The organism is Mesorhizobium sp. M7D.F.Ca.US.005.01.1.1 (genome assembly GCF_003952545.1).
Taxonomy (GTDB): Bacteria; Pseudomonadota; Alphaproteobacteria; order Rhizobiales; family Rhizobiaceae; genus Mesorhizobium; species Mesorhizobium loti.
Window position 1 is genome coordinate 4132025 of sequence record NZ_CP034453.1, and the last position, 450349, is coordinate 4582373.

Below are 450349 nucleotides of genomic sequence, written 5' to 3' on the forward strand. Positions count from 1 at the left end.
CAGCCCTTCTTGCGGCGGCTGACGGTGTATTGCTTGCCACCGAGCGCCTTGGCGATCTCCTCCATCCGGTCGCATAGATAGTTCGACATCCGGATGTCGTTGTCGGGAAAATCGAACGTCATGCGCATCAGCGGCCGGCCGAAACGATCTTTGTAGGTCGGGTCGAGATCGAGGTAATTGTTGCGCGTCGCGTAGCTGCTTCCCTGTGACGAGTAGCCAAGCGTGCTCTTGTAGCCCTCGACGGTCGCCTTCTTCCAGGCGCTGCCCCATTTCGGTGTGCCGGGCAGGGTCGGCCTGGTTCCGATCGGACGCCCGTTGGTCGGTATGCAGTTGATGCCTGCGCCGCCGACGAAATCCAGGGCGCCATGATCGAAAGCATCACCATTGTAGTCGTCGATCGTCTGGCCGAGCGCGCCCGCGGCGATGAACGGATTGAAGTTCTTGTCGTCGAAGAACACCTGCACGCCGGCATTGGTCTGGTAGCAGTAGTTGCGCCCGACCGTTCCTTCCCCGCTGGTGGGGTCGTAGATCTTTCCGATGCCGGACAGCATCATCAGCCGGGCATTGTGCAGGCCGTAGGCGCACAGGAGCACGAGATCGGCGGGTTGGAAGTATTCCTGACCCGATGTGTCGACATAGGTCACGCCGCGCGCCGACTTGCCTCCGGGAGCCAGATCGACATGCAGCACCTCGCTGTCGGTCCGGACTTCGAAATTGGACTTCTTCATCAGCACGGGAAGGATGGTGGTCTGGGCGCTCGACTTGGAATAGTTGGCGCAGCCAAACCGTTCGCAGAACCCGCAATAGGTGCATTGACCCATGGCGATGCCGAGCGGGTTGACGTAGGCGCGTGACATGTTGGCGGATGGGGTGGGGAAGGGGTGCAGTCCGATCGACCGGCCGACCTCGGCGAACAGGGTCGGCGCGTAGGTCATCTGCATAGGCGGGTTCGGATAATCCCGTGACCTCGGGTCCTCGAACGGATTGCCGCCTTCCTGCAACTGACCCTTGATGTTGCCGGCCTTGCCCGAGATTCCCGCCAGATATTCGAAGCGGTCGTAATAGGGCTCCATCTCCGTGCCGGTCACGCCCCAGTCCTCGACCTGGAGATCGGCGATTCTCGACGCGCCGTATTTCTTAGTCAGATTGGTCTTTATCTGAAAGTCGGAATCCCAGAACCGCCAAGTGTGGCCGTTCCAGTGAACACCCGCGCCGCCGACGCCGTTGCCGGGTAGAAAGGAGCCGAAATCGCGCATCGGCAGCGCCGTCTGCGACGGGTCGTTGCGCACCGTCATGGTTTCCACGGTCGGCTGCAGGAAGAGGTCGCGCCGCACGCTGTAGCGCAACTCATCCTGCGCATAACCGATGTTGAAATCGGTTGCCGTGTCGCGCCAGGGACCACGCTCGATGGCCAGCACGTCCAGGCCCTGATCGGTCAATTCATGGGCAAGAATGGATCCCGTCCAACCGAGACCGACGATCACGACGTCTTTGCGAGGCAGTATCTTGGTCATGATCAGGCGCCTTTCCCGAGCCATTCGGGACGCCCGATAATCGAGACAGGCGGCTGCGGGTATGGCTGATTGTGTTTGCTGACATGGTCCCGGTAGTCGTAGCGGGCACCGGGAAAACCGAGCATGCGCCACGACACCATGTCCTTGTTGCCGCCATAGACAGGATCGGCAAAGAACCCTTCCATGGTGTTCTGCAGCAGCAGCCCGAAGAACGCCGGACCCTTGACGCCATTCGGCAGGTCGACTTTCCCAGCCTCCATGGCCGTCAGGAAGGCATCCTGTTCGGCCCGTGCAAGCTCGACGAACGTCTTGCCATCCCGCTGTTTCAGGAAGGCGTCGATGGCCGCAAGCCCGGCGCGGTAACGTTGCGCCGGATTGGCCTCGCCCTGATAGCCCTGCGTGGGCAGTCCGGGCAAAAACGGCCCTTGTGTGTAAAGCCGGCTCGACGCTCCGTACGCCCCCATCAACTGGCTGTCGATATAGACGGCGCAACCGGCTTCCTTGCCGCCCATGCTGAGCTCGTCGGCAGGAATGATGCGGTCGACGATCGCCTCGACAAGGGCTGCTTCCTGGGCTGAGAAAAAATGCCAGCCACCGGCCACGACCTGCGTTGGTGGATCGGATGCCATTGGCGTCCAGGGCAGAGTGCCCGAGAACGACCGCGCAAAACCGGCCGATGTCGCGGTTGCGGTAAATATTGCGACTGAGGACAGGAAAAGACGCCGATTCATTCGAACAGGATTGCGATGGTCCATATTAGGAATCTCGAAAATAAGAGGACGCGCTCGGGAAGTGACGCCCAAGTAATCATGACAAAGGTAGTTAGGTTAAGTCGCAGATCGAATGTTGATAGACTGCGAGATGAAAATGACCTCGTCAACCACATCACAAAATCGTTAGCGAGGGTTCGTCTACTGCCAATCAGGTCTGATTGTGTTGTTGAAGCCCGATGGCTGCCTGGGAAGTCGGGCCATGATCCCGCGAAGCATCCGACCTACCTGCCCGGATGCTGGACCGATAGAAACAGAGTCGTGCCATCAGGCATGAATCAGGGACCGGTCCTTGACCGGCTGGCGTTCGAGGTCGCGGTCAACAGTTAGAGCTAGGCGGCTTCGCGCTTCGGCACCATCTGCTCTTCCATGCCCGGCCGGTGGCCGCGCAGGTAGAGCGCGCAGGTGGTGCGCAGCATCGACGCGAAGTTCGGAATGGCGCCGTTGATCTCGATGGCTTCGTCATAAAGCTTCGAGATGAATTTTGGCGTCGTCAAACCCTGGTTTTCGGCGATTTCGTCCAGCAAAGCCCAGAATGTCGCTTCAAGCTGGATGCTGGTCGAGTGGCCGTCGATGCGAATCGACCGGTTGATCTGGCGATAGCCTTCGGGATCCTGGCCCGCAAACACCCTGCACATCCGACAAACCTCCCATGATTGTTGGTCTTGGGTGGACGGGCGTGCAGCCTGACACTGCTCAACCTGTCCCCATATGCATTGTCGGGCAAAATTGGCGGAACGGCAATCGGACTTTCGTCCCCGTCGCCGAAGCAGGGCAATTCACGGGTCTTGAGCGTGGTAACCGGCTGCCACCACCTTTTTTCCGCGCTGCCCATAATCGTTTCCACACATTAGGACGGAGACTGATTTGGCAAAAGCGATCCATTCCATGATCCGGGTTCTCGACGAGGCCCGATCCGTCGATTTCTACAGAAATGCCTTCGGGCTCGATGTCGGCGACAGGCTGGACTTCGAGACATTCACGCTTATTTACCTCAGCAATGCCGAGACAGGGTTCGAACTCGAACTGACCGTGAACAAGGATCGGCAGGGCCCCTACGGGCTCGGCGACGGCTACGGTCACCTGGCGGTCTCGGTCGCCGATCTCGACAGCGAACATGACCGTCTCGGCGCGCTCGGCCTCAACCCGAAGAAGATCGTCGAGTTCAACCGCGACGGGTCGCTGATCGCCCGCTTTTTCTTCATCGAGGATCCGGACGGCTACAAGATCGAGGTTCTGCAACGCGGAGGTCGCTTCCAATAGGGGACATAGCGACCGCACCGGCAGGTGCGGCGCCAGCAACGGCACTTTCAAGAGTGCACATAGCAAGCAGGGAGGAATAAAATGGTCACGATCTATGACGCGAAGCCCGGGCTTTCACGTCGCGAGCTTCTCAAACGCGGTGGCATCGGCGCGCTGCTCGTCATCTCTGGCAGTGCCGTCATCAGTCCCGAACATGCATGGGGGCTCGAGACATCGGCACTCAAGCCCGAAACCGTGGCGACGCTGATCCAGATGGCGCGCGACATCTATCCGCACGATCAGGTTCCCGACAAATATTACGCCATTGCCGTGAAAGGCCATGACGAGCAGGCCGGCAAGGACGCCGCCTACAAGGCGATGATCGAAGACGGCATCGCCGACCTCGACAAGAAGTCCGGTGACGGCGGCTACCGCGGCCTCGGCTGGGAGGACCAGCGCGTCGGCGTGCTGAAGCAGATCGAGGCGACGCCGTTCTTCCAGGCCATCCGTGGCGGCCTCGTCGTCAGCCTCTACAACCAGAAAGAGGTGTGGCCGATCTTCGGTTACGAGGGCGAGTCTTATTCCAAGGGCGGCTACATCGCGCGCGGTTTCAACGACATAGAGTGGCTCTGAGCCCCGTCGTTCCTGAACCCGCAAACAGAAATCATGGGAGGAAACCATGGCAGCTTCATTTGATCTGAACAACGACGGCGTGGTCGTCATCATCGGTTCGGGCGCCGGCGGCGGCACGCTCGGCAACGAACTCGCCCAGAAGGGTGTCGACGTCGTCATCCTGGAAGCCGGCGCGCGCCACGAATATGAGGATTTCATCAATGACGAGTGGGGCTCGTTCGCCCAGCTCGCCTGGACGGACAAGCGCACCACCTCCGGTGACTGGCGTGTGGCCAAGGATTTTCCGAACCTGCCGGCCTGGATCGTCAAGTCGGTCGGCGGTTCGACGACGCATTGGGCCGGAGCCTCGCTGCGCTTCCAGGAGCATGAGTTCAAGACACTGTCGACCTACGGCAAACTGGAAGGCGCCAATTTGCTCGACTGGCCGATCACGCTCGCCGAGATGGAACCCTACTACGCCAAGGCCGAAGCCAAGATGGGCGTCACTGGCACCAATGACTGGCCGCGGCTGCCGGGCAACAACAATTTCAAGGTGCTGAAGGCCGGCGCAGACAAGCTCGGCTACAAGGAATGCCACACCGGCAATATGGCGATCAATTCGGTCGAGCGCGACGATCGTAATTCCTGCCAGCAGACCGGCTTCTGCTTCCAGGGCTGCAAATGGGGCGCCAAATGGTCGACGCTCTACACCGAGATACCCAAGGGCGAGGCGACGGGCCATCTCGAAGTCAGGCCGAACGCCATGGCGATCAAGATCAACCATGATGCTAGCGGAAAGGTGACCGGCGTCGTCTATGCCGACAAGGACGGCAAGCTCCAGGAGCAGAAGGCGCGCATCGTCGCCGTCGCGGGAAATTCGATCGAGAGCCCAAGGCTGCTGCTCAATTCGGCATCGGGCAAATTCCCTGACGGTCTTGCCAACTCGTCGGGGCAGGTGGGCAAGAACTACATGCGCCACACCACCGGCTCGGTCTATGCCATCTTCGACAAACCGGTGCACATGTATCGCGGCACCACCATGGCCGGCATCATCCGCGACGAGGCGCGCCATGATCCGTCACGTGGTTTCGTCGGCGGCTACGAGTTCGAGACGCTGTCACTGGGTCTGCCGTTCATGGCGGCCTTCCTCAATCCCGGCGCCTGGGGCCGCTCGTTCACCACCGCACTCGACCACTACGACCACATGGCCGGCCTGTGGATTGTCGGCGAGGACATGCCGCGCGCGGAGAATCGCATCACGCTGCATGCCGACGAGAAGGACGCGCACGGCATGCCGATCGCCGACGTGCATTTCGACGATCATCCGAACGACACAGCGATGCGCAACCACGCCTACAAGCAGGCCACGGCGCTCTATGCTGCGGTTGGTGCCACGCGCACCTTCCCGACGCCGCCCTATCCGTCGACCCACAATCTCGGCACCAACCGGATGAGCGAGAAGGCGGCCGACGGCGTCGTCAACAAGCACGGCCAGGCGCACGACATCAAGAACCTGTTCGTGTCGGATGGCAGCCAGTTCACGACCGGAGCCGCCGAAAACCCGACCCTGACGATCGTGTCGCTGGCGATCCGCCAGGCCGGCTACATCGCCGCGCAGATGTCGGCCAAGACGATCTAGTCACATCCTCCCGACTGCCTGCTGGCGCGGAACCCACAAGGTTCCGCGCCTTTTCTTGCAGCCTCATTGCCTGGTGCAGGTCGAGGCGGTGAAGGCGCCGTCGGGTTGCTTCATGATGATGTCGAAGGAGGGCGTGCTCTGGCCGTCCAGCGTTGCCTGGGTCAGCGACAGCGAGTTGCCGCCGGCGGTATAGCCGCCCAGCGGTCCCAACCAGGAGATCACGCCGTTTGCATCCATTTGATAGTCGTACCCCTGCTGCGCGGTGCCGAGGCCGGTATAAATTGGGCCGCTGTAGACGTTCCCCTTGATGGTGATGTCGCCGAGGCTGAGGAACATGCCGAGCAGGTAGACCTCGCAGTGATAGATACCGTCGGGCATCTTGCCATCGCTGAAATCGGCTCGTGCGGTCCCGGTTGCTGCCGCCAGAAGCAGTATGCCGATAAAGATGCGTGAAATGCCTGAAGCCATGACGTCGCTCGTTTGAGGAGCGAGCTTGCCCCATTTTTGCACCGCGCCGCAATATCGGTCGTCGGTGACGCGCCTGCGAAGATCAAAATCTAGGCATCTAGCAGAGGTGGGCGAAAATTAGGCATCGGTCGCGTGCGTTGCGCAAATTTCTCTCAATCAATTTTTAACCGGTTCTCTTTGTTTTTGTAAGCCTAATATTTCAAGACACTGATAATGCTGGATTTATTGGTCTCCATTGGCGTCGCCAAGCGATTGGCATGGGGGTTGCATTGTAGTGTTGCGGTGCAATCAACCAGCTTGGGAGTCTGTAATATGAGGGGTAATTTCTCGACCATAACAAAAATGTTTTCGGCGAGCGTGGTTGCCGCCGGCCTGTTGATGTCCGCTCCCGCCAAGGCTGCCGACGACACGATCAAGGTCGGCATTCTCCATTCGCTGTCGGGGACCATGGCGATTTCGGAGACGACGCTGAAGGACGCCATGCTGATGCTCATTGACGAGCAGAACGCCAAGGGCGGCCTGCTCGGCAAGAAGCTCGAGGCGGTGGTCGTCGATCCGGCTTCCAACTGGCCGCTGTTTGCCGAAAAGGCGCGCGAGCTGATCTCCAAGGACAAGGTCGCGGCGGTGTTCGGCTGCTGGACCTCGGTGTCGCGCAAGTCGGTTCTCCCGGTGTTCTCCGAACTCGACAACATCCTGTTTTATCCGGTCCAGTATGAGGGCGAGGAGAGCGAGCGCAACGTGTTCTACACGGGTGCGGCGCCGAACCAGCAGGCCATCCCGGCCGTCGACTATCTCATGAGCGAGGATGGCGGTTCGGTGAAGCGCTGGGTGCTGGAAGGCACCGACTACGTCTATCCGCGCACCACCAACAAGATCCTCGAAGCCTATCTGAAGGCAAAGGGCGTGGCGGCGGAAGACATCATGGTCAATTACACGCCGTTCGGCTTCTCCGACTGGCAGACCGAGGTTTCGGCGATCAAGAAGTTCGGTTCGGCCGGCAAGAAGACCGCCGTCGTCTCGACCGTCAACGGCGACGCCAACGTGCCGTTCTACAAGGAACTCGGCAACCAGGGCATCAAGGCCGAGGACATCCCGGTCATGGCATTCTCGGTCGGCGAGGAAGAGCTTGCCGGTCTCGACACCGCGCCGCTGGTTGGCCATCTCGCCGCCTGGAATTACTTTGAGAGCGTCGACACGCCCGAAAACAAGAAGTTCATCGCCGACTGGCACAAGTTCATCAAGAACGACAAGCGCACCACCAACGACCCGATGGAAGCCCACTATATCGGCTTCAACATGTGGGTGAAGGCGGTCGAGAAGGCCGGCACCACCGATCCGGACAAGGTCATCGACGCCATGATCGGTGTCTCGGTGCCGAACCTGACCGGCGGCTATTCGACGATGATGCCGAACCACCACATCACCAAGCCAGTGCTGATCGGTGAAATCCAGGCCGACGGCCAGTTCGAAACCGTGTCGCGCACACCAGGCTTGGTGATGGGAGACGAATGGTCCGACTATCTGCCTGACTCCAAAGACCTGATCTCCGATTGGCGCGCGCCTCTGTCCTGCGGCAACTTCAATGTCGCCACCGGCAAGTGCGGCGGCAAGGGCACAAACTGATCCTCCCCGGGCTGGACCTTCAGGTCCATGCCCGTGACCGCGCGCGTCCGGACGGCTTCCTCCGCCGTCCGGACGCTCAATTCAACCTTCTTCAAAGGTCACCTGGAGCCGATGAACCTGTTTCGCGCCATTGGTCTGACGCTGTTGTTCCTGCTGGCGACGCTGTCGTCATCGGGCGCAAGCGAAGCCGATCTGCGCGGCATCATCGCCAAATTCGCGACGGCCAAGGGTTTTTCGGAGATCGGAGCCGTCGTCCACGAACTGGCGGCCACCGGCGATCCGGCTGTGGAACGGCCGCTTGCGGCACTCGCCGACGGCAACCTTTATGTCCGCAAGGCCGATTCCCTGGTGTTTGCCGGCAAGGAAGCGGGCGAAAGCGTCCAGCTTTCCAACCCGTTGAGCGGCGAGGCATCGGGCGAGGCCGCCAAGGACGACATCACCAAGATCAAGGTCAACAACACGCTGCGCCGCGTCATCCGCGATGCGTTGGGCACGCTGACGCTTGGCGCCAAGGACCCGGCCGTGCGTATTGCCGCCGCCGATACCATGTTCAAGACCCCTGATGCGGCAAACATCGGGCCGCTCGACACGGCAATCGCCAGCGAGAGCGTGGCCAGCGTCAAGGCTCTGCTCGAACAGGCTCGTGCCGCCTCCGTGCTGGTCTCCGATCAGCCTGAAGCCGACAAGCTTGCTGCCATCGCGCTGATCGGGGCGCGGGGCGACCGCGATGCGGTTTCGCTGCTGACTTCGGTCGAGGCGAATTCCACGGACGCAGTCAAGGAAGCTGCCACGGCCGCGATCGCCAACATCAATTCGACGCTGGCCTTCTGGGATGCCGGTCAGAACATCTGGTACGGCATTTCGCTGGGCTCGGTGCTGCTGCTGGCGGCGATCGGCCTTGCCATCACCTTCGGCGTCATGGGCGTCATCAACATGGCGCATGGCGAGATGGTTATGCTCGGCGCCTACACGACCTTCGTCGTCCAGCAAGTGATCCGTACGTCCTTTCCGGACCTATTCGACTGGTCGCTGGTCATCGCGCTGCCGCTCGCTTTCCTCGTCTCGGCCCTGGTTGGCCTGATCATCGAGCGCGGCGTCATCCGTTTCCTCTACGGGCGGCCGCTGGAAACACTGCTTGCGACTTGGGGCGTATCGCTCATCCTGCAGCAAGCGGTGCGTTCGATCTTCGGGCCGACCAACCAGGAGGTCGGCAACCCCTCCTGGATGTCGGGCTCGTTCAATGTCGGGCAGCTTGCGATCACCTGGAACCGGCTATGGATCCTGGTTTTCGCGCTCACCGTGTTCGCGGTGCTGCTCTACGTGATGAAGCGTACGCCCTGGGGCTTGCAAATGCGCGCCGTCACCGCCAACCGGCGCATGGCCGCCTCCATGGGCATCAGGACGCCATGGGTCGACGCGCTGACCTTCGCGCTCGGCTCCGGCATTGCCGGCATTGCCGGTGTCGCGCTCAGCCAGATCGACAATGTCTCGCCCAATCTCGGCCGCGGCTACATCATCGACAGCTTCATGGTCGTCGTCTTCGGTGGTGTCGGCAATCTGTGGGGTACGCTGGTCGGCGCCTTCTCGCTCGGCATCGTCAACAAGTTCCTCGAGCCCTATGCCGGCGCGGTGCTCGGCAAGATCGTCGTGCTGGTGCTGATCATCCTGTTCATCCAGAAGCGCCCGCGCGGCCTGTTCGCGCTCAAGGGCAGGGCGGTGGAAGCATGATCACGGGACGCTTCTTCGCCGCGGGTGCGGACCGCCGCATCGCCATTACGATCTTCATCCTGCTGGCGGCGGCCATCGTCGTGCCGCTGCTCAACCTGGCTGTTTCGCCGGCCAACGCCTTCTATGTGCCATCCTATATCGTCGCGCTGACCGGCAAATATCTCTGCTATGCGCTGCTCGCCTTGGCGCTCGATCTTGTCTGGGGCTATTGCGGCATTCTCTCGCTCGGCCACGGCGCCTTCTTCGCGCTCGGCGGTTATGCGATGGGCATGTATCTGATGCGCCAGATCGGCTCGCGCGGCGTCTATGGCAACCCCATCCTGCCCGACTTCATGGTGTTCCTGAACTACAAGGAATTGCCGTGGTTCTGGTATGGCTTCGACCATTTCTGGTTTGCCGGCCTTATGGTCCTCGCGGTGCCTGGCCTGCTGGCTTTCGTCTTCGGCTGGTTCGCCTTCCGCAGCCGTGTCACTGGCGTCTATCTCTCGATCATCACCCAGGCGATGACCTATGCGCTGCTGCTCGCCTTTTTCCGCAACGACATGGGTTTCGGCGGCAACAACGGCCTGACCGATTTCAAGGACATTTTGGGCTTCAACGTGCAGGCCGACGCGACGCGTTCGGCGCTGTTTGCCGCCAGTGCGGTCACGCTCGCACTCGCCGTCTTCGTCACCTGGGCTATCGTTGGCTCCAAATACGGCAAGCTCTTGATGGCGGTACGCGACGCCGAGAGCCGCACGCGCTTCCTTGGCTGGCGGGCGGAGAACGTAAAACTGTTCGCCTTCACCGTCTCGGCCGTCATGGCCGGCATCGCCGGCGCGCTCTACGTGCCGCAGGTCGGCATCATCAACCCCGGCGAATTCGAGCCGGCCAATTCGATTGAAGTCGTGGTATGGGCGGCCGTCGGCGGGCGCGGCACCATCGTCGGGCCGATCATCGGTGCGTTGCTGGTCAATGCCGGCAAGTCCTGGTTCACCGGCGTGCTGCCGGAATTCTGGCTGTTTGCCTTGGGTGGGCTGTTCGTCGCCGTCACGCTTTTGCTGCCCAAGGGCATCATCGGCATGTGGGACAGCTGGCGCGGCAACGCCAGAGCGTTGCGAGCAGCTTCGATTGCCGAGGAAGCCGGCGCCGACCCTGACGTCCAGCCGCCGGCGAAAATCGTGCGCAGCGCGGCGAGAAAGCCCGGCGACTGGTCCGCATCCAGCCCCGAACCGCAGCCGGCGGAGTGAGCGACCATGTCAAAGTCGAACACCATCCTCTATCTCGACGGCGTCTCGGTTTCCTTCGATGGTTTTCGCGCCATCAACAATCTGTCGCTGGTGCTCGACAAGGGCGAGATGCGCGCCATCATCGGCCCCAACGGAGCCGGCAAGACGACGATGATGGACATCGTCACCGGCAAGACGCGGCCCGATGAGGGCGAGGTGTTCTTCGACGGCCAGGTCGATCTGACCAAGCATGACGAGGCCGAGATCGCCATGATGGGCATCGGCCGCAAGTTCCAGAAGCCGACTGTGTTCGAAAGCCACACGATCGAGGAAAACCTGATGCTGGCGCTGAAGGGGCCGCGCTCGATCTTCCCGGCGCTGTTTCATCGCCGCTCGGCCGCCGAGGCGCGACAGATCGACGACATCCTCGGCATCATCCGGCTTGGCGACAAGCGAAACGAATTGGCGGCCAATCTCAGCCATGGGCAAAAGCAGTGGCTCGAGATCGGCATGCTGCTGGCGCAGGATCCGAAGCTGCTTCTGGTCGACGAGCCGGTCGCCGGCATGACCGATGCCGAGACCGAGGAAACCGCGCGCCTGCTCAAGGATATCGCGCGCGACCATTCGGTCATCGTCGTCGAACACGACATGCATTTCGTGCGCGAACTCGGCGTCAAGGTCACCTGCCTGCATGAGGGCTCGGTGCTTAGCGAAGGCACACTCGATTTCGTCTCGGCCGACGAGCGTGTCGTCGAAGTCTATCTGGGGAGATGAGCATGGTCTGGCGGGTTCAATTCCATCGCTTCGATCTGTCGTTTCTCAGGTTCTGGAAAAGGCGCTGACATGCTCGAAGTTTCCGATGCCACGCTGCACTACGGCGCCGCACAGGCGCTGCGCGGTGTGTCGCTGAAGGCCGGCGCCGGCAAGATCACCTGCGTGCTCGGCCGCAACGGCGTCGGCAAGACCAGTTTGATGAGATCGATCGTCGGCCACCACCGGCTGACGAGCGGAAGCGTTGCCTTCGAGGGGAAGGCGCTCGACCGGAGCGCGGCGTATGACCGCGCCCGGTCGGGCATCGCATTCGTGCCGCAGGGCAGGGAGATCTTTCCGCTGCTCACCGTGCGAGAGAACCTGGAATCGGGCTTTGCGCCGCTGAAACGGGCGGACCGCAACATCCCGGCGCATGTGTTCGAGCTGTTTCCAGTCTTGAAGCAGATGCTCGGCCGCCGTGGCGGCGATCTTTCCGGCGGGCAGCAGCAGCAGCTCGCCATCGGCAGGGCATTGGTGATGCGGCCGAAGCTGTTGGTGCTCGACGAGCCGACCGAAGGCATCCAGCCGTCGATCATCAAGGATATCGGCCGCGCCATCCGCTATCTGCGCGACCAGGCCGGCATCGCGGTGCTTTTGGTCGAACAATATCTCGATTTCTGCCGAGAGCTCGCCGACGAGGTCAACATCATGGACCGGGGTCTGATCGTCCATACCGGCCCGGCGGAAGATTTGGACCGTGCTGATGTCAGGAAGTTCCTGACCGTCTAGAATCGTCGTTGGACTTCAGTTGGCGGTCCGAAATCATTCGCAAGTCTAATATTTCTCCGATCCAGCCATCTGCGTCACTAGCGCAACATGGGCTGCGTGCTAGTCTTTCCCATGGCTTTTGTGAGTCGGCCGCTTCCGTATCAGTCTGGTTATCGCAGATCGAGGGCGCGGTTAGCACCGGGCAAGTTTCACGCAAGCAAAGCTTCCTAGCTTCCCTCCTGCGATCTCTGTCGTTCAAACGCGTTTGGGCACACAGGCTAAGGGACAGCCATGGAACGTTACGTCGAGGACTACCAGAAGCGGCGGCTTACCGAACGCGTCGACATCATCGCTGCCATCAATATCTTGAGGTCACAGGGCTGCGATTACGACGACCTGATCGAGGAGATCACCAAGGTCTTCTATGTCGACCTGGATGCCTTCAATGAAATCGTCATGGCGGCATAGGGGCCGCCTTCGCTCATCCCAATCGTAGCTACGGCATCGATGCGTGCGGTCAGCTTGCGCGCCGGAATGGAGAGGCGGTGACGCGGTTGCGGCCGCCGCGCTTGGCGGCATAGAGCGCCTTGTCGGCGGCGCTGAGCACCTTGTCGAAGCTGAGACCCTCCTTGGTGCCGAAGGCAAATCCGGCACTGACCGTGCATGTCAGCGAGCCTGTTTCGGTTTCGATGCGACGCGCGGCGAAAGCTGCCCGTATGGCCTCGGCGGTGGCTTCCACCGTCTCGGGCAAGGTCCGCTTCAGCACCAGCGCGAATTCCTCGCCGCCCATGCGCGCGGCGACGTCGGCCGGGCGAAGATTGCCGGCGAGGTCCCTGGCGAACATCCTCAGCACCTCATCGCCGGCGGCATGGCCGAATTCGTCGTTGATGGCCTTGAAGCTGTCGAGGTCGAAGACGACCACCGCCGTGAAGGCGCCGACCGGAGCATCACCGTGCAGGTCGAACAGGGCGCGGCGGTTGAGCAGGCCTGTCAGCGGGTCGGTCAGGGCATTGTGGCGATGATGCCTGGCCAGACGCCCCTGATTGAGCGCCAACGACAAGGCTCCAATCCCGGTCATGCTGGCGATGACGATGATGAGGCTCAGCTCCTCGGCCCAGTTGCTGGGCGCATGTCCGAGGATCAGCTTTCCATCCCAGGCAAGAACCATGGCGCACAGAGCGAAGGACGTGGCCGTGGCCGAATAGAGCGCGGTGATGCCGATCGTGAGGGCAGGGGCTTCGTCGCGGCCTTTCCAGTATTCGAGCGCCGTTGCGAACAGAAGCAATGCGGCAAAGGCGTTTTCGAACATGAAGCCCAGCCCGTCATAGCCAAGAGCCATGGGAGGCAACGTCACAACCAGCGAAATGGCGCTGGCAATCGCCATTCGCGGCATTGGCGAGCCGCCGGTCCTGAACTGGTAGGCGGCGCCCAGCATTGTCGAAAAACCGAGCAGAAGGAAAGCCAGGGTGGCGATGCCCAGCAGGCGCCCAGGCATGTCGATATAGGCGTCATAGATAAAAATATCGCCGACCACGAACACCAGGCTGATCGCCCATGTCAGCAGGAACCTCTCCGAGCGAGCGGTCAGCCACATGCCGAACAATGTCAGGCTCAGGCAGGCGGCGGAAAAACCGACAGCCAGCAGAAGTGAAGTGTAGTCGAGCGACATGCCCCTCGTTTCCTTGCCCCAAATCTGTGACTTGGCCTGCCTGGATTCATGCAGCAAGGAGGTATCGATAAGGTTACGACGGCGGCGAATCCTTGGCTTATTGGGTTAGAGGATCACCCCCGACAATAGCAGAATGACGCCGACAGCCATCATCAGCAGCCCCGGCCAATTCTGTGATAGGCCGAGGAAGCCTAATCCGCGCCGTCGTGGCTCAAGCGTCGGGCCGGACGTTGCGAGATTGGGCATCGGGCGGTCTGAAGCTACGGGCGTCGGATCACTGAGCCGCCCGCGTCTGAGAACGGCGACCGCCATGTACACAACGCCGGCGATGGTGAGCAACGCCCCGATGAGGATGATCGCCATCTTTCCTCGCTTTCTTCCGGTTCTCCTGATGCCAGCGTTCCGCCGGTTGGGCGCGCCTGGCCATCTCTGGGAAAAACCGGTCTTCGGCGAGCAGCGAGCCTATCGCGTCCACGCGAGGCACCCGCCCGGTCGCCGCTAGTGAGGCAAAAACGGTCAACCTGCCCTGCAGGTTCCGACAGGAGTTGCCGGACCGGACCCGAGAGTGTGGAATTCGACGCTTAAACGGAAGGATAGCGCCGCAGGCTAGCTGCTCTAATCCGCCACGCGCTTCATCAGCGCCATGGCACCGAACGGCGCGCGCACCTTGCCCTCGGTGATGAAGTAGACGAATACGTCGCGTGGCTTGACCGGCGCTTCGGTCGAAGGATCGGCGCGTCGGAGATCGGCAGGCACCTTGCCTTCCGCCCAGGTCTTGGCGCGCGCCGCCCATTCATCGAGGCCCTTCGGCGTGTAGCAGTCGGGATTGTCGTCGCTGCCAGTCTGCAGCCGGGCATAGATGAAATCGCCGGTGACGTCGGCGATATCAGGATATTTGGCATGGTCGGCATAGACGATCGCGACCTCGTACTTGCGCACGAGCGCGGCGAATTCCGGCACGATAAAACTGTCGTTGCGCACTTCGACCGCGTGGCGCAGCGCAACGCCGTCCTGCTTTTCCGGCAGCAGTTTCAGGAAAGCTTCGAAATCGTCCGGATCGAACTTTTTCGTCGGTGCGAACTGCCACAGGATCGGCCCGAGCTTTTCGCCGAGCGCGGCAACGCCCGAGCCGAGGAAACGCATCATCGACTCGCCGGCCTCGCCGAGCACGCGCCGGTTGGTGACGAAGCGGTTGCCCTTCAGCGCATAGACGAAACCGTCCGGCGCCTCGCTGGCCCATTTGACGAAGGTCGGCTCCTTGAAGCTGGAATAATAGGTGCCGTTGACCTCGATGCTCGGCACCTGCCGAGTGGCGTAGTTCAGCTGCTTGGCCTTGGAAAGCTTGTCGGGATAGAAGGACGTATCCCAGGGCTCGAAGGTCCAGCCGCCCATGCCGGCGCGGATTGTTCCCGATGTGCTCATTGTCATCCTCCCAAATGCTGAAAAAGATCAGGCCGCGGTGATCTCATCGACGGTTTTGGCCATGTCGACGAGCACCCATCCTGGCCGGTAGGGATTGGGCCGGCGACCCGTTTCGTGGAAACCGTAGGCCAGATAGAGTGCGATGTTCCGCTCCATCCTGGCGTTGGTGTAAAGCCGCACCTCGGGCAGGCCCCACAGGCGCGTCTGTTCGTCAGCGTGTTTCAGCAGCGCAATGCCGAAGCCTTTGCCTTGAAAGTCAGGGGAGACGGCGACGGAGAAGATCATCGCGTGGTCGTCATGCCGCTCCAGCGTGAGCACTCCGGCAAGCTCGCCGCCGTTCTCGAGCAGCCAGACTTCGCCACCCTCGATGCGTGGCGCATAGTCCTCGGTGACCGGGATCGGCGGCGCGCCGAACAGGCCGGTGTACGGCGCATAGGCCGCTTGCGTCAGCGAGACGACGGTTTGGAGATCACCGGCAAGCGCTCTTCTGATTGTCATTCAAAAGCTCTCCAGGCGCCAACCGGTCCGATCGTCACTCCGCCGCTTCGCGCTTGCCTCCGGGGCGACGCTCCAGCAGTTCCTTGAGGAACTGGCCGGTGTAGCTGCGCTTTTCGCGGACAATGGCTTCCGGCGTGCCGGAGGCGACCAGTTCGCCGCCGCCGTCGCCGCCTTCGGGGCCGAGATCGAGCACCCAGTCGGCGGTCTTGATCACCTCGAGATTGTGCTCGATGACCACCACCGTGTTGCCCTGCTCGACCAGTTCGTGCAGCACTTCCAACAGCTTGGCGACGTCGTGGAAATGCAGGCCGGTGGTCGGCTCGTCGAGGATGTAGAGCGTCTTGCCGGTCGCCTTGCGCGACAGTTCCTTGGCGAGCTTGATGCGCTGCGCCTCACCGCCGGACAGCGTCGTCGCCTGCTGGCCGATATGGATATAGCCGAGGCCGACCTGCTTCAACGTGTCGAGCTTGTCGCGCACGCCGGGCACGGCGGCAAAGAAATCGACGCCTTCCTCGACCGTCATGTCGAGCACGTCGGCGATCGATTTGCCCTTGAACAGGACATCGAGCGTCTCTCTGTTGTAGCGCTTGCCGTGGCACACGTCGCAAGTGACGTAGACGTCGGGGAGGAAATGCATCTCGATCTTGATGACGCCGTCGCCCTGGCAGGCCTCGCAGCGGCCGCCCTTGACGTTGAAGGAGAACCGGCCCGGCTGATAGCCGCGCGCCTTGGCTTCGGGCAGACCGGCGAACCAGTCGCGGATCGGCGTGAAGGCACCGGTATAGGTGGCAGGGTTGCTGCGCGGGGTCCTGCCAATGGGCGACTGGTCGATGTCGATGACCTTGTCCAGGAATTCGAGGCCTTCGATGCGGTCGTGGTCGGCAGGATGCTCACGCGAGCCCATGATGCGGCGCGACGCCGCCTTGAACAGCGTCTCGATCAGGAAGGTCGATTTGCCGCCGCCCGACACGCCGGTCACGGCGGTGAAGGTGCCGAGCGGGATTTCGGCGGTGACGTTCTTCAGATTGTTGCCGCGCGCGCCGACGATCTTGAGGCGCCGGTTCTTCTTCGCCTCGCGCCGCACGCCAGGCGTCGCCACTTCGAGCGCGCCCGACAGATATTTGCCGGTGATCGAATTGGGATTGGCCATGACCTGCTGCGGCGTGCCCTGGGCGATGATCTCGCCGCCATGGATACCGGCGGCCGGACCCATGTCGACGACATAGTCGGCATGCAGGATGGCGTCTTCATCATGTTCGACGACGATCACGGTGTTGCCGATATCGCGCAGGTGCTTGAGCGTATCCAGCAGGCGGGCATTGTCGCGCTGGTGCAGGCCGATCGACGGTTCGTCCAGCACATAGAGCACGCCGGTGAGGCCGGAGCCGATCTGCGACGCCAGCCGGATGCGCTGGCTCTCGCCGCCCGACAGCGTGCCGGAATTGCGCGACAGCGTCAGATAGTCGAGCCCGACATCGTTGAGGAAGCGCAGCCGCTCGCGGATCTCCTTCAAGACCCGCACCGCAATCTCGTTCTGCTTGTCGTTGAGTGACGCCGGCAGGTCGGTGAACCACTGGTCGGCCTTGCGGATGGAAAGCTCGGTGACTTCGCCGATGTGCTTGCCGGCGATTTTCACCGCCAGCGACTCGGGCTTCAGCCGATAACCCTTGCAGACCGGGCAAGGCGTGGCCGACATGAAGCGCTCGATCTCCTCGCGCATCCATGCGGATTCAGTCTCTTTCCAGCGTCGCTCGAGATTGGGGATGACGCCTTCGAAAGTCTTTGTCGTCTTATAGGAGCGCAGGCCGTCATCATACTGGAAGGTGATTTCGCGCTCGCCGGTGCCGCGCAGAATGGCTTCCTGGGCTTCCGTGGTTAGATCCTTGAACTTGTCGCCGAGCTTGAAGCCATAAGCCTTGCCGAGCGCTTCCAGCGTCTGCGCGTAATAGGGCGAGGTCGACTTGGCCCACGGGCTGACGGCGCCGTCGCGCAGCGAGATGTTTTCGTCCGGCACGATCAGATTGCCGTCGATGGCGCGCTGGCTGCCGAGGCCGTCGCAGGTCGGGCAGGCGCCGAACGGGTTGTTGAACGAGAACAGGCGCGGTTCGATTTCCGGAATGGTGAAGCCGGAAACCGGGCAAGCGAACTTTTCCGAGAACAGGATGCGCTCATGCGTCTCGTTCTTCGACTTGTTGACCGAATCCTCGCCGGTCTGGCTGGAATCCAGCGGCTTGTCGGCGAATTCGGCGACCGCCAGCCCTTCGGCCAATTTCAGCGCTGTTTCGATGGAATCGGCAAGCCGCGTTGCCAGATCGCCACGCACGACGATGCGGTCGACGACGACGTCGAGATCATGCTTGTACTTCTTGTCCAGCGTCGGCACGTCGGCGATCTCATAGAAAACGCCGTCGACCTTGACGCGCTGAAAACCCTTCTTCTGCAGCTCCAGCAATTCCTTGCGGTATTCGCCTTTGCGGCCGCGCACCATCGGCGCCAGGATGAACAGGCGCGTGCCTTCCTCGACCGCCAGCACACGGTCGACCATCTGCGAAACCGTCTGGCTCTCGATCGGCAGGCCGGTGGCCGGCGAATAGGGGATGCCGACGCGCGCAAACAGCAGGCGCATATAGTCGTAGATCTCGGTGACGGTGCCGACGGTCGAACGCGGGTTCTTCGAGGTGGTCTTCTGCTCGATGGAGATGGCGGGCGACAGGCCGTCGATCTGGTCGACGTCAGGCTTCTGCATCATTTCGAGGAATTGCCGTGCGTAGGCCGACAGGCTTTCGACGTAGCGGCGCTGGCCCTCGGCGTAGATGGTGTCGAAGGCAAGCGACGATTTGCCGGAACCCGACAGGCCGGTCATGACAATCAGGCTGTCACGCGGCAGGTCGAGATCGACATTCTTCAGATTGTGTTCGCGCGCCCCGCGAATGGAAAGATATTTATGGTCGGCCATAGCCGGTCGCCGCCTCAGAATCTGGAATTTCCTGGAATGGCGGGTTTTCCCGGCCATCCCCTATGTAGGTAGTTTTGCCGCCACGTCGAGAGACGCCACAATTCCCGACAAATGCGTTTAACCGTCTTTCGCGTGCACGGGCAAGCGGAAAGAACAAAGGCCGAACACGCTCCTGACAAAGCTGTGCAGAAACTGACTTGCACGTAACCTCCCTGCGATCACATTTTTCGGTAACCGGCTATTGAAGGTTGACGTCCCCGACTCAGGGGCGCAGACTGCAGCAGTCAACGAAGCCGGCCGTCTTTCGATGGCCTCGCCGCCCAGAGGCGGCCTGCGAGACGCCGCAGGCACTTGCGATTTGTGCTTCGGGACGACAACGTCGCAACGGACACAGGAGCGGAGCTATGACGCCACCGGATCGTCCCCCAGGGTTCCAGTTGTCACTGGAGCCGCGGCAGGCATAAGTGCCAGGGTTTAGCGTTTTCGCCACCCAGCAAACCGTGACCTGCCATCTCTCGTAAAAATCAGAGACTGCTAGTCGGATCGTCGGTTGAATGCCGCGGTGCATCCGAAATCAAACGCCGGCAGTACACTCCCGGCAAAATTGGATTTGAGATCCAAAAAGGCCCCGTCCGTTTGCGCAAAGCACGGCGGGGCCGTTTTCATGTGCGGGTTGGCGCCTTACGCACCATCAGCGGCGCGGCGGCCCGATCGAGCCGGCGCCGACGTCGACGGTGATGCTGCCGGAAATCCTGACATCGGCATCGCCGATCTTGAACGTGCCGTTCCCGTTGCTGGGGAATGCGTCGTCGGGTTCGGGCTCTGGGGCCGGCTTGGCGATGCGATAGTCGCCGGTGACGCCGGGCAGAGCGCCTTTCTGCGCCGGCGAACTGTCCTCGGCAAAAGCCGCGCCGCTCACGAGGCCGGCAAAAGCGAGCACCATGACGGCGATGACGCAGTGCAATGGTCTGGGCGGATGCGTGTCGATCATCCCAGGATTATAGTGACGTGCCGGCGAAGGGACCAGACCGGCATCGTCAAATCTTCGACAACCGGCAGGAGCCAGGATAGGGCCCTGGGCTTCAGGCCGCCTTTTTTCGTGTGTCGAAAACATGGTCGACGATGCCCCATGCCTGGGCCTCTCGGGCCGTCATGAAGTGGTCGCGGTCCAGCGTGCGCTCGACCTCTTCATAGCTGCGGCCGCAATGCTGCGCGTAAAGTTCGGCCATGTGCCGTTTGGTCTGGCCGATGCGCTCGGCATGGCGCTGGATGTCGGAGGCCTGGCCCTGGAACCCGCCCAGGGGCTGATGCAGCAGGATGGTGGCGTTCGGCAGGGAAATCCGGCGCCCCGGCGTGCCAGCCATCAGCAGGAACGACCCCATCGAGGCGGCAAAGCCCATACACACGGTCGACACCGGGCAGCTGATATATTGCATCGTGTCGTAGATGGCGAAGCCGCTGGTAACCACGCCACCCGGCGAGTTGATGTAGAGCGAGATCTCCTTGTCGGGATTGTCCGATTCCAGCGACAGCAGCTGTGCGCAGACCAGCGCCGAGATGTCGTCGTTGATCTCGCCGTTGATGAAGACGATGCGTTCGCGCAGCAGCCGTGAAAAGATGTCGAAGGCACGTTCGCCGCGGCTCGATTGCTCGATCACCATTGGCACGAGATTGGCAACACCGCTCATTGTCTCTCTCCATTGTCCTTGTTCAGGCCGCGCGCAGCATCAGCAAAGGCGTGTTCGCGGCGACCGGTTTTCCGCGCCCTCGCGACCCGAGCGACAGCCGGCAGCTGGCGCCCGCCATGGCAACGGCAGGCATCGCCTTGCGGGCAAAACCGTCATGGACGATGCGCAGATGGGTGCCGCCGGAAACCGTTCGGGCGAGTGTGAAGGTGACAATGCTGTCCAATGGGCTGTCGAGCGGGTGCCGCCGCGCGGCGTCGCCTGGCTGCTCCCGCCAGGAATAGCGCAGCAGTTTCTCGGGCTCGGCGTCGAGGATTTCGCATTCGATCGGCGCGTCCGGCCCGGCGAAGGCAAAACGACTGCCGGTCTCGGGTCTCATGTCGTTCGGCATCATCCAGGCGGCGAGCAATTCCGGCACGGTCAGGGCCCGCCATACCTTTTCCGGCGGCTCGGCAAGGTCGTACTCGAACTCGAGCGCATCCGGGGCGTCGCTTTGGCTCTCGTCGATCATTGATCCCGTCTTCTTCATTGATCCATGTCCTTCAAAACCGCCTTCAGCCTTTCGATGCGTTCCGGCCAGAAGGTCCGGTAGCGTTCGATCCAGGAGAGCAAGGGGGCGAGCCCCTGCGGGTCGGCGCGGTAAAACGCGTTGCGGCCCGCACGCCGCTCGACCACCAGGCCGGCGCCACGCAGTACCGCCAGATGCTGCGACACGGCGGGCTGCGACACCGTCATGCCGGTGCGCAATTCCGACACGCTCATCTCGCCGGCGGCGAGCCGCTCAAAAACGGCGCGGCGCGTCGGATCGGCCAGGGCGCGGAAAATCTCTGCTTCGATCATGACCAAAGCATAAGTCTACACTTATTGATTTGGCAAGCGCTCTTTTCAAACCCATATGAGGGCTTCGGACATTGCTGCCATTCCTTGACAATCAGCAGGGATGCAGATAAGAACGAAAAGGGAACAAAAACCTTGTGGGTAAAGGCAGCCGTGGCAGGCGGCTGACGTCGGCAGCCTGTAAGGTGCTGCGACAAAAATTTGTTTCAGATGAGCGCGGAGAAATATCATGGCGGGTAGCGTCAACAAGGTCATTCTGGTCGGCAACCTCGGTGCGGACCCTGAAATCCGCCGGCTGAACTCGGGCGAGCCGGTCGTCAACATTCGCATTGCCACCTCGGAAAGCTGGCGCGACAAGAATTCCGGCGAGCGCAAGGAAAAGACCGAGTGGCACAACGTCGTCATCTTCAATGAGGGCATCGCCAAGGTGGCCGAGCAGTATCTGAAGAAGGGCATGAAGGTCTATGTCGAGGGCCAGCTGCAGACGCGCAAATGGCAGGACCAGACCGGCGCCGACAAGTACACGACCGAAGTCGTGCTGCAGAAATTCCGCGGCGAGCTGCAGATGCTCGACGCGCGCGGACAGGGCGAAGGCGGCCAGGTCGGCGGCTATGCCGGTGGCGGCAGCACCCGTGGTTCCGATTTCGGCCAGTCCAGCCCGAGCGAAGGCTTCAATCGCGGTGGTGGCGGTGCCAAGAGCGGCGGCGGTGGCGGTTCGTCGCGCGAACTGGACGACGAGATTCCGTTCTGATCGCAACAGCAGATGTTATTTTTGGCTTAAGTCAAACATTGCGCCCCGAGAGTCCCTCATGGACTTTCGGGGTTTTGCATTGTCGAATTGAACGCTGATTTGGCGATCAACGAAATATGGCGAAGGACGAGTTCGATGAAAGCACGCGTAAAATGGGTTGAGGAGCGCACCTTCGTCGGCGAATCCGGCAGCGGCCACAAGGTCGTGCTGGGAACCGCGCCCGGACCGGAAGGCAGGACACCGGGACCGAGCCCGATGGAGCTGGTGCTGATCGGCACCGGCGGCTGTTCGGCCTATGATGTCGTGCATATCCTCGAAAAGGGGCGCGAGGTGGTCGAGGACTGCGTGGTCGAACTCGACGCCGACCGGGCCGAAACCGAGCCCAGGGTGTTCACCCGCATCCATATGCATTTCGTCGTCAAGGGCAGGGCGCTCTCGCCCGACAAGGTCAAACGGGCAATTGACCTCTCGATCGAAAAATATTGCTCGGCCTCCGCAATGTTGGCCAAGACCGCCACGATTACCCACGATTTCGAAGTGATCGACACGACGGCGAAGTAGGCAGTAGGCAGTAGGCAGTAGGCAGTAGGCACCGCCGTTCAGCCCGCCATCAGCGCCTTGATGCCGTCGGCGACGAACTGCACGGCCAGTGCCGCCAGGATGACGCCGAGCAGCCGGGTCAGGATCGAGCGGCCGGTCTGGCCGAGGATGCGGTCGATGCGTTCCGACAGCACGAACACCAGGTAGGTGATGGCGAGGCAGACGAAGATGATGCCGACCAGCGCCGCCTGCGCGGCAAAGCCCTGGAATGAGCCGGAGAGCAGCACAGTCGCCGAAATGGCGCCGGGGCCGGCGATCAGCGGGATCGCCAGCGGGAAAGCGGCGATGTTGTGGATCATGTCCTTGGTGATGGCGACGTCGCCGATCTTCTCCTTGCGGTCCTGCCGGCGCTCGAACACCATTTCGAAAGCGATGAAGAACAGGAGAAAACCGCCGGCGACGCGAAAGGCCGGCAGCGTGATGCCGAACACCGACAGGATCGAGGCGCCGGCGACCGCAAACAGCGCCATCACCAGGAAGCCGATGATCGAGGCGCGGACGGAAACCTGCTGGCGCTCCTCGCGGTTCATGCCGCGCGTCACGGCGAGGAACAGCGGCGCCAGGCCGGGCGGATCGATGGTCACGAGGATGGTGACGAAGGCGTTGAACAGGCTGTCGAAACTCGGCATCTCTGACCCCTCCCGCCGGGCCGTGCCCGTACCATCATATTGGTAGAGCAAAGCCCGGTCGGTGGGAACTGTCAGAGCGACGAAACCAGGTTTAGCCGGCAGTGCCGCAATAGGCCTCTAGGCGATAGCCGTCTGGGTCGACGACAAAGGCGGCATAGTAGTTGTCGCCATAGTCGGCGCGCAGACCCGGCGCGCCATTGTCACTGCCGCCTTCGCGTAGCGCGTCGGCATGAAAAGTGTCGACGCTGGCCCGCGTTGGTGCGGCGAAGCAGAAATGCAGACCGGATTTGTCGTCGGATGGCACAGGCCGAGCCGCCTCGTTCACCCATAGCACGACGTTTTGAGCGCCATAACCAAGCGAACCCGGTGACTGGCTAAGACAGCTGTAGCCGAGCGGCTTCAGCGCGGCGTCGTAGAAGCGCTTGGAGGCGGCAGAATCGCGGACGCCGATCGAGATATGATCGAACATGGTTTTCTCCATTGTTACAAGGTCTTATGGTGTCATGTTCCCGTTGTTCGGCGCGCCAGGAACTCGACTTCCAGCCGCCATGTCGCGCCATTGTCGTGCGAGCGCTCGCCCAGCCATCGGAAGGAGTTTTCGGTGATGCGTGAAAAGCTCCAGCGCACCGATGAGCCGGTGCCGTCGGTGCCCACTTGCACGATCGTGTCACCCTCGGCGCGGCCGAGCTGGCGGCTGAAATACTGGTTGCGCGGGTCGCTCCAGAAGATGTGCCAGGCATCCGCGCCAGGATCATAGACGCGCAGCGTCGTGCCGTAGAAAGTCCATTTGCCAAGCGAAGGCTGGGAGCCAGCGTCCCGCGCGGGCAGGATCCAGACGTCCTGGATCGCCCGGCCTTCCAGCACCCAGCCGAAATGCACCTCGCCACGCCCGGTCAGCACGGTGCCGTCCTCGAGATGGCGCGAGGCGTCGAACGTCCAGGCGCCGACGAAGCGGCCGTAAAGGCTCAGCTTTTCAGCAAGCCCTTCCGCTGGTCCGGGGCTGTGCAAGGCTTCGGCAAAGGGGTCAAACATAGTTGCAGTCTCTTCTTGTCAGGAGACCGAGAGGAGTAGGCGGTGACGGGGTTCAGGGCTTGGGAAAAATTGCTATATTCCGGCCATGACAGCGACCACGCACACGCTCGCATCCGGACCCGGCTGGCACGTGACGGATGTGATCTGCACGGCCGGCGCCGGCGACCGGCCGTTCGAGGAAGCGCATCAGGATTTCTGCGTCGCCGCGGTCACCAGCGGCACGTTCCGCTACCGCGCGCAACAAGGCACGACGATGCTGGCGCCCGGCGCGCTCCTGCTCGGCAATCCCGGCACATGTTACGAATGCGGGCACGAGCATGGTAGCGGCGACCGTTGCCTCTCGTTCCATTTCAGGCCGGCCTACATGGAACGGATCGCGGCTGGCGTGCCGGGCGCCAGGAAGCTGGCCTTCGAGGCGCCACGCCTGCCGCCTTTGCCGGTCCTGGCGCCACTGCTGGCTGAGGCGGAAACCGCGCGCGAGATGGCCGACATGGACGCCTTCGAGGAACTCGGACTGCGCATTGCCGGGGCCGCTGTGGCCACAGTCTCCGGCACTACGGATGCCAGAAGCGCGCCAAGCCGCCGCGATCAGAAGCGGGTGGCCGAGGCAGTGCGGCGGATCGAACTCGATGCCGATGGGCCGGTCTCGCTTTCAGCGCTTGCCGATGAAACGGCGACCAGTCCCTATCATTTCCTGCGCATCTTCCGGCAGGTCGCGGGCATGACGCCCTATCAGTTCCTGCTCAAGACGCGATTGCACAGGGCCGCGCTGCGGCTGGGCATGTCTGACGATGCGGTCTCGGCGATTGCTTTCGAGGCCGGCTTCAACGATCTGTCTACCTTCAATCGTCGTTTTCGGCGGATCATGGGCGAGACGCCGGGCCAGTATCGCACCCGCCGCGCGGCGGCCCGCTAAAGCTTGCCGCTTAGTCCGATGTCGGCCCGCACCAGCCGGGCAGATAGTCCGAGTCCTTGCTCTTGGAGAGGCTAAGGGCCTCCTTCATCGCCTTGTCGAAATTCTTCGCCACAGCATCCCGGTCGATGCGCCGGCGAAAAAAGTCCGCCCACAGGAATTCGCTGAACGGCGTGGTATCCTTGGCAAAGCCGCCTTGCCGACGCAGTTCGCCGGCCAGGCTCCTGTAGGGATCGTCGATGAGTTCGGCCATGGTTTTGGGAATGGCGTCATAGTCCCGGCGCTTGCCGCTTTCGTCGAACGGGTGCATCCAGCCGCGATTGTCGAGCACGACGAAAAAGGCCTCCTTATCGAGGCCCGACAGGTCGCTGATCACCGTGACCAAGACATCGCGGATGCCTTCCTCGAGAAGGGCGCGGGCGAGATGGTGGTGATCGGTGACGTAGTTGCGCTTCTTCGGCCCCAGCACGACCGGAACCATGTGGCTGCCCAGAAACGTGCCGGTCTTTCTGGCGCTCTGTGAGCGGATCATCTGGCGCTTCAAGGCGACTTCCCGCATGCCGACGGTGATCTGCGTCGGCCGCAAATCCCTGACAGCGACGGGGGTCAGCAAGGGTTCCCGCTGGGTCGTCATTTGGTTTCGTCCTGTTGTTGTGTCTTTTGGTCTGGACCAAGTGCCTTGATGGCGGCATCGACGCTGTGAAAGATACGCTCGGGACCGATCAGCTCGGCGATGCCAAATCGTGCCAGCGCCGCCTGGGCACGCAGCGATTCCAATCGCGCAATGGCGAAAACCGCTCCCGTTTTGCGGCAATGGGTGATGGTGTCGATCAGGGCTTGCGCGGCTGTATAGTCGATTTCGACGATGTTGCTGGCCTCCAGCACGACCAGCCTCACGCTCTCGGTCCTGGCGTCGATGAGATCGCAAAGACCGCGCTTGAAGCGGTCGGCATTGACGAAAGACAGCGGCGCCTGGAACGCCGCGACCAGCACGCCGGGGAGTTGTTCGCCGACAGCAGGCTGGCCGGGCGGCCACCACACCGAAGTGCCCGGCACCTGTTCCAGTTCGATCGGAAGCGTGCGGGTCGCGCTCCAGATGCCGTGCAGCAGCGACAGGCCGATGCCGATCGCCACGCCGGTCTCGATCGGCAGCACGACGATCGCTGCCATGGTGATGAGGATCAGTGCGAATTCGACCGGCGCCTGCCGGTAGACATTGGCGAACACCTTCCAGCGCAGAATGTGCTGCGCCACGAACAGCAGAACACCGGCAAGGGCGGCCTGTGGAACATCGGCAAGCAGGCCGCCGCCGAAAGCACCGAACGCCAGCACGATGGCCGCGGCAATGAGGCCGGACAATTGCGAGCGGCCGCCCGACTGGGCGACGATTGCGGTGCGCGGCGGGCTGGCATTGACGGCAAAGGCGCCGAACAGGCCCGATACGATGCTGCCGGCGCCAACGCCGACGAAATCGCGATTGATGTCGGGAGCCTCGCCCTGTTGCGGCGCGAAGGAACGGGAGGTGGCCGCCGTCTGCACCATGACGACGATGGCGATCAGCAATGCCAGTGGAAACAGCGCCTGCACATCGTCGAGACTGGCACGCGGCAGGCCGGCTTGTAGCAGCCCATTGGGCCAGGCGCCGAGCACTTCGACGCCGCGGTCCTTAAGGCCGAAGACGGCAACCGCGATGGTGGCGAGCACCATGGCGATCAACGCGCCGGGGACGCGGGCGCTGATCCGGTCGGCACAGAAGACGATCGCGAACACGCCGAGACCGAGCCCGAGGCTCCAGGGATTGGTGAGATGGAGATTGCCGGCGATCTCACCGATGCGCCGCAACGTCTCGCCGCTTTCGGCGGGCAGGCCGAGCAATCCGGGCAATTGCGAAACGATGATATGGACGGCGATGCCGGCCAGAAAACCCGTTGTGACCGGCACCGACAAGAGGTCGGCGATCCAGCCAAGGCGAAAGACACCGCTGAGCGTCACGATCAGCCCGACCATCAGCGCCAGCATGGCTGCCAGCGCCAGATAATGCGGCGACCCGGATGCGGCGAGCATCGCGAGGCCACCGGCAAACAAGGGCGTGATGGTCGAATCCGCGCCGGACGAGAGATGCCGGTTGGCCCCGAACAGGGCAAATGCCACCGAACCGGCGACAAAGGCGAAGAAGCCGATCTCCGGGGCAAAGCCGCCCAGCCGGGCCGTTGCCATCTGTTCGGGAATGGCAATCGCCGCCAGTGTCACGCCCGCGATCAGATCGCTGTTGAGATCCCGCGGTCGCCAACCGCTCAGTGCTCGCAAAGGCAGCCACGGAGTCCAATTCATCGCGCACGTGGCTTTCGCAGGGGAAAACAGTCCATTGCAGGCTTTTGCCTCAGTGCAACGAAAACCGCCTTGGCCATATCGTCGCAATCAGTGGTATCCATTTGAAATTACCACCAAAAATGACACTGGAAAAGTGCCTGGCATGTTGGAGTTTCAGCCTTGCTTCCTATATAAGCACCAAGTGATTCCTGATTAGATTGTGATCCGATTTGACCGACCAGAAGACACCGCGCGGCGCCGACGGCGGCCCCACCGGCATCGAGCCGATATCCATCGTCGAGGAGATGCAGCGTTCCTATCTCGATTACGCCATGAGCGTGATCGTCAGCCGTGCGCTGCCCGATGTGCGCGACGGCCTGAAGCCGGTGCACCGCCGCATTCTCTTCGCCGCCCATGAGAGCGGCTACCACTGGAACCGCAAATATGTGAAGTCGGCGCGTCCGGTCGCCGACGTGATGGGTAAATACCATCCGCATGGCGATGCTTCCATCTATGACGCCTTGGTGCGCATGGCGCAGGACTGGTCGCTGCGCGTGCCGCTGATCGACGGGCAAGGCAATTTCGGCTCCATCGACGGCGATCCGCCGGCGGCGATGCGCTACACGGAAGCGCGGCTGACCAAGGTCGCGCACGAGCTTTTGGAGGATATCGACAAGGACACCGTCGATTTCCAGGATACGTATGATGCGTCGGGCAGCGAACCCAAGGTTCTGCCGGCACGATTCCCCAACCTTCTGGTCAACGGTTCGGGCGGCATCGCGGTTGGCATGGCGACCAACATCCCGCCGCACAATCTCGGCGAAATCTGCAACGGCGCCATCGCCATCATCGACAATCCGGCGATCGATCTGCCGGCGTTGATGGAGATCATTCCGGGACCGGATTTCCCGACCGGTGGCATCGTGCTTGGCCGTTCCGGCATCTACAGCGCCTATTCGACCGGCCGCGGCTCCATCGTCATGCGCGGCAAGGTCAACATCGAGCAGCGCGGCAACGACCGCGAGTCGATCATCATCACCGAGGTTCCCTACCAGGTGAACAAGTCGTCGATGATCGAGAAGATGGCCGAACTGGTGCGCGACAAGCGCATCGAGGGCATTTCCGACATTCGCGACGAGAGCGACCGGCAGGGCTACCGGGTTGTCATTGAATTGAAGCGCGACGCCGTTGCCGACGTCATCCTCAACCAGCTCTATCGTTTCACGCCGCTGCAGACCTCTTTCGGTGCCAATATGGTGGCGCTGAACGGCGGCAAGCCGGAAGTGATGAACCTGACCGATATGCTGAAGGCGTTCGTCACCTTCCGCGAAGAGGTGATTACCCGGCGGACGAAATTCCTGCTGCGCAAGGCGCGCGACCGCGCCCATGTGCTGGTCGGTCTCGCTATCGCCGTCGCCAACATCGACGAGGTCATCAAACTGATCCGCACCGCGCCGGATCCGCAGACCGCGCGTGAGCAGTTGATGGAGCGGCGCTGGCCGTCCGGCGACGTCGAATCGCTGATCCTTCTGATCGACGATCCGCGCCATCGCATCAACGAGGACGGCACTTACAATCTGTCCGAGGAGCAGGCGCGCGCCATCCTCGAGCTGCGCCTGCAGCGCCTGACCGCGCTCGGCCGCGACGAAATCGCCGACGAGTTGAACACGATCGGTGCCGAAATCATTGATTATCTGGACATTTTGTCTTCCCGCGCGCGCGTCCAGCAGATCGTCAAGGACGAGCTTGCCGCCGTACGCGACGAGTTCGGCACGCCACGCCGCACCGAGCTCACCGATGGTGGGGCGGACATGGAAGACGAGGACCTGATCCAGCGCGAGGACATGGTCGTGACGGTGAGCCATTCCGGCTACATCAAGCGCGTGCCGTTGTCGCTCTACCGGGCACAGCGCCGTGGCGGCAAGGGCCGCTCCGGCATGTCGACCAAGGAAGAGGATTTCGTCACCCGGCTGTTCGTCGCCAACACGCATACGCCGGTGCTGTTCTTCTCATCGCGCGGCATCGTCTACAAGGAAAAGGTCTGGCGGCTGCCGATCGGTAATCCGCAGTCGCGCGGCAAGGCGCTGATCAACATGCTGCCGCTGGAGCAGGGCGAGCGTATCACCACCATCATGCCTCTGCCCGAGGACGAGACCAGTTGGGGCGAGCTCGACGTGATGTTCGCCACCACGCGCGGTACCGTGCGCCGCAACAAGCTTTCCGACTTCGTCCAGGTCAACCGCAATGGCAAGATCGCCATGAAGCTGGAGGAGGAGGGCGACGAGATCCTCGGCGTCGAGACCTGCACCGACAATGACGACGTGCTTCTGACGGCCAGTTCCGGTCAGTGCATCCGCTTTTCGGTCGGCGACGTGCGCGTCTTCCAGAGCCGCAATTCTGTCGGCGTGCGCGGCATAACCATGGCTGAGACCGACCGCATCATCTCGATGTCGGTGATCGAGAATGTCGATGCGCCGCCGGCCGAGCGCGCGGCCTATCTGAAGCGAGCGGCGGCCGAACGGCGGCTTGCCGCCGGCATCGCTGCCGGTGAAGAGGAAGAGATCGCGCTGACCAATGAAGAGGTCGGCGAGGAGACCGAGCTTTCCGACGAACGCTACGAGTTCCTCAAGGCGCACGAGAAGTACGTGCTGACGGTGACCGAATTCGGCTACGGCAAGCGCTCTTCGTCCTATGACTTCCGGCTGACCGGACGCGGAGGCAAGGGCATCCGTGCCACCGACGTGTCGAAGGTGGCCGAGATCGGCCGGCTGGTGGCGACGTTCCCGGTCGGCAATGACGACCAGATCATGCTGGTATCGGATGGCGGCACCGTCATTCGCGTGCCGGTCAACGGCATCCGTTTCGCCAGCCGCGCCACCAAGGGCGTGACCATCTTCAACACGGCTGAAGGTGAAAAGGTGGTTTCGGTCGAGCGGATCTCGGAACCGCAATCGGACGAAGAAAGCGAAGAGACCGTCGAGGGCGGTGCTGATGCCGCTCCGGCGCCTGACGCCGGTCCGGAGGGGGCGGACTAAGTCCGGCACCCAGGTTATGACATAGCAACGCCAGCCCATCGGCCGGCGCGGCAGCAAGTTCAGGCTTTATCAGTAGTGGCGATACGGCTTGCGGGGGCCGAAGCCTTCGAAGCGCTTGGTGTTTGCCTTGACGCGGACGCGTTGTGCCTCCTGATGCAGCCCAAAGACGGTGGCGATCAGCATGGCGACGGTCATTGCGGTGGCGAGCATGTAGATCAGCATGTGCGTGTTCTCCTGCGCCTAACAACGGATAGATGGGATTTTGGTTTCATCTTATTTAGGTGCAACCTAGTGAACGCTGCGTGAAGGCTTCGTGATCAGCGTGTTCATCTGTCGTTCATGTGCCGGAAAAGGTTCACGGCCGGCGCGCCGATCGGATTTGCCTTTGCGAGAGAGGCTCGCTAGAAGCACCTGCCATGACTGAACGCATCGCCCTCTATGCCGGCTCCTTCGACCCGCTGACCAACGGCCATCTCGATGTGCTGAAGGCGTCGCTGGCGGTGGCCGACATCGTCTATGCGGCGATCGGCATTCATCCGGGAAAGCAGCCGCTGTTTTCCTTCGAGGAGCGGGTGAAGCTGATCGAGACAGCGACGAAGGCAGAATTCGGCAGCGACGGCGCCCGCATCAAGGTCGTCGCCTTCGACGGGCTGGTCATCGACGCGGCCAGGAAGCAGGGCGCCTCGATCATGATCCGCGGCCTGCGTGACGGCACCGACCTCGACTATGAGATGCAGATGGCCGGCATGAACGAGACCATGGCGCCTGAACTGCAGACGGTTTTTCTGCCCGCCAGCCCTTCCGTGCGCACCATTACCGCCACACTTGTCCGCCAGATTGCCTCGATGGGAGGCGACATCCGCCCCTTCGTGCCGGCGGCGGTTGCCGGCGCGCTCACCGCCAAATTCAAGAAATAAGACCCCGGAGACAGATATGCAGCTGAAAAGGCTCGCCTCGTTCCTCGTTGTGCTTGCCGGTCTTGTGACCGCATCGGTCTCGGCTTTTGCCGCCGACCCGGAAAACACCATGATCGTCACGCTGAAGGACGGCGACGTCACCATTGCGCTGAGACCCGACCTCGCGCCCAAGCATGTCGCCCAGATCAAGAAGCTGGTGCGCCAGGGCGCCTATGACAATGTCGCCTTCCATCGCGTCATCGACGGCTTCATGGCGCAGACCGGCGACGTCAAGTTCGGCAATATGAAAAAGGGGTTCAGCGCCGAGGCTGTCGGCACCGGTGGTTCCGATCTGCCCGACCTACCGGCCGAATTCTCGCAGACCGAACACTACAAGCGCGGCGTGGTCGGCATGGCCCGCTCGCAGGACCCCAACTCTGCCAATTCGCAGTTCTTCATCATGTTCGCGCCGGCGCCGCCGCTCGATGGGCAGTACACCATCGTCGGCAATGTCGTCAGCGGCATGGAACTGGTGGATCACATCAAGAAGGGCGACCAGGCGGACAACGGCACGGTCTCCGATCCCGACCGGATGATCAAGGTGCGCATCGCCGCAGACAAGTAAAATTGTCAAATAACTCTGTTTTCTCAAAAGGATATCTGACATGACCGAAATCAAGGACCGCGAGAACGCGCTCATCATGGAAACGACCAAGGGCAAGGTCGTCATCGAACTTTTCCCCGACCTGGCGCCCGGCCATGTCGCCCGCATCAAGGAACTGGCCCGCGAAGGCGCCTATGACGGCGTGGTCTTTCACCGCGTCATCGAAGGCTTCATGGCGCAGACCGGCGACGTCAAGTTCGGCAATTCCTCGAAGCCGACATTCGCTCCATCCCGCGCGGGCATGGGCGGCTCGGAAAAGCCGGATTTGAAGGCTGAATTCTCCAACGCCAACCATGGCCGCGGCACCTGCTCGATGGCCCGGTCGCAGAACCCGAACTCGGCCAATTCGCAGTTCTTCATCTGCTTTGACGATGCCGCCTTCCTCAACCGTCAGTATACGGTCTGGGGCCAGGTCATCGAAGGCATGGACAATGTCGACAAGATCAAGCGCGGCGAGCCGGTGCAGGATCCCGACAAGATCGTGTCGCTGAAGGTCGCGGCCGACGTCAAGTAAGGGTAAACGACAATGATGGGCGTCGTCTGGTCGCTTCTCGGCATCCTGTCCGGCGCTTTCATTGCCATTCAGGCACCGATCAATTCGCAGTTGGCGCGCGGCCTGGGTCTCCCGGTCGCGGCGGCTGCGTTTTCGTTCCTGTCGGGCGCGATCGTGCTCGGCATCATCTCCGTTACGGTGGTGAAGCTGCAAGGCATCTCGCTCGACTGGAAAGCGCCGGCGCCCTGGCTGTTCGTAGCCGGCGGCATGCTCGGCGGCTTCTATGTCACGCTGTCGACGATTCTGACGCCGCGCATCGGCGCCGCCGCGCTGATGGCGTTTCTGGTCGCCGGCCAGTTGCTGGCCGGCATGCTCATCGACCGCGTCGGCTTCCTCGGCGTCGCGGTGCGTGAAATCTCGCTCGGCCGCATCGCCGGCGCGGTGCTGCTGCTGGCCGGAGCGCTGCTCGTCCGGCTCTACTGATGCGCGTCGACCTCTTCGACTTCGACCTGCCGGAGGAGCGCATCGCGCTTCGCCCTGCGGAGCCGCGCGACAGCGCCAAGATGCTGGTGGTCAAGTCAGGCGAAGGGCTCGATAACCGCAGGGTGGGCGACCTGCCGTCCCTGCTCAGGGCCGGCGACGTGCTGGTTTTCAACGACACCAAGGTCATTCCGGCGCAGCTCAAAGGCATCAGGCGGCGCGGCGAGGCGGCGGCGCAGGTCGAGGCCACCCTGCATATGCGCATGGCACCGGATCGCTGGCTGGCCTTCATGAGGCCGGGCAAGCGAATCGCTGCAGGCGACCGCATCCATTTCGGCCATGACGGCAATTCCTGTTTCCTCGGCCAGCTCGACGCCACGGTGATCGAGAAAGGCGAGGGCGGCGAAGCACTGCTTGGCTTCGACCTGTCGGGGCCATTTCTCGACGAGGCACTGCACGCTGTCGGCCATATTCCGCTGCCGCCCTATATCGCCTCGAAGCGCGACGATGACGAACGCGACCGGGCCGACTACCAGACCATTTATGCCCGCGAGGAAGGCGCCGTCGCGGCACCGACAGCGGGCCTGCATTTCACGCCGGAGCTTTTTGCAGCGCTTGACGCCAAGGGCATCGAACGCCGCTTCGTCACCTTGCATGTCGGCGCCGGCACGTTCCTGCCGGTGAAGGCGGACGACACCGCCGACCACAAGATGCATGCCGAGACCGGTTCGGTCAGCCGAGAAACCGCGGATGCGCTCAATGCGGCGAAGGCGAGGGGCGGGCGCATCGTTGCTGTCGGCACGACCTCGCTGCGGCTGCTGGAGAGTGCGGCGCGTGAGGACGGCACTCTGCTTGCATGGTCCGGCCCGACCGATATCTTCATCACGCCCGGCTATCGTTTTCGCACCGCCGACATGCTGATGACCAATTTCCATCTGCCGCGCTCGACGCTGTTCATGCTGGTTTCAGCCTTCAGCGGCCTTGAGACGATGCGTGCGGCCTATGCGCATGCCATCGAGAACCGCTACAGATTCTATTCCTATGGCGACGCAAGCCTGCTTTTCCGAGCGGAGACGAGCGATGGACGATGATCTGCAAGCCTTTGACCGCGATGCGCTGATCGCGGAGGTGAAAAAACTGCGCGCCGGTATTCGCCAGCATCGCGACGCGGCCGGCCATGATCTATGCTGGCATCACCCCGATCTGTGGGACCTTCTGCCGGAAAAAACCGAACCGGCAATCGCCGTGCCGCCCTGGCCAAAATTCATGCGCGGCTGCATCCGCTATCGCCAGTCGCTCGACAAGCAGGCACCGGGCGCCCCGGTCCACGATAAGGAATTCAATGGCTAAGCCATTCAGCTTCAAGGTTCTGGCGACCGACGGCAAGGCGCGGCGCGGCGTGATCGACATGCCGCGCGGCGAAATCCGCACGCCAGCCTTCATGCCGGTCGGTACCGGCGGCACCGTCAAGGCCATGTATATGGACCAGGTGCGCGGTGTCGGCGCCGACATCATCCTGGGCAACACCTACCATTTGATGCTGCGGCCCGGCGCCGAGCGCGTGGCGCGGCTCGGCGGCTTGCATGAATTCGCCCGCTGGCCGCATCCGATCCTGACCGACAGCGGCGGTTTCCAGGTGATGTCGCTGTCGAAGCTGAGAAAGCTGACCGAAAAGGGCGTCACCTTCCGCTCGCACATAGACGGCGCCGCCTACGAGATGTCGCCGGAACGCTCGATCGAGATCCAGGGGCTGCTCGATTCCGACATCCAGATGCAGCTCGACGAATGCACGGCGCTACCGGCCGAGATGAAGGAGATCGAGCGCGCCATGGAGCTGTCGCTGCGTTGGGCCGAGCGCTGCAAGACGGCGTTCGGCGACCAGCCGGGCAAGGCGATGTTCGGCATCGTGCAAGGCGGTGACAATGCAGCACTGCGGGTGCGTTCGGCGCAGGCGCTGAGCGCCATGGAGCTGAAGGGCTATGCGGTTGGCGGCCTGGCCGTCGGCGAGCCGCAAGCGGTGATGCTCGAGATGCTTGAGATCACCTGTCCGGAACTGCCAGCGGATAAACCACGCTATCTCATGGGCGTCGGCACGCCTGACGATATCCTGAAATCGGTGGCGCGCGGCATCGACATGTTCGATTGCGTGATGCCGACTCGGGCCGGCCGCCACGGCTTGGCCTATACAAAGCGCGGCAAGGTCAATCTGCGCAACGCCCGCCATGCCGACGATCCGCGACCGCTCGACGAGGAAAGCGATTGCCCGGCCGCGCGGGACTATTCGCGCGCCTACCTGCACCATCTGGTGCGCTCGCAGGAGGCGCTGGGCGCCATGCTTTTGACCTGGAACAATCTTTCCTACTACCAGAAACTGATGCAGGACATCCGCGCCGCCATCGAGGCCGGCACCTTCGAAGCACGCGGCGCAGAAATCACCGGGGGTTGGGCGAGGGGCGATATCCCGTTGCTGTGAGGCCTCAAGTGCTGAGCGAATTCGAGGCGCGCAGGCTGCAGCCGGTGATCTGGAATGTGCCGTCGGGCTGTTGCTGCAACGTGTAGACAGCCTCGTAGTCCTTGCCGTCGGGGCCGACGATCAGTACCTGCTGGACGATCGAACCCGGGGCCGTCTCCTCGACCTTGCCGAAGGAATAGGTCTGCGGCTTGCGCACCGGCGGGTAGCCGTTTGTCACCATGTTCATGAAGGCATCGACGGTCGGGAAAATCCGTTTCACATTAGGCGCGGCGAAGCTATAGGCAGTGGCGCCGTCATTGGCGATGAGTGCCTTCAACTGGCCATCGATGACGGACTGCCCTGCCTTGATCTCGGCATCGCCGGCAAATGCCGACGACACAAAGAGGAATGGAACGAATGCGAATGCGAAAAAGGCGCGGCGCATGGCCTGTCTCCGTTGTCCCGCGGAATATCTTCCCTCAAAAATAGTGCTGTCCGAAGACGCATCATAACATACGCTTGGCAGCGCATCGCGGTTTCAGCGATTGCGAATAATCGCTGGCGATCGGCGGCAGGTTGCAGCCTGTGGCGGAGCTGCGGGAGCTCGTAGCCCAGGTCCAGGCCGGCTGAGCATTCATTCCAGCGCTTGAAAGCCCGCCTCCAGTCTGCCAGAAGGGCCGCTGGACTTGGACGTTTAGCGGGACGAAGCCATGAAGGCGTTTTTCGTGCAGATCAAATGCGAGTTGGGCAAATCCTATGAGGTTGCCAGCGCGCTTGCCGATGCCGAGATCGCTTCGGAAATCTACTCCACCGCCGGCAATTACGATCTGCTCGCCAAATTCTATGTCGACGACGAGGAAGACGTCGGCCATTTCGTCAACGAGAAGGTGCAGATTCTCCCCGGCATCAAGGACACCTTCACCGTCGTCACGTTCCGCGCCTTTTAGCCATCGAGCGCACTTGCCCGGACACGAGGCAAAGCCTGATTACCGTCATATTTCGGCTGCCTTAATTTTAGGCAGGTGCAACATACTGATCGCCCGTATCTCCCAAATCACCGATTGCGCTTGATTTTCTCCGGCGACGCCAGTGAAATGGCGTCACAGGGGAGTATGCGATTGGCAGCGTTCGATGAAATGCTTCCGGAAGTCTCCGGATTGAGAAGACCATATTCGGCTTATGATCGCTGGCTGAAGGAGCAGGATCCGGCCAGGTTGACCGAGAAAATGCAGGACGCCGAACGCGTCTTCCGCAAGACCGGCATTACCTTCGCCGTCTATGGCGAGCAGGAAGCCTCCGAGCGGCTGATCCCGTTCGACATCGTTCCCCGCATCATTTCAGGCAATGAATGGCGACGCCTCACGCAAGGCATCGAGCAGCGCGTGCAGGCGCTGAACGCCTTCCTCGACGATATCTACCATCGCCAGGAAATCCTGCGGGCAGGGCGCGTTCCCAGGGAGTTGATCGCCAGGAACGAGGCATTCCTGCCGGAAATGATAGGCGTCAGGCCGCCGGCAGGCGTCTACACCCACATCATCGGCGTCGACATCGTCCGCATCAGTGAAGACGAATTCTACGTGCTGGAAGACAATGCGCGCACGCCGTCGGGTGTCTCCTACATGCTGGAGAACCGCGAGACGATGATGCAGCTGTTTCCCGAGCTGTTCCAGAAGATCAAGGTGCGGCCGGTGGAAAACTACCCGCAGCTTCTGCGCCAGTCGCTGGCGGCGGTACGGCCGCAAAGCACCAAGGGTGCGCCGACCATCGCGGTGCTGACGCCCGGCAGCTTCAATTCCGCCTATTTCGAACACGCCTTCCTCGCCGACCAGATGGGCGTGCAGCTGGTCGAGGGCCAGGATCTGCGGGTCGTCGATGGCCATGTCGCCATGCGCACGACCGAAGGCTACAAGCAGATCGACGTGCTCTATCGGCGCGTGGACGATTCGTATCTGGACCCGCTGACGTTCCGGCCGGATTCGGCACTTGGCGTGCCCGGCATCATGGATGTCTACCGCGCCGGCAACATCACCATCGCCAATGCGCCTGGCACCGGCATCGCCGACGACAAGGCGATCTATTCCTACATGCCCGAGATCATCGAATTCTACACCGGCCGCAAGGCAATCCTCGGCAACATTCCGACCTGGCGCTGCTCGGAGCCGGACAGCCTGAAATACGTTCTCGAACACATCGACGAACTGGTGATCAAGGAAGTGCACGGTTCCGGCGGCTACGGCATGCTGGTCGGGCCGGCGGCGACCAAGAAGGAATGCGAGACGTTTGCCAAGAAACTGGCGGCAAAACCCTCGAATTACATTGCCCAACCGACCCTGGCCCTGTCGACTTGCCCGATCCTGACGGAAAAGGGGCTGGCGCCACGCCACGTGGATCTCAGGCCTTATGTGCTGGTCTCCGATCGCATCCAGATTGTGCCCGGCGGGCTGACCCGCGTGGCGCTCAAGGAAGGTTCACTGGTGGTCAATTCCTCGCAGGGCGGCGGCACCAAGGATACGTGGGTGCTGGATGACTGATTTCCATTTGAAGGTTCTTGCATGCTTTTAGGCCGCACCGCCAACGGGCTCTATTGGATGAACCGCTATATCGAGCGGGCGGAAAACATGGCGCGCTTGGTCGACGCCGGCCTGCGCATGGCGCTGACTCGTACCCAGAGCGCCTCGGAAGAGTGGAATTCGGTGCTGCTCAGCGCTGGTTCTGACGTCACTTTCAGCCAGAAATATTCTGATTATACCGCCGCCAATGTCGCCGACTTCCTGTTGCGCGACACGTCGAACCCGTCGAGCACGATGGCGTCGATCGAAACGGCCCGCAACAATGCCCGCATGGTGCGCACCGCGCTGACGCGCGAGACCTGGGAAAGCATCAACGAAGCCTGGATGTCGCTGAAGCGGATGCTGGCCAGGCCGATCGACGAGCGCGACCTGCCCAGCGTGCTCGATGCGATCAAGCGCGAGACGGCGCTGATCCGCGGCTCGTTCTACGGCACCATGCTGCGCAACGAGATCTTCGACTTCTCGCAGCTCGGCACCTATGTCGAGCGCGCCGACAACACGGCGCGCATCCTCGATGTGAAATACTACGTGCTCCTGCCGTCGATCTCCTGGGTCGGCTCGACGCTCGACAACTACCAGTGGGAATCGATCCTGCGTTCTGTGTCGGCACATCGCTCTTATCGCTGGGTCTATGACGCCGATTACAAACCGACGAACATAGCCGACTACCTGATCCTCAATGTCCGCATGCCGCGGTCGCTGATGTTCTGCTATCGCTTCCTGTCGGAGCATCTGAAATTCCTCGGCGACGACTACGGCGAGCGCCATGCCTGCCACGCAACGGCCGAGAAAACGCAGGCAATGCTGAGAGCGGGATCGATCAAGGATATTTTCGATACCGGCCTGCATGAATTCCTGGCCAATTTCATTCGCGATAACACCAAGCTGGGCGACGAAATCGCACAAGATTACCGGTTCAATTGAGCATGGTCCCGAACCGGAGGACCGCGATAGCGAAAAGTGGGAACCGGTTTTCGGACAAGATCATGCTCACAAACGGAAAAAAAGCATGCGGCTGAAGATCACCCATCGGACCGAATACCGCTACGATGCACCGGTGCACTATCTGTTGCAGCGGCTGCGGCTGCTTCCGGTCAGCGGATCGACGCAGACCGTTCTGTCCTGGGCGTTGGCCATCGAAGGCGCGCGCGAAGAGGTTCGCTTTGTCGACCATTTCGGCAACGACACAAGGCTGTTGAGCGTCGAGGGCGAGCGCGACTTCATCACCGTGGAAGCATCAGGCGAAGTGGTGACGCGCGACACCGCAGGTGTCTCGGGACCACACCAGGGCTTTACGCCGCTCTGGCTGTACAGCCATGAAACGCCATTGACGACGATCGGCAGCGGTGTTCGCGAACTCGCGGCATCGGTCGGCAAGGGCACCGACATCGAGAGGCTTCACCGGCTGATGGCTGTCATCGGCGAGCGCGTTGCCTACACGCCCGGCACCACCAATGCGGCGACGCCGGCGGAGGAAGCCTTGGCGCTCAAGACCGGTGTCTGCCAGGATCACACCCATATCTTTGCCGCCGCGGCGCGCGCCATGGGCTTTCCGGCTCGCTATGTCAGTGGCTATCTGATGCTGGATGCAACGGTTGAGCAGGCCGCAAGTCACGCCTGGGCCGAAGCGCATGTGTCGGGTCTCGGCTGGGTTGCCTTCGATGCCGCCAATGGCATTTCGCCTGACGAGCGCTATGTAAAGGTGGCAACGGGCCGCGACTACCGCGACGCCACGCCGGTGTCGGGAATTCGGCTGGGACAGGCGGAAGAACAGCTTGCGGTCACCGTCACGGTGGAGCAGTAATCTTTCGCAAGATTGCTGCCGAGCGATTCATCGTTTTAAGGAAACGCCGAACCGCTCTATCCCTTTGTTTTAACGCAATTCCGGACGGAAAACCGCTTCACACTTTTCCTGGAATTGCTCTAGAAGAGATTCCATGACTTATTGCGTTGGCCTGAAGATCGATCGCGGGCTCGTGTTCATGTCGGACACGCGCACCAATGCCGGCATGGATTCGATTTCCACCTTCCGCAAGATGCATATCTGGGAACTGCCGGGCGAGCGCGTCATCGTTTTGATGTCGGCGGGCAATCTGGCGACGACGCAGGCCGTGGTCAGCCTGCTCGACGAACGCACCAAGGCAATTGCCGACCGTCACGCCACGCTTCTGGAAACGCCGTCGATGTATCAGACGGTGCGGCTGGTCGGCGATACGGTCAAGGAGGTCATCGCCAGTTCGTCGCCTGCGGGCGAGAAGGCGGATTCCTACTTCAATGCTTCCTTCATCCTCGGCGGCCAGATCAAAGGCAGCGAGCCGCGCCTGTTCATGATCTATCCCGAAGGCAATTTCATCGAATCGACCGATGACACGCCGTTCTTCCAGATCGGCGAGACCAAATACGGCAAGCCGATTATCATCCGTGCCTATGAAAAGACGATGAGCCTCGCCGAGACGGTGAAGCTGCTTTTGGTGTCGTTCGATTCGACGCTGAAGTCGAACCTGTCCGTCGGCTTGCCGCTCGACCTGCTCTTTCTGGAGAAGGACGCCTTCAAGGTCGGGTTGAAGAAGCGGATCGGCCAGGACGACCAGTATTACCGCACGATCTCGGACGGCTGGTCGAATGCGCTGAAGACGGCCTTTGCCAGCCTGCCGGATTTCCCTGGCTAGGGCGCCCGTCATTCGCTGGCCGTTGCATATATTTCACGCGTTAATTAATAAAGAGGCCAGCCGTTATGGATGGCCGCGAGGGATCATGTCGGGAGGACAGGATGAACAACGATGAGTTCCGGGAATGGTCGCGGCGCGCCGCCGATTGGGGCGCCGACTACCGGGACACACTGCGCGAACGGCCGGTACGGCCACTGGTCGAGCCTGGCGACATCTTCAAAAGCATCGAGGCTTCGCCGCCCGAAGACGGCGAACCGATGGACCGGATCTTCGCCGACTTCGAAGAGAAGATTCTGCCGGGGATGACGCACTGGCAGCATCCCCGCTTTTTCGCCTATTTCCCGGCCAATGCGGCGCCGGTCTCGGTGGTGGCGGAGTATCTGGTTTCGGCGATGGCCGCACAGTGCATGCTTTGGCAGACGTCGCCGGCGGCGACCGAGCTGGAAACGCGCACCGTCGACTGGATGCGCCAGGCGCTCGGCCTGCCGGAAGGTTTTTCCGGGGTGATCCAGGATTCGGCCTCGTCGGCGACGCTGGCCGCGGTGCTGACCATGCGCGAGCGGGCACTCGAGTGGCAAGGCAACAAACAGGGCCTGGCAGGGCAGACACGGCTGCGCATTTATTCGTCCGACCAGGTCCACACCTCGATCGACCGGGCGATCTGGGTGTCAGGCATCGGCGAGGACAATCTCGTGCGCATTCCGGTAGGCGGCCGCTTTCGCGCCATGAACACGGCAGCGCTCGAGGCGGCAATCATCGCCGACCGCGAAGCCGGCATGCTGCCGGCCGGCATCATCGCTTGCGTCGGCGGCACCAGCATCGGCGGCACCGACGACATTGCTGCGGTTGCCGCGGTGGCGCGGCGGCATGGGCTCTATCTTCACGTCGATGCCGCCTGGGCCGGATCGGCGATGATCTGTCCGGAGTATCGGCATTTCTGGGCAGGCGTTGAAGGTGCCGATTCGATCGTTTTCAATCCGCACAAATGGCTGGGTGCCCAGTTCGATTGCTCGATCCAGTTCCTGCGTGACCCCGAAAGTCATGTACGGACGTTGGCTATCAAGCCGGAATTCCTGAAGACGCATGGGCGTGATGGCATCATCAACTATTCCGAATGGTCAGTGCCGCTCGGCAGGCGGTTCCGCGCGCTGAAATTGTGGTTCCTGCTGCGCGCCCATGGGCTGGAAAGCCTGCGCACGATGATCCGCAATCATGTCGCGTGGAGCGAAGGGCTTGCCGTGCGGCTGGCAAGGGAACCGGATTTCGAGATCGTCAGCGAGCCGATGCTGTCGTTGTTCTCGTTCCGGCACAAGACCGCAGCCGGCGCCGATGCGGACGCGCACAATCTGCAACTGGTCAATACGATCAACGACGATGGCCGCATCTACCTGACGCAGACGAAGGTCGATGGGCTGATAGCAATCCGTTTCCAGGTCGGTCAGTTCGAGGCGACCGCCGCCGATGTCGATATGGCCTTCACCGTCATCACGGAAATCGCGCGCGGAATAGCTTGATCAGGCACAATCTGGTTTGCGTTGGCGTTTGCCTTGGCAATCCTATGTATTTCATTAGCCGGCTTATGCCTTTTCATCGGTTTCGTTTTCGACTATAGACAAGAAAAACGAAAACGGGAGGTTGCCTATGTATCTGTCGCCACGCCATGCCGAAATCATCCAGATGGCCAAGGATCATGGTCGCGTGCTGGTCGATGACCTGGCCACCCACTTCAATGTGACGCCGCAGACCATACGCAAGGATCTCAACGATCTGTGCGACCAGCGGCTGCTTTCGCGCATCCATGGCGGCGCGTTGTTCCCGTCCGGCATCGAGAACATGGAGTATGAGGCGAGGCGCAAGATCGCTGCCGACGAGAAGGAGGCGATCGGCCGTGCGGCAGCCAGGCTGATCCCCGACAATGCCTCGCTGTTCATCAACATAGGGACCACGACCGAGTCGGTCAGCAAGGCGCTGCTCGATCACAACGGTCTCATGGTCATCACCAATAACATCAATGTTGCCAATAGGATGCGGATATATCCGTCGATCGAGGTGGTGATTGCTGGTGGTGTTGTGCGCGGTTCCGATGGCGGTGTGGTCGGCGAAGCGGCGGTTGATTTCATCAGGCAGTTCAAGGTCGACTATGCGGTGATCGGCGCATCCGCCATCGACCATGACGGCGCCTTGCTCGACTTCGATTTTCGCGAGGTCAAGGTGGCGCAGGCGATCATCGCCAATGCAAGGCATGTCATCCTGGTTTCCGACCAGACCAAATTCGAGCGAACCGCACCGGTGCGCATCGGCCATCTGTCGCAGGTCAACACCTTCATCACCGACCGTTGCGACATCCCGTCGGTGCGCAAGATCTGCCAGGAGGCCGAGGTTCAGCTGATCGAGACGTCGCTCACCTAGGCGGTTTCGACCTGATATCACGCGCTCGTGATATTTCGTTTGACATTCGTTATCATTTCGAAATAATTCCGACACGGTTTCGTAAAAGCCCAAAAATGGTGCAATGCGAAATCGCTGGAGGAATTTGTGGACGCATCTCCGATCCGTGACATTTTCGTCATAGGTGGCGGCATCAATGGCTGCGGTATCGCCCGCGATGCCGTCGGGCGTGGCTTTTCCGTCTTTCTCGCAGAGATGAACGATCTGGCGAGTGGAACTTCCTCAGGTTCCACCAAACTGGTCCATGGCGGCCTGCGCTACCTCGAATTCTACGAGTTCCGCCTGGTGCGCGAGGCGCTGATGGAGCGCGAGGTTCTGTGGAAGAACGCGCCGCATATCATTTGGCCGATGCGCTTCGTGCTGCCCTATGCCAAGGGCCTGCGTCCGGCCTGGCTGATCAGGCTCGGTCTCTTCCTCTACGACCACATTGGCGGGCGCAAATTGCTGCCGGCGACCAGGACGCTGGACATGGCCAGGGATCCGGCCGGCAAGCCTTTGAAACCGCTGTTCAAGAAGGCCTTCGAGTATTCGGATGGCTGGGTCAATGATGCGCGACTGGTGGCGTTGAACGCGCGTGATGCCGCCGACCGCGGCGCAACGGTCCGCACCCGTACGAAAGTGGTCGGCGCGCGCCGCGAAAACGGTCTGTGGACGGTCCAGATCGAGGACCTGCAGACCGGCGAGACGGAGGAGATCAAGGCGCGCCTGCTGGTCAATGCCGCCGGACCCTGGGTCGATCATGTGCTTTCCGGCGTCGTCGGCCTCAACGACGTGCACAATGTCCGCCTCGTGCAGGGCAGCCACATCGTCATCGCCAAGAAATTCGACGATCCGCGCGCCTATTTCTTCCAGAACAAGGATGGCCGCATCATCTTCGCCATTCCCTACGAGGAAGAGTTCACCTTGATCGGCACCACCGACCAGGACTACCCCGGCGATCCGCATGACGTGAAGATCAGCGACACCGAGATCGACTACCTCTGCGCCGCGGCAAGCGAATATTTCGCGCAACCGGTCAAGCGCTCGGACATCGTCTGGACCTATTCGGCCGTCCGCCCGCTCTATGATGACGGCGCCTCCAAGGCGCAGGAAGCGACGCGCGATTATGTGCTGAAGGCCGATGGCGGCGAGGGCGCGGCCCCGATCGTCAACGCCTTCGGCGGCAAGATCACCACCTATCGCCGGCTGTCGGAATCGATGCTGGAAAAGATCGAGGGTTTTCTCGGCAAGCGCGGCAAGCCATGGACGGCAAACGCGCCACTGCCGGGCGGCGATTTCCCGGCCACCGGTTTCGATGCCGAGGTGGCGAAACTGAAAACCGCCTACCCGTTCCTCGACGCGCGCCTGGCCCGCCGGCTGACCAGGCTCTACGGCACCCGCGCAAGGATGCTGTTGGGGCTAGCCAAATCGAATTCTGATCTCGGCCGTAACTTCGGCGCTGATCTTTACGAGGCCGAGGTGCGCTATCTCGTTCAAAACGAATGGGCGGTCACATCAGAAGATGTATTGTGGCGCCGGACCAAGCGCGGTCTGCATCTCAGCCGCGAGCAGGTGGCGGCGCTCGATGAATTCATGCGCGGCATAAGCCGGCGCCATGTCGCGGCTGCCGAATGAAGAGGGGTTTGAGCTGATGCAGAAGGCCTGGGAGGAGGCGTCATGCTGGAACTGAGAAACGTCACCAAGACGGTTGGTGCGGTCGAGCATATAAGCGACGTGTCGCTGACGCTTCAGCACGGCTCGCTCAACGTCCTGCTCGGACCTACGCTCTCCGGCAAGACCAGCCTGATGCGGCTGATGGCCGGCCTCGATGTGCCGACCTCCGGTTCGATCTGGTTCGACGGCCAGAATGTCACCGGCGTGCCGGTGCAGAAGCGCAAGATCGCCATGGTCTACCAGCAGTTCATCAACTATCCGGCGATGACCGTCTATGAGAACATCGCTTCGCCGCTCCGGGTGGCCGGCACCGATCAGGCCAAGATCGACAAGGAAGTGCGCGATGCCGCCGCACTTCTCAAGCTGACACCCTATCTCGACCGCACGCCGCTCAGCCTGTCCGGCGGCCAGCAGCAGCGCACCGCACTGGCGCGCGCCATCGTCAAGAACGCCAGCCTGGTCCTGCTCGACGAACCGCTCGCCAATCTCGACTATAAATTGCGCGAAGAGCTGCGCGCCGAGTTGCCCAGGATATTCGCTGCCGCTGGCACCATCTTCGTCTATGCAACGACCGAGCCGCACGAAGCCCTGCTGCTCGGCGGCAACACCGCCACGCTTTCCGAAGGACGCATCACCCAGTTCGGACAGACCATCGAGGTGTTCCGCAAGCCGGCCGACCTGGTGACGGCCAGGACGTTTTCCGATCCACCGCTCAACACCATCGTGCTCGCCAAGAAGGGCCGGGATTTCCTGCTCGAGGGTGGCGTCAACCTGCCGGTGCCAGCCGAGCTCTCCGGCATTGCCGACGCCATCTATACGATCGGCTTTCAGCCGCATCATCTGTCGCTCGAGCGGCCCAACGCGGCGGCGGTGCCGGTACGGGCCAAGGTGACGATCACCGAGATCACAGGGTCGGAGAGCTTCATCCATCTCGATTTCGCCGATGCGCGCTGGGTCATGCTGACCCACGGCATTCGCGATTTCGAGCCTGACGAAGTGGTCGAGGTGTTCATCGATCCGCGCCACATCATGGTTTTCGACGAGCACGGCCGCGCCGTGAGCGCGCCGAAGCTGGCGGCTTGAGGGGAAAGAGATGGCGCGCATCGACGTCAACCATGTCAGGCATTCCTATCTGCCCAACCCGCAGAAGGATTCCGATTTCGCGCTCAGGGAAGTGCATCACGTCTTCGAGGACGGCGGCGCCTATGCGCTGCTGGGGCCCTCGGGCTGTGGCAAGACCACGCTGCTCAACATCATTTCGGGATTGCTGCACCCCTCACACGGCCAGTTGCTGTTCAACGGCAAGGACGTGACCAATTTGTCGACGCAGGAACGCAACATCGCGCAGGTGTTCCAGTTCCCGGTCATCTACGACACCATGACCGTCTACGACAATCTGGCTTTCCCGCTGCGCAACCGCGGCGTGCCGGAAGCAGATGTCGACCGCAAGGTGCGCGAGACGCTGGAGATGATCGATCTGGCGTCCTGGGCGAAGAAGAAGGCGAGGGGCCTGACCGCCGACCAGAAGCAGAAGATCTCGCTCGGCCGCGGCTTGGTGCGCTCGGATGTCAACGCCATCCTGTTCGACGAGCCGCTGACCGTTATCGACCCGCATATGAAATGGGTGCTGCGCTCGCAGCTGAAGCAGCTGCACCGCCGGTTCGGCTACACCATGGTCTACGTCACCCACGACCAGACCGAGGCGTTGACCTTCGCCGACCAGGTGGTGGTGATGTATGATGGCGGTATCGTCCAGATCGGCACGCCGGCCGAACTGTTCGAACGGCCGCGCCACACTTTTGTCGGTTATTTCATCGGCTCGCCCGGCATGAACGTCATGCCGGTGGCGATCGACGGCAAGACGGCGAAATTGGGTTCGCAGCGGATCGAACTGCCCGGCGTGCCCAAGACTTCTATCGGGAAGACGGGCAGCGGCACCGTCGAGCTCGGCATCCGTCCCGAATATGTCCGGCTTGGCCGCGACGGCATGGCCGTTTCGATCAGCAAGGTCGAGGATCTCGGCCGCCACAAGGTGGTCCGCGCCAATCTCGAAGGCCGCGAGATTGCGGCGGTCATCGGCGAGGACGAGACCGTGCCTGCCGATCCGAAGGTGCGGTTCGACCCGGCCGGCATCAACATCTATGCCGATTCCTGGCGCGTCGAGATGGGGGCATAAATGGAAAAGACCTGGAACAACAAGGCCTGGTTCCTGGTGCTGCCGGTGCTGGTGCTGGTGGCCTTCACCGCCGTCATCCCGCTGATGACGGTCGTCAACTATTCGGTGCAGGACACGTTCGGCAACAATGTCTTCACCTGGGCCGGCACCGAATGGTTCGAAGAACTGCTCTCGTCCAGCCGCTTCTGGGAAGCGATGGTCCGCAACCTGATCTTTTCCTTCATCATCCTGGCGATTGAGGTGCCGCTCGGCATCTTCATTGCGCTCAACATGCCGAAGAAGGGCTGGGGCGTGCCGGTCTGCCTGGTGCTGATGTCGCTGCCGCTGCTGATCCCGTGGAACGTCGTCGGCACGATCTGGCAGGTGTTCGGACGCAACGACATCGGGCTGCTGGGCTATTATCTCAACGCGATCGGCATCGATTACAATTACGTGCAGGATCCGTTCGATGCCTGGGTCACGATCATCGTCATGGATGTCTGGCACTGGACCAGCCTCGTCGTGCTGCTCTGCTACGCCGGACTGGTCTCGATCCCGGATGCCTTCTACCAAGCGGCCAAGATCGATGGCGCCTCGCGCTGGGCGGTGTTTCGCTACATCCAGTTGCCGAAGATGCAGCGCGTGCTTTTGATCGCCGTTCTGTTGCGCTTCATGGACAGTTTCATGATCTACACCGAGCCCTTCGTCGTCACCGGCGGCGGGCCTGGCAATTCGACGACGTTCCTGTCGATCGACCTCGTCAAGACGGCACTCGGCCAGTTCGACCTTGGTCCGGCAGCCGCCATGTCGCTGGTCTACTTCCTTATCATCCTGTTGTTGTCGTGGGTGTTCTACACCGTGATGACCAACTACGACGCGGAGCGCTGAGATGGCTGGCGCCAACGAAACGACGACGGAGCGGGACCGGGTGAGTCAGGCGGCTGTTTCAGAAGGGCTCTCCAGCGCGCTGTCCCAGAGCGAAATCGATCGGTTGATGCGCCGGCGCGGCGAGGAATCGCGCTGGTGGTGGATCGTGCCGACGCTCTACATCATCGTGCTTTTGCTGCCGATCTACTGGCTCATCAACATGAGCTTCAAGACCAATGCGGAGATCGTTAACTCGCTGACGCTCTACCCACACGCGCCGACAATCGCCAACTACGTCACCATCTTCACCGAGAAGGCCTGGTACTCCGGCTACATCAACTCGATCACTTATGTGGTCATGAACATGGTGATTTCGGTATCGGTGGCGCTGCCGGCGGCCTATGCCTTCTCGCGCTACCGCTTCCTTGGCGACAAGCATCTGTTCTTCTGGCTGCTCACCAACCGCATGGCGCCGCCGGCGGTGTTCGCGCTGCCGTTCTTCCAGCTCTACTCGGCCTTCGGCCTGATCGACACGCACATAGCGGTCGCGCTCGCGCACTGCCTGTTCAACGTGCCGCTGGCGGTGTGGATCCTCGAAGGCTTCATGTCGGGCGTGCCGAAGGAAATCGACGAGACCGCCTATATCGACGGCTATTCGTTCCCGCGCTTCTTCATCAGGATCTTCATGCCGCTGATCGCGAGCGGCATCGGCGTCGCCTGCTTCTTCTGCTTCATGTTCTCATGGGTCGAACTGCTAATCGCCCGCACGCTGACCACCACCGACGCCAAGCCGATCGCGGCCACCATGACCCGCACCGTGTCGGCCTCCGGCATGGACTGGGGGCTGCTGGCGGCCGCCGGCGTGCTGACGCTGATACCCGGTGCGCTCGTCATCTGGTTCGTGCGCAACTACATCGCCAAGGGCTTCGCCCTGGGGAGGGTGTGATCATGAACCTCGACTTCTCCTGGATGGCATGGACCTGGCCGACGGCCGCTTTTTTTGCCGTCATCGCCCTGCTGCTGGTCGGCATGGGCGTCTGGGAATACGCCTCGCCGGGCGGCAATCCGCGCGTCGGCGTGCTGCGCTTCGAGACGACGCGCGGCGACCGCTTGTTCTTATCGCTGCTCGGCAGCGCCTTTATCCATCTCGCTTGGCTGGGTCTTGTCGGACCGAGCCTCTGGTGGGCTCTCGCTCTCTCCGTGGTCTACGCCATTGGCGTGTTCCGCTACGTATAGAGGGGGAAACTGTTGGAGCGGCCGCGTGCCGGCGACCGCTCCAGATCGCACTTGAAACCTTAAACAGTGGAGGAAACACATGCGACGGCAATTTTTAACATCAACAACGGCCCTTGTCCTGTTGCTCGGCGTAGGCAATGCCTATGCCGGGATGGATGAGGCAAAAGCCTTTCTGGACAAGGAGATAGGCGGCGTGTCGACGCTTTCCCGCGCCGACCAGGAAAAGCAGATGCAGTGGTTCATTGACGCGGCCAAGCCCTTCGCCGGCATGGACATCAAAGTCGTGTCGGAAACCTTGACCACCCACCAGTACGAGTCTCAGGTGCTGGCGCCGGCCTTTACCGCCATCACCGGCATCAAGGTCACGCATGACGTCATCCAGGAAGGCGACGTCGTCGAAAAGATCCAGACCCAGATGCAGACCGGCCAGAACATCTACGACGGCTGGGTCAACGATTCCGATCTGATCGGCACGCACTGGCGCTACCAGCAGGTGCGCAACCTGACCGACTGGATGGCGGGCGAAGGCAAGGACGTTACCGATCCGATGCTCGATGTTGACGACTTCATCGGCACCAAGTTCACCACCGCGCCGGACAAGAAGCTCTACCAGCTGCCCGACCAGCAGTTCGCGAACCTCTACTGGTTCCGTTACGACTGGTTCAACGACGAGAAGAACAAGGCCGACTTCAAGGCCAAGTACGGCTACGATCTCGGCGTGCCGGTCAATTGGTCGGCCTATGAGGACATCGCCGAATTCTTCACCGGCCGCGACGTCAACGGCAAGAAAGTCTTTGGCCACATGGACTACGGCAAGAAGGATCCGTCGCTCGGCTGGCGGTTCACCGACGCCTGGCTGTCGATGGCCGGCAACGGCGACAAGGGCCTGCCGAATGGCGTGCCGGTCGATGAATGGGGCATCAAGGTCGATGCGAATTCGCGGCCTGTCGGCTCGTGCACAGCGCGCGGCGGCGACACCAATGGACCAGCATCGGTCTATGCCATCCAGAAGTATCTTGATTGGCTGAAAGCCTATGCGCCGCCGGAAGCCCAGGGCATGACCTTCTCTGAATCCGGCCCCGTGCCGTCGCAAGGCAATGTTGCCCAGCAGATCTTCTGGTACACCGCGTTCACCGCCGACATGGTCAAGCCCGGCTTGCCGGTCATGAACGACGACGGTACGCCGAAATGGCGTATGGCGCCGTCTCCGCACGGCTCATACTGGAAGGACGGCATGAAGCTCGGCTATCAGGATGTCGGTTCCTGGACGCTGATGAAGTCGACGCCGACCGACCGCGCCAAAGCCGCCTGGCTTTATGCGCAGTTCGTCACCTCGAAGACCGTCGACGTGAAGAAGAGCCAGGTTGGCCTGACCTTCATTCGCGACTCCACCATCCATGACAAGAGCTTCACCGAACGTGCGCCGAAGCTCGGCGGTCTGATCGAGTTCTACCGCTCGCCGGCCCGTGTGCAGTGGACGCCGACCGGTACCAACGTGCCGGACTATCCGAAGCTGGCGCAGCTCTGGTGGCAGAACATCGGTGACGCATCCTCGGGTGCCAAGACACCGCAGGAAGCCATGGATTCGCTCTGCGCCGATCAGGAAAAAGTCATGGCCCGTATCGAGAAATCCGGTGTTCAGGGCGACATCGGACCGAAGATGGCCGAAGAGCATGACCTTGCCTACTGGAACGCCGACGCGGTCAAGGCCGGCAATCTCGCGCCTCAGCTGAAGCTCGAGCAGGAGAAGGACAAGCCGATCACCATCAACTACGACGAACTGGTGAAGAGCTGGCAGAAGTAACCTTGGTGTTGGCGTTCGCGCCCGCATCATGAGAATAGGGGGAGGCGGCATCTTGCCGTCTCCCCTGTTTGTGTAAAAGACTGAGTGGGGAGGCAGAATGACCGGATACATCCTTGCCATTGACCAGGGCACGACATCGACCAGGGCGATCCTGTTCGACGACAAGATGAAGGTTGCCGGCAGCGGGCAACAGGAGTTCACCCAGCACTATCCGGCCTCCGGCTGGGTTGAGCACGATCCCGAGGACATCTGGACGAGCGTCGTATCGACCGTGAAGGCAGCGCTGAAGAACGCCGGTCGAACTGCTTCCGAGGTGGCCGCACTCGGCATCACCAATCAACGCGAAACCGTTGTCATCTGGGACAGGGTGACCGGCAAGCCGATCCACAATGCCATCGTCTGGCAGGACCGGCGCACCGCGCCGTTGTGCCAGAAACTCAAGAAGCAAGGGTTGGAGAAGAAGTTCACCCGCAAGACCGGCCTGCTGCTCGATCCCTATTTCTCCGGCACCAAGATCGCTTGGATGCTCGACAAGGTGAAAGGCGCGCGGCGGCGTGCCGAGAAGGGCGAATTGCTCGCCGGCACCATCGACAGCTTTTTGATCTGGCGGCTGACCGGCGGCAAGGTCCACGCCACAGACGCCACCAACGCTTCGCGCACGCTGGTCTACAACATCGCTGAGAATGCCTGGGATGACGAGCTGCTGACCATCCTCAACATCCCGGCGAAAATGCTCCCTGAGGTAAAGGACTGTGCCGATGACTATGGAATCACGGAGAAAAGTCTCTTTGGCGCCGAGATAAGAATCCTCGGGGTTGCCGGCGACCAGCATGCCGCGACCATCGGCCAGGCCTGCTTTGAGCCAGGTATGATGAAGTCGACCTATGGCACTGGCTGTTTTGCGCTGCTGAACACCGGCAGCGACCTGGTGCGTTCGAAGAACCGGCTCTTGACCACCATTGCCTACCGGCTGAACGGCAAGACGACCTACGCACTGGAAGGCTCGATCTTCATTGCCGGTGCCGCGGTTCAATGGTTGCGCGATGGCATCAAGGTGATCGGCAAGGCCGAGCAGAGCGGCAAACTGGCGGCAGAAGCTGATCCGACGCAAAATGTCTACCTGGTGCCCGCCTTTGTCGGACTCGGCGCACCGCATTGGGATGCCGAGGCACGCGGCGCCATCTTCGGGCTGACCCGCAATTCCGGTCCGGCGGAGTTTGCCCGCGCCGCGCTGGAAGCCGTGGCCTACCAGACGCGCGACCTGCTCGACGCTATGCGCAAGGACTGGAAGGGCGCTTCGGCCAAGACCGTGCTTCGGGTCGACGGTGGCATGGTGGCGTCGGACTGGACCATGCAGCGTCTGGCCGACATCCTGGATGCACCGGTCGACCGTCCGACCATCCTCGAGACGACAGCGCTCGGCGCCGCATGGCTGGCTGGCTCGAAGGCAGGTGTGTGGCCGGATGCCAAGAAATTCGCGAAAAGCTGGGCACTCGAACGGCGCTTCCAGCCGGACATGGATGGCTCCGTGCGCGTAGCCAAGCTTGCTGGTTGGCGCGATGCTGTGCGCAGGACGCTGAGCGTGTAATAAACAGCCATCGGTGCTGGGTAATGGGGAGAGGAATGCAGCCAGACTGGTATCCTGCTTGGCGTGACGAAGCCATCAAACAGTGAAGGTCAAGAATGACCGCTTGGAGAAAGACTTTCAGGTCGGCCACTGGTCTCGCTACGACTATGATATAGGGAGCAGAAGACTTCTGTTTGCCAAAGACGGGAACGTCAAAGTGACCGCAGAGGTCCAGATCGCCGGTTCGACGAGCGCCAAGTCGCAGAGTTGGCTCTGGGCTTGGGCAAATTCAAACTGGCCCGACGATGTAATGATCGACGCAAAGCTGGTTCGATCCTTCGGCGAGACGAACAGCATCGACGAACTGGCCCAGTCTTACGTTCGGGATGCCGACGATGACCTGGAAGTGCTTGGTTGGGAACTGAGCGCCGTGGCGGTTCGAATTTGCGACGCCCTTGGAGCATATCGCTCACCGAGCGCGGAAGGCGACGCGCGTTATTACATCATCAAGGGCATCAGTTGGGCAGGCTGATACTGGCTCGCTATTCGCTATACTGAAAGAGAAGACCCGCGCCACTTATGGCACGGGCCTGCTCGTCAGCTCCTTGTACTCACCCGCGAATCAATAAGGCGAGCGGCACTCCTGACGAGGGCCGTAGTTCGGCTGGAACGTGTTGTCCGAAGAGCGGTAGCTGCGATAGTGGTCGTAGCACCACTGCACATGCGAATTGCCTTCGTAGACACGGTTGTTTTCACTGTTGATGATCGCGCCGGTGATCAGGGCGCCGGTGGCGAAGGCAGCCAGCGGGAACCAGTTGTCGCCATGGCGCCGATAGCCGCGATGGTATTCGCGATAGCCGCGGTGGCCGTTCCAATACACGCCACGATCATTGTTGCGGGCAAAGTTCCGATTGCCATTGAAATTGCGGCTGAAGTTGCGGCGATCGCCGTGACGCTTCCACTCAGGATATTGGGAAGGATGTTGGGCTGGCGTGTCGCCGGCTGCGACGTTCAGGATATTTGACGACGTCACCGGTGCCTGAGGCACGAACATTTGTGCTGCATTGGCCGGACCGGCGGCTGCCGCGAACGAAACTGACAATGTGGTCGCCAGTATACCCGATACGATCTTGTTCATTATCTTCTCCTTCGAAAGGGTGATTGACGTCCCTTGTGGCGAGGAAACGGGCGAGGTGGCTTATAGTTCCCCGCGAAAACGCCAAGTTGCTGATTTGTAATGTTTCTCCGGCCTGCTGGCGAGGCGACAGACCGGTCGTGCAATTGCTCTGCCAGGGCGGTGTCTCTCATGATCGAAGCGGCCACTCAGACCCGGCGATCATGCTGGAAAAGCCCGGCCTGCGAATGCTGTTTTTCCGGTTGACCGGTCGAGGCACTCTCCCTATGTTCCGCGCAATTTCGAGGGTCGCCTTTCGCGCCCGCGGGAGCGCGTAGCTCAGCCGGTAGAGCAACTGACTTTTAATCAGTAGGTCATGGGTTCGAATCCCATCGCGCTCACCAACAAATCAATCACTTAGATCGAAAATCTATGCGCACGTGTATTTACCGGTATTACCTAGAATTCCCATGTTTTCCGGGCTTTTCTTGGCGTTATCCGGGAATCGCTGGCGCACGCGGCGCATGAAAAAGCCCGCGCGAGGCGGGCCTTCGATCCGATGTTGATGATGCGGTTAGGCCAAGTGCGTGCCCGATCAGCGAACGACCGTACGCCATACACCTCTTGCCCCTTGCTCGTTCTTGCCCTCGATAGAACCAGCGACGGCAAAGGCTGGTCTTTTTCCTGCCTCAGGCGCAAAGCGCATAGCCCGACGTCATCCAAATTCGGAGCGGTGCCAGATGGCGCAACAATTATTGGGCAGGCGGCCATTATGGGCGATACAGAGGTTACTATGGCCACCCCTACTATGGGCGTGGATACGGCGGCTATGACGACTTCCTTCAGGAGGACTTATCGCCGGAGCAGTGATCGGAAGCATGTTCAACAACGGCTGCTACGGTGGCGGTTACTACGGTGGCGGGTATTACGGCGGTGGGTATTATGCTGACCCGTATTACGGCGGCGGCCATTACCGCTCTGTGTGTTACGACAGGCACTACTATCACCGACATCACTACCGTAGGCACTACTACCGCTACTGAAATACCGACATGCTATCGCATCTAGCCCGCTGCCTCCACGGTGGCGGGCCTGCCTTTTCGTTCGCAGATTGCGGCAGTCCATTAATGGTTATTGGACTGCTGGAAGCCGGCCACGTCGTATTGAGATACGCTCTTCGGATTCTTTGAGTTCTGCGGCTGCTCGCCAGCGTAGTGTGTTCCCGCATTACCAGCTGGGTTGAAGGCTGAACCCGGAGCAGAGCTTGCGTGGCCTGGAGTGGCACTTCCTGTTTGAGGGGTTCCGATCGTTTGATTGGGCTGACCTGTCGTGCCTGTTACGGTGTGGACGTTGGCGGCGAAGGCCATGCCAGTGGAGGCTATGAATAAGCCGGCCATCATTGGTGTGAGGAGATGTTTCATGGTGTTCCTCCTAAAGCATTGGGTTTCAGGAAGGGCGCTCGGGTCTTTATGAGCACCCGGCGAGTTAGACGTCATGTGCCACGAACGCTTTTCGGACCGCTATTCGTCCCGAGCATCGCGAATCTGTGATGTCGCGCGACATTTCAACGTTTCTTCGCCTTCGGCGTGATCTCTTCGACCCGCACCTTGTCGCCGATCTCCTTGGCCGCCGCCAGGGCTTCGGCCTTGTCTTTGGCGTCAGGACCGTGCGCCAGTGCGGTTTCTCGAATACGCTGACGATGTAGGTTGTGGCGGGCTTGTCGGGTATCTCTTCCTCTGATCGATGAAAGCCCGCGCCATGGAGCGACCAATGACGTGGCCGGCTGACGTTTAGCCGACTAGCCTTTCGCCGGATGCCAGTGACAACATCCGAGCATGAACTTAACTATTCGAAACGGCTAATGTTCCGTTCGAGCTAGCGGATCATCGCTGCGCTTGAATGTCGGTTTCCAGTCGCGGTTGCTCTTCGCCTGGATCCCTTCGTAGACAGGAACCACCGTGAAAAACACCGACCGGCGGTCGCGAGGTTCGAATCCCATCGCACTCACCATTGCTCACTCATTCGCAAACACCAGCGAGACATTGCCGCCGGCGTGGCGCTCGAGCCGGCCGGCGAGGTCGAGTTCCAGCAGCACCATGAAGACCTGGGCCGGGTGCAGGCGCGTGTGGCGGATGATCTCGTCGACCGCCACCGGTGTCGGGCCGAGCGCCTCGATGACGCGGGCGCGGTCGCTTTCGCCGGGCGGTGGCGTGGCCGAGAAGTCGGGCGGCTCTTCGAACGGCGGCACTTCGGGCGCCCGCATGCCGGTCAGCGGGGCGATTGCCCGCGAAATGTCCGATGCCTCGGTCACCAAGGTGGCACCATCCTTGAGCAAGCCGTTGGTACCCGCGGCGCGTGGATCGAGCGGTGAGCCTGGTACGGCGAAGACCAGCCGGCCCATTTCGCCGGCAAGTCTGGCGCTGATCAGGGATCCCGAACGTTGCGCTGCCTCGACCACCACCAGCCCAAGGGCCGCACCCGCGACAAGGCGGTTGCGGCGCGGGAAATCCTGGGCGCGCGGCTGCCAGCCGAAGGGCATTTCCGAGATGACGGCGCCGCGCTCGGCAATGTCCTCACACAGGCCGGCATTTTCAGGCGGGTAGGGCAGGTCGAGGCCTCCGGCCAGAACGCCGATGGTGCCAGTCGCCAGACTGCCCTGATGCGCCGCCGTGTCGATGCCGCGGGCCAGGCCGGAGACGATTGCATAGCCGTCGCGGCCGAGATCCGCCGCCAGCATGCGCGCCATCTTGATACCGGCCAGCGATGCGTTGCGGGCACCGACAATGGCGATCCCCGGCAGCCGGAAGACGGCGGAATTGCCTTTGACCGCCAACAGCGGCGGCGGATGGTCCATGTTGCGCAAGAGCGGCGGATAGTCAGGCTCACCAATGCCGACAAAGCGCGCGCCAGCCTTTCGGGCCGTTTCCAATTCGGCCTCGGCTTCCGCGATCGCTGGGATGCGGGCAATGCGGTTGGCGCCGCCCGAAATCATCAATTCCGGCAGCATTTCCAGTGCGACTTCGGCCGAACCGAAGCGGTTGATCAGGTCGCGAAAGGAGGCGGGGCCGACATTCTGGGTGCGGATCAGCCGCAGCCAACTCAGCCGCTGCCGGTCGCTGAGGCGCGGCCCGGCGGCCGGCTCGCTCACCGCGGTGGCGCGATCGCTCACCCCTTGGCTCCAATCTTGCCCTCGGTGCCGGCAAGCAGGCGTGAAATGTTTTCCCGGTGCTTGATGAAAACGATGATGCTCATCACCACGAACAGGGCGGCAATCTGAGGCGTGCTCAGGACATAGAGCGCGATCGGCACGATGACCGCCGCCGTCAGCGCCGCCAGCGAGGAGTAGCGGAACAGGAAAGCCATCACCAGCCAAACGACGGCGAAGATCAGCGCCACCTGCCAGGCAAGGCCGATCAGCACGCCGAGATAGGTGGCAACGCCCTTGCCGCCCTTGAACCCGAGCCATACCGGGAAGAGATGGCCGAGAAAGGCGCCGAGACCGGCCCAGATCGCCAGGTCAGGCGCAAAATGGCCTGATATCAGCACGGCAGCCGTGCCTTTCAGCGCGTCGAGCAGCAGCGTCGCAGCGGCAAGGCCCTTGTTGCCGGTGCGCAAGACATTGGTGGCACCGATATTGCCGGAGCCGATCTTGCGCACATCACCAAGGCCGGCCGCGCGCGTCAGCAGAAGTCCGAAAGGAATCGAGCCAAGCAAATAGCCAAACACAAGCGCTGGGATGAGGCTGTAAGTCATTGTTTCCCCGGCATTTCCCCAGTTTGACCGGATCAGGCGCGGTGCGCGTTTGCCGGCTCAGGCGGAAAACACTGTGCGGCCCGCAACCAGCGTTTGCAAGACCTTACCCTGCAGCCGCGCGCCTTCGAAACAGGTGTTTTTCGAGCGCGAACGAATGCCGCCTTCGCTGACGATCCAGGGTTCGTCGAGATCGACAAGGGCAAGATCGGCAACAGCGCCGGGCTTCAGCGTGCCGCCGGGCAGTCCGAACAGTCTTGCCGGAGCCGTGGACAGGGTCTCGATCAGCCGGAGCAACGGCACGTCGCCATTGTGGTAGAGCCGCAGTGCCGCGCCCAGCAGCGTCTCCAACCCTATGGCGCCGGCCGCCGCGTCGGCGAAAGGCAGGCGCTTGGTGTCGACGTCCTGCGGGTCGTGCGAGGAGACGATGATGTCGATCGTGCCGTCCCTGACCGCCTCGATCATCGCCAGCCGATCTTCCTCGGCGCGCAGGGGCGGCGTCAGGCGAAAGAAGGTGCGGTACTCGCCGACATCGTTTTCATTCAGCGACAGATTGTGGATCGCGACGCCCGATGTGACGGCTGCACCATCGGCTTTCGCGCGCGTCACGGCGTTTGCCGCCATCGCCGTCGAGATCTTTGCCGCATGGTACGAACCGCGCGTCAGGCGCGCCAGCGCAAGATCGCGCTCCAGCGGAATGGATTCGGCTTCGCGCGGAATGCCGGAAAGGCCGAGCCAGCTTGCGTAGAGGCCCTCATTCATTACGCCGGATGACCCCAGGTCGGCATCCTGCGTTTCATGCACGATGGTGGCGCCGAAGTCGCGTGCATAGGTCAGTGCGCGGCGCATCACCAGCGCGCTCGATATGGTGTGGCGGCCATCGGTGAAGGCGACCGCGCCGGCTTCGCGCAGCAGGCCGAACTCGGTCATTTCGCGCCCGTCGAGGCCCTTGGTGATTGCCGCTGCCGGAAAGACGTTGACGCTTGCCGTGTCCTTGGCGGTGCGCAGCACGAACTCGACCAACGCGACATTGTCGATCACCGGGTCGGTATCGGGCATCATGACGATGGAGGTGACGCCGCCGGCCGCTGCCGCGACACTTGCCGACGCAATGGTTTCGCGATGCTCGCCGCCCGGCTCGCCGATGAAGACGCGGCCATCGATCAGGCCGGGAATGATCGCCTTGCCGGCGCAGTCGATAACGGCCGCGCCCTCGGGGGCGCCTTGGTTCAGCGCTGCCTTGCCGGCGGCGACGATCTTGCGGCCATCGACGATGACGGCGCCGACTTCGTCCATGCTGCGCGAGGGATCGACAATGCGGGCGCGCTCAAAAACCGTTATGCTCATGCGCCGCGGCCCTCATGGTTGCGGCGCGGGTCAAGCAGGGCTTCCATGACGGCCATGCGCACGGCAACGCCCATCTCGACCTGTTCCTGGATGACGCTTTGCGGACCATCGGCGATTTCCGAGGCGATCTCAACGCCGCGGTTCATCGGCCCGGGATGCATCACCAGCGCGTCGTCCTTGGCCGCCTTCAGTTTCTCTGCATCGAGGCCGAAATAGCGGAAATATTCGCGCACCGAAGGCACGAAGGCGCCTTCCATGCGCTCGCGCTGCAGGCGCAGCATCATCACCACGTCGGCGCCCTTGAGGCCTTCGGCCATCGAACGAGTGACGATGACACCCATCTTCTCGATGCCGGTGGGCAACAGCGTCGACGGCGCGACGACACGCACCTGCGCGCCGAGCGCGTTGAGCAGCATGATGTTCGAGCGCGCCACGCGCGAATGCAGGATGTCGCCGCAGATCGCCACGATCAGCTTCGACAGCGGCCCCTTGGCGCGGCGGATGGTCAGCGCATCGAGCAGCGCCTGTGTCGGATGCTCATGCGCACCGTCGCCGGCATTGACGACGGAGCAGCCGACCTTCTGCGCCAGCAGCGCCGCCGCGCCCGCCGATTGGTGGCGGATGATCAATATGTCGGGCCGCATGGCGTTCAGCGTCATCGCCGTATCGATGAGCGTTTCGCCCTTCTTCACCGAAGAACTCGCCACCGACATGTTCATGACGTCGGCGCCGAGCCGCTTTCCGGCAAGCTCGAACGACGACTGCGTGCGCGTCGAGGCTTCATAGAAGAGGTTGATCTGGGTGCGGCCGCGCAGCGTCGAGGTTTTTTTCTCGGACTGCCGCGAGATCGCGACTGCGCGGTCCGCCCTGTCGAGCAATAGCTCGATGTCGGCGGGGGAAAGGTCGCGGATGCCCAGAAGATGGCGGTGAGGGTAGAGTGGCAGGGACGAAGCGTCGGTCATCTCAAGGCGCTGCTATAGGGTGGAGATTTTGCGGCTGCAAGCGCCAGCTTTGGATTGGAGCCGTTCTCCTCAATTTTTTCGTGTAGATGGCCGATTGTATCGGCCGGTATTTTCATCGCGCGCGCTGCATGGCTTGGCTATATCTAGCCGACAGCCTCGGATTCGTGGCTTTCTGACGATAGAAGGATTGGGCGTGACCGACGACGTGACCAACCAGCCGCCGCCGCTGACGGGCGGCAACGCCTGGCGGGGCGATCCTTTGCTGATCCAACTCGCGGAGCGTTTTTCCGATCCGGTGCGCAAGGATCTCGACGGGCTCGGCCGTTTCGTGCTGACGCAGGAGGCGCAGGAACTGGCGCGCCTCGCCAATGTCGAGACGCCGAAGCTCAGGACGCACGATCGTCAGGGCCGGCGCATCGACGTGGTCGAGTTCCATCCCGCCTATCACGCCTTGATGCGCCGCTCGGTGGCCAACGGACTGCATTCCTCTGTGTGGGAAAACGGCGACGCCGAGATCGGCCGCCGCCATCAGGTCCGTTCCGCCCGGTTTTACCTCACCGCAGAGCTCGAGACCGGGCATCTGTGCCCCATCACCATGACCAACGCTTCGCTAGCGGCGCTGATGGCCAGCCCAAAATTGTTTCGCGAATGGGCGCCGCGCGTGACGACGCGCAAATATGACCAGAGCCAGAAGCCGCCGGTCGAGAAGACCGGGCTGACGCTCGGCATGGGCATGACCGAGAAACAGGGCGGCACCGATGTGCGCGCCAATGTGACAAGGGCGGAACGCGCCGGCAGCGGGTTTTATCGCCTGACCGGGCACAAATGGTTTATGTCGGCGCCGATGTCGGATGCGTTCCTGGTGCTGGCGCAGGCGCCGGAGGGGCTGTCATGCTTCCTCGTGCCGCGCGTTCTCGGCGACGGCTCGGGCAATGGCTTCCGCTTCCAGCGGCTGAAAGACAAGCTCGGCAACCGCTCCAACGCGTCCTCCGAAGTGGAATTCGTCAACGCCATCGGCGAGATGGTCGGCGAACCGGGTGCCGGCGTGAAGACGATCATGGACATGGTGACGCTCACCCGGCTCGATTGTGCCATCGCATCGTCGGCGATCATGCGCGCCGGCCTCGCCGAGGCTGTTCATCATGCCCGCCACCGCCAGGTGTTCGGCTCAACCTTGATCGAGCAGCCGCTGATGCAGCGCGTGCTGGCCGACATGGCGCTTGATGTCGCCGCAGCCACCGCACTGTCGTTCCGGCTGGCGCGGTCCTTCGACGAGGCGGCGAGCGATCGCGGCGAAGCGGCGTTTGCCCGCGCCATGACGCCAGTCGTCAAATACTGGGTCTGCAAGATCGCGCCGCCGTTGCTCTATGAGGCGATGGAGTGTCTCGGTGGCAATGGCTATGTCGAGGAGGCGCCACTCGCCCGCTATTATCGCGAAGCCCCGGTCAACGCGATCTGGGAAGGCTCGGGCAATGTTATGGCGCTCGACGTGCTGCGCGTGCTTGGCCGTGCGCCCGGCCTGTTCGAGGATGTGCTGGCCGGCATCGACCGCGATCTCGGCGCCGGCGGGCGCGGCACGATCGGGGTGCTGAAGGCGGCGATGCAAGTCGCTTCAACCGACGAGGGCTCGGCCCGGCTGCTCACCGAACAGCTGGCGTTGTCGGCGGCAGCGGCGGAGTTGCGCCGGCTGGGGGCAGGGCGAATCGCCGACGCTTTCGTCGAGACGCGCCTGGCAGGCCAATGGCGCAATACCTATGGCATGCTCGATTCGCGCCACGATGCGCGCATGATCATCGACACGCTCTATCCGCCGGTGAATTGAGCCGCGAGCATCGCAAAAACCGGCGCCATCCACAGTTTTGAGGCGTTGGTGGATATCCTCACGCGTATAGCTAATCGCCGTTAACCTTAACAAATGGTTTCCGTTGCGATGGCGAGCGGCAGGGCCCACTGTCCCGGTGCAAGCAGGGAATGGTTCAAACTGGCCGTCCCTTGCTTTGCGAAACAGGAACACCGATGCGACAGGTACTGACCTCTTTTCTGGCGTTGCACTGGGCGATCGTTTTCGCCCTGCTTGCGCTCATCTGCATCGACGGAAACCGCGGCGTGGCGGCGGCGCTCGGCGTGTTGGGTACCACAATCGAGGCCTCCCGCTTCGTCGACCTCGACAATTTCGTTGTGGTGGCGCCGCTTGCCACCGCATTGCTTGTGGTCTCCGTGCTGTTCTCCTGGGCCTTTGTCGAAGGCCTGATCAACGACGCTGCCAGCCCGGGCGCTGACAGCGTTGCCCGCATCGCCTTCATCTCCGCATCCGGCGTATTGTCGCTGATCGTCATCGGTGGCGCCGCGCAAGGCATCAACGGGCTGTTCATGGCTGTCGCCGTGCAGTTGGCAGCACTTCTGGCGTCCTATGTCGCAATGCTTGCCGAGCGGCGGTCCGTGGTTGCGGCAGCGGCTTCAGGCGAGGGCGAAGTCCGCGCCGTCGCGCACGGCATGGCAAAGGCCGCGGCCCACAATTCGCTGCTTTCACTCATATCGGGCCGAACGGTCTCTAAGACGGGCTCCAATCCCAGGGGAGGCCGCTGATGCGTTACATCTTCGCATTCTGGGCGGCTCCGATGGCGATTTTCTGGGGCTGGTTCTACCTGTCGGCCAATGACATCAATTTCGGCTACACGATGCTCAGCCGACAGATGCACGATTTCTTTTTTCAGCTCTATGGTCAGATGCTTGGCATCGATCCGGCGATCATTCCCGGCATGGTGGCGAAGACGTGCGTCTTCGACGGGTTTCTGCTGATGGCGCTTTGGGCGTTCCGCCGTCGCCGCGAAATCGCCGGCTGGGTCAAACAGCGCTGGGCGGGTCCGGTTCCGTTCGAGCGGATGCGTGGAGCGACTGAAGCCGGTCCAAAACTCCCTGCAGAATAAACGCGGCTGCCGCCGAATCGATCTTGCCGGCGCGCTTGCGGCGCGAGAAATCCATCTCGATCAGCGTCCTTTCGGCCGCGACCGTCGATAGCCTTTCATCCCAGAGCACGAAGGGCAGGTCGCTCATCTGCGCCATGTTGCGGACGAAGGCGCGCGATTTCTGCGCACGCGGCCCTTCCGACCCGTCCATATTGATCGGCAGCCCAATCACCACCGCGCCGGCATTCTCCTTCTGTAGCAAGGCAAGCAGGACCGCCGCATCGAGCGAGAATTTCCTTCGCATGATGACCGGGCGCGGATGGGCGAAGGAAAACCTCTGGTCCGAGATCGCGACGCCGATCGTCTTGTCGCCGAGGTCAAGCCCGGCCAGCGTCTTGCCGCCGGTTAGCCGCGCCGGCAATTCCTCTATCGTGATAATGCCCAACGGCCGTCCTCACCTTTCACCACCACGTGTTTTGTCAAACGCGCAAGGGACACAGTAACCCTTTGATCTCGGGGCCGTCGGCGTTCTATCCTTTGGCACGCCAAAAATCGAGGAATGCATTTATGAAACTGACCTGGTACGGCCACTCGGCCTTTCGTATCGAAACGGCTGACGCCAAGATCCTCATTGACCCCTATCTGATCGGCAATCCGTCCTGGACGGGCGGCTGGGAGGGACCGGCTGAGGGCATCACGCATGTGCTGTTGACGCATGGCCACAGTGACCACATCAGCGGCGCCGTGGAAGTGCTCGGCAAAAGCGGCGCCCAGCTGGTCGCCAATTTCGAGATCTGCATGTATCTGGTCGGCAAGGGTGTCAGCGACAAGAGGATCAACCCAGGCAACATCGGCGGCACCGTCGATTGCGGCAGCTTCACCACCACTTTCGTCCAGGCGCTGCACTCGTCCTCGTTCCCTGGTGAGGGCGGCCAGAACACCTATCTCGGCAATCCGGGCGGCCTCGTCCTGCATTTCCCGGAAGACAAAACGCTCTACCATATGGGCGACACCGACATCTTTTCCGACATGGCGCTGATCAACGAGTTGCATGAGCCGAAGATCGGGATCGTGCCGATCGGCGATCGCTTCACCATGGGCGGTGCGGTGGCGGCACTTGCCTGCCGCCGCTTCTTCAAGTTCGACACAGTGGTTCCCTGTCACTTCGGCACCTTTCCGATGATCGATCCGACCGCCGACAAGTTCGAGGCCGGCCTGGAAGGATCCGGCATCAAAGTGGCATTGCCGAAAATCGGTGAGACGATTACAATTTAGAGGCAGCTAAAGCGGAATAAATCCATGGTGTTGGGACGATCTCTTTGCGTGTCCATGTTGGTCGCGGCGTCGCCCGCGCTCGCCGCGGATGATTTCATTGAGGGCGTCTACCTTCAGTCCGAGGAGCTTTGCAAACAGGCCAAAAAGGACACGCCGCAAACGCTGATCGACGCCGGCAACATCGTGCTTTCGGCGCACGGGCTGCAAGGCGTCGAATACAATTGCGAGTTCCTGCAGGTCAGCAAGGCGGCGGCTTCGCCGAGCTGGGCGGTGACGGCCATCTGCCAGGAACCGGGCTATGTCCTCTCGGTGACGCAAATGAACGCCAAGCAAGTCGATCTCGTATCGGTCCGGCCGGTCGACGACGAAAGCGAGGCAAGCGGCAACAGCGGCAGCTACTATCTGTGCGAGGGCGTTGCCCTGCCATGACGATGCTGCAACGCGTAAGCTCGCTTCTTCGCGGCGAGCGGCCTGTATTCCGAAAGCTGGAACTGCATGTCGCGCATGGCTGCAACCTGTCCTGCGAAAGCTGCTCGCACTATTCCAATCACGCCCATGCCGGCACCGTCTCGCTCGAAGAGGCTGACCTCTGGATGGGACTGTGGAGCCAGCGCGTGTCGGTGACGCGCTTCAGCCTGCTTGGAGGAGAGCCCAGCATTCATCCGCAACTGCCGGGCTTTGTCGGGTTGGTGCGGCGGCACTGGCCGCGTGCCCGTATAGAGATCGTCAGCAACGGCTTCTTCCTGCATCGTCACCCGTCGCTGCCGGCGATCCTTGCCGCCGATCCCGATGCACGATTGGTCGTGTCGGTCCATCATGATTCCGAGGATTACCGGGAGAGGCTGAAGCCGGTTTTCGAATTGCTGGAGGGATGGCAGAAGAACCACAAATTGCGTCTCGAGATACGCCCTTCGGACAAGAACTGGACCCGACGCTACGAGGGCTTTGGCAATGCCATGTTGCCATTCGAGGACGGCGACACCCGCGCCAGTTGGGAAATCTGCCCGGCTCGCCATTGCAAGCAACTGCATGACGGGCAAATCTGGAAATGCGCACCGCTGGCCTATCTGCCGATGCAGAAGGCGAAATACCGCCTGTCCGAGAAATGGGATCCCTATCTCGCCTATCGGCCGCTTGAACCAGGTTGCTCCGAGGCCGAATTGCAGGCGTTCGCCGCGCTCGAGGATGAGGACGCATGCGGCATGTGTCCGGCAAAACAGCGCTTTTTCGAATTGCCTAACCCTTTGCGTCGTCCCAAGGACCGCGTGAGCACCGCAGCCCAGGCCTAGCACCCGGCACGATGCATGTTGCGCAGCGCGCGCGGCGCCGCTATAGCCCGAACTGGTTTTCCCCGAGGCAGAAACATGTCCGTAGATCTTCAGACAGTGAAGCGCGTCGCGCGTCTCGCCCGCATCGCGGTGAGCGAAGAAGATGCCAAACGCATGACCGGCGAGCTGAACGCCATTCTGGGCTTCGTCGAACAGCTGAACGAGGTCGACGTTTCCGGCGTCGAGCCGATGACCTCGGTGACGCCGATGGAGATGAAGAAGCGCCAGGATGTTGTCACCGACGGTGGCAAGGCGGCGGACATCGTCGCCAATGCGCCGGCGACCGAAGAGAATTTCTTCCTCGTGCCGAAGGTCGTGGAGTAGCCGGCCGATGGCAATCGAGATCGCCATTGAAACGCCGCTGCAGGACGATGTGCGCGGGCTGGTCAAGGAACTCAACGAGACCTTGCTCGAACTGACGCCGCCGGAGCTCTGCTACCATCTGACGGTCGAGCAGATGGCCGGTGAGGATACGACCGTTTTCATCGCCCGCGATAATGGCCTGGCCATCGGCTGCGGTGCGCTGAAACGCCATGACGGCGCCATCGGCGAGGTCAAGCGCATGTACACGCGGCCGTCGCATCGCGGGCAGAAGATCGGCGCCAGGATCGTCGAGCGGGTCGAGACGCTGGCACGCAATGAGGGGCTGAAGCGCCTGGTGCTGGAGACGGGCGATCGTCATCCCGCCGCGTGGATCGTCTACGAACGCGCCGGGTTTTCGCGCTGCGGCCCGGTGCTGGATTATCCCGATTCCGAGTGGTCGGTGTTTTACGAAAAGAGCCTTTGATGAGCGACCTGACCCAGCTGACGATTTCACAGGCCCGCGCCAAGCTGCGCGGCAAGGAAATCACCGCGACCGAGATTACCGAGGCCTATCTCTCGGCCATCGATCGCGCCAATCCCGCGCTCAATGCCTATGTCGCGGTGACCGGCGACAAGGCGCGCGACATGGCCAAGGCGTCCGACGCAAGGCTGGTCAAGGGCGAGGGCGGTGCGCTGGAAGGCATCCCGCTCGGCATCAAGGACCTGTTCGGCACCGAAGGCGTCCATACGCAGGCCTGCAGCCATGTGCTCGACGGGTTCAAGCCGCGCTACGAATCGACCGTTACATCAAATCTATGGGCCGACGGCGCCGTCATGCTGGGCAAGCTCAACATGGACGAGTTCGCCATGGGCTCATCCAACGAGACGTCCTACTATGGCCCGGTGATCAACCCGTGGCGGCGTTCGCGCCTCGACACGGTGGTGATGCCGACAACGCATCAGGGTGACGGCGGCTTCGTCTCGGCCGGCGGCACCAGGACCGCCCGCAGCCTGGACAATGCGCAACTGGTGCCGGGCGGTTCTTCCGGCGGTTCGGCAACCGCGGTCTCCGCCTTCCTGTGTGCCGGCGCGACCGCGACGGATACTGGCGGTTCGATCCGCCAGCCGGCCGCCTTCACCGGCACCGTCGGCATCAAGCCGACCTATGGCCGCTGCTCGCGCTGGGGCATCGTCGCGTTCGCCTCGTCGCTCGACCAGGCCGGACCGATCGCCCGCGACGTGCGCGATGCCGCGATCCTGTTGAAGTCGATGGCGTCCGTCGATCCGAAGGACACGACGTCGGTCGACCGGCCCGTGCCGGATTATGAGGCGGTGATCGGCAAGCCGATCAAGGGAATGAAGGTCGGCATTCCCAGGGAATACCGTGTCGACGGCATGCCCGAAGAGATCGAGGCGCTGTGGCAGAAGGGCATTTCCTGGCTGAAGGACGCCGGCGCCGAGATCGTCGACATTTCCTTGCCGCATACGAAATACGCGCTGCCGGCCTATTATATCGTGGCGCCCGCCGAGGCTTCGTCCAACCTCGCCCGCTATGATGGCGTCCGCTACGGATTGCGCGTGCCGGGCAAAGATATCGTCGACATGTATGAGAAGACCCGCGCCGCCGGTTTCGGCCGCGAGGTCAAGCGCCGCATCATGATCGGCACCTATGTGCTGTCGGCCGGCTACTACGACGCCTACTATCTGCAGGCGCAGAAGGTGCGCAATCTGATCAAGCGGGATTTCGAGACTGTCTTCGCCGCCGGCGTTGATGTCATCCTGACCCCGGCAACGCCGTCCGCCGCCTTCGGCATCGCCGACGAGGACATGGCCGCCGATCCGGTCAAGATGTACCTGAATGACATCTTCACCGTCACCGTGAACATGGCCGGCCTGCCGGGCATCGCCGTGCCCGCCGGGCTCGATGCCAAGGGTTTGCCGCTCGGGCTGCAACTGATCGGCCGGCCGTTCGACGAGGAAACCCTGTTCCAGACCGCTGCGGTCATCGAGCAGGTCGCAGGCACGTTCCAGCCGGAGAAGTGGTGGTAGCATGCCACCCCCGTCTCGCATTTCCATCGTCGAGACGGGAGACGAACTGCTGATAACCAACCCACCACGCACCTCGGATTTCAGGACGGGCTTCGTCCTGATTGGGGCCGGGATCGTCGCCTACACCGGCTACATGGGATTGACCGACACGTCGTCCGCAATCGTCGCCAGCGGCACTCTCGGACTGCTGTCGTTCACGGCGATCATTGCCCTCTTCACCTATTTCCTCGGCAAGGATTTCATCTGGCTGGTATTTGGCAAGGAAACCCTGCGGCTAACCAACGTCGCAGTCGTGCGCGACGTCAGGGGTTTTTTGCGAAATCGTTCGTCATTACCTTTGAAAGGGCACCTTGAGGCCGAAATCCTCGACCATACCTATCCAACGGATGAAGTGGGGCTGTCGGAAGTCATCAGGTTGACCAACACGAACGGCGTCCTTGTTTTCGGCAGGGAGCTGAGCCGACCCGAGGCCGAGGCTGTGACGAGTGCCGTCGAGCACTTCATCGGTCGTGAGAATTCGAGCCGACGATAGGCAGCCAATGTTCTTCTATCTCTCCAAGATCTTCTGGTTCTTCGTCCAGCCACTCAATCTGGCGATCTTCCTGCTGTTGGCCGGCTTGGTCGCGGCGCTGGTCGGCCGCCGGCGGTTGGCGGCCACTGGCAGTGTGTTCGCCTTCCTGATTCTCGCGCTATCGGCCTGGACGTCGCTTGGCGCGATGATGCTCAATCCACTCGAAGAGCGTTTTCCCAGGCCGCCGTTGCCGCAGAAGGTCGACGGCATCGTCGTGCTCGGCGGCGGTTTCGAGGGCGCCATCAACCTGGTGCGCGGCGGCTATGAGCTGAACAGTGGCGGCGATCGGATGGTTGAGACAGCGGTTCTGGCCCGGCGCTTTCCCACGGCCAAGGTGATCGTCTCCGGCGGCACTGGCGAGTTGTTTCTCGGAGGCGAGGGTGACGCCGCCACGGCCCCTCGCTTGCTCACCGCGCTTGGCGTGACGGCCGATCGCCTGATCCTCGAAAACAAATCCCGCAACACCTATGAGAACGCGGTCTTCACCAAGGAGTTGGTAACGCCGAAGCCCGGCGAGACCTGGCTGCTGGTGACCTCGGCTTTCCATATGCCGCGCGCCAAGGCGCTGTTCGACAAGGCCGGTTTTGCGACTGTTCCCTGGCCGGTCGACTATCGCACCTCGGGCAAAGAAGGCATCGGCCTGTTCCGCGACAATCCAGCCGATTCGCTGCAGGCCACCACCATCGCCATCCGCGAATGGATCGGGCTGACCGCCTACTGGCTGTCAGGGCGGATCGATCAGCCTTTTCCGAGCCCTGGCGGCTGACCGATCACCGCCTGTCTGGCGGCCGAGAAGAACTGGCGCCTCACCAGCACCGCCAGCAGCAACAGCGTTGACAGCACGAACACCATGGGGTCGACGAACCAGCCGAGATAACCGATCGAGAAGAACACGCCGCGCAGGCCGGAGTTGAAGTGCTTTCCGGCGAGCATGTTCATTTGCGCCGCACGCCACACCGCCGTTTCGGTGACCGGATTGCGTGAGGCTTCGCCATGCGGGATCGGCACGGCGCCGATCAGGATCGTGCAATAATTGAACAGCCGGTACGCCCAGCCGAATTTGAAGAACGAAAACGCCAGGATCAGCACCAGCCCGAACACCTTTATCTGGAAGGCCGCGCGCGACGGCGCGCCGCCTAGGGGCAGGTCGCTGAGCACCTCAAGAACCCGGTCGGACGCGCCGAGCAAGGCAAAGCAGCCGCCGATCGCGATCAGGGAGCTGGAGGCAAAGAAGGCGGTGCCTTGCTGCAGGCCGCTCATGATGGCGGTGTCGACGATGCGGATCTCGCGCTCGGCCATGGTCCGCATCCAGGCTTGCCGCTGTGCATTCATCGCCGTGGTCAGCGACACGCGACTGACCAGCTTGCCGTCGGAGGCGAACGTGTGCAGCAGCCACGCGACGAGGAAGAAGGCCAGCGCCGCGAGATCGGCGGTCGAAAGATCGAGGGAATCGCCCATGGCCTGAATTTATCACATTCAGCGCCATCGCTTCGATGTCCGCATACAGCGATCGGCACCTATGTCGCTGCCGGAGCAAACAAGGTCGGCGGGTGCAGCGCCGCGATTTCCAAAAGAGCGGAAACATCGTGGGAATTCCTATATGTAGTCCTCGACCTGACTCCAGGAGACAACGCAGCGTGTTCCTTTCGGTTTTCGACCTGTTCAAGATCGGCATAGGACCCTCGAGTTCGCACACGATGGGGCCGATGACCGCCGCGGCGCGGTTTCTCGACGAGGTCGTGGGAAATGACTGGCCGCGTCCGGCGGGTGTGAAGGTCGACCGGCTTGGCGCCAGCCTGCACGGGTCACTCGCCTACACCGGCATCGGGCACGGCAGCGATCGCGCCGTCATACTCGGCCTTGCCGGCCTGACGCCGCAGACGGTCGATCCCGATCAGGCCGATGGCATTGCCAGCCGCATCACCGCCGAAAAGCGCATTTCGCCGCCCGGCCATCCCTCCTATCGCTTCGATCCGGCCATCGATCTGGTGCTGGACCGCAAGACGCCGCTCACCGGTCACGCCAACGGCATGGCGTTCTACGCCTATGACGCTGGCGGCCGCCTGCTGCTCAAGCGCATCTATTATTCGATCGGCGGCGGCTTCGTGGTTTCGGAAGAAGAACTGCAGCGGATGAAGGCCAAGGGGTCGGTGACGACAGAAGGCAAGAAAGTGCCTTATCCTTTCAAGAATGCGGTCGAGATGCTGGCCATGGCCGGCAAAAGCGGCCTTTCCATCGCCGACATGAAGCGCGTCAACGAGGAGACGCAGATGTCGCGCGAGGCGCTCGACGCCGGCCTCGACGGCATCTGGAGCGCCATGAAGGGCTGCATCGACCGCGGCCTGTCGCAGGATGGCATCATGCCGGGCGGGCTGAAGGTGCGCCGGCGGGCGCGCATGCTGCACGACAAGCTGCAGGAGCAGTGGCAGCAGAACAAGCCCAATCCCTTGCTCGCCAATGACTGGCTGTCGATCTACGCCATGGCGGTGAACGAGGAGAATGCCGCCGGCGGCCGCGTCGTCACCGCGCCGACCAATGGCGCGGCCGGCACGCTGCCGGCTGTGCTGCGCTACTGGTTGCACTTCCATCCGGAGGCCGATCAGCCGAGCATCCGAGATTTCCTGCTGACGGCCGCTGCCGTCGGCGGCATCATCAAGACAAATGCCTCGATCTCCGGCGCCGAGGTCGGCTGTCAGGGTGAGGTCGGGTCGGCGTCGGCGATGGCGGCGGCCGGCCTGTGCGCCGTCATGGGCGGCACGCCCGAGCAGGTCGAGAATGCCGCCGAGATCGCGCTTGAACATCATCTCGGCATGACCTGCGATCCGGTCGGCGGGCTGGTGCAAGTGCCGTGCATCGAGCGCAATGCGCTGGGCGCGGTAAAGGCGGTGACGGCCGCGTCGCTGGCCATCAAAGGCGACGGCATCCATTTCGTGCCGCTCGACGCGGCGATCGAGACCATGCGCCAGACCGGCCTCGACATGAACGAGAAGTACAAGGAAACCAGCCTTGGCGGGCTCGCCGTCAATGTCGTGGAATGCTGAGGGCTGGCCTAAACCGCCACTGTGGAGAAGTCCGTCAGGCCGTTGACGTCTCGGCGCTCAGGACTAACCTTAGCGAATGGCTCTCAATCTCCTAAAACTGTGCGTCGGCTGCGACAGCGTCGAGGATCTCGAAGAGTGGATTGCCTTCCGCCTCGACGAGCGGCGGCGCGCCGGGGAGCCGGTCGAGCAATATCACACCACCCGCATGATGCCGACGCGCGGCGCCGAGGTTACCGATGGCGGTTCGCTTTACTGGGTGATCAAGGGCAATGTGCAGTGCCGCCAGCTGATCACCGAGATCCGGCCGTTCACCGACGGTGAAGGCATCGGCCGCTGCCACCTGATTCTCGACCCCGAGGTTGTACGAACCGACTGGCAGCCGCGCCGGGCTTTTCAGGGCTGGCGCTATCTGAAGCCGGCCGACGCGCCGCTTGATCTCGGCAAGGGCAAGGCCGGGCTGATTGAGATGCCGCCGAAACTCAGGCGCGAGCTTGCCGACCTCGGCCTGCTCTGACCCCAGGTGGCATCACCGTCTGGCCCTTTGTGCCACCCGATGTGGGACTTGCAAGCGATGTAGCAACGCCACATCTTGTTTTTATGAGCGACAAGAAGCAGCCCGTGCCCGCGAGGGCCAATCCTGCGCCGATCAAGCCTCAATCCAACGCCGGCGAGATCGACGCCTTCATTCGTCAGGCGAGGACACTTGCCGCGTCGGCGACCGGTTCGGGCAGGCTGATCCTTGCCCTCGACGCGACGATGAGCCGCCAGCCGACCTGGGATCTGGCCTGCACGCTGCAGGGCCAGATGTTCGACGCCGTCGGCAAGGCCGGAACCCTCAGCGTGCAGCTGGTTTATTTTCGCGGTCTCGGCGAGTGCCGTTCGTCCGCTTTCGTGAGCGACACCAATGCCTTGAAGCAGCTGATGACGCGGATCGAATGCCGCAGCGGCCACACCCAGATCGGCAAGGTGCTGGCGCACGCGCTGAAACAGACGGCGGCCGCCAAGGTCAATGCGCTGGTCTATATCGGCGATGCGATGGAAGAGGATATCGACGATCTGGCCGAAAAGGCCGGCAGCCTCGGCTTGCATGGCGTTCCTGTCTTCGTCTTCCAGGAAGGTCATGATTCCGGCGCAGAAAAGGCGTTCAAGGAAATCGCGCGGTTGTCCAAAGGGGCTTGGTTCCGATTTGATCGGCGGGCTGCAACGACCCTGGCAGGGCTGCTTTCGGCGGTTGCGGTGTTTGCAACCGGCGGACTGAAGGCGCTTGAGGCCAGAGGCAGGCCGGAAGACCGGCTGATGATCGAGCATCTGCGGGGTGGCGGGGACTGATGGGCGCAATCATCGCATTGGTAGCATTACTTTTGGTGCTTCTCGGCGCGGCCACGATCTTCCTCCGCGCCGACCCAGCAAAACTGGCCAGCGGCATGAAGACACTCGGGCCGGTCCTTCTGGGGCTGGTCGGCATCGCTATGGTTGTGGTCGGGCGCGAAGGCATCGGAGGCATAATTCTGTCGGCGGCAATCGCGTGGTATGGTTCCATGCGGATGAAGCGGCCGCCGGCAAAGCTCGCGCCGGGCAAGCGTTCGACGGTGCGCACCGCAGCGCTCGAGATGGAACTCGATCACGATACCGGCGGCCTTGAAGGACTGGTCCTGGCTGGCCGCCACGAAGGCAAGATGCTTGGCGCGATGGGCCTGGCGGAGTTGCAGCATCTCTTCCGGGAACTCTCCGGCGATCCGGAGAGCCGGCAGCTGCTAGAGACGTATCTTGACGGCAGATTTCCCGTCTGGCGCAAAAACACTGAGACGAACGGTGGTGAAGGGCTGGGTGTTGCGCCAGGTCCGGGCGCCATGACTAAGGAGGAGGCCTACAAGGTCCTTGGTCTTGAAGCGGGGGCCGCCGCGGCGGATGTCCGCAAGGCGCACCGCCGCCTGATGCAACGCCTGCACCCCGATATCGGCGGCACGTCTTTCCTGGCGGCGCGGATTAATGAAGCCAAGGACGTCTTGCTCTCCAATCACAACTAGTCTCCTTCGATGCAGAACTTTTCCGGGAGATGACTTCCACGCCGTCCTACTGCTGGACGGCGTAGCACTCGATGTTCTTCTTCTTCAAAGCGGTGCAGGCCTTCCAGGCCGCGGTCTTCGAACCAAAGCCGCCGAAACGGGCGCGGTAGTAGGTGACGCCATCCTTGTCGAAGGCGACGGTGAAGCCGGACGCGTCGGCCAGCACCTTGGGTGCCTGCTTGGTGGTCTTGTCGAGGAAGGCCTGGGCTTCGGACTGCTTTGGCGAAGACGCGACCTGAATGGCCCAGCCCGACGGCACCGACGCTGTGTTGACCGGGTCGACGGCCGCCGGAGTTGGCTCGGCATAGGCAGCGACGACCTGGGCCGTGGCAATTTGAGGGGCCGACACGATGACGGTCTTGACCTTCCTGGTCTTGACCACGGGCGCTGTCTCCTCGACCGCGGCCGTTGTCTGCTCATCGGTCGCGTCCGTAGCGTCCGCAGTTGTAGGATCGTCGTTGGACGCCACGGCATCGTCTTCGACCATCGGCTTGTCGTCCGGCGTCGGCGCGTCGTGCTTGGGCAGGAGGACCTTGGCAAGCGCGGTGATCGGGTTGTTGCCGCTGGCCTTGGCGACCAGATCGCCGCCGCCGCGGGTCGATGCCCTCGGCAGATAGGTGTTGATCAACGTGGCCATCTGGTTGTCGCGGCTGCCGCCGGAGGTGCCGCCCATGACCACGCCGACGATGCGGCGATTGCCATCGGCAACCGACGAGACGAGGTTGAAGCCGGAAGCGCGAGTGTAGCCCGTCTTGATGCCGTCGACGCCTTTGATGCGTCCGAGCAGGCGGTTGTGGCCGTTGATGCGCTGGCGCCCGTAAAGAAAGGAACGCTGCGAGAAATACCCGTAATACTGCGGGAAGTGCTCCCTCAGCGCGATGCCGAGCGTCGCCATGTCGCGCGCGGTGGTGAATTGGCCAGGGTCGGGCAGGCCGTTGGCGTTGCGGAAGACGGTCCCGGTCATGCCCAGCGCCCGCGCCTTGGCGGTCATCATGCGGGCAAAAGTAGGTTCATTGCCGCCGAGCATTTCACCTAGCGCGGTGGCCGAGTCATTCGCCGACTTGGTGACGATCGACAGGATCGCGGTCTCGACCGTGACAGAATCGCCCGGCTTCACCCCGAGTTTCGTCGGCGCCTCGGCGGATGCATGGGCCGAAAACACGACTGGCGAGTTCCTGCTGATCTTGCCCTTCGCCAGCGCCTCGAAGGTCAGATAGAGCGTCATCATCTTGGTCAGCGAGGCCGGATAGCGCCTGCCGTTGGCATCCGCGGAGTAGAGCACCTTGCCAGTCTTGGCGTCCACGACAATGGCCGCCTGCCTCGCTGCCAGCGATGAGACGACGTCGCCACAAACAAACGTCATCGCCATGGCGATGATCATGATCGTCTTGAGAGGGGAGGTGGATTTGGAAACGATGCCCAACAACGCCTTACGCACTGGTACTTCCCTTGAATTCTTCGTTGCGCTGGAGGCGGCAAAGGGTCCTGCCTCGCTTCCGGCCAAGCTACCGGGGCAGCGTTACCAATCCGTTTATGGTAACCGCCGCGTTCACCATTTTCTTCGGGCTTGAAGCTCTCTTTATTCGATTTTTAGCCATTGGCTGTGCAGGCGGGTCCGCACGCCAGTAAAATATTGACTTTTGTGCGGCGCACAATTATTATCTTGCATTGCACAAGGGCGCCCCGAAGAAGGACGCCTCAACCGTCAAGGGAATCGCGAAATGACCCAGACCTATGAGGACTTCAGCAAATACGGCAAAGAGTTCGCCGACACCGGATTGAAGAGCTTTGCGTCCCTCTCCAAGGGCGCGCAGGCGATCGCGACCGAGGCTGGCGAATACACCAAGAAGAGTTTTGAAGCCGGCAGCGCCACCGTGGAGAAGCTGATTTCGGCCAAGTCGCTGGAAAAGGCGATCGAGATCCAGTCGGATTACGCCAAGCAGTCTTACGAGGCGTTCGTCGCCGAGGCCACCAAGATTGGCGACCTCTATGCCGAACTCGCCAAGGAAGCCTACAAGCCGTTCGAATCAATCGTTGCCAAGGCGAAGTAATTTCGCCCGGGCGAAGTCATTTCGCCTGATGTGACCCAAATCCGGCCCTTTGGGTCCGGGCCAAAACCCGGCTGCGGAAACGCAGCCGGGTTTTTTCATGCCGATTTCCACTCCAGGGCCTCGCGCCCCTTCACGATTGCGAAAATCGTCCAAGTTTGGTCACCTAGCCATATTGTCAGCTAAACAGAAGGGCTTAAAATCGTCCATCGAACACCTACATGTCGAACTCGCATGGGGATTCGAAAGAGGCAGGAATACGTGACGATCGGTTTGACTGCCACGAGACACGTGGCGCGAATGCAAAACGGCGACGGCAACGGCAATGAGGCCGGCCGTGGGACGGCCGTCATCACGCGCACCAAAACCAAAACCAAGAAGCCCAGCCTTTATCGGGTCCTCATCCTCAACGACGACTACACGCCCATGGAGTTCGTGGTTCACGTGCTGGAGCGTTTTTTCCAGAAGGACCGCGAAGCCGCCACACGCATCATGCTTCATGTTCACAATCATGGAGTGGGCGAGTGCGGGGTCTATACATTCGAGGTGGCCGAGACCAAAGTGTCCCAGGTCATGGATTTCGCCCGACAGAATCAGCATCCGCTGCAATGCGTGATGGAGAAGAAGTGAGGTAACATGCCGGCTTTCTCCCAAGGCCTGGAAAAGGCGCTTCACCAGGCGCTGACGCTCGCCAATGAGCGGCACCATGAATATGCAACCCTTGAACACCTGCTGCTCGCGCTCATCGACGACACCGAGGCGGCCGCCGTCATGCGCGCCTGCAATGTCGATCTCGATGAGCTCAAGCACACGGTGCTCACCTATATCGACACCGAGCTCGACAACCTCGTCACCGGTTACGACGAGGACTCCAAGCCGACGGCCGGTTTCCAACGCGTCATCCAGCGCGCGGTGATCCATGTCCAGTCGTCTGGCCGCGAGGAAGTGTCGGGCGCCAACGTGCTCGTCGCCATCTTCGCCGAGCGCGAGAGCCATGCCGCCTATTTCCTGCAGGAACAGCAGATGACCCGCTACGACGCGGTCAACTACATCTCGCACGGCATTGCCAAGCGTCCGGGTGCGTCGGAGACACGCTCGCCGCGCGGCGCCGATGACGAGCAGGGCGGCCAGAACGGCGCCGAACCGCAAGAGGAAGGTGGCAAGAAGAAGCAGCAGCAGGATGCGCTGACAGCTTATTGCGTCAATCTCAACAACAAGGCCAAGGCCGGCAAGATCGATCCGCTGATCGGCCGCGAGTCCGAGATCAACCGCACCATCCAGGTGCTGTGCCGCCGCTCCAAGAACAACCCGCTCTATGTCGGCGACCCCGGCGTCGGCAAGACGGCGATCGCCGAGGGCCTGGCCAAGCGCATCGTCGAGGGCGACGTTCCCGAAGTGCTGCACAACGCCACCATCTTCGCGCTCGACATGGGCACGCTGCTTGCCGGCACGCGCTATCGCGGCGATTTCGAGGAACGGCTGAAGCAGGTCGTCAAGGAGCTCGAGGACTATCCAGGTGCCGTGCTGTTCATCGACGAGATCCACACGGTCATCGGGGCAGGGGCCACATCAGGCGGCGCCATGGACGCGTCCAACCTGTTGAAGCCGGCCTTGTCGTCGGGTGCGATCCGCTGCATCGGCTCGACCACCTACAAGGAATTCCGCCAGTTCTTCGAGAAGGACCGTGCCCTGGTGCGGCGCTTCCAGAAGATCGACGTCAACGAGCCGACCATCGAGGACGCCATCGAGATCATGAAGGGCCTGAAGCCCTATTATGAGGAATTCCACAAGGTGAAGTTCACCAACGAGGCGATCAAGGCCTCGGTGGAGCTGTCGGCACGCTACATCAACGACCGCAAGCTGCCGGACAAGGCGATCGACGTGATCGACGAGACCGGCGCCTCGCAGATGCTGGTGCCGGAAGCCAAGCGCAAGAAGACCATCGGCATCAAGGAGATCGAGGCGACGATCGCCACCATGGCCCGCATCCCGCCGAAGACGGTTTCGGCCGACGACGAGAAGGTGCTGCAAGGCCTCGATATCGAGCTGAAGCGCGTCGTCTATGGCCAGGATACCGCGATCAGTGCGCTGACCTCGGCGATCAAGCTGGCACGTGCCGGACTGCGCGAACCTGAGAAGCCGATCGGCTCCTACCTGTTCTCCGGCCCGACCGGCGTCGGCAAGACTGAAGTGGCCAAGCAGTTGGCCGCGTCGCTCGGCGTCGAGCTGATCCGCTTCGACATGTCGGAATATATGGAACGCCACACCGTGTCGCGGCTGATCGGTGCTCCTCCCGGCTATGTCGGCTTCGACCAGGGCGGCCTTTTGACCGACGGCGTCGATCAGCATCCGCACTGCGTGCTGTTGCTGGACGAAGTCGAGAAGGCGCATCCGGACCTGTTCAACATCCTGTTGCAGGTGATGGACCATGGCAAGCTGACGGACCACAACGGCAAGCAGATCGACTTCCGCAATGTGATCCTGATCATGACCACCAATGCGGGTGCGTCGGATGCCCAGCGCGCGGCGATAGGTTTCGGTTCGACCAAGCGCGAAGGCGATGATGTCGAGGCGATCAACCGACTGTTCACGCCGGAGTTCCGCAACCGTCTCGATGCGATCATCCCGTTCGGCTCGCTGCCGGTTCCGGTCATCCATCAGGTGGTGCAGAAGTTCGTCATGCAACTCGAGGCACAGCTTTCCGAGCGTGGCGTCACCTTCGACCTGTCGGCGGATGCGATCGCCTGGCTCGCCGACAAGGGCTATGATGAGCGCATGGGAGCGCGGCCGCTCGGCCGGGTCATCCAAGAGCACATCAAGAAGCCGTTGGCCGACGAGGTGCTGTTCGGCAAGCTCAAGAAGGGCGGCACGGTGCGTGTCACCGTCGAGAAGAAGGAAACCGGCGAGACCGGCCTGAAGCTCGAATCGCTCGCCGACGAGGCGCCGGTGAAGCCGAAGAAGGAAGAGCCGGAAGAAACGCCGAAGCCCAGAAAGGCCGTCGCGAAAAAGCCCGCGGCCAAGAAGCTGGTGGCGCCAAAGCCCGAGGCCAAGGGCAAGGACGGCGGCAAGCGCAGCCTCGTGCCGCAACTGCCCCGAAAGAACTGAGCCTTACGAAAGTCGGAAAAGCCCCGGAAACGGGGCTTTTTCCATTGGAACACGAGGTGACGCATGGTTGGCCAGATCATCATCTTGAACGGCGCGCCGCGATCGGGAAAATCAAGCATCGCCAGAGCTATTCAGGAGAGTTTCGATGGCGTCTGGATCAATCTCGGTGTTGACGTTTACGAGCAGGCCACGCCGGCACGCTATCGGCCTGGAATTGGGTTGCGGCCGGGTGGCGAGCGTCCGGATCTTGAAAGCGTCGTGCCCGGATTGTACGCAGCGCTCTACGAATCGATAGCCGCTCACAGCCGGCTGGGGCTGAATGTCGTTGCGGATGTCGGCCACCACGATGCCTATTCGAAACCCCTTAACTGCCTCGTCGATTGCGCCCGCCGTCTCGCCGGCCTGCCGGTGCTGCTTGTCGGCGTTCGCTGCCCGATCGAAATCATCATGGAGAGGCGTGCGGCCAGCGTCGCGGACAAGGGATATGTGACCGCCTCGGCTGACGATCCCGCGCCATTGCCCGTGCGTCTGTGGCAGGAAGAGGTGCATCGGCCAGGCGTGTACGATCTCGAAGTCGATACGTCACTTCTGAACTCTGCCCAGTGCGCTGATATAATTCGGGAGAAGCTTATATTAGAAAATTCGAATTCAATGGCTTTCTGAGGTTCTTATATTCTCGATAGGATTCCCACAGGAGTTCTTGACCACTCCTGCTTCCATTTTCACTCTTGATTAACGATGGTTGGTCATGTTTCAAGCATGATCCTACTACCTGCAGAGCGGACAATACTGACCATTGTGTTGGCGCTGGTCGCCGTCTGCTTTTTCCTTGCATGGGTCAAGGACGTCACCGTTGCGCTTGACAGCCATGTTTTTTCCATCGGCTTTGCCATTGTCATGACCGCTCTCGGCCAATTCTATCGCCGGGTCCGCAAAGCGGAGCGGATCGCGCTCACTGCGCATGCTCTGGCGCTGTTCATCCTCTTTTCAGTTGTTGCCTCGCTGTTCAACCTTCTGCTCTTGCCACGGCATTCAGCGCCGATCGACGCCACCTTGGTGTGGATCGACTCCTGGTTCGGTTACTCGTGGCCAGACGCCTGTGCATGGATTTCTCAATACCCGCTTCTCTCGGATACGCTGAGGCAGGTCTATACTCTGACGCTGGCTCAGATCCTGTTTGTCTTTCTCTTCCTGGGCATGGCCAACGATCGGAAGCAGCTTCACGCTGCCATGCTGGCGGCGGTGTTTGCCGCGCTGGCCACTATTTTTTGCTGGGCGCTGTTTCCGTCCAGTGGCGCTTCCGCCTACTGGACCTTGGACCCTGAAATCGATCGCATTGTTGGCCCCGTGGTCAATTCCGCCTACGGGGCGGAATTGAATCGCCTGCTGGTTTATGGCATCAACGACATTTCAGCCATTCGGGCGACAGGGCTCATAGGGTTCCCGTCGTTCCACACGGTCATGGCGCTGATGTCGCTTTTCGCAATCTGGCCGTATCCATTTGCTCGTTTCGCGCTGATCCTCGCCAACACTGCGCTGGTGCCGGCAATTCTTATCCATGGCGGGCACAATCTGATGGATGTGTTCGGCGGCGCGGTGATTACAATAGCCTGCTGGCGACTGGGCCTGTGGGCATTCGAAGCACAGCAGCGACGGCCATTGTCGAGGGCCAAATGCGAGGCGCTGACAACCGAGGGCTAAGCGTCACCGCGCGGCCAGCGCAGCCCGTATCTTTTCGGCGCTCTCGGCCAGCACTTCCGGCTTCTCCATTCCGCCAGTGTGCGGTTTCAGCGGGATGCCATCGAAGCGCGGGATAACATGGACATGCAGATGATAGACGGTCTGCCCTGAGGCCGGCTCATTGAATTGAAGGATCGTGACACCGTCGGCGCCGAAGGCCTTTTTCACCGCCAGCGCCACTTTCTGAACGACGGTGAAGAGCGGGCCGAAAATTGACGGATCGGCGTCGAGCAAGTTGCGCGACGGTGCCTTCGGCACCACGAGCGTATGGCCGGGCCCCTGCGGCATCACATCCATGAAGGCTATGACCGCTTCGTCCTCGTAGACGCGCTGCGAGGGAATTTCGCCGCGTAGGATCTTCGCGAAGATGTTGTCGGTGTCATAGGCGGCCATGGCGAACGCTCCGGATTGTGCCTTTCGTGTAGCGAAGCCGTCGAAAGTCGGCAAGACGACCCGGCGAAGTCGACCCTGCTCATCAGGGCAGCCCTGTTGCTACTCCTCCAGATCCTTGCGGAACGGGGTGTGCTCTTCGAGATATTCGCCCATCCGCTCCACCTCTTGCCGCTCGCGTCTGAGATAGTCGGCGACGGCGTTGCGCAGGCCCGGGTGCGCAATGTAGTGCGCGGAATGCATGGTCACCGGCCGGTAGCCGCGCGCCAGCTTGTGCTCGCCCTGCGCGCCTGCCTCGACCACCTTCAGCTTGCGCTCGATGGCAAAGTCGATCGCCTGGTGGTAGCAGACCTCGAAGTGCAGGAAGGGATGGTCCTCGATGCAGCCCCAGTTGCGGCCATAGAGTGCGTCGGAGCCGATGAAATTGATGGCGCCGGCAATATAGCGCCCGTTGCGCCTGGCCATCACCAGCAGGATGTCGTCGGCCATGCGCTCGCCGATCAGCGAAAAGAATTGGCGGTTGAGATAGGGCCGGCCCCATTTGCGGCTGCCGGTGTCCATGTAGAAGGCGAAGAAATCGTCCCAGGCCTTCTCAGTGAGATCCTTGCCGGTCAGCCGGTCGATCGAAATGCCGTCGGCAAGCGCCTCGCGCCTTTCCTTCTTCATCGCCTTTCGCTTGCGTGAGGCAAGGGTAGCGAGGAAGTCGTCATAGGTTGAAAAGCCTTCGTTGAAGAAATGGAATTGCTGGTCGGTGCGGTGCAGGAAACCTGCCGCTTCCAGCACCTCCACGTCGCCCTCTTGCGCGAAGGTGACATGCGCGGAAGAGACACCGAGTTTTTGCGTCACCGCCTTCAGGCCTGCCGCCAAACCGGCCTTGACGGTGACGATATCCTCGCCCTTGGTGACCAGCAGGCGAGGGCCGGTGACCGGGGAGAACGGCACAGCACTTTGCAGTTTTGGATAGTAGCGGCCACCGGCGCGCTCGAACGCATCCGACCAGCCATGGTCGAACACATATTCGCCCTGGCTGTGCGATTTGAGATAACAGGGCACCGCGCCCAGCAATCTGCCTTGCCCATCTTCCAGCCTGAGGTGGTGGCCCTGCCAACCGGTGCGCCGCACGGCGCATCCGGAATCCTCAAGTGCACTCAGAAAAGCGAAGGAAACCAAAGGATTGTAATTGGTTTCTGCATCGCCGCGCGTAGTCTCGGCAAAGCTGTTCCATTCGTCGCATGTGAAAGCGCCGATGCCAGCGGCGACGCGGATTGAATAGTCCGCATTTGCTGTCTGGCCATCGCCCTCGTCGCCTTGATCCATGAGGCTTATTTAAGCTCCGTCCGGCTTGGTACAAGTCACGTTTCAGACACTCGACTTCAGGCGACTTTGACCAGATCGGGTTCGAACCCTTCGAACGTCATCTGGTCGGCATATCTGAAGGTCAGGTCGACCGCCGGCTGGTCATGCACCGTCCAGGTGATAACAGGCATTTTCAGCCTTTCACGCACGAAGCTGACAAATGGGTTTGGCAGGTCGCCGGCGGCGTAGGAGGTGAAGGCGATCTCATGCGCCAGCATGGCGAAATGCGCCTCGATCAGCTTGACGTCCTTGCCGTAGGCGGTCAGCCCACCCGGAATGCCTGGTGCGTGTTTCGGGAAATCGCGGATCAGCCAGTGGTCGAACGACATGATCGCGGCTTTGCCCTTGTAGCGCTTGAGCATCTTGCCGACGCTGGCCACCAGGCCTTCGTCACGACCGGGAATCCCTTTCAACTCGACAACCATCGGCACGCGGCCGTCAACCAGGTCGAGCGCTTCCTGCAGCGTCGGCAGGTGGTCCGATGTGCCGCCGACCTTGAGCGCCGTAAGTTCCGCCGCGGTGCGTTGCCAGACGAAACCGTCCTGGCCGCTCAGCCTTTGCAAATCGTCGTCATGAATGATCACGGGAACGCCATCCGACGACAGGTGCACGTCGCATTCGATCGCATAGCCGCGCTCGGCCGCCGCCGTGAAAGCGGAAAGCGTGTTTTCCCAGCGCGTCTTGTTCATGTCGTGAAAGCCGCGATGGGCGACGGGCCGGGCGGTCAGCCAGGATATGTCGGTCATGATCGTCCCCTGGCTCATTCGACTTCGAAGATGGCTTCGATTTCCACTGCGGCATTAAGCGGCAGGCAGGCCGTGCCGACAGCGGAACGGGCATGCTTGCCACGCTCGCCAAGTGTCGCGACCAGGAAGTCTGAGGCGCCGTTGGCAACCAGATGCTGCTCGACAAACTCAGGTGTCGAGGCGACGAAAACGGTGATCTTCACCAGCCGGCGGATCTTCTCGAGGTCGCCGAGCGCTGCCTTGGCCTGCGCCAGGATGTTGATCGCGCAGTACTTTGCCGCGTCCTTGCCGCCTGCCGTGTCGACATCGCGGCCAAGCAGCCCGCTCGCCTGCAACTTGCCGTCCTTGAGCGGCAATTGGCCGGCGGTGAACAGCAAATTGCCGGTCCTGCAATAGGGCACGTAGTTGGCGGCGGGCGCGGCGGCGACAGGAAGCGCCACGCCCAGATCGCTTAGCCGCTTTTCGATTGTTTCACTCATGGTATTTCCCTATTGCTTGGTGACGCCGCGCGGGCCGGGCCGAAATTGCTATTTTTGCCTCGCTTCCGCCACGACTTTTTTTAAGCTGGACCATCTTTCCCTGCGGCTTGCCATTAGCCGCGACGATCGGAGTACCTCATGCGCGCAACGCGCCTTGCATTCCATGCCGTCCTGTTGTCGGGGGTCTTCTCGATAGGCCCAGCCTTTGCCGTGCCGGCGCTGCAAGCCCACCGCGCCGTTTACGACCTTACCCTCAAGAAGGCGTCCGATCAGTCCGGCATCACAGGCATATCCGGCCGCATGGTCTATGAGTTCAACGGCTCGGCCTGCGAAGGCTATACGGTGAAATTCCGCTTCGTCACCCAGATCGTCACTGCCGACAACACTAGGCTGACGGATCAGCAGACGACCACTTTCGAGGACGCTGAAGGCAAGACGTTTTCATTCGTGACGAAATCCTTCGTCGACCAGAACCTCGACAAGGAGGTCAAGGGCGTCGCCACGAAAGAGACCAAGGGCCTGAAGGTCGATATCGACAAGCCTGAAAAGAACAGCGTCGAGCTGGCGAGCACCCAATTCCCGACCCAGCACCTGGTCGAACTGATCGGCAAGGCCGAAAAGGGCGAGAACTTCTACGAAACCAACCTGTTCGACGGTTCCGAAGACGCCAACAAGGTGATGACCACCACCGTCGTCGTCGGCAAGAAAACCAATTCCGACAAGGCCGACCCGGAGGCTCCGGCACTGGCGAAGCTCGCCACCGACAAATACTGGCCGGTCGACATCGCCTATTTCGACGACACCGACAAGACAGGCGAAGAGGTGCCGGAATACCGCATCAGCTTCAAGCTGCATGAGAACGGCATCACCCGCGACCTCGTCATGGACTATGGCGATTTCTCAATGACCGGCAAGCTGGTCAATCTGTCGCTGTTCGACCAGACGAAACCCTGCCCGGCAAAATAGGGCTTCATCCGGCCGGTTGATTAACCTCGGCACGGCGTGGCCGTGTCGAACGACTTGAACGTGCCGCAATCGTCTCTCAACCTCTATCTCAGCGTCCAGGCGCAAGGGGGAGCAGCTTGAGCAAGATCGATGTCTTCGTGGCGCCGCGGCCCAACCCGGCACTGATCAGGGCCATGACATCCGTCAACCGGATCGTCATGCTGCGCGGCATTCCCGGATTTCGTGATCTGTTGCCATTCAACCGCCTGGCCGGTCTGCGCGGCGTCGCCAATGTCCGTCACATCGACTTTCCCGACGCCGATCTCGAGCGGCTGAAGGCCAATTGCGGGGCAGGGAAGGCGACCTTCATCACGCCCAACCATCCCGAGTTCTTCACCGACTGGATGATCGACAAGGAAATCGTGTCGCAGGTCAGCCCGCTCACGGCCTCATGGGCGACGAACGGTGTCGTCAACGGTCTCGGCCGGCTGATGCAGAAATTCTGGCTGGCCAACAATCTGATCGCCCAGATTCCCGGCAACAGCGGGGCAGCCAAGGAACACTCCGTCGCCTGGGCCTTGAAAGGTCATGGCGTGCTGCTGCATCCCGAAGGCGGCGTCGGCTGGCACGCCAATATCGTCGCGCCGTTGCTGTCGGGTGCCGTCGAGATGGGGCTTGAGGCCCTCAAGCGCGGCCGGGCCACGGATCCCGATTTCAAGGTCTGGATCGCGCCAGTCGTCTGGAAACTTGCCTTCACCGGGAATGTCGAAGCGGCGCTGGCGAAGGAATGCGCCTATGTCGAGAAAAGCCTGAACATAGAACGCCACGCGACCGACACGCTGCCGCAGCGCATCCACCATATCTATTCGACGCTGCTGACCCGCGACGAAGCCGCATGGGGCATGCCGTCTGACGAAGGCCAGACCTATGCCGAGCGCCAGCAGGGGTTGATCATCGAACTCGCCCGCCGGCTCGGCGAAAGTATCTCACCCGAAGCTGCCATCACCGACACCACCGAGCTTCTGCGGCGGGCGCGTCGCTGGCAGCGCGAAAACACCGGCGATGCGGAAGGGCAAAAGCAGGTCCGCACGCTCGCCGACGCGGTCCAGAGGTTGCAACGCGTCGGGCCCTGGGCCTCGACCAACCCGCGCATCACCCAGGAGGAGATCGCCGAACACCTGAAGCGTACACGCAACGACTACTGCCGGGGCGGACTGCGCGACACGATGAACCGGTTCATTCCGCAGCCGGCCGGACCGCGTTGCGCCTATATCCGGGTGCCGGAGGCGCTGGGCCTGCATGAATATGCTGGCTCGATCGAGGATGCGGTTGCCGAGTTGCACCGTCGCATGCAGGAAGCCATCACCAGCACCGTGACCGAGCTTGCAGCCAAAGGCAGCTTCATTTTCTATCCGAATCCATTCTATCGTCACTGACATCGGACGGGCCGTGTGGCCGACTGTCAGGACGGATGGAAGGCAGACAACATCTTCATGGCAGTCTATGTCGACGCAGCGATCTGGAACTGGGCCGGCCATCGCTGGTGCCATCTGCTGGCCGACGACACCGACGAACTGCATCGCTTCGCTGCAGATCTGGCTGTCAAGCGCTCATCCTATCAGGGGCCGCCCAAGACATCGGCGCCGCATTATGACATAACCGGCTTCGAGCGCGACCGCGCGGTGCGGCTCGGCGCCATCGAATGCAGCCGCGAGGAGATCGTCGCGGTCTTCCGGCGGGTTCGGGTGCCGAACGGGAAGATAAAGCGCTGACAGCGGTGCGGATCGTCGCACGCGGCACTACAGATCCCGCGGCGCTTGCGTTTGTTGCGCATCCCCTCTATATGCGCGCTCATTCCACACACGGACTTTGGTGTCTGCCCGGGAGAAATCCGGCTGAAACCTCCGGTGGCGTTCGAGGACAAAGTCCAAAAATGCCTGTGTCCGTGGAGGCTAACCGGAAAGGAACTTTGAATGGCACTGCCTGATTTCAGCATGCGCCAGCTTTTGGAAGCTGGCATTCACTTTGGCCACCAGACCCACCGCTGGAACCCGAAGATGGCGCCCTACATCTATGGCGCCCGCAACAACATCCACATCATCGACCTCTCGCAGACGGTGCCTTTGCTGCACCAGGCGCTGAAGCAGGTTTCCGACACTGTTGCCAAGGGCGGCCGCGTGCTGTTCGTCGGCACCAAGCGCCAGGCGTCCGACATCGTCGCCGACGCGGCACAGCGTTCGGCCCAGTATTATGTCAATTCGCGTTGGCTCGGCGGCATGCTGACCAACTGGAAGACGATCTCGAACTCGATCCAGCGCCTGCGCAAGCTCGACGAGATGCTGGCCGGCGAGGCCCAGGGCCTGACCAAGAAGGAGCGCCTGAACCTCGACCGCGAGCGCGAGAAGCTCGACAAGGCGCTGGGCGGCATCAAGGACATGGGCTCGACGCCCGACCTGATGTTCGTCATCGACACCAACAAGGAAGCAATCGCCATCCTCGAGGCCAAGCGCCTCGGAATCCCGGTTGTCGCCATCATCGATTCGAACTGCGATCCGGACAAGATCGACTTCCCGATCCCCGGCAATGACGACGCGGCTCGCGCCATCCAGCTCTATTGCGACCTGATCGCCAAGGCTGCGATCGACGGTATCGCCCGCCAGCAGGGCGCGCTCGGCGTCGACATCGGCGCTTCGGTCGAAGCTCCGGTCGAACCTGCGCTCGACCCGGCCCCGGCCCCAGCGTCGGAAGCCCCCGAAGCTTGATAATCGAAGGCCGGTTGCGGCCTTCATCTTTCTCATATTTTGGCACGCTAAACAGACGCACCATCGAACACCGATGGTGCGTCGGTGCATTTAAAACAAAGAGGCGACAATGAGCATTTCGGCTGCACAGGTCAAAGAACTCCGCGACTTGACCGGCGCGGGCATGATGGACTGCAAGGCGGCGTTGACCGAGACCAACGGCAACATGGAAGAGGCCGTCGACTGGCTGCGCAAGAAGGGTATTTCCAAAGCCGACAAGAAGGCTGGACGCACTGCAGCGGAGGGCCTGATTGGCGTTGATTCCGGCGTTCGCGAAGCGGCTGTCGTAGAAGTCAATTCCGAGACCGACTTCGTTGCTCGCAACGCCGCGTTTCAGGAAATCGTCGCCAACGTTGCCAAGGTCGCTCTGGCCTATGGCACGACAGAGGCTGTAGCCGCCGCAAAGTATCCCGGTTCGGACAAGTCGGTTGCTGACACCATCAAGGACGCTGTCGGCACCATTGGCGAAAACATGGGCTTCCGCCGCTCTGCCAAGTTGACCGTTCCGCACGGCGCCGTCGCAACCTACGTCCACAACGCGGTTGCCGATGGCCTTGGCAAGCTCGGTGTTCTGGTCGCCATCGAGACCACGGGCAACGAGCATGCGGCCAATGCCTTCGCTCGTCAGGTCGCCATGCATGTCGCTGCCACCAATCCGATGGCGCTGACCGCAGAGCAGATCGATCCGGCCGCGGTCGAACGCGAGAAGGCGATCTTCTCCGACCAGGCGCGCCAGTCCGGCAAGCCGGAAGCCATTATCGAGAAGATGGTCGAAGGCCGTCTGCGCAAGTTCTACGAAGAGGTCGTGCTCCTGAAGCAGGCCTTCGTGCTCAATCCCGACATCACCGTCGAGAAGGCGCTGAAGGATGCCGAGAAGGACATCGGCGCGCCGGCCAAGATCACCGCTTACCTGCGCTTCGCGCTGGGCGAGGGCATCGAGAAGGAAGAAACCGATTTCGCGGCGGAAGTCGCGGCTGCGGTCAAGAAGTAAGCCGCCAACCGGCTTTTCGGCTCAGGCAACTCGGCCGGGCGCTCGCGAGGGCGTCCGGCCGATTTCTTGTGCGATGTCGACAAAGGCGCGCAGCTTCGGCGCCATCGCCGCCCGGCGCGGAAAGTAGAGAAACAGGCCTGGTTCCTCGATTGCCGACTGCGGCAGCACCTGGACAAGTCGACCGGCGGCCAGGTCGGCGCGCACCAGCGGCTCGAACACATAGGCCAGTCCCATCCCAGACAGCGCCAGGTCGATGGCGGCAAGGGAATCGGTCACGACGGCGGTGCCGCGCGTTTCCACCGCCACGTCCTTGCCGTCCTCCGTCAAATCCCAACGATAGATCGCGCCGGATCGCACCAGGCGGTAGCCGATGCAATTGTGGGCGGCGAGATCGGCCAGGCTGCGCGGGCGACCACGCCGGCCGATATAGGCTGGCGAAGCGACGATGATCACCTGGAAGGGCGGTGTCATCCGGATCGCGATCATGTCCTGCGCGATCATTTCGCCAAGTCTGATGCCGGCGTCAAAGCCTTCGCCGACGATATCGACCAACCCTTCGTTGGCAAAGATTTCCACCGTCACATCCGGATAGCGCTCCGCCATGGCCGTCACCACTGGCGTCACCGCCATCGGGACGGCGACATGCGAAACGTTGATTCTGAGCAGTCCAGCCGGGCGACCCTTGATGCCGCGGATACGCTCCATCCGCTCCGCGATATCCTGCAGCGCCGGCTCCGCCGTCGCGACAAGCGCCTGACCGGCCTCGGTCAGTGAGACGCTCCGCGTCGTGCGGGCAAAAAGCGGCTGGCCGATGCGCTCCTCCACCAACCTGACCGCATGGCTGACCGCCGAAGGGCTCATGCCAAGCTCTGCCGCCGCGGACGCAAAGCCGCCGCGTCGGGCCACGGCAACGATGACGGGAAGATGGCCCAGCAGATCGCGATCCATTCATGCATGATATCGCATAGTTCATGCAGATAATGCAACATTATCAAACGAAGTGAGCTGGGGCATCTAACGCTGCATCAACGCCGTTTGGCGAAGCAGCAAGGAGACGTTCCATGACCATGTCCTACTACACCCTTGGCAGCAGCGGGCTGCGTGTCACCCGGTTGGCGCTCGGCACCATGACCTTCGGCACCGAATGGGGCTGGGGCGCCGACAAGGAGACGGCACGCGTCCTGGTCGATGCCTATGTCGAGGCAGGCGGCAATTTCTTCGATACGGCCGACGCTTATACCGGCGGTACCTCCGAGACCTGGCTTGGCGAGTTCATTGCCGAACGCGGCCTGCGCGACAAGGCGGTGATCAGCACCAAGTTCAGCATGAATCTGGAGCAGGGCAATCCGAATGCCGGCGGCAACGGCCGCAAGAACATCATCCGCGCCGTCGAAAGCTCGCTGAAACGGCTCGGCACCGATTATATCGACCTCTATATCCTGCATGCCTGGGACAGGCTGACTTCACCGGAAGAGGTGATGCGGACGCTGGACGATCTGGTGCGCGCCGGAAAGATCCGGCATGTCGGCCTCTCCGACGTCCCCGCCTGGTACGCAAGCAGGGCGCAGTCCATCGCCGAACAGCGCGGCTACGAGCCGGTTTCGGCGCTGCAGCTCGAATATTCGTTGGCCGAGCGCAACATCGAGCATGAATTCGTGCCGTTCGGCACGCGCTACGGCGCCGGCATCATGGTGTGGAGCCCGCTGGCCAGCGGCTTGCTGAGCGGCAAATATCGTTCAGATACAATCAGCAAGGCGGGCGGGCGACTGGAGACGATGCGCGGTTCGACCAATCCCGGTTTCCAGAAATTCACCGACCGCAACTGGGCAATCGTTGCCGAACTGGAAAAAATTGCCGGTGAGCTTGGCCGCGGCATGGCCCAGATCGCCTTGAACTGGGCCGCCACACGGCCCGGTGTCGCTTCGGTGATCATCGGTGCGACGAAACTCGATCAGCTCAAGGACAATCTCGGCGCGCTCGATTTCGAGGTTCCCAAGGAGCTTTTGGCAAGGCTCGACGCTGTCAGCCAGCCGGTCACGCCGTTCCCGTACTCGTTCTTCGGCCCGGAAATCCAGGGCGGCCTCACCGGCGGTCAGGCGGTCGGCGACAAGCCGGCGGGCTACTTCCCGGACCTGCTCATGGAAGGTGCTTTTGCCGGCGTGAGTTGACAAAAGGCGAGAGAATTCCGGGTCGGGCGCCGCGTGACATCGCGGCGCCCTTCGTGTATCGGAACACGGCATCGCGCCATTGTTTCGGGGCGGCGCCTGCGCGAGGGTAGCCACCCGGAACGCGCCACATGCAAAATGAAGAGGCCCAGATGACGGTGAAGCCCCTCTACCGACGTGTTTTGCTGAAAGCGTCGGGCGAAGCATTGATGGGCGAACAGCATTTCGGCATCGACGTTTCGGTCGTCGATCGCATCGCCGGCGACATCGCCGAGGCGCGTGCACTGGGTATCGAGGTTGGCGTCGTCATCGGCGGCGGCAACATTTTTCGCGGCGTGGCCGTTGCCTCCAAGGGCGGCGACCGTGTCACCGGCGATCACATGGGCATGCTTGCCACGGTGATCAATTCGCTGGCGTTGCGCACGTCATTGAACAAGATCGGTGTCGACGCCGTGGTGCTTTCGGCGATCGCCATGCCCGAACTTTGCGAGAGCTTTTCGCAGCGCCAGGCGACTGCCTACATGAACCAGGGCAAGGTGGTGATCTTTGCCGGCGGCACCGGCAATCCGTTCTTCACCACTGATTCGGCCGCCGCACTTCGTGCGGCTGAGATCGGCGCCGACGCGCTGTTCAAGGGCACTCAGGTCGACGGCGTCTACTCGGCGGACCCGAAGAAGGACCCGAATGCGACGCGTTTCGAGCGCATCAGCCATGGCGAAGTCATAAAACGCGGTCTTTCCATCATGGATACGGCAGCGATTGCACTTGCGCGCGAAAACAACATTCCGATAATCGTTTATTCGATCCACGAAAAAGGTGGTTTCGGCGATATTCTGAGGGGCGGCGGCCGCTGCACGGTCGTCGCGGACGATTGATCGAGGGCCTGATCCCGAAAGGGAAGCCGGTTTTCGAAAGTCAGGCTCGAATACGGGGCCTTGCCCCGAAGCAGTGAACCCGCGTTAGACGGGTCGAGGAGATAGAGATGAGTGGTGAGTACGACGATCTCAAGCGGCGCATGGATGGGGCGATCGCCGCGTTCAAGCATGATCTGGCTTCGCTGCGGACCGGTCGCGCCTCCAGCAATCTGCTCGATGCGATCCAGGTGCAGGCCTATGGCACCACCATGCCGATCAATCAGGTCGCCAACGTCTCGGTGCCGGAGCCGCGCATGATCTCGGTATCGGTCTGGGACAAGTCGATGGTCGGCGCGGTCGATCGCGCTATCCGCGAATCCAACCTGGGTTTCAACCCGATCGTCGACGGAACCAACCTCAGGATTCCACTGCCTGAACTCAACGAACAGCGCCGCAAGGAGCTGGTCAAGATCTCGCACACCTACGCCGAGAATGCCCGGGTCGCCGCGCGCCATGTGCGCCGCGACGGCATGGACTTTCTGAAGAAGGCGGAGAAGGACGGCGACATCAGCGAGGACGATCAGCGCAAGCGCTCGGATCAGGTCCAGAAACTCACAGACGAAACGATCAGCACCATCGACCACCTGCTTTCCGATAAGGAAGCTGAAATCATGCAGGTTTAGGGTCTTGGCCAGCGGCTGACCCGAAAGCGAGAACATGGCAACGCCCGCGCATGTCGCGATCATCATGGACGGAAACGGACGCTGGGCCAAGGCGCGTGGCATGCCTCGTCTTGCGGGCCATCGTGCCGGTGTCGAGGCGCTGCGCAAGACGGTGCGCGCAGCACCCGGACTCGGCATCTCCTACCTGACCGTCTACGCTTTCTCGTCGGAGAACTGGTCGCGGCCGAAGTCCGAGGTCAGCGACCTGATGGGTCTCCTGAAAATGTTCATCCGCCGCGACCTGGCCGAATTGCACCAGAGCGGCGTGCGGGTCAGGATTATCGGCGACAGGGCAGGGCTGCAGTCCGACATCAGGGGCCTGCTCGACGAGGCCGAATCGCTGACTGCCGCCAATGAATCACTGACGCTGGTGATCGCCTTCAACTACGGCGGACGCGACGAGATTGTTCGCACGGCGCAAAAGCTTGCGTCGGCCGTGGCGCGTGGCGAACTCGACAGCGAGGCGATCACCGCCGAGAGCTTTGCCGGCGCTCTCGACACGCATGGCATTCCCGACCCGGAGCTTGTCATCCGCACCAGTGGCGAACTCCGGCTGTCGAACTTCCTTCTTTGGCAGGCCGCCTATAGCGAGCTCGTCTTCCTGCCTTGCTACTGGCCCGATTTCAGCCGCGAGCACCTTGCCGAGGCCTTGCGCGAATTTGCCAGCCGCGAACGCCGTTTCGGCGGACTTGGGGCCCAGGACGTTGCTTCGCGACCGGCCGCAGGATGAGCAATCTCCAGCTGCGTGTCATTTCGGCTGTCGTGCTTGCCATCATCACCCTTGGTTTGACCTGGCTCGGCGGTCTGCCGTTCCGGCTGCTGTGCGCCGCAATGGTGGTGGTGATCTTCTATGAATGGACCCGTATGTCGCGCCCGACCGGGGCCGCGGGTCTGGGTTTCCTGCCGGAAGCGCTGCTGGTTGTCTTCACTGGCGTCTTGCTTGCCGGCCTTGCCGCCTCCTGGCTGCTGCCGCTTGTCGTGGTCATGGTTGCCGCAACGGCGATTGCCGCCTCGGTTCGCAAGACTGGGCAGTGGGATGCGAGCGGCCTTGCCTATGCCGCGGTCTCAGGCCTGTCGCTCGCCTTGCTGCGCGATGGCGACCGCTCGGGCCTCATTGCCATCCTGTTCCTGTTCGCGGTCGTCTGGGCCACCGATATCTTTGCCTATTTCGTCGGCCGAGCGGTTGGGGGACCGAAGCTGGCGCCGGCGATCTCGCCTGGCAAGACACGCAGCGGCGCGCTCGGCGGCGCTGTTGGTGGCGTCGTCGCGGGGCTGGTCCTCGCTGCCGCTGCTGGTGTCGGCAATCTGGCATTGCTCGGCCTTGTAGCGCTCGTGCTATCGATTGTCTCCCAGGCCGGTGACCTGTTTGAATCCTGGGTCAAGCGCCGCCACGGCCGCAAGGATTCGGGTGCGCTCATCCCAGGCCATGGCGGCGTCATGGATCGTGTCGATGGGCTTGTCGCGGCGGCTTTCGCCCTATACGTCATCGGTTGGATCTCGGCGACCGCCGATCATCCGGCGCAGGGGCTGTTTCCCGTTTGAGTGGTGCCATTTCAGGGTCCGATGCGCGGTGCGCCTTGGATTCGCCCGGATTGGTGTCACAGTCACGGCACACTCTGCGCCGTGGAAGAATTTGAGGGTTTGTCTTGAACGAGATTCTTCACGCGCTTTTCAGCACAGAAGGCTTTGTCCTCGGAACGCTCGTGCCGTTCGTGTTTGTGCTGACCGTGGTCGTGTTCGTTCATGAAATGGGCCATTACCTTGTCGGGCGCTGGTGCGGCATCGGCGTCAAGGCCTTCTCGATAGGCTTCGGCCCGGAACTCTTCGGCTTCAACGACAGCCACGGCACGCGCTGGAAACTGTGCGCGATACCGCTTGGCGGCTATGTCAAATTTGTCGGCGACATGAATGCCACCTCGAGCCAGCCCACTTCGGCAGAGATCGAAACGCTGACTGAGGCGGAGCGCAAGGTCGCCTTTCACACGCAGCCGATCTGGAAGCGCGCGGCGACCGTGGTGGCCGGGCCGCTGTTCAATTTCCTGCTGACGATCGTCGTCTTTGCCGTGCTGTTCACCACCTATGGCCGTTATGTCGCGGAGCCTATGGTGGCCGAGGTGACCGCCGACAGCCCGGCGGCGAAGGCCGGCATCCTGCCCGGTGACCGATTCGTCAGCGTCGACGGCAACAAGGTCGAAACCTTTGGCGACGTCCAGCGCCTGGTCTCGGGCCGCGCCGACGACACCATCACCTTCGTCATGCTGCGCGACGGCAAGGAGGTCACGGTGACCGCGGCGCCGCGGCTGATGGAACAGGAAGACGCGCTCGGCAACAAGGTCAAGGTCGCCGTGATCGGTGTCGTCAACAACAAGGAACTCGGCCAGCCGCGGCTCATCACCTACACGCCGGTCGGAGCGGTCGCGGCGGCGGTCGAGGAAACCGGTCACGTCATCCAGCGCACGGGCCAGTTCCTGCAGCGCTTTGTTGTTGGGCGCGAGGACAAATGTCAGCTGGGCGGCCCGGTGAAGATCGCCGACATGGCCGGCAAGGCGGCGAAACTAGGGTTCGAATGGCTCGTGCAACTGGTCGCAATGCTGTCCGTTGGCATCGGGTTTCTGAACCTTTTGCCGATTCCCCCCCTCGACGGCGGCCATCTCTTGTTCTACGGGGTGGAGGCCGTCATTCGCCGTCCAGTGTCGGAACGGATGATGGAAATGGCCTATCGGGCCGGGTTACTTCTGGTGCTGTGCTTCATGGGGTTCGTTTTCTGGAACGATCTGTTTGGGTGCTGAAATCATGAAGAAATTTGGCTTCCGCATGGACGATGTTGAGACACCGTTTACCATGCACGGGGATATGAGTGACGCGAAAGCCACGCCGCAGGGTTAAGTAAATACAAATTAACCAGAAGCCTTGCGTGTAGGGAAAATCCGGTTAATACGGTAGGGGAAATTACCGCACGTCCGGTTTTCTCGCCGTGGGGACTACGAGAAAAGGTTATTAAGCCCGATGAAGGCAGCATCCAAGTTTCTGAGCGCCGCGTCCGCGGTGACCCTGTCCGCGGCTCTTGTCGTGCCAGGCGCGCTCGCAGTGCAGTTCGTTGCCACATCGGCGGCCGAAGCCGCTGTCGTCAGCAGAGTTGAAGTGAGCGGCAACCAGCGTATCGACGCTGACACCATCCGCAATTACATCACCATCAAGCCGGGCAAGGCGTTCTCCAGCTCCGATATCGACAGTGCGGTCAAGGCGCTGTTTGGCACCGGCCTGTTCTCGGATGTGCAGATCAACCAGGTCGGCTCGACGCTGGTGGTTAAGGTTGCCGAGTACCAGGTCGTCAACCAGGTGCTGTTCCAAAACAACAAGAAGCTCAAGGACAATGCGCTTGCGGCAGCGGTGCAGCTGAAGCCGCGTGGGACGTTCTCGCAGGCGACGCTCGATGCCGACGTCGAATCGGTCAAGGCTGCCTACAAACGCATCGGCCGCGACGATGTGACTGTGACCACGCAGGTCATGCAGCTTGGCGACAACCGCGTGAACGTGGTCTTCAACATTACCGAAGGCGATCGCACGCAGATCGCGGCGATCAATTTCGTCGGCAACAGCGCCTATTCCAGCCGCCGCCTGTCGGATGTCATCAATACCAAGCGTTCGTCCTGGCTTTCCTTCGTCCTGCGCGACGACGTCTATGACGACGACAAGCTGCGCGCTGACCAGGAGCTGCTGCGCCGCTTCTACTACAATCACGGTTACGCCGATTTCCAGGTCGTATCCGCTGTGGGCGAACTCGACAGCGCGACGAACAAGTACACGGTCACCATCACCGTCCAGGAAGGCGACCGCTACACATTCGGTGACGTCAGCGTCGAAAGCACGATCCCGGAAGTTGACAGCAAGTCGCTGGAATCGGTGGTCGAGACCCGCAAGGGCGACGTCTATAACGCCAAGGACGTCGAGGATTCCATCATCGCCCTGACCGAGAAGGTGGCCGGTTCCGGCTACGCCTTCGCGCAGGTGACGCCACGCGGCGACCGCAATTTCGAGAACCACACCATTTCTGTGGTCTACACGGTCGACCAGGGCACCAAGGCCTATATCGAGCGCATCGAGATCCGAGGCAACGACCGCACACGTGACTATGTCATTCGCCGCGAGTTCGACGTCAGCGAAGGCGACGCTTTCAACCAGGTGCTCATCCAGCGCGCGAAAAAGCGCCTGGAAGCCCTCAATTACTTTGACAAAGTCGATATTTCGACAGTGCCGGGCTCGCAGCCCGACCAGGTCGTGCTGGTGGTCGACGTGGTCGAGAAATCGACCGGTGAATTCTCCATCGGCGCCGGTTATTCGACCGGTGGCGACACGGCCGGCCCGTCCGTCGAAGGATCGATCACCGAGCGCAATTTCCTCGGCCGTGGCCAGTTCATCAAGCTATCGGCGGGCGGCGGCAAGAATTCGCGCGACTACAGCATTTCGTTTACAGAGCCGTACTTCCTCGGACGGCGTATCGCTGCGGGCTTCGACGTCTTCAAGCAGACGAGAAATTACGATCACTACGACAGCGATACCTTGGGTGCGACGGTGCGCTTCGGTTTGCCGATCACCAACAGCATCTCGACCCAGCTTGCGTATAATATCGCGCAAGAAAAGTATAAGTATGACAGCGGCTGTCTGGACGCAGGCGGCAACTATGATCCAAGTCTATGCTCCATCTCCACGGCGATTCAACAGGGTATTGCTGAAAGCCCATGGATCAAGTCGTCGGTTAGCCTCGGCCTAGTCTACAACACCATCGACGATATGAAGAATCCGCATGAAGGTATCTACGCCACTACGTCGGTGGAGGTGGCTGGTCTCGGCGGCGATGCGAAGTTTGTAAAGGTTACTGGGCGGGGCAGTGTATACCAGACGCTGTCAGAGCAATTTGATCTGGTCGGGCTCGTTTCAGCCGGCGCGGGCCATGTCGAGGGGTACGGCAGTGGCGGTTTGCGGATTTTCGATCAGTTCCAGAGCACCGACCGCATGATCCGCGGCTTTGCTTATGGTGGCATTGGTCCTGTGGACGTCAATACGGGTGACCATCTCGGCGGCACGACCTATTTCAATGCCTCCGCGGAAGCGCAGTTTCCGTTGCCGGTCGTCCCGGAAAGCTTTGGCTTGCGTGGCGCTGTCTTCGCGGATGCTGCAACGCTCTATGGCAGCAAGGTCGATACCGCTGGAGTCACTCAGGACTCGGTCGGCATGAAGCTGCGCGCCTCGGTTGGCCTCGGCCTGATGTGGGCGTCGCCGTTCGGGCCTATCCGTATCGACTATGCGATCCCGGTCAAGAAGGAAGCGCGCGACGACGTGCAGGAATTCAACTTCGGCATATCGACCCGCTTCTGATCGGCGGTTAACGATGCTCCCGGGTCTTTCAGGTCCGGGAGAAATGTTCCGACCTAGCTGGATATAGCTTCTGGAATGACCGATCCGGTGTTCTTCGCGCCATCACGCCGGTATACGGCGGGCGAAGTCGCGAATCTGACCGGCTCGGTGCTTGTCGATTCCGGCCACTCCGATATTTCGATCGAGGCACTCGCGCCGGCGAGCGATGGCGGCGAGAATGCGCTCGTCTTTGTCGACGGCAAGCGTAATTCCGCGCTGATGCCGTCGCTGCGGGCGGCCGCGGTCCTGTGCCCGGCGGAATTTGCCGGCAAGGCGCCGGCCGGCGTTGCCGTTCTGGTTCATCCGCGTCCGCAACAGGCCTTCGCATTTGTCGGGCGCCTGCTGTTTCCAAGGGCGGCGACGCCAGGGCCGATGACCAGCGAAACCGGCGTCTCGCCGCATGCTCATGTCGATGTGACCGCACATGTCGAATCTGGTGCCGTCATTGAGGCCGGCGCGGTCATCGGGCCGGGTGCTTCGATCGGCAGCGGTACCGTCATCGCGCCCAATGCCGTCATCGGCCAGTCCTGCCAGATTGGCCGTGACGGCTATGTCGGTCCGGGCGCCAGCATCCAGTATGCCTTGATCGGCAACCGCGTCATCATCCATGGCGGTGCCAGGATCGGCCAGGATGGTTTTGGCTTCGTCGGCGGCGCCAAGGGACCCGAACGCGTGCCGCAGATCGGCCGTGTCGTCATTCAAGACGACGTCGAGATCGGCTCCAACACCACCGTCGATCGCGGCGCCATGTCCGATACGATCATCGGCCAGGGCACCAAGATCGACAATCTTGTGCAGATCGCCCATAACGTCCGCATCGGCCGCAATTGCATAATAGCCGGGCTTTCGGGTATTTCGGGTTCCGTGGTCGTGGGTGACAATGTCACCATGGGCGGCGGCGTCGGGCTTGCGGATCACCTGACCATCGGGTCCGGGGCCAAGCTTGCCGCCAGAAGTGGATTTATGAGCAATGTCCCTGCAGGCGAAATCTGGGGCGGTTATCCGGCACAGCCGATGGCGGAAGCGATGCGGGAGATAGCCATGCTGCGCAGGCTCGCCAGGACCCGCAAACAGGGCGAGGGAGGCAATGGCTGACATGATCGCGTCGACGACGCTGGAAGCGGTCGACATTATGGGGCTGATGAAGCTCCTGCCGCACCGCTATCCGTTCCTGATGATCGATCGCATCGTCGACATCGACGGCGACGAGTCCGCTGTCGGCATCAAGAACGTGACCATAAACGAGCCGCATTTTCAGGGCCATTTCCCCGAGCAGCCGGTCATGCCGGGTGTGCTCATCGTCGAGGCGATGGCCCAGACCGCCGGCGCCATCTGCATTCGCAGCCTGGGCACTGAAAAGCCGTCGCTGGTCTATTTCCTGACTATCGACAACGCCAAATTCCGCAAACCGGTCGTTCCCGGCGACCAGTTGAAGATCTATGTCAAGAAAATCAAGAAACGCGGCAACCTTCTCAAATTCGCTTGTGAAGCCATGGTCGACGGCGCCAAGGCGGCCGAGGCCGAGATTTCAGCCATGATGGTCACCAGCGACTGACGATCGAATGCTTATGAAAATCAAGACATCCATCCATGCTTCCTCCGTTGTGGAGGAAGGCGCCCAAATCGGCCAAGGTGTGCGCATCGGGCCGTTCTGTCACGTCGGCGCCGATGTGGTGATCGGCGATGACGTCGAACTGGTCAGTCATGTCTCGGTGATGGGCGCGACATCGATCGGTGCCTCGACCAAGGTCTACCCGATGGCGACATTGGGCGCACCGCCGCAGAACACCAAGCACAAGGGCGGTCGCACCACGCTGGTCATTGGCAAGAACTGCACGATCCGCGAAGGCGTGACCATGCATCTCGGTACCGATTCCAGCCGCGGCGAGACGACGGTCGGCGACAATGGCAATTTCCTCGCCTACGCTCACATTGCCCATGATTGCGTCGTCGGCAACAATGCCACGTTCGCCAATGGCGCGACATTGGGCGGCCACTGCGAGGTCGGCAACAACGTCTATATCGGCGGCCTGACCGCAGTGCATCAGTTTGTCCGCATCGGCGACAACGCCTTTCTGGGTGGCTGCTCCGCGATCGTCGGCGATGTCATTCCCTATGCCATCGCGGTCGGCAACCGCGCCAGTCTGCGCGGCCTCAACATTATCGGCCTGAAGCGCTCCGGCCTGCCGAGGTCCGAAATCCTTGTGCTGCGCAAGGCTTACAGGATGATCTTCGACCGTTCCCGCACCGTTGGCGAGAACATCGAGTTCGCCAAGGCGGAGTTCGCGTCGTCGCCGACCGCCATGAAGATCATCGATTTCATCACCAGTCGCGGCAAGCGGCACTATGCTGTGCCGTCGCTCAAGGGCGGCGATGGCGACGATGTCGATGACGAAGACTGAGGCAGCGGCAGCGCGTCTTGATCTCTCGCCGGGCTCCAGGGTCGGCATCATCGCCGGCGGCGGCAGTCTGCCGGTCGAAGTCGCGGCCGGTTCGGCTGAACAAGGCTATCCGCCCTTCGTCATCGTGATGGAAGGCGAGGCCGACCGGATGGCGGAGCTCTCCCGGTATGAGCATGAAAGCCTCGCCCTGGAAGGTATCGGCTCGCTGATACGGTTGCTGAGGCGGCACCGGATCACCCATCTGGTGCTTGCCGGCGAGATCAAGCGCCGGCCAAGACTGACGCAGCTCCGTCCAAGTCTCAGCCTGCTCGCAGTGATACCGGTTGTTGTCGCGGCGCTGGCGCGTGGCGACGATGGCCTGCTGAAGGTCCTGGCGCGAGGTCTCGAAGCGCGTGGAATAAAGGTCGTCGGCGCCCACGAAATCGTGCCGAACCTTGTCGCCACCGAAGGCGTCCTGACCAAAGCCATCCCACGGAAATCGGACTGGCGCGACATCGAGGCAGGCCTTGCAGCGGCAAAGGCCATCGGCGCGCTGGATATCGGCCAGGCGGCGATTGCGGTCGGCGGTCGAACGATCGCGCTGGAAGGCATCGAGGGGACGGCCGGACTGCTCGACCGTGCGAAGCTGCTGCGCGGCCATGGCCGCATTGCGGGGAAGACCCGCGGCGTTCTGGTCAAGTGCGCCAAGCCTGGTCAGGAACTGCGCGCGGATCTTCCTTCCATTGGCCCGCAAACGGTCGAAGCCGTGCATGCGGCCGGGCTTGCCGGCATTGCCGTCGAGGCGGGACGTTCGCTGATTCTCGAAGGCCCCGAAACCATCGCGCGCGCCAACGCACTCGGTCTGTTCGTCATTGGTCTGCCTGCCGCGACGGAGCCACACAATGGCTGACAGGGCATTGAAGGTCGCGATCGTTGCCGGAGAGGAGTCTGGCGATCTGCTCGGCGCCGACATCGTGCGTTCGCTCAAGCAGGCTACCGGGCGCGAGGTGCAACTCGTCGGACTCGGCGGCCGCCATTTGCAGGCGCTGGGACTGGCATCGCCATTCGATGCCGGCGAGATCGCCCTGATGGGGTTCAGCGCCATCTTGCGCGACCTGCCGCGCCTGATGCGGCGGATCAGTCAGCTGGCCAGGACCGTTGCGGACGAAAGGCCGGACTGCCTCGTCACCATCGACAGCCCGGACTTTTCGCTGCGCGTCGCCAAAAAGGTGCGGGCGGCCAATCCATCGATCCCGATCATCCACTATGTCTGCCCGAGCGTCTGGGCGTGGCGGCCGGGCCGGGCGGTGGCGATGAAGCCCTATGTCGACCATATCCTCTGCATCCTGCCGTTCGAGGTGAAGGAGCTCGAGCGGCTGGGCGGCCCACCGGGCACCTATGTCGGGCATCGCCTGACCCATGATGCTGGCGTGCTCGCCGCGGCCAAGGCGCAGGACCTGCCGCGCGACCTTTCTCCTGATCGCGTCAAGACCCTGCTTGTCCTGCCCGGTTCGCGGCGCGGTGAGGTGCGGCGCCTGCTCGACCCGTTCGGCGAGACGGTGTCGATGCTGCGCGCGCGTGGACATCGCCTGCGCCTGCTGCTGCCGACGGTTCCGCATGTCGCCGACCTGGTCAAATCCTCGGTCAACCGCTGGGATGAGAAGCCTGAGGTCATCGTCGATTCCCAGCGCAAATGGCAGGCCTTCGGCAAAGCCGATGCCGCGCTGATCGCGTCCGGGACAGTATCGCTGGAGCTGGCGCTGGCCGGCGTGCCGATGGTCTCCTGCTACAGGCTCGATCCCGTCGCCCGAGTCGTGGCGCCTTACCTGCTGTCCGTCTGGTCGGCGCTGCTGCCCAATCTGATCTCGGATCGAGCCTTAGTTCCGGAATTCTACAATGAGTATGTCAAGCCGAACAATCTGGCCCGGCAATTGGAAGCGCTGTTTGCAGACAGTGGGATGCGCGCCTGGCAGAAGCAGGGCTTCGCCGAGATCGCGCGGCGCATGGCGACCAACAAGCCTTCAGGCGAGATCGCGGCGGGCGTTGTGCTGCGTCACATAAAAAAGGCGCCCTGACGGGCGCCTTCTTCAATCCAGAAAGCCTCGATCACCGCTTTGCGATCGGCACATAGTCACGCTCCGGCGCACCGGTATAGAGCTGGCGCGGGCGGCCGATCTTCTGGCGTGGGTCCTCGATCATCTCCTTCCACTGCGCGATCCAGCCGACGGTGCGGGCGACCGCGAACAGCACGGTGAACATGGTGGTGGGGAAGCCCAGCGCCTTCAGCGTGATGCCGGAATAGAAGTCGACGTTCGGGTAGAGCTTCTTCTCGATGAAATAGGAATCTGTCAGCGCGATCTTTTCCAGTTCCATGGCGATGTCGAGCAGCGGATCGTCCTTGATGCCAAGCTCGCCCAGAACCTCGTGCGCGGTCTTCTGCATGATCTTGGCGCGCGGATCGTAGTTCTTGTAGACACGGTGGCCAAAGCCCATCAGCCGGAACGGGTCGTCCTTGTCCTTGGCGCGGGCGATGAACTCCGGGATGTGATCGACATGGCCGATCTCGCCCAGCATGTTGAGCGCCGCTTCGTTTGCACCACCATGCGCCGGGCCCCAAAGGCATGCGATGCCGGCAGCGATACAGGCGAACGGGTTGGCGCCCGACGATCCGGCGAGACGAACGGTCGAGGTCGAGGCGTTCTGTTCGTGATCGGCGTGAAGTATGAAGATGCGCTCCATGGCGCGCGCCAGCACTGGATTGATCTTGTACTCCTCGCACGGCACGGCAAAGCACATGTGCAGGAAGTTGGCAGCGAAATTCAGCTCGTTCTTCGGGTAAATGAAGGGCTGGCCGATGTGGTATTTATAGGCCATCGCCGCGATCGTCGGCATCTTGGCGATCAGCCGCATGGAGGCGACCATGCGCTGGTAAGGGTCGGAGATGTCGGTGGAGTCATGGTAGAAGGCCGACAGCGCGCCGACCACGCCGCACATCACCGCCATCGGATGCGCGTCACGGCGGAAGCCGGTGAAGAAGCGCGACATCTGCTCATGCACCATGGTGTGGCGCGTCACGCGATAATCGAAATCGTCCTTCTGCGCCTTGGTCGGCAATTCGCCGTAGAGCAGGAGATAGCAGACCTCGAGGAAGTCGCCGTGTTCGGCCAACTGGTCGATCGGATAGCCGCGGTGCAACAGGATGCCGGCGTCGCCGTCGATGAAGGTGATTTCGGATTCGCAGCTTGCCGTCGAGGTGAAGCCGGGATCGTAGGTGAAGGCGCCGGTGGTGGAGTAGAGCGAGGCGATGTCGATGACATCAGGCCCGACCGAACCGCTTCGCACCTTGAATTCGTGAGTCTTGCCGGCGAATTCAAGCGTTGCCGTGGCCTCCTGGGTCTTGCCGCCCAAATCCAGTTTTTTCGCAGCTTCGGTCATTGCAAACTCCTTGTTGTTTCCTCATGCCGGCAAAGGCAAAATCTTGCAAAGCGACACTTCGAAATCACCGCAATGCGCGTATTCGCCACCGCATTTCAGGAGGTGCGTGCCAGATTGGGCCAAGGCCTAATGTTGCACTGCGAAACCCGCCTTTCAATGCCAATCTTCTTGGGCCAGTTTGCTCCTAATCGATTTGATCGGTTATGCGCGCCAGGCTTTCCTCGCGGCCGAGCACGGCGAGCACATCGAACACACCCGGCGAGGTGCTCTTGCCGGTCAAAGCGGCGCGCAAAGGCTGGGCCACGGCGCCGAGCTTGTGGCCACCAGCGAGTGCAACCTCGCGGATCGCGGCCTCCGCTGCAGCGGCCGTCCAGTCACCTGTAAGCCCGTTCAAAGCTTCGTGAGCACCGCGCAGGATCTTGCGGGCATCGTCATTGAGCAGAAGGGCGGCCTTGTCATCGATCGGCAGCGGTCGCGTGGCAAACAGGAAGGCTGCGCCATCGACGAGTTCGACCAGCGTTTTGGCGCGCTCCTTCAGGCCCGGAAGTGCTGCCAGCAACTGCGCCTTGTTGGCGTCGTTCAAGCGCGAGGCCATTGCCGGGCCACCCTCCAGATAGGGCAGGGTGGCGATGAAGATATCGAACAGCTCGGCATCGCTCATGCGGCGCATATGCGCGCCGTTGATGGCTTCCAGCTTGGCGAAATCGAAGCGGGCCGCGCCCTTGTTGACATCGCCGATGTCGAACCAGGAAATCATGTCCGTGATCGACATGATCTCGTCGTCGCCATGGCTCCAGCCGAGACGCGCCAGGTAGTTGAGCAGCGCCTCCGGCAGGTAGCCCATGGCGCGATAGGCCTCGACGCCAAGCGCGCCGTGCCGTTTCGACAGCTTGGCACCGTCGGCGCCGTGGATCAGCGGGATATGCGACATGGACGGCACGTCCCAGCCCATGGCGTCATAGATCACGGTCTGACGGGCGGCATTGGTCAAATGGTCGTCGCCACGGATGATGTGGGTGACGCCCATGTCATGATCGTCGACGACGACGGCATGCATGTAGGTCGGATTGCCGTCCGAACGCAGGATGATGAAGTCGTCGAGATCCTTGTTGGGAAAGCGCACCTCGCCCTGGACGCGGTCATGGACGATGGTCTCGCCCTCGGTCGGCGCTTTGATGCGGATGGCGCCCTTGGCGCCTGCAGGAGCCTCTGAGGGGTCGCGGTCACGCCAGCGGCCGTCATAGCGGGGCGGCAGGCCCTTGGCTCTGGCGGCCTCGCGCATCGCCTCCAGCTCGGCCGGCGTCGCGTAGCAATAATAGGCCTTGCCCATGCGCACGAGCTCCTCGGCCACCTCGCGGTGGCGCGGCGCACGCTCGAACTGCGACACCGGCTCGTCGTCCCAGGTAAGGCCGAGCCAGGAAAGCCCGTCGAGAATGGCAGCGGTCGCGGCTTCGTTGGAGCGTTCGCGGTCGGTGTCCTCGATGCGCAGCAGCATCGTGCCATCGGTGTGCTTTGCATACAGCCAGTTGAACAGCGCCGTGCGCGCGCCGCCTATATGCAGGTAGCCGGTGGGCGAGGGGGCAAAACGGGTGACGACCTTGTCGGACATGGAACTCTCGGAAACCATCTGAAGCGGGTGCTGTCGCGCGGACTTTCGCGCGGTTGGCGTTCATGTAGCATAGGGTGTCGAGGGCGCAAGGGGCAGACCCGATGGCTGGACGAGGCTGGGGCTCGGATCAGGGCGAGGACGCTGTCATTGGCGTCAGCGAACGGTCGCTTTTTGCGCCTCTGCCAGCCCCGCTGCCGCCGCCGTCGCCCCTCGTGCCGGCTCCCGGCAAAGCGCCGTTACAAGCGGATGTCGGCGCCTCTGTTCCAGTTGCCGAAACCGGCAGGATCGTGCGCGTGCGCCGGCAAATCGGCCGGATTTCGCTGCCTCGCTTGCGCCATAGCGTAGCCACAGCAGCGGGCCTGGAACTCGACCGAGGCGTGGCCTTCCTGCTGGTGCCGGTCTGCCTGGCGATCGGAGCGATCGGCTATTTTTCGCTGACGGCGGAGCCTGACTTTGCCAAGCCCGTCGCGGTCGTCGCCCTGGCGGCGCTCTGTGCGCTGGTCTCCCGTTCATGGCCGAAGACCCATCTGTGCTTCATGGCCGCGCTGCTGTGTGCGCTCGGGCTACTCGCCGCAAAGGTCGAAACGTGGCGCGCGGGCACGCAGATGCTGGGGTCGGAAATCTCGACGCAGGTGACCGGCCGAGTCGTCTCGATCGACCAGATGGAGAGCGGCCGCATCCGGCTGACCATCGACGTGACTTCGACCGCAAGGCCGAAATTGCGCTATATGCCGGAGCGGGTGCGGCTTTCGGCACGCAAGATCCCGGCAGACATGACAGCCGGATCCCTGATCATTGGATATGCCAAGTTGTTGCCGCCGACCGGTCCGGTGCGGCCGGAAAGCTACGACTTCTCCTTTGACAGTTATTTCGCCGGCATCGGCGGCAGCGGGTTCTTTCTCGGCAATCCAAAGCTTGTCGTCACCGATGACGGCGACATGCCGCTATCGGCCCGCCTTTCCTCAAGCGTAGAAAATGCCCGAGAAGCGATTGCCGACCACATCAGGGCCAGCATTGGTGGCGCCGAAGGTGAGATCGCCGCGGCGCTGATCGTCGGCGTGCGCGCCGGCATTCCCGATGAAATCAATGAAGCGATGCGGCGTACCGGCATCTACCACATCATCTCCATTTCAGGACTGCACATGGCGCTGGTCGCCGGCACCATCATGGGTCTGCTGCGCGGCGCCTTCGCCTTGTTTCCCGACTTTTCCGCGCGTCGTCCGGTCAAGAAATATGCCGCCGCCGCGGCACTGTTCTCGATCGCTGCCTATCTCATCATCTCTGGCGTCGTCGTTGCCGCCGAGCGCAGCTTCATCATGCTGGCGGTGATGCTGATTGCCGTTCTGTTCGATCGGGCGGCACTCACCATGCGCAATCTGGCGATCTCGGCGATCGCCGTCATCGTGGTGTCGCCGCACGAGGTGGTCGGCCCGAGCTTCCAGATGTCCTTCGCGGCAACCGCAGCACTTGTCGGCGCCTATGCCGGCTGGTCGGATCATCGCGCGGGGAAAACCAGACCGCCGCCGCCGAAGCGATCCTTGCCCGGCTTCCTGACGCGAAAATTCCTGCTGGCGGCGGGCGGCTTGGCCATGACATCCATCATCGCCGGCGGCGCCACGGCGCTGTTTGCTATCTGGCATTTTCAGCGTGTGTCGCCGCTAAGCCTGTTCGCCAATCTGGCCATCATGCCAATCGTGTCACTAGTTGTCATGCCTTTCGCCGTCCTCAGTGCGCTGGCGATGCCCTTCGGCGCCGATGGTCCATTCCTTTATGTGATGGGCAAGGGCCTGACCGCGATGATCGCCATGTCCGGATGGATTTCCGAGCGTTCGCCCGTCGATGGAGTCGGATTGATTTCGCAGCAGTCTGTCCTGCTGGTGGCGATTGCCCTGGTCATCGCGACGATGGCGACGACATGGCTGCGGCTCGCCGCTCTTCCCTTCGCGCTTGCCGGCCTGCTGACCGTTTCGGATACGCGCACACCCGACGTGCTGATCTCCGAGGACGCTCGACTGGTTGCGTTGCCGATCGGCGGCGGCGAGTTCGCCGTCAGCCGCGCACGGCCGAACGAATTCACCGTCGACAACTGGAAGCGCGCACTGACATCCGAAACCATCGTCGTGCCGGAAGTCTTCACCCAAGGAGACGCACAATTCGAGATCGCGGATGCCCCGGAACTGCCGCCGGGATCGCCGTTCTATTGCACGTCAGGCGTTTGTCTCGCCAAGCACACGTCCGGCGCGATCATTGCTTATGTCGAGGATCGCAAGGACACGTGGAAAGCCTGCGGCTTCGCCGGGCTGATCGTAATCAATGACGCGACGGCCTATGACGCTTGTCACGATCCGCTGGTTCTCGTCATCACCAAGCGACAACTGGCTCGCAAAGGCAGTGCTGCCGTCTTCTTCGATCGCCAGTCGGCGACCGCGCCGGCAACCGTCAGCTTCGCGGTGGACAGGCCCTACCGGCCTTGGCATGAACAACGCAAATTCTCACGCGAGGCGAGGGGACTGCCGCCCTTCAAGAGACCCGAGAAGCCAGTGGTTAAACCGCAGCTGCCTCAGTAGCGGCGGATCAGGCCGACGAGCTTGCCTTGCACCTTGACCCTGTCCGGCCCGAAAATACGGGTTTCATAGGCCGGATTGGCGGCTTCGAGAGCAATCGAGGCGCCCTTGCGGCGGAACCGCTTCAGCGTCGCTTCCTCTTCATCGACCAGCGCCACGATGATTTCGCCGGGGCTCGCCGTGTCGGCATTGCGGATGATGACGGTGTCGCCGTCGAAAATGCCGGCCTCGATCATCGAGTCGCCCTTGACCTCCAGCGCATAGTGCTCGCCGCCCATGATCATGTCCGGCGGCACCGAGATCGAATGCGTCTGATGCTGAATGGCGTCGATCGGCACACCGGCAGCGATGCGGCCCATCACCGGGATCGACACCGCGGAGACCACGTCGTCGTCATTGCCGGCCGAAGACATCCGCGAAAGCGCCGGCTTGATCTGCCGGCCAAGGCCGCCTTGACCAAGACTGCCCTGGATGACGCTTGGCGAGAATTTTTTTGCCGCGTTGAGGCCGGGCGCGATCGAATCCGGCAGCCGCAGCACTTCCAGCGCGCGTGCCCGGTTGGGCAGCCGGCGAATGAAGCCGCGCTCCTCCAGTGCCGTAATCAGCCGGTGAATCCCGGATTTGGAGGCAAGATCGAGCGCCTCCTTCATCTCATCGAAGGATGGCGGAATGCCGCTTTCCTTCAGGCGTTCATGGATGAACATCAGCAGTTCGTGTTGCTTGCGCGTCAGCATGGCGGCCCCCAGGGTACCTGAAACCAGAATCAGAAAAACAAACCCAGAACAAACACTATCTGTTCCAGTTGTGTTCTGCAACCGTTTAAAGTTTAATGAATTTGTTAAGGTGGCGGAAATTATTCCGCGGTTGCAAGCGGATCTCGTCGACGCCTGCATGCCGTCGCAGTGCGCTTTCCGACATTGAAATTGTTATGGTTAATAGCCTGTGGCCCATCCCGAGATCAGGCCTGGCATGGCTGCCGACAGGCCCCTCGACGGTGGGCTTTCCAGCTTTCGTTTGCCGTGAACGAAACGAAGCCAAAACGCCAACCTTGGTTAATTATTGTAGCCTGCACTGGCCACCAGCAACGAACGCATGTGCGAGCTGGAAATTCGTCTCTTCGTCATCCGACCAAGGGGAGAGTCTATGACAACAGATCGTCGAGACGGCTGCGTTAGGTAACGGCCTCCTTGACGGCGAAACGCTGGTCCTTCCATGCACCCGTGCGCAGAATGTCTTCCAGCACCTCGACCGCCAGCCACACATCCTTGTAGCCGACATAGAGCGGCGTGAAGCCGAAACGGATGGTCGATGGCGCGCGGAAATCACCGATCACGCCACGCTCGATCAGCGCCCGCATGATTTGATAGCCATGATCGTGAAGGAACGACACCTGGCTGCCGCGGCTGGTCGTGTCGCGGGTGGTCTCCAGCGTGAGACCATAGGCGCCGCACTTTGCTTCGACGAGCTGGATGAACAGTTCGGTCAGCGCGACGCTTTTCTTTCGCAATGCCGCCATGTCGACGTCGTTCCAGATGGCAAGCGCACCCTTGAGCGCCCGCATCGACAGGACCGGCTGCGTGCCGCACAGAAAGCGGCGGATACCGGTGCCGGCCACGTAACCCTGTTCGAAGGCAAAGGGCCGCGCATGCCCCCACCAGCCGCTGAGTGGCTGGCTGATCTCGCCGTGGTGGCGCCGGGCGGCATAGATGAAGGCCGGCGCGCCCGGACCGCCGTTGAGGTACTTGTAGGTGCAGCCGATGGCGAAGTCGGCATTTGCGTGATCGAGCTCGACCGGCAGAGCGCCGGCGGTGTGGCATAGATCCCAGACGACCAGCGCTCCGGCCGCATGAGCCTTACGCGTCAGCGCCGCCATGTCGCGCAGTTCACCCGATTTGTAATTGACGTGGTTGACCAGCACCACCGCGACGCTTTCGTCGATCAGTTCTTCGATGGTTGGCGCGTCGACGCCCGCGAGGCGCAGCAGGACGCCATCCCGGGTCGAGGCCACGCCTTCGGCGATGTACAGGTCGGTGGGAAAACTGTCGCCCTCGGCGACGATGGCCAACCGGCCGGGCCGCATCTCCAGCGCCGCATGCAACACCTTGTAGATGTTGGTCGACGTCGTGTCGCAGACGACGGTCTGGCCGGCCCCGGCTCCTATCAGGCGCCCGAGCTGGTCACCGAGTTCGATCGGCATCTCGAACCATCCGGCTGTATTCCAGGCCCGGATGAGACCCTGGGCCCATTCCTGGGTCGCCGCCTGCTGCAGCTCGCCAAAAACGGCATGAGACGCTGCCCCAAGTGAATTGCCGTCGAGATAGATCACGCCTTCCGGCAGAATGAAACGATGGCGCATGGCACGCAGCGGATCCGTGGCATCCATCGCTTCGATTGCAGCGAGATCAGGAATTCCACCCATGGTCAGTCCTCGGTTGTTCGCGAAGGTTTTCCGCCACAGAGCGTCCCCTCAGTGAGCTTGTTTTCATTTCGATGATGTCAGAGCCGGGTGCGGACCGTCCACAACTCCGGGAACAGCACGACCTCGAGCATCTTCTTGAGATACGAAGCACCCGACGTGCCGCCGGTGCCGCGTTTCAGGCCGATGATGCGCTCGACCGTGGTGACGTGGTTGAAGCGCCACCGGCGGAAATAGTCCTCGAAGTCGACCAGCTTCTCGGCCAGTTCGTAGAACATCCAGTAACGCTGCGGATCACGGTAAATGGTCTGCCAGGCGACCAGAACCTCTTCATTTTCGGTTCGCGTTTCACGCCAGTCCGTGCGCCTGGCATCAGTGCCGATGTCGAATCCGTTGCGCGCCAGAAGCAGCAGCGCTTCGTCGTAGAGCGATGGCTCGGCCAGGATCGCCTCCAGCTTTCCGCTGAGGTCAGGCCGGTGCTTGTGCGGCCCGAGCATGGCGAGGTTGCGGTTGCCGGCCATGAACTCGATGGCGCGATACTGCCAGGACTGAAAACCCGAGGACTGGCCGAGCGCGTCGCGGAACTCGGTGTATTCGCTGGGGGTCATCGTCCGCAGCACGTCCCAGGCGTTGTTCAACTGCTCGAAGATGCGGGCGACGCGCGACAGCATCTTGAAGCTCGGCTCGAGCCGGTCGGCGCGGATAGAACGGATCGCAGCGCCAATCTCGTGCAAAGCGAGCTTCATCCACAGTTCGGAGGTTTGATGCTGGATAATGAACAGCATCTCGTCGTGCGCCGACGACAGCGGCGTCTGGGCCTCCAGCACTTTCTCAAGGTGCAGGTAGTCGCTGTAGGACATGCGCTCCTTGAACGACATCTGTGCGCCTTCGGACGCCGGATCGTATGGCTCGCTCAATTGATTTTCTCCGTGCGCAGCCGGAAGCGCTGGATCTTGCCGGTCTGGGTCTTGGGCAGAGCGGCGATGAATTTCACCGATCGCGGGTATTTGTAGGGCGCGATCGTTGCCTTGACGTGGTCCTGCAGGCGCTTGGTGGTCAACGCGTCAGGCGCCACGCCCTGCGCCAGCACGACATGCGCCTCGACGATCTGGCCGCGTTCGGCATCGTCTGCGCCGATCACCGCGCATTCGGCGACGTCGGGATGCGACAGCAGTGCTGCCTCGACCTCGGGGCCGGCGATGTTGTAGCCGGCGCTGACGATCATGTCGTCGGAGCGCGCGGCGAAATGGAAGAACCCGTCTTCGTCCTGCGTGAAGGTGTCGCCGGTGAGGTTCCAGCCGTCGCGGACGTATTCCTTCTGCCTGTTGTCGGCCATGTAGCGGCAGCCGGTCGGGCCGCGCACCGCCAGCCTGCCGGTTGTGCCGCGCGGCACCTCGCGCATCTCGTCATCGACGATGCGCGCCTCATAGCCGCCCACCGGCTTGCCGGTCGACGCGGGCTTCATGTCGTCAAAGCGGTTGGAGATGAAGATGTGCAGCATTTCGGTGGCGCCGATGCCGTCGAGGATCGGCTTGCCGGTCTTTTGCGTCCACTCCTCGAAAACCGGAGCGGGCAAGGTTTCGCCGGCCGAAACGGCGACGCGCAGCGATGACAGGTCGGCTCCTTCATCCATGGCCTTCAGCATGGCGCGGTAGGCGGTCGGCGCGGTGAAGGAGATCGTCGCTTTGTAGGTTTCGATGATGTGGATCATGTTGGGCGGCGTCGCCTGCTCCAGCAGCGTTGCCGCCGCACCGAAGCGCAGCGGGAAGATGGCGAGCCCGCCAAGGCCGAAGGTGAAGGCCAGCGGCGGCGAGCCGACAAAGATGTCGTCCGGCGTCACCTGGAGGATTTCGCGGGCATAGGCGTCGGCGATGATCAGGAGGTCGCGGTGGAAATGCATCGTCGCCTTCGGCACGCCTGTCGTACCCGAGGTGAAGCCGAGCAGCGCGACATCGTCGCGGCCTGTGTTGACGGCAGTGAGTGTCACCGGCTTGTCGAGCGCGGCACGATCCAGTTCGGCATCGTGGTTGGCGGTGCCGTCGAAGCCGATGACCTGCTTGAGGAATGCGCTGTCCTTGGCGCAGGCGGTCATCTCGTCCATCAACCTGGTGTCGCAGAGCGCGACCGTGATTTCCGCCTTGTCGACGATCTTGGCGAGTTCGCCGGCGCGCAGCATCGGCATGGTGTTGACGACCACGGCGCCGACCTTGGTGGCAGCCAGCCAGCAGGCGACCATTGCGGGGTTGTTGGCCGAACGGATCAGCACCCGGTTGCCCGGCTTGACGCCATAATTCTCGACCAGCGCGTGGGCCAGCCTGTTCGTCCAGTCGGACAGTTCCTTGTAGGTGCGGCGGCGGCCATTGCCGATCAGCGCGGTATGGTCGCCCAGGCCTTTCTCGACCAGCCTGTCGGTCAGTTCGACGCCGGCGTTGAGGCGTTCGGGATAGTCAAAGCCATCGAGCAGGATATCGGGCCATTGCTCCGGCGGCGGCAGGTGATCGCGCGTGAACGTGTCGATATGCGCTGAAGGCCCAAGCATGTCGCCGCTATCCCATCTGCTGGACGGCCAGTGCGCGAGGCGCCTGGCCGGATGTGGTGGATCTAAAGGTCCTGCTTTTGAGGAGGCTTCGTGCCGCCGTTGCCCCTGCTCGGGATGCCACCAGAAGAGTGCACATCTGCAGGTTTTGGGCAGCACAGCAGACCTCCCATTGTCGGCTGTTCGTCAGGGCAGGATCGCACCAGTCGAAATTTGTTTCAAGCCTAAAATGTTTTTGGTCTGGAGCATTGACGCATGGCATGGCGGTGGCCATTGCTAGCGCAGAAACGAGCCATTCCGGGGGAGGGTGCCGATGTTCGAACGTCACATTGCCGATTGGGACAGCGCCTATGCCAACGGCGCGAACATTGCCGGCAGCGATCGCTGGCCGGCAGCGTGGGCGGAACCCGCGCAAGCGTTTCGCAATGCGCTTTCGGCAGAGGGCCGGGCACGGCTCGACATCGCCTATGGTGACGGACCGCGCAATCGGTTGGATATTTTCCTTCCCAAAGCCGCTCCCAAGGGGCTCGTGGTGTTCATCCATGGCGGTTACTGGCTGGAGTCCGACAAGAGCACGTGGTCGCACCTCGCCAATGGCGCGGTCGGCAGCGGCTTCGCCGTTGCGATGCCCTCCTACACGCTGTGCCCGGACATACGCATCGCCGGCATCGTCAGCGAAATCGGCACGGCGATCGGCAAGGCAGCGGCAATGGTCGGGGGACCGCTGATGCTGACCGGGCATTCGGCCGGCGGCCATCTCGCCAGCCGCATGGTGACCCTATCAACGCCCCTGGCGGCCGATGTGGCGCGGCGCATACGTCATGTCGTTTCGATTTCGGGCCTGCATGACCTGCGTCCGCTCATGCGCACCGGCATGAACGCGGCGCTGGCTATCGACGAGCACGAGGCGCTGACGGAAAGCCCGGCGCTGCTGCGGCCCATGGATGGTGCCCGCATCACCTGCTGGGCCGGTGGCGGCGAGCGCGCCGAATTCCTGCGCCAGAATGCTCTGCTTGCCAACATCTGGACCGGCCTTGGCGCCATCACCAGCACCGTGGTCGAGCCCGACCGGCATCATTACGACATTGTCGACGGCCTTGCCGATCCGGCGCATCCGCTAACCCGGACCCTGATCTCGGAATAGAGCCGAGATCATTTTCTCGTCTGTTATGAAGGGCTTGTCTGGGGTTCCTCAGCGCAGCATCAGCACGCTGCAAGCCCCGCCTGCGGCTGCTGCGGGGGCAAAGGGCGCCCGCACGATCAGCCCGTTGGCGTCGGCCAGCATTCTCAGCATCGAGGAATCCTGGATGCCGAACGGCGTCGCCACCAGCGCGCCGTCATCTTCCCTGACCACGGCCCGCACATAATCCTGGCGCAGGTCATTGGCCGGCATTGCGGCGCCCAATCGCACCGAGCGTATGTCCTGGCGATGGTCGCGGCCGCCGAGCCGCGCCAGCAGCGGCTTCAGGAACAGCTGCGAGCAGACCAGGCTTGCCACCGGGTTGCCGGGCAGGCCAATGCACCTGATATCGCCGAGGCGGCCGAACATCAGCGGCTTGCCGGGGCGCATGGCGATCTTCCAGAAGCCGAGCGTCATGCCTTCGCCGGTCAGCACATCGTGGATCAGGTCGTGGTCGCCGACCGAGGCGCCACCAAGCGTCACGATGACATCGGCGCCGGCCGCGACCGCTTGTCTGACCAGCGCGGCGATCACATCCTTGCGATCGGCGGCAATGCCGAGATCGAGCGCGCGGGCGCCGACGGACTGTGCGGCGGCGGCAACGCCATAGGCATTGGACGAGATGATTTGGTCCGGCCCGAGTTCGCTGCCGGGCGGCAACAATTCGTCGCCGGTGGCGATGATGGCGACCAGCGGCCGTTTTACCACGCCGACCCGGGGGTGGTTGGCCGATGCCGCCAGCGACAGCGCCGCCGGGTCGAGCACGCGGCCTTTTTCCAGCAGCACGTCGCCCTTTGAAAAATCGAGCCCGATGCGGCGGATGTTGCGTCCTTCAGCGGTCGGTTCGGTTACTCCGATGTCGCCGCCGCCGAGATCCCTGACATTTTCCTGGATGACGATGGTGTCGGCGCCTTCGGGAAGCGGCGCGCCGGTGAAGATGCGCACCGCCTGTGCCTTGCCGACCACGCCGTCAAACCCACGCCCGGCTGGGGCCATGCCGATCACAGAAAGTCTCGATGGCACCGACGCCACATCGGCGGCACGCGCCGCATAGCCGTCCATGGCGGAAGCATTGAAGGGCGGCTGGGTGCGCAGCGCAATGACCGGTTCCGCCAGCACACGATCCGCGGCCTCGAGGAGCGGAACGCTTTCGCCGGCCAGCGGCGCAGCGCCTTCGAGCAGGCGCTCGAGCGCCTCGGCGACCGGAACCAGCGCCATTAGGAACTCGCCTTGTGGTCGCCGGCCTTATAGTCGCTTGACTTGCCGCCAGTCTTTTCGACCAGCCGGATGCCGGAGATGACCATGGCGCGATCCACCGCCTTGGCCATGTCGTAGATGGTCAGGCAAGCGACGGAGGCGGCCGTCAGCGCTTCCATCTCGACGCCCGTCTTGCCGGTGACGCGGGCGAGTGCGGTGACCTTCAGTCCCGGCAAAGCATGGTCGGGCTCGATGTCGACGGAAACCTTGGTCAGCAGCAGCGGATGGCAGAGCGGGATCAGTTCATGGGTCTTCTTTGCCGCCATGATGCCGGCGATGCGCGCGGTGCCGAGCACATCGCCCTTCTTGGCGTTGCCAGCGAGAATCATGGTCAGGGTCTCGGGCTGCATCGCGACAAAGCCTTCGGCGATCGCCGTACGCGTCGTCTCTGCCTTGTCGCCGACATCGACCATGTTGGCCTCGCCCTGGGCGCCAAGATGGGTGAGGGCCGATGTCATCGTCAGACCACCATAGAGCGACGTGCGTCCATTCGGACGCACAAAGTACGCTCTATCACTTGGAATCTATGCATCGTGCTCTCCGAAAATCGATTCCGATTTTCGGGCCGATGCATCCGCTGCCTTGCCCGTCAGCAGCAGGCGCGTGGCCGCGGTGACATCCTGTTGCCGCATCAGGCTCTCGCCGACGAGGAAGGTGTCGATGCCGGTCTTCTGCATCCTGAGGCAGTCGTCATGGCTGAAAATACCGCTCTCGCTGACCAGCAGGCGGCCGCCCGGTACCATAGGCGCCAGCCGCTCCGACGTTTTAAGGCTGGTTTCGAATGTTCTCAGATTGCGGTTGTTGATGCCGATCAACTGCGATGACAGTTTTACCGCGCGCAGCGTCTCGGCCTCGTCATGCACCTCGATCAGCGCATCCATGCCGAGTTCGAATGCCGTTGTCTCAAGCTCGCTCGCCAGGGCGTCATTAACGCTCGCCATGATGATCAGGATGGCATCAGCGCCCCAGGCGCGGGCTTCGTAGACCTGATACGGATCGAACAGGAAATCCTTGCGCAGTGCGGGCAGGGCGACGGCGGCTCGCGCCTTGGTGAGAAACTCCGGCGCGCCCTGGAAAGACGGCGCGTCGGTCAGCACCGAAAGACAGGCGGCGCCGCCTTTCTCATAGGCCTGCGCCAATGCTGGCGGATCGAAATCGGCCCGGATCAACCCCTTGGAAGGGCTCGCCTTCTTGATTTCGGCGATCAGCGCAAAGGCGCCGGATCTGCGCTTTGCCTCAAGCGCGGCAAGGAAGCCGCGCGGTGCGTCGGCATCTTTTGCCCGCGCCTTGATTTCGACCAGCGGTACACGTGCCTTTGCCGCCGCGATCTCGTCGCGCTTGTAGGCCTCGATCTTGCGAAGAATATCAGACACGTTTTATCCGTTCGAAATCTCGACCAGCCTGTCGAGCACTTGCAGGGCCCGGCCGCTGTCGATGGCTTGCGCGGCGAACGCGATGCCGTCACCAAGCGTCGTCGCTTTGCCCGCAACGACCAGGCCGGCGCCGGCATTCATCAGCACGGTGTCTCGATAGGCGCCGGCAGCACCGCCCAGCATATCGCGCAATGCCGTGGCGTTGTAGGCCGCGTCGCCGCCGCGCAATTCATCCTTGGTATGGCGCGCCAGCCCAACCGCTTCAGGGGTTAGCGTGAAGCTGCGGATCTCGCCGCCGATCAGTTCGGCGACCTGCGTCTCGCCGGTGGTGGTGATCTCGTCATAGCCGTCGCCATGGGCAACCCAGGCATGCTCGGCGCCCAGCGCCTTCAGCGTCTCGGCCACCGGCAGAATCCATTCCGGCAGGAACACGCCGACCATCTGCCGTTTGACGCCAGCCGGATTGATGAGAGGCCCGAGCAGGTTGAAGATGGTGCGGGTGCCGAGCTCGACTCGGGTCGGCCCTACATACTTCATTGCCGGGTGGTGCGCGGGCGCGAACATGAAGCCGACGCCCGCTTCATGGATGCAACGGCCGATGAATTCGGGCGAGATGTCGATCTTGACGCCAAGCGCAATCAGCACGTCGGCGGACCCTGTCAGCGAGGACAGACCGCGATTGCCATGCTTGGCGACGGGCACGCCGCTGCCGGCGATGACGAAGGCCGATGCCGTCGAAATGTTGACACTGTGGGAATTGTCGCCGCCCGTGCCGACGATGTCGATGGCGCCGTCCGGTGCGTCGACACGCAGCATCCTGGCGCGCATGGTGGCGACGGCGGCGGAAAGCTCGCTCACCGTCTCGCCGCGCACGCGCAGCGCCATCAGGAAGCCGCCGATCTGGCCGGGCGTGGCGTCACCCGACATGATGATGTCGAAGGCCTCGCGCGCTTCCTCGAAGGAAAGCGCGCTGCCGGTCGCGACCTTGGCGATATGGGTTTTCAGCGCGCTCATCTTGTCGAGGCTTGGGCAACGGCGGCCTGATCGATGCGAACGTCGTACTGCGTCTGCAACTGCGCCACCAGCTGATCGAGCAGGTCATCCGACATGCCGGAGGTGAAGGATTTCTGCGCATCGTCCGGCACCGAGCTGGCATCGGCCCCGGCGGGCTCGAACACTTCGGCGACCTTGTACAGGATCTGACCGTCGCCGGTGGGCGAGGGGATCAGGCCGGTGCCGCCTTCGCCGACGCCGAACATCGCCGCCGCACCCTCCTTGCCGAAATCGACATCGTCGGCCTCGCGCTTGACGCCGCGCTTGGTCTGCTTCTCCAGCTTGAGCTCACTGGCAATAACGTCGAGCGTGGCACCGGCCTTGAGCCGCTTTTCGAGCTCGTCAGCCTTGGCGGCGAGCCGCTTGGTGGTCTCAGCTGCCGTCCAGTCGGCGACGGCTTTCTGATGGACCTCGTCCAGCGTGCGGTCGCGAGCCGGCGTGACGGAAGCCACTTCGTAGAAGACAAAACCATTGTCTGCCGTGGTCAAAGCTTCGTTCTCCGTGCCGGGTTCGGCATCGAAGACAGCCTTGATCAGTTCCGGCGATTGCGGCAGGTCCTTGACGATGCTCGCGTCAGGCCGCAATCCGCTGCGATCGATGGCGTCGATGGTGATGAGCTTCAGCTTCAGCTTGGTGGCGGCGTCGGCCAGCGAACTGCCGGCGGCGCGGGTATCTTCATAGCTGTCACGCACGTCCAGAAGGATGCGGCTTGCCTCGCCCAGCGCCAGGTCCTTGCGTATCTGGTCGGACACCTCGGTCAGCGGCTTCACCACCTCGGGCTTGATTTCGGTGACGCGCAGCAGCACCGGGCCGAAGGCGCCCTGCACGACCTGACTGACTTCGTTGGCATTGAGCGCGAAGGCCGCGTCGGCGACAGCCTTGTCGGCGATCTTGTCCTTGGCCAGCGTGCCGAGCAGCGTATCGGCCGGGGTCTTGCCTTCCGCCGTGACGAGCTTGTCGAAGGTGGCGCCGGCCTTGAGCGAATCGAACGCGGCCTTGGCCGCATCCGGCGTCTTGAACACAAGCTGCTCGATGGTGCGCAGTTCCGGCGTGGTGTAGCGCGCCTTGTTCTTGTTGTAGTCGTCGCTGACCTGGCTGTCGGTGACGGCGGTCGTGTCCATGATGTCGACCGGTTCGAGGCGGACATAGGAGAATTTGCGGTATTCAGGCGCGGCGTATGTCTTCTTGTTGGCTTCGAAATAGGCTGAAAGCACGCTGTCGGAAGGCGCCTGGATCGGCTCCACCAGTGCCTTGGGCAGGGTCAAATAGTCGATGGTGCGGTCTTCGCCGCGATAAAGCGCAACCGCCTTGAAGAAAGTGTCCGGAGCCTTGAGGCCATCCGAGACCGCTTCGACGATCTGCTGGCGCACCGCCACCTGGGCACGGTTCTTCAGATAGTCCTCGGGCCGCATGCCAACCTGCCGCAGCATGTATTCGAATGTTTTGCGGTCGAACTGGCCGCCTGGGCCCTTGAATGCCGGGTCTTCGCGCGTCAGCTCGGCCAGCCGATCCTTGGAAAGTCCGAGGCCCAGTTTGCGTGCCTGTTCGTCGAGAACGGCGCCCGAAACGAGCTGAGCCAGCACCTGGTTGTCGACGCCGAGCGCCTTTGCCTGTTCGTGGCTGAGACGCTGGCCGAACTGCTGCGACATGACGGCGAGCTGGCGATCATAGGCGAGACGGTATTCGTTGATCGACACTTTGGTGCCGCCAGCGGTTATAACCGAATCATGGCCGGCGAAACCGCCCATCAGCCGTCCGGAAATGCCCCAGACCAAAAAGCTGAGCACCAGCAACACCAACAGCCCCTTCGCGACCCAGGTGCCTGCCGCGCTTCTCAATATACCAAGCATTTTTACTTCCGATTTATGCGCATTTTCGCATGCGCCGAGTCTGAAACAAGCGCAATAGCGCCCTTCCGGTCCACTGTCGATTGCTTTGTGGCCTGATTTTGGTAGTGAGGTCCAGAGCCCGATATTGCCCGGAGAAGCAAACCCATGACACCAGGAATTCGCCCGCTCGTCGCCGGCAACTGGAAAATGAACGGCACCAGTGCCTCCCTCAACGAGCTCAGGATGATCGGCAACGGTTTCATGAGCGGGCTCGATGCGGAGACCGAGGCGCTGGTTTGCGTTCCCGCGACCCTGCTTGCCCACGCCGCGGAGATCCTGTCGCGCACGCCGGTGCATGCCGGCGGCGAGGATTGCCACACCAAGGAGAGCGGCGCCTACACCGGCTGCATCTCGGCGGAAATGCTCAAGGATGCCGGCGCCAGCCATGTCATCGTCGGCCATTCGGAATGCCGCGAGCAACGCGGCGAGGATGACGCGACGGTCCAGGCCAAGGCCTCCGCCGCCTGGCGCGCCGGGCTTGTGGCCATCATTTGCATTGGCGAGACGCTGCAGCAGCGTGAATCGGGCGCGACGCTCGACGTGCTGTCGCGGCAGGTCGACGGCTCGGTGCCGCCAAGCGCTACCCCGTCCAACACCATCATTGCCTATGAGCCGGTATGGGCGATCGGCACCGGCCTGACGCCGACCGCCGCCGATGTGGCTGAAGCACACGCACATATCCGCGAAAAGCTGTCGGAAAAGCTCGGCAGCGTTGCGGCGAAGGTGCGCATTCTCTATGGCGGCTCGGTCAAGCCCTCCAACGCGGTCGAACTGCTCGGCGTCAGGAATGTCGACGGCGCCCTTGTCGGCGGCGCCAGCCTGAAAGCGGCTGATTTTCTCGCCATCGCCGAGGCTTATCGCAATATTGCTTGAAGACATTTGCCACGCCGGACGGGGCTTCCGGCGCCGGAAATCGTTGCAAAGGGCGGGTTGCTTCCCATATTCCGGCCACGGGCTTGGAAATGCCGTCAAAGCATTGTATTGAGCCGCCTCCAATTCACCGGTCGTGTCCGCGGCCGGGCAAGGCCTTGCCAGGATAAACTATGGAAACCGTACTGATCGTCATCCATCTCATGGTCGTGCTCGCCCTTGTCGGCGTAGTGCTGCTGCAGCGTTCCGAAGGCGGCGGCCTCGGCATCGGTGGCGGATCCGGCTTCATGACCGCGCGCGGCGCAGCCAATGCGCTGACGCGTGCGACGGCGATCCTGGCGGCTGCCTTCTTCGCCACGTCGCTGACACTGTCGATCGTTGCCCGCTACGGCGAGAAGCCGATCGACATCCTCGACCGAGTGCCGGCGACATCGGATGGTGCCGGCAAGGGCGTGCTCAACCAATTGCCCGGCACGACCACCCCGGCGCCTGCCGGTAACGCCAAGCCGACGCCGCCATCCGGCAACGACGCTGCGGCTCCGGCGACTGCCCCGGCCATGGCGCCTGCCGCTGGTTCGGCGCCGCCGGCAACCAATGGCGCCGCTCCTGCCGCGCCGGCGACTCCGCAGGTCCCGAACCAGTAGTCTTCGGCGCCTGAAGCCGCGATATGTGCTCGTTTGAACACAGTCGCGGCAAATGCAGCAGGATCACAAAGATTCGACTGGGTGAGGCACGACCTCACGCTTGAGGCCCCCGCGCTTATTCGACTATAGATTGCGCGCGGCATTTCCGGCGCCCTTGGGGGGCGCTGGGCGACGCCGTGGGCAACAAGCATAGAACGATCGGATCTTCGCCATGCAGCTTCGCAGCTTCATTTTCCTGGGACTTTGCGCCGCACTCGGCATGAGTTCCCCCGCTTTCGCTGGCGTTCCGGCCAATATGGCCGCACAGCCTTCGGTTGAAACAACCTCCGCCATCAACGTCGCCGTCAAAAGTGATGCGACGCAGTTGAAGCTTCTCAAGAAGAAGAAAAACCCGACGCCGGACGACCTCGCCCAGATCAAGAAGATCGAGGCCAAGATCGTTGCCGACAAGGAAGCCGCCAAAGCCAAGGCGCTCGAAGCCAGGAAACTGGCGATGCGCGAGGCGGCCAAGGCCAAGGCCGACGCGGAACGGCAGGCGTTCCTGGCCAAGAGGGGCAAGAACGCGCAGGCGACCGAGGTGGCCGATGCCAAGCCGGCCAAGAAGCAGGCTGCCAAGATCGTCGAGCCAATCGAATCGATCGCGCCGATCCAGTCGGCCGAGCCGCTTCCCGCGGAGGCGATGAACGTCGCCTTGACCGGCAATAATGGCGAGCTGCGCAGCGAGGTCATCGGCCAGAAGCAGCCGAGCAGCGGCGGTCTGTTCGCCGGTCTCTTCGGCGGCACCTCGTCCGGGTCGTCGATCTCATATCTTCCCGAGACACGGGCTCTCGACCAGGCTCTCGCCAAGAAGGAAGCCAAGAAGCAGTTCAAGGTGAAGCCGGAATTCGTGCCGCAGGACGTGGAGTTTACCGGTTACGATGCCGGCACCATCGTCATCGACACCAGCGCGCGGCGCCTCTACCTCGTCGAATCGTCCTCGACCGCGCGCCGCTATGCCATTGCGGTCGGCCGCGAAGGCCTGCAGTTCAAGGGCACGGTTGCGGTCGGCGACAAGCAGGAATGGCCGCGCTGGATCCCGACGCTGGACATGCAGAAGCGCGAGCCGAAGCATTACGGCCAGTACAAGGACGGCATGCCTGGCGGTGGTCAGAATCCGCTCGGCGCACGCGCTATCTATCTCTATGACGGCAAGAAGGACACGCATCTGCGCATCCACGGCACCATCGCGCCGCAGTCGATCGGAACCAGCGCCTCGAATGGCTGCTTCCGCATGATCAACGAGCACGTCATGGACCTCTACAGCCGCGTCAGGGTCGGCACCAAGGTCGTTATCATCTGACGTTTCCATCATTCTGCCGAAAGGGCCGGCTCAGCCGGCCCTTTTGTTTTGCCCTGTTCACGACCCGAGCGCCTTCTTGGGAAAAAGCCTTCGCGGTGGTTTTTTCTCTGGCGGAATCAATCCGGCCGCGTTAAGCGATGACTCCCATGGCGCGATATGTATTCATCACAGGCGGCGTGGTTTCCTCACTTGGAAAAGGCATAGCCGCAGCGGCCCTTGGGGCTCTCCTGCAGGCGCGAGGCTATCGCGCACGCATCAAAAAACTCGATCCCTACCTGAATGTCGATCCGGGCACGATGTCGCCGTATCAGCATGGCGAGGTTTTCGTCACCGACGACGGTGCGGAAACCGATCTCGATCTTGGCCATTACGAGCGCTTCACAGGCCGCTCCGCCAATCAGCAGGACAACATCACCACCGGCCGGATTTACAAGAACATCATAGAGCGCGAGCGGCGCGGCGACTATCTCGGCGCCACCGTGCAAGTCATTCCGCATGTCACCGACGAGATCAAGAATTTCGTCCTCAACGGCAATGACGACTATGATTTCGTGCTGTGCGAGATCGGCGGCACGGTCGGCGATATCGAGGCGATGCCGTTCCTCGAGGCTATACGCCAGCTCGGCAACGACCTGCCGCGCAACAACGCCGTCTACGTCCATCTGACGCTGATGCCCTACATCCCGACGGCCGGCGAGTTGAAGACCAAGCCGACCCAGCATTCGGTCAAGGAACTGCGCGGCATCGGTATCGCGCCCGACATCCTGCTGGTCCGCGCCGATCGCGCCATCCCCAAGGAAGAGCGCAGAAAGCTGTCGCTGTTCTGCAATGTGCGCGAAAGTGCCGTGATCCAGGCGCTCGACGTGCCGCATATCTACGATGTGCCGATGGCCTATCACAAGGAAGGGCTCGATTCGGAAGTGCTGGCCGCCTTCGGCATCGATCCGGCGCCGAAGCCGCGCATGGAGCCCTGGCAGGCGGTGTCCAACCGCATCCACAATCCCGAAGGCGAGGTCACTATCGCCGTGGTCGGCAAATATACCGGCCTCAAGGATGCCTACAAATCGCTGATCGAAGCGCTCTCGCATGGCGGCCTGGCCAACCACGTCAAGGTCAAGCTCGACTGGATCGAATCGGAGATCTTCGAAAAGGAGGATCCGACGCCCTGGCTGGAAAAGGTGCATGGCATCCTGGTTCCCGGCGGCTTTGGCGAGCGCGGCTCCGAAGGCAAGATCCTGGCGGCGAAATTCGCGCGTGAGCGAAAAGTGCCGTATTTCGGCATCTGCTTCGGCATGCAGATGGCTTGCATCGAGGCGGCGCGGTCGCTGGCCGGCGTGGAGCATGCGTCCTCGACCGAGTTCGGTCCGACTGAGGAACCGGTCGTCGGCCTGATGACCGAATGGCTGAAAGGCAACATGCTGGAGAAGCGCCGCGAAACCGGCGATCTCGGCGGCACGATGCGGCTCGGCGCCTATCAGGCCGAGCTCGCCAAGGGATCCAAGATCGCCGAGATCTATGGCGACACGCAGATTTCCGAGCGCCATCGCCACCGCTACGAGGTTAATGTCGACTACAAGGAGCGGCTCGAGGATTGCGGCTTGGTGTTTGCCGGCATGTCGCCCGACGGCGTGCTGCCGGAAACGGTCGAGTATCCCGACCATCCCTGGTTCATCGGCGTGCAGTATCACCCGGAACTGAAAAGCCGGCCGCTCGACCCGCATCCGCTGTTTGCCAGTTTCATCGAGGCGGCGGTGGAACAGAGCCGACTAGTGTAGCTCTAAATCAAAGAGATAGAGCATGATGTCTGGACAAACGGTGCCCGTTTGTCCGAGAAAACCGCTTCACACTTTTCGGCATCATGCTCTAGGCCGGTCGGACTATGCAGACCTATGTCGCGCTGCTTTACAGCATCATCCTGGGCGAGGGGCGACGGGTCGTCATGGCCGACCTCAAGGCCATGGCCGAGGAGCTCGGGCTGAACAACCCGCGCACGCTGGTGGCGACCGGCAATCTGTTGTTCGAGGCGCCGGCAACGGACATCGCCGATCTGGAACGGCGGCTGGAAGCAGCCTTCGAAAAGACCTTCGGCCGCCATGTCGATATCATCGTGCGCGGTGCCGAGGACTGGCTGAAGCTTGCCGCCGGCAATCCGTTTCCGGACGAATCCGCCGAGGCAGGCGACCAGGTGGCCGTGCGGGTGATGCGCAAACCTGCACCCGTGGACGCCGTGGCGGCGCTCCAAACCTATATCGCCGAGAACGAGAAGGTTGTGTCGGTCGGCGGAGACATCTGGGTCGTCTTTTCACGCGAGAGGCCAAGTTCGCGGCTGCTTGCGGCGACCAACCACAAACGCATGGGCATCGGCACCTCGCGCAACTGGAACACCGTGCGCAGACTGGTCGAGATGGTGGACAGTAGGCAGTAGGCAGTAGGCAGTAGGCAGTAGGCAGTAGGCAAGCTGTTCTCTGCTCGCCAGCACCTACTGCCTCATTTTCAAGCCTTTGCCGTCTTCGCTCCGGCGCCCAAAGCGGCGGTGCGCAGCACATAGTAGATGATGCCGGCAATCGCCACGCCGAAGAACCAGCCATAGACGCCCCACCAGGACGGCAGCCAGTTGGTGAAGTTCGGCAGGATCGATGAGAAAATGGCGCCGATGCCGGCTGCGATGAAGGCGTTGACGTGCCAGCCGCCCTGGAAGCGGAACTCGCCGTCCTCGCGATAGAGCGCCTCGACGTCGACCTCGCCCTTCCGGATCAGATAGTAGTCGACCATCATCACCCCGAAGATCGGCCCCATCGTCGCGCCGATGATGTTGACGAAGGAAGCTGCACTGCCTTCCCATGGCGCAAAGGGATAGAGCACGAGCGCGATGACGGCCGCGATGTAGCCGCCCTTCTTGAAGTCGATCTGCCGGGGAAAGACGTTGGAGAAGTCGAAGGCCGGCGAGACGAAGTTTGCCACCACATTGATGCCGAGTGTTGCTACTGCAAAGGTCAAGGCTGCGAGTGCTGCCAGGAACCAGCTGTCGAATTTCGCCGAGATCTGGTCGGGATGCAGCAGCACTTCGCCATAGACGTCAAAGGCGGCAATGGTGGTGACGCCGGCGACCAGCGAGAACAGGATCAGGTTGATCGGCAAGCCCCAGATGTTGCCCTTACGCAGCGATGCCTTGTCTGGCGCGTAACGGGCGAAATCGCAGAAATTGAGATAGAGCGCGGAAAAGTAGGTGACCCAGATCGCCGCCACCGCAAACAGCGATGTCCAGGAACCCGGCGTGCCGGGCACGCCCGCATCCTTGGTCTTGTCCAGCAGCACATCCATCGGGATGTCGCTGGTGAAGGCAAATCTCCCGGATTTGACGCAGAGATAGATCGCCAGCACCAGCATCATCACCCAGACCGCTGGCCCGGCCCAGTCCTGAAAGCGGCGCACTGTTTCCATGCCGTTCTGGATGATCAGCAGTTGCAGCGCCCAGATGACCACGAAACAGATCACTTCGAGGCCAGTATGGCCGAGGAAATGCGTGCTGGCGTTGAAGTCGGCGAACCATTGTGAACGTATCAAAAGCGCCACGATGGCGCCGGAGGCGGCGGCCGTCTGTGCGCCATACCAGAAGCAGGCGACGACGGCGCGCACCAGCGCCGGTATGTTGGCGCCCCAGATACCGAAGGAGGCGCGGGCTAGCACGGGGTAGGGCACGCCGGTCTTGACCCCGGCATAGCCGACCATGTTCATCATCACGTAGATGATCAGCGAACCGATGCCGATGGCGATGATGAAGTTGACGAAGCCGCCGCAGAACAGGAACAGGCTTGCCGCCAGATAGTAGCCCCAGAGGCTGTGAACGTCCGACGTCCAGACGTTGAAGATCGAGAATGGTCCCCAGTTTCGGATTTTGGCTGGAGCCAGATCCTCGTTGTACAGATCAGGTGAAGCACCCTGTATTGTCATTGCAATGTTCCCCTTTTGCAGCACGCGCCCTCACGCGTTGGCCGCGTGCAGGTTAAGCCTGACGCCGGGGAACGGACAAGCAACCTATTTGCCGGCTTTGGCCTTAAAGATATTCAATGCGAACTGCGATTATCGACGGGCCGCGATGGTGGGCCGCCTCTGCACTTGGCGATCGATGATTCGAAATTCGACGTTGGGATTTCAATCTGAAGCAGCTCCCGGCACTCCCGACATCCGCCGGCAACGGCAGAGTCCGTCTAAGCGATGGTCATCACCCGCTTGTGGTCCGCGACTTCGGCGAGCAGCCAATCCTGAAACAGGCCGGTGCCTGGCTTGTTGCCGATGCTGCGGCGCTGATGCAGGTAAATGCCGGCCGGGTAGGTGTGGCGGGCACGGAACGGGGCGACAAGTTTGCCTTGCTGCAGAAAATCTTGCGCCATCATCGTGTCCGCAAGCGCTATTCCAGCGCCATTGATCGCCTCGCGCATGATCAGCGTGCAGTCATCCAGTGTTGTGCTGGATTTCGGCGTCGTGTCCAAAACACCTTCCTGTTCCAGCCACCGCTTCCACCTCATGGTCTCGCATTCATGGATCAAATGATGATTGACCAGATCGGCTGGCGATCGCAGCGGCACCGGCCCCTCCAGCAGCGAAGGCGCACAGACCGGCGTCAGCAGCAGTGGGATCAGCAGTGTCAAAGCCGGGCCGGCCTTGTAGACGAACTCGTCGACAATGGCCAAATCGAAATTGGCCCGCTTGCCTGAAGTGGAGATCTCCAGATCCACGGACGGATGCAACCGGCGAAAGTTCGGTAACCTGTCCGCCAGCCAAAGGTTCAGAACGGCCGGTACGCACAAGACCCGGACACGTTGGATCTTGCTGTGGCGCGAGCCCTCGGAGAGGCTGACGTCGTCGGTGGCGCGCCAGATGGCCTCGAACGCCTCGGAGAGGCTACGCGCATAGTAAGAGCCCCTGATGGTTGGCGTTATCTGGCGAAAGCCGCGCTCGAACAGGTCCTGGCCGAGATTCCTTTCAAGCGCACGGATGTGGCGGCTGACAGCTGAGGGCGTCAGATGCAATTCTTCCGCCGCGTCCTTGACGCTGCCGAGGCGAGCGGCGGCCTCGAAAGCGCGCATGCCATTGAGTGAGGGTAGGGCCATTGGCCGATCATGAATTGTCAGTTGAGTTTTTGTCAATCGACATGGGCAGAATTGGCGTTTGATCGCCTGCCCCATTAGGGGATACCCAAAAGGCAAGAGTAACTAAGTCGTCTCAAGAAACGACTATTTGGGGACACCGGCACCATACCATCAACGGCTGAGACCGGCTTGACCAGTCTCACCGGTGGAGAGCGAAGCTTTGCTCGGTATCGCTGCAAATTGGAGAGAACACCAGCCTATGCCTCAATCGCCAGCGCCGGTCTTCGAAACCGCGGACGAGATTTCCGCGGAAACCTCCGTCGTTGTGATTTTGCAAACTGCCCAAACAGGCTTTGGCCCCCGGGCAGCGGCTCTGGACGTTGAGATGAGCGGGATTCTGTCGCGTGCCTGCTCCGACCCGGCCGCCTTGGCCGAATCCGGCACCTGCATCGATCTTATCGCCCCGCAAGCGGTATCGACCAAGCGCGTGATCGTCCTGGCCTTGGGCAAAGCTGAAGCCGTAACGACCCTGTCCTTGGCGCGCGCCGGCGGTTTGCTTGCCGCGCATCTGGAAGGCAAGGGGGAATGCGCGGCCACCCTGGTCCTGGACCCCATCGCCGGCGTTGACCTGTCCGGCGCCGAAATCCTGGCGCGTGTCGCGCTTGGCATGCGGTTGCGGCGCTATCGTTTCGACATGCGCAACCGGCGGCAAGGGGCGGGAGCGGATCGAACCTTGCGGGTGAAACTGGTCGGGGCAGGCGGCCCGGACCTGACCTCGGCGCTGGCGCGGATCAATGCCATCGCGGATGGTGTCGAATATGCACGGACCCTGGTTAATTTGCCGCCGAACCATCTCCACCCCGACAATTTCCACGACCATCTGGAACCGCTTCGTGAAGCCGGCATCGACATCGAAATGCTCGATGCCGCGCAACTGAAAGAGCTCGGCATGAATGCGCTCCTGGCCGTTGGGTCGGGCTCGGCACGGCCGCCACGGGTTGCTGTCCTGCGCTATCGCGGCAAGGGTGCTCCCGCCCAACCGCTCGCTTTCGTCGGCAAGGGCGTCTGTTTCGATTCCGGTGGCCTCTGCATCAAGGGCGGGGCGCAGATGTTCGACATGAAGGCCGATATGGGTGGGGCGGCGGCGGTGGTCGGCCTGCTGATAGCGCTCGCCCGGCAAGGCAGCCCGGTACACGTTGTCGGCGTTCTTGGTATCGCCGAGAACATGCCGTCCGGCACCGCGCTCAAACCGCGCGACATCATCACGACGGCCTCGGGACAGACCGTGGAAGTGTTCGACACGGACGCGGAAGGACGCCTGCTTCTGGCCGACTGCCTCCACTATGCGGCCACGCGCTTCAACCCTTCGGTGATCGTCGATCTGGCGACGCTGACCTATTCGGTGACACGTGGCCTGGGGTCGATATTTGCCGGCCTGTTCAGCACCGACGATGCCATCGCGTCACAGATGATCGCGGCCGGAGAAACGGTCGGCGAGCGATTCTGGCGGCTGCCGCTCGACCGGGCCTACGATGAGGGTCTGCAATCGCCATTTGCCGACCTGCGGCATCATGCCAAGGACATGGAAGACGGCGACGCTCCCTATGCCGCGGCCTTCCTGCGCCATTTCACGGAAGATCGCCCCTGGGTGCATCTCGACATCGCCAGCAAGGAACTGACCGATACGGATCGGCCTCTTGGCAGGCAAGGTGCCACGGCATTTGGCGTGCAAATGCTGGAAGAGTGGGTGCAGGTCACCCGCAACATGAGCTAGGCGCCCGCCGTCACGGACAAATACAAGATGCCTTCAATCGCACTGGGAACTGGGATGTCATCTGAGATCATCGGCAAGGAAGGACGGGCCGCTTTCGGTGCCTACGAGACTTGGTATCGAATCTCCGGCGAACTTGGTGGCGAAAAGGCCCCGGTGGTGATCCTGCACGGCGGGCCGGGTGTCGCCCACAACTATGTCGATGCCTACAGGCTTCTTGCCCGAAGAGATCGCGCCGTCATCCACTACGACCAATTGGGCTGCGGCAATTCCACTTTGTTGCCTGGGAAAGGCGCCGATTTCTGGACACCTCGGCTCTTCATCGATGAGCTTGAAAACCTGGTCGACCACCTTGGCATTCGGGTCGGCTTCCACGTGCTCGGCCAGAGCTGGGGCGGCATGCTGGGTGCCGAATATGCGGTCACGCGGCCGCAGGGTCTGAAGTCGCTGACCATCGCCAATTCGCCCGCTTCTATGAAGCTGTGGGTCGAAGAGGCCAACCGGCTGCGCGCCGACCTGCCGGGGGATGTGCAGGAGACACTGACCCGGCACGAGCAGGCCGGCACCACGGACGATCCGGCGTACCAGGCGGCGACGATGGCGTTCTACGAGCGGCATGTCTGCCGGGTCGTGCCTTTCCCGCCTGAAGTCACCGAGAGTTTCGCCCAGGTCGTGCGCAATCCGACAGTCTATCATCTGATGAATGGGCCGAACGAGTTCCATGTCATCGGAACGCTGAAGAATTGGAGCATCGTCGACCGCCTGCCGGCCATCGATGTTCCCACACTGATCATCTCCGGACGTCACGACGAGGCCACGCCCGCGACCGTGCAGCCCTACAAGGACGGCATCAGAGGGTCGCGCTGGGAGATATTCGAGCATTCCAGCCACATGCCGCATGTCGAAGAGCAGGATCTATGCATGCGGGTGGTGGGAGACTTCCTGGACCACAACGACAACTGAAAAAAGGGGAATAAAGGCATGAAGAAACTGCTTCTGGCGGCGTCAGCTGCCGCATTGCTGGCCGGCACATGGCTGGCCCGGCACAGGCCGAATATCTCAAGGAGCACCGCGGCGGCACCATTCGCCTTCTGGCCCGCTCCGCGGCGGGAACGCTCGATCCGCACATCAATTACACCGACCAGGGCTGGCAGATGTACCAGCCGATCTATGACGGCCTGGTGGCCTTCCGCAAGGCCGAAGGCATGGACGGCTTCACCATTGTTCCCGATCTGGCCGAGGCCCTGCCGCAGGTCAGCAATGACGGCAAAACCTTCACCTTCAAGCTGCGCAAGGGCATCAAGTTCTCCAGCGGTCAGGACCTTGGCGTCAAGGACGTTGTCGCTTCCTTCCAGCGCATCTTCAAGGTTTCCGGGCCGACCTCCGGCACTTTCTATGCCGGCATCGTCGGCGCCGACAAATGCTTGGCCGACACCAAGAGCTGCACTCTGGAAGGCGGCGTTGTCGCTGACGAAGCGGCCGGCACCATCACCATCAACATCACCAAGCCGGATGCCGAGCTGCTCTACAAGCTTGCCTTGCCCCATGCCGTGGTCCTGCCGGCGGATACGCCCGCGGAAGACATGGGTTCCAAGCCCATTCCCAGCACCGGCGCGTACATGATCTCCGTTTTCGACCCCAACAAGGGCATGACGGTTTCCCGCAACCCCAATTTCAAGCAGTGGAGCGAGGAAGCGCAGCCGGACGGCTATCCGGATGTCGTCCAGTATGATTTCGGCCTGTCCGAGGAAGCAGCCGTCACGGCGATCCAGAACAGCGAGGCGGACTGGATGTTCGACGCGCTGCCGAGCGACCGCCTGGGCGAACTTGGCAGCAGGTCCATGGACCAGCTGCACATCTCGCCGCTCTCAGCGTGGTGGTACGCGCCGCTGAACAACCGTCTCGCGCCGTTCGACAATGAAAAGGCCCGTCAGGCCGTTGCCTATGCGATCGACCGCAACACGCTGGTCAAGCTGTTCGGTGGCAAGGTGCTGGCCTCGCCGGTCTGTCAGGTCCTGCCGCCGGACTTCCCTGGCCATGAAGACTATTGCCCCTTCACCAAGAATCCAGGCGCCAAATGGTCGGCGCCTGATCTCGACAAGGCGAAGCAGCTCGTCGAGGAATCCGGCACCAAGGGTCAGAAGGTGACCATCATCGTCGAGGACACCGCCATTTCGCGGTCCATCGGTGTCTATCTGCAGACCGTGCTGACCAGCATCGGCTATGTCGCCGACGTCAAGCCGATCTCGTCCAACATCCAGTTCACCTACATTCAGAACACCAACAACAAAGTGCAGATGTCCGTCACCCAATGGTACAAGGACTATCCCGCGGCTTCGGACTTCCTGAACATCCTGTTCAGCTGCGCCTCCTTCCGTGAAGGTTCGGACGCGTCGATCAACATCGCCGGCTTCTGCGACAAGGAGATCGACGCCAAGATGCAAAAGGCGCTGGACCTCGGCGTGACCGACCAGAAAGCCGCCGACAAATTGTGGGCCGAAGTCGACAGGCAAGTCACGGACAAGGCGCCGGCCGTTGGCCTTTTCACGCCGAAGCGGCTTGACTTCGTCAGCAAACGCCTTGGCAATTTCAAGTTCAACCGGCAGTTCAACTGGATGATCACCCAGTCCTGGGTGCAGTAACGAACTGCGGAGGGGCACGCCGGTGTCGAACGTAGCTGTCGCCGCGCCGCGCAAGACGCGAGGGCCCTGGGCCGTCGCGTTTGCGAAGCTGGCAAGGGACAGGGCTGCCATGGCATCCCTGGCCGTGTTCCTCCTCATCGTCCTTGCCTGTCTCAGTGCGCCTCTCTACGCGAAATGGGCCGGCGTGGACCCATTTGCCTCGACCCTCGACGCCGTCATCCAGATCGACGGCGCCGACGTTCCGGTCATGGAACAATCGACGGAAGGGCTCGGGCTTGGCTACACGCCGCTCGGCCCGACCTGGCGGCTCGGCAATTACTTCCTCGGCGCCGATAGCCAGGGGCGCGATGTCATGGCCAGGATGCTCTATGGCGGGCTCAGCTCGCTGCTGATCTCCGGAGCAGCCACCATCTTCACCCTGATTCTGGGAACGGCGGCGGGATTGATCGCCGGCTATTTCGGCGGTGTCACCGACACGGTGCTGTCGCGCTTCCTGGACGTCCTGTGGGCGTTTCCGATCTACCTCTTGGCGATTTCACTTTCCATCGTCACCATCGCCCATGGCATCAGGATCGGGCCGATCGAGATCGAGTCCGGCAGTCTGTGGCTGCCGGTCATCATCATCGGCATCGTCTATGTGCCCTATGTGGCGCGACCGATACGCGGTCAGGTTCTGTCGCTGCGCAACAGCGAGTTCGTGCTGGCGGCGATCAATCTGGGCGTACCGGGTCCGAGGATCCTGTGGCGCGATATCCTACCCAACGTCACCACCACGCTCATCGTCTTCGTGCCGCTGATGATGGCGCTGAACATGCTTACGGAATCAGCTCTTTCCTTCCTTTCGATCGGTGTGCAGCCGCCCGCCGCAAGCTGGGGCACCATCATCCAGGATGGGCAGGCGCTGCTTTACACGCGGCCACTGGTGGCGCTGGTGCCCGGCCTGGCGATCGCGGTTTCCGTCATGGCGCTGAATGTCTTCGGCGACGGGCTGCGCGATGCGCTCGACCCGCGCTCCAAGGTTCGGCTGGGGCGCGACTGATGATCTACGCAATCCTGCGCCGTTTCGGTCAGATGCTGTTCGTGATGTTCGGCATCTCGGTCATCGTCTTCCTGATTTTCTTCGCAACGCCGGGCGCCGACCCGGCAGCGCGCATCGCCGGCCGCAATGCATCGCCCGAAGTGCTGGAAGCGGTGCGCCACAGCTTCGGCTTCGACCGGCCGCTCTACGTACAATATGCGAAGATGATGGAGAAGATCTTCGTCACAGGCGATCTGACCTCCTTCGTCAATCGTGGCTGGAAGGTGGTGCCGGCGGTGCTGGATTCGATCCCGGTCACGCTTTCGCTGGTCTTCGGGGCGGCGATCCTGTGGGTCGTTGTCTCCATCATCATCGGCATCGTCGCTGCCGCCACGCGCGACAGCTGGCTGGACAAGCTTCTGATGGCTCTGGGATTGCTCGGCATTTCCATGCCGGTCTACTGGCTGGGCGAGGTCATGAACCTGATCACCCAGAGCCGCTATCACGACAGCTGGGCGTTCTCTTGGGTGCCACCGCTCGGCTACAAGAATTTCTCCGACGATCCGAAAGGCTGGTTCCTGACCCTGGTCATTCCGTGGATCACGCTGGCCATCCTCTACATCGGCATTTACGGGCGCGTGTTACGCGCGGCGATCATCGAAACCCTGCAGGAAGACTATATCCGTACGGCTCGGGCCAAAGGCCTGTCGGAGACCCGCATCCTGCTGCGCCATGCCTTGCGCACGTCGCTTATTGCGTTCGTCACCCTGTTCGGCCTGGACTTCGGCGCACTAGTGGGAGGCTCCGCCTTGCTGACGGAGGTGGTGTTCGGGCTGCACGGCATCGGCAAGCTCACCTATGACGCGCTGCAGAATCTCGATCTGCCGATGATCATGGCAACGGTGATGTACGCTTCCATGTTCGTGGTGATCGCCAATGCGGTCATCGATTTCGTCTACATCCTTCTCGATCCGCGCCTGAGGACATCATGATACTGTCGGTGCGCGACCTCAGGGTGTCTTTCCGCACCAATGACGGCCTGGTGCGGGCCATCGATGGCGTTTCCTTTGACCTCGAAGAGAGCGAGATCCTCGGTGTCGTCGGCGAATCCGGTTCCGGCAAGACGGTGTCGCTGCTAGCCGTCATGGGCCTCATCACCGATCCCAACGCCGAGATAAAAGGCTCGATCCGCTACAAGGGCCGCGAGCTCGTGGGACTGCCCGCGCGCGAACTCAGGCGGCTGCGCGGCAACGAGATCGCGATGATCTTCCAGGACCCGATGACCGCGCTGACGCCAGTCTACACGATTGGCTGGCAGATCGCCGAACAGATCCGCGCGCATCGCAACATCAGCAAGTCCAAGGCTATGGAGCGTGTGGAAGAACTGCTGGCCGAGGTGAGTTTTCCGAACCCGCACGAGGCGATGTCGCGCTACCCGCACCAGCTTTCCGGCGGCATGCGTCAACGGGCGGTGATCGCAATGGCTTTGTCGTGCAATCCGGCACTGCTGGTGGCGGACGAGCCGACCACGGCGCTCGACGTCACGGTGCAGGCCGGCATTCTCGACCTGGTGCGCAAGCTGCGCGCGACACACAAGTCGGCGGTTGTCTTCATCACGCATGACATGGGCGTGGTCTCCGAACTCGCCGACCGCGTCATGGTCATGTATGCCGGCCGGGTGGTGGAACGCGGCAGTCGCGCGGAGCTGTTTTCCGATCCGCGACACCCCTATACGCGTGCGCTGCTCGGTTCGATCCCGCCGCTGACCGGCGAGAAACCGCGGCGGCTGCCGGCCATTCCCGGTTCGCCGCCGTCCTTGCTGCGATTGCCGCAAGGCTGTGCTTTTGGTCCGCGATGCCCGGTTCACTACGAGCCCTGCACGGCCGGCAAGCCCGACCTTAGGGGCGGCACCCACGCGGCGGCATGCTTCAGGGTGGCACAGGCATGAGCGGACCGATGATCGACAAAGACCGCCCGATCCTCGAGACGCGTTCGCTGGGAAAGCGTTTTTCGATCGGCACCCGTTTTTCTGCCGAAGGCAAGCGAACCGTGCATGCGGTCGACAATGTTTCCCTGACCGTGTGGCGCGGCGAGACAGTCGGGCTGGTCGGCGAATCCGGATGCGGCAAGTCCACGCTGGCGCGCTGCCTGGTGAGACTCTACGACATATCAGACGGCCAGCTTCTGTTCGAAGGTGACGACATCACCTCGAAGTCGCTGTCCGAACTCAGGCCGCTCCGGCGCCGCCTGCAAATGGTTTTCCAGGACCCGTCGGCGTCGCTCAATCCGCGCCGGCGCGTCGGCGACCTGGTGGCCGAGCCGCTGCGTATCCATAGCAAGCTTTCGTCGAGCGAGATCAACAAACGCGTAGCGGTACTGTTCGACCTCGTCGGGCTGCAGCCTGATCATGTCATGCGGTATCCGCATGAATTCTCTGGCGGACAGCGCCAGCGTGTCGGCATCGCCCGAGCCATTGCATTGAACCCTGATCTCGTCGTGTTGGACGAACCCGTCTCCGCGCTCGACGTGTCGGTGCAGGCGCAAATCGTCAACCTGCTTGCCGATCTGCAGGAGAAGCTGCACCTCACCTACATCTTCATCGCTCACGACTTGTCCGTCGTGCGCCAGGTGTCGACCCGCATCGCGGTCATGTATCTCGGCTCGATCGTCGAGGAAGGGCCGGCGGAGGAGGTGTTTGCAGCACCAGCCCATCCTTATAGCCAGGCGCTGATCTCGGCGGTTCCCGTTGTGGAGACGACGCCCAGCGGAACGCGCAAGCGCATCATTCTCACCGGCGACGTACCGAGTCCGCTCAACCCTCCGTCCGGGTGCCGTTTCCACCCCCGATGCCCGATCGCAGCGGAGCGCTGCCGTTCGGAGCGGCCGCAACTGAGGGAATACCGACCGGGTCGCAAAGTCGCCTGCCACTTCCCGACGGTATAGGCGACATTCATCACCGCGCGCGGTGATCGCATTCGCTTGACAGATTTTTAAAGATTCCATTTTTTTGTGGAACCAACTGGCGGATTGTGCGTTTGGTGGGGTTCGATCGAGCGCATCGCGGTCGACCGGGAGGAAACGATGGATTATCTGCATTTCTTTTCGCCTGTGCGAATTTCGCGCGGGCAGGGGCATCCTGCTGAAGAAATCGATAGTGTTGCCGAGGCCATGGTGTTCTTGCGGAAATGGCCGACGGGACGGCGCGGTCCGGTTTATCGGTGCGCGCTGAATTGCTGCTCGGCCGCTTTGTCGGGCCAGATGTCGGCCGAGGAAGCAAGGAAAGCGTTCACGGGCTTTGCCCGCATCACGCGCCTTCTCGATGATGACATGGCGCTGCCGATGGCCGGCGAAAACATGGCAAGCGTGTACGCGCTGCGGCGTTAGCCGCCTGTTGTCTTGACGGTTTTGCGAGGTCTCGCGCCGCGGCAGCGCGGGTCTTGTCTTGCGCCGTTGCCGATGCCCAGTCGTCAATACCCCGAGGATGATCGCCTTCGTATCCACGGCCGATCACTGCGGAGGCCGAGGCGGCGGTCGCTTGACTGAATACCGCGGATCATTCGCTCATATTGTGAAGCGCATCGTGCCTGACGATTTCGACGCTGCGCAGGTTGAGCAGGCGGATGACGCCCTTGTCCTTCAGTCGGGTGAAAACCCGCGACACGGTCTCGATGGTGAGGCCGAGATAATCACCGATGTCCATACGCGACATTGGTAGTTCCACCTGCCGCAATCCGCCCTGCCGCTCCGCTATGTCGACGAGGAACGCGGCGACGCGTTCGATGGCGCTCTGGCGACCCAGGACCAGAAGGTGTTCCTGAGCTCTGGTCAACCCTTTTAGCGCCAGGGGCAGCAACTGATGGGACATGTCCGCTCCAGCCGTGAGGCGGAAGACGCGGACCCCGGTGGAATTGATCGCTTCAGCAAAGAAATGGTGCGTCGTGTCGGCTTCGAAGCCGAATGTCTCTCCGGCGAGATGAAAGGCACTGATCTGCCGGCGGCCGTCGGCAAGCAGGCGGTAGACGCGGACGGCGCCGAATTCCACCTGGTAGAAGGCTCCGGCCTTTTCGCCCTGGGCGTAGATTTCGGCGCCGGCGGGATAGAAGCCGAGTGGTTGCAGCAGCGCGGGCTCGAAAGCCTCCGGCCGGTTGGGCAGGGCAGACCGTGAAGGCAGCGAAATTCTGGAGGCGGTGTAGGCGTGCATGGCTGTTTCCCGGTTGATCCGTGACACAGCAATCGCGCGAATCCGTGGGTCGCGAAATTCGGTTTTATCCCTACGGGAAACTACCTAGAGCCGCTCCTCTTGAACCGGTCCAGCCATCGCTTTCGCCGGTCGCGGCAGTGAAGACAACTATTCACTCGCCTCGCGGCCCGACACCTGCTCGATCAAGATACGAAAGAAAACGTGGGGTGCGCTGTCCGACACCGGAGGCATGACCGGCTTGAGGGCGCCGGGCTCCCACCAGTCAGCGTGCTTGCTCAACACCGACCATGCGTGGTCGCGCTCGAGCTTGTGACCAATCCGGTCCGGCAGTTCTTCATAGCGGCCATCGACGACGACGCTTCTCCAGCCTCGCCCCTGGCCGCGTTCGCCCACCTGGACGGACACCAGTGGATTGGCGCGCATCCAGTCGATCTTCTTGCCGGGCATGGAAAACGCGTAGAGGTGGTTGTCGGCGTGCGCATAGTGCACCGGCACCACATAGGGCTGCCCATCCTTCGCGCACGCCAGATGGCCGACACGGTTGGCGGTCAGCATTTTCGTGCATTCTAGGGCGGATAATGTGCGGATCAGCATGTGCGAGCTCCTGAGTTTATTGGCCGTCCCACAGACTGTTGGCCCAGTCGCCGGGGGGCGGTCATTGATCGCGATCAAGGCAGGCTTACCGCTCGCGGGCAGCGGCATGAGCGGCAATTTCGCAAAATGATTCAAATCAAGGCGCGGCTTGCCGCTTCCCCCGATCATGGGGAGATGTGGAAGCCAATCCTGAGCGCTCCGTTTGGTCGCGAACTCGAACTCGCCGTCTTCGACGAGGATGGCGAACATGCGCTCGTATTTCCCTGTATAAAGGGCCAGCAGGGTTGGAAGAATGCTGGGACTGGCGTGCGCGTCGATATCCGCCCGACCCATTGGCGCTACTGGAAGTCGAAGGCAGTGCCGACAGACGACGGCAAGTCTCTCGGGGACGCTTGCTAGGGTTTGGATTCCACGATCAATGCCATGCGCACGAGATGCGACAGGCTGCTCGCGGCCATCTTGCTCATCACATTGGCACGATGAATCTCGACGGTGCGCGGACTGATACCCAGATCATAAGCGATCGTCTTGTTGGGCAGACCCGAAACGAGCCCGTCCAGAACCTGCCGCTCCCGCTCCGAAAGTGTGGCCAGGCGCGCGTGGATTTCCGCGGATTGCGGATGCGTTGCGCCTACCTGATCGCGGTTGTCCAACGCCGAGCGGATCGCATCGATCAAAACCTGGTCGTCGAACGGTTTTTCAATGAAGTCGGAAGCCCCTTCCTTCATCGCTTGAACGGCCAGCGCCACATCGGCGTGCCCCGTCATGACGATCACCGGAAGTGTATGGGAGCGCATTCTGAGTTGGCGCAGGAACTCGATGCCGTCAATGCCAGGCATACGCACGTCGGTCACGATGCAACCGTCGATCTGGCCTGTCGCCGTGGACAGAAAGGCGGTGGCCGATTCGTGCAGGCGCACGGCGAAGTCGGCCGTTCCCAGAAGAAAGCCAAGCGATTTGCGGACGTCCACATCGTCGTCGACCACATGCACGACATCGTTACCGGCCATTGGCAACCTCTTCCCTTTCAACGATGCGCAAGGTGAAGCGGAAAGCCGTCCCTCCGCCGGGAACGGCTTCTGCCCAGATGTGGCCGCCATGCGACTCGACGATGGTACGACAAATGGAAAGACCGACACCCATACCCTGCTTCTTGGTGGTGACAAAGGGTTGGAAAAGCTGGGCCGAGACTTCCGGCGCAATCCCTGTACCCGTATCGATCACGCTTACCTCGGCCATCCCGTCATTCCGGGCTACGGTCATGACGTGCAATTCGCGACGCGGTACACCTTGCATGGCCTCCACCGCGTTGCGCATCAAATTCAGCAGAACCTGCTGAATCTGGATGCGGTCAGTCAGGACCAGTTCGGCGGCGGGATCAAGCTTGTAGCTGACGCGCATATCGATTTCCCGTGCACCGACCAAAGCAAGTGAGGAGGCTTCCTCGATCAGCACCGGCAGATGCTCGACCTGACGCTCGCTCTCGCCTCTCGCGACGAAATCCCTGAGGTGTCGGATGACATCTCCGGCGCGCAAAGCCTGCTCGGCGGCCTTTTCGACGGCCTCACGCAGCATCGGCGCGTGCTCATCAGAGCTCTTCTCGAGCAGTCGGCGGCTGCCCTTGAGGTAGTTCGTGATGGCGGTGAGCGGCTGGTTGATCTCATGTGCAAGCGTCGAAGCCATTTCGCCGAGCGCGGTGAATCGTGCCATGTGGAGCAGTTCCAGCTGCTGTTCCTGGATTCGCGCTTCCGCCCTGTGGCGCTCGGTCAGGTCGCGGCAGAAGCCGGTAAAGAAGCGCCCGGTTCCAGGATTCATCTCGCCGACGGAAAGCTCCATCGGGAAAGTCGTGCCATCCTTGCGTGCCCCGGTCACAGTGCGGCCGAGCCCGATGATCCGGCGCTCTCCCGTCGTCAGGTAGCGAAGCAGATAGGCGTCATGCTCGTCGCGGTAGGGCGAGGGCATCAGCATTTTCACGTTTTGACCGATGACTTCGCCTGACTGGTAGCCGAACAGCGCTTCGGCAGCGGTGCTGAAGGATTGAATCCCACCTTGCTCGTCGATGACGACCATCGCGTCCGGCACTGTTGCCAGGATCGACCGCAAATGGTCCTCACGCAGCCGAAGTGCTGCGTTCGCAAAGGAGAGTTCGCTGACATCAGTACCTTCAATGAAGATCGCGGTGATACGGCCATCGTCAGCCTTGACTGGCTGATAGACAAAATCAAGGATGCGCTCTTCGACCGGGCCGTCAGCTGTGTTGCGAAGGCCAACCTTCACCCCGTGGCCGATGTAGGGCTCGCCGGTCGTGTACACATGGTCCAGATGTTCGAAAAACTCATTCCCTTCGAGCTCGGGAAAGGCGTCCCGCACTGACTTTCCAATCACTTGCCTGTGGCCAGTCAATCGCTGGTAGGCGGCATTGGTCAGCTCGAAAATGTGACCTGGCTCGCGCAGCAGCGCTATAAAGCCGGGAGCCTGATCGAACATTTGAGACAACAGTGATTTCAGTGTCGTCCCGCCGGGTGACAAACTGAGCGCTTCGTCTTTGATCACCTAAAGTTCCTGGGTTCGAGACGGTGCTACCGGGGCTAACTATCACTTCTCTCCATACACGCAAAACGGATCGAGGCCGACGTTTTCGCATGCAGATGCAATTGGCTGGTTCCTTGACGTGCATCAAAGCCTCGGGCGCTGGCGAATGCAATTCATCGCGTATTCGACGGTTCCAGTGAAAGGCGCCTGCAATGTCCTACAAGTCGATTATCGTGAACCTCGCGGTAGATGCACCTCCGGCGGCCATGGTGAGATTGGGGATCGAGCTCGCGGAACGGTTTGGCGCCCGTCTCATCGGTCTGGCGGCAGCGGATGTCCCGCCACTGGTCGCGACAGGCGACGGCATGGTCTACGAAGGCGAGATCATGCAGATCCAGCGCACGGAAATCGAAAAGCGGCTTGCCGAACTGCGTGCCGAATTCGAGCGATTGGTTCCGGCTTCGATCTTCAGCGAATGGGGGCAAGCCGTTTGCAGCCCAACCCGCTTCCTGAGCGTTTCGGCCCGAGCGGCTGACCTCATCGTTACCGGTGAGGCAGGAGACAATGTGTTTCGCGCCGTCGATATCGGCAGCCTGGTACTCGGCACTGGACGGCCGGTCCTGGTCGCCTCGAGCAATGTCGAGCATGTCATGGCGAAAACCGTGCTGGTTGCCTGGAAAGACACCAGGGAGGCGCGGCGGGCGATAGCAGATGCATTGCCTTTCTTGGCCACGGCTAACGAAGTGGTCGTTGCCACAATAGATACCGACCGCGACGAGAGCATCCGCGACAGCCTCGCCGATGTCGCGGTTTTTCTCGAACACCATGGCATCAAGTCCCGAACCGAACTGATTGCCGGCGAGGCTGACGGCGACCGGTTGCTGACATTTGCGCGGTCGATCCATGCGGACCTGATCGTCTCGGGTGCCTATGGGCACAGCCGTCTGCGGGAATGGGCGTTCGGCGGGGTCACGCGCTCGCTGATCGAGGAAAGCGGCATCAACCGCTTCATGTCGTATTGATGGGTCGACGTCCCAGCAGTCGAGTGCGCGGCGGGTGGGTTCAGGAACTTCAATTCACCCCTTTCGCCGCCTTGGCTTGGCAACGGCTCCGTCTGTTGACCGAGATCAAGTCGTTGGCCGCCTGCATGGCTATGATTCTCAAAAGGCAGGAGTGACCAAGATGAGCTTTCTCGATTACCTGATTTCAGTCGACGCCAGGGCCGCGTTGATGGGTCGCATGATGCGCAAGCTTGGTGTCGACAGGCAGTTGAAAGTGGTGCCGGACCATGCAGCCGTCACCGATCGGGCGGTCAATCGCTGCCGATCCTGCGGCCATCAAGACGAATGCTCGACTTGGCTCGACCAAAACGAGCAAGCCGATGCTCCGCCAGATTATTGCCGCAACCGCGACCTGATCGTACGGCTGCAGCATGTGGCCGGCCAGCGTTAGAACGTCGAGCGGCTACGCACAGTTCGCCTCGGGAAAATGTCGGTGGTAGCCCCTTGGCTACGAGACCAGGATGACGGACAACGGCTCGGCGCAAAATAGATTGTCCTCAACGCCTTTGACGCCGGCGACGTTTTCGGCCGCTACGATGGCTGCCTGGCGCTCGCGTTCGTCGAAGATGGCGCCGCTCAGTTTTACGATCCCTTTGTCGACAGTGACATTGATCAGGTCCTTGCCAGCCCATTTCTGCGCTGCAAGCTCCGCGACGATGCTCTGGCGTATCTGTTCGTCGTCAATGGTCGTCGGAGTTGAGGTTGGCTGCGTGTGAAGCAGCGCACGAAGAAGATCGGAGCGGGCAATCATGCCGACAACTTTACCACCGTTGACGATCGGGACGCGTTTGATGCGGTGATGCGTCATCAACTCGACGACCTCGGCAAGCGATGCATTGGGGGATGCCGTGACGACGCTGTCGGTCATCACCTCCTCGACCCGCCTTCCGTTGGCGAGGACATATTCTTCGGCAACTCTTCCCGGGCTGACAAGAAATTCCAGCCAGCGTGGGCGCTTGCGCTGCGTGCCCAGCTCTCCGCGGCGCAGGAAGTCGCCCTCGCTGATAATGCCCACCAGAACGCCGTCGATGCGAATGACGGGAAGCCCGCTGATCTTGCTGGAGAGCATCAATCCGGCCGCATCGGCGATCGACGCAGACGGATCTATTGCAACGACCGGCGTGGTCATTATGGTTTTGGCTTGCATGCCAACCTCCTCAGACACTTTATCCTTTGCTTATCGAGGCCACGCGTGCCGTGTCTTGATCTGAATCATTTTCAGATTGCGAAACTGCAACGAAGGCGGCCCGAAGGCGATTTATGAAGAGGCCTCGCAAAACGCGGAGACCTCATCGTGAAACAGCGCAGTTCGATCGACCCAGACATGGTCGTTGACGAAATCATGACGAAATGGCCGACAACGGTGGCTGTGGTGTTGAGATACAAGATGCTCTGCGTCGGGTGTCCGATCGGCACATTCCATACCGTGGCCGAAGCATGCCGGGAACATCGGATCGATGAGGGCGACTTTCTTGTCGAACTCGAAGCGGCCGTTCGAGGAAAACGGTGACGGTCAGCCCTTGTCCCGGTTCTCGGCCAGAACCACAAGGCGATGCGCATCCTTGACCGTGACCTTCTGGCGCCCGCTGACGATGATCCCTTTCTCCTCCCACTTGCTCAGCAGCCGGCTGACCGTGTGAAGCGTCGTCCCCGTCATCTCGGCAATGTCCTGCCTCGAGATCGGGAAGTCGATTTCGATGCCGCTATCGGTCTTTCGGCCGGTCTGGTTTGCCAATCGCAGCAGCGCATGCGCAACCCGCTGCTCCACCTGTTCCGTCGACATCTCCACCACCCGCGTCTGCGTCTCCTGCAGCCTGCTTCCAACCGTCCTGTAGGTGGCCGCCCCAAACACGGGGAAGCGTCTCGCCAGATCGGGCCACAGAGCGTTTGGCCAGGCCAGCACCACGCAGTCTACCGCCGCGACGGCGCTGGCTGGGTAGGTCGTCCGGCCAAGTGCCGCGGCGACGCCAAAGATCTCGCCTTCGCTGATGTATCTGGCGATGACCTGTTGTCCGTCCGGCGTGGTGCGAACGACACGGATGTGCCCGGCGATCAGCACGAAGAAGGAATGAGCCTCGGCTTCCTGCGCGAAGATCGCCGTCTCCTTAGCATAGCGAGACGACCGCGCATCTCGCAGGATCTCGCTCTGCTCGTCGGGCGTCAGACCCTGGAAGAGCGGCAGTCGCGAAATCAGCGATCGGTCCAGCGCAGCCAAGCGGATTCCTCACGGCCTTAGGGTTCCGCATCAGTCGTGCGGGAGACCTTTCTTATCTTGAGTTTGCGCCAGCGCAAATTGTCCCCGACCGCATCAGGCTAAATGGCATGGAACGGCGCAATGCCGCGAAGACGAAACAAAGGACAAATTGATGAAACTCTCCATCCTCGCCGCCGCAGTCTCCATCCTGGCGCTCGCCAGCGGCGCAAGCGCCGAAGAGCATGTGGTGCAAATGCTCAACAAGGGCGAAAAGGGCGCCATGGTTTTCCAGCCAGCCTTCGTCAAGGCAGCCCCCGGCGATACCGTCAAGTTCGTGCCGACCGACAAGACGCATGATGCCGAGTCTATCAAGGGTATGCTTCCGGATGGCGCTGAGCCTTTCAAGGGAAAGCCCAGCGAGGAAATCACCGTTACGCTGACAAAGGAGGGCGTCTACGGCGTCAAATGCGCCCCCCACTACGGCATGGGCATGGTCGCCCTGATCGTTGTCGGCAAGCCGGTCAATCTCGATGCCGCCAAGGCGGTCAAGCACCCTGGGAAGGCAAAGACGGTGTTTGCCGACCTGTTCACCCAGGTTCCGGCCAACTGACCAGCATACAGCCTGCCTGCCATAAGTGGGGCGGGCACGGGCCGGACGGACCGAGGGCGGCGGTTCATCCGGCCCTGTTCATTTGGAGACGCTAATCATGGGGATTCCACGCCTGCGGGCCTACACAGGGCCCGCGTTTCTTTCCTACGGATTCAGGCCCTTCTTCGTCCTTGGGTCGCTGTATGCCGCGCTCTCCATTCTGCTTTGGCTGCCGATGTATGCCGGCGAACTCGATGCCCACAGTGCGTTCGTCGCCGTCGACTGGCATATTCACGAGATGCTGTTCGGCTATCTGCCAGCGATCGTTACCGGGTTCCTGCTGACCGCCATCCCGAACTGGACCGGCCGGCTGCCCGTGCAAGGCCTGCCGCTGTTGGCGCTGGTGGTCCTGTGGCTTGCCGGCCGTGTCGCTGTCTTCTTCTCGGCAGATATCGGCTGGGAAGCAGCCGCCGTGATCGATGGCTCATTTCTGCTTACGGTCGCCGCTGCGGCGGCACGTGAAATCGTCGTCGGACGCAACTGGCGCAATCTCAAGGTGCTGCTGCCGCTTGCCGTCCTGGCGTGCGCCAACGGCGCGTTCCATATCGAGGCGCACAGCCAAGGCATATCGGACATCAGCCGCAGGCTCGGTACGGCTGCAGCGATCGTGCTCATCTCGCTGATCGGTGGGCGTATCATTCCAAGCTTCACGCGCAACTGGCTCGTCCGCGAAAACCCTGGCAGGCTGCCTGCGCCGTTCGGCCGTTTTGACATCGCATCGATAGCCATCTCAGCCATCGCGCTGGGAGCATGGACGTTCGCTCCTGACAACCGCGCCTCAGGAATGCTTATGGCCGTCGCTGCAATCTGCCAGGCGTGGCGTCTGTCGCGCTGGGCTGGCGAACGCACATTGCGAGATCCGCTCGTGCTCATCCTCCATCTTGCATATGCCTTCGTGCCGGTCGGCCTCGCCCTTGTCTCGGTTTCGATCTTCTTTCCTGCCGCCGTGCCGGCTGCTGCTGGGCTCCACGCGCTCGGAACGGGCGCGGTCGGCGCCATGACGCTCGCCGTGATGACCCGCGCAACGCTCGGGCACACCGGACGAGCGCTCAAGGCTGGGAACGGCGCCTCGTTCATCTTCTTGGCCATCCTGCTCGCGGGAACATTGAGAGTCCTGGCCGCCTTCGTCCCCTCTGGCACGTTGATCGATATGGCCGGCGCCGCATGGGTGGCGGCATTCGTCGGCTTCCTCCTGATCCACGGAACCGCGTTGACGACACCAAAGGTACGGTGAGGCGAGGGAAGGGCGATGGGCGGGCTCGCGACGGTCGAGAAGACGTGGCCCGCTATTCCTGCTTTCAGACGATGCCAAGCCAGCCAAGAATCCGGCTTGCCCATCCCGAATGGTCCCGGACCAATCTGAATCCCAGATTGTCGGGAGGCGTGCCAACCGCACAGCCTCCGCTTTTCCCGTCACTGACGAAGTTCGACATGTAAGCTCTGTGAAGTCCTTCAAGCACGTGGACGCCGCAATTGTCGACCGAGCTCGCAACACCACTTCCATCCGCAGCCAACGTGGTGCGGACATAGCAGGTCGAAGTCCACTCCCAGACGTTGCCGGAAAAGTCGGCGAGGCCCAGGGAATTGAAACCAAACGAGCCACGGCTCTTGGGCATCGGGTCCGGTTTGCGATTGAGGTCCACCTCGGCCTTGTAGCTGGTGAGCCAACGTCTGGCGGGGTTGTTGGCGTCGTTTTCGACACCCTCGAATTCGCCTGCGAACCGCTCCGCCGCGGCAAAGGCCCACTCCTCGTCGGATGGCAGCCGCCATTGGCCGCCGGTCACTTGCGAATACCACCGGGCATAGGCATTCGCATCGAGATAGCTCACTCCGGTGACGGGAGCATTGCTGGGGATCGCGCGCGTCTCCTGTGCCGGCTGACAGACGCCAGCCGACACGCAGTCCGCATAGTCGGCCGCGCCAACCTGGTAGGCCATGATTTCGAGAGGTCTGCTGAGTTGCCGCTCGATGCGGGGATTGCCTTGCGGGCGTCCCTCTTTCAGGAACTCGCCCGGAGTCGGATAGATGATCGAACCGGAAAGCAAGACAACTGTCATGGCGACGGGGTGGGGTTGTCGATCCCCGAAGACCGCCTGTAACGAGAGACCTACCGGAACAGCAGCGGCGGCCAGGGCGACCGGCAGAACCTTCAGGATGAAAGGAGACATGGCTTTTGTCCATGCCCGGACAGCGACGCCGTCCGGGCATTTTGGAGTGCCGTCAGTTGGTGGCTATAGGTTTGGGCGCCTCGACCTGCGTCATCAGATCATCATTCCACTGGCCTTCGACCATGAAGTGAGCGGTCGCTCCGAGTTCCACGGCCTCGATCAGATTGTGATTGACGTAGGCGTAGATGCCTGGCTGCAGGAAGGTATAGAGCGCCGAGCCCGCCGAGCCGCCACGGATGAACCAGGTCTCCAGATCCTTGGCAGGCGGATTGGCGAACTTGCCCTGTTCCCAGACATAGTCGCCGTGTCCACCGATCAGGTGAGGCCGGGTATCGCGGTTGGCCTGTGAGTGGACGATCAACACGGTCTCGCCGACTTTCGCCTTCATGGCGTTGTCACCGGTCAGGGATCCGACCTTGCCGTTAAACACGACATGCGTCGGGATCAGCCCGCGCATGACCTTGACGATATCGTCGTATCCGTCACCGGCCGATTCGTAACTCTTGAAATTGCCCTTCTCATCGCGCGGGATATAGAAGTCGCTCTCGCCGATATAGAAGATCTTGTCGTATTTGACCGGTTCGCCCCTGTCGTTCCTGAGCCCGTCGCGCGGCAGCACCATGATGGCGCCGCTCATGCCGGAGACGACATGCCAAGGGATCATCGCGCCACCAGGTGCACAGTGATAGACGAACGTTCCCGTTCGCGTCGCCTTGAAGCGCAAGGTCACCTGTTCGCCGGGATTGATCAGGGTGAGGCCACCGCCACCCAGCCCGCCTGTTGCGGCGTGGAAGTCGATGTTGTGGGCGAGGGAGTTGGTGTCTGGATTGATGAGCGTCAGCTCGAGATAGTCGTCCTGATGCACGACCATCAGCGGGCCGGGGATCGAGCCGTTGTAGGTCATCGCATTGAGCGTCGTGCCGTCGGCGTCGATGACAAGAGGCTTTTCCTCGATCGTGATGGTGAACTCGACGATCTTGGGTCCACCCTTGGCGACCTGATCGTGCGGATGCACAAACGGCGGTGCCACAAGCGCGATCTTTTCGCGCGCGAGCCCTCGAATGTCCGCCTTTGTCACAGTTGCTGAAAATGCGGGCAGTGCTGCCACGGCGGCAGCGCCAATCGCTGCCCCGAACAGAGCTTCACGTCGCGTGATCATGTCAGTCTCCTATCTCTCAACCGTTGCGGATGAATAGAATTTACCTGAGCTGACGCAGCGTTTCTTTGCGCTGGCGCAAATTGAAAGAGTTAAATCCAGGCAAGCTGCAGCTTCGGACACGGCAATGTTTCGCGTTATTCGAGCTTTTTGGGATTATTCGAGCCAGGGACATGCGGCGGTGTAGTTTTCTGCCCCACCGCCATTAGAGGCTACTTGGCTTTCGATCAGTGATCCAGCTTGTCTTCTCGATCGATAAGGATCCGCTCGGCGGCGCCGTCGAGATCTTCATACTGGCCACTCTTCAAAGCCCACAGGAAGCCCCCCAAGCCAAGCGCACCAAGGAAGAGGGCCACAGGTATGAGGTAGGCAAGGGTCGTCATGAGAATCGGGCCAATCTGGTGATGTCGGAACGGCTGTCGCGCCGCACATCTTTCGCTGGCGAATTTGGTATGGAACTCTGCAGACGCAGCGCATTTCCGATCACAAGCAGCGAAGAAGCGGACATGGCAATCGCTGCGATAAGAGGCGTGACGTGGCCCAGGATGGCGATCGGCACGGCGACGGCATTATAGACGATCGCAATCGCGATGTTCTGGCGTATCAGGTGTCCCGCCTTGCGCGAGACGTCCAGCGCGAGAGGCACTGCCAGAAGGCTTTCGCGCAGGAACACGAAGTCGGCCGCATTGCGGCCAATGTCGGCGGCGGTGGCCGGTGCGATCGAGACATACGCCGCGCTCAGCGCCGGCGTGTCGTTGAGGCCGTCGCCAACCATCAGAACCTTGTGTCCGTCTTTCGCCAGGGTCTCGATGCATTCGACCTTACCGGACGGCAGCAGGCACGGAACGAAGTCGTCGACACCCAGCATTTCTGCAACTTCGCCGCAGGCGCCCGCGGTATCGCCCGACAGCATTTGCACCGACACCCCAGCATCATTCAATTGCCCGATCGCCGCCTTGGCGTCGGCGCGCAGAGCGTCCTCAAAATTGAAGGTGGCGACAATGAACCCGTCTTTTGTCAACACCGTTCCGCCATAGCCATGTTTGCCTTCGCCGCCGGTCCGGGCCTTCCATCCAGCCCATCCGCGTCGACCCAGCCGCCAGATACTTCCGGCGACAGTGGCTTCGATTCCGAACCCCGGATGCTCAGTGACGGCATCGAATTTGTGCTGCCCGCCAGGGCGGGCAAAACCGGCTATGGCCTTTGAAAACGGGTGACGCGAGTGCGCAGCCATGTCGGCCGCGATTGCCAGCATGGTCGGATCGATCGCTGACGCATTGATGAGCCGGGGCTGTCCAAGCGTGAGCGTTCCGGTCTTGTCGAACACCGCTGTATCAATCGTCGCCAGGCGCTCCATGGCCGAACCGTCCTTGACCATGATGCCGTTCTCGAACAGGCGCCGCGCCGCGACCACCTGCACGATCGGCACGGCGAGGCCGAGTGCGCACGGGCATGTGATGATGAGAACGGCAATGGCGATGGTTATCGCCCGGTGCCAGTCGCCAGTCGCCGCCATCCAGCCAAGGAACGTCGCGAAGGCTGTGAGATGAACCACCGGGGCATAGAGCGCCGAAACGCGATCGGCGATCCGGCGATAATGCGCGCGGCCGCCCTCTGCGGCTTCCATGAGCCGAACCATTTCCGCCAGAAACGAATCTTTCGCGGCCGCTGCCGCCTCAATCGTCAGCGGGCCGGTAAGATTGAGGACACCGGCCTGCACGGCTTCGCCTGCCGCCACGTTTCGAGGCGTGCTCTCGCCGGAAACCAACGAGCAGTCCAGATCCGAGGCCCCTTTAATGATCTTGCCGTCGACGGGGATCCTTTCGCCCGCCGCGATCAACAGCAGCATGCCGGGTTCGATCTCGCCAACCGGCAGATAGTCGCGTGCGCCGTCGTTGCGCAGCACCATGGCGCCACGTGCGGCCAACTGGGACAGGCCTTTCACGGCGGTCCGGGCACGTTCGCGCATCACGTGATCCAACGTGCGACCGATCAACAGGAAAAACAGCAGCGATACCGACGCGTCGAAATAGGCGTGATCGCCGTGGTTGATCGTCTCATAGAGACTCATGGCGTAGGCGAGGGACACCCCGACCGCGATCGGCACATCCATGTTCATGCGGCCGTGACGCAGCGCATTCCAGGCCGAGCGGAAGAAGATGCCGCCGGCGAAGGCCAGTGCCGGGATCGCGATCAGCGCCGAGACCCAATGAAACAGGTCCCGCGTTGCGCCTTCGGCGCCGGACCAGACCGAGACTGAAAGCAGCATGATATTGCCCGCCGCAAAGCCGGCGACAGCAACGGCGCGGATCAGTTCCGAAAGCGTCTTGTCCTTGTTATCGACTTCAGGGTCGAACAGATGCGCCTCGTAACCCAGCCGTCCCAGCGCGGCGACGAATGGTGGTACTTGGCTCCCACGCCAGCGGACCACGACCCGCTTCGTGGACAGGTTGACACGAGCACTCTCGACTTGATCGAGCTTTCCCAGTGCTGTCTCGATCGCCTGGATGCAGGCCGCGCAATGAACCGCAGGGACTGAAAGATCGGTCTGGCGGAGATCATCGCCAAGCGATCTGCTCGCCAGCCTGATTTCCTGGCTGGACGGCAGGACCGATGCGGTGTTGACCAGATCAAGCGCCATTTCGGCGCCCGGTGCACAACAACTCATTGCAGCGCTCCATTGGAAATCATGATCCTGCGGACGTCGCGATACGGTTTATCCAGACCGGCATCGGCGTCGACTTCGACAATCCAGACGCCATCCTTCGGCATGTGCTGCGCGGCGAATTCCTGGCCAGAGGCGAGGGCGAGCGTGACGGACTTGTCCTCTTTCTCGTATGCGGGATGGCGAAACAGCACCTTGACGCCATGCAAGGGAACCGGCTTGCCGGCGGCATCGGTGAGGCTGTAGCGGACCTCGCCCCATGCGATGGTCAGCTTGCCGGTCCAGCCAAGTGCTGCCTGCGCGCGACCCTCCTCGGCCTTCTTGTTGAATTGCTGGCTCGCCACATAGGTGTTTTCGACGACAAGGCCGGTCCAGCTCGTGTTGGCGAGCGTGGCCATCGTCAGATTGACCGCGATGACCACGCCGAAGAAGGCAAGGATGGTGAACAGCATGTGCCTGCCTGTGAATTCGCGGGTTTTTTGAGTTCTGGCGCTCATCTGGCAGTCTCCGGCGCGTTGAAGGTGGCGGTGTATTCGTCCGACTCGAAGCTCGCCTTGTCCTCGACACGGAACGTGAAGGTCTGCGCTGTGCCCTGGATTTGATCCGCCGGCTGGCGCACGAAGACCTTCAGCATTTTCAGGCGATCGGGCTCGACCGGGATGGCAAAGGAGCGGCCTGCCTTAATGTCGTCCCCGACCACGCTCATTTCGCCCCCTTGCAAGCCCTGCATAGTGACAACAATGGTCCGCGGTTCGGGGATCATGTTGAGCAGCTTGACGGTGTAGCCATTGCGGATCGAGCCGTCGGACAGCGTGACGAATTGCGGATTGCGGTCATGCAGCACGTTCACTTCGAGCCGATCGCGCGTCAGCAGCGAATAGAGCAGACCCAGGCCGATCAGCGACCACATACCCATGTAGACATAGGTGCGCGGCCGGAAGATCTTGCTGACATGGAAATGCGCCACCTTGTCGGAGAACAGGCCATCAGCGCTCCTGACCAGCGACGGGTTGACTGAACCGGAGCCGCCCGCGGTCGCCAGCATCATGTTGGCGTTGTAATCGGAGAGCGTCGCGTAGGAGATCAGTCCATGCTCCCTGCCGAGCTTGTCCATGACGCCGTCGCAGGCGTCGATGCAAAGCGCGCAGGTGATGCATTCGAGCTGTTGGCCGTCGCGAATGTCGATCCCCATCGGGCAGACCGCGACGCAGGCATTGCAGTCGACGCAGTCGCCGACGGACTGACCTGCTGCCACGACCTTCTTGGCGTGACGCGAACGTGGTTCGCCGCGCCAGTCGTTGTAAGTGACGGTGAGGGAATTTTCGTCGAGCATCGCCGCCTGGATGCGTGGCCATGGGCACATGTAGGTGCAGACCTGCTCGCGCATCAGCCCACCGAACGTATAGGTCGTCGCCGTCAACACGGCGACGGTGATGTAGGCGACGGGGGCTGCGGTGCCGGTGAAAAGTTCGCGAGCCAACGTAGGCGCATCGGCGAAATAGAATATCCAGGCGCCCCCGGTCGCAGCACCTATGACCAGCCAGATGGCGTGTTTCGATACCCGCAGCGCAAGCTTGCGGGCGGTCCAGGGACCGGCATCGAGTTTCATGCGTGCGTTGCGATCACCCTCGATGGCGCGCTCGACAACCAGAAACAGATCGACCCAGACGGTCTGCGGACATGTATAGCCGCACCAGGCACGACCGATAGTCGACGTGATCAGGAAAAGACCGACGCCGGCCATGATCAGAAGGCCGGCCACATAGTAGAATTCCTGCGGCCATATCTCGATGAAGAAGAAGTAGAAGCGCCGGTTGGCGAGATCGAGCAGCACGGCCTGGTCCGGGGCGAACGGGCCACGGTCCCATCGCAACCACGGTGTCAGATAGTAGATACCGAGTGTGATCGCCATCACCAGCCACTTGAACCGGCGAAAGCTTCCCGTTGCCCGTTTCGGGAATATCTTCTTGCGCGCGGCATACATTGGCTGGCGCACTTTGGCGGAGTTCACCGCTTCGGCTTCGAGCCGCTCTACCTGCGTATTGTCCAGCACATGCATCTCCACTCGCGCAGGCGACAATCTGCCCATGCCCGGGCTGCCAGCGTATGGGAGTCTTGCCGCGGGGCGGGGGCAGGCGCGTTGATGCAAGTCAATTGCCGGTGCCGAATACAGGTCGAGGCCCGGCATGGCCGGGCCTCGTCGCTTGGCTGGCGAAGGGTGGGAACAGGTCCCCGCTTCCTATTCCCCACCACCAAGCGAATGAATGTAGACGGCGAGTTCCTTGACCTTGGTCTCGCCCAGGCGTGCGCCCCAGGCCGGCATGACGCCCTGTTTTGGCGCACGGACCTGTGCGGCGATGGCTGTCTCGCCGGATCCATAGAGCCAGATCGCATCGGTCAGGTCGGGCGCGCCGAGCTCCTTGTTGCCCTTTGCATTGTCGCCATGACAGGCCACGCAATTTTCGGCAAAGACCTTGGCGCCGGGCTCGACGAGGCTGGCATCCTGGACCTTTCCCGACAGGCTGGCGACATAGGTGCTGACCTGAGCGATCTGGTCAGTGGTTATGATGTCGCCAAAGGCAGGCATTTCCGACAGGCGCGTGTCCGGATCGGACGCGAAGCGGATGCCGTGCGTGATCGTCTGCTGGATCTGCTCGGCCTTGCCGCCCCACAGCCAGTCGTCGTCGTTGAGATTGGGAAAGCCCTTGGAACCTTGGGCGCCGGAGCCATGGCATTGTACGCAATTGACCTTGAAAGCGGCGCCACCGGCGGCGGTTGCGAATTCGCGCAGGCCATCGTCCGCGGCAATCTCCGAGACGCTCTTGGACTCCACCGCCGAGATATATTTGCCCTTCGCGACCTCAGCCACAGCCAGTTCGTTCTTGACATCGTTGCGGCTGGAATAGCCGAGCACGCCCTTCGTCGCCGAGTGCAGCAGCGGCCATGCCGGATAGGCGATGGTGTAGCCGATGGCCCAGACAATGGTGACGTAAAACGTGATGACCCACCAGCGCGGAAGCGGGTTGTTGAGCTCCCTTATGCCATCCCACTCATGGCCGGTGGTTGAGACACCGGAGACCTGGTCGATATGCTCATTGCTCATGATCAGTCATCCTCAAGGGGGATCCGGGCAGCCTCGTCGGCCAGCTTGCGGCTGCCGGGGCGAAGGGCGAAGACAATTGCCCCGACAAAGAAAAGCGCCATGCCGACCAAACCCCAGCTGTCGGCAAACTCCCGCATCAAATTGTAATCCATGGATAAAACTCCTCAGCGATATCCTGCGGCATCGTCGTAGTTCTTGAAGTCAACCAGCGTGCCGAGCATCTGGAGATAGGCGACGAGGGCATCCATTTCGGTGACCTGTTGCGGGTTGCCGTCGAAGTCGCCGACCTTGGCTTTCGGATAGCGTGCTTCGAGGCCGGATGTGTCCGCGTTGGGATCGGCCTGCGCCATAAGGTCGGCATTGGCGTGCGCGATCATGTCATCGTTGTAGGGGACGCCGACCCGCCTGTTGGCGACCAGATGGGTCGAGAAATCCTTCACCTCGATCGGGGCGTCCTTCAGGAACGCGTAGCTCGGCATGATCGATTCCGGCACCACCGAACGCGGATCCGTAAGGTGCTGAACGTGCCATCCATTCGAGTAGCGGTCGCCGACCCGGGCGAGGTCCGGCCCGGTTCGCTTCGATCCCCACTGGAAAGGGTGATCGTACATCGACTCGGCCGCCAAGCTGTAGTGACCGTAGCGCTCGACCTCGTCGCGGAATGGCCTGATCATCTGGCTGTGGCAGAGGTAGCAGCCCTCACGCACATAGATGTTGCGGCCGGCGAGTTCCAGCGGCGAGTAAGGCCGCATGCCTTCGACCTTCTCGATGGTGTTGTCGAGATAGAAGAGCGGTGCGATCTCGACGATGCCGCCGACCGTCACCACCAGAAGGGAGCCAACGAGAAGAAGCGTGGCGTTCTTCTCGATGATCGCGTGTCTGTCCATCAAGCCCATTGTCTGGCTCCTTATTCGGCAGGCTGAAGGGCGGGAACCGAGCCGGGCATCGGCTCCTCCTCGCGCTGGTATCCCAGGATCGTCATGGTAATGTTCCAGGCCATGATCAGGGCGCCGGAGAGGTACATGGCCCCGCCGATGGCGCGCATGACATAGTAGGGGTGCATGGCGGCCACGGTTTCAGCGAATGAGTAGACCAGAAAGCCCTGCTCGTCGTATTCGCGCCACATCAGGCCCTGCATGATGCCGGACACCCACATCACTGCGGCGTAGACGACGATCCCGAGTGTCGCCAGCCAGAAGTGCCAGGTGACCAGCCTCAGCGAGTAGAGCCGTTGACGGTTCCAGAGCTTCGGCGCCATGTAGTAGATCGCACCGAACGAGATCATGCCGACCCAGCCGAGCGCGCCGGAATGGACGTGTCCGATGGTCCAGTCGGTATAGTGCGACAGCGAGTTGACCGTCTTGATCGACATCATCGGCCCCTCGAAGGTCGACATGCCGTAGAAGGCGATGGCCATCACCATCATGCGGATGATCGGATCGGTGCGGAGCTTGTCCCAGGCGCCTGATAGCGTCATCAGGCCGTTGATCATGCCACCCCATGACGGCATCCACAGCATGATCGAGAACACCATGCCGAGCGTCTGCGCCCAATCGGGCAGGGCGGTGTAGTGCAGATGGTGCGGGCCTGCCCAGATGTAGAGGAAGATCAGCGCCCAGAAGTGAATGATGGAGAGACGGTATGAGTAGACCGGCCGGTTCGCTTGCTTGGGCACGAAGTAATACATCATGCCGAGGAAGCCGGCGGTGAGGAAGAAGCCGACGGCGTTGTGGCCGTACCACCACTGTATCAGCGCGTCCTGGACGCCGGAGAAGGCGGAGTAGCTCTTCGAGCCGAGAAACGAAACCGGCATCGACAGGTTGTTGACCACATGCAGCATCGCGACGGTGATGATGAAGGACAGGTAGAACCAGTTGGCGACGTAGATATGCGGCTCCTTGCGCTTCAGGATCGTGCCGAGGAACAGGATGAGATAGGCGACCCAGACGATGGTCAGCCAGATGTCGACGTACCATTCGGGTTCGGCGTATTCGCGGCTCTCGGTGATGCCGAGCAGGTAGCCAGTCGCCGCCATGACGATGAAGAGCTGGTAGCCCCAGAACACGAACCAGGCGAGATCACCACCGAACAGGCGGGCGCGGCAGGTTCGTTGCACGACATACAATGATGTGCACAGCAGTGCGTTGCCGCCGAAGGCAAAGACTACGCCCGATGTATGCAGCGGCCGCAAACGGCCGAAGTTGAACCAGGGCTGGATGTTGAGATCGGGGTAGGCAAGCTGCAGCGCGATGACCACGCCGACAAGCATGCCGACGACACCCCAGAACATGGTGGCGATCGTGCCGTAGCGGATTGGACCATCCATGTAAGCGGATGGGTCAATCGGAGCGGCCACCTGGAAATTCGTGTTGCGGATGAGGATGGCGACAAAACCAAGCAACACAAAAAACAGCACCCACATATGCTGTCGAAATGGCTGGTCCGCGCCGAAGCCAGCGGCCGCTAGGGCCGCGAATGTGAAAAGGCTCAAAGCGAAGATTTGCGTGCCGAACTTCATGAGATATCCCCGACCTCGGATTCCGATGCGCGGACGCCAATCCGCGTAGACACCAATTCAGCAGTCGCGTTGTCGCCGCCTTGATCCATGTCAAAGCCCAGCCCTTTCTGATTGGGCAGCGTGGTCTTGCAAACGAACGGAGGCCGCCGTTGAGCCAGAAGAAAGGGCTGGGATCGTCGCTGTTCGAAGCAGGCGACGAAAATCCCGCACCAACTGATCGATCCAGCAGGGAAGTGGTCCCGGCTGCGGTGATGAAGCGCGCGCACAGGGAAAAGCTGCAGCTCTGCGACGCCCTGGAAAGAATTGCGGACGCCTTGCCCAGCGTCGATCGTCTGAAGTGCCTCGGCGCGGCCAACGCGATCATTCCGCTGCTGCGCAACATTCATCAATACGAAGAGGCGGTGATCTTCCCTGCTTACGAGGACGCCGTGGTCGGCAGCAATGCGAACCTTGCCTCAACCCGGCGATTGCGGGCCGAACATGTGGAAGACGAATGCTTTGCCGGTGAGGTGACCGAAATTCTGCTGGCCATCGGTCATGGCGAGACGGTCGAGAACCCCGAAGCCATCGGCTTCATGTTGCGCGGCCTGTTCGAGAACTTGCGCCGGCACATCGCGTTTGAACGCGAGCATGTCTTGCCGATGATCGGGATCGTCGACCGGGACTAGAGCAATTCACCGTTTCACGGAAACGGCGAAGCGCTCTAACTCTTTGTTTTGACGCAATTCCCAAGGGAAAGCGCTATGCGCTTTTCCCGGGAAAACCGTTTCGCGCTTTTCCTGGAATTGCTCTAGGCGCCGGAGCGGCTCGCCAACCGGGCAAGGCTGTCCACGGTCACATGGCGGTTGTTGTCGATCCGGATCACGCTATCCGTCCGCAGCCGGGTCAACTGGCGGCTCACCGTTTCGATCGTCAGGCCGAGGAAATCGGCGATGTCGGCACGTGTGAGCGGCAGCTCGAAGCTCGTCGAGTTGGTGTTTGGATCAAGCGTGGGATCGATGTTTCTGGCAATCATCAGCAGAAAGCTCGCCACTTTTTCCGCAGCGGTCTTGCGTCCCAGCGTGACCATCCAGTCGCGTGCATCGTCGAGTTCGTTCAGCGTCTGCTTGAGCAGGCGGTGCTCGAGCTCCGGCGACTCCCTCATCATCCTTTCGACGGACGCCCTTGGAAATGAACACAAGGAGACGGCAGTTGCCGCTTCCGCGTTGATCGCGCTTTCCACCTTGAATGGCCGTCCCAGAAAATCGGGGGCAAACTGAAGCCCGACAATCTGCTGGCGCCCATCCGAAAGGCTTTTCGTCAGCTTCACCACGCCGGAAAGCACGTTGGAATAGCTGTCGACGGTTTCGGCGTCGCCAATCAATTCTACCCCCGGTTCAATGGTGTGCTTTGACGAGGTCTTGGCGAGCCCGACCAATTGATCGGGATCGAGCGCGCCGCAGACGCCACGGTGGCGCGCTTCGCACGATTGACAAAGCACGGGAATGCCGGTGCTGTGAACATCCTGACGCACTGTCACCACGATCGCCCAAAAAATGAAAAACTCGGGCAGGGTATAGCATCAGCCCAAGAAAAAGCCCTTGCGGCAGTTTGTCCGCAGAAAGATGCTATTGACCGAAATCAAGGCTGTCGGCGTCCAAATGGATCAATCTCGCGCCATTCAAAGTGGAGCGGATAGAGACATGCGGCCAGACATAGTTGCCAGACTTGGCGAGAACGTGCCGCGCTATACGAGCTATCCGACAGCGCCGCATTTTAATGCAAGTGTTGATGCCGCCATTTGTCGTGGCTGGCTGCAGGGGCTCGATGAGGGCGACGAAATCTCGCTCTATCTGCACATACCGTACTGCGACAAGCTTTGCTGGTTCTGCGCCTGCCATACCAAGCAGACACGCCACTACGAACCGGTGACTGCATATCTGCGCTCACTGCATGCCGAGATCGCAACCGTCGCCAGTCTTGTCGCAGGCAAAGGCCGCGTGCGTGCCGTCCATTTCGGCGGCGGTTCACCGACGATGCTCAAACCGGCGGATATGGTGGCGCTGGGAACTGTTCTGCGCAACAGCTTCGCCTTTCTTCCTGGTGCCAAGATCAGCGTCGAGATCGAACCCAACGATATGGACGATGCCCGCCTCGATGCGCTCGCCGAGATCGGCATGACCCGCGCGAGCCTCGGTGTCCAGGACTTCGATCCGAAGGTGCAAAAGGCGATCAACCGCGAGCAGACGTTCTTGCAGACCAAGACGGTCGTCGACGGCGTTCGTTCGCGCGGCGTCGAATCCGTCAATCTGGACCTGCTCTACGGCCTGCCGCACCAGACCCGGGAAAGCGTCTCCTCCACGGTCGCGCAGGCACTGACCCTGGAGCCGGACCGTATAGCGCTTTTTGGCTACGCGCATGTGCCGTGGTTCAAGAAACATCAGACGATGATCGACGAGGCATGGCTGCCGGATCCGAAAGAGCGGTTTGCCCAGTCGCAACTGGCCTCTTGTCTGATGCTTAACGCAGGGTATGAGCCCGTCGGCTTCGACCATTTCGCCAAGCCCAACGATGCGTTGGCTATAGCGGCCCGCACCGGCTGCTTGCGCCGGAATTTCCAAGGCTACACCGAGGATCGCTGCGAAACGTTGATCGGCCTTGGCCCGTCGTCCATCAGCCAGTTTCGCCAAGGCTATGTACAAAATATGCCTTCGACCGCCGAGTATGCGCGCATGGTCGCCGACGGCGGACTGGCCGCGGTCCGCGGTATCGCGCTTTCCGACGACGACCGCGTTCGCGGCTGGATCATCGAGCGGCTGATGTGCGACTTCGGCTTCTCGGCGATCGAACTGGTGGAGCGCTTTGGCGAAGTTGGCCAAAGACTTCTCGTGAAAGCAAGTTCCACGGCCCTTCACGATCCTGCGCGGTTGCTTGAACTCAACGGTGACCGCTTCGTCGTGCCAGCGGAAAGCCGGCCCTTTGTCAGGAGCGTCGCGGCAAAGTTCGACAAATATTTCGAAACCGGGAAAGCCAGGCATTCGGTGGCGGTCTGAGCATCGCCGTCAGAAATGCTCGCCGGCCTTGAACGGGCCGATGCGGGTGCCTGCCGCGATCAAATAGGCGGTCGACCAGCCGATGAGCAGGAACCCGTTTACGCCCTCGAGCGCCGCCAGGACACGCCACGCATGAGCGGGCACGATGTCGCCGTAGCCGACCGTCGAAAAGGTGATGGTCGAAAAATAGAGTGCGGTCTCGAAGTCGGCGAAGATATCGAGCAACCGGTATAGTCCTGCCCACAGCCACACCTCCGCTGTCATGATGGCGAAGAGCCCCATCACCACGCTGATCATCGCGACGATCCGGCTGCGGCGCCCATGCATGCGAAACCGGGCGACAAGGTATCCCATTGCATGCGTGACGGCGATCAGACCAAACGTATGGACCAGGACCGTCAGACTTATGACGATGGTACCGATGAGCAGATTGAGGACCATGCGTGGAACCTAGCCATCCAGAGCCCTTGGTCCTTGTGCGAGATCAAATCCTTCATGGCATGCTGCAAACCGTGACCATTGAATGTGTGCACCATGTGCACAGTGAAGTCGCCTCCAGCAAAAAGTGGCTCTCAGCTCCGGCCCGACGGTCTTTGGACAGGCCTTGCGTGGACAAAGCCCGTGCGGTTGTTTCTACATCAATCCGCCAAGCGATTGGTTGTGCGCCACTCCTCGTATTCGCCGCGGGCATCGTCATGCAGCGGATAGTAGCGCTGCAGCGGAGCACCCTGCATCAGCTTCATTCGGGAAAAATCTTCCCACTCGTGATGGATCTTTGACGTTTCGATGACCTGCGCCGCAAGCGCGATAGGCAGGACGACGGCTCCGTCGTCGTCGGCCACGATGATGTCGCCAGGAATGACGGTGACACCGCCGCAGGCTATTGGCACGTTGACCGCGAACGGCATCAGGCCGGTCTGGGTGTGGAAGTTGGGTGTCCAGCCTCGCACCCAGAGCGGCAGGTCGAGTTTCTTGAGGTTGGGATAGTCGCGCAGACATCCGTCGATAACCATGCCGGCGCCGCCGCGGCCCTTGAAATAGGTCGACATCATGTCGCCGAAGACACCGGCGCTCATGTCGCCACGCGCATCAACGACGACGATGTCGCCTTCCTGCACGTGGTAGAGCACATGACGGTGGAGCTGTTTCTCCGGGTCGGCATATTCGCCTTCGCCGTAGAGATCCTCGCGCTTGGGCATGAACTGCAGCGTCAGCGCGGGGCCGACGATCGACTTGCCCTTGTTCCAGCTCACCGGCCCCATGATGTGCGGGTTGCGGATGCCCATGTGCCCCAGCGTGCCGGCGACCGTTGCCGAGCCGATGTCCCTAAGCGCATCGAGGAGGTCCCTGGGCGGCCGGATGATATCGGGCGTATGGGTCATGGCAAATCTCCTTTGGCCCGCAGGGCCTACCAGTTGGTGACCGAGCCGTCGGTCCGGCGCAGATGGGGGGCTTCCCAGAACTTGAAGCTTTGCTTCTTGACCAGCGCCTCATCCACCTCGACGCCGAGGCCGGGTGCGTCGCCAACTTCATAGACGGCGTCTGTGAGCTTCGGCTGAACCGGGAAGATGCCGGCATCGTCGAAACCGTGATAGAGTTCACCGGGCGAGGCGCGGGTTTCGAGCCAGGCAAAGTTGGCGACCGCCGCCGAAAAATGGATCGTCGCCGCGGTGCAGATCGGCCCGAGCGGATTGTGCGGCATCATATCGACGTAATGTGCCTCGCTCCAGCCGGCGACCTTCATCGCCTCGGTCAGGCCGCCCACATTGCAGACGTCAATGCGGTTGAATTGGTGGATGCCGCGCTCGATGTATGGCAGGAATTGCCACTTGCTCGAAAACTCCTCGCCGATCGCGAAAGGCACGTCGGTGAGTTTCCTGAGTGCCTCATAGGCTTCCGGCGTTTCGTCACGGATCGGTTCCTCAAGGAAATCGAGCGTGCCCGACGGCATCTTCTGGCAATAGCTGGCGGCTTCCGCGACAGACAGGCGATGATGGTAGTCAACGCCCAGCACCACCGTCTCGCCGAGCTCCTCGCGAGCCTTGACGCACCATTTCGCCGTCTCGGCGATGCTCTTTCGAGGCTCATAGACGCCGCGGCTGTCATGGTCGGCCGGGAAGAGGCGGATGGCGCCCCATCCCATCGCCATGAGTTCCCTGGCTTGCTCGATTATTTGAGGACCGCAAGGGCCTTTGGTTGTTGCGAAAGTAGGGACATGATTGCGCTGCTTGCCGCCGAGCAACTGATAGACCGGCACACCCAGCGCCTTGCCCTTGATGTCGTGCAGCGCGATGTCGATGGCCGAGATCGCCGCGGTGAGCACGCGCCCGCCCTCGAAATACTGGCTGCGATACATCTCCTGCCACAGCGCGCCAATGGCGAAGGGATCGCGGCCGACCAGGAACTCGCGATAGTGCTCAATAGCGCCGACGACGGCCTTCTCGCGGCCGGACAGCCCGCTCTCGCCCCAGCCGTAAATGCCTTCGTCGGTTTCCACCTTGACGATGAGCTGGTTGCGGATGCCGACCCAGGTCGGGTAGGGGATGATCGCGGTGATTTTCATGAGATTGCCGCTACGCCGCCTTCAGCGCCATTGTCGTCTCGCCGTCGAACAGGTGCATCTTGTTTTGGTCGAACTCGATCCAGACGGGCTCGTCGGGCGAGATCGCGACGCTCGGCTCAAGGCTGACCACCACGACCGCAGCACCCAGATAGACCTGCACGAAGGTGATGTCGCCGGTCGGCTCGACGGTGTAGACCTTGCCGGGCACGGCGCCCGGCGATGCCTGTTTGTGCAGCCTGACGGTACTGTGGCGCGCGCCGAGTACGATTTTGTCCGAGCTGGCCGACAGAGCCTTGCGCGCATTGGCGGGAGACAGCGGCAGATTCCAGCCTTCAGGGCTTTGCAACGACATGTCGGTGCCCCTGGTGACGGCCGTCAACGGCACCAGGCTCATCGCCGGACTGCCGACGAAACTGGCGACGAACGTGTTCACGGGATTGTCGAAGACTTGGGCAGGCGAATCGTATTGCTGCAGCACGCCCCCGCTCATCACCGCCATCTTATCGGCCATGGTGACGGCTTCGAGCTGGTCGTGCGTGACATAGATTACCGTCGCGCTGAGATCGCGCTGGAAGCGTTTCAGCTCAGAGCGCATCTGCACGCGCAGCTTGGCGTCGAGATTGGACAGAGGTTCGTCCATCAGGAAGACTTTTGGGTCGCGTACCAGCGCCCGGCCGAGCGCGACGCGCTGCTGCTGGCCTCCGGACAGTTCGCGCGGCAGCCGCTTCAGAAGGTGGACGATGTCGAGCACCTTGGCGGCTTCCATTACCTTCCTTTCGATGTCCGGCTTGGCAAGTTTTCGCATCTTCAGCGGAAAAGCCAGGTTCTGGAACACCGTCTTGTTGGGGTAGAGCGCGTAATTCTGAAAGACCATGGCGATATCCCGGTCCTTGGGATCGAGATCGTTGACCAGGGTGTCGCCGATGTAGATGTCGCCGCCCGATATCGGCATCAGCCCGGCCACCAGGTTGAGCGTCGTCGTCTTGCCGCAGCCGGAAGGCCCGACCAGCGCAACGAACTCACCGTCCTCGACGGTCAGCGACACATGATTGACAGCATAGAGATTGCCATAGGTCTTGACGACTTCTCGCAGAACGACCTGGGCCATGCGGCTTCTTCCCCTTACGCAGTCACGACTTCACGGCGCCTTCTGTCAGGGCGCGAACGAAATATTTCTGTAGCACCAGGAACAGGACCACGACCGGCACGCTCATCAGGAAGGTTGCCGCCATCAGGCCGGGCCAGTCGGTGGCGAACTCGGTGAAGTAGCGCTGGATACCCACCGGCAAGGTCAACTTGTCCTTGTTGTTCAGGAACGTGACGGCATAGACGTACTCGTTCCAGGCACCGATGAACGAGAAGATCGACGTGGCGATGATGCCTGGCGACGAGAGCGGCAGCACGATCATGTAGAAGGCCTGGAAGCGCGTCGCCCCATCGATCCGCGCCGCCTGCTCGAGCTGGATCGGGATGTTGTCGTAGAACCCCTTGAGCAGCCAGATCGAGAGCGGCAGGCCAAACGTCAGATAGGTCAGGATCAGGGATGTGTGGGTGCCCACCAGCCCGAGCCGGCGCATCAGCAGGAACAGCGGCATCAGGAAAACGACCGCGGGAAACATGTTCCTGACCAGCACCGCGAAGAACAGGAACGTGCGGCCCGGAAAGCGGAATCGCGAAAAGGCATATGCCGCCGGCACCGCGACGACGACGCCGAGGATCGTCGTCGCCACCGAAACGTAGAGGCTGTTCCAGAAATATTGCAGGAATTCGTGGCCGACCGAGTTCGAGGGATCGAGCAGCTTGCGGTAGTTTTCGAGTGTCGGCTCGGCCGGCCACCACTGCGGCGGGTATTGCATGGCGGCGAATTGCGACTTCAGCGATGTCAGCACCATCCACGCCATCGGCAGGACTGTGAAGATCAACAGGAACAGCAGGAAGACGCGACCGCTCCATCGCCACCAGTCAATGGGTTTTCTGGCAGCGGAACGGCTGGTGTCGGCGAGGGTACTGGTCATGCCCTGGCCTCGTCGCCGCGCGTCAGTGCCTTCACGTAGAAGTAGCCCAGCGTCATCAGCACGACGAACAGAATGACTGCGTAGGCCGATGCCAGACCCCAGCGCTGGCGCCCGAAGGCGAGCTGATAGATCTGGGTGATCCAGATGTCGGAAGCGCCAGCAGGCCCGCCGCCCGTCATCACCCACGGGATGATGAAGGAGTTGAAGTTCGCCACCATTAACAGCAGCAGCGTGACCATCGAGACGCCTTTCAGGTGGGGAAAGGTCACGTGCCAGAAGCGTTGCCAGGTATTGGCGCCATCGACCTGGGCTGCCCGCAGCAACTGGTCGGGCACGGTCTGCAGGCCGGCCATCAGCATGATCATGGCGAAGGAGAATTCCCGCCAGATGTTGACGACGATGAGCGAGGGCAGGGCCGTGTACAGATTGTCGAGGAAGTTGATCGGCCTGTCGGTGAAACCGAATTGCACCGACAGTGCGCCGATCACGCCGAAATCCGAATGGTAGAGCCATTTCCAGACATAGGACGCGGCAACGGCGCTGACGACATAGGGGACGAGCAAAACGGCGCGAAGCACGCCACGGCCGGCGAACTCGCGGTGCAGCGCCAAAGCAGCGCAGAGCCCGAGCAGGAAGGAGATGAGCGTCGAGGATATGGTCCAGATCAGCGTGTTGACGGTGACATCACGGAACGACTGGCTGGTCAGGATGGTGACGTAATTGTCGAGCCCGACATAGACCTTGTCCTTCATCTGAAGGTTGGCGGGCGTTTTGAAAAGGCTGAGCTCAAGCGTGTAGTAGACGGGATAGGCGATGACGATCATCATCACCGCGAGCGCCGGAAGCACGTAGAGGTAGTCCGCGCGATGGTTCACCACCCGCTGCAGAAGGCCAACGCGCCTTCCCGGTGCAGGGGCCAGTTCCGTGGCGATGCTCACGGGCTACATCCTTTGTTGGAAGACGTGGGGACCGGCAGCACGAAGGCTGCCGGCCGTTCCAGGGCGGGACGGGACTTACACCTCGCCAAGTTATAAGCCGCCAAGCAGCGCCTTGACCTTCGCGGCGGCGTCATCGGCAGCCGCATCGACCGTCATCTTGCCCGTCAAGGCATTCTGCAGCATGTCCGGGACAATGATGTTCATAATCTCCGGCGCTTCCGGGACGACCGGGAAAGGAATGCCGTTGGGCAGCATGGATGTCGTCACGTCGAGGAACTTGATCTGCTCAAGACGCTCCTTCATCCACTTGGTCTTGAAGCCGCGCAAATTGCCGGGGTTCGAACCGACCCAGTTAAGCCGCGTCGACCATTCCGGGCTTGTCCACATGCAGATGAGTGCCTTCACCGCCATCTCGTCGGTTCCGCCGTCCACATACTCCGGCTTGAGGACATGAATGTTGGAGCCGCCGAACACCACGGCGCGCCGCGCCGGACCTTCAGGAATCAGGCCATAGCGCATGTTCGCCACCACGGCGTCGGCAACTTTCTTGTCGGCGCCGGTTGCCTTGGATGCCAGGTCCACCATCTTGGCGTATTCGGCCGGATGGGCGATCATCATGGCCAACTGGCCGGCAATGAACGGGCCCTGGTTCTCGTTTTGCGTGTTGGTGAGCGCGGAGACCGGGACCGATTTGTCGCGCACATACATGTCGTAGGCAGCCTGCAGCGCGGCCTTTGCGCCGGGGCTGTTGAGACCGATGTTTTTGTAGGTCGGGGCCGGGTCGGCTTCGTCGAGCGCCGCGCCGCCGTAGGCCCACAGTTGCGGCATGAAGCGGAACGGCGTGTTGCCGGCGTTCTGCTTGGCCACCAGGCCGTAACCGGCAATGCCGAGCTTGTCGTGGATTTGCTTGGAGTCTTTGACGACTTCATCCCATGTCGCTGGCGGCTTGTCCCCATCGAGGCCGGCATCCTTGAATATCTTGGCGTTCCAGATGAAGGCCATGGTCTCGTTGTTGGTCGGGATGCCGTAGGTCTTGCCGTCATAGGTGACCGACTTCAAGGCACCGGGCCAGAAGTCCGCTGTCTTGTATCCGACGTCTTCGGGCTTCAGCTCCTGCAAGTACCCCTTGGCCGCAAATTCCACGCCGCCCAGGATCTGCAGCCGCACGACCATGGGGCCGGCATTGCCCAGCAAGGCCGTGCGAAACTTGTCGAGAAGATCGTTGTAATTGATGTTCTGCGCATCGGTCTGGATGTTCGGGTAGGTCGCCTTCCACGCCACCCAGAACTCCTTGTCCATCTGCTTGGTGATTTCGGGCTCGGCATCGGACGGACCGGTGTACCAGTAGGTCAGGCGACCCTTGTAATCGAGCGGCACGACCTTGGAGCACTCGGCGGCAGTGTTGACTTCCTCGGTGCCGGCAATACTGCGGACATATTCCGGAGACCATTTGCTGATGTCGACGCTTTGCGCATGGACCGCGGTGGACATCATCGATGCGGCCAGTGCGAGCGCCACCGAGGATGTCAGGACCTGCCGGCGGCTCTGACGACCGGCCTCAGCTGCGCGATTTCTCGAATTCTTCATTGAGATTTCTCCTCCTCACGGCGGCGGCCAGCCCAGCTATTCGGCAGGGCGTCCGACCCACAGCTTGCGCTCCTCCCTGGGCGGTCGAATTCGTTCCGACTTCAGCCAAGGTTCGTGAGACTTCCAGACAAAATTGTATCTGTCAACCTGGATGAAATCGTACATTCTTTTGGCAAGTTAACGTACTATGGGCTTGGCTAACGCGAAAAAGCTGCATAAAACCGGCATCCATGGGCGAAATCACACTCATCGACGGACCATCAGGGGACAGACCATCGGGGGAAACCTTCGATCAACCCGGCTGGGTCTATGAAATGATCCGCGACGAGATTATTTCGGGTCGCCTCGGACCCAATGTGAGGCTCAAGATCGCGGATCTGGCTGCCCAATACGGCACGTCGACCAATCCGATCCGCGAGGCGCTGCAGCAATTGCGCGGAGAGGGCTTTGTCCTGATCGAGCCCAATCGCGGCGCCCGCGTTCGGCCGATCGATGAAACCTTCGTGCGTGACATCATCGAGATCGAGGTGCTGATCGAGCCGGCGCTGACGCGCTGGTTCGTCTCGATCGTCGATGATGCGGACATTGCCAGGCTTGAGGCGGCGCAGGCCGCGATCGAAGAACTCAACTTCGCCGATCTGTCCCAGCACGGCGTGCTCGACACGCGTTTTCACCAACTGATCTACGACCGCCACTACAACCGGCATGCCGCCGAGCTCTGGTGGAAACATCGCGAGATCCTGCGCGCCATCAGCCGCCGCTTTCCGACATCGCTCAGCCGGCGCATGGCTGTGCTGCGCGAGCACCGCGAACTGATCGAACGCATCAAGGCGCAGGATGCGGACGGCGCAGCCGCCGTAGTGGCCAGGCACGTGGAAGGATCTGGCCGCCATATCATCGAACAGATGGGGGTAGCCAGGCGAGCGGGCCAGGCAGGCGTCAAATCCTGACCAGTAAGTGGGCCAAATCCTGACCAGTAGGAGAATGGTACGATGGCGAGAGACAGCAGTGCAGCTGAGACGATCGAGAACAATGTCCGCAGCGGTTCGCGGCCGAGCGATCTGCGCATCACCGACCTGCGCGTTGCCGAGATCGTCGGCGCGCCGTTCACCTCGGCGCTCATCAAGATCTACACCAACCAGGGCATTGTCGGGCTTGGTGAGGTACGCGACGGCGCCAGCGCGACCTATGCGCTGATGCTCAAGAGCCGGTTGCTGGGCGAGAATCCCTGTGACATCGACCGGCTGTTCCGCCGCATCAAGCAATTTGGCGGTCATGGCCGGCAGGGTGGCGGTGTCTCGGCAGTCGAGATCGCCCTGTGGGACCTTGCCGGCAAGGCGTATGGCGTGCCCATCTACCAGATGCTCGGCGGACGGTTCCGCGACAAGGTGCGTGTCTATTGCGACACCGATGCGGAGAAGCCCAGTGGCACCGAGACCGGCAAGCGGCTCAAGGCGCGGATGGATCTCGGCTTCACCTTCCTCAAGATGGACCTCGGGCTGGCGCAGATCTCCCACATCCCAGGCGCTGTGGTCGCGCCGGCTGGCGTGCTCGACGGTTTCCGCACGCATGCCAGCCGCGGTCGGGCACGCACGCTGGATGAACGCCGGGCACGCAATGCCGCCTATGACGCGCAGAACGTGCCGCATCCCTTCACCGGCCTCCACTTCACCGAAAAGGGCATCGACCTGCTCGATCAATATATCCACGAGGTCCGCGAGGTGATCGGCTACGAGATCCCGCTCGCCATCGACCATGTCGGCCACATCTCGCTGCAGGACGGCATCCGTCTCGCCCGGCGGATCGAGAAATACGCACCAGCCTGGCTCGAGGACGTGATCCCCTGGCAGTACACCGAACAGTATCGGCAGCTGCAGCAGGCTACGTCCGTGCCGATCTGCACCGGTGAGGACATCTATCTCAAGGAAGGTTTCGAGCCGCTGCTCAACGCCGGCATTTCGGTCATCCACCCGGACTTGCTTACGTCAGGCGGCATCCTCGAGACGAAGAAGATCGGCGACGCGGCGCAGGACCATGGCGTTGCCATGGCTATTCACATGGCGGAGAGCCCGATCGCCGCCATGGCGGCCGCCCATGTCGCCGTGGCCACGGAAAACTTCATGGCGCTCGAATACCACAGCGTCGAGGTCGACTGGTGGGACGATATCGTCACCGGCCTGCCCAAGCCGCTGGTCAAGGACGGCTTCATCACCGTCCCCGACAGACCGGGCCTGGGCATCGACGACGTCGTCGACGAAGTGATCAGCCAGCACCTGCAGCCCGGCATCACCGGCATCTGGCAGCCGACCGATCACTGGGACGATGAATATTCCTGGGACCGCACCTGGAGCTGACTCTACACCTCTCCCCGGGGAGAGGTGAACAGAAGGATCGACCATGATCTACGAACTTCGCATTTACGACTGCCTGCCGGGCGAGCTGCCGGCACTGCTCAAGCGTTTCAACGACCATACCTTGGCGCTGTGGGATAAGCACGGCATCCGCCAGGCCGGGTTCTTCACCACGGTGGTTGGCGAAAGCAGCAATCGACTGACCTATTTCGTCGCCTGGGAATCCCTTGCCGAGCGCGAAGTGAAATGGAAGGCCTTCACCACCGATCCGGCATGGCTCAAGGTCCGCGACGAGTCCGAGCGCGATGGCCCGATCCTGGCCAATATTTCCAGCCAGTTTCTCGCGCCAACCGCCTTCTCGTCGGTGAAATAGAGGACATCATGAAGATCACCGATCTCCGGTGCGCCGTCATCGGCAAACATCCCATCGTCCGCATCGTGACCGATGAAGGTCTTTATGGCCTCGGCGAGGTTGAGTACACCAAGCCCTATCTCAAGCCCTGGGTCCTGCATTTCCGCGAGGCGCTGATCGGTGAAGATCCGACCGACGTCGAACGCTGCATGCTGAAGATCCGGCAGCGCGGCTCGTTCAAGCCTTATGGCGCCGCCGTCAGCGCCATCGAGCACGCTCTCTGGGACATCGCCGGCAAGGCGGCCGGCGTTCCAGTCTACAAGCTGCTCGGCGGCAAGGTGCGCGACAAGGTGCGGGTCTACAACGGCTCCATCCGCAAAAAAAGGACCGGCGACAAGCCCGAGGACTACGCGGCCGACGTCAAGTGGATGATGGAGCGGCCCGAAAACTTCTTCATGGTCAAGCAGGGCATCAGCTTCCACTCCAACATGAAGACGAGCGTGCCCGACTTCCACTACGGCGTCCGCCAGCCGCCGACCTATCACGGGGCGATGGACCAGGGGCAGATCAGCGAGCGCGGCATGGCGCATATGATCGAATGCGTCATCGCCATGAAGGAGGTGCTCGGCGACAAGGTTTCGCTCGCGCTTGATTGCGGCCCCGGCTGGTTTCTGCCGGACGCCATCCGCTTCGCGCAGGCGGTGGAAAAATACAATCTCATGTGGCTCGAGGACATGCTGACGGGCGACTACGTGCCATGGGTCAATCCGCAGGCCTACCGCGAACTCACGACATCCACGTCCACCCCTATCCACACAGGAGAGCAGATTTACCTGCGTCATAACTTCAAGGAACTGATCGAAACGCAGGCGGTCCGCATCATCGGTCCGGACCCCGCAGATATCGGCGGCATCGCCGAGCTCAAATGGGTGGCCGAACATGCCTACATGCATTCGATCATGATGGCACCGCACGGCACGGCGAATGGTCTCCTCGGCCTCGGCGCGCTGATCAATGTCTGCGCAACTCTGCCCGCCAACTACATCGCCTTCGAATACCCCAGCGCCTCCGACCCCTGGTGGGAGGATATCGTTATTGGCCTGCCAACGCGGATCGTGAAGGATTCGATGATCGACTTGCTCGAAGCTCCCGGATTGGGCGTGGACATCGATGCCGCAGGCGCAAAGAAGTATCTCAAGGAAGAGGACGCCGGTTTCTTCGACTGAATAGACATCGCGTACCGTACGGGCACACTTCGAGGCATCGCTTGCCGGGGCCAACCTGTTGGTCGCGTGTGGCGTTGCCGGCTGCTCCGGAGTGCACTAGACTAACCGCTTTCGTGTGCACTATGTGCAACAAGAACGTCGATGTAGCCATGTGGCTTTCCGTTGCGGTGGCGTAGGCGGGCGCCTTTTGCCAACTGGTCTGTCTTTCCAATCGGGAATTGGATCGACCTAGATCAAAAGAAGACAATGAAATTAATATAACAGACAACAAACTTGCTACTGCGCCGATGATGGACTGGGCGGATAGACTAGTAAAATCAACGTGTTATAAGGGTTCGTGTGCATAAACTACACACGAAAGTCCTGCTTCTCTTCCATTTTCGTTCCTGCGATGGAGTATCCGATGGGTATCTTCGGACCCCGTTCAACATCGGTGCTGACCTGTCATGCGAAGATCGTCGCAGGTACATCCGCGATCTACCGTTTGCCGGATAGCCGACGGACGTACAGGATGGTTCTCTCAAGCTGCCGGCTGCATGGCTCCCCTCAGCGGCATGCCCCTAAATTAGTTTCTGGATGGTTCACCAACCATGCGAAATTCATATGAAGGGTAGGGGCTGCCTAACCACTTCTTTATCAATACTTCACCATAGGGACAACGGTCCGGGAACCTTTCTGATCGCTGCGGACTTCTGGGATTCACTGCGAATCCAACCAAATGAAGGGGTCTCCGCATGAAAGTCACTGCAGCAGGTATCGACCGCATCAAGATCGGCAATGCGGACGCGAGCGGCCAAGACGCACAATTCGTCGTTTGGCTTTATCTTCAGGTTGACGAAGGCGGCACACAGACCGGTCAGGAACTGGTGGTGTCTATACCATACGACGCGCATATGACGTTCGACGATCTCGCCACCCAGGCTTTCGAGAAGGCGCACGCCATGCTTCGCGCGTGCTGCGAGATAGATCAGTCCATGTGGTGGAAGCAGTTCAACCGCAGCCTTGCGCCGCTGCCCGAATGGACACCGGGTGCGCAGTAGCTGGCAGAACCTTCATTGCCGCTGCGTGGCGGCAACGTCGCTAGTCTAAAGGCTGGAATGTTGCCATTCTTCTCGTCGACCGGAACGATCAGGTTGCGCCATTGGCGGACACCCGAAGCAGAACGTTCCCTTCTCTGACATAACCGCTTTGGCGTGGGCGAGTAGCGGCCAACGGCAAGATCTTCTTCCTATGCAAATAGCTCGGACTGAACCGGCGAGGTCTAAGTTTCGCTGCTTGGGAAATGTGCCTCAGCCTCATTCGGCTCAAACAAGTTCACCCGAAAATCGCAAGCCAGTCCTGACCTTTCGAACGTCAGGACGATTCGGCCTGCCGAGTCGGAGGCGAATATGCGCTCCAGAAGCTGGGTGCCAAACCCCTTGCGCTCGATAGGGCCGACGGTTGGGCCGCCTGTCTCTCGCCATTCGAGTTCAAGTCGGCGTTGCTGTTTTTGACCAACAAGCTTCCAGGATATCGAAACCTTGCCCTTTGCATTCGACAGCGCCCCATATTTGATTGCATTTGTCGTAAGTTCATGAAGCGCGAGAGCAAATGAGAGGGCGACGTTTGGCGGAAGCCAAACCTTGCCGCCGCTGATTTGAAAGCGCTCGATCGATGCATGCGGCTTGATTGACGCTGTGATCAGATCATTGAGATCGGCACCGCTCCAGTTCTGTTGCGTAAGGATGTCGTGCGCCTTTGCCAGCGAGATGAGCCGGTTGGACAGGGTCCGTCCTGCCTCGGGCAACGTCGTAGCGTTGCGGATCGTCTGGCTTGCGATGGATCGGACCACCGCAAGCGTGTTCTTGACGCGGTGATTCAGTTCATTCACCAGCAATTTGCGGTGCTCTTCGCCGCGTTTACGGTCCGTGATGTCCAGGCTGATTTGCACAGCGCCAATAATGTTGCCGCTTGGGCTGCGGATCGGACGCGCGCTCGACAGCAGGAAGCGCTCCACGCCTGATGGAAGGGTGTAGGCGAACTCTTCGTTGTCGGTCAGCTCTCCGCGCATTGCCCGGCTTAGAGGTCGGTCTTCACGGCTTACGGTGTGGCCGTCCTTGACTGCGACGGTGTTGATCACCAGATCGGGCGCCCCAAAGGATTTACGGACGTCCGTCGGTAAACCCATGAGTTCGGCCGCGAAGCGATTGCGGATCACCTGGAGCGCTTTCGGGTCATAGGTGAACCAGACCGCCGCCGGCACCGTCTCCAGCACTGTCTCCAACTCATACCGACGCTCAGCGATGGCTCGCTCTGCGTCAACCAGCGCCTGCGCGATAGCAGCGAACTCGGCAACCGAGGTTGACATGGGTTCAACGGTGCGGCCGTGGCCCAGCGCCTCAGCGCGAGCGGCAAGGTCGGCGGTCGCTCCAGTGAAGCGCTTTCCAACGACGTACCCGAGGGCGATTGACACAAGAAGCGCCAGGAGGCCTATCCCGCAAATTGCCGCGAGCGAGCGCCACAGCGGCGCCTGCACGTCCGAAAGCGGCATGTTGGCGGTATAAAACCAATCGGAATATGACGATCGGTAGTAGCCTGCCAGTAGCGTGATGCCTTCGTAGTTGCGGGACGTGAAGCTGCCGGAGCGGCCAACGATTTTTTCCAGATATTCTGGCAATCCGGGCTTGCCGGTCATCTCCTCGTGCGACCTGGAACGTGCCACGTAATTACCGTCGCGATCTCCAATGCCCACCGTCCACCCCTCAGGCACCGCAGGCATCATCACATCGCGAATGCGCGCGGTTGGGACAGAAATCGAAAGGACCAGGTCTTCGCCCGTCGGAGCCGGCACCTTTGTGGCAACAGCGATGCGGTAGGTTTTCGAATCCTTGCTGGCGAAGACATCGCTGACGAAAACGCCAGACGCTCTGAGTTTCTCCCGATCCCCCGCCGATATCGGTTCGATCGGCGGCAGATCAGCACCGTACCCGATCTCTGTATTCAACAGTTGATTACGCTCTAAATCGCGCAGGACGATGATCCGGTCCGTCCCTTCGACCAGGCTGAGCGCCTCGCCGCGAAAGGCCTCCAGATCGCCATTGGCGAGAGCAGCCGATTTCGACAGACCGTTGAGAGTCGTTTGGAGGTTGGCTAGTTCGCCCTCGACTACGAGCGAAACCTGCCGGGCAGTCTGCAGTGCATCCTGCTCGAAGCGGGATCGCTCGTGCAGAGCATATTGGACCAGCAGATAGGCCGCGAAGAGCCAGACGGGTACCACCGCGGCAGCGATCAGACCAAGCAGGTGCGATCGTGCTGATCGACGAGGCAAATGTTGCTTCCCCTGCCGCCCCAGAAACTTCACCAACCATAATCGCAAGCCTGCGAACAGCAAGCTTTAGTTCAAGCGAACGCGATCGAGCCGGTTTGCAAGCGGCAGATGACTGCCAGTGATCCAAAGCAGAAAGGTCAGGAACGCGCTTCATGGCGATCGTTCGGGCTAGCGGCACTGTCTCCCAAAAGCATTTCGCTGGCATTCTCTTGACTATGCTGTATCGCTCGACGGACCGCCTCTGTCGCTGTGGCGCTCCCATGCAACGGCCAGGTCGAGAGAATGAACCGGACTATCAAGGACGCCACCGTCAAGCGCTTCTACTACGAGAGCCACGACCAACTGCGCACCCATCTCGCCGACTTCGTCGCCGCCTACAACTTCGCCCGCAGGCTCAAGACCCTCAAGGGCCTCACACCCTATGAGTCCATCTGCAAGGCTTGGGCCACTCAGCCCGAACGCTTCAAACTCAATCCGCTCCAGCAAATGCCGGGACCAAACATCTAGGCTCGTAATCGATTGCCACACGTTTTCAAATTCGTCCGTTAGTGCTAACGGCAGGTAAGGTAGGCAGTCGGGAGGGGTAGGCGACGCTTCCGGCGCCGTCACTGTGGACCGCTCGTCGAGACCCAAAGCGGTTGTGGCGTCACTCTATCAACCTCGGCAAGTCAGTTCGAAACGGCCGATCTGAACTTGCTCGGTGGTTGACCATAAGTCTGACGGAAGAGCCTCGAGAAATGCGAGGCGTTTTCAAAGCCGACCTCGATCGCGATCTCGATCATCGGAGCCCGGGTCTGCATCAGGAGGTATTTCGCTCGCTCCAGACGCACCCTTGTGTAGACAACCGCCGGAGAACTGTTTGTTTTCTCCATGAAGAGGCGCTCGAGTTGCCTTCGTGATAGTCCAACCAAGGCGGCCAATTTGGGAATGGAGATTCTATTCTCGACATGGTTCTCCATGATGATGAGCGCAGCCTTGAGTCTGGGATCCTGGCTCTCGATGGCAAGCGGTCTGCGCGGCTGGATGTCCGACGCCGAGCGCGCCTTCTCGATCTGCAGCACTTCGAGTGCGTTTGTCTCGGCCTCCCTGCTGATATGGCGCCTGACGATCGACGCGGCCATATCTGCCGCGCTGCTGCCGCCGGCACATGATCCCCTGGTGCGGTCAAGATTGAACAGACGGTCCGCCCTGACCGCGTGATCCGGGAAGCGCTCGCGGAAAGCCTGAAAATGGAGCCAGCTGACGCAAGTCTGATGGTACTTCATCAGGCCAGCCTCGGCCAGGATGAACGTTCCCGTGCAGACCCCAATCAAGGGGACCTTCGCAGCGGCGGCCCGCTTGAGGTAGCTGACTGTCTCGCTGTCGACCGGAAATTCACCGTTCAGCAGCCCGCCGACGACCACGATATAGTTGAACTCTCTCGGGTCCACGAAATCCGATGTCGGCGCGACCTGGACTCCGCAACTGGAGGTGATCAGGTTTCGGGTGCTCGCCAGGAGCTGCCAATCGGCCAAAACCCTGCCGGATTTGTCGGTCTCGTCGCTCGCCAATCTTAGCGTGTCGACGAACAGCGCGAACGCGGAAAGGGTGAAGGAGCGAGCGAGGACAAAGCCGATCTTCAATCGGTCGATGCCGGGTGCTTCTTCCGCCGATTTCTTCACCGCCTGCCTCCGTCCTTATCTGGCCGACAGCGCCTTACGATGTCGCAGTGCCCGCAAGCGAATATCGGAACGAATGGTCGCACCCGCGGCGATCAGCTGCATCAGTTCGCCGATGCAATCGATCGTCGTCCGCCGGCAATCCACAAACACCTTACCCTTTGCCATCGTCGCACAGCCCGGCTGTCGGTGCACCTACTGCTTCACCGAGGTGGAGGTTCCCCAGGTATCGGACAGCACATAGCCTTGGGGGTACGGATCGGTTGGATCGAGATAGTAGCTGTGCTCGCCCGTGATCCAGGCCCGGCCGGTGATCTCCGGAACGATCGCCTTGCGATCGCCGATCTGCGTCAGCTCCAGGATCCTGCCGGTGAAGCGCGAGCCGATGATCGATTCATGGATCAACACGTCGCCAACGCCCATCAGGCCGCGTGCCTGCAGCACGGCCATGCGGGCCGATGTGCCGGTTCCGGTCGGGCTGCGGTCCGAGCGGCCCGGCGAGACGATGCAGGTGTTGCGGGTGACGTTGCCAGGGCCCTGGAACGGCATGGCGAACTGCACAATCGACACGCCGCGCACATGGTCGAATTCCGGATGGACGACATCGAGCTGTTCGCGCGCGGCCCGTCGGACCTTCTCACCGGCGACCGCCAGCTCGCGAGCCTCATTGGGAGCAACCGAAAAGCCGAGCGCCTTGGCATCGACGATTGCATAGAACATGCCGCCATAGGCGATATCGACCTTGAGCGTGCCTAGCCCCTCGACCTCGATATTGGCATCCAGGCGATCGACAAAGGCGGGTGCATTGCGGAAAGTGATCGACAGGCATTTGCCGTCGCGGCATTCGGCGCGAACTTCGATGACGCCACCCGGCATGTCGAGCTTGAAGCGTGTCTCGGGCTCCTGCATCGGCACCATGCCGGTTTCGAGCAGTACGGTGGCAACGCAGATCGTGTTGGAACCGGACATCGGAGGATATTCCGTCGGCTCCATGATGATGGCACCGGCGACGCAATCCTCGCGCGTCGACGGAACCAGGAGATTGACGTGCCGAGCAACGCTGCCGCGCGGTTCGCAGATCAGCATCCGCCTTATGTGGTCGTGATCACGTTCCATCGTGATCATCTTGTCCATCATCGTGAGACCCGCCGGCGGCAGGACGCCTCCGACGATGACATCACCGACTTCACCTTCGGCATGACAGCCGACGACACGAATGGAGGCTTTCGTACGCATTGTTGTTCCTTGTCGATTGCAAGCCTACGCGGCGAAACGAGCAGCGAGTCCCGAAGTTCAAGCCACATGTCTCCCACGGTGAAACCTTCCGGGAAAGCATCATCATTGTCCAACACGATCGTGTTCAGCCACGCGCCCGACGCTATCCCTGCGTTTGGTTCCGCCTACTTGATCTGGAATCCGTGGGCCAACGGATCGCGATCGTCCACGAATATCGTGTTGTGGCCGATGATCCGTGCCCAACCGCCGACACTGGGCTTGATGCCCTTGAAGGGTCCGACATCGGCCTCGGCTTCGATGCGGCCCTCGAACACGGTGCCGATCAGGCTTTCCTGGCGGAAGGTGTCGCCGACCTTCAGTCGTCCCTTCCCATAGAGTTGCGCCAGGCGAGCCGAAGTCGTCCCGGTGCCGCCCGGCGAACGGTCGATCGCCTGGAGCGGAGCGGGGGCTTGCCCACATCGCACATATCATCGATATGAAGGTCAATGAGTTTGCCGAAGGTCTTCAGGCGCGAAATTCGCGACTCGCTGGGTGTCTTGCCGCGGTCGATCTGACGTTCATCATCTATTGCCCAAAGTCGGGCATCGTCGCGCCGCAGAAACGTCTCGCTGACATAGTGGCCTTTGCGGCGGACCTGAACGCGCCAAGAGCCCGAAGGGAGTCTTGTGAAAGTGGCCATCTTTCGTGTGTACTCAGATGTCGAAACGTGGCGAAAAGCGTCGCATGGGGGCGTAAATTCGTGTGCACTTGGTGCGAGCTAACCAGTTGAGACTATTAGAAAAATGAAGCAATATCAAGCACATAGAGTGGCCGTGGCGCCCATGATGGACTGGACGGACCGACATTGCCGGTTCTTCCATCGCCAGCTGACAAGCCGTGCGCTGCTCTACACCGAGATGGTGGTCGCCGACGCGGTCATTCATGGCGCACGCGAGCGGCTGCTCGGCTTCGACGCGGCGGAACATCCGGTCGCGCTGCAGCTCGGTGGCTCGGATCGCGAAAAACTCGCCGAGGCGGCGCGCATCGGCGAGGCTTTTGGCTACGACGAGATCAACCTCAATGTCGGCTGTCCGTCAGACCGCGTCCAGTCGGGTACGTTCGGCGCCTGCCTGATGAAGGTGCCGGACCTCGTCGCCGGCTGCGTCGCGGCGATGAAGGCGGCGGCGACAATTCCCGTCACCGTCAAATGCCGCATCGGCGTCGACGACCAGGATCCGGAGCCGGCCCTCGACGCGCTGGCGGATGGTGTTTTCGGCGCCGGCGCTGACGCGCTGTGGGTGCATGCGCGCAAGGCGTGGCTGGAAGGGCTGAGTCCCAAGGAGAACCGTGACATCCCGCCGCTGGACTATGGCCGCGTGTATCGGCTGAAGGCCAGAAAACAAAACGAATTCATCGGCATCAATGGCGGCATTCAGTCCCTTGAAGAGGCGCGGGCGCATCTCGATCATGTCGATGGCGCCATGCTTGGCCGCGCCGCCTACCACACGCCTGGCATCCTGGCCGGCGTGGATGCCGCTTTCTACGGCGCCAAGCCCGAGGCGTTCGACTTCGCCGCGCTGATCGATGCCATGGCGGACTATGCGGCACGCCATATCGAGCAGGGCGGGCGGCTTGGCCATGTCACCCGCCATATGGTCGGCCTGTTCCATGGCTTGCCCGGCGCGCGCCGCTACCGCCAGATCCTGTCCAGCGACGCCGTCCGGCCCGGAGCCGGGCCGGACGTGCTGAAGACGGCGTTCGCAGCCGTCGAGCTCAGTGGAGTGGCGGCCGAAGCGGCCTGAGTCTGGGAGCCGGAGCTCAATCCCTGAGGATCATGCGGTCGCCGCGCACGTCGAAACCCGACAGCGAGCCGATGAAGTTCATGCCGAGCAGGCTCTGGCTGAGCATGCCAGGTGCAGCGATCATCACCGGCATGTCCCTGCGCATGATGCCGCCGATCGCAATCTGATCGGTTTTCACGGCCGCGGCGCGCGCTATGCCGTTGGCGGTCGAAACCGGGATGGTGTAGTTGAGCGCCGCTGGATTGAATCCGGCGGCTTGCGCGTCTTCGGACGTCAGCACGGTGCTGGTCGCGCCGGTATCCACCACGGCTCGGACCGGATTGCCATTGACCAGGATGCGCGCTTCGAAATGGCCGTTGTCCGCCTTGTCGAGCGTCACCGTGGCGTGGCCGTCTTCGACACCCAGGGCCAGCGGGCTGCCGGGAACAAGGCCTGCGGTCACGCGGCTGGCGACATCCTGCAGTTCATAGCGATATTGGTAGCCGGCGATCAGCGCGAGCACGATCGCCACCCAGGCGCCGAGGTTGCGGGCCATAGCGCCCAATGGCCTGCCCGAGCGAAGCAGGCCAGCGCCGATGAGGGCGCCAAAGGCGCCGAGCCAGATCAGCCGGCTGAAATCATAATTCTCGACGCCAAGCGTGCTGCCGGCGGAATCGTTGAGCATGAGCAGGACTGCTCCCACCCCGATCGCGGCCATCAATATCCAGAACAGTCGGCTCATCCCCGTGGTCGCCTCACGAAAGCGCGTCGCGTTCGCGCGCCATGCGGGTGCGGCGCGTTTCCCGGCGCGGCCGGCGCTCGACCGTTTCCAGCCGGGCCGGCAACTCGGCCATGACGGTGCGGCGCGTTTCCGGCGTCATCCCGATCCAGGCGCCGATTTCCTCGCGCGTGCGGCCACACCCGAAACAGAAGCCGGTTTTCATGTCGATCGAACAGACCAGGATGCACGGGGATTCGATGGCCGTCATGACTTTCTCTTGGGCTTCCAACCGGAATCCCTTGTTCCATCTCCACATGGTGCAACGGCAATGCCAATGCAAGCCCTCGCGATTGCGCCCTTCGCAGCCACCTTTGCGGCAAATGCAGGACCATGATCCAGGAGGTTGTGTCAACCGCGCAAGGCGGCTATGCCGCTCACCAACTCCAGGGAATGATCGCCAACGTGATGACCAGCGCACTGCCTTTCGACGATTTCCGCAACCTGCTGGCCAATCTGCCGGCGGCCGACACGGCAGCCGAAACCCGCGTGCGCACGCTGTTTGCCAAGGCCGACAAATCAGGCAATTCGCTTGGCCGCATCGAGGACATCGCCGCGTGGCTCGCCGCCTGGAGCGGGCGGGCTCCGCCCGCGGTGACAAGACCACTGATGGCGGTCTTTGCCGGCAATCACGGTGTTGTCAGGCACGGCATTTCGCCACGGCCGGTGGCGGCGACCGCCAATGCGGTCGAGCTTTGCGCCGCCGGAGGTGCTGCGATCAACCAGATCTGCATTGCCAACGATCTCGGGCTGAAGGTCTTCGATCTTGCCCTGCACATCCCGACCGCCGACATCACCTGTCATGCCGCACTGGATGAGCGCGGCTGTGCCGCCACCATGGCCTTTGGCATGGAAGCGATCGCGGGCGGTACCGATCTCTTGTGCCTTGGTGATCTCGGCGTCGGCAACTCCACCGTCGCCGCAGCCTTGTTTGCGGCGCTGTTCGGGGGCAGGGGCGCCGACTGGGTCGGCCCGGGGTCGGGCGCCGATGCGGCAATGCAGGCACGCAAGGCTGAAGTGGTCGATGCGGCGCTGACTTTTCACGGCGGCCATCTCGGCGACCCCCTCGAGGCGCTGCGCCGGGTCGGCGGCCGTGAGTTCGCAGCGATTGCCGGCGCCATCCTTGCCGCCCGGATGCAGAAGATTCCGGTGCTGCTCGACGGGCTTGCCGCAACGGCCGCCGCAGCGCTGCTGCATGCCGCCAACCCCGTCGCGCTCGATCATTGCCTGCTGGCCAGCCTGTCGCCGGAGCCCGCGCATGCCCGGGCTGCTCAACGCCTCGGCCTGCGCCCGCTGCTTGATTTTGGCATCAGCCATGGCGAGGGGGCAGGGGCCGCCCTTGCCGCCGGTCTGGTCAAGGCAGCTGCGCTGACCAGCTCAGGCATGGCAGCTGCGGTACGCGGCTAGGATCTTGGCGTATCAGCGCCGCAGATTGGGAATGCGGTAGACGACAGAGGCATATTTCGGGTTGGAGCGGCTGCCGATTACTACGCCCCAAAGGCGTTCCGCTATTCTTCTGCTGGCCACGTTCCTTTCGGCAACCGGATATTCGAAGCAGTCCGGTTCGAGTGTCTCGGAGGCCCAGTCAGCAACAGCAGCAATTGCCTCTCTGCCAAGGCCGTTTCCTTGAGCGTCTTCTCTGATCCAGATCCCGAGCTCGGGACACGCGGTCTTCGCCGCATGAAGGCCGACAAGCCCCAGACAGCGATCGTCCGCCAATGCACGCACAACAAAGTGCAAATCCGATCCGTCGTGGATTGGCGCCAGCCAGGATCGCCATACCTTGGCAAAGGCCGCCAGCGATTGAGGTGGTTTCCACTGCATGAAACGGGTGATGGCGGGAGAGATGGCGGCAAAGAGGTCTTCGGCATCGTCGGCTGTAAACAGCTTCAGGCGAAGGCGCTCTGACTTGATCTCGATGCCACCGGCATCCCAATCGTCAGCCGTCATTGCGGTGTGCGATCCTTCTTTCTTTCTGGCCCGGGTCGACGCGAACCACAGGGGCGCCTATCGCCGTCTCGCCGCCACCGCGGCGGTCGGCAGCGCGGGCAGTTCCTCCATCACCCGGCTCAGCGGGAAGATGGCAATCGCCTCTGTCCCTTCGCGCAGCTTGGAATGAAGTTCGAACTCGCCGCCATGCATGGCAAGCAGGCCCTGCACGATCGGCAGGCCAAGCCCGGTGCCTTGCTCGGCGCTCTTGATGGCGATCGACCCCTGGCCGAAGGCTGAGAGCACCACCGGGATCTCGTCTTCCGGTATGCCCGGGCCATTGTCCTTGACCGACATGTATTGCCCGCCGCCCGCCGTCCAGCCGACGCGGACGCGGATTTCGCCGCCGGTGGCGGTGAATTTTATCGCATTCGACAGAAGGTTGAGCGTGATCTGCCGCACCGCCCGCTCGTCGGCGAACAGGCGTGGCAACTGATGCTCGAAATCCTGGACGACGCGGATATCCTTGTTGCGCGCCCTCAGTTCCATCATGTGACAGCAATCCTCGACGATGTTCAGCAGCATCACCGGCTCTTCATTGAGCTGGTACCGACCGGCCTCGATGCGCGACAGGTCGAGAATCTCATTGATCAGGTCGAGCAGATGCTGGCCGGATTCGTGCACATCGTGGGCGTAGTCGCGATAGGTGGGATTGCTCATCGGTCCCAGCACCTCGTTCGACATCACCTCGGAAAAGCCGAGAATGGCATTGAGCGGCGTGCGCAGCTCGTGGCTCATCGAAGCGAGGAACCGCGATTTCGCCAGATTGGCATCTTCCGCCCGCCGCCGCGCCTCGTCCGACATCGATTTCGCCGTCTCCAGTTCGGCGATCAGCGCATCCTTTTCGGAGCGGAACGACAACACCATCAGGGACGAGCGGTTGAGGTGACGGGCCACATAGGCAAAGAAGGGCAGCGACACGACCAGCAGTCCGGCCATGATCGCCTCAACCGGCATCCATAGCTTGAAGCCGGCATAGGCGTAGAGCGCCACGGGAACGGCAAACGTCGCCAATAGCGCCCCACCCAGGGATGAGGTCATCACCGCGGTCGTCGCCATGGCGAACAGCAACACCACGGCTTTGACCAACTGGAACTGGTCGACCTGGCAGGCGTCGCAGCCAAGCCAGACGAACCAGCCCCAGCCGAGACCGCAAAGGAAATGGCAGATCAGGAATTCCCGTCGTGTTTGCAAAGGGTTGAGGTCGGAAGCTTCCGTACGTTCAATGCGCCGCGCCATGAAGGCGACGATGGTGTAGCAGGTCAGTGTGAACAGCGCCCAGAGCCCGATTTCGTTACCGACGCCGGCCAGCCGGCCGGCAGCCGCGATCGCCAGGATGAGAAGCGGGATGGCGATGGCGCCGCTTGTCATTGCGCGGGCGTGGAGCTTCAGCAGTTCGCGATCGAAATCGGGATTGCCGGCCTGCTGCGAAAGACGGTCACGCGTCTTGCGCACCGCGCGCGCCACATCGCTGTTGCGATGAGGTTTCCTGCGGTCCACAATGAACTTGTCCGCTGTGTTCGAGCGTTGCAAGGGCATCAAAACTTCAATTTATGCGAGCAGCGGTTTCCAAGTGTTAAGCTACGTTCGAATGATTAACCAACCGTTTGCCATATGAGCCGATCCTGGTCGCCGAGGCCGCGCCGGCGATACGTTGCGCCACCCAGAAGCCTGTGGCGCCGGCTGGTGGATTACGGGCTTACATCAATCATTCTCGGGCTGCTGATCCTGCTGGCGGCCCGCCTCGACCGGTTTGAAACCCGCAAGACGCAAGGCGTGGCAATCATCAACGACGGCGATTCGATCACGCTTGGCACTGAGCGTATCCGTATGCGAGGCATCGATGCTCCGGAATATACGCAGACCTGCCGCAGGAATGGCGCCGACTATCCCTGCGGCACGCTTGCGCGTCAGTCGCTAGTTCGCCTGATCGCCGGTAAGCCCGTCTCCTGTGCCGGCTGGCAGCGTGATCGTTATGGCCGGCTGCTCGGCGACTGCACCGCCGGCGGCAAGGATCTCAACCGCGCGCAGGTTGAGGCGGGCTGGGCGGTTGCCTATGGCGACTTCGAGAGCGAGGAAGCCATCGCCCGCGCAGGAAAGGCCGGCATCTGGGCGGGAACGTTCGACCAGCCGCAAGACTGGCGCGACACCCATCACGGCGAAGTCGTCGAGAGAAAGCACGGCACACTGGCGTCGATCGGCGACGCCGTGCGCGAGATTTTCCGCTTCTGGTGATGCGCATCTTGGCACTTGATCGAGAACGAATGGGAGGATGGATATGAAGCTCTTCGACGGCGGCCGGGCGCCCAATCCGCGGCGGGTCCGCGTTTTCCTCGCCGAGAAAGGCATCACGGTTCCGCAGGTGGCCATCGACATGGGGGCGCTGGAGCACAGACAACAGGCGATCAGCTCGCGCAACCCCTTGCAGCGTCTGCCGGTACTGGAACTCGACGACGGCACCGTCATCACCGAATCCGTCGCCATCTGCCGTTATTTCGAGGAGCTGCATCCGGAGCCCGCTTTGTTCGGGCGTGGCGCAGTCGGCAAGGCGCAGGTCGAGATGTGGCAGAGACGGATGGAATTCAATTTGCTCAGTTGCGTCGCGCAGGCTTTCCGCCACATCCATCCGGCCATGAAGGAGTGGGAAATCCCGCAGATTCCCGAATGGGGTGAGGCCAACAAGCCGAAGGCCGTGCAGTTCCTCAGGCTGCTGGACGTCGAACTGGGAAGCCGGGAATTCATCGCCGGCGACAGCTATTCGATCGCCGATATCACCGGCCTGATCGCCGTCGACTTCATGAAGCCGGCACGCATCAAGGTGCCGGATGAATGCGCGAATGTGTTGCGCTGGCATCAGGCCGTCTCCAGCCGACCAAGCGCATCAGCCTGAGAATGACTGTCGAACTCGAAAGCTTCACCGCGACGGTCCGCGCTTGCCGCATCTGCGTGGAAAACCCGGTCGGCAAGCCGTTGCCGCACGAACCACGCCCGGTGTTGCGACCCTCGTCCAGCGCCCGCATCCTGATCGCCAGCCAGGCGCCGGGGACCAAGGTGCATCTATCGGGCATGCCGTTCACCGATGCCTCCGGCGACCGCTTGCGCAGTTGGCTTGATGTGACGAGCGACGAATTCTACGACATCGAAAAATTCGCCATCGTGCCGATGGGCTTCTGCTTTCCCGGCCAGGACGCCAAGGGCGGAGACCTGCCGCCGAGGCGCGAATGTGCACCGGCCTGGCGCGCGCCTTTGATGGCCTTGATGCCACGGATCGACCTGGTGCTGACGATCGGCATCTACGCGCAGTCCTGGCACATGGGTGTGGCGCGCCGGCCCTCGCTGACGGAAACGGTGATGGACTGGCGCGCCATCTGGGAGAATTCCGTCGGCCTGAAAGTGCTGCCGTTGCCGCATCCGTCGTGGCGCAACACCGGCTGGCTGAAGAAGAATCCATGGTTTGAAATGGATTTGCTGCCTTTTCTGCGTTCGGAAATCCGCTATCGCCTTAGCTGACCTTTCAGCAAGAAATCACTCGCTTTTCCATCAATCGGCAGAATTTATTTCTTGTGAAAGGCCGGAGTAAGGGGGAATATAGCCAATCTATTCCCCCAGGGAGCAAAAAATGGACCGCCTTGATAGAAAAATCCTCCGCCTTTTGCAGGAGGATGCGACACTCGCGGTCGCCGACGTCGCCAAGAAAGTCGGCCTGTCGACGACGCCTTGCTGGCGGCGCATCCAGAAGCTCGAGGAAGAGGGCGTCATCAAGCGGCGCGTTGCCATTCTCGACCATGAAAAGGTCAATGTGCGCGTCACCGTCTTCGTGTCGATCCGCACCAATTCGCACAGCCATGAATGGCTGCGGCGTTTCTCGGAAGTCATCCAGGAGTTTCCCGAGGTGGTCGAGTTCTACCGCATGAGCGGCGACGTCGACTATCTTCTGCGCGTCGTAGTGCCCGACATCGCCGCCTATGACGCCTTCTACAAGCGACTGATCGCCAAGATCGAAATCCGTGATGTGTCGTCGTCCTTCGCCATGGAGCAGATCAAGTACACGACCGAAATCCCGCTCGATTACATGGTACTGGACAAGGAATCGGGTGCCAACGCTGCTTGAACTTGGCCTTGCGTAAGGTCGTCCCGCCTAGTTCTTCTTTTTGTTGAGGAAACTCCAGGGCGAGTTCACCGGCAAGGTGATGGTGTCCGGCACGTTGTGGACGGCGGCCACCTCTGCCTTGCGCATCGTGTAGCCGGATTGGATGACGCTGACGCCATCGAGGATGAACAGCTGGCTCTTCTCCATGTCCGGCTTCAGCGCTCCGGTGACGGCGACCGGCTGATAGGCTTCCGACATCTTGTAGGGGTGAGCCGGCGTGACCAGGACGATCTGGTTGGGCGGCGGCGTCGGCATGTGGCTGCAGGCACCTGTCCACGGCACCAGCAGAAACTGATAGACAAGGTCGCCGTCGCGATCGACAGGCAATGCATAGCCGGCTAGCTGAATGCTTTTGTCCTGCAGATTGACGGACAGCGTCTCGCCATGGTCGGGCAATTTTGCCGCGATCATCGGCAGGCCGACGTTTTCGGCAGCGGATTGCGTGGCCGGGCGCAGATCCTTCCAGAATATGTGCGCGGTCTCAGCCGAGGCATCGACGGCAGCGGAGACACACAACGCAGCTACGAGCACTATGGTTGATCTGACATGGTTGCTCATGGGCCGCGTCCTTTGAATCTGAAGTAAAGACGCCGCCACCAATGACGTCAACGCTCGAGCCGCATCACATGTCGGCGAGAACCGGCCATACCGGTCTCGCGGAAGCCACGGGCGGCAAACATGTCGCGAAAGCCCATGAAACTGTAACTCGGCGACGCCTGATCGACCGGGTACGCCTCGATCGTGCCGGCGCCCTTGGCGAAGGCGTGATCTATCGCCGCGTCGAGCAGCGCCGACGCCAGCCCGCCGCCGCGCAAAGCCCTTGGCACATAGAAGCAGACGATCGACCACACGCCGGTCTCGCTGTCGTCCTGCTGCCGGGAGAGCCGGCGATAGGTCTGGCGCGGCGCAACCGAGCACCAGCCGACGGTTTTGCCTTCAATGTGGGCGACGATGCCAACGGGTGTATCGGCCTCGATGAGCGAAATGATCGCCCGTTTCTTCTCGTCGTTCGAGACATGCTCGCGGCTGGGAAGGTTGCGCCAGGCCATGCACCAGCAATATTTCGGCCCGCCCGGCTGCTCGAACAGGTTTTCGAAATCGGCGCGTGTCGATCGCGTCACCTCCGAGAAGCTGATTTCCGCCCCGTCAGCCTTTCCTGGCGGCGATACGCTCGAGCGTCTTGGCATTGGTCAGCTCCCTCACTGCGTCCTTGCCGATCCAGCGCGCCGTCTTGTCGGTCGACTGCGCCAGCCGTTCGGCGACAGCAAGGGCAGCGCTATGCATCTCCATCGAGCGTTTGCCGATCGAACGAAGCGCCCAGTTTACGGCCTTCTTTACGAAATTGCGGCTGTCGGCGGCATGCGCTTCGATGATCGGCAGGAAGCCGAGGAAAGTCGCTACCGGCTCTTGTTTCCGGTGAACGACAGACCAGGCCATCATGGCAAAGGCCGTGCGCCGAACGAATTCCCGCTCATCGGCCGCGAACTCTTCGATCAGTTCCTTCCAGGCGTCCGTATCGACGAAGAGATCGGAGACGCCGTCGACGATATCCCAGGAATCGAAGGACGTCGCCCATTGCCTTGCATCAGCTGCGGAAAAACGCTTCGGGTCAGCCGTGACGGAAGCGATGAACTGCGCCTCCATGATGCCGGTGTCCCATAGCTCGAAGGCGCGCTCGTGGTTGCGTTTGATCGTCCGCGCAATCTGCCGCTGCACGCCGTGCGAGATGCCGAGGGCGCGCTCGATCTTGATGCCGTAGCGCACCATGCCAAGGCGGTTCTCCTCCGAGCCGATGGTGCGCAGGTGGGCGACAATTTCTCCGGCACTGGATTGAGGCGAGAGCGCTGCCACCGCAGAAACCTATTTTTCGAGACGCGCCAGCAGCGAAGACGTGTCCCAACGCTTGCCGCCCATCGCCTGCACATCCTTGTAGAACTGGTCGATAAGCGCCGTCACCGGCAATTTGGCGCCATTGCGGTCAGCTTCCGCCAGGCAGATGCCGAGGTCCTTGCGCATCCAGTCGACGGCGAAGCCGAAATCATATTTGCCGGCATTCATCGTCTTGTGGCGGTTCTCCATCTGCCAGGAACCGGCGGCGCCCTTGGAAATCACCTCGATCACCTTCTCGATGTCGAGCCCGGCCTTCTTGCCGAAATGGATGCCTTCGGCCAGGCCCTGGACAAGGCCGGCGATGGTGATCTGGTTGATCATCTTGGTGAGCTGACCAGCACCGGCCGACCCCATCAGGCCGACCATGCGGGCAAAGGCGTCGATGACGGGCCTGGCCCTGTCGAAAGCGTCCTGCTCGCCGCCGACCATGACGGTCAGCGCGCCATTCTCGGCGCCGGCCTGGCCGCCGGAGACAGGCGCGTCGAGAAACGAAAAACCGCCGGCTTGCGCCGCCGCCGCCAGCTCGCGTGCGACCTCGGCCGAGGCCGTGGTGTTGTCGATGAAGACCGAACCCTTCTTCATCGATTTGAAGGCGCCTTCCGGACCCGTCGTCACCGACCTCAAATCGTCGTCATTGCCGACACAGGAGAAGACAAAGTCCTTGCCCTCGGCGGCCTGCGCCGGCGTCACAGCCAGGCTGCCGCCATGCTGGCCAACCCATTGCTCGGCCTTGGCCTTGGTGCGGTTGTAGACGGTGACGTCGTGGCCACCCTTGTTCCTCAAGTGCCCGGCCATCGGATAGCCCATCACACCAAGACCGAGAAATGCAACAGATGCCATGAACTTGCCCTTCAGAATGGAAACGAAATTTGCTGCGAAAGCTCCGGAGCAATTCCAGGAAAAGTGTGAAGCGGTTTTCCCAGGAAAGCGCGTAACGCTTTCCCTAGAGGAATTGCGTCAAAACAAGAAGATAGAGCGGTCGGCGTTTCTATGAAACGACGAACCGTTCTAGGCTCTGCGCTCAATTCGTCAAGACGCGTATGGCCGGATCAACTGGTGCAGCCGAACTGAAAATAGTCAGCGTTTCAGGTGAATGGTGATCCGTCGCTCGATCCATTCAATGCCATGGCGCAATATCTCGACCATCACCAGATAGACGAGGGCGACCCAGATATAGGCCTGAATATCGAACGAGTTGGCGAAGGCGAGCTTTGCATTGCCCATCAGATCGTAGACCGTGATGATGGCGACGATGGCGGACGCCTTGACCATCAGGATCAGTTCGTTGCCATAGGGCCGCAAGGCGACGATCAAGGCCTGCGGCAGGATGATCTTACGCAACGTCTGCAATTTGTGTAGGCCAAGCGAGGCCGCCCCTTCCCATTGTCCTCTTGGCACGCTCTCTATGGCGCCGCGCAGGATCTCCGCCTGGTAGGCGGCGGTGTTGAGCGCAAAGGCAAAGACGCCGCAGTTGAACGCGTCCTTGAAAAAATCCCAGAGACCAACCGACTGGAGTTCGACGCGGAACGAGCCCAATCCGTAGTAGACCAGATAGGTCTGGACCAGCAGCGGCGTGCCGCGGAAGAAATAGACATAGCAATAGGCGAGGCCGGACAGGACCCGGTTGCTGGACATACGCCCATAAGCGACAGGCACCGACAGTATCGCACCCAGCACCATCGATATGGAAACCAGCGCGAGCGTTACCCCAAGCCCTCGCAAATAGGCTGGCGCATATTTGGCGAAGAAGTCGGCATTCCAGGCAAGGACCAGATAGCTGACGATGCCGATGCCGAACAAAATCCACAGGCAGACCAGCGCATAACCGACGATACGCCTGCGCGGCCAGCCGCGTGCCCGTGGCGGGGGCCGTTCGACCATTGTGGCCGTGGCGCTCATCGCTGGGCCTCCCGCCGGCCAAGCGAGCGCAGAATCGCGCTGGTGGCGAAGGACGACACGACGGCCAGGCCAAGAAAGACCAGGGAGGCGACGCCAAAGAACAGGAAAGCGTGCTTGGTGACGCGGGCGGCAATGCTGGCATTGCGCAGCGTTTCCGCGAGGCCGACGACCGACACGAGCGAGGTGTCCTTGAGCAAGCTCAGCCAGCAGTTCTCCAGGCCGGGAAAGGCGATGCGCAGCAGCTGCGGCACGATCACCTTGCGCATGGTCAGCCAGTTGGAAAGACCGATGGCATAGCCGCCCTCATACTGGCCTTTGGGAATGGCACGGAAGGCGGAGAGGAAAACCTCGCTGGCATAGGACGAGAAGATCAGCGCGAGCACGATCATCCCGGCGACGAAGCTGTTGACGTCGATGGTGGCATCCGGCCTGAAATACCGGATGAGATGCTGCAGCAGGATCGGCATGCCGAAGAAGAACAGGAAAAGCGTCACCAGCTCCGGCAGGCCGCGAAAGACCGTGGTGTAGATGTTGGCGGCAAGGCGCAGCGAGGGTTCTTCGGACTGCTTGGCGAGTGCAATGAAAAAGCCGATCGTCAATCCGATGGGCAGCGTGGCAAGCGCAAGCGCGACGGTGATCAGTGCGCCATAGGCGATATCGTCAAGCCAGCCATCGGGTCCCCAACTGAGAAGTGTCCATATGCTCTGGGCTGGCATTGACCGGTCTTATCTCCACGGCGTTCCCGAGACGAATAGAAAGACGGCGGGGAAATTCCCCGCCGTCTTGACCCCTGGTTTATCAGGACTCGGCGCCGAAGACGTCGAACTTGAAGTACTTGTCGTTGATTTCCTTGTATTTTCCATTGGCGCGGATGGCATCGATGGCCGAATTGAGCTTGTTGACCAGATCGGTCTCGCCCTTGCGTACGGCAATGCCGGCGCCCGGCCCGAAAATCTCGACCGGTTGCGGCGACGGCTGGCCGAGAATCTTGCAGCAAGCGCCATCAGGCGAATCCAGCCACTGTTGCAGCACGACGATATCGTCCTCGATGGCGTCGAGACGACCATTGGCAAGATCTGCCTGCTCCTCGGGGCTGCTCGGATAGCCCTTGACGGTGCTGTCGGTGTAGGTCTTCGAAGCATAGTTGAAATGCGTGGTCGTGGTGGCGACACCAATCGACTTGCCGGCGAGATCTTCCTTGGTCACGCCTTTCAGCGTACTGTCCTTGGGCACGGCGAGCGCCGACGGCGTGTTGTAGTATTTGTTCGAGAAGTCGACCTTCTCCTTGCGCTCGGGCGTAATCGACATCGAAGCGACGATGGCGTCGAACTTGCCGGCCTGGAGGGCTGGAATGATGCCGTCCCAATCCTGAGCGACGAAGGTGCACTTGACCTTCATCTCATCACAAAGCGCCTTGGCGATGTCGATGTCGAAGCCCACGAGCTGGCCGTCGGACGTCAAATTGTTGAATGGCGGGTAGGCGCCTTCGGTGCCGATCCGCAGGGTCTTTTCCTGGGCCTGGGCTACGCCGAGCGTCAGCAGCGCGGCCGATGCGGCAAGCGCGATACGCAGTGAAATACGCATGATGGTCCTCTCTTTATGGTCCCGGCCGTCGTTCCGAACGGCTCTGTGGGGCGGTGCTTTTGACCGCCCGCTGGCGCGATACTCCCACTCTTTCCAAGAAAAAAGCAACTGCAAAACCACAAAAATGGGCAAGGCTATTCTGCTGCTGCGTCAGCGCTCAAGCAACGAGCCCAGTGGCGCGCTCGATGAAGTCGGCTATCGACTTTGCATCGTCGAGATCGAACACCGGCAGGTGCTCGCCTTCAGCCGCAAAATCGGCGGCGACGGCGACGATGTTGGGATCCCCTGCCGAAAGCGGCGTGCGGTCCTTCGCTTCCAGCCGGCGGGTTTCGATCTTGCGGTGGGCTTCGCGCTTGTAGCCCTCAACCAGCACCAGGTCGCATGGCGCAAGCCGCGACAAGATAGTCTCCAAAGTCGGCTCATCCTCACCGCGCAGCTCATGCATCAGTGCCCAGCGAACGCCGGAGACGATCGCGACTTCGGTAGCGCCGGCTTGCCGATGGCGAAAACTGTCGGCGCCCGGCTTGTCGATGTCGAAGTCATGATGGGCATGTTTCACCGTCGACACTTTCCAGCCGCGCCGGACAAGCTCGGCGACCAGCTTTTCGGTCAATGTCGTCTTGCCGGAATTTTTCCAGCCGGTGATGCCGAAGATGCGTCTGTTCATGGCTTCATGCTCTGCAACAGACGCTCGGCAGAGACAAGATCATTAGGGTCGTTGATGTTGAAGAAGGGGTCGACCCCGGCCGATTGCAGAATCGGGAATTCCACCTCGACAAAACCGTGCCGGTCGATGAAAGCCGACACCCGCCTGTTGTCCTCGTCGACCAGAAAGTGCCGCAAGGCGTCTCGGCAGTCCGTCGGCCAGAGCGCGAAAGTCGGGTGCCGTTTGCCGGCCGAGCAAGCGACGGCAATTGAACCTGGACTTTGATCGGTGGCCGCAGCCAGCCGTTCGACGAGATCCAGCGGCAGGAAGGGCGTGTCGCCGGCAGCGGTGACGATCGCCGTGCAAGCCGTGTTGGCGGCGGCCCATTCGAGGCCGGTCAGGATTCCCGCAAGCGGCCCGGCAAAGCCGGTCACCATGTCGGCAAGCACCGGGAGGCCAAAGCGGGTGAACCGCGCCGGATCGCCATTGGCGCTGAGCGCCAGGGGGGCTGTCTGCGGGCCAAAGCGCGAGACGACCTGGTCAAGCACGCAGCCGCTGCCAAGCGGCAACAGGCTCTTGTCGCCACCGCCCATCCGTCTTGATTGGCCGCCGGCCAGAATGATCCCCGCAATGTCTCGCTTCATGCCATGGAGCCTGTACGCCAGCCGCCGGAAATCACAAGAACCTTCAAATGACCTGGCTAGATTCCGTCGGGCACCATGGTCGGCCCCGTGCTTTCGGCGACGATCTTTCGCCGGCCGACCACTCGCTCGCGGTAGAGCGCATAGAGGCCGGAGCCGATGATGATGGTGGCGCCGACGATCATCGGAAGATCGGGAATATCGGCGAAGATGAACAGGCCAAGCAGAATCGACCAGATCAGCGCCGTATAGCGGAACGGCGCGATGAAGGAGATGTCGCCCGCCCGCATCGCCATGATGATGAACTGATAGCCGATCAGCACCAGGACAGCAGCCAAGGCCAACAAGGCCGTGCTGTTGCCCGTCATCGGTGTCCAGCCTCCCATCGGCGACAACAGCGAAGCGCCGACAATTGTCATGGCAAGCGCGGTCGCGGTCGACACCAGCAATGTCGGAATGGCCTGGGGAATCCGCTTGGTGGCGAGATCGCGCACCGCGCAGCAGGCGACGCTGGCCAGCGCCGACAGCGAGTAGATGCTGAACCCTTCGAAGCCCGGCCGCACGATGATCAGCACGCCGGCAAATCCGATGGCGATGGCCAGCCAGCGTCGCCATCCGACAGCCTCGCCGAAGACAAGAGCTGCCCCCATCGTCACCGCCAGCGGCAGCGCCTGCAGCACCGCCGAAACATTGGCGATCGGCAAATGGGCGAGGGCGACGAGGAAACTCACTGTTGCGCCGGCTTCGCTGATCACGCGCAGGACCACCAGAGGCTGCAGCATCGAGGCTAGGCGGGCGAGCGCTCCGCGCTGCCAGGCGAGCAGGCCGACTAAAAGTGAAGCGAAGGCGCCACGGATCAACATGACCTGCGCCATGTTCATCGATTGCGACGAGTATTTGGTGATGGCGTCGTTGAGGCAGAAGCCGGCCATCGCCACCACCATGAACAACGCGCCGCGAAGATTTGGAGACAGGGGCAAGACGGCTACCGGTTCTGCTATGCAGCAAGCCTGTAACAGCAAGGCATGAATCAGCAACAGCAAAGGGCTGGGCCACAGCCTTGTTTGTGGCCCAGAAGATCGCCTGTATTGGCGGCAGAGCTTACTTTTTCGGCGTCAGCACCTCGGTGCCATTGCCTTCCTTGCCGGCGATCGTCCACAGACCGTGCAGCGAGCCGTCGTCCATCATCTTGTAGACGACGAGGCCGATATCCTTGCCCATGACATAGCCGGCGGAGAAGGCGTCATCGTTGCGCATGCAGATGCCGTCGGAAGATGAGCCGCCCGTCTCCCAGTGGATGGTGCAGGTCGTTCCGCTGGTCAGCGCGATGGTTGCCTCGCCGTCATAGGCAGAGCCGTCGAAGTTGGTGCCGGCGACGGTATAGGTGCCGCCGATCGACTGGGCCGCCGCGGGCAGGGCGGCGAGGCCAAGCAATGCAAGAGAAAGAACGAGTTTGCGCATGGTGTATTCCCCCTGTGAGCGAAGAGCCGCTTCCAGGGGAAGGCTAGGCTGGAACAAGCTGGCCGTAAATCCGGCTGCGGTTCGCGAACAAGACTTTTTCTGGGGTGTGGTCCGAAACCGTCATGGCCCCTTGAGACTGCCAGCGATGGCGCCGACCAGCGGGTCGTATTTCGGCTTCAGGGCCGGCGGGTAGTCGACCCACACCGTGCGGATGACACCATCTCTGCCAAACAGGCGCCGCTCGTAAAAGACCTTCCCATCCTTCAAGCCCGACAGCACTGCCCAGTCCTTTCCGGCCTTGCTGTAGGTGACCTTGTAGCCCGGCTCCTTGCTCGCCTTCTCCGCCGCGACAAAGCCTTTCGGCGTGTCGTCGTCGATGTTGAGGATGCCCGAGCAGATCAGGCTGGCGCCATCGGCACTCAGCCATTGCTGTCCGTCGCCATTGTCGGGCTCGGGCTGGCGCTCGGTGAAGACATCGTCGGGAAAGGTGCAGACGGTGCCGAAGCGCTCGTTCACATAGGTGAACGGCGCGGCAATTGCGGTGGTCGCCGCGATCGCAGCGAAAAACGTCCCGATTGAAAAGAGCCGCCGCATGTCTTGCCCCGAAGTCGATGACCGCACGGCAACTCTTGCACAGATCGGCGGGAAGGTCAGCCGCCGGTGACGCTCATGTGCCGCGACACCGATGGGCGGCTGGTGCGGCGGTCGATGATGAAGTCATGGCCTTTCGGCTTGCGGCCGATCGCTTCGTCTATTGCCGCGGCGACCAGTTCGTTGCCTTCGGAGGCCCGCAACGGCGCGCGCAGGTCAGCGGCATCTTCCTGGCCGAGGCACATATAGAGGGTGCCGGTGCAGGTCAGCCGGACGCGGTTGCAGCTCTCGCAGAAATTATGCGTCATCGGCGTGATGAAGCCGAGCCGTCCGCCGGTTTCGGCGACATGGACGTAGCGGGCCGGGCCGCCGGTCTTGAAGGGAATGTCGGTCAGCGTGAACTGTCGCTCCAGCGACGCGCGCAGCAGCGAAAGCGGCAGATACTGGTCGGTGCGGTCGGCGTCGATCTCACCCATCGGCATGGTTTCGATGACCGTCAGGTCCATGCCGCGGCCATGCGCCCAGCGCATCATCTCGGGCAGCTCGGCGTCGTTGAAATCCTTCAGCGCCACCGCGTTGAGCTTGACCTTCAACCCGGCCGCCTGCGCGGCATCGATGCCTTGCATGACCTTGTCGAGATGGCCCCAGCGGGTGATCTTGTGGAACTTGTCGGCATCGAGCGTATCGAGCGAGACATTGATGCGCTTGACGCCGCAATCGGCGAGTTCTGCGGCAAAGCGCGACAGCTGCGAGCCGTTGGTGGTCAGTGTCAGTTCTTCCAGCGCGCCGCTGTCGAGATGCCGCGACAGCTGGCGCACCAGATGCATGATGTTCTTGCGCACCAGTGGCTCACCGCCGGTGAGGCGCAATCTCCTGACGCCCTTTTCGATGAAGACCGTGCAGAGCCGGTCGAGTTCTTCCAGCGACAGCAGGTCCTTCTTCGGCAGGAAGGCCATGTCCTCGGCCATGCAATAGGTGCAACGGAAATCGCAGCGGTCGGTGACCGACACCCTGAGATAGCTGATCGTGCGACCGAAAGGGTCGATCATGTCCATGCTTCAAACGCTTTCCGTGGCCGTGAACGGCGTCGTTATATACCGCTATGTGATACGATGCGGCCGTTCATTCAAGATACCGCCTCTCGATCTTTGGTAACATCTCTGCGCCGACATCGCATGTCGGTCGGCCTGAAACAGGCTTTTCCCGTTTGGAGAAGCGGCGTAGGGAAAGTGGATGATACGGGATCGAACAGCATGACCGCACCGAAAGAACTCCGGGTCTCGAAGGACCGCAAACTGCTGTCGGTCACCTTTCCCGACCATCGGCCGTTCGAACTGCCGGCGGAATTGCTGCGTGTCGCCTCGCCATCGGCCGAAGTGCAGGGCCATTCGCCCGAACAGCGGGTGACGGTCCCCGGCAAGCGCAATGTGGCCATTCTCAAGATCGAGCCGGTTGGCAACTACGCCGTGCGCATCACCTTCGACGATTTCCACGACACCGGTATCTTCACCTGGAATTACCTGCACACGCTCGGCCACGAGAAGGATGCGCGCTGGGACGCCTATCTCGCCGAGCTTGCGGAAAAGGGCCTGAGCCGGGACCGCTAGCCTTGGGCGTGCTGGTGTCGTGAAGACGTCACACATCTGGAGTAGCGCCGGCAAAGGTTTGGAGATGAAAAAGATGTCCGTCATCACCACGGTCGAGCAACTTGAGGCGCTCTATGGCGTCCCAGGCGAGGCCTCGCTGGTCAAGGAACTCGACCACGTCATTCCAGAGTATGCCGCCTTCATCGAAGCCTCGCCTTTCGTCGCGCTGGCGACCGGCGGGCCGGAGGGGCTGGACTGTTCGCCGCGCGGCGATCTCGCCGGCTTCGTGCGCATTCACGATCCGAAAACGCTGATGATGCCGGACCGTCGCGGCAACAACCGCGCCGATTCGCTCAGAAACATCATCCGCGACCCGCGCGTCGGCCTGCTGTTCCTGGTGCCGGGCTCCGGCACGACGCTGCGCGTCAATGGTCGTGCTCATATCACCATGGATACAGCGCTGTGTGCTTCCTTCATGGTGGACGGCAAGGCCGCGCGCTCGGTGACCGTTGTCGATGTCGATTCGGTCTATTTCCAATGCGCCCGCGCCATTGTCCGCTCCGAGCTCTGGAATCCGGCAAGGCATGTCGACCCGAAGTCGCTGCCGACACCCGGACGGATCCTGGAAATCACCAGCCGCAAGACCATCGACGGCGAGACCTACGACAAGGAATGGCCGGAGCGGGCGAAGAAGACGATGTGGTAAGTCTGGGCTGAAAGGGGCGCTCAAGCCTCTTTCAGAACCTCATAGATCTTGCGCATCTGATCGCCGATCATGTCGCACTGTTCCGGTGTCGACTGGCTCATCGCCTTCTCGATCAGCGCCATATGCACTTTCAGCGCCTGCATCAGCAGCGCCTCGCCGGCTTCCGTCAGGGCGAGCCGCAAGATTCGCTTGTCCTTTTCATCGCCTTCGCGGCGCAGCAGGCCGCGCGCTTCCAGCTGCGGCAGCAGCATGGTGATGTTGGAACGGCCGACGAGCAGCTTGCGTGCAAGGTCGTGCTGCGACATGCCGGGATGGCGGTAGAGGTTCATCAGCACGTCGAGCTGCGCCGGCTTCAGGTCGAGCGGCGCGAGCTTCACCGCCAGCGTGCGTTCCAGCACATGGCAGGCGCGCGCCACCGCGACCCAGTTGCGAAAACGCGGGTTGTCCCAAGGTAGCTCTTGTTTATTGTTCATCTTTGAACTATTATGTTCATGCTTGAACGTATGGATGGATTCTCACTATGGCATCATTCGGGCTGAAGGTCATCCGGGGCGTGTTTGGTGCGGCCGAGCGTGTCGCGCCACGCCTGACCGGGCGAGCGGCGTTCGAATTGTTCTGCCGCACGCCGAGCGTCAAGGCGCTCAGCGATGGCGAGCGCCGCGCCATCGATCGCGCTGCCGAGTTTATGACTGAGGCGCGTCATCACCGGCTGAAGACCGCGACCGGCTGCGTCATGGTGCACGAGTTCCGACCGGAGCCGGGCAGGGCAGTCGCCGGCACGGTGCTTGTCGTCCATGGCTGGCGCTCACGCACCGAATATATGCGCGCGTTGATCGAAGGCTATCGTGCCGCCGGCTACAGGGTCGTTTCGCTTGACTTGCCTGGCCACGGCCAGTCGCAGGGCCGGCGGTTGAACATGGTCAATGCGGTGGATGCGGTGCGGGTTGCCGGCGAATGGTTCGGCCCGTTCGTGGCGGCGGTCGGCCATTCCTTCGGCGGCGCAGTCGCCGCCAATGCCATCGCCGGTTCGGTCAAGAACATTCCGCCACTGGCGGCCGGACGACTGGTGCTGATTGCGGCGCCAAGTTCCCTGCCGGCGATTTTTGCCGACTTCAGCCGGATGCTCAATGTCGGGCCGCGTTCACAGGTCGCCATGGCTGACCGTGTCGAACATCTTTCCGGCAGGCCTCTGCACGAATTCACCGGCGACCGCCAACTCGCCCAGGCGCCGGTGCCGACCCTGGTCATCCACGCACCGGACGACCGCGAAGTCTCGGCCGATCATGCAAGGCGCTATGCCGGCGCAGGCGCCCATGTGCGGCTCTACTGGGCCGATGGGCTCGGCCACCGCCGTATCCTTGCGGACAAGGGTGTGATCGAACGCGCGGTCGGCTTCGTGACGCATCGCGAGCCGTCGCTGCTGCATTGAGCGTCGATCGAGTTTACTTCTTCTTTTCACCGGGTTCGACCGGCAGTCCGGCGGCTTTCCAGGCGGTGTAGCCGCCAAGGATGTGCTTGACCGGCGAAAGCCCCATGTCCTGCGCCGTCTTGGTGGCCAGCGCCGAGCGCCAGCCGCCTGCACAGAAGAAGACGAAGCTCTTTCCCGAAGCGAAGAATGGCTTGTGGTAAGGGCTTTCGGGATCGATCCAGAATTCCAGCATGCCTCGGGTGACATGTTTGGCGCCGGGAATCCTGCCGTCGCGTTCCACCTCGCGAGGGTCGCGCAGATCGACGAAAATGGTGTCTTCATCGTCGAGCAGTCCGGCTGCTTCCTCCGGCGAAACCACTTCAATCTCGGCGTTCGCCTCGTCCAGCAGTTCGCGATAACCCTTTTTCACGCTCTCGTCCCTCCCGGCCTTGCCGGCGAATTTCGAGCATACTGGCGGGCGTTTGTCACGCTGCGTCGGTGCCGGCCAACATCTTCCAGGCAGCCATGGCCCCAGCCACCGTCGCCAGCAGGGCGGCGTACGATGCCCCGTCGCGTGCCTGGATCGACATGCCGTGCTGAACCGTGGCGAAGAAGGTCGCGACGGCGCTGGCGTCGAAATCCGCCGGCAGTTCGCCTTCGGCAACGCCGCGCTCGAGACGCTTCTGCAGCGCGCTATGGTTTTCGGCGCGGCGGCGGCGCAGATCATCGCAGATGGCGCCGCGGCTCGAGTCCTGATGCAGCGCGCCAAGCGCGACCAGGCAGCCCTGCGGGCGATCGGTCTGCGCATAGGCTTTCGCCGTCAGGCACAGAAATTGTTCGATCGCCAGCCGCGCGGTCGGTGCTTCCTCCAGCGCCAGCCAGATGTCGGCGCCCTCGGTGCGCGAATAAAGCTCCGTCGCCTCGAGGAACAGCGCCTCCTTGCTGCCGAAGGCGGCATAGAGGCTGGGCGAGTTGATGCCCATGGCGGCGGTCAGCTCGCTCATCGATGCGCCTTCGTAGCCACGCGCCCAAAAGACCTCCATCGCGCAGCGCAATGCCGAGGTTCGATCGAAGGTGCGGGGACGGCCTCGTTCCGACATGGTGCTCTTTTCTGTGTTGATCGATACATAATTCAGTTGACGCCGACGGGCAAGGCTGACAGATATTTATGTATCGATCATTACAAAAAGGAGAAATCGATGTCATCCAATCAACTGGGCGGCAAGGCCGCGCTCGTCACCGGCGGCAGTCGCGGCATCGGTGCGGCAATAGCGCGACGTCTCGCGGCCGATGGTGCCAGTGTCGCGCTGACTTATGTACATGGCGAGGAGCAGGCCCGTGCTGTTGTCGCCGACATCGAGGCCAAGGGCGGCCGCGCCATAGCGCTCAAGGCCGACAACCGCGATGCCGTGGCCATAGACAAGGCCGTCGACGACGCCGTGACCGCATTCGGGCGGCTCGACATCCTGGTCAACAGCGCCGGCATCTGGCGTACCGCGCCGATCGATACGCTGTCGCTGGCCGATTTCGATGAAACGATGGAGGTCAATCTCAGAGCCCCGTTCATCGCCTCGAAGGCGGCAGCCGCGCATATGGGTGAGGGCGGCAGGATCATCTCGATCGGCAGCAATCTCGCCGAACGGGTCACCGACACCAGTCTTGGCGCCTATTCGACCAGCAAGGCGGCGCTGGTCGGCCTGACCAAGGCGCTGGCGCGCGACCTTGGCCCGCGCGGCATCACTGCCAATGTCGTTCATCCCGGTTCGACCGACACCGACATGAACCCGGCCGATGGCCCGCATGCCGAACACCAGCGCCAGAAGATGGCGACACCGCGCTTCGGCAAGGCCGAGGACATCGCCGGCATGGTCGCCTGGCTGGCAGGCCCGGAGGGCCGTTTCGTGACCGGCGCCGCGCTGACCATCGATGGCGGCGCCAACGCCTGATCCGCAAGGGATTTCACGGCTGGAGCGGAAACACCTTCTGCTCCAGCCGTCACGATGTTGTGAAACCGTTCTGCAACAGGCGTTCCAAAATTTATGAAAGCTTAACGAAATCGGTATGAATCAGTATAGTCGCGCCTTACATCCGCCATGCGGTGAGCGGGACGATCGAGCGTGCGGAACGGGAACCGGTTGCGACCGGAGCGGGTGATCCATGAAATTCCTCGGAAACAAAGCAACCGTGATGCCGCTGATGGCGATCACGGCAACGCTCGCTTTCGGTGTGCCTCAGGCAGGCGCGCAGGGGCTCTTCGACATGCTTTTCGGCGGCGGCGTCAAGCGCGCGCCGCAAGGCGAGTTTCCGCCCCCGCCACCGAAGCACAAGCCAAAAGCCCCGGCCGGCGCCGGCGGCGGCGTGAAAATCAGCAGCCCGTCCTACTACACCTACAAGGCCGATCGGCTGGTCCGCATCGACTTCTCGGCGCTGACTGCAGCGCCGCAGCCGGCGACCCCGCAGGACGCTGCCTTCGTTCCGCCAGCCACGGGTGCTGCGTTTCGTGATGCGGTTGCCAGCTTGGGTGACTACGAACTCTACGCCGAGCCTGATATCGCCAAGGCGCTGATCGCCTATTACTCGGCCAATCCGGATTTCATCTGGGTAACCGGAACCAGCCTCAACAGCCGTGCGCAGGATGCGGTGCGCGTCCTTGGCGAGGCTGCAAGCTATGGCCTCACACCCGCCGACTACACGGTCGAAGTGCCTGCCGCCGGCACATCGACGGCTGACGCCAATGCGCAACTGAAAGAGCTCGTCCGCTTCGAGATGGCGCTTTCGGCGCGCGTGCTGCGCTATGCCCATGACGCCCAGAACGGCCGCGTCGAGCCCAACCGCATGACCGGCTACTATGATTTCCCGGCCAAGCCGCTCGACTTGCAAGGCGTACTGAAGACGCTGGCGCATACCCAGGAAGTGCGCACCTATCTCGAATCGCGGCATCCGCAGAATGCGGAATACCAGGCGCTGCGCGTCGAACTGGAATCCCTGCAGGCCAGTGCGGAAAACGAAATCGTCGTCGACCCCAAACTGCTGCTGAAGCCGGGCGAAACCAGCCCCGAACTGCCGAAGCTGCTGACACTGATCGCGCGTAATCTCGATGACGAGACGGGCGGCGCCTATGGCGAGATCCTGTCCAGGCTGGCCACCAGCGAAGTCTATGACCCGGAACTGGTTCCGATCATCAAGGCCGTGCAGCAAAAGGCAGGCATGAAGGGCGACGGCGTCATCGGGCCGCGCACCGTCGCGACGCTGGCCGGAACATCCAAGGCCGACAAGCTGCTGAAGGTGGAAGTGGCGCTGGAAGAACTGCGCTGGCTGCCCTCCGATCTCGGCAGCCCGCGTGTCTTCATCAACCAGCCGGCCTTCACCGCGAGTTACATCGACAATGGCGAGGAGAAGCTGAAGACGCGTGTGGTCGTCGGCCGGACCACCAACCAGACCGCCTTCTTCTACGACCAGATCAAGCAGGTCGATTTCCATCCCTATTGGGGTGTGCCGCAGTCGATCATCGTCAACGAGATGCTGCCCAGATTGCGCAACGATCCCGGCTATCTCGACCGGGCCGGCTACGAGGTGACCGATTCGCGCGGCAAGCGTATTCCTTCGTCGGCGGTCAACTGGGGCGCCTATGGCGCCAACATCCCCTACAGCGTGCGCCAGCAGCCGAGCGAGGCCAATGCGCTGGGCGAGCTGAAGATCCTGTTCCCCAACAAGCACGCGATCTACATGCATGACACGCCGCAGAAATCGTTCTTCAAGCAAGACATGCGTGCGCTTAGCCATGGCTGCGTGCGGCTGCAGGACCCGCGCGGTATGGCGGCCGCGGTGCTCGGCACCTCGGTGGACGACATCGCCGAGAAGTTGAAGCACGGCCACTCGACCGAGAATGTGACACGCACGATCCCTGTCTATGTCGCCTATTTCACCGCCTGGCCTGACCTGTCCGGCAAGGTCGAGTATTTCGGCGACGTCTACGACCGCGACACACGGCTGAAGCAGGCCCTGGACGCCACCGAGGCGGTGCGTTCGCCGTCGAGTTGAGGCAAGAAGCCCCTCGGCCTCTATCGCTCGGACAGCGGTCGCCGGAAGCCGGCGTCCCGCCCAGCGATCAGCCAATAGAGCAACCCGGCGACAAGGCCGGCAGCGGCAATGATGCCGATGTCGGCCCAGCGTTCCGGGTCCATGTCCTCCGGCGCACTCGGCCAGATCAGGGCGAAACCGCCGACCGCGGCGGCGGCGCCGAAGACCATGTGCAGCAGGAAGTTGCGCAACGAGAAGAACTCGGCAATCAGCGCGAAGATCAGCGTCTGCAGCGCGGTCACCACAATCGTCAGGAAATAGACGAACATGCCGAGCGGCGGCACCACCAGGACCGCGATCGGCGAAACGCCCATGACGTCGAAATAATCGGGCGCGTTGGGCAAGGAACTGAGCGCGGCATAGATGACCGCGATGGCGATCAGGCCAACCAGCACCGACACAAAGTAGCCGGCTAACATCATCAACACGCGCTTCAGTATGTGCTTCGCCGTCGCCATGCCCATCCCCAATGCGGCACCTAGCAAGACAGTCAGCCATCAAAGCAAGACTGACGCAAGGGGAGGGGTAAAGTGGTGCCGGCCCCGCCAGCCTTTCGAACGCGGAAGCACGGTTTAGGTGTGTTGAGATTCAGGTCAGGCCGAGTCGAGAGCGGCGGGTTTCGAGAACCGGTGCGGAGCGTACTTAAAGTACGTGAGCACAGTTCTACCGCGACGCGGTAGAACGGGGAAGCGCAGAAAACTGCTGTTCGCAGGCCGGCCTCGCCTGAATCTCAACCCACCTTAGGCGCCGCCGCACATGTGCTGCGAGTCCGGCAAGGCCCAGCTGCCTTTTGCGACGATGCCCAGGGAATAATAGACCCGGCCGCGTTCATCGTCTTTCGGGCAATCCCTCGGAATCGAGATCAGGCACATCTCGACCGGTTCGCCGACCTTCGAGGCGGCCAGGCCAGGCTCGCGATCATAGGAGACAGCGGTGCCGCCATTGGTGAATGTCGCGGCGCTGCCCGCCTCGGGACCGGCCGTTTCCAGCGGATCGTCGCCAAGTCGTGTGGTGAGCGTCTCGATATGGGTGGACGCGCATTGCCCGATCCCTAGGGGCAGGGGCTGGTCGGTCCCTGCCGGGTTGCGTGCCGCGGTTTCCAGCGCCTTCTTGCCGATCAGCGCAATATTGTAATCCTGCACCCATGACTGCGCATTGCCGTAGGTTTGCAGCGCGTTGTTCAGCGCGCTGACGATGCAGGCCGTGTCGCCACCGCAGGCATTGCGGTCGGCGATCAGCCCGCGGGCGATCATGCGCTTGTCGCCGCCGAACGCCGGCTCGAAATCCTTGAACGCCTTTGAGATCAGCAGATCGATGGCCGACAGCTGCGGGTCGGCACAGATCGCCTTTTCCGCCGATAGACGTGCCTTGCCGCAGTCGAAGGACGGCCCGTCGGCCAGCGCCGGAGCGGCACCAAGGATGCCGCCGGCCAGGAAGGTAACGAGCACAAGCAAAGAAAAGATTCGAACGGAAGATCGCATGCATGCCCCCAAGCCGGCAGAATTGCCTCAAGGCGCCGCCAGCGCCTGACCTGGATATCATACGCCAAGGATGGGCAATTTGGGGCGAAAGCAGTGGTCTGCCCGCGACCCTTATTTTGGCTCGGCTGTCACGGGATCGTAGGTGATTTCGACCTTCGCCTTGTCCGACGTGTAGTAGGTGACGGTGTAGGCGCCACTATCCCAGTCGACCTCTTTCACATAGCGAAAGCCGTCGCGTTGTTCGACCTTGGCGATTATCTCCGACAATTTCTTGGCATTGGGCAGCGGCAGCGGAGCGTCGTCCGCGGCCAAAGCCGGCCCGACGGCAAGAAGAACGGCGACGCTGGTCGCCAGCAGAAATCTGGACATGGCTTTCCCTCAATTTTCCTCGGACAGAAACTCGCTGGCGTGCCGGTTTGTTCCGCAGCTGGAATGCAGGGCCATTCAGCGCGCTGATTTGCAGTTAACCGGAAGAAAAAAGCCATGCGCCAAAAAACCACGGATGCGCCACTTCACTATTCGTGGCCATAGGATGTTGGCGCTTGCTGCCTGTTCGAAAGGCCACCGCCCGCTTAACTTACGCGGCGCGTCGTTGAGCGGGGTGGAGACCTGAACGGGTTCGACGAGGGTCGACGGCGGTCACGATGCCGTGGTGGTGATCGCAATAGACGCGATCCGGCGAAGTTGGCCCAGCACAAAAACGATAACCGCCGGGTACTGACCGGTCTTCGCTCACCGGGAAGCGGCACTGGTAGACGCCTAGCTGAATGAGGGGGACGTCTTTCGAAATTGGTCTGATATTTTCGGGCATGGTTTTTCAGGTTCCTGGTTCATAGCCATTGCCGGCTGACAGTCGCAGTGCAACCGCGTCAGGGCGAGCGTCTCTCGTTTTGGAGGGCTGTGGATCACCATATGGTGTTGGTCGCCGCGTCAATGAAGCCCGAGGCCCTGCTTTCGGAAGCCAATCGTTGCGACTTAAGGCCACACTTGCCGCCAGGAGGGCGAGTTGCGGGAGCGAATACATATTTTGTCAGCAGACAGTGTGGTCGCGTCCCAGAGCATCTCTTCGAACCGTTGCGCCGGTGCTATGGTGTGCCTGCATGATCAGACAGCAGGGATATGAGGCATGCCCAAAATCACCCGCCGTACACTTCTTGCGTTCACCGCCGTGGCCTCGGTCATCGAACCGACGTTTGCTGAAGGGGAAGGTGCCTCACCCGAATTGCGGGCGCTGATCGGAGCCCATGAAGCCACCTATGTCGAGCTTCACAGGGTTGTTCATCAAGCGGGCAGCAGCAGCCACGAACGCAAGCGGGCAGACCGGATTGAACAGGAAGCATTGCTGGCCATCTGCTCCTATCCTGCTATCAGCCGAGGCGACCGCCGGGCCAAGGCCGACTACCTGTTGACCACTGAGGCTCGGGGTGAACTCGACCTGGAAGAGCACATGCAGGCCATCCTGCACTCGATGAAGTGCTGACCGTGGCTCGACCGGCCCATCGGCACAACCAGACATCGCCGACTTTACCTTTATTCCACAGCTGGAATGCAGGGCCACTTCGGCCCACAGACGTACCGCGGTCCGGAAGAAGGCCGAGCACCAAAAAACCACGATGCGCCGCTTCACTATCCGTGGCCATAGTGGGCCGGCGGGTTCATTGGGGGTTTAAATGCGCACACGTCACATCGTCATGCTTGCACTGTCAGTGCTTTCCATCCCGGCCGTTTCCGTGCCCGTGCAGAAAGCCCGAGCGCTGGAGCCGGAACGCTACACGGTCTATTGCGCCAACGACCGCATCGAGGTTTCGTTCTGGGATCTCGAGCAGATGAAGGTCCGAAACGGCTCGGACGTTTGCCAGTTCCAGAGCTACACGAGCTAAAGCAGCGCCTTGAACTTCGCTCAGAAGAATTTTGGCGGGGAAGGGGCGGATTGTAGTTGCTGAGGCGTTCGTCAAGCCTATGGAAGCGCGGCGCAGAGCCGCCCGTTTCTTCCAGGCGATGCATCATCGGGAACCGATGTCGCATTTGACGGTTACGTCTTCCAGAGACAACCGCACCGGTCACTTCTGGCCGCTTCGCACTTGTCGAAGACAGATCGGCCAATTCGATGAACAGGCGGCATTATCTGGTTGGCGGAGGCGCCCTCGTGGTCGCCGGTGCCGGAGTTGCCTTTTTAGGGCTCCGAAACATGGGTTCGATGGAGGACTACAACGCCTCGGTGGCCGCGACCCGCTCGGCATTGACGCAAGCGCCTGGGATGAGCGACCTGATCCGCTACGCTACGCTGGCGGCGAACAGCCACAACACCCAGCCGTGGCGGTTCAGGATCAGCGACGCCGGGATCGAAATCCTGCCCGACTTGACGCGACAGATCGCTATCGTTGACCCCGACAATCACCATCTTTTCGCCAGCCTTGGCTGCGCGGCTGAGAATTTGGCCATTGCCTGCGGCGCCCGAAGCAGGCCGGGCGAACTCAGTTTCGGGCCGGAGAATGACGGTGGCGTGATGTACACGTTCGGGGGTGGGGCACCTGCCGAGCCCGCTCTGTTCGATGCGATCCCAAAGCGGCAATCAACGCGCGGCGACTACGACGGCAAAGCCGTCAGCAACCGCGACTTGCAGACACTTTCCGCCGCTGCGGCCGTGCCGGGCGTCGATCTCGTTCTGACCACGGATCGGGCACGGATCGAGCGCGTGCGCGACCTGGTCCTCGCGGGCAACACCGCGCAGATCGCCGACGCCGCCTTCGTGCGGGAGCTGAAGGCTTGGCTGCGCTTCAGCCCCCGGCAGGCGATCTTGACCGGTGACGGCCTCTTCAGTGCATCAAGCGGCAATCCCGCCCTTCCGGCCTGGCTTGGTCCGATTATGTTCGATCTCGTTTTCAAAGCCAAAGCCGAGAACGAAAAATACGCAAGACAACTCGCCTCTTCGGCAGGTATCGCCGTCTTCGTCGCGCGGAAGGAAGACCGTGAGCATTGGGTCCTGGCGGGCCGCGCCTGCCAGCGTTTCGCGTTGCAAGCCACCGCGCTCGGCCTCAAGCATGCTTTCATCAACCAGCCCGTCGAAGTCGCCAGCCTGCGGCCGGACCTGGCGGCACTTGTCGGTCTGCCCGGTCGGCGACCTGATCTCGTCATGCGCTTCGGCTATGGAGCCGCGCTCCCCTTTTCGGCACGCCGGCCCGCGGAAAGTGTGATCCTATCTTGAACGCTCCTGCGCAGGGCTCATCCTCCTCGGCGGCGCGGCTCGTGACCATCAAGGTCATTCACACCATCGTCTGGGTCTTTTTCGTCGCGTGCATCCTCGCAATCTGGGTGTTCGCCTTGCGGGACGACTATGTCCATGCCGCCCTATCGATCGGTGTCGTCCTGGTAGAGGTGCTCGTGCTGGTCCTGAACGGATGGCAATGCCCGCTCACATCCGTTGCCGCGCGCTACACCGACGAGCGGCGCGACAACTTCGATATCTACCTTCCAGAATGGCTTGCACGTCACAACAAGCTGATCTTCGGTACCCTCTATGTGGCTGGGATAGCGGCCACCCTCGCGAGGTGGAGCAATGCGTCAAGATAGGAAGGCCGCTTAATGGCTGAGGATGCTGTTCTAATCGGGAAGCGGTTGCCGGCCGCTGTCCATGACCTTGCGCTGCGGCTCGGTGTCAGACCCGGCACGAGCCGAACGACGGTCAAGCTCAAGCAAACAGGACGGATGAAACAGAAGCTTGAAGCCACGTCCTGGATGTCATTTACCGCAACGCAGACGATCTCGACTTCCGAATGTGCCTTCGATTGGCGGGCGCGGTTTGGTCCCTTTGGTATGATCTCGGCGCGCGATGCCTTGAAAGGCGGCCAGGGGCAGCTTGATATCATGGCGCTTGGCGTCATTCCGCTCGCCCGCGCCGAGCACTCGTCGGCGCTTATGCGCGGCGAGCTGATGCGATACCTCGCCGAACTTGCCTGGGCGCCCGACGCTATTTTGCTCAACAGCGCGCTGCGCTGGCGGGAAGACGGTCCCGACAGGCTCGCCGTGAGCGCCGGTATGGGAGAAACAGCGGTCGAAGTCACGCTCAGCCTCGACGGCGACGGGAGGATTGCTGGTGCCTTCGCGCCCGACAGGCCGCGTTCGGCCACGGCACCAATCCTGCCAACGCCATGGCGCGGCCGTTTCTCCGACTATCGCCGTCACGGCAATATGTGGCTTCCGTTTGCCGGGGAGGTCGCCTGGGAAATCGACGGCAAGGAGATCGTCTATTGGCAAGGCCGGATCGACCGTTGGGAGGCGTTCGACGATAGCGCCTGATCTTGCACCACAAGCCCAACCCGCCGACGGTCTTTTCTGATCACGCGCCAGTCAGCTTTTTTCAGGGATTTCCATGAAAGCCAAATCATCCAACCAATCTTGTTGGCTAGATGGTGGGCGATGCAGGGATTGAACCTGCGACCCCACCCGTGTGAAGGGTGTGCTCTCCCGCTGAGCTAATCGCCCGCTCGTTGCCCGAAGGCCAAGCGAGCCGCGATATAAGGGAGGCAGGTGCGGTAAGTCAAGGCGGTGTCCGGCGTTCTGACAAGGATCGGATTTGCTGTCCTTTCGGCCCTGTCTCCGACCGACGCCGGCCGCTTTCCGGTCAGTTTCCCGCAGCAGCGATCAGCTTCTGCGCCAGGTCGAGCGTCAGCGCGTCGAAATGCGAGATCACCGCCGAGGGCTCGAACTCCCGCACATGGCGGTCGGTGTAGCCGAAATCGACCGCCACCACCGGAATGCCGGCGGCTTTGGCGGTGTCGATGTCGGTTTGCGAATCGCCGACCATCAGCGCGCGATGCGGGTCGCCGCCGGCCAGCTTGATGGTCTCGATCAGATGGCGCGGGTCGGGTTTGCGGAAGGCGAACGTGTCCTGTCCGGCAATCGCGGCGAAATGTTTGGTCAGGCCGAGCGCCTCGATCAGCGCCAGCGAGTTGGCTTCGTATTTGTTGGTGCAGATGGCCAGGAGATAGCCGGCCTTCTCGAAGCGCGCGATCGCCTCGACGACACCGGGGTAGGGGCGTGACTTGCCGGGGATGTTGATTGTGTAGTGGTCGAGGAAGAGTTTCAGCAGCCGGTCGTGCTCCGCGACATCGAGCGATCGCTGCTGGGCCGCGTGCGCCCGCTCGATCATCACCCGGCCGCCGTGACCGACAAAGCGCCTGAAGCCGGCCTCGTCGACCGCCGCGAGCGCGCTGGCGGCAAGGCTGTGGTTCAAGCTGTCGAGCAGGTCCGGCGCTGTGTCGATCAGCGTACCGTCGAGGTCGAACACGATGATCGGGCGGGTCATGGTCAGTCCTGCGCAGATTTGTACAAGGGGGAGGCGATAAAGGCTGCGACGCGTCATGGCAAGCTGACTGGCGGCAAGCCGGCTTGGCAAAGCTCGCTCAGGCAGCCCAAGAGCTGGACATTTCGCGGCGAGCTGCCCGAAATGAAAAACCCGCCACGGCGGCGGGTCGTTGGCGCAAATCAGCACCATCGACAAATATGTAGCATAGCTGCCGTCACCGGATCAAGAAAAAATTCCTATCATGGCTGCCCGCGCTCATTGTCCGCGCGTGCACAACATGCCTCTCGCCAACAGCAGCAGGCCGCTGCCAAGGGCTTTGACCAGACCGGCAAAGATGCTAGGAGCCCAAAACGTCAGGTTTCGGGGCAGCAAGCGGCATGGATGCAAGGCAATTGAAGGTCGAAGCCGCACGCGCGGCGCTCACTTATGTGAGCGACGGCATGCGGCTCGGCATCGGCACCGGCACCACGGCCGAAGAGTTCGTGCGGCTGCTTGCCGAAAAGGTCGCCACCGGCATGACCATCGTCGGCGTGCCGACTTCGGAGCGAACCGCGTTGCTGTGCCGGGAGCTCGGCGTGCCGTTGTCGACGCTGGAGGAAACACCTGAGCTCGACCTCACCGTCGACGGCGCCGACGAAGTCGACCCGGAGCTGACCTTGATCAAGGGCGGCGGCGGCGCGCTGCTGCGCGAGAAGATCGTCGCCGCGGCGTCCCAGCGCATGATCGTTATTGCCGACCGGTCGAAGATGGTCGAGACGCTCGGCCGTTTTCCCCTGCCGATCGAAGTCAACAAGTTCGGCCTGCGCGCCACCGAAATCGCGATTGGCGCCGCGGCTGAACAGCTCGGCCTTTCCGGTCCGGTTATATTGAGGATGACGGGGGACCAGGCTTTTGTTACAGACGGCGGCCATTTTATCCTCGATGCATCTTTTGGCCGCATTCCGGATACAAGAGCGCTTTCGAATGCTCTCCACGCCATTCCGGGCGTGGTCGAGCATGGTCTTTTCATCGGGCTGGCTTCAGCGGCCATCATCGCCGGCGGCGACGGTATACAAACCGTCCATGCCGCCCGAAAACCAGGGAGTTCTACCGATCATGATGTTGCATAACCGGGTTCGCAGCCTTTGCGCCGTTCTGGCGGCCTCGGCCGTTCTTGCCTTCTCTTCGCCGGCGTTTTCACAGGATGTCACGGAATCGCACCTGAAGGCCGCCCGCGCGGCCGTCGCGGCGATCCACGCGACCGACCCGTTCGACAACATCCTGCCGCAGGCGGCCGCCGCGCTTGAGTCGCAGCTCATCCAGAAGAACCCGGACATGCAGGAACTGATCGGCAAGACGATCAGCGAGAAGGCGCTGGCGCTGGCTTCGCGCCGCGCTGACCTCGAGAAGGAAGCAGCACTCGCTTACGCAAAAGTGTTCTCCGAAAAGGAACTGACCGATATCGCCGCCTTCTACAATTCCGATTCGGGCAAGAAGCTGCTCGACAGCGGCCCGACGGTGACCCGCGACCTGGTCAAGGCAGCCGACATCTGGCAGAACGGCCTCGGTCGCGATCTTGCCCAGCAGGTCGGCGAAACGTTGGCGGCTGCCGCCAAGGCAAAGGCGCAGGCAGCACCAGCGGCGCCCGCGGACGGAGCCGCTCCGGCGGATGACGCAGCACCGGCCGATGGTGCGGCCCCCGCGGACAACAACTGATCCTGCATTTCAAAACGGCCTAGAGCCCTGGGGCTCTAGCTCTTTATTTGAGCATGATCTCTGGACAAACGGTTTCCGTTTGTCCGAGAAAACCGGATTCCACTTTTCGGGATCATGCTCAAGCGGCCATCAGCAAAAGCCCGGCTTGTCCGGGCTTTTCTTTTGACGTTTTGCGGCCTACCTGTCTCTCACATTTCTGAAGCCTAGGGAGCCGCGTCATGGCCGGTTACGACTACGATCTTTTCGTCATCGGCGGCGGCTCGGGCGGGGTGCGCGCGGCGCGTGTGGCGGCCGCGCTCGGCAAGCGCGTCGGCATCGCCGAGGAATACCGCTATGGCGGCACCTGCGTCATCCGCGGCTGCGTGCCGAAAAAACTCTATGTCTATGCCTCGCAATTTCCCGAGCATTTTGCCGATGCCGCCGGCTATGGCTGGACGGTGCCGGAAGCCAGTTTCGACTGGCAGACGCTGGTTGCCAACAAGGATCGCGAGATCAGCCGGCTGGAGGCGATCTACAAGAGGAACGTCGAGGGCGCCGGCGGCGAGGCTTTTCATTCGCGCGCCATGATCGTCGACCCGCATGTGGTGCATCTTCTCAGCGAGGATCGCACCGTCACATCAGACCAGATCCTGATCGCCACCGGCGGCCGCCCGGCGGCGCATCCGGCGCTGCCCGGCCACGAACATTGCATCTTTTCCAACGAGGCTTTCGACCTCAAGGAGCTGCCCAAGGCGATCATGATCGAAGGCGGCGGCTACATCGCCGTCGAATTCGCCAACATCTTCCACGGCCTCGGCGTCGACACCACGCTGGTCTATCGCGGCAAGGAGATCCTCAGCCGCTTCGACATGGATCTGCGGCGCATGCTGCACGAGACGATGGAGAAGAAGGGGATAAAGATCCTCTGCCATTCCGTATCCGAATGGGTGCGCAAGCGGCCGGACGGCCGGCTCGACGCGCTCGTCAGCGGCGGCAAGGTGCTGACGGTCGACCAGGTGATGCTGGCCATCGGCCGCATTCCCAACACCGAGAATATGGGCCTGGAAGGCATCGGTCTGGAGATGACCAAGACCGGCGCGATCGCGGTCGACGAATACTCGCGCACCAACGTCGACAACATCTGGGCGATCGGCGACGTCACCAACCGCGTACAACTGACGCCGGTGGCGATCCACGAGGCGATGTGTTTCATCGAAACCGCCTTCAAGGGAAATCCGACCGCACCCGACCACCAGACGATCGCGACCGCAGTGTTTTCACAGCCGGAGATCGGCACCGTCGGCCTGTCTGAGGACGATGCCGTCAAACGATTCCCCGACATCGAGATCTACCGCGCGACATTCCGGCCGATGCGGCACACGCTGTCCGGGCGCGACGAGAAGATGCTGATGAAGCTGGTGGTCGATGGCGCGTCGAAGAAAGTGCTTGGCGCCCACATATTGGGGCCGGATGCCGGCGAGATGGCGCAGCTTCTCGCCATTCCGCTGAAAGCCGGGCTGACCAAGGATGATTTCGACCGGACAATGGCGGTGCATCCGACAGCGGCGGAAGAACTGGTCACCATGTACAAGCCGACCTATCGCGTGAAGGACGGCGAGCGCGTCGGCTGATGCCGGTTGGCTCGTCGCCAAGGGAGCAATCAATGCCCGCACCGCTCGACCATGACTTTGGCGGACGCGTCGATCAGGTTGTCGACAGGGCCGTCGAGGAGGAGCGCATTGTCGGCGCGGTGATCCTTGTCGCCCGACGCGGCGAAATCCTCTACAGCCGCGCCGCCGGCCTTGCGGACCGCGAATCCAGGAAACCGATGGCGGCGGACGCGATCTTCCGGCTGGCGTCGGTGACCAAACCCGTCGTCGCGACCGCGGCACTTGCTCTCGTCGAAGCTGGCGTGATCGGCCTCGACGATCCCACAGCGAAATTCATCCCTGAATTCCGGCCGAAGCTGGTGGATGGCAGCGCGCCCGTCATTACCCTGCGACAGCTGCTGACGCACACCGCCGGCCTGACCTACGGTTTCCGCGAAGCGGCCGGCGGACCCTATCATCGCGCCGGGGTCTCCGACGGTCTCGACCAGCCCGGTCTTTCGATGGCCGAGAACCTCAGCCGCGTCGCCTCGGTGCCGCTGTCTTATGTGCCGGGGACAGGCTGGGGTTATTCGGTGGCGATGGATGTGCTGGGCGAAGTCATGGCGAGAGCCACTGGCGCCACCCTGCCGGAGCTGGTCGATCGCCTGGTCGTCCAGCCGCTCGGCATGGATGACGCAGCCTTTGTCGTGCGCGATCGATCGCGGCTGGTGACGCCTTACGCCGATGGACCCGGCAAGGCCATCGCCATGGGCGAGCAACATCGCGTGCCCTTCGGCGATGGCGCCATCTCATTTTCGCCTGGGCGCGTCTTCGATCCCGCGTCTTTCGCCTCGGGCGGCACCGGCATGAACGGCACCGCCGGCGACGTCCTCAAGCTTCTTGAGGCGCTGCGTTCCAGGGGTGAATCGGTTATCCGCCCAGAAACGGCAGCGGCTATGACCACGGACGCAATAGCGGGCCTGGAGACCACCATGCCCGGCTGGGGCTGGGGTCTCGGATTTGGCGTCCTGCGCGACCCGCTTGCCGCGTCGACGCCGCAGGCCGCCGGCACCTGGCGGTGGGGCGGTGTCTACGGTCATTCCTGGTTCGTGGATCCGTCGCTCGACCTGACGGTGGTGGCGCTGACCAACACCGCCATATCAGGCATGACGGGCGCCTTCCCCGATGCACTGCGCGACGCGGTCTATGGCAGGCAAACCTGAGACGGGGAAGGGCGGAACCCACCGCCGGCGATGGCCGGCGGCGGAGACAGGTGTGCCGCTCAGAGCAGCGTTCCGCGCAGGATCACCAGCGCCACCGAGAAATAGATCACCAGCCCGGTGACATCGACCAGCGTGGCGACGAAGGGAGCCGATGCGCTGGCCGGATCGAAGCCGATGCGTTTCAAGGCGAACGGCAGCATCGACCCCGACAGCGAACCGAAGGTGACGATGCCGACCAGTGCCGCGCCGACCGTCGTGGCGATCAGCGGCCAGTGCGGGCCATAGTCGTAGAAGCCCATATATTGCCAGAGCGCGATGCGGCAGATGCCGACCACGCCCAGCATGGCGCCGAGCACGAGGCCAGTCGGCAGCTCGCGCAGCGCCACCCGCCACCAGTCACGAAGACCGATCTCGCGCAGCGCCAGCGCCCGGATGACGAGCGACGTCGCCTGCGAGCCGGAATTGCCGCCCGAGCTCATGATCAACGGGATGAACAGCGTCAGCACGATCGCCTTCTCCAACTCGCCCTCATAGCTTTGCATGGCGTTGGCCGTCAGCATCTCTGAGATGAACAGCGCGCACAGCCAGCCGCCGCGCTTCTTGATCATGGCGAGGAAGCTCATCTTCATATACGGCTCGTCGAGGGCTTCCATGCCGCCGAAACGATGGACGTCCTCGGTCGTCTCCTCGATCATCGTGTCGATGATGTCGTCGATGGTGACGATGCCGAGGATCTTGCCGTGATCGACGACCGGGACGGCAAGCAGATCGTATTTGGAGATCGTCTGTGCCAGGGTTTCGCGATCGGTCAGCGGGCTGACCGTCACCGGAACACGATCCGGTGCCACCGTCATGATCGAGTCGTCCGGCTCACCGGTGATCAGCCGGCGCAGGCCGGTCGACCGCACAAGCAGGTGCGTTTCCGGATCGACGACATAGATCGCGTAGACGGTCTCGCGCGTCCGCTCGACCTTGCGGATGTAGTCGAGCGTGCGGCCCACGGTCCAGTCCGAGGGTACGCTGACGAACTCCGTCGTCATGATCGATGCGGCACTGCCTTCGGGATAACCGAGAATGGAAAGCAGCGTTACGCGCAGCGGTGGTGCAAGCCCGCCGAGCAGCTCGGAACGGGCCGGCTCGTCGAGTTCGCGCAGGATGTCGGCGGCGCGGTCGACCGACATGGCGGTGAGCAGCTTGCCCGCCTTGGCGCGCGGCAGCGCCTCCATGAGTTCGGACGCGCCGTCGAGTTCAGGCTGGTCGAAGATCTCGACCAGCCGCTCGAACGTCACTTCACAAAGCAGTTCCGTCGCGGTTTCCCGCGGCTCCCTGTTCAGGGCCTCGACAATGTCGGCGACGTGATCGTTGGCTAGGATACGGGCGATGGCGACGGCCTCGTCGCTCGCTACGGCGGTAAATTCGTTCATGGCTCACTCCTTGCCGTCCGGCAGGACATGAACCATTAGAGGTCACGTCTAGGCGGACGGCGGTTGCGTTCGACTGTGACTGTCGCCAGGCATGGCGCGGTGACCTTTCCGCTTGCGGGTTCGCGTTTGACTGTCTGCAAGCGGGCGCAACATAGGAGCGCGCCTTGCCGTGTCAATCGCAGTGAGGAAGGAAAATGCCGGCGGGCAGCCGAGATCGCGCGACTGTGATCGCAGGCAGCCGCATGACACGGCCGGCTCGGATCAGAGCGTCTTTATTTCTGCTTTAGCCGGCGCGAGAAACGCAGCCACTTGTCCTCGACCGGCCTTGGGACCGGCCTTGGCTGCGCGAGAATGGTGGTGAGTTCGACAGGCAGGGTCGGAACCAGCGGCTTCTTGGTGGCGACGCCGTCGGCGATCGCGACGATGCTGTGATAGAATTCGCTGCCGGTCATCGATCGCGGCGCCACCGCCTCGTGCATGACGCTGATCACCGTGACATCGGGGCAGTTGTCCTTGATGGCCTGGTGGAAAGCAATTTTGCCATCGGGGTCGAGCGCGCCGGTTGCCTCGTCGAGGAACAGCAATCCCGGTTGCTGCAGCACGATGCGGGCCACCACCAGCTTCTGTTTCTGGCCGCCCGACAGGACCTGATCCCAGCTTTTGCCTTCGCGGTTTTCGTCGGCCATGTGCTCGATAAAGTCGCCCAGGCCGGCCTTGTGCAGCGCTGATGCGACCTGCGCGTCGCCATGGTCGTGCTCGGAGCCGGGCAGGCAGACTAGCTGTTTCAGCGACACCGGCTGCAGCTTGACCTCCTGGGCAGCATAGAAACTCTTGACGCCTTCAGGGAAGACAATGGTGCCGCGGCCATAGGGCCACAGGCCGTTGATCGCCTTGATCAGCGAAGTCTTGCCGCAACCGGACTCGCCTTTCAGGAAGGTCCATTCGCCGCGCCGGAAGCGCAAATTGGCGGCACTGAGGAAGGGCGTCGCATCCTCGCCCTGATGCGCCAGTTCGAGCTTCTGGATGGTCAGACCGAAAACCGGGTTCTGGCTGGCATAGTGGAAGTCGGAGCGGCCGGTCTGGCTGTAGAATTCCTGCGGATGCTGGACATTCTCGATCGCATTGGCCAGCTCGGTGACACGCTGGCTGTTGGCGCGCAGCGTGGCGATGGCGGGCATGACGTGGATGAACCACGAACACTGGCCGATCAACGAATTGACCAGTTCGGAGCCGGTTATGTAGCCCTTGAGATCGAGACCGTTGTGGATGAACGGCACCAGGCCCGGTCCGTAGGCGACAATGCGGGCGCCGATGAAATTATAGATCAGCTCGAACGACATGTAGACCGTGTTGACGATGTTCAGCCGCGTCCAGGTGCCGTCGATATCGACATAGAGCCGGCCATGCATGGTCCTTTGCACGCCTTCGCCCTGAGACGCCGCGACATGGAAGCTGCGGCGCAGGAACGTCGTCAGCTCGCCGCGATAGCTGCCCTCGGCTTGCTGCATCCTGACGTTGAGGCGCTCGAGCAGGCCGCCGAGCTTGACCGCGATCCATGTGTTCAGCGGCACATAGGTGGCGACGGCCAGGAAGGCGAGGACAGCGCTGCCATAGTTGCCGAGGAACTCCAGCCCCTTCACCTCGACGGAGTTTTCGAGCAGCTTCTGGCCGACGAAATAGAGCGAGGTGGCGACGCCCAGCACGCCCATGGCGAGCCCGATGGCACCGCCGGTCATGTCCTTGATGGATTCCTGGACGCGCTGATCGATGTTGTCGGGGGCGGGCGCGCCGCTGCCGGTCGACGCATGCTGCGCATGGAAATGCGTATGATTGCCATCCAGCAACGCTTCATTGAAGCGGCTGTCCAGCCAGCCGCGCCATTTGCGGTGCAATGTCGCTGAGACAAGGTTGCGGATGCCAGTGAAGCCGGCGTCCTTGAGCAGGACCAGCAGCACGAGGATGCCGGCATTGACCAGCAGCGAGCGAAGCGGCGTGGTGTTGGCCGCGTCATGGAAGAAGGCGATCGAGTTGACCAGTTCGCCGGAGGCTTCAGCGAACCAGACACCGGCCTTGCTGGACAGCGCGGTGAGCAGCGCAATCACCAGCGTCAGTGTCCAGGCTTCCTTCCAGCGGTCCGAGACCCAGTAGGCCCGCATCAGGCCCCAGAAGCTGCGCATCGACGATACCGGCGTCAGAAGCGATCGCCTTGCGGCATCGCGAAGTGTTTTTTCCGGTACTGACTCTTGCGATGGTCTACCGACCCGAATCACGATCCCGCCCAAACCTTTTTTCTTTTGTTACGGATGGTAACACCAATTGATCATTTTCCATTAATTTTTAAAGCTGGCCAAACTGATTACACCCAACGGCCGTTGCCAAGAGGCAACAGATGACACGCCGAAATATAGCGACAACAGCCGGCAAAAATCAGGATATCATTATTGATTTCAAACGCTTGATCTGCGGAGACATGCCGTCGAGGAAGCTTCCCTCAGGGAAGGTTATCGCACGGTTTTGTGAACTAGAAATCGTACGGATCGAGCGATTTTCTCAGAGCGGGCTGGCCCGAACATCGGAAAATTTGCCGTTCGTGACCTCGCCAGGCTTGCCGTTATCGTTCTTGCCGGAGGCAGGAAGTGACCGGAAAATCGTCCGAGCGGCGCGTTCCGTCTTGTCGGGTCAGCTCACGACCTGCGTTTGACAATTCATTCGTTCGGGATTGAACCTTGCCTGGCATTGTCGACACTCATGCGTGTCCGGTTCTCCAACAAGGAAGCTCCCAATGCTTGCACGCGCGGCCGCAATCCTGTTCCTCTTCGCCTGGCTGCCCCTATTTGCCTCTGTACCTTTGGCCCATGCCGCCGAGCAGGGCATCCCGGCAAGCGCCGACGGCCAGATCGAGTTCAACACGCCATCCGGCAACATCGGCTGCATCTACACGGCGAAAGGCGGCACCAGCACCTATGAGCCGAAGGATGGCGGCCCGGAATTGAGTTGCTCGCGCGTCGAGCCGAGCTATGTCACCATCATCCTAGGCCCCAAGGGACCGGCGACACTGATCAAAAACCCAGGCGAGCAAGGCTGCTGCAGCGATGTCGACAAGCTTGGCTACGGCAACAGCTGGAGCGCAGGGCGGTTCTCGTGCCAGTCGTCAACCAAGGGACTGGCCTGCACGGCCACAAACGGCCATGGATTTTTCATCAGCAAGGCAAAGGTGACGGTGAAGTAAGACTTGCTCCTCCTGTCGGGAAAGGAGAAGGGTGGCCGGCCTCAGCCGACCTTTTCCAATTCGCCGCGCGCCTTGGCAGCCGCCACCTGACGAATGGCATCAGCCAGGGTATCGGCATCCTGCGCGCCCATGACCGCGTATTTGCCCTCGAGCAGGAAGCACGGCACGCCAGATATGCCCATTCGCGACGCGGTGGCGATCTCGGTGCGAACCGCCTCGACATCGGCGTCAGTCGGCAAAAGCGTGGCAACGACGGACGCGTCCATGCCGGCCTCGCGCGCGGCTTCGATCAGAACGGCATGGTCGCCGATGTTGGCGCCTTCCTCGAAATTCAGCTGGAACAGCCGGCGCACAAGCCTGTTCTGCACGGCTTCGCTGGCGGCACCCGCCCAGCGGATCAGGCGGTGCGCATCCAGCGTGTTCGGCGCCACCTTGATGGTGTCGAAGGCGAAGGAGATGCCTTCGACTTCGCCGAGCGGCTCGATGCGGCCATGAATCTCGCGGATACGCTCGTCGCTGCCGAACTTGGCCAGCATGTATTCGTGGCGATCCTTGCCTTGCGGCGGAATGGTCGGATCGAGTTGGAATGGCCGCCAGCGAATATGCACGTCAACATTGCCGACAGCCGCGATCGCTCTGTCGAGCCGCTTCTGCCCGATGAAGCACCATGGGCAGACCACATCGGACACCACATCGACGGTGATGGCGCTCATCTCGCTCATCTCGATCTCCTGTATCTTCAATTTGGCTTGCGCCACCAGGTCGGCAGTTGATAGCCAAATATGGGCGTCTTTTGCGGATGTTCCAGATAGTTCCAGTAAGCAATCCATTGCTGCGTGTTGTGCTGCATCGGCACCATGTAGTTGCCGGAGATCAGCAGCCGGTCGAGAACGCGAACCGCAGCGACATAATCCTCCTTCGAGCGGGCGCGCAGCATCGCTTCGATTGCCGCGTCCACCGCCGGATCGGCGACGCCGGCAAGATTGAACGAGCCTTCCGTCCTGGCCGCGGCCGAACTCCAACGCCCGGTCTGCTCGATGCCGGGCGACAGCGAATTGTTGAAGCCGCTCGATCCAACCAGGACCTCGAAATCGAAGCGCTGCTTGCGCGACTGGATCTGATCGCCGTCAAGGCTGCGAATGGTGACATTGATGCCGATCTTCTCCAGCGTGCGCTGGTAGATGCCGGCAAGGCGCTCCTCGTCCTGCGAGGCGGTCAGTATCTCGAAACCGAAAGGTTTGCCCTCGGCATCGAGCATTATCCCGTCCTGCACATGATAACCGGCGCTTTTCAAGAGATCGAAGGCTGCCTTCAGCACGCGGCGGTCCTGGCCGGATCCGTCAGTCACCGGTGGCCGGTACGTGCCGTCCATGACATTGGCCGGCACGCGGCCGGGGTAGGGCGCCAGAAGCGCCTTCTCCCTGTCGTCGGCCGGATGACCGATCGCGGAAAGCTCCGAATTCTGCCAGTAACTCATCGTGCGCGTGTATTTGCCGCCAAACAGGTTCTTGTTGGCCCATTCGAAGTCGTAGAGCATGCCGAGCGCGCGCCGCACGGCCGGATTGGCGAATTTCTGCAGCCTTGTGTTGAACAGGAAGCCGGTCACGACGGGCGGAATGCCGGTGTCGAAGGTTTGCGCGACCACATCGCCCTTGTGGAAGGCCGGAAAATCGAGATCGCGCTCGCGCTTGACCGGGTCGCTGTCATCGTCGATGGCGCAAAGGCCTTTCTTGAACGCTTCGAGCTTGGCGTTGGCGTTGAGGAAATACTCGATGGTGATCTGGTCGTAATTGTCGAAACCGCGCTTGGCAGGGACATCCTTGCCCCAGTAATCCGGGTTGCGCTTGAACACGATGCGCTGGCCGGGCTGTACCTGCGCGATCGTATAGGGACCACTGCCGATCACCGGCTTCAGCGTCGTCTTGTCGAAGGTCTCCTTGTCGAAGGCGTGCTTCGGGATGATCGGCGTCAGCGCGATGATCAGCGGGAATTCGCGATCGGCCTTGTCGTTGAAGGTGAAGCGCACACTGTGGTCGCCGGTCTTTTCGAGCTTGGCGACCCTGGCCATGCGGTCGCTGTAGGGCGGTCGCCCTTTCTCGGTGTAGACGTCATAGCTGAACAGCACGTCCTCCGGCGTCACCGGCTGGCCGTCCGACCACTTGGCTTTCGGATTGAGGTGGAATTCGATGCTCTTGCGCTCGGGATCCATGTCGGCCGTGTCGGCCAGCAGCCCGTAGAGCGTGAAAGCCTCGTCGGCATTGCGCTGCATCAGCGGTTCGAAAACCAGATTGCCGAAGATCGTGTCCATCATGCCGCGCGCCGTCGTGCGCAGGCTCTTGAGGATGAAAGGGTTGAGATTGTCGAAGCTGCCGACGACGCAATAGGTGATCGAGCCACCCTTCGGCGCATCGGGATTGACGTAGTTGAAATGCGTGTAGTCGGGCGGCAGCGCCGGTTCGCCCTGCATGGCGATCGCGTGCTTCGGCTCCGATGCGGCCGGCTGATGCGAAAGTGCGAGAAACGATATCGCGGTGATCAGCCAAACAAGAACGCGGCCCATGACCGTCTCCTTACTGGGTCGGCTTGATGATTCGGTGTGCACCCTAGCATGAGGCGGCTGCGCGCCAGCCAACCGCGCGCTCAACAATTGCTGACGTCGGGCTGGATTCGGCCTCGCTTGCAGTGTAACACGCCCTCCGAAGTCATTCTGTTGCCTCATTTCGGCAACAGGTAGCTGGACCACACGGCACGAAGAAGCCGGTCCCGGGATCATTTGAGAGGAAGTGCACGACATGACGAGCCTGAACAGCAACGCGTACCGCCTGTCGGTCATGGCCGCTGGCGTGATCGGCTTTCTGGGCGCAGGACTTCCCGCTGCTTCCGCACAGCAGCAACAGCAGATTCCGCAAGGCTGGTTCAAGGCCTGCACCAAGCAGGAAGACGTCGACATCTGCAATGTCCAGAACATCACCACCGCCGGCAATGGCCAGCTGGTCACCGGCGTCAGCTTGATCGAGCTCAAGGGCAAAGTGAACCGCAAGGTGTTCCAGGTGACGGTCCCGACCGGTCGTCTGGTGCCTCCCGGCATCGGCCTGCAGATCGACACCGGCAAGGCGCAGAAGCTCGACTATGTGATTTGCTTCCCGGATCGTTGCGTGGCGGAAGTGCCGCTGACCGATCAGCTTGTCGCCTCTTTCAAGAAAGGCCAGGCGATCACGCTGACCTCCGTCAATTTCCAGAACCAGCCCAATCCGATCAAGATCGCCCTGCAGGGCTTCAGCGGCGCCTATGACGGCCCGGCGCTGCAGCAGTCGGACATCGAGGACCGGCAGAAGAAGCTTCAGGACTTCGTCACCAAGAACAACCAGGATTTCGCCAAGAAGCTCAAGGAAGAGCAGGACAAGGCGAAGACCGCCAACTGATCAGCCGATATCGCCGAGCCAATAAAAAAGCGGGGTCATGCCCCGCTTTTTTCGTGACCCTGGTGGGTCAGTGCCTCGACTGCCGTTTCGGCTGGTAGCCCCCATCCGGCTTCTTGTCGAACATCTCCTTGATCTGCGGATGCCGGACCGGTTCACCCGACTGATCCTCCAGCAGATTCTGCTCGGAGACATAGGCGATGTATTCGGTCTCCGAGTTCTCGGCGAGCAGATGGTAGAAAGGTTGATCCTTGCGCGGCCTAACGTCGGCGGGGATGGCTTCGTACCATTCGTCGGTGTTGGCGAATTGCGGATCGACGTCGAAAATGATGCCCCGGAATGGAAACAGCCGGTGGCGAACCACCTGTCCGATTGCGAATTTGGCTGTTTTCATCGTACTCACCACTGAATTCCTTGAGCTTATTTGGCGCAGACGGCTCATCAATTCAATCCCGAAGCGTCCAAGCGCGCCTCTAAGCTACGCAGGACGCGATGCAAAGGTTTGCAGCACGCGACGATGTCGACGACGCAGATTATCGGAAACGTTCGGAAATTCGCTGTCAGCGTGCCGGCCTTCGCAGGCCGCCGGCCAGTGCCGCGAAACCGCTGCCGGGACGAAGTCCCTCGCGCATGAAAAAGGCGCGAAGCGGCGCGAAGCCACCGAGCGCGCCGAGCCCGGCAACGCGGGCCATCTGCGCCGGCAGCATGTCGGATAGCAGCGACATGTTGAGCAGGTTGACCGCGCTGCTGCGCGCCAGAATATCGGGCCGACGCTTGAAGTCATAGGCTGCCAAGGCCTTGGCGGCGCCGGGATCGCTCCGATTTTCACAAGCGATTCCAATCAGATCGTCGACATCCCTGATGCCGAGATTGAGGCCTTGCGCGCCGATCGGCGGAAACACATGGGCGGCTTCTCCGACCAACGCCACACGGTCTCGCGCGAAACGCAGCGGCGTCACCGCCGAAAGCGGGTAGATCTGCCGGCCCGGCTCGATCGTCACCCGGCCCAGCATCGACTGCATCTGCTGTTCGACCCGCATCGAAAGCGTCGCATCGTCCAATGCGGCGAGTTCAGTCGCCGTCTCGGGCCTCACCACCCAAACCAGGCTCGAGCGATTGCCGGGAAGGGGAACCTGCGTGAACGGGCCGGTTTCGGTGTGGAATTCCGTCGAGGTGAAGGCGTGGTCGCCGCTGTGGCGGAAATTGAGGACAAAAGCCGCCTGCGGATAGGAGCGAGCCGAGGTCGAGATGCCGGCTGCCTGGCGCGCCGGCGACAAGCGTCCGTCCGCGGCGACCGCCAGCGATGCATCCACCGAGCTGCCGTCGCTCAGGACGGCACGGACGTGCTCGGCATCGAGGTGCCAGGTCGCCACCATCGACTTCAGCCATTCGATGCCGGCATGCGCGGCAACCTTGCTGGCGAGTGCCGGATTGAGCACGCTGTTGGGCAGGTTCAGCCCGAACTGGTCCTCATCGATCTCGCTTGCGCGAAAGGTGACGACCGGGCTGCGGATCAACCGGCTGGTCGCGTCGACGATGCGCATGACTTTCAGGGGCGCCGCCTTGGGCTTGATGTCTTCGAGCACGCCCAGCCGCTCAAGCACTTTCAAGGCGGGGTTCATCAGGGCCGTTGTGCGGCCATCGGGGGCAGTGGCCTCCGGCCCAACCAGCGTCACCGGGAAACCTGCGGCGGCAAAACCGAGCGCCGCGATCAGTCCTGCCGGCCCCGTGCCAGCAACCAGTATCCGCGCAGTTTGCTCATGCTCCAAGATCGGCTTCCGGCTTGCAGTGCGAGGCGGTCTACCCGACCCGCCGTTCGATAGGCATATAGGTCAGATCATGCCGCTTGATCAACGCGGCGATTCGGCCCATTCGAATGACATGACCGGCCAGCAAGACGACTTCAGCCATCTCGACCGCGCCGGCCGCGCCATGGCGAGCATCGCACGAAATCCTCGCGTCACGGTAAACGTCGTTGTCGGCGCCTGTATCTTGCTTGCCTGGCTGTCTCTTGCCGCGATGGCAATCCGCAGCGCTGAAGGCAGGATTGCAGGCGTCAGCACCCCTGGCGACACGATCCTGCGCAATCTGCCGCGATTGCCGCTGCCCGATTTCCTGGAACGGTTCTTTGCGCTCTGCCTCTCGCCGGTGCCTCTGGACGCAAGTCTCGGCCTGCAGGTCGGCGCGCTCGTTTTCATGTGGTTCCTGATGGCGATCGCAACGATGCTGCCTTCGGCCGCGCCGATGATCCGCACCTATTGCGAGATCGCCGATACGGCTCGCATCAAGGGCGAACCAGTCGTCCATCCGCTGGTGCTGGTCGCTGGTTACCTCAGCGTCTGGCTCGCTGCCTCAGTGATGTTCGCGGCGCTGACCCTGGCCGCCCATGCATTCTCCGCTTCAGGCGAGATGCTCGACCCGGTCGTCGGCGCTGCCGGCGCGCTCGCTCTGCTGGTCGCCGGCCTCTATCAGTTCAGTGGCCTGAAGGAAGCCTGCCTGAAGAAATGCAAGAACCCGTTCTCGATCCTTTTCGCGAACTGGAGCGCCAGGCCGGCCAGCATCTTCCGGCTTGGCGTCATGCAAGGCCTGTGGTGCCTCGGCTGCTGCTGGGCGTTGATGCTGGTGATGTTCGCCGTCGGCGTCATGAACGTCTTCTGGATGGCGCTGATCGGGCTGTTCACCCTGATCGAAAAACAAACGGCCAGCAGGGTTCCAACCCGGCTGGCCGGTGCGATACTGCTTGTCTGGGCAGCAGCGCTGCTAGTAGTCTCGCTGTGAGTGGGGGAAAATCGATGGCAGATCATAACTGGGCAATGAAGGGAGAGCTTGTACTCTCCTGCAATTGCGCGGTTTTTTGCCCTTGCGTGCTGTCCCTCGGCAACCATCCGCCAACCGAAGGCTATTGCCAGACCTGGGCCGGGTTTCGCATCGATGCCGGCCATTTCGGCGACGTCGACCTGTCCAATCTCAATCTTGGGCTGGTCATGGAAATCCCCGGTTACATGAGCCGCGGCAACTGGACCGCCGGCCTGTTCATCGACAAGCGAGCCTCGGTCTACGCGGTCAAGGCGCTGACCAAGATCTTCACCGGCAAGGCGGGCGGAACCACATCGCTGCTCTCCATCCTGGTCGGCAAATTCCTCGGCGTCGAACAGGTGCCGATTACCTATGAGACGCGTGACAAGACGCGCATCTTCCAGATACCGAAGATCATCGAAGGGGCGGTGACACCCATCCCCGGCAAGGACCGCGACAAGGATACGGTGATCAGCAATTCTGAATACTGGATCGCGCCGGAGATCATCGTGGCCAGGTCCGACAAAAGCAAGATGCGGGCTTTCGGCCGCAACTGGAATTTCGCCGGCCGTTCGGCCGAAATCTGCAAGCTGGATTGGCGGGGCCCGTGAGCAAGAACACAACGGCCAGAAAAGCCGCCAAGAAGATCACGGACCGGATTCCGCGGCCGAAGAAGAAAGTCACCTGGCCGCAGGCAAGGGCGTTCTCCGTCCATCTCTTGACCGCATCGGGCTCGTTCCTGGCCTTCCTGTCGCTGGTGGCGGCAAGCGAAGAGCGCTGGACGGCGATGTTCTGGTGGCTCGGGCTGGCGCTGTTCGTCGACGGCATCGACGGGCCGATCGCGCGCAAGCTCGAGGTCAAGGAGATCCTGCCGACCTGGTCGGGCGAACTGCTCGACAACATCATCGACTACGTGACCTATGTGCTGATCCCGGCCTTCGCGCTCTATCAGCGCGGCTTCATGGGCGAAGGCCTGTCGTTCCTGTCGGCGGCGATCATCGTCGTCTCCAGCGCCATCTACTATGCCGATACCGGCATGAAGACGAAGGAGAATTTCTTCAAGGGATTCCCGGTGGTCTGGAACATGGTGGTGTTCACGCTGTTCGTCATCGAGCCCGGACAATGGGTTTCGTTCGCGGTGGTGGTGGCGGCCGGCATTCTGACTTTCGTGCCGATCAACTTCATCCATCCGGTGCGTGTGGTGCGGCTGCGGCGCATCAATCTTGCGATGACCCTTTTGTGGTGCGCTTTCGGCGCGCTTGCCCTGGCGCAGGCGGCACTTGCCGCCTTCTATGATCAGATCGGCGTGCTCGGCGAACAGGTCAGCACCTTCACCAAGATCGGCATCACCATCACCGGGCTCTACCTTGCCTGCATCGGTGGCGTCATGCAGTTCTTTCCCAACCTCGGTGCCAAAAAGGCCTGATCAGCCACTCTTCTCAAGGAAGCCTGACGATGTCCAAAGCGATCCGTATCCACGCCCATGGCGGCCCGGAAGTCCTGACCTATGAGGACGCGGAACCCGGCCAGCCGGGATCGGGGCAGATCCTGATCCGGCACACGGCGATCGGCCTCAATTTCATCGATGTCTATCATCGCTCTGGCCTTTATCCGCCGCCCGGCGGCTTCCCGCTTGTTCCCGGCAGTGAAGCCGCCGGCGTGGTGCTGGAGGTTGGCGAGGGCGTCGACTGGCTGAAGCCGGGCGATCGCATCGCCTATGCCGTGACGACGGGGGCCTACGCGCAAGAGCGCGTCATCGATGCCAGCCGCGTCGTCAAGGTTCCGGATGGCGTCAGCGACGAACAGGCCGCCGCGATGATGCTGAAGGGCATGACCGCGGAATATCTGCTGCGCCGGACGTTCAAGGTGAAAGCCGGCGACACGATCCTGTTCCATGCCGCGGCAGGCGGCGTCGGGCTGATCCTCGGCCAATGGGCGAAACATCTCGGCGCGACCGTCATCGGCACCGCCAGCTCGTCCGACAAGATCGAACTCGCCAAGGCGCACGGCTTCGACCATGTCATCAACTACAAGGAACAGGATTTCGTCGCCGGCGTCGCCGCCATCACCGGCGGCAGGAAATGCGACGTCGTCTACGATTCGGTCGGCAACGACACGTTTCCGGCTTCACTCGACTGCCTGAGGCCGCTTGGCATGTTCGTCAGTTTTGGTCAGTCCTCGGGACCTATCCCGCCGTTCAGCATGTCGTTGCTGGCACAGAAGGGCTCGTTGTTCGCAACAAGGCCGACGCTGTTCGTCTACAATGCGAAACGCGAGGACCTCGAGGCCTCCGCCGCAGCCCTGTTCGAAGTCGTGCTCACTGGCGCCGTCAAGATCAAGATCAACCAGCGCTATGCGCTCAAGGACGCCGGCAAAGCGCATTCCGACCTCGAGGGCCGCAGGACCACAGGGACGACCATTCTCATCCCTTAGTCCGTTCTGCCTTGCTAATCCTTGAATTTCCGCTGAAATTCTTGAAGCTCTTTCAAGACGCGTGCCGCTTTCCGATGAGAGCCGGCCGCGCCTACCATGCTTGCGGGAACACAGAACATATCTGGCTAACCAGATGGGAGGCACTGTGAGTGCAAATCAGGACGGCACGAACCTGCTCGAGGTCCGTGGCCTCACCAAGATATTCGGCACGCTGACGGCGTGCGATCATATCGATCTCGACATCGCCAGAGGTGAAATCCACGCCTTGCTCGGCGAAAACGGCGCCGGCAAGTCGACGCTGGTCAAGATGCTGTTCGGCTCGCTGGAGCCCAATTCCGGCGAGATCTTCTGGAACGGCCAGGCCGTCAGGATTTCCAGCCCCGGCGTCGCGAAAAAGCTCGGCATCGGCATGGTGTTCCAGCATTTCTCGCTGTTCGAAGCGCTGACCGCGGCCGAAAACATCGCGCTGTCGCTGGACGACGGTTCGCCGATCAGCAGCATCGCGGCGAAGGCGAGAGCGCTTTCCTTCAGCTATGGCCTGCCGCTCGATCCTGAATCGCTGGTCGGCGACCTGTCGGTGGGCGAGCGCCAGCGCATCGAGATCATCCGCTGCCTGCTGCAGACGCCACAGCTCATCATCCTCGACGAACCGACCTCGGTGCTGACGCCGCAGGAAGCCGACAAGCTGTTCGAGACGCTGGAGCGTCTGCGTTCGGAGGGCAAATCCATCCTCTACATCTCGCACCGGCTCGAAGAGGTCAAACGCATCTGCGACCGCGCCACCGTGCTGCGCCACGGCAAGGTCGTCGGCCACTGCAACCCGCGTGAGGAAACAGCCTCTTCGCTGGCCCGCATGATGGTCGGCAACGAGGTGCAGGCCGTGGTGCGCGCACCGGTCGAGGGCATCGCCACGGCGCAACCGCTGCTCGAAATCCGCAACCTCAGCCGCAAGCCGGCAACGCCGTTCTCGATCCCGCTCAAGGGCATCAACCTGAATGTCCGGGCCGGCGAGGTGATCGGCATCGCGGGCGTCGCCGGCAACGGCCAGGGCGAGTTCTTTGAATCCGTCTCCGGCGAGGTGTTGCAGCAGGATGCCGCCTCGGTGCGCATCCGCGGCAAGGACGCAGGTGGCCTCACCATCACCGGACGGCGCCTGCTGGGTGCTGCCTTCGTGCCGGAAGAGCGCCTCGGCCACGGTGCCGCGCCACGCATGAAGCTTTCCGAGAACCTGCTGCTGTCGCGCCATGCAACCGACGGCAAGGCGTTTGTCGGCACTGGGGGAATGGTCAAGGGCGCCGCCATCTACGCTGCCGCCCAACGCATCATCGAGGCGATGGACGTGCGCAAGAGCGCGCCGGATCCGGAGGCCGCGGCACTTTCAGGCGGCAATCTGCAGAAATTCATCGTCGGCCGCGAACTCGACCGTCGGCCTGATGTCATGGTGGTCAACCAGCCGACCTGGGGCGTCGATGCGGGTGCTGCCGCTCACATCCGCCAAGCCTTGATCGAGTTGTCACGCAGCGGATCGGCGGTGCTGGTGATCAGCCAGGATCTCGACGAGCTGTTCGAGATATCGGATGCGATCGCCGTCATGCACAATGGCGTGCTGTCGAAGCCGATGCCGATCGCCGAGGCCACCTTCGAGAAGGTCGGTTTGCTGATGGGCGGCGCCGAACCCGGTCACGCCGAACACACGCTGGAGACGGCATGATGCGCCTCGAACTCGTCAAACGCCCGCAGCGCTCCGCGCTGTTTTCGGCCCTGTCGCCGTTCATCGCCTTCGCGCTGACGATCATCGCCGGTGCCATCATGTTCGCGCTGCTCGGCGTCAATCCGCTGACCGCGTTCAATATCTATTTCATCGAACCGATCAGCCAGGTCTGGCAGTTGCATGAGCTGGCGATCAAGGCAGCGCCGCTCATCCTGATCGCCGTTGGCCTGTCGGTCTGCTACAAGGCCAACATCTGGAACATCGGGGCCGAAGGCCAGTTCATCCTGGGCGGCATTGTCGGCTCGATCATTCCGGTGCTGTTTCCGCAGTTCGAAGGCCCGCTGGTGCTGCCGCTGATGCTTTTGCTCGGCATGGTCGGCGGCGCCGCCTATGCGGCAATCCCGGCCTTGCTCAAGACGCGCTTCGGCACCAACGAGATCTTGACCAGCTTGATGCTGGTCTATGTCGCTCAATTGTTCCTCGACTGGCTGGTGCGCGGCCCATGGCGCGATCCGCAGGGCCATGGCTTCCCACAGACGATCCAGTTCGGCGACTCGGCCGTGTTGCCGGAACTTATGCCGGATGCCGGGCGGGCGAACTGGGGATTTGTCTTCGCGCTGGTCGCCGCGGTGCTGGTCTGGATCCTGATGAGCCGCATGCTGAAAGGTTTTGAGGTGCGGGTGCTGGGCTCAAGCCCAAGGGCAGGGCGCTTCGCCGGCTTCGGCCTCAACCGCATGGTGTTCTTCGCCTTCCTGCTGTCGGGTGCGTTGGCAGGGCTTGCCGGCATCTCGGAAGTCTCTGGCGCCATCGGCCAGCTGCAGCCTGTCATTTCGCCCGGCTACGGCTTCACCGCCATCATCGTGGCGTTCCTTGGCCGTCTCAACCCGCTTGGCATCGTTGCCGCCGGACTGGTGCTGGCGCTGACCTATCTCGGCGGCGAAGCGGTACAAAGCGCGCTCGGCATTTCCGACAAGGTGGCGCGGGTGTTCCAGGGCATGCTTTTGTTCTTCGTGCTCGGCTGCGACACGCTCATCCACTACCGCATTCGCCTGATCGGCCTGGCGCTGACCAAACCGCAGGATGCCGCGAAACTCGAAGCGGCGCCAAAGTTGAAGGAAGCCCGTTGATGGACATCACCATAAACATCCTTCTGACCATCGCCACGGCGGCAACGCCGCTGCTGATCGCGGCGATCGGCGAACTGGTCGTCGAGCGCGCCGGCGTGCTCAATCTCGGCGTTGAAGGCATGATGATCATGGGCGCCGTCGGCGGCTTCGGCGCCAGCTATCTCACGGGCTCGCCCTGGATCGGCCTCCTGGCGGCCATCGCCATGGGCGCGGTGTTCTCGCTGCTGTTTGCCGTCATGACGCTGTCGCTGGCCACCAACCAGGTCGCGACCGGGCTGTCGCTGACGCTACTCGGTCTCGGCCTATCCGGCATGATGGGCACCAGCTTCGTCGGCCAGCCCGGCGAACGGCTGCCCAACATCGACATCCCTGGCCTGACCTCGATCCCGGTGATCGGCAGATTGCTGTTCGGCCAGGATCCGATCTTCTACATCTCAATTGCCCTGACCGCTGCCGTCATGTGGTTCCTGTTCAAGACCCGTACCGGGCTGACGCTGCGCTCGATCGGCGACAGCCATACGTCGGCGCATGCGCTCGGCATCAAGGTCATCCGCTACCGTTATCTCGCGGTCATCTTCGGCGGCGCCTGTGCCGGCCTCGCCGGCGGCCACCTGTCGCTGGTCTACACGCCGCAATGGGTGGAGAACATGAGTGCCGGCCGCGGCTGGATCGCGCTAGCGCTGGTGGTGTTTGCCTCGTGGCGGCCATGGCGGGTGCTGGCCGGCGCCTACATCTTCGGCGCGGTGTGGATCGGACAGCTTCATGCACAGGCTTTTGGCATTCCAGTGCCTTCACAGTTCCTTTCTTCGCTGCCCTATCTGGCAACCGTCGTGGTTCTCGTTCTAATCTCGCGCAACAAGCGTCTGACGATGATGAACACGCCGGCTTCCTTGGGGCAGCCATTCGTTCCGGATCGTTGACAACAAAAACAAACGGGAAGCTCCAAGGCTTAACTCAGAGAGGTAACACAATGAAAAAACTGCTTATTGCCCTGATGACCACGACCGCCGCCCTATCGCTGGCGGCAACCGCCGAGGCTGCGGACAAGCTGAAGGCCTGCTGGGTCTATACCGGCCCGATCGGCGATTTCGGCTATTCCTATCAGCACGATCAGGGCCGTCTCGAGGTGGAGAAGGCGCTCGGCGACAAGGTCGAGACCGCCTATCTCGAAAACGTCTCCGAAGGCCCCGACGCCGACCGCGCTTTTGAGCGTCTGGCGCGCGAAGGCTGCAAGATCATCTTCGGTACATCCTTTGGCTTCATGGACCCGGAAGTGAAGGTCGCCAAGAAATTCCCAAAGGTGATGTTCGAGCACGCAACCGGCTACAAGACATCAGACAATCTCGGCATCTACAATGCGCGTTTCTATGAAGGCCGCTATGTGCTCGGCCAGATCGCCGCAAAAGAATCGAAGGCCGGCGTTGCCGGCTACATCGTTTCCTTCCCGATCCCCGAAGTGGTGATGGGCATCAACTCCTTCATGCTCGGTGCACAGTCGATCAACCCGAACTTCAAGGCCAAGATCGTCTGGGTGAACTCGTGGTTCGATCCGGGCAAGGAAGCCGACGCCGCCAAGGCGCTGTTCGACCAGGGCGCCGACATCATCGTCCAGCACACCGATTCGACCGCTGCCCTGCAGGTGGCGGAAGAACGCAAGCTGCACGGCTTCGGCCAGTCCTCCGACATGATCAAGTTCGCGCCGAACGCGCAGCTGACCTCACTTACCGACGAATGGGGTCCCTACTACATCAGCCGGGTCCAGGCAGCCCTCGACGGCACCTGGAAGCCGGACAATGTCTGGCTTGGTATCAAGGACGGCGCGGTCAAGCTCGCCCCCTTCACCAACATGCCCGACGATGTGAAGGCGATGGCTGAGGCGACCGAAAAGAAGATCGCCGGCGGCTGGAACCCCTTCACCGGACCGGTTGCCAAGCAGGACGGCACGCCTTGGCTGAAGGATGGCGAAGTCGCCGACGACGGCACGCTGCTCGGCATGAACTTCTATGTGAAGGGCGTCGACGACAAGCTGCCGCAGTAAGCAGCCCAAGATATCAATGAAGAGGGCGCCGCGAGGCGCCCTTTTCATTCGGCGGGCTGCGCCTTAACCGAGACGCGACGAAATCGAGTCAGTCCAGCATCGACCGCGCGGCCAAGCCAAATCCTCAGCAGCCGCTGCGCGGGTCGTTCGCAGGTGCGCCAGATCGCCCACGAAACGAAGAGCATGAGCGCAATGCAGCCAAAGGCGGCAAACCATTTCCCGACCATGGGTGCTGCGGCATTGATAGCGAGATAGCCGATCTCCTGGTGCAGCAGGTAGAGCGGATAGGTCAGCCCGCCCAAGGCCAGAGTGAGTGAGGATGGCCTGACACGGCCGCGCAGCAGGACCGCGCCGATCAGCGCGCCATGCATGACGATATTGGCAACGACCAGATTGGCCGACGAAACGGCAATGCCGTAGTGGCCAAGCATCCAGTGCTGCGTCACCGATAGCGTTCCGCAGGAGATCAGGAACGCGGCGGCAAGCAGCAGCAAGGCCGGCAGTGAACGGCCATGTGCATGGATGTGGTGGACCAGCATGCCAGCGGCGAAGAACGGCCCGAACTCGGTGATGAACAGCAGCCTGGCGGCGCCGCTGCCAACAAAGAATTCGTTCAAGGCCGAGATCGCCAGCCAGACGAAGATCACTTCCAGCTTACGTTTCTGGAAGAGCCCGGTGAACAGGGCCAGCGTCACCCATCCATAGAACACCAGTTCAAGCACGATCGACCAGTAGACGCCGTCCATGAAGGGTTGGCCGAAGGCCGGTGCAAACATCGACAGATTGGCGGCATACTGACCGAGAGAGACCGGAAGCAGCGGTGAGCCGGCAAGGGCGACAACCGCGAAGGTGATCGTCATGCAGAGCAGGAAACCCGGATAGAGGCGAACGAACCGCGCGATCGCAAACTGGTCCCAGGTGCGGTTTTCCGCCGACCAGGCAATGACGAAACCGCTGATCAGGAAGAACAAATTGACGCCGAGATAGCCGTAGAGAGCCACCGGTGCGGCAATCGGATAGCCCTCGGCAAGGTAGCCTTCGGCCGCCGCGCCACGGAAGAAATAGTGAAAGAACACAACGGCAAGTGCAGCCGCCAGCCTGAGCAGGTCCAGCGTTGCGATATAATCCTGCCCAGCAGGTCTGGTGTTCATCCGAGTTCCCGCTTTTACGATCCGGAAACCATAGAGCGGATCGCGGCTGAGCGGGTTAAGACGGCTGAATTATCGCTAGATGTAGTAAATACGGGGCCCGTCAGACCGCCGAACCGTAGAGATCGTAGGCATCGGCACGGTCGATCTTGACGGTGACGATGTCGCCTTGGCGCAGCGGGCGGCGCGACTGGATATGCACCGAGCCGTCGATCTCGGGCGCGTCGTATTTGGTGCGGCCCTTTGCCGATGTGCCATGCGCCTCGTCGATCAGCACCGGCAAGCGCTTGCCGACCTTCTTGGCCAGCTGCGTCGCCGAAATCTTCTGCTGGCGCTGCATGAAGCGGTGCCAGCGCGCCTCCTTGATCTCCTGCGGGACCTGTTCGAGCCCAAGATCGTTGGAACGGGCGCCACGGACCGGCTCGTATTTGAAGCAGCCGGCGCGATCGATCTTCGCCTCATCGAGCCAGTCGAGCAGCATCTCGAAATCGTCGTCCGTTTCGCCGGGAAAGCCAACGATGAAGGTCGAGCGGATGGCGAGATCCGGGCAGACCTCGCGCCAGCCGCGAATGCGCTCGAGCGTCTTTTCGCCATGCGCCGGCCGCCGCATGTTCTTCAACACCTGCGGCGAAGCGTGCTGGAAGGGGATATCCAGATAGGGGAGGATCTTGCCTTCCGCCATCAGCGGGATGACATCGGCGACATGCGGGTAGGGGTAGACATAGTGCATGCGCACCCAGATGCCGAGCTTGCCCAGTTCTTCGGAGAGATCGAGGAATTTCGCACGGACTTCGCGGTCGCCGAACATGCTGGTCTGGTACTTGATGTCGATGCCGTAGGCGCTGGTGTCCTGCGAGATGACCAGGAGCTCCTTGACGCCAGCTTTGGCCAGTTTCTCGGCCTCGCGCAGCACATCGGCCGCCGGTCGCGAGACGAGGTCGCCACGCAGAGCGGGAATGATGCAGAAGGTGCAGCGGTTGTTGCAGCCTTCGGAAATCTTGAGATAGGCGTAGTGGCGCGGCGTCAGCTTGACGCCCTGCGGCGGCAAGAGATCGATATAGGGGTCGTGCGAGGGCGGTGCGGCCTCGTGCACGGCGGCCATCACGCTCTCATAGGCCTGCGGTCCGGTGATCGCCAGCACATTGGGGTGCCTCTCGCGAATGACATCCGGTTCGGCGCCGAGGCAGCCGGTGACGATGACCCTGCCGTTTTCCGAAAGCGCGGAGCCGATGGCATTGAGTGACTCGTCGCGGGCGGAATCGAGAAAGCCGCAGGTGTTGACGACGACCAGGTCGGCGCCGTCATGCTTGCGGGCGATCTCGTAGCCTTCGGCGCGCAGGCGCGTGATGATGCGTTCCGAATCCACAAGGGCTTTCGGGCATCCAAGACTGACAAAACTCACGCGAGGAGCGGACATAGAGGGTTTCCGGGCTTTTCAGGATTGCCGGCGCAGTACCACACTTATTGCGGCATTGGTATGGGCACGGCTGCGATGCGGCAAAACGCATGGCGATTGCGCTGCGGACCTCGCTTTGCGGATCGAAGACGAGGCAGGCCGGCAGCCTCAGCTGACCGCGTTGTTTAGATGCGGCCAGACTTCCACCGTGCCACGATAGACCATGTCCAACGCGACATAGAAAATGATCAGCAGGCCGACATAGGCGATCCAGCGGTGGCGATGCAGCAGTTTTGCGATGAAAGTCGCGGCGAGCCCCATCAGCGCGATCGACAGCACGAGGCCGATGACCAGCACCGGGAAATGATCGCGCGCGGCACCCGCGACCGCCAGCACGTTGTCGAGCGACATCGACACGTCGGCGACGACAATCTGCAATGCGGCCTGGCCGAGCGTCTTGCGCTTCGTCTTGCCGGCCACCGCATTGTCGCTGTTGAGATCGGAGTTCGACAGCGCCTCGGTCGCCTCCAGCTCATCGGCATGGGACGTGCGCAGCTCGCGGTACATCTTCCAGCAGACCCACAGCAGCAAGATACCGCCAGCCAGCAGCAGGCCGACGATCGCCAGCAGCTTGACGGTAACCGCGGCAAAGCCGATGCGCAGCACCGTTGCCGCCAGCACACCGATGAGGATCGCCTTCTTGCGTTGTTCGGCCGGCAGGCCGGCAGCGGCAAGGCCGATGACGATCGCATTGTCGCCGGCAAGCACGAGGTCGATGGCGATGACCTGGAGCAGGGCGGTCAGGCTGGCAGCGCTGAAAATGTCCATCGACCGGAAGCCCTTGCTGGTTTGCCGAGTGTTCGTCGATTATCCAGACGGCCCTAACTTGGTGGTCCCTTGGCGTCAAGGGATCACTCGTGGTGACCTCACCGAAGCATCTTCGGGTCAAAACCGGATCAAAGACTCTGCAGCACTCGCCGGCAAGCCGGGCAAAACCGCCGCGGCCGATCATAAATCAATCGTAGAGATTGTACTTTGCCCAATCTGCTTCCGGAATCTCGTCACCGATCCGGTAGCGGAGCTGCAGAACTTCCATATGGTCGGGCGCCGTCTGGCACTTGAATTTCAGCCGGTACCATTGCCCGTTGCTGCGAAACGCAGCGCCGGGGCTTTTGATTGCATCAGCACCCATCTCGGGCGTCGCGAAGGCGTAGGCGACGACGCGATCGGCTTTGAACTTTCGATCGTCGTGGGTGATCCGGTCGAGCACTTCGGCGTCACAACGCTGTTCAAGACGGGTTTGGGGATCGAGTTTCATCAAGCCGGCGCGCAATGCACTGTCCATTGCGTTGGCTGGAAAACTCAGTGTCACAGACGCCAAGGCGGTCATGCAGAGCTTCTTCATGGGCGGGACAAGCAACATATTTTGTCGGAGAAATCAACCAACGGGACCGGCTCGGACCCCGCAGGCATCATCAATCAAATGGCCGATGCGTTCAAAATTGCGTGTCGGGATTCATCATGCGATGCCTGCGGCCAACGGACCAACGAGGCGCGGCCGGCATCGGTGAGATCGTAGAGGCCGCGGTCGACGCGCGCGAACCAGCCATAGACATTGTGCTGCAGGATCTTCGGCGCGAGCGGCGTCAGCGCCTTCAGATCACGCGGGCGCCTGGGTCCGTCCACCATGGCGGCAGCGCAGGCGAGGGCGCTTTGGCGATAGGCCGTCATGATCGGATTGCGCGATCCTCCTCCAGCAACAGGATCGCCGCGACGGCGCTGGTGCTCGTCGACCAGGCGAGAGCGCCGGCGTGCATTGTTGCGCGGCGCCGGCGCGATCGGGCTGAGAAGCACCTCGACCCGGTCCGTCGCGGTGACGCCAAGCAGACCGAAGCCAAGGCGGCGGCAGAGATTGCGGAACCTGGCATCGCTCTCGCGTCCCTTGCCGCGAGCCGATAGGCGCGCGGCAAGCCACACCTCGTCACAGGCGGCCGCGCGATCGACGCCTTGCAGCACAAGTTCCAGATTGAACTGCAGCTTCAGTTCGCAGATGACAACGACAGGCGGCTCCCCCTCGCGCAATGCAACAATATCGCAGCCACCGATCTCGCCTTTCACGACGAAATCCAGGTTTTCGAGGAACCGCTTCACCGGCGCATAGAGTGAGGTCTCGTTCATGCCTCGAAGGTTTAGCCGATTCGAGGCGAAAAGCCTTCAGACCTCGTGGCTGCCCGAAGCCATCGAGCAACCCGCTCGATGCCGTCGAATCTGGCGGCCGCCGCAATCCGCTACGGATTCTCAGGCTATGTCCGCGGGCTCGGCTTTACGTTTTCGCCCGGTGATCATAGCTCGGACAAGGTTTTCGCGATGGCGAAAGCTTGCCAGCGCAACGCCGCTGCTGCCGGCAGCGAGCGCCGGTCCTGCGACCATGCCGGCGAGAGCGGCGAGAACGAGTGTGCGATACATGATGGCTCCATTCGGGAGGTTGGGCGCGAATGTCGCGCCTGTGGGTGGGATTTCGATCAGGTCCGGTCAGACGGCCGTGACCGTCGTTGGTGCGACCTAGCCAATTCAACCTGACAACTGGCTGACAACTGCATCCGCGCCGCTGATGGGCCGCCCAACCAAATTTTCACTGTCAGCTTGTTGTCAGCGTGGCTGTTCTAGCCGAGTGCCGCGACCACGAATCATTCCCCAATCAGTCCTTGCGGGGTCGCCGCAAGCGATCAGGAGCCTTTCGAACATGCAGCCCTTCAAGACCGGACTGGTCCTCGTCCTACTAGCCGTGTCGGCACCCGCCTTCGCCAACACGATCGTAAACGTCAAGCTGTGGGACAAGGATGGCGTAGCGAACCCCGATGCAAAGATGGGAATGGGCATGCCGGCAAACATGAGCATGGCAACCATGAGGATCAAGCTGGACCAGACCGTCGTATCAGCAGGCAAGGTGACCTTCGAGGTTCAGAACAGCTCCAAGGACACGGTCCATGAGATGATCGTGGTGCCGGTGAGCGACGCCAAAAGGACAACGCTGCCCTATGTGCCAAATGAAAACCGCGTCAACGAGGATGCGGCAGGCCATCTCGGCGAAGTCTCCGAGCTTGATCCGGGCAAGACCGGATCACTGACGCTAGACCTCAAGCCTGGCAACTATGCCGTCTTTTGCAACATTCCCGGCCACTTCATGAATGGAATGTGGGCGACCATCCTGGTCAAGTAGGCCGTGATTTGATGAGGCACCCGCCGCGCCAAAGGAGCGGCGGGTTTTTGGTTTCATGTCCGTCGATGCCAACCCGTCAGGCTTCAGTGCTCTGCGCTGCTCGCTTCACAAGCTTCCTGCGGGGCAGGAGCGGATAGCCGATCTGGCCGAAATAGGTGGAGGGGATCGGATCATCGACGCCGTACTTCTCCGGCACCTTGTCACCGGTGACATTGTAGGTGCCGAACAGCACGTCGAGGAAAGGCAACTGCCCGGCGAAGTTCTTGTCATAGGCTTCGCGCTGGTTGGCATGGTGCCAGCGATGGAACTGCGGGCTGGCGATCAGCCACTTCAAGGGGCCGAACGGAATCCGCACGTTGGAATGAACAAGCATCGTGTGGCCAAAGTAGATCATCGAAAAGAGGGCGATTGAGGCGTCGGAGAAGCCGAGGAAATAGACCGGCGTCAGCGATACTGCCTTCGTGACGATGATGTCGACCGGATGATTATGGAAAGCACCGAGCCAATCCAGTTCCTCGATGCCATGGTGAACTGCATGGAACTTCCAAAGTGCAGGGATTTTGTGGAAGGCTCGATGTGCCCAATAGACGCCGATATCGGTGATGAGGATGATCTCCGCAACCTGCAGCCAGACGGGCTGACCGCTGACGGCTTGCGTTATCGATTGCGGGACGAGCATTTCAGCGGCGCCGAGGGCACCGGCCGCTATCATGACGATGGCAACTTTTACGATGAAGCCGTTGAACAGCAGATAGATCAGGTCGACAGCCAGACCCTTGCGGAAAATCTTCTGCGGCCGCTCGGCAAACAGATGTTCGAACGGAATGAAGATCAGCGCGCAGATCAACAGTGCCTTGATACCAAAGATATCCATCCATTCGCCCCGGCGCGCCGTCTGCGCCTCTGAGAAGAACCACATCTCCCTTTCCAAAGGGCTAAAGGCTCTGCCGTTTTTGGGTGGCGGACCGCCTGACGATGACGAGCCCCACGCTGTCGCGCTGCGATAAACAGGATCCCGCGACCGATATCGGCTGTCAAAGTCCAACAAGGTCGGCCTGAAACCTGCTATTCCCGATGCATCCCGACGCTGTGTCGTAGTAAGCGGAACGTGCGAGCAATGTCGCCGAACGCGACGGCTCGGAGTAATGGGACCGTCGAACACGGTTCCTTGACAAGGCTTCGAACTGTTCGTGTCCTAGCCGTCAAGACCCCAAAGATCCGGGTTGCGTTTGAAATATTCAATCAGCATCTCGGTGAGCACCCGCACTTTCCGCGTAGGATGCTGACCCGGCGGGCGGACGACATACGCGGCTCCCGGAGGCACCGGATAGCGTGTCATGATCGGGACCAGCGCACCGGAGGCCACATATTCATGTGTGATGCAATCGGGGAGCCAGGCGATGCCGAGACCTGCCGCCGCCGCAGCGGCAAGCGCCGTGGCGCTGTCGGCCTTGAACCTGCCCTGCGGCTGGACCGTAACAATCTTGTCGCCATCTATGAACTGCCAGGCTTCCGTTCCCTGCATGAGGGCCTGATGGGTGACGAGTTCGTCCGGAGTCTCGGGTGGTACGTGCGCTTTGATGTAATCCGGGCTCGCGACAAGCTTTCCATGGATCGGCCCGACGCGCTTCGCGATTAGGTTGGAGTCCTGAAGGTAGGCGCCCCGGATCGCGCAATCGAAACCCTCTGCGATGAGATCGACGAAGCGATCGCTGTAAGAAGTATGGATGTGAAGCTTCGGGTGCAGACGCGCCATTTCCGCTAGCACGGGGGCGAAATGGGTCGCGCCGAAAGTAAGCGGCATGGCAACCCTCAGGCGGCCGCGCAGCTCACCTGTGGGGAGGATCGTTTCCCTGGCCGTATCAATCTCGGCGCTGGCTCGGGCCGCATGGTCTCTGAACGTGATGCCCGCTTCTGTGAGCGAGGCGCCGCGGGTCGTTCGTGCAAGCAGCTGGACGCCAAGTTCCGCTTCAACCCGAAAGAGCCGCCGACTGACGATTGACTTGGAGACGCCGAGCCGGCGCGCGGCGGCCGATACGCCCCCGGCGTCGGCCACTGCGACGAATGTCTGTAGATCTTCGATGTCCATTGGCGTTCCTCGTTTAGCGACACAGCTTGCCTGAACATGGCACTACCGCATCACCAAAAGGAACAGCAAATTGCGTCCAGGCAACGTCGCCCGCCGGCGCATGTCTCCCATGAACCCATTGCCGTCCATCGCGACGGAGAAAGGACGTCTTTATGACCCCTCGTAACGGCCTTGATTCACTTCTTCGCCCCGAGGATTCGGTCCTCGTTCTGATCGATCACCAACCTTATCAGCTCGCAAACCTGAACAGCCACGATCCGCACATGGTGGTCAACAACACGACCGCGCTGGCGAAGCTGGCAAAAGCCTTCAATGTTCCGACCATTCTCACCAGCGTGATCGCGGCGCGCGGTGGACTTCTCTTTAAGCAGATCACCGAGGTATTTCCGGACCAGGAAGTCATCGATCGCACCTGGGTGAACACCTGGCAGGACGAGAATGTGGTGAGCGTCGTCAAGGCGACTGGCCGCAAGCAGCTGATCATCGCCGGTCTGTGGACCGAGGTCTGCGTCGCAATGCCTGTCATCCAGGCCGCCGGCGAAGGCTGGGACGTGACCGTGATCACCGACGCGTCGGGCGGGATTTCGAAGGAGTCTCACGAAATTGCCATCCAGCGGATGATCGCGGCCGGCGCGAACGTGATGACCGTGATGGCGCTCGCTGGCGAATGGCAACGCGATTGGGCGCGCACCGAGCATGTCGAGGAGCTGACCGAGATTCTCGTCCAGCACTTCGGCGGCAGCGGCATCGCGTACCTCTGGGAGCAGCAGCTGCTCAACACGCCGGTGCCGAGCACCGCGGGCTGAGCTGGGCGGAGGTGACGAAAGCTTGAGCGATTCAGCGCCAACACGCTGACTGCTTATCGAGCCACATTATCCCCGCCCCCAAAAGACGGCCGCCCATGTGCCTGAGTGCTGGGCGGCCGGCATGTGGTTAGTTGGTCACTAACCGAAAATCGCCAAACCCCATGTTTCCCGGGCTTTCCAAGGGTTGACTTGGCGGAGGAAGTGGGATTCGAACCCACGGTGAGCTTGCACCCACGCCGGTTTTCAAGACCGGTGCCTTAAACCGCTCGGCCATTCCTCCAGCTGTCGCGGTCCACTGCTCTAGTGTGCCCGACAAAGCCCTGTCAACCGGCAGACATGGCCTGGCAGAAGTGGGGCCAGCCGTTCTGTGGTAGGCGGCACGACCTTGCCTTCGCGCGGAAGAGCGGAAAGTGGCGACTTTTCAGGGTGGTCGGCACGGTGAGGGCGTCACAATCTTGCCCGGTTCCGGCCACAATCGGTTAATACCGTGATAAACAATTCCTGCGCACAAAGGATCGGGGTTTTAGGCGTCGTTAGAATTCGTCGAGTGAGTGTTTTGGCTCCTCTGATGGTTGAATGCGGCGCCTTGAGTTGAGACTGAAGGGGACATCAGGAAAATGCAGGCTGTGACGCACCCGCGTCTTCGTCGCGCTGCTACAGTCGCGTTGTTGGCCGTGTCGGCCGCCTTGCTGGCGGCTTGCGCGTCGCAACCTGAGCCCAAAGCGATGGTCTACAAGAAGACCCGCTCCAAGGAATATTTCTCCGAATCCGAATATGGCGTGAAGGCAAGCCCGCGTGTGTTCTCCCAGAACGGGCGCATGCAACGTGGCGGCGGCAGGGATCAGCTCGGCAAGCCCTATCAGGTCCGCGGCAAGTGGTATTATCCCAAGGAAGACAAGCGCTACGCCAAGGTCGGTCTGGCGTCCTGGTATGGCGATGCCTTCCACGGCCGGCTTACCGCCAATGGCGAAGTCTACGACATGACGCATCTGACGGCGGCGCATCCGACCATGCCGCTGCCAAGCTATGCCCGCGTCACCAATCTCAAGACCGGCAGTTCGGTCATCGTTCGCGTCAACGATCGCGGCCCGTATCACGAAGGCCGCATCATCGATGTGTCGGAGCGCGCAGCCCAGATGCTTGACTATGCCAACATCGGCACCGCTCAAGTGAAGGTCGAGTATGTCGGCCGTGCACCGCTCGACGGCGATGACGACCAGTATCTGATGGCTTCCTACCACCCCGGCAACAGGGCGCCGGATCCGTCGGACGGGCTGCCGACCGGCGTCATGGTCGCCATGAACGGGCCTTCGCCAAGCCTGCCTGCTGGCGCCGCCGCCGTGCCGTTTCCGGGTCAGTTGACCGATTCAGGCTCGGTCCAGCCGGTGATGTCGGCACAGACGCCGGCTTACGGCGATCTGGCGCTGCCCGATTTCGGCCCGATCGTGCCGGAACGCCCGGAAATCAGTCTGCCGCCGCAATCACCGTTTGCCGTGGCCTCGCTGTCCTATGCGGACGAGCGGGTGGAACGCGCCTCCAATGCTTTTGCCGCACTGGGTAGCGACGGCATGTCGCCGGCTGATGTGCTTCAATCGTGGAAGCGGCAGCCGCCCACGGCCGGTCCGCCCACCGACTATGTCGCGGCTGGTTCGTTCGAGGATGCAGCGGAGGCCAAGCGCATCGCCGCTCAGCTTGCCGCGTATGGCAAGATCGAGATCCAGCGCTCGGAACTCGATGGCGAGGATTGGTATTCGGTCAATCTCTATCCCGATGGCCACCGCAATCTGGATGATTTGCTGCAGGCAGCCTGGTCGCACGGCGCGCCCGATGCGCTGGCTGTGCGCAACTGAGCGCAAGCCAGGTCGGATTTCCGCTGCGCGGTTGATCCGCCGCGAAACGCGCGGTTGATCCGCTGCGGGAAAAGCTTGATACTTTTCGCGGGCTTGCCGGCCGTGCCGGCCAACGGGTCGAACATCATGCAATTTCGCTTGCTCCCGCCTCTCGCCGGGCTTCTAATTTTTGGCCTGCTGCTGTTTTCCCAGAATCCGGCCCATGCGCAGCTTTTCGAGACCAAAGCCGCGCAGGTCTTCATGATCGACGCAGAGACCGGAACGGTGCTGTTTTCGAAGGATGCCGACAAGCCGATACCGCCGGCCTCGATGGCCAAGCTGATGACCATGGAAGTGGTTTTCAACGCCATCAAGTCCGGCCGCCTGAAGCTCGACGACACGTTCGTGGTCAGTGAAAACGCCTGGCGCAAGGGCGGCGCGCCTTCGGGGACATCGACGATGTTTGCCAAGCTCAAGTCGTCGATCCGGCTCGAGGACCTGATCCAGGGCGTGACCGTGCAGGCCGCCAATGACGGCTGCATCGTCATCGCCGAAGGCATGTCCGGATCCGAAGACAATTTTGCCGCGCAGATGACCGAACGCGCCCGCCAGATCGGCCTCAAGACCTCGACTTTCGTCAATTCGACCGGCCTGCCGGCGGATGGCCAGCAGACGACCGTGCGCGAGCTTGCGCAGCTGGCTGTGCACCTGTGGCGCGATTATCCGGATTTCTATCGTTATTACAGCCAGAAGGATTTTACCTGGAACAAGATCTCGCAGAGGAACCGCAATCCGCTGCTGGCGATGGATATCGGTGCCGATGGCCTGGCGGTCGGCGCGAGCGAGGCGTCGGGTTTCGGCATCGTCGGTTCGGTCAGCCACAACGGCACGCGGGTGATCGCGGCGATGAGCGGACTGGCCAACGACAAGGAACGTGCCGAGGAGGCGCGGAAGCTGCTCGACTGGGGCGTCCGCTCCTTCGAGAAGACCGAAATCTTCGCCAAGGATGAGGTGGTCGGCGAGGCGCAGGTTTTTGGCGGCGCGAAATCCGGCGTGACGCTGAAGGCCAAGGGCCCGATCGACATCTTCCTGCCGATCACCAACCGCGACAAGCTGACGGCCAGGATCGTCTACAACGGCCCGGTTGCGGCACCGGTGGAGGAGGGGCAGCCGGTTGGGGCGCTGCGGGTCTGGATCGGCGACACGCTGAGCCAGGAGACGCCGCTTTTCGCCGCCGAATCGATCGGCGTCGGCACGCTGCCGCAGCGCGCGCTCGATGCCGTCAAGGAACTGGCGATCGGCTGGCTGCGCTAATGCATGTCGCTCAAAAGTGGCCCCGGTTTGGAGTGCGCCCCTTGGGATGGACACTGATCAGGCTGCAGTTTTGCCCGTCTGCCGGATGTGTTGATCCTCGAACTGTTGCGGGCTGAGATATCCCAGCGCCGAATGGAGCCTGCGTTTGTTGTAGACTTGGTCGATGAAGTGGGGAAGGTGCTCGGCAACCTCCTCGAAGGTTTCAAGCGCCATCGGATAAACCGCCTCGAGCTTCAGGGTCTTCATGAAGCTCTCCGCTTTGGCATTGTCATAAGGATTGCCCTTGCGGCCCATCGAGCCGGCCAGACCGTGGCCGGTGAGAAGCTGCCGGTAAGTCTCGGCGGCATATTGGGAGCCGCGATCGGAATGGTGAACGCAGCCTGGCGGTGGCTTTCTGCGCTCGATTGCGGCGCGCAAGGCGGCGCCCGTCAGGCGGGCATCGATGGCGCGGCTGATGGCGTAGCCGACGATCATGCGCGACCAGACATCGAGAATGATGGCGACGTAGACGAAGCGGACCGGCAGCGCGACATAGGTGATGTCGCCGACCCAGAGTTGGTTCGGACCGGTCGGGACGATGTCCTTTGCCAGATTGGGGAAGATCGGACTGTTGTGATTGCTGTCGGTCGTGGCGACGAACCGGCGTCTGACCTTCGGTTGCAGGCCGTGATCGCGCATCAGGCGGCGGATCTTCTTGTGGTTCACCACAAAGCCTTGCTGGCGCAAGGCCGCGCCCACGCGGCGATAGCCATAAAACTCGAATTCGTCGCAGATCGCGAACATCGTCTCGACGATAGCGGTGTCATCGGCCGGCCATTGCGGACGGTCATAAAAGGTCGAACGCGCCAGATCCATCAGCCGGCATCCTTCGGCGATAGAGAGGCCGGGGGGCCGATGATGGCGGATGTAATCCCGCTTTTCGGCCGCGGAGCATTCTTCAGAGCCCCCTTTAGAAACTCCAGCTCCAGAGCCTGCTTGCCGACCAGCCGCTCAAGCGCGGCGATCCGCGCCTCATATTCCGTGATCAGAGTGGCAGAAGCCGTATCTTCATCGAAGCCGCCTGCCTCATACTTGCCAATCCAGACACGGATCAGGGTGCGGGTGACGTCATGCCGTTTCGCCAAACTGTGCAGCGTCTCGCCCGACAGATATTCCTGCACCACCTGACGCTTGAACGTGATGCTGTAACTACGATGTCTTGCCATGGTTCTCTCTCCGAAAACCCGACAGCCATGGTCAATTCCTCAGGACGATCTGTCCACCCCTAGGGGCGCACTCCAGTTATGGCGGGAACGACATGCATAAAAGCAAAAAATCGACGGCATGGACGTTTTCCCGAACGCGGACTATCTAGAGCGCTACAATCAATCCACTCATGCAAGGACAAAGGCCTTTCGATTGGCGCGCGGATTTTTCATCACCTTCGAGGGCGGCGAAGGAGCAGGCAAGTCGACGCAGATTGAGCGGCTGGCCAGGAAGATGCGCGCCAAGAAATACGATGTCCTCCTTACTCGTGAACCGGGCGGCTCGCCGGGCGCCGAAGCGGTCAGGCATGTGCTGCTTTCGGGCGCCGCCGAACCGTTCGGGCCGAAGATGGAAGCGCTGCTTTTCGCCGCCGCGCGGTCCGACCATGTCGAGCAGGTCATCCGGCCGGCGGTCGAGCGTGGCTCCATCGTGCTTTGTGACCGTTTCCTCGATTCCTCGCGCGTCTACCAGGGCGTCACCGGCGGCATCGATCCGGCGTTCATGGACACGCTGGAGCAGGTCGCCATCAACGGCATGATGCCGGACATGACGCTGATCTTCGACATCGATCCGGCCGAAGGCCTGAGGCGCGCAACGCTGCGGCGCGGTACCGAGGCAGCCGCCGACCGCTTCGAAAAGGAGACGCTAGCGATCCACCAGGCCCGCCGCGAGGCGTTTCTGGCGATCGCGGAGGCCGAGCCGGAACGCTGTATCGTCGTCGACGCAGCCGCCGATCCCGATGCGGTCGAGAATGTCGTCACCGCCGCCGTCTTCGCGGCGCTGGAAGCGAGAGCGCCGGCGCGCGACAGGCAGGCGACACCGGCATGATTTTTGAGCGCATCGCACCCGAACAGCACGACACGCTGGACGGCGTGCCCGAGCCATCCGAAACGCGACGCCTGGTCGGGCACAGCCAAGCCGCTGATATGCTCACCGCCGCCTATCGCGCGGGAAAGCTGCCGCATGCGCTGATCTTCTCCGGACCGGTCGGCATCGGCAAGGCGACGCTCGCCTTCCATCTTGCGCATCATCTCCTGAAGCACCCGGATTTCGCGCAGGCGCCGGAAAGCCTTGCCACTCCCGATCCGGCGTCGTCGCTGTTTCGCCAGATCGCCACCGGGGCGCATCCCGGCGTGCTGCATCTGACCCGGCCGCTGAACGACAAGACCAAGAGCTTCAAGACCGTTGTCACCGTCGATGAAATCCGCAAGGTCAACCGCTTCCTGTCGCTGACCTCACATGACGGCAGCTACCGGGTCGTCATCGTCGACCCGGCCGACGACATGAACGCCAATGCCGCCAATGCCTTGCTGAAGAATCTTGAAGAGCCGCCGGCACGAACCCTGTTCATCCTGATCGTCCACGCACCGGGGAGCCTGCTGCCGACGATCCGGTCGCGCTGTCAGGTGGTGCGATTGACACCGCTCGACGGCGATGAGCTGATGGCTGTGCTGGAAACGGCGGAACCGCCGCCGCCGGACGACCCGGTGGCGCGCGCGGCACTGGTCGAGCGGGCAGGGGGCAGCGCGCGCAACGCCATCCTGTTGACGCAGTATGGCGGGCTGGAGATCGCCTCGACGCTCGACGCCCTGGTCACGGGAAGAAAGAGCGATGTCGGCGGCGCGTTTCGCCTTGCCGAAGCCGTGGCCGGCCGCGACCAGGCGATCCAGTTCGACATCTTCAACCGCCGGGCGCTGGACCTGTTGTCTGACGCGGCAAGCCAGGCAGCACTGGCGGGCGATCTCGCACGAGCCAAAACGCTGTCGGACACTTGGCATGAGGCGCTTGACGCAATATCTGAGACCGACACCTACAATCTCGACAAGAAGCAGCACGCCCTGACCATGATCGACCGCCTGAATTCTGCAATGCGAATGTGACGGCCTTCGGAATGGCAATCGCCATTCCGGGAGGGTTCGATGTATGCGGCTGTTTTCAGGCGACGGCCGTGTTCTCCGCCTGGCTTGCTCGCTGTACCGCGAGCGCAGCATCATACTTCGCGCGATTGGCCCAGTAGATGGTGGCGAACAGCAGCGCTTGGTCGCGGAAAGGAACATGGTCGACCGTGTCCATGGTGGCTTCGGCTTGAATCCAGTCAGCGTGAAAGTCGGCGGCTGCCTTCCTGTCGCCACCGAGAGCCATCTGCTGGAATCGATGCATATGATCCTCGATGTCAAGGTAGCGGTCGGCCCAAACGATCGACCATTGCCGGTTCTGCATGGTGAACTTGCGGATCCATCGCTCGCTCAGGTCCATGTCTCCTTCGGGTTTGGAATACATGACGTTGCGGCGCGCTTCGAGCAGTGTGTTGGTGGCGACGACTTCATTCTCACGCCACAGAAGCCGCATCGCTGGATCATTCAGAAACCGGTCCGCGTAAATGGGATGAGGAAAGGCACTTTCTCGGAGCCCCTCGATCTTGAAATAGATCAGCAGTTCGGAAGCCACGCTGGCCTCGAGTTCATTGCGCTCCATCTTGCCATGGAAAGCCTCGAATCCGATGCCCGGGATGAAGGGCATATGCGCGGCGTGCCAGATTTCATGCAGAAGGTAGAGATCCTCGATGGCCGGGGCGTTGTAGTCATCCCGGCGCATTGTCAGTCCCCACCAGGTGCAGAAGTGCGCGCGCTCCAGGCGGTCGTTGGTGGTTTCGCAGCTGAAGCGGGGCAGGCGGGCATACTGATCGACTATGCTGTGGACATAGCCGCCTTGGCGATGCGAGGATCGGAATGCTTCTGTCTTCCAATGCGCTAGGCAGTGGGCATGGATGTCATCGCTCGTCACGAGCGGAAGCAAATTCTTCATGGCAACGTCCCAGAATTCGGACTGGCCATGCCGATCCGTTCCGCCATTCCCGGCGTCAGGCACAAGCGTGGCCGGGCGTCGATCGCGCCGGGGGCGCGCGTGAGATAGGAGACAAGATCCGGATCGATATCCGCGTCTGCCGATCCTCGAGCCAGAATGAAGATGTCCGCCGACATCAAGGTTAGGCCGAGAGTGTGGCCGGCATGTTCTGCCACGCTCTGTTGAATGCTGGCGTAACGACGCGCCATGGCGAAGACGTCGAACCGCTCCATAAGCCGTATTCCCAGTTGCAGCGATGTCAGGTTCTTGAACCATTGATTGCCAAACAGACCGAGATTCTCCGATCGGCAGAACACCCCGCCTATGCGGTCGTAGTAGGCGCCGAACGGCTTGGACAGGCTGATCACAACGGCGCTCACGCAAGGCGCGTTGGCGAGGATCGTCTCTATCGGAGGCTCGGCGGTCGCCCCGACATAGGTCAAATCGAGAACGAGCTGGGCCGGGTTCGCGCGTTGGCTCAACCGACGCAGAAAGGCATTGGCCTCCGGCCACACCATGCCGTCGATGGCCGAAGGTTGGCTGAGACAAAGCAGATCCTGGGGATTGACGGTATCGGCAACATCGCGCCAGGCGTGGCGTTCATATTCCGCAACTGGAACGCTGCACGCTTCCGCATAGGCTTTGTAACCCTCATATTCGCCGCGAAAGATTACAAGCCGAGGTGAAAACCTCTCGACGCGAGCGCGGTTGCCATAGTCCGCAATCAGATGAAAAAGCGGCTCGCTTGCACCGGCGGTCGGATAGCTGAATAGAAAGTCAGCCGCGTCCACTGGCGCCATCGGCTTCGCCCAACTGAGCCAGGTGTCGAAGAACCGCCTGTGCAGTGCGTTCTGCTTTCCGGTCCAGGCATGGCGAAACTGATCGAGATAGGCGGCGCGGATCGGATCGGGGCCATTTCCCCCGCTACTGCCAAGCAACTCGGCCTTCACTGTTTCAATTTCGGGAGTGACGAGGGCGTAAACGGTTTTGCTGGCGCCGGCCTGACGCAAGCGCACATCAAGGTTCTGTCGCGGATCATATTGTGTGGTCGTGGCCATGCCGGTCTGCCTTTTGCATTGCTGCGAAACTACGGATCGCGACCTACCTTTGCAACGGCCCAACAATAGGCGCTCGGCTGGTGTCATCGAAGCAGCGCTGGCTCCGGCGACACGACCAAGGTCGGGACTTGGCATGAGGCCCTGGACGCTATATCTGAGACCGACACCTACAATCTCGACAAGAAGCAGCACGCCCTGACCATGATCGACCGCCTGAATTCTGCAATGCGAATGTGACGGCCTTTTCTATGCATGCCGTTGCCCCCAAAACCGGGGCCACTTTTGGGCGGCATGCATTGGCCTCGGGATGGCAATCGCCGGCCCGATGCGATATCCACCGCCACGCCTTTCCATTCAGACATTCATGACGGTTCATTCATGTCACGCGACAAATTCTACATCACCACCCCGATCTTTTATCCGAACGGCAAGCCGCATATCGGCCACGCTTATACGGTTATTGCTACCGACGCGCTGGCTCGCTTCCAGCGCCTGGACGGCAAGGACGTGTTCTTCCTGACCGGCACCGACGAACATGGCCTCAAGATGCAGCAGACGGCCGAGAAGGAAGGCATAACGCCACTGGCGCTGGCCGACCGCAATTCGGCGATTTTCCGCGCGATGACCGAGGCGATGGGCGGTTCGAATGACGAGTACATTCGCACGACGGAGCCGCGGCACTACGAATCCTGCCAGGCAATCTGGAAAGCGATGGCCGCCAATGGCGACATCTATCTCGACCGCTATAGCGGCTGGTACTCGGTCCGCCAGGAAGCCTATTTCGACGAAGGCGAGACGACAGTCGGCGACGACGGCGTGCGTCGCGAACCGCTTGGCTCGCCCGTCGAATGGAACGAGGAAGAAAGCTACTTCTTCAGGCTTTCGGCCTATCAGGACAAATTGCTGGCACTTTATGAAAGCCAGCCCGACTTCGTCGGCCCGACTGAGCGCCGCAACGAGGTGCTCAGCTTCGTCAAGTCCGGGCTGAAGGATCTGTCGATTTCGCGCACGACCTTCAAATGGGGCGTGCCGGTGCCGGGCGACGACAAGCATGTGATGTATGTCTGGGTCGACGCCTTGACCAACTACATCACCGCCGCCGGCTATCCCGACACAAAGGCCGAGCAATGGCGCTATTGGCCGGCAACGCACATCATCGGCAAGGACATTGTCCGCTTCCATGCGGTCTATTGGCCAGCCTTTCTGATGTCGGCCGGTATCGAGTTGCCAAAGCGCGTTTTCGCGCATGGCTTCCTGTTCAACCGCGGCGAGAAAATGTCGAAATCGGTTGGCAACGTCGTCGATCCATTCGCGATGGTCGAGCACTACGGCCTCGACCAGGTGCGGTATTTCTTCCTGCGCGAGGTGCCGTTCGGCAACGACGGCAGCTACAGCCATGAAGCGATCGTCAACCGTACCAATGCCGACCTTGCCAATGGTCTTGGCAATCTGGCACAGCGCTCGCTGTCGATGATCGCCAAGAACTGCGGCGGCGTGGTGCCGCAACGCGGCGACCTGACGGATGCCGACAGCGCGATCCTGGACCAGGCCGTCGCCGCTCTCGATACGGCGCGCAAGGCGATGGCCGAGCAGGGCATCCATCTGGCGCTGGCAGCGGTCTTCGGCGTGGTGGCGGAAGCCGATCGCTACTTCGCCGGCGAGGCACCATGGGCAGTGAAGAAGACCAATCCGGAGCGGATGGAAACCGTGTTGTGGACGACGGCCGAAGTCGTGCGTCGCGTGGCGGTGCTGTGTCAGCCCTTCGTCCCGGGCTCGGCCAACAAACTGCTCGATCTGCTGGCGGTCCCGGCGGACAGGCGCGATTTCACGCATGTCCACGCGGACCATGCGCTGGTGCCGGGCACTGCGTTGCCCGTGCCGGAAGGGGTGTTTCCGCGTTACGTCGAACAGCCGGACGCGAAAATCTGATGCTCGTCGACAGCCACTGCCATCTGGATTTTCCAGATTTCGCCGAGGAGCGGGCGGCTATTGTCGCCCGCGCCAAGGCGGCCGGAATCGGCCGCATGGTGACGATCTCGACCCGCGTGAAGCGGTTTCAGCAAATTCTTGAAATCGCAGATACTTTCGATGAAGTATACTGTTCGGTCGGCACCCATCCGCACAATGCCGCCGAAGAGCTGGATGTGACGTCGACCGATCTGGTGCGGCTGGCTGCCCATCCCAAGGTGGTGGCGATCGGCGAGGCCGGTCTCGACTATTTCTACGACAAGGCGCCACGCGACGCTCAGGCGCAAGGGTTTCGCAATCACATCGCCGCCGCACGCGAGACGGGGCTGCCGCTGGTCATCCATTCGCGCGATGCCGATGCCGATATGGCTGATATTCTCGAGGACGAAACAGGGAAGGGCGCCTTCCCCTTCATCCTGCATTGCTTTTCTTCGGGGCGTCGGCTTGCCGAAATCGGTGTCGCGCTCGGCGGCTACGTGTCCTTTTCGGGCATCCTGACCTTCAAGAATTCAGCTGAGTTGCGTGCCATCGCCGCCGATGTGCCGCATGACCGCCTGCTGGTCGAAACCGACGCGCCCTATCTGGCGCCCGTGCCATTTCGCGGCAAGCGCAACGAGCCGGCCTATGTCGCCCATACCGCCAGGGTGCTGGCCGAAACAATCGGCGTCAGCGAGGCTGAAATCGCTGATTTGACGACGAACAATTTCTTCCGCCTGTTCGGCAAGATGCCGCGACCTGCTGAACGATGATTGACCGCCTGCGCCTCACCATTCTCGGCTGCGGCTCGTCGCCAGGTACGCCGCGCATCACCGGCGACTGGGGCAATTGCGACCCGGACAATCCGAAGAACCGGCGCACGCGCGCCGCCGCGCTCGTCGAGCGGATCGCGGCGAATGGCAGCCGCACGACTGTCGTCATCGACACCGGACCGGATTTTCGTCAGCAGATGCTGCTGGCTTGCGTCAAACGCATCGACGCGGTCGTCTATACGCACCCGCACGCCGACCATATACACGGCATCGACGATCTGCGCGGTTTCGTCCTCGATCGGCGTCAGCTGATCGATGTCCATGCCGACAAGGCCACCATGCTTCGGCTGCAGGAAGCGTTCGGATACTGCTTCGAGACGCCACAAGGCAGTTCCTATCCGCCGATCGTTAGGCCGCATCTCATCGACCACGCCAGGCCGGTGGTCATCGAAGGAGAGGGGGGTGCCCTCACCCTCGAGCCGTTGCCGCAAATCCACGGCGACATCATATCGCTCGGCTTCCGCATCGGCGCGCTCGCTTATTGTCCTGACATTAGTGGCTTTCCGGAGGCCACCGCCGAACGGCTGCGCGACCTCGACGAGCTTGTCATCGACGCGCTGCAGTACCGGACGCACCCAAGTCATTTGTCACTTGGCGAGGCGCTTGAATGGATCGAGCGGCTAGCGCCAGGACACGCCGTGCTGACGCATATGCACGTGCCGCTCGACTACGCTACGGTGATGGCCGAGACGCCAGCCAATGTCGAACCCGCCTATGACGGCATGGTGATTGAAATCCCTTATGAATCAGCGTGATGCGAATAGACCTTCATAAAGTCTTCCGGCTCTTTGGCGCAAATATCAGCAGCGTTCCGATCCGCTCGTAACCCATCCGGGGATAAAGCAGCGCCCCGGCGTGGGTTGCAGCCAGCACCGAGCACCTCGACCCACGCGCCCGATCATCGCGCAACATTTTCGACATCAGAGCCTGGCCAATGCCGCGACGCCGGTGCGAAGGCTCGACATACATGCTCGAACACCACGTGGCTCCCGCGGCATCCAAGCTGCGCACGCGCCCAACGATATCGGTGCCATCGACTGCCACATACTGGCGGAACGGAGCGCTGTCGCCGAGCAAATCGACCGCGATCGGCTGCCTGCGGATGATCTTTCCCAACTGCGCCGCCCGTTCGGCTGTCTGCACGCGTTCGACTGAAGCAACCGCTGGCGGGCTCGGAATCTGGCGCAATCGGTGGACGAAAAAGCCCTCGGTCCGAAGCAGCCGGTAGCCAAGAGCTTTGTAGGCGGTTCGTGTCGGCCCATCCGGATTCTCGTTCGCGACCACAACGGAAATAGCAAAGCCCGGCCGTGCATGCTGCCGCACAATGGCATCGGCCTCTTGAGCGGCGACGTCATGGACGACCCATTCCTCGCCACGGTAGTCGCGAGGATTCTTGCGCTCGGCATCGCGCATCAGCCACAACGGTCCGACGCGGCTAGCCTCGTAAGGAAACGTGCGGCTTCTATCGGCGCTGTAGCCATGCACGAACACGTCGATCGCCGCTTCGATCTGGCTGCTTGCTCTCGTCATTTCAACAGCCTAGCGTTGGCTATCCGCTCAAGGCAATACGCCACAATCGGCTCAAGCCTATGAAAATCAGCGGGAATTTCCAGTTCTTGGCCGATGCGTTAGTTCCATAATCTATCTTATGCGACTTTCTGATGTAGCGGCTATTTAGAGATGCGACACATGGGCAAGTTAGAGATGCGACATTTGCATCTAGCCCCGCTCTCGATCAACCGCTAACCTCAGGGGCAAAATTCAGCAACGCAACACACTTCAACCCGAGCCTAAGGACCAACAGGCCAGGCGTTTTTGGAGGAGCGCGTTGTCGTGGGTTTTGTAATTTCGATGTCAGGTAAGGAACTTAGCCGCCTAGAAGCAGTCCAACGAGTTCGCGATCGCCATCTCAGCATCATCCATGCCGCTGAGATGCTTAGAATAAGCCGAAGTCAGATGCACAGATTGCTCCAGGCTTATGACCAGTTCGGTGCGCCTGGATTGGTTTCTAAAAAGCGTGGCCAGCCCAGTAATCGTCAGCACAGTCCTGAGTTGAAGAACACGGTTCTCGACCTGGTGCGTGACCACTACTACGATTTCGGACCTACGTTGGCCTGCGAGAAGCTGGTTGAACGTCATCATATTGCCGTCAGCAAGGAGACGCTTCGTAAGTGGATGACCGAATCGGGCATTTGGATGTCCCGTTCGGCACGCAGACGCCAGCTACACCAGCCACGAGGTCGACGAGACTGTTTTGGTGAGCTTGTCCAGATCGATGGATCGCACCATTGGTGGTTCGAGGGTCGAGGGCCAAAATGTGCCCTTCTCGTCTTTATTGATGACGCCACAGGCAAGCTCTTGCAGCTGCGTTTCGCCGGGTCGGAGAACACTTTTGACTATTTCCGCGCGGCCACGTCCTACATTGAAGAATGGGGTAAGCCGGTGGCCTTCTACAGCGACAAGCACGGTGTCTTCCGCACCACGCACGGATCCGAGAAGGACCGAAGCAGCGGGCTGACGCAATTCTCTCGCGCGCTGCGCGAGTTAAACATCGACATCATCTGCGCCAACACTCCTCAAGCGAAGGGCAGAGTGGAGCGGGCCAATCAGACACTCCAGGATCGTTTGGTGAAGGAGCTGAGCTTCGAGGTATCAATACGATCGAAGATGCAAATGCCTATGTCCGCGAGTTCATTGCGGATTTCAACTCGCGCTTTGCAAAGTTGCCTCATAATCCGAAAGATCTGCACCGCCCGCTGGCTGAACATGAGGATCTCGATTCAGCAATGTGTCACAAGGAGGTTCGCAAGCTATCGGAGGCTTTGACGCTGCGCTACGACAAGGTGATGTTCATCTTGGAGCCATCGGATGTGGCCAAGCGCCTAGCGGGAGCAAAGGTCGTGGTGTGCGACTACCCTGACGGTCGGCTCGAGATCACTCATGACGGGACTTCCCTGCCCTACAAGACCTTCGACACACTGCAATCCGTCCACAGATCGGAGATTGTCGAACACAAGCGACTCGACGCTACGTTGACATGGATCGCTGAGCAGCAGGAGAGTCGTGAAGTGCATCGCAGCCAGCACGCACCTCGACGCACAGGTCAGGAAGACCACATGTTCGGCATCCCCGATGGTAGCCGGAGCAACGGCTATGTGAAGCGGGGGCGTAAGCCTGGGCGTCGAACCGATTTCACGAATGATCCGAAGGTCATAGCCCGACGTGAGAAGGCTTTGGCCAAGATCGACGAGTTTGAACGGATGATTGCTGCTGGATGACTTGTCGCGAACAGATGGGCTAACGATGTGATCCACATGGTGAGTTCGTTCCGTATCGAACACGGAACTGTAGCAACTTCTGAACGAGGTTGATTTCTGCCCTGGGAACCTCACCTTTCCTAAAAGCTAGCGTCGCGGCAGGCTTACCTGTGCAATCCCTGCGGATAGCCCTCATCACAGGGCCATATATGAATACGTAGTGGTTCAAGTCGACGCAGTTGGCGAGCGTAGTAGACACGAGGTTGCCTTCGTCATCGCAACTTGACGTGTAATGATAGCTCTTGGCTGTTTCAGCGAGCCTGTTGAGTGCTGCCGTTTCGCTGAACATCCCCCAAAATATATAGCCACCAACTCCTGTGACGATAAACAGTGTTCCCAACCGTAGTGTCATCCGCGTTAAAGTTGGTGAAGATTCATCGTCTTGCATTCGAGCCCCGTAGCTGGTTCGAGAACCCGTAATTTTGCTAGCGGAGCTAGCCATATTACGTCTGCCAACGAGAAACCTAGAGCCGAATGCACATTCTGTCACTCGCCCCCGATCGGGCTGCGCAACCCTGACCAGCTTACGCCCGATCGGGTGTTTAGGTCTGCGCCAGGAACACGTCGCTGTCGCATTTCTATTTTGCTAATGGCGTCGCATCTCTATTGCGCGATGACATCTGATGTGGATGCGCCTCCGGTCGAATCGTAGGCTAACGGGTCTGGCACCCTCTCATGTCATCAGGCAGCGTCCGTGAGGAAGCGAACGCCTGTAACATGTCCCAATGCTCAGCGAGCTTGCCACCCTCAATCCGATGTTCGGCGACCATTCCCTTCCTCGCCGGCTTTACGGATCACGAGCCAGTCTGGATCCTGCAGATCGACACCCATATCGACTGGCGCGACGAGTGCACGGCGAACGGCTATTCGAGCCCGATGCGCGGGCGAGCGAGATGCCGCATGTCGGCGGCATCGTGCCGTCCGGCAGGTTTGACATCACAGCCCTGCTCTTCGCCGTAGACCGGCCCAAAAGCGCTTGAGCGAGCTTGTGGTTGAAATGCCCTTTTCCACACCTGGGTATTCGATCTTGTCTTGTCCGACCGGTTCGTCGCTCCAGACTATGTTGAAAGCAATGCCTTTGAGCCCCAATCCCCCGATCCGGCGCACGATCGTCTCCTGCAGATAGATATCGGATATTCGCACGCCACCGGCACGCTCTGGCAGCTTGAATATCTCGGCGCCGCCAATTGCGCCCGGTCGAAGGACGAGGCCTTCGATCGCCATTATGCCGCCATCGTCAAAGCGAACGATCTTTGAGCGTTCTTCGTCAAGCGCATCGACCACGGTGGTGACATTGAAGAGCGATATGGCCTCGTCAGAACGAAGCGGCAGGAATTCACCGTACGGTTCGAGGATTGACCGCAGCAACGTCAACGCCCTCGCCCGCACGATGAGCACATGCTCACCAAGCCATGGAAAATCTGAATAGTGGCGGAGCGTTCCGTCGTCATGCTCGCGCAGGAATTTCATCCGGGGCGGATGCCATCGTGTCTGCTTCTGGCCACCGAGCGCCGAGAACAGCTCGTAGTCGTCCGCCTGACGGGGAAGGACCCATTCCTGTTCCTCCAGCACGCTCAGAACATAGATTTTCATCCGATCTCCCGCACGTCATTGCCCTAAGCCTCCTGCGCGGTGCTTCGCGCGCCCCTCACCGCTGGCCCGCAACTGCCGTTCGCGGCACCGGCGGCAATTCGGGGGCATCCAGTCCCCCGAAAGGGTCGCGCCAGGCATCGATCTCTCCAAGCCGACGATACCAGCAGCTGACAGAGGAATAGTCGTCGAGCGGCAGTCTGGCGGCATCGTTGAACGGGAGAAATGTCGCCATTCGGAAGTCGGCATAGGAAACCGAATTTCCGACCAGCCATTGCCGCTCGAAAAGCACGGCGTCGAGTATCGCGGCGGCCGCGCGGAAATGTCTTAGCCCCTCCTCCACGCGCTCCTGATCGATCGGGCCTATGCCGTAGCGCTGTTTGGTGCCACGTTCGAAATGCACCGTGTCGCAAGCGAATGCGAAGTGCTCCTTGCCCCAACTAAGCCATCGGATCATCTCGGGTTCGTCATCGCCGGTGCGCCAGAAATTTGAATGCGCACTGCGCGAGAGCCGGCAGGCTATGGCGTCCGCCTCCCAGAGACTTTTTCCTCCGTCTTCCACAAGGATGGGCAGTGAGAGATTGGGATTTAACGGGCGATATTTCTCCGCTTGCCCCCGAGCGAATGGCGAGGCGAATTCAAAGTCGACTTTCGCGTCGAGATAGCGTGCCACCGCGACCGCGAGCCGAGGATTGGGATTGCGGCTGAAATACAGCTTCATCGGGCACTGCCGGTGTGGCGGGATCTGCTGATCAGGGGCGTCATAGCAGCCGTATCTGATAGCTCAGCACGCGCTTCGCACCGGGCGCGATCAGCATCAGGCCTGGCTTGTCGACAAAATCGCCGTCGAAGTCCACTGGGCTTGCAATGCCGTGCCAGGGTTCGATGCACAGGAACGGCGCGCCACCCGGCTTTGACCAGATGCCCAATTCCTGAACTCCTTGCCACGACATCTCGATCGCCGGACCATGCTCGGCGGCGTAGCGCACACTGGTGCTGGCAGGCCGATCCAGAATGACCGCGTCCTCGTCAAACAGCCGTTCGGAGAGCTTGAGGACGTTGCCTTCGACTGGCGTTGGCTGCGGCGTCGGCAACAGCAGGCCGTCCTTCAGGCGACGGATCGGCGCTTGCTCGGCGGAGGAAAAGGTCAGCCGGTAATCCGTCTTGGCTAGATCCGGCAGCAAGGGCCAATTGAACGCCGGGTGCGCCCCGATCGATGCCGGCAGCGGCTCGTCGCCGGTGTTGGCGATGTCGAAGCTCACACTGAGTTGCTTGCGGTCCAGCGCGTAGGTCACCGCCAGGCGAAAGGCGAAGGGGTAGTGCGCGCGGGTGTCGGCGTCATCGGTGAGGACCAACGTGCAGGACTTTGGCCCCCTCTGCGCCCAGGCAAACGGCTTGTCGCGCGCGAAGCCGTGCTGGCTCATCGGATAGGTCTGGCCTTGATGGTGCAACCGGTCGCCCTTCAGCCGCCCGACGATCGGGAACAGCACCGGCGAGTGACGCCGCCATTCCGGGCCGGCCTGCCATAGAAACTCTATGCCGTCGGCATCGCGCAGGGAGACCAGTTCAGCGCCCTGCCCGACGACGGTCGCCGAGATGCCGTCACCGTGAAGCGTCAGGCTGTCTTGTTCCATGCGTCCTCGCGGCTATCAGGCGTGGCCGGCAGGCTAGCAAAGGGCAACGCCTGAACTCAAGAGCGGCAGACCTATATCGCACCTCACTCCGCTGTGATGAACGATCCACCGCGCATGGCAAATGCTGCCTCAAATGAAAAACCGTGGCCGGAGGTTTCCCTCCAGCCACGGCAAGATACGAAATGTTGCCTGCTACGGTCCGGACTACTCGCGTTCGCCAGTGAAGTTCAGCAGCAGCTGGAAGATGTTGATGAAGTTCAGATAGAGCGAGAAGGCGCCGAAGACGGCGAGCTTCTGGCGCGATTCCGCGTCGAAATTCTCGGCATACTGTTCTTTGATCGTTTGCGTGTCCCAGGCGGTCAGGCCGATGAATACGGCAATGCCGATCACCGAGATGGCGAACTGCAGTGCGGTCGAGCCGAGGAAGATGTTGACGATGCTGGCGATCACCACACCGATCAGGCCCATGATCAGGAACGACGAGAACTGGGTCAGGTCACGCTTGGTCGTGTAGCCGTAGAGGCTGGTGGCGCCGAACATGGTGGCGGCGATAAAGAAGGTGCGCGCGATGCTGGTTCCGGTGAAGACCAGGAACACGGAGGCGAGCGAAAGGCCCATGACCGCGCAGAAGGCCCAGAACATCGCCTGGGCGCTGGCTGCCGACATGGTCTGCATCTTGAACGAGAACAGCATGACGAAGGCGAGCGGCGCCAGCATCACCACCCATTTCAGCGGGCTGGAGAAGATCGGCACATAGAGCGCCGGCGTCGATGAGATCATGAAGGCGACCAGGCCGGTGACCACCAGGCCGACGCCCATGTAGTTGTAGACGCGCAGCATGTGCTGGCGCAGGCCCTCGTCGAAGATGGCGCCGGTTTGGGCGCCGGCGCCGACGCGGTATCCCAGATTGGGGGTGTTCATTTGCGTTCTCCTTTGTGGATCGGTCAGTACAGCGTGGATCGATCAGTAAAGCGTCTTGGCGAGCGTCTCGGCGGCGCGGTCGAGGTCGTGGACCTCGCTTCGTCCGACCACCGCATAGGCGACCTCGCCGATCTGGAAATAGGCCGAGGAAATATCGCCCGAAGGCGCGATGGTCGGCTTGACGACGTCGAAGGTTCCGGGCCGGATCGCGAACAGCGACACCAGCCCCATGTCTTTCGTCTCGACCGCCATCTCGACGCTCGGGCCAAAGCGCGAGGGATAGATCTGCACGTCACGGACCTTCCAGTCCGCCGGCAGCGACGGCATGACAATGGCGGTCGCGGCGCGAATCTCGCCGGCGTTGTAATTGGGTGCTTCGGGCTGCGACGGCATGCTCTCGCGCACCAGCGTCGTTCTGTGGGCCCGCACCGCTTCGTCGACATAGGCGGGCGGCTGCGGCGAGGCGACGACCTTGGTCACCGACATCGGCCCGATGATGCCGTTCGCCAGCCAGCCGGCGGCAACGAAGGCGGCCACCGCCGCCGCGCGCTGCAGCACACCGAAGATGCGGCCGCGCGCAAGCCCCCTCTCCAGCCGCCGCGCGGCATCGGCAGTCGCGGGCCGCGCCATGCCCTTGGAGCCGGCAAGCGCCACGCGCAGTTCATCGCGGGTCCTGAGATCCGACATCACGCGTGCCGCGGCCTCCGGCCGAGCGGACAGAAAAGCCTCGACCTCGATGCGGCGGGTGACGTCGACCTGGTCGTCGACATAGGCGTCGAGGTCGATATCCGTCACGGGGTCGACAGTTGCGGTCATGACGGGCCTCCAACGATCTTGAGATGGTTTTTCGCCTTTGCGGGAGCCGCCTCCATCTCGCGCAATGCGGCGCGCGCCCTGCCTATGCGCGACATCAGCGTGCCCAGCGGCACGCCGCTGGCATCGGCGGCTTGGCTGTAGGAAAGGCCTTCGATGGCGACGAGGTGCAGCGCTGAACGCTGTTCTTCCGGCAGGCTGAAAAAGGCCTCGCGCACCTGCGCCAAGCGCAGCGAATGCTCCTGCGGCGCCGGGGTGCTGCCCTCGGCAAGATATCCGGCCTGTTCGACGCGCGCCGCTTCGGACCTGCGCGACCGCATTTTGTCGATGAAGGTGTTGTGGACGATCGACAGCAGCCAGGCGCGCAGGTTTCCACCAGAGCGAAAGGTGCCACGCCGTTCATAGGCGCGCACCAGCGCGTCGTGGACGAGATCCTCGGCATCCGTGCTGTTCCGCGTCAGCGAGCGCGCGTAGCGGCGCAGCGAACCGAGCTGTCCTATGATGTCAAAGCGTGGCATCGACGGTTTCATGTCCTGTTTACGGAGCATGTGGGGATTTTAATCCCTGCCCTGCCAATCTTCTTAATCGGGTTCGCTGCAGGACGTCGTTCGCTTCTGCCCTCGCCTCATGACCGACTTCACGCCCGACGGAGATTCTCCGGTTTCGGCGCTGTTACACCACAGGCGCGCAAGACCCATCTGCGCCCGTCGCTGCGGAAATCAGTGATGCTGAGCGGCTCGATGTCGATCTTCCAACAGGCGGCGAGCGGGGCACCGAGAACATGCAGGATCGCGGTGCGAACAACGCTGGCATGGGTTATCGCGACGGTGTGGCCGCGCTCGGCGATCAACCCGTCCATCAGGTTCGAGGCTCTGCTCGCGACGTCGGCCAGCGACTCGCCACCATGCGGAGCCGCATCGGGATCGGTGAGCCAGGCGGCGATGCCCTCGGGGTGCTCGGCCTGGATCTCGTCAAAACGCTTGCCGGCCCAGCTTCCATGGTCCTGGTCCGCCAGAAGCGGTTCGATCGAGGCGTCCAACGACAGCGCCCCAGCACTTTGGCGTGCGCGAAGTGCTGGACTTGTCCACACGCGGTCGGCGCGACGCAGTGTTGCGCTCATCGCCTTCGCAAGGGTGATCGAGCGCGGCTCGAGCGGCTCGTCCAGCGGAAACGACCCTTGCCGGGTTGCCGCCGTGGCGCCGTTGCAGATCATCGTCAGACGTACGAGCATCCGGCAGCTATCCCTCGATCACACCTCGTTGGCCAGCAATAGCGCCGTCTGAATGATCTCGCCATCGAGTTGCAGCTCTGTACGCCGATGAACCGGCACGGTCGCGCTACCGTGACCGGCAGGCGTTCAGTTGAGGTGCCACCGATGGTCGCTTGGTCGAATGACGATCAAGGCCTTTCGCCGCGCCGCAGCTTGCCTTCAATCGCGGCAATCACCGGCATCAGATCGGCCACGCCCTTGACGACAAAATGCGCGCCGGCGGCAGTGAGCTTGGCCGATGCCTCGGCCCGTTTCATCCTGAACACATCCGGAGCCAGAGCCTGCGTCTCCGCCAGCGTGTGGCCGAAGACATTGCCGGTCACCGCCACGCCGACGGTCCACGCGCCCGCATTGATACCCTCGGCGATACCGACCTCGGTGTCGTCGACCTTGACACACAGCCACGGCGGATAGACGCCGAGTTCGGTCAGTGCTTTCCAGAGCATGAACGGTGTCGGCCTGCCGGCGGGCGTGTCGCCAGTGCACACCAGGCAATCCGGCGAAAAGCCCTGCGCTGCGGCAACCGGCAGGATTTCCGCCATGATGTCGCGCGTGTAGCCGGTGGTGGTGCCGATCTTGAGGCCGCGCTTCCGCAGCGCCCTGACCACATCGACAACACCGGGAATGACATCGGAGAACCGCGCCGCCACAGCCCGGTTCTTCGGCACGAACACATCATAGATTGCGTCGATGTCGGCCTCCGTCGCGATATGACCGTGCTGCTCCGTCCAGGCGGCAGCGATCCTGGGCTGGGCCAGCAATGCTGCGATATGCGGGCGCTTGGCCATTCCCATCGGCCCCCTCGCCTCATCGACGCTGATCGCCACGCCGAATTCAGCGAAGGCCTCGACAAAGACGCCCATCGGCGCCAGCGAGCCGTGATCGACAACGGTGCCGGCCCAGTCGAAGACGACGGCGCGAAGCAAACCGGGGGTGGCCATCATGCGATCTTCCTGGCGTCTGCCGTGGTTGAACCGAAAAGTTCATCGACCACCTCTTCGGCGATCGCGAATGAGGTGCTGGCGCCGGTGCCGCTGGTGATCATGACCAGCCGTACGCCCTCGCGCGGCGCGTCGGCGAACATGGTGCGACCGGTTGCCGAGGCATAGATGCCGGTCCAGCGTTCCAGCACGCGCGGCGGGGGACCGCCAAAGACGGCGCTGAACTCCTCAAGGATGATCTCGTCGACGCGCTCCGAGGCAAACGGATCCGGCGTCACCGCATAGTGATGTGAATCGCCGACCACCAGCGTGCCGTCGGCACTCTGCACGACGATCAGATGCACGCCGTTGTCGAGTGCGTCGCCCTGCTCGGCTTCCAGCCGACGTCGCAAGGCGGTGGCTTCGGGCAAAGCAGCATAGCCGCTATAACGCGCCAGCCCAAGATCCGACATCACCGCCGCCGGCAACCGGAAGCCGGGATCGGCAAGGCGCATCATCTGCAATTTGCAGCGGGTGACGCCGTATTGCGCGATACGATCGGGGTAAAGCGTGGCCAGGTCGTCACCAGGGCAGACGATCACCTTGTCGGCGAAAACCAGGCCCCGGCTGGTCTCGATGTCAGGCGGCTCGATCTGGTGTACCGCCGTTTCGCGCCGGAATTCCACGCCATGCTTTTCGGCGAGGAAGGCCGCAAGCTGCGGGATGGCCTGGCGCGACTCGACACGCACGTCGTGCGGGCTCCACAGGCCGCCGGCAAAATCCTGGCCCGCCAGTTCGGGAAAATCGCTGCGAAGCGCTTCAGGTTCGAGCAGCAAACAGCCCTCGCCCATCTCGGTTTGAAGAAATGCCTCGACCACCGCGCGCGCTTCCGGGCGGCGCGCGACGACGACCACGCCGCGCTGGATGACTTCGATGCCGGCGGGCGCGGCCACATCCAGCCAGATGTCGCGGGATCGCATGGCACGGCGCCATACCTGGCCGCGTTCCTGGCCACTGACGGTCACGAAGCCGAAATTGCGCACCGAAGCGCCGTTGGCCTGGGCGTCGCGGTCGATGACGACGACGCTGAGACCACGACGGACCGCGGCGAGTGCATGGGCGAGACCGACAATGCCGGCTCCGACGATGGCGAGATCGAATTTTTCTTGCCGGCTCATCGTCGTTTCACACCATCATTCTCATGCTTCGTCCTGGAAACGCTATTCAAACTACGCCGATGTGACAGGAACGTGTAGGGCGCTCCGCCCTCTCGTACATATAGCCTGCCCGATGCCGGCCAGTGTTAGGGCAATGCTCGATGCGATGCATTCGGGCAGCTTTGCACGGGCTGAAGCGGTAGTAAAAGCGCTGGCGAAATGCGTTCGATTTGCGTATCACTCCGCCGCGCCAATGGAACCATTTTCGATGTTTGAAGCCCTGCAGCCCGCCCCCGCCGACAAGATCCTGGCCCTGATCGGCCTTTATCGCGCCGACCCGCGTCCCGACAAGGTCGACCTCGGCGTCGGCGTCTACAAGGATCGCGACGGCAAGACGCCGGTCATGCGCGCCGTGCGCGAAGCCGAAAAGCGGTTGCTGCAGGGTCAGGACACCAAGACCTATCTCGGCCTTGCCGGCGATACCGGCTTCAACGCTGTGATGGCCAAGCTCGCCTTTGGTCCGGGCGCCGACATGACGCGCATCCGTGCGGCACAGGCGCCCGGCGGCTCCGGCGCGCTGCGGCTGGTGGCGGAACTGCTCAAGCGGACACGCTCCGATGCAACCATCTGGCTGTCGGACCCGACTTGGCCGAACCACATGCCGGTGATGCGCGCCGCCGGCCTGCAGATCCGCGAATACCCCTATTTCGATGCCGCCTCGGGCGCCGTTCGTTTCGACGACATGCTGGCAGCGCTGCGGACGGCAAACAGCGGCGACGTCGTGCTGCTGCATGGCTGCTGCCACAACCCGACCGGCGCCAATCTGGATGCGGCCCAGTGGGCAGCCGTTGCCGATCTGGTCGTCGAGCGCGAGCTGCTGCCGTTTGTCGACATCGCCTATCAGGGCTTTGGCGATGGCCTTGAGGCCGACGCCCTCGGCTTGCGCCTGCTGGCGGCAAAAGTTCCGGAAATGGTCGTCGCGTCGAGCTGCTCGAAGAATTTCGCCGTCTACCGCGACCGCGTCGGCGCGGCGATGATCCTGGCCAGGGACGGCGCACAGGCCGACGTGGCGATGAGCCAGATGCTGTCGGCGGCGCGCGCCATGTATTCGATGCCGCCGGACCATGGTGCTGCCGCGGTGCGCATCGTGCTGGAAGATGCAGCCTTGCGTGCGGACTGGGAGGCCGAGCTTGAAGAGATGCGCCTGCGCATGCTCAGGCTCCGCGTCCAGTTCGCCGAGGCGCTGCGCCGGCAGTCCAATTCCGACCGTTTCGATTTCGTCGCCAGCCATCGCGGCATGTTCTCCCGCCTAGGCCTCACGGAAGCGCAGGTCGAGCGGCTGCGCGCCGAGCACGGCGTCTACATGGTCGGCGACAGCCGCATCAACGTCGCCGGCCTGCCCGAGGACGGGATGGACGAACTCGCCAAGGCGATCGTTTCTGTCCTCGACTGACGGGGCTCACCTGTGGACAAGGCGCCTTCGCCGGCTGACAGCGTTGGCAGCGCGGGCGGCGGCGCGATAGCATCCATCGTATGACGCCATCGAAAGACATTTCGCGCCTGATCGAGATCATGGCGGCGCTGCGCGCGCCGAAGACCGGCTGCCCGTGGGACATCGAACAGGATTTCTCGACCATTGCGCCCTACACGATCGAGGAAGCCTATGAGGTGGCGGACGCCATCGCGCGCGGCGATCTCGACGATCTGCGCGACGAACTGGGCGACCTTCTGCTGCAGGTCGTCTATCATGCGCAAATGGCCGAGGAAGCCGGCGAATTTGCCTTCCCCGACGTGGTGCAAGCCATCACGACGAAGATGATCCGACGCCATCCGCATGTCTTTGGCGACGAAAAGGCCCGCAGCGCTGGCATGGCCAAGGGCATGTGGGAGAAGATCAAGGCCGAAGAAAAGGCTGAGAAGCGAAGCGCTCGCCTTGCCCGCGGTCTCGATCCCGAAGACAATGGTAAGGGGTTTCTGGACAGCGTCCCGGTCGCCCTGCCCGCGCTGACGCGGGCGTTGAAACTTCAGGAGAAGGCCGCCCGCGTCGGCTTCGACTGGAGCGAAGCAGCGCCCATTCTCGACAAGATCGAGGAAGAGATCGGCGAATTGCGTGAGGCGCTGGCCAAGGGCGACACCGCCTCGATCAAGGACGAGTTCGGCGACATGCTGTTTGCGGTCGTCAATCTCGGCCGCCACCTCAAGCTCGATTCGGAAGCGGCGCTGAGCGGCACCAACGAGAAGTTCCGTTCACGCTTCCATTATGTCGAGCAAGCCCTGGAAAAATCCGGCAACACGCTGGAAAAGGCGACCTTGTCCGAGATGGAGACGCTCTGGCAGGAAGCAAAGACCGCGAAGTAAGTTGCATTACCCGTTGTTTTTACGACGCAATCTGCTTTCGATCTCTTCGCGAGCGCTTTGCGTGGCCTTGAGCGAGATGGTGGCGCTGCCGTCATCATTGTCGCTTCGCGAAACGACGTCGCCATTGCGATAAAGCCAGTCGACAAGGCCGAACTGTGCCGGCTCGATCGTCACCGTCAGGTCTTCGAGCTCGCCGGCCATCCGTGTTTCGATGATCGCCTTCAGCGCATCGATACCCTCGCCGGTCACCGCCGACACAGCAATCGGCGGCGCCTTGCTGGCGTCGGCGCCATCGGCAAGCAGCCGGCTGCGGTTGCCCTCGTCGAGCCGATCGATCTTGTTCCACACTTCGATCACACGCTTTGCGTCGCCGGCATCGACACCGAGGTCGGCCAGGATGCGCTCGACATCCTCGGCCTGGGCGGCTGTATCGGGGTCAGAAATGTCGCGCAGGTGAAGGACGAGGTCGGCCTCGACCACCTCTTCCAGGGTGGCGCGGAAAGCGGCGATCAGATGCGTCGGCAGGTCCGAGATGAAGCCGACCGTGTCCGAAAGGATGATCGGCGTGCCATGCGGCAGGCGCACGCGGCGCAGCGTCGGGTCAAGCGTGGCAAACAGCATGTCCTGCGCCAGTACGTCTGCTCCGGTCAGCCGGTTGAACAGCGTCGACTTGCCGGCATTGGTGTAGCCGACGATCGCCACCACCGGGAACGGCACCTTCCTGCGCTTGGCACGGTGCAGGTCGCGCGTGCGGCGCACCGTTTCCAGCTCGTGCTTCAGCTTGATGATCTTTTCCTGCAACTGCCGCCGATCGGATTCGATCTGCGTTTCGCCGGGGCCACCGAGGAAGCCGGCGCCGCCGCGCTGGCGCTCAAGGTGGGTCCAGCTGCGTACGAGGCGGCCCTTCTGGTAGTTGAGATGAGCGAGCTCAACCTGCAGCGTGCCTTCCTTGGTGCGTGCACGCTCGCCGAAGATTTCGAGGATCAGCCCGGTGCGATCCAGCACCTTGGCGTTCAGCTCTTTCTCGAGATTGCGCTGCTGCACAGGGGTTAGCGGATGGTCGACGACGACCACTTCCGCATGTCCCTCTTTGACGATTTCAGCGAACTCGGCGACCTTGCCGCTGCCGAGCAATGTCGCCGGGCGCGGATCGTTGACGGTGACCACCGCTGTGTGAATCAGATCAAGGTTGATGGCGCGGGCAAGGCCGACGGCCTCGTCGTGGCGAGCGTCAGCCGAACGCATCAGCCGTGGGCGGTTGGTCTCGTCGTCGTTGCGCTGGTGGCGGGTAAGGACGGGCACAATGACAACGGCCCGGGTCGGGCCGTTGGCTTCCGTCCCGGGATGATGCGCTGGTTTTCCGCGAACGGTGGCGTCCGCGTCTTTCTCACGTGCCAATCAGGCGCCCTGGCTTTCCTCGCCATCGAACATCTGAACCGGCTGGCTCGGCATGATCGTGGAAATGGCGTGCTTGTAGACGAGCTGGGAGTGACCGTCACGGCGCAGCAGCACACAGAAATTGTCGAACGAAGTGACCACGCCGGTCAGCTTGACGCCGTTGATGAGGAAGATGGTGAGTGGGTTCTTGCTCTTGCGAACTGAATTCAGGAACAGGTCCTGAAGGTTTTGCGATCGTTCCGCCATTGTTCTTGTCTTTCGCCGATCCCCTTCGGTTTGCAAGCCAATGCGCCAAATTAACGGGCGCATGTCAAGCTCGCAAACACCGTCTTGTCGTCAGTAACGACAAGCAGAACGAGATATATTGATGTTCATTCCACCTGTGCGGTTATCAGGCTGGACTTTTTTCCGCAATGTCAAAAAAGGCTTGCCGCAAGGAAAGTGTTATTGAGCCGGGGTGCCCGCTGGCGACCGTATCGCCGTCGATGGCCACCACAGGCATGGCAATTGTCGTTGCGGAACTGATGAACGCCTCGCGTGCCGCCTTGGCCTCGGCAACGGAAAAGCCGCGCTCCTCGATCTTCAGGCCTAGCTTGGCCGCCACTTCAAACATGGTCGTGCGGGTGATGCCGCGCAGGATGCCATGCTCGGCCGGCCTGGTGACCAGGACGCCGTCCCTGGTGACGATCCAGGCGTTGGACGAGCCGCCTTCCTTGACGTTACCGTCGGTGTCGACGAACCAGGCTTCCTGGGCGCCGGCCTCCTTGGCCTTCTGCTTGGCCAAGACATTGGGCAGCAACCCGACGCTCTTGATGTCGACGCGGTCCCAGCGGTTTTCCGGCACGGTAATGACCGCGATGCCGGTCTCGGCTCGCTTTGCACCAGCGGCGGGATCGGCCTTCCTGGCAGTCACCACCAGGGATGGCTTGGTGTCGGCGGAAGGGAAGACAAAGTCGCGGCTGGCAACGCCGCGCGTCACCTGGACATAGACCAGGCCGTTGGCGACATGATTGCGGTTGACCACCTCGCGCAGGATCAGCGGCAGCACGTGAGAGGTGACTGGCCAGGCGATTGACAATTCGGTCAGCGAGCGGTTCAGCCGGGCCAGATGGCGCGGCATGTCGACGATGAAGCCACGCGCCACCTCGCAGACCTCATAGACACCGTCGGCGAACTGATAGCCGCGATCCTCGATATGCACGGCAGCGTCGGCATGAGCGACGTAGCGCCCGTTGACATAGGCAATGCGCGGCATGGGCAACCTCTAAGAAAGTCTCGGGGCTTTCTTATGCGATTCCGCCGCCGCCGTAACCGGCAAATGCTTGGTACAGGCGCGGCTGGCTGGGCGCTGCGCGTCAGACGCCCAGCGACTTCAGCTTGCGGTGCAAGGCGGAGCGCTCCATGCCGATGAACTCGGCGGTTTTCGAGATGTTGCCGCCGAAGCGGTTGATCTGGGCGATCAGATAGTCCTTCTCGAACTGTTCGCGCGCCTCGCGCAGTGGCAGCGCCATGATGTGCTGGTCGGATTGATTCGGCGTTCGCGGCATGACATCACCAATCTCGGCCGGCAAAAGGTCCGCAGTGATTGGCGCATCGACGTCATCGCCGCGCGCCAGGATCATCAGCCGCTCGACATTGTTGCGCAGCTGGCGAACGTTGCCCGGCCAATTATGCGCCTGCAGCACGGCCAGCGCATCATCGCCAATACGGCGCGGCTTGATGCCAGCCTGGCGGGCGATCTGCTTCATAAAATTGTCGACGAGATAGGGAATGTCTTCGCGCCGCTCGGCCAGTCCCGGCACCATGACCGGGACCACCGCCAGGCGATGATAAAGATCCTCACGGAAACGGCCGTCGGCGATCATCGCTTCGAGGTTCTGCGAGGTCGAGGAGATGATGCGGACATCGACCTTGACCCGCTTGGTGCCCCCTACCCGCTCGAACTGTTGCTCGACCAGCACGCGCAGGATCTTGTTTTGCGTCTCGCGCGGCATATCGGCCACCTCGTCGATGTAGAGGATGCCCCGATGAGCCTCCTCGAGCGCGCCGACCTTGCGCTCGACGCCGTTCGATTCGGTGCCGAACAGCTCGATCTCCATGCGCTCGGGCGTGATGTTGGCGGCGCTCAGCGTCACGAATGGTGCGGTCTTGCGCGCCGACAGCGTGTGGATGGCGCGCGCGGCCAGTTCCTTGCCCGAGCCTGACGGACCGATGATCATGACGCGGCTGTTGGTCGGCGCGACGCGTTCGATGGTCTGGCGCAACTGGCTCATCGCCGACGACATGCCGATCAGGTCGAAGGTTTCGCCGCTGCGCAGCTTGAGGTCGGAAACCTCGCGCCGCAATTTCGAGGTCTCGAGCGCACGCTCGGCAATGAGGATCAGCCTGTCGGCCTTGAACGGTTTTTCGATGAAGTCATAGGCGCCGCGACGGATGGCGGAGACCGCCGTTTCGATGTTGCCGTGGCCCGAAATCATCACCACGGGCAAGGTCGGGTGCATCGTCTTGATCTCGTCGAGCAGCGCCAACCCGTCCAGGCGCGAGCCCTGCAGCCAGATGTCGAGGAAAATCAGCCGCGGCGCCCGGTCGGCGATCGCCGCCAACGCGCTGTCGGCATCGAATGCCGTGCGGGTTTCGTGACCTTCGTCGCTCAGGATGCCCGCGACGAGTTCACGGATGTCTTCCTCGTCATCGACGATGAGAATATCAGACGCCATTACCGACCTTTTCAGTTTCTCGTTCGTTTTCCGTCCTGCTTTCGCCGCGCGAAGCCGCAACGGCCGCAGGCGGCAGGATGATGCTGATCATCGCGCCGCGCCCATTGTGGAAATCCGCAGGTGCATCATGAAGTTCCAGTCTGCCACCATGGTCCTCCACGATCTTCTTGACGATAGCGAGACCGAGCCCGGTGCCCTTCTCGCGTGTGGTCATATAGGGCTCAAGCAGCCGTTGGCGATTCTCGCGCGGCAGGCCTTTGCCATTGTCGATGACGTCAATGCGAATCACACCATTCTGGCGCCCGGCTTGAATCCGGATTATGCCGTGCGAACCGTCCTTCTGTTCCAATCCATCGATCGCCTCGGCGGCGTTCTTGATCACATTGCCGAAAGCCTGCGCCATCAGGCGGCTGTCGAACGTGCCCTTGAGCGGCTCGTTGCCGAACACGCGCTCGAAAGCAATGTCGGCGCGGCTGACTTCAACCAGGAACGAGGCCTCGCGCAAGGATTCGCGCAGGTCGATGGCTTTCATCTCGGGCTTAGGCATCCGCGCGAAAGCGGAGAATTCGTCGACCATGCGGCCGATATCCTCGACCTGCCGGATGATGGTGTCGGTGCATTGATCGAAAATCTCGCGGTCCTCGGTGATGACCTTGCCGAAGCGTCGCTTGATGCGCTCGGCCGAAAGCTGGATCGGTGTCAGCGGATTCTTGATCTCGTGGGCGATGCGCCGCGCCACGTCGGCCCAGGCGGAGGAGCGCTGCGCCTGAACCAGATCGGTGATGTCGTCGACCGTCACGACATAGGATTTTTCCTCCGAGCCGTCGTCGCCAGCCTCGATGGTGATCTGCACGTTGAAGGTCCGCTCGGCGCCGGCGCGATAGAAGGTCACCTGCTCACGATAGACAGGCTTGCCGGACTTGCGGCCGATCTCGAAGACGCGGCCGACATGCGGCAGCACGGCGGAGAGGTTCTGCCCAAGCGCCGCGCTGGCGGAGATGGCCAGCATCGCCTCGGCCGAGCGGTTGACGATAGTAACGATGCCGTAGGGATCGACGCCGATGACGCCTGCGGTGACGCCGGCAAGCACGGCTTCCGAGAAGCGGCGCCGTTCGTCGATCAGGTCCTTGGCCGACAGGATTTCGTTGCGCTGTGATTTCAGTTCCAGAAGCATCTTGTTGAACGTGTCGCCGAGCGAAGCGACATCGCCGTCCGAAGGCCTGACGGGAACCGCAACGTCGAGATTGCCGGTCGCCACCTCGTCGGCGGCGCCGATAAGCTGGCGAATGGGCCGCACAAGACGGTCGGCAACCGCAATGCCGGTCCAGATGGCGGACAGGATGATGATCAGCGTCAGCGACAGATAGGGCAGCGCGAAGGCCACCTGCGAGGTGCGGCGGTTGTCTTCCAGACCACGATATTCGTCGGTGTTGGACCTGACGATCTGCCGCGCCTTGATCACTTCGGGATCGACGAGGCGAATGGTGTAGAGATAGAGCCCTTCGATCTCGCGCAGCTTGACGATGGCGCCCATGATGTTGCGCGTTTTCGGCTCGATCAGCACCGGCTTGCCATCGGAAGCGCTGGACACGGCGCCTTCCGGTGGCTCGGGCATGGCGAAATCCGTATCGGTCTTGGCGCTCATGACGAAAGAGCCGTCCGGCTTGATCAGCGCCGCATGGGCCAGCGACCGGCCTACGGCTTCCTTGTTCATCAGGTCGAGAAAGCCAGTGCGATCAAGGCCGTAGAGCGTGCGGGACGCATCGAGATCATAGGCCATCGACAGTGTCGTGCCCTGGAGGTTGCGGGCATTTTCCTGGACATAGGCGTCGGCGATCGACAGCGACGAATTGACGATCGTCTTGGTGCGGATCTCGAACCAGCGGTCGAGACCGATGTCGAGCGTGATCGAGGCGATGATGGCCACCATGATGGCGGGAATGGCGGCGACCAGAGCGAACATGGCGACGATGCGCACGTGCAGCCGCGAGGCGGCCTTGCCGTGCCGGCGCGCCATGAGGATGCGGTGCACTTCACGTCCGACCAGCGCGATGAGAAACAGAACGAAAGCCGCGTTGAGGGCAATCAGCGCCAGCGTGGTCGATTCGTTGGGCGTGATCGGCGTCGCGCCGACAAGGATGGTGAACGAGATCGCCGCCGTCACCAGGGCGCCCACAACCGCGACCACGCCGGGCAGCGCCAGCAGCCGGCGCCCGTCACGCGTGCCGGGTTCGCTGAAAAGCGGTTGGTTTGTTGTCGGTGCCTGCGGAGCCATGTCGCCGTCTAGAGCCATGATTGCGTCGGATGTATGCAACGCATTGTGGCGATTATGCAACAAGTGTGACCGAGACGGAAATCTTTCGCGAGCCGTCCCCCGAAAAGAGCCCGACCTTCAGATCAGGCTCAGCCCTGCCGCGATGATTTGTAGACGTTGACGCCGAGTTCGCGAATCTTCTTGCGCAGCGTGTTGCGGTTTAAGCCCAACAATTCCGCCGCCTTGATCTGGTTGCCGCGAGTTGCCGTCATCGAGGCCAGGACGAGCGGATATTCGACCTCGGACAGGATGCGCTGATAAAGTCCGGCGGGTGGCAAATCGCCGGCAAACGAGGCGAAATAGCGCTGCAGGAAGTGCTCCACAGCCTGGCCGATCGACAGGTCGTCGGGAATGAGATTGCCGCCGCCCGGCACCACCGGGCGTTCGCCGGTTTTGAGCTCGGCCTCGATGATCTCGGCGGAAATCTCGTCCTGCGAATAGAGTGCGGCGAGCCTGCGAACGAGGTTTTCCAGTTCGCGCACATTGCCCGGCCATGGATAGCGCTTCATCAGTTCGATGCCGCCGGACGAGATGCGTTTGGTCTGCAGGCCTTCCATCTCGCCGAGTTTGAAGAAGTGGCGGACGAGGTCCGGCACGTCCTCGGAGCGCTCGCGCAGCGCGGGCAACCTGAGCGGCACGACGTTGAGGCGATAGAACAGATCCTCGCGGAAGAGCCCCTGGTTGATCAGCGTGCGCAGATCCTTGTTGGTGGCGGCGACGATGCGCACATCGGTCTTGATCGGCGTTCGTCCGCCAACCGTGGTGTATTCGCCCTGCTGCAACACACGTAGCAGGCGCGTCTGCGCCTCCATCGGCATGTCGCCGATCTCGTCGAGGAACAATGTACCGCCTTCGGCCTGTTCGAAACGCCCTGTCGAGCGATTCTGCGCGCCGGTGAAGGCGCCCTTCTCGTGGCCGAACAGTTCCGATTCGATCAGATCGCGCGGGATCGCCGCCATGTTGATGGCAACGAACGGGCCGCCGCGACGGCGGCCATATTCATGCAAAGCGCGCGCCACCAACTCCTTGCCGGTGCCGGATTCGCCCGAGATCATCACCGTCAGGTCGGTCTGCATCATGCGCGCCAGCATGCGGTAGATGTCCTGCATGGCGGCCGAGCGGCCGACCAGCGGCATTGCGTCGGGCTGCTCTTCCGGCCGCGCATCGATCTTCGGCCGCCGCGGCTCGGAAAGCGCCCGGTTGACGATGCTGAGCAGTTCGGTCAGGTCGAACGGCTTCGGCAGATATTCATAGGCGCCGGTTTCGGATGCGCGGATCGCCGTCATGAAGGTGTTCTGGGCGCTCATGACGATGACCGGCAGTTCAGGCCGCGCCTTCTTGATGCGCGGCAGCATGTCGAAGGCGTTTTCGTCCGGCATCACCACATCGGTGATGACCAGATCGCCCTCGCCCGCCGCCACCCAGCGCCACAGCGTCGAAGCGTTGGAGGTGACGCGCACCTCGTGACCGACGCGCGAAAGCGCCTGGTTGAGAACGGTGCGGATCGCCGCATCGTCGTCGGCGACGAGAATATTGCCGCGAACAGTCATTTGCGGTCTCCTTCACCGTCTTCATCGGCGCCGTATGGTGCTTCTTTCCAGGCCGGCATCAGGATGCGGAATGTGGTCCCACGCGGCGTCGATTCGCATTCGATGATGCCGCCATGCTCGCCAACGATCTTGGCGACCAACGCAAGACCCAATCCGGAGCCGTTCGGCTTGGTGGTGATGAACGGATCGAACAGGATCGGCAAAATATCTTCCGAGACGCCGGAGCCATTGTCGCGCACGCAGAATTCCAGCGGCAGCGATACGCGATCCTGCGTACCCGGCACGGAAACGCGGATGCCGGGCCGGAAGGCGGTCGACAGCACGATCTCGCCCTGTGGGTCGCTGCCGATTGCCTCGGCGGCGTTCTTGACCAGGTTGAGGAACACCTGGATGAGCTGGTCACGGTTGGCAAACACCGGAGGCAATGAAGGATCATAATCCTCCATTATCTTGATTCTCTTGGAAAAACCGTTTTTGGCGATGGCCTTCACATGGTCGAGCACGACATGGATGTTGACGGGATAGCGATCGATCGGCCGCTCGTCGGAAAACACCTCCATGCGGTCGACCAGCGACACGATGCGGTCCGTCTCGTCGGTGATCAGCCGCGTCAGCGCGCGATCCTCGTCGGAAGCCGACAGTTCGAGCAACTGGGCGGCACCACGGATGCCGGAGAGCGGGTTCTTGATCTCATGGGCAAGCATCGCCGCCAGGCCGGTGACCGAGCGTGCCGCGCCGCGATGCGTCATCTGCCGGTCGATCTTGTCGGCCATCGACCGTTCCTGGAACATCACCACGACGGAGCCCGGATATTCCGGCACCGGGGCGACGTAGAGATCGACGACCTTCTCGATGCCCAGGCGCGGCGACGACACGTCGACGCGGTACTCGTTGACCGGGGCCCGACGCTCGCGCACCTGATCGACCAGCGTCAGCAGCGGGCTGCCGAAGGGAATGAGCTTGGACAGCGTGTTGCGCGCCAGCATCGTCGCGCTCGAGCGAAAGAAGTCTTCCGCGTCGGCGTTGGCGTAGGTGATGAACCCTTGCTCGCTGATCATGATCACCGGGCGGCGGATGGTGTTGAGCACGATCTGGGCGGCATCCGCCATTTCAGCGCCCTGGCCAGCGGCGGCGTTCATGCGGCGCTCCGCAGGTTCAAAGGTTGCGGATCGCGCGAAAACACATCGCGCAGCAAGGCAATGACGCGTGCGGGCTCGAATGCGGTCAGTATGGCCTTTCGGCTGTCGTCTGCGAGACCGCCGGCATGACGATCGAGATACCAGCCGAGGTGCTTGCGCGCCTGGCGCAGACCGCTCTCGACACCGTAGAGCGCGAGCATGTCCTCATAGTGCGCCACGATGTAGTCAGTCAGCACCGTCGAGCCCTGTGGGAGATTTGGCGTTGTTTCGCCTGTCGCTGCCGCCGCAATGCCGCCCGCGATCCAGGGCGCGCCATAATGCGCGCGGCCGATCATCACAGCGTCTGCACCCGACTGATCGAGGATAGCAGCCGCTTCTGCTGGCGAAGACACGTCGCCGTTGGCGACGACCGGGATGGACACGGCTTCTTTGACGCGGGCGATGGCGCGCCAGTCGGCCTTGCCTTGATAGAACTGGCAGCGCGTGCGGCCGTGCACGGTCACCATCCTGACGCCTGCCTGTTCGGCGCGGCGCGCCAGCATCGGCGCGTTGAGCGCGCCTTCGTCCCAGCCCAGCCGCATCTTGACCGTCACCGGCACCTCGACCGCGCCGACAACGGCGTCGATCAGCGACAGTGCATGGTCGAGATCCAGCATCAATGCCGAGCCGGCATAGCCACCAGTGACCTTCTTGGCCGGGCAGCCCATGTTGATGTCGATGATGTCGGCGCCCTCGCCGGCGGCGATTCGCGCGCCTTCGGCCATGTGCGCCGCCTCGCGGCCGGCAAGCTGGACCATATGGACCGGCAGGCCGGAGTGGCGTATGCGCAGGTTGAAACCGGCCCTGCCCTTGGCAAGCTCGCCGCTGGCCACCATTTCGGACACGACCAGGCCCGCGCCGTGCGCGTGGGCGCGCTGCCGGAACGGCTCGTCGGTAATTCCCGACATCGGTGCGAGGAACACGCGATTGCGGATTCCCACACCACCGACATCGAGCGGCGCGGCCAATTTGGTCAAGTTAACCATGCACAAAAACCAAGCATGTTCATTCGTTGCACATTCTCTAGCCAGAACCGCCGCAATGTGCAACGCGGAATGACGCCACATTAAGGCGCAATTGGGAAAATGCTGGCCTTCGGGATTGGCTGTGACCAAAGCGCCGCGCGTCCTTCAGGAGGCGCTAAGGACGCTTTGGAATTTCATAGTTAGCGCATGATCTTTCCGAAAACCGATTACACTTTTCGGGATCGTGCGCTAGGACCAATCTGCAATGACTGACGCAAGTGAAAATCACGTTTCGAGTGCGGATGGCAAGGTCGCGGTGGTGATCGTTGCGGCCGGCCGTGGCGCGCGCGCCGGACAGGCCAACGGGCCGAAGCAATATCAACACATTGGCGGCTTTGCCGTCATCGCGCACACGCTGGAAATTTTTCTTGCCCACCCGCGGACCAGCGAGATTGTCGTCGCCATCCATGCCGACGACCACGAGCTGTTCCGGCAGGCGGCGGGCGCCAATGCCGAGCGCGTCACCGCTGTCATGGGTGGGGCGACCAGGCAGGAGTCTGTCCGGCTCGGATTGCTTGCGCTGAGAGGCCACGCTCCGGCGCAGGTTCTGATCCACGACGCCGTGCGTCCGTTCGTCGATGCGGAGTTGATCGACCGCACCATCGCCGCAATCGGCGAGCGCGAGGGCGCGTTGCCCGCTTTGCCCGTCGCCGACACGCTGAAGCGCGAGTCAGCCTCTGGCGTGGTTGGCGAAACCGTTTCGCGCAGCGGGCTCCACGCGGCGCAAACGCCACAGGGCTTTCCATTCTGGCCTATCCTTGCCGCGCATGAGAAAGCCCATCATCTGGGAAAAATGGATTTTACCGACGACGCGGCGATCGCCGAATGGGCGCATATTCCGGTAAAGATCGTTCCGGGCTCGCCGGACAATATCAAACTCACCTGGGCACGGGATATTGCGATGGCGGACCAGCGGCTTTCCGGCGAACGTGTTCGCTTCCCCGACATCCGTACCGGCAATGGCTACGACGTCCACGCCTTCGAACCCGGCGACCATGTCACCCTGTGTGGCGTCGCCATTGCGCATGACAAGAAACTGTCCGGCCATTCCGACGCCGATGTCGGCCTGCACGCCCTGACCGATGCGCTGCTGGCGACTTGCGGCGCCGGCGACATCGGCACGCATTTTCCGCCGTCCGACCCGCAGTGGAAAGGCGCTGCTTCCCGGATCTTCGTCGAGCATGCGGCAAGGCTGGTGCGCGAGCGCGGCGGACGGATCGCCAATGCCGATATCACGCTGATCTGCGAGGCGCCGCGCGTCGGCCCGCATCGCGAGGCGATGACCGCAGCCCTTTCGCAGATGCTGGCAATTTCACCGGACCGCATCTCGATCAAGGCGACAACCAATGAGAAGCTCGGCTTTGTCGGGCGCGAGGAAGGCATTGCGGCGATCGCCACCGCCAGCGTGGTCTTTCCCGGCGAGGTGCCGGAATGAGCAACAACGAGCTGGCAAATGCCCTGCTGCAAGCCTGCCAGAAGCGCGGCGTCATGCTGGCGACGGCGGAAAGCTGCACCGGCGGTATGATCATCGCCGCGCTGACCGACATCGCCGGTTCCTCCGCTGTGGTCGATCGCGGCTTCATCACCTATTCCAACGAAGCCAAGGTGGACATGCTCGGTGTTTCCGCCGCCACGCTCGAGGCGCACGGCGCGGTTTCGCGCGAGACGGCGACTGAAATGGCAACAGGCGCGCTTGCCCGTTCGCGCGCCGGGCTGACCCTGGCTGTCACCGGCATTGCCGGGCCAGGCGGCGGTTCGGCGGAAAAACCGATCGGGCTGGTCTGGTTCGGGGTTGCGCTGGCGGACCGACCGGTTGTCGCCGAGCGCCAGCTTTTTACAGACGGGGGCCGCGATTTCATTCGCCGCGAAACGGTCAGGCATGCGCTGGAACTCGGCTTGCGCGCGCTCACAGACGTGGGTTTGGCCAGTTGGTAGGCTAAATTTGCGATTCTGCTTTCGATGCCGGGCTGCCTTGCCCCAGGCGTGGCTCCGTCCCAGCCAGCAGCCGCTGAATGTTGGCGCGATGGCGCACAATCACGTAAATGCTGCCTGCGATCACCAGCAATCGATAGGGTAATGGTTGCTCCAAATCGCAGATGAGGGCGATCGCAGTCAACGCCGCCAGCATCGAACCCAAGGAAACAATTCGAAAAACGGCCAGCACAGCGCCAAAAACCGCTGCGGCACCTACACCCACCGGCCAGGACAGCGCCAGCAACACGCCGAGCCCCGCCGCAGCGGATTTGCCGCCTGTAAAATTCAACCAGATCGAACGGCCGTGCCCCAACAACACGGCAAGTCCGGCCAGGCAAACAGCCCAGGGCAGCCAGGTTTGCAGATCAAACGCAGTTGGCGGCGTGACGAACGGCAACGTGGAGAACCAGGGATAAAACCAGCTGGCAAAGATGATCGCCGCTGCACCTTTCAGCACATCCACAAGCAGGACCACCAACGCAGGCCATTTCCCAAGGGTCCGCAACACGTTCGTTGCGCCAGTGGATTTGGAGCCATGCTCTCGGATATCAATGCCCTTGAGCAGTTTCCCCGCCAGATAGCCCGTGGGCGTAGAACCGAAGAGATAGGCGATCGCCAATCCAACCCCACTCGCTATCCAGAAAAGCATGGGATTCACCTCGACGTTCTAATTTCGGCCAATCATCAATCCTATGGATTGTCGCGATCTGGGGTAAGGCGGAAACCTATAGCCCTGGGTTTTTGGTTCGCTTGGGATATTGCACCCTCGGAGCACCTTGCGTGGTGACCCCGGAGGCCTCAAGCCGGTTTTGCGCCGTAAATGACATCCGCGCGCTTTTCGAAAGCCTCGGCGAACATGCGGAAGGCGCGGTCGAACATGGTGCCCATCACCGCGCCGAGAATACGGCTCTTGAACTCGTAGTCGATGAAGAAGCGGACGGCACAGCCGGCGCCGTCCGGTTCGAAACGCCAGACATTGCTCAGATATTTGAACGGGCCGTCGATGTATTTCACGTCGATGGTGTTCTCGTCAGGCTTCAGCAGCACCTGCGTCGTGAAGGTTTCGCGGATCGCCTTGTAGCCGATGCTCATGTCGGCAAGGAGAACCGTGCGTCCGTCGCGCTCCTTGCGCGAACGAACCGTCAGCGCTTCGCAAAGCGGCAGGAATTGCGGATAGGATTCGATGTCGGCGACCAGCGCGAACATCTGCTCCGGGGTGTGGGATACGCGGCGGGTGGCTTCGAATTTCGGCATGAAACCAGCTGATTAAGCTGATTTCTTGAGCTGGGCTTCCCGTGCCGCCCGCAACCGGGCGAAATCGTCGCCGGCATGATGCGACGAGCGCGTCAGCGGGCTCGACGCCACCAGCAGGAAACCCTTGGTCCGGCCGATCGTCTCGAAGGACTTGAATTCCTCCGGGGTGACGAAACGGATCACCGGATGGTGCTTCTTCGACGGCTGCAAATACTGGCCGATGGTCATGAAGTCGACATTGGCCGACCGCAGATCGTCCATCAGCTGCAGGATTTCATTCCGCTCTTCGCCCAGACCCACCATGATGCCGGACTTGGTGAAGATCGACGGGTCGAGCTCCTTGACCCGCTGCAACAGCCGGATCGAATGGAAATAGCGGGCACCTGGACGAACCGTCAGATAGTTCGACGGCACGGTTTCGAGATTATGGTTGAAGACGTCGGGTTTGGCCGCCACGACGATCTCCAGCGCGCCGTCCTTGCGCAGGAAATCGGGCGTCAGGATTTCGATCGTCGTCAACGGCGTTGCCGCGCGGATGGCGCGGATGACCTCGGCGAAATGCTGTGCACCGCCATCGGCGAGATCGTCGCGGTCGACCGAGGTGATGACGACATGGGTCAGGCCCATCTGCTTGACGGCGTGCGCGACGCGGGCCGGCTCATCGGCATCAAGAGCTGTCGGAATGCCGGTGGCGACGTTGCAAAACGCGCAGGCGCGCGTGCAGATCTCGCCCATGATCATGAAGGTGGCGTGCTTCTTTTCCCAGCACTCGCCGATGTTGGGGCAGCCGGCCTCTTCGCAGACCGTCACCAGCTTGTGCGATTTGACGATTTCGCGCGTTTCGGCATAGCCCTTCGACATCGGCGCCTTGACGCGAATCCAGTCGGGCTTGCGCAGCACATCCTGATCAGGCTTGTGCGCCTTTTCCGGATGCCGCAAGCGCGGAGCGTTGGCGATCGTATCGAGGACAGTGACCATCGGGAAACCTGGTTCATTCGCGACCGCCAGTCAGGCGTTCGCTGTCATAACTTCATCTAAGACTTTTTAACGCAAAGAAAAAGGCCGCGACGGCGCATGCCGCAACAGCCTTTTTCGCATAGCAGCTCTTCAGTGATGTTAACGGCGCACCAGACGCCCCGCCCAGATCAGCAGGCAGGCTCCGATAAAGCCGGTGATCAGATAGGCGGTCCAGCCGATACCGAACACACCGATGTTGAGTGCCTGGAGGATGGCGTTCAGCACGACCGCGCCGACGATACCCAAAACAATGTTCATGAAGATGCCGGTGTTGCTCTTCATGACCATTTCGGCGAGCCAGCCTGCCAGGCCGCCGATGATGATGGCTGCAATCCAGCCGACGCCATTCAGGTGCATATGCCTTCTCCTTGTGTGATGGATGAAAATGCATCCGCAAACTAAGTACCTTGCCGCCGGGTTCCATCTGTACCAGCGCTTTCAATTTATCACGCGTTGAGCGCGCGGCCATAGGCGTCGAGCACGCTTTCCTTCATCATCTCCGACAGCGTCGGGTGCGGGAAAATGGTGTGCATCAGTTCTTCCTCGGTCGTCTCCAGGTTCATCGCCACGACAAAACCCTGGATCAGTTCGGTCACTTCGGCGCCGACCATGTGGGCGCCGAGCAGTTGGCCGGTCTTCTTGTCGAAGATGGTCTTGATGAAGCCCTGGTCCTCACCGAGCGCGATGGCCTTGCCATTGGCGGCGAACTGGAAGCGCCCGACGCGGATGTCCTTGCCCTCTGCCTTGGCCTTCGCTTCCGTCAGGCCAACGGACGCGACCTGCGGATTGCAATAGGTGCAGCCGGGGATCTTGAGCTTGTCAGTGGCGTGCACGCCGGGGAAATTGGCGATTTTTTCGACGCACACCACGCCCTCATGCTCGGCCTTGTGGGCGAGCATCGGCGGGCCGGCGACGTCGCCGATGGCGTAAATGCCGGGTACATTTGTCTTACCGTAGCCGTCGATGACGATGCAGCCGCGTTCGGTCTTCACGCCGAGCGCTTCCAGCCCGAGATTCTCGATGTTGCCCTGCACGCCGACGGCCGAGATCATGCGGTCGGCGGTGATCTTCTCGACCTTGCCGTCCTTCATCTCAACATGTGCGGTGACCGAGTTGGCACCCTTCTCCACCTTGGTCACCTTTGCTTCGAGGATGATCTTCATGCCTTGCTTCTCGAACTGCTTCTGCGCGAATTTCGAGACTTCGGCGTCCTCGACCGGCATCACCGCAGGCAACAGCTCGACCACCGTCACGTCGGCGCCCATGGTGCGATAGAAGGATGCGAATTCGATGCCGATGGCGCCCGAACCCATCACCAGCAGCGACTTCGGCATTTCCGGCGGCACCATCGCCTCGAAATAGGTCCAGATCAGCTTGCCATCCGGCTCGATGCCGGGCAGCGCGCGCGGCCGCGCTCCCGTCGCCAGGATGATGTGCTTGGCGGTGTAGGTGCCCTCGCCCTTGACGCCTTTCGGCACCGGCGGCTGCGGCTCCATCGGCTTCTTGGCCGTCTTTGACACGACGATTTCGCCGGGTTTCGAGAGCTTGGCCTCGCCCCAGATGACGTCGACCTTGTTCTTCTTCATCAGGAAGGCAACACCGCCATTGAGCCGCAACGAGACTTTTCGCGATCGGTCGACCACCGCCGACGTGTCGACGCTGACCTTGCCGTCGAGCTTCAGCCCGTAGTCCTTCAGGTGATCCGAATAGTGCATGATCTCGGCCGAGCGCAGCAGCGCCTTGGTCGGGATGCAGCCCCAGTTGAGGCAGATGCCGCCGAGATGCTCGCGCTCGACGATCGCCGTCTTGAAGCCAAGCTGTGCGGAACGCACCGCGGTGACATAGCCGCCAGGGCCGGAGCCGATGATAATGACGTCGTAGTTCTCAGCCACGGTATTTCTCCTTCACAATTCCAGCATGACGCGCACGATCGGCGTCAGCGCCTTGCCGATTTCTCGCGTGTTTTCGGCATCGAGGTGAACGCCATCGAGCGGTGTGGTTTGGGCCACGCTGCCGGCGTCGAAGAAGCCACAGCCGGCTTCGTCGGCGAGCGCGGCATATTGCGGTGCCAAAAACTTCGAGGCGTCATCGCCACCGGCGAACATTTCCTTGAAGTCGGCATTTTCGGTGCGGCTGACTACAGGCGGCGCAACGATCAGGATCTGCGGCGCCGGCCAGTCGAACGGGTAGTCGTGACCACGCACGATGTCGATCAACCGCTGGATGCCTTGCTTGGCCGCGACCGGATTGCCGTGGATCCACGGCTTCATGTCGTTGGCGCCGAGCATGATGACAATCAGGTCGATCGGCGCATGCGTCGTCAGGACCGTCGGCAGCAGCCTGGCGCCGTTGCGATCAGCACCGGCCAGATGATCGTCGAAGGCCGTGGTGCGGCCGTTGAGGCCATCGGCAATCACTTGCACGCCGGCGCCTAACGCTGCTTGCAGCACGCTCGGCCAGCGGTCTTCCAGCGCATGGCGGCCGCCTTCGGCATTGTAGCCCCAGGTCAGCGAGTCGCCGTAACAAAGAACCGTCTTCATGCGCCCACCCGTGCGTTGATCAAACCGCGTCCCACCCGCCAGCGCACGAACAGCCAGTGAACCAGCACAGTGGCCAGGTTCGGCAAAACCAGGCCGGCGATGATTGGCATGTCACCTCCCCACTGGCGCTTGCCGATCGGCTGGAAGAACGTCCAGCCGATCAAGCCGAGTCCGATCAGCACGAACAGGACAATCGCGCAAAGGGCCAGCCAGTCGATGATCGCCGGTGCGTTCGAAAAGAGCTGTGCAATGAAAAACACGATCGTCACGCAAATGGTGACAAGCGCGGACGCCATGAACACGAGAATGTATTCTTCCTGCGCATCGGTTTCGACCGCCAGCAATTGAGCGACGAGGCCGCCGGCGAATCCGGAAAGAATGAAAGCGAAGAGGCTGGTGAAGACCATCCGCACCGCCCTCTCCCGTCCTAAACCAGCATGCCCATCGGGTTCTCGATCAGCCGCTTGAAGGCGACCAGCAATTCGGCGCCCAGCGCACCGTCGACGGCGCGGTGGTCGGTCGACAGCGTCACCGACATCACGGTGGCGATCTTGATCTCGCCGTTCTTGACCACTGCCCGCTCCTCGCCGGCACCGACCGCCAGGATGGTGGCATGCGGCGGGTTGATGACTGCGGCAAAATCCTTGATGCCGAACATGCCGAGATTGGACACCGCCGTGGTGCCGCCCTGATACTCTTCCGGCTTCAGCTTGCGGCTGCGGGCGCGGCTGGCCAGATCCTTCATCTCGTTGGAGATGGTGGACAGCGTCTTTTCATCGGCATGCCGAATGATCGGCGTGATCAGGCCGCCGGGGATCGACACCGCGACACCGACATCGGCATGCTTGTGCTTGACCATGGCGGTTTCGGTCCATGACGCATTGGCATCGGGCACCGCCTTCAGCGCCAGCGCCATCGCCTTGATCACCATGTCGTTGACCGACAGCTTGTAGGCGGGTGCATCACCCTTGTCGGTCTTCTTCACTGGCGCTGCCGCATTGATCTGCGTGCGCAGCGCCAGCAGTGCATCGAGTTCACAGTCAAGCGTCAGGTAGAAATGCGGGATGGTGGTCTTGGCCTCGACCAGCCGGCGCGCGATGGTCTTGCGCATATTGTCATGCGGCACGAGGTCGTAGGAGCCCGCCTCGAACAGCTTCAGCACCTGATCGTCCGACATCGCCTTGACCGCAGGGGCGGCAGCAGACGGAGCCACTGGCGCGCCAGCGGGCGCGGCCTTGGCGGCAGGCTTGGCACCGCCACCGGCAATCGCCGCGTCGACATCGGCCTTCACCACCCGGCCATGCGGGCCGGTGCCGGTCACAGCAGAGACATCGACGCCAGCTTCCCTGGCGATGCGGCGCGCAAGCGGCGAGGCGAAGGTGCGCTCGCCAGCCGCGTGGCCGTTGGCAACCGGAGCCGCCTCTGCCTTGGGTGCGGCTGCGGCAGGCTCGGCCTTTGGTGCCTCAGCCTTTGGTGCTTCCGCCTTCGGCGCATCCGCTTTCGGAGCCTCGGCTTTCGCTGGTGCGGCAGCACCACCGCTTTTCGCGGCAGCGCCGGCATCCTCGCCTTCGGCGGCAAGCACGGCGATCAACGCATTGACCTTGACGCCTTCGGTTCCGGCGGGAACGACGAGCTTTGCAACCGTGCCCTCATCGACAGCTTCGACTTCCATCGTTGCCTTGTCCGTCTCGATCTCGGCGATGACATCGCCGGGCGAAACCTTGTCGCCCTCCTTGACGAGCCACTTGGACAGATTGCCCTCTTCCATTGTGGGCGACAGGGCCGGCATGGTGATGTTGATTGGCATTTTGTCCTCCCGCCCGGTTCAGCGATACGTGACGGCTTTGACCGCCTCGATGACCTCGCCGACATTCGGCAAAGCTAGTTTCTCGAGGTTGGCCGCATAGGGCATAGGGACGTCCTTGCCGGCAATGGTGATGACCGGCGCGTCGAGGAAATCGAAGGCGCGCTGCGACACCTGGTTGGCGATATGGTCGCCGACCGAGCTCTGCGGATATCCCTCTTCGACAACGATCAGCCGGTTGGTCTTCTTGACCGAGGCGACGATGGTATCGAGGTCGAGCGGGCGGATGGTCCTGAGATCGATGATCTCGACGTCGATGCCCATGCCGCGCAACTCGGCTTCAGCCTTGACCGCATAGGTCATGCCGATGCCGAAGGACACGATGGTGACGTCCTTGCCGGTCTTGTGGATGCGCGCCTTGCCGATCGGCAGCACGAAGTCATCGAGCTTCGGCACGTCGAAGGACTGGCCGTAAAGGATTTCGTTCTCGAGGAAGATTACCGGGTTCGGATCGCGGATCGCCGCCTTCAGCAAGCCCTTGGCGTCGGCGGCGGTGTAAGGCATCACCACTTTCAGGCCCGGAATGTGGCTATACCAGGCGGCATAGCACTGCGAGTGCTGGGCAGCGACCCGGGCGGCGGCGCCGTTCGGTCCCCGGAACACGATCGGCGCGCCCATCTGGCCGCCCGACATATAGAGCGTCTTGGCGGCGGAGTTGATGATCTGGTCGATCGCCTGCATGGCGAAGTTGAAGGTCATGAACTCGACGATCGGCTTCAGGCCAGCCATCGCAGCACCAACGCCAACGCCGGCAAAGCCATGCTCGGTGATCGGCGTGTCGACGACGCGCCGCGGCCCGAACTCCTGCAGCAACCCTTGTGTGATCTTGTAGGCGCCCTGGTATTCGGCGACCTCCTCGCCCATGACGAAGACATCGCCATCGCGGCGCATTTCCTCGGCCATCGCGTCACGCAGCGCTTCACGCACCGTGGTCGAGACCATCTCCGTGCCGGCCGGAATGTCCGGATCGGCGGCGATTTCCGTCTTTGGAGCAGCAGCCACCGGCGCGGCAGCCGGCTTTGTGGCCTCCGCCTTGTCCTCGGCGGCGGCTGGAGCCTCTGCCTTTGCGGGTGCTTCCACCTTGGCGGAAGCCGCGGCCTTGCCGATATCACCGGCACTTTCGCCGTCCTGCAACAGCACGGCGATGGGTGTGTTGACCTTGACGCCTTCGGTGCCGGCAGCGATCAGGATCTTGCCCAGCGTGCCTTCGTCAACGGCTTCGACTTCCATCGTCGCCTTGTCGGTCTCGATCTCGGCGATGACGTCGCCGGCGACGACCTTGTCGCCCTCGTTCTTCAACCACTTGGAAAGATTGCCCTCTTCCATGGTCGGCGAGAGAGCGGGCATGAGAATTTCGATCGGCATGTCCTTGCCCTCCCGTTACAATACGATATTGGTCCAGAGCTCGGACGGATCCGGCTCCGCGTCGTTCTGGGCAAATTCGGCGGCGTCGGCGACGATGTCGCGGACCTCCTTGTCGATGGTCTTGAGTTCGTCCTCGGTCGCCCACTTCTTCTCGATCAGCCGCGCCTTGACCTGTTCGATCGGGTCATGCTCGGAGCGCATCTTCTGCACTTCTTCCTTGGAGCGATACTTCGCCGGATCGGACATCGAGTGGCCGCGATAGCGATAGGTCTGCATTTCGAGGATCAATGGGCCGTTGCCGGCACGGCACCATTCGGTGGCCAGGTCGCCCGCCGCCTTGACGGCGCGGACATCCATGCCGTCGACCTGGATGCCGGGAATCTTGAACGAGGCGCCGCGATGCGAAAAGTCCGTCTCGGCCGACGAGCGCGAGACCGAGGTGCCCATGGCATAGCGGTTGTTCTCGATAATGTAGATCACCGGCAGCTTCCACAGCGAGGCCATGTTGAAGCTTTCATAGACCTGGCCCTGGTTGGCCGCACCGTCGCCGAAATAGGTCAGCGAGACATTGTTGTTGTCGCGGTAGCGGTTGGCGAAGGCCAAGCCCGTGCCGAGCGACACCTGCGCGCCGACGATGCCGTGGCCGCCGTAAAAGTGCTTTTCCTTGGAGAACATATGCATGGAGCCGCCCTTGCCCCGTGACAAGCCGCCGCGACGCCCGGTCAGCTCGGCCATGACGCCACGCGGCGACAGCTCCATCGCCAGCATGTGACCGTGGTCGCGATAGGCGGTGATCATCTGATCGCCGTCGATCAGCGCCATCTTCATGCCGGTGACGACCGCTTCCTGGCCGATATAGAGATGGCAGAAGCCGCCGATGAAGCCCATGCCGTAAAGCTGGCCGGCCTTTTCCTCGAAGCGGCGGATGAGCAGCATGTGCCGGTAAGCGGCAAGCTCTTCGTCCTTGGTGAATTCGGCGGGCTTGGGGGCCGAAAGCCCCGATTTGCCGTCGGATTTGGATTTGGCAGGCGCTTTTCTGGCGGCGGTGGCCATGCATCACTCCCTGTTGGCGTCTCTTTGTGGACATTAGAGCAGAGGAAATCTGCTCTGGGGAGATCAGCTCCTCCCCACCGATTTCAGGGAGGCTAACACGCGTTAAAGCGTTGCGCCATGCCGAATTTGCATAGCTGGCATGCGCCTAAGCGATTAAAATCATTGAAAATATTGGCGATTAACTCGATATCGGTTATTTCGCCGACGCCGGCAACATGATGGTGATTTCATCAGCCTGGGACAGATTGAGCGCCTTGCGCGCCTGCTCGTCGAGCATGTCCTTCTCCAGCGTGCCTTCATGCATCAGTCGAACGCGGCGCTCGAGTTCCATGCGGCGCGCCTTGATCGCATCGAGCTGGCTCTGCAGCGCAACCGTCTGGGCTTCCAGCTGATATTTCGAATAGATGCCGAATTCACCGTGATAGGCATGAAAGCCGAAATAGGCCAGGAACGCCACGCAGAGCGAGGGAATGATCAGCCGGCCGGTGTTTCTCTGCTTGTGCTGACGCGTCCACATCGCCCGATTCCTCTCGGCCGCGAACTCAGGCGGCTCACGACCTTTTTCGCCCGATTGTGCTTAACGGACGGTTACGGGTGACCGGTTTGGCGAGCCGAAATGAAAAAGGGCGGGAATGCTCCCGCCCTTTCATCCGATATCCGGGATCCCGAATCCCGAATGCTTGCGGATCAACCCTTGACCACCGACTTGCCGGCATAGCTTGCCTGCTTGCCGAGCTCTTCCTCGATGCGGATCAGCTGATTGTACTTGGCCATGCGGTCGGAGCGCGACAGCGAGCCGGTCTTGATCTGTCCGCAATTGGTGGCAACCGCGAGATCGGCGATGGTCGAATCCTCGGTTTCGCCCGAGCGGTGAGACATGACGGCGGTGTAGCCGGCCTTGTGCGCGGTTTCGACGGCGTCGAGCGTTTCCGTCAGCGAGCCGATCTGGTTGACCTTGACCAGGATCGAATTGGCAACGCCCATGCGGATGCCGTCGCGCAGCCGTGCGGTGTTGGTGACGAACAGGTCGTCGCCGACCAGCTGGGTCTTCTTGCCGATCAGGTCGGTGAGGTACTTCCAGCCTTCCCAGTCGTCCTCGCCCAAGCCGTCCTCGATCGAGATGATCGGATAATCGGCGGCAAGCTTGGCCAGGTATTTGGCCTGGGCCTTGGGGTCACGTGTCTTCTTCTCGCCCTCATAGACGTAGTTGCCGTCCTTGAAGAACTCGGTCGCCGCGCAATCAAGGCCGAGCGCGATCTCCTCGCCCGGCTTGAAGCCGGCCTGCTCGATCGATTCCATGATGAAGTCGAGCGCCACCGGCGCGCTTTTCAGGTTCGGGGCAAAGCCGCCCTCATCGCCGACATTGGTGTTGTGGCCGGCGTCCTTCAGTTTCTTGCGCAACGTGTGGAAGATTTCCGAACCCCAGCGCACCCCTTCGCGCAGCGTCGGCGCGCCGATCGGCATGATCATGAATTCCTGGAAGTCGATGGGGTTGTCGGCATGCGCGCCGCCATTGATGATGTTCATCATCGGCACCGGCAGGACATGCGCCTTGGTGCCGCCGACATAGCGGTAGAGCGGCAGGCCGGCGGCATCGGCAGCGGCCTTGGCCACCGCCAGGGAGACGCCGAGAATGGCGTTGGCGCCGAGCCGGCTCTTGTTGGGCGTGCCGTCAAGCTCGATCATGGTCTGGTCGATATGGATCTGGTTTTCGGCCTCCATGCCGCCGATCGCCTCGAACAACTCACCGTTCACCGCTTCGACGGCCTTGAGCACGCCCTTGCCGAGATAGCGGGCGCCGCCGTCGCGCAGTTCGACGGCCTCGTGGGCACCGGTCGAGGCGCCCGACGGGACCGCCGCGCGGCCCATCGAGCCGTCTTCGAGAATGACATCGACCTCGACGGTCGGATTTCCACGGCTGTCCAGGATTTCACGCCCGACAATGTCGATGATGGCGGTCATTTGCGATGTCCTCGATTGATCTGACTGATGTCGCGCACGTCTTAGCCAAAGTGCTGCAAAAGGCAATCGGCCGGCTCGCAATTATTGCCGTGGCGTCAGCCCCGAACGATTCACGAAGCGCAAATCGCTGTCATCATAAGTCATGTACGGCGGACCGGCTTGCGGCTATGATGTGGGTGCGCGGGGCGAAACAGGAGGAGTTTCGCCATGTCCCAGTTGAGCGGTATCGTGAGTTTGTTCCTGATCGCGGCTGCGTTCCTGACGTCGTGCGACAATCAGCAGTCGCCACCCAAGGCGATGGCCCCCGTGCACATCAGCGAATAGCTGCCACATCAAACCAAAATGGCCCCGTCTCGACGGGGCCATTTTGGTTTTGAGCCGTCAGTGCCAGTAAGGCGTGACCTTGTAGTAGTCGTAGGAGGCGTCGCGAGCGGTCTCGCCATCCGCGTCGGTCAGTTCGTTGATCGAATAGGCAGGCGCCGCCTTCAACTGCTCCTTGGAGAACGGCACGACATAGCCGCCCTTGTCCTCGTCATAGTCGAGGCTGGCCCACGGAATGGCATGATATTTTTCGCCGATGCCGAGGAAGCCTCCGAAACCAATCACCGCGAACATGATGCCGTTCGACGTCTTGTCGAGCATGACGTCCTGGATGCTGCCGATGCTCTTGCCTTCGGTGTTGTAGACCGAAGTGCCGATGACTCGCGAAGCGGCAATGGCTTGGGTGTGGCCCGTCTGGGTTGTCATGATGTGCTCCTCATTGTCGTTGATCTATGCTTTGACAATGAGGGGCGCGGGCGAAAGTTCCCGACTTTTTTCGGCGACGATCGGTTCACTCCGCGAGGATGAAGGTGACCTTCATGTTGACGCGATAGGCAGCAATCTTGCCGTCTTCGACAACGATCTTCTGATCCTGGATCCAGGCGCCTTCGACGTTCTTCAGGGTTTTCGAAGCGCGCGCAATTCCCTTTTCGATGGCGTCCTGAAAGCTCTTCTTCGACGATGATGTGATTTCGGTGACGCGGGCAACAGACATGGCTTCCTCCTGCCAAAACGCTCATTTGCCGGGCAAGCGTACAGCCGGCTTATGCCGATCACAAGCGCTGGCGCCCCTGGGACCATTGTCATGCCGCCGCCCGGCGTGGCATTGAAGGGGCGTCCAGTCGTTTGGGGAGGCGGCAATGGCCCGAAGGCGCAGTCAGCAGCCAGCAGCGGCGCAGCCGCCGGTGGTCGACGCCAATGCCGCCAACGCGTCCAGCGGCTACTTCTTTGCCGGCGCCATGGTGCTGATCGCCATCCTGATCCCCTGGTATTTCGAGCTGCCGCTCAACTTCGATGTGACCGACCGCGAATTCAATCCGCTCGTCTTCGTACCGGTCGTGTTCGCGGTGATCGGGCTCTACGCGTTGCCAAAGGCGATCCGCGACACGCTGCGCGTGCGCAAATTCGGTGCGACGACACTGCAGGCCGGCCCGGCAAGACCCGGCGGACACTTCGAGGGCCTGGTTCGCTCCAGCCGCGACCTCAGCCCCAGCGGCGACTACACCGTCCTACTTCGTTGCATTCGCACCTACCGCGTCGGCGGACCAATTGTGAACACCATCGCGGAGGACAAATCGACCTACAAGGAAGAACTCAAATACCAGGAAAAGCTCGTCGTCCCGCGTGGTTCGGTGCAGTCGAGCGCGGGCATCCCCTTTGCGTTCGCAATCCCGGCGGACGCGCTGCCATCCAACGGACCGCCGGTCTACGAGCGCCAGCACGGTAATGTCCGCTGGATCCTGACGGTCACGGCGCCGATGCCGGGCGTCGACTATTATGCGGTGTTCGCGATCGACATGAGGCGGTCGGGCCAGAACAACTGATGCGATGCCGGAAGTATCCTCGGACGTTTCAGAGGCCCTTGGCGATGCGGTCGAATGCCATCAGCCGCTCGAGCAGGGCCGGCATGTCCTTCAACGGCAGCATGTTCGGGCCGTCGGAAGAGGTCGAATTATCCGGATCCTGGTGGGTCTCGATGAACACGCCGGCAACGCCGACAGCGACAGCCGCGCGGGCCAGCGTCTCGACAAAGCGGCGTTCACCACCCGAGGATCCGCCCTGCCCGCCCGGCTGCTGCACCGAGTGCGTGGCGTCGAAGATCACCGGCGCGCCGATCTCGGCCATGATGGGCAGAGCACGCATGTCGGACACCAGTGTGTTGTAGCCAAAGGACGCGCCGCGCTCGGTGGTCAGCACATTGGCGTTGCCGGAGCCGGTAATCTTGGCGACGACGTTCTTCATGTCCCAAGGGGCGAGGAATTGTCCCTTCTTCACGTTGATCACCTTGCCGGTTTTGGCGGCGGCGACCAGCATGTCGGTCTGGCGCGACAGGAAAGCCGGAATCTGCAGGACGTCCACATGCGGCGCGACGATGGCGCACTGCTCCTCGGTGTGGACATCGGTCAGCACGGGGAGTGAAAATTCCTTGCGCAGTTCGTCGAAGACGGGAAGGGCTGCGTCCATGCCGGCACCCCGGGTCGCGGACAGTGAGGTGCGGTTAGCCTTGTCGTAGCTGGTCTTGTAGACGAGGCCTATGCCGAGCTTGCCGGTCAGTTCCTTCAGCGCGCCGGCCATGTCGAAGGCATGCTGGCGCGATTCAAACTGGCAAGGGCCGGCGATCAGCGACAGCGCCGCATTGTTGTCGAAGACGACATTGCCGACGGTTACCGACGAATTGGGCGCTTGCGGCTTGCTCATGGGATCTCCCGGAAAATGAAAGCCGCGCCCTGTCCAGGCGCAGGCTGCACGACAATATCATTGCCCGCTATATCGTGTTGGATGGAATTGGCTGCAAGCAGCCTCGATGTGACATCGGCGCACCGGACCGAAAAGACCACAGCGGCGAAGCGAAGGTCCGTCGGCGCGCCAGCCGGCAGGCCAAAGCGCGCGGTGAAAGACGCGCGGTCAAGCACGGTCAAATCTGCATTCGGCAAGTGAAACGTGCCGCCATGCCCATTGGCGGTCGGAGCGTCCACCGCCACGGAAATCAGCCGACGCTGTACTCCAGGCGCATCGCTGACCGCAACGATCTCGACAATTCCGGTGGCGCCGTTGGCGTGGGCCTGCAAAGCCGTGCGGTCCACATCAGGCGCGTTGACCCGCTCGCAGGCAAACAGGAAGGCGTCCGTGGCTTCGGCTCCGGCCGCGAAGGCGAGCTTGAACGATGCGATGTCGCTTTTGCCCGCCGTGTCCGTGAAGGCGCGCGAGAAGCTCAGCATGTCGCCCGCCGAGATGCCTGCTTCGAGGTAGCGCGCATGGTCGGCGTCGACGTTGCCGGTTGCAAGGACCATCGCCGAAAAGCCCTCATCGCCGTTGCTCTCGCGATAGATGCGGTCGCGCGTGACGAACACATTGCTCTCTGCAATGGCCTGCGTCGCGGCCCGTTCATCACCGATCGCCAGCGGCTCCAGATAGGCGCCATCGGCGAGGAACACACAGCAGTTTTCGGTTCCGAAGGGATGGATGCCGGTCGGGGCAACGACGAAGCCAAGCGCGGCGAGCCGGGCTCGCGCCACCTCAAGGCTCTGCGTCGGCAGCACCAGATGATCGAGCGGATGAGCGCCGGCTTCTGTGGTTAGGGTCATGCAGGCGCGATGTGCATCATTCCGCAAACAGGTTCAAGACATGATCGCAATCCCGGCCAGTTCGCCCCGCCAGTTCACCGAAGCCGAAAAAAAAGACATCAGCTGGGGCAGTCCTCGATCAGCCGCTGGCCACGACATCGGCGGAATAACGCAGTTCGCGCATTGGTTTGACCTTGCTGGTGGTCTGCGCGTAGAGCGGGTGCGCCTTGTAGGCGGCCAGCGCGACGTCATCGGCGAACTCCGCATAGACGACCACGTCGACCTCGTCCGACAGCGGATCGACCTTGGTGTTCAAGGTGACCTCGAAAAGGCTGGAATGGGGGATGTTGCCGAGCGCCAACAGACCGGTGCGCACGGCCTCGACATCCTCTTTACGCCGCGCGCTGAAGAAAACGATATGTCGGATCAACCCCGCCTCCTCGATCAAAATGCTGGGGTCTTTTGTGACGGCAGGACGGTGGCGTCAATCGACAAGGATGTCGCGGCTGCCAGTCGTTCGAATGGACGCTAGCCGGTGACGGATCGCACGACGTGCGAGACACCCCTCACCGTGGAGTCCAGATACCGGCCCTGATTGTATAGGCCGTCCCAGATCAGGAAAAACGTGATGGCGGCAATGACGACTACATAACGCATGGCTAAATCTATCGCACAAGCAAGGGAGCAGCCATAGGCGTTTTTGGCGCGTTCGGCCCTTGCTGTGTAAAAGGCAGATCCACGCCAGCGAGAGCGACCCCGCTTGGCACAGCCCCGTTTGCAGCCTGCCTCTTGAAGTCCCCCCTCATGACGTGGAAGATTGTCGCAGGGATTCACTGGGAAGTGCTGAAGCTCAGGGAAAAGGAGCGCGCGCTTTTCGTTCGAGCCCGCCCTTCACTCAGCCGGTCAGCACCCGTGATGAGGCAAAGGCGTTCGAACCCGGCGAATGATCCAAGAGAACCGCGGCCCGGCAATTTGCGCCGACACCGCGGAAATCCAGGGGCGTGAGATGGCACACAAGGAACATTTTGGCGCAGCATTGAGCGACGCGGTCAGGCTGGACGAATTCAATTTTGCCGAGATCGTCAAGGGCCTGCCGGCCAAGGCCCGCATGGTGCTGTCAGCGGCGATGAACCTGCCACGCGGGTCGCTCAAGGTCAGGATGCCGGACGGGCGCGCCGTCCTCGTCGGCGGCAAGGGACCCGGCCCGGACGCCGAACTGGTGCTCAAGAACTGGCGCTTGCCCGGCCGCGCCTTTTCTGGCGGCACGATCGGCGTTGCCGAATCCTACATGGACGGCGATTGGGACAGCCCCGACGTGACCAGCTTCCTGGAGCTGTTCGTGGTCAATTCGGTCGTCGGCGAGCGTATCGCGGGCGGCACCAGCTGGCTGATCAATACCGTCCAGCGCATTCGCCACTGGTTCAACCAGAACACGCGCACCGGCTCGAAGCGCAACATCTCGGCGCATTACGACCTCGGCAACGCCTTCTACAAGGAATGGCTCGATCCGAGCATGACCTATTCCTCGGCGCTCTACACGACAGGTGCCAACGACCTGGAAAGCGCCCAGGCCGCCAAATATCGTGCGTTGGCGAAGGATACAGGGATCGGTCCGAAGGACCACGTGCTGGAAATCGGCTGCGGCTGGGGCGGCTTCGCCGAATTCGCAGCACGCGAGATCGGCTGCCGGGTGACCGGGCTGACGATCAGCCGCGAGCAGCACGACTTCGCCAAGGCGCGTATCGCCAAGGCCGGGCTTGCCGACAAGGTCGACATCAAGCTGCAGGACTATCGCGACGAAACCGGCACCTATGACCGCATCGCCTCGATCGAGATGTTCGAGGCGGTCGGCGAGAAATACTGGCCTGTGTTTTTCGGCAAGATGAAGGCCTGCCTGAGGCCCGGCGGCACCGCCGGCCTGCAGATCATCACCATCAACGAAGCCGCCTACGACACGTATCGCGCAAGGCCCGATTTCATCCAGCGCTACGTTTTCCCGGGCGGCATGCTGCCGACGCCGTCGATCCTGAAAGCACTCGGCAAGGATCACGGCCTTGCCCATCTGCGCGAGCGCGTGTTTCCGGACGATTACGCGCGTACGCTCGCCGAATGGCGCCACCGGTTCTGGGCGTCATGGGAGAAGATCGTCCCGCTCGGTTTCGACGACCGCTTCAAGAAGCTCTGGGAGTTCTACCTGCACTATTGCGAGGCCGGATTCCGCGCCAGCTACATCGACGTGCGCCAGGTCGTCTACAAGGCGTAGGTCGACGACTCTTCGATTTCATTGCCGCTGACCAGCCTATGTCGAGCATGATCTCGACATAGCCGCGCGGTCGCCGTCAAAAAGTCCGATCGCGAAGCAGGATACCGCGCAGACGGACGAATCGGAAATCACCTGATGCGCAAACGGACGATCTTCTTCGGCGTCATTGTTGTCGCTGCGGCGGGCATCTGGGTCAACAACACCTCGCTGTTGTCGAGCCGCCCCGCCGGCAGCCCGGAGGTGCTGGCCCATCGCGGCCTTGCCCAGGACTATTTGCGCGCAGGCATGACAGGAGAGACCTGTACGGCCAGTCGCATGTTGCCGCCGCGCCATGCCTACCTCGAAAACACGATTGCCTCGATGGAGGCCGCCTTCGCGCTGGGCGCTGACGCGCTTGAACTGGATGTCCACCCGACGACGGACGGCAAGTTCGCCGTCTTCCACGACTGGACGCTGGATTGTCGCACGGAAGGCAAGGGAGAAACACGCAACCATTCCATGGCCGAGTTGAAGACGCTCGATGTCGGCTATGGCTACACCGCGGATGGCGGCAAGAGCTTTCCCTTTCGCGGCAAGGGTATCGGCATGATGCCATCGCTGGATGAGGTTCTGTCGCATTTCCCGGCCCACCGCTTCAACATCAACGTCAAGAGCAACGACCCGGGCGAAGGCGAAAAGCTGGCCGCACGGCTCGCCACGCTGTCGCCTGCCGAACGCTTCTATCTGTCGGTCTATGGCGGCGACAAGCCGGTTGCGGCGGTCAAGGCCGCGCTACCGGACATGCATACGCTAAGCCGCGCGTCGCTGACGCAATGCATCCTGCGCTATGCCGCGCTTGGCTGGAGTGGCTACGTTCCAGATGCCTGTCGCAAAGGCACCTTGCTCATCCCCGTCAACATCGCGAAATGGATGTGGGGTTGGCCGAACCGGTTTCTCGATCGCATGCAAGGCGTCGATAGCCGCGTCTACCTGCTCGGCCCTTATTCCGGCGGCGACTTTTCGCAAGGGCTCGACGATCCCGAACTGATCAAGCAGCTGCCGAATGGCTATTCCGGCGGCATTTCCACGGATGCGCTGGATCTCATCATGCCTGACATCAAGGAGCGGTTCGCGCCGCCGGCTGAATCCACGCCATAGGGCCTGGATTCGAGCCGACCCGAACCACCCTTCAAAGCAGGATGCGGTATTTCGCGAATCCTGCTTCGCCCTCACCCGCCGGCTCGATCTTCAGCAACTTCACCTCGGCAATGAAATCCTTCGCCCTGGCGCCGGTTTCGAACACGGCGCTGCTTCCAGGCAATGGTGCGAACGACCAGTTGCCGTCCGCCGACGGGTTGATCGTGCCCTCGCTGACGATGTAGCGAACGATGACGTCGCGATTGGTGTCCGGCGCTTCGTAGATGATCTTCGAGGCATTGATGTCGGGGAAATTGCCGCCGCCGCCGGCCCGGTAATTGTTGGTCGCAACGACGAATTTTTGTTTGGGATCAATTGGTTTTCCATCGAAACTCAGGTCGACGATACGGTTGGCGCCGGCGTTCGCCAGCCCGCCCTTGGCATCGTATTTCGGCGGCTGCGACAGATCTATCCTGTAGGTGACGCCGTCGATGACGTCGAAATTGTAGGATGGGAAGTCGGTGTTGATCAGGGCCTGATCGGCCTTCCCTGGCTCGATCCGGTTGAAGATGCCGGCCGACATTTCCAGCCATTCCTTGACCTGCGCACCGGTGATTTCGACCGCACGCACGGTGTTGGGATAGAGGTAGAGGTCGGCAACGTTCTTGATAGCGATATCGCCTGCCGGCACGTCGGTATAATAGTCGGCGCCGTTGCGCCCGCCGGCCTTGAACGGAGCGGCCGCCGACAGCAGCGGCACATCCTTCCATTGCGTGTTCTTCAGGATATCCCTGAGGTACCAGGTCTGCGCCTGGCTAACGACCTGCACCGACGGATCGTCGGCGACCAGCGCGAAATAGGAATAGAGCGGCGCGGAGGTCTTGCCGACGGGACGCCGCACATACGCCAATGTCGCCTGGTGGTCCTGCTCGAGTGCCGCGATGATGCGCTTGTCGTCGGGGACAGTCGGCTTGTTCTTGTTGTCGACGCGCTCGAAGATCGGCCGCGCCTCGGAAGTGGCTGAAACGACCTTCCATTTCGACCCGTCGCGTTCCAGCATCAGGTCGATCAGCCCCATATGCGAGCCCCAGAATCCACCCATGACGGCGGGTTTGCCCTGCAGCGTGCCTTTCTGCGTGTCGACACCTTCAAGCGACTGGAAGTCCTTCTTGCCGGGGAACACCAGATGCTGGTGACCGGTGAACACCGCATCGATGCCATCGACACCGGCGACAAAGAACGAAGCGTTCTCCATCATGTCGCCCTGCTTCACGTCGATGCCGGAATGCGAGAGCGCGATGACGATGTCGGCGCCCTCTTCCTTCATCTGCGGCACCCAGGCCTTGGCCGCCTCGACCATGTCACGCGTCTTGACGCTGCCTTCGAGGTTCTTGAGATCCCAGACCATGATCTGCGGCGGCACGAAGCCGATGATGCCGATCCTGATCGGCAACTCGGCGCCCGAACCGTCCTTGATCTTCTTGTCGAGGATGACATAGGGCTTGAGGTAGAGTTTGTCGTCGCGCGGGTTCGCGGCCAGCTCGGTGCCGCGGATCAGATTGGCGCAGACGAAGGGGAAATTAGCGCCGGCCAGCACCTTGTCCAGGAATGACAGGCCGTAGTTGAATTCGTGGTTGCCGAGCGTCGAGCACTCGTAGCCGAGCAGGTTCATGCCTTTCATGATCGGATGCAGGTCGCCGTCCTTCAGGCCCTTCTCATAGGCGATGTAGTCGCCCATCGGATTGCCCTGCAGCAGGTCGCCATTGTCGATCAGCATGGAATTCACGGCTTCCTTGCGTACGGCGTCGATCAGGGAAGCCGTACGCGACAGCCCCATCGTGTCGTTCGCTTTGTCGGCGTAATAATCGTAAGGCAGCACGTTCACATGGATGTCGGTGGTTTCCATGATCCGGAGATGCGCCTGGTTACCTTGAGCGCGGGCTGAGAACGGATGCAGCATGATCAGTGCCCCTGCGGCGGCGCCCGCAAGGAGATCGCGGCGGGATACGGGATGGAGCAGTTGCGACATGTTTTCTCCTTCGACGACGTAACAGGCCCTGCCCCAAAGCGAATTTCGCTCTGAAACTCATCCAAGTCCATTCAAGAAGTTGCGCGCGCCAAACATCAGTCGATCAGCAACAGATGACGCGCGGATGAACATACGCAGCCGGAGAAGATCAGCCCTTGTCGTCGTCGCCCTGGGTGATCAGCCGCGCGCTGCGCTGGCCCGTCGCGTAGATCCATAGCCAGCTCAACGAAACCGCAAGCCGGTTGCGAAAGCCGATCAGGAAATAGATGTGAGCAATCCCCCACAGCCACCAGGCCGCCCAGCCGGTCAGCTTGATCCAGCCGAAATCGATCACCGCGGCGCGCTTGCCGATCGTGGCGAGATCGCCGTCATGCCGGTAGCGGAACGGCCGCGCGCCGGTGTCGCCGGCAAGCCGCGCCTTCAAGGTGGTGGCAACATGCCGGCCCTGCTGCTTGGCGGCTGGTGCTACGCCGGGAACGGGCCGCCCGTCAGGCCGCAGGACATGAGCGGCATCGCCGATGACGAAAATCTCCGGGCTGCCAGGCACGCTCAGATCAGGCTCGACCAGCACCCTGCCCGCCCGGTCCGCGGCCGCGCCGAGCCATTCGGCGGCTGGTGAAGCGGCAACGCCCGCCGCCCACAGGATCGTCTTCGCCGCCAATTGCTTGTCGCCGAAGACGACGCCCTCGGCGTCGCAACGCGTAACAGCCCGGCCGAGTTCGATCGTTACGCCCAGCCGCTCGAGCGCCTTGCCGGCATAGTCGGAAAGTTTCGGTGCGAAATTGGCAAGGATGCGGTCACCGGCTTCGATCAGCACCACGCGCGTTTGCCGCGTGTCGATGTTGCGAAACTCGCCGTGCAGCGTGTCGTGCGCGAGCTCGACGATGGTGCCGGCCAGCTCAACGCCGGTCGGCCCGCCGCCGACGATTGCAATGGTCAGCAGCGCCTGGCGTTTGGCGGGATCGGTTTCTCGCTCGGCCTGCTCGAAGGCCAAAAGAATGCGCCGCCGAACCGTGGTGGCGTCCTCCAGCGTCTTCAGGCCGGGCGCGAAAGACTCCCATTCGTCATGGCCGAAATAGGCGTGGCGGGCACCGGTGGCGAGCAGCAGCGTGTCGTAAGCGACCGCGCTACCGTCATCGAGCAGGACTTTTTTGCCGGCACGATCGATGCCGACAACATTGGCAAGCAGCGTCGTCACATCCTTGCGCTTGCGCAGGAGGTGGCGGACCGGCCAAGCGATCTCGGACGTCGCCAGCGCCGTGGTCGCCACCTGGTAGAGCAGTGGCTGGAAAAGGTGATGGTTGCGCTTGTCGATCATGGTGATGCGCACCGGTGCGCCACCAAGCGCTCGCGTGAATTCGAGACCACCGAAACCCGCGCCGACAACGACGATACGAAGGCTGGCCTGGTTCATCTCAATTCACCCCTGACGGGCAATATTGCCTGCCCCAGATGTAGGCACTTTTGTGCAACGCAGCAACAGACCGCCGGTGCCTGAGACTCGTCGTTCCATGTCGTGAATGCACATGTTGTATCGTATCGCGAGGTATAGCGTCATCGAACACGCGATGAGGTGAGGCATGGCCGACGATCATGACGATGAGGCTCCGGCGCAATATTCTTCGCCGCCCTGTTTCATGCATGAACTCGATCCGGAATTCCGTGCGCCTCTAAGCGACTGGACCGATGTTAGGCGCTGGCGCAAGGCCGAGCGCGAACGCCTGATCGCCGCGCGTCTTGCCGTTTCGGCCGACGCGCGAACCGTCATGTCGCAACGCATCGCCGAAGGCCTCGACGCGATCATCGGCGAGATCGCCGGCCGCATGGTCAGCCTTTACTGGCCGTTTCGCGGCGAGCCGGATCTACGGCCATGGATGGCGTCCATCAATGAACGCGGTGGCCGCACAGCGCTGCCTATTGTCGTGGAGAAAGGGCAACCGCTGATCTTCCGTACCTACAAATCCGGAGATCGGCTGGAAAAAGGCATCTGGAACATCCCGATCCCCGCCGAGGGCGATCCGGTGCTGCCCGACATCGTCATCTCGCCGATCGTCGGCATCGATCCGTCAAACTATCGCCTGGGCTATGGTGGCGGCTTCTTCGACCGCACACTGGCCGCCATGCCATTCAAGCCGCTGGTCATCGGCGTCGGCTATGAGCTGCAGCGTATCGCGACCATCTATCCGCAACCGCACGATATCCCGATGGATCGGATCGTAACGGTGACCTAGGCCATTTCCGGCTTCATGCCCATGGCGGTCCGGTCGACGATTTCGCGCAAGGCAAAGGACGAATTGATCTTGGTCACATGCGGCATCGCCGACAGCCATTCCTTGTGGATGCGCTCATAGTCGACGAGATCCTTTGCCGCGATGCGCAGGATGTAGTCGTATTCGCCCGACATCAGATGGCACGACAGCACGTTCGGGCAGCGCTTGATCGCCGCCTCGAAATCCGACAGCGTCTTCTCGAACTGTCCCGACAGCGATATGTGCACGATCGCCGTCATCTGGTGGCCAAGTGCTGCATTGGAAAGCCGGGCGTGGTAGCCGCGGATGGTTCCGGATTTCTCCAGATTGTCGAGCCGGCGCGAACAGGCCGACTGCGACAGGCCAACCTTCTCGGCAAGTGCTGCATTGGGTATCCTGCCATCCTTCTGCAGAGTCTCGAGAATGGCGATATCAATCCTGTCGAGCGGCATTTTTCGTGAATCCTGCGAATATCCTGCTATTTTTCGCAACAATTATCGAAACGCGCCCATCCGCGCAAGCGCATTCGCAAACACCTGCACACCGATTCGTGGTTCACTCCATCCATACAGGGAACGAGCCCAAAAGGGCCGGATCAGGAGAAGAAAATGCGCGTCGGCTGCCCCAAGGAAATCAAGAACCACGAATATCGCGTCGGCCTCACCCCCGGCTCGGTCCGCGAATATGTCGCCCACGGCCACGAAGTGCTGGTCGAGACCGGCGCCGGGGCCGGCATCGGCGCCGATGACAACGCCTACCGCGCCGCCGGCGCCACGATTGCCAAGACGGCCGCCGACGTGTTCGCCAAGTCGGACATGATCGTCAAGGTCAAGGAGCCGCAGCCCAACGAATGGGCGCAGCTGCGCGAAGGCCAGATCCTGTACACCTATCTTCATCTTGCCCCGGATCCGGAACAGACCAAGGGCCTGCTTGCGTCCGGCGTGACGGCAATCGCCTACGAGACCGTGACCGACGATCGTGGCGGCCTGCCGCTGCTAGCGCCGATGTCGGAAGTCGCCGGACGTCTGTCGATCCAGGCCGGAGCCACGGCGCTGCAGAAGGCCAATGGCGGCCGCGGCGTGCTGCTCGGCGGCGTGCCCGGCGTGCTGCCCGGCAAGGTCACCGTGCTCGGCGGCGGCGTCGTCGGCCTGCATGCTGCCAGGATGGCGGTCGGGCTTGGAGCCGATGTCACCATCATCGATCGTTCGATCCCGAGATTGCGCCAGCTCGACGACCTCTTCACCGGTCGCGTCCATACCCGCTACTCGACTGTCGAAGCGCTGGAAGAAGAGTGCTTTTCGGCCGACATCGTCGTCGGCGCCGTGCTGATCCCGGGCGCTGCGGCACCCAAGCTGGTTTCGCGCGAAATGCTGTCGGGCATGAAGAAAGGCTCGGTCCTGGTCGACGTCGCCATCGACCAGGGCGGCTGCTTCGAGACCTCGCATGCCACCACCCATGCCGATCCGACCTACGAGGTCGATGGCGTCATCCACTATTGCGTCGCCAATATGCCGGGCGCCGTGCCGGTCACGTCGGCCCATGCGCTCAATAACGCGACGCTTCACTACGGCCTGCAGCTTGCCGACAAGGGCCTGAAGGCGCTGGTCGACGATCACCATTTGCGCAACGGCCTCAACGTCCACAAGGGCAAGATCACCAACCGGGCAGTCGCCGAAGCGCTCGGCTACGAACTGGCCGAGCCGAAAGCCGTTCTCGCGGCCTGAAATCTCACCTAGGAAAACTTTCTCCTGTCAGCCCGCCGGTTTACGCCGGCGGGTTTTTCCTTTGAGAAATCAAGGATATCGGCGCCTGTTTTTCAGGCAATTCGGAATCAAAAACATGTGCCGTTACGGCACTTTGCCTAACATTGTTGCATTTTTGCCATACCTAAATCAGCCGACTCCTTGCTAGGAAGATTCCGGGCTTATTAATTAGGGGTTTGGGCTATGTTCATTCGCGTTTCTGCGAAGTCTTTTCTTTTTTCCGCTGTGTCACTCGTAGCTTTGATATCTGCCGCTCACGCGGCCGACGTCGTGCAGCCAGTCGAAGCGAGCGGCTTCAACTGGAGCGGAGCCTACGTCGGCATTGGCGGCGGCTTTGGCACCAGTGTGCATAAGTTCAGCGTGCCGGGCCTGGGCTTCAATGGCCTTGGTGGAAATGGCGTGTTTGGTGAATTGACCGCAGGCTACGACTACATGGTTTCGGAGCGTTTCCTGCTCGGCGGTTTCATCGACGCGAGTTTGAGCAATATCGGTCCCTCGTTGAGCATTGCAGGTGGCGATGTCGATCTGACAAACTCCTATGGCTTCGATGTTGGCCTGCGCGCCGGCTACCTGCTCAATCAGAATACGCTGGGCTATGTGCTCGGTGGCTATACCTGGCAGCATTTCAAGCTTGATGGGTCGGGCGCAGCGGACGGCTTGGAATTTTCGCAGGACCGCAGTGGCTATGTTCTCGGCGTTGGCATGGAAACCGTGCTGCGTGGCAACTGGACGCTGAAGACCGAATATCGCTATGCAGACTACGGCGACAAGTCGGTCCTCGATCTTGGCGGCGCCTCTCTGAACGTCGAGCCGTCCACCCACACCTTCCATATTGCTGCCAACTATCGCTTCGGCGCGCAGAATGGTGGCGGCACTTCTTTTGCTACCCCAGCCTACAACTGGAGCGGGTTCTATGTTGGAGGTGCGCTCGGTGCCGGCACGATGGTGCATGACCTGACGCTCCTAGGTGCCGTTGAGTTGGACGGCATCGGCGGCGAAGGCGTGTTCGGCGAGGCCAGCGTCGGTTATGATCATGATTTCGGCAGCTGGGTCGCAGGCGTTCAGTTGGACGCCCGTTATTCTGGCATCCAGTCCAAGCTCGATCTCGGCGGTGGCTCAATCAAGGGCGACGCCGACTATGGCTTCGATGCCCTCGCTCGAATTGGTGCCAAGGTCAACGAATCAACCCTGGCCTATGTGCTCGGCGGTTACAGCTGGCAGCATTTTGATCTGCATGCAGAAGCACCGGGTGGCGGCAGCGCCGACATCTACGACTGGGGCTCCAGCGGCTTCTCGATCGGTGGAGGCCTGGAAACAGCCGTTTCCAGCAATATGACCGTCGGTCTCGAGTACCGCTATTCGCAGTATCAGAAGGAAGACTTCGGCTCGGGTGGTTTCCTCGAAGACACCCCGTCCTTCCAGACCGTGCGTCTCGGCGCGAAGTACAAGTTCAACTAAAAGGCCCTCCAGCCAAACAGTTGCAGCCCGTCGGCCTCGCCGGCGGGTTTTTTCTTTGCGCGGACAATCCTTGCGAAAAACGCGGGCAACAAAAAAGCGGAGCCAAAGCCCCGCTTCCTCGATATCGAGATTTGCCGCCGGTTCATCCGCGGTCGGCAAATCGATCGACAATCGCTTTCTATCGCGATTGTGCGACGGGAGTACGACAGCGTCTCCCGTCGGCAATCCCGGCGCCTCATGCGCGCTCGATGCGGCACTGGTAGCAATTGTTGCGCGCCGAGCGGACATGGACGTAGGCGATATCGTCCCGTTCCAACAAGGTGGCGGCCCGCGCGGTGATGTCTCCGGTTGGGATGACACCGCCACTGCCATAGACGATACGATCATCGCTGCCATAGCCGCGCACGATGTAGTCGGGGCTTTCAAGTATCTCGGGAAGTGCTTCGCTCCCGGAGGCACGGTCGCATTCTTCGGCATGCAGGAAGATCGGCCCGGTCTCGGCATAGGGCTGAAGCTGCGGGAATGGCCGGTAGGCCAGAATGAGGTAAGCGTCACCGGCGGCGATGTTTCTCAGGCAGTGCCGGCAAGGCATGCCGTCACCGTCGGAAATTTTGCGCTCGGGCGTCTGGCCATAAGCGTCGGAGCCGCCGCGCTGCAGAGCTCTGACATCTTCGGTCGGCAAGGCCTTGAACTGGATTGTCATGGTAAAATCTCCGGTGTCGTTGACCGGAAATTATGCCCTCAGATCCACGCTTCCCACCCGATTCCCGCCAAATGTCGAAGGACCGATCGACTTTCTGCGATCGGTCCCGGACCAGATCTGTTCACATCAGTTGTCCCTTCAATCATGATTAGCCAGCTAAACAATGCATGTCGTCCTTCGTGAGATCAGCGTATGAAATCGTCGAAGCGGCGCAACGTCACCCGGCGATTCTGCCAATTCTCGTTCTGCGTCTGCACCAGCAGGAACTCCTCACCGTAACCAACGGTTTCCAGTGCATAGCCGGGCACACCGAATTCGCGCACCAGCGTGCGTTTGAGCGAAGCGGCGCGCTGTTCGGACAGGGCCTGGTTCGACTGGAAAGAGCCGACGGCGTCGGTATGGCCCTCGATCAGCACGCGGGCGCCGGGATCGCGGCGCAGGATGCGCCGCAGCGCATCGGCGATGTTTTCGATCTTGTCGTATTGCGAGTTGGAAATGGCCGCCGAACCGAAGGCGAAGTTGATCGACTGGATATCGATCGAGCGGGCCATGCGGCGCAAATCCGGGCGCCGCTTGAATTCGCGGATGGTGACGCGCTCGTTTGGCCGCAACTTCACGCGGGGTGCTGCCTCAAGCTTCCGCTCGATCGTCGCGGCCGAAGGCGTGGTCGCCTGGGCGGCGGCAAGGCTCGGCATGGCAATGGCCGCGATCAGCGCGGCGGCAAGTGTACGGCGGGTCAGCATATTTTCGTCTCCTTCGGCCTTGGCCGCATTGATGGTGCAGGCAACATGCCAAAGGCAGCCTGAAGCGCCGATGAACGGCGAGTTCAGATTCCAGCTGATGTCAGATTCCGGCTGGTGTCACGGCCGCATGACGCTGGCCGAGCGTTCGGGGAACGGCAACGGATGCACGGTCTCCTTCTTTTGCGCCACCGGTGCAAAACCAAGCTTCTGGTAGAGTGGCAAAGCCGCGGGATGATCGAGCGTGCAGGTCTGCACCGTCACCCGCTTCGGTCCGTACGACCATGCGGCGGCGATGGCAGAGCCCAGGAACCAGCGGCCGATGCCTTGCCCGGTCGCATGTTCCATCATGCCGAAATAGGCGAGTTCGACGTCTTCCGGCAGATGCGGCTTGAGATCGAAGAAGCCGGCCGGTGCGCCGTCGAGATAGAGCACCCTGATGTCGCGGTCTTCGCGGTGGATGCCGGCGGAAAGCTCGTCATCATCCAGCCGCAGCACATTGACCCAGTGCCATTTGCGCCCCACCCGGTCCATCAGATACCGATAGAAATGCAGCGGAATATCCTTGGTCTTCAGCAGCGCGACCTGACGGTTGTAAGGCACAGGCGGCGAATAGGCCGGCGGCACATGCATCTCGAGGAACGTCACCGTGACTTCGATATCTTCCAGCACGCCGTTTTCCATCGTCTTCATTCCTTGCCAGTCACGACAGGCGTGTCGGAAAGCCCACCCCACTCCGTCCATGAGCCGTCGTAAAGCCTGTTGTCGGTATGGCCAAGCGTTTCCAGCGCCAGCGTCACCACCGCGGCTGTAATGCCGGAACCACATGAGGTGACGGCGGGTTTCGACAGATCGATGCCGGCGTCCTCGATCACCTTGCGCAGGCGGTCCTTCGACAACAGCTCGCCATTTTCCGACAGCGCCGAATAGGGCAGATTGCGCGCGCCAGGCATATGGCCGGAGCGGATACCCGCGCGCGGTTCAGGCTCGGTGCCGGTAAAGCGGCCCGGCCCACGGGCATCGGCGATCTGGCTCGCCCTGGTGTCGACGATCCTGCGCATGTCAGCGAGGCTGGCAACGCGCCCGGCGTCGAAATCGGCATGAAACACGCCTGGCGCGATCTTCGTCGGTTCGGCCGTTACCGGCCGGCCGGCGGCTTTCCAGCTATCGAAGCCGCCGTCTAGAATATAGGTCTGGAACACGCCCATCACCCGGAACATCCACCATGCCCGAGGTGCGGAGAAGAAACCCGGACCGTCATAGACGACGATGGTGTCATCGGCCGAGACGCCCATGGCGCCCACATACTGGGCGAAATGCTGCGGCGACGGCAACGTATGCGGCAGGGACGAATCCGGGTCAGAAACAGCATCCTGATCCAGGAACCGTGCGCCCGGAATGTGCGCCGCCTCGTATTCACCGCGCGCATCGCGCTTTTGCGCCGGAAGATACCAGGACGCGTCGACAATCGTCAGGCCCGGCTCGCCGAGACGCTGCTGCAGCCAGTCTGCGTCGATGGTGAAAGGACTGTCTTGGGCCATTCTTGTTCTCCTGCTCGCCTTTTGGCGATCACTGTCTGTTTAGACCGCCGGCATCGGGCCGAAGCGGATGCGGAAGCGCCTGTTTTCGCGGCCCTTCTTCTCGATCTTGCCGATGTGGATTTCGCCGACTTCGCCGGTGCTTTTGACATGGGTGCCGCCGCAGGGCTGGCTGTCCACCGAAGCGTTGTCGCCGATGCAGACCAGGCGGATCTTGCCGGTGCCGACAGGTGGCCGCACATTCTTGGATTTGACCAGGCCGGGGTTCGCGGCCAGTTCCTCGTCGCTGATCAGCCTGACAAAGATCAGGTGATCGGCCCGCACCAGCTCCATCAGCCCTGCGGTGACGTCCTCCTTGGTGAAGCCGGCATCGGGAGCATCGAAATCGACACGGCTGTCGTCTTCTGAAACCGAAGCACCCGTGATCGGGAATGGGCAGACGACGGTGAGCAGATGGCAGGCAGCATGCATGCGCATCAAGAGATGCCGCCGCTCCCAGTCGATGGCGAGTTTCATCCGCTCGCCGACCTGCGGAACCGCTTGCTCCGGCGCCGGCACATGGATGATCTCGTCCTTTGTCTCGCCCGTAATGGTGGCGGCGATGGCGATGCGGCCGCCGTCGCCGCGCTCGACATAGCCGGTGTCGCCCGGCTGACCACCTGACGTGGCGTAGAAGATCGTCCGGTCGAGAATGATGCCGCCGCGATCGTTGACGGCAACAACCGTCGCATCCGCCGTGCGCAGATAGGCGTCGTCACGAAACAGGGCATCCGTCCTGTACGCCATCAGGCGACTTTCTCGAACGGCACCGAGATCGTGCTCTTCATCTCCATCCAACCCGGCACCGGCAGCTGCTTCTCGCGCAGGAATTCCGGGTTGAACAGCTTCGACTGATAGCGTGAGCCGTAGTCGCAGAGAATGGTCACAATGGTGTGGCCGGGGCCTAATTCCCTTGCCAGACGGATCGCGCCGGCAATGTTGATGCCGGTCGAGCCGCCGACGCAAAGGCCCTCTTCCTGGATCAGGTCGAAGACGATCGGCAGCGCCTCCTCATCGGGGATCTGGAATGAAAAATCCGGCGTGAACCCTTCGAGATTGGCGGTGATGCGCCCCTGCCCGATGCCTTCGGTGATCGAGCTGCCTTCGGACTTCAGCTCGCCGCTGGTATAGAAGGAGTAGAGCGCAGCCCCTAGCGGATCGGCGAGCGCGATCTTCACATCCTTGCTTTTCGCCTTTAGCCCGAAGGCGACGCCGGCCAGCGTTCCGCCCGAACCGACCGCCGAGACAAAGCCATCGACCTTGCCGCCTGTCTGGTTCCAGATTTCTTCCGCCGTGGTGCGAATATGGCCGTCACGGTTGGCGACATTGTCGAACTGATTGGCCCAGATGGCGCCGTTCGGCTCGGTCCTTGCCAGTTGCTCGGCCAGCCGCCCCGACAGTTTCACGTAATTGTTGGGGTTCTTGTATGGCACCGCAGGCACCTCGATCAGCTCGGCGCCGAGCAGTTTGATCGTGTCCTTCTTCTCCTGGCTCTGTGTGTCCGGAATGACGATGACGGTGCGGTAGCCGAGCGCCTTGGCGACCAGCGTCAACCCGATGCCGGTGTTGCCGGCCGTCCCTTCGACGATGACGCCGCCTGGCTTCAGCAGCCCGCGCTGCTCGGCGTCGCGGATGATGAACAGGCCCGCGCGATCCTTGACCGACTGGCCCGGATTCATGAATTCGGCCTTGCCCAGGATCTCGCAGCCGGTTTGCTCGGAAGCTTTGTTGAGGCGGATCAGAGGCGTGTTGCCGATCGCGTCGATCACAGAACGGGGCATTCAGGATTCCTTGTGTGCATGCGCCGAAACCCTAGAAACCCGACGCTTCGGTTTCAAGGCAAGAATTTGTCTGGTCCAGTCGCATTTGCGGTACTGTAGTTGCGTCAACGCTTCCCGAGACCGACCTCTTGCGCCACTGTTCATTTCCGGCTGACGTTGAAAAGCAGCTTTTCATTCGATTTCTTCACCGCTAGAGCAAAGCATCAACAAGTCGACAGGGCGCAGCATGACACTCTACCGGGCCAACCCGAAGCACGGCGTCGCCTGGATCACGGGTGGCAGCAGCGGCATCGGCCGAGCGCTGGCCAGGGATCTTGCGTCCCAGGGCTATGCCGTGGCGGTGACAGCGCTCGACGACGATCCGATCGACACGCTTGTCGTCGAGACCGCGCAGATGCCGGGCAGTGTCACGGCCTTTCCCTGCGACGTCACCGACGAGCCGCGCATGGCAAGAACCGTCGCCGCGATCGAGAAGGAACTCGGTCCCATCGTGCTCGCCATCTTCAATGCTGGAAACTACATCTCGACGCCGGGTGAAAATCTTGTCGTCAACGACTTTCGCCGGACCTTCGAGGTCAACTATTTCGGCATCATCAACGGCCTGGTGCCCGTCATCGAACGCATGCGTGTACGGGCACGCGGCCATGTCGTGCTGGTCGGCTCCGTCACGTCCTATTTCGGCTGGCCGACAACGGCCGCCTATGGCGGCACCAAGGCGGCAATCAACATCCTGGCCGAGTCGCTGAAGTATGATTTCGACAAGATGAACGTGCGCATCCAGGTGTTCAATCCTGGCTTCATCGACACCCCGCTGACCGAGAAGAACATGCTGCCGATGCCGGGGCTGATGCCGGTCAGCCGCGCGTCGCGTCGCATGGCGCGGGGCATCAAGTCCGGTGGCTTCGAAGTCACCTTCCCGCGCCGGACAAGCTGGCCGCTGAAACTGCTCGGCCTGCTGCCGAGGCCGCTGTGCAGAGGGGTGATCAGCCTGACGACCAGCTGGAAGGCGCGGCCGCTGCACTATGACCGCAAGCCGCCAATCGAATAGATCCGTTGACGAAGCTGGCGGGCTTCCCGCTTCGGGCTGCCGTTTGCCTGTTGATGGCCGCTGCCATAGGTTGAAATCGTGTTGCGTGGAGTCTGCGATGGGGCGACGGATCGTGCTTGCTGTGCTGGGCCTTGTCGCCATCCTCGCACTGGCCTTCGTGCTCGGCCCACGCGTTCCTATCGACACCACGATCCGTTTCGATCCCTCGATCATCGGCGACGATCCGCAGGCCTATGTGGCAACGGTGGAAGCCGCGGTGCCCGGAATCCGTGACGGGCTGGAGAAGGAGATCGTCTGGGCCAATCCGATGGTGCATGCGAAGACGCCGCTGTCGATCGTATACATCCACGGCTTTTCCGCATCGAAGGGCGAGGTCCGCCCACTGCCCGACGACGTGGCCGACCAGCTCGACGCCAATCTCTTTTACACGCGCCTTACCGGCCACGGGCAGGACGGTGCGGCGATGACGCAAGGCAGCATCAATGCCTGGGTCAACGACTATGAGGAGGCGCTCGCCATCGGCCGGGCAATCGGCGACAAGGTGATCGTCATCTGCACCTCGACCGGCGGCTCGCTGGCGGTATGGGCCGCGACGCAGCCGGGCGCTTCGGACGGTGTCGCGGCGATCGCGTTCATCTCGCCGAATTTTGGCGTGAAGGCTTCGGGCGCCGAAATCCTGACCATGCCGTGGGGCAAACAGATTGCAAAACTTGTCGCTGGCAAGGAACACAGCTTCGTGCCGCGCAACGCGCTGCATGAAAAATTCTGGACCACCCACTACCCGATCGAGGCGACCTTGCCGATGCAGGCGCTGACCGAGCTCGCCTATGGCGCGCCGGTTGAGAAGGCGGCCATCCCTGCTTTGTTCATCTTCTCGGATTCGGACAAAGTCGTGCGGCCCGACCGCACCCGCGAGATTGCCGGGCGCTGGGGCGCGCCGCATGAACTGGTTCCGGTCGACGACACCGGCGACCCGGACAATCACGTCATTGCCGGCGACGCGCTGTCGCCGTCGACCACGACCTTTCTGGCGCAAAGGATTGCCGTCTGGGTCGAGGCGGTGGTGAAGTAGCAAATGAGAAAGGGCGACCGAAGCATCGCTTCAGCCGCCCTTTCCTATGTCGGTCTCGGCAATCAGCCAGCCTGAACGTGACTGATTACAACGCGGTTTGGCTTACGCCGCCCGCGCCGCCGGACGCTTGCCGCCGAAGCGACGCTTGTTGTTGCCCTTGAAGGCCGGCTTGGCGCCTTCCGGCTTGCGCTCGCCTGCGAAGGCCGGCTTGTCGCCGAAGCGCTTCTTGCCAAAGCCGTTGCCTTTGTTCTCGCCACCGGGCCGCCTGCCGTCGCGACGGCCATTGCGGTCGTTGCGGTCATTGGCCGGCTCGAAGCGCTCGTTCTTTTCAGCCGGATTGCGCTGCGGATCGGGGCTGCCGAGATGGTCGGCAACGATCGGCAGCTTGGTGCGGATGATACGCTCGACCTGGCGGAGCTTGCTGTTCTCGGAAGGATCGCAAAGCGTGATCGCGATGCCGTCCATGCCGTTGCGGCCGGTGCGGCCGATGCGATGCACATAGCTCTCCGCTTCGTCCGGCAGGTCGAAATTCACGACGTGGCTGATGCCGGGCACGTCGATGCCGCGCGCCGCGATGTCGGTCGCCACCAGAATGCGCACCGAACCCTCGCGGAAATCGTTGAGCGCCTTCTGACGGGCATTCTGCGACTTGTTGCCGTGGATGACGGCGGCCTTGAAGCCGTCGCGCTCGAGATCCTTGGTCACCCTGTCGGCACCATGCTTGGTGCGCGAAAAGATAATGACGGACTTCATCGCTTCATCGGCGAGCATCGTCGACAGCACCTGGCGCTTCTGCTTGGTGCGGGCAAAGACGACGCCTTGCACGATCTCGGCCGCTGCCGTGCTTTGCGGCGCGACTTCGACGCGGATCGGGTTCTTCAAGAGGCCCTTGGCCAGTTCTGCGATTTCATTGGGCATGGTCGCCGAGAACAGCACCGTCTGACGGTCGGGGGCGGTCGCCTTGGCGATGCGCTTGACGTCGTTGATGAAGCCCATGTCGAGCATGCGGTCGCCCTCGTCCAGCACCAGCCATTTGGTGTCGGCGAGCACGAGGTCGCCTTCACGCACCAGGTCGGTCAACCGGCCGGGCGTTGCGATCAGGATGTCGACGCCGGGGGCAACCTTCTTCACCTGGCTGAAGCGCGAGACACCGCCAAGCACGAGCGCGGTCGAAACATGCGCGCCCTTGGCGAGGATCTTGATGGTGTCTTCGATCTGCACGGCGAGTTCGCGCGTCGGCGCCAGAATCAGCGCACGCGCCGTCTTCGGCCGGCGCTTGGTGCCGAGTGCGATGATCTTCGACAGGATCGGCAGCGCGAAGGCCGCGGTCTTGCCGGAGCCGGTCTGGGCGATGCCGAAAATGTCACGGCCTTCCATCTGCGGCGGGATCGCCTGCGCCTGGATCGGCTTCGGCTCGGTGAAGCCGGCGTTGTGGGTGGCCTTGAGCAGCGCGCCCGTAATACCCAGTGCCGCGAAACCAGTAAGTTCCGCAGTGTTGCTACCGGGCAAAGTGTTTTCGTTGGTCAAAATAATCTTCTTTCACGCGGCTCTTGGCCGCAAACATCGATGGCGGCAGGGCGCAACCTGCCGTCGAAAAAATTGATATGGAACGACAAGGCGGGCGGACAGTAACGTCCACTCGGCTGCGCTGTCGTGCCCGCAGGCATCATGCCACGGGGCTTTTTCGCCGCTTTGTGATGTACCGGAAAGAGGAGGCCGATATACCGGAAAGAGGGAAAACAGACGCAACCAGTCTCATTCGTCGAGAAGGCCGGATTCGTTCCCGGCCCAAGCGCCTATGGGCTGCATATGGCTGAGTTCGCCCCGAATTGCAAGGGGCTTCATGTTGCAGCGCAGCAAAACCCATGACGCAAGCGGCGCTTGCGCTCGCTTGCCGGCACGATTACCACGAAATGCCGCTGGCTTGGGAGGTAATCGATGAAAGACGTTCTGAAGGAACTCGAGCGGCGCCGCGAGATCGCCCGCATGGGCGGCGGCCAGGCCCGCATCGATGCCCAGCACAAGAAGGGCAAGCTCACCGCGCGCGAACGCATCGAGGTGTTTCTCGACGAGGGCTCGTTCGAGGAATTCGACATGTATGTCGAGCACCGCTCGACCGATTTCGGCATGGAGAAGTCCAAGATCGCCGGCGACGGCGTCGTCACCGGCTGGGGCACCGTCAACGGCCGCCCGGTCTATCTCTTTGCCAAGGATTTTACCGTGTTCGGTGGCTCGCTGTCGGAAGCGCATGCCGAGAAAGTCATCAAGGTGCAGGAGATGGCGCTGCGCAACCGGGCGCCGATCATCGGCCTCTACGATGCCGGCGGCGCGCGCATCCAGGAGGGCGTCGCGGCACTCGGCGGCTATGCCGAGATCTTTCAGCGCAACGTGCTCGCCTCCGGCGTCATTCCGCAGATCTCGGTGATTATGGGCCCTTGCGCCGGCGGCGACGTCTATTCGCCTGCCATGACCGACTTCATCTTCATGGTGCGCGACACTTCCTATATGTTCGTCACCGGACCGGATGTGGTGAAGACCGTCACCAACGAGACGGTGACCGCCGAGAGCCTCGGCGGCGCCTCCGTCCACACGACGAAATCCTCGATCGCCGACGGCGCCTATGACAATGACGTCGAGGCGCTGCTGCAGATGCGCCGGCTGGTCGACCTGCTGCCGGCCTCCAACACGTCGGAGCTTCCCGAGATCGAATGCTACCAGTCGGTCACCGACCATGATCTGTCGCTCGACCGGCTGATTCCCGACAACGCCAACAAGCCCTACGACATCAAGGAGCTGATCATGAAGGTCGCCGACGAAGGCGATTTCTTCGAGATCCAGCAGAATTTCGCCAAGAACATCGTCACCGGCTTCGGCCGCGTCGAGGGCCGCACGGTCGGCTTCGTCGCCAACCAGCCGATGGTGCTGGCCGGGGTGCTCGATTCGGACGCCAGCCGCAAAGCGGCGCGCTTTGTGCGCTTCTGCGACTGTTTTTCGATCCCGATCGTCACCTTCGTCGATGTTCCAGGCTTCCTGCCTGGCACCGCGCAGGAATATGGTGGGCTGATCAAGCATGGCGCGAAGCTCCTGTTCGCCTATGCCGAGGCGACCGTGCCGAAGATCACCGTCATCACCCGCAAAGCCTATGGCGGCGCCTATGACGTGATGGCCTCAAAACATCTGCGCGGCGACATGAACTATGCCTGGCCGACGGCGCAGATTGCGGTGATGGGCGCCAGGGGCGCGGTCGAGATCATCTATCGCAAGGACATCGGCGACGCCGAAAAGATCGCAGCCCATACAAAGGCTTACGAGGATCGCTTCCTGTCGCCCTTCGTCGCCGCCGAGCGCGGTTATGTTGACGAGGTGATCATGCCGCACTCGACCCGCCGCCGCATCGCGCGGGCACTGCGCATGCTGCGCAACAAGGACATGCAGAACCCCTGGAAGAAGCACGACAACATCCCGCTGTGAGGCGCTGGCAGCTTACTCCTCTTCCGCCGCGCCAAACCCCGCCCCCACGGTGGCGCGGACAGGGCTGGCCCAAGGCGTCGCGTGATTGTCGATACGCATCTGGAAGATGAAATAGGTCGGCGAGCAGAAGCCGATGCCTTTGACTTTGCCGATGCCAGGCGTGTCCGGTGGCAGCGACTGGCACATATAGTCCTCGCGGCAGAAATGATCGGCCGAACAGGCCGGCCGGTTGCCGCGATTGACGGCGCCGCCAAGGCACTGGTCGAAATTGTTGGTGGCCACGCAGATGTCGAATTTCTTGCCGCCGACCAGCCCGCAGATCTCGTTCGGCATCGGCTTGCCAGCTTTGAAGGTCGCGAAGGCACGGTCCTTGTCATCGCAGCCGCGATAGGCGATGCCGCCCGGCACGCCAATCTTCGGCGGGCGGCAGGTGTAAGCGGTGCGCGAGATATCCGGTGCGAAGGCCGCGAACTGGCCCGATATGCTGTAGCGGTCGTTGAAAGGCTGCGCCACATTGCTGGCGATCGAGCCGGTCAGACAAGGATGCCCGGAAAACATGTCAGCGCTGTCCTTGGGGAGCAGGCATTGCGCCAGTTTGATGCGCACACCTGAAGCGGTGGCCAGCGGCGTGCAGACCGTGCCGCCGCCGCATTGCCAGCTTGCGCTGAAGCGGGCCGCATCTTCCGGCATCAGGCACGGCATAGCCATTTCGGCCGGCGCATAGTCGACCGCGCCAGCATCCGTCCAGACCGCAGGCGGCGCAAAGGAGAGTGGACGGAAGCGGTTCGGCTGCTTGGCTTCGGCCGTGGCGCTGAGCCAGGCTTGGCGGCGCGGAATCTCGGCATGAAGATGCGGTGAAATACCAACCTCGATGCGATTGAGCGGCGACGTCGTCTTGTCGTCGAGGCCGATGAAATGGAACCCGGCGGTTGAACCGGCCTGATGGCACCCCTGGCAGGCGCCATTGTCCAGCCGCTCGACCAGCGCCTCCGGCGTGCGCACCAGTTTCAGCGCGGAATAACCGAGCGCTGCAAATTCCTTGGGCTGGAATAATTGCGTATACGGATGATTGGCCTGCCGCGCACTGCCGAAAGTCGACCATGAGATGATTTTCCTGGCCAGGAACTCGTCGGGAATTTCATAGACGCCTTCATCGATCGCCGGCAGATTGGCGCCGACATAGGCCGCGAGCCGTGCTTTCAGCGCCGCGTTCTGCGAGAGCCCTGCGGTGTCGGGCGTGTTCTCCAGCGGCTTCTGGCTGATATCAGCGCCATCGATGCCGAATATCCGCATGAGATAGGCGGCCTGACCGCCGAACTCGGTTTCCTGGCCGGAGGGAAAGCGCACCACCTGTGCGTTGACCTCCAACTGCTTGAAGGTCAGCCCGGCCTTCTCCAGCGGTCCGCCGGACAGCCAGCCGGCATCGACGCTCTCGTCAAGCTGTGGCGTCCAGCGCCCGGCAACACCGACGCAGCCGCCATCGGCATCGGGGGCCGCGCTGTAGACGGCATTGAAATTGAACGGCAGGCGCGACGCCAGCTGCTTGCCGTTTTTCCGAAAGCTGTAGGCCAGGCGGTAGATGAAGCGCACCTCGCCGCAGCTCTTGTCGCCCCGCAGCACAGCAAAGTCGCGACGATCGAGCCGGTTGACGACGCCGACCAGCCGAAAGCGCGCAGCATCGGTCTTCAGCCAGCGCATGTCCATGATGCGGCCGACATTGCCGTCGGTGACCTCGTAGAGCGGGCGCCCGCCGGCCTTCATGTCGGCGCGCAGTGCCGCAACATCGGAGGCAACCGTTTCGACGATGGCGTGATAGGCCGGCGCCTCGTCGTAGAGCGTCTTCAGACCGTCTTCGCCGTCGACCCCGAAAACATCGGCGAAACCGAAACCCTTGGCATCGAGCGCGACGAGCACCGCCGGATTGTCGACGACGGTCACCGGACTTTCGGCGCGTGCTGCCGACGCCACGAAGGCAGCAAAGAGAGTGGCGAGCAACAGAGCCAGGGCGCGGCTCATTCAGCAGCCGTGCGCGCGTCGAAGAGTTCGCGCAACACCGGCAGCAGCGCCAGCGGCAGATCCTCGGCGATCAGGCCGGGTCCGAACCGACTGCCGGCTTCGGCATGCAGCCACACCGCCGCGCAGGTGCCCTCGAAGAGCGGCATGCCTTGTGCGAGCAGACCGGCAATGATGCCCGACAGCACGTCACCTGACCCGGCTGTGGCCAGCCATGCCGCGCCATTAGAATTGATCGCCGCCTTGCCATCGGGAGCAGCGATCACCGTGTCGGCGCCCTTGTAGACGATGACGGCATTGGCCCGCACGGCGGCCGCACGCGCCTTGGCCAATTTCGACAGCGTCTTGTCGCCGGCGATATCGGGGAACAATCGGCCGAATTCACCCTCATGCGGCGTTATCGCCAACACTGGAGCGTTTGGCTGACGGGCGGCTTCGAACAGCGCCTGGGGTTGATGGGCCAGAGAGGTGATTGCATCGGCATCAAGAACGATCGCACTGGCGTGGCTTGCGGTCGCCTCGTCGCGTGCACCATCCGCCAAAGCCTTGATCAGTTGCAGGGCAAAATCGCCGACCTTGGGCTCTGGCCCGAGCCCCGGTCCGAACACCAGCGCCTCGGGATGGCGCGCCGTCAGAAATTCCTGCACCTCTTCGAGCGAACCCCCCTCGCGCAGCATGATCGAGGTCAGGTGTGTCGCGTTCACCTGCATGGCATTGGGCGGCGACAGCACGGTGACCGCCCCTGCCCCGCTTCTCGCGGCGGCCATCGCCGACAGCCGCGCCGCGCCCGTCGCGCTGGGGCCGCCGGAAAAGACGCCGACATGGCCACGCTTGTATTTGTGCGCGTCCACCGCCGGCACGGGAAATTCCCGCAACCACAGGTCCGGCACATTCTCGAAGGTCGACACAGCGAGCTGGGCGATGATGCCGTCGCCGATGCCGATGTCGGCGAGCACGATTTCACCGCATTGCCCGCGCCCCGGCAGCAGCAGGTGGCCAGGTTTCTTCCGTGCGAAGGTGACGGTGACCTCGGCGCGAAACGCCCTGCCCAATATGTCGCCGCTGGTTCCCGAGACGCCCGACGGCAGGTCGACCGCGACCACAGGCAGGCGCAGGGCTGTTACGGTATCGACGGCTTTCGCGGCATCGCCGGACAGCGGCTTGGACAGCCCTGCCCCATAGAGCGCGTCGACCACGATCGAGCCGGCCTCGGCGTCGAAACCAGAAAGCGGCAGGGGTTTGATCGGGCACTCCGCCGCGGCGAGCGCCGCATCGCTTTCCGGCCTCGGCGCTCCGGATGACCAGATCGTTGTGCCGACGCCGCTGCCGGCCAGGATGCGGGCGACGACATAGCCATCACCGCCATTGTTGCCTGGACCGCACAGCACATGAACGTGCGTCGCTGCGGGATAGCGCTTGAGAATCTCAGCCGCGACCGCTTCACCCGCGCGCCGCATCAGGCCGATGCCGTCGGCTGGACCGGCGGCAATCGTCAGCCGATCGGCCTCGCTCATTTCGGCGGAGATAAGAAGTTCGTTGCTCATGGATTGCCGATCCGCATGCGATCAAGCATTGTCCAATTTTCGATCCGAAGCAAACAAAGGGGAGTTGCCGAGATTTGCAGCCATATCGTCGGCATGAGGGCATTGCAGGCACGAAATTGCCTGAAGGATAGGCGATGTGCCTAATTTTTGTGCGGACGCAGGTGCCGGCGCTGTGTAGGCTCCAGCAGCCCATGCCGCTTCCGGTGCAGCGAATGACGCGAATTTGCATCCCGGCGCGGCGCGGCTTTGAAATCGTATGAGACCGCTTCGAATCCGTCCAACTGGCACAGTTCGTGCTTGATGGAGGCGCAAGCGGGGGGTCACAACCCGTTTTTTTGGCAGTGGAGGCCACTTTTTACATGAAAAAGATCGAAGCGATCATCAAGCCATTCAAGCTGGACGAAGTGAAGGAAGCGCTTCAGGAGGCCGGACTGCAAGGCATCACTGTCACCGAGGCAAAAGGCTTCGGTCGTCAGAAGGGTCATACCGAACTCTACCGCGGCGCCGAATATGTCGTCGATTTCCTGCCCAAGGTGAAGATCGAAGTCGTGCTTGGCGACGATGCGGTCGAAGGCGCGATCGAGGCCATCCGCAAGGCGGCCCAGACCGGCCGTATTGGCGACGGCAAGATCTTCGTTTCCAATATCGAGGAAGTCGTGCGAATCCGCACCGGCGAAACGGGCATGGACGCGGTCTGACCCGACCCGGCCATCCTCCTGAAAACGTCATCATCAAAAAACGTCATCACACAGGGATACATGACATGACGACAGCCAAAGACATCATGAAGCAGATCAAGGACAACGACGTGAAATTCGTCGACCTGCGCTTCACAGACCCGAAGGGCAAGCTGCAGCACGTGACAATGGATGTCATCGAGGTCGAGGAAGACATGTTCGCCGATGGCGTGATGTTCGACGGCTCGTCGATTGCCGGCTGGAAGGCCATCAACGAGTCCGACATGGTGCTGATGCCCGATCCGGAAACGGTCCACATGGACCCGTTCTTCGCGCAGTCGACCATGGTCATCCTGTGCGATATCCTCGATCCGGTTTCGGGTGAATCCTACAATCGCGATCCGCGCGGTACGGCCAAGAAGGCCGAGGCCTACATGAAGGCGGAAGGCATCGGCGACACCATCTTTGTCGGCCCGGAAGCCGAATTCTTCGTCTTCGACGACGTGAAATACAAGGCTGACCCCTACAACACGGGCTTCAAGCTCGACTCCACAGAACTGCCGTCGAACGACGACACCGACTATGAGACCGGCAATCTCGGCCACCGCCCGCGCGTCAAGGGCGGCTACTTCCCGGTACCGCCGATCGACAGCGCACAGGACATGCGCTCGGAAATGCTGACCGTGCTCGCCGAAATGGGCGTGCGCGTCGAAAAGCACCATCACGAGGTGGCGGCTGCCCAGCATGAACTTGGCATCAAGTTCGACGCGCTGGTGCGCAACGCCGACAAGATGCTGATCTACAAGTACGTCGTGCACCAGGTCGCCAATGCCTACGGCAAAACGGCGACCTTCATGCCGAAGCCGATCTTCGGCGACAACGGCTCGGGCATGCACGTCCACATGTCGATCTGGAAGAACGGCAAGCCGACCTTCGCCGGCAATGAATATGCCGGCCTGTCGGAGAGCTGCCTGTTCTACATCGGCGGCATCATCAAGCACGCCAAGGCGATCAACGCCTTCACCAATCCGCTGACCAACTCCTACAAGCGTCTGGTGCCGGGTTACGAAGCGCCGGTGCTGCTCGCCTATTCGGCGCGCAACCGCTCGGCGTCCTGCCGTATCCCGTTCGGCTCGTCACCGAAGGCCAAGCGCGTCGAGATCCGCTTCCCCGATCCGGGCGCGAACCCCTATCTCGGCTTCGCGGCGCTGCTGATGGCTGGTCTCGACGGTATCAAGAACAAGATCCATCCCGGCCAGCCGATGGACAAGGATCTTTACGACCTGCCGCCCAAGGAACTGAAGAAGATCCCGACCGTCTGCGGCTCGCTGCGTGAAGCACTGCAGAGTCTCGACAAGGATCGCGGCTTCCTGAAAGCCGGCGGCGTCTTCGACGACGACCAGATCGACAGCTACATCGAGCTGAAGATGGCCGAGGTGATGCGCTTCGAAATGACACCGCATCCGGTCGAGTACGACATGTACTATTCCGTCTGAGATTCAATCTCAGACTAAGATTCAATATTATGTTCAAGCCCTTGAAAGATTTCTCTCTTTCAAGGGCTTTTTGCTGCGCTCCGATAGGGCGTGCCTGCTGATCGGCGTGCGAAAGCGGGCCGACTCGACATAAGCAGCGTATCTGCGTTGAGTTTTCGACGATCGTGCGCATGCCTGGGTTCATAGGCGCGCGGTCTATCGGCACGCACGATACGTCGATCCGGTGACGTCAGTCCCAGGCTCAGCAAAGTCCGATGAATGGAAAGCGGATCACAATTTGATCGCGAACATGAAGCCAGGAGCGAGCGGAGCACTGTCTCAGGCTACAGTGACCGCTCGTCCGGCGCCCCCGCCAATGCCGCCGTTCAAGAAAACCCCGCCCGTCCGAACAGCATTGCGTGACGTAACCCCAAGGCCTGCGAGTACGCATGCTGCACTGCGATCTGTCAACGCCACCAACCGGGCTGTGGATGGCCAATTTCGTTGCATGAACAGATGCTTATGGAAGGGTCTTTGCCACAGATGAATGCTGGAAAAGGCGGTTTTCCGGGCTTTCTGACAAACCATCACTGGAAATGGACACGGCGACGGCCCGGATTCCGGTGGCATTCTCGACCGCCGGAATTGCCTGACTTTTTCTGGGTGCTTTTGGCTCGAGATGCGATCTGCCGGGTAGCGGCCAAAAAGAACCCCGGCCTGGGCCGAGGTTCTTGCAAGAGCAGACCGTCGGAGGGACGTGGATCTACCCTGCAAGCTCGTCGCGACCGTGCAGGTTCCAGTCCGTTCGCCTGGCTAGGACCAGCAGGTAGTAGACAGCAGCCACGACCATGATCAGCCCCGTCGCGATCAGGCTCGGACGGCCGAAGGCGACGTCCAGGTAGTTCTGGTAGGCGACGTAGATCAGCGCCAGGAAAGCGAGGACGGCCGGGACCGGGAAGAGCGGCATGCGATAGTGCCCGCCATCGGTGTGCCGCTGCGGCGACCGACAAACGCCGCCACGCACAGCAAGGCATAGATGACCACCAGCGACGTGCCGTTGACGACCAGCAGCAGGTTGATGTCGATGAAGCAGGCGACGGCCGCCAGCACCGCCACAACGATGGTGGCGATCCAAGGCGAGGCGTAGATGCCATGGACCGAGGCGACGGCGGCGTTGATCGGGCCGAACCAGGTCTTGTCGCGGCCGGAACTGAACAGCAGCCGGGCCGCCTGCAGGATAATGGCGATCTCGGCCACCGAAGAGAGCTACGGCCATATGGACTTCATTCCGTGGGGGCGCATGGACGCCTTCTACGCCGCTGTTGTGCAGGCGACCGAGGAGGCCGTGCTGAATGCCCTGGTCGCCAACCAGGAGATGATTGGCCGCGACGGCAACCGCACGCCTGCCCTGCCGCATGACAAGGTTGTGGCCGCGCTGAAAGCGCGTGGTGTCATCATCGGTTGATCCCTGGCCCGCTGTATCCTGGACGGCGGCAGTAACCCGTCCTCCGACGACAGACCTCTTGGCTAGCAATACTGCTGGACTCAGTCAGCGAGCACAACGGCTCACACCGGATCTGAGGTTATCGACATCCAGGCCTTCGTTTTTCAGTCATCTCTCCAATTTTCACGATCGGATTCACCCGGCCATAAATCTATCCATCTATCTCTAGGCAACGAAGATGGAGTGTTGCCAGATGATCCCGAAGCGAGTTGTTTCAGCGCTATTGGCCGCCCTGATCGTCTCGGCGCAGCCTTCCCTGGCATTCGGCGGCAGCCTCCAACTCCAACAACTCAGCCCAAGCGACAGAGCGGCATTCGACGCTATCGTCAGCGCCGTCGACAATTGGCAGAGCGATCCCGCCCAGGTCGCGAAGGTTCAAGCGGATATCAAGAATTTCAGCGCCAGCCACCCCGATTTTGTCCCCATTCAGGTCGAGGCAGCCTACGCGAAATCGTTGTACGTTTCGGACGGGCTCGGCACGATCATTGGAAGCAAGTCGTTCACTCCCATTATTGTAGAGCTGCAAAAGCGCGATCCGACCTATGCCAGGTCCTACATCCTGGGTGCCCGGGCCTTCATTTTTTCTGGCGACTTGGCAAGCGCCAGACCGCAGCTCGCCAAGGCAGCTGAACTCGATGGCAACGCCCCCTGGGCCGATCTGACCTGGGCTCTGCTGTTCGATCGCGCCGGCGAGCGAAACAAGGCTGCGACGTCGGCCAGGGCCAGTCTCGCCAAAGCGGCAGGACAACCCCTGGCAATGGCCAAGGCAATCGTGATAATCGCAAGAAATGGCGGCGTCCCGGACGACAAATCCGCTGAAATGCTCGCGGACCAGATTTACCGAATCGAGGGAAACGCCTCGACTTTAACAACCGTCATCTCGGAGACCTTGGATCGGGACAGCTTTCAGCCGGGGCTCCTGCAGACTCTCGCGCAGCTTGCGCAGCGCGTTTCGAGTGCGTCGGCGCCAACCCCCAAATTTCAGCTTCAGATCGCACGCTGGTACCTGTCGGCGGGATATATGTATGAGGAGGCTGGGGCTGCCCGGTATCAGCAGGACTACGCGAAGGCCGCGCTCGATACGTTGGACAAGATCCAGGATGCACCGGACGTCGCCCAAATGGCCTGGAACCTGCGTTTCGCCATTGCCGCGAGCAATGATGATTTGCCCCAAATGCAACAGCTGATTGCGGACGGCGAGAAGAAAAATTACTCGGTGCAGACGATGGCGCACAACAAAGGCGTTCTCCTCTACGCCCAAAAGAAATTCAAAGAGTTGATCGCGCTCTACAAGGAAGCAGGCCTGCCGGATGACAATTTGCTTGCAAGGGCCAATGAACGTGGCGGCAGCGTGGAATTCGCCAAGCGTTACTATTTGCGTCAATTGGAAATGTTGCCGACCGCTCCAAACCTTAACGGGAACTATGCAAGTTTTCTGCTGACGCGCTTTGCGGATGCCGATGGCGCCATCGAATATGCGGGAAAGGCAATGGCGCTGATGCCTTATGAGAACGCCCGCCAAACTCTCTCGCTTGCCTTGCTTCTGAAGTCGGGCCGCTACGTCCGCAGCGGAAATCTGCCTGAGGCGAGGAACACGTTCGAGCAAGCCAGCCTGGTGGGAATAGATCCGGACTACGCCAGAAAATGGTGCTTCGATTTCTGTGACGATGTGAAGGCCGCGCTTCAGGCATTTCAGTAGAGCGAGCGGCGCGCCAAGGTTCCATTACAAAAAAGAACCCCAGCTTTCGCCGGGGTTCTTGCTTGGGAAGACCATAGGATGGACCTGAGACGGCCACGGCAGGTTTCCGCCGTGACGAAGGCTCAAGCCGCAGCCGAAACCTGGGCGCTTGCCGGCACCGAAGCGATCGTCTTCAGGATCTGCGAGGCGATCTGGTAGGGGTCGCCTTGCGAGTTCGGACGACGATCTTCCAGATAGCCCTTGTAGTCGCTCTTGATGAAGGAATGCGGCACGCGGATCGAGGCGCCACGGTCGGCGATGCCATAGCTGAACCGGTTCCACGGTGCGGTCTCGTGCTTGCCGGTCAAGCGCTTGTCGTTGTCCGGACCGTACACGGCGATGTGATCCATCAGGTTCTTGTCGAAAGCCGCCATCAGCGCTTCGAAATAGGCCTTGCCGCCGACTTCACGCATATAGGCGGTCGAGAAGTTGGCGTGCATGCCCGAACCGTTCCAGTCGGTGTCGCCGAGCGGCTTGCAGTGGTATTCGATGTCGATGCCGTATTTCTCGGTCAGGCGCTGCATCAGGTAGCGGGCCATCCACATCTGGTCGGCGGCTTTCTTGGAGCCCTTGCCGAAAATCTGGAATTCCCACTGGCCCTTGGCCACTTCGGCGTTGATGCCTTCGTGGTTGATGCCGGCGGCGAGACAGAGGTCGAGATGCTCCTCGACAATCTGGCGCGCGACGGAGCCGACATTGGAATAGCCGACGCCAGTATAGTACGGGCCCTGCGGTGCGGGATAGCCGCTCTCGGGGAAGCCGAGCGGGCGGCCGTCCTTGTAGAAGAAGTATTCCTGCTCGAAGCCGAACCAGGCGCCTTCGTCATCGAGAATGGTGGCGCGCTTGTTGGAGGCATGCGGCGTGACACCATCGGGCATCATGACTTCGCACATGACCAGCACGCCGTTTGTGCGGGCTGGATCCGGATAGATGGCAACCGGCTTCAGCACGCAGTCGGAGCTGTGGCCCTCGGCCTGCTGGGTCGAGGAACCATCGAAGCCCCACAGCGGAAGCTGCTCAAGCGTCGGGAATTCGGCGAATTCCTTGATCTGCGTCTTGCCGCGAAGGTTGGGGACCGGGGTGTATCCATCGAGCCAAATGTACTCGAGCTTGTATTTCGTCATTCTAGCCTCTCGTTGCTTGATCACCGAACACTGAACGGCGTCGACATGCGTCTGCCTTCAGCAGCCGGCCCTGCCGGATCCTTAAAATGCAATTCGTGTGCCATTCTTCGCCTGGAGGGTGCGGCAAAATTGACGCGGCATTCCATTGAAGTTGGCAAGCCGCCTAAGCAATGCGTCCAGATCAATCACAGCCGCAATACGCACAAATAATAGGCAAATACTGATCTTTTGGTAGGCATATTGCCTAACTTGATTGCAGACCTTATCTTCGGATCAAGTTGAATCGACAAGGTTCGGCAGAAGAAAGGATCCCGACAATGGAAATCATTTCCACGCGACCGTCGGCCAAAATTCTGATGTTCCCGGCGGCAGCGCGCGCTACTGCCTCAAATTTGAGCGGCAAGGCTAAGTTTGCGGCAGAGATTGCCTCGCTGCGCGGTGTACGGACGGATTTCGGCGACGGCTGGTATCACGATGCGGCCATCGAGGAAGAGGCCCAGGGCCCCAAGATCTAGCGCTGCGTGCACATCGCTTCTGATCAATTGAAAAGCCCGGCGCGATCGCTCGCGCCGGGCTTTTCTTTGTATGATGAGCCGTCGGCTACTTGGCGTGTAGGTCGGTTCCCAGCGTATCCTTGACGAAGATCATACCGATGATCAGCGTCATCGCCGCGATCACGATCGGGTACCAGAGACCATAATAGATGTCGCCCTTGGCCGCGCTCAAGGCGAAGACTGTCGCCGGGAGCAAGCCGCCGAACCAGCCATTGCCGATGTGATAGGGCAGCGACATGCCGGTATAACGGATGCGGGTCGGGAACATCTCGACCAGAATCGCGGCGATCGGTCCGTAAACCATGGTCACGTAGAGGATCAGGATGAACAGGATGCCGATGACCTTTGTCCAGTTGACCTGCGCGGGGTCGGCAAACATCGCGAACGCGCCGGACGCTGGAATGCTGTAGACGGTCACATCGGCGGTGGCGCCAGCGGCTTCATCGGCCGTCAGCACCTTGTCCTTGACCGCCTGGGCGACCGGAACTGTTGCCTTCTCGCCTGCGCGAATAGCGACGGCATCGAGCTTCAGTTCAGGATTGGCCGCGACGAAGGCGTCAAGCTTCTGGTCGGCGACCTTGGAGGCGGCACGCTTCAGCGGATAGCCGCCATCCTTGAGTGCCATGTTGACCGCCTTGGTGAAGGCAGCATCCTTGGTCTTGGCCTGATCGCCGGCAGCGATGGCGTCGTAAGATTCGACCGTTTCACCGCCGACCTTCACCGTTGCCGAGGTCCCAGGCGCCGCGCTGGTGACGATGTCATACGGCACCGAACTCTTGGCAAGGAACGACGTGGCGATGTCGCACGACGTGGTGAATTTTGCCGTGCCGACCGGGTTGAACTGGAACTTGCAGTCGCCGGGCGCCACGGTAACCGTCGCACGCGTGTTCTGCTGAGCGGCGGCCAGCGTCGGATTGGCTGCCCAGGTCAATGCCTTGAACAGCGGAAAGTAGGTGAAGATCGCCAGAGCCAGCCCCGCCATGATAATCGGCTTGCGGCCGATCTTGTCGGAGAGCCAACCGAACACGACAAAGAAGATGGAACCCAACGCCAAGGCGATTGCGATCAGGATGTTGACCGTCTGCAGGTCGACCTTGAGCACGTTCTGCAGGAAGAACAGAGCGTAGAACTGGCCGGAGTACCAGACCACAGCCTGGCCGGCGGTGAGGCCGAGAAGGGCCAGGATCGCGATCTTGGCATTCTTCCACTGACCGAAGGCTTCCGTCAGCGGAGCCTTGGAGCCCTTGCCCTCGTCCTTCATCCGCTGGAAGGTTGGCGACTCACTGAGCGTTAGGCGAATCCAGACCGATACGCCAAGCAGGATGACCGAGACGAGGAACGGAATGCGCCAGCCCCAGGCGGCGAAGTCTTCCTTGCTCAACATTGCTTGAACGCCGAGGATGATGATCAGCGACAGGAACAGGCCGAGTGTTGCCGTCGTCTGGATCCACGAGGTGTAGAAGCCACGGCGGTCGTCGGGGGCGTGTTCGGCGACATAGGTTGCCGCACCGCCATATTCGCCCCCAAGCGCCAAGCCCTGCAGCATTCGCAGCGCGACCAGGATGATGGGGGCTGCGATGCCCCAGCTCGCGGAACCTGGAAGCAGGCCGACCAGGAACGTCGAACTGCCCATGATCAGGATGGTCACAAGAAACGTATATTTGCGGCCTACGAGATCGCCGATACGGCCGAACACCAGCGCGCCGAATGGGCGCACCAGGAAGCCGGCAGCGAAAGCCAACAGGGCGAAGATGTTGCGTGTCGCTTCGGGATACTGGCTGAAGAACGTGGCGCCGATAAAGGCCGCCAGCGAGCCGTAGAGATAGAAATCATACCATTCGAAAACGGTGCCGAGCGAGGAAGCGAAGATGACTTTCTTCTCGTCTCGCGTCATGCCGCGGCTTGCTCCGCCGGCGGTTGATGCCATTGCCATTGAGTTATCCTCCCGTGAGACCCTTGTCCTCGATACTGCGCGACAATGTCCGTGTTCTCCTCCGAACGCGGACTCAAGCACAGCCATCACGGAAAAAATGACAGAAAGCAGCCGCCAAAGGCAGCGCGTCTTTGGGATTATGACTTTGGTATTAGGTGCGCTGCGGGATGAAGCGGAGCGGGCGGCGAAACCCGTCAGCCCTTGAGCGCTTCGAGCAGGCCGATAGCGGCCATCATGTCGCGCTTGCGGGCCGCGCGGCGCGCGACCGCTTCGGCGTCCTGCCCCCATTGCTCGATTTGCCAGTCCTCGTCGACATGGCCGGCAGCCCAGGCAGCCTCAGCGTCGAGCTCGCCGAAATCGACAGCCAGTGCCAGCAGCGCCGAACCGGTCAGCGACGTCATCACGTGGATGGCGGCCAGCCGCAGCGGTTCGGCGCGCTGGGCAAGATGGCTGCCCAGCACGGCGATGCTTTCGCGTGGCTGCTCGACATGGATGATCCCCTCAGCGAGATTGAAGCGGGCCCCAAGCGTCGCCCTCGCCCAGTCGATCACCGGGTCCCAATGCTGGTTCTGCCGCTCCACCAGCCCCTGCGGCGCGTCGGCGCGGTAACAGAGCAGATCGGATGAGGCGAAGCGGAGAATGTCTTCCAGCACCGCCTGCGGATCGCTGGCGACGCCATCGATAGCGGTGTTCACAAGCCGCATCACCGGCATGGTCACCGGATCAATGGTCTCGCCCTGTGCGGCGAATTCGTCGGCGACGAGCGCTGCTGCTGCCTCGGTCGGCAGGGCCAGCAGTGCCTTGCCCGGCGTGCGCACTGGCTTGCCGTCGAGATGCACGGCAAAGCCGTCTTCCACCGGCGCGACCGAGACGGTCTTGTAGAAGCGCTTCGGCAGATGCGTTTTCATCTGGATCTGGGCGCGACGCACAGGATCGGGATCGGAAAGATATTTGCCCGCTTCGAGGTCGTTGAGGATATCACGCATAGAAGTCTCTCTCACACCGGCGTCAGCTTGCGCACCGGCCGGTTGACGATGATCAGACCGGCAGCAATCAGGCCAAGTGCCAGAAAAATGCGCATGGTCAGCGGCTCATTCAAGAACATGGCGCCGCACAAAACGCCGAAAACCGGCGACAGGAAGGTGAAACTGGACAGGCCTGACGCCGGATAGCGCCGCAGCAGCCAGAACCACAGCACATAGGTAAAGGCGACGATGTAGACCGCCTGGAAAAGCAGAGCCAAAGTCGGCAGCACGGTCAGGTCGCGAACAGGCGGACCGGCGAGAGGCAGCACCAATATGCCGACGATTGCAGCACCGGCGAGCTGATAGAGCAGAAGCTTTTCAGCACTCGCCTCCACCAGCTTCGAACGCTTGATGAGAATGTTGGTCAAGGCCCAGAAAAATCCGGAGCCAAGACTCAGGAGATCGCCGAACAACATGTCTCCGCTACCGCCAAGCTTGTCGGAAAAAACCGCGGCAAGGCCGGCAAACGCCAGCAGCAGGCCAAGGAACTTGCGCAGGGTGATCTGTTCGCCGAGCAGGAAATGGCCGCCGAGCAGCATCCAGAACGGCATTGTGTTGACCAGCAGCGTGTTGCGGGCAACGGTGGTGTGCTCCAGACCAACATAAAGGCAAAGGAACTCGATGCCGAAAAGCACGCCCACCGTGATGCCGGCGAGCAATGTCCCATCATGCGTGAAAAGCGCTATGCCGCGCCACCGGCACCAGGCGAAGACGCAAAGACCGCCGATGATCGAGCGCGCAATCGACAGGAAGACGGGGTCGTAGCCGGCGTAGGAGACCTTGGCGGCGACGTAGTTCAGCCCCCAGGAAAATGTCAGACCGACCATGATGGCGGCGGCGGCCAGGTCGACCGTGTCGCGCCGGTCGAGCGTGTCGGTGGCGCCGCTCAAGATCAGTCCTCCGCGCTGGCGTCGTCGAAGCCGATCAGGTTCCAGCTCTGGCGCATATGCGGCGGCATTGGCGCGGTGACATCGATGATACCCTTGTCCGGATGCGGAATGATGATGCGGCGGGCGTGCAGATGCAGGCGGTTTTGAATACCGCCGGGGAAATCCCAGTTGGTGTCGGCCTCGAAATATTTCGGATCGCCCAGGATCGGGCAGCCGATGTAAGCGGCATGGACACGAAGCTGGTGGGTGCGGCCCGTGTAGGGCTCCATTTCCAGCCAGGTCATCGTCTGCGCCGCCTGTTCGATGATGCGGTAATAGGAGACGGCGTGGTCGGCGCCCTTTTCGCCATGCGCGGCGACACGGACACGGTCACCGTCCGGCGTCGGCTCCTTGATCAGCCAGGTCGAGATCTTGTCCTCGCGCTTGGGCGGCACGCCCTTGACCAGTGCCCAATAGGTCTTCTTGGTCTCGCGGGCGCGAAACGCTTCCGAGAGCTTCATGGCGGCAAGCCGGGTGCGGGCGACGACCAGCACGCCCGAGGTGTCGCGATCGAGCCGGTGCACGAGCCGCGGCTTCTCGCCCTTCTGGTTGCGCCAGGCCTCCAGCATGTCGTCGACATTGCGGGTGACGCCCGAGCCGCCTTGCACGGCAAGGCCCGCCGGCTTGTTGAAGACAAAGACCTTGGGATCTTCATGGATCAGCATCTTGGCGAGAACATCGGCATCGCCCTGGTTGCGGATCGAGTGACCGGTCAGCGCGCTCTCGCCCTTCTTGTCCACCTCAAGCGGCGGCACGCGCACCATCTGGCCGGGCTCGACACGGGTGTCGGCCTTGACGCGGCCGCCGTCGACGCGGATCTGGCCGGAGCGCAGCAGCTTTTGCAGGTGGCCAAAACCAAGGCCCGGGAAGTGGGTCTTGAACCAGCGATCGAGCCGCATGCCCGCCTCGCCGGCCTCCACCGTAATCTGTTCAACGCCTGCCATATCTTTTCGCTTATCCGGTTCCCAAGCAGGGCTCGGCCTGCTCTCGGCGCGGCAATAGCATTATGAAACGGTTCTTGCGAGCCAAAGTCCCAGAAACAGGGCGATAATGGCGCCAATGACGCTGGCAAGGGCATATCCGAACGCCGGCAACGTGGCTCCCCGCTCCCAAAGCGTCGCGAAATCGAGCGAGAACGCGGAAAAAGTGGTGAAGCCGCCGAGGATGCCGGTGGCAATGAACAGCCTGAGCTCGTTCGATCCGCCGCGGCGCGCCAAGATGGCGATGAACAGGCCCATGGCGAACGAGCCGGCGATGTTGATGGCCATCGTGCCCCAGGGATAGTTGGGGCCGACAAGGCGCAGCGCGCCCATGCTGGTGAGATGACGAATACCGGCGCCGATGCCGCCACCGACCACAACGAGAAGCAGATTGAACATGACCGTTACTGCCCCTGACGGGACGGCGAGGTCAATCCCCTGTTTGCGTAGGCGCAGGCACCGCGCAAACAGTTGAACGCGTCAGGAACCGCCGCTCGCGCCCATTGTCGAGCGAGAACATGCCACCCCTGCCCGGCACGACGTCGATGATGAGATCGGTGTGCTTCCACACCTCATATTGTGAAGCGCTGATATAGACCGGCGTCTTGTCGATCTCGCCGAGCAGCACATCATTGTCACCGACGATGAAATCCCCCTGGGGATAGCACATGGGCGAGGAGCCATCACAACAACCGCCCGACTGGTGAAACAACACCGGACCATGGTCGGCGATGATTTCAGCTAGAAAGGTTCTGGCTGCCGGCGTGACTGAGACTTTTCCCAGGGAAACCTTGTCGAGCATGCCGTCCTCCATCAGGAGCGCCTTCTTCAAGAAGACACCGAGGCGCGGCCGGTCAGCCGCGCCTCTTGCACAGATCGTGCATGATCGTTCGGAAAAGGATCATGCGCCGCTTCGGGAGGCGATCAGAAGAAGCCGAGTTTCTTCGGGCTGTAGCTGACCAGCATGTTCTTGGTCTGCTGATAGTGATCGAGCATCATCTTGTGGTTCTCGCGGCCGATGCCGGACTGCTTGTAACCGCCGAACGCGGCGTGCGCAGGATAGGCATGGTAGCAGTTGGTCCAGACGCGTCCGGCCTGGATGGCACGGCCGAAACGGTAACAGCGATTCGCGTCGCGGCTCCAGATGCCGGCGCCGAGGCCGTAGAGCGTGTCATTGGCGATCGACAGCGCTTCGTCATCATCCTTGAAAGTGGTGACAGAAACCACCGGCCCAAAGATCTCCTCCTGGAAGACGCGCATCTTGTTGTGACCCCTGAACACGGTCGGCTTGACGTAATAGCCGCCCGCCAGATCGCCCGGCAGATGGTTCTGTTCGCCACCGATCAGCACTTCGGCACCTTCCTGCCGGCCGATGTCGAAATAGCTCAGGATCTTTTCCAGCTGTTCGCTCGACGCCTGCGCGCCGATCATCGTTGCCGGATCGAGCGGATCGCCCTGGACGATTGCCTCGACCCGCTTCAGAGCCTTTTCCATGAACTTGTCGTAGATCTTCTCATGCACCAGCGCCCGGCTCGGACAGGTGCAGACCTCGCCCTGATTGAGCGCGAACATGACGAAGCCTTCGATCGCCTTGTCGAAGAAGTCGTCGTCCTCCGATGTCACGTCCTGGAAGAAGATGTTGGGCGACTTGCCGCCGAGCTCGAGCGTCACCGGGATGAGGTTCTGGCTCGCATATTGCGAGATCAGCCGGCCGGTCGTCGTCTCGCCGGTGAAGGCGATCTTGGCGATGCGGTTCGACGAAGCGAGCGGCTTGCCGGCCTCGAGGCCAAAGCCGTTGACGATGTTGAGCACGCCATCGGGCAAGAGGTCGCCGACAAGGTCAGCCCACAGCATGATGGTGGCGGGCGTCTGTTCGGCCGGCTTCAGCACGACGCAATTGCCGGCGGCAAGTGCGGGCGCCAGCTTCCACACCGCCATCAGCAGCGGGAAGTTCCAGGGAATGATCTGACCGACGACGCCAAGCGGCTCGTGGAAATGATAGGCGACGGTGTCGTGATCGATCTCGGAGATGCCGCCTTCCTGGCTGCGCACGGCGCTGGCGAAATACCGGAAATGATCGATGGCCAGCGGCAGATCGGCGGCGGTCGTCTCGCGGATCGGCTTGCCATTGTCCCAGGTCTCGGCGAGGGCCAGCAGATCGAGATTGTCCTCCATGCGGTCGGCGATGCGGTTGAGGATCAGCGCGCGGGCGGCGGCGCTTGTCCTGCCCCAGGCATCCTTGGCCCTATGCGCGGAGTCGAGCGCTGCCTCGATGTCCCTGGCGTCGGACCGAGCGACCTCGCCCAGCGGCCGGCCGTTCACCGGCGAGATGTTCTCGAAATACTTTCCGGACAGCGGTGCCACCCATTTGCCGCCGATAAAGTTGTCATAGCGCTTGGCGAAGGGAACCTTGGCCGTGCGGGAAAATTCCACCTTGTTCATTGTCTTCCTCCCAATATGCAGCGCCACGGGATGTGACGTGTCACTGGGAAGAGTTGCGGATGGGCTCGGACTTGTCAGCCCATGCCCAGCATTCGACCGGTGCCGAGTGTCGCAGATCTGCGACAGCTCTGCCCCTCAAAGCTCAGTGCGGGCGGCGGATGCCGAAGCGGGCGAGCTTGCGATGCAAGGTGGCGCGTGAAATTCCAAGATTGTTGGCGGCGGCCGAAACATTGCCTTCGGCGCGCGCGATGGCGCGCTGCACCACGCCGCGCTCTGCTTCGCCCAGGTCTTCAGCGGCCCCGGCCGAGCCACCAAGGATATCGGCGGCCGGCAACCCCTTGACCAAGGTCTGTTGGGTGATGCCGAGAGCCAGGCGCGCCGAGCGCGTCGCGCCCACCACCAGATCGTCGGCATCGACAGCAATCAGCGCACCGGCACTGCGCTCGGCGACCGGCGCCAGCAAGATGCGTGCATTGGAAAACGCCAGGCGGAAATTCTCGGCCTCGATGCGGCGCGCGGCATCGCCAACCGCAATGGCGATCAGGTTGACAAAGCCTTCGGTCAGGTCCGACCGGCATGACGAGACATCGAGTGCCGCCGCCAGATTGCCTTCATGATCGAAGATCGGCGCGGTGGTGCAACTGAGCAGTGTGTTGCGCGCGAAGAAATGCTGGTCGCGATGAATGGTGAGGGCGCGCTGATCGGCAAGGCATGTGCCGATGCCGTTGGTGCCTTCGGAGTCCTCACTCCAGACGGTGCCCGTCCACAGGCCCCACTCGTCGAACGTGTCGTCGTCGGCAACAGCGCCGCGGCGGTCGACCGGGATGCCTTCACTGTCGGCAAGCAGCACGCAGCAACCAACCCCGCCGACAGCCATGTATAGCCGGTCAAGGCTGGCATCGGCGGCACGGCGCAACGGTTCCATACGCTGCCTGGCTTGCCTCAGTTCGCCTTCGGTCAAGCGTCGTGGCGCCTGTCGCTCGGCTGGATCGAGACCGTGCAATGTGAGCGAACGCCGCCAAGAGGCAACCAACGCCGAGCGCGCCGCATCGTTGCTGGCGATTGAGGCCTGGATAAAATCCGAATGATGACCCGTCGGCTGCCGTCCGTTCACCTTATCCTCCCAAGGCGACTGTCGCTTCCAACTCAACAGCAGCGTTATATCCTCCCTGATATATCCGCTGCATCAAGTTGTAGAGGAACGAGGCTCGCCGGCGCTATAAGACGATGGTGTAATAACAGCCGCGAAGAGTGACTGGGAGCCCTGCCCAAACGCTGTCGTCACCACTCAGGTGTTGTCCAGCCTGGGTACTTCTTCCTGAGGTCGGCGTAGAGGGCATCTATTTCCGTTTTGCTGACCGGGCGCACCTGTTCGTAGAGGTAGCCCATGACGTCGCCGGACAACTGATAAGCCGCGACGCGCCTATAGGCTGGGCCGATGCCTTTGCCTTCGACAATATATTGGTCCGGTATCGTGACACAGAGCTGCGCGCCCGACTGCAAATGGGTGACGGGCGGGTCGGTTACGACGATATATCTGGATTTCAGCACTCCCGGCCTGAATTGATCGCGACTATCGACCTGACAGGTCCACTCGATACGGGGGTAAAGATCTTTATCCATTTCATACAACAACGAGTCGCTCATGACCGAGCCGGAGGCAAATACCGAAAAACGGTCCTCGGGTCGCATTCTTCCAACAAGATCATCGATGAGGCGTCTGTATTCAGAGAGATTGTCGAGGTGAAGAGGGAGCGTGGCTTCCCTGGCAAAGACGTCGCTGATCGGCGATAGCATCTGGCGGCCAAGCGGAAAAAAGGTGCCAAAAAAAGCAAGTCCAGTGGCTACCGATATCGCGGCAGTCGACCATCGCGATCTCAGCGCCGGCATCGAAACGATCGCAACGATTGCCTGGGCATAGGCAGGAAAGAGCCAAAGAAACATCGGCATTGAATGATGACGGTCCGGATCCTGCATCCGGGTGAAGAGGAAAAAGGTGAGAGCCGAGGCAACGGCACAGAACAGGGAAAATCTGTTTCGGCGTATGACGGAGATGTAAAGGCCAACTACGATCAACAGCCAGTTCACATAGCTGAGCCGGGATCCTATCTGGTCAACCTGCGAAACGAAGCTCGTCTTGTATCCGCTGTAAAGGTCGCCATAGCTGGTTCCCAGGATCTTGAGGATCAAGGGTTGCTGGAAGGTCAATGCGGCTCCGACGACAACGAGAACCGCACACAAACCTCCGACGGCGGTATTCCGGAGTGCCGGAAAGTCCCGGTCTTTTGCGACCTGCAGAAGACAGAACAAGGCTGCGGAAATTCCGACCCCGATGACAGGATAGGCATACCAGCGGCGCAGCACGAACGCCAACCACAGACATATGCCGACGCGTACTCCGCTGATCACCGGTTCATGGGTCAGGAACCTCGATTTCCAAAGAAAATAGGTTGCCGCGGAGAGCGCGAGGCAGCCGGCAACATCAGGCAATCCACGAAGCGTCGCCGCCCAGAACGGCGTGTAGAGAAAGGCCGCAATCCATACCGCGAGCCAGCTTCGGGATGAAGATGTCTCGGTCGCCGCCTCCAGATAGCTCATTCTGCCGATGAAAAGGGCGGTCGGGACCAGGTAAATAGCGACTATTCCGGCGATGTATGAAAACCTCGAATCGCCAAAGACGATGTGAAACGGCATCAGCGGCACCAGGATTGCCGCACTGTAGTCTTCCGTTGCGATTGAGGCCCTCAAGTGGCTGAGCCACTCGAGAGGACTCTGGACCAAGAGCGTGCCCTGCCGATTGAACGTGTCGAAATAGGCAGCGAAGTCCCAATAATAGACAGGCTCTTCAAGGCTTACGTAAATGACTGCAAGAGCAACTCCCAGCAAGACGGTGCATAGATACGTTCCTGTCCAAAATCCGAGAGATTTATTCTTCGTCACTTGCGGCCGCCAGAAGGAGAAGAAGTAGGGCTGTCAAAGTCAACCCAAGACATCGTTTATGCAGCCAGGAGCCGTTCCGGCGCATGAGCGGCCGACAAGGATGGCCAAGTCTCATACATTCAGAGCACCCAAATGCTGCCGGCAGAACCGACTGCTCTGAGTTTAAAGCTCAGGTCGTCCCGGCTTTCTTCGGCTTGGTCGAACCGATCATCTTCCAGTTCTTGTAGAACATGGAATTGATGCGCTCGACGCTTACCGAGACGATTGCGAGCATGCCCGCGATCAGCCCCGGAACCGGGGACGGACGGATGATGTCCATGAACACGCAGTAACGACGGCCGTCATACTCGTTGACCGAGCGATGCAGCAGCGTGTCGTCGAAGATGAACAGCGGATTGTCGTACCAGTAGTTCTTGACGTTGCCGCACTCGACGAAAATCTCCGATTTCACCGGGATCAGATTGTAGAGGATGCGCAGGCTCAGCCGCAGCGGGCCGAAGTGCCAGGACGTTGATTCGCGCTTGCTGAACACGGAAACGGCGATGGTCTTGATGTATTTGAAATCCTTGTTGAACTCGGCGACATTGTCGATCTTGTGCTTACCGTACCACTGGTAGACATACATGCCGCGCCGGCCGGTGCCGAAATTGGCGTCGATGTCGGCGATGATCTCGTCCTTGCGCGCCTTGAAGATGTCCAGGACCTCATTGACCTCGCGCTGATAGTCGGCGGGAAACTGCTCCAGCTTCCAGACGCCAGGATTTCTGTAGCACAGCAAGTCGACCAGCAGATTGAAAGGCGAAAGCAGCCAGGTGAACAGGCCGTTGCCTAGGAAATAACCGCTGAACAGTGACAAATCCTTCCTGTCGTTGCGCAGCACGTCGATCAGGCCGCAAACGATGAAGATCGTCGTCAGGATGGGGATGAAATAGAAGCCAAGGGCAAGAAGCGGGATGGCAATGGCGAATTTGCGAAGGGATTTGCGAAGGTTTTTTGTCATTTTTCCACGCGCGAAGCGCGATCCTGTTGCGAATGAGGTGCCCAAATCACGGCAACGACCACCGCCCGGCCGTGCGCCTTGATAAGGTTTTTTGGGTCACCACACAACGGCCGCGGTATCGTGGCCGGCTGGCTGCCTGATGAAGCCTGCCGGTATCAGGTCAATGCACCGCCGGCAGGCCAAGCTCGTCCCATTTTTCCCTGGGAACCAGATCGCCAACCAGGAATTCGAAGCCGACGACGCTTTCACCGTCCCCAGCCAGTTGGCATCTGAACTTCAGACCATACCAGTTTCTGCGACTGCGGAAAGCCGCACCATTCGCGGCGATCGTGGTTCCAGTGATTTTTTCCTCCGCCGTTGCGTAAGGCACCACCCGCTCCGGCTGATAATCCGTGCGCCATCGGCGGATCTGATCCATGGCTTCGAGATTGCACAACTGCACCATGCGCTCGTCGGACGCGAAGGTGGCGAGATCGGCGCGCGCCTGCCGGCTGCGCGGATCGGCCAGCGTCTTGGCCGACAGCATTTCGGTCGGCCGGATCATGGCCGGCGCGGTGGGCGGTTGGGGTATGGGCGGGCTCGCAGCGGGCGGCGGCACCGCTGCCCGCACTTCGGGCACTGTCGGCGGGACGGGAGCAGGCGGCGGCCTGGTTGAGGCCTCGAACTGCTGGGGCGTCAGGATGTCGACCGACACCCGCTCTTCCTCCAGCCGTTTCGGCGGCTTCGGCAACGGCATCACGGCCAGCATCGCAGCGAGAAGCGCGTGGAGAGCGACCGCGGCGGAAATGCCCCAAGGCGAAGCCTCGTTTCGAAGCGTGACGACGACCGGGTCACGCAAACCCGCTATTCCCGCTCTTTGCGCAGCTTCGCCCAATAATCGAGCCGCTTCCTGATGTCGCGCTCGAAGCCGCGCTCGGGCGGATCATAGAAGGTCTGGCGGCCCATCTTCTCGGGAAAGTAATCCTGCCCCGAAAAGGCATCCGGCTCGTCATGGTCGTAACGATAGCCGGCGCCGTAATCCTCCTCTTTCATCAGCTTGGTCGGCGCGTTGAGGATGTGCTTGGGCGGCAGCAGCGAGCCATGTTCCTTCGCGGCCCGCGTGGCCGCTTTGAAAGCGTTGTAGACGGCGTTGGATTTGGGTGCGGTGGCGAGATAGACGGTGGCCTCGGCAAAGGCGAGTTCGCCCTCGGGCGAGCCGAGATAGTCGTAGGCATCCTTAGCGGCGTTGGCGACGACAAGCGCCTGCGGGTCGGCAAGGCCGATGTCCTCCATCGCCATGCGCACCAGCCGGCGGCCGAGATAGAGCGGATCCTCGCCGGCATCGAACATGCGCGCGAGATAATAAAGAGCCGCATCGGGATCGGAGCCGCGCACCGATTTGTGCAGCGCCGAGATCAGATTGTAGTGGCCGTCCTGGCCCTTGTCGTAGATCGGGGCGCGGCGCTGGACGATGCGCTGCAATCCCTCAGGATCGAAGACCTCGCCGGGCTTTGCTGCCCGCCAGACTTCCTCTGCCAGGGTAAGAGAGGCGCGGCCGTCGCCATCGCTCATGCGGATCAGCATGGCCCGCGCCTCGTCGTCGAGCGGCAGCGCCCTGCCCTCGGTCTCCTCGGCCCGCACCATCAGCTTGGCGATGCTCTCCTCGCCCAGCGAATGGAAGACCAGAACGCGCGCGCGGGATAACAAGGCCGCATTCAGTTCGAAGGACGGGTTTTCGGTCGTGGCGCCAACCAGCACGACGGTTCCGTCTTCCATGACAGGGAGGAAACTGTCCTGCTGGGCGCGGTTGAAGCGATGGATCTCGTCGACGAACAGCAAGGTCTGGCGGCCATTGGCGCGGCGTAGCTTGGCTGCTTCGAACACCTTCTTCAGGTCGGCGACACCGGAAAAGACCGCTGATATCTGCTCGAAGGCCAGGCTGGTTTCGCCGGCGAGCAGCCGCGCCACCGTGGTCTTGCCGGTACCGGGCGGACCCCAGAAGATCATTGAGCCGAGCGAACCAGAACCAATCAGCCTGGTCAGCGCGCCGTCAGGGCCGGTCAGATGCTCCTGGCCGACGACCTCGCCAAGATTCTTGGGCCGCAGCCTGTCGGCCAGCGGCCGCCCAAGCGGCGCCTTTTCCGGTTCATCGACGCTGAACAGATCGGCCATGCACTTCTTTTTCGTTGGAGCATGAGCCCGAATTCATGGGTCGTGCTCTAATAACGCAACACCTGACGCAGTATCTGCCCGCCACGCTCTACGGTAAAGCGCCACCAGCGCGTATCCGTCTTGGCCGCCTGCTCCAGGGTCGCGGCGGTATCGATGGTGGTGCCGTTCACTTCGCGCACGATGTCGCCCGGCTGGAAACCGAAATCGGCGGCCGGCGAATCGCGGTTGATGTCGACCACGGTGACGCCCTTGATGTCGGTGCGCAGGCCAAGCTTCTGGGCGAGCCGAGGCGACAGTTCCGCGACCTTGGCGCCTGAGAACGGGCTGCGGCCGTGCAGCGTCACTTCGGCAGCCTTCATGCCTTCCGGAGCGCGCTCCAGCGCGATGTCCATCGCCGCTTGCTGGCCTTTGGTCAGAACCGCGAAATTCGCGGCGGTGCCTATCGACAGCGTCGCCATCCGGTAGTCCAGAGCTTCGATGCTTTCGACCGGCTTGCCGTTGAGCTGCAGCACGACGTCACCGGGCTTGAGCCCTGCCTTGGCGGCCGGTCCGGTCGCCTCGACGGACGAGACCAGTGCACCGGTCGGCTTCTCCATGCCGAGCGATTCGGCGATCTGCGGCGTCACCGCTTCGAACTCGGCGCCGATATAGGGCCGCTCGAAGAAGTCGAGCCCGGCCTTGGCCGCGTCGGCAAAGGCGCGAACCATGTTCGAGGGAATGGCAAAGCCAATGCCGATTGAGCCGCCGCTGCGGCTGTAGATGGCCGTGTTGATGCCGACCAGCTGGCCGCCCATGTTGATCAGCGCACCGCCGGAATTGCCCGGATTGATTGCGGCGTCGGTCTGGATGAAGAAGCTTGAGTCGGAAACACCGATATGGCTGCGGGCAAGTGCCGAGACGATACCGCTGGTGGTGGTCTGACCGACGCCAAAGGGGTTGCCGATGGCCAGCAGCAGATCGCCGACCTCGAGCGCATCGGAATCACCGATGGCAATGACCGGAAACGGCTTGTCCGAGGTGATCTTGAGCACGGCAAGGTCGAGCGTCTCGTCCTTGAGCAGCACCTTGCTGTCGAACTCGCGCCCGTCCGCGGTCGCCACCTTGACCTGATCGGCATCCTTGATGACGTGGTAATTGGTGACCACGACGCCGGTCGGGTCGACCAGCACGCCGGAACCCAGGGAAGACTGCGCCCGCGGTTGCGAACGACCGAAGAATTCCTCGAAGAAGGGATCGCCGTCGAAAGGCGATGTCACCTTGGCGGTCTGCGAGGCATAGACATTGACCACGGCCGGCGCCGTCTGCTTGACCAGCGGCGCAAACGACAGCTGCACCTCCTCGCGGCCGAACGGCACACGCTTGTCGGGACCAGACGTGGCGTTCTCGCCTTCGACGCCATGCAGCAGATCGGTCAGCACATCGGACAGACCGGGATCGGTCTTGGTCTCCTCGGCCAACGCCTGCCTGACCACCGGCGCGGCCGCAAACGCCATCATGGCGAAGAGCAGAACAAGGGACAGTCGGTTGGCGCGCATTCACGAATCCTCCAAGGCAAGTTCGGGGGCATTGTCCCGACGATTGTGCAAAATGAAAGGCTAAGCCGCTGAAATCCGATTATTTTGGGCAAACACCCTTGGTTCTGGCCAAAAGATCGGCTTTGGCCGCAATCTACTGCTTCCAGAAAACAAAAAAGGGGCCCGCAGGCCCCTTTGAATTCAATCCGGAGAACCGAGCCTTATGCGGCTGCGGCGTCCGCGTCGGTGCCTTCGGCTTCGATACGAGCGCGGTCGCCGGCGCCCTTGGCCGAGGTGTCGCGATCGACGAACTCGATGACGGCCATCGCGGCGTTGTCACCGTGGCGGAAGCCGGCCTTCATGATGCGCAGATAGCCGCCGTTGCGGTTGGCATAGCGCGGAGCGATGGTGTCGAACAGGCGCTTGACGACGCCTTCGTTACCGATCTGGGCAATCACCTGGCGGCGGGCGTGCAGGTCGCCACGCTTGCCGAGCGTCACCAGCTTCTCGACGATCGGACGCAAATCCTTCGCCTTCGGCAAGGTCGTGACGATCTGCTCGTGCTCGAGCAGCGACACGGCGAGGTTGGCGAACATCGACTTGCGATGGCTAATGCTTCGGGCGAAGCGACGGCCTTTGAAACCGTGGCGCATGGCTCTTTTCCTTCTTCAGTTGTTCAAGAGGCCGCGGCCTCTGATGGTTTTCCGCATGACCGTCGGATCGAGCGGCCCACGCCGCCGATCCTTGGAATTCATGCTCAATATTGGTCTTCGTAACGCTTGGCGAGGTCTTCGATGTTTTCCGGCGGCCAGTCCGGCACTTCCATGCCGAGGTGCAGGCCCATCGCCGCGAGAACTTCCTTGATCTCGTTCAGCGACTTGCGGCCGAAGTTCGGGGTGCGCAGCATCTCGGCTTCGGTCTTCTGGATCAGGTCGCCGATATAGACGATGTTGTCGTTCTTCAGGCAGTTGGCCGAACGCACCGAAAGCTCGAGTTCGTCGACCTTCTTGAGCAGCGCCGGGTTGAAGGCGAGCTCGGTGACGGCCTCGGCAGCGACTTCCTTCTGCGGCTCGTCGAAGTTGACGAACAGGCCGAGCTGGTCCTGCAGGATGCGGGCGGCGAAAGCCACCGCGTCCTCGCCGGTGATCGAACCGTCGGTCTCGATCGTCATGGTCAGCTTGTCATAATCGAGAACTTGGCCCTCGCGGGTGTTCTCGACCTTGTAGGAGACCTTCTTGACCGGCGAATAGAGGCTGTCGACCGGGATCAGGCCGATCGGCGCGTCTTCGGCGCGGTTGCGGTCGGCCGGCACGTAACCCTTGCCGGTGTCGACGGTGAATTCCATGCGGATTTCAGCGCCTTCGTCCAGCGTGCAGATGACGTGGTCGGGGTTGAGGATCTCAACGTCGCCAACCGTCTGGATGTCGCCGGCGAGAACCGCACCCGGTCCCTGCTTGCGAACGACCATGCGCTTGGGGCCATCGCCTTCCATACGGATAGCGATTTCCTTGATATTCAACACGATGTCGGTCACGTCCTCGCGCACGCCGGCGATGGACGAGAATTCATGCAGAACGCCGTCGATCTGCACGGCGGTAACAGCCGCACCGCGCAGCGAAGACAGAAGCACGCGGCGCAGCGCGTTGCCCAGCGTCAGGCCAAAGCCACGCTCGAGCGGCTCGGCGACCAGCGTGGTCAGCGTCTTCTTCTTCGACGAGAACTCGATCTTGTTCGGCTTGATCAGTTCCTGCCAATTTTTCTGGATCATGATGCTTTCCTTCCGTTGACCCGCCACCATCCAATCGTGGCGGGCGACCTGGAATGCCGTGGAGGAGCGCCCAAGGGGCGCTCGCGCGACGTTCGGTAAATTGCTTAGACGCGACGCTTCTTGCGCGGGCGGCAGCCATTGTGCGGGATCGGCGTCACATCACGGATCGAGGTGATGGTGAAGCCTGCCGCCTGCAGGGCGCGCAATGCCGACTCACGACCGGAGCCAGGTCCGCAGACCTCGACTTCGAGCATGCGCATGCCGTGTTCCTGGGCCTTCTTGGCAACATCCTCGGCAGCCATCTGAGCAGCGAACGGGGTCGACTTGCGCGACCCCTTGAAGCCCTGGGCACCGGCCGACGACCAGGCAATCGAATTGCCCTGCGCGTCGGTGATGGTGATCATCGTGTTGTTGAAGGTCGAATTGACGTGGGCAACGCCCGACGAGATGTTCTTGCGTTCGCGACGGCGAACACGAGCGGCTTCCTTGGCCATGACAGTCCTTTCAGTTGATCTCTACACCGCCGTAATGCCAGCGGCTCCACCTAGGAGAAAGGCAGCAGGGGAATATGGCAGTAGGGCAGTATGTCTGCCGATCCTATTGCCTTACCGCCCTACTCCCTTACTGCCCTAAATTACTTCTTCTTGCCGGCGATCGACTTGGCCGGGCCCTTGCGGGTGCGCGCATTGGTATGCGTGCGCTGGCCGCGGACCGGCAGCGAGCGGCGGTGACGCAGGCCGCGGTAGCAGCCGAGGTCCATGAGCCGCTTGATGTTCATCGAGACTTCGCGGCGCAGGTCGCCTTCGACCTGGTAGTCGCGGTCGATGGTTTCGCGGATCTGCAGCACTTCCGCGTCGGTCAGCTGGTTGACGCGACGCTCGGCCGGGATGCCGACCTTGTCGACGATCTCCTGGGCGAACTTCTTGCCAATGCCGTGAATGTACTGAAGCGCAATGACAACGCGCTTGTTGGTCGGAATATTGACGCCGGCTATACGAGCCATGTTCTTCCCTTCTCCATGTGGGCCGGCCAATCCTCAAAAACAAGGCAGGCCCGGCGCTATCTTAAGTTGCCCCGCGTCCGGTGGAGGCCGGCCCATGCGGGAGTTTCCAGTTCAAAGCAGCTGCCTTGCCCTTGCGGACAAGCAAAGCTCATGCCTGATAGGAAGACGGGCCGCCATACCGCAGCGAACCGCTTCCGTCAAGTGCAATCGTTAATTTCCCCGCGTTGCGTCCTTGAGCACCGCTTCGATCTGTTCCGTCACGGCATCGATATCGGCCATGCCGTCGACGCTCCGGAGCTTGCCCTTGGCGTAGTAGTAGCCAATCAGCGGCGACGTCTTCTTGTAGTATTCCCTCAGACGCTCTTCGAACACGGTCGGATTGTCGTCCTTGCGAACGGGCAGACCGGCGGCCTGTGCCTCGTTGGCGCGCTTGACTATACGCCCAACCAGCGCCTTGTCGTCGACGACGAGTTCAACGACGGCGTCGAGGCCCTGGGAGCGATCCGAAAGCATCTGCTCGACCGCGTCCGCCTGCACCAGGGTCCGCGGATATCCGTCGAGGATGAACCCCTTGGCACAATCTGCCTGATCGATACGCTCGGCGACGATCGCGTTGACGATGGCGTCGGAGACCAGCTCACCGGCATCCATCACCGCCTTGGCGCGCTTGCCGACTTCGGTGCCTGCCTGGACGGCAGCACGCAGCATGTCGCCCGTCGAAAGCTGGGGTATGCCGTGTTTTTCTACCAGTCTTTGTGCTTGCGTCCCCTTGCCCGCTCCTGGCGGCCCAAGCAATATCAACCTCATCTGGCTTTCTTCCCCCCGCGCAGCTTCGACTTCTTGATCAGGCCTTCATACTGGTGCGCAATCAGGTGACCCTGAATCTGCGCAACCGTATCGAGCGTGACACTGACCACGATCAGAAGCGATGTGCCACCAAGGTAGAATGGTACGCCAGTCGCCGAGATCAGGAACTCCGGCAGCAGGCACACCAGCACCAGATAGATGGCGCCGACGACGGTGATGCGGGTGAGAACGTAATCGATGTAATCGGCAGTGCGCTCGCCCGGACGATAGCCCGGGATGAAGCCCGAATGCTTCTTGAGCTGGTCGGCGGTGTCCTTCGGGTTGAAGACAATCGCAGTGTAGAAGAAGGCGAAGAACACGATCATCGCCGCATAGAATGCCATGTAGAGCGGCTGGCCGTGGCCGAGCGAGGCGAGCACGGTGCTTGCCCAGGCCGGCATGTTGGTCGTCTGCGAGAAGCCGGCGACGGTGGCCGGCAGCAACAGCAGCGACGAGGCGAAGATCGGCGGAATGACGCCCGATGTGTTGAGCTTCAGCGGCAGGTGCGAGGTATCGCCCTGGAACATGCGGTTGCCGACCTGGCGCTTCGGATACTGGATCAGCAAGCGGCGCTGGGCGCGCTCGAAGAACACGATGAGCGCAATGACGACGATGGCCAGCACGATGATCGCCAGGATCAGGCCGGTCGACAGCGCGCCGGTGCGGCCAAGCTCCAGCGTGCCGGAGATGGCGTGCGGCAGGCCGGCGACGATGCCGGAGAAGATGATCAGCGAAATGCCGTTGCCGATGCCGCGGGCGGTGATCTGCTCGCCCAGCCACATCAGGAACATGGTGCCGCCGACCAGCGTGACGACGGTCGAGATACGGAAGAACATGCCGGGATCGCTGACGATGCCGTTGCCGCCTTCGAGGCCCACCGAAATACCATAGGCCTGAACCAGCGCCAAAAGCACGGTGCCGTAGCGTGTGTACTGGTTGATGACCTTGCGGCCCTGTTCGCCTTCCTTCTTCAGCGCTTCCAGCGACGGGATGACCGAGGTCATCAGCTGCATGATGATGGAGGCGGAGATGTAAGGCATGATGCCGAGCGCAAAGATCGCCATGCGCTGCACGGCGCCGCCGGCGAACATGTTGAACATGCCGAGCACGCCCTTGCTCTGTGAGGAGAAGGCCTGAGCGAAGGCGTCGGGATTGATACCGGGAAGCGGAATGTAGGTGCCGAGGCGATAGACGAGCAGCGCGCCGATCGTGAACCAGATGCGTTTCTTAAGATCCTCCGCCTTGGCGAAGGCCGAGAAATTCAGATTCGAGGCTAATTGTTCAGCAGCCGAAGCCATGCCTGATTCTCCGCTTGGTAACGCTTGATGGCCCTTGAGGTCAGGCGGTGCGTTTCACCGAAGCTCACGAGATAAGCTCCGGGCTCTAAACATGCAAGCGGCCGCGTTGACGCGGCCGCCTAATCGAGCAGATCAAAGCGCAATCGTGAGCAAGAACGGATCCCGCTCCGGCCGATCGCGCTTCAAATTGCTGTTACTCAGCAGCTGCCTTTTCCTGCGGCAGCTTGACCGAACCGCCGGCCTTTTCGATCTTCTCGATCGCGGCCTTGGAGGCGCCGGCAACGTCAAAGGCCAGCTTCGCCTTGATCTCGCCGTCCGAGAGGATGCGCACACCGTCCTTGACGCGGCGGATGACGCCGGCGGCAACCAGCGATTCAGCCGTCACGGTTGCCTTGGCGTCGAGCTTCTTGGCGTCGATGGCCACCTGGATGCGGGCCAGCGACACGACAGTGAAGCTCTTGGCGAAGATGTTGTTGAAGCCACGCTTCGGCAGGCGCCGGTAGAGCGGCATCTGGCCACCCTCGAAGCCGTTGATGGCGACGCCGGAGCGTGCCTTCTGGCCCTTGACGCCGCGGCCGCCGGTCTTGCCGGAGCCGGAGCCGATACCACGGCCGAGACGCTTCTTGGAGTGCGTCGCGCCGTCCTTGTCACGCAGATCGTTGAGTTTCATCTGAGTTCTCCTGCGCTCTGGCTCAGCCCTCGTCCACGACGCGGACGAGATGCTGGACGGCAGCGATCATGCCGCGCACGGAGGGCGTATCTTCCAGTGTGCGCTGCTTGTGCATCTTGTTGAGGCCGAGGCCGACCAGCGTCGCGCGCTGTTCCTTCGGACGGCGGATCGGCGAACCGATCTGCTCAACGGTGATGGTCTTGGTTGCTTTCTTGGCCATGGTCAAAATCCCTGGTCAGATCGACTATTCTTCAGCCGCAACGGCGGTGCCGCGGCGGGCCTGAAGGGTCGAATACTTGATGCCGCGAGCAGCAGCCACATCCTTGGGATGCATCTGGCTCTTCAGCGCGTCGAAGGTGGCGCGAACCATGTTGTAGGGGTTCGACGAACCCATCGACTTGGCGACCACGTCATGCATGCCGAGCGTCTCGAAGACAGCGCGCATCGGGCCACCGGCGATGATGCCGGTACCTTGCTTGGCAGCGCGCAGCAGCACGCGTCCCGCGCCCCAGCGTCCTTCGACGTCGTGATGCAGCGTACGACCCGAGCGCAGCGGCACGAAGATCATGTCGCGCTTGGCCGATTCAGTTGCCTTGCGGATAGCTTCCGGCACTTCGCGCGCCTTGCCGTGACCAAAGCCGACGCGGCCCTTCTGGTCGCCGACGACGACGAGTGCTGCAAAACCGAAGCGACGGCCGCCCTTGACGACCTTGGCGACGCGGTTGATGTGGACGAGCTTGTCCACCATGCCGTCATCGCGTTCTTCACGATCGCGGCCGCGGCCGCCATCCCTACGTTCCTGTGCCATATCCTGTTCCTTGTTTTTTTCCGGAAGCACGGTTGCTGATAAGATCCGGCGCCTCTGTGGGTCACCGGGGGCGAAATCATTTCCTTCGCATAATCTTTATCCGAAAAGTCTGCAACTTTTCGGGATCATGCTTAGAAGCTAAGACCGCCTTCGCGGGCAGCCTCGGCGAGCGCCTTGACGCGGCCGTGATAGATGTAGGCGCCACGGTCGAAGACGACTTCCTTGACGCCGGCCTTGGTGGCGCGCTCGGCGATCAGCTTGCCGATCGCGGCGGCAGCGGCGGTGTCGGCACCGGTCTTGAGCGAACCCTTGAGGTCCTTCTCGAGCGTCGAAGCGGCGGCAATGGTGTGGCCCTTGGCGTCGTCGATGACCTGCACGTAGATGTTCTTCGACGTGCGGTGGACCGACAGACGCGGGCGCTCACCAGCGACCTTCTTGATCTGACGGCGGACGCGCTGCGCGCGGCGCTGGATGGATTCCTTGGTAGCCATGATAGTTCCTTGCCTTCAAAAAACGGGGGCCGCCATGTGCGGTAGGCGAATGCGCCTCCCGCGACCGCTCCCCGCGGCGTTGCACTTCCTTAGCTTGGTCTTTTTCGAAAAGTCTTCAACCTTTCGGGGCCAAGCCCACTACTTCTTCTTGCCTTCCTTGCGGACGATCTTCTCGCCAGCATAGCGGACGCCCTTGCCCTTGTAGGGCTCGGGACCACGATACTCGCGGATCTCGGCCGCAACCTGGCCGACCTGCTGCTTGTCGATGCCGGCCACGGTGATTTCAGTCGGCTTCGGCACCGTGATGGTGATGCCCTGCGGCGTCTCGTAGACGACGTCATGGCTGAAGCCAAGTGCCAGCTGCAGGTTCTTGCCCTGAAGTGCCGCGCGATAGCCGACGCCGGTGATCTCGAGCTTCTTTTCGAAACCGTCCTTGACGCCCTGCAGGATGTTGACGATCTGCGTGCGCGACATGCCCCACTTGGAGCGGGCGGTCTTGGTCTGGTCGCGCGGCTGGACAGCGATCTCGCTGCCTTCCATCTTGACCAGGACTTCGTCGTTCACCACGAACTTCAGCTCACCCTTGGGGCCCTTCGCCGTCACGGTCTGGCCATTGACGGTCGCGGTCACGCCCTGCGGCAGCGAAACGGGTTTCTTTCCAATACGAGACATTTTGTTGTCCTCGTCACTTCTCTTGTTTCAGGTCTCTGTCTTCGGGAACGATCCGAAGACCGGATTCCACTTTGCGGTCAACTGCCAGATCAGAAGATCTGGCAGAGGATTTCACCGCCGACATTCTGTTCACGTGCTTCGTGGTCGGCCATCACGCCTTTCGGTGTCGAAAGGATGGCGATGCCGAGGCCGTTGGCAACCTGCGGAATCGACTTGGCCGAAACATAGACGCGGCGGCCTGGCTTCGAGACACGGGCGATTTCGCGCACGACCGGCGCGCCGTCGAAATACTTCAACTCGATCTCGATTTCGGACTTGCCGTTGTCGAAGTCGGTCTGGCTGTAATCACGGATATAGCCTTCAGCCTTCAGCACGTCGAGGACGCGGGTGCGCAGACGCGAAGCCGGCGTCGAAACGCTCGACTTCTTGCGGCCATACGCGTTGCGGATGCGGGTCAGCATATCGCCGAGAGGATCGCTCAATGACATGTTATGTCCTCCTTACCAGCTCGACTTGACCAGGCCCGGGATCTGGCCGTTATTGCCGAGATCACGAAGCGCGATGCGCGATACTTTGAGCTTGCGATAGTAGGCGCGCGGACGGCCGGTGACTTCGCAGCGGTTGCGGATGCGGATCTTGGCCGAGTTGCGCGGCATGGCAGCAAGCTTGAGCTGAGCGCGGAAGCGCTCTTCCATCGGCTTGGACTGATCCATGATGATCGCCTTCAGGGCAGCCCGCTTGGGACCGTACTGGTCGGCAAGCTTGCGGCGCCTGTTGTTCTTCTCGACTGAGCTGGTCTTTGCCATTTCAGATTTTTCCTTTTCTCGCTGCCGTTACTGGCGGAAGGGGAAGTTGAAGGCCTTGAGCAATGCCCTGGCTTCGTCGTCCGTCTTCGCAGTCGTACAAACGATGACGTCCATGCCCCAGATCTGATCAACCTTGTCGTAGTTGATCTCCGGGAACACGATGTGTTCCTTGATGCCCATGGCATAGTTGCCACGGCCATCGAAGCTCTTCGGATTCAGTCCGCGGAAGTCGCGGACGCGTGGCAGTGCGATGTTCACGAGGCGATCGAGGAACTCGTACATGCGTTCCTTGCGCAGCGTGACCTTGGCGCCGATCGGCATCTTCTCGCGGACCTTGAAGCCGGCGATCGAGTTGCGGGCGCGGGTGACGACGGCCTTCTGGCCGGCGATCATGGCCAGGTCTTCGGCCGCGATCGAAGGCTTCTTCGAATCGGCGGTCGCTTCGCCAACGCCCATGTTCAGCACGATCTTGTCGATGCGTGGAACCTGCATCTCATTGTCGTAGCCGAACTGTTCCTGCAGCGCCTTGCGGATGGTCTCATTGTAGACCTGCTTGAGGCGCGGCGTGTTCTGAGCCTTGGACTGTTTGCTTTCAGCCTTGGGCTTCGTGGTTTGAGCCTTAGCCATTGATGACTTCTCCCGAGCGCTTGGCGACGCGCACCTTCTTGCCGTCCTTCTGGAAGATGAAACCGACGCGGGTCGGCTTGCCATCCTTGGGGTCGGCCAGCGCGATGTTCGACAGCTGGATCGGCGCTTCCTTGGTGATGATCCCGCCCTCTTGGGACTGGGACTGCTTCTGGTGACGACGGATCATGTTGACGCCGCGCACCAGCGCGGTGTCTTCCTTCGGCTGTACCGAGAGGACTTCGCCCGAACGGCCCTTGTCCTTGCCGGCCAGCACGACGACCTTGTCGCCTTTTCTAATCTTTTGCATTGGTCCGGCTCCTTACAGCACTTCAGGCGCGAGCGAGATGATCTTCATGTGGTTCTTGGCGCGGAGTTCGCGCGGAACCGGTCCGAAGATACGCGTGCCGATCGGCTCTTTCTTGTTGTCGACGAGAACGGCCGCGTTCTTGTCGAAACGGATCACGCTGCCGTCCGGGCGGCGGATGTCCTTGGCCGTGCGAACCACGACCGCCTTCATCACATCGCCCTTCTTTACGCGGCCGCGCGGAATGGCTTCCTTGATCGACACCACGATGATGTCGCCCACAGAAGCGTATTTCCGCTTCGAGCCGCCCAGCACCTTGATGCACATGACACGACGGGCGCCGGAATTATCCGCGACGTCGAGGTTTGTTTGCATCTGAATCATGACTGGCCGCCTTCTTCTTTTCTAACGGGATGGGCTCAAAGCCCCTCCCCGGTCTGTCCAAAATTCGTTGTTTACGCCTGGTCCGAAGACACGACGATCCAGCGCTTATCCTTGGAAATCGGCTTCGATTCCTGGATGAACACCTGATCGCCTACCTTGTGGGCGTTGTTCTCGTCGTGCGCCTTGTACTTCTTGGTCATGCGCACGGTCTTCTTCATCACGGGATGCGTGAAGCGCCGTTCGACCTTGACGACAACCGTCTTCTCGTTCTTGTCGCTGACGACGGTGCCCTGCAGAATGCGCTTTGGCATGGTTTTCGTCCTTAAGCCTTCTTAGCCGCGGACTTTTCCGCAGCGATGGTCTTGATACGCGCAATGTCCTTACGGACCTGTCTCACGCGCGCGGTCTTCTCGAGCTGGCCGGTGGCCTTCTGGAAGCGCAGATTGAACTGCTCCTTCTTCAGGCTGGCCAGGTCGTCGGTCAGCTGGTCCTGGGTCTTGGTCCGGATGTCTTCGGCTTTCATATCAGCCCGTCCTTATTCTGCGATGCGCTGCACGAAGCGCGTCTTGACCGAGAGCTTGGCCGCGCCGAGACGCAGTGCCTCACGGGCGGTTTCTTCATTGACGCCGTCGATCTCGAACATGATGCGGCCCGGCTTGACGCGCGCCGCCCAATAATCGACCGCGCCCTTGCCCTTACCCATGCGGACTTCGGTCGGCTTCGAAGTGACCGGCACGTCCGGGAAAATACGGATCCAGACGCGACCAGCGCGCTTCATTTCACGAGTGATCGCGCGGCGGGCCGCCTCAATCTCACGTGCGGTGACGCGGTTCGGCTCAAGCGCCTTCAGCCCGAAACCACCGAAATCCAGGTTGGTGCCGCCCTTTGCGGTGCCATGGATACGGCCCTTGAACTGCTTGCGGAACTTTGTGCGCTTTGGCTGCAGCATCGTTCTAACTCCAAATTCCTAAATGTCTCAGGCGTTTTCGCGACGACGACCGCGTTCGCGATCACCACCACCGCCATGCGCTGCATCGCTTTCGCTGGCCCGACGCTCCGAAGCCATCGGGTCATGCTCAAGGATCTCGCCCTTGAACACCCAGACCTTGACGCCGCAGATGCCGTAAGCGGTGTGCGCTTCGGCCGTGCCGTAGTCGACGTCCGCACGCAGCGTATGCAGCGGCACGCGGCCTTCGCGATACCATTCCATGCGCGCGATCTCGGCGCCGCCGAGACGGCCGGCGCAGTTGATGCGGATGCCTTCGGCACCGAGGCGCATCGCCGACTGAACGGCACGCTTCATGGCGCGGCGGAACGCAATACGACGCTCGAGCTGCTGGGCAATCGACTGAGCGACCAGGGTCGCGTCGATTTCCGGCTTACGCACTTCAACGATGTTGAGGTGCGTCTCGGACTTCGTCATCTCCATCAGCTTCTTGCGAAGCTTCTCGATGTCGGCGCCCTTCTTGCCGATGATCAGACCTGGGCGCGCGGCGTGAATGGTGACGCGGCACTTCTTGTGCGGACGCTCGATCACGACCTTCGAGATGGCAGCCTGCTTGAGCTCCTTCTCGAGATACTTGCGGATCTTGATGTCCTCATGCAGCAGCTTGCCGTACTCGCCGGTGTTCGCGAACCAGCGCGAATCCCAGGTGCGGTTGATGCCGAGGCGAAGACCGATCGGATTGACTTTCTGGCCCATTATGCGGCCTCCCCTTTTTCTTCGACTTCACGAACGACGATCGTGAGGTGCGAGAACGGCTTCTCGATACGGCTGGCGCGACCACGGCCACGGGCATGGAACCGCTTCATGACGATCGACTTGCCGACATAGGCTTCCGCCACGATCAGTGCATCGACATCCAGGTCGTGGTTGTTTTCCGCGTTGGCGATTGCCGATTCCAGCGTCTTCTTGACCGTGCCGGAAATCCGCTTGGCCGAGAATTCGAGATCGGAAAGCGCTGTCGCGACCTTCTTGCCGCGGATCAGCGCGGCAACGAGGTTCAGCTTCTGCGGGCTGATACGGATCGTGCGCAATACGGCGCGCGCTTCGTTATCAGCAAGCCTGCGCGGAGCTTTGGCCTTGCCCATGATTATTTCCTCTTCGCCTTCTTATCCGCGCCGTGACCGTAATAGGTCCGGGTCGGAGCGAATTCACCGAACTTGTGACCGACCATGTCCTCGTTCACCGAGACGGGAACATGCTTCTGGCCGTTGTAGACACCGAAGGTGAAGCCGACGAACTGCGGCAGGATGGTGGAGCGACGGCTCCACATCTTGATCACCTCATTGCGACCACCTTCACGAACCTTGTCCACCTTCTTGAGAAGGTAGCCGTCAATGAAGGGGCCTTTCCAAATCGAACGAGTCACTTGGCGTTACCTCTTCTTAGCTCTTGCGCTGATGGCGCGAGCGCAGGATGAACTTGTCGGTCGCCTTGTTGGACCGCGTCTTCTTGCCCTTGGTCGGCTTGCCCCAGGGCGAAACCGGATGGCGGCCACCCGAGGTGCGGCCTTCGCCGCCGCCGTGCGGATGGTCGACCGGGTTCATGGTCACGCCGCGATTGTGCGGGCGCTTGCCACGCCAAACCGTGCGACCGGCCTTGCCGTCATTGATGTTGCCGTGGTCCGGATTGGACACGGCGCCGACAGTGGCCATGCAGGAGCCGTGAACGACACGCTGCTCGCCCGAATTGAGGCGCAGGATCGCCATGCCCTGGTCACGACCGACCAGCTGACCGTAACCACCTGCCGAACGGGCGACCTGAGCGCCCTTGCCCGGCTTCAGCTCGATGTTGTGGACGATGGTGCCGACCGGCATCGAAGCCAGCGGCATCGCATTGCCCGGCTTCACGTCGACCGATTCACCGGACACGATCTTGTCGCCGGGAGCCAGACGCTGCGGAGCGATGATGTAGGACAGCTCGCCATCGTCGTACTTGATCAGCGCGATGAAGGCAGTGCGGTTCGGATCGTATTCAATGCGCTCGACCGTGCCGACGACGTCGAACTTGCGGCGCTTGAAGTCGATGATGCGGTACGAACGCTTGTGACCACCGCCGATGAAGCGGGCGGTGATGCGGCCGTGGTTGTTGCGGCCGCCCGACTTGGTCAGGCCTTCGGTCAGACCCTTGACGGGCTTGCCCTTGTAGAGGCCCGAGCGGTCGACGATGACCAGCTGACGGGTGCTGGGCGTTACCGGGTTGAATTTTTTCAGTGCCATGTTTCTGTCCTCGCGGCCTTGCTCAGAGACCCGTCGCGACGTCGATCGACTGGCCATCGGCCAGCGTCACAATCGCCTTCTTGACGTCGCTCTGGCGGCCAACCGTGCCACGGAAGCGCTTGATCTTGCCCTTGCGGACAAGCGTGTTCACGGCCATCACCTTGACGCCGAACAGCGCTTCGACGGCGGCCTTGATTTCCGGCTTCGACGCCTTCTTGGCGACGTTGAAGACGACCTGGTTCTGCTCGGAGGCCATGGTCGACTTTTCGGTGATCGCCGGCGAGACGATCACGTCGTAGTGACGAAGGTCGGTCATTTAAAGCGCTCCTCGAGAGCCTCGACGGCGGCCTTCGAAAGGACCAGCGTGCCGCGGCGCAGAATGTCGTAGACGTTGATGCCCTGAATGGGCAGCACGTCGATGTTGGGGATGTTCGTCGCCGCCAGCTTGAAGTTCTTGTCAAGCTCGGCGCCGCCGATCAGCAAAGCGTTGGTCAGGCCCAGCGTCGCGAAATTCGCGATCAGCGCCTTCGTCTTGGCCTCGGTCAGCTTCAGCTCGTCGATGATGATGATCGACGCGCTCTTGGCCTTGGCCGAGAGAGCATGCTTGAGGCCGAGCGCACGAACCTTCTTCGGCAGTTCGTGCTCGTGGCTGCGAACGACCGGGCCGTGGGCCTTGCCGCCGCCGCGGAACTGCGGAGCGCGTGCCGAATGGTGACGGGCGCGGCCCGTACCCTTCTGCTTGTACATCTTGGCACCGGTGCGCGCGATCTCGGCGCGGCCCTTGGCCTTGTGCGTGCCCTGCTGCTTCTTGGCAAGCTGCCAGCGCACGACGCGCTGCAGGATGTCTTCGCGCGGATCAAGGCCGAAAATCTCGTCGGAGAGTTCCACCTTGCCGGCGTCCTTGCCGCCCAGCGTTGTGATCTTGAGATCCATTATTCCGCTCCCTCTGTGGCCGGAGCCTCGTTCTTGGCGCCACTTTCGGCAGCGACGGCGCGGATCGCGGCAGGCTTCGGCGCATTGGCCGGCAGCGCCACCTTGGCCGCATCGCGGACCAGGATCCAGGCGCCCTTCGATCCGGGAACCGCACCGCGGATCAGGATCAGGCCGCGGTCGGCGTCGGTCGATACGATCTCGACATTCTGCGTGGTGACGCGGGTGTCGCCCATGTGGCCAGCCATATGCTTGCCCTTGAACACCTTACCCGGGTCCTGGCGCTGACCGGTCGAACCGTGCGTACGGTGCGAAACCGAGTTACCGTGCGTTGCACGGCCACCGCCCATGTGGTGGCGCTTGATGACGCCCTGAAAACCCTTGCCGATCGTCGTGCCCGTCACATCGACCTTCTGGCCGGCGACGAAATGTTCGACGGTGATCTCGGCGCCGACATCGATCATGTTGTCGGCGGAGACGCGGAACTCGGCGACCTTCGCCTTCGGCTCGACGGAAGCGGTCGCGAAATGGCCGCGCATCGCCTTCGACGTGTTCTTCACCTTGGCAAGGCCAACGCCGAGCTGAACGGCGGTGTAGCCATTCTTCTCTTGCGTGCGCTGGGCCACGACCTGGCAGTTCTCCATCAGGAGAACGGTGACGGGAACATGTTCCCCGGCATCGTTGTAGATGCGGGTCATTCCCACCTTCTTTGCAATCACACCTGAACGCATCGGTTCAATTCCTTTAGAGTTCCGGGCCAGGGGCACCGCCCCTTACCGCGCTCTCATTCCCTTAGAGCTTGATCTCGACGTCGACGCCGGCGGCCAGATCGAGCTTCATCAAAGCATCGACCGTCTGCGGGGTCGGATCGACGATGTCGAGCAGACGCTTGTGCGTGCGCATCTCGAACTGCTCGCGGCTCTTCTTGTCGACGTGAGGCGACCGGTTGACCGTGAACTTTTCGATCCGCGTCGGCAGCGGAATGGGGCCGCGGACGTTTGCGCCGGTACGCTTGGCCGTCGACACGATTTCCTTCGTCGAGGCGTCGAGCACGCGGTGGTCAAACGCCTTCAGGCGGATGCGGATATTCTGTCCGTTCATGCGTCACTTCCTTGTTCTGGCGCGGCGCGGGCAACTCCCGCGCCCGCGACAGATCGGTTTAAGTCCAAATTACTCTTTGATGGTGACGACGATGCCGGCACCGACGGTGCGGCCGCCTTCACGGATGGCGAAGCGCAGCTTCTCTTCCATGGCGATCGGCACGATCAGCTCGACATCGACCGTGATGTTGTCGCCCGGCATCACCATCTCGGTGCCTTCCGGCAGCGACACGATGCCGGTCACGTCGGTCGTGCGGAAGTAGAACTGCGGACGGTAGTTGGTGAAGAACGGCGTGTGACGGCCACCTTCGTCCTTGGTCAGGATGTAGGCTTCGGCCACGAACTTCTTGTGCGGCTTCACCGTGCCGGGCTTGGCCAGAACCTGGCCGCGCTCGACACCTTCACGGTCAACGCCGCGCAGCAGCGCGCCGATGTTGTCGCCGGCCTGGCCCTGATCGAGCAGCTTGCGGAACATCTCGACGCCGGTGCAGGTCGTCTTGGTCGTCGGACGGATGCCGATGATCTCGAGTTCCTCGCCAACCTTGACAATGCCACGCTCGACGCGGCCGGTCACCACCGTGCCGCGGCCCGAGATCGAGAACACGTCTTCGATCGGCATCAGGAACGGCTTGTCGAGCGGACGAACCGGCGTCGGGATGTAGGCATCGACCGCAGCCATCAGCTCGCGGATCGCGTCTTCGCCGATCTTCTTGTCCGAATCTTCCAAAGCAGCCAGAGCCGAACCCTTGACGATCGGAATGTCGTCGCCGGGGAACTCGTTCTTGGTCAGAAGCTCGCGAACCTCGAGCTCGACCAGTTCGAGCAGCTCCGCGTCGTCGACCTGGTCGACCTTGTTCAGGAACACCACGATCGACGGCACGCCGACCTGACGGGCAAGCAGGATGTGCTCGCGGGTCTGCGGCATCGGGCCGTCGGCAGCCGACACGACCAGGATCGCGCCGTCCATCTGCGCGGCACCGGTGATCATGTTCTTCACATAGTCGGCGTGGCCGGGGCAGTCGACGTGAGCGTAGTGGCGGTTGGCCGTCTCGTATTCGACGTGCGCCGTCGAGATCGTGATGCCGCGCGCCTTTTCTTCAGGGGCAGCGTCGATCTGGTCATAGCGCTTGTATTCGCCAAAATACTTGGTGATCGCCGCCGTCAGCGACGTCTTGCCATGGTCGACGTGGCCAATCGTGCCGATGTTCACGTGAGGCTTGTTACGCTCGAATTTACCTTTGGCCATAATCGTTCTCCGTCTATTCTACCCGCTTGGGGGAAATTGTTATTCGCTCTTCAGATCCGGCGCCGCGCAAAGGACGCGACCCGGTGGCTAAAGAACCCTTACGCGTATTTCTTCTGGACTTCCTGGGCCACCGCAGTAGGGACCGGCTCGTAGTGATCGAACTGCATCGTGTAGGCCGCACGGCCCTGGCTCATCGAGCGCAAATTGTCGACATACTTGAACATGTTGGCGAGCGGCACCATCGCGTTGATGACCACTGCAACGCCACGCGCTTCCTGACCCTGTATCTGGCCACGACGACCGTTCAGATCGCCGATGACGCTGCCGACGTAGTCTTCCGGCGTCACGACTTCGACCTTCATGATCGGCTCGAGCAGCTGCACGCCAAGCTTGGGTGCGGCTTCACGGAAGCAGGCGCGGCCGGCGATTTCGAAGGCCAGAACGCTGGAGTCAACATCGTGGTAGGCGCCATCGATCAGCGTCGCCTTGACGCCGATCATCGGGAAGCCAGCGAACGGACCCGAGGTCATGACGCTGTTGATACCCTTTTCGACACCCGGGATGTATTCCTTCGGCACGGCACCGCCGACGATCTTGGTATCGAACTCGAACTCGCTGCTGTCCGGGTTCGGCTCGAAGACGATCTTGACGCGAGCGAACTGACCGGTACCGCCGGTCTGCTTCTTGTGCGTGTAATCCTGCTCGTGCCTGCGGGTGATCGTCTCGCGATAAGCCACCTGCGGCGCGCCGACATTGGCCTCGACCTTGAACTCGCGACGCATGCGGTCGACGATGATGTCGAGGTGAAGTTCGCCCATGCCGGAAATGATGGTCTGGCCGCTTTCCTCATCGGTCTTGACGCGGAAGGACGGATCCTCAGCGGCCAGGCGGTGAAGGGCGAGGCCCATCTTTTCCTGGTCGTTCTTGGTCTTCGGCTCGATGGCGATCTGGATGACCGGATCGGGGAATTCCATGCGCTCGAGGATGACCGGATGCAGCGGATCACTGAGCGTGTCGCCGGTGGTCGTGTCCTTGAGACCGGCAAGAGCAACGATGTCGCCGGCAAAAGCCTCTTCGACGTCGGCGCGCGAGTTCGCATGCATCTGCAGCATGCGGCCGATGCGCTCTTTCTTGCCCTTCACGGTGTTGTCGACCGAGATGCCCTTGGTGAGCTTGCCCGAATAGATGCGGGCAAAGGTCAGCGAACCGACGAACGGGTCGTTCATGATCTTGAAGGCGAGCATCGACAGCGGCTCGTTGTCGTCGGCATGACGCTCGATCTCGGCGTCGGTCTTGGCATCGACGCCCTTGATGGCGGGAACATCGGCCGGCGACGGCAGATATTCGACGACGGCGTCGAGCAGCGGCTGCACGCCCTTGTTCTTGAAGGCCGAGCCACAGAACATCGGATAGAACTTCACCGCGATGGTGCCCTTGCGGATCAGCGCGCGGATCTCGTCATTCGATGGCATCTTGCCTTCGAGGTAATTCTCAAGCGCCGTCTCGTCCATTTCGACGGCGGCCTCGATCATCTTCTCGCGGTATTCTTCGGCACGAGCCTTGAGGTCTTCCGGGATCTCGACGATGTCCCAGGCAGCGCCCAGCGTCTCGTCGCGCCAGACCAGCGCGTTCATTTCGACGAGGTCGACAACGCCCTTGAACTCGGTCTCGGCGCCGATCGGCAGCTGCATGACGACGGCATGTGCACCTAGGCGCGAACCGATCATCTCGACCGAGCGGTAGAAGTCGGCGCCGATCTTGTCCATCTTGTTGCAGAAGATCATGCGCGGAACGCGATACTTGTCGGCCTGGCGCCAGACGGTCTCCGTCTGCGGCTCGACGCCGGCATTGGCATCGAGCAGCGCGATGGCGCCGTCGAGAACGCGCAGCGAACGCTCGACTTCGATGGTGAAGTCGACGTGGCCGGGGGTGTCGATGATGTTGAAGCGGTACATCTTGCCGCTGCGACCCTTCCAGAAGGTCGTGGTCGCGGCGGACGTGATGGTGATGCCGCGCTCCTGCTCCTGCTCCATCCAATCCATGGTGGCAGCGCCGTCGTGGACTTCGCCGATCTTGTGCGACTTGCCCGTGTAATAGAGGACGCGCTCGGTGGTCGTCGTCTTGCCGGCGTCAATATGCGCCATGATACCGAAATTGCGGTAGTCTTCGATTTTGTATTCGCGGGCCATCGTAGCTGCCTCTCAGTCTCGTTCGCGCTTTACCAGCGGTAGTGCGCGAAAGCGCGGTTGGCTTCAGCCATCTTGTGGGTGTCTTCACGCTTCTTGACGGCCGTGCCGCGGTTGTTGGCCGCGTCCATCAGCTCGCCAGAGAGGCGGTCGACCATCGTGGTCTCGTTGCGGTTGCGGGCCGCTGCGATCAGCCAGCGAATGGCCAATGCCTGGCGGCGCTCGGGGCGCACGTCGACCGGAACCTGGTAGGTGGCGCCGCCGACACGACGCGAACGCACTTCCACATGCGGCGCAACATTGTCGAGCGCCTGATGGAAGACGGTGACCGGCTCCTGCTTGGTCTTCGACTGAACCTGGTCGAGCGCGCCGTAGACGATGGTCTCGGCGACCGACTTCTTACCGTCATACATGACGGCGTTCATGAACTTGGTGACGATCAGATCGCCGAACTTCGGGTCCGGATTGATCTCACGCTTTTCTGCACTGTGACGACGCGACATGGCTTTTGTCTCTCAATCTCATAGCCCGACGCACTCAAGGAGCGCCAAGGCCGGAAAATCTTACTTCGGACGCTTGGCGCCGTACTTCGAACGGCGCTGCTTGCGGTTCTTCACACCCTGCGTGTCGAGCACGCCGCGGATGATGTGGTAGCGAACGCCCGGAAGATCCTTGACGCGGCCGCCGCGGATCATCACCACGGAGTGTTCCTGAAGGTTGTGGCCTTCGCCGGGGATGTACCCGATCACTTCAAAACCATTGGTCAGGCGGATCTTGGCCACCTTGCGCAGCGCCGAGTTCGGCTTCTTCGGCGTCGTTGTATAGACGCGCGTGCAGACGCCCCGCTTCTGCGGGTTCTGCTGCATGGCCGGGACCTTGTTGCGCTTCACCGGCGCAATGCGCGGCTTGCGGATCAGCTGGTTGACGGTAGGCATTAAACCCTCTTGTCTCTCAATTCCGTGTCTCGCCCGGTCAGGGCCGCTCAAAGCGTCATTTCCATACGCAAATTCGGGCCACAAACCGCGCCTCGCGGTCTTGCCCGAACAAATGGCAGAGGAAGCGGAAGCCGCTTCGTGCACGCCGGAAATGTCTTTTCGCTCGTAAAACGAACCCTGTTTGAGGCAAACTCCAAAGCGTGTCGCTTCGGAAGGGAGAGCCTCACATCGGTTCTGACTGGCCGGCTTCTACTAGCAAGCCCACGAACCGTCAAGCCCGGAGCAGCAAATATTGCGCGCCGGCCAGAGCTTGGCAGCCATGTGAAAAACGCATGTAATTTTCTTTCGCAATTTTGCAAGAGCGAGGAAGAAAGTGACCAGGTTTGCGCTGTTGCGCGGCCCCTCTTCATGCGAAAAGGCCGCATGAGCAGTCAAAATCCCCTCGCCCGCCCACACATTGCCAAGAGGAATCGACCCGTGAACGACAATGAAGAGCGCCCGGTCACCATCATCACCGGTCGGGTGTGGAAGAAAAAGGGCGGCAAACCGGAAGGCGTGCATGTGATGCTGGTCGCGCCCGACGACGATTCGGCAGTGCGCCGGGCACTCGAATCGCTTGCCGCGGAAGGTTACGCCGAGGCCGAACTCGACCAGATCGGCGACATGGACGGCATACCCGACGAAGAGCCGCATATCTCCGCCTTCCAGGGCGCGCTCGAAGGCGAAGTGTCGATCGTTACCTTCGACGTGCCGATCTGAAACCAGGGCGCCGATCATGGCAGGATCAAAAGCTGTTGGACCTGCATCCCGGGACTGGGCCGACCGGGCGGTCGCCGCGATCGAAGCCGACCAGCACCGCTCGGCCGATACGCACCTCTGGAAGCTGGATCTGCCGGCACTGGCTGGCATCGACTTCTACCTCAAGGACGAATCCACCCATCCAACCGGCAGCCTGAAGCATCGGCTGGCGCGTTCGCTGTTTCTCTATGCGCTGTGCAACGGCCTCATCCGTGAAGGCTCGCCGGTGATCGAAGCGTCATCGGGCTCGACGGCGGTGTCGGAAGCCTATTTCGCCCGCATGATCGGTGTGCCGTTCTATGCCGTGATGCCGCGATCGACCTCGCGCGAAAAGATTACCGCGATCGAGCACTATGGCGGCAAGTGCCATTTCATCGACGACGGCCGACGCATCTATGCCGAGTCGGCGGAACTGGCGGCGCGGCTAGGCGGTCATTTCATGGACCAGTTCACCCATGCCGAACGCGCTACCGACTGGCGCGGCAACAACAACATCGCCGATTCCATCTTCGGGCAGATGCGCGAAGAGCAGCATCCGATCCCGACCTGGATCGTCATGAGCGCCGGCACCGGCGGTACCACCGCCACGATCGGCCGCTATCTGCGCTACAAGCGGCATGCAACGCGGCTTTCGGTCGCCGACGTCGAGCGTTCGGCCTTCTTCGACAGCTTTGCCACGCATGACCGTGACTGTCGCTGCGAGCAGCCGTCGCGCATCGAGGGCATCGGCCGGCCGCGCGTCGAACCATCCTTCGTGCCCGGCGTCATCGATCACATGCTGCGGGTGCCGGACGCGGTGTCGCTGGCGGCGATGCGGGTGCTGTCGCGCCAACTCGGCCGCCGTGTCGGCGGGTCGACCGGCACCAACTTCGTCGCCATGTGCTTTCTGGCGGCGCGCATGGTTGAGGAAGGCAAAGCCGGCTCGCTGGTGACGCTGATCTGCGATTCCGGCGACCGCTATGCCAACACCTATTATTCCGACGACTGGCTGGGCGCGACCGGCCTCGACCCCTCACCGTTCGAAGCAGCCATCGAGGCCTTTCTGGCCGGCGAAAGGCTGGCGCTGCAGTTCGAGGAAAGCTGGGGCTGACCTTTCGGCGTCAGCTTGCTGGCTCCGGCTTGCCCGGGGCAAGTGTTCTGATAAGAAACGCTCTTCATCACTCAACAGACGGAGCGGCCGTGTCCCAGCCCATCAAGATTGGCATCGTCGGCGTCGGCAAGATCGTCCGCGACCAGCACCTGCCGGCCCTGGCGAAAGACCCGAACTATCGCCTCACCGCGGCTGCCAGTCGGCATGGCAAGGTGGAAAACATCCCGAACTTCCCCACGATCGAAGCCATCCTCGACGCCGTGCCCGAGCTCGAGGCCGTATCGCTCTGCATGCCGCCGCAGTTCCGCTACGATGCGGCGCGGACGGCGCTGATGGCGAAGAGGCATGTCTTCCTGGAGAAGCCGCCAGGCGCCACTGTCAGCGAGGTCGAAGACCTCAAGGCATTAGCCGCGCAGAACGGCGTCTCGCTGTTCGCCAGCTGGCACTCGCGCTATGCGCCGGCGGTCGAAGCCGCGCGTGCCTTCCTGAACTCGACCAAGATCAGATCGGCCGCCATCAACTGGAAGGAAGACGTGCGCCGCTGGCATCCGAACCAGGAGTGGATCTGGGCTCCCGGCGGTTTTGGCGTCTTCGATCCCGGCATCAACGCGCTGTCGATTGCCACCCATATCCTGCCGCCGATGTTCATCACTTCGGCGGTTCTGGATTTCCCTGAAAACCGCGCCTCCCCGGTTGCCGCGCGCGTCGCCTTCCGCACCTCGAATGGCTTGCCGGTGACGATGGACCTCGACTGGCTGCAGACAGGCCCGCAAAGCTGGGACATCCTGGCCGACACCGACAAGGGCGCAATGGTGCTGTCGGGCGGCGGCACCAAGCTCGCCATCGACGGCAAGGTGGTTCACGACGAGCCGGAGGCCGAGTACCCGATGCTCTACCGGCGCTTTGCCGAAATCGTCCGCGCCGGCGTTTCCGATGTCGATCTGGCTCCACTCCAGCACGTCGCCGACGCCTTCATGCTCGGCAAGCGCAATGTGGTCGAGGCTTTCTTCGACTGAATTCTGATACCGGAACCGCACTCGCTGACAGCTCGCGGGGGTCGCAGGCCGGGAATGGTCGCGCGACCGGATTGTCGCGCGACTGGGATCCAGCGGATCGCTTGAATCAAATCTTGGTCCTGCAACCGGCACGCCTGACCATGTCGGCTATGATCAATGGCGTGGCCGGTGTCTGGGACCAGTCGCCCTGACGGGGCGCGCCCGCTTCAAGGGCGGCGCGCACCGCGCCCGTATCCAGGCTGAAAGAACTCTTGCAGGAAACGGGGCCACCCTTGCCGATCGTGTCGACGATCACGCCGGCGGCTTCGCCGACGCCGGCGACATAGGCAACGAGCGTTTGCCTAGCGATCGGGCTCGTACCGGCCTTGTCGAGCATCTCCATCACCTGCCCCACCGATATCCGACCTGTCGCGGTCGATGGAAGGGCGACGGCAGCAAAAGGCGTCATGAACGCCGTCACAACAACAATGGCGGCCACGGCAATCTCGCGTTTGAACGAAGGCATAGGTTTCTCCTGTGAGGTGGAATTGACAAGAATCATCATTGTGCATAAATTAATTATTTTAAAACGATAATTTCTTTCGATGGAGCGATGTTGCCAATGATTGAACCTGTCATCACGGCTGCCGCCGCCGATCCTGACCGCCAGGCCAGATTGGAAACGCATCCGCCTTTTCAGCCTGGTGCTGGCGAGATGTTTTGTCGTCCTCGCCATGCTGTTGACCGTTGGTCTGCTGTTCTACTGGCTCAGCGTCTCCGCCGGTTCGATCGCGGCCGATGCGCAGATCCCACAGGAATGGCTGAGCGAGCTTGGCCTCGGTCGAAGACTGATCGGGTTCGCGATCTCGTTCGTGCCGCTTGCCTGCCTCGTCTTCGCGCTCATGGCCGCCAGACGCTGCTTCGGCGCTTTCGCGTCCGGAAACTTCTTCGGTCAGGGCGCCATCAGCAATTTGCGATACTTTGGCCTCGGCCTGCTGGCATCCGCCTTGCTGAAACCGGTTTCGGCGGCGGCATTGTCCGTTCTCTTGAGCTGGGACGCGCCTGCCGGCCAGCACCGGCTGACGCTCGGTCTCGACAGCGACACGATGCTGGCCTTGCTGGCAGCTTGCATCGTCGCGGTGATCACCTGGGTCATGGCCGAGGCATCGGCACTCGCCGAAGAAAACGCGCAGTTCATCTGATGATGAGGATCAGCTCATGCCCATAAGGGTCAGGCTCAATGTCGTCCTCGCCGAACGAAACGTGAAGTCAAAGGACCTAGCCGAATATGTCGGCATCACCGAGGCCAATCTTTCCCTTTTGAAGCAGGGAAAGGTCAAGGGTATCCGGTTCGATACGCTGGAGCGCATCTGCGACTACCTCGACTGCCAGCCGGGCGATCTGCTTCGCTTCGAGAGGCTGTCCGAATAGCACAAAGAAATAGGCCGCCGGGTTGCCCCGACGGCCTTGTTGCCTGAGATTCCTGGAGCGGTTCATCGAAACGACGAACCGCTCTATTTTTTGTTTTGGCCGCCGCGCTTACTGCGCGGCGGTTGTCATGTCGGCCAGCATCGGCTCGGCGACTTCCACACCGGAGGCCTTGCGGCGCTCGTCGATGATCAGCTCGTCGCGCGAGGTGGCGATGCGCCGAATCTGGCTCATCGTGCCGCCGGTGCCGGCCGGGATCAGCCGGCCGACGATGACGTTTTCCTTCAAGCCCTGCAGCATGTCGGTCTTGCCGGCAACGGCAGCTTCCGTCAGCACTCGGGTCGTCTCCTGGAAGGAGGCGGCCGAGATGAAGGACGGCGTCTGCAGCGATGCCTTGGTGATGCCGAGCAGAACCGGCAGGCCTTCGGCCGGCTTCTTGCCGTCCTCGACCAGACGCTCGTTGACCTCTTCCAGTTCGATCACGTCGACATGATCGCCCGGGATGTAGGTCGAGTCGCCCTGCACCGTGATCTCGACCTTCTGCAGCATCTGGCGAACGATCACCTCGATGTGCTTGTCGTTGATCGACACGCCCTGCAGACGGTAGACCTCCTGGATCTCGTTGACGAGGTAGGAAGCAAGTGCCTCCACGCCCTTGATCGCCAGGATGTCGTGCGGCGCCGGATTGCCGTCGAGGATGTAGTCGCCCTTCTCGATGACGTCGCCGTCCTGGAGATGGAACGGCTTGCCCTTCGGGATCAGGTATTCGACCGGCTCAAGCGTCGAGTCATGCGGCTCGATGATGATGCGACGCTTGTTCTTGTAGTCGCGGCCGAAGCGGATCGTGCCGTCGATCTCGGCGATGATGGCGTGATCCTTCGGACGACGTGCCTCGAACAGTTCGGCAACACGCGGCAGACCGCCGGTGATGTCCTTGGTCTTGGCGCTTTCCATCGGAATACGCGCCAGCACGTCGCCGGGACGAACCTGCGAGCCCGGCTCGACCGAAAGAATGGCTTCGACCGAGAGCAGGAAGCGGGCGTCGCCACCCTTCGACAGCTTGCCGACCTTGCCCTTGGCGTCCTGGATCGCAATCGCAGGCTTCAGGTCGTTGCCGCGTGGCGTCGAGCGCCAGTCGATGACCTCACGCTTGGTGATGCCGGTCGATTCGTCGGCCGTTTCCTGAACGGAAATGCCGTCGACCAGATCCTCGTACGACACCCTGCCCTCGATTTCGGTGAGGACCGGACGGGTGTAGGGATCCCACTCGGCGATACGCTGGCCGCGCTTCACCTTGTCACCATCGTCCACGAAGATGCGCGAACCATAGGTGAGGCGGTGCGAGGCGCGCTCCTTGCCGGCTTCGTCGAGGATCAGCACCGCCATGTTGCGGCCCATGACCATCTGCTGGCCGTCGGAGTTGCGCACCACGTTGCGGTTGCGGATCTCGACCTTGCCCTCATACGAGGCTTCAAGGAACGAGCTGTCCACCACCTGCGCGGTACCGCCCATGTGGAAGGTACGCATGGTGAGCTGCGTACCCGGCTCGCCGATCGACTGCGCCGCGATGACGCCGACAGCTTCACCCTGGTTGACGGGGGTGCCGCGGGCAAGATCGCGACCGTAGCAGACCGCGCAGACGCCAACCCTGACTTCGCAAGTCAGTGCCGAGCGGATGCGGACCGACTGGACGCCGGCCTTTTCGATCTGTTCCACGTCACGCTCGTCCATCAGCGTTCCGGCCTTGACCAGAATCTCGCCCGACACCGGATGGGTGATGTCGTCGAGCGACGTACGGCCCAGCACGCGCTGGCCAACCGATGCGACGACCTGACCGGCATCGACGATCGGCTGCATGGTGAGGCCCTTGTCGGTGCCGCAGTCGACGGAGTTGACGATGCAATCCTGCGCCACGTCGACCAGACGACGGGTGAGGTAACCCGAGTTCGCCGTCTTCAAGGCGGTGTCGGCCAGACCCTTGCGGGCGCCGTGGGTCGAGTTGAAGTACTCGAGCACGGTCAGGCCTTCCTTGAAGTTCGAGATGATCGGCGTCTCGATGATTTCACCCGACGGCTTGGCCATAAGGCCGCGCATGCCGGCGAGCTGGCGCATCTGGGTGGGCGAGCCACGCGCACCGGAGTGCGACATCATGTAGATCGAGTTCATCGGCTTCTGACGGCCATTGTCCTCGAACTCGACCGCCTTGATGCGGGCCATCATTTCGTCGGCGACCTTTTCCGAGCACTTGGCCCAGGCGTCGACGACCTTGTTGTACTTCTCGCCCTGCGTGATCAGGCCGTCATTGTACTGCTGCTCGTATTCCTTGGCCAAAGCCTCGGTGTCGGAGACCAGCTTGATCTTGGCGTCCGGGATCAGCATGTCGTCCTTGCCGAACGAAATGCCGGCGCGGCAGGCATGGCTGAAGCCGAGTGCCATGATGCGGTCGCAGAAAATGACCGTCTCCTTCTGACCGCAGTGGCGGTAGACGGTGTCGATCATCTTGGAGATGTTCTTCTTGGTCATCTCCTGGTTGGCGGTCTCGTAAGGCACGTTGACGTTCTTCGGCAGAAGCTCGCCGATGATCATGCGGCCAGGGGTGGTGTCATGGATCTTCGACACGACCTTGCCTTCGGCGTCGACCGTACGGAAACGACCCTTGATCTTCGAGTGCAGCGTCACCGCCTTGGTCTCGAGCGCGTGCTGGAGTTCGCCCATGTCGGCAAACACCATGCCTTCGCCCGGCTCGTTCTGGTTGACGATCGAGAGATAATAGAGACCAAGAACCATGTCCTGCGACGGCACGATGATCGGCGCGCCGGAAGCCGGGTGCAGGATGTTGTTGGTCGACATCATCAGCACGCGGGCTTCAAGCTGCGCTTCCAGCGACAGCGGCACGTGAACAGCCATCTGGTCGCCGTCGAAGTCGGCGTTGAAGGCCGTGCAGACCAGCGGGTGCAGCTGGATCGCCTTGCCTTCGATCAGGATCGGCTCGAACGCCTGGATGCCGAGACGGTGCAGCGTCGGCGCACGGTTCAGCAGCACCGGATGCTCACGGATGACCTCGTCGAGGATATCCCAGACTTCCGGACGCTCCTTCTCGACCAGCTTCTTCGCCTGTTTGACGGTCGAGGAGTAACCCTTGGCGTCGAGACGGGCGTAGATGAAGGGCTTGAACAGTTCGAGCGCCATCTTCTTAGGCAGGCCGCACTGGTGCAGCTTGAGCTCCGGACCGGTCACGATGACCGAGCGGCCGGAATAGTCGACGCGCTTGCCGAGCAGGTTCTGACGGAACCGGCCCTGCTTGCCCTTGAGCATGTCGGACAGCGACTTCAGCGGGCGCTTGTTGGCGCCGGTGATGACGCGGCCGCGACGGCCGTTGTCGAACAGCGCATCGACGGCTTCCTGCAGCATGCGCTTTTCATTGCGCACGATGATGCCAGGAGCGCGCAGCTCGATCAGCCGCTTCAGACGGTTGTTGCGGTTGATGACGCGACGATAGAGGTCGTTCAGATCCGACGTGGCGAAGCGTCCACCATCCAGAGGAACCAGCGGACGCAGGTCCGGCGGGATCACCGGAACCACCTTCATGATCATCCATTCCGGACGGTTGCCGGATTCCATGAAGTTCTCGACGACCTTGAGCCGCTTCAGATACTTCTTCTGCTTCAGCTCGGAGGTGGTCGAAGCCAGCTCCGAACGCAGGTCGCCGGCGATCTTCTCCAGGTCCATGCCGGCCAGGAGGTCATGAATGGCCTCGGCGCCGATCATGGCGGTGAACGAGTCCTCGCCATACTCGTCGACGGCGATCATGTACTCTTCCTCGCTGAGCAGCTGGTGCTCCTTCAGCGCGGTGAGGCCGGGTTCGGTGACGATGTAGTTCTCGAAGTAGAGGACGCGCTCGATGTCCTTCAGGGTCATGTCGAGCAGCGTGCCGATGCGCGACGGCAGCGACTTCAGGAACCAGATATGGGCGACGGGCGCGGCCAGTTCGATATGGCCCATGCGCTCGCGGCGAACGCGCGACAGCGTGACTTCGACGCCGCACTTCTCGCAGATGACGCCCTTGTACTTCATGCGCTTGTACTTGCCGCACAGGCACTCATAGTCCTTGATCGGGCCAAAAATGCGCGCGCAGAACAGACCGTCACGCTCCGGCTTGAAGGTGCGGTAGTTGATGGTCTCCGGCTTCTTGATCTCGCCGAAAGACCAGGACAGAATCTTCTCAGGGCTGGCAAGCGATATCCGGATGGAATCGAACACCTGCGCAGGCGCCTGCGGATTGAAGAGATTCATGACCTCTTGGTTCATGCCGTTCTCCTTTTCGGGGTCCTCGAAAACCCCTTGCATCTAGCGCGGGCCAAACGCCCGCCGTCTTGTGTCGGCCACCGGCCGAAGAATTTGGTGCGCTCGGTCGCGATTTCCGCGACCGAGCGTCTTGTTTACTCGGCCGCGCCCTACTCAGCTGCGTCTGGCAGCCGGATCGGGTTGTCGTCGAGCTTGGTGTTCTCCAGCTCGACATTGAGGCCGAGAGACCGCATTTCCTTGACGAGAACGTTGAAGCTCTCGGGAATGCCGGCCTCGAAGGTGTCGTCGCCACGGACGATCGCCTCGTAGACCTTGGTGCGGCCGGCGACGTCGTCCGACTTCACCGTCAGCATTTCCTGCAGCGTGTAGGCGGCGCCATATGCTTCGAGCGCCCAGACCTCCATCTCGCCGAAGCGCTGGCCACCGAACTGCGCCTTGCCGCCCAGCGGCTGCTGGGTGACGAGCGAGTACGGACCGATCGAACGCGCGTGGATCTTGTCGTCCACGAGATGGTGAAGCTTGAGCATATAGATATAGCCCATCGTCACCTTGCGATCGAACGGCTCGCCCGTGCGTCCGTCATAGAGCTGCGACTGACCGCTGGTGTGCAGGCCCGCCTGCTCCAGCATGATGTTGATGTCAGCCTCGTGCGCGCCGTCGAACACCGGGGTCGCGATAGAGACGCCGCGGCGCATCTGCTCGCTGAGGCGAACAATGCTCTCGTCGTCATACTCGCGAACCGGCTCGTTGCGGTCGTTGGCCGGGATGAAGCTTTCGAGCGTCTTGCGCAGCGGCTTGATGTCGCCCGCCACCTTATACGCGTCGATCAGCTCGCCGATCTTCTTGCCCATGCCCGCGCATGCCCAGCCCAGATGCGTTTCCAGGATCTGGCCGACATTCATGCGGCTCGGCACACCCAGCGGGTTGAGCACAATATCGGCATGCGTGCCGTCCTCGAGGAAAGGCATATCCTCGACCGGAACGATCCGCGACACGACACCCTTGTTGCCGTGACGGCCGGCCATCTTGTCGCCGGGCTGCATCTTGCGCTTCACGGCCACGAAGACCTTGACCATCTTCATGACGCCCGGAGGCATTTCGTCGCCGCGCTGGACCTTCTCGACCTTGTCCATGAAACGCTGTTCGAGCGCCTTCTTGGAGTCGTCGTACTGGCCACGCAGGGCTTCGAGTTCGCTCTGGAGCTTTTCGTTCTCCACGGCAAACTGCCACCACTGCGAACGCGGATACTCGTCGAGCGTATCCTTGGACAGCGTCGAGCCCTTCTTGAAGCCCTTCGGTCCAGCAATCGCTTCCTTGCCGACGAGCACGTCGGAAAGACGCGCGTAGACGTTGCGGTCCAGAATGGCCTGCTCGTCGTCGCGGTCCTTGGCGAGGCGTTCGATCTCCTCGCGCTCGATCGCCATGGCGCGCTCGTCCTTCTCCACACCGTGGCGATTGAACACGCGCACCTCGACGACGGTGCCGAAAGTGCCCGGAGGCATGCGCATCGAGGTGTCGCGCACGTCCGATGCCTTTTCGCCGAAGATGGCGCGCAGAAGCTTCTCTTCCGGCGTCATCGGGCTTTCGCCCTTCGGCGTGATCTTGCCGACCAGGATGTCGCCCGGCTGAACTTCCGCACCGATATAGACGATGCCGGCTTCGTCGAGGTTCTTCAGCGCTTCTTCCGAGACGTTCGGGATATCGCGCGTGATTTCCTCCGGCCCGAGCTTGGTATCGCGCGCCATGACCTCGAACTCCTCGATATGGATCGAGGTGAAGACGTCATCGGCGACGATGCGTTCGGACAGGAGGATCGAGTCCTCGTAGTTGTAGCCGTTCCACGGCATGAACGCGACCAGCACGTTGCGGCCGAGCGCCAGATCACCGAGCTCGGTCGACGGACCGTCGGCGATGATGTCGCCCTTGTTGACCCGGTCGCCCATGCGAACCAGCGGACGCTGGTTGATGCAGGTGTTCTGGTTCGAACGCTGGAACTTCATCAGCCGGTAGATATCGACGCCGGACTTGCCCGGATCGAGATCTTCGGTGGCGCGGATAACGATACGTGTCGCGTCCACCTGGTCGACGATGCCGCCGCGGCGGGCGCCGATGGCGGCGCCCGAGTCACGGGCGACGATCGGCTCCATGCCGGTGCCGACGAACGGCGCCTCGGCGCGCACCAGCGGCACGGCCTGACGCTGCATGTTCGAGCCCATCAGAGCGCGGTTGGCGTCGTCGTTTTCCAGGAACGGGATCAGGGCCGCGGCCACCGACACCATCTGCTTGGGCGAAACGTCCATCAGATCGACGTTTTCGCGCGGCGCCATCATCACTTCGCCGGCGCTGCGGCAAATGACGAATTCGTCGACGAAACCACCGTTCTTGTCGAGCTCGGCGTTGGCCTGCGCGACATGGTGCTTGGCCTCTTCCATCGCCGAGAGATAGACGACGTCATTGGTCAGCTTGCCGTCGACGATCTTGCGGTACGGGCTCTCGATGAAGCCGTACTTGTTGACGCGCGCGAAAGTGGCCAGCGAGTTGATCAGACCGATATTCGGGCCTTCCGGCGTCTCGATCGGGCAGATACGGCCGTAATGCGTCGGGTGCACGTCGCGCACCTCGAAACCGGCGCGCTCGCGGGTCAGACCGCCCGGTCCAAGCGCCGAGAGGCGACGCTTGTGGGTGATCTCCGACAGCGGGTTGGTCTGATCCATGAACTGCGACAGCTGCGAGGAACCGAAGAACTCACGCACGGCGGCAGCCGCCGGCTTGGCGTTGATCAGATCCTGCGGCATGACCGTGTCGATCTCGATCGAGGACATACGCTCCTTGATCGCGCGCTCCATACGCAGCAGGCCGACGCGGTACTGGTTTTCCATCAGCTCGCCGACCGAACGCACGCGACGGTTGCCGAGATTGTCGATGTCGTCGATTTCGCCCTTGCCGTCACGCAGTTCGACCAGCGTCCTGACCACGGCCAGGATGTCGTCCTTGCGCAGCACGCGCACGGTGTCCTCGGCCTTGAGCTCGAGGCGCATGTTCATCTTGACGCGGCCGACGGCCGACAAATCGTAGCGCTCACTGTCGAAGAACAGCGAGTTGAACATGGCTTCGGCGGTTTCGAGCGTCGGCGGCTCGCCGGGGCGCATGACACGATAGATGTCGAACAGCGCGTCCTGGCGGCTCTCGTTCTTGTCGACGTTGAGCGTGTTGCGGATATAGGCGCCGACATTGACGTGGTCGATGTCGAGAACCTTGATCTCGTCTTCGCCGGTGCCGAGCAGAACCTTCAGCGTCTTCTCGTCGATCTCGTCGCCGGCCTCGAGGAAGATCTCGCCGGTGCCGTAGTTGACGATGTCCTCGGCCAGATAGTTCCCGAGCAGATCCTCGTCGGTCGCCTTGATCGCCTTGAGACCCTTTTCGCCAAGGGCCCGTGCCTGGCGTGCGGTGATCTTCTTGCCGGCTTCGACAACGACTTCGCCCGTATCGGCATCGACCAGGTCGCCGACAGCCTTGAGGCCGCGGAAACGCTCGACGTTGAACGGAATGCGCCAATGGTCGCCGGCGCGCTTATAGGTGATCTTGTTGTAGAAGGTCGACAGGATCTCTTCGCCATCCATGCCGAGCGCCATCAGCAGCGACGTCACCGGAATCTTGCGGCGGCGATCGATGCGGGCGTGCACGACGTCCTTGGAATCGAACTCGATGTCGAGCCACGAGCCACGATAGGGAATGACGCGCGCGGCAAACAGAAGCTTGCCCGACGAGTGCGACTTGCCCTTGTCATGGTCGAAGAAGACGCCCGGCGAACGGTGCATCTGCGAAACGATGACGCGCTCGGTGCCGTTGACGATGAAGGTGCCGTTCAGGGTCATGAGCGGCATGTCGCCCATGTAGACGTCCTGCTCCTTGATGTCCTTGATGGACTTGGCGCCGGTATCCTCGTCGATATCGAACACGATGAGGCGCAGCGTCACCTTGAGCGGTGCGGCATAGGTGAGGTCGCGCTGACGGCATTCGTCAACGTCGAATTTCGGTCCTTCGAACTCGTACTTCACGAACTCCAACATCGAGGAGCCGGAAAAATCGAAGATCGGGAAGACCGACTTGAAAACGGCCTGCAGTCCCTCGTCCGGACGCCCACCCTTGGGCTCCGCCACCATCAAGAACTGGTCATAGGATGCCTTCTGAACCTCGATCAGGTTCGGCATCTCCGCAACTTCCGGGATCTTTCCGAAGAACTTGCGTACGCGTCTGCGGCCATTGAAAGTCTGGGTCTGGGCCATCGTCGCTCCTTAGCTCTAAACTCGGGACGAGCCTCGCCGCGGCTCGCCTTGCATGCTGGGCCACCTTGGCGGCAACCCTCTGTCTGTTTTCCCGGCGCCTGTCGGCGGCCGGCTAGAACGGGAGAAAACCCGTTTCCTGAAGGCCGGTTTTCGGCCCTCAGGAAAGAGGTTCTCGTACGTCTCGCGCTACGCGTGCTCCCTTCCAGCGAAGGGAGTGGCGGACGGCGCGAGGCCGCCCGCCGCTTTTACGCTTACTTCAGTTCGACCTTGGCGCCGGCTGCTTCCAGCTGGGCCTTGAACTTGTCAGCGTCGGCCTTGGAAACGGCTTCCTTGACCGGCTTCGGAGCCGCTTCGACCAGATCCTTGGCTTCCTTGAGGCCAAGACCGGTGATGGCGCGGACTTCCTTGATGACGTTGATCTTCTGAGCGCCTGCCTCGGTGAGGACGACGTCGAATTCCGTCTTTTCCTCGGCCGGAGCAGCAGCGGCCGCAGCGCCGCCAGCAGCGGCAACCGCCACCGGAGCAGCGGCGGAAACGCCCCACTTTTCTTCCAGAAGCTTCGACAGCTCGGCCGCCTCGAGGACGGTCAGCTTCGAAAGGTCGTCTACGATCTTTGCGAGATCAGCCATTGTTGTATTCCTTCATAAGGTTCGAACGTGTGTTTGTGATAGCGAGGAACGGCCTCATGCCGCCTCGTCCTTCCGGGCGTAAGCGCCGATGACGCGCGCGACCGAAGCCGCTGGCGCATTGACGATCTGGGCGATCCGGGTTGCCGGCGTGGCGATCATGCCAACCAGCCTGGCGCGCAGCTCATCGAGCGACGGAAGTGTGGCGAGTGCCTTCACACCGTCGGCGTTGAGCGAGGTGGTGCCCATTGCGCCGCCGAGAATGACGAGCTTGTCATTTCCCTTGGCGAAATCGGACGCGACCTTCGGCGCCGCAATCGGATCCTCCGAATAAGCAATCAGCGTCTGTCCCTTGAACAGCTCGATGATCGATGCGGAGTCCGTGCCCTGAAGAGCGATTTTGGCGAGACGGTTCTTCGCGACTTTGACGGTGCCACCGGCGGCGCGCATTTTCGACCGAAGGTCGTTCATTTGCGCGACGGTGATACCGGCGTAGTGGGCCACGACCACTGAACCTGCGTTCGAGAACGCACCGTTCAGGCCCGTGACGAGTTCGCGTTTTTCCGCTCTGTCCACTGCCTATCTCCAGTTGACCCCTGCCCCATTAACGAGGACAGGCGTCGGGTTGCCTTTGTCGGCCGGGCCATCCAGTAACGGATCTCCCGAACGACGCTCGAGGATCCTGCCCCCTTTCGCCACATCGACAGTCAAGCCGGCGATGCGCAGACAAAAGGCAAACACGGTTCGAACCTTTCATTGGAGCAATCGCTCCGTTGTCCGGTCTTCACCCGTCTCATGCAGGCCCAAATCGAATTAAGGCTTCTGGGCCGCCTGCAATCTCGGACAGGATGTCCGGAAACCTCTCGGCTTCCGGTACCGGGCCGCCGACAAGTCGGAGGCCCGGAATTCACTTGCGGATCAGCCCTTTAGCGGCCGATCCAAATGTTCGTATCAGGACGCTGTGAGCGTCGCGACGTCGAGCTTGAGGCCCGGGCCCATCGTCGAGGTGACCGACACCTTCTTGACGTAGTTGCCCTTGGCGCCAGCCGGCTTTGCCTTGGTCACGGCGTCGGCGAAGGCACGGATGTTCTCTTCCAGAGCCTTGACCTCGAAAGAGACCTTGCCGACGCCGGCATGAACGATGCCGGCCTTCTCGACACGGAACTCGACTGCGCCGCCCTTGGATGCCTTGACGGCGGCGGCAACGTCGGTGGTGACGGTGCCGACCTTCGGGTTCGGCATCATGCCGCGCGGGCCGAGCACCTTACCGAGACGGCCGACCAGCGGCATCATGTCCGGCGTGGCGATGCAGCGATCGAAATCGATCGTGCCCTTCTGGACGATGTCGACCAGATCCTCGGCACCAACGATGTCGGCGCCAGCGGCGCGCGCTTCGTCAGCCTTGTCGCCGCGCGCAAACACGGCGACGCGCACCGAGCGGCCGGTGCCGTTCGGCAGGTTGACCACGCCGCGGACCATCTGGTCGGCATGGCGCGGGTCGACGCCGAGGTTCATGGCGACTTCGATGGTCTCGTCGAACTTGACCGAGGAACGGTCCTTGAGCAGCTTCAGCGCATCACCCAGGGCATAAGCCTTGTTGGGATCAATGCCTTCGCGGGTCTTCGATACACGCTTTGCAATCTTTGCCATGATCTTAGCCCACCACTTCCAGACCCATCGAGCGGGCGGAGCCCTCGACCATGCGCATGGCCGCTTCGACGTCGTTTGCGTTCAGATCCTTCATCTTCGCGGTGGCAATCTCGCGGACCTTTTCACGCGAAACCGTACCGGCCTTGACCTTGCCCGGCTCCTTGGAACCAGATGTCAGGTTCGCCGCCTTCTTCAGGAAGTAGCTCACCGGCGCCGTCTTCATGACGAAGGTGAAGGACTTGTCCTGATAGTAGGTGATGACGACCGGAACCGGCGATCCCTTTTCCATTTCCTGGGTCTGCGCGTTGAACGCCTTGCAGAATTCCATGATGTTGATGCCACGCTGACCAAGCGCCGGGCCGATCGGGGGAGACGGCGTAGCCGATCCCGCTTTCACCTGGAGCTTGAGCTGGCCTGCAATTTTCTTAGCCATCTCTTTTCCTGCCTTTGTCTATGCCGGACTTGCCGGCGGTTGCAGTCTGGTGGTGCGATCCATGCGGCCGGCTAAAGCCGCATTCGTCTCCCACCGTTCCCAAGAGCCGCGCGATCTCCGCGCCGCTCTTCCCTGCCGCGCTTGGCGGCAGGATTTCGGATCAGCCCTTTTCGACCTGTCCGAATTCCAGATCGACAGGCACGGCGCGCCCGAAGATCGAAACTTCCACCTTGAGCCGTGCCCGCTCCTCGTCCACTTCCTGGACGAAACCGTTGAACGACGCGAAGGGACCATCCGAAACGCGGATCGCTTCGCCGATCTCGAACGTGACCGAGGGCTTGGGCCGCTCGACGCCTTCCTGCACCTGGTTCAGGATGCGCTGCGCTTCCGCCTCGGTGATCGGCACCGGCTTGGAGTCACCCAGGAAGCCGGTGACCTTCGGCGTGTTCTTGACCAACGAGAACACAGCGTCGGTCAGGTTGGCCTTCAGGAGCACATAGCCCGGGAAGAACTTGCGCTCGGCATCGACCTTGCGGCCGCGACGAACTTCGACGACCTTCTCGGTCGGAACCACGATCTGGTGGATATCGGCGGACAGGCCCTTCTGCTTGGCCTTGTTCTCGATATCCTCGGCGACCTTCTTTTCAAAGTTCGAATAGGCGTGGACGATGTACCAGCGCGCGGTCATTTCAAGACTTCTCCGTAATCGCCGGACTTAGCGTCCGATGCCCAGAATCTGTTCGACCGCGAGGCCCATGAGCTGATCAGCGGTGAAGAAAAAGATCATCGCGATCACTGCGAAGGCCAGAACCATCACCGTCGAGATCATCGTTTCGCGCCGCGACGGCCAAGTCACCTTGGCGGTCTCCGCGCGGACCTGCTGGAGAAAGACGAAAGGATTTGTGGTTTTCGAAGCCATATGCCGCTCTGTCTTCAAGACCCGTTGGCCGGGTCTCCTGGATGATCCCGCTGGCCGGGACGTGCCGCCTGAGCCCAATCTCGCGCCGAATCAGCGCAATCATTTCGCCCATGCAAATCAGACGCGTAAAGCCGGCTTCCCAGCTCCACGCGTCGCGTGTCTGTTTCGTCTACATAAAACCGATTCTTGATCCACGCAAGTGGCAAGTGTCCGCTTTATGACCAAACGCCGCCTCGGAACCATCCAGTCGTTCCGTCCCGGCTATGGCGCCCTTATGCCCCAAGAGAGCTAATATGGCAAGCGGGTCGCCGATTTTCAAAGGGCAGACCATAGAAACATCGTTTTGAAACGCCATTTCGAGAAATGGCGAAACATCACGTCGAGTGCCATTTCGAGAAATGGCACGGGCAGCAGGGCTCGAACCTACGACCTGCGGTTTTGGAGACCGCCGCTCTACCAACTGAGCTATGCCCGTATCGTGCGCATGTCGGCGCAGCAGGCGCTTCCTAAAAGCTTCCGCACGCTCTGTAAAGAGCGGTTTGCAAGCAAACGCGCCTTAATCCCTGCGCCAGAAACCGGGATAGGTGACGACCGACCCGTCGCGGTCGATCTCAAGGTCCCGCCTGAAGTCGCTGGCGCGCGATTCATGAGATATCGCCTGCCCTCTTCACGCCCTCTCGGTGGGACGGCCGGAGCTATTTGGCGTCCGGTACTCGATAGGGGCCTCCCTGCACGCCCCAGCCCCAGGCCGGCATCGGTTCCGTCTCAGGATCGCAGGTCTCGCCGAGATTGGAATTCATCTTGGCCAGCCGCGATCCCCATTCGACATAGCCCATGAAGGCCGAACGGAATTCCGGATCGTCGGGCAGGCCGACCGCGTCGGCGGCATCGGCCAGGAGGTTGATCCAGCGGCGGCGCTGCTCCTCCGTCAGATGCTTGCCCAGATGGTGCATGACCATCTCGCGATGGCCGCCAAATTGCTCGCTATAGGTTTTTGGCCCGCCGAAAACCTCGCCGATGAAGGCCGCGACATGGGCGGGATGATCCGGCGACATGGACTTGAACACCGGCCCGACGATCGGGTCCTGCGCCACCTTGTCATAGAAAGTCTGGGTCAGCCGGTTCAAGGCCTCGCTGCCGCCGGCCCATTCGTAGAGTGTCGGGATATCCTGGCTCATTCTCGATCCTCCGCCAGCCCCGGCGCCGCAGCAGTAACGATAGCGGAAAAATCGGGAGTGCCTCAACCTGCCTCGATGGCCAGTTTCCGACGTCGACGCGCTCTACAATTTGGCGGGCGCGTCAGCCTCGGCATTGGCGGAAGGCCGGATCCGGCAATTCTCGGGTTTCGGCACCGCCTCGCAGATGGTGGCGCCGGTCAGCGCGTCGACCGATTGCGGGCTCGTCGTCAGCCCGACCTTCAGCATCATGTCGGGTTCCAGTTGGCGCTCGACCGAGCGCCGCTCGATCGCTGTGAACAGAGCGGGATCGATCGCCATCTCCTCGAGATAGGCCTTGACCATCTGCTTTTGCCCCATCGGATACAGGCTAAGCCGCGCCCGTGGACCGACAAGCCGCCTGACGCCACCGGCAAGCATGAGCGCGCAGGCCGAATCGCACTCCACGCCCGCATCGGTGCTCAGCCCGGCATAGGCGCCCTCGTTGGCAAGGCAACTCCACTCGCCCGGGTCACAGCCGACGAAATCGGTGCGGCCAACGGCGACGTCGAGCTTCTTTTCATGGATAAGCCGTCCCGCCGCCAGGGCGCTGAACAGGTCGCCTCCCGTTGAGCTGATCACGACCGGCAGTTGCCGGTTGCCGAGCGTTGCGAGCAATTGGTGCAGCTTCTGCGGGGTCCGAGGGGTGATCGCGCCTTGCGCCGAAATCCATTCCGGGCAGTCGGGATTGCAGAGCGGGTTGCTGCCGCGAACCACGAAAAAGCGCATGTCTTCGTCGTGCTGCACCCCCTCGGGCTCCACCGGTGGCGGGGTGGGCCTGGCTGCGGCCGTCGGGCCATCGGCTGGCTTGTTCCCCGGTATTTCGAGGCAATTCGCGGCCAACAGATCCGGCCTGCACAGGCTGGCGGCGGTCAACAGGCCTACCGAGTCGGCACTGGTGACCAACTTCATCGCCAGCATGTCGTCGAGGCCGATCTGCTGGATGTCGCTGGCGGGGGTGCCCTTCATCGTTTCGAGCACGCTTTGTTCGATGCCCATCTCGTTGAGATAGGCCGCCAGCCTTTTCTCGACCGACTTGCTCATCTCGTAGGTCTTGTAGCTGCCGGCGTTTTTACGGCTGACGATCTTTGTGTCGAGGACCTTCTTCTTGCCTCCCACGATGCGGTAGGTGGTCCGGTATTGCAATTTCGTGCGGATGTAGGTCGTGGTGATCTGATGGACGCCGAGATAGGCCCATTCGCCTGCTACACGCCGGACACCGCCGGCAAACATCAACGGACAGGCGGAGTTGCACATGGCGCCATAGTCAATGACATCGCCGAAGTAGCGGGCGGCATTCTTGTCACGGTCCTGGCAACCCTTCGCGTCGGGCTGGCAACCGGAGAACACCGTCTTGCCAATGGCAATATCGAGCTTGTTCTTGCGGATCAGCCGGCCAAGCGTCAGTGCCGCCTCGACATTGCCGCCGGGAGAGTTGACGACGATCGGCAGCTTTCGCCCGCCAAGCGTCTTCAGCATGCGTTTGAACAGAGCCGGCGTTCCGGCTTCTATCGAGCCTTCTGCCGAGATCCACTCCGGGCAGATCGGCTCGCACCCCAGTGCATTGCTGCGGACAATGCCAAACTGCATCGTTGGACCGAGATCCGGGGCCGTATCCGCCGCAAAGGCACGTCCCGTGACAAGCAACGCCAGCAGGCAGATCAGCCGCAGCGACCACAATGCCCGACGATGGAAAAGGCGCCCTGGAACCATCTGGAAAAAAGCCCTTGATGCAACCTATACTAGACGAGGTCCAAAGGCTTGCAACAGGGTCTGGGCGACATCACGGGGCACCGATCCCTGGGCAAAAGAAAAGGGCGGCCTCAAGGACCGCCCTTTCCGTTTCGAACCTGACCGGCACAGGCCGGCGTCGGTTATTCCTTGATGGTGACGACGATGCCGGCACCGACGGTGCGGCCGCCTTCACGGATGGCGAAGCGCAGCTTCTCTTCCATGGCGATCGGCACGATCAGCTCGACATCGACCGTGATGTTGTCGCCCGGCATCACCATCTCGGTGCCTTCCGGCAGCGACACGATGCCGGTCACGTCGGTCGTGCGGAAGTAGAACTGCGGACGGTAGTTGGTGAAGAACGGCGTGTGACGGCCACCTTCGTCCTTGGTCAGGATGTAGGCTTCGGCCACGAACTTCTTGTGCGGCTTCACCGTACCGGGCTTCGCCAGAACCTGGCCGCGCTCGACACCTTCACGATCAACGCCGCGCAGCAGCGCGCCGATGTTGTCGCCAGCCTGGCCCTGATCGAGCAGCTTGCGGAACATCTCGACGCCGGTGCAGGTCGTCTTGGTCGTCGGACGGATGCCGATGATCTCGAGTTCCTCGCCAACCTTGACAATGCCACGCTCGACGCGGCCGGTCACGACCGTGCCGCGGCCCGAGATCGAGAACACGTCTTCGATCGGCATCAGGAACGGCTTGTCGAGCGGACGAACCGGCGTCGGGATGTAGGCATCGACCGCAGCCATCAGCTCGCGGATCGCGTCCTCGCCGATCTTCTTGTCCGAATCTTCCAAAGCAGCCAGAGCCGAACCCTTGACGATCGGAATGTCGTCGCCGGGGAACTCGTTCTTGGTCAGAAGCTCGCGAACCTCGAGCTCGACCAGTTCGAGCAGCTCCGCGTCGTCGACCTGGTCGACCTTGTTCAGGAACACCACGATCGACGGCACGCCGACCTGACGGGCCAGCAGGATGTGCTCGCGGGTCTGCGGCATCGGGCCGTCGGCGGCCGACACGACCAGGATCGCGCCGTCCATCTGCGCGGCACCGGTGATCATGTTCTTCACATAGTCGGCGTGGCCGGGGCAGTCGACGTGAGCGTAGTGGCGGTTGGCCGTCTCGTATTCGACGTGCGCCGTCGAGATCGTGATGCCGCGCGCCTTTTCTTCAGGGGCAGCGTCGATCTGGTCGTAGCGCTTGTATTCGCCAAAATACTTGGTGATCGCCGCCGTCAGCGACGTCTTGCCATGGTCGACGTGGCCAATCGTGCCGATGTTCACGTGAGGCTTGTTACGCTCGAATTTACCTTTTGCCATAGTCTCTTTCCTTGGACGGCCTGGACCTTCAGTTCAGTCGAATGCGGGGCGATTAGCGACAAAGGCCAAAAAACACAAGCGTCTTTTGGCTGGGTGCCGTGTCACTCAGTCCGAACCATCGATCCGATTGCGGGGATGTGGCGCTGATATAGGAAGGCCGGAGACGAAATGAAATGGGTGACAGACCGATGCATCGAAGCCGCGATAGCGCGGCCTTGCTTGCCCGCCCTGTCTGATTCAAGGCCAGGCCATGGCCCATTGCGGTCGCAACCGGGGTCTGATGTTGTGACCGAATGCATTTTATCCCTGCCTCCATCCGCGGCCCGCTGTTCATGATCGTCTCGACGGGGTCGTATCTCGTCAACGACACGATGATGAAGCTCGCGACGGCGGGCCTGCCGTCCTATGAAGTGCTGTTTCTGCGCGGCGTGGCGGCAGCGCTCTGGGGCTTCCCGCTGTTGTTCGCGCTGGGCTACGGCAAGCAGATCCCGCTGATCTTCGACAAGCGCGTGCTGCACAGGAACCTGCTCGAGATGGCAGCGATCCTTTGCTATGTCGTGGCGCTCGCCAACATGCAGATCGCGGATTCCACCGCACTCGGACAGATCACGCCGCTGTTGATGCTGGTCGGCTCCTCGATCCTGTTTGGCGAACGGATCGGCGGCCAGCGCATGGCGCTGATCGGGCTTGGCTTCATCGGCGCGCTGATGGTGGCGCAGCCGACCATGCAAGGCATTTCGGTCTACGCGCTGCTGGCGCTCGGCAACGCCGCGCTTGCGGCGGCGCGCGACCTTGCCGGCAGACGGGTCGCGGCCGAAGTGCCGGGGATGATCGTGGCGATTTCCGCCGTCGTGGTGGTGCTGATCGGCGCCGGTGCCGCGCATCTGGTTTCCGAGCGCTGGGTCGTGCCCGGGACGCACCACCTGCTGCTGATGGCCGGCGCCGGTTTTTTCCTGATCTTCGGCCACTTCTTCATCTTCATGGCCTACCGCGTCGGGCCGACCAGCGCCGTGGCACCGTTCTACTATTGCTTCACCGTCTGGGCGGTCATTTCAGGCCTGCTGGTGTTCGGGCAATTCCCCAACACGCTGGCGGTCTGCGGTATCCTGCTGGTTGTCGGCAGCGGGCTGACCATCGTGTCGCTGGATCAGCGCCAGCGCCGGCTGGCCGTCGTCGCATAGCCTCACCACCCAAGCAGGCGCTCACGCACGAGTTGTTGCCGAGCCGGAAAAAGATTGTCTAACCGGCGAAGACCCGTCGAATCGACGACGGCATGATCAATCAGGGGAGTTCCCATGACCGATTTTGACCAGAACAAGAACTCCGACGCCGAGCACAAGGCCGCCATCCGCAAGTCGCTTGTCGGCTGGGCGGTGTTCATCGCGGGAACGCTGATCTTCTTCGCCGCCGCCGACGCGGTGTTGATGCCATAGGCGAGCCGCTGCTGGGTATGCCGGCCCTGAGCCGTTCTCCTCGCCTCCCAGCAGCAATAGTTCGAAACTTCAGACGATCCGGCTGGCGCCTAAAGCGTCCGCTTTGCGCTGAACTGATGGTAAGCCCACAGGACGACCACCGCGCCAACCACCGCGACGATCAGGCTGTAGATGTTGAGGCCGGTGACGCCCGAGGCGCCGAAGGCACTGAAGATCAGGCCGCCGACAATGGCGCCGACGATGCCAAGCACGATATCCATGAGCATGCCCTGGCCGGTCTTGTTGACGATCTTGCTGCCGATGAAGCCGGCGACCACGCCGAGAATGATCCAGCTGATGATACCCATTTTTTTCCTCTCCATCCCCTGCCAGCCGAACATTTTCATATGATTGTCAAAACCTCAAGCCAGCTTGAAATTCCGCCCGAATGCTCCATTGTTGAGCAGGGCTCGGGCTTGGTCGCTATGGAGGATCCACTATGGGACTTTTTGACAATGCCGTTCCCGGCGGCAACATCACCAAACCACTGATGATCGCGCTCGGCGCATTGCTGGTCGGAAAAATGCTGAGCGGTAGAAGTGCCGAACAGCCCGAGCAGTCTCCCGCTCCTGCTCCAACCGGCCCCGCTCCGACGGAAACCACGTCCGCCGATGGCGGCCTGGTTGGCGGATTGGGCGGCCTGCTCGACAAGCTCAGAAATGCCGGCCATGGCAATGCCGCGGATTCCTGGGTCGGCACCGGCCAAAACCAGCCGATCAACGCCAATGATCTCGGCACTGCAATCGGACCGCAGATCATACGCGAGATCGCGCAACGGACCGGAATGGACGAGCAGGAACTGCTCAAGCAACTGTCTACGGCCTTGCCCGGCATCGTCGACAAGCTGACGCCGAACGGCCAGGTGCCGCAGCAGCACCAGGTCGCATCCGCGTTCAACAGCTAGCGCGTCGCGGACACCGCGATTGGAGCACTGCGCCCGGTGCGCGGTGTTTCGGTTTGCCGGGGATGAGTGTCTGGAGCGGGTAGCGGGAATCGAACCCGCATATTCAGCTTGGAAGGCTGCTGCTCTACCACTGAGCTATACCCGCGCCGTTCCTGAAGTACCGGATTCACCCGAAAAGCGCCATGCACTTTTCGGTCCGATTCTTTTCGCGTTTCAGGGCTTCCGGGCCGGCAGTGGTGGAGAGGGTTGGATTCGAACCAACGTAAGCTAAGCTAACGGATTTACAGTCCGTCCCCTTTAACCACTCGGGCACCTCTCCAGTCTGCCGCCGGAGCCATGCAACGAGGCATTCGCGCCAATCCGGACCCGAGTTATGTGTTCTCCGAAACCAGCGCAGCGCCTTATGGCGGCAAGCCCATTGGGTGTCAACCGCGCAACAAGGGTTTTTCGATGTTGTTCGCCGGCAGCGACGACGGGCCATATCCATGGCCGGAGGACACGGCTATAGAAGCCAGCCATGAGCGATAAAACCAACACTCCCAAAGACACCCATTACGCCAAGCTGCGCCGCGCCTATCGCGACGAGAAAAGCGGCGGTGCACCGGCGTTCAGGCCCCGACAGCCGGTTCCGCCGGGCGAAAATGCCGCGGACGGCCTGGTGCGGCTCTATGGCTTGCACACGGTGCGCGCCGCACTCGACAATCCGCGCCGCAAGATCAGAAGGATGCTGGTGACGCGCAACGCGGCCGAGCGCCTGGAAATCGCCGATCTCGCCGCCCTGCCCTTCAAGACGGAACTGGTCGAACCCAGGGACATTGACAAGATCACCGGATCGGACGCCGTGCATCAGGGTGTGCTGATCGAGGCCGAGCCGCTGAAACCGAAGCGGCTTGACGCTCTTGGCGATGCAAAGCTGGTTCTGGTGCTCGATCAGGTCACCGACCCGCACAATGTCGGCGCCATCCTGCGCTCGGCGGTCGCCTTTGGCGCTGGCGCGCTGATCACCACGGCCCGCCACAGCCCGCAGGAATCGGGTGTGCTGGCGAAATCCGCCTCCGGTGCGCTGGAGCACATCGACCAGATCGAGGTGAAGAACCTCGCCGACGCGCTCGGCCAGCTGCACGAGGCCGGCTTCCGCACCATCGGGCTTGATTCGGACGCACCTGCGGAACTCGAAAAGAGCTTTGCCGGAGAAAAGATCGCGCTGGTGCTGGGCGCCGAAGGCAAGGGCCTGCGCCAGAAGACACGCGAAACGGTGACCACTCTGGCGCGGCTCGACATGCCCGGCGCGATCCATTCGCTCAACGTATCGAATGCCGCGGCGATCAGCCTTTACGTGGCGCGGACATTTTTGAAGCGCGGCTAAGCCAAAAAACATCTCGAAACGAGAAACGGGTTCCAGCGACAGACGCCGGAACCCGTTCTTCGATGGGCCAAGAGTTGGCGGCTTGGGAACGTTGCGCCGCCCGCTCCCGACCTATGCCGCTTTGCCCCGGGTGTCGGCTGCCTCGCTGCCGACCTCGAAATTGGCCATCCGCTCCAGCGCCCTGACCAGCGCCGAATGATCCTCCTTGGCGCCGCCATTGGCCGCGCAGGAATTGAAAAGCTGCTGCGTGGTGGACGTGTTGGGCAGCGACACGCCCAGCGCCTTCGCGCCCTCCAGCGCGAGGTTCAAATCCTTCTGGTGCAGTTCGATGCGGAAGCCCGGCGCGAAGGTGCGCTTGACCATGCGCTCGCCATGCACTTCCAGGATGCGCGAAGCCGCCAGGCCGCCCATCAGCGCCTGCCGGACCTTGGCCGGGTCGGCGCCGGCTTTCGACGCAAAAACAAGCGCTTCGGCGACGGCTTCAATGGTCAGCGCGACGACGATCTGGTTGGCCACCTTGGTGGTCTGGCCAACGCCGTTCGGTCCGACCAGGGTGATATTCTTGCCCATCGTCTCGAAGACGGGTTTGGCGCGCTCGAACGGCTTTTCCTCGCCGCCGACCATGATGGTCAGCGACGCCGCCTTGGCGCCAACCTCGCCGCCCGAGACCGGTGCATCGAGATAGTCGCAGCCCAGATCGTTGATTTTCCCAGCAAAAACCTTGGTCTCGATCGGCGAGATCGAGCTCATATCGACGACCAGCTTGCCCTTCGACAATCCCGATGCGACGCCATTCTCGCCGAACAGCACATCGGCCACCTGCGGGGTGTCGGGCACCATCAGGATGATGATGTCGGCAGCCTTGGCCACGGCCGCATGGCCGGCGACTGACTTCAGACCCTTGGCGATGAGATCGGCGGCGGGTTTCGATCGATGGTTGCTGGCGATGACATGATAGCCCGCATCCAGCAGGTGCCCCGCCATCGGTGCGCCCATGATGCCGAGGCCGATGAAGCCGATGGTTTCCATTGTGGTTCTCCGTCTTTTGTTAGGCCGCGTTCTGTCACGCCCCCCTCTGTCCTGCCGGACATCTCCCCCACGAGGGGGGAGATTGGATGTCACCGCTGCCTTCGCCAATTGTTGAAGCTGCCAAAGTTGCGAGCCGGCGCCGAAGCTGCCGATCTCCCCACCCGTGGGGGAGATGGCCGGCAGGCCAGAGGGGGGCGCGAAGGAACGCGAGTTCGACTGCGATAGCCGCTACGCCGCGGCACTGCCCTGCCCGGCCAGTTCCCTGAACCACCCCAACCCAGCCTCCGTACCCGCCTTCGGCTTGTACTCAGCCCCGACCCAGCCGGAATAGCCGATGCGGTCGATGTGCTCGTAGAGGAAAGGAAAATTGATCTCGCCCGTCCCCGGCTCGTGACGGCCGGGATTGTCCGCAAGCTGGATATGCGCGATGCGGCCAAGGTTTGCCTCGATGGTACGGGCGAGATCCCCCTCCATGATCTGCATGTGATAGATGTCGTATTGCAGGAAAAGATTTTTCGAGCCGACACGATCGATCAGCGCCAAGGCTTGATCCGAATAGTTGAGGAAGAAGCCCGGAATATCGCGCGTGTTGATCGGCTCGATCAACAGCCTGATGCCGGCCTGCTCCAGCTTCTCCGCCGCGAAGGCGAGGTTTTCGGCAAAGACATCCTCCAGCACCTTGCGGTCGGCGCCGGCGGGCGCGATGCCGGCCAGGCAATTGACCTGCTGGCAGCCAAGCGCCTGCGCATAGGTGATCGCCTTGGCGATGCCCTGGCGGAATTCCGGCACGCGGTCCGGCAGCACGGCAATGCCGCGCTCGCCCTTGCCCCAGTCGCCGGCGGGCAGGTTGAACAGCACCTGGGTCAGGCCGTTCTTCTTCAATCGGGCAGCGACGACATCGGGCGCATGGTCGTAGGGGCCGATATATTCGACGCCCTTGAAGCCGGCGCGGGCGGCGGCATCGAAACGGTCGAGGAAATCATGCTCGCCAAAGAGCATCGACAGATTGGCTGAAAAACGCGGCATTCTTTTTCTCCTTACTGTTCACCAGCCCAAGGCGTGTCGAGATTCAGGTCAGGCCGAGCCGAAAGCGGTGGCTTGCGAGAACCGGAGCGGAGCGTACTTCAGGTACGTGAGCACAGTTCTACCGCGACGCGGTAGAACGGGGAAGCGCAGGAAACCGCCGCTTGCAGGCCGGCCTCACCTGAATATTGGCACGCCTTAGTCCAGCATGACGATCGAAGTCGGCGCATCTTCGTGGCTCTCGGCAAGGTCCTCGAATTCGGTCACCTTGTCGATCTCCGTGCCCATGGAGATGTTGGTGACGCGCTCGAGGATGAATTCGAGCACGACCGGCACCTGATGTTCTTTCATCAGCCGCTGCGCCTCCTTGAAGACACCCGCGAACTCTTCCGGCTTGCGCACCCTGACCGCCTTGCAGCCCATGGCTTCGGCAACGGCGACGTGGTCGACGCCATAGCCGGCCTCGGGATCGCCTGAGCGGTTGATGTTCTCGAAAGCGAGACTGACCTCGAAATCCATCGAAAAACCGCGCTGCGCCTGGCGGATCAGGCCGAGATAGGCGTTGTTCACGACGACATGCAGATAGGGCAATTTGTGCTGTGCGCCGACCGCCAGTTCCTCGATCATGAACTGGAAATCATAGTCGCCCGACAGCGCCACGATGGTGCGGTCGGGATCGGCGGCGCGCACGCCAAGCGCTGCCGGCAAGGTCCAGCCGAGCGGGCCGGCCTGACCGCAATTGATCCAGTTGCGCGGCTTGTAGACATGCAGGAACTGCGCGCCGGCGATCTGCGACAGGCCGATCGTGGTGACATAGGTGACGTCGCGGCCGAACGCCTTGTTCATCTCCTCGTAGACACGCTGCGGCTTCAGCGGCACCTGGTCGAAATGCGTCTTGCGCTTCATCGTCTTCTTGCGGGCCTGGCATTCCTTCGCCCAGCCCGACCAGTCGCGCAGCTTGCCGGCCGTCTTCCATTCGGTGGCGACGTCGAGCAGCATCTTCAGTGCGGCGCCTGCATCCGAGACGACGCCGAGGTCCGGCGCGAAGACACGGCCGATCTGCGTCGGCTCGATGTCGACATGGATGAACTTTTTCCCCTTTGTATAAACGTCGACGGAGCCGGTGTGGCGGTTGGCCCAGCGGTTGCCGATGCCGAAGACGAAGTCGGCTTCCAGCATCGTCGCATTGCCATAGCGGTGCGACGTCTGCAGCCCGCACATGCCGGCCATCAGCCGGTGGTCGTCGGGGATTGCGCCCCAACCCATCAAGGTCGGGATGACCGGCACGCCCGAAATTTCCGCGAATTCGATGAGCAGATCCGACGCATCGGCGTTGATGATGCCGCCGCCGGCGACGATCAGCGGCTTTTCGGCCGCGTTGAGCATGGTCAACGCCTTTTCGGCCTGGGCGCGCGTCATCGCCGGCTTGAACGGCGTCAACGGCTCATAGGCATCGATGTCGAACTCGATCTCGGCCAGCTGAACGTCGACCGGCAGGTCGATCAGCACCGGGCCGGGCCGCGACGAGCGCATCAGGTGAAACGCCTTCTGCAGCGCCATCGGCACCAGATAAGGCTCCATGACGGTGACCGCCCATTTGGCGACCGGGGCGGCAATGGCTGATATGTCGACGGCCTGGAAATCCTCCTTGTTCAGCCGGGCGCGGGGCGCCTGGCCGGTGATGCACAGGATCGGAATGGAATCCGCGGCGGCCGAGTAAAGCCCGGTGATCATGTCGGTGCCGGCCGGACCCGAGGTGCCGATGCACAGGCCGATATTGCCTGCCTTGGCGCGGGTATAGCCTTCCGCCATATGCGAGGCGGCCTCGACGTGGCGGGCAAGCACGTGGCGGATCGTCCCCCTCGCCTTCAGCGCCGAATAGAACGGATTGATCGCCGCGCCCGGCACGCCGAAAGCGCAGGAAATGCCTTCCTTTTCGAGAACGAGAACCGCGGCATCGACAGCGCGCATCCTGGCCATTTTCCAGCCCTCACGGGTTTGTCATTGTTGGATCGGCTAAGGATGTCAGCAAGCCGGCTATTTTTCAATTTTTTCAGAATATTTTTTCATTTCTAGAAAACGACGTCATATTTATGATTTTATTGGATTTTTCGTTTTCCAGGAATTTGTCCTGCTGCCGGAGTGAAAAACTTTTTCATTGTGCATCGGGCGAAATCGACAGAGAATGACGCCATGGAAACCACTGAAAAACGCCAGCGCGGCCGGCCGCGCGCTTTCAACGGGCCCTCGGAGGCCAGTTCGGTGCAGTCGCTCGACCGGGCGCTGCGCATCCTGGCCATTGTCGCGGAAGGCAGCGGCCTGTCGCTGAGCGAGATATCGGCGCAGAGCGGCCTTGCCGCCTCCACGGCCTACCGCATGCTGACGACGCTGCAAAACCACGGCATGGTCGAATTCGACACATCAGACCAGCTGTGGTCGATCGGCGTCGAGACCTACCGCATGGGCGCGGCCTTCCTGCGTCGCCGCAAGCTGGTCGACCGCGCCCGTGTCGTCATGCAGGAGTTGATGGAGAGAACGGGCGAGACCGCCAATCTCGGTGTCGCCGAGGATGATTGCGTGGTGTTCGTCAGCCAGGTCGAGACGCATCAGGCGATCCGCGCCTTCTTCCGGCCGGGCACGCGCAGCCCCTTCCATGCGTCCGGCATCGGCAAGGCGGTGCTGGCGCATCTCGAGCCGGAGCGGGTCGGCGTCATCCTGCGCAAGGCCGGCCTGCAGCGCTTCACCGACAAGACGCTGTCCGACATTTCGGCGCTCGCCCACGATCTGGCGAGAATAAAGCTGCGTGGCTGGTCGGTCGACGACGAGGAGCGGCACCCCGGCATGCGCTGCGTGGCAGCAGCCATCTTCAACGAATTCGGCGAGCCGATCGGCGGCGTCTCGGTCTCCGGGCCGACCGTGCGGGTGACGCCGGAGCGGCTGGCCGAGATCGGCCCGCTGGTACGCGACGCAGCGGCCGAGGTGACCAGGATGATCGGCGGCGTCAGCTCGGCTTGAGATCATGCGGACAGCGAAAGAGGGGCGGTGGGGCGCCCCTCTTCAGCTGATTGAAACGCCACCTCCTCTCAGAGCCGGCAGTAGTGACGATAGCCGTCGTGGCCGACATAGGTGTCGGAGTCCACGTCGTAGCTCGCGTAACGATCGTAGCAGCGGCGGACGTGCCACGAACCGCCGTCTTCGTCGACATAGACGGTGCGGGGCTGCTGGGCGAGCAGGCTGCCGAGGACGAAGCCGCCGACGCCGGCGGCAATGCCGATGCCGAGGTCGTGGTGATGGCTGTGAGCAGCCGAAGGCTGGACGGTGCCGACCAGCGTGGTGGCGGCGACGGCGGTGGCGATGAGGCCGGAAACGAGTGTGTTCTTGAACATGATGATCTCCTTGCTTCGTTGACCGAGGCGACATCCGCCTCTTGATCATCAGTCGTTGCGGCCAGGAAAAAGGTTCGAATCTTTTTTCGATTTTTCTGGAGCCGAGGAAATCAGCCAGTTGCAGGTCTTTCGACGCGATGCCCCTGGACCGCGTAGCGTTCGAATTTGGACCTTGATATCGAACTTGCAGGCGGGTCCCGGGGCTTCCGGCGTCAAACGCAAAAAGGGCGGCCGAAGCCGCCCTCCTGGAAGAATGGGTCCCTCCATCAAAGGAAAATGATCACCCTGCCGTGCCTGTGGTGATGATGGTTGTGCTTCCACCAGAACTTCTTGAAGTGCTTGTTGTGGTGGTGATGATGATGGCCGTGCATGCCGTGGGCTGACGACGTGCCGACAGTGCCGGCGAGCGCGCCAGTGGCGACGAAAATGGCGACGAGGCCTGAGGTGAGAGTGCGCTTGAACATGATGATCTCCTGGATCCTTGATCGAGGCGACCCATTCGCCTCTGGAGATCAGTCGGCGCTGCGCGGGAAAAGGTTCGATAGGTCGAGGAGATTTCTTCGAGGGGGAACCCTATTCCCCTATTCCCCTATTCCCCTATTCCCCTATTCCCTTACTGCCTCTCTCTCACCCCATCCCCGTGACATGGCGCAGCCAGAAAGCGAGCGCGATGAAACCGATGATGGTGGTGACGCCGGTCCAGTCGACATTGGCCTTCTTCACATCGCTGATGATCTTCACCAGCAGCATCCAGGCCACGAAGATGATCGGGAGAATGATGACAAATCTGATCATGCGACACCCCTGCTCGAAGCGATTGCACCTCCCCCTTATGTAGGAAGCAATCCGGCGCTTTTCAGGATGCCCCTCCCCGATGGCGCATGCGGCATGCCGGGAAAAAACGGAGTTTTGTCTTTACTGGCGCAACAAATATGCTAACGGGAGCGCCGTGCCCTTGTAGCTCAGCTGGTAGAGCAGCGGTTTTGTAAACCGAAGGTCGGCGGTTCGATTCCGTCCGGGGGCACCAGCAAAATCAATCACTTAGTAGCGTTCTAATGCTTTCTGGATACGAAGATCGCATCTACGGGTAATCTCAGGGGTAAAGTGGCGCGTTAGCTCAGTTGGTAGAGGAACCCGCATCATCGGCTATTTCAAGCGCCTGTCGCCCGTCCGACGCGTCTAACGAGACTAATTCCAAGATCATCTCTGGTATGCGAAGTAGGTCGCGATGCCCGAAAAGGCCTCACAAAATTCCTTGGCGTCCTGGTGGGACAGGATTATGCTTTTCCCATCGAAATTGAGATACAATTGCGGACCTTCGCCTGCATAGCCCGTTGTCCCGACCTCTATAGGTACTTTGTCCTTGCTGACGCAGTCGGTGACTGTTTTGTCAAAGTAGGTGATGGTTCCCATAGATCTAATCCCTTTCGCCGGCAACCTACTGCCCTAGAATCACGAGCGCCATCTTCTTCGGTGCGACGAGAGATTTCAATCAGCGTTAGACCGCTGGCCTTGGTGGCCGGCACCACTACGCCCATTCACCTTTGAGTTGGGCAAACTCGTCTGGATGCGCTTCGCGAACGTGCCCAACGGGATATGATCCATGAGATGTGATTCCCTTGCGGTAGTCCGCCATTCCAGAACGAGGCGGACGACCATCTCGACTTCATGGGTCCAATGACTGAGTACCCGCGCCTTGCCTACAGCATGAAGGCCGTTCGCAAGGCAGGCGACCGGCTGGCGAAACCTATTCAGTTCGGGCGAGACATCACTGTCGGCCAGTACGCGGAAGCACTCGAAATCTTCTCAATCGCCAATAGCTGGCGCGACTCGCACTTCTGGCCAATGCGGAGCGTTCGGTTCTCTGTCGGTCATCACATCAGAACCTTGCACCTGAAGGGCGATATGGCCTCTCGTCCGAAGCGGATGGCGTCCATTCGTCGGAAACTTCGAGAGTCCCCCACCAACTTAGACACCATGAACGACATTGGTGGATGCCGGGCCATCATGGCCGACATCAAAGGAGTTCGTGCACTTCTCGCATCGATGCGAAACAAATTCCCCCATGACGTCCACCACCGGGAATTCAACTATATCGATGAGCCGAAGCATGACGGCTATCGAGGCCATCACATGGTCTTCAAATATCGACCAAGAGATGCCGATACTGAGGCTTTCGAGGGACGACGCATCGAATTGCAGGTTCGGACCCGACTTCAGCACTCATGGGCAACTGCTGTTGAGGCTGTCGGGCTATTCCGGGGCCAGGATTTGAAGCACGGAAAGGGTGAACTAGACTGGCTACGCCTTTTCGAGCTTATGTCAGCCGAATTCGCCCACGTTGAGGAATGTCCAGCCCATGCCGGCGTTCCGGATCACGATGATCGGGTTCGAGAATTACGCGACATTAACAAGCGTGTTGGTGCGACTAGCATACTAGAGGACATCAAGAATCTAACCCATTACTCGGAAAACTTCGTACAGCCGACCGAAAAGTCTCGATACTATCTGCTCCGATACGGCAAAGACCATAACGTGACCATCGAACCATTCTGGACGCTCATGTTAGGCGCACGGAGCTTGGAAGATGTAGAGCAACAAATCGAGCTGGGGGACAACGACGCAAAGGCGGTTTTGGTTGAGGTCGATAAGGTCGATAAGCTCGTCGAAATGTATCCGAATTACTTCGGAGACGTTTCCTTGTTCGTTCGTAATCTGAAATCCATCTGCACCGGGAAAGCGGCTATCGAATACAGTCTAGCCCCGCAGCAGGTGGTCGCTCCGAAGCCATACGAAAAGCCCGATTATGGTTGGCTTAAGCGTCGCTTTCGTTTGAAGTAGCATCGGTAGCTAAGCCTGCGTACATCGGCAGATTCACCCCTACGATTACCCCTGCCCGCGCCTATTGCGCTGATGGAATCGTTGACCGTTGAATTAATTACAATTCATCGTCGGTTTGGTTGAGGCAGCCTCTGTTTGAATGTTTGCTGCTCATCCTACACCAGACCAAGCCGGCTGGATTGGTTGGATGGAACACATGCGCGGCGATGCACCTATGTAGCCCGATTTTTCTTCAGAGCCGTCAGGCGTGAGAGAAGCGAGGTGTACTGGTAGACAGCTTTTAGAAGCTCCTTGGCAAGTTCAATAGCAAGCTCTGCCTCTACCTCTCCAATCTTGTCATAATCCTTCGCTTCGATGTGCGCGGCATCATTTCCAAGAATCCGCAGTTCGTCAGCTGCATTTAGCAATTCGGATGGAATTATTGCCACCGCACTCAATGCAGCCACGCGTGCCTTTAAATTTGATCCAACCGCTTTTTTGTCCTCGCACAATTCCTCAAGGGTGCGGCGCACCATGAGTGCGGATGCCCGATAACAGCCGGACGCATGGCATTTAACAGCCTCTTCCAGCGATGCCAAAATACCCGGCGGCAAATTGCTGGCGTCGAAATCGATCACTTCGGGTGGGAAAGTCACTGCCGCTCCACCCGGCGACTGCCGAGCAAAAAACAACACCGAATTGCATTCAGTGTTTGGACAGACCCGAATTCCAAACATCCTCGTACCGATCGGCACATACCGCCCGCTTTCGCTCTTTTCGATTACGGCGCTGTTTGCGTCGTTCAGGCCAACGTGGGAAAAACTTCCTACGTGCCTGCACGCTGGACATCTCACGTTGATCGACGGTGGATCAGACAGCGTAAAATGCCCGGTGGTTTTCAAATACAAGAGTGGATCCCCCCCTACAGCGACTTGCGCTCGCGCACTACCATGCGGCGAGGATTTCGCAAAAGAGGTTATTATGTGCGCGCGGTCAATCTAGGAAGCCGCACTCCTAGCCCGCCTCAGGAGGAGGTTGAGAAACTTAGAGAAGATAGCGAACCGAGCGCGGACGGTTGAGAAACCGATAAATATGCTCCCGATTTCGGCGGAGTCGACCGATCGTAAAAAGCGTGCAATTTCGCCCTCAAACCGGAGGAAGGCGCCATCACTCGCCCGGTTGTGGAGGCCGAGGACCATGCCACCACCTCCATAAAAGAAGTCCAACACCAGCTACAGCGCTGACGATGGTAACGATGTTCGCGCCGTCGGCGAGAAAATCGCTATAGATGCTGGCTGTCATTGGGGCTCCTTTCAGACGGACTCTGCCATTAGCAAGAATCTATCGAGGAGCTTTTTGGAGTGTATGTCGGCTGCAAGCCATTTTCATCAACAATAACGGGCTGAGAAGTCGACAGCGCGCCCGGATGCAACCAACGCCGCCTCTAGAGCTTGCGGGCGAACCCCGCAACATCGTGGTGATCAAGGGAGTTTCTCCCCTCACACCGCAATCGCCGCCACCAATATCCGGTTCTGCCTCCGGATCGCCGCGCGTAATTCCGGTATCTTCGCCGCGTCGCGCTTCACGAACTCGATGAACATCATGTTCATGTTGTTGAAGATCAGTTCGCCGAGTGCCGCCCCGTCGATATCCTGGCGCACCAGCCCAATCTCCTGCAGCCGGGCGATCAGGGCGCGGATCTGTTCGGTCAGCGCGCGGTCGAGCGCGGTGTAGGCCTGGCCGAACGGGCTGTCGGGCAGTTGCGTCGAGATCGCCATCGCCTGCCGCCACATCTCCTTGCTGAGATAGTGCAGCGAGTGCTCGATATAGATGCCGATCAGCGTGTCCAGCGCATCGCCGACATTGGCCGGCGGCCTGGCGACGACGCCTTGACCGGCATTGAGCACCTCGTTGACCTCCAGCGAGACGATGGCGCCGAGGATGTCGCCCTTGTTCTCATAGTAATTGTAGATGGTGCCGACCGAGACCTCGGCTTGCGCGGCGATCGCCTCGATCTTGGCGCCTTCGTAGCCGGCCTCGCGAAACAGTTCCGCCGCCGCCTCGATGATGCGCCGGTGCCGATCCGCTTTTTGCCTTGCCCGCAATCCGCTCATCCCAGCCTCTTGCCATAAAAACAGAATTGACTCAATTTTAGAATTGGTTCAATTTTTTGCAAGAAGCCACAAAGGCAAGGGAGAACACTCGATGTCCGCACAATCCGCATCCAGGAATCCGCGTTCCATGCTGAAGAGCCATCTGCATGCCGCGTGCGCTGCCACGGCGCTGTTGCTCGGAGCCGGCAGCGCTGCCCAGGCCGCCGACCTCAACGCGCTGATCTGGTGCGATCATGCCGATCCGGCGCTGCTGCAGCCTTTCGAGGAGGCCAATGGCGTCAAGGTCAACGTCAAGGAATTCGAGGGCACTGGGGCCGGCCTCGCCATCGTCGAACAGTCGCAGCCCGGCGACTGGGACGTGATGGTGATCGACAGCATCGACGTGCCGCGCGGTGTCGAAAAGGGCCTGTTCGAGCCGCTGCCAGAAGACAAACTGCCGCTGGCCGACCTGTTCCCGCAGGTGAAGATGGACGGCTCCACCGTCGTCGGTGGCAAGCGCTACGGCATCACCGAAAAGTTCGGCTACAACACGATCGGCTACAACAAGACCAAGGTCGATCCGGCCGACATGCAGTCGATGGCGGCCCTCACCGGCGACAAGTACAAGGGCAAGGTCGCCATCTACGACTATTATCTGCCGGTCATCGGCATGGCGGCACTGGCCATCGGCAAGAAGACAGCCGACCTCACCGAAGCCGATCTTCCAGCCCTCAAGGACGAGCTTTTGAAGATGAAGGCCAACGCCAAGCTGGTCGGCGAAGTGACCGCCAGCCAGACGGCGCTAGCGACAGGCGAGGTCGACATACTGGTCGGCGGCGGCGAATGGGTGACGGCGGGCCTTGCCAAGGAAAACCCGGCGCTCGACTTCTCCATTCCAAAGGAAGGTGCGGTTCTGTGGTCGCAGTCGCTGGCCATGTTCAAGGACTCCAAAAACAAGGACATGGCGCTGAAATTCATCCAGTACATTATGAGCCCGGAGGGCCAGGCGCGGCTTGCCACTTCCTCCTGCTACTGGGGCATGCCGGCGAACACCAAGGCAACTTTGACCGACGACCAGAAGAAGGTCCTGCGCTTCGACGAGCAGCCGGGCTTCCTGGCGCGCGCCCAGGCCTATCCGGCGCCGAATGCCGATCTCGACAAGAAGATGCAGGACATGTGGACCGAAATGCTGCAGGCAAAATGAGCAGACATCGCTCATGAGCAGCTCGGCAAACAACCTCCCACGGGCGGGCTCTGCCCTGCCCCGGGCGGGCCGCGCCCTGCCCTGGGCGCTGGTCACGCCGGCGCTCGGCTGGACGCTGCTGTTCTTCGTGCTGCCCTTCATCGCCATGGGGTTTTCCAGCCTGACGGCGCATGAGGGCGGCGGCTTCACGGCGTCCAACTACAGCCAATTCTTCACCAACCCCTCCTACTGGCAGGCGATGGTGAATTCGCTTCAGGTGACGGCGATAGTCACCGTGATCTCGGTGCTGCTCGCCTACCCCTTTGCCTGGATCCTCGCCGAACAGGTGCCGGAGCGCTGGCAGCGGCTGGCGCTGATGCTGGCGGTGCTGCCGTTCTGGACCTCCTATGTCGTGCGCTCCTACTCCTGGCTGCTGGTGCTGGCGCAGAACGGCGTCGTCAACCGTGCGCTGACCGGCTCCGGCCTGGTTGCGGAACCGGTGCAACTCGCCAACACCCGTTTCGCCACCGTCACCGGCTTCGTGCATTTCTTCGTCATGCTGTTGACGCTGACGATTTTTGCCAACCTCAAGCAGTTGAGCCCGAGCTACCGCAAAGCGGCGGCCGATCTCGGCGCCGGGCCGGTGCGCACCTTCCTGCATGTCGTGCTGCCGCTGACCTTGCCCGGCATCATGGTCGGCGCCTTCCTCACCTTCGTGCTGTGCATCGGCGACTACATCACGCCGCAGATCCTGGGCGGCAACAACGAGCTGCTGATGCCGCAGCTGGTGATGATGCAGATCGGCCGGCGCGGCGACTTTCCGCTGGCCTCGGCGCTGTCGATCATCCTGATGGCGTTGGTCACCATTGCCTACCTCGCCTGCGCCCGCTGGCTGAAGATCGAGCGGGCCTGAGATGCGCCAGCTCGTCCGCATCGCCTCCTGGCTCTACGCGATCGCCGTCTACGGCTTCATCTTCCTGCCGGTTATCGTGCTGGTGCTGTTTTCGCTGCAGGCGACGTCGTTTCCGATCCCGCCCTTCACCGGGCCATCGCTGCGCTGGTACGAAGCGGTGCTCTCCGATGTCAGGCTGACCTCGGCGCTGGTCAATTCGCTGCTGGTGGCGTCCATCTCGTCGGTCGCCGCCGTCACGCTCGGCTTCCTTTCCGCCTGGGGTTTTGCGCGTTTTGTCCTGCCCGGCTCCGGACTGCTGCGCGGCCTGATCACGCTGCCGCTGACGGTCAGCTATCTCATCATCGGCATGGGGCTTCTGGTGCTGTTCAACTGGGCCGGCGTGCCGAAATCGCTGCTGGCCGCCGGCATCGGCCATGTCGTGATCAACCTGCCGCTGTGCTTCGCCATCATCTACAGCCAGATGGGCGACCACCAGATCAACATCGAACGCGCCGCGCGCGACCTCAGCGCGCCGGAATGGAAGGTGCTGCTGCTGATCACCGTGCCGGTCATGGCGCCGGCTATCTTCGCCGGTTTCTTCCTGTCGATGACCTTCTCCTGGGACGAGTTCGTGATCTCCTTCCTGCTCACCCGCTTCGACACCACGTTGCCCGTCGAAATCTGGAACCTGCTGCGTTCCGGCCTCAACCCCAAGACCAATGCGGTCGGCTCGCTGGTCTTCGCCGTCTCCATCGTCCTGGTGGTGTTTTTTGAACTGACATTGCTTCGGAGAAAGCCGGCATGAGCGCGCCCCTTGTCGACATCAGCAGTGTCTCGCATCGCTTCGGCCAGCACACCGTGCTGAAGGATGTCTCGCTGCAGATCGAGCCGGGCAGCTACACGATCCTGCTCGGGCCCTCGGGCTCCGGCAAGACGACGCTGTTGTCCATTCTGGGTGGCTTCGTCACGCCCAGCGAAGGCAAGGTGTTCATCCGTGGCGAGGACTGCACGTCGGTGCCGCCGGCGAAACGGCCGACCACGACGGTGTTCCAGGACTATGCGCTGTTTCCGCATATGAGCGTCGGCAGCAATGTCGGCTTCGGCCTGCGCATGCAAGGCGTCGATGGCGCTACCCGGGCGGTAAAGGCACGCGAGGCGCTGGCCTTGGTCGGATTGGCCGCCGCCTTCGACAAGAAGCCGCATCAGCTTTCCGGCGGCCAGCGGCAGCGTGTGGCGCTGGCGCGTGCGCTGGTGATCGAACCGGCGGTGCTGTTGCTCGACGAGCCGCTCGGCGCGCTCGACCTCAAATTGCGCCGGCAGATGCAGGATGAGTTGAAAGCGATCCAGAAGCGCGTCGGCACCGCCTTCATCCACGTCACCCACGACCAGGAAGAGGCGATGGCGCTGGCCGACCATTGCGTGGTGATGAATGACGGGCGCATCGAGGACGAAGGTCCGCCCGAGCGCGTCTACGCACGGCCGGCGACGCGCTTTTCCGCCACCTTCATGGGCGAAAGCACGATCCTTGCCGGCACGATCACTGAGGCAAAGGAGAGGACAAGCACCGTCGCGACGCCGGTCGGGCCGGTCTCGCTGCCCGGCGCGCTGCCGGCAGGCTCCGCCGTTGTGCTGGCCATACGGCCGGAGCATCTTGTCTTCGGCGAGGCCGGCGGTGGTGTCAGGCTCGGCACGGCCGAGGTGAGCGACGTCGTCTTCCAGGGCAGCTTCAAGCGCGTGCTCGCGGCTTCCATCGAAGATCCTTCGGTGCAATTCATCGCCAAGCTGCCCGCGACAGCGACCGTCCAGCCGGGCGACACGGTCGCGATTTCCTGCGATACCGACCGGATCATCCTGCTGGCGGATTGAACATGGCAACGCTTCCGCTCATCGAGGCACCAGACTGGTACGAGACCATCCGCATGAGCGATGGCGTAACCTTGATCCACGAGCCGTGGATAAAACCGTTCTTCCGCTGCAACATGTGGCATGTGCGTGGCCGCGACCGCGACCTTCTGTTCGACACCGGGCTTGGCCATTTCAGCCTCCGGCGTCACGTGCCGCTGGTGAGCGAGCGCAAGCTGACCTGCGTTGCCAGCCATACGCATTTCGACCATATCGGCTGCCACCACGAATTTCCCGACCGCTGCGTGCACGCGGCCGAGGCCGACATCCTCGCCGATCCGCGCAACGAATGGACGGCTGCCGGCACCTATGCGACCGACGAGATGTTCGACGCCATGCCGCAAGGCTGGGACACGGCGCGCTACGGCATTCTGCCCGCACCCGCCGGCCGCCTGCTCGCACAGGGCGATGTCGTCGATCTCGGCGACCGTGTCTTCGAGGTGATCCACACGCCTGGCCATTCCCCCGGCGGCATCGCGCTCTACGAAAACAGGACGGGCATCCTGTTATCCGGCGACATCATCTATGACGGCCCGCTGATCGACGATGTCTACCACTCGGATATATCAGACTACATGGCAACGCTCATGCGCCTGCGCGACCTCGACGTCTCGGTCGTGCATGGCGGCCATTTTCCGAGTTTCGGCAAGGTGCGCTACCGCCAGCTTGTCGACGAGTATCTGGAACAGAAGCGGCAAGCCGGCTGCCATCTGCGGCAGCCCTGAGAGCGGTTAGCGCATCAGTTCGAAATGCCGCGGAAACGCCTGATGCAGCAGGAGCAGCATGGTCTTGCGCAGCACGTTGGTGTCACGACCGCGAGGGTTCAGGTGATCCCAATACCAGGCGCCATGAACCAGATAATTCAGGCTCTCTGACAGGGTGTCTATGTCGACGCCGGTATAGCCGCCGCTGCGCGAAATCTCGATCAGCAGTTCGCGCGCCTCGGCGGTGTAGGCAAGGTCGCTCGGCAGGCCGATCTCGTTGTAGATCTGCATGCTCTTGCGGTCGCTGGAGAACACGACAAAGACCGAAACCCATTTCGGATGCTGCCGGGCGAAGTTTTGCGCGCAGTTGACCGCCCCGAGCAGGCGCTCGACCGGCGACAAGCCGGGCGCCCGCACCAGCGTAACCCACAATTCATCGTATCGATCACTGAGATACTGCAGGACGGCCCGGAACAGGTTCTCCTTGCTGCGAAAATGGAAGACGACCAGGGCATTGGACGAGCCGACATGCTCGGCGATGCGCTGCATGGTGACGCTTGCCAGCCCCTCCTCCGCGATGAGTTCGATGGTGGCGTCTATGATCCGCTGCACGCTGGCTTCGCCGCGCTCGCGCCGACGGTCCTTGGGCGGCGCGGCATCATTTGCCGAAACCCCGTCCTTGGCCATTGCGCCTTTGCGTTTTGCCGCTGCAGCCTTTTGTTGCGCCATCTTCGTCCAGTTCCTTTCGGACCTTGTGGCGGCGATCGCCGGTGCCGCCACGGATCCGTCTATTCGAGGTGCCCGGCGTCGGCTCACCACAAGCGAAGCCGGAGATCAAGCACCATCGCGGCAAGGGCCGCATCGCCCGATCAGAGCGACGGGCGCGTTTCGGTGTTTGTGTACCATTGTCCCTTGGCCGTCTCATAGGCCATGGCCGCCCGGAAAACATCGGCGTCGCAATAGGTGCGGCCGACGATCTGGATGCCTGTCGGCACGCCGCTTGCCGCCCGGCCCGAAGGCACGGACAGAACAGGACAGCGGCTCATCATGTTGAACGGCGTCGTCATCACCCAGCCCAGCGACGGGTTCACCTGCTTGCCGTTGATCTCAACCGTACCCGTGGTCTGATCGAACTCCGCCGGCACGGAGGGAAGCGCGTTGGTCGGGCAGATTAGGACATCGTAGGTCTCCAGCAGCGGCCCCAGCGTCTGGTACATCCTGGCCGCCACGTCGAGGGTCCCGACAAAATCCGCGGCTTTGGACTTCTGCCCGTCCTCGGCGAACTGCCTGGCATAGGTCGTCATGTCCTTGCCGTGCTCCTTGAGCAATTGCGACAGCGAGGCGCCGAAGAGATGTTCGAGATAAGCCATGCCGGCCTTGAGCACGTCATCGCCCCAGCCCAAATCGACTTCCTCGACCGTGGCGCCAAGCGAGCGGAACACATCGCAGGCCGCAAGCGTGTTCTTGCGCACATCGGCATCCACTTCGAAAGAACCAAGGTCCATCGAGAAAGCAATCTTCCAGCCCTTGATCGGCTTGTAATCCAGCGGCAGGCGCAGTTTTGGGCGCAGCGTGGCGATGTCGAGCGGGCTCGGTCCGGACATGACGTTCTGCAGCAGGATCGCATCCCCGACGTTTCGCGCCAGCGGTCCGGTGTGGCAGTAGAAGTCGAGGTTGAACGGCGGCTCGTCCGGATTGCGGCCATAGGGCGGCTTGAAGCCGACAAGACCGCAGGCCGACGCTGGAATGCGGATCGATCCGGCAATGTCCGAGCCGGTGGCGATCGACGACGTGCCGGAAGCCAGCGTCGCCGCGGAACCTCCCGACGAACCGCCAGGGGTGAAATCCGGATTCCACGGATTGCGCGTCACGCCCCAGCGTCTCGACCAGGTGTAGCCGGCGCAGCTGAATTCAGGCGTCGCCGTACGGGCATGGACGATGCCTCCGGCCTTGATGATGCGCTCGTTCATCGTCGAGGTATGACCACCGATGGCATCCTTCGACAGCAGCGAGCCGTTCGATGTCGGCTTGCCCTTGATATAGCTCTCGTCCTTGATACCGATGGGCAGCCCCTCGAGCGCCCCGGTGCGGGCGCCCTTGGCGTATTTGGCCTCGGCTTTCCTGGCCAGATCCATCGCCTCGTCGAAATGCGTGAAGGTGAAGCAGTTGATCGTCGGCTTCGTGGCCTCGGCGCGGCGGATGGTGGCCTGCATCAAGTCGACAGGCGAAAGTTTCTTCGCCTTGAACAGCCGCAGCGCCTCGCTGGCCGGCATGTAGCAAAGGTCGAGATCGGTCATGGGAAGTCTCCTGCGATCGGCGGATCGCGTTTGGCATGAATAGACAGGAGGTGGCCGCGCCGCGTGTGCGGCGCGGAGAACCCGGATCAGGTCATTTCTGAAGGTCGGTCCAGATTTTCGTGTAGAGCGCCTGCACATCCGGCGGACAGGCCTGCATGAACTGGCCCTTGGCGGCGAACTCGGCGGGAACATCGACTTCCGGCACCCCTTTCATGTCCGCGGGCATGAAGGCTTCCGAGCCCTTGATGCCGTTGGCATAGCGGGCAAAGGCCGAGATCAGAGCGGCATTTTGCGGATCCATGACGAAGTTCTGGAAGAGCTTGGCATTTTCGACGTTTTTGGCGTCCTTCAGCACCGCGACATTGTCCATCCAGATCGGATAGCCTTCCTTGGGATAGCCATAGGCGATCTTGTCGTTCTGCAACCGCTGGCGCAGCGATATGCCGTTCCAGTTGACCCCGGCGGCGATGTCGCCCTTGCCCAGGCCATCGACGGCGCCGTAGTCGAAGGACAGCCATTTTGCCTTGGCCTCGACCAGCTTGTCGCGCACCTTCTTCAGCACCACCTTGTCGGCCGTGCAGTACTGGCCGCCTTCATAGGCGATGGCGAGGAACATGATGTCACCCATCTCGGGCACGACATTGATCTTGCCGACGAGCTCGGGCGGCGGGTCGAGGAAGATCGCGGACGTGTTGATGTCGCCGGAATAGACCGACTTGTTGACCGACACGCCGGTCGTGCCCCACTGCCATGGAACGGTGTATTTGCGGCCCGGATCGAATGGCACGTCGACCCATTTCGGGTCCATATTCTTGAAATTCTCCATGTTGTTGGGATCGGTCTCCAGCAGCAGGCCTTCGCTGATCCAGATCGGAACGACGCTTGCCGAAGGCACGACGATGTCGAAACCGGCGCCGCCCTGGCGGATCTTGGCAAGTGCAGTGTCGTTGGAATCGAAGTCGGTGACGGTGACCTTGACCTTGTAGGTCTCCTCGAACTTCTTGATCAGGTCGGGGCTGGTGTAGTTGCCCCAATTGTAGATGTTGAGCTCGCCCTCGGCACGGGCCACGCCCGTGACAGTCAGCAACGACAGCCCGATGGCCGTCGCGGTCAGTTTCCAGTTCATGCTCCATGCTCCCATTGTTGGGACCGGCGGCGTTACGGCCTCAGGTCCGTTTCCGGCTGACGAAAAAGAAAGCGGTGACGATGCCGATCGACAGCACCAGGAAGGCTGTCGAGATTGCATTGATCTCGGGTGTGACGCCGCGGCGGATCTGGCCGAGCATGTAGGTGGGCAGCGTGTCCTGGCCACCGGATTTGACGAATTCGGTGATGACGACGTCATCTAGCGAGACGACGAAGGCGAGCATCAGCCCGGCCAGAATGCCCGGCCAAAGCAGCGGCAAGGTCACGTGCCGGAACGTCTTCCATTTGGTCGCGTAGAGGTCGGCCGCCGCGGTTTCGAGCGCCAGGTCCATGCTTTCGAGTCGCGCCCGGATCGGCAGATAGGCAAAGGGGACGCAGAAAGCGGTGTGCGCGGCGATGAGGTAGCCGAGGCCGGAATAGCCGGTCCAGATCTTGATGCGCGAAAACACGATCAGCAACGCCACCGCGGTCACGATCTCCGGCACCATAAGCGGCTGGTTGATGAAGGCGTATTTGAAGGTCAGTCCGCGATAGGGTTTGGTCCGGGTCGTCGCCAGTGCCGCCATGGTCGCCGAGATCGTCGCCAGCAGCGCAGCGACGGCCGCGATCTGGAACGAGCGGATCGACGATTCGATCACCAGCCCGTTGTTCCAGGCCACATGGAACCAGCGCAGCGAAAAGCCCTTCCAGATCGCCAGCGAGTCATTGTCGTTGAAGGCGTAGACCACCAGCGTGGCGATCGGCAGATAGAGCAGGAAGAAACACAGTATCGCCAGGCTGACGAAGCCATTCTGCCGCCGGACGTCGAAGCGCTTAGCCATGGGCGCCATCCGACCTGGTCGTGTTGCGGACATAGAAGAGCAGCGCCACCATGACGATCACCATCAAGGTGATCGACAGTGCCGCACCGAGCGGCCAGTTGCGACCTGCTCCGAACTGCAGCTCGATCAGATTGCCGATCATCAGATTGGTGCCGCCGCCCAGCACGCGCGGCGTCACATAGGCGCCAAGCGAAGGAATGAAGACCAGGATCGAGCCGGCGACGATGCCCGGCGTGACCAACGGGACGATGATGCGCTTCAACACCTCGAACCGTGTCGCGTAGAGATCATAGCCCGCCTCGACAAGGCGGAAGTCGATCTTCTCCATGCTGGCGTAGAGCGGCAGCACCATCAGCGGCAGGAAGACGTAGACCATGCCGGCGAGCACGGCGAAATTGGTGTACATGAGCTGGATGGGATGGTCGGTGATGCCAAGCGCTTGCAGCGCCGAATTGATGATGCCGTCATTACGCAGCACCTCCTGCATGGCGAAGGTGCGGATCAGAAGGTTGGTCCAGAACGGTATGGTGATCAGGAACAGCCAGATATCACGCCGGTGATCTGGCCGCGTGGCGATGAAATAGGCGGTGGGAAAGCCGAGGATCAGAGTCAGCACGGTGGTTGCCAGCGACAGCGACACCGAGCGCCAGAAGATCGACAGATAGGCCGTGGCGAAGGACAGCGTGTCGTCAAAGACATCGCGCTCGAACAGCACGCTCACCCAGGCGTCGGTCGAGAACTGCCATTTCACATCGCCGTAATTGCCTGGCGTCAGGAAGGAATAGACGACCACGATCAGCAGCGGCCCAAGCGCCGCGAGGAAGACGATCAGCAGTGCCGGGGCCGAAAGCAGCCAGCGCAACCGGATATCGTCACGTTCAGCCTTTTCGGCGACCCCACTCGCTGTTGCCATGGCCTCTAATCCTTCAGCAACTGCGCGGCATTGTCGCCGATCTGAATGCCGACCCTGGTGCCGTTTTCGAAACCGCAGCCGGCGCTGCGCGAATTCTGCTGGCGCACCATGAAGACATCGCCTTCGTCCAGCCGGACATGAATATGCGTGTCGGTGCCGAAATAGACGATGTTCTCGATCGTGCCGCTGAGATCGCCGCGGCCTTTGACGAGCTTCGCGTGCTCGGGCCGGACCATCAGCGTTGCATTGCCGCCCGCGCGGAAGTCCACGGCGGCGGTCGCGCAAATCCTGGCACCCGAGCACAAGGTGACCTGCGCCTGGCCATTACCGGCGCTTTCAACCGTGCCGGTCAGGAAGTTCGTCTCGCCGATGAAGTCGGCGACGAAGCGCTCCGCCGGGTGGTCATAGACATCCCATGGCGTGCCGACCTGCAGGATGTTGCCCGACGACATGACCGCGATGCGGTCCGACATGGTCAGCGCTTCTTCCTGGTCGTGGGTGACGAAGATGAAGGTGATGCCGGTCTCGTGCTGCAGCCGCTTCAGCTCGATCTGCATTTCCTTGCGCAGCTTGTAGTCGAGCGCCGACAGCGGCTCGTCGAGCAGCAGCACTTTCGGCTGCGGCGCGAGCGCCCGGGCCAGCGCCACGCGCTGCTGCTGGCCGCCGGAGATCTGGCTGGTGCGCCGGTTCTTCAAGTCCTGCATGTGGACGAGTTTCAGCATGGCGTCGACGCGCGCTTCGATCTCGGCTTTCGGCCTGCCCAGCATCTTCAGGCCGAAGCCGATGTTGTCGGCGACCGTCATGTGCGGGAACAGCGCATAGGACTGGAAGACAGTGTTGACCGGCCGCTTGAACGGCGGCAGCGGCGCGATGTCCTGGCCATAGAGCAGGATCTCGCCGTCGGTTGGAAAGTCGAAGCCGGCAATCAGCCGCAGCAGCGTCGTCTTTCCGCAGCCGGATGGGCCCAGCAGCGTGAAGAATTCATTTTCGCGGATCGCGACGGAGACATTATCGAGCGCTCTGACCGAATCCTGGCCGGTTCCCCGAAAGACCCTGGTGACGCCCTTCGCCTCAACGGCGGGCCGCATGGCTGTCAAGATATTCCCCTCTCCTCGGTGGCCATTCACCCGCTAACGCCGGCTGGCCAACTCAATCCTCGACCTCAGGAATAACTATGACTAAACATACAGTCAATATCTTTTTGCCGGCATGACCACGGCATCAACCAGTGATGCTGTGGCCGATGCGCCGGTGAACCCGTCATGAGATGGTCAAGGACGAGGCCATTGATGAATTGGGGCAAGTTTGCGGCGCCAACCTGCAGGTGGTGGCGCAGTGAATGGACGTTCTTTGCGTCAGATCCTCAGCCGCGCATGCGTCGTGCCGCTGGTCATCAGGCCGATGATCCATATGCCTCGGGAGTTACAGCGCCCTTTGGGGGCATGGCGCTCCGGCGGCGTCACCACAGCGCGACGCCGTGGGCTGAGGTCGGAAGCTCGTCTCTTCGGACTGGCGCACCAGTTCGGCAAAGAGAAGCGCGAAGCTTCCCAACATCAGGAAGACGATGATCAGGCGTGTTACCGGCAATAGGTCGGCCTCGACTGGCTAGCCCCCACGCCACCCATCCACTGCCGGCTAACATGGCCGACCTGGCTTTACGAGAGCTTAAGCCCGGTCTTAACCATCACATTCGCGTAGCCTTTGACATGATGCGCGAACGGCAAGTCCGCATCCCGCCGTTGCGCGGCCGCCTTGCCATCCGGGATGGCTTGTCACGGAATAGCGGCTCCCTTTGCAGACGCACCCCGCCCATGCTACCCCGGCGCTGGCGCGGCCCAGCAACCGGCCGCTGCCAACCGGTCGTCATCGGGGAGCCATGAGCAAAGCCGCCAGCCGTATCGCCTTCGTCTCGTCCGACACCACTGACGCCAAGACGGCGTTGGAAAGCCTGTCGGCGCGCTATGGCCAATCCTCCGTCGAGGATGCCGAGATCGTCGTTGCGCTTGGCGGTGACGGCTTCCTGCTGCAGACCCTGCGCGACACGATGGGGACCGGCAAGAAGGTCTATGGCATGAACCGTGGCACCATCGGTTTCCTGATGAACGAATACCGGTCCGGTGGCCTCACCGAGCGTATCGCGGCCGCCGTCGCCGAAACGATCCGCCCGCTGGAGATGCTGGCCGTCACCTCGGACGGCGAAACGGTTTCGGCGCTGGCGATCAACGAGGTGGCGCTGTGGCGCCAATCCTACCAGACGGCCAAGATCCGTATCACCGTCGACGAGCAGGTCCGGCTCGAGGAACTGAGCTGCGACGGCGTGATGATCGCGACGCCTGCCGGATCCACCGCCTACAATCTTTCGGCGCACGGGCCGATCCTGCCGCTCGATGCGCCACTGCTGGCGCTGACCCCGGTCAGCCCGTTTCGCCCGCGCCGCTGGCGCGGTGCGCTGCTCTCCAACAAGGCGACCGTGCGCTTCGACATTCTCGAGCCGGAAAAGCGGCCGGTGAACGCCGCCGCCGACCATACCGAGGTCAAGGCGGTGACCTCGGTAACGGTACGGGAATCACCAACGGCGACAGCAACGTTGCTGTTCGATCCCAATCATTCCTGGAACGAGCGCATTCTGGCCGAGCAGTTCCGCTACTGAGCCGGCGCAGTGACCGACACCTCGATTAAGCATCCCGATTCTTCACAATCGCACCAATGCCGCCCGTTTCTGTTGACAAATCGCGGGCTTGCGCCTAATCGCAATACCAATCTTGCAGGCGCGTGGCGCTTGCCGCGACAGACGCCGTTGCGCTTCCCCGAACCAGCCAAAGACAACAACACTTGTCCTCAGACACCACGACCGCTCAAGAAGCGTTGACCTTCGCAGACCTCGGCCTGTCGCCGAAGGTCCTTTCCGCAGTCACCGACGCCGGCTACACCCAGCCGACGCCGATCCAGGCTGGTGCCATTCCGCACGCCTTGCTCGGTAAGGATATTCTGGGCATCGCCCAGACCGGCACAGGGAAAACGGCTTCCTTTGTGCTGCCAATGCTGACCCGCCTCGAAAAAGGCAGGGCTCGTGCCCGCATGCCGCGCACGCTGATCCTGGAGCCGACGCGCGAGCTCGCCGCACAGGTCGAAGAGAATTTCATCAGATACGGCAAGAACCACAAGCTCAACATCGCACTTCTGATCGGCGGCGTGTCGTTCGACGAACAGGACAAGAAGTTGGAGCGCGGTGCCGACGTGCTGATCGCGACGCCCGGCCGCCTGCTCGACCACCGCGAACGCGGCAAGTTGCTGCTCAACGGCGTCGAGATCCTCGTCATCGACGAAGCGGACCGTATGCTCGACATGGGCTTCATTCCCGACATCGAGCGCATCTGCGAGATGATTCCGTTCACCAGGCAGACGCTGTTCTTCTCGGCGACGATGCCGCCCGAAATCACCAAGCTCACCGAAAAGTTCCTGCATGCGCCGGTGCGCGTCGAAGTCTCGAAGGCCGCGTCCGCGGCGACCAACATCATCCAGCGGCTGGTCAAATCCGGCTCCAAGCCATGGGACAAGCGCGAGACATTGCGCAACCTCATCAAGGCTGAGGATGCGGAACTGAAGAACGCCATCATCTTCTGCAACCGCAAGGTCGAAGTGTCGGAGCTGTTCCGCTCGCTGCTGAAGTATGATTTCGACGCCGGTGCGTTGCATGGCGACATGGACCAGCGCGCGCGCATGCAGATGCTGGCCAATTTCCGCGACGGCAAGCTGCGCTACCTCGTCGCTTCCGACGTCGCCGCGCGCGGCCTCGACATCCCCGATGTCAGCCACGTCTTCAACTACGACGTGCCGATCCATGCCGAGGATTATGTCCACCGCATTGGCCGCACTGGCCGCGCCGGGCGCTCTGGAAAATCCTTCACCATCGCGACCAAGTCGGATACCAAGTACATCGACGCCATCGAGCGGCTGATTGGCAACAAGATCGAATGGCATGACGGCGACCTGTCGACAGTGGTCGCCAGCGAAGGCGGCGAGGACGACGCTCCGCGCCGTGGCAAGGGCGCCCCGCGCCGTGCCGGCCGCAAGGACGATGACCGCAAGGACCGGGGTGAGCGCAAACCGCGCGAACGCCACGCCAGGCCAAGCGAAGATGCGGCACCGGCAATGGTACGCGAGGAGCAGCCTGATGTGGTCGAGACCGCGGTCGCCGACATCGGCGAACGGCGCTCGCGCAAGGAAGCGATCCGTTCGGAAAACACCGAGCGCAAATCATCCGATCGCAACGAGCAGCGCGCACCGGAACGCGGCGACACCAGGCCGCAGCGCGACAGCAACCGCCCTGCCCGCCAACGCCACCAGGAAGATAACGACTCCACCGTCGGCTTCGGCGATGACATGCCGGCCTTCATGCGGATCGTCGCCAAGGTCTGACCCCGAGCGCTTTCGAAGGCAAGCCAGCCATCCGGCTTGCCTTCTCGACAAGGCTCCCAAAGCGTGTCGCGTCTGAACGGGGTTCAAACGACCCGCTTTAAGTCTCTGTTCATGTCGACATGGATCAGCCTGGTTCGCCCGTTACATTGGCCCGGGCATCATCTTGGTCGGCTTTTCCAGCATCGGAAACTCGGCCTTGTTGCATTTCACGTTCGGGTTCGTCGGACTGAACATGCCGTTCGGGTTGTCCCCGAGCCAGGCGTGAAGATCATAGTGGACGAACTCTTTCGGGATGAGCGGATAGTGTCCCTCCATCGGGCCCATGAAGGTTTGGCCAAACAGCTTCGGCGGTGCCTTGATGTCCGGCGTCAGCGGCACGAGCCATTCCACGCCCACCAGGCGCAGGCCCTTCTTGGTCGGTTCGTAAATCAGCACATTGGGGTGCATCGGGTCGAGTTTCTGGCCGACACTCGGGACATTGACGAAATGGATACCCATGGCGCCCTTCGGGTAATCCATCGCGCCCGGTATCTTTTCTCCGCTGTAATAGACGCAGCCGACTGTCGACAGATAAAGGTCGCGGACGGCGGCGGTGTAGTCCTCATATTTGGCGAGCGACTTTTTCAAGGCATCGATGTCGGCCTTGTTGGCGTCCTCGGCCAGGGCCGTAGCGATGCCCAACCATGCGCTTGCGAGACTTGTTAAAGCGAGGACGCCGCAGCGCCCAAGGGTGGCTGTTCTTGCCATGCATTCCTCCCAGACTTTCTGATCTGGCCGTGCAAGACCGAGGCGGAAAAATGCTGATTGCGCGGCCAGTTTGTACCGCCTCATCCCCTCCGGAACAGCAATGATGCTATTCCTTTGCATGGCTGCGCGAAAGCTCTTATTTTAGCAGCGACTAATCCTATAGTGCCCCATCTGAAGAGCGCCGACATCAGCTCAAGCAAAAACGGCCCCCACGCGGGGGCCGTTTCGCATTGATTTGCCGAACAGCTCAGGTGAGCGGCGACAACTGAATCTCGACACGGCGGTTCTGGGCGCGGCCTTCGGCTGTCGCATTGGACGCGACGGGACGCGTCTTGCCGAAACCGGTGACGGCGAAGCGGCGCTGATCGACGCCCTGGCCGGACAGATAGTTGGCGACGGCCAGCGCGCGGCGCTGCGACAAGTCGAAATTGTGCTGGTCACCGCCGGTCGAATCGGTGTGGCCGAAGACGTCGACCGTGGTCTGCTTGAACTTCTTCAGCACCAGCGCAACCGAGTTCAGCACCTGGTAGAAGCCGGGCTTCACCGCATCCTGATCCGAGTTGAAGGTGATGTCCGACGGCATGTTGAGGATGATCTGGTCGCCGCTACGGGTGACGCTGACGCCGGTGCCCTCGAGCTGCCGGCGCAGTTCGGCTTCGTTCTGGTCCATGGTGGCGCCGATGGCGCCGCCGGCCAGCGCGCCGATGCCGGCGCCGATCAGCGCGTTGCGGCGGTCATTGCCGCCAGCAAGCAAGCCAAGGCTGGCACCCGCCAGGGCGCCAAGGCCGGCGCCGGCCGCCGTGTTGGAAATCTTCTGGTCGCCGGTATACGGATCGGTGGTGGTGCAGGCACTCACGAGCACAGCCGTCGCCACGACGACGAGCACAGTCTTTTTCATAGGATCGTCCCTCTCCAAGTCACGCCTTGCGGTGGCGCCAAATCAGCCCTTCCCGCGACTTGTACCATGAATTGCGGCGAAAAGCGGAACGGCAAAAGCGCCGCCCATGGCTTTTCCCGGAGGACTAATGCCCGACGAAAGCGCCGCATCGCCGTGCCGGAATGGCCTGATCAGGCTACCAGAGATTCTTGCCGTCGATGATCACCACTTCGACCTTGTCGAGATCGAAATCGTCGAACAGCCGCGAGTTGACGCTGATCTTGGGATTGTCGAAATCCGGCTCGCCGGTCGACCAGTCCGGCGTTTCGGTAAAGGTGCCGCAGCCGCAGGTGGCGCAAAAACCGTGCCTTACGGTTTTCGACCCCCACTCGTAGACAGAAACGTTCTCCGGCGGGCTGGTAAGCTTGAATTGCGATGGAACGTAGTAGGCCCAGAGCGAGCCGCGTTTCGAGCAGAACGAACAGGTGCATTGCGTCACCGTCCGCGGTGCCTGCGAAACCTCGAATGTCGTCGCCTTGCAATGACAGCTTGCCTTGATGGTCATCAACGAACTCCTCCTGTCGCCCGCCGCCCTGTACGGCAAAGGCAGCATAAGGAGGTGCTCCTGACAACTGTCTGTCAGCAGGCATCCACCGAACCGCGGAAACCCGGCCTGTCGTCAATAAGAGCGCGGCGGCACGAACAGGCAGATTGTCTTGCCAGCGTCGAGACCGGCCTGATGCGCGCACCAGTGAAACTCGCCGTCCGGGCTGTCCTTGACGCGCTTGTCGCTCATTGGAACGACCTCACCCGTTCCGGCGATGACATAGCCCTCGGGCTTCTCCAACACTTCGCCGGTATGGGTGGTGCGACAATCATAGTTGGCGCAGCATGCGAATGGGTAACTCCAGCCTTGCGGCTTTGCCGCCGTGGGCGTGGCGTCATGTGCGAAGGCAGGTGCCGTCAGCATTGCGGTCGCGCCGATTGCGAGCAGGGAAAACAAAAGTCGGCCAGCCGGTTGAACGGCATTGGCCGATCTGGATGTGGCAGCAGACATGGAAACGTTCCTTTCAAACGAGCGTCAAGCGTTTCGCTTGCCCGTTCCCGGAACGTGTCTTCCCAGCGGCCAGATCGTCAGCTTGCAGATATGCCGCGACCGGCCATAAATGCTTTTTGTCTCCCCTCAATGCCGTGATGGTGAGCGCAAATGTGAGTCGACGCAAGAAATTGCTGCGTGGCCGGCCGAAGCCTATTCGTCGACGGATCCAGCTGCCACGACGTGCTCTTCATACTGCGGCAGATCGTCAGCGATGGTGAACCAGCCGGCCTTCGAGCCGACGAAAATATGCGCGGTCGGACGGATGGCCGGATCGTCGACGAGGGTTCCCATGGCGACATGGACGTAGGCGCCATCGCGCACGAGCGAATAAAGCAAGGAGCCGCACCGGCCGCAATGCGCGTCATGGCCGCTTTCGTCGCCGAAGATCAGGAGCTTGTCTTGCCCCGCGGTGAGGGCAAACTTGCCGCGTTCGATGCCGGCGAAAGGCTTGAAGGCCGAACCGGTGGTGCGCCGGCAGTTCGAACAATGGCAATTCCCGGCATAGATGAATTCGTCGGCGACCTCGTAGTGAACCGCGCCGCAAAAGCACTTTCCGGTGAGCTTGCTCGGCACTCTCTCCTCCGTCGCTGTGGTGCGCAGGGTATGTTCAGATTCAGGTCAGCCCGAGTTTGCAGGCCGGCCTCACCTGAATATGAGCATACACTAGTCCAGGTCCGCCACGGCTTCACCGGCACCGCCTTCGATGCGCTGCGACAACGAGGCTTCCATGAAATCGTCGAGGTCGCCATCGAGCACGCTCGACGGGCTGGTGCTCTCGACGCCGGTGCGGAGATCCTTCACCAGCTGATAGGGCTGCAGCACATAGGAGCGGATCTGGTGACCCCAGCCGATATCGCTCTTCGACGCTTCGGTGGCGTTTGCAACCGCCTCGCGCTTCTTCAGCTCTTCCTCGTAGAGGCGCGAGCGCAGCATTTCCCAGGCCTTGGCCTTGTTCTTGTGCTGTGAACGTTCGGCCTGGCAGGCGACGGCGATGCCGGTGGCCAGATGCGTGATACGCACCGCCGAATCGGTGGTGTTGACGTGCTGGCCGCCGGAGCCGGACGAGCGATAGGTGTCGATGCGGACGTCGGATTCGGAAACGTCGATCTCGATCGTGTCGTCGATGACCGGATAGACCCAGACGCTGGCGAAGGACGTGTGCCGGCGCGCATTGCTGTCATAGGGCGAAATACGCACCAGGCGATGCACGCCCGATTCCGTCTTCATCCAGCCATAGGCATTGTGGCCCTTGATCATCAACGTGGCGGACTTGATGCCCGCTTCTTCGCCGTCATGCATTTCCAGCACCTCGACCTTGAAGCGGCGTCGCTCGGCCCAGCGCGTATACATGCGCAGCAGCATCGAGGCCCAATCCTGGCTTTCGGTGCCGCCGGCACCGGCATGGATTTCGAGATAGGTGTCGTTGGCGTCGGCTTCACCCGACAGCAGCGTCTCGACCTGGCGCGCCTTCGCCTCGCCCTGCATCGAGCGGATCGCGGCTTCAGCCTCGGCGATGACGCCCTCGTCGCGTTCTTCCTCGCCGAGCTCGATCAGGCCGATATTGTCTTCCAGCGCCTGCGTCAGACCTTTCACCGAGGCGATGCCTTCTTCGAGGCCCTGGCGTTCGCGCATCAGCTTCTGCGCTTCCAGCGGCTCGTTCCAGAGGCTGGCATCCTCGGCGCGCACATTGAGGTATTCAAGCCGCTTTATGGCCTGATCCCAGTCAAAGATGCCTCCTCAGCAGGGTTATCGCCTGCCTGATCTCGTCGACAATATTCTGCGTTTCCGCGCGCATGGCTGGCTGTTCTGTCCTGTTTGCTGAAATCGGTCGGCGCGATACATAGGGAGGCCGCCGCCGGCTGTAAAGCAAAATGGGCTGGCGCAAGGCCAGCCCATCCGCTCCTGAAAATCGTCAGTAGAGGCCGCCGCCGCCGGACTGGATGGCTTGATTGGCCTGCGGCGACAGCGCGCCACCGGTGGCATTGGAGCCGTCGGCGCCCATGCCGATCACCCAATAGCTGTCGGCGGGACCGGTGCCCGGCTTGAAGGCTTCGATGATGGTGCCGGGATCGCCCGATGCGGCACGCATGCCGGTCTTGCGATTGATGGCGACCAGGTTCATGCCTTCGGGCACCTTGAAGTCGACATTGGGCGTGCCGTCCAGCGCCACCCGCATGAAGTCCTTGAAGATTGGTGCTGCGAGACCACCACCGGTGGCGCCATGACCCAGGCCGCGCGGCGTGTCGTAGCCCATGTAGAGACCGACGACGAGGTTGGGCGTGTAACCGATGAACCAGGCGTCCTTTTCGTCGTTCGTCGTTCCGGTCTTGCCGGCGATATGGCGGCCGAGTTCGCCGATGGTGGCACCGGTGCCGCGCTGCACGACACCCTCCATCATCGAAGTGATCTGGTAGGCCGTCATCGGATCGAGCACCTGCTCGGAATTGTCAACCAGTTCAGGCTCCGGCTGGTTCTGCCATTCGGGCGCATTGCAGCCCTGGCAGCCACGTTCATCCTGCTTGAACACCGTCTTGCCGTAGCGATCCTGGATGCGGTCGATGAGCGACGGTTTGATCGACTTGCCGCCATTGGCCATGATCGAATAGGCCGACACCATGCGCATCACGGTCGTTTCGCCGGAGCCCAGCGCCATCGGCAGATAGGGCGCCAGATGGTCGTAGACGCCAAAGCGCTCGGCATATTCGACGACCAGCTTCATGCCCATGTCATTGGCAAGCCGCACCGTCATCAGGTTGCGCGACTTCTCGATGCCGGAGCGCAGGGTCGCCGGACCAGCGACGGTCCCGTCGTAGTTCTTCGGCGTCCAGGTCGTGTTGCCGCTCTGGATGGTGATCGGCCCGTCCATGATCACCGAAGCCGGCGTATAGCCATTGTCGAGCGCCGCCGAGTAGACGATCGGCTTGAACGAGGAGCCCGGCTGGCGCATGGCTTGCGTCGCGCGGTTGAATTCGGACTGCGCGTAGGAGAAGCCGCCGACCATGGCCAGCACGCGGCCGGTATGCGGATCCATGGCGATCAGGCCGCCCTCAACCTCCGGAACCTGGCGCAAGCTGTAGGCATTGTCGGAGCCATCGTTCTTCTGCACAAAGATGACGTCGCCCGGCTTCAACACCTCCGCCGGCGACTTGGCCTTGACGGTCTTGCCGTCGACCACATGGCGCATGGCAAAACCCATGTCCTCCTTGCTGACGGTGCCTTCGACGCGTTCCTTGACGATGTCGCCGGATGCCTGGCGCGCGGGCTGCAGGCCGATCGACAGGCCTGTCGCCGAACTGTCGAGCACGACGGCGAGCGACCACTCGGGAACATCCTCCAGCCCCTTGACGGCGCCCAGCGGGACGCCCCAATCGCCGGACACGTCGATTGATTTCACCGGTCCGCGATAGCCGCGCAGCGTGTCGTATTTCATCAAACCGTTCTGCATCGCCGTGCGGGCAATGAGCTGGACCTTCGGGTCAAGGGTGGTGCGAATGGACAGGCCGCCCTCATAGAGCGCGTTCTCGCCATAGCGGGCGATGATCTGCCGGCGAACCTCTTCCGTGAAATACTCGCCGGCGAAAAGATAGGAGCCGGTGCGGCGCGGGGCAACGCCAAGCGGCTCGGCCTTCGCTTTCGCACCCTCTTCGGGGGTGACGTAGCCGTTCTCGACCATCTGGCCGATGACCCAGTTTCGCCGCTCAAGCGCGCGATCGGCATGCTTGAAGGGATTGTAGTTGGCCGGACCTTTCGGCAGCGATGCCAGATAAGCGGCCTCGGCCACCGTCAATTCGTTCACCGACTTGTCGAAATAGGTCAGTGCGGCGCCGGCCACACCATAGGCGTTGAAGCCAAAGAAAATCTCATTGAGATAAAGCTCAAGGATACGGTCCTTGGAATAGGCCTGTTCGATGCGAAACGAAAGGATGGCCTCCTTGACCTTGCGTTCCAGGGAGCGCTCGTTAGTGAGGAGGAAGTTTTTGGCAACCTGTTGGGTGATCGTCGAACCGCCCTGCATCGGTCCACCCGAAACGTAAGTGAGCGCCGCGCGGCCCAATCCCGTTATGTCCACGCCAGGGTGGGTGTAGAAATTCTTGTCCTCGGCCGACAGAAAGGCCGCCTTGACACGGTCGGGGATCGCCTGAATCGGCAAATACAGGCGCCGTTCGCGCGCATATTCCGCCATGAGAGAGCCATCCGAGGCGTGGATGCGGGTAGTCACCGGCGGCTCGTACTTGGCCAGCACTTCGTAGTCAGGCAGATCCTTTGCCACATGGCCGATGTAGATCGCAACGCCCGCCGCGACCAGAAGGGCCAGCGTCGTGCCGATGCCAAAAAAATAGCCAATGAGACGAATCATACCCGCTCCAGTCCTTGGTTCGGGAATTTCCTAAACGAAGCCGCCTTTCGCGCAAGCTTTCGAGCCGGTCCCAATCCGTAATCGAAAACCCTTGTCGCCACCATGTGGACAAAATACGGCAATGCCGGATTTCGCGGCCGCGAGCCGGAAATAAAAGCACCGGGTGTTGTCGTCGCGCAACGCCGCCTCTGGTTGCAGGCGCCGCCGGGCATGTCAGCCTCCGGTTCCCGGTCCGGCCTTGGCTGAAGCAAAAAGCGCGACGGCATTGGTTATGCTCTGGGCGGCCTTGCCTCGCCAGTCGGCGTTGAGCAGCTGCGCCTCGTCCTTGGCGTTCGAGAGGTAACCGAGTTCGACCAGCACGGACGGCACATCGGGTGCCTTGAGCACCTTGAAGCCCGCCGAACGCTGGGGATTGTTGATAAGGCCGACGCTGGTCGACAGCTGGCCGACCAGCGTGTGGGCGAAACTCATCGAGAAATTGTGCGTTTCGCGGCGGATCAGGTCGATCAGGATGTCGGTGACTTCCTTGTTGTCGTTCTTGATCTCCATGCCGGCGAACTGGTCGGAGAGGTTTTCTCGGTCGGCAAGCGCCTGCGCCTCGGGATCCGAAGCCCTGTCGGAGACGGTGTAGACGGTGGCGCCGCGAATGCCCTTGACGCTGATTGTGTCGGCATGGATGGAAATGAGCAGGTCGGCCTCATGCTGCCGGGCAATGCGCACGCGATCGTCCAGACGTAGGAATTCGTCTGTGTCGCGCGTCATGAACACATCGTAATTGCCGACGGCTGCGAGTTTGTCGCGCAGCTCCGTGGCGAAGGCCAGCGTGACGTTCTTCTCGATGGTGCCGTTCAGGCCCTCGGCGCCGCCGTCGATGCCGCCATGGCCGGGGTCAATGACCACGGTGAAACGATGGCCCGGATTGGAGACCGGTCCGGTGCCGACCCGCCCTCCCTTGTCGGTCGAAACCGTCGATCCGGTGGTCAGCGCCTGATTTGCAAGTGCGGCATCAAACTCGCGTGAGGAGACTGCCGACATGTCGATGGCAATGCGGTAGCCGGTTCCGTCCTCATTCTTGAGCACATCGAGCTTGTCGACGGCGAACGGTCCCTTGCCGGTGAGGATCAGCCGCGAAACGCCCTCGCCGAGTTCGCCCAGGCGCACACCCTTGACCAGGCCGCGTGCTTTCAAATCCTTGGCGTCAATGGCGAATCTCGTATTGGCGAGATCGATGACAAGGCGGTTGGGGCCGCGCAACAGGAACCATTTGATATCGGGTTCGCGATCGAAATCCATGACGATGCGCATCTTGGTGGCATCGCCGGCCATCTTGTAGCCTTTTGCCACCAGCGGAGCGTCGGCGGCATTGGCAATCGAGGAAAAGGCAGAACAGATCGCCAGCAGCAGCAAGAGGCGGAAGGCGCAGAGAATCCGGCCGCCAACACGACATCCCTTGTCTGTGAAGTCTGCCAGTCCCATCTCTCTTCCAGTCGCTCCCGGTTTGGCGCCAGGCGCCCGGTCGTTTCGTCGAAATGCCGGTTAGGCCGCGAACTCGATTAACGATTGGTATCCAGAGAAGGTTAACCAAGCCTTTTTATGCAAGGATCGTAACCCAGACTTACGTTACGGAACTGCTTTTTGCCGGCATCGGAAATCGGGGTTGCCTTCCACCCCGCCAAATCATAAAAGCGATGGTGGATCACTGCAATCCTGGAACCGCCCTCCTCCGCAGCTTCCTGCTACAGGGTCAGATGAAAAAGGCGGCTCCTTTCGCTTCACGCGAAAAGGGTTCAGGTGATCGCGACGAATTTCGCAGGTGTGCGCCCGTGGCGGGGGAATCGCCTGCGTGAGGAAAACGGCCGGGTTTGTTCCCGCGCCGGCTCTGTATGAGCAAACAAGCTGGTCCGGTTCGTCCGGGCTTTGGTTCAAAAGGTTCTGCTGGTGACGATGGCTTCAAGCGCAATCATGGAAAGGTCCGCATCAAACCGCGCCATTGTGGCTGCGGGCGGCACCGCCATGGCGCTCAAGCGACGGCCGGCGGACGTTAAGATATCCGGCACCCACACTCCAGACACGCAACAGCAGGCATTGCCTCGCAAGCTGCGGCTGACGGCTGCCGGGGGGAAACGAAATAATGCCCAACAAAATGCTGATAGACGCCTCCCACCCGGAGGAAACACGCGTTGTCGTCGTTCGCGGTAACCGTATTGAAGAATTCGACTTTGAATCCCAGGACAAGAAGCAGCTCAAAGGAAACATCTACCTAGCCCGCGTAACGCGCGTAGAGCCCTCCCTACAGGCAGCCTTTGTCGAATATGGCGGCAACCGTCACGGTTTTCTCGCCTTCAGTGAAATTCACCCTGACTACTACCAGATTCCGGTCGCCGATCGTCAGGCACTGCTGCGCGCCGAAGCGCAGGAGGCCGAGGACGAGGAAAACGAGGACGGCGACGGCGATGATCGCCAGAGCCGCGATCGTGGGCGGCGCGGCCGCCGGCGCGGCGGCAAGCCCCGCGACCGCGGTGAGCACAAGCGCGATGCAGCCGATTCCGACGAGGCAAGCGAAGGCAGCGACAATGGCGACATCGTTGTCGAAGAGATCTCCCACACCTCCGAGATCATCGAACACGCGGCCGATACATCAGAACATTCGGATGCCTCGGAGCATGCCGGCGCGTCCGAGCATGACGAAGCTTCAGCCGAGCAGGACGAAACCGAAACCCGCGAGGGTGGCCCGACATCGATCGCCGCCGCGGTCGAAGGCGATGTGATTTCCGAAGCCGTTCCCCAAGCGGAACAGGGCAGCGAAGCGACGTCAGGCGACAATGATCGCGGCATGCTCGAGGAAGTGCAGTCCTCGCATCCGGACGATCACGAGGTCGAATCGGTCGGCGCCGAGGATGCGCTGGAAGAAGTGCGCAACCGCCGCAAGCCGGTGCGCCGCCAGTACAAGATCCAGGAAGTGATCAAGCGCCGGCAGATCCTGCTGGTGCAGGTCGTCAAGGAAGAGCGCGGCAACAAGGGTGCGGCCCTCACCACCTATCTGTCGCTTGCCGGCCGCTATTCGGTGCTGATGCCGAACACCGCGCGCGGCGGCGGGATTTCGCGCAAGATCACCAGCGCGGTCGACCGCAAGCGTCTGAAGGAGGTCGTTGCCGATCTCGAAGTGCCGCAAGGCATGGGCGTCATCCTGCGCACCGCCGGCGAGAGCCGCACCAAGGCCGAGATCAAGCGCGACTACGAATATCTGATGCGGCTTTGGGAAAATGTCCGCAATCTCACCTTGCAGTCCACGGCTCCCGCCCTGGTCTATGAGGAAGGCAGCCTGATCAAGCGTTCGGTGCGCGACCTCTACAACAAGGATATCGACGAGATTCTTGTCTCCGGCGAGGAAGGCTATCGCGAGGCCAAGGACTTCATGCGCATGCTGATGCCGAGCCACGCCAAAGTGGTTCAGCCGTTCCGCGACACGACGCCTATCTTCGTGCGCAACGGCATCGAGGCGCAGCTCGACCGCATGCTGCAGCCGCAGGTGACGCTGAAGAGCGGCGGCTACATCATCATCAACCAGACCGAGGCGCTGGTTGCCATCGACGTCAATTCGGGCCGCTCCACCAAGGAGCATTCGATCGAGGACACCGCGCTCCACACCAATCTGGAAGCGGCCGAGGAAGTCGCGCGTCAGCTCAGGCTGCGCGACCTTGCCGGCCTGATCGTCATCGACTTCATCGACATGGAGGAGAACCGCAACAACCGCTCCGTCGAGAAGCGGCTGAAGGATCACCTCAAGAACGATCGTGCGCGCATCCAGGTCGGCCGTATCTCGCATTTCGGCCTGATGGAGATGTCACGCCAGCGCATCCGCGCCAGCGTGCTGGAATCGACCATGAAGCCCTGCCCGCATTGCGGCGGCACCGGCCATGTGCGCTCCGATTCGTCGGTCGCGCTGATGGTGGTGCGGGCGATCGAGGAATTCCTGCTCAAGGATTCGCGCAGCCACATCACGGTGCGGACGCCAGCGGCGACCGCACTCTATGTACTCAACCACAAGCGCGGCACGCTGGTGGAACTCGAAAGCCGCTTTGGGCTGACGATCACCGTCGAGGCCGACGATTCGGTCGGTGCGCAGCACTATGCGATCTTCCGCGGCGCGCTGGCTGAAAAGCCGGAAGGCTTTGTCGAGGCGCGCAGCTTCCCGGCTTATGTCGAGCCGGAAGAGCCCGAGGACGAGATTGTCGTCGTCGAGGAAGACGATGAAGCGCCGGTGCAGGCCGAACAGCCACGCCAGCAGCCGCAGCAACAACAGCCGCGGCCTGCCGCCGGTGGCGAGGAAGGCGAAGGCCGCGACCGCAAGCGCCGCAAGCGTCGGCGTCGTCGCGGTGGCAAGGATCGCGACCGCGAACATGGCGCCCCTGCGGACGGTGCTTCCGTCTCGGCGTCAGCCGATGAGTTCTCCGACTCGGCCGCCAGCGATAGCGACGCGGAAGCGGACGACAACGCCACTGTTGGTGTTGCCGAAACGTCGGAAACGGTTGAGGCGTCGGACGAAGGCCAGGGCACTTCGGATGAAGGCCCGGGCAAGAAGCGCCGGCGCGGCAAGCGCGGCGGCAAGCGCAACCGCCGCGAAGACGGTGAAGGCGAGGCCGAGGCAAGCGCTGGCGAAACAGCCGACGCATCTGAAGTCGAAGTCTCGGCAACCGAGGTGATCGCCAGCGAGCCGGAAATTGCCGCGCCGGCCGAAGAGCCTGTGGTGCTTGCTCCGGCCAATGACGACGCGCCGAGCACAGAGAAGCCGAAGAAGCCACGTCGTGCCGCCAAGCCGAAGAAGGCCGCGGCCGAGGTGGTCGCCGAGGAGCCGGCTGCCGAAGCGGTCGCTGAAGAAGCACTGGTAGGGACGCCGGCGGCTGCGCCCGACGAAACAGCCGTCGCAGCCGCCGTCAAGGATGCACCGAAGGCCCGCCCGTCAAGGCGCAAGCCGGCGGCCGTCGATGCACCGGTCGTGCCAGTGGTGTCTTCGACCGTTGCGGAAGAGCCCGCAGCCAAGACCGAGGACAAGCCGAAGCGCGCCGGCTGGTGGCAGCGGAAAGGTTTTTTCTAAACCTTTCCGCCACTTGAAGTGATTTTTTGACAAGAAGAACCCCGCGCCATCGAAAGACGGCGCGGGATTTTTCATATCTGGCATTCCGATGGGCCGCGAAGCGCTTTACGGCGCGAAGATCGACCAGTTCATCATCCTGGCCAGCTTTTCCAGAGCGATCGAACCCAGCTTGGAATTGCCGTTGGCATTGAGGCCGGGCGACCAGACGGCAAGCGAGGCCACGCCCGGCACGATACCCAATATGCCGCCGCCGACGCCGCTCTTGCCTGGAATGCCGACGCGGAAGGCAAAATCGCCGGAGCCGTCATAGTGGCCGCAGGTCAGCATCATCGCGCCGATGCGGCGTGCCCGCTCGGCCGACACCACGGAATGCCCGGTCGCCGGGTTCTTGCCGCCATTGGCGAGGAAGCGGCCAGCGAGCGCCAGTTGCCGGCAACTCATGGCGATGGCGCAATGGTGGAAGTAGACGCCTAGCGCCAGCTCCGGCGCATGGTGGAGATTGCCAAAGGATTTCATGTAGTTGGCAAGCGCGAAGTTGCGGTACCCGGTGGCCCGTTCGGACGCGGCGACCTCGCGGTCGATGATGATCGTCTCGTCGTCGGCCAGAAACTGGATGAAGCGCAGGATTTCGCCGATCGCCTCACGCGGCTGGTGGCCGGCAAGCAGGATGTCGGAAATGACGATGGCGCCGGCATTGATGAACGGATTGCGCGGAATGCCGTTCTCGTGCTCGAGCTGCACGATCGAGTTGAACGGATTGCCTGACGGTTCGCGTCCGACCCGCTGCCACAGCGCGTCGCCAACATTGCCGAGCGCCAGTGTCAGGGTGAACACTTTCGAGATGCTCTGGATCGAAAAGGCCTGTTCGGCGTCACCCGCCATCAGCACGCGGCCGTCATTGGTGACGGCCGCGATGCCGAACTTCTTCGGATCGACCTTGCCCAGCTGCGGAATGTAGGTGGCGACATCACCACGATCGGTGCGCTCGGCCATTTCGGCTGCGACTTCGGCCAATGCCTGATCAAGTTTGGGGGCTTGTTCGAGTTCCGGCATGGCCCTACCTCAACCAGCGTTCGATGCGCGCCATTGCCTCGACCATGTCGTCGTGGCTGCCGGCGTAGGAGAAACGCATGGTCCGGTGCCCCGCCTGCGTGTCGAAGTCGCGGCCAGGCGTTGCCGCCACATGCGCCTCGGCCAGCATCTTGCGTGCAAAGGCCATGCTGTCGTTGGTGTGCCTGGTGACGTCGCAGAAGGCGTAAAAGGCGCCGTCCATTGGCGCCGCCAGCGGAAAGCCGAGTTCCGGCAAACGTTTCATCAAGAGCTCACGATTCCAGGCGTAACGGCCTTTCACCGCCTCCAGCTCCTCAGTTGCCCTGAACGCCTCGATCGCGGCAATCTGCGATAATTCAGGCGGCGAGATGTAGAGGCTCTGGGCGACGCGCTCGACCGGGCGCACTAGGTCTTGCGGCAGCACCATCCAGCCGATGCGCCAGCCGGTCATGCAATAGTATTTCGAAAACGAGTTGATCACCGTCACGTCGCCTCCGTAGGCAAGCGCCGTGGTGTCGGGTGCGGCGTAGGCCAGCCGATGGTAGATCTCGTCGGAGATGACGGCGATGCCGAGGTCTTGTGCCGTCCTCACCAGAGCCCCCAGTTCATCGGCCGGAATGACCGCGCCTGTTGGATTGGCCGGACTGGCGAACAGAACACCTTTCAGCGGCTTTCCACGATGCGCGGTCTCGAGATGGCCGGCATGCAGGTAGGCGGCGTCGCCGAGCTCGATCTCGACCACGTCGATGCCGAGTGCGGCCATGATGTTGCGATAGGCGGGATAGCCGGGCGCTGCGATGGCAACGCGGTCACCCGGGTCGAACATCGCCAGGAAGGCGAGGTTGAAGGCGGCCGACGACCCGGTCGTCACCGCGATCCGGCCGGGCTCGATATCAAGCCCGTAGTGATCAGCGTAGTGTCCGGCGATCGCCTTGCGCAAGGCGGCGAGGCCGAGCGCGTCGGTGTAGCCGATGCGTCCGTCCTGCAGCGCCTTGGCCGCGGCCGCACGAACCAGAACCGGCGCGGGATCGGAGGGCTGGCCGACGGCCATCGAAACAACCGGCACGCCCTCGGCCTTCAGCCGGTTTGCCTCTGCCAGAATGTCCATGGCATGGAAGGGTTCGACATTGCCACGGCGTGAGAGCGAAACGACCATTTAACCAGTATTCCCGATGACTGACGGCGCCAAGCACTGGCGCATGTGCCGCACAAATGCCCGATTGATGTGAGGATCACAAGTTGAGGAAGTTTCCGGCGCCGACTTTTCATCTTTCGCCCGCTCGTCTACCAGTGGAGCCATCATGTTGAGCCGACCCAGATCGACGATTGCCCAGGCAGCGCGCGTCTTCGCGACGCTTTCGCTTGGCGTAGCCGTTGCAATGGCGAGTTCGGTCAGCGCCTTTGCCCAGAACGTGCCGGTGGTGCGCGACGCCGAGATCGAGGCGCTGGTGCGCGATTACGCACGGCCGATCTTCAGGGCGGCGGGTCTGGCGAATGACGGCATCGACATCGTTCTGGTCAACGACCAGAGTTTCAACGCCTTTGTCACCGGGCGCCGGCTGTTCATCAACACCGGCGCGCTGATGACGGCCGAAACGCCCAACGAGATCATCGGCGTCATTGCCCACGAAGCCGGCCATATCGCCGGCGGCCACCAGCAGAAGCTGCGCGACCAGCTCGAACGCGCCAAGACGATGGCCATCATTGCGACATTGCTTGGCGCCGGCGCCATCGTCGCCGGTGCAACCACCAACAGCCGCGGCCTTGCCGGTGCGGGCATGGGTGTGGCTGCCGGCGGCGGCGAGATGGCACAGCGCAGCATCCTCGCCTATCAGCGCACCGAGGAGATGACCGCCGACCGCTCGGCGATCACCTATCTCAACGCCACCGGCCAATCCGGCATGGGCATGCTGAAGACGTTCCATCGCTTCCAAACGGCACTGTCGCTGTCGGGCGCGCAGGTCGATCCCTATCGGATCAGCCATCCGATGCCGCAGGACCGCATCGCCAATCTTGAAGTGCTGGTGAAACAGAGCCCCAATGTCGACAAGCTCGACCCGCCCGCGCTGCAGCAGCGTCATGACATGATGCGGGTGAAGATCGCCGTCTATATGGAAGGCCAGGCCGCCGCGTCGCGTTTGATGCGCAAGATGCAAGGGACCCTCGCCGCGCAATATGGCGATGCCCAGTCGACCTACCTGTTCGGCAGTATCGCCGCCGCGCTCGCCAAGACCAATGCACTGATCAAGGCGCAGCCGAAGAACGCCTATTTCCAGGAATTGCGCGGCGATATCCTGATGAAGGCGAACAAGCCCAAGGATGCCGCGGACGCCTATGCCAAGGCGGTCAGCCTCGATCCGGCGCGGTCCGGATTGCTGCCTGTCTCCCTTGGCCAGGCACTGATGGCCGTCGGCACGCCTGACTCCCTGAAAAAAGCCGTCGTGCAGATCAACAATGGCCTCGGACGCGACAAGGAAAATTCAGCCGGGTATCGCTATCTGGCACAGGCCTATGGCGAGCTGGGCGACATACCGGGCGCCGAACTTGCCACCGCCGAAGGCCATTTCTATTCCGGTAACTACAAGGATGCGAAGATTTTCGCCATGCGGGCGCAGCAAGAGATGAAGCGTGGCGAGCCGCGCTGGCTTCGCGCCCAGGATATCATAAACTACAGGCCATCAACCAAGATCAAGTGAACCTTCCGGTCGCGCGCTGCGACATAGCCAGACCGGAAAACAGGTAGAAGGAACAGGAACGATGAAAAAGGCACTGCTGTTGGGCACCACGGGGGTTGCGGTCGCCCTGGCCATGCTGGCTTTCGGATTCGTGGCCGGAAGTCCACAGATTGCCAGGGCTGGTACCGCGCAGCCCGTCGAGACGGCGGCGGCCGACACCAAGATCGACCGCGCCGAGGTCGAAGGCATCATCCGCGATTATCTGTTGAAGAACCCGGAAGTCCTTCTGGAAGTTCAGGACGCGCTTGAGGCCAAGCAGAAGGAAGAGCAGCGCATCGCTCATCTCGGCGTGATCAAGAATGCCAAGGACCAGATATTCAACTCCGCCTTCGACGGCGTCGTCGGCAACCCGAACGGCAAGGTCACCATCGTCGAGTTCTACGACTACAATTGTGGCTTCTGCAAACGCGCCATCGACGACATGCGGGCGCTGACCAAGTCCGATCCGGACCTGCGCTTCGTGCTTAAGGAATTCCCCATCCTCGGACCGGATTCGCAGAAGGCGAGCGTCGTTTCGATGGCCTTCCACCTGATGAAGCCGGAAAAGTACGGCGAGTTCCACAATGCGCTGCTCGGCGGCCAGGGACGCGCAACCGAGGCGGCGGCCATCAAGGTCGCGCTGTCGCTCGGTGCCGACGAAGCGGCGCTGCGTGAGAAAATGAAGGACCCGACAATCAACGAGGCCCTCGCCAAGACCTACGATCTTGCCAACAAGCTGGCGATCACCGGAACGCCGTCCTACGTGGTCGGCAACGAGGTCGTGTTCGGGGCGCTTGGGCAGGAAGTGCTGGCTGAAAAGATCGAGGCGGCGAAAGCCGCGCTTTGATTTGCTCACCGGCATATGTCTCACGGCCACATTTCCACCCGTTGTGGACAGTGAAAGAACGCACTTGCGCTCTTTCCGCGGGCAGCTATGCCCATTATAGAGGGCCCAACGCGCCGGCTTGATGCCGGCGCCGGAAAAGGTCGGTTTTTTTGAAAACGGTTTTCGTCCTGAACGGTCCCAATCTCAACGCGCTCGGCAAGCGCGAGCCGGGCATCTATGGCGGCAAGACGCTGGCCGCCATCGCCGAGGACTGCAAGCAGGCCGGCACGGCACTCGGGCTCGAGATCGATTTCCGCCAGTCGAACCATGAGGGCGACCTTGTCGACTGGATCCAGGAAGCCGGCGACAAGGCTGTCGGCATCGTCATCAATCCAGGCGCCTACAGCCACACCTCGATTGCCATTCACGACGCCATCCGCGCCATAGCGCCGCTGCCCGTCGCCGAAGTGCATCTTTCCAACATCCATGCGCGGGAACCATTCCGCCACGTCTCCATGGTCGCGCCGGTCGCCGTCGGCATGATCTGTGGCTTTGGGCCGCTCGGCTACACGCTGGCATTGCAGGCGCTGGCAGCACGCCTATGACCGGCCAACAAACAGAAGGCTCGAAAATGTCGATAAAGAAGACCGGTGTTGACCAGCAGCTGATCCGCGATCTGGCGGGCATACTGAACGACACCAACCTGACCGAGATCGAGGTCGAACTGGGCGACCTGAAGGTGCGCGTCTCGCGCCAGGCACCGGCCGTTCATGCGATCGCAGCGCCGCAGCCGGCCTATGCCCCGGCAGCAGCCCAAGCTGCCGCCATCGCTGTGCCTGTTGTAGCCGACCTTTCCAAGAATGCGGTCACCTCGCCGATGGTCGGTACCGCCTATCTGGCGCCGTCGCCGGATGCCAAGGCATTCATCGAGGTCGGCCAGAAGGTCAAGGAAGGCCAGACGCTGTTGATCATCGAAGCGATGAAGACGATGAACCAGATCCCCTCGCCGCGCGCCGGTACTGTGACGGCGATCCTGTTCGAGGATTCGCAGCCGGTCGAATATGGCATGCCGCTCGTCGTGATCGAGTAGAGCGGGCCTGATGTTCCAGAAGATCCTCATCGCCAATCGCGGCGAAATCGCCCTCCGGGTCCTGCGCGCCTGCAAGGAACTCGGCATCCAGACGGTGGTGGTGCATTCGACCGCCGACGCCGACGCCATGCATGTGCGGCTCGCCGACGAGAGCGTCTGCATCGGCCCGCCGCCATCGCGCGACAGCTACCTCAACATCCATCAGATCGTCGCCGCCTGCGAGATCACCGGCGCTGATGCCGTGCATCCGGGTTACGGCTTCCTGTCGGAGAACGCCAAGTTCGCCGACATACTGGCCGCGCACAACATCACCTTCATCGGCCCATCCGGCGACCATATCCGCATCATGGGCGACAAGATCGAGGCCAAGCGCACCGCCAAGCGTCTCGGCATTCCGGTTGTGCCAGGTTCCGACGGCGCCGTCACCGATCAAAAGGAAGCCAGGCGCATTGCCGCCGAGATCGGCTATCCCGTGATCATCAAGGCCTCGGCCGGCGGTGGCGGGCGCGGTATGAAGGTCGCCCTCACCGAAGCTGATCTCGAGATCGCCTTGCAGACAGCAAGCACGGAAGCCGGTGCGGCCTTCGGCGACGATGCCGTCTACATCGAGAAATATCTGGAAAAGCCGCGCCACATCGAGGTGCAGGTGTTCGGCGACGGCTTTGGCCGCGGCGTGCATTTCGGCGAGCGCGACTGTTCCTTGCAGCGCCGCCACCAGAAGGTCTGGGAAGAGGCGCCCTCGCCGGCCCTCAATGCCGAAGAACGCGCCCGCATCGGCGGTATCTGCGCCAAGGCCATCGCCGACCTCGGCTATTCCGGCGCCGGGACCATCGAATTCCTCTACGAGAACGGCGAGTTCTATTTCATCGAGATGAACACGCGCCTGCAGGTAGAGCATCCGGTGACCGAAGCCATCACCGGCATCGATCTCGTGCACGAGCAGATCCGCGTCGCCTCCGGCGGCGGCCTGTCGGTGAAGCAGGAGGACATCAAGTTCAACGGCCACGCCATCGAATGCCGCATCAACGCCGAGGACCCGCGCACCTTCACGCCCTCGCCCGGCACGATCACCCACTTCCACACGCCGGGCGGCCTCGGCATCCGCGTCGATTCCGGCGTCTATTCCGGCTACAAGATCCCGCCCTATTATGACAGCCTGATCGGCAAGCTGATCGTGCATGGGCGCAACCGCGTCGAGTGCATGATGCGGCTGCGCCGGGCGCTCGATGAATTCGTCGTCGACGGCATCAAGACGACGCTGCCGCTGTTTCGTGATCTCGTCGGCAATGCCGACATCGCCAATGGCGACTACGACATCCACTGGCTGGAAAAATATCTGGCCAAGGAAGAGTAGCGCGCAGACGCGATGACCCGTCCCTACGCGCCCGGCTATCGCATCCCCACCGACCTTTTGCTTAAGGCCTATGCCTCGGGCGTCTTCCCGATGGCCGAAAGCGCCGGCGACCCGGAGGTGTTCTGGGTGCGCCCAGAGACGCGCGGCATCATTCCACTCGATGGTTTTCACGCGCCGAAAAGCCTGAAGAAAACGATCAAGAAGCACCCTTTCGACATCCGTTTCGATTTCGATTTCGAAGCCACGATCGACGGTTGCGCGGAAAAACGTGCGGAACGGCGGTCGACCTGGATCAACGCGCCGATCCGCGAAGCCTATGTCGAACTGCATCGGATAGGGCATTGCCATTCGGTCGAGGCGTGGCGCGAGGACCGGCTGGTCGGCGGTCTCTATGGCGTATCGCTTGGCCGGGTGTTTTTTGGCGAAAGCATGTTCGCCAGGGAGACGGACGCCTCCAAGACCTGCCTTTTCCATCTCGTCGAGCGGCTGAAGGCACGCGGCTTTGCTCTGCTTGATACGCAGTTTACCACCGAGCACCTCAAGCGCTTCGGCGCGATCGACGTGCCGCGCGGCAAATACGAGAAGATGCTGGCCGACGCACTGAAGGGCGAGGCCGTATTCTACCCCTGACGATTGAGCCCCTTATTTCCCGGAAGCGGCTTCCATCGGCGTATGCGCATGGAACATCATCTTCCAGCCATTGACGCGATGGACATAGCCGGTGCTGACCAGGGCCGCGTAGGTTTCGCCGTTCTCCCGCGTGGCATGCGCCTCGTAGGTCAGCATGACAATGTCGCTGCCCGGCTCGATGATACCCTTGAGGTCGATCTTCAGGTCCCGCCAACGGTTGGGCCTGGTTGCGGTCTTGGCGAGATCAGCATTGTCCATCGCCTTGGCCATCTGCGGAAATGCCACCAGGCATTCGGTGTCGGCATTGGCCGCATAGTAGGCCGCGTCGCCCGTCCAGAACCCCTTTTCGAGCTCCAGCAACTCTTTCTTGCCGGCGGTGATCCGCTTGCTGTCTGACATCGGAAAATCCTCCCTGCGCATAAATGCACGGTCGTCAGGCCCAACGCATGGTGGCCAGGACGGTTCCGAAGGATCAGTTGGAGTCGGTCGTATCGGGTTCCGAAGCGTCCGGCTCGGCCACATCAGGCTCGGTCACATCTGGAGTGGCTGCGGGCTTCGGTTTGGCTGCGGCAGGCTTGGGTGCCTCGGCTTTGGTTGCGTCGGCCTTGGCGCCGTCGGGCGCCGGCACATCCGACTTCTGCTTGCATTCCTTCAGCCAGACGTCATAGACGGCATGTTCGACGGCGTTGAGGCCGGGGCTTTCGGCAAACATCCAGCCGGTGAAGATGCGGCGGATCTTGCGGTCGAGCGTGATCTCGTCGACCTCGACGAAGGAATCCGTCTTCGGCTCCTCGGTCTGCGGCCGCGAATAGCAGACGCGCGGCGTCACCTGCAAAGCACCGAACTGTACGGTCTCGTCGATATAGACATCGAAGGTGATGATGCGGCCGGTGATCTTGTCGATGCCGGCAAACTCGGCGACGGGATTGGTGACCCGGTTCGCTCCCGGCGCCGGCGCCGGCGCGGCGGGTTCAGGCGAAGCCGCGAGGGCCGCGGTGCTGACGGCAAGGCCGGCGGCTACCATCAGGCCGCCCATCGATGTCAGGCTGAAAAAGCTCATATAGGGGTACCGGTGGTTCGCGCCCGGGTGATTCTGTCGATCGCCAAGGCTAGTCGCCGTTTTCTGATCAGCAAGCAGCTAAACACCAATTGTGGCGATAAAGGACCGGCTTGCACCTTGCGCCGTTACAAGTCGGGGCCGTTACGACCCGGGCGTCCAGGCGTCATAGTCGCCGGTGACCTGCGGGCGGTGCTGATTGGTCAGTACCGAACCCTTCGGACGATAGGCTGCCGGAGTGCCGGTCAGATTGGGCTGATGCGACTTCTGCCAGTCGCGCGGCTTGTAGTCTTCGCCGGACGGCGCGACGTCGACACGGTGATGTATCCAGCCGTGCCAGCCAGGCGGTATCGCTGAGGCTTCCGAATAGTTGCGGTAGATGACCCAGCGGCGCGTGCGGCCTTCCGAATCGATGCCGCCCTCATAATAGATGTTGCCCGTCTCGTCCTGGCCGACCCTCTTGCCATGCCGCCAGGTGTGCAGGCGCGTTCCCAGCGTCTGGCTGTTCCACCAGGTGAAAAACTGCGTAAGGAAAGTCTTCATCACAAAACCCTCGCGCCGACGGCGCCCGTTTCCTGCTTATGGCGTCAGGCCTTGCCGAAGGCAAGGCTTTTGCCACGTGGAGCGCGCAAATGGCTTGCCGGAAACCCGATACAAGCCTGTGATCTTTCCGGGCGACAGGATGGGCGCTTGCCAAGCCTTTGCGGTCTTTCTAAAGCTCTGCGCGCCCATGCGGGCATCCAGCCCGGCTTGAGGCCGAAGGAGGTGACGATTGGCCACGGAATTGCCGACCACCGATATCCGCATCAGCACTGAGGCGATTCGCCGCCGCAAGGCCGGCACGCCGATTGTCTGCCTGACCGCCTACACCTACCCCGTCGCCCGTCTGCTCGACAACCATGTCGACCTGCTTCTGGTCGGCGACAGTGTCGCCATGGTCCTGCATGGCTACAAGACGACGCTGGGCGCCTCGCTGGAGATGATGATCGCGCATGGCCAGGCGGTGATGCGCGGCTCGGCCAAGGCCTGCGTCGTCGTCGACCTGCCGGCTGGCACCTATGAGGCTTCGGCGACACAAGCCGTTGCCTCGGCGCGGCGGGTCATCGACGAAACCGGCTGCCAGGCGGTGAAGCTCGAAGGCGGCGTCGACATGACCAGCCAGATCGCGGCCATCGTCGCCGCCGGCATTCCGGTGATGGGACATATCGGCCTGCAGCCGCAATCGGTCGAGAAGGACGGCGGCTACAAGATCAAGGGCCGCACCGAGGAGGCTGTCGCGGCTTTGCTTCGCGATGCGCTTGCCGTCGAGAACGCAGGGGCTTTCTCGGTGGTCATCGAAGGCACGGTCGAGGCCGTCGCCGCCGATATCACCCGCCGCATCGCCATTCCAACCATCGGCATCGGCGCCAGCGGCGACTGCGACGGCCAGATCCTGGTCATCGACGACATGGTCGGGCTCACCGTCGACCGCGTGCCGAAATTCGTCAAGGAATATGCCGATCTGCGCAGCGTGATCTCGCGTGCCGCCGAAACCTACGCGGCGGAGGTGCGAAGCCGGACATTCCCCGGCCCCGGCCATGTCTTTTCGGCGACAAAGAGCAGGGATGACGCATGAACCAACCCGTCGCCGTCGACAGCGTTGCCGCACTTCGCGCGCAAATCCGTGACTGGCGGCGCGATGGCCTTCGTGTCGCCATGGTGCCGACCATGGGCGCATTGCATGACGGGCACATCTCGCTGGTCAGGATCGCGCTCGAAAGGGCCGATCGCTGCGTCGTGTCGATCTTCGTCAACCCGACGCAGTTCGCGCCGACCGAAGACCTCGACAAATACCCGCGCCAGCTCGCCCGCGACCTCGACCGGCTGGGCGTGGCAAAAGCCGACCTTGCCTTCACACCGACGGTTGGCGAGATGTATCCTGCCGGCTTCGCTACAAAAATCTCGGTCGGCGGCCCCTCAGCCGGGCTCGAATCGGACTTTCGGCCGACCTTTTTCGACGGCGTCGCCACCGTGGTGGCAAAGCTCCTCCTACAGGCAACGCCCGACTGTGCGGTCTTTGGCGAGAAGGACTACCAGCAGCTTTGCGTCGTCAGGCAGCTCTGCCGCGACCTCGACCTGCCCGTCGACATCATCGGCGCACCGACGATACGCGACGCCCATGGTCTCGCCATGTCGTCACGCAACGCCTATCTCAGTGAGGCCGAACTGAACATCGCCCGCCAGTTCAACGTGATATTGCGCAACACGGCGGTGGCTCTGGCAGCAGGCGCCGACCAGAGCGACGCAACCGAAGAGGCCAGCAGCGCCCTCGTCACCGCCGGCTTCCAAAAGGTCGACTATGTCGAGGCCCGCGAAAGCCGGAAGCTTGCGCCATGGCGCCGAGACCGCGAAGGGCGCCTGCTCGCGGCCGCATGGCTCGGCAAGACCAGGCTGATCGACAATGTGGAGGTTGCCTCTACCTAAAGTGGATCGTCGATGCGGCGGCTTTCTGCCCGCGCCTACGGCTCTCCTATTCGTCCGCTGCTCCTGACGAACAATTGCCCCACGAGGATCCCGACAATGCCTGCGCAGGCTTTCACGACTGCGTCGGAAAGCTGCGCGTGGCGACCGGGATCAATGATCTGAAGCAGTTCCAATATGCCGGCGGTCACAGCCACGAAGATCACGGCTTGATACAGTCGATTGGGGAAGCCGAGCGCCAGGGCGAAGCCCAACAGGACATAGGCCAAGGCACGCTCAACATTCGCTTCGGCGATGTGCGGCCGCATCTGGATCGGAGACAAGGTCGCGAAAATGATGATGGCGAGCAGCGCCAACGCTACAGTGCGGGACAGTTTGGTCATGCCCTTGCATATCCGTGGTAAGCCGGCACAGCAAATGCCGGGATGACGCATGGCCGGATCGCTGCCGTCATGCCGTGACGCCCACCGGTGGCTTTCGTCGAACTATTCCTCGGTCGGCATATGCAGATACATAGACTGGATGCCGACCCGACCCGGCCCGGTGAACCGGTTGACGATGAAATTCATGTTGGCGCCGAAGAAGCCGCTCGAGAGGCGGTCGATCTTGGTTTCCATCCTGACCGAGACATCCTTGAACAGCCAGCCACCCGGTTCGATGTCTATGGTTTCGCCGGCGGCGAGCGTCTTTTCGAAGACATTGCCATAGCCGTGCAGCCAGACGATGCCGTCGCCGGAATCGCCGCGAAAACGGTCGATGAAGAAGCCGCTCTGGCCAAACAGCATCGTCGCCAGGCCGCGCACGCGCTCGAAGGTGTAGTCGACATTGCCGGTGGCGGCGAGAAACTGGTGCTCGCGCACCTGGATCTCCTCGCCGTGCCTGAGATGGATCGGCACGATGTGGCCCGGCCCATCGCGGCTGAAGGCAACGATGCCCGCCCCCGACGCCTCGGTGACGAAGATCTGCATGCCGGCCATCATGCGCTTCAGCGCACCCTTCAGCGATTTCAGGCCGATGGTGATGGTGGAATTCTTCCACAAAAGGATGTGATGCTCGAAATAGACCGGCATCCGCGTCACATCGACCGAAAGCACCGGCACCAGCTCGCCCGCTATATGATAGGTGACGCCGCCAAAGGTCTCGTCCGACACCTGTGTCGGCATCAGTTCCGGCAAGCTTGGCATGAACATCCCCCTCGCGCCGTCGCGTCCCTTGGATGCGGACGCGGGCTCAGGCAGCGTTGATACGACTGCGGGGGCCGGTCAAATCAAAAACGCGAGACAATTGCCGGCCGGGCTGTCTATCCGAGCGACTTCTCGAAACTCAGCGTCGTCGGCCTTGCGGTCTCATGAGTATCCGCGGCGGCGCTGACGGGCAAGAAACCCTTCGATCGGTAGAAAGCAATGGCAGCGCCATTGGCCTCCTCGACCTCGACACGCAGCGTTCGCGCTTCCGGGAAACTGGTTTCGACCTCGTCGAGCAGTGCTTGTCCAATCCCGCGCCTTTGGCAGTCCGGATGGACGTAGAGCTGGTTCAACAGAATGACCTTCGCATCGGCGGTGGCCGCGGCGAAAGCCATGCCGCCGATGCGCTTGCCATCATCGGCCACCAGGAACTCCGAGTTCGGCCGTGTCAGCCGCGAGCGGAGCGAGGCAATCGAGTGCCATTCATCGGTGATCTCGGTGACTTTGGCAGCGCCATAGATGGCGTCATAGGTCGCATGCCAGGTTTCCACCAGCAGCGTCCGCACAGCGGCAAGGTCGCGCTCTCCGGCGGTGCGGACGAACATGGATTCTTTCCCCGCCTATGCTGCGACCGGCTTGTGCCGGAAGTCGATCACGGCAAGCAGCACGACCCAGACCAGAAGCACCATGCTGCCCGGCATGTTGGCCGCCATGGCGGTGTCGGAGAAACCGGTTGCCGCGGTAGCGAAACCGCCGATCAGGACACCCACGGCGCCGGCGCCGCCAAGCGACGACAGCCACAACGGACTGTGCCTAGCCTGACGCAGGGCGACATTGGCGAGCAAAACCGTCAAGCCGAGCAGCATGGCACTGATCGCGGCAAAGCCGACTTCGATCTGGCGCACGGCGAAGGCGGCACTGAACAACGATGGTTTTGTCGCCGCATCAGCCATTGCCCAGGCATCGACCACCGCTTTCAGCGCAATGCCGTCGACGGCCTGCAAGGCAGCTGCCGCCGCCAGAGACGCTGCGCCGAATACGGTCGTCAGAAGCGCCCAGCCACGAAGCGGGCCGGCCGACGGACGGCCAAGGATGAGCACCAGGCCGGCGACCATAGACAGGACGCCGGCAAGCTGTGCCATGTGGCTGAACAGCCAGACAGGGTCGGCGGCATATTCACGGAAGGCGCGAAGCGCATCATTCGGGTCTTCATGCATCGGATGAAGCAGCGTGCCGACAAAAAGCAGCACGGCGCCGGCAATCAACAGAGCCGACGAGACGCTTGCCGGGTTTCCCGGGTTCGGGTCTCCGCTCATTGATCCGCTATGCCGAGCTTAGTCTTCACCAGGTCGTTGACCGCTTGCGGGTTGGCCTTGCCGCCGGTCGCCTTCATCACCTGGCCAACGAACCAGCCGGCCATGCTCGGCTTGGCGCGCGCCTGTTCGACCTTGTCGGGGTTGGCAGCGATCACCTCATCGACAGCCTTCTCGATGGCGCCGGTGTCGGTGACCTGCTTCATGCCACGGCTTTCGACCAGCTGGCGCGGATCGCCGCCCTCGTTCCAGACGATCTCGAACAGGTCCTTGGCGATCTTGCCGGAGATGGTGCCATCCTTGATCAGGTCGATGACCGCGCCGAGCTGGTCGGGCGAAACCGGAGCGTTTTCAATGTCCTTTCCGGCCTTGTTCAATTGCCCGAGCAGATCGTTGATGACCCAGTTGGCGGCGAGCTTGCCGTCGCGGCCGGCGGCCACCTTCTCGAAATAGTCGGCGATCGGCTTTTCCGACACCAGGATCGAGGCGTCATAGGTCGACAGGCCGAGCGACACGATCAGCCGCGCCTTCTTGTCGTCGGGCAGTTCCGGCAATTCCTTGGCCAGTGCATCGACATAAGCCTGGTCGAATTCCAGCGGCAGAAGATCCGGATCGGGGAAGTAGCGGTAATCATGCGCCTCTTCCTTGGAGCGCATCGAACGCGTCTCGCCCTTGACGGCGTCGAACAACCGCGTTTCCTGGTCGATCTTGCCGCCATCCTCGAGAATGGCGATCTGCCGGCGCGCCTCGTAGTCGATGGCCTGGCCGATGAAGCGGATCGAGTTGACGTTCTTGATCTCGCAGCGCGTGCCGAACTCGCCGCCCGGCTTGCGCACCGAGACGTTGACGTCGGCGCGCATCGAACCTTCGTCCATGTTGCCGTCGCAAGTGCCGAGATAACGCACAATGGTGCGCAGCTTGGTGACATAGGCCTTGGCTTCGTCGGCCGAGCGCATATCCGGTTTGGAGACGATTTCCATCAGCGCCACGCCGGAGCGATTCAGGTCGACATAGGACATGGTCGGATGCTGGTCGTGCATCGACTTGCCGGCATCCTGCTCCAGATGCAGCCGCTCGATGCCGACCTCGATGTCCTCGAATTCGCCCTGGCGGTCCGGGCCGACCGAGACGATCACGGTGCCCTCGCCGACGATTGGCTGCTTGAACTGCGAGATCTGGTAGCCCTGCGGCAGGTCGGGATAAAAGTAGTTTTTCCGGTCGAAGACCGACTTGTGGTTGATCTGCGCCTTCAGCCCAAGGCCGGTGCGGATCGCCTGCTTGACGCATTCCTCGTTGATGACGGGCAGCATGCCGGGCATCGCCGCATCGATCAGGCTGACATTGGCGTTAGGCGCCGCGCCGAAAGCGGTCGAGGCGCCCGAAAACAGCTTTGCTTCCGATGTGATCTGCGCATGGACCTCGAGGCCGATGATGATCTCCCAATCGCCGGTGGCGCCGGAAACAAGGCGCTTGGCGTCGGGCGTGCGGGTGTCGATGAGGGACATTTTGGCCTGCGTATTGGAACTACGGATTATGCGTTTACGCATATTTTGGTGTGCAACTTCGCTAGTGCAAACCGCCAAAAGAGACAAGCGCAAAGCCGCAGACTGGCCTTTTCAGCCGCTTTCGCCTATTAGATGTCCATTCCAATGGAGAGTGGATGTCCACTTACGCTCAGTCCCGGTAAGGCCCTGACCTCCTAGCGAGGCAGGGCAGAAAACCTGAAACCCCGCGCCGCGAAGCTTCGCGGCGGCGGCATTTTTTGTTTTCCCGGAAAACTCTCCCATGGATATTTCGCGCATAGAACAGCGCATCCTGCACCTGCTCGCGCAGGGCGGACGCATTGAAATAGAAAAGAACGAGAAAAAGCGGATCGCCTCCGTCAAATGCCTGACCCGCGATGGCTGGCACTATCCGGGCGTCGATCTCGACATGTTTCGAAAACTGAAGCGGAAGAAGGCGGTTTCTTCGTCGGGAGGCGGACCCTACCGCATCACCCGGCGCGGGCTCGAACTCGTCCGTTCCGAACTCGACAACAGGTAGATACGGCTCCCGCCGGTCGGTTCTCCGGCCGGCGGTTCCCTTCACCGCTCAGGCGGTGGCGATATAGGCCCTGATCTCGTCGGCCTCGCGTTCGACATCCTCGATGCGGCGCTTGACCACGTCGCCGATGGACACGATGCCATCGAGCATGCCGTCCTTTTCCACCGGCAGATGGCGGAAACGGCCTCGGGTCATGATCTCCATCACCTCGTTGACGGTGTGGTTTTCGTTGCAGATCTTCACCTTCGGCGTCATCGCCGAACGCACGGCGATATCGAGCGCGGCTCCACCTTCGCGGGCGACAACCCGCACAATGTCGCGCTCTGAAAGGATGCCGACGATCTTGTGATCGCCATTGGTGATGACCAGCGCACCGATCTTGTGTTCTGCCAGGATGCGGATGGCTTCGCTAAGCTTTTCGTTCGGCCCGAGCGTGAACACGTCATGGCCTTTTTTCTCGAGAATTGCCTTAACCGTCATGGCGTCCTCCTCTGCTTTGCCTGCCGGTTCCTGCCCTGACCGGCCTTCACATAAGAGTGAACATCGTGCGCCGCGATCGGTTGCATTTCAAGTGCGGTCGTCGGTCTCCCATTCAGGCGCCTGCCATCGCCTGTCGAACCAGCGCAGGCCGAAGAAGCCCGCGACAAAGCCGCCAATATGGGCTTCCCAGGCGATCTGGCCGTCTACCCCCGGGGCAAAGCCGAGAAGGCCTGTGGCGAGATTGATGATCATCCACACGGCAAGGAAGATCACGACGCCGCGCAAGCGCAATACGAATGCGATCGGCAGCACAGGACCGGCGAAAGCCGCCTTGCCGGCCGAACGGTCGGTGCGGAAGCCAAAACGCGCCGCAGCCCCCATCATGCCTGATATCGCACCGGAAGCGCCGACCAGCGGCGCCTCTCCGTAAGGGTGCACCGCCCAGAAAAGCGCGACCGAAGCCAGCCCGGTCACGGCAAAGAACAGCGCGAACCAGAGCGTGCCGAGGCGATTTGCCAACGGCGAACCGAAAGCGGCGAGCCACACCATGTTGATGGCAATGTGGGCAAGGCCACCATGCATGAAGGCGTAGGTGAAGGGCCGGGAAAACAGGAACCAGTCGAAGCCGTATTGGCCGGTGTAGAGAACAGGGATGAAGGCCCCGTTATACAGCAGTGTCATCTGCTGGGATTCGCTCAGCACATACTGCTGCAGCAGATAGACGGCCACGCAGATGCCGATCACCGCCAGCACCACGGGCGGCAGATTGAACACCGGCTCGCGCCGCTGTGGCGGCGCGTCCTGGACCGGGTCGGCATCCGGGGGCGTTACCGGTTCACTCATTGAAGTTGCACTCACTGCGGGATTCGGGATTCGAGCATCTAGATCACCGCGGACCGAACAGCAAACCGCGAATCGCTGGGCGCGAATCAAAAAAGAAGCCGTTCAAGGTTTCCCTTGAACGGCTGGTCGAGCCCCCTGCTCCCCTAAAACTCTTGACTGAAGTGCTGCCGATCGTCGCGAAACGACCGCTTCTGGAGTGGTTTTCATGTGCCACGGGGCTCGCTTCGATGCAATGTAAACCACTTGTTAACCTTAACGACCCCGACCCGTGAACAAGTGTTAACGACGCTGGCACGCTTCCTGCTCCGCAACGCATGTAAGTCATCGGAGGGCGCCCTTCTGTTCACCGATGGGACATCAGACGACAGATTGCGCGGAGCAGCATAGCATGAACCAGAACGGATCGATCACGCTGTTCCAATATTGGAACCGCCTGCGTGACGGACGCCCTGCCCCGAAGCGTTCGGAGGTCGAGCCGGCGGACATCAAATCGCTGCTGGCCGACACCTTTATCCTGGAACGGGACACGCGCGGGCAAGCCGTATTCCGGCTCGCAGGCACCAGGCTTTGCGCCTGCTATGGCCGCGAGCTCAAGGGATTTTCCTTTCCGTCTCTGTGGCGCGAGAAGGATCAGCGGCTCGTTTCGCGGCTGATCCACGGCGTCTTCGACCAGAAATCGGTCGTGCTCATCAGCTATGAGGGCTTCAGCCGCAACGGACGCTCCAACAAGTTCGAGCTGCTTGCCCTGCCGCTTGACGGCGGCGTCGAAAATCCGCGCTGCCTGGGCGTGATCAGCGCCGTGGAGAAGCCCTTCTGGCTGGGTGCCGACCCGATCACCGACGCGTTGATCGATTCGATCCGCGTCATCGATCCGGAAAAGGAGCTCCTGAACAACCGCCCGGCGATCGATGTTCCCTCGCTCGTTCCCGATGAACTCGGCGCACCCGAGACGATCTCGGCGCTCGGCCGGGCGCGCCGCATCCGCCATCTCGTCGTCTTCGATGGCGGGCGCGAGGAATAGTCCGCAATCTCGCGGCTTGATGCATAAAAACAAAACGCCTAGAGCGCCCGCTTTTCCCCTTTGTTAACCCGCTTTGTTGTACTTCTCTGATGAAGTTCCTCGCATCGATGCGTGGGATGCCAAACGGGGTGCAGGCAGTCATGAGGTCAGCGGCGGTCGACTACGCACCGTCCCAAGCTGAAAGGCGTAACTTTCAGCGCGTCCGGGTCAAGATATACGGGCGCTTCATGCTGGAAGACCGCACCGAGCACCCCTGCCAGGTCGTCGACATGTCTCCGGGCAATGTCGCGTTTCGCACCGACCGCATCGGCATGCCCGGCGAAAAGATCATCGCCTACATCGATCATATCGGCCGCATCGAAGGTGTCGTCACGCGCACCTTGCAGGACGGTTTCGCGATGACCGTCATTGCGTCGGATCGCAAGAAGGACAAGCTCGCCGCGCAATTGACCTGGCTTGCCAACAAGCACGAACTCGACCTGCCGGAAGACCGTCGCCACGAACGCGTCGCGCCGCGCAATCCGACCAGCGTGCTGCAGCTCACCGACGGCCGTCAGTATCAGTGCCGCATCATCGACCTGTCGCTCTCCGGTGCAGCCATCGAGATCGACGTCAAGCCGGCGATCGGCGTCCAGGTCATGCTCGGCACCATGCGCGGGCAGGTCGTGCGCCATTTCGAGGACGGCGTCGCGATCGAATTCGCCGTCATCCAGCGCCCCGAAACGCTCGATTCCGAATTCAACACGCCGCGCGCCTGACAAGGCCCGGCAGCAACACCGGGAAGCCGGCCCTCGCGGCCGGTTTTTTCGTTGTTACGTCCATGACCAGCGTGCTTCGGCTGCTGCCGGCAAGACTTACGTGACTATCAACGCACGAGGGTCAAGGCTTCAAAGCCAAACAATTTAATACTCAAATGATTCAAATTTTACGTTTATTCTATTGGCGTTTTACTCAATATCTACTTCGCGCTTTTGCCTCAAATAAATCCACATGTGGCAATGTCTCCTTCGAACGGGGAGACTACAACAATGAAGAAAACGAGGGGCAAGCTGTTGCTGGTGGCAATGGCGATGCAGCTTTCCGCTTGGGGATCAGCATATGCCGCGGGACCGGCCTATATGCACACCGGCGGACGCACCACGCAGCCTGTTGGCCATTATGAATTCTGCCAGCGCATTGCTGGCGAATGCAGCGAAAGAACCGCGAAGGGCGCGCCGGTCGAGTTGACCCGCAAACTGTGGGCGACGATCGTCAACATCAACAATTCGGTCAACACCCGCATCAAGCCGCGCACCGACATGGAAAACTACGGTGTCGAGGAATACTGGGCCTATCCCGACAATGGCTATGGCGATTGCGAGGACTACGCACTGGAGAAGCGTCGCGAATTGATGGATGCAGGCGTGCCCGCCGGCAATCTGCTGATGACGGTCGCGCGCCAGCCGAATGGCGACGGCCACGCGGTGCTGACCGTGCGCACCAGCCTGGGCGAGTTCATCCTCGACAATCTGGAGACCAAGGTGCTGTCCTGGACGGACACCGACTACACCTATCTCAAGCGCCAGTCCGATCAGAATTCCGGCGTTTGGGTGACGATCAACGACGGCCGCTCCGACGCGGTCGCCAGCGTCCGCTAAGGGCGCGACGAGAAACCCGGTCGAGTCCCCACCCTCCCCGTCCCCAACGACCGGGTCAAAGGAGCCGGCCCCGTCCCCGGGCCGGCTCCGCCATTTCTGGCGGAGGCAGTTCGAAAACCAATCAGCTTGGAGTGGCTGAAAAATCGCAATCTCATTCAGTCGAATCGTCCCGTCTTTCCACGCGCAGGAGATCGGGGCACTATAGGCCGTCAGTTTAGCCTTCAGGATCACGGTGATGTTGGAAATCCCGGAAGATCGATGCGAGCGCCATCGTCTGTTCAAGGCTATCGACGATGCCTTCAAGGCCGGCGACTTCGACGGCCTCGGCGTGGCCTTGGGCGGCTCACCCTGCTGGTTCGACGAGCGCATGCCGTTCGAATTCGGCCTTGGCCATCCGCTGGAATATGCGATCTATTGGAGCCCCGTCGGCTTCATCTCGACCTTACTCGATGCCGGCTCGGATCCGAATTATCAGGATCACGGCGGGTTTCCGTCCATCATTGCGGCGCTGTCCACCGACAGAGCAGACAGGCTGGACATCGTGCGGGTATTGATCGACGGCGGTGCTGCCCCCAACATGCGGGGCGTCAACGACTGGACGCCGCTTCACTATTCGGTGGCCATCCGCAGTGTCGATGCGATCCGCCTGCTTTTGGCAGCGGGCGCCGACCCGGCGCTCGAAACCCGCATCGATGACTACAGGACAGCCATCGAGGAAGCCGAGATTGCCGGTTTTGAAGCCGGTGCTTCATTGCTGCGCGATGCGATGGTCGGGCGCAGCTCCAACGGACAGTGAGTTGGGCGCGGCGAAACTATCACCGACAGGTGGCCAAGCTGACCTCAGACCTTCTTCAACCCCGCCTTGAAGCGCTTGCCATTGGCAACGTAATGCGCCGCCGAGCCGCGCAACCTTGCCACGGCCGCGTCGTCCAGCACCCTGATCACCTTGGCAGGTGAGCCGACGATCAGCGAATTGTCCGGGAATTCCTTGCCTTCGGTGACCAGCGCGCCGGCGCCGACCAGCGAATTCCTGCCGATTTTCGCGCCGTTCAGCACGATGGCGCCCATGCCGATCAGGCTGTTGTCGCCGATCGTACAACCATGCAGCAAGGCGCGGTGGCCGATCGTACAGCCCTCGCCAATGGTCAGCGGAAAGCCGGGATCGGTGTGCATCACCGTATGTTCCTGCACGTTGGTGTCGGCACCGATGACGATGGGCTCATTGTCGCCGCGAATGACGGTGCCGAACCAGAAGCCGGCGTTGCGGCCGACCCGCACGTCGCCGATCAGCGTCGCATCGGGCGCGATCCAGTTTGAGTCCGCATCCGCGAAGCTGGGCTCCGTTCCATCGATCGCATAAAGCGGCATTTTCGGTCTCCGAATCGTCTCAGGCTGGCAATTCGGACCCTAGGAGACGGATCGTCCATGAGGCAATGGCAAGCACGACGACGCCCAGCGCCAAGGACCAGGCAATCGCCGTGCAGCCGCAAGACATCAGTGCCAACTTGGAAATGCGGCGCTCACGCCGGGCATCGATGGCATCGTTGACCAGCATGAAGGGCCCGGCACAAGCCGTCGCGAGCAGCGAGCGCAAAACATGTGACGGCGAAACATAGGGTTCGGTGAAGGCGACCTTGCGGCCCGACACCAGTTCCATGGCCGATCCAGCCAACCCGCAGGCCGTCAGCCCGACGACAAAAGCGAAGAGTGTGAGTTCCAGCGGTTCCATCTTAACTTTCCATTTACCATGAAATTGCACAGTCGTTCCATGAAGGCTGCAAGAGCCATGCCGTGCGATGTGTGCCGCCCAGGGACACCAGAGGCGGACAGGCGGCCCGAGATCCGAGGACTGAGATGAAGCAGGCAGCGCTCGCCAACGGCCCCGAACTCACGGTGGTCGATTCCAGGCTGATGAAGCGGGTGTTCTACGGGTTCGCGGCGCTGGCGCTGCTGTCGGTGGCGATCAGCCTTGGCGGCAAATGGTTCGGCCATTCGATCGCCATGGCCGGATACACCGACGACGCAACGGTCCACCAGGTGGTGATCGCCAACAATGTCATTGCCGTGCCGGCCAACACCATCCGTTTCGCCCAGGCCCGGCGCGACGGCATCGCTTCGCGGCTCGACCTCTATCTGCGCTATCCCCAGATGGACGGCTACAGCGAGGCGGCGCGCGACGATTTCAATCACAAGGGGACCGGCAAGAGCATCATCTTCCTGTCCTTCGAACAGCAGATGATGTCGCGTGACATGAGTGGCCGCTTCGCGCCGATCTACAGCGCGTTGATCACCCAGCCCGGCATTGCGGGACCTGACGGCACGACGGTGTACGGTTTCAACGAGAAATCAGGCTATCTCAACGAGGTGCTGGTTGTCGGCAAGCGCCCCGGCAAGGACCCGTTCGTGGCCCGTTGCCTGAGCGGGCCGAGTGCCGAGGAATCGCTGGCGCCTTGCGAGCGCGACATCCAGGTCGGCGACGAGCTCAGCCTCACCTATCGCTTCCCTAGGGAGTTTTTGGGTGATTGGCAGGCGCTCGACGCGGCAATCGCCACCGAAGCCGGGCGCGTCCTAAAAGCGGGACATTAAGGAAGCCTCGAGAAATCCGGCTGGCCGGCCGCATTCGAGGCGGAGCCGGCCGAGCGCAAGACTGCAGGCTCAGGCCAGATCGATGTCGAGGATCGCCATCGAAAAATTGTAGTCGCCGTCGTCCTCGTCCTTGAAGACGATGCCGAGGAATTCGTCGCCGACATAGACCTCGGCCGAATCGTCCTTGCGCGGCCGTGCCTTGACCTCGAGCTTGGGGTTCTGGAAGACGCGCTTGAAATACGCGTCCAGCTTTCTGATTTCGTCCGGCTTCAACAGTCTTCTCCGATCATCGGGCTTGCTCGTTCGAACGCGCTTCTGGCACGTCGACAATGGCGATGTAAAGGCAAGCGGCCTGATAAGGCGAGACAACCACCCGCTCATGCAAGCGGCCGGAATCCGGCAGCAGGCGGCGGCCTCGTGAAAATCAGATGTCGAAGCTGACGACCTGATCCATCGTCTGCGACGGCAGAAGCTGGTCCATCTGGCGCGACGGTTGATCGCAGCCGGTCTCGCCGACGACACGGGCCGGCACGCCGGCAACCGTCTTGTTGTGCGGCACTGGCGACAGCACCACCGAGCCTGCCGCGATCTTCGAGCAATGGCCGATTTCGATGTTGCCGAGGATCTTGGCGCCGGCGCCGATCAGCACGCCGTAGCGGATCTTGGGGTGACGGTCGCCGCCGGCCTTGCCGGTACCGCCCAGCGTCACGCCATGCAGGATCGACACATCGTCCTCGATGACCGCCGTCTCGCCGACCACGAGGCCGGTGGCGTGGTCGATGAAGATGCCCTTGCCGATGCGGGCGGCCGGGTTGATGTCGGTCTGGAAGACCGAGGACGAGCGGCTCTGCAGATAGAGCGCGAAATCCTTGCGGCCCTGGTTCCAGAGCCAATGCGCCAGCCGATGCGTCTGGATGGCGTGGAAACCCTTGAAATAGAGCACCGGCATGATGAAGCGGTCGCAGGCCGGATCGCGATCGTAATAGGCCTGGATGTCGACGCGCACGGTCGTTGGCCAGTCCTTGTCGTCGGCCAGCATGGACTTGAACGTCTGGCGGATGAGATCGGAGCCGATGTCCTGGTGGTCCAGCCGCTCGGCCAGCCGATGGATAACCGCTTCCTCCAGGCTGTCCTGGTTGAGGATGGTCGAATAGAGGAATGCGGCGAGCAGCGGGTCGCGGTTGACCGCCTCCATCGCCTCGTCGCGGATCGAACGCCAGATCGGATCGACCGGCTGCAATGCGCTGTGTCGGGAAATGCTGATGCTGTTCATCGCCGTCTCGTCCTGCGCCCTGCCGGGCTTGCCTGTTGCGCTTGCCTGTTGTCTGGCCGCACATATAAGCCAGATCATAGCACGATTGAACTCAATTTTCCTTAGTGCTTTGTCAAATGGATTTGGTTCGCGGGAATTCAAGCAGCCATGGAAAACGAACCCTTGATCGACGACGCGCTGAAAAGCGAGCTCTCAGCACTCTACCGGGCCAAGAGCCGCCACTACCACAACCTTGCCCATATCGAGGCGATGCTGGGCCTGGCAGGCGACTATCGAGGCTCGCTCGGCGATCCCGAGGCGATCGAAGCGGCGATCTGGTTCCACGATGCCATCTATGACAGCAAGGCCAAGGACAACGAGGCGCAAAGTGCTGCCCTTGCCGAGAAAAGGCTGGCGAGCCGCTCGGATCCGTCACGCCTCAATCGTATCTCGGCGATGATCGTCGCCACCGCCACGCACCAACTGCCGCCGTTCGACGACGCGACGGCCACACGGGACGCAAGTCTTTTCCTCGACATGGATCTGTCGATCCTGGGTGCCGCGCCGGATGCCTTCGACGCCTATGAGCGCGCCGTACGGCGCGAGTACGCCTGGGTGGAGGAGCCGATGTGGCGGGCTGGACGCAGTGCGGTCCTGAAGAATTTCCTCGCCCGCCCACACATTTTCCACACCGAAGAGTTTCGCCAGCGCTTCGAACCGCAGGCCAGGCTGAACATGGCGCGGTCGCTGGCGGCCCTCACAAACAGCTAGACCAGGAGCAATTAGGTAAAGGGCGCCTATTGTCGATGCCAGCATCGCCAGAATGGCCAAGCCTGCCATCAACGACAGCCCATTGAGAACGATCCCCGGAAGCCGTCCGCTCAGAGCGGATTCTCGGCATAGAACTCCAGCACGCGCTGCTTGAAGGTCTTGTCCCCGACGGCCAGCATATGGTCACGGCCCTCGATGTGAAAGGCCCTGGCGTTCGGCATCAATGCTGCAAGCTCATCGGGCGAACCGCCAATGTCGTCGGTCGTGCCGACGGCGACCAGCGTCGGCTGGGCAATGCGGCCAATATCCTGCTCGCTCAGCAATTCCCGCGATTTGGCGATGCAAGCGGCCAAGGCACGGCGATCGCTGCGGGTCTGGTCGGCAAATGCGCGAAACGACCTGCCGCGCGGATGGTTGGTCGCGGCCGGATCATCGGCAAGCAGTGCGGCGGCGATCGGATCCCAATCGCCGACACCATCGATCATGCCGATGCCGAGACCGCCAAAGACCAGCGTCGCCACCTTGTCCGGATCGGACAGTGCCATGAACGCCGCGATGCGCGCGCCCATCGAATAGCCCATGACATGGGCGCGCTCGATGCCGAGATGGCCGAGCAAGGCAGCCGCATCGGAGGCCATCTTGACCGGTGTATAATCGGCCTCCTCATAGCTCTTGGATGACGAGCCGTGGCCGCGATTGTCGAAGGCAATGGCGCGGTAACCGGCATCGTTCAGCGTCTTGAACCAGCCGGGCGATACCCAGTTGACATAATGGCTCGAAGCGAAGCCGTGGATCATGAGCACCGGGTCGCCCTCGCCCGAGGCCGGCTGGCGGTCGAGGAAGGCAAGGTCGAAGCCGTCATGTGTGAAAAACTGCATGAGCGATCCCGCCTGCCCGCTCAACCGGCACCGCCATTGGGCGCGTCGCCCTTGTCGGCGGGCGGCATGCTCGGGCCAGACACTGTGCCCACGGCCGGATGGCGCAACAGGTCGCCATACTCGATGCCGTTCCTGGCGGCCGTGCCGGCCTTGAGCTCGAGCACGAAACGCACCGGTACACCGGGCGAAATAACGGCGTCGGATTGCGGCTCGCCGTGCTTGACCGCCCGAATCTTACCGTCCTGGCCGACAAAGATCAGATCAAGCGGCATCGGCGTGTTGTGCATCCAGAAGCCAACCTGCTGCTGGACCTCGAAGACGAACAGCATGCCGTGGTCGTCCGCCATGTCCTGGCGATACATCAAACCGGCCTCGCGCTCGGCGGCGGTGTCGGCGACTTCGATGGAAAAGGAGCGATCGCCGCCTTTCGTCACCACGACCAGTGGCGCCGGATCGGCCGGAAGAATCATCGCCCGGCCTTCCGCCGAGATTGGCTTTTCGGAATAGAAGTAAGCACCGGCGGCAACGACGGCAATTGCTGCGCACATCACGCCCGCAGTCAGCCAGTTCCTGTGAGCCATTCGAGATCCTCGACCGGAGATCGCCCTAGTGCGAGACCGGCAAGGTCCCCATATCGGGGTGAATTTCGGCGGCCATAAGGCCTTTGTCGCCGCGTCCGAAACGAACCAGAACGACCTGCCCAGGCCGAAGCTCGGTGATGCCGTAACGGCGCAACGTCTCCATGTGGACGAATATGTCTTCGGTGCCTTCGCCGCGGGTGAGAAAACCAAACCCCTTGGTGCGGTTGAACCATTTCACTAGGGCGCGTTCGAGACCGCTCTCCGGCGTCACCGCGATATGGGTGCGCTGCTCCTGCATCTCGGCCGGATGGACCGCCGTGGTGACATCCATGGAGAGCACCCGAAAGGCCTGCAATCCACGGTCGCCTTGCTTGACGAGACAGACGACGCGCGCGCCCTCCAGAGCCGTCTGGAAGCCGTCCCTTCGAAGACATGTCACATGGAGGAGGATGTCGCCCGAGATTCCGTCATCCGGGAGAATGAAACCATAACCCTTGGCCACATCGAACCACTTGATGGCGCCGGCTACTTCGAGCAGATCAGCGGCATCGCCGCCTTCGTCACGCTGCAAGGCGTCGCCAAGGGTTCCGTCCCGCCCCGTCAAAGAGGCCTTTTCCCCCATAAGAATGCCCCCTTGTTTCAAGAACACCGCAACTGATTCTTGACACCAGATTAACACCGCGGCTTCCGGTGTGTGCAAGACCTGCCGTGCCTTTTTTCACGGTTCATTGGGGGAATACCGGATTTGTTCTTTGCCGGCATTGCGCACTGCCGCATGATTGCCCTTTGACAGGGCCGACCCTATGTTGCACCGCAACGCAATTTATCGAGGAAATCACATGCGCTATCTGCACACCATGGTCCGCGTCGCCGACGTCGATGCCTCGCTCGATTTCTACTGCAACAAGCTCGGCCTCAAGGAGGTGCGACGCTACGAAAACGAACAAGGCCGCTTCACGCTGATCTTCCTCGCGGCCTCCGAAGACGAGCAAAGCGGCATCGCCGACAAAGCGCCGCTGGTCGAACTGACCTACAATTGGGATCCGGAAGACTACAAGGGCGGGCGCAATTTCGGCCACCTCGCCTATGAGGTCGACGATATCTACGCCACCTGCCAACATCTGATGGACAATGGCGTCATCATCAACCGGCCGCCGCGCGACGGCAACATGGCCTTCATCAGGTCGCCGGACGGCATCTCGATCGAGCTTTTGCAAAAAGGCCCGGCCAAGGCCAAGGCCGAACCGTGGGCTTCGATGGCAAACACCGGAAGCTGGTAGTCCATCACGCTGTCTTGAGCGGATAATGCTCGGCTGACAGGTCCGGTACCGTTTGGTATTTCCCGGGACGGCGCCTATCTGTCCAGCTGTGGCGCCTGCCTTTGTTTTATGCATGTCGTTCCCTCAAAACTGGAGTGCGCCCCTAGGGGTGGACAGATCGTCCTGAGGAATTGACCATGGCTGTCGGGTTTTCGGAGAGAGAACCATGGCAAGACATCGTAGTTACAGCATCACGTTCAAGCGTCAGGTGGTGCAGGAATATCTGTCGGGCGAGACGCTGCACAGTTTGGCGAAACGGCATGACGTCACCCGCACCCTGATCCGTGTCTGGATTGGCAAGTATGAGGCAGGCGGCTTCGATGAAGATACGGCTTCTGCCACTCTGATCACGGAATATGAGGCGCGGATCGCCGCGCTTGAGCGGCTGGTCGGCAAGCAGGCTCTGGAGCTGGAGTTTCTAAAGGGGGCTCTGAAGAATGCTCCGCGGCCGAAAAGCGGGATTACATCCGCCATCATCGGCCCCCCGGCCTCTCTATCGCCGAAGGATGCCGGCTGATGGATCTGGCGCGTTCGACCTTTTATGACCGTCCGCAATGGCCGGCCGATGACACCGCTATCGTCGAGACGATGTTCGCGATCTGCGACGAATTCGAGTTTTATGGCTATCGCCGCGTGGGCGCGGCCTTGCGCCAGCAAGGCTTTGTGGTGAACCACAAGAAGATCCGCCGCCTGATGCGCGATCACGGCCTGCAACCGAAGGTCAGACGCCGGTTCGTCGCCACGACCGACAGCAATCACAACAGTCCGATCTTCCCCAATCTGGCAAAGGACATCGTCCCGACCGGTCCGAACCAACTCTGGGTCGGCGACATCACCTATGTCGCGCTGCCGGTCCGCTTCGTCTACGTCGCCATCATTCTCGATGTCTGGTCGCGCATGATCGTCGGCTACGCCATCAGCCGCGCCATCGATGCCCGCCTGACGGGCGCCGCCTTGCGCGCCGCAATCGAGCGCAGAAAGCCACCGCCAGGCTGCGTTCACCATTCCGATCGCGGCTCCCAATATGCCGCCGAGACTTACCGGCAGCTTCTCACCGGCCACGGTCTGGCCGGCTCGATGGGCCGCAAGGGCAATCCTTATGACAATGCCAAAGCGGAGAGCTTCATGAAGACCCTGAAGCTCGAGGCGGTTTATCCGATGGCGCTTGAAACCTTCGAGGAGGTTGCCGAGCACCTTCCCCACTTCATCGACCAAGTCTACAACAAACGCAGGCTCCATTCGGCGCTGGGATATCTCAGCCCGCAACAGTTCGAGGATCAACACATCCGGCAGACGGGCAAAACTGCAGCCTGATCAGTGTCCATCCCAAGGGGCGCACTCCAAACCGGGGCCACTTTTGAGCGACATGCATCAGGCTGGCGCCAAGCCACACAAACAAGCGCTTGCCCAGGAGAGTTCATGCCGACCAGCCATGCCGACGTCACCACCGAACATGCCAGCCGCTACCTCCAGCAGCTCTGCAAGCACTGGGCGCACAAATTCCCGGTCGAGTTCGATCCCAATCATGGCACCATCGATCTCTCAATGGGCCGCACAGTTCTGGACGCAGACGCGAGCGCTCTTCATATCGCGGTGACGACTGACGAGGGCGGATCGCTCGAGCGCCTGGAAAGCGTCGTCGCAGATCACATCAAGCGCTTTGCTTTCCGCGAAGAACTGACCTTCGACTGGAAACCCGCTCCGGCAGCCTAGGCGGCGACTTACTTCTCACCAGCCTGGGCGGCCATCGCCAGCAGCGCCTGCACCGAGCGCCAGTTGCGCGCGGTGCCCGGCACTTTCAGCGTGCGCGGGATCAGCCCGGCAAACACCGATTTGCCCAGCCCGTCCGGCGCGCTGAGGTAGAGCACATCGCCCTTGATCTCGAAGCGTTCGGAGCCGGTGCACTTTTCGGCCAGCCGCGCCGCCTCATCGGCGGTCGGCTCGCGCTCCAGCACATAGGCGTGCAGCTTCGTGTGGTCCGCGGCAACTTCCGGATAGGGATTTTCGCTCACCAACCGCTCGAACCATGAGAGATCGCGCACCATGATGCGCGAATAGAAACCCCATTTCTTCTCGAAGGCTGCTTCGATCTGTTTCGTCAGCGTCGCCGCGTCGCCCTTGTCAGCCCGGAACACGGCATTGCCGCTCTGCACATAGGTGGCGACATCGGAAAAGCCGAGATTCTCGAAGAACGACCGCAGCTCCGCCATCTTGACGATGCGGTTGCCGCCGACATTGATGCCGGAAAACAGCGCGACGAAGATTTTTCCGGCACCGCTCATATGATGAACCCAGCCAATGTCTCGTTGTCGGTGATGTCCTGATACTGGACCCCCTCGGCCTCGAAGTTCGCCTTGAGCAGATCGAAATTGCGGCGGTCCTTGGTTTCGATGCCGATCAGCACCGAACCGAAATTGCGCGCCGATTTCTTCAGATATTCGAAGCGGGCGATGTCGTCGTCGGGACCGAGCAGTTCGAGGAAGTCGCGCAGCGCGCCCGGTCGTTGCGGAAAGCGGATGATGAAGTATTTCTTCAGCCCCTCGAAGCGCAGCGCCCGTTCCTTGACGTCCGGCAGCCGCTCGAAATCGAAATTGCCGCCCGAAACCACGGCAATGATCGTCTTGCCCCTGATCTCCTTCCTGGAGAAATCCTTGAGCGCATCGATCGCCAGCGCGCCGGCCGGCTCCAGCACGACGCCCTCGACGTTGAGCATCTCGATCATGGTGGCGCAGAGCCGGTTTTCCGGGATCAGCCGCACCGTGTCGGCCGGGAAATCCTTGAGATGCCGCAACGGCTCGCGGCCGATCTCTGCCACCGCCGCGCCATCGACGAAATTGTCGACCTTGGCGAGTTTGAGCCGTTTTCCCGCAGCGAGGCTCTCGCGCAGGCTCGGCGCGCCGGCCGGCTCGCAGAAGACGAAGCGCGCTTCCCGGCCCTGATCGGCGAAAAAGTGGGTGACGCCGGCGGCAAGCCCGCCACCGCCAACCGGCAGCATGATGATATCGGGCATGCGGGCGCCCGGCATCTGGTCTGCGATCTCATAGGCGACGGTTGCCTGCCCCTCGATGATGTCCTTGTGGTCGAAGGGCGGCACCATATGGGCGCCGGAGCTTTCGGTGAATTCGAAGGCGGCGCGATAGCAGTCGTCGAAAAAATCGCCGACCAGCCTGATCTCGATGAAATCGCCGCCGAACAGCCTGGTCTTGTCGATCTTCTGCTGCGGCGTCGTCACCGGCATGAATACAACGCCTCGTCTGCCGAAATGGCGGCAGACGAAAGCAAAGCCCTGCGCATGGTTGCCGGCGGACGCACAGACGAACAGTTCAGCCTCGTTGCCAGCCGCCAGCGTCTTGCGGAAGAAATTGAAGGCGCCGCGGATCTTGTAGGAGCGCACCGGCGACAGATCCTCGCGCTTGAGCAGCACCCGCGCACCGGTCTTTTTCGACAGATAGTCGTTTTCCTGCAGCGGCGTTTCCGGGAAGATCTGGCGGATCGCGGCGGCCGCGGCAGCAACGCGGGAAGAGAAACTGTTCATCGCAAAACCACCTCGCGCCGCATGTCGTCTGCGGACCTCTATCATTGTTCGGGCCGCGCACCGGCTGTTTGTGGCGCGCCCCGCCTTCGCGCAGCCGGCTCAGCCTATTGCATATCCGTCCTCGCGGCGCCATTGTCCGGCATACATACTCTCCCGCAACGGGCATTCGTAAAACCCTTGCAAACACTTGGAGGCGTTTGTTCATGCCGTCGTATCGGTCGGCCTGAAATCCATGTCCTTGCCGGAATCGGTGCGCTGGCGGTGATGCCGCTCATTGCGCCGCCACGCAGGCGTTTCTCCCGCCATTTTGGCTTTCGCGCAACACTGCGACGGCTGTAACCGGGCGCTGATCAGATTTCGACTGGACACGACTTAGTTCTGCCGCACTCTCCCTGTCCGGGAGGTGTCGCGGGGGTAGACAGGCCTTTCGGCCGGAGTTGGAATTTCAGGCGTGCCTTTGAAGAAGATCTTTACCGTTGTCCTAGCTTTGTTCGTCGCCGGCTGCGCCGGCTCGCAAACACAGGAACTGCTGGGTAGCGCCATGGTGTCCGCTCCGGTGACGGAGATCGCCGGCAACCACAGCATCTTCATCGCCACGACGCGCAAGAAGTCCGACGATCCCAACAAGGTTTTCGACGGCGAGCGCTCGGCCACGCTGAACTACGCCCGCGTCAACGTCACCGTTCCGGGGCTCCACAAGACCGGCCAGATCGAGCGGCGCTCGCGCGGCAAGTCGGATGACCCGGCCAAATATTTCATGGCTTCCGAGGTCGTCGGCTACGATACACAGCCGAAATTCTCCAGCGCCCTCAACGCCGACATCGCCGCGCGTGGCGGCCGTGTCATGGTCTTCGTGCATGGCTACAACACCGGCTTCGATGCCGCCGTCTATCGCCTGACCCAGATCGTCCACGATTCCGGCTATCCCGGCACGCCCGTGCTGTTTTCCTGGGCATCGGGCGCCAGGACCACCGATTATGTCTATGACAAGGAAAGCGCCAGTGCTGCCCGAGACCAGCTGGAAGTGACGCTCAGGATGCTGCAGCAGTCGGGCGCACGGCGCATCGACATCGTCGCGCATTCGCTCGGAACCTGGGTCACCATGGAAACGCTGCGCCAGATGGCCATCACCGGCGACCGCGATCTCGGCGGCAAGCTGGGCGACGTGGTGCTGGCTTCGCCCGACATCGATGTCGACGTGTTCAAGAGCCAGATGCGGCGCTACGGCAAGCCCGACAAGCCGTTCATCCTGCTGTTGTCCGACGACGATCGGGCGCTGAGGCTCTCCGGCCTGATCGCCGGTTCGCGGCCGCGCGTCGGCGACTACAAGGATGCCGCCGATCTTGCCTCCTACGGCGTGACGGTCGTCGACCTCTCCAAGGTCAAGGGAAGCGACAGCTTCAACCATACGAAATTCGCCGACAATCCGACGCTGGTGAAGATGATCGGCCAGCGGTTGCGCGAGGATGACGGCTTTGCCAGCGACCGTGACGTGACGGATCGCATCGGCCTGCTTGGGCAATAGAGGCGGTCCCGCGGTTTTCGCCGTGCCTGTTCACCATCGCGGACATATGGACTCACTTTGAACTGGACCGCGCCGGCCTCTGGCTTTATCGGGATAGCCAGCGACGTCATGCGTTTGACGTCCCCCTTTGCGGGAGCCGGCGTGTGACCGTGCGTTCGAAGAGCTACCTCGTCGTTGCGTTCGCGCTCGCTGTCACCGGCTGCGCCGGCCAGAACACGCATGACCTGCTCAACAAGACAACGATCGCGGTGCCCGCTTCCAACATCGCGGCCACGCATGAGATCTTCGTTGCCACGACCCGCCAGAAGGCAACCAAGGATCCCCGACAGGTGTTCGACGGTGATCGCTCGCCGACCA

At 61.8% G+C, this 450349-nt stretch carries 467 protein-coding genes, 7 tRNA genes and 5 pseudogenes (2 of these 479 cut by a window edge); 205 read left to right on the forward strand and 274 right to left on the reverse strand.

Annotation, left to right across the window (positions count from 1 at the left end; translation table 11 throughout):
- From EJ076_RS19710 to EJ076_RS19720, 3 genes are all read right to left on the reverse strand, one after another.
- On the reverse strand, positions 1-1514 hold the 5' portion of the coding sequence (locus tag EJ076_RS19710; RefSeq protein ID WP_126068998.1) for a GMC family oxidoreductase. It extends 253 nt beyond the left edge of the window; only the first 1514 of its 1767 coding nucleotides appear in the window; it begins with the start codon at positions 1512-1514; its stop codon lies beyond the left edge, outside the window.
- Between the two features lie 2 nt (positions 1515-1516).
- A complete protein-coding gene (locus EJ076_RS19715) occupies positions 1517-2143 on the reverse strand; it encodes a gluconate 2-dehydrogenase subunit 3 family protein (RefSeq protein WP_245462839.1) in 627 nt (208 codons plus the stop codon).
- A gap of 473 nt (positions 2144-2616) precedes the next feature.
- Positions 2617-2922 carry a ribbon-helix-helix domain-containing protein gene (locus EJ076_RS19720; protein ID WP_109669237.1) on the reverse strand — a complete coding sequence of 102 codons (306 nt, stop codon included), beginning with the start codon at positions 2920-2922 and terminating at the stop codon, positions 2617-2619.
- Between the two features lie 229 nt (positions 2923-3151).
- Here EJ076_RS19720 and EJ076_RS19725 point away from each other — a divergent pair, with 229 nt between their 5' ends.
- The 3 genes from EJ076_RS19725 (at position 3152) to EJ076_RS19735 (ending at position 5777) form a co-directional block, all read left to right on the forward strand.
- Complete coding sequence (locus EJ076_RS19725) at positions 3152-3547, forward strand: VOC family protein (protein WP_126068999.1); 396 nt, start codon at positions 3152-3154, stop codon at positions 3545-3547.
- Positions 3548-3628: 81 nt separating this feature from the next.
- Complete coding sequence (locus EJ076_RS19730; RefSeq protein WP_126069000.1) at positions 3629-4159, forward strand: gluconate 2-dehydrogenase subunit 3 family protein; 531 nt, start codon at positions 3629-3631, stop codon at positions 4157-4159.
- 46 nt (positions 4160-4205) lie between these two features.
- Positions 4206-5777 carry a GMC family oxidoreductase gene (locus EJ076_RS19735; protein WP_126069001.1) on the forward strand — a complete coding sequence of 524 codons (1572 nt, stop codon included), beginning with the start codon at positions 4206-4208 and terminating at the stop codon, positions 5775-5777.
- A gap of 63 nt (positions 5778-5840) precedes the next feature.
- On the opposite strand, the gene EJ076_RS19740 is transcribed toward EJ076_RS19735, so the two are convergent.
- On the reverse strand, positions 5841-6245 hold the full coding sequence (locus tag EJ076_RS19740; protein ID WP_126069002.1) for a hypothetical protein: 405 nt from the start codon (positions 6243-6245) through the stop codon (positions 5841-5843).
- A gap of 312 nt (positions 6246-6557) precedes the next feature.
- On the opposite strand from EJ076_RS19740, the gene urtA reads away from it, so the two are divergent.
- The 6 genes from urtA to EJ076_RS19770 all read left to right on the forward strand — a co-directional run bounded on the left by urtA (position 6558) and on the right by EJ076_RS19770 (position 12790).
- The gene (gene urtA, locus EJ076_RS19745) at positions 6558-7868 is read left to right on the forward strand and encodes an urea ABC transporter substrate-binding protein (protein ID WP_126069003.1); all 1311 of its coding nucleotides are present in this window, start codon (positions 6558-6560) and stop codon (positions 7866-7868) included.
- Positions 7869-7979: 111 nt separating this feature from the next.
- Entirely contained in the window at positions 7980-9596 is a 1617-nt protein-coding gene (gene urtB, locus EJ076_RS19750) for an urea ABC transporter permease subunit UrtB (protein WP_109669374.1), read from the forward strand.
- Positions 9593-10825, forward strand: coding sequence for an urea ABC transporter permease subunit UrtC (gene urtC / locus EJ076_RS19755; protein WP_126069004.1), 1233 nt, complete (start codon positions 9593-9595; stop codon positions 10823-10825). The genes urtB and urtC overlap by 4 nt, the downstream gene beginning before the upstream one ends.
- A gap of 6 nt (positions 10826-10831) precedes the next feature.
- Positions 10832-11578 carry an urea ABC transporter ATP-binding protein UrtD gene (gene urtD, locus EJ076_RS19760; RefSeq protein WP_126069005.1) on the forward strand — a complete coding sequence of 249 codons (747 nt, stop codon included), beginning with the start codon at positions 10832-10834 and terminating at the stop codon, positions 11576-11578.
- Positions 11579-11647: 69 nt separating this feature from the next.
- On the forward strand, positions 11648-12343 hold the full coding sequence (gene urtE / locus EJ076_RS19765; protein ID WP_126069006.1) for an urea ABC transporter ATP-binding subunit UrtE: 696 nt from the start codon (positions 11648-11650) through the stop codon (positions 12341-12343).
- A gap of 270 nt (positions 12344-12613) precedes the next feature.
- Positions 12614-12790, forward strand: coding sequence for a hypothetical protein (locus EJ076_RS19770; protein WP_084636783.1), 177 nt, complete (start codon positions 12614-12616; stop codon positions 12788-12790).
- Positions 12791-12839: 49 nt separating this feature from the next.
- Here EJ076_RS19770 and EJ076_RS19775 read toward each other — a convergent pair whose 3' ends face one another.
- The 9 genes from EJ076_RS19775 to EJ076_RS19815 form a co-directional block, all read right to left on the reverse strand.
- Positions 12840-13991 carry a GGDEF domain-containing protein gene (locus tag EJ076_RS19775; protein ID WP_126069007.1) on the reverse strand — a complete coding sequence of 384 codons (1152 nt, stop codon included), beginning with the start codon at positions 13989-13991 and terminating at the stop codon, positions 12840-12842.
- 105 nt (positions 13992-14096) lie between these two features.
- Positions 14097-14354, reverse strand: coding sequence for a hypothetical protein (locus tag EJ076_RS19780; protein WP_109669203.1), 258 nt, complete (start codon positions 14352-14354; stop codon positions 14097-14099).
- Between the two features lie 252 nt (positions 14355-14606).
- Positions 14607-15413: a DUF72 domain-containing protein gene (locus EJ076_RS19785; protein ID WP_109669201.1), complete on the reverse strand. Its 807-nt coding sequence runs from the start codon at positions 15411-15413 to the stop codon at positions 14607-14609.
- A gap of 27 nt (positions 15414-15440) precedes the next feature.
- Complete coding sequence (locus EJ076_RS19790) at positions 15441-15911, reverse strand: GNAT family N-acetyltransferase (RefSeq protein WP_126069008.1); 471 nt, start codon at positions 15909-15911, stop codon at positions 15441-15443.
- Between the two features lie 34 nt (positions 15912-15945).
- Complete coding sequence (gene uvrA, locus EJ076_RS19795; RefSeq protein ID WP_126069009.1) at positions 15946-18867, reverse strand: excinuclease ABC subunit UvrA; 2922 nt, start codon at positions 18865-18867, stop codon at positions 15946-15948.
- A 691-nt stretch (positions 18868-19558) separates the two neighbouring features.
- Positions 19559-19858, reverse strand: coding sequence for a hypothetical protein (locus tag EJ076_RS19800; protein WP_126069010.1), 300 nt, complete (start codon positions 19856-19858; stop codon positions 19559-19561).
- 91 nt (positions 19859-19949) lie between these two features.
- Positions 19950-20555, reverse strand: coding sequence for an ATP-dependent Clp protease proteolytic subunit (locus EJ076_RS19805; protein WP_126069011.1), 606 nt, complete (start codon positions 20553-20555; stop codon positions 19950-19952).
- A 22-nt stretch (positions 20556-20577) separates the two neighbouring features.
- Complete coding sequence (locus tag EJ076_RS19810; protein WP_126069012.1) at positions 20578-21081, reverse strand: SRPBCC domain-containing protein; 504 nt, start codon at positions 21079-21081, stop codon at positions 20578-20580.
- Positions 21078-21392: a metalloregulator ArsR/SmtB family transcription factor gene (locus EJ076_RS19815; protein WP_056582312.1), complete on the reverse strand. Its 315-nt coding sequence runs from the start codon at positions 21390-21392 to the stop codon at positions 21078-21080. Before EJ076_RS19815 ends, EJ076_RS19810 begins: the two co-directional genes overlap by 4 nt.
- Before the next feature lie 226 nt (positions 21393-21618).
- Here EJ076_RS19815 and EJ076_RS19820 point away from each other — a divergent pair, with 226 nt between their 5' ends.
- Together EJ076_RS19820 and EJ076_RS19825 are read left to right on the forward strand one after the other, a co-directional pair.
- Complete coding sequence (locus EJ076_RS19820) at positions 21619-22140, forward strand: single-stranded DNA-binding protein (protein ID WP_109669185.1); 522 nt, start codon at positions 21619-21621, stop codon at positions 22138-22140.
- A gap of 135 nt (positions 22141-22275) precedes the next feature.
- Positions 22276-22701 carry an OsmC family protein gene (locus tag EJ076_RS19825; RefSeq protein WP_126069013.1) on the forward strand — a complete coding sequence of 142 codons (426 nt, stop codon included), beginning with the start codon at positions 22276-22278 and terminating at the stop codon, positions 22699-22701.
- Between the two features lie 38 nt (positions 22702-22739).
- Here EJ076_RS19825 and EJ076_RS19830 read toward each other — a convergent pair whose 3' ends face one another.
- From EJ076_RS19830 to EJ076_RS19840, 3 genes are all read right to left on the reverse strand, one after another.
- Positions 22740-23369 (reverse strand): MarC family protein, encoded by a 630-nt coding sequence (locus EJ076_RS19830; RefSeq protein WP_023670949.1) that lies wholly within the window; start codon positions 23367-23369, stop codon positions 22740-22742.
- 91 nt (positions 23370-23460) lie between these two features.
- The gene (locus EJ076_RS19835; protein WP_126069014.1) at positions 23461-23838 is read right to left on the reverse strand and encodes a VOC family protein; all 378 of its coding nucleotides are present in this window, start codon (positions 23836-23838) and stop codon (positions 23461-23463) included.
- 32 nt (positions 23839-23870) lie between these two features.
- Positions 23871-24401, reverse strand: coding sequence for a hypothetical protein (locus EJ076_RS19840; protein ID WP_126069015.1), 531 nt, complete (start codon positions 24399-24401; stop codon positions 23871-23873).
- Between the two features lie 85 nt (positions 24402-24486).
- Here EJ076_RS19840 and EJ076_RS19845 point away from each other — a divergent pair, with 85 nt between their 5' ends.
- Positions 24487-25317, forward strand: a complete 831-nt coding sequence (locus tag EJ076_RS19845; RefSeq protein WP_126069016.1) for an AraC family transcriptional regulator — start codon at positions 24487-24489, stop codon at positions 25315-25317.
- 10 nt (positions 25318-25327) lie between these two features.
- On the opposite strand, the gene EJ076_RS19850 is transcribed toward EJ076_RS19845, so the two are convergent.
- A complete protein-coding gene (locus tag EJ076_RS19850) occupies positions 25328-25948 on the reverse strand; it encodes a ParB-like protein (RefSeq protein ID WP_126069017.1) in 621 nt (206 codons plus the stop codon).
- A complete protein-coding gene (locus tag EJ076_RS19855; RefSeq protein WP_126069018.1) occupies positions 25945-27645 on the reverse strand; it encodes a SulP family inorganic anion transporter in 1701 nt (566 codons plus the stop codon). Before EJ076_RS19855 ends, EJ076_RS19850 begins: the two co-directional genes overlap by 4 nt.
- Before the next feature lie 209 nt (positions 27646-27854).
- Between EJ076_RS19855 and gyrA the strand changes: the two genes are divergently transcribed.
- The gene (gyrA, locus tag EJ076_RS19860; RefSeq protein WP_126069019.1) at positions 27855-30659 is read left to right on the forward strand and encodes a DNA gyrase subunit A; all 2805 of its coding nucleotides are present in this window, start codon (positions 27855-27857) and stop codon (positions 30657-30659) included.
- A 69-nt stretch (positions 30660-30728) separates the two neighbouring features.
- Here the strand turns inward: gyrA and EJ076_RS19865 are convergent, their stop codons facing one another.
- Complete coding sequence (locus EJ076_RS19865) at positions 30729-30881, reverse strand: hypothetical protein (protein ID WP_082525247.1); 153 nt, start codon at positions 30879-30881, stop codon at positions 30729-30731.
- A gap of 194 nt (positions 30882-31075) precedes the next feature.
- Between EJ076_RS19865 and coaD the strand changes: the two genes are divergently transcribed.
- The 7 genes from coaD to tgt are packed head-to-tail and all read left to right on the forward strand — an operon-like array spanning position 31076 to position 35665.
- On the forward strand, positions 31076-31576 hold the full coding sequence (gene coaD, locus EJ076_RS19870) for a pantetheine-phosphate adenylyltransferase (protein WP_109669169.1): 501 nt from the start codon (positions 31076-31078) through the stop codon (positions 31574-31576).
- A gap of 16 nt (positions 31577-31592) precedes the next feature.
- Positions 31593-32180 (forward strand): peptidylprolyl isomerase, encoded by a 588-nt coding sequence (locus EJ076_RS19875; RefSeq protein ID WP_126069020.1) that lies wholly within the window; start codon positions 31593-31595, stop codon positions 32178-32180.
- A gap of 40 nt (positions 32181-32220) precedes the next feature.
- Entirely contained in the window at positions 32221-32733 is a 513-nt protein-coding gene (locus EJ076_RS19880; protein ID WP_126069021.1) for a peptidylprolyl isomerase, read from the forward strand.
- Positions 32734-32745: 12 nt separating this feature from the next.
- The gene (locus EJ076_RS19885) at positions 32746-33195 is read left to right on the forward strand and encodes a DMT family transporter (protein WP_109669161.1); all 450 of its coding nucleotides are present in this window, start codon (positions 32746-32748) and stop codon (positions 33193-33195) included.
- Positions 33195-34283 (forward strand): tRNA preQ1(34) S-adenosylmethionine ribosyltransferase-isomerase QueA, encoded by a 1089-nt coding sequence (gene queA / locus EJ076_RS19890; protein ID WP_126069022.1) that lies wholly within the window; start codon positions 33195-33197, stop codon positions 34281-34283. Before EJ076_RS19885 ends, queA begins: the two co-directional genes overlap by 1 nt.
- Complete coding sequence (locus tag EJ076_RS19895) at positions 34273-34542, forward strand: hypothetical protein (protein ID WP_126069023.1); 270 nt, start codon at positions 34273-34275, stop codon at positions 34540-34542. Before queA ends, EJ076_RS19895 begins: the two co-directional genes overlap by 11 nt.
- The gene (tgt, locus tag EJ076_RS19900) at positions 34535-35665 is read left to right on the forward strand and encodes a tRNA guanosine(34) transglycosylase Tgt (protein ID WP_126069024.1); all 1131 of its coding nucleotides are present in this window, start codon (positions 34535-34537) and stop codon (positions 35663-35665) included. Before EJ076_RS19895 ends, tgt begins: the two co-directional genes overlap by 8 nt.
- A gap of 4 nt (positions 35666-35669) precedes the next feature.
- Here tgt and EJ076_RS19905 read toward each other — a convergent pair whose 3' ends face one another.
- A complete protein-coding gene (locus tag EJ076_RS19905) occupies positions 35670-36089 on the reverse strand; it encodes a DUF4864 domain-containing protein (RefSeq protein ID WP_126069025.1) in 420 nt (139 codons plus the stop codon).
- 265 nt (positions 36090-36354) lie between these two features.
- Between EJ076_RS19905 and EJ076_RS19910 the strand changes: the two genes are divergently transcribed.
- The 16 genes from EJ076_RS19910 to EJ076_RS19985 all read left to right on the forward strand — a co-directional run bounded on the left by EJ076_RS19910 (position 36355) and on the right by EJ076_RS19985 (position 53145).
- Positions 36355-36591, forward strand: a complete 237-nt coding sequence (locus tag EJ076_RS19910) for an Lrp/AsnC family transcriptional regulator (RefSeq protein ID WP_010909609.1) — start codon at positions 36355-36357, stop codon at positions 36589-36591.
- A gap of 171 nt (positions 36592-36762) precedes the next feature.
- Positions 36763-38175: a circularly permuted type 2 ATP-grasp protein gene (locus EJ076_RS19915; RefSeq protein ID WP_164548689.1), complete on the forward strand. Its 1413-nt coding sequence runs from the start codon at positions 36763-36765 to the stop codon at positions 38173-38175.
- 21 nt (positions 38176-38196) lie between these two features.
- Complete coding sequence (locus tag EJ076_RS19920; RefSeq protein ID WP_109669149.1) at positions 38197-39138, forward strand: alpha-E domain-containing protein; 942 nt, start codon at positions 38197-38199, stop codon at positions 39136-39138.
- A gap of 85 nt (positions 39139-39223) precedes the next feature.
- Entirely contained in the window at positions 39224-40018 is a 795-nt protein-coding gene (locus EJ076_RS19925) for a transglutaminase family protein (protein ID WP_109669147.1), read from the forward strand.
- Positions 40019-40151: 133 nt separating this feature from the next.
- Entirely contained in the window at positions 40152-40883 is a 732-nt protein-coding gene (locus EJ076_RS19930; RefSeq protein ID WP_109669145.1) for a peptidase, read from the forward strand.
- Positions 40884-40984: 101 nt separating this feature from the next.
- Positions 40985-42397, forward strand: coding sequence for an aspartate aminotransferase family protein (locus EJ076_RS19935; protein WP_126069026.1), 1413 nt, complete (start codon positions 40985-40987; stop codon positions 42395-42397).
- Between the two features lie 127 nt (positions 42398-42524).
- Positions 42525-43292, forward strand: a complete 768-nt coding sequence (locus EJ076_RS19940) for a DeoR/GlpR family DNA-binding transcription regulator (protein ID WP_109669141.1) — start codon at positions 42525-42527, stop codon at positions 43290-43292.
- 126 nt (positions 43293-43418) lie between these two features.
- The gene (gene glpD / locus EJ076_RS19945) at positions 43419-44945 is read left to right on the forward strand and encodes a glycerol-3-phosphate dehydrogenase (RefSeq protein ID WP_126069027.1); all 1527 of its coding nucleotides are present in this window, start codon (positions 43419-43421) and stop codon (positions 44943-44945) included.
- A 42-nt stretch (positions 44946-44987) separates the two neighbouring features.
- Positions 44988-46067 (forward strand): ABC transporter ATP-binding protein, encoded by a 1080-nt coding sequence (locus tag EJ076_RS19950; RefSeq protein WP_109669136.1) that lies wholly within the window; start codon positions 44988-44990, stop codon positions 46065-46067.
- A 10-nt stretch (positions 46068-46077) separates the two neighbouring features.
- Positions 46078-47160: an ABC transporter ATP-binding protein gene (locus EJ076_RS19955; RefSeq protein WP_126069028.1), complete on the forward strand. Its 1083-nt coding sequence runs from the start codon at positions 46078-46080 to the stop codon at positions 47158-47160.
- Entirely contained in the window at positions 47161-48027 is an 867-nt protein-coding gene (locus EJ076_RS19960) for a sugar ABC transporter permease (RefSeq protein ID WP_109669130.1), read from the forward strand.
- A 1-nt stretch (position 48028) separates the two neighbouring features.
- Entirely contained in the window at positions 48029-48952 is a 924-nt protein-coding gene (locus tag EJ076_RS19965) for a carbohydrate ABC transporter permease (protein ID WP_109669127.1), read from the forward strand.
- A 2-nt stretch (positions 48953-48954) separates the two neighbouring features.
- A complete protein-coding gene (locus EJ076_RS19970; RefSeq protein WP_109669124.1) occupies positions 48955-49242 on the forward strand; it encodes a DUF2160 domain-containing protein in 288 nt (95 codons plus the stop codon).
- Between the two features lie 79 nt (positions 49243-49321).
- Positions 49322-51046 carry an ABC transporter substrate-binding protein gene (locus EJ076_RS19975; protein WP_109669121.1) on the forward strand — a complete coding sequence of 575 codons (1725 nt, stop codon included), beginning with the start codon at positions 49322-49324 and terminating at the stop codon, positions 51044-51046.
- A 97-nt stretch (positions 51047-51143) separates the two neighbouring features.
- Entirely contained in the window at positions 51144-52634 is a 1491-nt protein-coding gene (gene glpK, locus EJ076_RS19980; protein WP_126069029.1) for a glycerol kinase GlpK, read from the forward strand.
- 82 nt (positions 52635-52716) lie between these two features.
- On the forward strand, positions 52717-53145 hold the full coding sequence (locus tag EJ076_RS19985) for a DUF6882 domain-containing protein (protein ID WP_245462840.1): 429 nt from the start codon (positions 52717-52719) through the stop codon (positions 53143-53145).
- Between the two features lie 90 nt (positions 53146-53235).
- Here the strand turns inward: EJ076_RS19985 and EJ076_RS19990 are convergent, their stop codons facing one another.
- Positions 53236-53751 carry a BA14K family protein gene (locus EJ076_RS19990; protein ID WP_126069030.1) on the reverse strand — a complete coding sequence of 172 codons (516 nt, stop codon included), beginning with the start codon at positions 53749-53751 and terminating at the stop codon, positions 53236-53238.
- Positions 53752-54055: 304 nt separating this feature from the next.
- Between EJ076_RS19990 and EJ076_RS19995 the strand changes: the two genes are divergently transcribed.
- A tRNA-Lys gene (locus tag EJ076_RS19995) sits at positions 54056-54131 on the forward strand.
- Positions 54132-54851: 720 nt separating this feature from the next.
- On the opposite strand, the gene EJ076_RS20000 is transcribed toward EJ076_RS19995, so the two are convergent.
- From EJ076_RS20000 to EJ076_RS20020, 6 genes are all read right to left on the reverse strand, one after another.
- Positions 54852-55148, reverse strand: a complete 297-nt coding sequence (locus tag EJ076_RS20000) for an adenylate cyclase (protein WP_206438728.1) — start codon at positions 55146-55148, stop codon at positions 54852-54854.
- Between the two features lie 143 nt (positions 55149-55291).
- On the reverse strand, positions 55292-55498 hold the full coding sequence (locus EJ076_RS35260; protein ID WP_164548510.1) for a hypothetical protein: 207 nt from the start codon (positions 55496-55498) through the stop codon (positions 55292-55294).
- A 243-nt stretch (positions 55499-55741) separates the two neighbouring features.
- Positions 55742-56875, reverse strand: coding sequence for a DNA-processing protein DprA (gene dprA / locus EJ076_RS20005; protein WP_126071096.1), 1134 nt, complete (start codon positions 56873-56875; stop codon positions 55742-55744).
- A 17-nt stretch (positions 56876-56892) separates the two neighbouring features.
- Positions 56893-57480 carry a glycerol-3-phosphate 1-O-acyltransferase PlsY gene (gene plsY, locus EJ076_RS20010; RefSeq protein WP_126069031.1) on the reverse strand — a complete coding sequence of 196 codons (588 nt, stop codon included), beginning with the start codon at positions 57478-57480 and terminating at the stop codon, positions 56893-56895.
- A gap of 57 nt (positions 57481-57537) precedes the next feature.
- Positions 57538-58824, reverse strand: a complete 1287-nt coding sequence (locus EJ076_RS20015) for a dihydroorotase (protein WP_126069032.1) — start codon at positions 58822-58824, stop codon at positions 57538-57540.
- A complete protein-coding gene (locus EJ076_RS20020) occupies positions 58821-59786 on the reverse strand; it encodes an aspartate carbamoyltransferase catalytic subunit (protein WP_056587495.1) in 966 nt (321 codons plus the stop codon). Before EJ076_RS20020 ends, EJ076_RS20015 begins: the two co-directional genes overlap by 4 nt.
- A 193-nt stretch (positions 59787-59979) precedes the next feature.
- On the opposite strand from EJ076_RS20020, the gene EJ076_RS20025 reads away from it, so the two are divergent.
- From EJ076_RS20025 to EJ076_RS20035, 3 genes are all read left to right on the forward strand, one after another.
- Complete coding sequence (locus EJ076_RS20025) at positions 59980-61608, forward strand: DNA alkylation response protein (RefSeq protein ID WP_126069033.1); 1629 nt, start codon at positions 59980-59982, stop codon at positions 61606-61608.
- Between the two features lie 194 nt (positions 61609-61802).
- A complete protein-coding gene (locus EJ076_RS20030) occupies positions 61803-62372 on the forward strand; it encodes a hypothetical protein (RefSeq protein WP_126069034.1) in 570 nt (189 codons plus the stop codon).
- Positions 62372-62713, forward strand: a complete 342-nt coding sequence (locus EJ076_RS20035; RefSeq protein ID WP_126069035.1) for a DUF6105 family protein — start codon at positions 62372-62374, stop codon at positions 62711-62713. Before EJ076_RS20030 ends, EJ076_RS20035 begins: the two co-directional genes overlap by 1 nt.
- Here the strand turns inward: EJ076_RS20035 and ruvX are convergent.
- Complete coding sequence (gene ruvX / locus EJ076_RS20040; protein ID WP_126069036.1) at positions 62631-63137, reverse strand: Holliday junction resolvase RuvX; 507 nt, start codon at positions 63135-63137, stop codon at positions 62631-62633. The two genes, EJ076_RS20035 and ruvX, sit on opposite strands and share 83 nt — an antisense overlap.
- Positions 63138-63259: 122 nt before the next feature.
- On the opposite strand from ruvX, the gene EJ076_RS20045 reads away from it, so the two are divergent.
- From EJ076_RS20045 to EJ076_RS20080, 8 genes are all read left to right on the forward strand, one after another.
- Positions 63260-63967 carry a metal-dependent hydrolase gene (locus tag EJ076_RS20045; RefSeq protein WP_126069037.1) on the forward strand — a complete coding sequence of 236 codons (708 nt, stop codon included), beginning with the start codon at positions 63260-63262 and terminating at the stop codon, positions 63965-63967.
- A gap of 24 nt (positions 63968-63991) precedes the next feature.
- Positions 63992-64396, forward strand: coding sequence for a hypothetical protein (locus tag EJ076_RS20050; RefSeq protein ID WP_126069038.1), 405 nt, complete (start codon positions 63992-63994; stop codon positions 64394-64396).
- On the forward strand, positions 64393-65256 hold the full coding sequence (locus tag EJ076_RS20055; RefSeq protein ID WP_245462841.1) for a radical SAM protein: 864 nt from the start codon (positions 64393-64395) through the stop codon (positions 65254-65256). The genes EJ076_RS20050 and EJ076_RS20055 overlap by 4 nt, the downstream gene beginning before the upstream one ends.
- 75 nt (positions 65257-65331) lie before the next feature.
- Complete coding sequence (gene gatC, locus EJ076_RS20060; protein ID WP_109669093.1) at positions 65332-65619, forward strand: Asp-tRNA(Asn)/Glu-tRNA(Gln) amidotransferase subunit GatC; 288 nt, start codon at positions 65332-65334, stop codon at positions 65617-65619.
- A gap of 7 nt (positions 65620-65626) precedes the next feature.
- Complete coding sequence (locus EJ076_RS20065) at positions 65627-66082, forward strand: GNAT family N-acetyltransferase (protein WP_126069039.1); 456 nt, start codon at positions 65627-65629, stop codon at positions 66080-66082.
- Positions 66082-67647: an amidase family protein gene (locus EJ076_RS20070; protein WP_126069040.1), complete on the forward strand. Its 1566-nt coding sequence runs from the start codon at positions 66082-66084 to the stop codon at positions 67645-67647. Before EJ076_RS20065 ends, EJ076_RS20070 begins: the two co-directional genes overlap by 1 nt.
- Before the next feature lies 1 nt (position 67648).
- On the forward strand, positions 67649-68179 hold the full coding sequence (locus tag EJ076_RS20075; RefSeq protein ID WP_126069041.1) for a hypothetical protein: 531 nt from the start codon (positions 67649-67651) through the stop codon (positions 68177-68179).
- Between the two features lie 7 nt (positions 68180-68186).
- Positions 68187-68984, forward strand: coding sequence for a YdcF family protein (locus tag EJ076_RS20080; protein WP_126069042.1), 798 nt, complete (start codon positions 68187-68189; stop codon positions 68982-68984).
- Here the strand turns inward: EJ076_RS20080 and EJ076_RS20085 are convergent.
- Positions 68957-69676 (reverse strand): DUF599 domain-containing protein, encoded by a 720-nt coding sequence (locus tag EJ076_RS20085; protein ID WP_109669083.1) that lies wholly within the window; start codon positions 69674-69676, stop codon positions 68957-68959. The two genes, EJ076_RS20080 and EJ076_RS20085, sit on opposite strands and share 28 nt — an antisense overlap.
- A 179-nt stretch (positions 69677-69855) precedes the next feature.
- Between EJ076_RS20085 and EJ076_RS20090 the strand changes: the two genes are divergently transcribed.
- From EJ076_RS20090 to EJ076_RS20105, 4 genes are all read left to right on the forward strand, one after another.
- Positions 69856-71259, forward strand: a complete 1404-nt coding sequence (locus EJ076_RS20090; RefSeq protein WP_126069043.1) for an L-serine ammonia-lyase — start codon at positions 69856-69858, stop codon at positions 71257-71259.
- Positions 71260-71335: 76 nt separating this feature from the next.
- Positions 71336-71773, forward strand: coding sequence for a DUF1489 family protein (locus tag EJ076_RS20095; RefSeq protein WP_109669079.1), 438 nt, complete (start codon positions 71336-71338; stop codon positions 71771-71773).
- Between the two features lie 83 nt (positions 71774-71856).
- On the forward strand, positions 71857-72588 hold the full coding sequence (locus tag EJ076_RS20100) for a hypothetical protein (protein WP_109669077.1): 732 nt from the start codon (positions 71857-71859) through the stop codon (positions 72586-72588).
- Positions 72588-73286, forward strand: a complete 699-nt coding sequence (locus EJ076_RS20105) for a DnaJ domain-containing protein (protein WP_126069044.1) — start codon at positions 72588-72590, stop codon at positions 73284-73286. The genes EJ076_RS20100 and EJ076_RS20105 overlap by 1 nt, the downstream gene beginning before the upstream one ends.
- Before the next feature lie 46 nt (positions 73287-73332).
- Here the strand turns inward: EJ076_RS20105 and EJ076_RS20110 are convergent, their stop codons facing one another.
- The gene (locus EJ076_RS20110; RefSeq protein WP_245463097.1) at positions 73333-74706 is read right to left on the reverse strand and encodes a D-alanyl-D-alanine carboxypeptidase; all 1374 of its coding nucleotides are present in this window, start codon (positions 74704-74706) and stop codon (positions 73333-73335) included.
- Between EJ076_RS20110 and EJ076_RS35830 the strand changes: the two genes are divergently transcribed.
- From EJ076_RS35830 to EJ076_RS20135, 6 genes are all read left to right on the forward strand, one after another.
- Positions 74633-74896 carry a hypothetical protein gene (locus EJ076_RS35830; RefSeq protein ID WP_245463122.1) on the forward strand — a complete coding sequence of 88 codons (264 nt, stop codon included), beginning with the start codon at positions 74633-74635 and terminating at the stop codon, positions 74894-74896. The two genes, EJ076_RS20110 and EJ076_RS35830, sit on opposite strands and share 74 nt — an antisense overlap.
- Positions 74897-75046: 150 nt before the next feature.
- A complete protein-coding gene (locus tag EJ076_RS20115) occupies positions 75047-75376 on the forward strand; it encodes a phasin family protein (RefSeq protein WP_109669071.1) in 330 nt (109 codons plus the stop codon).
- Between the two features lie 297 nt (positions 75377-75673).
- Complete coding sequence (gene clpS / locus EJ076_RS20120; protein WP_056587551.1) at positions 75674-76003, forward strand: ATP-dependent Clp protease adapter ClpS; 330 nt, start codon at positions 75674-75676, stop codon at positions 76001-76003.
- A gap of 6 nt (positions 76004-76009) precedes the next feature.
- Positions 76010-78478, forward strand: coding sequence for an ATP-dependent Clp protease ATP-binding subunit ClpA (gene clpA / locus EJ076_RS20125; protein WP_109669069.1), 2469 nt, complete (start codon positions 76010-76012; stop codon positions 78476-78478).
- 63 nt (positions 78479-78541) lie between these two features.
- Complete coding sequence (locus tag EJ076_RS20130; RefSeq protein WP_126069046.1) at positions 78542-79141, forward strand: chloramphenicol phosphotransferase; 600 nt, start codon at positions 78542-78544, stop codon at positions 79139-79141.
- A 135-nt stretch (positions 79142-79276) separates the two neighbouring features.
- A complete protein-coding gene (locus EJ076_RS20135) occupies positions 79277-80179 on the forward strand; it encodes a phosphatase PAP2 family protein (RefSeq protein WP_245463098.1) in 903 nt (300 codons plus the stop codon).
- A 3-nt stretch (positions 80180-80182) separates the two neighbouring features.
- On the opposite strand, the gene EJ076_RS20140 is transcribed toward EJ076_RS20135, so the two are convergent.
- From EJ076_RS20140 to EJ076_RS20155, 4 genes are all read right to left on the reverse strand, one after another.
- On the reverse strand, positions 80183-80611 hold the full coding sequence (locus tag EJ076_RS20140) for an HIT family protein (RefSeq protein WP_109669065.1): 429 nt from the start codon (positions 80609-80611) through the stop codon (positions 80183-80185).
- A 99-nt stretch (positions 80612-80710) separates the two neighbouring features.
- The gene (locus EJ076_RS20145) at positions 80711-81925 is read right to left on the reverse strand and encodes a GNAT family N-acetyltransferase (protein WP_109669063.1); all 1215 of its coding nucleotides are present in this window, start codon (positions 81923-81925) and stop codon (positions 80711-80713) included.
- A 56-nt stretch (positions 81926-81981) separates the two neighbouring features.
- Complete coding sequence (locus EJ076_RS20150) at positions 81982-82710, reverse strand: glycerophosphodiester phosphodiesterase (protein ID WP_126069047.1); 729 nt, start codon at positions 82708-82710, stop codon at positions 81982-81984.
- Between the two features lie 14 nt (positions 82711-82724).
- Positions 82725-83189 (reverse strand): RidA family protein, encoded by a 465-nt coding sequence (locus EJ076_RS20155; protein ID WP_126069048.1) that lies wholly within the window; start codon positions 83187-83189, stop codon positions 82725-82727.
- Positions 83190-83327: 138 nt separating this feature from the next.
- On the opposite strand from EJ076_RS20155, the gene EJ076_RS20160 reads away from it, so the two are divergent.
- From EJ076_RS20160 to tsf, 5 genes are all read left to right on the forward strand, one after another.
- Positions 83328-84155: a cell envelope integrity EipB family protein gene (locus tag EJ076_RS20160; RefSeq protein WP_109669059.1), complete on the forward strand. Its 828-nt coding sequence runs from the start codon at positions 83328-83330 to the stop codon at positions 84153-84155.
- A 116-nt stretch (positions 84156-84271) separates the two neighbouring features.
- Positions 84272-85570, forward strand: a complete 1299-nt coding sequence (locus EJ076_RS20165; protein ID WP_126069049.1) for a hypothetical protein — start codon at positions 84272-84274, stop codon at positions 85568-85570.
- Between the two features lie 57 nt (positions 85571-85627).
- Entirely contained in the window at positions 85628-85906 is a 279-nt protein-coding gene (locus EJ076_RS20170; protein WP_126071099.1) for a DUF4031 domain-containing protein, read from the forward strand.
- Positions 85907-86107: 201 nt separating this feature from the next.
- On the forward strand, positions 86108-86896 hold the full coding sequence (rpsB, locus tag EJ076_RS20175; protein WP_023812937.1) for a 30S ribosomal protein S2: 789 nt from the start codon (positions 86108-86110) through the stop codon (positions 86894-86896).
- 109 nt (positions 86897-87005) lie between these two features.
- Positions 87006-87926 carry a translation elongation factor Ts gene (gene tsf, locus EJ076_RS20180; RefSeq protein ID WP_109669054.1) on the forward strand — a complete coding sequence of 307 codons (921 nt, stop codon included), beginning with the start codon at positions 87006-87008 and terminating at the stop codon, positions 87924-87926.
- 21 nt (positions 87927-87947) lie between these two features.
- Here tsf and EJ076_RS20185 read toward each other — a convergent pair whose 3' ends face one another.
- Complete coding sequence (locus EJ076_RS20185; RefSeq protein WP_126069050.1) at positions 87948-88874, reverse strand: LysR family transcriptional regulator; 927 nt, start codon at positions 88872-88874, stop codon at positions 87948-87950.
- A 113-nt stretch (positions 88875-88987) separates the two neighbouring features.
- Between EJ076_RS20185 and EJ076_RS20190 the strand changes: the two genes are divergently transcribed.
- The 12 genes from EJ076_RS20190 to lpxB all read left to right on the forward strand — a co-directional run bounded on the left by EJ076_RS20190 (position 88988) and on the right by lpxB (position 101538).
- Positions 88988-90094, forward strand: coding sequence for an aldo/keto reductase (locus tag EJ076_RS20190; RefSeq protein ID WP_126069051.1), 1107 nt, complete (start codon positions 88988-88990; stop codon positions 90092-90094).
- A gap of 149 nt (positions 90095-90243) precedes the next feature.
- The gene (pyrH, locus tag EJ076_RS20195; RefSeq protein WP_091574801.1) at positions 90244-90966 is read left to right on the forward strand and encodes a UMP kinase; all 723 of its coding nucleotides are present in this window, start codon (positions 90244-90246) and stop codon (positions 90964-90966) included.
- A 107-nt stretch (positions 90967-91073) separates the two neighbouring features.
- Positions 91074-91628 carry a ribosome recycling factor gene (frr, locus tag EJ076_RS20200; RefSeq protein WP_013531759.1) on the forward strand — a complete coding sequence of 185 codons (555 nt, stop codon included), beginning with the start codon at positions 91074-91076 and terminating at the stop codon, positions 91626-91628.
- A gap of 34 nt (positions 91629-91662) precedes the next feature.
- Positions 91663-92397 carry an isoprenyl transferase gene (locus EJ076_RS20205; RefSeq protein WP_126069052.1) on the forward strand — a complete coding sequence of 245 codons (735 nt, stop codon included), beginning with the start codon at positions 91663-91665 and terminating at the stop codon, positions 92395-92397.
- Positions 92394-93209 (forward strand): phosphatidate cytidylyltransferase, encoded by an 816-nt coding sequence (locus EJ076_RS20210; RefSeq protein WP_126069053.1) that lies wholly within the window; start codon positions 92394-92396, stop codon positions 93207-93209. The genes EJ076_RS20205 and EJ076_RS20210 overlap by 4 nt, the downstream gene beginning before the upstream one ends.
- A 104-nt stretch (positions 93210-93313) precedes the next feature.
- Entirely contained in the window at positions 93314-94456 is a 1143-nt protein-coding gene (gene rseP, locus EJ076_RS20215) for an RIP metalloprotease RseP (protein ID WP_109669044.1), read from the forward strand.
- Positions 94457-94673: 217 nt separating this feature from the next.
- The gene (gene bamA / locus EJ076_RS20220; protein ID WP_126069054.1) at positions 94674-97043 is read left to right on the forward strand and encodes an outer membrane protein assembly factor BamA; all 2370 of its coding nucleotides are present in this window, start codon (positions 94674-94676) and stop codon (positions 97041-97043) included.
- A gap of 75 nt (positions 97044-97118) precedes the next feature.
- Positions 97119-98177, forward strand: coding sequence for a UDP-3-O-(3-hydroxymyristoyl)glucosamine N-acyltransferase (gene lpxD / locus EJ076_RS20225; protein ID WP_109669039.1), 1059 nt, complete (start codon positions 97119-97121; stop codon positions 98175-98177).
- Entirely contained in the window at positions 98170-98637 is a 468-nt protein-coding gene (fabZ, locus tag EJ076_RS20230; protein WP_027036657.1) for a 3-hydroxyacyl-ACP dehydratase FabZ, read from the forward strand. The genes lpxD and fabZ overlap by 8 nt, the downstream gene beginning before the upstream one ends.
- Positions 98638-98650: 13 nt before the next feature.
- Entirely contained in the window at positions 98651-99484 is an 834-nt protein-coding gene (gene lpxA / locus EJ076_RS20235) for an acyl-ACP--UDP-N-acetylglucosamine O-acyltransferase (protein WP_109669349.1), read from the forward strand.
- Positions 99456-100373, forward strand: a complete 918-nt coding sequence (locus tag EJ076_RS20240) for an LpxI family protein (RefSeq protein WP_126069055.1) — start codon at positions 99456-99458, stop codon at positions 100371-100373. The genes lpxA and EJ076_RS20240 overlap by 29 nt, the downstream gene beginning before the upstream one ends.
- Positions 100366-101538, forward strand: coding sequence for a lipid-A-disaccharide synthase (gene lpxB / locus EJ076_RS20245; protein WP_126069056.1), 1173 nt, complete (start codon positions 100366-100368; stop codon positions 101536-101538). The genes EJ076_RS20240 and lpxB overlap by 8 nt, the downstream gene beginning before the upstream one ends.
- A gap of 31 nt (positions 101539-101569) precedes the next feature.
- Here the strand turns inward: lpxB and gltA are convergent, their stop codons facing one another.
- Positions 101570-102898, reverse strand: a complete 1329-nt coding sequence (gene gltA / locus EJ076_RS20250; protein ID WP_109669032.1) for a citrate synthase — start codon at positions 102896-102898, stop codon at positions 101570-101572.
- A gap of 184 nt (positions 102899-103082) precedes the next feature.
- On the reverse strand, positions 103083-104507 hold the full coding sequence (gltX, locus tag EJ076_RS20255; RefSeq protein ID WP_126069057.1) for a glutamate--tRNA ligase: 1425 nt from the start codon (positions 104505-104507) through the stop codon (positions 103083-103085).
- A 101-nt stretch (positions 104508-104608) separates the two neighbouring features.
- Here gltX and EJ076_RS20260 point away from each other — a divergent pair, with 101 nt between their 5' ends.
- On the forward strand, positions 104609-107074 hold the full coding sequence (locus tag EJ076_RS20260) for a ComEC/Rec2 family competence protein (RefSeq protein ID WP_126069058.1): 2466 nt from the start codon (positions 104609-104611) through the stop codon (positions 107072-107074).
- Here the strand turns inward: EJ076_RS20260 and lexA are convergent.
- The 4 genes from lexA to EJ076_RS20280 all read right to left on the reverse strand — a co-directional run bounded on the left by lexA (position 107068) and on the right by EJ076_RS20280 (position 112026).
- Positions 107068-107805 (reverse strand): transcriptional repressor LexA, encoded by a 738-nt coding sequence (lexA, locus tag EJ076_RS20265; protein WP_109669027.1) that lies wholly within the window; start codon positions 107803-107805, stop codon positions 107068-107070. The two genes, EJ076_RS20260 and lexA, sit on opposite strands and share 7 nt — an antisense overlap.
- A 437-nt stretch (positions 107806-108242) precedes the next feature.
- Entirely contained in the window at positions 108243-109490 is a 1248-nt protein-coding gene (gene kynU, locus EJ076_RS20270) for a kynureninase (RefSeq protein ID WP_126069059.1), read from the reverse strand.
- Between the two features lie 77 nt (positions 109491-109567).
- Positions 109568-110404, reverse strand: coding sequence for a tryptophan 2,3-dioxygenase (gene kynA / locus EJ076_RS20275; protein ID WP_109669023.1), 837 nt, complete (start codon positions 110402-110404; stop codon positions 109568-109570).
- The gene (locus EJ076_RS20280; RefSeq protein WP_126069060.1) at positions 110401-112026 is read right to left on the reverse strand and encodes an AMP-binding protein; all 1626 of its coding nucleotides are present in this window, start codon (positions 112024-112026) and stop codon (positions 110401-110403) included. The genes kynA and EJ076_RS20280 overlap by 4 nt, the downstream gene beginning before the upstream one ends.
- Before the next feature lie 310 nt (positions 112027-112336).
- On the opposite strand from EJ076_RS20280, the gene EJ076_RS20285 reads away from it, so the two are divergent.
- On the forward strand, positions 112337-113167 hold the full coding sequence (locus EJ076_RS20285) for an alpha/beta hydrolase (RefSeq protein WP_126069061.1): 831 nt from the start codon (positions 112337-112339) through the stop codon (positions 113165-113167).
- 48 nt (positions 113168-113215) lie between these two features.
- Here the strand turns inward: EJ076_RS20285 and glp are convergent, their stop codons facing one another.
- The 5 genes from glp to EJ076_RS20310 all read right to left on the reverse strand — a co-directional run bounded on the left by glp (position 113216) and on the right by EJ076_RS20310 (position 118736).
- Positions 113216-114421 (reverse strand): gephyrin-like molybdotransferase Glp, encoded by a 1206-nt coding sequence (gene glp / locus EJ076_RS20290; protein ID WP_126069062.1) that lies wholly within the window; start codon positions 114419-114421, stop codon positions 113216-113218.
- On the reverse strand, positions 114421-114918 hold the full coding sequence (moaC, locus tag EJ076_RS20295; RefSeq protein ID WP_126069063.1) for a cyclic pyranopterin monophosphate synthase MoaC: 498 nt from the start codon (positions 114916-114918) through the stop codon (positions 114421-114423). The genes glp and moaC overlap by 1 nt, the downstream gene beginning before the upstream one ends.
- A gap of 66 nt (positions 114919-114984) precedes the next feature.
- Positions 114985-115833, reverse strand: coding sequence for an indole-3-glycerol phosphate synthase TrpC (gene trpC / locus EJ076_RS20300; protein WP_126069064.1), 849 nt, complete (start codon positions 115831-115833; stop codon positions 114985-114987).
- A gap of 3 nt (positions 115834-115836) precedes the next feature.
- Complete coding sequence (gene trpD / locus EJ076_RS20305) at positions 115837-116847, reverse strand: anthranilate phosphoribosyltransferase (protein WP_109669008.1); 1011 nt, start codon at positions 116845-116847, stop codon at positions 115837-115839.
- Entirely contained in the window at positions 116844-118736 is a 1893-nt protein-coding gene (locus EJ076_RS20310) for a SurA N-terminal domain-containing protein (protein ID WP_126069065.1), read from the reverse strand. The genes trpD and EJ076_RS20310 overlap by 4 nt, the downstream gene beginning before the upstream one ends.
- A 144-nt stretch (positions 118737-118880) precedes the next feature.
- Between EJ076_RS20310 and tpiA the strand changes: the two genes are divergently transcribed.
- The 5 genes from tpiA to EJ076_RS20335 all read left to right on the forward strand — a co-directional run bounded on the left by tpiA (position 118881) and on the right by EJ076_RS20335 (position 124053).
- Entirely contained in the window at positions 118881-119648 is a 768-nt protein-coding gene (tpiA, locus tag EJ076_RS20315) for a triose-phosphate isomerase (RefSeq protein WP_126069066.1), read from the forward strand.
- 170 nt (positions 119649-119818) lie between these two features.
- Positions 119819-120289: a preprotein translocase subunit SecG gene (secG, locus tag EJ076_RS20320; RefSeq protein WP_109669002.1), complete on the forward strand. Its 471-nt coding sequence runs from the start codon at positions 119819-119821 to the stop codon at positions 120287-120289.
- A gap of 211 nt (positions 120290-120500) precedes the next feature.
- Complete coding sequence (locus EJ076_RS20325; protein ID WP_109668999.1) at positions 120501-121628, forward strand: L,D-transpeptidase; 1128 nt, start codon at positions 120501-120503, stop codon at positions 121626-121628.
- Between the two features lie 137 nt (positions 121629-121765).
- Positions 121766-123403, forward strand: coding sequence for a CTP synthase (locus tag EJ076_RS20330; RefSeq protein WP_013531733.1), 1638 nt, complete (start codon positions 121766-121768; stop codon positions 123401-123403).
- Between the two features lie 104 nt (positions 123404-123507).
- Complete coding sequence (locus EJ076_RS20335) at positions 123508-124053, forward strand: DUF1697 domain-containing protein (RefSeq protein WP_126069067.1); 546 nt, start codon at positions 123508-123510, stop codon at positions 124051-124053.
- 68 nt (positions 124054-124121) lie between these two features.
- Here EJ076_RS20335 and EJ076_RS20340 read toward each other — a convergent pair whose 3' ends face one another.
- On the reverse strand, positions 124122-125579 hold the full coding sequence (locus EJ076_RS20340) for an NCS1 family nucleobase:cation symporter-1 (protein ID WP_126069068.1): 1458 nt from the start codon (positions 125577-125579) through the stop codon (positions 124122-124124).
- Positions 125580-125836: 257 nt separating this feature from the next.
- Entirely contained in the window at positions 125837-126814 is a 978-nt protein-coding gene (locus EJ076_RS20345; RefSeq protein WP_245462842.1) for a LysR family transcriptional regulator, read from the reverse strand.
- Positions 126815-126977: 163 nt separating this feature from the next.
- On the opposite strand from EJ076_RS20345, the gene EJ076_RS20350 reads away from it, so the two are divergent.
- From EJ076_RS20350 to EJ076_RS20385, 8 genes are all read left to right on the forward strand, one after another.
- Positions 126978-128492, forward strand: coding sequence for a leucyl aminopeptidase (locus tag EJ076_RS20350; protein WP_126069069.1), 1515 nt, complete (start codon positions 126978-126980; stop codon positions 128490-128492).
- A gap of 54 nt (positions 128493-128546) precedes the next feature.
- The gene (locus EJ076_RS20355) at positions 128547-129452 is read left to right on the forward strand and encodes a proline iminopeptidase-family hydrolase (RefSeq protein WP_126069070.1); all 906 of its coding nucleotides are present in this window, start codon (positions 128547-128549) and stop codon (positions 129450-129452) included.
- 68 nt (positions 129453-129520) lie between these two features.
- Positions 129521-131131 (forward strand): ABC transporter substrate-binding protein, encoded by a 1611-nt coding sequence (locus tag EJ076_RS20360; protein ID WP_126069071.1) that lies wholly within the window; start codon positions 129521-129523, stop codon positions 131129-131131.
- A gap of 22 nt (positions 131132-131153) precedes the next feature.
- A complete protein-coding gene (locus EJ076_RS20365; protein ID WP_126069072.1) occupies positions 131154-132170 on the forward strand; it encodes an ABC transporter permease in 1017 nt (338 codons plus the stop codon).
- A complete protein-coding gene (locus EJ076_RS20370) occupies positions 132170-133141 on the forward strand; it encodes an ABC transporter permease (RefSeq protein WP_126069073.1) in 972 nt (323 codons plus the stop codon). The genes EJ076_RS20365 and EJ076_RS20370 overlap by 1 nt, the downstream gene beginning before the upstream one ends.
- Positions 133138-134097: an ABC transporter ATP-binding protein gene (locus EJ076_RS20375; RefSeq protein ID WP_126069074.1), complete on the forward strand. Its 960-nt coding sequence runs from the start codon at positions 133138-133140 to the stop codon at positions 134095-134097. Before EJ076_RS20370 ends, EJ076_RS20375 begins: the two co-directional genes overlap by 4 nt.
- 8 nt (positions 134098-134105) lie before the next feature.
- Positions 134106-135092, forward strand: coding sequence for a dipeptide ABC transporter ATP-binding protein (locus tag EJ076_RS20380; RefSeq protein WP_126069075.1), 987 nt, complete (start codon positions 134106-134108; stop codon positions 135090-135092).
- Between the two features lie 138 nt (positions 135093-135230).
- Entirely contained in the window at positions 135231-135533 is a 303-nt protein-coding gene (locus EJ076_RS20385) for a DUF982 domain-containing protein (protein ID WP_109669342.1), read from the forward strand.
- A 169-nt stretch (positions 135534-135702) separates the two neighbouring features.
- Here EJ076_RS20385 and EJ076_RS20390 read toward each other — a convergent pair whose 3' ends face one another.
- Entirely contained in the window at positions 135703-136350 is a 648-nt protein-coding gene (locus EJ076_RS20390) for a helix-turn-helix domain-containing protein (protein WP_126069076.1), read from the reverse strand.
- Positions 136351-136497: 147 nt separating this feature from the next.
- Positions 136498-136944, reverse strand: coding sequence for a pyridoxamine 5'-phosphate oxidase family protein (locus EJ076_RS20395; protein ID WP_126069077.1), 447 nt, complete (start codon positions 136942-136944; stop codon positions 136498-136500).
- Positions 136945-137118: 174 nt separating this feature from the next.
- On the opposite strand from EJ076_RS20395, the gene EJ076_RS35835 reads away from it, so the two are divergent.
- Positions 137119-137343 (forward strand): hypothetical protein, encoded by a 225-nt coding sequence (locus EJ076_RS35835; protein WP_245463099.1) that lies wholly within the window; start codon positions 137119-137121, stop codon positions 137341-137343.
- Here the strand turns inward: EJ076_RS35835 and fixJ are convergent.
- Positions 137340-137954, reverse strand: coding sequence for a response regulator FixJ (fixJ, locus tag EJ076_RS20405; RefSeq protein ID WP_126069078.1), 615 nt, complete (start codon positions 137952-137954; stop codon positions 137340-137342). The two genes, EJ076_RS35835 and fixJ, sit on opposite strands and share 4 nt — an antisense overlap.
- On the reverse strand, positions 137944-139497 hold the full coding sequence (locus EJ076_RS20410) for a PAS domain S-box protein (RefSeq protein WP_109668967.1): 1554 nt from the start codon (positions 139495-139497) through the stop codon (positions 137944-137946). Before EJ076_RS20410 ends, fixJ begins: the two co-directional genes overlap by 11 nt.
- A gap of 191 nt (positions 139498-139688) precedes the next feature.
- Between EJ076_RS20410 and EJ076_RS20415 the strand changes: the two genes are divergently transcribed.
- Both EJ076_RS20415 and EJ076_RS20420 read left to right on the forward strand, forming a co-directional pair.
- Positions 139689-140498 (forward strand): universal stress protein, encoded by an 810-nt coding sequence (locus tag EJ076_RS20415; RefSeq protein ID WP_126069079.1) that lies wholly within the window; start codon positions 139689-139691, stop codon positions 140496-140498.
- A 160-nt stretch (positions 140499-140658) separates the two neighbouring features.
- On the forward strand, positions 140659-140928 hold the full coding sequence (locus EJ076_RS20420) for a DUF6455 family protein (protein WP_126069080.1): 270 nt from the start codon (positions 140659-140661) through the stop codon (positions 140926-140928).
- A 57-nt stretch (positions 140929-140985) separates the two neighbouring features.
- Here the strand turns inward: EJ076_RS20420 and EJ076_RS20425 are convergent, their stop codons facing one another.
- Entirely contained in the window at positions 140986-141684 is a 699-nt protein-coding gene (locus tag EJ076_RS20425) for a CBS domain-containing protein (RefSeq protein WP_126069081.1), read from the reverse strand.
- 147 nt (positions 141685-141831) lie between these two features.
- On the opposite strand from EJ076_RS20425, the gene EJ076_RS20430 reads away from it, so the two are divergent.
- Positions 141832-142047: a DUF1858 domain-containing protein gene (locus tag EJ076_RS20430; RefSeq protein WP_109672904.1), complete on the forward strand. Its 216-nt coding sequence runs from the start codon at positions 141832-141834 to the stop codon at positions 142045-142047.
- Positions 142048-142050: 3 nt separating this feature from the next.
- Here the strand turns inward: EJ076_RS20430 and EJ076_RS20435 are convergent, their stop codons facing one another.
- Complete coding sequence (locus EJ076_RS20435; protein ID WP_109672886.1) at positions 142051-142752, reverse strand: Crp/Fnr family transcriptional regulator; 702 nt, start codon at positions 142750-142752, stop codon at positions 142051-142053.
- 151 nt (positions 142753-142903) lie between these two features.
- Here EJ076_RS20435 and EJ076_RS20440 point away from each other — a divergent pair, with 151 nt between their 5' ends.
- Both EJ076_RS20440 and EJ076_RS20445 read left to right on the forward strand, forming a co-directional pair.
- Entirely contained in the window at positions 142904-143341 is a 438-nt protein-coding gene (locus tag EJ076_RS20440; protein ID WP_109672888.1) for a pseudoazurin, read from the forward strand.
- A gap of 97 nt (positions 143342-143438) precedes the next feature.
- A complete protein-coding gene (locus EJ076_RS20445) occupies positions 143439-144614 on the forward strand; it encodes an NnrS family protein (protein WP_126069082.1) in 1176 nt (391 codons plus the stop codon).
- A gap of 64 nt (positions 144615-144678) precedes the next feature.
- Here the strand turns inward: EJ076_RS20445 and EJ076_RS20450 are convergent, their stop codons facing one another.
- From EJ076_RS20450 to ccoN, 10 genes are all read right to left on the reverse strand, one after another.
- Positions 144679-145548: an SUMF1/EgtB/PvdO family nonheme iron enzyme gene (locus EJ076_RS20450; protein ID WP_109672893.1), complete on the reverse strand. Its 870-nt coding sequence runs from the start codon at positions 145546-145548 to the stop codon at positions 144679-144681.
- Positions 145549-145600: 52 nt separating this feature from the next.
- Positions 145601-146707 (reverse strand): copper-containing nitrite reductase, encoded by a 1107-nt coding sequence (nirK, locus tag EJ076_RS20455; RefSeq protein WP_109672895.1) that lies wholly within the window; start codon positions 146705-146707, stop codon positions 145601-145603.
- A gap of 224 nt (positions 146708-146931) precedes the next feature.
- Positions 146932-147087 (reverse strand): cbb3-type cytochrome oxidase assembly protein CcoS, encoded by a 156-nt coding sequence (ccoS, locus tag EJ076_RS20460; protein WP_126069083.1) that lies wholly within the window; start codon positions 147085-147087, stop codon positions 146932-146934.
- Complete coding sequence (locus tag EJ076_RS20465; protein ID WP_126069084.1) at positions 147084-149372, reverse strand: cation-translocating P-type ATPase; 2289 nt, start codon at positions 149370-149372, stop codon at positions 147084-147086. The genes ccoS and EJ076_RS20465 overlap by 4 nt, the downstream gene beginning before the upstream one ends.
- On the reverse strand, positions 149369-149866 hold the full coding sequence (locus EJ076_RS20470) for a FixH family protein (RefSeq protein WP_109671197.1): 498 nt from the start codon (positions 149864-149866) through the stop codon (positions 149369-149371). Before EJ076_RS20470 ends, EJ076_RS20465 begins: the two co-directional genes overlap by 4 nt.
- Entirely contained in the window at positions 149863-151422 is a 1560-nt protein-coding gene (gene ccoG, locus EJ076_RS20475) for a cytochrome c oxidase accessory protein CcoG (protein WP_164548691.1), read from the reverse strand. Before ccoG ends, EJ076_RS20470 begins: the two co-directional genes overlap by 4 nt.
- A 186-nt stretch (positions 151423-151608) precedes the next feature.
- Entirely contained in the window at positions 151609-152472 is an 864-nt protein-coding gene (gene ccoP, locus EJ076_RS20480) for a cytochrome-c oxidase, cbb3-type subunit III (protein ID WP_126069085.1), read from the reverse strand.
- A gap of 2 nt (positions 152473-152474) precedes the next feature.
- Positions 152475-152624, reverse strand: a complete 150-nt coding sequence (locus EJ076_RS20485) for a cbb3-type cytochrome c oxidase subunit 3 (RefSeq protein ID WP_109671200.1) — start codon at positions 152622-152624, stop codon at positions 152475-152477.
- Between the two features lie 12 nt (positions 152625-152636).
- The gene (ccoO, locus tag EJ076_RS20490) at positions 152637-153368 is read right to left on the reverse strand and encodes a cytochrome-c oxidase, cbb3-type subunit II (protein WP_109671201.1); all 732 of its coding nucleotides are present in this window, start codon (positions 153366-153368) and stop codon (positions 152637-152639) included.
- 11 nt (positions 153369-153379) lie between these two features.
- Positions 153380-154990 carry a cytochrome-c oxidase, cbb3-type subunit I gene (gene ccoN / locus EJ076_RS20495; protein ID WP_109671202.1) on the reverse strand — a complete coding sequence of 537 codons (1611 nt, stop codon included), beginning with the start codon at positions 154988-154990 and terminating at the stop codon, positions 153380-153382.
- A 251-nt stretch (positions 154991-155241) separates the two neighbouring features.
- Here ccoN and EJ076_RS20500 point away from each other — a divergent pair, with 251 nt between their 5' ends.
- Positions 155242-155658 carry a hemerythrin domain-containing protein gene (locus EJ076_RS20500; RefSeq protein WP_109671327.1) on the forward strand — a complete coding sequence of 139 codons (417 nt, stop codon included), beginning with the start codon at positions 155242-155244 and terminating at the stop codon, positions 155656-155658.
- A 122-nt stretch (positions 155659-155780) separates the two neighbouring features.
- Here EJ076_RS20500 and EJ076_RS20505 read toward each other — a convergent pair whose 3' ends face one another.
- On the reverse strand, positions 155781-156509 hold the full coding sequence (locus EJ076_RS20505; protein ID WP_126069086.1) for a Crp/Fnr family transcriptional regulator: 729 nt from the start codon (positions 156507-156509) through the stop codon (positions 155781-155783).
- 163 nt (positions 156510-156672) lie between these two features.
- On the opposite strand from EJ076_RS20505, the gene hemN reads away from it, so the two are divergent.
- Positions 156673-158022, forward strand: a complete 1350-nt coding sequence (hemN, locus tag EJ076_RS20510; RefSeq protein ID WP_126069087.1) for an oxygen-independent coproporphyrinogen III oxidase — start codon at positions 156673-156675, stop codon at positions 158020-158022.
- Between the two features lie 9 nt (positions 158023-158031).
- On the opposite strand, the gene EJ076_RS20515 is transcribed toward hemN, so the two are convergent.
- The 7 genes from EJ076_RS20515 to EJ076_RS20545 all read right to left on the reverse strand — a co-directional run bounded on the left by EJ076_RS20515 (position 158032) and on the right by EJ076_RS20545 (position 165125).
- Positions 158032-158463 (reverse strand): potassium channel family protein, encoded by a 432-nt coding sequence (locus EJ076_RS20515; protein WP_126069088.1) that lies wholly within the window; start codon positions 158461-158463, stop codon positions 158032-158034.
- A 197-nt stretch (positions 158464-158660) separates the two neighbouring features.
- Entirely contained in the window at positions 158661-159404 is a 744-nt protein-coding gene (locus EJ076_RS20520; protein WP_126069089.1) for a ribonuclease activity regulator RraA, read from the reverse strand.
- Positions 159405-159430: 26 nt separating this feature from the next.
- Positions 159431-160585 (reverse strand): mandelate racemase/muconate lactonizing enzyme family protein, encoded by a 1155-nt coding sequence (locus EJ076_RS20525; RefSeq protein ID WP_126069090.1) that lies wholly within the window; start codon positions 160583-160585, stop codon positions 159431-159433.
- Positions 160586-160595: 10 nt separating this feature from the next.
- The gene (locus EJ076_RS20530) at positions 160596-161693 is read right to left on the reverse strand and encodes an ABC transporter ATP-binding protein (protein ID WP_126069091.1); all 1098 of its coding nucleotides are present in this window, start codon (positions 161691-161693) and stop codon (positions 160596-160598) included.
- A 22-nt stretch (positions 161694-161715) separates the two neighbouring features.
- Positions 161716-162600: a carbohydrate ABC transporter permease gene (locus EJ076_RS20535; RefSeq protein WP_109671208.1), complete on the reverse strand. Its 885-nt coding sequence runs from the start codon at positions 162598-162600 to the stop codon at positions 161716-161718.
- Positions 162597-163538, reverse strand: coding sequence for a sugar ABC transporter permease (locus tag EJ076_RS20540; protein WP_245462844.1), 942 nt, complete (start codon positions 163536-163538; stop codon positions 162597-162599). Before EJ076_RS20540 ends, EJ076_RS20535 begins: the two co-directional genes overlap by 4 nt.
- A gap of 90 nt (positions 163539-163628) precedes the next feature.
- On the reverse strand, positions 163629-165125 hold the full coding sequence (locus EJ076_RS20545; protein ID WP_245462845.1) for a sugar ABC transporter substrate-binding protein: 1497 nt from the start codon (positions 165123-165125) through the stop codon (positions 163629-163631).
- Positions 165126-165439: 314 nt separating this feature from the next.
- Between EJ076_RS20545 and EJ076_RS20550 the strand changes: the two genes are divergently transcribed.
- The 5 genes from EJ076_RS20550 (at position 165440) to EJ076_RS20570 (ending at position 170094) form a co-directional block, all read left to right on the forward strand.
- Positions 165440-166075 (forward strand): GntR family transcriptional regulator, encoded by a 636-nt coding sequence (locus tag EJ076_RS20550; protein WP_245463100.1) that lies wholly within the window; start codon positions 165440-165442, stop codon positions 166073-166075.
- Between the two features lie 42 nt (positions 166076-166117).
- On the forward strand, positions 166118-167479 hold the full coding sequence (locus EJ076_RS20555; protein ID WP_109671212.1) for a mandelate racemase/muconate lactonizing enzyme family protein: 1362 nt from the start codon (positions 166118-166120) through the stop codon (positions 167477-167479).
- A gap of 43 nt (positions 167480-167522) precedes the next feature.
- A complete protein-coding gene (locus tag EJ076_RS20560; protein ID WP_126069093.1) occupies positions 167523-167849 on the forward strand; it encodes an NIPSNAP family protein in 327 nt (108 codons plus the stop codon).
- Positions 167850-167857: 8 nt separating this feature from the next.
- On the forward strand, positions 167858-169054 hold the full coding sequence (locus EJ076_RS20565; protein WP_109671213.1) for a mandelate racemase/muconate lactonizing enzyme family protein: 1197 nt from the start codon (positions 167858-167860) through the stop codon (positions 169052-169054).
- 734 nt (positions 169055-169788) lie between these two features.
- Positions 169789-170094 carry a hypothetical protein gene (locus EJ076_RS20570; protein ID WP_109671214.1) on the forward strand — a complete coding sequence of 102 codons (306 nt, stop codon included), beginning with the start codon at positions 169789-169791 and terminating at the stop codon, positions 170092-170094.
- Between the two features lie 221 nt (positions 170095-170315).
- Here EJ076_RS20570 and EJ076_RS20575 read toward each other — a convergent pair whose 3' ends face one another.
- On the reverse strand, positions 170316-172394 hold the full coding sequence (locus EJ076_RS20575) for an HWE histidine kinase domain-containing protein (protein WP_245463101.1): 2079 nt from the start codon (positions 172392-172394) through the stop codon (positions 170316-170318).
- Positions 172395-172625: 231 nt separating this feature from the next.
- Here EJ076_RS20575 and EJ076_RS20580 point away from each other — a divergent pair.
- Positions 172626-172868, forward strand: a pseudogene (locus tag EJ076_RS20580) (integrase core domain-containing protein); the annotation flags it as partial.
- Positions 172869-173029: 161 nt separating this feature from the next.
- Here EJ076_RS20580 and EJ076_RS20585 read toward each other — a convergent pair.
- From EJ076_RS20585 to EJ076_RS20595, 3 genes and pseudogenes are all read right to left on the reverse strand, one after another.
- Positions 173030-174022 carry a GlxA family transcriptional regulator gene (locus tag EJ076_RS20585; RefSeq protein WP_126069094.1) on the reverse strand — a complete coding sequence of 331 codons (993 nt, stop codon included), beginning with the start codon at positions 174020-174022 and terminating at the stop codon, positions 173030-173032.
- Between the two features lie 192 nt (positions 174023-174214).
- Positions 174215-175255, reverse strand: a complete 1041-nt coding sequence (locus EJ076_RS20590; protein WP_126069095.1) for a proline racemase family protein — start codon at positions 175253-175255, stop codon at positions 174215-174217.
- A 164-nt stretch (positions 175256-175419) separates the two neighbouring features.
- A pseudogene (locus EJ076_RS20595) lies at positions 175420-175689 on the reverse strand (proline racemase family protein); the annotation flags it as partial.
- A gap of 348 nt (positions 175690-176037) precedes the next feature.
- On the opposite strand from EJ076_RS20595, the gene dusA reads away from it, so the two are divergent.
- Entirely contained in the window at positions 176038-177036 is a 999-nt protein-coding gene (dusA, locus tag EJ076_RS20605) for a tRNA dihydrouridine(20/20a) synthase DusA (protein ID WP_126069096.1), read from the forward strand.
- 16 nt (positions 177037-177052) lie between these two features.
- On the opposite strand, the gene EJ076_RS20610 is transcribed toward dusA, so the two are convergent.
- Positions 177053-177757 carry a TIGR02281 family clan AA aspartic protease gene (locus tag EJ076_RS20610; protein ID WP_109671220.1) on the reverse strand — a complete coding sequence of 235 codons (705 nt, stop codon included), beginning with the start codon at positions 177755-177757 and terminating at the stop codon, positions 177053-177055.
- Between the two features lie 13 nt (positions 177758-177770).
- Positions 177771-178004 carry a DUF1289 domain-containing protein gene (locus tag EJ076_RS20615; RefSeq protein ID WP_109671221.1) on the reverse strand — a complete coding sequence of 78 codons (234 nt, stop codon included), beginning with the start codon at positions 178002-178004 and terminating at the stop codon, positions 177771-177773.
- 197 nt (positions 178005-178201) lie between these two features.
- Between EJ076_RS20615 and EJ076_RS20620 the strand changes: the two genes are divergently transcribed.
- A complete protein-coding gene (locus EJ076_RS20620) occupies positions 178202-179200 on the forward strand; it encodes a nicotinate-nucleotide--dimethylbenzimidazole phosphoribosyltransferase (RefSeq protein WP_126071104.1) in 999 nt (332 codons plus the stop codon).
- Between the two features lie 12 nt (positions 179201-179212).
- Here the strand turns inward: EJ076_RS20620 and EJ076_RS20625 are convergent, their stop codons facing one another.
- Together EJ076_RS20625 and EJ076_RS20630 are read right to left on the reverse strand one after the other, a co-directional pair.
- On the reverse strand, positions 179213-179743 hold the full coding sequence (locus EJ076_RS20625) for a GNAT family N-acetyltransferase (RefSeq protein WP_126069098.1): 531 nt from the start codon (positions 179741-179743) through the stop codon (positions 179213-179215).
- 57 nt (positions 179744-179800) lie between these two features.
- A complete protein-coding gene (locus tag EJ076_RS20630) occupies positions 179801-181321 on the reverse strand; it encodes a HAMP domain-containing sensor histidine kinase (protein ID WP_126069099.1) in 1521 nt (506 codons plus the stop codon).
- Between the two features lie 75 nt (positions 181322-181396).
- Here EJ076_RS20630 and EJ076_RS20635 point away from each other — a divergent pair, with 75 nt between their 5' ends.
- From EJ076_RS20635 to EJ076_RS20650, 4 genes are all read left to right on the forward strand, one after another.
- The gene (locus tag EJ076_RS20635) at positions 181397-182017 is read left to right on the forward strand and encodes a thermonuclease family protein (protein WP_126069100.1); all 621 of its coding nucleotides are present in this window, start codon (positions 181397-181399) and stop codon (positions 182015-182017) included.
- A gap of 43 nt (positions 182018-182060) precedes the next feature.
- Complete coding sequence (locus EJ076_RS20640; protein WP_126069101.1) at positions 182061-182672, forward strand: glutathione S-transferase; 612 nt, start codon at positions 182061-182063, stop codon at positions 182670-182672.
- Positions 182612-183292 carry a uracil-DNA glycosylase family protein gene (locus tag EJ076_RS20645; protein WP_126069102.1) on the forward strand — a complete coding sequence of 227 codons (681 nt, stop codon included), beginning with the start codon at positions 182612-182614 and terminating at the stop codon, positions 183290-183292. The genes EJ076_RS20640 and EJ076_RS20645 overlap by 61 nt, the downstream gene beginning before the upstream one ends.
- Positions 183293-183401: 109 nt before the next feature.
- Positions 183402-183893 carry an Lrp/AsnC family transcriptional regulator gene (locus tag EJ076_RS20650; RefSeq protein WP_006205209.1) on the forward strand — a complete coding sequence of 164 codons (492 nt, stop codon included), beginning with the start codon at positions 183402-183404 and terminating at the stop codon, positions 183891-183893.
- Between the two features lie 27 nt (positions 183894-183920).
- On the opposite strand, the gene EJ076_RS20655 is transcribed toward EJ076_RS20650, so the two are convergent.
- The 13 genes from EJ076_RS20655 to moaA form a co-directional block, all read right to left on the reverse strand.
- Positions 183921-184490 carry a DUF3299 domain-containing protein gene (locus EJ076_RS20655; protein ID WP_126069103.1) on the reverse strand — a complete coding sequence of 190 codons (570 nt, stop codon included), beginning with the start codon at positions 184488-184490 and terminating at the stop codon, positions 183921-183923.
- A gap of 47 nt (positions 184491-184537) precedes the next feature.
- A complete protein-coding gene (locus EJ076_RS20660) occupies positions 184538-185119 on the reverse strand; it encodes a GNAT family N-acetyltransferase (RefSeq protein WP_126069104.1) in 582 nt (193 codons plus the stop codon).
- Positions 185079-185783, reverse strand: coding sequence for a DNA alkylation repair protein (locus EJ076_RS20665; RefSeq protein ID WP_126069105.1), 705 nt, complete (start codon positions 185781-185783; stop codon positions 185079-185081). Before EJ076_RS20665 ends, EJ076_RS20660 begins: the two co-directional genes overlap by 41 nt.
- Positions 185784-185792: 9 nt before the next feature.
- Positions 185793-186662 (reverse strand): NAD(P)-dependent oxidoreductase, encoded by an 870-nt coding sequence (locus tag EJ076_RS20670; RefSeq protein WP_126069106.1) that lies wholly within the window; start codon positions 186660-186662, stop codon positions 185793-185795.
- Between the two features lie 237 nt (positions 186663-186899).
- Complete coding sequence (locus EJ076_RS20675; RefSeq protein ID WP_109671230.1) at positions 186900-187721, reverse strand: ABC transporter permease; 822 nt, start codon at positions 187719-187721, stop codon at positions 186900-186902.
- A complete protein-coding gene (locus tag EJ076_RS20680; RefSeq protein WP_109671231.1) occupies positions 187718-188437 on the reverse strand; it encodes an ABC transporter permease in 720 nt (239 codons plus the stop codon). Before EJ076_RS20680 ends, EJ076_RS20675 begins: the two co-directional genes overlap by 4 nt.
- A gap of 82 nt (positions 188438-188519) precedes the next feature.
- Entirely contained in the window at positions 188520-189305 is a 786-nt protein-coding gene (locus EJ076_RS20685) for an ABC transporter substrate-binding protein (protein WP_109671232.1), read from the reverse strand.
- Positions 189306-189462: 157 nt separating this feature from the next.
- A complete protein-coding gene (gene mobB, locus EJ076_RS20690; RefSeq protein WP_109671233.1) occupies positions 189463-189972 on the reverse strand; it encodes a molybdopterin-guanine dinucleotide biosynthesis protein B in 510 nt (169 codons plus the stop codon).
- The gene (mobA, locus tag EJ076_RS20695) at positions 189969-190595 is read right to left on the reverse strand and encodes a molybdenum cofactor guanylyltransferase MobA (protein WP_126069107.1); all 627 of its coding nucleotides are present in this window, start codon (positions 190593-190595) and stop codon (positions 189969-189971) included. The genes mobB and mobA overlap by 4 nt, the downstream gene beginning before the upstream one ends.
- A 56-nt stretch (positions 190596-190651) precedes the next feature.
- On the reverse strand, positions 190652-191572 hold the full coding sequence (locus tag EJ076_RS20700; protein ID WP_126069108.1) for a DMT family transporter: 921 nt from the start codon (positions 191570-191572) through the stop codon (positions 190652-190654).
- Between the two features lie 121 nt (positions 191573-191693).
- On the reverse strand, positions 191694-192053 hold the full coding sequence (locus EJ076_RS20705) for a hypothetical protein (RefSeq protein WP_126069109.1): 360 nt from the start codon (positions 192051-192053) through the stop codon (positions 191694-191696).
- Positions 192054-192173: 120 nt separating this feature from the next.
- Entirely contained in the window at positions 192174-192647 is a 474-nt protein-coding gene (locus tag EJ076_RS20710; RefSeq protein ID WP_126069110.1) for a hypothetical protein, read from the reverse strand.
- A gap of 56 nt (positions 192648-192703) precedes the next feature.
- Positions 192704-193699, reverse strand: coding sequence for a GTP 3',8-cyclase MoaA (gene moaA / locus EJ076_RS20715; protein ID WP_126069111.1), 996 nt, complete (start codon positions 193697-193699; stop codon positions 192704-192706).
- Positions 193700-193897: 198 nt separating this feature from the next.
- On the opposite strand from moaA, the gene EJ076_RS20720 reads away from it, so the two are divergent.
- Positions 193898-194251 carry a DUF971 domain-containing protein gene (locus EJ076_RS20720; protein ID WP_109671237.1) on the forward strand — a complete coding sequence of 118 codons (354 nt, stop codon included), beginning with the start codon at positions 193898-193900 and terminating at the stop codon, positions 194249-194251.
- A gap of 73 nt (positions 194252-194324) precedes the next feature.
- The gene (locus EJ076_RS20725) at positions 194325-194936 is read left to right on the forward strand and encodes a pyridoxamine 5'-phosphate oxidase family protein (protein ID WP_109671238.1); all 612 of its coding nucleotides are present in this window, start codon (positions 194325-194327) and stop codon (positions 194934-194936) included.
- Between the two features lie 20 nt (positions 194937-194956).
- Here EJ076_RS20725 and EJ076_RS20730 read toward each other — a convergent pair whose 3' ends face one another.
- Positions 194957-195409 carry a MarR family transcriptional regulator gene (locus EJ076_RS20730; protein WP_109671239.1) on the reverse strand — a complete coding sequence of 151 codons (453 nt, stop codon included), beginning with the start codon at positions 195407-195409 and terminating at the stop codon, positions 194957-194959.
- A gap of 47 nt (positions 195410-195456) precedes the next feature.
- On the opposite strand from EJ076_RS20730, the gene EJ076_RS20735 reads away from it, so the two are divergent.
- Entirely contained in the window at positions 195457-196365 is a 909-nt protein-coding gene (locus EJ076_RS20735; RefSeq protein WP_126069112.1) for an alpha/beta fold hydrolase, read from the forward strand.
- Between the two features lie 13 nt (positions 196366-196378).
- Here EJ076_RS20735 and EJ076_RS20740 read toward each other — a convergent pair whose 3' ends face one another.
- Both EJ076_RS20740 and EJ076_RS20745 read right to left on the reverse strand, forming a co-directional pair.
- Positions 196379-196774: a rhodanese-like domain-containing protein gene (locus EJ076_RS20740; protein ID WP_056587731.1), complete on the reverse strand. Its 396-nt coding sequence runs from the start codon at positions 196772-196774 to the stop codon at positions 196379-196381.
- 55 nt (positions 196775-196829) lie between these two features.
- Positions 196830-197444, reverse strand: coding sequence for a TetR/AcrR family transcriptional regulator (locus EJ076_RS20745; protein ID WP_126069113.1), 615 nt, complete (start codon positions 197442-197444; stop codon positions 196830-196832).
- Between the two features lie 99 nt (positions 197445-197543).
- Here EJ076_RS20745 and EJ076_RS20750 point away from each other — a divergent pair, with 99 nt between their 5' ends.
- Entirely contained in the window at positions 197544-198290 is a 747-nt protein-coding gene (locus tag EJ076_RS20750) for a 3-oxoacyl-ACP reductase family protein (RefSeq protein ID WP_126069114.1), read from the forward strand.
- Between the two features lie 211 nt (positions 198291-198501).
- The gene (locus tag EJ076_RS20755; protein WP_126069115.1) at positions 198502-200385 is read left to right on the forward strand and encodes a murein L,D-transpeptidase; all 1884 of its coding nucleotides are present in this window, start codon (positions 198502-198504) and stop codon (positions 200383-200385) included.
- A gap of 20 nt (positions 200386-200405) precedes the next feature.
- Here EJ076_RS20755 and EJ076_RS20760 read toward each other — a convergent pair whose 3' ends face one another.
- The 3 genes from EJ076_RS20760 to EJ076_RS20770 form a co-directional block, all read right to left on the reverse strand.
- Positions 200406-200888 carry a hypothetical protein gene (locus EJ076_RS20760; protein WP_164548692.1) on the reverse strand — a complete coding sequence of 161 codons (483 nt, stop codon included), beginning with the start codon at positions 200886-200888 and terminating at the stop codon, positions 200406-200408.
- Between the two features lie 276 nt (positions 200889-201164).
- On the reverse strand, positions 201165-201872 hold the full coding sequence (locus EJ076_RS20765; protein ID WP_245463102.1) for a lysozyme inhibitor LprI family protein: 708 nt from the start codon (positions 201870-201872) through the stop codon (positions 201165-201167).
- Positions 201873-202016: 144 nt separating this feature from the next.
- Positions 202017-202274, reverse strand: coding sequence for a PepSY domain-containing protein (locus tag EJ076_RS20770; protein ID WP_126069118.1), 258 nt, complete (start codon positions 202272-202274; stop codon positions 202017-202019).
- A 757-nt stretch (positions 202275-203031) separates the two neighbouring features.
- Between EJ076_RS20770 and EJ076_RS20780 the strand changes: the two genes are divergently transcribed.
- From EJ076_RS20780 to EJ076_RS20800, 5 genes are all read left to right on the forward strand, one after another.
- Positions 203032-203385 carry a hypothetical protein gene (locus EJ076_RS20780; protein ID WP_126069120.1) on the forward strand — a complete coding sequence of 118 codons (354 nt, stop codon included), beginning with the start codon at positions 203032-203034 and terminating at the stop codon, positions 203383-203385.
- Positions 203386-203575: 190 nt separating this feature from the next.
- The gene (locus EJ076_RS20785; RefSeq protein ID WP_109671247.1) at positions 203576-203785 is read left to right on the forward strand and encodes a hypothetical protein; all 210 of its coding nucleotides are present in this window, start codon (positions 203576-203578) and stop codon (positions 203783-203785) included.
- Between the two features lie 266 nt (positions 203786-204051).
- Entirely contained in the window at positions 204052-205110 is a 1059-nt protein-coding gene (locus tag EJ076_RS20790) for a nitroreductase family protein (RefSeq protein ID WP_348629894.1), read from the forward strand.
- Positions 205107-205475 (forward strand): hypothetical protein, encoded by a 369-nt coding sequence (locus EJ076_RS20795; protein WP_109671249.1) that lies wholly within the window; start codon positions 205107-205109, stop codon positions 205473-205475. Before EJ076_RS20790 ends, EJ076_RS20795 begins: the two co-directional genes overlap by 4 nt.
- A 12-nt stretch (positions 205476-205487) precedes the next feature.
- Positions 205488-206201 (forward strand): DUF6544 family protein, encoded by a 714-nt coding sequence (locus tag EJ076_RS20800; protein WP_109671250.1) that lies wholly within the window; start codon positions 205488-205490, stop codon positions 206199-206201.
- 111 nt (positions 206202-206312) lie between these two features.
- Here the strand turns inward: EJ076_RS20800 and EJ076_RS20805 are convergent.
- Both EJ076_RS20805 and EJ076_RS20810 read right to left on the reverse strand, forming a co-directional pair.
- Positions 206313-206387 (reverse strand) — tRNA-Val (locus EJ076_RS20805).
- A 139-nt stretch (positions 206388-206526) separates the two neighbouring features.
- Positions 206527-207210 (reverse strand): phosphoglycolate phosphatase, encoded by a 684-nt coding sequence (locus EJ076_RS20810; RefSeq protein ID WP_126069123.1) that lies wholly within the window; start codon positions 207208-207210, stop codon positions 206527-206529.
- A gap of 377 nt (positions 207211-207587) precedes the next feature.
- Between EJ076_RS20810 and rpiA the strand changes: the two genes are divergently transcribed.
- The 4 genes from rpiA (at position 207588) to EJ076_RS20830 (ending at position 211696) form a co-directional block, all read left to right on the forward strand.
- Positions 207588-208319: a ribose-5-phosphate isomerase RpiA gene (rpiA, locus tag EJ076_RS20815; protein WP_126069124.1), complete on the forward strand. Its 732-nt coding sequence runs from the start codon at positions 207588-207590 to the stop codon at positions 208317-208319.
- A complete protein-coding gene (locus tag EJ076_RS20820) occupies positions 208306-208905 on the forward strand; it encodes a DUF2059 domain-containing protein (RefSeq protein WP_109671253.1) in 600 nt (199 codons plus the stop codon). Before rpiA ends, EJ076_RS20820 begins: the two co-directional genes overlap by 14 nt.
- 218 nt (positions 208906-209123) lie before the next feature.
- A complete protein-coding gene (gene gor / locus EJ076_RS20825) occupies positions 209124-210515 on the forward strand; it encodes a glutathione-disulfide reductase (protein WP_126069125.1) in 1392 nt (463 codons plus the stop codon).
- Positions 210516-210547: 32 nt separating this feature from the next.
- Entirely contained in the window at positions 210548-211696 is a 1149-nt protein-coding gene (locus EJ076_RS20830; protein WP_206438730.1) for a serine hydrolase domain-containing protein, read from the forward strand.
- A gap of 59 nt (positions 211697-211755) precedes the next feature.
- On the opposite strand, the gene mgtE is transcribed toward EJ076_RS20830, so the two are convergent.
- Positions 211756-213120 (reverse strand): magnesium transporter, encoded by a 1365-nt coding sequence (gene mgtE, locus EJ076_RS20835; RefSeq protein ID WP_126069127.1) that lies wholly within the window; start codon positions 213118-213120, stop codon positions 211756-211758.
- 272 nt (positions 213121-213392) lie between these two features.
- Positions 213393-215297, reverse strand: coding sequence for an ABC transporter ATP-binding protein/permease (locus EJ076_RS20840; protein ID WP_164548693.1), 1905 nt, complete (start codon positions 215295-215297; stop codon positions 213393-213395).
- A 605-nt stretch (positions 215298-215902) separates the two neighbouring features.
- Here EJ076_RS20840 and EJ076_RS20845 point away from each other — a divergent pair.
- The gene (locus EJ076_RS20845; protein ID WP_126069129.1) at positions 215903-216349 is read left to right on the forward strand and encodes a hypothetical protein; all 447 of its coding nucleotides are present in this window, start codon (positions 215903-215905) and stop codon (positions 216347-216349) included.
- A 41-nt stretch (positions 216350-216390) separates the two neighbouring features.
- Here the strand turns inward: EJ076_RS20845 and EJ076_RS20850 are convergent, their stop codons facing one another.
- Together EJ076_RS20850 and EJ076_RS20855 are read right to left on the reverse strand one after the other, a co-directional pair.
- Entirely contained in the window at positions 216391-217071 is a 681-nt protein-coding gene (locus EJ076_RS20850) for a DsbA family protein (RefSeq protein WP_126069130.1), read from the reverse strand.
- 17 nt (positions 217072-217088) lie between these two features.
- The gene (locus EJ076_RS20855) at positions 217089-218909 is read right to left on the reverse strand and encodes an extracellular solute-binding protein (RefSeq protein ID WP_109671258.1); all 1821 of its coding nucleotides are present in this window, start codon (positions 218907-218909) and stop codon (positions 217089-217091) included.
- Positions 218910-219141: 232 nt separating this feature from the next.
- Here EJ076_RS20855 and EJ076_RS20860 point away from each other — a divergent pair, with 232 nt between their 5' ends.
- Entirely contained in the window at positions 219142-219771 is a 630-nt protein-coding gene (locus tag EJ076_RS20860; RefSeq protein ID WP_126069131.1) for an invasion associated locus B family protein, read from the forward strand.
- Between the two features lie 67 nt (positions 219772-219838).
- On the opposite strand, the gene hspQ is transcribed toward EJ076_RS20860, so the two are convergent.
- Together hspQ and EJ076_RS20870 are read right to left on the reverse strand one after the other, a co-directional pair.
- Positions 219839-220162 carry a heat shock protein HspQ gene (hspQ, locus tag EJ076_RS20865; protein WP_056587784.1) on the reverse strand — a complete coding sequence of 108 codons (324 nt, stop codon included), beginning with the start codon at positions 220160-220162 and terminating at the stop codon, positions 219839-219841.
- 166 nt (positions 220163-220328) lie between these two features.
- Positions 220329-221537: a UbiH/UbiF family hydroxylase gene (locus EJ076_RS20870; RefSeq protein WP_126069132.1), complete on the reverse strand. Its 1209-nt coding sequence runs from the start codon at positions 221535-221537 to the stop codon at positions 220329-220331.
- A gap of 70 nt (positions 221538-221607) precedes the next feature.
- Between EJ076_RS20870 and EJ076_RS20875 the strand changes: the two genes are divergently transcribed.
- The 8 genes from EJ076_RS20875 (at position 221608) to EJ076_RS20910 (ending at position 229873) form a co-directional block, all read left to right on the forward strand.
- On the forward strand, positions 221608-222546 hold the full coding sequence (locus EJ076_RS20875) for a DUF2182 domain-containing protein (protein ID WP_126069133.1): 939 nt from the start codon (positions 221608-221610) through the stop codon (positions 222544-222546).
- A gap of 14 nt (positions 222547-222560) precedes the next feature.
- Positions 222561-223175: a DUF1326 domain-containing protein gene (locus tag EJ076_RS20880; protein WP_126069134.1), complete on the forward strand. Its 615-nt coding sequence runs from the start codon at positions 222561-222563 to the stop codon at positions 223173-223175.
- Positions 223172-223990, forward strand: coding sequence for a phosphatidylcholine synthase (gene pcsA, locus EJ076_RS20885; protein WP_126069135.1), 819 nt, complete (start codon positions 223172-223174; stop codon positions 223988-223990). The genes EJ076_RS20880 and pcsA overlap by 4 nt, the downstream gene beginning before the upstream one ends.
- A gap of 29 nt (positions 223991-224019) precedes the next feature.
- Positions 224020-224997, forward strand: a complete 978-nt coding sequence (locus EJ076_RS20890; protein WP_126069136.1) for a quinone oxidoreductase — start codon at positions 224020-224022, stop codon at positions 224995-224997.
- A 133-nt stretch (positions 224998-225130) separates the two neighbouring features.
- Positions 225131-226708: an ABC transporter ATP-binding protein gene (locus EJ076_RS20895; protein WP_164548694.1), complete on the forward strand. Its 1578-nt coding sequence runs from the start codon at positions 225131-225133 to the stop codon at positions 226706-226708.
- Positions 226705-227835, forward strand: a complete 1131-nt coding sequence (locus EJ076_RS20900) for an ABC transporter permease (protein WP_126069138.1) — start codon at positions 226705-226707, stop codon at positions 227833-227835. The genes EJ076_RS20895 and EJ076_RS20900 overlap by 4 nt, the downstream gene beginning before the upstream one ends.
- Positions 227835-228755, forward strand: coding sequence for an ABC transporter permease (locus tag EJ076_RS20905; RefSeq protein WP_126069139.1), 921 nt, complete (start codon positions 227835-227837; stop codon positions 228753-228755). The genes EJ076_RS20900 and EJ076_RS20905 overlap by 1 nt, the downstream gene beginning before the upstream one ends.
- A 50-nt stretch (positions 228756-228805) precedes the next feature.
- Positions 228806-229873, forward strand: coding sequence for a BMP family ABC transporter substrate-binding protein (locus EJ076_RS20910; protein ID WP_109671267.1), 1068 nt, complete (start codon positions 228806-228808; stop codon positions 229871-229873).
- 44 nt (positions 229874-229917) lie between these two features.
- Here the strand turns inward: EJ076_RS20910 and EJ076_RS20915 are convergent, their stop codons facing one another.
- The 5 genes from EJ076_RS20915 to EJ076_RS20935 form a co-directional block, all read right to left on the reverse strand.
- Positions 229918-231024 (reverse strand): acyltransferase, encoded by a 1107-nt coding sequence (locus EJ076_RS20915; protein WP_126069140.1) that lies wholly within the window; start codon positions 231022-231024, stop codon positions 229918-229920.
- A gap of 100 nt (positions 231025-231124) precedes the next feature.
- A complete protein-coding gene (rimO, locus tag EJ076_RS20920; protein ID WP_126069141.1) occupies positions 231125-232438 on the reverse strand; it encodes a 30S ribosomal protein S12 methylthiotransferase RimO in 1314 nt (437 codons plus the stop codon).
- 147 nt (positions 232439-232585) lie between these two features.
- Positions 232586-233245, reverse strand: a complete 660-nt coding sequence (locus EJ076_RS20925) for a TerC family protein (RefSeq protein ID WP_126069142.1) — start codon at positions 233243-233245, stop codon at positions 232586-232588.
- Positions 233246-233432: 187 nt separating this feature from the next.
- The gene (locus EJ076_RS20930; protein ID WP_164548695.1) at positions 233433-233840 is read right to left on the reverse strand and encodes a DUF930 domain-containing protein; all 408 of its coding nucleotides are present in this window, start codon (positions 233838-233840) and stop codon (positions 233433-233435) included.
- A gap of 56 nt (positions 233841-233896) precedes the next feature.
- A complete protein-coding gene (locus tag EJ076_RS20935; RefSeq protein ID WP_109671271.1) occupies positions 233897-234595 on the reverse strand; it encodes a DUF2161 domain-containing phosphodiesterase in 699 nt (232 codons plus the stop codon).
- A gap of 565 nt (positions 234596-235160) precedes the next feature.
- On the opposite strand from EJ076_RS20935, the gene EJ076_RS20945 reads away from it, so the two are divergent.
- Positions 235161-235637: a plastocyanin/azurin family copper-binding protein gene (locus tag EJ076_RS20945; protein WP_126069143.1), complete on the forward strand. Its 477-nt coding sequence runs from the start codon at positions 235161-235163 to the stop codon at positions 235635-235637.
- A gap of 76 nt (positions 235638-235713) precedes the next feature.
- Here EJ076_RS20945 and EJ076_RS20950 read toward each other — a convergent pair whose 3' ends face one another.
- Positions 235714-236511: a sterol desaturase family protein gene (locus EJ076_RS20950; RefSeq protein ID WP_126071105.1), complete on the reverse strand. Its 798-nt coding sequence runs from the start codon at positions 236509-236511 to the stop codon at positions 235714-235716.
- 321 nt (positions 236512-236832) lie between these two features.
- A complete protein-coding gene (locus EJ076_RS20955; RefSeq protein WP_109671273.1) occupies positions 236833-237726 on the reverse strand; it encodes a LysR family transcriptional regulator in 894 nt (297 codons plus the stop codon).
- 152 nt (positions 237727-237878) lie between these two features.
- Between EJ076_RS20955 and EJ076_RS20960 the strand changes: the two genes are divergently transcribed.
- On the forward strand, positions 237879-238532 hold the full coding sequence (locus EJ076_RS20960) for a hydrolase (protein ID WP_126071106.1): 654 nt from the start codon (positions 237879-237881) through the stop codon (positions 238530-238532).
- 190 nt (positions 238533-238722) lie between these two features.
- Here the strand turns inward: EJ076_RS20960 and EJ076_RS20965 are convergent.
- Positions 238723-238812, reverse strand: a tRNA-Ser gene (locus EJ076_RS20965).
- 337 nt (positions 238813-239149) lie between these two features.
- Between EJ076_RS20965 and EJ076_RS20970 the strand changes: the two genes are divergently transcribed.
- Together EJ076_RS20970 and EJ076_RS20975 are read left to right on the forward strand one after the other, a co-directional pair.
- Positions 239150-240382, forward strand: a complete 1233-nt coding sequence (locus tag EJ076_RS20970) for a septal ring lytic transglycosylase RlpA family protein (RefSeq protein ID WP_126069144.1) — start codon at positions 239150-239152, stop codon at positions 240380-240382.
- Between the two features lie 126 nt (positions 240383-240508).
- Positions 240509-241675, forward strand: a complete 1167-nt coding sequence (locus EJ076_RS20975) for a D-alanyl-D-alanine carboxypeptidase family protein (RefSeq protein ID WP_126069145.1) — start codon at positions 240509-240511, stop codon at positions 241673-241675.
- A gap of 57 nt (positions 241676-241732) precedes the next feature.
- Here the strand turns inward: EJ076_RS20975 and EJ076_RS20980 are convergent, their stop codons facing one another.
- Together EJ076_RS20980 and EJ076_RS20985 are read right to left on the reverse strand one after the other, a co-directional pair.
- Positions 241733-242581, reverse strand: a complete 849-nt coding sequence (locus EJ076_RS20980) for an IS3 family transposase (protein WP_126068668.1) — start codon at positions 242579-242581, stop codon at positions 241733-241735.
- On the reverse strand, positions 242530-242880 hold the full coding sequence (locus EJ076_RS20985) for a transposase (RefSeq protein WP_126068667.1): 351 nt from the start codon (positions 242878-242880) through the stop codon (positions 242530-242532). Before EJ076_RS20985 ends, EJ076_RS20980 begins: the two co-directional genes overlap by 52 nt.
- 193 nt (positions 242881-243073) lie before the next feature.
- On the opposite strand from EJ076_RS20985, the gene tmk reads away from it, so the two are divergent.
- Both tmk and EJ076_RS20995 read left to right on the forward strand, forming a co-directional pair.
- On the forward strand, positions 243074-243748 hold the full coding sequence (tmk, locus tag EJ076_RS20990) for a dTMP kinase (RefSeq protein WP_126069146.1): 675 nt from the start codon (positions 243074-243076) through the stop codon (positions 243746-243748).
- Positions 243745-244800 carry a DNA polymerase III subunit delta' gene (locus tag EJ076_RS20995; protein ID WP_109671295.1) on the forward strand — a complete coding sequence of 352 codons (1056 nt, stop codon included), beginning with the start codon at positions 243745-243747 and terminating at the stop codon, positions 244798-244800. The genes tmk and EJ076_RS20995 overlap by 4 nt, the downstream gene beginning before the upstream one ends.
- Positions 244801-244855: 55 nt before the next feature.
- Here EJ076_RS20995 and EJ076_RS21000 read toward each other — a convergent pair whose 3' ends face one another.
- Together EJ076_RS21000 and EJ076_RS21005 are read right to left on the reverse strand one after the other, a co-directional pair.
- A complete protein-coding gene (locus EJ076_RS21000; RefSeq protein ID WP_126069147.1) occupies positions 244856-245725 on the reverse strand; it encodes a hypothetical protein in 870 nt (289 codons plus the stop codon).
- Positions 245722-246822 carry an aminotransferase class I/II-fold pyridoxal phosphate-dependent enzyme gene (locus EJ076_RS21005; RefSeq protein WP_126069148.1) on the reverse strand — a complete coding sequence of 367 codons (1101 nt, stop codon included), beginning with the start codon at positions 246820-246822 and terminating at the stop codon, positions 245722-245724. The genes EJ076_RS21000 and EJ076_RS21005 overlap by 4 nt, the downstream gene beginning before the upstream one ends.
- Positions 246823-246948: 126 nt before the next feature.
- On the opposite strand from EJ076_RS21005, the pseudogene EJ076_RS36160 reads away from it, so the two are divergent.
- The 4 genes and pseudogenes from EJ076_RS36160 to EJ076_RS21025 all read left to right on the forward strand — a co-directional run.
- A pseudogene (locus EJ076_RS36160) lies at positions 246949-247059 on the forward strand (DNA polymerase III subunit delta'); the annotation flags it as partial.
- Between the two features lie 141 nt (positions 247060-247200).
- Positions 247201-248751 carry a methionine--tRNA ligase gene (gene metG, locus EJ076_RS21015; protein WP_126069149.1) on the forward strand — a complete coding sequence of 517 codons (1551 nt, stop codon included), beginning with the start codon at positions 247201-247203 and terminating at the stop codon, positions 248749-248751.
- Positions 248751-249539, forward strand: a complete 789-nt coding sequence (locus EJ076_RS21020) for a TatD family hydrolase (RefSeq protein ID WP_126069150.1) — start codon at positions 248751-248753, stop codon at positions 249537-249539. The genes metG and EJ076_RS21020 overlap by 1 nt, the downstream gene beginning before the upstream one ends.
- Positions 249536-250354: an MBL fold metallo-hydrolase gene (locus EJ076_RS21025; protein ID WP_126069151.1), complete on the forward strand. Its 819-nt coding sequence runs from the start codon at positions 249536-249538 to the stop codon at positions 250352-250354. Before EJ076_RS21020 ends, EJ076_RS21025 begins: the two co-directional genes overlap by 4 nt.
- 13 nt (positions 250355-250367) lie before the next feature.
- Here the strand turns inward: EJ076_RS21025 and EJ076_RS21030 are convergent, their stop codons facing one another.
- On the reverse strand, positions 250368-251090 hold the full coding sequence (locus EJ076_RS21030; protein WP_245462846.1) for a GNAT family N-acetyltransferase: 723 nt from the start codon (positions 251088-251090) through the stop codon (positions 250368-250370).
- Between the two features lie 342 nt (positions 251091-251432).
- Here EJ076_RS21030 and EJ076_RS21035 point away from each other — a divergent pair.
- Both EJ076_RS21035 and EJ076_RS35840 read left to right on the forward strand, forming a co-directional pair.
- Positions 251433-252877, forward strand: a pseudogene (locus EJ076_RS21035) (ISNCY family transposase).
- 795 nt (positions 252878-253672) lie between these two features.
- A pseudogene (locus tag EJ076_RS35840) lies at positions 253673-253833 on the forward strand (arginase family protein); the annotation flags it as partial.
- 19 nt (positions 253834-253852) lie between these two features.
- Here the strand turns inward: EJ076_RS35840 and EJ076_RS21045 are convergent.
- The 9 genes from EJ076_RS21045 to EJ076_RS21085 all read right to left on the reverse strand — a co-directional run bounded on the left by EJ076_RS21045 (position 253853) and on the right by EJ076_RS21085 (position 261242).
- On the reverse strand, positions 253853-254509 hold the full coding sequence (locus EJ076_RS21045; RefSeq protein WP_126069153.1) for a DUF1629 domain-containing protein: 657 nt from the start codon (positions 254507-254509) through the stop codon (positions 253853-253855).
- A 55-nt stretch (positions 254510-254564) separates the two neighbouring features.
- Positions 254565-255227 carry a glutathione S-transferase family protein gene (locus EJ076_RS21050; protein ID WP_126069154.1) on the reverse strand — a complete coding sequence of 221 codons (663 nt, stop codon included), beginning with the start codon at positions 255225-255227 and terminating at the stop codon, positions 254565-254567.
- Between the two features lie 40 nt (positions 255228-255267).
- Positions 255268-256140: an aldose 1-epimerase family protein gene (locus tag EJ076_RS21055; protein ID WP_126069155.1), complete on the reverse strand. Its 873-nt coding sequence runs from the start codon at positions 256138-256140 to the stop codon at positions 255268-255270.
- Positions 256141-256344: 204 nt separating this feature from the next.
- Positions 256345-257061: a Bax inhibitor-1/YccA family protein gene (locus tag EJ076_RS21060; protein WP_023812012.1), complete on the reverse strand. Its 717-nt coding sequence runs from the start codon at positions 257059-257061 to the stop codon at positions 256345-256347.
- A 42-nt stretch (positions 257062-257103) separates the two neighbouring features.
- Positions 257104-257877, reverse strand: coding sequence for an anti-sigma factor (locus EJ076_RS21065; protein ID WP_126069156.1), 774 nt, complete (start codon positions 257875-257877; stop codon positions 257104-257106).
- On the reverse strand, positions 257874-258392 hold the full coding sequence (locus EJ076_RS21070; RefSeq protein ID WP_245462847.1) for a sigma-70 family RNA polymerase sigma factor: 519 nt from the start codon (positions 258390-258392) through the stop codon (positions 257874-257876). Before EJ076_RS21070 ends, EJ076_RS21065 begins: the two co-directional genes overlap by 4 nt.
- A gap of 119 nt (positions 258393-258511) precedes the next feature.
- Entirely contained in the window at positions 258512-259105 is a 594-nt protein-coding gene (locus EJ076_RS21075) for a histidine phosphatase family protein (RefSeq protein WP_126069158.1), read from the reverse strand.
- A 167-nt stretch (positions 259106-259272) separates the two neighbouring features.
- Positions 259273-260088 (reverse strand): phosphonoacetaldehyde hydrolase, encoded by an 816-nt coding sequence (gene phnX, locus EJ076_RS21080; RefSeq protein ID WP_126069159.1) that lies wholly within the window; start codon positions 260086-260088, stop codon positions 259273-259275.
- Complete coding sequence (locus EJ076_RS21085; RefSeq protein ID WP_126069160.1) at positions 260085-261242, reverse strand: TIGR03364 family FAD-dependent oxidoreductase; 1158 nt, start codon at positions 261240-261242, stop codon at positions 260085-260087. The genes phnX and EJ076_RS21085 overlap by 4 nt, the downstream gene beginning before the upstream one ends.
- A gap of 247 nt (positions 261243-261489) precedes the next feature.
- On the opposite strand from EJ076_RS21085, the gene EJ076_RS21090 reads away from it, so the two are divergent.
- Together EJ076_RS21090 and mazG are read left to right on the forward strand one after the other, a co-directional pair.
- Complete coding sequence (locus tag EJ076_RS21090) at positions 261490-262674, forward strand: amino acid aminotransferase (RefSeq protein WP_126069161.1); 1185 nt, start codon at positions 261490-261492, stop codon at positions 262672-262674.
- Between the two features lie 80 nt (positions 262675-262754).
- Positions 262755-263579, forward strand: coding sequence for a nucleoside triphosphate pyrophosphohydrolase (gene mazG / locus EJ076_RS21095; RefSeq protein WP_126069162.1), 825 nt, complete (start codon positions 262755-262757; stop codon positions 263577-263579).
- 6 nt (positions 263580-263585) lie between these two features.
- Here mazG and hflX read toward each other — a convergent pair whose 3' ends face one another.
- From hflX to dusB, 8 genes are all read right to left on the reverse strand, one after another.
- Positions 263586-264977 (reverse strand): GTPase HflX, encoded by a 1392-nt coding sequence (hflX, locus tag EJ076_RS21100; protein ID WP_109671312.1) that lies wholly within the window; start codon positions 264975-264977, stop codon positions 263586-263588.
- A complete protein-coding gene (hfq, locus tag EJ076_RS21105) occupies positions 264978-265223 on the reverse strand; it encodes an RNA chaperone Hfq (protein WP_006202172.1) in 246 nt (81 codons plus the stop codon). It lies immediately after the preceding gene.
- Between the two features lie 145 nt (positions 265224-265368).
- A complete protein-coding gene (locus tag EJ076_RS21110) occupies positions 265369-266232 on the reverse strand; it encodes a D-amino-acid transaminase (protein WP_126069163.1) in 864 nt (287 codons plus the stop codon).
- Between the two features lie 100 nt (positions 266233-266332).
- Positions 266333-267694, reverse strand: coding sequence for a sigma-54 dependent transcriptional regulator (locus tag EJ076_RS21115; RefSeq protein WP_056588733.1), 1362 nt, complete (start codon positions 267692-267694; stop codon positions 266333-266335).
- On the reverse strand, positions 267684-269969 hold the full coding sequence (locus EJ076_RS21120) for a PAS domain-containing sensor histidine kinase (RefSeq protein ID WP_164548870.1): 2286 nt from the start codon (positions 269967-269969) through the stop codon (positions 267684-267686). Before EJ076_RS21120 ends, EJ076_RS21115 begins: the two co-directional genes overlap by 11 nt.
- Positions 269970-270097: 128 nt before the next feature.
- Entirely contained in the window at positions 270098-271558 is a 1461-nt protein-coding gene (gene ntrC, locus EJ076_RS21125) for a nitrogen regulation protein NR(I) (RefSeq protein WP_126069165.1), read from the reverse strand.
- The gene (locus EJ076_RS21130; RefSeq protein ID WP_126069166.1) at positions 271555-272697 is read right to left on the reverse strand and encodes a nitrogen regulation protein NR(II); all 1143 of its coding nucleotides are present in this window, start codon (positions 272695-272697) and stop codon (positions 271555-271557) included. Before EJ076_RS21130 ends, ntrC begins: the two co-directional genes overlap by 4 nt.
- On the reverse strand, positions 272694-273722 hold the full coding sequence (gene dusB / locus EJ076_RS21135; RefSeq protein ID WP_126069167.1) for a tRNA dihydrouridine synthase DusB: 1029 nt from the start codon (positions 273720-273722) through the stop codon (positions 272694-272696). The genes EJ076_RS21130 and dusB overlap by 4 nt, the downstream gene beginning before the upstream one ends.
- A 244-nt stretch (positions 273723-273966) precedes the next feature.
- Here dusB and EJ076_RS21140 point away from each other — a divergent pair, with 244 nt between their 5' ends.
- Together EJ076_RS21140 and EJ076_RS21145 are read left to right on the forward strand one after the other, a co-directional pair.
- Complete coding sequence (locus EJ076_RS21140) at positions 273967-275196, forward strand: bifunctional 2-C-methyl-D-erythritol 4-phosphate cytidylyltransferase/2-C-methyl-D-erythritol 2,4-cyclodiphosphate synthase (protein ID WP_126069168.1); 1230 nt, start codon at positions 273967-273969, stop codon at positions 275194-275196.
- Entirely contained in the window at positions 275193-275696 is a 504-nt protein-coding gene (locus tag EJ076_RS21145; RefSeq protein WP_126069169.1) for a CinA family protein, read from the forward strand. Before EJ076_RS21140 ends, EJ076_RS21145 begins: the two co-directional genes overlap by 4 nt.
- Before the next feature lies 1 nt (position 275697).
- Here EJ076_RS21145 and plsY (EJ076_RS21150) read toward each other — a convergent pair whose 3' ends face one another.
- From plsY (EJ076_RS21150) to EJ076_RS21220, 14 genes are all read right to left on the reverse strand, one after another.
- Positions 275698-276384, reverse strand: coding sequence for a glycerol-3-phosphate 1-O-acyltransferase PlsY (gene plsY, locus EJ076_RS21150; RefSeq protein WP_126069170.1), 687 nt, complete (start codon positions 276382-276384; stop codon positions 275698-275700).
- Positions 276385-276533: 149 nt separating this feature from the next.
- Entirely contained in the window at positions 276534-276989 is a 456-nt protein-coding gene (locus tag EJ076_RS21155) for a type II toxin-antitoxin system RatA family toxin (RefSeq protein WP_126069171.1), read from the reverse strand.
- 12 nt (positions 276990-277001) lie between these two features.
- On the reverse strand, positions 277002-277967 hold the full coding sequence (gene lipA / locus EJ076_RS21160; protein WP_126069172.1) for a lipoyl synthase: 966 nt from the start codon (positions 277965-277967) through the stop codon (positions 277002-277004).
- A 138-nt stretch (positions 277968-278105) separates the two neighbouring features.
- The gene (locus EJ076_RS21165; protein ID WP_109671323.1) at positions 278106-278363 is read right to left on the reverse strand and encodes a GlsB/YeaQ/YmgE family stress response membrane protein; all 258 of its coding nucleotides are present in this window, start codon (positions 278361-278363) and stop codon (positions 278106-278108) included.
- An 89-nt stretch (positions 278364-278452) separates the two neighbouring features.
- Positions 278453-279898, reverse strand: coding sequence for a dihydrolipoyl dehydrogenase (gene lpdA, locus EJ076_RS21170; RefSeq protein ID WP_126069173.1), 1446 nt, complete (start codon positions 279896-279898; stop codon positions 278453-278455).
- A gap of 12 nt (positions 279899-279910) precedes the next feature.
- Positions 279911-280546, reverse strand: coding sequence for an SGNH/GDSL hydrolase family protein (locus EJ076_RS21175; RefSeq protein ID WP_126069174.1), 636 nt, complete (start codon positions 280544-280546; stop codon positions 279911-279913).
- The gene (locus tag EJ076_RS21180) at positions 280543-280953 is read right to left on the reverse strand and encodes a hypothetical protein (protein ID WP_245462848.1); all 411 of its coding nucleotides are present in this window, start codon (positions 280951-280953) and stop codon (positions 280543-280545) included. The genes EJ076_RS21175 and EJ076_RS21180 overlap by 4 nt, the downstream gene beginning before the upstream one ends.
- Before the next feature lie 20 nt (positions 280954-280973).
- Complete coding sequence (locus tag EJ076_RS21185; protein ID WP_126069175.1) at positions 280974-282353, reverse strand: pyruvate dehydrogenase complex dihydrolipoamide acetyltransferase; 1380 nt, start codon at positions 282351-282353, stop codon at positions 280974-280976.
- A gap of 18 nt (positions 282354-282371) precedes the next feature.
- The gene (locus EJ076_RS21190; RefSeq protein WP_126069176.1) at positions 282372-283775 is read right to left on the reverse strand and encodes a pyruvate dehydrogenase complex E1 component subunit beta; all 1404 of its coding nucleotides are present in this window, start codon (positions 283773-283775) and stop codon (positions 282372-282374) included.
- Between the two features lie 15 nt (positions 283776-283790).
- Positions 283791-284828 (reverse strand): pyruvate dehydrogenase (acetyl-transferring) E1 component subunit alpha, encoded by a 1038-nt coding sequence (gene pdhA, locus EJ076_RS21195; RefSeq protein WP_126069177.1) that lies wholly within the window; start codon positions 284826-284828, stop codon positions 283791-283793.
- A gap of 193 nt (positions 284829-285021) precedes the next feature.
- Positions 285022-285345, reverse strand: coding sequence for a septum formation initiator family protein (locus EJ076_RS21200; RefSeq protein WP_109672345.1), 324 nt, complete (start codon positions 285343-285345; stop codon positions 285022-285024).
- 170 nt (positions 285346-285515) lie between these two features.
- On the reverse strand, positions 285516-286790 hold the full coding sequence (eno, locus tag EJ076_RS21205) for a phosphopyruvate hydratase (protein ID WP_126069178.1): 1275 nt from the start codon (positions 286788-286790) through the stop codon (positions 285516-285518).
- A 381-nt stretch (positions 286791-287171) separates the two neighbouring features.
- Complete coding sequence (locus EJ076_RS21215; protein ID WP_109672337.1) at positions 287172-287537, reverse strand: PRC-barrel domain-containing protein; 366 nt, start codon at positions 287535-287537, stop codon at positions 287172-287174.
- Between the two features lie 85 nt (positions 287538-287622).
- On the reverse strand, positions 287623-287826 hold the full coding sequence (locus EJ076_RS21220; protein ID WP_027045027.1) for a dodecin family protein: 204 nt from the start codon (positions 287824-287826) through the stop codon (positions 287623-287625).
- 145 nt (positions 287827-287971) lie between these two features.
- Between EJ076_RS21220 and EJ076_RS21225 the strand changes: the two genes are divergently transcribed.
- A complete protein-coding gene (locus tag EJ076_RS21225; RefSeq protein ID WP_126069179.1) occupies positions 287972-288655 on the forward strand; it encodes a hypothetical protein in 684 nt (227 codons plus the stop codon).
- Positions 288656-288683: 28 nt separating this feature from the next.
- Here EJ076_RS21225 and kdsA read toward each other — a convergent pair whose 3' ends face one another.
- From kdsA to EJ076_RS36055, 4 genes are all read right to left on the reverse strand, one after another.
- Positions 288684-289529, reverse strand: a complete 846-nt coding sequence (gene kdsA, locus EJ076_RS21230; RefSeq protein ID WP_109672330.1) for a 3-deoxy-8-phosphooctulonate synthase — start codon at positions 289527-289529, stop codon at positions 288684-288686.
- On the reverse strand, positions 289526-290416 hold the full coding sequence (locus EJ076_RS21235; RefSeq protein ID WP_126069180.1) for a VOC family protein: 891 nt from the start codon (positions 290414-290416) through the stop codon (positions 289526-289528). The genes kdsA and EJ076_RS21235 overlap by 4 nt, the downstream gene beginning before the upstream one ends.
- A 118-nt stretch (positions 290417-290534) precedes the next feature.
- Positions 290535-290825 carry a Dabb family protein gene (locus EJ076_RS21240; RefSeq protein ID WP_126069181.1) on the reverse strand — a complete coding sequence of 97 codons (291 nt, stop codon included), beginning with the start codon at positions 290823-290825 and terminating at the stop codon, positions 290535-290537.
- Between the two features lie 98 nt (positions 290826-290923).
- Complete coding sequence (locus EJ076_RS36055; RefSeq protein ID WP_281036067.1) at positions 290924-291052, reverse strand: hypothetical protein; 129 nt, start codon at positions 291050-291052, stop codon at positions 290924-290926.
- 349 nt (positions 291053-291401) lie between these two features.
- Here EJ076_RS36055 and EJ076_RS21245 point away from each other — a divergent pair, with 349 nt between their 5' ends.
- On the forward strand, positions 291402-292658 hold the full coding sequence (locus tag EJ076_RS21245; RefSeq protein ID WP_109672360.1) for a cyclopropane-fatty-acyl-phospholipid synthase family protein: 1257 nt from the start codon (positions 291402-291404) through the stop codon (positions 292656-292658).
- Between the two features lie 135 nt (positions 292659-292793).
- Positions 292794-293795 carry a glycerophosphodiester phosphodiesterase family protein gene (locus EJ076_RS21250; RefSeq protein ID WP_126069182.1) on the forward strand — a complete coding sequence of 334 codons (1002 nt, stop codon included), beginning with the start codon at positions 292794-292796 and terminating at the stop codon, positions 293793-293795.
- Between the two features lie 31 nt (positions 293796-293826).
- On the opposite strand, the gene EJ076_RS21255 is transcribed toward EJ076_RS21250, so the two are convergent.
- Positions 293827-295803: a bifunctional 2',3'-cyclic-nucleotide 2'-phosphodiesterase/3'-nucleotidase gene (locus EJ076_RS21255; RefSeq protein WP_126069183.1), complete on the reverse strand. Its 1977-nt coding sequence runs from the start codon at positions 295801-295803 to the stop codon at positions 293827-293829.
- Between the two features lie 148 nt (positions 295804-295951).
- Positions 295952-297217 (reverse strand): NAD(P)/FAD-dependent oxidoreductase, encoded by a 1266-nt coding sequence (locus tag EJ076_RS21260; RefSeq protein WP_126069184.1) that lies wholly within the window; start codon positions 297215-297217, stop codon positions 295952-295954.
- A 166-nt stretch (positions 297218-297383) separates the two neighbouring features.
- Here EJ076_RS21260 and EJ076_RS21265 point away from each other — a divergent pair, with 166 nt between their 5' ends.
- Complete coding sequence (locus tag EJ076_RS21265; RefSeq protein ID WP_109672316.1) at positions 297384-298034, forward strand: 5-formyltetrahydrofolate cyclo-ligase; 651 nt, start codon at positions 297384-297386, stop codon at positions 298032-298034.
- Here the strand turns inward: EJ076_RS21265 and EJ076_RS21270 are convergent.
- On the reverse strand, positions 298031-298504 hold the full coding sequence (locus tag EJ076_RS21270) for an Lrp/AsnC family transcriptional regulator (RefSeq protein ID WP_010909317.1): 474 nt from the start codon (positions 298502-298504) through the stop codon (positions 298031-298033). The genes EJ076_RS21265 and EJ076_RS21270 overlap by 4 nt on opposite strands.
- 156 nt (positions 298505-298660) lie before the next feature.
- Here EJ076_RS21270 and ald point away from each other — a divergent pair, with 156 nt between their 5' ends.
- Together ald and EJ076_RS21280 are read left to right on the forward strand one after the other, a co-directional pair.
- On the forward strand, positions 298661-299776 hold the full coding sequence (gene ald / locus EJ076_RS21275) for an alanine dehydrogenase (protein WP_126069185.1): 1116 nt from the start codon (positions 298661-298663) through the stop codon (positions 299774-299776).
- A 222-nt stretch (positions 299777-299998) separates the two neighbouring features.
- Positions 299999-301273, forward strand: coding sequence for an outer membrane beta-barrel protein (locus EJ076_RS21280; RefSeq protein WP_164548696.1), 1275 nt, complete (start codon positions 299999-300001; stop codon positions 301271-301273).
- Between the two features lie 235 nt (positions 301274-301508).
- On the opposite strand, the gene EJ076_RS21285 is transcribed toward EJ076_RS21280, so the two are convergent.
- The 6 genes from EJ076_RS21285 to EJ076_RS21310 form a co-directional block, all read right to left on the reverse strand.
- Entirely contained in the window at positions 301509-301976 is a 468-nt protein-coding gene (locus EJ076_RS21285) for a DUF1203 domain-containing protein (protein ID WP_126069186.1), read from the reverse strand.
- 185 nt (positions 301977-302161) lie between these two features.
- Positions 302162-302719: an OmpA family protein gene (locus tag EJ076_RS21290; RefSeq protein ID WP_126069187.1), complete on the reverse strand. Its 558-nt coding sequence runs from the start codon at positions 302717-302719 to the stop codon at positions 302162-302164.
- 117 nt (positions 302720-302836) lie between these two features.
- A complete protein-coding gene (locus EJ076_RS21295; protein WP_126071108.1) occupies positions 302837-303400 on the reverse strand; it encodes a GNAT family N-acetyltransferase in 564 nt (187 codons plus the stop codon).
- A 5-nt stretch (positions 303401-303405) separates the two neighbouring features.
- On the reverse strand, positions 303406-304257 hold the full coding sequence (gene sseA, locus EJ076_RS21300) for a 3-mercaptopyruvate sulfurtransferase (RefSeq protein WP_126069188.1): 852 nt from the start codon (positions 304255-304257) through the stop codon (positions 303406-303408).
- A gap of 39 nt (positions 304258-304296) precedes the next feature.
- Positions 304297-305040, reverse strand: a complete 744-nt coding sequence (locus tag EJ076_RS21305; protein WP_126069189.1) for an alanyl-tRNA editing protein — start codon at positions 305038-305040, stop codon at positions 304297-304299.
- Positions 305040-306074, reverse strand: coding sequence for a cysteine synthase A (locus tag EJ076_RS21310; protein ID WP_126069190.1), 1035 nt, complete (start codon positions 306072-306074; stop codon positions 305040-305042). Before EJ076_RS21310 ends, EJ076_RS21305 begins: the two co-directional genes overlap by 1 nt.
- 226 nt (positions 306075-306300) lie before the next feature.
- Between EJ076_RS21310 and EJ076_RS21315 the strand changes: the two genes are divergently transcribed.
- Positions 306301-307122, forward strand: a complete 822-nt coding sequence (locus EJ076_RS21315) for an SDR family oxidoreductase (protein WP_109672296.1) — start codon at positions 306301-306303, stop codon at positions 307120-307122.
- Between the two features lie 97 nt (positions 307123-307219).
- Positions 307220-308194 (forward strand): alpha/beta fold hydrolase, encoded by a 975-nt coding sequence (locus EJ076_RS21320; RefSeq protein ID WP_126069191.1) that lies wholly within the window; start codon positions 307220-307222, stop codon positions 308192-308194.
- 102 nt (positions 308195-308296) lie between these two features.
- Here the strand turns inward: EJ076_RS21320 and EJ076_RS21325 are convergent, their stop codons facing one another.
- Positions 308297-309721: a DEAD/DEAH box helicase gene (locus EJ076_RS21325; protein WP_126069192.1), complete on the reverse strand. Its 1425-nt coding sequence runs from the start codon at positions 309719-309721 to the stop codon at positions 308297-308299.
- A gap of 411 nt (positions 309722-310132) precedes the next feature.
- Here EJ076_RS21325 and EJ076_RS21330 point away from each other — a divergent pair, with 411 nt between their 5' ends.
- Positions 310133-311665 carry an acyl-CoA carboxylase subunit beta gene (locus EJ076_RS21330; protein ID WP_126069193.1) on the forward strand — a complete coding sequence of 511 codons (1533 nt, stop codon included), beginning with the start codon at positions 310133-310135 and terminating at the stop codon, positions 311663-311665.
- Positions 311666-311677: 12 nt separating this feature from the next.
- Here the strand turns inward: EJ076_RS21330 and EJ076_RS21335 are convergent, their stop codons facing one another.
- Complete coding sequence (locus tag EJ076_RS21335; protein ID WP_126069194.1) at positions 311678-313681, reverse strand: hypothetical protein; 2004 nt, start codon at positions 313679-313681, stop codon at positions 311678-311680.
- Positions 313678-315222: an NAD(P)H-hydrate dehydratase gene (locus tag EJ076_RS21340; RefSeq protein WP_126069195.1), complete on the reverse strand. Its 1545-nt coding sequence runs from the start codon at positions 315220-315222 to the stop codon at positions 313678-313680. Before EJ076_RS21340 ends, EJ076_RS21335 begins: the two co-directional genes overlap by 4 nt.
- A gap of 359 nt (positions 315223-315581) precedes the next feature.
- Between EJ076_RS21340 and EJ076_RS21345 the strand changes: the two genes are divergently transcribed.
- Entirely contained in the window at positions 315582-315920 is a 339-nt protein-coding gene (locus EJ076_RS21345; protein WP_006205430.1) for a P-II family nitrogen regulator, read from the forward strand.
- Positions 315921-315985: 65 nt separating this feature from the next.
- The gene (glnA, locus tag EJ076_RS21350) at positions 315986-317395 is read left to right on the forward strand and encodes a type I glutamate--ammonia ligase (RefSeq protein ID WP_056588641.1); all 1410 of its coding nucleotides are present in this window, start codon (positions 315986-315988) and stop codon (positions 317393-317395) included.
- Between the two features lie 742 nt (positions 317396-318137).
- On the opposite strand, the gene EJ076_RS21355 is transcribed toward glnA, so the two are convergent.
- Both EJ076_RS21355 and EJ076_RS35265 read right to left on the reverse strand, forming a co-directional pair.
- Positions 318138-318341, reverse strand: a complete 204-nt coding sequence (locus tag EJ076_RS21355) for a hypothetical protein (RefSeq protein WP_126069196.1) — start codon at positions 318339-318341, stop codon at positions 318138-318140.
- A complete protein-coding gene (locus EJ076_RS35265) occupies positions 318296-318631 on the reverse strand; it encodes a hypothetical protein (protein ID WP_164548511.1) in 336 nt (111 codons plus the stop codon). The genes EJ076_RS21355 and EJ076_RS35265 overlap by 46 nt, the downstream gene beginning before the upstream one ends.
- Here EJ076_RS35265 and EJ076_RS21360 point away from each other — a divergent pair.
- Entirely contained in the window at positions 318615-318839 is a 225-nt protein-coding gene (locus tag EJ076_RS21360; RefSeq protein WP_245462849.1) for a P1 family peptidase, read from the forward strand. The genes EJ076_RS35265 and EJ076_RS21360 overlap by 17 nt on opposite strands.
- A gap of 232 nt (positions 318840-319071) precedes the next feature.
- Positions 319072-320577, forward strand: a complete 1506-nt coding sequence (locus tag EJ076_RS21365) for a hypothetical protein (RefSeq protein ID WP_126069198.1) — start codon at positions 319072-319074, stop codon at positions 320575-320577.
- A 122-nt stretch (positions 320578-320699) separates the two neighbouring features.
- On the opposite strand, the gene EJ076_RS21370 is transcribed toward EJ076_RS21365, so the two are convergent.
- Complete coding sequence (locus tag EJ076_RS21370) at positions 320700-321740, reverse strand: glutamine synthetase beta-grasp domain-containing protein (protein WP_126069199.1); 1041 nt, start codon at positions 321738-321740, stop codon at positions 320700-320702.
- 317 nt (positions 321741-322057) lie between these two features.
- On the opposite strand from EJ076_RS21370, the gene EJ076_RS21375 reads away from it, so the two are divergent.
- Positions 322058-322255, forward strand: coding sequence for a DUF2735 domain-containing protein (locus EJ076_RS21375; protein ID WP_126069200.1), 198 nt, complete (start codon positions 322058-322060; stop codon positions 322253-322255).
- A gap of 85 nt (positions 322256-322340) precedes the next feature.
- Here the strand turns inward: EJ076_RS21375 and EJ076_RS21380 are convergent, their stop codons facing one another.
- The 44 genes from EJ076_RS21380 to rpsL form a co-directional block, all read right to left on the reverse strand.
- Positions 322341-324227, reverse strand: a complete 1887-nt coding sequence (locus EJ076_RS21380; RefSeq protein ID WP_126069201.1) for an MFS transporter — start codon at positions 324225-324227, stop codon at positions 322341-322343.
- 194 nt (positions 324228-324421) lie between these two features.
- On the reverse strand, positions 324422-325213 hold the full coding sequence (locus EJ076_RS21385) for an ATP12 family chaperone protein (RefSeq protein ID WP_126069202.1): 792 nt from the start codon (positions 325211-325213) through the stop codon (positions 324422-324424).
- A gap of 11 nt (positions 325214-325224) precedes the next feature.
- Positions 325225-326142 (reverse strand): DMT family transporter, encoded by a 918-nt coding sequence (locus EJ076_RS21390; RefSeq protein ID WP_126069203.1) that lies wholly within the window; start codon positions 326140-326142, stop codon positions 325225-325227.
- Between the two features lie 2 nt (positions 326143-326144).
- Positions 326145-327125 (reverse strand): RluA family pseudouridine synthase, encoded by a 981-nt coding sequence (locus tag EJ076_RS21395; protein ID WP_126069204.1) that lies wholly within the window; start codon positions 327123-327125, stop codon positions 326145-326147.
- Between the two features lie 60 nt (positions 327126-327185).
- On the reverse strand, positions 327186-327560 hold the full coding sequence (crcB, locus tag EJ076_RS21400) for a fluoride efflux transporter CrcB (RefSeq protein ID WP_109672258.1): 375 nt from the start codon (positions 327558-327560) through the stop codon (positions 327186-327188).
- Positions 327561-327591: 31 nt separating this feature from the next.
- Positions 327592-327963, reverse strand: coding sequence for a DUF779 domain-containing protein (locus EJ076_RS21405; RefSeq protein ID WP_109672355.1), 372 nt, complete (start codon positions 327961-327963; stop codon positions 327592-327594).
- A gap of 122 nt (positions 327964-328085) precedes the next feature.
- The gene (gene adh / locus EJ076_RS21410) at positions 328086-329603 is read right to left on the reverse strand and encodes an aldehyde dehydrogenase (RefSeq protein ID WP_126069205.1); all 1518 of its coding nucleotides are present in this window, start codon (positions 329601-329603) and stop codon (positions 328086-328088) included.
- Positions 329604-329745: 142 nt separating this feature from the next.
- Positions 329746-330717 (reverse strand): helix-turn-helix domain-containing protein, encoded by a 972-nt coding sequence (locus tag EJ076_RS21415; protein WP_109672252.1) that lies wholly within the window; start codon positions 330715-330717, stop codon positions 329746-329748.
- A gap of 167 nt (positions 330718-330884) precedes the next feature.
- Positions 330885-332543 carry a hypothetical protein gene (locus tag EJ076_RS21420; RefSeq protein ID WP_126069206.1) on the reverse strand — a complete coding sequence of 553 codons (1659 nt, stop codon included), beginning with the start codon at positions 332541-332543 and terminating at the stop codon, positions 330885-330887.
- A gap of 169 nt (positions 332544-332712) precedes the next feature.
- Positions 332713-333543, reverse strand: coding sequence for an aspartyl/asparaginyl beta-hydroxylase domain-containing protein (locus EJ076_RS21425; protein ID WP_109672246.1), 831 nt, complete (start codon positions 333541-333543; stop codon positions 332713-332715).
- Between the two features lie 160 nt (positions 333544-333703).
- Positions 333704-334381: a DUF930 domain-containing protein gene (locus EJ076_RS35845; protein ID WP_245462850.1), complete on the reverse strand. Its 678-nt coding sequence runs from the start codon at positions 334379-334381 to the stop codon at positions 333704-333706.
- 5 nt (positions 334382-334386) lie between these two features.
- Entirely contained in the window at positions 334387-335694 is a 1308-nt protein-coding gene (locus EJ076_RS21435; RefSeq protein ID WP_126069207.1) for a replication-associated recombination protein A, read from the reverse strand.
- A gap of 47 nt (positions 335695-335741) precedes the next feature.
- Positions 335742-337229 carry a DegQ family serine endoprotease gene (locus EJ076_RS21440; protein ID WP_126069208.1) on the reverse strand — a complete coding sequence of 496 codons (1488 nt, stop codon included), beginning with the start codon at positions 337227-337229 and terminating at the stop codon, positions 335742-335744.
- Between the two features lie 200 nt (positions 337230-337429).
- Positions 337430-337861 carry a 50S ribosomal protein L17 gene (gene rplQ, locus EJ076_RS21445; RefSeq protein ID WP_027057011.1) on the reverse strand — a complete coding sequence of 144 codons (432 nt, stop codon included), beginning with the start codon at positions 337859-337861 and terminating at the stop codon, positions 337430-337432.
- Between the two features lie 104 nt (positions 337862-337965).
- Complete coding sequence (locus tag EJ076_RS21450; RefSeq protein WP_013531438.1) at positions 337966-338976, reverse strand: DNA-directed RNA polymerase subunit alpha; 1011 nt, start codon at positions 338974-338976, stop codon at positions 337966-337968.
- A 104-nt stretch (positions 338977-339080) separates the two neighbouring features.
- Positions 339081-339470 (reverse strand): 30S ribosomal protein S11, encoded by a 390-nt coding sequence (gene rpsK / locus EJ076_RS21455; protein WP_006205444.1) that lies wholly within the window; start codon positions 339468-339470, stop codon positions 339081-339083.
- Positions 339471-339610: 140 nt separating this feature from the next.
- A complete protein-coding gene (rpsM, locus tag EJ076_RS21460) occupies positions 339611-339979 on the reverse strand; it encodes a 30S ribosomal protein S13 (protein ID WP_006205445.1) in 369 nt (122 codons plus the stop codon).
- A gap of 210 nt (positions 339980-340189) precedes the next feature.
- A complete protein-coding gene (locus tag EJ076_RS21465; protein ID WP_056588612.1) occupies positions 340190-340786 on the reverse strand; it encodes an adenylate kinase in 597 nt (198 codons plus the stop codon).
- Positions 340783-342123: a preprotein translocase subunit SecY gene (secY, locus tag EJ076_RS21470; protein WP_126069209.1), complete on the reverse strand. Its 1341-nt coding sequence runs from the start codon at positions 342121-342123 to the stop codon at positions 340783-340785. Before secY ends, EJ076_RS21465 begins: the two co-directional genes overlap by 4 nt.
- 193 nt (positions 342124-342316) lie before the next feature.
- Entirely contained in the window at positions 342317-342793 is a 477-nt protein-coding gene (rplO, locus tag EJ076_RS21475; RefSeq protein WP_013531434.1) for a 50S ribosomal protein L15, read from the reverse strand.
- A 22-nt stretch (positions 342794-342815) separates the two neighbouring features.
- Entirely contained in the window at positions 342816-343013 is a 198-nt protein-coding gene (gene rpmD, locus EJ076_RS21480; protein WP_006205449.1) for a 50S ribosomal protein L30, read from the reverse strand.
- A 24-nt stretch (positions 343014-343037) separates the two neighbouring features.
- On the reverse strand, positions 343038-343601 hold the full coding sequence (gene rpsE / locus EJ076_RS21485) for a 30S ribosomal protein S5 (protein ID WP_006333394.1): 564 nt from the start codon (positions 343599-343601) through the stop codon (positions 343038-343040).
- Positions 343602-343732: 131 nt separating this feature from the next.
- A complete protein-coding gene (gene rplR, locus EJ076_RS21490; RefSeq protein ID WP_032925343.1) occupies positions 343733-344092 on the reverse strand; it encodes a 50S ribosomal protein L18 in 360 nt (119 codons plus the stop codon).
- A gap of 138 nt (positions 344093-344230) precedes the next feature.
- Positions 344231-344764 carry a 50S ribosomal protein L6 gene (gene rplF / locus EJ076_RS21495; RefSeq protein WP_013531432.1) on the reverse strand — a complete coding sequence of 178 codons (534 nt, stop codon included), beginning with the start codon at positions 344762-344764 and terminating at the stop codon, positions 344231-344233.
- Positions 344765-344853: 89 nt separating this feature from the next.
- Complete coding sequence (gene rpsH / locus EJ076_RS21500; protein ID WP_013531431.1) at positions 344854-345252, reverse strand: 30S ribosomal protein S8; 399 nt, start codon at positions 345250-345252, stop codon at positions 344854-344856.
- 12 nt (positions 345253-345264) lie between these two features.
- A complete protein-coding gene (gene rpsN / locus EJ076_RS21505; RefSeq protein ID WP_013895695.1) occupies positions 345265-345570 on the reverse strand; it encodes a 30S ribosomal protein S14 in 306 nt (101 codons plus the stop codon).
- 27 nt (positions 345571-345597) lie between these two features.
- Complete coding sequence (gene rplE, locus EJ076_RS21510; RefSeq protein WP_013531429.1) at positions 345598-346197, reverse strand: 50S ribosomal protein L5; 600 nt, start codon at positions 346195-346197, stop codon at positions 345598-345600.
- A complete protein-coding gene (gene rplX, locus EJ076_RS21515; protein WP_013531428.1) occupies positions 346190-346504 on the reverse strand; it encodes a 50S ribosomal protein L24 in 315 nt (104 codons plus the stop codon). The genes rplE and rplX overlap by 8 nt, the downstream gene beginning before the upstream one ends.
- A gap of 12 nt (positions 346505-346516) precedes the next feature.
- Positions 346517-346885, reverse strand: a complete 369-nt coding sequence (gene rplN / locus EJ076_RS21520; protein WP_006205457.1) for a 50S ribosomal protein L14 — start codon at positions 346883-346885, stop codon at positions 346517-346519.
- Between the two features lie 71 nt (positions 346886-346956).
- Positions 346957-347196 (reverse strand): 30S ribosomal protein S17, encoded by a 240-nt coding sequence (gene rpsQ, locus EJ076_RS21525; RefSeq protein ID WP_010909280.1) that lies wholly within the window; start codon positions 347194-347196, stop codon positions 346957-346959.
- An 11-nt stretch (positions 347197-347207) separates the two neighbouring features.
- The gene (rpmC, locus tag EJ076_RS21530) at positions 347208-347408 is read right to left on the reverse strand and encodes a 50S ribosomal protein L29 (protein WP_006205459.1); all 201 of its coding nucleotides are present in this window, start codon (positions 347406-347408) and stop codon (positions 347208-347210) included.
- A 12-nt stretch (positions 347409-347420) separates the two neighbouring features.
- Positions 347421-347834, reverse strand: coding sequence for a 50S ribosomal protein L16 (rplP, locus tag EJ076_RS21535; protein WP_013531427.1), 414 nt, complete (start codon positions 347832-347834; stop codon positions 347421-347423).
- Between the two features lie 27 nt (positions 347835-347861).
- Positions 347862-348587: a 30S ribosomal protein S3 gene (gene rpsC, locus EJ076_RS21540; protein WP_013531426.1), complete on the reverse strand. Its 726-nt coding sequence runs from the start codon at positions 348585-348587 to the stop codon at positions 347862-347864.
- Positions 348587-348976 carry a 50S ribosomal protein L22 gene (rplV, locus tag EJ076_RS21545; RefSeq protein ID WP_006205462.1) on the reverse strand — a complete coding sequence of 130 codons (390 nt, stop codon included), beginning with the start codon at positions 348974-348976 and terminating at the stop codon, positions 348587-348589. Before rplV ends, rpsC begins: the two co-directional genes overlap by 1 nt.
- Before the next feature lie 2 nt (positions 348977-348978).
- Positions 348979-349257: a 30S ribosomal protein S19 gene (gene rpsS / locus EJ076_RS21550; RefSeq protein ID WP_006205463.1), complete on the reverse strand. Its 279-nt coding sequence runs from the start codon at positions 349255-349257 to the stop codon at positions 348979-348981.
- Between the two features lie 16 nt (positions 349258-349273).
- Positions 349274-350107, reverse strand: coding sequence for a 50S ribosomal protein L2 (gene rplB / locus EJ076_RS21555; RefSeq protein WP_024505067.1), 834 nt, complete (start codon positions 350105-350107; stop codon positions 349274-349276).
- 22 nt (positions 350108-350129) lie between these two features.
- Positions 350130-350423, reverse strand: a complete 294-nt coding sequence (locus EJ076_RS21560; RefSeq protein WP_023757976.1) for a 50S ribosomal protein L23 — start codon at positions 350421-350423, stop codon at positions 350130-350132.
- The gene (gene rplD, locus EJ076_RS21565; protein WP_056588603.1) at positions 350420-351040 is read right to left on the reverse strand and encodes a 50S ribosomal protein L4; all 621 of its coding nucleotides are present in this window, start codon (positions 351038-351040) and stop codon (positions 350420-350422) included. Before rplD ends, EJ076_RS21560 begins: the two co-directional genes overlap by 4 nt.
- Positions 351040-351768 carry a 50S ribosomal protein L3 gene (gene rplC, locus EJ076_RS21570; RefSeq protein WP_013531422.1) on the reverse strand — a complete coding sequence of 243 codons (729 nt, stop codon included), beginning with the start codon at positions 351766-351768 and terminating at the stop codon, positions 351040-351042. Before rplC ends, rplD begins: the two co-directional genes overlap by 1 nt.
- A gap of 61 nt (positions 351769-351829) precedes the next feature.
- Positions 351830-352138 carry a 30S ribosomal protein S10 gene (rpsJ, locus tag EJ076_RS21575; protein WP_010909272.1) on the reverse strand — a complete coding sequence of 103 codons (309 nt, stop codon included), beginning with the start codon at positions 352136-352138 and terminating at the stop codon, positions 351830-351832.
- 69 nt (positions 352139-352207) lie between these two features.
- Positions 352208-353383, reverse strand: coding sequence for an elongation factor Tu (gene tuf, locus EJ076_RS21580; protein WP_126069210.1), 1176 nt, complete (start codon positions 353381-353383; stop codon positions 352208-352210).
- A gap of 98 nt (positions 353384-353481) precedes the next feature.
- Entirely contained in the window at positions 353482-355572 is a 2091-nt protein-coding gene (fusA, locus tag EJ076_RS21585) for an elongation factor G (protein ID WP_126069211.1), read from the reverse strand.
- Between the two features lie 29 nt (positions 355573-355601).
- A complete protein-coding gene (rpsG, locus tag EJ076_RS21590; RefSeq protein WP_008875664.1) occupies positions 355602-356072 on the reverse strand; it encodes a 30S ribosomal protein S7 in 471 nt (156 codons plus the stop codon).
- A 60-nt stretch (positions 356073-356132) separates the two neighbouring features.
- Positions 356133-356504, reverse strand: coding sequence for a 30S ribosomal protein S12 (gene rpsL / locus EJ076_RS21595; protein ID WP_006333356.1), 372 nt, complete (start codon positions 356502-356504; stop codon positions 356133-356135).
- Between the two features lie 477 nt (positions 356505-356981).
- Between rpsL and EJ076_RS21600 the strand changes: the two genes are divergently transcribed.
- From EJ076_RS21600 to EJ076_RS21610, 3 genes are all read left to right on the forward strand, one after another.
- Positions 356982-357263 (forward strand): transcriptional regulator, encoded by a 282-nt coding sequence (locus EJ076_RS21600; RefSeq protein WP_013531420.1) that lies wholly within the window; start codon positions 356982-356984, stop codon positions 357261-357263.
- Positions 357264-357279: 16 nt separating this feature from the next.
- On the forward strand, positions 357280-358392 hold the full coding sequence (locus tag EJ076_RS21605) for a PLP-dependent cysteine synthase family protein (RefSeq protein ID WP_126069212.1): 1113 nt from the start codon (positions 357280-357282) through the stop codon (positions 358390-358392).
- Positions 358393-358481: 89 nt separating this feature from the next.
- The gene (locus EJ076_RS21610; RefSeq protein WP_126069213.1) at positions 358482-359408 is read left to right on the forward strand and encodes a Gfo/Idh/MocA family oxidoreductase; all 927 of its coding nucleotides are present in this window, start codon (positions 358482-358484) and stop codon (positions 359406-359408) included.
- 106 nt (positions 359409-359514) lie between these two features.
- Here the strand turns inward: EJ076_RS21610 and EJ076_RS21615 are convergent, their stop codons facing one another.
- A complete protein-coding gene (locus tag EJ076_RS21615) occupies positions 359515-360123 on the reverse strand; it encodes a hypothetical protein (RefSeq protein WP_245462851.1) in 609 nt (202 codons plus the stop codon).
- Here EJ076_RS21615 and EJ076_RS21620 point away from each other — a divergent pair.
- Together EJ076_RS21620 and EJ076_RS21625 are read left to right on the forward strand one after the other, a co-directional pair.
- Positions 360122-360589, forward strand: a complete 468-nt coding sequence (locus EJ076_RS21620; protein WP_245462852.1) for a DUF2975 domain-containing protein — start codon at positions 360122-360124, stop codon at positions 360587-360589. The genes EJ076_RS21615 and EJ076_RS21620 overlap by 2 nt on opposite strands.
- A gap of 16 nt (positions 360590-360605) precedes the next feature.
- Complete coding sequence (locus EJ076_RS21625; protein WP_109672639.1) at positions 360606-360818, forward strand: helix-turn-helix transcriptional regulator; 213 nt, start codon at positions 360606-360608, stop codon at positions 360816-360818.
- 108 nt (positions 360819-360926) lie between these two features.
- On the opposite strand, the gene rpoC is transcribed toward EJ076_RS21625, so the two are convergent.
- The 12 genes from rpoC to tuf (EJ076_RS21685) form a co-directional block, all read right to left on the reverse strand.
- Positions 360927-365123 (reverse strand): DNA-directed RNA polymerase subunit beta', encoded by a 4197-nt coding sequence (gene rpoC / locus EJ076_RS21630; protein WP_024505639.1) that lies wholly within the window; start codon positions 365121-365123, stop codon positions 360927-360929.
- A 146-nt stretch (positions 365124-365269) separates the two neighbouring features.
- Positions 365270-369406 carry a DNA-directed RNA polymerase subunit beta gene (gene rpoB / locus EJ076_RS21635; RefSeq protein ID WP_126069214.1) on the reverse strand — a complete coding sequence of 1379 codons (4137 nt, stop codon included), beginning with the start codon at positions 369404-369406 and terminating at the stop codon, positions 365270-365272.
- A 251-nt stretch (positions 369407-369657) separates the two neighbouring features.
- The gene (rplL, locus tag EJ076_RS21640) at positions 369658-370035 is read right to left on the reverse strand and encodes a 50S ribosomal protein L7/L12 (protein ID WP_126069215.1); all 378 of its coding nucleotides are present in this window, start codon (positions 370033-370035) and stop codon (positions 369658-369660) included.
- Between the two features lie 54 nt (positions 370036-370089).
- The gene (rplJ, locus tag EJ076_RS21645; RefSeq protein WP_013531412.1) at positions 370090-370608 is read right to left on the reverse strand and encodes a 50S ribosomal protein L10; all 519 of its coding nucleotides are present in this window, start codon (positions 370606-370608) and stop codon (positions 370090-370092) included.
- Positions 370609-370983: 375 nt separating this feature from the next.
- On the reverse strand, positions 370984-371682 hold the full coding sequence (gene rplA / locus EJ076_RS21650) for a 50S ribosomal protein L1 (RefSeq protein WP_109672641.1): 699 nt from the start codon (positions 371680-371682) through the stop codon (positions 370984-370986).
- A gap of 4 nt (positions 371683-371686) precedes the next feature.
- Positions 371687-372115 (reverse strand): 50S ribosomal protein L11, encoded by a 429-nt coding sequence (rplK, locus tag EJ076_RS21655; RefSeq protein WP_056590915.1) that lies wholly within the window; start codon positions 372113-372115, stop codon positions 371687-371689.
- 160 nt (positions 372116-372275) lie between these two features.
- Positions 372276-372803 carry a transcription termination/antitermination protein NusG gene (nusG, locus tag EJ076_RS21660; RefSeq protein WP_013531409.1) on the reverse strand — a complete coding sequence of 176 codons (528 nt, stop codon included), beginning with the start codon at positions 372801-372803 and terminating at the stop codon, positions 372276-372278.
- Positions 372804-372830: 27 nt separating this feature from the next.
- On the reverse strand, positions 372831-373034 hold the full coding sequence (secE, locus tag EJ076_RS21665) for a preprotein translocase subunit SecE (RefSeq protein ID WP_013531408.1): 204 nt from the start codon (positions 373032-373034) through the stop codon (positions 372831-372833).
- A 399-nt stretch (positions 373035-373433) separates the two neighbouring features.
- A tRNA-Trp gene (locus EJ076_RS21670) sits at positions 373434-373509 on the reverse strand.
- A gap of 220 nt (positions 373510-373729) precedes the next feature.
- Complete coding sequence (locus EJ076_RS21675; protein ID WP_126069216.1) at positions 373730-374212, reverse strand: group II truncated hemoglobin; 483 nt, start codon at positions 374210-374212, stop codon at positions 373730-373732.
- Between the two features lie 102 nt (positions 374213-374314).
- Entirely contained in the window at positions 374315-375961 is a 1647-nt protein-coding gene (locus tag EJ076_RS21680) for a hypothetical protein (RefSeq protein WP_126069217.1), read from the reverse strand.
- A 161-nt stretch (positions 375962-376122) separates the two neighbouring features.
- Positions 376123-377298: an elongation factor Tu gene (tuf, locus tag EJ076_RS21685; RefSeq protein ID WP_126069210.1), complete on the reverse strand. Its 1176-nt coding sequence runs from the start codon at positions 377296-377298 to the stop codon at positions 376123-376125.
- 293 nt (positions 377299-377591) lie between these two features.
- Here tuf (EJ076_RS21685) and EJ076_RS21690 point away from each other — a divergent pair, with 293 nt between their 5' ends.
- Positions 377592-378479 carry a DMT family transporter gene (locus tag EJ076_RS21690; protein ID WP_126069218.1) on the forward strand — a complete coding sequence of 296 codons (888 nt, stop codon included), beginning with the start codon at positions 377592-377594 and terminating at the stop codon, positions 378477-378479.
- A gap of 114 nt (positions 378480-378593) precedes the next feature.
- The gene (locus tag EJ076_RS35270; RefSeq protein WP_164548697.1) at positions 378594-378731 is read left to right on the forward strand and encodes a hypothetical protein; all 138 of its coding nucleotides are present in this window, start codon (positions 378594-378596) and stop codon (positions 378729-378731) included.
- Positions 378732-378820: 89 nt separating this feature from the next.
- On the opposite strand, the gene EJ076_RS21695 is transcribed toward EJ076_RS35270, so the two are convergent.
- The gene (locus EJ076_RS21695; protein ID WP_126069219.1) at positions 378821-379078 is read right to left on the reverse strand and encodes a GlsB/YeaQ/YmgE family stress response membrane protein; all 258 of its coding nucleotides are present in this window, start codon (positions 379076-379078) and stop codon (positions 378821-378823) included.
- 131 nt (positions 379079-379209) lie between these two features.
- Here EJ076_RS21695 and EJ076_RS21700 point away from each other — a divergent pair, with 131 nt between their 5' ends.
- On the forward strand, positions 379210-379674 hold the full coding sequence (locus tag EJ076_RS21700) for a YidB family protein (RefSeq protein ID WP_109671669.1): 465 nt from the start codon (positions 379210-379212) through the stop codon (positions 379672-379674).
- A gap of 71 nt (positions 379675-379745) precedes the next feature.
- Here EJ076_RS21700 and EJ076_RS21705 read toward each other — a convergent pair.
- Positions 379746-379819 (reverse strand) — tRNA-Gly (locus EJ076_RS21705).
- 89 nt (positions 379820-379908) lie between these two features.
- Positions 379909-379993 (reverse strand) — tRNA-Tyr (locus tag EJ076_RS21710).
- A 198-nt stretch (positions 379994-380191) separates the two neighbouring features.
- Here EJ076_RS21710 and EJ076_RS21715 point away from each other — a divergent pair.
- Positions 380192-381040: an RNA methyltransferase gene (locus tag EJ076_RS21715; RefSeq protein ID WP_126069220.1), complete on the forward strand. Its 849-nt coding sequence runs from the start codon at positions 380192-380194 to the stop codon at positions 381038-381040.
- A gap of 111 nt (positions 381041-381151) precedes the next feature.
- Here the strand turns inward: EJ076_RS21715 and EJ076_RS21720 are convergent, their stop codons facing one another.
- The 3 genes from EJ076_RS21720 to gcl form a co-directional block, all read right to left on the reverse strand.
- Positions 381152-382069 (reverse strand): 2-hydroxy-3-oxopropionate reductase, encoded by a 918-nt coding sequence (locus EJ076_RS21720; protein WP_126069221.1) that lies wholly within the window; start codon positions 382067-382069, stop codon positions 381152-381154.
- Between the two features lie 228 nt (positions 382070-382297).
- Complete coding sequence (otnI, locus tag EJ076_RS21730; protein WP_126069222.1) at positions 382298-383095, reverse strand: 2-oxo-tetronate isomerase; 798 nt, start codon at positions 383093-383095, stop codon at positions 382298-382300.
- Between the two features lie 195 nt (positions 383096-383290).
- A complete protein-coding gene (gene gcl / locus EJ076_RS21735) occupies positions 383291-385072 on the reverse strand; it encodes a glyoxylate carboligase (RefSeq protein ID WP_126069223.1) in 1782 nt (593 codons plus the stop codon).
- Between the two features lie 213 nt (positions 385073-385285).
- On the opposite strand from gcl, the gene bhcR reads away from it, so the two are divergent.
- A complete protein-coding gene (gene bhcR, locus EJ076_RS21740; protein WP_126069224.1) occupies positions 385286-386107 on the forward strand; it encodes an HTH-type transcriptional regulator BhcR in 822 nt (273 codons plus the stop codon).
- 68 nt (positions 386108-386175) lie between these two features.
- Here the strand turns inward: bhcR and EJ076_RS21745 are convergent, their stop codons facing one another.
- The 3 genes from EJ076_RS21745 to EJ076_RS21755 all read right to left on the reverse strand — a co-directional run bounded on the left by EJ076_RS21745 (position 386176) and on the right by EJ076_RS21755 (position 387273).
- Entirely contained in the window at positions 386176-386478 is a 303-nt protein-coding gene (locus EJ076_RS21745) for a BA14K family protein (RefSeq protein WP_109671674.1), read from the reverse strand.
- Positions 386479-386744: 266 nt separating this feature from the next.
- Entirely contained in the window at positions 386745-386942 is a 198-nt protein-coding gene (locus EJ076_RS21750) for a hypothetical protein (protein ID WP_126069225.1), read from the reverse strand.
- A gap of 163 nt (positions 386943-387105) precedes the next feature.
- A complete protein-coding gene (locus EJ076_RS21755; protein ID WP_013531392.1) occupies positions 387106-387273 on the reverse strand; it encodes a hypothetical protein in 168 nt (55 codons plus the stop codon).
- Positions 387274-387429: 156 nt separating this feature from the next.
- Between EJ076_RS21755 and EJ076_RS21760 the strand changes: the two genes are divergently transcribed.
- A tRNA-Thr gene (locus EJ076_RS21760) sits at positions 387430-387505 on the forward strand.
- A 173-nt stretch (positions 387506-387678) separates the two neighbouring features.
- Here the strand turns inward: EJ076_RS21760 and EJ076_RS21765 are convergent.
- Positions 387679-387891, reverse strand: a complete 213-nt coding sequence (locus EJ076_RS21765; RefSeq protein ID WP_126069226.1) for a hypothetical protein — start codon at positions 387889-387891, stop codon at positions 387679-387681.
- 264 nt (positions 387892-388155) lie between these two features.
- Between EJ076_RS21765 and EJ076_RS21770 the strand changes: the two genes are divergently transcribed.
- Positions 388156-389319, forward strand: a complete 1164-nt coding sequence (locus EJ076_RS21770) for a RelA/SpoT domain-containing protein (protein ID WP_126069227.1) — start codon at positions 388156-388158, stop codon at positions 389317-389319.
- A 212-nt stretch (positions 389320-389531) separates the two neighbouring features.
- Here EJ076_RS21770 and EJ076_RS21775 read toward each other — a convergent pair whose 3' ends face one another.
- Positions 389532-390206: a DUF4145 domain-containing protein gene (locus tag EJ076_RS21775; RefSeq protein ID WP_245462853.1), complete on the reverse strand. Its 675-nt coding sequence runs from the start codon at positions 390204-390206 to the stop codon at positions 389532-389534.
- Positions 390207-390797: 591 nt separating this feature from the next.
- Positions 390798-391412: a TetR/AcrR family transcriptional regulator gene (locus EJ076_RS21780; RefSeq protein WP_126069228.1), complete on the reverse strand. Its 615-nt coding sequence runs from the start codon at positions 391410-391412 to the stop codon at positions 390798-390800.
- Positions 391413-391503: 91 nt separating this feature from the next.
- Here EJ076_RS21780 and EJ076_RS21785 point away from each other — a divergent pair, with 91 nt between their 5' ends.
- The 5 genes from EJ076_RS21785 to EJ076_RS21805 are packed head-to-tail and all read left to right on the forward strand — an operon-like array spanning position 391504 to position 396093.
- Positions 391504-392595, forward strand: a complete 1092-nt coding sequence (locus EJ076_RS21785; protein ID WP_126069229.1) for a spermidine/putrescine ABC transporter substrate-binding protein — start codon at positions 391504-391506, stop codon at positions 392593-392595.
- 13 nt (positions 392596-392608) lie between these two features.
- Positions 392609-393487 (forward strand): ABC transporter permease, encoded by an 879-nt coding sequence (locus EJ076_RS21790; protein WP_126069230.1) that lies wholly within the window; start codon positions 392609-392611, stop codon positions 393485-393487.
- Between the two features lies 1 nt (position 393488).
- Complete coding sequence (locus EJ076_RS21795; protein ID WP_126069231.1) at positions 393489-394271, forward strand: ABC transporter permease; 783 nt, start codon at positions 393489-393491, stop codon at positions 394269-394271.
- Complete coding sequence (locus tag EJ076_RS21800) at positions 394268-395332, forward strand: ABC transporter ATP-binding protein (protein ID WP_126069232.1); 1065 nt, start codon at positions 394268-394270, stop codon at positions 395330-395332. The genes EJ076_RS21795 and EJ076_RS21800 overlap by 4 nt, the downstream gene beginning before the upstream one ends.
- 2 nt (positions 395333-395334) lie before the next feature.
- Positions 395335-396093: an MBL fold metallo-hydrolase gene (locus EJ076_RS21805; RefSeq protein WP_126069233.1), complete on the forward strand. Its 759-nt coding sequence runs from the start codon at positions 395335-395337 to the stop codon at positions 396091-396093.
- 6 nt (positions 396094-396099) lie between these two features.
- On the opposite strand, the gene EJ076_RS21810 is transcribed toward EJ076_RS21805, so the two are convergent.
- The 6 genes from EJ076_RS21810 to EJ076_RS21835 all read right to left on the reverse strand — a co-directional run bounded on the left by EJ076_RS21810 (position 396100) and on the right by EJ076_RS21835 (position 402337).
- Positions 396100-396801, reverse strand: coding sequence for a TetR/AcrR family transcriptional regulator (locus tag EJ076_RS21810; protein WP_126069234.1), 702 nt, complete (start codon positions 396799-396801; stop codon positions 396100-396102).
- Between the two features lie 140 nt (positions 396802-396941).
- On the reverse strand, positions 396942-398369 hold the full coding sequence (locus tag EJ076_RS21815) for an amidase (protein WP_109671683.1): 1428 nt from the start codon (positions 398367-398369) through the stop codon (positions 396942-396944).
- Positions 398370-398460: 91 nt separating this feature from the next.
- On the reverse strand, positions 398461-399495 hold the full coding sequence (locus tag EJ076_RS21820) for an extracellular solute-binding protein (protein ID WP_109671684.1): 1035 nt from the start codon (positions 399493-399495) through the stop codon (positions 398461-398463).
- A gap of 40 nt (positions 399496-399535) precedes the next feature.
- Positions 399536-400336 carry an ABC transporter permease gene (locus tag EJ076_RS21825; protein WP_126069235.1) on the reverse strand — a complete coding sequence of 267 codons (801 nt, stop codon included), beginning with the start codon at positions 400334-400336 and terminating at the stop codon, positions 399536-399538.
- A complete protein-coding gene (locus EJ076_RS21830) occupies positions 400329-401249 on the reverse strand; it encodes an ABC transporter permease (protein WP_126069236.1) in 921 nt (306 codons plus the stop codon). Before EJ076_RS21830 ends, EJ076_RS21825 begins: the two co-directional genes overlap by 8 nt.
- A 5-nt stretch (positions 401250-401254) precedes the next feature.
- Positions 401255-402337, reverse strand: coding sequence for an ABC transporter ATP-binding protein (locus tag EJ076_RS21835; protein WP_126071110.1), 1083 nt, complete (start codon positions 402335-402337; stop codon positions 401255-401257).
- A 788-nt stretch (positions 402338-403125) separates the two neighbouring features.
- Here EJ076_RS21835 and EJ076_RS21840 point away from each other — a divergent pair.
- Together EJ076_RS21840 and EJ076_RS21845 are read left to right on the forward strand one after the other, a co-directional pair.
- Positions 403126-403899, forward strand: coding sequence for an NAD kinase (locus tag EJ076_RS21840; protein ID WP_109671687.1), 774 nt, complete (start codon positions 403126-403128; stop codon positions 403897-403899).
- Between the two features lie 182 nt (positions 403900-404081).
- Complete coding sequence (locus EJ076_RS21845; RefSeq protein ID WP_164548698.1) at positions 404082-405668, forward strand: DEAD/DEAH box helicase; 1587 nt, start codon at positions 404082-404084, stop codon at positions 405666-405668.
- 141 nt (positions 405669-405809) lie between these two features.
- Here EJ076_RS21845 and EJ076_RS21850 read toward each other — a convergent pair whose 3' ends face one another.
- From EJ076_RS21850 to EJ076_RS21885, 8 genes are all read right to left on the reverse strand, one after another.
- The gene (locus tag EJ076_RS21850) at positions 405810-406415 is read right to left on the reverse strand and encodes a hypothetical protein (protein WP_109671689.1); all 606 of its coding nucleotides are present in this window, start codon (positions 406413-406415) and stop codon (positions 405810-405812) included.
- Positions 406416-406662: 247 nt separating this feature from the next.
- Positions 406663-407313: an OmpA family protein gene (locus EJ076_RS21855; RefSeq protein WP_013531371.1), complete on the reverse strand. Its 651-nt coding sequence runs from the start codon at positions 407311-407313 to the stop codon at positions 406663-406665.
- 175 nt (positions 407314-407488) lie between these two features.
- Positions 407489-407857, reverse strand: coding sequence for a GFA family protein (locus EJ076_RS21860; RefSeq protein ID WP_109671690.1), 369 nt, complete (start codon positions 407855-407857; stop codon positions 407489-407491).
- Positions 407858-407971: 114 nt separating this feature from the next.
- The gene (locus EJ076_RS21865) at positions 407972-408349 is read right to left on the reverse strand and encodes a hypothetical protein (RefSeq protein ID WP_109671691.1); all 378 of its coding nucleotides are present in this window, start codon (positions 408347-408349) and stop codon (positions 407972-407974) included.
- 192 nt (positions 408350-408541) lie between these two features.
- Positions 408542-408964 carry a GFA family protein gene (locus tag EJ076_RS21870; RefSeq protein WP_109671692.1) on the reverse strand — a complete coding sequence of 141 codons (423 nt, stop codon included), beginning with the start codon at positions 408962-408964 and terminating at the stop codon, positions 408542-408544.
- A gap of 90 nt (positions 408965-409054) precedes the next feature.
- Positions 409055-410186 (reverse strand): peptide chain release factor 2 gene (gene prfB / locus EJ076_RS21875; RefSeq protein ID WP_126069237.1). Its coding sequence is split into 2 segments (ribosomal slippage): positions 409055-410119 and positions 410121-410186, totalling 1131 coding nucleotides; the frame shifts between segments, so codons are not numbered across the junction.
- Positions 410187-410303: 117 nt separating this feature from the next.
- Positions 410304-412748 carry a penicillin-binding protein 1A gene (locus tag EJ076_RS21880; RefSeq protein ID WP_109671694.1) on the reverse strand — a complete coding sequence of 815 codons (2445 nt, stop codon included), beginning with the start codon at positions 412746-412748 and terminating at the stop codon, positions 410304-410306.
- 213 nt (positions 412749-412961) lie between these two features.
- The gene (locus EJ076_RS21885; RefSeq protein WP_126069238.1) at positions 412962-414224 is read right to left on the reverse strand and encodes an N-acetylmuramoyl-L-alanine amidase; all 1263 of its coding nucleotides are present in this window, start codon (positions 414222-414224) and stop codon (positions 412962-412964) included.
- Positions 414225-414879: 655 nt separating this feature from the next.
- Here EJ076_RS21885 and EJ076_RS21890 point away from each other — a divergent pair.
- The gene (locus EJ076_RS21890; protein WP_126069239.1) at positions 414880-417843 is read left to right on the forward strand and encodes a ribonuclease E/G; all 2964 of its coding nucleotides are present in this window, start codon (positions 414880-414882) and stop codon (positions 417841-417843) included.
- Positions 417844-417948: 105 nt separating this feature from the next.
- Here EJ076_RS21890 and EJ076_RS21895 read toward each other — a convergent pair whose 3' ends face one another.
- Positions 417949-418896 (reverse strand): glutaminase, encoded by a 948-nt coding sequence (locus EJ076_RS21895; protein ID WP_126069240.1) that lies wholly within the window; start codon positions 418894-418896, stop codon positions 417949-417951.
- Positions 418897-418900: 4 nt separating this feature from the next.
- Positions 418901-420049 carry an aminotransferase class I/II-fold pyridoxal phosphate-dependent enzyme gene (locus tag EJ076_RS21900; protein ID WP_126069241.1) on the reverse strand — a complete coding sequence of 383 codons (1149 nt, stop codon included), beginning with the start codon at positions 420047-420049 and terminating at the stop codon, positions 418901-418903.
- Positions 420050-420194: 145 nt separating this feature from the next.
- On the opposite strand from EJ076_RS21900, the gene EJ076_RS21905 reads away from it, so the two are divergent.
- From EJ076_RS21905 to aat, 6 genes are all read left to right on the forward strand, one after another.
- Positions 420195-421589, forward strand: a complete 1395-nt coding sequence (locus tag EJ076_RS21905; RefSeq protein WP_109671700.1) for a M48 family metalloprotease — start codon at positions 420195-420197, stop codon at positions 421587-421589.
- Positions 421590-421650: 61 nt separating this feature from the next.
- A complete protein-coding gene (locus EJ076_RS21910) occupies positions 421651-422454 on the forward strand; it encodes a DsbA family protein (RefSeq protein ID WP_126069242.1) in 804 nt (267 codons plus the stop codon).
- Between the two features lie 149 nt (positions 422455-422603).
- On the forward strand, positions 422604-423038 hold the full coding sequence (gene aroQ / locus EJ076_RS21915) for a type II 3-dehydroquinate dehydratase (RefSeq protein ID WP_023759389.1): 435 nt from the start codon (positions 422604-422606) through the stop codon (positions 423036-423038).
- Between the two features lie 26 nt (positions 423039-423064).
- Entirely contained in the window at positions 423065-423523 is a 459-nt protein-coding gene (accB, locus tag EJ076_RS21920) for an acetyl-CoA carboxylase biotin carboxyl carrier protein (protein WP_109671760.1), read from the forward strand.
- Between the two features lie 10 nt (positions 423524-423533).
- Positions 423534-424877, forward strand: a complete 1344-nt coding sequence (gene accC, locus EJ076_RS21925; protein ID WP_023812133.1) for an acetyl-CoA carboxylase biotin carboxylase subunit — start codon at positions 423534-423536, stop codon at positions 424875-424877.
- A gap of 12 nt (positions 424878-424889) precedes the next feature.
- Complete coding sequence (gene aat, locus EJ076_RS21930) at positions 424890-425507, forward strand: leucyl/phenylalanyl-tRNA--protein transferase (RefSeq protein ID WP_126069243.1); 618 nt, start codon at positions 424890-424892, stop codon at positions 425505-425507.
- A 12-nt stretch (positions 425508-425519) separates the two neighbouring features.
- Here aat and EJ076_RS21935 read toward each other — a convergent pair whose 3' ends face one another.
- From EJ076_RS21935 to EJ076_RS21945, 3 genes are all read right to left on the reverse strand, one after another.
- Positions 425520-425906: a hypothetical protein gene (locus EJ076_RS21935; protein WP_126069244.1), complete on the reverse strand. Its 387-nt coding sequence runs from the start codon at positions 425904-425906 to the stop codon at positions 425520-425522.
- Between the two features lie 73 nt (positions 425907-425979).
- Entirely contained in the window at positions 425980-426567 is a 588-nt protein-coding gene (locus EJ076_RS21940; RefSeq protein WP_164548699.1) for a DUF2155 domain-containing protein, read from the reverse strand.
- A 141-nt stretch (positions 426568-426708) separates the two neighbouring features.
- Positions 426709-427107, reverse strand: a complete 399-nt coding sequence (locus EJ076_RS21945) for an NADH:ubiquinone oxidoreductase subunit NDUFA12 (protein ID WP_109671704.1) — start codon at positions 427105-427107, stop codon at positions 426709-426711.
- 241 nt (positions 427108-427348) lie between these two features.
- Between EJ076_RS21945 and panB the strand changes: the two genes are divergently transcribed.
- A complete protein-coding gene (panB, locus tag EJ076_RS21950; protein WP_245463103.1) occupies positions 427349-428179 on the forward strand; it encodes a 3-methyl-2-oxobutanoate hydroxymethyltransferase in 831 nt (276 codons plus the stop codon).
- A complete protein-coding gene (gene panC, locus EJ076_RS21955; RefSeq protein ID WP_126069246.1) occupies positions 428176-429027 on the forward strand; it encodes a pantoate--beta-alanine ligase in 852 nt (283 codons plus the stop codon). Before panB ends, panC begins: the two co-directional genes overlap by 4 nt.
- Positions 429028-429062: 35 nt before the next feature.
- Here the strand turns inward: panC and EJ076_RS21960 are convergent, their stop codons facing one another.
- From EJ076_RS21960 to gatB, 5 genes are all read right to left on the reverse strand, one after another.
- The gene (locus EJ076_RS21960) at positions 429063-429407 is read right to left on the reverse strand and encodes a VanZ family protein (RefSeq protein WP_164548700.1); all 345 of its coding nucleotides are present in this window, start codon (positions 429405-429407) and stop codon (positions 429063-429065) included.
- 102 nt (positions 429408-429509) lie between these two features.
- Positions 429510-430208, reverse strand: a complete 699-nt coding sequence (locus tag EJ076_RS21965; protein WP_109671767.1) for an AIM24 family protein — start codon at positions 430206-430208, stop codon at positions 429510-429512.
- Positions 430209-430324: 116 nt separating this feature from the next.
- The gene (locus EJ076_RS21970) at positions 430325-430813 is read right to left on the reverse strand and encodes a GNAT family N-acetyltransferase (protein ID WP_126069247.1); all 489 of its coding nucleotides are present in this window, start codon (positions 430811-430813) and stop codon (positions 430325-430327) included.
- Between the two features lie 15 nt (positions 430814-430828).
- Positions 430829-431524: a hypothetical protein gene (locus EJ076_RS21975; protein WP_126069248.1), complete on the reverse strand. Its 696-nt coding sequence runs from the start codon at positions 431522-431524 to the stop codon at positions 430829-430831.
- A complete protein-coding gene (gene gatB, locus EJ076_RS21980) occupies positions 431521-433026 on the reverse strand; it encodes an Asp-tRNA(Asn)/Glu-tRNA(Gln) amidotransferase subunit GatB (protein WP_126069249.1) in 1506 nt (501 codons plus the stop codon). Before gatB ends, EJ076_RS21975 begins: the two co-directional genes overlap by 4 nt.
- A 280-nt stretch (positions 433027-433306) precedes the next feature.
- On the opposite strand from gatB, the gene EJ076_RS21990 reads away from it, so the two are divergent.
- Positions 433307-433564 carry a YjhX family toxin gene (locus tag EJ076_RS21990; RefSeq protein WP_023759402.1) on the forward strand — a complete coding sequence of 86 codons (258 nt, stop codon included), beginning with the start codon at positions 433307-433309 and terminating at the stop codon, positions 433562-433564.
- Between the two features lie 48 nt (positions 433565-433612).
- Here EJ076_RS21990 and EJ076_RS21995 read toward each other — a convergent pair whose 3' ends face one another.
- Positions 433613-434044, reverse strand: a complete 432-nt coding sequence (locus tag EJ076_RS21995; protein WP_109671710.1) for a CBS domain-containing protein — start codon at positions 434042-434044, stop codon at positions 433613-433615.
- An 87-nt stretch (positions 434045-434131) separates the two neighbouring features.
- Positions 434132-434887, reverse strand: coding sequence for a rhomboid family intramembrane serine protease (locus EJ076_RS22000; RefSeq protein WP_126069250.1), 756 nt, complete (start codon positions 434885-434887; stop codon positions 434132-434134).
- A 388-nt stretch (positions 434888-435275) separates the two neighbouring features.
- On the opposite strand from EJ076_RS22000, the gene EJ076_RS22005 reads away from it, so the two are divergent.
- The 4 genes from EJ076_RS22005 (at position 435276) to EJ076_RS22020 (ending at position 438341) form a co-directional block, all read left to right on the forward strand.
- Positions 435276-435908 (forward strand): PAS domain-containing protein, encoded by a 633-nt coding sequence (locus tag EJ076_RS22005; protein ID WP_109671712.1) that lies wholly within the window; start codon positions 435276-435278, stop codon positions 435906-435908.
- A 140-nt stretch (positions 435909-436048) separates the two neighbouring features.
- Positions 436049-436666 (forward strand): PilZ domain-containing protein, encoded by a 618-nt coding sequence (locus tag EJ076_RS22010; RefSeq protein ID WP_109671769.1) that lies wholly within the window; start codon positions 436049-436051, stop codon positions 436664-436666.
- A 270-nt stretch (positions 436667-436936) separates the two neighbouring features.
- On the forward strand, positions 436937-437545 hold the full coding sequence (locus EJ076_RS22015; RefSeq protein WP_109671713.1) for a transglutaminase-like cysteine peptidase: 609 nt from the start codon (positions 436937-436939) through the stop codon (positions 437543-437545).
- 235 nt (positions 437546-437780) lie between these two features.
- On the forward strand, positions 437781-438341 hold the full coding sequence (locus EJ076_RS22020; protein WP_126069251.1) for an ankyrin repeat domain-containing protein: 561 nt from the start codon (positions 437781-437783) through the stop codon (positions 438339-438341).
- A 44-nt stretch (positions 438342-438385) separates the two neighbouring features.
- Here the strand turns inward: EJ076_RS22020 and EJ076_RS22025 are convergent, their stop codons facing one another.
- Together EJ076_RS22025 and EJ076_RS22030 are read right to left on the reverse strand one after the other, a co-directional pair.
- On the reverse strand, positions 438386-438913 hold the full coding sequence (locus EJ076_RS22025) for a gamma carbonic anhydrase family protein (protein ID WP_126069252.1): 528 nt from the start codon (positions 438911-438913) through the stop codon (positions 438386-438388).
- A gap of 19 nt (positions 438914-438932) precedes the next feature.
- Positions 438933-439274 carry a hypothetical protein gene (locus EJ076_RS22030; RefSeq protein WP_126069253.1) on the reverse strand — a complete coding sequence of 114 codons (342 nt, stop codon included), beginning with the start codon at positions 439272-439274 and terminating at the stop codon, positions 438933-438935.
- A gap of 125 nt (positions 439275-439399) precedes the next feature.
- Here EJ076_RS22030 and EJ076_RS22035 point away from each other — a divergent pair, with 125 nt between their 5' ends.
- Positions 439400-440131, forward strand: coding sequence for a hypothetical protein (locus tag EJ076_RS22035; protein WP_126069254.1), 732 nt, complete (start codon positions 439400-439402; stop codon positions 440129-440131).
- Positions 440132-440200: 69 nt separating this feature from the next.
- On the opposite strand, the gene EJ076_RS22040 is transcribed toward EJ076_RS22035, so the two are convergent.
- Positions 440201-440404 (reverse strand): DUF3126 family protein, encoded by a 204-nt coding sequence (locus EJ076_RS22040; RefSeq protein WP_013531334.1) that lies wholly within the window; start codon positions 440402-440404, stop codon positions 440201-440203.
- 151 nt (positions 440405-440555) lie between these two features.
- Positions 440556-441404: a serine O-acetyltransferase gene (gene cysE / locus EJ076_RS22045; RefSeq protein ID WP_056584656.1), complete on the reverse strand. Its 849-nt coding sequence runs from the start codon at positions 441402-441404 to the stop codon at positions 440556-440558.
- Between the two features lie 147 nt (positions 441405-441551).
- Between cysE and EJ076_RS22050 the strand changes: the two genes are divergently transcribed.
- The gene (locus tag EJ076_RS22050) at positions 441552-442154 is read left to right on the forward strand and encodes a hypothetical protein (RefSeq protein WP_109671719.1); all 603 of its coding nucleotides are present in this window, start codon (positions 441552-441554) and stop codon (positions 442152-442154) included.
- 110 nt (positions 442155-442264) lie between these two features.
- Here the strand turns inward: EJ076_RS22050 and EJ076_RS22055 are convergent, their stop codons facing one another.
- Genes EJ076_RS22055 through EJ076_RS22065 form a run of 3 tightly spaced genes read right to left on the reverse strand, consistent with a single transcriptional unit; the run spans position 442265 to position 444235 of the window.
- Positions 442265-443032, reverse strand: a complete 768-nt coding sequence (locus EJ076_RS22055; RefSeq protein WP_164548701.1) for an alpha/beta hydrolase — start codon at positions 443030-443032, stop codon at positions 442265-442267.
- A gap of 20 nt (positions 443033-443052) precedes the next feature.
- The gene (locus EJ076_RS22060; protein WP_126069256.1) at positions 443053-443613 is read right to left on the reverse strand and encodes a DUF192 domain-containing protein; all 561 of its coding nucleotides are present in this window, start codon (positions 443611-443613) and stop codon (positions 443053-443055) included.
- Positions 443614-443638: 25 nt separating this feature from the next.
- Positions 443639-444235: a cold-shock protein gene (locus EJ076_RS22065; RefSeq protein ID WP_126071112.1), complete on the reverse strand. Its 597-nt coding sequence runs from the start codon at positions 444233-444235 to the stop codon at positions 443639-443641.
- A 217-nt stretch (positions 444236-444452) separates the two neighbouring features.
- Here EJ076_RS22065 and EJ076_RS22070 point away from each other — a divergent pair, with 217 nt between their 5' ends.
- The 4 genes from EJ076_RS22070 to EJ076_RS22085 all read left to right on the forward strand — a co-directional run bounded on the left by EJ076_RS22070 (position 444453) and on the right by EJ076_RS22085 (position 446645).
- The gene (locus tag EJ076_RS22070) at positions 444453-444893 is read left to right on the forward strand and encodes a VOC family protein (RefSeq protein ID WP_109671723.1); all 441 of its coding nucleotides are present in this window, start codon (positions 444453-444455) and stop codon (positions 444891-444893) included.
- Between the two features lie 205 nt (positions 444894-445098).
- Complete coding sequence (locus EJ076_RS22075) at positions 445099-445449, forward strand: transposase (RefSeq protein ID WP_126068667.1); 351 nt, start codon at positions 445099-445101, stop codon at positions 445447-445449.
- Positions 445428-446246 carry an IS3 family transposase gene (locus EJ076_RS22080; protein ID WP_245463093.1) on the forward strand — a complete coding sequence of 273 codons (819 nt, stop codon included), beginning with the start codon at positions 445428-445430 and terminating at the stop codon, positions 446244-446246. The genes EJ076_RS22075 and EJ076_RS22080 overlap by 22 nt, the downstream gene beginning before the upstream one ends.
- A gap of 105 nt (positions 446247-446351) precedes the next feature.
- A complete protein-coding gene (locus tag EJ076_RS22085; RefSeq protein ID WP_109671724.1) occupies positions 446352-446645 on the forward strand; it encodes a DUF2218 domain-containing protein in 294 nt (97 codons plus the stop codon).
- 8 nt (positions 446646-446653) lie between these two features.
- On the opposite strand, the gene EJ076_RS22090 is transcribed toward EJ076_RS22085, so the two are convergent.
- On the reverse strand, positions 446654-447214 hold the full coding sequence (locus EJ076_RS22090) for a DUF1697 domain-containing protein (RefSeq protein WP_126069257.1): 561 nt from the start codon (positions 447212-447214) through the stop codon (positions 446654-446656).
- Positions 447211-448467, reverse strand: a complete 1257-nt coding sequence (ilvA, locus tag EJ076_RS22095; RefSeq protein WP_126069258.1) for a threonine ammonia-lyase IlvA — start codon at positions 448465-448467, stop codon at positions 447211-447213. Before ilvA ends, EJ076_RS22090 begins: the two co-directional genes overlap by 4 nt.
- A gap of 451 nt (positions 448468-448918) precedes the next feature.
- On the opposite strand from ilvA, the gene EJ076_RS22100 reads away from it, so the two are divergent.
- Both EJ076_RS22100 and EJ076_RS22105 read left to right on the forward strand, forming a co-directional pair.
- Entirely contained in the window at positions 448919-449992 is a 1074-nt protein-coding gene (locus EJ076_RS22100) for an alpha/beta hydrolase (protein WP_126069259.1), read from the forward strand.
- A 143-nt stretch (positions 449993-450135) separates the two neighbouring features.
- Positions 450136-450349, forward strand: the beginning of a protein-coding gene (locus EJ076_RS22105) for an alpha/beta hydrolase (RefSeq protein WP_126069260.1). It continues 950 nt past the right edge of the window; the window shows 214 of its 1164 coding nt (coding positions 1-214); it begins with the start codon at positions 450136-450138; its stop codon lies off the right edge, out of view.

Excerpts from the sequence above, each read along its gene's own strand:
- EJ076_RS20530 (WP_126069091.1), bottom strand. The coding sequence starts at position 161,693 with ATGGCCCAGGTCGTTCTGCGAGAAGTCGTCAAGACCTATGGCAATCTC.
- EJ076_RS19880 (WP_126069021.1), top strand. The coding sequence starts at position 32,221 with ATGACCGAAATCAAGGACCGCGAGAACGCGCTCATCATGGAAACGACC.
- EJ076_RS21075 (WP_126069158.1), bottom strand. The coding sequence starts at position 259,105 with ATGCTCGTACGTCTGACGATGATCTGCAACGGCGCCACGGCGGCAACC.
- EJ076_RS22005 (WP_109671712.1), top strand. The coding sequence starts at position 435,276 with ATGAACCAGAACGGATCGATCACGCTGTTCCAATATTGGAACCGCCTG.
- mobA (WP_126069107.1), bottom strand. The coding sequence starts at position 190,595 with ATGAAGCGAGACATTGCGGGGATCATTCTGGCCGGCGGCCAATCAAGA.
- rimO (WP_126069141.1), bottom strand. The coding sequence starts at position 232,438 with ATGTCCGCTCCTCGCGTGAGTTTTGTCAGTCTTGGATGCCCGAAAGCC.
- EJ076_RS21250 (WP_126069182.1), top strand. The coding sequence starts at position 292,794 with ATGCGCAAACGGACGATCTTCTTCGGCGTCATTGTTGTCGCTGCGGCG.
- sseA (WP_126069188.1), bottom strand. The coding sequence starts at position 304,257 with ATGGCCCAAGACAGTCCTTTCACCATCGACGCAGACTGGCTGCAGCAG.
- EJ076_RS21700 (WP_109671669.1), top strand. The coding sequence starts at position 379,210 with ATGGGACTTTTTGACAATGCCGTTCCCGGCGGCAACATCACCAAACCA.
- EJ076_RS20335 (WP_126069067.1), top strand. The coding sequence starts at position 123,508 with ATGCAGACCTATGTCGCGCTGCTTTACAGCATCATCCTGGGCGAGGGG.
- moaC (WP_126069063.1), bottom strand. The coding sequence starts at position 114,918 with ATGACATCGGCCCTCACCCATCTTGGCGCCCAGGGCGAGGCCAACATG.
- EJ076_RS21025 (WP_126069151.1), top strand. The coding sequence starts at position 249,536 with ATGATTGACCGCCTGCGCCTCACCATTCTCGGCTGCGGCTCGTCGCCA.
- EJ076_RS21145 (WP_126069169.1), top strand. The coding sequence starts at position 275,193 with ATGAGCAACAACGAGCTGGCAAATGCCCTGCTGCAAGCCTGCCAGAAG.
- lpxD (WP_109669039.1), top strand. The coding sequence starts at position 97,119 with ATGACCGATCCGGTGTTCTTCGCGCCATCACGCCGGTATACGGCGGGC.
- EJ076_RS21780 (WP_126069228.1), bottom strand. The coding sequence starts at position 391,412 with ATGAGCGGATTGCGGGCAAGGCAAAAAGCGGATCGGCACCGGCGCATC.
- EJ076_RS21235 (WP_126069180.1), bottom strand. The coding sequence starts at position 290,416 with ATGACCCTAACCACAGAAGCCGGCGCTCATCCGCTCGATCATCTGGTG.
- EJ076_RS20590 (WP_126069095.1), bottom strand. The coding sequence starts at position 175,255 with ATGCGTACGAAAGCCTCCATTCGTGTCGTCGGCTGTCATGCCGAAGGT.
- pdhA (WP_126069177.1), bottom strand. The coding sequence starts at position 284,828 with ATGGCCACCGCCGCCAGAAAAGCGCCTGCCAAATCCAAATCCGACGGC.
- uvrA (WP_126069009.1), bottom strand. The coding sequence starts at position 18,867 with ATGGCCGACCATAAATATCTTTCCATTCGCGGGGCGCGCGAACACAAT.
- lpxA (WP_109669349.1), top strand. The coding sequence starts at position 98,651 with ATGAAAATCAAGACATCCATCCATGCTTCCTCCGTTGTGGAGGAAGGC.
- EJ076_RS20705 (WP_126069109.1), bottom strand. The coding sequence starts at position 192,053 with ATGCGCAAACTCGTTCTTTCTCTTGCATTGCTTGGCCTCGCCGCCCTG.
- EJ076_RS20985 (WP_126068667.1), bottom strand. The coding sequence starts at position 242,880 with ATGGCAAGACATCGTAGTTACAGCATCACGTTCAAGCGTCAGGTGGTG.
- moaA (WP_126069111.1), bottom strand. The coding sequence starts at position 193,699 with ATGGACATGATCGACCCTTTCGGTCGCACGATCAGCTATCTCAGGGTG.
- EJ076_RS19970 (WP_109669124.1), top strand. The coding sequence starts at position 48,955 with ATGAACCTCGACTTCTCCTGGATGGCATGGACCTGGCCGACGGCCGCT.
- EJ076_RS20810 (WP_126069123.1), bottom strand. The coding sequence starts at position 207,210 with ATGACCCGCCCGATCATCGTGTTCGACCTCGACGGTACGCTGATCGAC.
- hemN (WP_126069087.1), top strand. The coding sequence starts at position 156,673 with ATGCGGCCAGACATAGTTGCCAGACTTGGCGAGAACGTGCCGCGCTAT.
- EJ076_RS21935 (WP_126069244.1), bottom strand. The coding sequence starts at position 425,906 with ATGTCAGACAGCAAGCGGATCACCGCCGGCAAGAAAGAGTTGCTGGAG.
- EJ076_RS21175 (WP_126069174.1), bottom strand. The coding sequence starts at position 280,546 with ATGAAGACGGTTCTTTGTTACGGCGACTCGCTGACCTGGGGCTACAAT.
- EJ076_RS20015 (WP_126069032.1), bottom strand. The coding sequence starts at position 58,824 with ATGAGCATAACGGTTTTTGAGCGCGCCCGCATTGTCGATCCCTCGCGC.
- EJ076_RS22000 (WP_126069250.1), bottom strand. The coding sequence starts at position 434,887 with ATGAGTGAACCGGTAACGCCCCCGGATGCCGACCCGGTCCAGGACGCG.
- EJ076_RS20565 (WP_109671213.1), top strand. The coding sequence starts at position 167,858 with ATGAAGATCACCGATCTCCGGTGCGCCGTCATCGGCAAACATCCCATC.
- EJ076_RS21465 (WP_056588612.1), bottom strand. The coding sequence starts at position 340,786 with ATGAGGTTGATATTGCTTGGGCCGCCAGGAGCGGGCAAGGGGACGCAA.
- EJ076_RS21885 (WP_126069238.1), bottom strand. The coding sequence starts at position 414,224 with ATGGGACTGGCAGACTTCACAGACAAGGGATGTCGTGTTGGCGGCCGG.
- EJ076_RS19820 (WP_109669185.1), top strand. The coding sequence starts at position 21,619 with ATGGCGGGTAGCGTCAACAAGGTCATTCTGGTCGGCAACCTCGGTGCG.
- EJ076_RS20845 (WP_126069129.1), top strand. The coding sequence starts at position 215,903 with ATGCTTGCACGCGCGGCCGCAATCCTGTTCCTCTTCGCCTGGCTGCCC.
- EJ076_RS21425 (WP_109672246.1), bottom strand. The coding sequence starts at position 333,543 with ATGACAAAAAACCTTCGCAAATCCCTTCGCAAATTCGCCATTGCCATC.
- EJ076_RS20170 (WP_126071099.1), top strand. The coding sequence starts at position 85,628 with ATGGCAGTCTATGTCGACGCAGCGATCTGGAACTGGGCCGGCCATCGC.
- dusB (WP_126069167.1), bottom strand. The coding sequence starts at position 273,722 with ATGGTTAACTTGACCAAATTGGCCGCGCCGCTCGATGTCGGTGGTGTG.
- EJ076_RS20555 (WP_109671212.1), top strand. The coding sequence starts at position 166,118 with ATGGCGAGAGACAGCAGTGCAGCTGAGACGATCGAGAACAATGTCCGC.
- EJ076_RS19785 (WP_109669201.1), bottom strand. The coding sequence starts at position 15,413 with ATGAGCACATCGGGAACAATCCGCGCCGGCATGGGCGGCTGGACCTTC.
- EJ076_RS21060 (WP_023812012.1), bottom strand. The coding sequence starts at position 257,061 with ATGAACACCCCCAATCTGGGATACCGCGTCGGCGCCGGCGCCCAAACC.
- EJ076_RS22015 (WP_109671713.1), top strand. The coding sequence starts at position 436,937 with ATGAAGAAAACGAGGGGCAAGCTGTTGCTGGTGGCAATGGCGATGCAG.
- EJ076_RS19950 (WP_109669136.1), top strand. The coding sequence starts at position 44,988 with ATGCTGGAACTGAGAAACGTCACCAAGACGGTTGGTGCGGTCGAGCAT.
- kdsA (WP_109672330.1), bottom strand. The coding sequence starts at position 289,529 with ATGAGCAAGCCGCAAGCGCCCAATTCGTCGGTAACCGTCGGCAATGTC.
- plsY (WP_126069031.1), bottom strand. The coding sequence starts at position 57,480 with ATGACTTACAGCCTCATCCCAGCGCTTGTGTTTGGCTATTTGCTTGGC.
- EJ076_RS21050 (WP_126069154.1), bottom strand. The coding sequence starts at position 255,227 with ATGAAGCTGTATTTCAGCCGCAATCCCAATCCTCGGCTCGCGGTCGCG.
- EJ076_RS21820 (WP_109671684.1), bottom strand. The coding sequence starts at position 399,495 with ATGAACTGGAAACTGACCGCGACGGCCATCGGGCTGTCGTTGCTGACT.
- ccoS (WP_126069083.1), bottom strand. The coding sequence starts at position 147,087 with ATGACGACCCTTGCCTACCTCATACCTGTGGCCCTCTTCCTTGGTGCG.
- EJ076_RS22010 (WP_109671769.1), top strand. The coding sequence starts at position 436,049 with ATGAGGTCAGCGGCGGTCGACTACGCACCGTCCCAAGCTGAAAGGCGT.
- EJ076_RS20310 (WP_126069065.1), bottom strand. The coding sequence starts at position 118,736 with ATGCTTGGTATATTGAGAAGCGCGGCAGGCACCTGGGTCGCGAAGGGG.
- rpsM (WP_006205445.1), bottom strand. The coding sequence starts at position 339,979 with ATGGCTCGTATAGCCGGCGTCAATATTCCGACCAACAAGCGCGTTGTC.
- EJ076_RS20960 (WP_126071106.1), top strand. The coding sequence starts at position 237,879 with ATGACCCCTCGTAACGGCCTTGATTCACTTCTTCGCCCCGAGGATTCG.
- EJ076_RS21140 (WP_126069168.1), top strand. The coding sequence starts at position 273,967 with ATGACTGACGCAAGTGAAAATCACGTTTCGAGTGCGGATGGCAAGGTC.
- rpsH (WP_013531431.1), bottom strand. The coding sequence starts at position 345,252 with ATGTCATTGAGCGATCCTCTCGGCGATATGCTGACCCGCATCCGCAAC.
- EJ076_RS22025 (WP_126069252.1), bottom strand. The coding sequence starts at position 438,913 with ATGCCGCTTTATGCGATCGATGGAACGGAGCCCAGCTTCGCGGATGCG.
- EJ076_RS20020 (WP_056587495.1), bottom strand. The coding sequence starts at position 59,786 with ATGACCGACGCTTCGTCCCTGCCACTCTACCCTCACCGCCATCTTCTG.
- bamA (WP_126069054.1), top strand. The coding sequence starts at position 94,674 with ATGAAGGCAGCATCCAAGTTTCTGAGCGCCGCGTCCGCGGTGACCCTG.
- EJ076_RS21625 (WP_109672639.1), top strand. The coding sequence starts at position 360,606 with ATGCCCATAAGGGTCAGGCTCAATGTCGTCCTCGCCGAACGAAACGTG.
- EJ076_RS21615 (WP_245462851.1), bottom strand. The coding sequence starts at position 360,123 with ATGGCGAGGACGACAAAACATCTCGCCAGCACCAGGCTGAAAAGGCGG.
- EJ076_RS21695 (WP_126069219.1), bottom strand. The coding sequence starts at position 379,078 with ATGGGTATCATCAGCTGGATCATTCTCGGCGTGGTCGCCGGCTTCATC.
- rplK (WP_056590915.1), bottom strand. The coding sequence starts at position 372,115 with ATGGCTAAGAAAATTGCAGGCCAGCTCAAGCTCCAGGTGAAAGCGGGA.
- EJ076_RS20535 (WP_109671208.1), bottom strand. The coding sequence starts at position 162,600 with ATGACCAGTACCCTCGCCGACACCAGCCGTTCCGCTGCCAGAAAACCC.
- EJ076_RS21065 (WP_126069156.1), bottom strand. The coding sequence starts at position 257,877 with ATGACCGCAACTGTCGACCCCGTGACGGATATCGACCTCGACGCCTAT.
- EJ076_RS21405 (WP_109672355.1), bottom strand. The coding sequence starts at position 327,963 with ATGCTCGACAAGGTTTCCCTGGGAAAAGTCTCAGTCACGCCGGCAGCC.
- EJ076_RS20330 (WP_013531733.1), top strand. The coding sequence starts at position 121,766 with ATGACTCCCATGGCGCGATATGTATTCATCACAGGCGGCGTGGTTTCC.
- EJ076_RS21305 (WP_126069189.1), bottom strand. The coding sequence starts at position 305,040 with ATGGCGTACAGGACGGATGCCCTGTTTCGTGACGACGCCTATCTGCGC.
- rpmD (WP_006205449.1), bottom strand. The coding sequence starts at position 343,013 with ATGGCCAAGAAAGCAACCAAGACCATCACCGTTGAGCAGATCGGTTCG.
- EJ076_RS20385 (WP_109669342.1), top strand. The coding sequence starts at position 135,231 with ATGGATTATCTGCATTTCTTTTCGCCTGTGCGAATTTCGCGCGGGCAG.
- EJ076_RS20210 (WP_126069053.1), top strand. The coding sequence starts at position 92,394 with ATGAGCAATCTCCAGCTGCGTGTCATTTCGGCTGTCGTGCTTGCCATC.
- EJ076_RS19940 (WP_109669141.1), top strand. The coding sequence starts at position 42,525 with ATGTATCTGTCGCCACGCCATGCCGAAATCATCCAGATGGCCAAGGAT.
- fixJ (WP_126069078.1), bottom strand. The coding sequence starts at position 137,954 with ATGGCCGGTAACGATGTCGTGCATGTGGTCGACGACGATGTGGACGTC.
- EJ076_RS20485 (WP_109671200.1), bottom strand. The coding sequence starts at position 152,624 with ATGGATTACAATTTGATGCGGGAGTTTGCCGACAGCTGGGGTTTGGTC.
- EJ076_RS22060 (WP_126069256.1), bottom strand. The coding sequence starts at position 443,613 with ATGGCTCACAGGAACTGGCTGACTGCGGGCGTGATGTGCGCAGCAATT.
- ntrC (WP_126069165.1), bottom strand. The coding sequence starts at position 271,558 with ATGACTGTTCGCGGCAATATTCTCGTCGCCGACGACGATGCGGCGATC.
- fusA (WP_126069211.1), bottom strand. The coding sequence starts at position 355,572 with ATGGCCCGCGAATACAAAATCGAAGACTACCGCAATTTCGGTATCATG.
- EJ076_RS21315 (WP_109672296.1), top strand. The coding sequence starts at position 306,301 with ATGACACTCTACCGGGCCAACCCGAAGCACGGCGTCGCCTGGATCACG.
- EJ076_RS20800 (WP_109671250.1), top strand. The coding sequence starts at position 205,488 with ATGGCTGAGGATGCTGTTCTAATCGGGAAGCGGTTGCCGGCCGCTGTC.
- EJ076_RS20550 (WP_245463100.1), top strand. The coding sequence starts at position 165,440 with ATGATCCGCGACGAGATTATTTCGGGTCGCCTCGGACCCAATGTGAGG.
- EJ076_RS21375 (WP_126069200.1), top strand. The coding sequence starts at position 322,058 with ATGGAAATCATTTCCACGCGACCGTCGGCCAAAATTCTGATGTTCCCG.
- EJ076_RS21750 (WP_126069225.1), bottom strand. The coding sequence starts at position 386,942 with ATGTTCAAGCGCACTCTCACCTCAGGCCTCGTCGCCATTTTCGTCGCC.
- EJ076_RS20735 (WP_126069112.1), top strand. The coding sequence starts at position 195,457 with ATGGCATCATTCGGGCTGAAGGTCATCCGGGGCGTGTTTGGTGCGGCC.
- EJ076_RS20710 (WP_126069110.1), bottom strand. The coding sequence starts at position 192,647 with ATGCGGCGGCTCTTTTCAATCGGGACGTTTTTCGCTGCGATCGCGGCG.
- EJ076_RS19740 (WP_126069002.1), bottom strand. The coding sequence starts at position 6,245 with ATGGCTTCAGGCATTTCACGCATCTTTATCGGCATACTGCTTCTGGCG.
- EJ076_RS21960 (WP_164548700.1), bottom strand. The coding sequence starts at position 429,407 with ATGACCAAACTGTCCCGCACTGTAGCGTTGGCGCTGCTCGCCATCATC.
- EJ076_RS20685 (WP_109671232.1), bottom strand. The coding sequence starts at position 189,305 with ATGCGTATTTCACTGCGTATCGCGCTTGCCGCATCGGCCGCGCTGCTG.
- EJ076_RS21130 (WP_126069166.1), bottom strand. The coding sequence starts at position 272,697 with ATGAACGCCGCCGCTGGCCAGGGCGCTGAAATGGCGGATGCCGCCCAG.
- EJ076_RS20560 (WP_126069093.1), top strand. The coding sequence starts at position 167,523 with ATGATCTACGAACTTCGCATTTACGACTGCCTGCCGGGCGAGCTGCCG.
- EJ076_RS20100 (WP_109669077.1), top strand. The coding sequence starts at position 71,857 with ATGAGCGACAAGAAGCAGCCCGTGCCCGCGAGGGCCAATCCTGCGCCG.
- EJ076_RS19825 (WP_126069013.1), top strand. The coding sequence starts at position 22,276 with ATGAAAGCACGCGTAAAATGGGTTGAGGAGCGCACCTTCGTCGGCGAA.
- EJ076_RS21895 (WP_126069240.1), bottom strand. The coding sequence starts at position 418,896 with ATGCCGGAACTCGAACAAGCCCCCAAACTTGATCAGGCATTGGCCGAA.
- rpsB (WP_023812937.1), top strand. The coding sequence starts at position 86,108 with ATGGCACTGCCTGATTTCAGCATGCGCCAGCTTTTGGAAGCTGGCATT.
- lipA (WP_126069172.1), bottom strand. The coding sequence starts at position 277,967 with ATGGTCACTGTCCTCGATACGATCGCCAACGCTCCGCGCTTGCGGCAT.
- EJ076_RS21000 (WP_126069147.1), bottom strand. The coding sequence starts at position 245,725 with ATGAAGAATTTGCTTCCGCTCGTGACGAGCGATGACATCCATGCCCAC.
- EJ076_RS21940 (WP_164548699.1), bottom strand. The coding sequence starts at position 426,567 with ATGAGCTTTTTCAGCCTGACATCGATGGGCGGCCTGATGGTAGCCGCC.
- EJ076_RS20935 (WP_109671271.1), bottom strand. The coding sequence starts at position 234,595 with ATGAACGAGACCTCACTCTATGCGCCGGTGAAGCGGTTCCTCGAAAAC.
- tuf (WP_126069210.1), bottom strand. The coding sequence starts at position 353,383 with ATGGCCAAAGGTAAATTCGAGCGTAACAAGCCTCACGTGAACATCGGC.
- EJ076_RS20085 (WP_109669083.1), bottom strand. The coding sequence starts at position 69,676 with ATGGGCGATTCCCTCGATCTTTCGACCGCCGATCTCGCGGCGCTGGCC.
- EJ076_RS22070 (WP_109671723.1), top strand. The coding sequence starts at position 444,453 with ATGCGCTATCTGCACACCATGGTCCGCGTCGCCGACGTCGATGCCTCG.
- EJ076_RS21225 (WP_126069179.1), top strand. The coding sequence starts at position 287,972 with ATGGCCCGAAGGCGCAGTCAGCAGCCAGCAGCGGCGCAGCCGCCGGTG.
- gatB (WP_126069249.1), bottom strand. The coding sequence starts at position 433,026 with ATGTCCCTCATCGACACCCGCACGCCCGACGCCAAGCGCCTTGTTTCC.
- EJ076_RS20860 (WP_126069131.1), top strand. The coding sequence starts at position 219,142 with ATGACGAGCCTGAACAGCAACGCGTACCGCCTGTCGGTCATGGCCGCT.
- phnX (WP_126069159.1), bottom strand. The coding sequence starts at position 260,088 with ATGATGGCCACCCCCGGTTTGCTTCGCGCCGTCGTCTTCGACTGGGCC.
- gcl (WP_126069223.1), bottom strand. The coding sequence starts at position 385,072 with ATGGCCAGGATGCGCGCTGTCGATGCCGCGGTTCTCGTTCTCGAAAAG.
- EJ076_RS20620 (WP_126071104.1), top strand. The coding sequence starts at position 178,202 with ATGACCAGCGCACTGCCTTTCGACGATTTCCGCAACCTGCTGGCCAAT.
- EJ076_RS20655 (WP_126069103.1), bottom strand. The coding sequence starts at position 184,490 with ATGAGCAACCATGTCAGATCAACCATAGTGCTCGTAGCTGCGTTGTGT.
- EJ076_RS20995 (WP_109671295.1), top strand. The coding sequence starts at position 243,745 with ATGATTTTTGAGCGCATCGCACCCGAACAGCACGACACGCTGGACGGC.
- EJ076_RS21815 (WP_109671683.1), bottom strand. The coding sequence starts at position 398,369 with ATGACCGATCTCGACCTTTGCTACATGCCGGCCAGCGAGGCGCTGCGG.
- crcB (WP_109672258.1), bottom strand. The coding sequence starts at position 327,560 with ATGTTCAATCTGCTTCTCGTTGTGGTCGGTGGCGGCATCGGCGCCGGT.
- EJ076_RS20095 (WP_109669079.1), top strand. The coding sequence starts at position 71,336 with ATGGCTCTCAATCTCCTAAAACTGTGCGTCGGCTGCGACAGCGTCGAG.
- EJ076_RS19935 (WP_126069026.1), top strand. The coding sequence starts at position 40,985 with ATGAACAACGATGAGTTCCGGGAATGGTCGCGGCGCGCCGCCGATTGG.
- EJ076_RS20395 (WP_126069077.1), bottom strand. The coding sequence starts at position 136,944 with ATGCTGATCCGCACATTATCCGCCCTAGAATGCACGAAAATGCTGACC.
- glp (WP_126069062.1), bottom strand. The coding sequence starts at position 114,421 with ATGGCGCTGGTTCCGGTCGCCGAGGCGCTCGAGCGCCTGCTCGAAGGC.
- EJ076_RS20065 (WP_126069039.1), top strand. The coding sequence starts at position 65,627 with ATGGCAATCGAGATCGCCATTGAAACGCCGCTGCAGGACGATGTGCGC.
- EJ076_RS20820 (WP_109671253.1), top strand. The coding sequence starts at position 208,306 with ATGATGTTGCATAACCGGGTTCGCAGCCTTTGCGCCGTTCTGGCGGCC.
- EJ076_RS21890 (WP_126069239.1), top strand. The coding sequence starts at position 414,880 with ATGCCCAACAAAATGCTGATAGACGCCTCCCACCCGGAGGAAACACGC.
- EJ076_RS19835 (WP_126069014.1), bottom strand. The coding sequence starts at position 23,838 with ATGTTCGATCATATCTCGATCGGCGTCCGCGATTCTGCCGCCTCCAAG.
- frr (WP_013531759.1), top strand. The coding sequence starts at position 91,074 with ATGAGTGGTGAGTACGACGATCTCAAGCGGCGCATGGATGGGGCGATC.
- EJ076_RS21290 (WP_126069187.1), bottom strand. The coding sequence starts at position 302,719 with ATGCTGACCCGCCGTACACTTGCCGCCGCGCTGATCGCGGCCATTGCC.
- EJ076_RS22090 (WP_126069257.1), bottom strand. The coding sequence starts at position 447,214 with ATGAGCGGTGCCGGAAAAATCTTCGTCGCGCTGTTTTCCGGCATCAAT.
- EJ076_RS21070 (WP_245462847.1), bottom strand. The coding sequence starts at position 258,392 with ATGCCACGCTTTGACATCATAGGACAGCTCGGTTCGCTGCGCCGCTAC.
- EJ076_RS20350 (WP_126069069.1), top strand. The coding sequence starts at position 126,978 with ATGCCTCAATCGCCAGCGCCGGTCTTCGAAACCGCGGACGAGATTTCC.
- EJ076_RS21270 (WP_010909317.1), bottom strand. The coding sequence starts at position 298,504 with ATGCCGCTCGACAGGATTGATATCGCCATTCTCGAGACTCTGCAGAAG.
- EJ076_RS20325 (WP_109668999.1), top strand. The coding sequence starts at position 120,501 with ATGCAGCTTCGCAGCTTCATTTTCCTGGGACTTTGCGCCGCACTCGGC.
- eno (WP_126069178.1), bottom strand. The coding sequence starts at position 286,790 with ATGACCGCCATCATCGACATTGTCGGGCGTGAAATCCTGGACAGCCGT.
- EJ076_RS20145 (WP_109669063.1), bottom strand. The coding sequence starts at position 81,925 with ATGGATCAAGGCGACGAGGGCGATGGCCAGACAGCAAATGCGGACTAT.
- EJ076_RS21810 (WP_126069234.1), bottom strand. The coding sequence starts at position 396,801 with ATGGCGCAACAAAAGGCTGCAGCGGCAAAACGCAAAGGCGCAATGGCC.
- EJ076_RS20645 (WP_126069102.1), top strand. The coding sequence starts at position 182,612 with ATGCGCGAATGTGTTGCGCTGGCATCAGGCCGTCTCCAGCCGACCAAG.
- rpsN (WP_013895695.1), bottom strand. The coding sequence starts at position 345,570 with ATGGCAAAGACCAGCTCAGTCGAGAAGAACAACAGGCGCCGCAAGCTT.
- EJ076_RS21900 (WP_126069241.1), bottom strand. The coding sequence starts at position 420,049 with ATGGTCGTTTCGCTCTCACGCCGTGGCAATGTCGAACCCTTCCATGCC.
- EJ076_RS20955 (WP_109671273.1), bottom strand. The coding sequence starts at position 237,726 with ATGGACATCGAAGATCTACAGACATTCGTCGCAGTGGCCGACGCCGGG.
- EJ076_RS21835 (WP_126071110.1), bottom strand. The coding sequence starts at position 402,337 with ATGCGGCCCGCCGTTGAGGCGAAGGGCGTCACCAGGGTCTTTCGGGGA.
- EJ076_RS20525 (WP_126069090.1), bottom strand. The coding sequence starts at position 160,585 with ATGAAAATCACCGCGATCATCCCCTACCCGACCTGGGTCGGCATCCGC.
- EJ076_RS20445 (WP_126069082.1), top strand. The coding sequence starts at position 143,439 with ATGGGGATTCCACGCCTGCGGGCCTACACAGGGCCCGCGTTTCTTTCC.
- hspQ (WP_056587784.1), bottom strand. The coding sequence starts at position 220,162 with ATGAAAACAGCCAAATTCGCAATCGGACAGGTGGTTCGCCACCGGCTG.
- trpD (WP_109669008.1), bottom strand. The coding sequence starts at position 116,847 with ATGAGCGCGCTGAAAACCCATATCGCCAAGGTCGCGACCGGCAGCGCG.
- EJ076_RS19955 (WP_126069028.1), top strand. The coding sequence starts at position 46,078 with ATGGCGCGCATCGACGTCAACCATGTCAGGCATTCCTATCTGCCCAAC.
- coaD (WP_109669169.1), top strand. The coding sequence starts at position 31,076 with ATGACTGAACGCATCGCCCTCTATGCCGGCTCCTTCGACCCGCTGACC.
- rpsQ (WP_010909280.1), bottom strand. The coding sequence starts at position 347,196 with ATGCCAAAGCGCATTCTGCAGGGCACCGTCGTCAGCGACAAGAACGAG.
- EJ076_RS20975 (WP_126069145.1), top strand. The coding sequence starts at position 240,509 with ATGCAATTTCGCTTGCTCCCGCCTCTCGCCGGGCTTCTAATTTTTGGC.
- EJ076_RS19855 (WP_126069018.1), bottom strand. The coding sequence starts at position 27,645 with ATGAATTGGACTCCGTGGCTGCCTTTGCGAGCACTGAGCGGTTGGCGA.
- EJ076_RS20850 (WP_126069130.1), bottom strand. The coding sequence starts at position 217,071 with ATGAGCGAGATGAGCGCCATCACCGTCGATGTGGTGTCCGATGTGGTC.
- EJ076_RS19895 (WP_126069023.1), top strand. The coding sequence starts at position 34,273 with ATGGACGATGATCTGCAAGCCTTTGACCGCGATGCGCTGATCGCGGAG.
- EJ076_RS19845 (WP_126069016.1), top strand. The coding sequence starts at position 24,487 with ATGACAGCGACCACGCACACGCTCGCATCCGGACCCGGCTGGCACGTG.
- EJ076_RS21720 (WP_126069221.1), bottom strand. The coding sequence starts at position 382,069 with ATGGAAACCATCGGCTTCATCGGCCTCGGCATCATGGGCGCACCGATG.
- EJ076_RS20520 (WP_126069089.1), bottom strand. The coding sequence starts at position 159,404 with ATGACCCATACGCCCGATATCATCCGGCCGCCCAGGGACCTCCTCGAT.
- EJ076_RS20545 (WP_245462845.1), bottom strand. The coding sequence starts at position 165,125 with ATGAAGAATTCGAGAAATCGCGCAGCTGAGGCCGGTCGTCAGAGCCGC.
- EJ076_RS21310 (WP_126069190.1), bottom strand. The coding sequence starts at position 306,074 with ATGCCCCGTTCTGTGATCGACGCGATCGGCAACACGCCTCTGATCCGC.
- EJ076_RS21370 (WP_126069199.1), bottom strand. The coding sequence starts at position 321,740 with ATGACGAAATACAAGCTCGAGTACATTTGGCTCGATGGATACACCCCG.
- rplX (WP_013531428.1), bottom strand. The coding sequence starts at position 346,504 with ATGCAAAAGATTAGAAAAGGCGACAAGGTCGTCGTGCTGGCCGGCAAG.
- mazG (WP_126069162.1), top strand. The coding sequence starts at position 262,755 with ATGACGCCATCGAAAGACATTTCGCGCCTGATCGAGATCATGGCGGCG.
- EJ076_RS20130 (WP_126069046.1), top strand. The coding sequence starts at position 78,542 with ATGGTTGGCCAGATCATCATCTTGAACGGCGCGCCGCGATCGGGAAAA.
- EJ076_RS21200 (WP_109672345.1), bottom strand. The coding sequence starts at position 285,345 with ATGTGGACGCGTCAGCACAAGCAGAGAAACACCGGCCGGCTGATCATT.
- rplR (WP_032925343.1), bottom strand. The coding sequence starts at position 344,092 with ATGGCTACCAAGGAATCCATCCAGCGCCGCGCGCAGCGCGTCCGCCGT.
- EJ076_RS19775 (WP_126069007.1), bottom strand. The coding sequence starts at position 13,991 with ATGTCGCTCGACTACACTTCACTTCTGCTGGCTGTCGGTTTTTCCGCC.
- glnA (WP_056588641.1), top strand. The coding sequence starts at position 315,986 with ATGACGACAGCCAAAGACATCATGAAGCAGATCAAGGACAACGACGTG.
- EJ076_RS19990 (WP_126069030.1), bottom strand. The coding sequence starts at position 53,751 with ATGAACAAGATCGTATCGGGTATACTGGCGACCACATTGTCAGTTTCG.
- EJ076_RS20630 (WP_126069099.1), bottom strand. The coding sequence starts at position 181,321 with ATGCCCTTGCAACGCTCGAACACAGCGGACAAGTTCATTGTGGACCGC.
- EJ076_RS20055 (WP_245462841.1), top strand. The coding sequence starts at position 64,393 with ATGACGATGCTGCAACGCGTAAGCTCGCTTCTTCGCGGCGAGCGGCCT.
- EJ076_RS19960 (WP_109669130.1), top strand. The coding sequence starts at position 47,161 with ATGGAAAAGACCTGGAACAACAAGGCCTGGTTCCTGGTGCTGCCGGTG.
- EJ076_RS20830 (WP_206438730.1), top strand. The coding sequence starts at position 210,548 with ATGCCCGCACCGCTCGACCATGACTTTGGCGGACGCGTCGATCAGGTT.
- EJ076_RS21765 (WP_126069226.1), bottom strand. The coding sequence starts at position 387,891 with ATGGGAACCATCACCTACTTTGACAAAACAGTCACCGACTGCGTCAGC.
- EJ076_RS21990 (WP_023759402.1), top strand. The coding sequence starts at position 433,307 with ATGGATATTTCGCGCATAGAACAGCGCATCCTGCACCTGCTCGCGCAG.
- EJ076_RS20925 (WP_126069142.1), bottom strand. The coding sequence starts at position 233,245 with ATGGACATTTTCAGCGCTGCCAGCCTGACCGCCCTGCTCCAGGTCATC.
- EJ076_RS21435 (WP_126069207.1), bottom strand. The coding sequence starts at position 335,694 with ATGGCCGATCTGTTCAGCGTCGATGAACCGGAAAAGGCGCCGCTTGGG.
- EJ076_RS20205 (WP_126069052.1), top strand. The coding sequence starts at position 91,663 with ATGGCAACGCCCGCGCATGTCGCGATCATCATGGACGGAAACGGACGC.
- EJ076_RS20670 (WP_126069106.1), bottom strand. The coding sequence starts at position 186,662 with ATGGCATCTGTTGCATTTCTCGGTCTTGGTGTGATGGGCTATCCGATG.
- EJ076_RS21215 (WP_109672337.1), bottom strand. The coding sequence starts at position 287,537 with ATGACAACCCAGACGGGCCACACCCAAGCCATTGCCGCTTCGCGAGTC.
- EJ076_RS20675 (WP_109671230.1), bottom strand. The coding sequence starts at position 187,721 with ATGAGCGCCACGGCCACAATGGTCGAACGGCCCCCGCCACGGGCACGC.
- urtD (WP_126069005.1), top strand. The coding sequence starts at position 10,832 with ATGTCAAAGTCGAACACCATCCTCTATCTCGACGGCGTCTCGGTTTCC.
- otnI (WP_126069222.1), bottom strand. The coding sequence starts at position 383,095 with ATGCCGCGTTTTTCAGCCAATCTGTCGATGCTCTTTGGCGAGCATGAT.
- EJ076_RS21675 (WP_126069216.1), bottom strand. The coding sequence starts at position 374,212 with ATGAGCCAGGATATCCCGACACTCTACGAATGGGCCGGCGGCAGCGAG.
- EJ076_RS19920 (WP_109669149.1), top strand. The coding sequence starts at position 38,197 with ATGCTTTTAGGCCGCACCGCCAACGGGCTCTATTGGATGAACCGCTAT.
- EJ076_RS20280 (WP_126069060.1), bottom strand. The coding sequence starts at position 112,026 with ATGCTTGGGCCTTCAGCGCATATCGACACGTTCACGCGCGATCACCTG.
- EJ076_RS20760 (WP_164548692.1), bottom strand. The coding sequence starts at position 200,888 with ATGGGCATGGCGACGGCGAAGCACATACTGAAGCGCGTGTTGATGATG.
- EJ076_RS20635 (WP_126069100.1), top strand. The coding sequence starts at position 181,397 with ATGAGCCGATCCTGGTCGCCGAGGCCGCGCCGGCGATACGTTGCGCCA.
- lexA (WP_109669027.1), bottom strand. The coding sequence starts at position 107,805 with ATGCTGACGCGCAAGCAACACGAACTGCTGATGTTCATCCATGAACGC.
- EJ076_RS19800 (WP_126069010.1), bottom strand. The coding sequence starts at position 19,858 with ATGATCGACACGCATCCGCCCAGACCATTGCACTGCGTCATCGCCGTC.
- EJ076_RS21910 (WP_126069242.1), top strand. The coding sequence starts at position 421,651 with ATGAAAAAGGCACTGCTGTTGGGCACCACGGGGGTTGCGGTCGCCCTG.
- EJ076_RS20415 (WP_126069079.1), top strand. The coding sequence starts at position 139,689 with ATGTCCTACAAGTCGATTATCGTGAACCTCGCGGTAGATGCACCTCCG.
- EJ076_RS20840 (WP_164548693.1), bottom strand. The coding sequence starts at position 215,297 with ATGCGCAGCTTCTGGGGCCTGATGCGGGCCTACTGGGTCTCGGACCGC.
- EJ076_RS20720 (WP_109671237.1), top strand. The coding sequence starts at position 193,898 with ATGACCGCACCGAAAGAACTCCGGGTCTCGAAGGACCGCAAACTGCTG.
- EJ076_RS20615 (WP_109671221.1), bottom strand. The coding sequence starts at position 178,004 with ATGACGGCCATCGAATCCCCGTGCATCCTGGTCTGTTCGATCGACATG.
- EJ076_RS20240 (WP_126069055.1), top strand. The coding sequence starts at position 99,456 with ATGGCGACGATGTCGATGACGAAGACTGAGGCAGCGGCAGCGCGTCTT.
- EJ076_RS21260 (WP_126069184.1), bottom strand. The coding sequence starts at position 297,217 with ATGAACCAGGCCAGCCTTCGTATCGTCGTTGTCGGCGCGGGTTTCGGT.
- EJ076_RS21190 (WP_126069176.1), bottom strand. The coding sequence starts at position 283,775 with ATGCCGATCGAAATTCTCATGCCCGCTCTCTCGCCGACCATGGAAGAG.
- EJ076_RS35830 (WP_245463122.1), top strand. The coding sequence starts at position 74,633 with ATGGCCGCCTGCCTCGCTGCCAGCGATGAGACGACGTCGCCACAAACA.
- ilvA (WP_126069258.1), bottom strand. The coding sequence starts at position 448,467 with ATGAACAGTTTCTCTTCCCGCGTTGCTGCCGCGGCCGCCGCGATCCGC.
- EJ076_RS19885 (WP_109669161.1), top strand. The coding sequence starts at position 32,746 with ATGATGGGCGTCGTCTGGTCGCTTCTCGGCATCCTGTCCGGCGCTTTC.
- EJ076_RS21360 (WP_245462849.1), top strand. The coding sequence starts at position 318,615 with ATGGCGATCTCGGCCACCGAAGAGAGCTACGGCCATATGGACTTCATT.
- EJ076_RS20515 (WP_126069088.1), bottom strand. The coding sequence starts at position 158,463 with ATGGTCCTCAATCTGCTCATCGGTACCATCGTCATAAGTCTGACGGTC.
- EJ076_RS21285 (WP_126069186.1), bottom strand. The coding sequence starts at position 301,976 with ATGACAATCCAGTTCAAGGCCTTGCCGACCGAAGATGTCAGAGCTCTG.
- EJ076_RS20355 (WP_126069070.1), top strand. The coding sequence starts at position 128,547 with ATGTCATCTGAGATCATCGGCAAGGAAGGACGGGCCGCTTTCGGTGCC.
- ccoN (WP_109671202.1), bottom strand. The coding sequence starts at position 154,990 with ATGAAGTTCGGCACGCAAATCTTCGCTTTGAGCCTTTTCACATTCGCG.
- ald (WP_126069185.1), top strand. The coding sequence starts at position 298,661 with ATGCGCGTCGGCTGCCCCAAGGAAATCAAGAACCACGAATATCGCGTC.
- EJ076_RS21450 (WP_013531438.1), bottom strand. The coding sequence starts at position 338,976 with ATGATCCAGAAAAATTGGCAGGAACTGATCAAGCCGAACAAGATCGAG.
- gltX (WP_126069057.1), bottom strand. The coding sequence starts at position 104,507 with ATGTCCGACAAGGTCGTCACCCGTTTTGCCCCCTCGCCCACCGGCTAC.
- rplQ (WP_027057011.1), bottom strand. The coding sequence starts at position 337,861 with ATGCGCCACGGTTTCAAAGGCCGTCGCTTCGCCCGAAGCATTAGCCAT.
- EJ076_RS20345 (WP_245462842.1), bottom strand. The coding sequence starts at position 126,814 with ATGGGGCAGGCGATCAAACGCCAATTCTGCCCATGTCGATTGACAAAA.
- EJ076_RS20930 (WP_164548695.1), bottom strand. The coding sequence starts at position 233,840 with ATGTTGCTTGTCCCGCCCATGAAGAAGCTCTGCATGACCGCCTTGGCG.
- EJ076_RS21345 (WP_006205430.1), top strand. The coding sequence starts at position 315,582 with ATGAAAAAGATCGAAGCGATCATCAAGCCATTCAAGCTGGACGAAGTG.
- EJ076_RS20770 (WP_126069118.1), bottom strand. The coding sequence starts at position 202,274 with ATGTCCAGATTTCTGCTGGCGACCAGCGTCGCCGTTCTTCTTGCCGTC.
- EJ076_RS20500 (WP_109671327.1), top strand. The coding sequence starts at position 155,242 with ATGAAGCGCGCGCACAGGGAAAAGCTGCAGCTCTGCGACGCCCTGGAA.
- EJ076_RS20905 (WP_126069139.1), top strand. The coding sequence starts at position 227,835 with ATGGACATCACCATAAACATCCTTCTGACCATCGCCACGGCGGCAACG.
- hfq (WP_006202172.1), bottom strand. The coding sequence starts at position 265,223 with ATGGCGGAACGATCGCAAAACCTTCAGGACCTGTTCCTGAATTCAGTT.
- gatC (WP_109669093.1), top strand. The coding sequence starts at position 65,332 with ATGTCCGTAGATCTTCAGACAGTGAAGCGCGTCGCGCGTCTCGCCCGC.
- EJ076_RS21560 (WP_023757976.1), bottom strand. The coding sequence starts at position 350,423 with ATGACCGACCTTCGTCACTACGACGTGATCGTCTCGCCGGCGATCACC.
- mgtE (WP_126069127.1), bottom strand. The coding sequence starts at position 213,120 with ATGAACGAATTTACCGCCGTAGCGAGCGACGAGGCCGTCGCCATCGCC.
- EJ076_RS21440 (WP_126069208.1), bottom strand. The coding sequence starts at position 337,229 with ATGCGCGCCAACCGACTGTCCCTTGTTCTGCTCTTCGCCATGATGGCG.
- rplO (WP_013531434.1), bottom strand. The coding sequence starts at position 342,793 with ATGAAACTCAACGATCTGCGTGACAAGGACGGCGCGACGCACTCCAAG.
- rplN (WP_006205457.1), bottom strand. The coding sequence starts at position 346,885 with ATGATTCAGATGCAAACAAACCTCGACGTCGCGGATAATTCCGGCGCC.
- rplD (WP_056588603.1), bottom strand. The coding sequence starts at position 351,040 with ATGGATCTCAAGATCACAACGCTGGGCGGCAAGGACGCCGGCAAGGTG.
- EJ076_RS22085 (WP_109671724.1), top strand. The coding sequence starts at position 446,352 with ATGCCGACCAGCCATGCCGACGTCACCACCGAACATGCCAGCCGCTAC.
- EJ076_RS21755 (WP_013531392.1), bottom strand. The coding sequence starts at position 387,273 with ATGATCAGATTTGTCATCATTCTCCCGATCATCTTCGTGGCCTGGATG.
- EJ076_RS20640 (WP_126069101.1), top strand. The coding sequence starts at position 182,061 with ATGAAGCTCTTCGACGGCGGCCGGGCGCCCAATCCGCGGCGGGTCCGC.
- EJ076_RS21680 (WP_126069217.1), bottom strand. The coding sequence starts at position 375,961 with ATGGTTCCAGGGCGCCTTTTCCATCGTCGGGCATTGTGGTCGCTGCGG.
- accC (WP_023812133.1), top strand. The coding sequence starts at position 423,534 with ATGTTCCAGAAGATCCTCATCGCCAATCGCGGCGAAATCGCCCTCCGG.
- EJ076_RS20340 (WP_126069068.1), bottom strand. The coding sequence starts at position 125,579 with ATGACAATACAGGGTGCTTCACCTGATCTGTACAACGAGGATCTGGCT.
- EJ076_RS22050 (WP_109671719.1), top strand. The coding sequence starts at position 441,552 with ATGGAAAACGAACCCTTGATCGACGACGCGCTGAAAAGCGAGCTCTCA.
- EJ076_RS21365 (WP_126069198.1), top strand. The coding sequence starts at position 319,072 with ATGATCCCGAAGCGAGTTGTTTCAGCGCTATTGGCCGCCCTGATCGTC.
- EJ076_RS21850 (WP_109671689.1), bottom strand. The coding sequence starts at position 406,415 with ATGGCAAGAACAGCCACCCTTGGGCGCTGCGGCGTCCTCGCTTTAACA.
- EJ076_RS20160 (WP_109669059.1), top strand. The coding sequence starts at position 83,328 with ATGCGCGCAACGCGCCTTGCATTCCATGCCGTCCTGTTGTCGGGGGTC.
- dusA (WP_126069096.1), top strand. The coding sequence starts at position 176,038 with ATGAAGCAATATCAAGCACATAGAGTGGCCGTGGCGCCCATGATGGAC.
- EJ076_RS20610 (WP_109671220.1), bottom strand. The coding sequence starts at position 177,757 with ATGAGCCGACTGTTCTGGATATTGATGGCCGCGATCGGGGTGGGAGCA.
- EJ076_RS22055 (WP_164548701.1), bottom strand. The coding sequence starts at position 443,032 with ATGCAGTTTTTCACACATGACGGCTTCGACCTTGCCTTCCTCGACCGC.
- nusG (WP_013531409.1), bottom strand. The coding sequence starts at position 372,803 with ATGACCGCGCGCTGGTACATCGTCCACGCCTATTCGAACTTTGAAAAG.
- EJ076_RS19805 (WP_126069011.1), bottom strand. The coding sequence starts at position 20,555 with ATGAGCGGTGTTGCCAATCTCGTGCCAATGGTGATCGAGCAATCGAGC.
- plsY (WP_126069170.1), bottom strand. The coding sequence starts at position 276,384 with ATGCTTTTCTGGATAGCGAGTGGGGTTGGATTGGCGATCGCCTATCTC.
- EJ076_RS20570 (WP_109671214.1), top strand. The coding sequence starts at position 169,789 with ATGAAAGTCACTGCAGCAGGTATCGACCGCATCAAGATCGGCAATGCG.
- EJ076_RS22020 (WP_126069251.1), top strand. The coding sequence starts at position 437,781 with ATGTTGGAAATCCCGGAAGATCGATGCGAGCGCCATCGTCTGTTCAAG.
- EJ076_RS21905 (WP_109671700.1), top strand. The coding sequence starts at position 420,195 with ATGTTGAGCCGACCCAGATCGACGATTGCCCAGGCAGCGCGCGTCTTC.
- EJ076_RS20650 (WP_006205209.1), top strand. The coding sequence starts at position 183,402 with ATGGACCGCCTTGATAGAAAAATCCTCCGCCTTTTGCAGGAGGATGCG.
- mobB (WP_109671233.1), bottom strand. The coding sequence starts at position 189,972 with ATGAACAGACGCATCTTCGGCATCACCGGCTGGAAAAATTCCGGCAAG.
- metG (WP_126069149.1), top strand. The coding sequence starts at position 247,201 with ATGTCACGCGACAAATTCTACATCACCACCCCGATCTTTTATCCGAAC.
- rplC (WP_013531422.1), bottom strand. The coding sequence starts at position 351,768 with ATGCGTTCAGGTGTGATTGCAAAGAAGGTGGGAATGACCCGCATCTAC.
- rpsK (WP_006205444.1), bottom strand. The coding sequence starts at position 339,470 with ATGGCCAAGGAAGCCGCTCGTGTTCGCCGTCGCGAACGCAAGAACATC.
- gltA (WP_109669032.1), bottom strand. The coding sequence starts at position 102,898 with ATGACCGAAGCTGCGAAAAAACTGGATTTGGGCGGCAAGACCCAGGAG.
- EJ076_RS20285 (WP_126069061.1), top strand. The coding sequence starts at position 112,337 with ATGTTCGAACGTCACATTGCCGATTGGGACAGCGCCTATGCCAACGGC.
- EJ076_RS21865 (WP_109671691.1), bottom strand. The coding sequence starts at position 408,349 with ATGTCTGCTGCCACATCCAGATCGGCCAATGCCGTTCAACCGGCTGGC.
- tpiA (WP_126069066.1), top strand. The coding sequence starts at position 118,881 with ATGACACCAGGAATTCGCCCGCTCGTCGCCGGCAACTGGAAAATGAAC.
- tsf (WP_109669054.1), top strand. The coding sequence starts at position 87,006 with ATGAGCATTTCGGCTGCACAGGTCAAAGAACTCCGCGACTTGACCGGC.
- rplE (WP_013531429.1), bottom strand. The coding sequence starts at position 346,197 with ATGGCTAAGGCTCAAACCACGAAGCCCAAGGCTGAAAGCAAACAGTCC.
- EJ076_RS20625 (WP_126069098.1), bottom strand. The coding sequence starts at position 179,743 with ATGACGGCTGACGATTGGGATGCCGGTGGCATCGAGATCAAGTCAGAG.
- EJ076_RS21825 (WP_126069235.1), bottom strand. The coding sequence starts at position 400,336 with ATGGCTAAGCGCTTCGACGTCCGGCGGCAGAATGGCTTCGTCAGCCTG.
- rpsC (WP_013531426.1), bottom strand. The coding sequence starts at position 348,587 with ATGGGCCAGAAAGTCAATCCGATCGGTCTTCGCCTCGGCATCAACCGC.
- urtB (WP_109669374.1), top strand. The coding sequence starts at position 7,980 with ATGAACCTGTTTCGCGCCATTGGTCTGACGCTGTTGTTCCTGCTGGCG.
- EJ076_RS20915 (WP_126069140.1), bottom strand. The coding sequence starts at position 231,024 with ATGAACACCAGACCTGCTGGGCAGGATTATATCGCAACGCTGGACCTG.
- EJ076_RS20110 (WP_245463097.1), bottom strand. The coding sequence starts at position 74,706 with ATGATCATCGCCATGGCGATGACGTTTGTTTGTGGCGACGTCGTCTCA.
- EJ076_RS19790 (WP_126069008.1), bottom strand. The coding sequence starts at position 15,911 with ATGACAATCAGAAGAGCGCTTGCCGGTGATCTCCAAACCGTCGTCTCG.
- clpS (WP_056587551.1), top strand. The coding sequence starts at position 75,674 with ATGCAAAACGGCGACGGCAACGGCAATGAGGCCGGCCGTGGGACGGCC.
- EJ076_RS20075 (WP_126069041.1), top strand. The coding sequence starts at position 67,649 with ATGCCACCCCCGTCTCGCATTTCCATCGTCGAGACGGGAGACGAACTG.
- ccoO (WP_109671201.1), bottom strand. The coding sequence starts at position 153,368 with ATGGGCTTGATGGACAGACACGCGATCATCGAGAAGAACGCCACGCTT.
- EJ076_RS19715 (WP_245462839.1), bottom strand. The coding sequence starts at position 2,143 with ATGGCATCCGATCCACCAACGCAGGTCGTGGCCGGTGGCTGGCATTTT.
- EJ076_RS22065 (WP_126071112.1), bottom strand. The coding sequence starts at position 444,235 with ATGGGGGAAAAGGCCTCTTTGACGGGGCGGGACGGAACCCTTGGCGAC.
- EJ076_RS20360 (WP_126069071.1), top strand. The coding sequence starts at position 129,521 with ATGGCTGGCCCGGCACAGGCCGAATATCTCAAGGAGCACCGCGGCGGC.
- glpK (WP_126069029.1), top strand. The coding sequence starts at position 51,144 with ATGACCGGATACATCCTTGCCATTGACCAGGGCACGACATCGACCAGG.
- EJ076_RS21830 (WP_126069236.1), bottom strand. The coding sequence starts at position 401,249 with ATGGCAACAGCGAGTGGGGTCGCCGAAAAGGCTGAACGTGACGATATC.
- rplL (WP_126069215.1), bottom strand. The coding sequence starts at position 370,035 with ATGGCTGATCTCGCAAAGATCGTAGACGACCTTTCGAAGCTGACCGTC.
- EJ076_RS19780 (WP_109669203.1), bottom strand. The coding sequence starts at position 14,354 with ATGGCGATCATCCTCATCGGGGCGTTGCTCACCATCGCCGGCGTTGTG.
- EJ076_RS19965 (WP_109669127.1), top strand. The coding sequence starts at position 48,029 with ATGGCTGGCGCCAACGAAACGACGACGGAGCGGGACCGGGTGAGTCAG.
- EJ076_RS21805 (WP_126069233.1), top strand. The coding sequence starts at position 395,335 with ATGGCAACGCTTCCGCTCATCGAGGCACCAGACTGGTACGAGACCATC.
- cysE (WP_056584656.1), bottom strand. The coding sequence starts at position 441,404 with ATGAACAGCATCAGCATTTCCCGACACAGCGCATTGCAGCCGGTCGAT.
- EJ076_RS21965 (WP_109671767.1), bottom strand. The coding sequence starts at position 430,208 with ATGCCAAGCTTGCCGGAACTGATGCCGACACAGGTGTCGGACGAGACC.
- EJ076_RS22030 (WP_126069253.1), bottom strand. The coding sequence starts at position 439,274 with ATGGAACCGCTGGAACTCACACTCTTCGCTTTTGTCGTCGGGCTGACG.
- rplA (WP_109672641.1), bottom strand. The coding sequence starts at position 371,682 with ATGGCAAAGATTGCAAAGCGTGTATCGAAGACCCGCGAAGGCATTGAT.
- EJ076_RS21690 (WP_126069218.1), top strand. The coding sequence starts at position 377,592 with ATGCATTTTATCCCTGCCTCCATCCGCGGCCCGCTGTTCATGATCGTC.
- EJ076_RS21380 (WP_126069201.1), bottom strand. The coding sequence starts at position 324,227 with ATGGCAATGGCATCAACCGCCGGCGGAGCAAGCCGCGGCATGACGCGA.
- EJ076_RS21280 (WP_164548696.1), top strand. The coding sequence starts at position 299,999 with ATGTTCATTCGCGTTTCTGCGAAGTCTTTTCTTTTTTCCGCTGTGTCA.
- EJ076_RS35835 (WP_245463099.1), top strand. The coding sequence starts at position 137,119 with ATGTGGAAGCCAATCCTGAGCGCTCCGTTTGGTCGCGAACTCGAACTC.
- kynU (WP_126069059.1), bottom strand. The coding sequence starts at position 109,490 with ATGGGTGGAATTCCTGATCTCGCTGCAATCGAAGCGATGGATGCCACG.
- EJ076_RS21975 (WP_126069248.1), bottom strand. The coding sequence starts at position 431,524 with ATGAGCGGAGACCCGAACCCGGGAAACCCGGCAAGCGTCTCGTCGGCT.
- EJ076_RS19850 (WP_126069017.1), bottom strand. The coding sequence starts at position 25,948 with ATGACGACCCAGCGGGAACCCTTGCTGACCCCCGTCGCTGTCAGGGAT.
- lpxB (WP_126069056.1), top strand. The coding sequence starts at position 100,366 with ATGGCTGACAGGGCATTGAAGGTCGCGATCGTTGCCGGAGAGGAGTCT.
- EJ076_RS21970 (WP_126069247.1), bottom strand. The coding sequence starts at position 430,813 with ATGTTCGTCCGCACCGCCGGAGAGCGCGACCTTGCCGCTGTGCGGACG.
- EJ076_RS19730 (WP_126069000.1), top strand. The coding sequence starts at position 3,629 with ATGGTCACGATCTATGACGCGAAGCCCGGGCTTTCACGTCGCGAGCTT.
- panC (WP_126069246.1), top strand. The coding sequence starts at position 428,176 with ATGAACCAACCCGTCGCCGTCGACAGCGTTGCCGCACTTCGCGCGCAA.
- pyrH (WP_091574801.1), top strand. The coding sequence starts at position 90,244 with ATGACGGTGAAGCCCCTCTACCGACGTGTTTTGCTGAAAGCGTCGGGC.
- EJ076_RS21395 (WP_126069204.1), bottom strand. The coding sequence starts at position 327,125 with ATGGCAGGCGTTGAACAGATTACGGTGGAGGCCGGCGAGGCGGGCATG.
- rpsJ (WP_010909272.1), bottom strand. The coding sequence starts at position 352,138 with ATGAACGGACAGAATATCCGCATCCGCCTGAAGGCGTTTGACCACCGC.
- EJ076_RS20140 (WP_109669065.1), bottom strand. The coding sequence starts at position 80,611 with ATGGCCGCCTATGACACCGACAACATCTTCGCGAAGATCCTACGCGGC.
- EJ076_RS22035 (WP_126069254.1), top strand. The coding sequence starts at position 439,400 with ATGAAGCAGGCAGCGCTCGCCAACGGCCCCGAACTCACGGTGGTCGAT.
- EJ076_RS19875 (WP_126069020.1), top strand. The coding sequence starts at position 31,593 with ATGCAGCTGAAAAGGCTCGCCTCGTTCCTCGTTGTGCTTGCCGGTCTT.
- EJ076_RS20450 (WP_109672893.1), bottom strand. The coding sequence starts at position 145,548 with ATGTCTCCTTTCATCCTGAAGGTTCTGCCGGTCGCCCTGGCCGCCGCT.
- aat (WP_126069243.1), top strand. The coding sequence starts at position 424,890 with ATGACCCGTCCCTACGCGCCCGGCTATCGCATCCCCACCGACCTTTTG.
- EJ076_RS21295 (WP_126071108.1), bottom strand. The coding sequence starts at position 303,400 with ATGGAAAACGGCGTGCTGGAAGATATCGAAGTCACGGTGACGTTCCTC.
- EJ076_RS21180 (WP_245462848.1), bottom strand. The coding sequence starts at position 280,953 with ATGGTCTTCACCAGCCTCTTCGCTTTCATTCTTTCCGGATTCGCCGGC.
- clpA (WP_109669069.1), top strand. The coding sequence starts at position 76,010 with ATGCCGGCTTTCTCCCAAGGCCTGGAAAAGGCGCTTCACCAGGCGCTG.
- EJ076_RS21795 (WP_126069231.1), top strand. The coding sequence starts at position 393,489 with ATGCGCCAGCTCGTCCGCATCGCCTCCTGGCTCTACGCGATCGCCGTC.
- tgt (WP_126069024.1), top strand. The coding sequence starts at position 34,535 with ATGGCTAAGCCATTCAGCTTCAAGGTTCTGGCGACCGACGGCAAGGCG.
- EJ076_RS21045 (WP_126069153.1), bottom strand. The coding sequence starts at position 254,509 with ATGAAAATCTATGTTCTGAGCGTGCTGGAGGAACAGGAATGGGTCCTT.
- EJ076_RS20895 (WP_164548694.1), top strand. The coding sequence starts at position 225,131 with ATGGGAGGCACTGTGAGTGCAAATCAGGACGGCACGAACCTGCTCGAG.
- EJ076_RS21005 (WP_126069148.1), bottom strand. The coding sequence starts at position 246,822 with ATGGCCACGACCACACAATATGATCCGCGACAGAACCTTGATGTGCGC.
- EJ076_RS20425 (WP_126069081.1), bottom strand. The coding sequence starts at position 141,684 with ATGCAAGCCAAAACCATAATGACCACGCCGGTCGTTGCAATAGATCCG.
- EJ076_RS20950 (WP_126071105.1), bottom strand. The coding sequence starts at position 236,511 with ATGGATATCTTTGGTATCAAGGCACTGTTGATCTGCGCGCTGATCTTC.
- EJ076_RS20390 (WP_126069076.1), bottom strand. The coding sequence starts at position 136,350 with ATGCACGCCTACACCGCCTCCAGAATTTCGCTGCCTTCACGGTCTGCC.
- EJ076_RS21330 (WP_126069193.1), top strand. The coding sequence starts at position 310,133 with ATGAAAGACGTTCTGAAGGAACTCGAGCGGCGCCGCGAGATCGCCCGC.
- EJ076_RS19975 (WP_109669121.1), top strand. The coding sequence starts at position 49,322 with ATGCGACGGCAATTTTTAACATCAACAACGGCCCTTGTCCTGTTGCTC.
- EJ076_RS21800 (WP_126069232.1), top strand. The coding sequence starts at position 394,268 with ATGAGCGCGCCCCTTGTCGACATCAGCAGTGTCTCGCATCGCTTCGGC.
- rpiA (WP_126069124.1), top strand. The coding sequence starts at position 207,588 with ATGGATGCAAGGCAATTGAAGGTCGAAGCCGCACGCGCGGCGCTCACT.
- EJ076_RS20440 (WP_109672888.1), top strand. The coding sequence starts at position 142,904 with ATGAAACTCTCCATCCTCGCCGCCGCAGTCTCCATCCTGGCGCTCGCC.
- nirK (WP_109672895.1), bottom strand. The coding sequence starts at position 146,707 with ATGATCACGCGACGTGAAGCTCTGTTCGGGGCAGCGATTGGCGCTGCC.
- EJ076_RS20785 (WP_109671247.1), top strand. The coding sequence starts at position 203,576 with ATGCGCACACGTCACATCGTCATGCTTGCACTGTCAGTGCTTTCCATC.
- EJ076_RS20725 (WP_109671238.1), top strand. The coding sequence starts at position 194,325 with ATGTCCGTCATCACCACGGTCGAGCAACTTGAGGCGCTCTATGGCGTC.
- EJ076_RS21790 (WP_126069230.1), top strand. The coding sequence starts at position 392,609 with ATGAGCAGCTCGGCAAACAACCTCCCACGGGCGGGCTCTGCCCTGCCC.
- EJ076_RS21995 (WP_109671710.1), bottom strand. The coding sequence starts at position 434,044 with ATGACGGTTAAGGCAATTCTCGAGAAAAAAGGCCATGACGTGTTCACG.
- EJ076_RS20000 (WP_206438728.1), bottom strand. The coding sequence starts at position 55,148 with ATGAAACATCTCCTCACACCAATGATGGCCGGCTTATTCATAGCCTCC.
- EJ076_RS19720 (WP_109669237.1), bottom strand. The coding sequence starts at position 2,922 with ATGTGCAGGGTGTTTGCGGGCCAGGATCCCGAAGGCTATCGCCAGATC.
- EJ076_RS21155 (WP_126069171.1), bottom strand. The coding sequence starts at position 276,989 with ATGCCGAAATTCGAAGCCACCCGCCGCGTATCCCACACCCCGGAGCAG.
- EJ076_RS21840 (WP_109671687.1), top strand. The coding sequence starts at position 403,126 with ATGAGCAAAGCCGCCAGCCGTATCGCCTTCGTCTCGTCCGACACCACT.
- EJ076_RS19840 (WP_126069015.1), bottom strand. The coding sequence starts at position 24,401 with ATGTTTGACCCCTTTGCCGAAGCCTTGCACAGCCCCGGACCAGCGGAA.
- EJ076_RS20745 (WP_126069113.1), bottom strand. The coding sequence starts at position 197,444 with ATGTCGGAACGAGGCCGTCCCCGCACCTTCGATCGAACCTCGGCATTG.
- EJ076_RS21320 (WP_126069191.1), top strand. The coding sequence starts at position 307,220 with ATGGGGCGACGGATCGTGCTTGCTGTGCTGGGCCTTGTCGCCATCCTC.
- EJ076_RS21770 (WP_126069227.1), top strand. The coding sequence starts at position 388,156 with ATGACTGAGTACCCGCGCCTTGCCTACAGCATGAAGGCCGTTCGCAAG.
- EJ076_RS19865 (WP_082525247.1), bottom strand. The coding sequence starts at position 30,881 with ATGCTGATCTACATGCTCGCCACCGCAATGACCGTCGCCATGCTGATC.
- EJ076_RS21265 (WP_109672316.1), top strand. The coding sequence starts at position 297,384 with ATGGCCGACGATCATGACGATGAGGCTCCGGCGCAATATTCTTCGCCG.
- rplB (WP_024505067.1), bottom strand. The coding sequence starts at position 350,107 with ATGGCACTGAAAAAATTCAACCCGGTAACGCCCAGCACCCGTCAGCTG.
- EJ076_RS21055 (WP_126069155.1), bottom strand. The coding sequence starts at position 256,140 with ATGGAACAAGACAGCCTGACGCTTCACGGTGACGGCATCTCGGCGACC.
- EJ076_RS20730 (WP_109671239.1), bottom strand. The coding sequence starts at position 195,409 with ATGAACAATAAACAAGAGCTACCTTGGGACAACCCGCGTTTTCGCAAC.
- EJ076_RS21335 (WP_126069194.1), bottom strand. The coding sequence starts at position 313,681 with ATGAGCCGCGCCCTGGCTCTGTTGCTCGCCACTCTCTTTGCTGCCTTC.
- EJ076_RS20420 (WP_126069080.1), top strand. The coding sequence starts at position 140,659 with ATGAGCTTTCTCGATTACCTGATTTCAGTCGACGCCAGGGCCGCGTTG.
- fabZ (WP_027036657.1), top strand. The coding sequence starts at position 98,170 with ATGGCTGACATGATCGCGTCGACGACGCTGGAAGCGGTCGACATTATG.
- EJ076_RS20035 (WP_126069035.1), top strand. The coding sequence starts at position 62,372 with ATGCGTTACATCTTCGCATTCTGGGCGGCTCCGATGGCGATTTTCTGG.
- EJ076_RS20780 (WP_126069120.1), top strand. The coding sequence starts at position 203,032 with ATGCCCAAAATCACCCGCCGTACACTTCTTGCGTTCACCGCCGTGGCC.
- EJ076_RS19925 (WP_109669147.1), top strand. The coding sequence starts at position 39,224 with ATGCGGCTGAAGATCACCCATCGGACCGAATACCGCTACGATGCACCG.
- EJ076_RS20660 (WP_126069104.1), bottom strand. The coding sequence starts at position 185,119 with ATGCCAAGACGCTCGAGCGTATCGCCGCCAGGAAAGGCTGACGGGGCG.
- EJ076_RS21945 (WP_109671704.1), bottom strand. The coding sequence starts at position 427,107 with ATGAAGACTTTCCTTACGCAGTTTTTCACCTGGTGGAACAGCCAGACG.
- bhcR (WP_126069224.1), top strand. The coding sequence starts at position 385,286 with ATGGAAACCACTGAAAAACGCCAGCGCGGCCGGCCGCGCGCTTTCAAC.
- EJ076_RS20115 (WP_109669071.1), top strand. The coding sequence starts at position 75,047 with ATGACCCAGACCTATGAGGACTTCAGCAAATACGGCAAAGAGTTCGCC.
- EJ076_RS21120 (WP_164548870.1), bottom strand. The coding sequence starts at position 269,969 with ATGGCTCCGCAGGCACCGACAACAAACCAACCGCTTTTCAGCGAACCC.
- EJ076_RS21855 (WP_013531371.1), bottom strand. The coding sequence starts at position 407,313 with ATGAAAAAGACTGTGCTCGTCGTCGTGGCGACGGCTGTGCTCGTGAGT.
- EJ076_RS21355 (WP_126069196.1), bottom strand. The coding sequence starts at position 318,341 with ATGCCGCTCTTCCCGGTCCCGGCCGTCCTCGCTTTCCTGGCGCTGATC.
- EJ076_RS19770 (WP_084636783.1), top strand. The coding sequence starts at position 12,614 with ATGGAACGTTACGTCGAGGACTACCAGAAGCGGCGGCTTACCGAACGC.
- rpoB (WP_126069214.1), bottom strand. The coding sequence starts at position 369,406 with ATGGCCCAGACCCAGACTTTCAATGGCCGCAGACGCGTACGCAAGTTC.
- EJ076_RS19910 (WP_010909609.1), top strand. The coding sequence starts at position 36,355 with ATGAAGGCGTTTTTCGTGCAGATCAAATGCGAGTTGGGCAAATCCTAT.
- EJ076_RS21860 (WP_109671690.1), bottom strand. The coding sequence starts at position 407,857 with ATGACCATCAAGGCAAGCTGTCATTGCAAGGCGACGACATTCGAGGTT.
- EJ076_RS20045 (WP_126069037.1), top strand. The coding sequence starts at position 63,260 with ATGAAACTGACCTGGTACGGCCACTCGGCCTTTCGTATCGAAACGGCT.
- EJ076_RS21385 (WP_126069202.1), bottom strand. The coding sequence starts at position 325,213 with ATGCGTGATATCCTCAACGACCTCGAAGCGGGCAAATATCTTTCCGAT.
- EJ076_RS21620 (WP_245462852.1), top strand. The coding sequence starts at position 360,122 with ATGCTGTTGACCGTTGGTCTGCTGTTCTACTGGCTCAGCGTCTCCGCC.
- secG (WP_109669002.1), top strand. The coding sequence starts at position 119,819 with ATGGAAACCGTACTGATCGTCATCCATCTCATGGTCGTGCTCGCCCTT.
- rplV (WP_006205462.1), bottom strand. The coding sequence starts at position 348,976 with ATGGGCAAGGCCAAAGCTCCGCGCAGGCTTGCTGATAACGAAGCGCGC.
- EJ076_RS20970 (WP_126069144.1), top strand. The coding sequence starts at position 239,150 with ATGCAGGCTGTGACGCACCCGCGTCTTCGTCGCGCTGCTACAGTCGCG.
- tuf (WP_126069210.1), bottom strand. The coding sequence starts at position 377,298 with ATGGCAAAAGGTAAATTCGAGCGTAACAAGCCTCACGTGAACATCGGC.
- EJ076_RS21085 (WP_126069160.1), bottom strand. The coding sequence starts at position 261,242 with ATGAGCCGGCAAGAAAAATTCGATCTCGCCATCGTCGGAGCCGGCATT.
- EJ076_RS20105 (WP_126069044.1), top strand. The coding sequence starts at position 72,588 with ATGGGCGCAATCATCGCATTGGTAGCATTACTTTTGGTGCTTCTCGGC.
- EJ076_RS20750 (WP_126069114.1), top strand. The coding sequence starts at position 197,544 with ATGTCATCCAATCAACTGGGCGGCAAGGCCGCGCTCGTCACCGGCGGC.
- EJ076_RS20190 (WP_126069051.1), top strand. The coding sequence starts at position 88,988 with ATGACCATGTCCTACTACACCCTTGGCAGCAGCGGGCTGCGTGTCACC.
- EJ076_RS21245 (WP_109672360.1), top strand. The coding sequence starts at position 291,402 with ATGGCACACAAGGAACATTTTGGCGCAGCATTGAGCGACGCGGTCAGG.
- EJ076_RS21090 (WP_126069161.1), top strand. The coding sequence starts at position 261,490 with ATGTTTGAAGCCCTGCAGCCCGCCCCCGCCGACAAGATCCTGGCCCTG.
- EJ076_RS19810 (WP_126069012.1), bottom strand. The coding sequence starts at position 21,081 with ATGAAGAAGACGGGATCAATGATCGACGAGAGCCAAAGCGACGCCCCG.
- rpmC (WP_006205459.1), bottom strand. The coding sequence starts at position 347,408 with ATGAAAGCCGAAGACATCCGGACCAAGACCCAGGACCAGCTGACCGAC.
- EJ076_RS21185 (WP_126069175.1), bottom strand. The coding sequence starts at position 282,353 with ATGCCAATCAACATCACCATGCCGGCCCTGTCGCCCACAATGGAAGAG.
- EJ076_RS19830 (WP_023670949.1), bottom strand. The coding sequence starts at position 23,369 with ATGCCGAGTTTCGACAGCCTGTTCAACGCCTTCGTCACCATCCTCGTG.
- rpoC (WP_024505639.1), bottom strand. The coding sequence starts at position 365,123 with ATGAACCAAGAGGTCATGAATCTCTTCAATCCGCAGGCGCCTGCGCAG.
- EJ076_RS21785 (WP_126069229.1), top strand. The coding sequence starts at position 391,504 with ATGTCCGCACAATCCGCATCCAGGAATCCGCGTTCCATGCTGAAGAGC.
- EJ076_RS20855 (WP_109671258.1), bottom strand. The coding sequence starts at position 218,909 with ATGGGCCGCGTTCTTGTTTGGCTGATCACCGCGATATCGTTTCTCGCA.
- EJ076_RS21110 (WP_126069163.1), bottom strand. The coding sequence starts at position 266,232 with ATGCCGCGCATTGCCTATGTCAACGGGCGCTACGTCGCTCATGCCGAC.
- EJ076_RS20185 (WP_126069050.1), bottom strand. The coding sequence starts at position 88,874 with ATGGATCGCGATCTGCTGGGCCATCTTCCCGTCATCGTTGCCGTGGCC.
- EJ076_RS20945 (WP_126069143.1), top strand. The coding sequence starts at position 235,161 with ATGCAGCCCTTCAAGACCGGACTGGTCCTCGTCCTACTAGCCGTGTCG.
- EJ076_RS35270 (WP_164548697.1), top strand. The coding sequence starts at position 378,594 with ATGACCGATTTTGACCAGAACAAGAACTCCGACGCCGAGCACAAGGCC.
- EJ076_RS20470 (WP_109671197.1), bottom strand. The coding sequence starts at position 149,866 with ATGAGCGCCAGAACTCAAAAAACCCGCGAATTCACAGGCAGGCACATG.
- urtE (WP_126069006.1), top strand. The coding sequence starts at position 11,648 with ATGCTCGAAGTTTCCGATGCCACGCTGCACTACGGCGCCGCACAGGCG.
- EJ076_RS20150 (WP_126069047.1), bottom strand. The coding sequence starts at position 82,710 with ATGACCGACATATCCTGGCTGACCGCCCGGCCCGTCGCCCATCGCGGC.
- EJ076_RS21220 (WP_027045027.1), bottom strand. The coding sequence starts at position 287,826 with ATGTCTGTTGCCCGCGTCACCGAAATCACATCATCGTCGAAGAAGAGC.
- rpsG (WP_008875664.1), bottom strand. The coding sequence starts at position 356,072 with ATGTCGCGTCGTCACAGTGCAGAAAAGCGTGAGATCAATCCGGACCCG.
- EJ076_RS20155 (WP_126069048.1), bottom strand. The coding sequence starts at position 83,189 with ATGAGTGAAACAATCGAAAAGCGGCTAAGCGATCTGGGCGTGGCGCTT.
- EJ076_RS22075 (WP_126068667.1), top strand. The coding sequence starts at position 445,099 with ATGGCAAGACATCGTAGTTACAGCATCACGTTCAAGCGTCAGGTGGTG.
- rplP (WP_013531427.1), bottom strand. The coding sequence starts at position 347,834 with ATGCTGCAGCCAAAGCGCACAAAGTTCCGCAAGCAGTTCAAGGGCCGT.
- EJ076_RS20030 (WP_126069034.1), top strand. The coding sequence starts at position 61,803 with ATGCGACAGGTACTGACCTCTTTTCTGGCGTTGCACTGGGCGATCGTT.
- EJ076_RS21715 (WP_126069220.1), top strand. The coding sequence starts at position 380,192 with ATGAGCGATAAAACCAACACTCCCAAAGACACCCATTACGCCAAGCTG.
- urtC (WP_126069004.1), top strand. The coding sequence starts at position 9,593 with ATGATCACGGGACGCTTCTTCGCCGCGGGTGCGGACCGCCGCATCGCC.
- ccoP (WP_126069085.1), bottom strand. The coding sequence starts at position 152,472 with ATGAGCAATGAGCATATCGACCAGGTCTCCGGTGTCTCAACCACCGGC.
- EJ076_RS20680 (WP_109671231.1), bottom strand. The coding sequence starts at position 188,437 with ATGCCAGCCCAGAGCATATGGACACTTCTCAGTTGGGGACCCGATGGC.
- EJ076_RS19815 (WP_056582312.1), bottom strand. The coding sequence starts at position 21,392 with ATGATCGAAGCAGAGATTTTCCGCGCCCTGGCCGATCCGACGCGCCGC.
- EJ076_RS20050 (WP_126069038.1), top strand. The coding sequence starts at position 63,992 with ATGGTGTTGGGACGATCTCTTTGCGTGTCCATGTTGGTCGCGGCGTCG.
- EJ076_RS19930 (WP_109669145.1), top strand. The coding sequence starts at position 40,152 with ATGACTTATTGCGTTGGCCTGAAGATCGATCGCGGGCTCGTGTTCATG.
- EJ076_RS20875 (WP_126069133.1), top strand. The coding sequence starts at position 221,608 with ATGCCGCTTGATCAACGCGGCGATTCGGCCCATTCGAATGACATGACC.
- EJ076_RS21020 (WP_126069150.1), top strand. The coding sequence starts at position 248,751 with ATGCTCGTCGACAGCCACTGCCATCTGGATTTTCCAGATTTCGCCGAG.
- EJ076_RS20375 (WP_126069074.1), top strand. The coding sequence starts at position 133,138 with ATGATACTGTCGGTGCGCGACCTCAGGGTGTCTTTCCGCACCAATGAC.
- EJ076_RS20900 (WP_126069138.1), top strand. The coding sequence starts at position 226,705 with ATGATGCGCCTCGAACTCGTCAAACGCCCGCAGCGCTCCGCGCTGTTT.
- secY (WP_126069209.1), bottom strand. The coding sequence starts at position 342,123 with ATGGCTTCGGCTGCTGAACAATTAGCCTCGAATCTGAATTTCTCGGCC.
- rpsL (WP_006333356.1), bottom strand. The coding sequence starts at position 356,504 with ATGCCTACCGTCAACCAGCTGATCCGCAAGCCGCGCATTGCGCCGGTG.
- EJ076_RS20370 (WP_126069073.1), top strand. The coding sequence starts at position 132,170 with ATGATCTACGCAATCCTGCGCCGTTTCGGTCAGATGCTGTTCGTGATG.
- adh (WP_126069205.1), bottom strand. The coding sequence starts at position 329,603 with ATGAACAAGGTGGAATTTTCCCGCACGGCCAAGGTTCCCTTCGCCAAG.
- EJ076_RS20070 (WP_126069040.1), top strand. The coding sequence starts at position 66,082 with ATGAGCGACCTGACCCAGCTGACGATTTCACAGGCCCGCGCCAAGCTG.
- EJ076_RS21165 (WP_109671323.1), bottom strand. The coding sequence starts at position 278,363 with ATGCACCTGAATGGCGTCGGCTGGATTGCAGCCATCATCATCGGCGGC.
- EJ076_RS20910 (WP_109671267.1), top strand. The coding sequence starts at position 228,806 with ATGAAAAAACTGCTTATTGCCCTGATGACCACGACCGCCGCCCTATCG.
- EJ076_RS21880 (WP_109671694.1), bottom strand. The coding sequence starts at position 412,748 with ATGATTCGTCTCATTGGCTATTTTTTTGGCATCGGCACGACGCTGGCC.
- EJ076_RS20380 (WP_126069075.1), top strand. The coding sequence starts at position 134,106 with ATGATCGACAAAGACCGCCCGATCCTCGAGACGCGTTCGCTGGGAAAG.
- EJ076_RS20880 (WP_126069134.1), top strand. The coding sequence starts at position 222,561 with ATGGCAGATCATAACTGGGCAATGAAGGGAGAGCTTGTACTCTCCTGC.
- EJ076_RS36055 (WP_281036067.1), bottom strand. The coding sequence starts at position 291,052 with ATGCGTTATGTAGTCGTCATTGCCGCCATCACGTTTTTCCTGATCTGG.
- EJ076_RS20260 (WP_126069058.1), top strand. The coding sequence starts at position 104,609 with ATGGCTGGACGAGGCTGGGGCTCGGATCAGGGCGAGGACGCTGTCATT.
- EJ076_RS19905 (WP_126069025.1), bottom strand. The coding sequence starts at position 36,089 with ATGCGCCGCGCCTTTTTCGCATTCGCATTCGTTCCATTCCTCTTTGTG.
- EJ076_RS20080 (WP_126069042.1), top strand. The coding sequence starts at position 68,187 with ATGTTCTTCTATCTCTCCAAGATCTTCTGGTTCTTCGTCCAGCCACTC.
- EJ076_RS19735 (WP_126069001.1), top strand. The coding sequence starts at position 4,206 with ATGGCAGCTTCATTTGATCTGAACAACGACGGCGTGGTCGTCATCATC.
- EJ076_RS21745 (WP_109671674.1), bottom strand. The coding sequence starts at position 386,478 with ATGTTCAAGAACACACTCGTTTCCGGCCTCATCGCCACCGCCGTCGCC.
- queA (WP_126069022.1), top strand. The coding sequence starts at position 33,195 with ATGCGCGTCGACCTCTTCGACTTCGACCTGCCGGAGGAGCGCATCGCG.
- EJ076_RS20890 (WP_126069136.1), top strand. The coding sequence starts at position 224,020 with ATGTCCAAAGCGATCCGTATCCACGCCCATGGCGGCCCGGAAGTCCTG.
- EJ076_RS21255 (WP_126069183.1), bottom strand. The coding sequence starts at position 295,803 with ATGTCGCAACTGCTCCATCCCGTATCCCGCCGCGATCTCCTTGCGGGC.
- EJ076_RS21605 (WP_126069212.1), top strand. The coding sequence starts at position 357,280 with ATGGCAGGATCAAAAGCTGTTGGACCTGCATCCCGGGACTGGGCCGAC.
- accB (WP_109671760.1), top strand. The coding sequence starts at position 423,065 with ATGTCGATAAAGAAGACCGGTGTTGACCAGCAGCTGATCCGCGATCTG.
- EJ076_RS20755 (WP_126069115.1), top strand. The coding sequence starts at position 198,502 with ATGAAATTCCTCGGAAACAAAGCAACCGTGATGCCGCTGATGGCGATC.
- EJ076_RS20465 (WP_126069084.1), bottom strand. The coding sequence starts at position 149,372 with ATGAGTTGTTGTGCACCGGGCGCCGAAATGGCGCTTGATCTGGTCAAC.
- EJ076_RS21340 (WP_126069195.1), bottom strand. The coding sequence starts at position 315,222 with ATGAGCAACGAACTTCTTATCTCCGCCGAAATGAGCGAGGCCGATCGG.
- rpsE (WP_006333394.1), bottom strand. The coding sequence starts at position 343,601 with ATGGCACAGGAACGTAGGGATGGCGGCCGCGGCCGCGATCGTGAAGAA.
- gor (WP_126069125.1), top strand. The coding sequence starts at position 209,124 with ATGGCCGGTTACGACTACGATCTTTTCGTCATCGGCGGCGGCTCGGGC.
- rplF (WP_013531432.1), bottom strand. The coding sequence starts at position 344,764 with ATGTCTCGTATTGGAAAGAAACCCGTTTCGCTGCCGCAGGGCGTGACC.
- secE (WP_013531408.1), bottom strand. The coding sequence starts at position 373,034 with ATGGCTTCGAAAACCACAAATCCTTTCGTCTTTCTCCAGCAGGTCCGC.
- urtA (WP_126069003.1), top strand. The coding sequence starts at position 6,558 with ATGAGGGGTAATTTCTCGACCATAACAAAAATGTTTTCGGCGAGCGTG.
- EJ076_RS21115 (WP_056588733.1), bottom strand. The coding sequence starts at position 267,694 with ATGGCGTCTGATATTCTCATCGTCGATGACGAGGAAGACATCCGTGAA.